Origin of the sequence: Pedobacter terrae, assembly GCF_900100705.1 — a bacterium.
Taxonomy (GTDB): domain Bacteria; phylum Bacteroidota; class Bacteroidia; order Sphingobacteriales; family Sphingobacteriaceae; genus Pedobacter; species Pedobacter terrae.
In genome coordinates this window covers 1-349,503 of the sequence record NZ_FNCH01000004.1, presented here as the reverse complement: position 1 = coordinate 349,503, position 349,503 = coordinate 1, and the positions used below count along the sequence as shown (strand labels likewise).

The 349,503-nt window shown below is 38.4% G+C and carries 287 protein-coding genes, 3 tRNA genes and 1 pseudogene; 125 read left to right on the top strand and 166 right to left on the bottom strand.

Annotation, left to right across the window (positions count from 1 at the left end):
- Nucleotides 1-391 precede the first annotated feature (391 nt).
- Together BLR60_RS07955 and BLR60_RS07950 are read left to right on the top strand one after the other, a co-directional pair.
- Nucleotides 392-910 (top strand): DUF4269 domain-containing protein, encoded by a 519-nt coding sequence (locus tag BLR60_RS07955; protein WP_090498526.1) that lies wholly within the window; start codon nucleotides 392-394, stop codon nucleotides 908-910.
- Between the two features lie 225 nt (nucleotides 911-1,135).
- Nucleotides 1,136-1,822 carry a 3-keto-disaccharide hydrolase gene (locus BLR60_RS07950; RefSeq protein ID WP_090498524.1) on the top strand — a complete coding sequence of 229 codons (687 nt, stop codon included), beginning with the start codon at nucleotides 1,136-1,138 and terminating at the stop codon, nucleotides 1,820-1,822.
- A gap of 140 nt (nucleotides 1,823-1,962) precedes the next feature.
- Here BLR60_RS07950 and BLR60_RS07945 read toward each other — a convergent pair whose 3' ends face one another.
- The 4 genes from BLR60_RS07945 to BLR60_RS07930 all read right to left on the bottom strand — a co-directional run bounded on the left by BLR60_RS07945 (nucleotide 1,963) and on the right by BLR60_RS07930 (nucleotide 7,999).
- Complete coding sequence (locus BLR60_RS07945) at nucleotides 1,963-2,283, bottom strand: ribosomal maturation YjgA family protein (RefSeq protein WP_090498522.1); 321 nt, start codon at nucleotides 2,281-2,283, stop codon at nucleotides 1,963-1,965.
- Nucleotides 2,284-2,385: 102 nt separating this feature from the next.
- A complete protein-coding gene (gene odhB, locus BLR60_RS07940) occupies nucleotides 2,386-3,612 on the bottom strand; it encodes a 2-oxoglutarate dehydrogenase complex dihydrolipoyllysine-residue succinyltransferase (RefSeq protein WP_090498520.1) in 1,227 nt (408 codons plus the stop codon).
- A 103-nt stretch (nucleotides 3,613-3,715) separates the two neighbouring features.
- Entirely contained in the window at nucleotides 3,716-6,514 is a 2,799-nt protein-coding gene (locus tag BLR60_RS07935) for a 2-oxoglutarate dehydrogenase E1 component (protein ID WP_090498518.1), read from the bottom strand.
- 210 nt (nucleotides 6,515-6,724) lie between these two features.
- The gene (locus tag BLR60_RS07930; protein WP_090498516.1) at nucleotides 6,725-7,999 is read right to left on the bottom strand and encodes a DASH family cryptochrome; all 1,275 of its coding nucleotides are present in this window, start codon (nucleotides 7,997-7,999) and stop codon (nucleotides 6,725-6,727) included.
- Between the two features lie 168 nt (nucleotides 8,000-8,167).
- Between BLR60_RS07930 and BLR60_RS07925 the strand changes: the two genes are divergently transcribed.
- Both BLR60_RS07925 and BLR60_RS07920 read left to right on the top strand, forming a co-directional pair.
- Entirely contained in the window at nucleotides 8,168-9,070 is a 903-nt protein-coding gene (locus BLR60_RS07925; protein ID WP_090498514.1) for a TIGR01777 family oxidoreductase, read from the top strand.
- A 141-nt stretch (nucleotides 9,071-9,211) separates the two neighbouring features.
- Entirely contained in the window at nucleotides 9,212-10,513 is a 1,302-nt protein-coding gene (locus BLR60_RS07920) for a cryptochrome/photolyase family protein (RefSeq protein ID WP_090498512.1), read from the top strand.
- On the opposite strand, the gene BLR60_RS07915 is transcribed toward BLR60_RS07920, so the two are convergent.
- The 8 genes from BLR60_RS07915 to BLR60_RS07880 all read right to left on the bottom strand — a co-directional run bounded on the left by BLR60_RS07915 (nucleotide 10,503) and on the right by BLR60_RS07880 (nucleotide 19,655).
- Nucleotides 10,503-11,420, bottom strand: a complete 918-nt coding sequence (locus BLR60_RS07915; protein ID WP_090498510.1) for an FKBP-type peptidyl-prolyl cis-trans isomerase — start codon at nucleotides 11,418-11,420, stop codon at nucleotides 10,503-10,505. The genes BLR60_RS07920 and BLR60_RS07915 overlap by 11 nt on opposite strands.
- Before the next feature lie 3 nt (nucleotides 11,421-11,423).
- A complete protein-coding gene (locus BLR60_RS07910) occupies nucleotides 11,424-11,885 on the bottom strand; it encodes an FKBP-type peptidyl-prolyl cis-trans isomerase (RefSeq protein WP_244155612.1) in 462 nt (153 codons plus the stop codon).
- A gap of 304 nt (nucleotides 11,886-12,189) precedes the next feature.
- Nucleotides 12,190-12,636, bottom strand: a complete 447-nt coding sequence (locus tag BLR60_RS07905) for an FKBP-type peptidyl-prolyl cis-trans isomerase (RefSeq protein WP_090498508.1) — start codon at nucleotides 12,634-12,636, stop codon at nucleotides 12,190-12,192.
- 346 nt (nucleotides 12,637-12,982) lie between these two features.
- Nucleotides 12,983-14,776: an acyl-CoA dehydrogenase family protein gene (locus tag BLR60_RS07900; protein ID WP_090498506.1), complete on the bottom strand. Its 1,794-nt coding sequence runs from the start codon at nucleotides 14,774-14,776 to the stop codon at nucleotides 12,983-12,985.
- A gap of 203 nt (nucleotides 14,777-14,979) precedes the next feature.
- Nucleotides 14,980-16,155 (bottom strand): acetyl-CoA C-acyltransferase, encoded by a 1,176-nt coding sequence (locus BLR60_RS07895; protein WP_090498504.1) that lies wholly within the window; start codon nucleotides 16,153-16,155, stop codon nucleotides 14,980-14,982.
- A 140-nt stretch (nucleotides 16,156-16,295) separates the two neighbouring features.
- Complete coding sequence (locus tag BLR60_RS07890; RefSeq protein ID WP_090498502.1) at nucleotides 16,296-16,667, bottom strand: four helix bundle protein; 372 nt, start codon at nucleotides 16,665-16,667, stop codon at nucleotides 16,296-16,298.
- A 71-nt stretch (nucleotides 16,668-16,738) separates the two neighbouring features.
- A complete protein-coding gene (locus BLR60_RS07885) occupies nucleotides 16,739-19,144 on the bottom strand; it encodes a 3-hydroxyacyl-CoA dehydrogenase/enoyl-CoA hydratase family protein (protein WP_208600595.1) in 2,406 nt (801 codons plus the stop codon).
- Between the two features lie 76 nt (nucleotides 19,145-19,220).
- A complete protein-coding gene (locus BLR60_RS07880; protein WP_090498498.1) occupies nucleotides 19,221-19,655 on the bottom strand; it encodes a MarR family winged helix-turn-helix transcriptional regulator in 435 nt (144 codons plus the stop codon).
- A 110-nt stretch (nucleotides 19,656-19,765) separates the two neighbouring features.
- On the opposite strand from BLR60_RS07880, the gene BLR60_RS07875 reads away from it, so the two are divergent.
- The gene (locus BLR60_RS07875) at nucleotides 19,766-20,743 is read left to right on the top strand and encodes a hypothetical protein (RefSeq protein ID WP_090498496.1); all 978 of its coding nucleotides are present in this window, start codon (nucleotides 19,766-19,768) and stop codon (nucleotides 20,741-20,743) included.
- 428 nt (nucleotides 20,744-21,171) lie between these two features.
- On the opposite strand, the gene BLR60_RS07870 is transcribed toward BLR60_RS07875, so the two are convergent.
- The 3 genes from BLR60_RS07870 to BLR60_RS07860 all read right to left on the bottom strand — a co-directional run bounded on the left by BLR60_RS07870 (nucleotide 21,172) and on the right by BLR60_RS07860 (nucleotide 26,302).
- A complete protein-coding gene (locus BLR60_RS07870; protein WP_090498493.1) occupies nucleotides 21,172-22,494 on the bottom strand; it encodes an OmpA family protein in 1,323 nt (440 codons plus the stop codon).
- A gap of 339 nt (nucleotides 22,495-22,833) precedes the next feature.
- The gene (ggt, locus tag BLR60_RS07865; protein WP_090498491.1) at nucleotides 22,834-24,555 is read right to left on the bottom strand and encodes a gamma-glutamyltransferase; all 1,722 of its coding nucleotides are present in this window, start codon (nucleotides 24,553-24,555) and stop codon (nucleotides 22,834-22,836) included.
- Nucleotides 24,527-26,302, bottom strand: a complete 1,776-nt coding sequence (locus tag BLR60_RS07860) for an AMP-dependent synthetase/ligase (protein WP_090498490.1) — start codon at nucleotides 26,300-26,302, stop codon at nucleotides 24,527-24,529. Before BLR60_RS07860 ends, ggt begins: the two co-directional genes overlap by 29 nt.
- Nucleotides 26,303-26,556: 254 nt before the next feature.
- On the opposite strand from BLR60_RS07860, the gene BLR60_RS07855 reads away from it, so the two are divergent.
- Nucleotides 26,557-27,030 carry a hypothetical protein gene (locus BLR60_RS07855; protein ID WP_090498488.1) on the top strand — a complete coding sequence of 158 codons (474 nt, stop codon included), beginning with the start codon at nucleotides 26,557-26,559 and terminating at the stop codon, nucleotides 27,028-27,030.
- Between the two features lie 200 nt (nucleotides 27,031-27,230).
- On the opposite strand, the gene BLR60_RS07850 is transcribed toward BLR60_RS07855, so the two are convergent.
- Nucleotides 27,231-29,009, bottom strand: a complete 1,779-nt coding sequence (locus BLR60_RS07850; protein WP_244155611.1) for a M61 family metallopeptidase — start codon at nucleotides 29,007-29,009, stop codon at nucleotides 27,231-27,233.
- Nucleotides 29,010-29,386: 377 nt separating this feature from the next.
- On the opposite strand from BLR60_RS07850, the gene BLR60_RS07845 reads away from it, so the two are divergent.
- The 7 genes from BLR60_RS07845 (at nucleotide 29,387) to htpG (ending at nucleotide 39,518) form a co-directional block, all read left to right on the top strand.
- The gene (locus BLR60_RS07845; protein ID WP_090498484.1) at nucleotides 29,387-30,484 is read left to right on the top strand and encodes an efflux RND transporter periplasmic adaptor subunit; all 1,098 of its coding nucleotides are present in this window, start codon (nucleotides 29,387-29,389) and stop codon (nucleotides 30,482-30,484) included.
- A gap of 2 nt (nucleotides 30,485-30,486) precedes the next feature.
- The gene (locus tag BLR60_RS07840; RefSeq protein ID WP_090498482.1) at nucleotides 30,487-33,597 is read left to right on the top strand and encodes an efflux RND transporter permease subunit; all 3,111 of its coding nucleotides are present in this window, start codon (nucleotides 30,487-30,489) and stop codon (nucleotides 33,595-33,597) included.
- 1 nt (nucleotide 33,598) lies between these two features.
- Nucleotides 33,599-34,909, top strand: a complete 1,311-nt coding sequence (locus BLR60_RS07835; RefSeq protein ID WP_090498480.1) for a TolC family protein — start codon at nucleotides 33,599-33,601, stop codon at nucleotides 34,907-34,909.
- 116 nt (nucleotides 34,910-35,025) lie between these two features.
- Nucleotides 35,026-35,889, top strand: a complete 864-nt coding sequence (locus BLR60_RS07830; protein ID WP_244155610.1) for an N-acetylglucosamine kinase — start codon at nucleotides 35,026-35,028, stop codon at nucleotides 35,887-35,889.
- 107 nt (nucleotides 35,890-35,996) lie between these two features.
- Nucleotides 35,997-36,389, top strand: coding sequence for a response regulator (locus tag BLR60_RS07825; protein ID WP_090498477.1), 393 nt, complete (start codon nucleotides 35,997-35,999; stop codon nucleotides 36,387-36,389).
- Between the two features lie 106 nt (nucleotides 36,390-36,495).
- Complete coding sequence (locus BLR60_RS07820; protein ID WP_090498475.1) at nucleotides 36,496-37,233, top strand: DUF4241 domain-containing protein; 738 nt, start codon at nucleotides 36,496-36,498, stop codon at nucleotides 37,231-37,233.
- 398 nt (nucleotides 37,234-37,631) lie between these two features.
- Nucleotides 37,632-39,518: a molecular chaperone HtpG gene (gene htpG, locus BLR60_RS07815; RefSeq protein WP_208600594.1), complete on the top strand. Its 1,887-nt coding sequence runs from the start codon at nucleotides 37,632-37,634 to the stop codon at nucleotides 39,516-39,518.
- Between the two features lie 141 nt (nucleotides 39,519-39,659).
- Here htpG and BLR60_RS07810 read toward each other — a convergent pair whose 3' ends face one another.
- Together BLR60_RS07810 and BLR60_RS07805 are read right to left on the bottom strand one after the other, a co-directional pair.
- Nucleotides 39,660-40,151, bottom strand: a complete 492-nt coding sequence (locus tag BLR60_RS07810; RefSeq protein ID WP_090498473.1) for a type I restriction enzyme HsdR N-terminal domain-containing protein — start codon at nucleotides 40,149-40,151, stop codon at nucleotides 39,660-39,662.
- 19 nt (nucleotides 40,152-40,170) lie between these two features.
- Nucleotides 40,171-40,545, bottom strand: coding sequence for a hypothetical protein (locus BLR60_RS07805; protein ID WP_090498471.1), 375 nt, complete (start codon nucleotides 40,543-40,545; stop codon nucleotides 40,171-40,173).
- 371 nt (nucleotides 40,546-40,916) lie between these two features.
- On the opposite strand from BLR60_RS07805, the gene BLR60_RS07800 reads away from it, so the two are divergent.
- Nucleotides 40,917-41,663 carry a LytR/AlgR family response regulator transcription factor gene (locus tag BLR60_RS07800; RefSeq protein WP_090498469.1) on the top strand — a complete coding sequence of 249 codons (747 nt, stop codon included), beginning with the start codon at nucleotides 40,917-40,919 and terminating at the stop codon, nucleotides 41,661-41,663.
- 239 nt (nucleotides 41,664-41,902) lie between these two features.
- On the opposite strand, the gene BLR60_RS24820 is transcribed toward BLR60_RS07800, so the two are convergent.
- Nucleotides 41,903-42,052 (bottom strand): hypothetical protein, encoded by a 150-nt coding sequence (locus tag BLR60_RS24820; protein ID WP_167354700.1) that lies wholly within the window; start codon nucleotides 42,050-42,052, stop codon nucleotides 41,903-41,905.
- 146 nt (nucleotides 42,053-42,198) lie between these two features.
- On the opposite strand from BLR60_RS24820, the gene BLR60_RS07795 reads away from it, so the two are divergent.
- A complete protein-coding gene (locus BLR60_RS07795; protein ID WP_090498467.1) occupies nucleotides 42,199-43,314 on the top strand; it encodes a sensor histidine kinase in 1,116 nt (371 codons plus the stop codon).
- Here the strand turns inward: BLR60_RS07795 and BLR60_RS07790 are convergent.
- The 4 genes from BLR60_RS07790 to BLR60_RS07775 form a co-directional block, all read right to left on the bottom strand.
- Nucleotides 43,311-46,109 (bottom strand): lantibiotic dehydratase, encoded by a 2,799-nt coding sequence (locus tag BLR60_RS07790; RefSeq protein WP_090498465.1) that lies wholly within the window; start codon nucleotides 46,107-46,109, stop codon nucleotides 43,311-43,313. The genes BLR60_RS07795 and BLR60_RS07790 overlap by 4 nt on opposite strands.
- Before the next feature lie 322 nt (nucleotides 46,110-46,431).
- Entirely contained in the window at nucleotides 46,432-48,432 is a 2,001-nt protein-coding gene (locus tag BLR60_RS07785) for an OmpA family protein (protein WP_090498563.1), read from the bottom strand.
- A 72-nt stretch (nucleotides 48,433-48,504) separates the two neighbouring features.
- Complete coding sequence (locus BLR60_RS07780; protein ID WP_090498464.1) at nucleotides 48,505-49,506, bottom strand: PorP/SprF family type IX secretion system membrane protein; 1,002 nt, start codon at nucleotides 49,504-49,506, stop codon at nucleotides 48,505-48,507.
- Between the two features lie 38 nt (nucleotides 49,507-49,544).
- Nucleotides 49,545-62,198 (bottom strand): Ig-like domain-containing protein, encoded by a 12,654-nt coding sequence (locus BLR60_RS07775; RefSeq protein WP_090498462.1) that lies wholly within the window; start codon nucleotides 62,196-62,198, stop codon nucleotides 49,545-49,547.
- Nucleotides 62,199-62,440: 242 nt separating this feature from the next.
- On the opposite strand from BLR60_RS07775, the gene BLR60_RS07770 reads away from it, so the two are divergent.
- Entirely contained in the window at nucleotides 62,441-65,032 is a 2,592-nt protein-coding gene (locus tag BLR60_RS07770; protein WP_090498460.1) for an NACHT domain-containing protein, read from the top strand.
- Between the two features lie 482 nt (nucleotides 65,033-65,514).
- On the opposite strand, the gene BLR60_RS07760 is transcribed toward BLR60_RS07770, so the two are convergent.
- From BLR60_RS07760 to BLR60_RS07635, 26 genes are all read right to left on the bottom strand, one after another.
- The gene (locus BLR60_RS07760) at nucleotides 65,515-66,354 is read right to left on the bottom strand and encodes an OmpA/MotB family protein (protein WP_090498456.1); all 840 of its coding nucleotides are present in this window, start codon (nucleotides 66,352-66,354) and stop codon (nucleotides 65,515-65,517) included.
- A gap of 77 nt (nucleotides 66,355-66,431) precedes the next feature.
- On the bottom strand, nucleotides 66,432-67,094 hold the full coding sequence (locus BLR60_RS07755) for a DUF2461 domain-containing protein (protein ID WP_090498454.1): 663 nt from the start codon (nucleotides 67,092-67,094) through the stop codon (nucleotides 66,432-66,434).
- Nucleotides 67,095-67,204: 110 nt separating this feature from the next.
- On the bottom strand, nucleotides 67,205-67,603 hold the full coding sequence (locus BLR60_RS24815) for a DUF983 domain-containing protein (protein WP_090498452.1): 399 nt from the start codon (nucleotides 67,601-67,603) through the stop codon (nucleotides 67,205-67,207).
- A 4-nt stretch (nucleotides 67,604-67,607) separates the two neighbouring features.
- Entirely contained in the window at nucleotides 67,608-67,880 is a 273-nt protein-coding gene (locus tag BLR60_RS07745; RefSeq protein WP_090498451.1) for a hypothetical protein, read from the bottom strand.
- Between the two features lie 154 nt (nucleotides 67,881-68,034).
- Nucleotides 68,035-69,366: a DUF4302 domain-containing protein gene (locus BLR60_RS07740; protein WP_090498449.1), complete on the bottom strand. Its 1,332-nt coding sequence runs from the start codon at nucleotides 69,364-69,366 to the stop codon at nucleotides 68,035-68,037.
- 85 nt (nucleotides 69,367-69,451) lie between these two features.
- Nucleotides 69,452-70,816, bottom strand: coding sequence for a substrate import-associated zinc metallohydrolase lipoprotein (locus BLR60_RS07735; protein WP_090498447.1), 1,365 nt, complete (start codon nucleotides 70,814-70,816; stop codon nucleotides 69,452-69,454).
- Nucleotides 70,817-70,826: 10 nt separating this feature from the next.
- Nucleotides 70,827-72,320: a RagB/SusD family nutrient uptake outer membrane protein gene (locus BLR60_RS07730; RefSeq protein ID WP_090498445.1), complete on the bottom strand. Its 1,494-nt coding sequence runs from the start codon at nucleotides 72,318-72,320 to the stop codon at nucleotides 70,827-70,829.
- A 10-nt stretch (nucleotides 72,321-72,330) separates the two neighbouring features.
- Nucleotides 72,331-75,939, bottom strand: a complete 3,609-nt coding sequence (locus BLR60_RS07725) for a SusC/RagA family TonB-linked outer membrane protein (RefSeq protein WP_090498443.1) — start codon at nucleotides 75,937-75,939, stop codon at nucleotides 72,331-72,333.
- A gap of 339 nt (nucleotides 75,940-76,278) precedes the next feature.
- Complete coding sequence (locus BLR60_RS07720; RefSeq protein ID WP_090498441.1) at nucleotides 76,279-77,439, bottom strand: FecR family protein; 1,161 nt, start codon at nucleotides 77,437-77,439, stop codon at nucleotides 76,279-76,281.
- Nucleotides 77,440-77,500: 61 nt separating this feature from the next.
- Complete coding sequence (locus BLR60_RS07715; protein ID WP_090498439.1) at nucleotides 77,501-78,100, bottom strand: RNA polymerase sigma-70 factor; 600 nt, start codon at nucleotides 78,098-78,100, stop codon at nucleotides 77,501-77,503.
- A 184-nt stretch (nucleotides 78,101-78,284) separates the two neighbouring features.
- Entirely contained in the window at nucleotides 78,285-78,827 is a 543-nt protein-coding gene (locus BLR60_RS07710) for a DUF420 domain-containing protein (protein WP_090498437.1), read from the bottom strand.
- 69 nt (nucleotides 78,828-78,896) lie between these two features.
- On the bottom strand, nucleotides 78,897-79,592 hold the full coding sequence (locus BLR60_RS07705) for an SCO family protein (RefSeq protein WP_090498435.1): 696 nt from the start codon (nucleotides 79,590-79,592) through the stop codon (nucleotides 78,897-78,899).
- Nucleotides 79,592-79,945: a cytochrome C oxidase subunit IV family protein gene (locus BLR60_RS07700; protein WP_090498434.1), complete on the bottom strand. Its 354-nt coding sequence runs from the start codon at nucleotides 79,943-79,945 to the stop codon at nucleotides 79,592-79,594. The genes BLR60_RS07705 and BLR60_RS07700 overlap by 1 nt, the downstream gene beginning before the upstream one ends.
- Nucleotides 79,946-79,970: 25 nt before the next feature.
- Complete coding sequence (locus BLR60_RS07695) at nucleotides 79,971-80,678, bottom strand: cytochrome c oxidase subunit 3 (protein WP_090498432.1); 708 nt, start codon at nucleotides 80,676-80,678, stop codon at nucleotides 79,971-79,973.
- A gap of 31 nt (nucleotides 80,679-80,709) precedes the next feature.
- Complete coding sequence (locus BLR60_RS07690; protein ID WP_090498431.1) at nucleotides 80,710-81,276, bottom strand: cytochrome c oxidase subunit 3; 567 nt, start codon at nucleotides 81,274-81,276, stop codon at nucleotides 80,710-80,712.
- 15 nt (nucleotides 81,277-81,291) lie between these two features.
- Nucleotides 81,292-82,200 carry a heme o synthase gene (gene cyoE / locus BLR60_RS07685; protein ID WP_090498428.1) on the bottom strand — a complete coding sequence of 303 codons (909 nt, stop codon included), beginning with the start codon at nucleotides 82,198-82,200 and terminating at the stop codon, nucleotides 81,292-81,294.
- A 12-nt stretch (nucleotides 82,201-82,212) separates the two neighbouring features.
- A complete protein-coding gene (locus BLR60_RS07680) occupies nucleotides 82,213-83,271 on the bottom strand; it encodes a COX15/CtaA family protein (RefSeq protein ID WP_090498426.1) in 1,059 nt (352 codons plus the stop codon).
- Nucleotides 83,272-83,354: 83 nt separating this feature from the next.
- Entirely contained in the window at nucleotides 83,355-85,235 is a 1,881-nt protein-coding gene (locus tag BLR60_RS07675; protein WP_208600593.1) for a cytochrome c oxidase subunit I, read from the bottom strand.
- Between the two features lie 23 nt (nucleotides 85,236-85,258).
- Complete coding sequence (locus BLR60_RS07670; protein WP_090498422.1) at nucleotides 85,259-86,491, bottom strand: cytochrome c oxidase subunit II; 1,233 nt, start codon at nucleotides 86,489-86,491, stop codon at nucleotides 85,259-85,261.
- A 69-nt stretch (nucleotides 86,492-86,560) separates the two neighbouring features.
- Complete coding sequence (locus BLR60_RS07665) at nucleotides 86,561-87,784, bottom strand: quinol:cytochrome C oxidoreductase (RefSeq protein ID WP_090498420.1); 1,224 nt, start codon at nucleotides 87,782-87,784, stop codon at nucleotides 86,561-86,563.
- Between the two features lie 14 nt (nucleotides 87,785-87,798).
- Nucleotides 87,799-88,404 (bottom strand): c-type cytochrome, encoded by a 606-nt coding sequence (locus BLR60_RS07660; protein WP_090498417.1) that lies wholly within the window; start codon nucleotides 88,402-88,404, stop codon nucleotides 87,799-87,801.
- Nucleotides 88,376-88,912 (bottom strand): DUF3341 domain-containing protein, encoded by a 537-nt coding sequence (locus tag BLR60_RS07655; RefSeq protein WP_090498415.1) that lies wholly within the window; start codon nucleotides 88,910-88,912, stop codon nucleotides 88,376-88,378. The genes BLR60_RS07660 and BLR60_RS07655 overlap by 29 nt, the downstream gene beginning before the upstream one ends.
- 2 nt (nucleotides 88,913-88,914) lie before the next feature.
- Nucleotides 88,915-90,387, bottom strand: coding sequence for an NrfD/PsrC family molybdoenzyme membrane anchor subunit (nrfD, locus tag BLR60_RS07650; RefSeq protein ID WP_090498413.1), 1,473 nt, complete (start codon nucleotides 90,385-90,387; stop codon nucleotides 88,915-88,917).
- A gap of 26 nt (nucleotides 90,388-90,413) precedes the next feature.
- Nucleotides 90,414-93,452: a TAT-variant-translocated molybdopterin oxidoreductase gene (locus tag BLR60_RS07645; protein WP_090498411.1), complete on the bottom strand. Its 3,039-nt coding sequence runs from the start codon at nucleotides 93,450-93,452 to the stop codon at nucleotides 90,414-90,416.
- Nucleotides 93,453-93,500: 48 nt separating this feature from the next.
- Complete coding sequence (locus BLR60_RS07640; protein ID WP_090498409.1) at nucleotides 93,501-94,802, bottom strand: c-type cytochrome; 1,302 nt, start codon at nucleotides 94,800-94,802, stop codon at nucleotides 93,501-93,503.
- Nucleotides 94,803-95,057: 255 nt separating this feature from the next.
- Nucleotides 95,058-96,038, bottom strand: a complete 981-nt coding sequence (locus BLR60_RS07635; RefSeq protein ID WP_090498406.1) for a deoxyhypusine synthase family protein — start codon at nucleotides 96,036-96,038, stop codon at nucleotides 95,058-95,060.
- Between the two features lie 1,157 nt (nucleotides 96,039-97,195).
- On the opposite strand from BLR60_RS07635, the gene BLR60_RS07630 reads away from it, so the two are divergent.
- A complete protein-coding gene (locus tag BLR60_RS07630; protein ID WP_090498404.1) occupies nucleotides 97,196-98,326 on the top strand; it encodes a BamA/TamA family outer membrane protein in 1,131 nt (376 codons plus the stop codon).
- A 299-nt stretch (nucleotides 98,327-98,625) separates the two neighbouring features.
- Here BLR60_RS07630 and BLR60_RS07625 read toward each other — a convergent pair whose 3' ends face one another.
- The 5 genes from BLR60_RS07625 to BLR60_RS07600 all read right to left on the bottom strand — a co-directional run bounded on the left by BLR60_RS07625 (nucleotide 98,626) and on the right by BLR60_RS07600 (nucleotide 105,138).
- A complete protein-coding gene (locus BLR60_RS07625; RefSeq protein WP_090498402.1) occupies nucleotides 98,626-100,875 on the bottom strand; it encodes an outer membrane beta-barrel family protein in 2,250 nt (749 codons plus the stop codon).
- The gene (locus BLR60_RS07620; RefSeq protein WP_090498400.1) at nucleotides 100,838-102,715 is read right to left on the bottom strand and encodes a M56 family metallopeptidase; all 1,878 of its coding nucleotides are present in this window, start codon (nucleotides 102,713-102,715) and stop codon (nucleotides 100,838-100,840) included. Before BLR60_RS07620 ends, BLR60_RS07625 begins: the two co-directional genes overlap by 38 nt.
- Complete coding sequence (locus tag BLR60_RS07615) at nucleotides 102,712-103,080, bottom strand: BlaI/MecI/CopY family transcriptional regulator (RefSeq protein WP_090498397.1); 369 nt, start codon at nucleotides 103,078-103,080, stop codon at nucleotides 102,712-102,714. The genes BLR60_RS07620 and BLR60_RS07615 overlap by 4 nt, the downstream gene beginning before the upstream one ends.
- A 602-nt stretch (nucleotides 103,081-103,682) precedes the next feature.
- The gene (locus BLR60_RS07605; RefSeq protein ID WP_090498393.1) at nucleotides 103,683-104,351 is read right to left on the bottom strand and encodes a DUF1345 domain-containing protein; all 669 of its coding nucleotides are present in this window, start codon (nucleotides 104,349-104,351) and stop codon (nucleotides 103,683-103,685) included.
- A gap of 4 nt (nucleotides 104,352-104,355) precedes the next feature.
- Nucleotides 104,356-105,138: an O-methyltransferase gene (locus BLR60_RS07600; protein ID WP_090498391.1), complete on the bottom strand. Its 783-nt coding sequence runs from the start codon at nucleotides 105,136-105,138 to the stop codon at nucleotides 104,356-104,358.
- Nucleotides 105,139-105,182: 44 nt separating this feature from the next.
- Between BLR60_RS07600 and BLR60_RS07595 the strand changes: the two genes are divergently transcribed.
- Nucleotides 105,183-106,052: a transglutaminase-like domain-containing protein gene (locus BLR60_RS07595; protein WP_090498389.1), complete on the top strand. Its 870-nt coding sequence runs from the start codon at nucleotides 105,183-105,185 to the stop codon at nucleotides 106,050-106,052.
- 51 nt (nucleotides 106,053-106,103) lie between these two features.
- Nucleotides 106,104-107,201, top strand: coding sequence for a glycoside hydrolase family 18 protein (locus BLR60_RS07590; protein ID WP_090498387.1), 1,098 nt, complete (start codon nucleotides 106,104-106,106; stop codon nucleotides 107,199-107,201).
- On the opposite strand, the gene BLR60_RS07585 is transcribed toward BLR60_RS07590, so the two are convergent.
- From BLR60_RS07585 to BLR60_RS07560, 6 genes are all read right to left on the bottom strand, one after another.
- Nucleotides 107,168-107,650, bottom strand: a complete 483-nt coding sequence (locus tag BLR60_RS07585; RefSeq protein ID WP_090498385.1) for a CAP domain-containing protein — start codon at nucleotides 107,648-107,650, stop codon at nucleotides 107,168-107,170. The two genes, BLR60_RS07590 and BLR60_RS07585, sit on opposite strands and share 34 nt — an antisense overlap.
- A gap of 66 nt (nucleotides 107,651-107,716) precedes the next feature.
- Entirely contained in the window at nucleotides 107,717-108,544 is an 828-nt protein-coding gene (locus BLR60_RS07580; RefSeq protein WP_208600592.1) for a glycoside hydrolase family 16 protein, read from the bottom strand.
- Nucleotides 108,545-108,868: 324 nt separating this feature from the next.
- Nucleotides 108,869-109,669: a DUF4595 domain-containing protein gene (locus BLR60_RS07575; RefSeq protein ID WP_090498383.1), complete on the bottom strand. Its 801-nt coding sequence runs from the start codon at nucleotides 109,667-109,669 to the stop codon at nucleotides 108,869-108,871.
- A gap of 41 nt (nucleotides 109,670-109,710) precedes the next feature.
- Entirely contained in the window at nucleotides 109,711-110,625 is a 915-nt protein-coding gene (locus BLR60_RS07570) for an alpha/beta hydrolase (RefSeq protein ID WP_090498381.1), read from the bottom strand.
- A gap of 10 nt (nucleotides 110,626-110,635) precedes the next feature.
- Nucleotides 110,636-111,710 (bottom strand): peptide chain release factor 2 gene (gene prfB, locus BLR60_RS07565; protein WP_143009041.1). Its coding sequence is split into 2 segments (ribosomal slippage): nucleotides 110,636-111,649 and nucleotides 111,651-111,710, totalling 1,074 coding nucleotides; the frame shifts between segments, so codons are not numbered across the junction.
- A gap of 160 nt (nucleotides 111,711-111,870) precedes the next feature.
- On the bottom strand, nucleotides 111,871-113,175 hold the full coding sequence (locus BLR60_RS07560; protein ID WP_090498378.1) for an amidohydrolase: 1,305 nt from the start codon (nucleotides 113,173-113,175) through the stop codon (nucleotides 111,871-111,873).
- A 229-nt stretch (nucleotides 113,176-113,404) separates the two neighbouring features.
- On the opposite strand from BLR60_RS07560, the gene pgi reads away from it, so the two are divergent.
- The 4 genes from pgi (at nucleotide 113,405) to BLR60_RS07540 (ending at nucleotide 117,423) form a co-directional block, all read left to right on the top strand.
- Nucleotides 113,405-115,051, top strand: coding sequence for a glucose-6-phosphate isomerase (gene pgi, locus BLR60_RS07555; protein WP_090498376.1), 1,647 nt, complete (start codon nucleotides 113,405-113,407; stop codon nucleotides 115,049-115,051).
- A gap of 457 nt (nucleotides 115,052-115,508) precedes the next feature.
- Nucleotides 115,509-115,871 (top strand): hypothetical protein, encoded by a 363-nt coding sequence (locus tag BLR60_RS07550; RefSeq protein WP_090498374.1) that lies wholly within the window; start codon nucleotides 115,509-115,511, stop codon nucleotides 115,869-115,871.
- 57 nt (nucleotides 115,872-115,928) lie between these two features.
- Nucleotides 115,929-116,471 (top strand): YceI family protein, encoded by a 543-nt coding sequence (locus BLR60_RS07545; RefSeq protein WP_090498372.1) that lies wholly within the window; start codon nucleotides 115,929-115,931, stop codon nucleotides 116,469-116,471.
- Between the two features lie 4 nt (nucleotides 116,472-116,475).
- Complete coding sequence (locus tag BLR60_RS07540; RefSeq protein ID WP_090498370.1) at nucleotides 116,476-117,423, top strand: DUF5777 family beta-barrel protein; 948 nt, start codon at nucleotides 116,476-116,478, stop codon at nucleotides 117,421-117,423.
- A 116-nt stretch (nucleotides 117,424-117,539) separates the two neighbouring features.
- Here BLR60_RS07540 and BLR60_RS07535 read toward each other — a convergent pair whose 3' ends face one another.
- The 3 genes from BLR60_RS07535 to BLR60_RS07525 are packed head-to-tail and all read right to left on the bottom strand — an operon-like array spanning nucleotide 117,540 to nucleotide 120,773.
- Nucleotides 117,540-118,682 (bottom strand): ABC transporter permease, encoded by a 1,143-nt coding sequence (locus tag BLR60_RS07535; RefSeq protein WP_090498368.1) that lies wholly within the window; start codon nucleotides 118,680-118,682, stop codon nucleotides 117,540-117,542.
- The gene (locus tag BLR60_RS07530) at nucleotides 118,682-119,818 is read right to left on the bottom strand and encodes a glycosyltransferase family 2 protein (protein WP_090498366.1); all 1,137 of its coding nucleotides are present in this window, start codon (nucleotides 119,816-119,818) and stop codon (nucleotides 118,682-118,684) included. Before BLR60_RS07530 ends, BLR60_RS07535 begins: the two co-directional genes overlap by 1 nt.
- Nucleotides 119,796-120,773, bottom strand: a complete 978-nt coding sequence (locus tag BLR60_RS07525; RefSeq protein ID WP_090498364.1) for a lysylphosphatidylglycerol synthase domain-containing protein — start codon at nucleotides 120,771-120,773, stop codon at nucleotides 119,796-119,798. Before BLR60_RS07525 ends, BLR60_RS07530 begins: the two co-directional genes overlap by 23 nt.
- A 40-nt stretch (nucleotides 120,774-120,813) precedes the next feature.
- On the opposite strand from BLR60_RS07525, the gene ruvC reads away from it, so the two are divergent.
- Complete coding sequence (gene ruvC, locus BLR60_RS07520) at nucleotides 120,814-121,410, top strand: crossover junction endodeoxyribonuclease RuvC (RefSeq protein ID WP_090498559.1); 597 nt, start codon at nucleotides 120,814-120,816, stop codon at nucleotides 121,408-121,410.
- 95 nt (nucleotides 121,411-121,505) lie between these two features.
- Here the strand turns inward: ruvC and BLR60_RS07515 are convergent, their stop codons facing one another.
- The 3 genes from BLR60_RS07515 to BLR60_RS07505 all read right to left on the bottom strand — a co-directional run bounded on the left by BLR60_RS07515 (nucleotide 121,506) and on the right by BLR60_RS07505 (nucleotide 124,672).
- Nucleotides 121,506-122,396: a DUF4349 domain-containing protein gene (locus tag BLR60_RS07515; protein WP_090498362.1), complete on the bottom strand. Its 891-nt coding sequence runs from the start codon at nucleotides 122,394-122,396 to the stop codon at nucleotides 121,506-121,508.
- Between the two features lie 1,235 nt (nucleotides 122,397-123,631).
- Nucleotides 123,632-123,850, bottom strand: a complete 219-nt coding sequence (locus BLR60_RS07510) for a hypothetical protein (protein ID WP_029278686.1) — start codon at nucleotides 123,848-123,850, stop codon at nucleotides 123,632-123,634.
- Nucleotides 123,851-123,907: 57 nt separating this feature from the next.
- On the bottom strand, nucleotides 123,908-124,672 hold the full coding sequence (locus tag BLR60_RS07505; RefSeq protein ID WP_090498361.1) for a 5'-nucleotidase, lipoprotein e(P4) family: 765 nt from the start codon (nucleotides 124,670-124,672) through the stop codon (nucleotides 123,908-123,910).
- A gap of 226 nt (nucleotides 124,673-124,898) precedes the next feature.
- On the opposite strand from BLR60_RS07505, the gene BLR60_RS07500 reads away from it, so the two are divergent.
- Nucleotides 124,899-125,633, top strand: a complete 735-nt coding sequence (locus tag BLR60_RS07500) for a hypothetical protein (RefSeq protein ID WP_090498360.1) — start codon at nucleotides 124,899-124,901, stop codon at nucleotides 125,631-125,633.
- A gap of 50 nt (nucleotides 125,634-125,683) precedes the next feature.
- On the opposite strand, the gene BLR60_RS07495 is transcribed toward BLR60_RS07500, so the two are convergent.
- From BLR60_RS07495 to BLR60_RS07455, 9 genes are all read right to left on the bottom strand, one after another.
- Nucleotides 125,684-126,811 carry an ATP-binding protein gene (locus tag BLR60_RS07495; RefSeq protein WP_090498358.1) on the bottom strand — a complete coding sequence of 376 codons (1,128 nt, stop codon included), beginning with the start codon at nucleotides 126,809-126,811 and terminating at the stop codon, nucleotides 125,684-125,686.
- Between the two features lie 206 nt (nucleotides 126,812-127,017).
- Entirely contained in the window at nucleotides 127,018-127,914 is an 897-nt protein-coding gene (atpG, locus tag BLR60_RS07490; protein WP_090498356.1) for an ATP synthase F1 subunit gamma, read from the bottom strand.
- A gap of 86 nt (nucleotides 127,915-128,000) precedes the next feature.
- The gene (gene atpA, locus BLR60_RS07485; RefSeq protein ID WP_090498354.1) at nucleotides 128,001-129,575 is read right to left on the bottom strand and encodes a F0F1 ATP synthase subunit alpha; all 1,575 of its coding nucleotides are present in this window, start codon (nucleotides 129,573-129,575) and stop codon (nucleotides 128,001-128,003) included.
- Nucleotides 129,576-129,718: 143 nt separating this feature from the next.
- A complete protein-coding gene (gene atpH, locus BLR60_RS07480; RefSeq protein ID WP_090498352.1) occupies nucleotides 129,719-130,258 on the bottom strand; it encodes an ATP synthase F1 subunit delta in 540 nt (179 codons plus the stop codon).
- Nucleotides 130,259-130,376: 118 nt separating this feature from the next.
- A complete protein-coding gene (locus BLR60_RS07475; RefSeq protein ID WP_056087866.1) occupies nucleotides 130,377-130,871 on the bottom strand; it encodes a F0F1 ATP synthase subunit B in 495 nt (164 codons plus the stop codon).
- A gap of 89 nt (nucleotides 130,872-130,960) precedes the next feature.
- On the bottom strand, nucleotides 130,961-131,176 hold the full coding sequence (atpE, locus tag BLR60_RS07470) for an ATP synthase F0 subunit C (protein ID WP_055912908.1): 216 nt from the start codon (nucleotides 131,174-131,176) through the stop codon (nucleotides 130,961-130,963).
- Between the two features lie 41 nt (nucleotides 131,177-131,217).
- The gene (gene atpB / locus BLR60_RS07465; protein WP_090498350.1) at nucleotides 131,218-132,351 is read right to left on the bottom strand and encodes a F0F1 ATP synthase subunit A; all 1,134 of its coding nucleotides are present in this window, start codon (nucleotides 132,349-132,351) and stop codon (nucleotides 131,218-131,220) included.
- Between the two features lie 14 nt (nucleotides 132,352-132,365).
- The gene (locus tag BLR60_RS07460; protein WP_244155609.1) at nucleotides 132,366-132,755 is read right to left on the bottom strand and encodes a hypothetical protein; all 390 of its coding nucleotides are present in this window, start codon (nucleotides 132,753-132,755) and stop codon (nucleotides 132,366-132,368) included.
- A 227-nt stretch (nucleotides 132,756-132,982) separates the two neighbouring features.
- A complete protein-coding gene (locus BLR60_RS07455; protein ID WP_090498348.1) occupies nucleotides 132,983-133,207 on the bottom strand; it encodes an AtpZ/AtpI family protein in 225 nt (74 codons plus the stop codon).
- A 111-nt stretch (nucleotides 133,208-133,318) separates the two neighbouring features.
- Here BLR60_RS07455 and porW point away from each other — a divergent pair, with 111 nt between their 5' ends.
- From porW to BLR60_RS07430, 5 genes are all read left to right on the top strand, one after another.
- On the top strand, nucleotides 133,319-136,081 hold the full coding sequence (gene porW, locus BLR60_RS07450; RefSeq protein ID WP_090498346.1) for a type IX secretion system periplasmic lipoprotein PorW/SprE: 2,763 nt from the start codon (nucleotides 133,319-133,321) through the stop codon (nucleotides 136,079-136,081).
- A 105-nt stretch (nucleotides 136,082-136,186) separates the two neighbouring features.
- Nucleotides 136,187-138,406, top strand: coding sequence for a transglycosylase domain-containing protein (locus BLR60_RS07445; RefSeq protein WP_090498344.1), 2,220 nt, complete (start codon nucleotides 136,187-136,189; stop codon nucleotides 138,404-138,406).
- Nucleotides 138,407-138,595: 189 nt separating this feature from the next.
- Nucleotides 138,596-140,398, top strand: a complete 1,803-nt coding sequence (gene uvrC, locus BLR60_RS07440) for an excinuclease ABC subunit UvrC (protein ID WP_090498341.1) — start codon at nucleotides 138,596-138,598, stop codon at nucleotides 140,396-140,398.
- Between the two features lie 130 nt (nucleotides 140,399-140,528).
- Nucleotides 140,529-140,927, top strand: a complete 399-nt coding sequence (locus tag BLR60_RS07435) for a nuclease A inhibitor family protein (RefSeq protein WP_090498339.1) — start codon at nucleotides 140,529-140,531, stop codon at nucleotides 140,925-140,927.
- Between the two features lie 34 nt (nucleotides 140,928-140,961).
- Nucleotides 140,962-142,335: a DNA/RNA non-specific endonuclease gene (locus BLR60_RS07430; protein WP_090498337.1), complete on the top strand. Its 1,374-nt coding sequence runs from the start codon at nucleotides 140,962-140,964 to the stop codon at nucleotides 142,333-142,335.
- A 282-nt stretch (nucleotides 142,336-142,617) separates the two neighbouring features.
- Here the strand turns inward: BLR60_RS07430 and porN are convergent, their stop codons facing one another.
- From porN to BLR60_RS07400, 6 genes are all read right to left on the bottom strand, one after another.
- On the bottom strand, nucleotides 142,618-143,529 hold the full coding sequence (porN, locus tag BLR60_RS07425; protein ID WP_090498335.1) for a type IX secretion system ring subunit PorN/GldN: 912 nt from the start codon (nucleotides 143,527-143,529) through the stop codon (nucleotides 142,618-142,620).
- Between the two features lie 6 nt (nucleotides 143,530-143,535).
- Entirely contained in the window at nucleotides 143,536-145,068 is a 1,533-nt protein-coding gene (gene porM / locus BLR60_RS07420) for a type IX secretion system motor protein PorM/GldM (protein ID WP_090498333.1), read from the bottom strand.
- A gap of 38 nt (nucleotides 145,069-145,106) precedes the next feature.
- A complete protein-coding gene (porL, locus tag BLR60_RS07415) occupies nucleotides 145,107-145,913 on the bottom strand; it encodes a type IX secretion system motor protein PorL/GldL (protein WP_090498331.1) in 807 nt (268 codons plus the stop codon).
- 37 nt (nucleotides 145,914-145,950) lie between these two features.
- Complete coding sequence (porK, locus tag BLR60_RS07410; RefSeq protein ID WP_090498556.1) at nucleotides 145,951-147,276, bottom strand: T9SS ring complex lipoprotein PorK/GldK; 1,326 nt, start codon at nucleotides 147,274-147,276, stop codon at nucleotides 145,951-145,953.
- A 225-nt stretch (nucleotides 147,277-147,501) separates the two neighbouring features.
- Nucleotides 147,502-148,272 (bottom strand): uroporphyrinogen-III synthase, encoded by a 771-nt coding sequence (locus tag BLR60_RS07405; RefSeq protein ID WP_090498329.1) that lies wholly within the window; start codon nucleotides 148,270-148,272, stop codon nucleotides 147,502-147,504.
- A 13-nt stretch (nucleotides 148,273-148,285) separates the two neighbouring features.
- On the bottom strand, nucleotides 148,286-149,263 hold the full coding sequence (locus BLR60_RS07400; protein WP_090498327.1) for a DUF4271 domain-containing protein: 978 nt from the start codon (nucleotides 149,261-149,263) through the stop codon (nucleotides 148,286-148,288).
- 114 nt (nucleotides 149,264-149,377) lie between these two features.
- Here BLR60_RS07400 and BLR60_RS07395 point away from each other — a divergent pair, with 114 nt between their 5' ends.
- From BLR60_RS07395 to BLR60_RS07365, 7 genes are all read left to right on the top strand, one after another.
- A complete protein-coding gene (locus tag BLR60_RS07395) occupies nucleotides 149,378-149,605 on the top strand; it encodes a hypothetical protein (protein ID WP_090498325.1) in 228 nt (75 codons plus the stop codon).
- 149 nt (nucleotides 149,606-149,754) lie between these two features.
- The gene (gene hemW, locus BLR60_RS07390; protein ID WP_090498323.1) at nucleotides 149,755-150,888 is read left to right on the top strand and encodes a radical SAM family heme chaperone HemW; all 1,134 of its coding nucleotides are present in this window, start codon (nucleotides 149,755-149,757) and stop codon (nucleotides 150,886-150,888) included.
- Nucleotides 150,889-150,986: 98 nt separating this feature from the next.
- On the top strand, nucleotides 150,987-151,769 hold the full coding sequence (locus BLR60_RS07385; RefSeq protein ID WP_090498321.1) for an SDR family oxidoreductase: 783 nt from the start codon (nucleotides 150,987-150,989) through the stop codon (nucleotides 151,767-151,769).
- 320 nt (nucleotides 151,770-152,089) lie between these two features.
- A complete protein-coding gene (locus BLR60_RS07380; protein ID WP_090498554.1) occupies nucleotides 152,090-152,641 on the top strand; it encodes a fasciclin domain-containing protein in 552 nt (183 codons plus the stop codon).
- Nucleotides 152,642-152,938: 297 nt separating this feature from the next.
- Nucleotides 152,939-153,724 carry a DUF3050 domain-containing protein gene (locus BLR60_RS07375; RefSeq protein ID WP_090498319.1) on the top strand — a complete coding sequence of 262 codons (786 nt, stop codon included), beginning with the start codon at nucleotides 152,939-152,941 and terminating at the stop codon, nucleotides 153,722-153,724.
- Between the two features lie 129 nt (nucleotides 153,725-153,853).
- Nucleotides 153,854-154,732 (top strand): cupin-like domain-containing protein, encoded by an 879-nt coding sequence (locus BLR60_RS07370; RefSeq protein ID WP_090498317.1) that lies wholly within the window; start codon nucleotides 153,854-153,856, stop codon nucleotides 154,730-154,732.
- Between the two features lie 104 nt (nucleotides 154,733-154,836).
- Nucleotides 154,837-155,451 carry a sugar O-acetyltransferase gene (locus tag BLR60_RS07365; RefSeq protein WP_208600591.1) on the top strand — a complete coding sequence of 205 codons (615 nt, stop codon included), beginning with the start codon at nucleotides 154,837-154,839 and terminating at the stop codon, nucleotides 155,449-155,451.
- Between the two features lie 146 nt (nucleotides 155,452-155,597).
- On the opposite strand, the gene BLR60_RS07360 is transcribed toward BLR60_RS07365, so the two are convergent.
- Both BLR60_RS07360 and BLR60_RS07355 read right to left on the bottom strand, forming a co-directional pair.
- The gene (locus tag BLR60_RS07360; RefSeq protein ID WP_090498315.1) at nucleotides 155,598-156,140 is read right to left on the bottom strand and encodes a hypothetical protein; all 543 of its coding nucleotides are present in this window, start codon (nucleotides 156,138-156,140) and stop codon (nucleotides 155,598-155,600) included.
- Between the two features lie 18 nt (nucleotides 156,141-156,158).
- Nucleotides 156,159-156,587: a YybH family protein gene (locus BLR60_RS07355; RefSeq protein WP_244155608.1), complete on the bottom strand. Its 429-nt coding sequence runs from the start codon at nucleotides 156,585-156,587 to the stop codon at nucleotides 156,159-156,161.
- Nucleotides 156,588-156,677: 90 nt separating this feature from the next.
- Here BLR60_RS07355 and BLR60_RS07350 point away from each other — a divergent pair, with 90 nt between their 5' ends.
- The 4 genes from BLR60_RS07350 to BLR60_RS07335 all read left to right on the top strand — a co-directional run bounded on the left by BLR60_RS07350 (nucleotide 156,678) and on the right by BLR60_RS07335 (nucleotide 162,047).
- Complete coding sequence (locus BLR60_RS07350; RefSeq protein WP_090498313.1) at nucleotides 156,678-157,559, top strand: carbohydrate kinase family protein; 882 nt, start codon at nucleotides 156,678-156,680, stop codon at nucleotides 157,557-157,559.
- A 426-nt stretch (nucleotides 157,560-157,985) separates the two neighbouring features.
- The gene (locus BLR60_RS07345; protein ID WP_090498312.1) at nucleotides 157,986-159,083 is read left to right on the top strand and encodes a vWA domain-containing protein; all 1,098 of its coding nucleotides are present in this window, start codon (nucleotides 157,986-157,988) and stop codon (nucleotides 159,081-159,083) included.
- Nucleotides 159,084-159,226: 143 nt separating this feature from the next.
- Complete coding sequence (locus BLR60_RS07340; protein WP_090498310.1) at nucleotides 159,227-160,714, top strand: MoxR family ATPase; 1,488 nt, start codon at nucleotides 159,227-159,229, stop codon at nucleotides 160,712-160,714.
- Nucleotides 160,715-160,802: 88 nt separating this feature from the next.
- Nucleotides 160,803-162,047, top strand: a complete 1,245-nt coding sequence (locus tag BLR60_RS07335) for a metallophosphoesterase (RefSeq protein WP_090498308.1) — start codon at nucleotides 160,803-160,805, stop codon at nucleotides 162,045-162,047.
- A 110-nt stretch (nucleotides 162,048-162,157) separates the two neighbouring features.
- Here the strand turns inward: BLR60_RS07335 and BLR60_RS07330 are convergent, their stop codons facing one another.
- From BLR60_RS07330 to BLR60_RS07320, 3 genes are all read right to left on the bottom strand, one after another.
- Nucleotides 162,158-162,847, bottom strand: coding sequence for a response regulator transcription factor (locus tag BLR60_RS07330; RefSeq protein WP_090498306.1), 690 nt, complete (start codon nucleotides 162,845-162,847; stop codon nucleotides 162,158-162,160).
- 94 nt (nucleotides 162,848-162,941) lie between these two features.
- Nucleotides 162,942-164,615 (bottom strand): sensor histidine kinase, encoded by a 1,674-nt coding sequence (locus tag BLR60_RS07325; protein ID WP_090498304.1) that lies wholly within the window; start codon nucleotides 164,613-164,615, stop codon nucleotides 162,942-162,944.
- Between the two features lie 2 nt (nucleotides 164,616-164,617).
- Nucleotides 164,618-166,501, bottom strand: coding sequence for a S9 family peptidase (locus BLR60_RS07320; RefSeq protein ID WP_090498302.1), 1,884 nt, complete (start codon nucleotides 166,499-166,501; stop codon nucleotides 164,618-164,620).
- A gap of 229 nt (nucleotides 166,502-166,730) precedes the next feature.
- Between BLR60_RS07320 and BLR60_RS07315 the strand changes: the two genes are divergently transcribed.
- Complete coding sequence (locus BLR60_RS07315; protein WP_090498300.1) at nucleotides 166,731-168,554, top strand: tetratricopeptide repeat protein; 1,824 nt, start codon at nucleotides 166,731-166,733, stop codon at nucleotides 168,552-168,554.
- Nucleotides 168,555-168,647: 93 nt separating this feature from the next.
- On the opposite strand, the gene BLR60_RS07310 is transcribed toward BLR60_RS07315, so the two are convergent.
- Entirely contained in the window at nucleotides 168,648-169,211 is a 564-nt protein-coding gene (locus BLR60_RS07310; protein ID WP_208600590.1) for a GNAT family N-acetyltransferase, read from the bottom strand.
- Nucleotides 169,212-169,475, bottom strand: a complete 264-nt coding sequence (locus BLR60_RS07305; RefSeq protein WP_090498298.1) for a hypothetical protein — start codon at nucleotides 169,473-169,475, stop codon at nucleotides 169,212-169,214.
- A gap of 107 nt (nucleotides 169,476-169,582) precedes the next feature.
- Between BLR60_RS07305 and BLR60_RS07300 the strand changes: the two genes are divergently transcribed.
- A complete protein-coding gene (locus BLR60_RS07300) occupies nucleotides 169,583-169,894 on the top strand; it encodes a DUF4286 family protein (RefSeq protein WP_090498296.1) in 312 nt (103 codons plus the stop codon).
- 42 nt (nucleotides 169,895-169,936) lie between these two features.
- Here the strand turns inward: BLR60_RS07300 and BLR60_RS07295 are convergent, their stop codons facing one another.
- From BLR60_RS07295 to dtd, 3 genes are all read right to left on the bottom strand, one after another.
- A complete protein-coding gene (locus BLR60_RS07295; protein ID WP_090498294.1) occupies nucleotides 169,937-170,266 on the bottom strand; it encodes a nucleotide pyrophosphohydrolase in 330 nt (109 codons plus the stop codon).
- A complete protein-coding gene (locus tag BLR60_RS07290; protein ID WP_090498292.1) occupies nucleotides 170,256-171,797 on the bottom strand; it encodes a glycosyltransferase family 39 protein in 1,542 nt (513 codons plus the stop codon). The genes BLR60_RS07295 and BLR60_RS07290 overlap by 11 nt, the downstream gene beginning before the upstream one ends.
- An 89-nt stretch (nucleotides 171,798-171,886) precedes the next feature.
- A complete protein-coding gene (gene dtd, locus BLR60_RS07285; RefSeq protein ID WP_090498290.1) occupies nucleotides 171,887-172,339 on the bottom strand; it encodes a D-aminoacyl-tRNA deacylase in 453 nt (150 codons plus the stop codon).
- Nucleotides 172,340-172,368: 29 nt separating this feature from the next.
- Between dtd and BLR60_RS07280 the strand changes: the two genes are divergently transcribed.
- A complete protein-coding gene (locus BLR60_RS07280) occupies nucleotides 172,369-173,394 on the top strand; it encodes a hypothetical protein (RefSeq protein ID WP_090498288.1) in 1,026 nt (341 codons plus the stop codon).
- Entirely contained in the window at nucleotides 173,360-175,813 is a 2,454-nt protein-coding gene (locus BLR60_RS07275; protein ID WP_090498286.1) for a hypothetical protein, read from the top strand. The genes BLR60_RS07280 and BLR60_RS07275 overlap by 35 nt, the downstream gene beginning before the upstream one ends.
- Before the next feature lie 284 nt (nucleotides 175,814-176,097).
- Here BLR60_RS07275 and BLR60_RS07270 read toward each other — a convergent pair whose 3' ends face one another.
- A complete protein-coding gene (locus tag BLR60_RS07270) occupies nucleotides 176,098-177,144 on the bottom strand; it encodes a 3-oxoacyl-ACP synthase III family protein (protein ID WP_090498284.1) in 1,047 nt (348 codons plus the stop codon).
- Between the two features lie 149 nt (nucleotides 177,145-177,293).
- On the opposite strand from BLR60_RS07270, the gene BLR60_RS07265 reads away from it, so the two are divergent.
- Nucleotides 177,294-177,575, top strand: coding sequence for an ATP-dependent Clp protease adaptor ClpS (locus tag BLR60_RS07265; protein ID WP_090498282.1), 282 nt, complete (start codon nucleotides 177,294-177,296; stop codon nucleotides 177,573-177,575).
- A gap of 130 nt (nucleotides 177,576-177,705) precedes the next feature.
- Here BLR60_RS07265 and BLR60_RS07260 read toward each other — a convergent pair whose 3' ends face one another.
- Both BLR60_RS07260 and rsmA read right to left on the bottom strand, forming a co-directional pair.
- Entirely contained in the window at nucleotides 177,706-178,305 is a 600-nt protein-coding gene (locus tag BLR60_RS07260) for a thioredoxin family protein (protein ID WP_090498281.1), read from the bottom strand.
- A gap of 354 nt (nucleotides 178,306-178,659) precedes the next feature.
- Nucleotides 178,660-179,445, bottom strand: a complete 786-nt coding sequence (gene rsmA / locus BLR60_RS07255) for a 16S rRNA (adenine(1518)-N(6)/adenine(1519)-N(6))-dimethyltransferase RsmA (protein WP_090498279.1) — start codon at nucleotides 179,443-179,445, stop codon at nucleotides 178,660-178,662.
- 155 nt (nucleotides 179,446-179,600) lie between these two features.
- On the opposite strand from rsmA, the gene pdxA reads away from it, so the two are divergent.
- The 18 genes and pseudogenes from pdxA (at nucleotide 179,601) to ade (ending at nucleotide 197,663) form a co-directional block, all read left to right on the top strand.
- Nucleotides 179,601-180,680, top strand: coding sequence for a 4-hydroxythreonine-4-phosphate dehydrogenase PdxA (pdxA, locus tag BLR60_RS07250; RefSeq protein WP_090498277.1), 1,080 nt, complete (start codon nucleotides 179,601-179,603; stop codon nucleotides 180,678-180,680).
- A gap of 241 nt (nucleotides 180,681-180,921) precedes the next feature.
- Nucleotides 180,922-182,094, top strand: coding sequence for an MFS transporter (locus tag BLR60_RS07245; RefSeq protein ID WP_090498275.1), 1,173 nt, complete (start codon nucleotides 180,922-180,924; stop codon nucleotides 182,092-182,094).
- A gap of 197 nt (nucleotides 182,095-182,291) precedes the next feature.
- On the top strand, nucleotides 182,292-183,131 hold the full coding sequence (locus tag BLR60_RS07240; RefSeq protein ID WP_090498547.1) for a sulfurtransferase: 840 nt from the start codon (nucleotides 182,292-182,294) through the stop codon (nucleotides 183,129-183,131).
- A 132-nt stretch (nucleotides 183,132-183,263) separates the two neighbouring features.
- Nucleotides 183,264-183,794 (top strand): YceD family protein, encoded by a 531-nt coding sequence (locus tag BLR60_RS07235; protein ID WP_090498273.1) that lies wholly within the window; start codon nucleotides 183,264-183,266, stop codon nucleotides 183,792-183,794.
- A 15-nt stretch (nucleotides 183,795-183,809) separates the two neighbouring features.
- A complete protein-coding gene (gene rpmF / locus BLR60_RS07230) occupies nucleotides 183,810-184,001 on the top strand; it encodes a 50S ribosomal protein L32 (protein ID WP_025143959.1) in 192 nt (63 codons plus the stop codon).
- A gap of 99 nt (nucleotides 184,002-184,100) precedes the next feature.
- Nucleotides 184,101-185,039, top strand: coding sequence for a phosphate acyltransferase PlsX (gene plsX / locus BLR60_RS07225; protein ID WP_090498271.1), 939 nt, complete (start codon nucleotides 184,101-184,103; stop codon nucleotides 185,037-185,039).
- A gap of 9 nt (nucleotides 185,040-185,048) precedes the next feature.
- Nucleotides 185,049-186,047, top strand: coding sequence for a beta-ketoacyl-ACP synthase III (locus BLR60_RS07220; protein ID WP_090498270.1), 999 nt, complete (start codon nucleotides 185,049-185,051; stop codon nucleotides 186,045-186,047).
- A 119-nt stretch (nucleotides 186,048-186,166) separates the two neighbouring features.
- A complete protein-coding gene (gene accB, locus BLR60_RS07215; RefSeq protein WP_090498268.1) occupies nucleotides 186,167-186,643 on the top strand; it encodes an acetyl-CoA carboxylase biotin carboxyl carrier protein in 477 nt (158 codons plus the stop codon).
- Nucleotides 186,644-186,759: 116 nt separating this feature from the next.
- Nucleotides 186,760-188,100 carry an acetyl-CoA carboxylase biotin carboxylase subunit gene (gene accC / locus BLR60_RS07210; protein WP_090498266.1) on the top strand — a complete coding sequence of 447 codons (1,341 nt, stop codon included), beginning with the start codon at nucleotides 186,760-186,762 and terminating at the stop codon, nucleotides 188,098-188,100.
- 95 nt (nucleotides 188,101-188,195) lie between these two features.
- A pseudogene (locus BLR60_RS25425) lies at nucleotides 188,196-188,390 on the top strand (DUF2683 family protein).
- Nucleotides 188,391-188,396: 6 nt separating this feature from the next.
- A complete protein-coding gene (locus BLR60_RS24810; RefSeq protein WP_167354697.1) occupies nucleotides 188,397-188,555 on the top strand; it encodes a hypothetical protein in 159 nt (52 codons plus the stop codon).
- 115 nt (nucleotides 188,556-188,670) lie between these two features.
- A complete protein-coding gene (gene tatC, locus BLR60_RS07205) occupies nucleotides 188,671-189,552 on the top strand; it encodes a twin-arginine translocase subunit TatC (RefSeq protein ID WP_090498264.1) in 882 nt (293 codons plus the stop codon).
- A 45-nt stretch (nucleotides 189,553-189,597) separates the two neighbouring features.
- Complete coding sequence (gene rpiB, locus BLR60_RS07200; RefSeq protein ID WP_090498262.1) at nucleotides 189,598-190,035, top strand: ribose 5-phosphate isomerase B; 438 nt, start codon at nucleotides 189,598-189,600, stop codon at nucleotides 190,033-190,035.
- A 25-nt stretch (nucleotides 190,036-190,060) separates the two neighbouring features.
- Nucleotides 190,061-191,695, top strand: coding sequence for a M28 family peptidase (locus tag BLR60_RS07195; RefSeq protein ID WP_090498545.1), 1,635 nt, complete (start codon nucleotides 190,061-190,063; stop codon nucleotides 191,693-191,695).
- A 106-nt stretch (nucleotides 191,696-191,801) separates the two neighbouring features.
- A complete protein-coding gene (gene vapB, locus BLR60_RS07190) occupies nucleotides 191,802-192,011 on the top strand; it encodes a type II toxin-antitoxin system VapB family antitoxin (protein WP_090498260.1) in 210 nt (69 codons plus the stop codon).
- A 521-nt stretch (nucleotides 192,012-192,532) separates the two neighbouring features.
- On the top strand, nucleotides 192,533-193,921 hold the full coding sequence (locus BLR60_RS07185) for a LutB/LldF family L-lactate oxidation iron-sulfur protein (protein ID WP_090498543.1): 1,389 nt from the start codon (nucleotides 192,533-192,535) through the stop codon (nucleotides 193,919-193,921).
- Nucleotides 193,922-193,951: 30 nt separating this feature from the next.
- Complete coding sequence (locus BLR60_RS07180) at nucleotides 193,952-195,928, top strand: alpha-ketoacid dehydrogenase subunit alpha/beta (protein ID WP_090498258.1); 1,977 nt, start codon at nucleotides 193,952-193,954, stop codon at nucleotides 195,926-195,928.
- A gap of 97 nt (nucleotides 195,929-196,025) precedes the next feature.
- Nucleotides 196,026-197,663, top strand: a complete 1,638-nt coding sequence (gene ade / locus BLR60_RS07175) for an adenine deaminase (RefSeq protein WP_090498256.1) — start codon at nucleotides 196,026-196,028, stop codon at nucleotides 197,661-197,663.
- On the opposite strand, the gene BLR60_RS07170 is transcribed toward ade, so the two are convergent.
- The 5 genes from BLR60_RS07170 to BLR60_RS07150 form a co-directional block, all read right to left on the bottom strand.
- Entirely contained in the window at nucleotides 197,664-198,011 is a 348-nt protein-coding gene (locus tag BLR60_RS07170; RefSeq protein ID WP_090498254.1) for a DUF5615 family PIN-like protein, read from the bottom strand. It abuts the gene before it with no gap.
- A complete protein-coding gene (locus BLR60_RS07165) occupies nucleotides 198,012-198,248 on the bottom strand; it encodes a DUF433 domain-containing protein (RefSeq protein ID WP_090498251.1) in 237 nt (78 codons plus the stop codon).
- Nucleotides 198,249-198,293: 45 nt separating this feature from the next.
- Complete coding sequence (locus BLR60_RS07160; protein WP_208600589.1) at nucleotides 198,294-198,902, bottom strand: SprT-like domain-containing protein; 609 nt, start codon at nucleotides 198,900-198,902, stop codon at nucleotides 198,294-198,296.
- Nucleotides 198,903-198,978: 76 nt separating this feature from the next.
- Nucleotides 198,979-199,356, bottom strand: coding sequence for a GxxExxY protein (locus tag BLR60_RS07155; protein WP_090498247.1), 378 nt, complete (start codon nucleotides 199,354-199,356; stop codon nucleotides 198,979-198,981).
- A 79-nt stretch (nucleotides 199,357-199,435) separates the two neighbouring features.
- On the bottom strand, nucleotides 199,436-201,706 hold the full coding sequence (locus BLR60_RS07150) for a helix-turn-helix domain-containing protein (RefSeq protein WP_090498245.1): 2,271 nt from the start codon (nucleotides 201,704-201,706) through the stop codon (nucleotides 199,436-199,438).
- A 472-nt stretch (nucleotides 201,707-202,178) separates the two neighbouring features.
- On the opposite strand from BLR60_RS07150, the gene BLR60_RS07145 reads away from it, so the two are divergent.
- Nucleotides 202,179-203,762 carry a peptide chain release factor 3 gene (locus BLR60_RS07145; protein WP_056094020.1) on the top strand — a complete coding sequence of 528 codons (1,584 nt, stop codon included), beginning with the start codon at nucleotides 202,179-202,181 and terminating at the stop codon, nucleotides 203,760-203,762.
- 123 nt (nucleotides 203,763-203,885) lie between these two features.
- Here BLR60_RS07145 and BLR60_RS07140 read toward each other — a convergent pair whose 3' ends face one another.
- Together BLR60_RS07140 and BLR60_RS07135 are read right to left on the bottom strand one after the other, a co-directional pair.
- Complete coding sequence (locus BLR60_RS07140) at nucleotides 203,886-204,008, bottom strand: GH32 C-terminal domain-containing protein (RefSeq protein WP_244155613.1); 123 nt, start codon at nucleotides 204,006-204,008, stop codon at nucleotides 203,886-203,888.
- 80 nt (nucleotides 204,009-204,088) lie between these two features.
- On the bottom strand, nucleotides 204,089-205,144 hold the full coding sequence (locus tag BLR60_RS07135; RefSeq protein ID WP_090498243.1) for a helix-turn-helix transcriptional regulator: 1,056 nt from the start codon (nucleotides 205,142-205,144) through the stop codon (nucleotides 204,089-204,091).
- Between the two features lie 962 nt (nucleotides 205,145-206,106).
- On the opposite strand from BLR60_RS07135, the gene BLR60_RS07130 reads away from it, so the two are divergent.
- Nucleotides 206,107-207,204 carry a slipin family protein gene (locus BLR60_RS07130; RefSeq protein WP_090498241.1) on the top strand — a complete coding sequence of 366 codons (1,098 nt, stop codon included), beginning with the start codon at nucleotides 206,107-206,109 and terminating at the stop codon, nucleotides 207,202-207,204.
- Between the two features lie 61 nt (nucleotides 207,205-207,265).
- On the top strand, nucleotides 207,266-208,690 hold the full coding sequence (locus BLR60_RS07125; protein WP_090498239.1) for an RtcB family protein: 1,425 nt from the start codon (nucleotides 207,266-207,268) through the stop codon (nucleotides 208,688-208,690).
- 568 nt (nucleotides 208,691-209,258) lie between these two features.
- Here the strand turns inward: BLR60_RS07125 and BLR60_RS07120 are convergent.
- The 14 genes from BLR60_RS07120 to BLR60_RS07055 form a co-directional block, all read right to left on the bottom strand.
- The gene (locus BLR60_RS07120) at nucleotides 209,259-210,110 is read right to left on the bottom strand and encodes a hypothetical protein (RefSeq protein ID WP_090498237.1); all 852 of its coding nucleotides are present in this window, start codon (nucleotides 210,108-210,110) and stop codon (nucleotides 209,259-209,261) included.
- A gap of 70 nt (nucleotides 210,111-210,180) precedes the next feature.
- Nucleotides 210,181-211,434 carry a pyridoxal phosphate-dependent aminotransferase gene (locus BLR60_RS07115; protein ID WP_090498235.1) on the bottom strand — a complete coding sequence of 418 codons (1,254 nt, stop codon included), beginning with the start codon at nucleotides 211,432-211,434 and terminating at the stop codon, nucleotides 210,181-210,183.
- Between the two features lies 1 nt (nucleotide 211,435).
- Nucleotides 211,436-212,767, bottom strand: coding sequence for an argininosuccinate lyase (argH, locus tag BLR60_RS07110; RefSeq protein WP_090498233.1), 1,332 nt, complete (start codon nucleotides 212,765-212,767; stop codon nucleotides 211,436-211,438).
- 128 nt (nucleotides 212,768-212,895) lie between these two features.
- On the bottom strand, nucleotides 212,896-213,963 hold the full coding sequence (locus BLR60_RS07105) for a M20 family metallo-hydrolase (protein ID WP_090498231.1): 1,068 nt from the start codon (nucleotides 213,961-213,963) through the stop codon (nucleotides 212,896-212,898).
- 66 nt (nucleotides 213,964-214,029) lie between these two features.
- Nucleotides 214,030-214,842 carry a pyrroline-5-carboxylate reductase gene (proC, locus tag BLR60_RS07100; RefSeq protein WP_090498229.1) on the bottom strand — a complete coding sequence of 271 codons (813 nt, stop codon included), beginning with the start codon at nucleotides 214,840-214,842 and terminating at the stop codon, nucleotides 214,030-214,032.
- A 243-nt stretch (nucleotides 214,843-215,085) separates the two neighbouring features.
- A complete protein-coding gene (gene argB, locus BLR60_RS07095; protein WP_090498226.1) occupies nucleotides 215,086-215,916 on the bottom strand; it encodes an acetylglutamate kinase in 831 nt (276 codons plus the stop codon).
- A gap of 81 nt (nucleotides 215,917-215,997) precedes the next feature.
- Nucleotides 215,998-216,969, bottom strand: coding sequence for a Rossmann-fold NAD(P)-binding domain-containing protein (locus tag BLR60_RS07090; RefSeq protein WP_090498223.1), 972 nt, complete (start codon nucleotides 216,967-216,969; stop codon nucleotides 215,998-216,000).
- Nucleotides 216,970-217,080: 111 nt separating this feature from the next.
- Nucleotides 217,081-218,211 (bottom strand): aspartate aminotransferase family protein, encoded by a 1,131-nt coding sequence (locus BLR60_RS07085; protein WP_090498221.1) that lies wholly within the window; start codon nucleotides 218,209-218,211, stop codon nucleotides 217,081-217,083.
- Nucleotides 218,212-218,261: 50 nt separating this feature from the next.
- Nucleotides 218,262-218,630 (bottom strand): four helix bundle protein, encoded by a 369-nt coding sequence (locus BLR60_RS07080; RefSeq protein ID WP_090498218.1) that lies wholly within the window; start codon nucleotides 218,628-218,630, stop codon nucleotides 218,262-218,264.
- 64 nt (nucleotides 218,631-218,694) lie between these two features.
- Nucleotides 218,695-219,678 (bottom strand): N-acetyl-gamma-glutamyl-phosphate reductase, encoded by a 984-nt coding sequence (gene argC, locus BLR60_RS07075; protein WP_090498539.1) that lies wholly within the window; start codon nucleotides 219,676-219,678, stop codon nucleotides 218,695-218,697.
- A gap of 5 nt (nucleotides 219,679-219,683) precedes the next feature.
- Nucleotides 219,684-220,160: a GNAT family N-acetyltransferase gene (locus BLR60_RS07070; protein ID WP_090498216.1), complete on the bottom strand. Its 477-nt coding sequence runs from the start codon at nucleotides 220,158-220,160 to the stop codon at nucleotides 219,684-219,686.
- A 48-nt stretch (nucleotides 220,161-220,208) separates the two neighbouring features.
- Nucleotides 220,209-220,487, bottom strand: coding sequence for a cupin domain-containing protein (locus BLR60_RS07065; RefSeq protein ID WP_090498214.1), 279 nt, complete (start codon nucleotides 220,485-220,487; stop codon nucleotides 220,209-220,211).
- A 99-nt stretch (nucleotides 220,488-220,586) separates the two neighbouring features.
- Nucleotides 220,587-221,783, bottom strand: a complete 1,197-nt coding sequence (argG, locus tag BLR60_RS07060) for an argininosuccinate synthase (protein ID WP_090498212.1) — start codon at nucleotides 221,781-221,783, stop codon at nucleotides 220,587-220,589.
- Nucleotide 221,784: 1 nt separating this feature from the next.
- The gene (locus BLR60_RS07055) at nucleotides 221,785-222,483 is read right to left on the bottom strand and encodes an N-acetyltransferase (RefSeq protein ID WP_090498210.1); all 699 of its coding nucleotides are present in this window, start codon (nucleotides 222,481-222,483) and stop codon (nucleotides 221,785-221,787) included.
- 569 nt (nucleotides 222,484-223,052) lie between these two features.
- Here BLR60_RS07055 and BLR60_RS07050 point away from each other — a divergent pair.
- A complete protein-coding gene (locus BLR60_RS07050) occupies nucleotides 223,053-223,754 on the top strand; it encodes a DUF4397 domain-containing protein (protein WP_167354699.1) in 702 nt (233 codons plus the stop codon).
- Between the two features lie 108 nt (nucleotides 223,755-223,862).
- On the opposite strand, the gene BLR60_RS07045 is transcribed toward BLR60_RS07050, so the two are convergent.
- Genes BLR60_RS07045 through BLR60_RS07030 form a run of 4 tightly spaced genes read right to left on the bottom strand, consistent with a single transcriptional unit; the run spans nucleotide 223,863 to nucleotide 230,283 of the window.
- On the bottom strand, nucleotides 223,863-224,846 hold the full coding sequence (locus BLR60_RS07045) for a DUF5007 domain-containing protein (RefSeq protein ID WP_167354698.1): 984 nt from the start codon (nucleotides 224,844-224,846) through the stop codon (nucleotides 223,863-223,865).
- A 13-nt stretch (nucleotides 224,847-224,859) separates the two neighbouring features.
- Complete coding sequence (locus tag BLR60_RS07040) at nucleotides 224,860-225,546, bottom strand: hypothetical protein (protein ID WP_090498204.1); 687 nt, start codon at nucleotides 225,544-225,546, stop codon at nucleotides 224,860-224,862.
- 27 nt (nucleotides 225,547-225,573) lie between these two features.
- The gene (locus BLR60_RS07035) at nucleotides 225,574-227,091 is read right to left on the bottom strand and encodes a RagB/SusD family nutrient uptake outer membrane protein (RefSeq protein ID WP_090498203.1); all 1,518 of its coding nucleotides are present in this window, start codon (nucleotides 227,089-227,091) and stop codon (nucleotides 225,574-225,576) included.
- A gap of 12 nt (nucleotides 227,092-227,103) precedes the next feature.
- Complete coding sequence (locus BLR60_RS07030; protein ID WP_090498201.1) at nucleotides 227,104-230,283, bottom strand: SusC/RagA family TonB-linked outer membrane protein; 3,180 nt, start codon at nucleotides 230,281-230,283, stop codon at nucleotides 227,104-227,106.
- 460 nt (nucleotides 230,284-230,743) lie between these two features.
- Between BLR60_RS07030 and BLR60_RS07025 the strand changes: the two genes are divergently transcribed.
- The 5 genes from BLR60_RS07025 (at nucleotide 230,744) to BLR60_RS07005 (ending at nucleotide 237,758) form a co-directional block, all read left to right on the top strand.
- Entirely contained in the window at nucleotides 230,744-233,194 is a 2,451-nt protein-coding gene (locus tag BLR60_RS07025; RefSeq protein ID WP_090498199.1) for a TonB-dependent receptor, read from the top strand.
- 59 nt (nucleotides 233,195-233,253) lie between these two features.
- On the top strand, nucleotides 233,254-233,964 hold the full coding sequence (locus tag BLR60_RS07020) for a DUF4198 domain-containing protein (RefSeq protein ID WP_090498197.1): 711 nt from the start codon (nucleotides 233,254-233,256) through the stop codon (nucleotides 233,962-233,964).
- A gap of 74 nt (nucleotides 233,965-234,038) precedes the next feature.
- A complete protein-coding gene (locus tag BLR60_RS07015) occupies nucleotides 234,039-235,256 on the top strand; it encodes a PepSY-associated TM helix domain-containing protein (RefSeq protein ID WP_090498195.1) in 1,218 nt (405 codons plus the stop codon).
- An 8-nt stretch (nucleotides 235,257-235,264) separates the two neighbouring features.
- Nucleotides 235,265-236,203, top strand: a complete 939-nt coding sequence (locus tag BLR60_RS07010) for a DUF6607 family protein (RefSeq protein WP_090498193.1) — start codon at nucleotides 235,265-235,267, stop codon at nucleotides 236,201-236,203.
- Between the two features lie 415 nt (nucleotides 236,204-236,618).
- Nucleotides 236,619-237,758 carry a M28 family metallopeptidase gene (locus BLR60_RS07005; RefSeq protein ID WP_090498192.1) on the top strand — a complete coding sequence of 380 codons (1,140 nt, stop codon included), beginning with the start codon at nucleotides 236,619-236,621 and terminating at the stop codon, nucleotides 237,756-237,758.
- A 72-nt stretch (nucleotides 237,759-237,830) separates the two neighbouring features.
- Here BLR60_RS07005 and BLR60_RS07000 read toward each other — a convergent pair whose 3' ends face one another.
- The 3 genes from BLR60_RS07000 to BLR60_RS06990 all read right to left on the bottom strand — a co-directional run bounded on the left by BLR60_RS07000 (nucleotide 237,831) and on the right by BLR60_RS06990 (nucleotide 240,388).
- Nucleotides 237,831-238,517: a class I SAM-dependent methyltransferase gene (locus BLR60_RS07000; RefSeq protein WP_090498190.1), complete on the bottom strand. Its 687-nt coding sequence runs from the start codon at nucleotides 238,515-238,517 to the stop codon at nucleotides 237,831-237,833.
- A 179-nt stretch (nucleotides 238,518-238,696) separates the two neighbouring features.
- A complete protein-coding gene (locus BLR60_RS06995) occupies nucleotides 238,697-240,097 on the bottom strand; it encodes an MBL fold metallo-hydrolase RNA specificity domain-containing protein (RefSeq protein ID WP_090498188.1) in 1,401 nt (466 codons plus the stop codon).
- A gap of 63 nt (nucleotides 240,098-240,160) precedes the next feature.
- Nucleotides 240,161-240,388: a YtxH domain-containing protein gene (locus BLR60_RS06990; RefSeq protein WP_090498186.1), complete on the bottom strand. Its 228-nt coding sequence runs from the start codon at nucleotides 240,386-240,388 to the stop codon at nucleotides 240,161-240,163.
- A gap of 79 nt (nucleotides 240,389-240,467) precedes the next feature.
- On the opposite strand from BLR60_RS06990, the gene BLR60_RS06985 reads away from it, so the two are divergent.
- Nucleotides 240,468-241,097, top strand: coding sequence for an HAD family hydrolase (locus tag BLR60_RS06985; RefSeq protein WP_090498184.1), 630 nt, complete (start codon nucleotides 240,468-240,470; stop codon nucleotides 241,095-241,097).
- Between the two features lie 220 nt (nucleotides 241,098-241,317).
- Here BLR60_RS06985 and BLR60_RS24635 read toward each other — a convergent pair whose 3' ends face one another.
- Nucleotides 241,318-242,988 carry a DUF6600 domain-containing protein gene (locus BLR60_RS24635; RefSeq protein ID WP_143009040.1) on the bottom strand — a complete coding sequence of 557 codons (1,671 nt, stop codon included), beginning with the start codon at nucleotides 242,986-242,988 and terminating at the stop codon, nucleotides 241,318-241,320.
- A 278-nt stretch (nucleotides 242,989-243,266) separates the two neighbouring features.
- Between BLR60_RS24635 and BLR60_RS06975 the strand changes: the two genes are divergently transcribed.
- Both BLR60_RS06975 and BLR60_RS06970 read left to right on the top strand, forming a co-directional pair.
- Complete coding sequence (locus tag BLR60_RS06975; RefSeq protein ID WP_090498182.1) at nucleotides 243,267-243,968, top strand: SAM-dependent methyltransferase; 702 nt, start codon at nucleotides 243,267-243,269, stop codon at nucleotides 243,966-243,968.
- 283 nt (nucleotides 243,969-244,251) lie between these two features.
- On the top strand, nucleotides 244,252-244,434 hold the full coding sequence (locus BLR60_RS06970) for a hypothetical protein (RefSeq protein WP_244155607.1): 183 nt from the start codon (nucleotides 244,252-244,254) through the stop codon (nucleotides 244,432-244,434).
- A 60-nt stretch (nucleotides 244,435-244,494) separates the two neighbouring features.
- Here BLR60_RS06970 and BLR60_RS25420 read toward each other — a convergent pair whose 3' ends face one another.
- Nucleotides 244,495-244,725, bottom strand: a complete 231-nt coding sequence (locus BLR60_RS25420) for a phage tail protein (protein WP_394333563.1) — start codon at nucleotides 244,723-244,725, stop codon at nucleotides 244,495-244,497.
- A gap of 298 nt (nucleotides 244,726-245,023) precedes the next feature.
- Here BLR60_RS25420 and BLR60_RS06960 point away from each other — a divergent pair, with 298 nt between their 5' ends.
- Nucleotides 245,024-245,785, top strand: coding sequence for a M57 family metalloprotease (locus BLR60_RS06960; RefSeq protein ID WP_090498175.1), 762 nt, complete (start codon nucleotides 245,024-245,026; stop codon nucleotides 245,783-245,785).
- A 78-nt stretch (nucleotides 245,786-245,863) separates the two neighbouring features.
- Here BLR60_RS06960 and BLR60_RS06955 read toward each other — a convergent pair whose 3' ends face one another.
- Entirely contained in the window at nucleotides 245,864-246,535 is a 672-nt protein-coding gene (locus BLR60_RS06955) for an NAD-dependent epimerase/dehydratase family protein (RefSeq protein ID WP_090498173.1), read from the bottom strand.
- Nucleotides 246,536-246,661: 126 nt separating this feature from the next.
- On the opposite strand from BLR60_RS06955, the gene treF reads away from it, so the two are divergent.
- Complete coding sequence (gene treF / locus BLR60_RS06950; protein ID WP_090498171.1) at nucleotides 246,662-248,236, top strand: alpha,alpha-trehalase TreF; 1,575 nt, start codon at nucleotides 246,662-246,664, stop codon at nucleotides 248,234-248,236.
- Between the two features lie 102 nt (nucleotides 248,237-248,338).
- On the opposite strand, the gene BLR60_RS06945 is transcribed toward treF, so the two are convergent.
- From BLR60_RS06945 to BLR60_RS06930, 3 genes are all read right to left on the bottom strand, one after another.
- Entirely contained in the window at nucleotides 248,339-249,847 is a 1,509-nt protein-coding gene (locus BLR60_RS06945) for a RagB/SusD family nutrient uptake outer membrane protein (protein WP_090498169.1), read from the bottom strand.
- An 18-nt stretch (nucleotides 249,848-249,865) separates the two neighbouring features.
- On the bottom strand, nucleotides 249,866-252,892 hold the full coding sequence (locus tag BLR60_RS06940; RefSeq protein ID WP_244155606.1) for a SusC/RagA family TonB-linked outer membrane protein: 3,027 nt from the start codon (nucleotides 252,890-252,892) through the stop codon (nucleotides 249,866-249,868).
- Nucleotides 252,893-253,680: 788 nt separating this feature from the next.
- On the bottom strand, nucleotides 253,681-255,816 hold the full coding sequence (locus BLR60_RS06930) for a S9 family peptidase (protein ID WP_244155605.1): 2,136 nt from the start codon (nucleotides 255,814-255,816) through the stop codon (nucleotides 253,681-253,683).
- 285 nt (nucleotides 255,817-256,101) lie between these two features.
- Here BLR60_RS06930 and BLR60_RS06925 point away from each other — a divergent pair, with 285 nt between their 5' ends.
- Both BLR60_RS06925 and BLR60_RS06920 read left to right on the top strand, forming a co-directional pair.
- Nucleotides 256,102-257,106, top strand: coding sequence for an aldo/keto reductase (locus BLR60_RS06925; RefSeq protein ID WP_090498163.1), 1,005 nt, complete (start codon nucleotides 256,102-256,104; stop codon nucleotides 257,104-257,106).
- An 8-nt stretch (nucleotides 257,107-257,114) separates the two neighbouring features.
- Entirely contained in the window at nucleotides 257,115-258,002 is an 888-nt protein-coding gene (locus tag BLR60_RS06920; protein WP_090498161.1) for a helix-turn-helix domain-containing protein, read from the top strand.
- 70 nt (nucleotides 258,003-258,072) lie between these two features.
- Here the strand turns inward: BLR60_RS06920 and BLR60_RS06915 are convergent, their stop codons facing one another.
- Nucleotides 258,073-259,044, bottom strand: a complete 972-nt coding sequence (locus tag BLR60_RS06915) for a helix-turn-helix transcriptional regulator (RefSeq protein WP_090498160.1) — start codon at nucleotides 259,042-259,044, stop codon at nucleotides 258,073-258,075.
- A 50-nt stretch (nucleotides 259,045-259,094) separates the two neighbouring features.
- On the opposite strand from BLR60_RS06915, the gene BLR60_RS06910 reads away from it, so the two are divergent.
- Nucleotides 259,095-260,261, top strand: a complete 1,167-nt coding sequence (locus BLR60_RS06910) for an FAD-dependent oxidoreductase (RefSeq protein ID WP_394333561.1) — start codon at nucleotides 259,095-259,097, stop codon at nucleotides 260,259-260,261.
- Between the two features lie 170 nt (nucleotides 260,262-260,431).
- Here BLR60_RS06910 and BLR60_RS06905 read toward each other — a convergent pair whose 3' ends face one another.
- The 4 genes from BLR60_RS06905 to BLR60_RS06890 all read right to left on the bottom strand — a co-directional run bounded on the left by BLR60_RS06905 (nucleotide 260,432) and on the right by BLR60_RS06890 (nucleotide 264,554).
- Complete coding sequence (locus tag BLR60_RS06905) at nucleotides 260,432-261,802, bottom strand: hypothetical protein (RefSeq protein ID WP_090498156.1); 1,371 nt, start codon at nucleotides 261,800-261,802, stop codon at nucleotides 260,432-260,434.
- A 273-nt stretch (nucleotides 261,803-262,075) separates the two neighbouring features.
- Nucleotides 262,076-262,160: transfer RNA gene (locus BLR60_RS06900), tRNA-Ser, on the bottom strand.
- 393 nt (nucleotides 262,161-262,553) lie between these two features.
- Nucleotides 262,554-263,984, bottom strand: coding sequence for a pyruvate kinase (pyk, locus tag BLR60_RS06895; RefSeq protein WP_090498154.1), 1,431 nt, complete (start codon nucleotides 263,982-263,984; stop codon nucleotides 262,554-262,556).
- A gap of 150 nt (nucleotides 263,985-264,134) precedes the next feature.
- A complete protein-coding gene (locus BLR60_RS06890) occupies nucleotides 264,135-264,554 on the bottom strand; it encodes an IPExxxVDY family protein (protein ID WP_090498152.1) in 420 nt (139 codons plus the stop codon).
- 158 nt (nucleotides 264,555-264,712) lie between these two features.
- Here BLR60_RS06890 and BLR60_RS06885 point away from each other — a divergent pair, with 158 nt between their 5' ends.
- The 3 genes from BLR60_RS06885 to rnc all read left to right on the top strand — a co-directional run bounded on the left by BLR60_RS06885 (nucleotide 264,713) and on the right by rnc (nucleotide 267,047).
- The gene (locus BLR60_RS06885; RefSeq protein ID WP_008508386.1) at nucleotides 264,713-264,949 is read left to right on the top strand and encodes an acyl carrier protein; all 237 of its coding nucleotides are present in this window, start codon (nucleotides 264,713-264,715) and stop codon (nucleotides 264,947-264,949) included.
- Between the two features lie 21 nt (nucleotides 264,950-264,970).
- The gene (gene fabF, locus BLR60_RS06880) at nucleotides 264,971-266,224 is read left to right on the top strand and encodes a beta-ketoacyl-ACP synthase II (protein WP_090498150.1); all 1,254 of its coding nucleotides are present in this window, start codon (nucleotides 264,971-264,973) and stop codon (nucleotides 266,222-266,224) included.
- Between the two features lie 94 nt (nucleotides 266,225-266,318).
- Nucleotides 266,319-267,047: a ribonuclease III gene (rnc, locus tag BLR60_RS06875; RefSeq protein WP_090498148.1), complete on the top strand. Its 729-nt coding sequence runs from the start codon at nucleotides 266,319-266,321 to the stop codon at nucleotides 267,045-267,047.
- 318 nt (nucleotides 267,048-267,365) lie between these two features.
- Here rnc and BLR60_RS06870 read toward each other — a convergent pair whose 3' ends face one another.
- From BLR60_RS06870 to BLR60_RS06860, 3 genes are read right to left on the bottom strand one after another with little or no spacing between them, the layout of a single operon-like run.
- Entirely contained in the window at nucleotides 267,366-268,076 is a 711-nt protein-coding gene (locus BLR60_RS06870; protein ID WP_090498146.1) for a hypothetical protein, read from the bottom strand.
- A 6-nt stretch (nucleotides 268,077-268,082) separates the two neighbouring features.
- Complete coding sequence (locus tag BLR60_RS06865) at nucleotides 268,083-268,799, bottom strand: hypothetical protein (protein ID WP_090498144.1); 717 nt, start codon at nucleotides 268,797-268,799, stop codon at nucleotides 268,083-268,085.
- A gap of 4 nt (nucleotides 268,800-268,803) precedes the next feature.
- Complete coding sequence (locus tag BLR60_RS06860) at nucleotides 268,804-269,517, bottom strand: hypothetical protein (protein ID WP_143009039.1); 714 nt, start codon at nucleotides 269,515-269,517, stop codon at nucleotides 268,804-268,806.
- 561 nt (nucleotides 269,518-270,078) lie between these two features.
- Here BLR60_RS06860 and BLR60_RS06855 point away from each other — a divergent pair.
- The 7 genes from BLR60_RS06855 (at nucleotide 270,079) to BLR60_RS06825 (ending at nucleotide 275,114) form a co-directional block, all read left to right on the top strand.
- Nucleotides 270,079-270,942 carry a YicC/YloC family endoribonuclease gene (locus BLR60_RS06855; protein ID WP_090498141.1) on the top strand — a complete coding sequence of 288 codons (864 nt, stop codon included), beginning with the start codon at nucleotides 270,079-270,081 and terminating at the stop codon, nucleotides 270,940-270,942.
- A 68-nt stretch (nucleotides 270,943-271,010) separates the two neighbouring features.
- Nucleotides 271,011-271,580 carry a guanylate kinase gene (gene gmk, locus BLR60_RS06850; RefSeq protein ID WP_090498139.1) on the top strand — a complete coding sequence of 190 codons (570 nt, stop codon included), beginning with the start codon at nucleotides 271,011-271,013 and terminating at the stop codon, nucleotides 271,578-271,580.
- Between the two features lie 35 nt (nucleotides 271,581-271,615).
- A complete protein-coding gene (gene vapB, locus BLR60_RS06845) occupies nucleotides 271,616-271,819 on the top strand; it encodes a type II toxin-antitoxin system VapB family antitoxin (RefSeq protein WP_090498138.1) in 204 nt (67 codons plus the stop codon).
- Nucleotides 271,819-272,202, top strand: a complete 384-nt coding sequence (locus tag BLR60_RS06840) for a type II toxin-antitoxin system VapC family toxin (protein ID WP_090498136.1) — start codon at nucleotides 271,819-271,821, stop codon at nucleotides 272,200-272,202. The genes vapB (BLR60_RS06845) and BLR60_RS06840 overlap by 1 nt, the downstream gene beginning before the upstream one ends.
- A gap of 142 nt (nucleotides 272,203-272,344) precedes the next feature.
- Nucleotides 272,345-272,920: a nicotinate (nicotinamide) nucleotide adenylyltransferase gene (gene nadD, locus BLR60_RS06835; RefSeq protein WP_090498135.1), complete on the top strand. Its 576-nt coding sequence runs from the start codon at nucleotides 272,345-272,347 to the stop codon at nucleotides 272,918-272,920.
- A 188-nt stretch (nucleotides 272,921-273,108) separates the two neighbouring features.
- On the top strand, nucleotides 273,109-274,728 hold the full coding sequence (locus BLR60_RS06830; protein WP_394333562.1) for a glycoside hydrolase family 3 protein: 1,620 nt from the start codon (nucleotides 273,109-273,111) through the stop codon (nucleotides 274,726-274,728).
- 176 nt (nucleotides 274,729-274,904) lie between these two features.
- A complete protein-coding gene (locus BLR60_RS06825; RefSeq protein WP_090498131.1) occupies nucleotides 274,905-275,114 on the top strand; it encodes a hypothetical protein in 210 nt (69 codons plus the stop codon).
- A gap of 92 nt (nucleotides 275,115-275,206) precedes the next feature.
- On the opposite strand, the gene BLR60_RS06820 is transcribed toward BLR60_RS06825, so the two are convergent.
- Nucleotides 275,207-275,740: a thioredoxin family protein gene (locus tag BLR60_RS06820; protein WP_090498129.1), complete on the bottom strand. Its 534-nt coding sequence runs from the start codon at nucleotides 275,738-275,740 to the stop codon at nucleotides 275,207-275,209.
- A 227-nt stretch (nucleotides 275,741-275,967) separates the two neighbouring features.
- Here BLR60_RS06820 and BLR60_RS06815 point away from each other — a divergent pair, with 227 nt between their 5' ends.
- From BLR60_RS06815 to BLR60_RS06760, 12 genes are all read left to right on the top strand, one after another.
- Nucleotides 275,968-276,624, top strand: coding sequence for a TatD family hydrolase (locus tag BLR60_RS06815; RefSeq protein ID WP_090498127.1), 657 nt, complete (start codon nucleotides 275,968-275,970; stop codon nucleotides 276,622-276,624).
- Between the two features lie 47 nt (nucleotides 276,625-276,671).
- On the top strand, nucleotides 276,672-277,463 hold the full coding sequence (locus BLR60_RS06810) for a tRNA threonylcarbamoyladenosine dehydratase (RefSeq protein ID WP_090498125.1): 792 nt from the start codon (nucleotides 276,672-276,674) through the stop codon (nucleotides 277,461-277,463).
- A 134-nt stretch (nucleotides 277,464-277,597) separates the two neighbouring features.
- Entirely contained in the window at nucleotides 277,598-278,113 is a 516-nt protein-coding gene (locus BLR60_RS06805; protein ID WP_090498123.1) for an endonuclease domain-containing protein, read from the top strand.
- Between the two features lie 74 nt (nucleotides 278,114-278,187).
- A complete protein-coding gene (locus BLR60_RS06800; RefSeq protein WP_090498122.1) occupies nucleotides 278,188-281,406 on the top strand; it encodes a UvrD-helicase domain-containing protein in 3,219 nt (1,072 codons plus the stop codon).
- A 1-nt stretch (nucleotide 281,407) separates the two neighbouring features.
- On the top strand, nucleotides 281,408-282,493 hold the full coding sequence (locus BLR60_RS06795) for a PDDEXK nuclease domain-containing protein (protein WP_090498120.1): 1,086 nt from the start codon (nucleotides 281,408-281,410) through the stop codon (nucleotides 282,491-282,493).
- A gap of 8 nt (nucleotides 282,494-282,501) precedes the next feature.
- Nucleotides 282,502-285,357 carry a PD-(D/E)XK nuclease family protein gene (locus tag BLR60_RS06790; protein WP_090498119.1) on the top strand — a complete coding sequence of 952 codons (2,856 nt, stop codon included), beginning with the start codon at nucleotides 282,502-282,504 and terminating at the stop codon, nucleotides 285,355-285,357.
- Between the two features lie 219 nt (nucleotides 285,358-285,576).
- A complete protein-coding gene (locus BLR60_RS06785) occupies nucleotides 285,577-286,134 on the top strand; it encodes a GNAT family N-acetyltransferase (protein WP_090498117.1) in 558 nt (185 codons plus the stop codon).
- Nucleotides 286,135-286,523: 389 nt separating this feature from the next.
- Entirely contained in the window at nucleotides 286,524-287,510 is a 987-nt protein-coding gene (locus BLR60_RS06780; protein ID WP_090498116.1) for a pyruvate dehydrogenase complex E1 component subunit beta, read from the top strand.
- A gap of 151 nt (nucleotides 287,511-287,661) precedes the next feature.
- On the top strand, nucleotides 287,662-288,138 hold the full coding sequence (locus BLR60_RS06775; protein ID WP_090498114.1) for a hypothetical protein: 477 nt from the start codon (nucleotides 287,662-287,664) through the stop codon (nucleotides 288,136-288,138).
- A gap of 24 nt (nucleotides 288,139-288,162) precedes the next feature.
- On the top strand, nucleotides 288,163-288,735 hold the full coding sequence (locus BLR60_RS06770; protein WP_090498112.1) for a pentapeptide repeat-containing protein: 573 nt from the start codon (nucleotides 288,163-288,165) through the stop codon (nucleotides 288,733-288,735).
- Between the two features lie 43 nt (nucleotides 288,736-288,778).
- Nucleotides 288,779-289,105, top strand: coding sequence for a hypothetical protein (locus BLR60_RS06765; RefSeq protein WP_090498111.1), 327 nt, complete (start codon nucleotides 288,779-288,781; stop codon nucleotides 289,103-289,105).
- Nucleotides 289,106-289,280: 175 nt separating this feature from the next.
- The gene (locus BLR60_RS06760; RefSeq protein WP_090498109.1) at nucleotides 289,281-291,584 is read left to right on the top strand and encodes a Tex family protein; all 2,304 of its coding nucleotides are present in this window, start codon (nucleotides 289,281-289,283) and stop codon (nucleotides 291,582-291,584) included.
- 200 nt (nucleotides 291,585-291,784) lie between these two features.
- On the opposite strand, the gene BLR60_RS06755 is transcribed toward BLR60_RS06760, so the two are convergent.
- Together BLR60_RS06755 and BLR60_RS06750 are read right to left on the bottom strand one after the other, a co-directional pair.
- Nucleotides 291,785-292,240: a hypothetical protein gene (locus tag BLR60_RS06755; protein WP_090498107.1), complete on the bottom strand. Its 456-nt coding sequence runs from the start codon at nucleotides 292,238-292,240 to the stop codon at nucleotides 291,785-291,787.
- A 222-nt stretch (nucleotides 292,241-292,462) separates the two neighbouring features.
- Nucleotides 292,463-293,302 (bottom strand): mechanosensitive ion channel family protein, encoded by an 840-nt coding sequence (locus tag BLR60_RS06750; protein WP_244155604.1) that lies wholly within the window; start codon nucleotides 293,300-293,302, stop codon nucleotides 292,463-292,465.
- 387 nt (nucleotides 293,303-293,689) lie between these two features.
- Between BLR60_RS06750 and pnuC the strand changes: the two genes are divergently transcribed.
- Both pnuC and BLR60_RS06740 read left to right on the top strand, forming a co-directional pair.
- Complete coding sequence (gene pnuC / locus BLR60_RS06745) at nucleotides 293,690-294,352, top strand: nicotinamide riboside transporter PnuC (protein ID WP_090498103.1); 663 nt, start codon at nucleotides 293,690-293,692, stop codon at nucleotides 294,350-294,352.
- 80 nt (nucleotides 294,353-294,432) lie between these two features.
- Entirely contained in the window at nucleotides 294,433-294,966 is a 534-nt protein-coding gene (locus BLR60_RS06740; protein WP_208600588.1) for an ORF6N domain-containing protein, read from the top strand.
- A gap of 20 nt (nucleotides 294,967-294,986) precedes the next feature.
- Here the strand turns inward: BLR60_RS06740 and BLR60_RS06735 are convergent, their stop codons facing one another.
- Entirely contained in the window at nucleotides 294,987-295,784 is a 798-nt protein-coding gene (locus tag BLR60_RS06735) for a hypothetical protein (protein WP_143009038.1), read from the bottom strand.
- Nucleotides 295,785-295,981: 197 nt separating this feature from the next.
- Here BLR60_RS06735 and rplM point away from each other — a divergent pair, with 197 nt between their 5' ends.
- The 8 genes from rplM (at nucleotide 295,982) to frr (ending at nucleotide 302,322) form a co-directional block, all read left to right on the top strand.
- Nucleotides 295,982-296,425 carry a 50S ribosomal protein L13 gene (gene rplM / locus BLR60_RS06730; RefSeq protein ID WP_047799009.1) on the top strand — a complete coding sequence of 148 codons (444 nt, stop codon included), beginning with the start codon at nucleotides 295,982-295,984 and terminating at the stop codon, nucleotides 296,423-296,425.
- A 3-nt stretch (nucleotides 296,426-296,428) separates the two neighbouring features.
- Nucleotides 296,429-296,815 carry a 30S ribosomal protein S9 gene (rpsI, locus tag BLR60_RS06725; RefSeq protein WP_010602006.1) on the top strand — a complete coding sequence of 129 codons (387 nt, stop codon included), beginning with the start codon at nucleotides 296,429-296,431 and terminating at the stop codon, nucleotides 296,813-296,815.
- 18 nt (nucleotides 296,816-296,833) lie between these two features.
- Nucleotides 296,834-297,667 (top strand): 30S ribosomal protein S2, encoded by an 834-nt coding sequence (gene rpsB / locus BLR60_RS06720; RefSeq protein ID WP_057931874.1) that lies wholly within the window; start codon nucleotides 296,834-296,836, stop codon nucleotides 297,665-297,667.
- Between the two features lie 128 nt (nucleotides 297,668-297,795).
- Nucleotides 297,796-298,641: a translation elongation factor Ts gene (gene tsf, locus BLR60_RS06715; RefSeq protein ID WP_090498099.1), complete on the top strand. Its 846-nt coding sequence runs from the start codon at nucleotides 297,796-297,798 to the stop codon at nucleotides 298,639-298,641.
- 186 nt (nucleotides 298,642-298,827) lie between these two features.
- On the top strand, nucleotides 298,828-299,919 hold the full coding sequence (gene nagA / locus BLR60_RS06710; RefSeq protein WP_090498097.1) for an N-acetylglucosamine-6-phosphate deacetylase: 1,092 nt from the start codon (nucleotides 298,828-298,830) through the stop codon (nucleotides 299,917-299,919).
- A gap of 10 nt (nucleotides 299,920-299,929) precedes the next feature.
- Nucleotides 299,930-300,892, top strand: coding sequence for an MBL fold metallo-hydrolase (locus BLR60_RS06705; RefSeq protein ID WP_090498096.1), 963 nt, complete (start codon nucleotides 299,930-299,932; stop codon nucleotides 300,890-300,892).
- Between the two features lie 123 nt (nucleotides 300,893-301,015).
- Nucleotides 301,016-301,720: a UMP kinase gene (pyrH, locus tag BLR60_RS06700; protein WP_090498094.1), complete on the top strand. Its 705-nt coding sequence runs from the start codon at nucleotides 301,016-301,018 to the stop codon at nucleotides 301,718-301,720.
- Nucleotides 301,721-301,758: 38 nt separating this feature from the next.
- Nucleotides 301,759-302,322, top strand: a complete 564-nt coding sequence (gene frr, locus BLR60_RS06695; RefSeq protein WP_090498092.1) for a ribosome recycling factor — start codon at nucleotides 301,759-301,761, stop codon at nucleotides 302,320-302,322.
- Nucleotides 302,323-302,381: 59 nt separating this feature from the next.
- On the opposite strand, the gene BLR60_RS06690 is transcribed toward frr, so the two are convergent.
- Together BLR60_RS06690 and BLR60_RS24805 are read right to left on the bottom strand one after the other, a co-directional pair.
- Entirely contained in the window at nucleotides 302,382-303,398 is a 1,017-nt protein-coding gene (locus BLR60_RS06690) for a LacI family DNA-binding transcriptional regulator (RefSeq protein WP_090498533.1), read from the bottom strand.
- Nucleotides 303,399-303,541: 143 nt separating this feature from the next.
- Nucleotides 303,542-303,686 (bottom strand) — tRNA-Asp (locus BLR60_RS24805).
- 343 nt (nucleotides 303,687-304,029) lie between these two features.
- Between BLR60_RS24805 and BLR60_RS06685 the strand changes: the two genes are divergently transcribed.
- On the top strand, nucleotides 304,030-304,506 hold the full coding sequence (locus BLR60_RS06685) for an Lrp/AsnC ligand binding domain-containing protein (RefSeq protein WP_025145395.1): 477 nt from the start codon (nucleotides 304,030-304,032) through the stop codon (nucleotides 304,504-304,506).
- A gap of 1,048 nt (nucleotides 304,507-305,554) precedes the next feature.
- On the opposite strand, the gene feoB is transcribed toward BLR60_RS06685, so the two are convergent.
- The 7 genes from feoB to gcvH form a co-directional block, all read right to left on the bottom strand.
- Nucleotides 305,555-307,663 (bottom strand): ferrous iron transport protein B, encoded by a 2,109-nt coding sequence (feoB, locus tag BLR60_RS06675; protein ID WP_090498088.1) that lies wholly within the window; start codon nucleotides 307,661-307,663, stop codon nucleotides 305,555-305,557.
- An 11-nt stretch (nucleotides 307,664-307,674) separates the two neighbouring features.
- Nucleotides 307,675-307,890 carry a FeoA family protein gene (locus BLR60_RS06670; RefSeq protein WP_055913318.1) on the bottom strand — a complete coding sequence of 72 codons (216 nt, stop codon included), beginning with the start codon at nucleotides 307,888-307,890 and terminating at the stop codon, nucleotides 307,675-307,677.
- A 98-nt stretch (nucleotides 307,891-307,988) separates the two neighbouring features.
- A complete protein-coding gene (locus BLR60_RS06665; protein WP_090498086.1) occupies nucleotides 307,989-310,754 on the bottom strand; it encodes an outer membrane beta-barrel family protein in 2,766 nt (921 codons plus the stop codon).
- A 230-nt stretch (nucleotides 310,755-310,984) separates the two neighbouring features.
- Entirely contained in the window at nucleotides 310,985-313,798 is a 2,814-nt protein-coding gene (locus BLR60_RS06660; protein WP_090498084.1) for an outer membrane beta-barrel family protein, read from the bottom strand.
- 149 nt (nucleotides 313,799-313,947) lie between these two features.
- Complete coding sequence (locus BLR60_RS25305; protein WP_262502263.1) at nucleotides 313,948-314,073, bottom strand: hypothetical protein; 126 nt, start codon at nucleotides 314,071-314,073, stop codon at nucleotides 313,948-313,950.
- Nucleotides 314,057-314,458 carry a VanZ family protein gene (locus tag BLR60_RS06655; protein WP_090498531.1) on the bottom strand — a complete coding sequence of 134 codons (402 nt, stop codon included), beginning with the start codon at nucleotides 314,456-314,458 and terminating at the stop codon, nucleotides 314,057-314,059. Before BLR60_RS06655 ends, BLR60_RS25305 begins: the two co-directional genes overlap by 17 nt.
- 10 nt (nucleotides 314,459-314,468) lie before the next feature.
- Nucleotides 314,469-314,849, bottom strand: coding sequence for a glycine cleavage system protein GcvH (gcvH, locus tag BLR60_RS06650; protein ID WP_090498082.1), 381 nt, complete (start codon nucleotides 314,847-314,849; stop codon nucleotides 314,469-314,471).
- Nucleotides 314,850-315,060: 211 nt separating this feature from the next.
- On the opposite strand from gcvH, the gene BLR60_RS06645 reads away from it, so the two are divergent.
- Nucleotides 315,061-315,462, top strand: a complete 402-nt coding sequence (locus tag BLR60_RS06645) for a hypothetical protein (RefSeq protein WP_090498080.1) — start codon at nucleotides 315,061-315,063, stop codon at nucleotides 315,460-315,462.
- 4 nt (nucleotides 315,463-315,466) lie between these two features.
- Here BLR60_RS06645 and sov read toward each other — a convergent pair whose 3' ends face one another.
- The 13 genes from sov to BLR60_RS06580 all read right to left on the bottom strand — a co-directional run bounded on the left by sov (nucleotide 315,467) and on the right by BLR60_RS06580 (nucleotide 335,772).
- Nucleotides 315,467-322,663, bottom strand: coding sequence for a T9SS outer membrane translocon Sov/SprA (gene sov / locus BLR60_RS06640; protein WP_090498079.1), 7,197 nt, complete (start codon nucleotides 322,661-322,663; stop codon nucleotides 315,467-315,469).
- Nucleotides 322,664-322,673: 10 nt separating this feature from the next.
- Nucleotides 322,674-323,258: a Holliday junction branch migration protein RuvA gene (ruvA, locus tag BLR60_RS06635; RefSeq protein WP_090498077.1), complete on the bottom strand. Its 585-nt coding sequence runs from the start codon at nucleotides 323,256-323,258 to the stop codon at nucleotides 322,674-322,676.
- A gap of 6 nt (nucleotides 323,259-323,264) precedes the next feature.
- On the bottom strand, nucleotides 323,265-325,586 hold the full coding sequence (locus BLR60_RS06630) for an NADP-dependent malic enzyme (RefSeq protein ID WP_090498075.1): 2,322 nt from the start codon (nucleotides 325,584-325,586) through the stop codon (nucleotides 323,265-323,267).
- Between the two features lie 190 nt (nucleotides 325,587-325,776).
- Complete coding sequence (locus BLR60_RS06625; RefSeq protein WP_090498073.1) at nucleotides 325,777-327,180, bottom strand: lytic transglycosylase domain-containing protein; 1,404 nt, start codon at nucleotides 327,178-327,180, stop codon at nucleotides 325,777-325,779.
- A gap of 206 nt (nucleotides 327,181-327,386) precedes the next feature.
- Entirely contained in the window at nucleotides 327,387-328,805 is a 1,419-nt protein-coding gene (gene gatA / locus BLR60_RS06620) for an Asp-tRNA(Asn)/Glu-tRNA(Gln) amidotransferase subunit GatA (RefSeq protein WP_090498071.1), read from the bottom strand.
- Between the two features lie 17 nt (nucleotides 328,806-328,822).
- Nucleotides 328,823-329,023 carry a Sec-independent protein translocase subunit TatA/TatB gene (locus BLR60_RS06615; protein ID WP_029986031.1) on the bottom strand — a complete coding sequence of 67 codons (201 nt, stop codon included), beginning with the start codon at nucleotides 329,021-329,023 and terminating at the stop codon, nucleotides 328,823-328,825.
- 11 nt (nucleotides 329,024-329,034) lie between these two features.
- Nucleotides 329,035-329,397: a Sec-independent protein translocase subunit TatA/TatB gene (locus BLR60_RS06610; protein WP_090498069.1), complete on the bottom strand. Its 363-nt coding sequence runs from the start codon at nucleotides 329,395-329,397 to the stop codon at nucleotides 329,035-329,037.
- Nucleotides 329,398-329,443: 46 nt separating this feature from the next.
- Entirely contained in the window at nucleotides 329,444-330,739 is a 1,296-nt protein-coding gene (locus tag BLR60_RS06605; protein ID WP_090498067.1) for a murein hydrolase activator EnvC family protein, read from the bottom strand.
- A 179-nt stretch (nucleotides 330,740-330,918) separates the two neighbouring features.
- On the bottom strand, nucleotides 330,919-331,710 hold the full coding sequence (locus tag BLR60_RS06600) for a lipoprotein insertase outer membrane protein LolB1 (protein WP_090498065.1): 792 nt from the start codon (nucleotides 331,708-331,710) through the stop codon (nucleotides 330,919-330,921).
- The gene (locus BLR60_RS06595) at nucleotides 331,688-333,388 is read right to left on the bottom strand and encodes a tetratricopeptide repeat protein (protein WP_090498063.1); all 1,701 of its coding nucleotides are present in this window, start codon (nucleotides 333,386-333,388) and stop codon (nucleotides 331,688-331,690) included. Before BLR60_RS06595 ends, BLR60_RS06600 begins: the two co-directional genes overlap by 23 nt.
- 42 nt (nucleotides 333,389-333,430) lie before the next feature.
- Nucleotides 333,431-333,862: a dUTP diphosphatase gene (gene dut, locus BLR60_RS06590; RefSeq protein WP_090498061.1), complete on the bottom strand. Its 432-nt coding sequence runs from the start codon at nucleotides 333,860-333,862 to the stop codon at nucleotides 333,431-333,433.
- Nucleotides 333,863-333,940: 78 nt separating this feature from the next.
- The gene (locus BLR60_RS06585; RefSeq protein WP_090498060.1) at nucleotides 333,941-335,422 is read right to left on the bottom strand and encodes a lipopolysaccharide biosynthesis protein; all 1,482 of its coding nucleotides are present in this window, start codon (nucleotides 335,420-335,422) and stop codon (nucleotides 333,941-333,943) included.
- 77 nt (nucleotides 335,423-335,499) lie between these two features.
- Nucleotides 335,500-335,772 carry an acylphosphatase gene (locus BLR60_RS06580; RefSeq protein WP_090498058.1) on the bottom strand — a complete coding sequence of 91 codons (273 nt, stop codon included), beginning with the start codon at nucleotides 335,770-335,772 and terminating at the stop codon, nucleotides 335,500-335,502.
- Between the two features lie 212 nt (nucleotides 335,773-335,984).
- Between BLR60_RS06580 and BLR60_RS06575 the strand changes: the two genes are divergently transcribed.
- Entirely contained in the window at nucleotides 335,985-336,350 is a 366-nt protein-coding gene (locus BLR60_RS06575) for a hypothetical protein (RefSeq protein ID WP_090498056.1), read from the top strand.
- 67 nt (nucleotides 336,351-336,417) lie between these two features.
- Here the strand turns inward: BLR60_RS06575 and BLR60_RS06570 are convergent, their stop codons facing one another.
- The 3 genes from BLR60_RS06570 to BLR60_RS06560 form a co-directional block, all read right to left on the bottom strand.
- Nucleotides 336,418-337,374 (bottom strand): NAD(P)H-dependent flavin oxidoreductase, encoded by a 957-nt coding sequence (locus tag BLR60_RS06570; protein ID WP_090498053.1) that lies wholly within the window; start codon nucleotides 337,372-337,374, stop codon nucleotides 336,418-336,420.
- A 320-nt stretch (nucleotides 337,375-337,694) separates the two neighbouring features.
- The gene (locus BLR60_RS06565) at nucleotides 337,695-338,861 is read right to left on the bottom strand and encodes an amidohydrolase family protein (protein WP_090498051.1); all 1,167 of its coding nucleotides are present in this window, start codon (nucleotides 338,859-338,861) and stop codon (nucleotides 337,695-337,697) included.
- 113 nt (nucleotides 338,862-338,974) lie between these two features.
- A tRNA-Thr gene (locus BLR60_RS06560) sits at nucleotides 338,975-339,047 on the bottom strand.
- A 394-nt stretch (nucleotides 339,048-339,441) separates the two neighbouring features.
- On the opposite strand from BLR60_RS06560, the gene BLR60_RS06555 reads away from it, so the two are divergent.
- From BLR60_RS06555 to BLR60_RS06540, 4 genes are all read left to right on the top strand, one after another.
- The gene (locus tag BLR60_RS06555; protein WP_090498049.1) at nucleotides 339,442-339,756 is read left to right on the top strand and encodes a hypothetical protein; all 315 of its coding nucleotides are present in this window, start codon (nucleotides 339,442-339,444) and stop codon (nucleotides 339,754-339,756) included.
- Between the two features lie 78 nt (nucleotides 339,757-339,834).
- Entirely contained in the window at nucleotides 339,835-340,146 is a 312-nt protein-coding gene (locus BLR60_RS06550; protein WP_090498528.1) for a hypothetical protein, read from the top strand.
- A 79-nt stretch (nucleotides 340,147-340,225) separates the two neighbouring features.
- Entirely contained in the window at nucleotides 340,226-340,537 is a 312-nt protein-coding gene (locus BLR60_RS06545; RefSeq protein WP_090498046.1) for a hypothetical protein, read from the top strand.
- Between the two features lie 69 nt (nucleotides 340,538-340,606).
- Nucleotides 340,607-341,938, top strand: coding sequence for a sigma-54-dependent transcriptional regulator (locus BLR60_RS06540; RefSeq protein WP_090498044.1), 1,332 nt, complete (start codon nucleotides 340,607-340,609; stop codon nucleotides 341,936-341,938).
- Here BLR60_RS06540 and BLR60_RS06535 read toward each other — a convergent pair whose 3' ends face one another.
- Complete coding sequence (locus BLR60_RS06535) at nucleotides 341,939-344,416, bottom strand: hybrid sensor histidine kinase/response regulator (RefSeq protein WP_090498042.1); 2,478 nt, start codon at nucleotides 344,414-344,416, stop codon at nucleotides 341,939-341,941. It abuts the gene before it with no gap.
- 138 nt (nucleotides 344,417-344,554) lie between these two features.
- Here BLR60_RS06535 and BLR60_RS06530 point away from each other — a divergent pair, with 138 nt between their 5' ends.
- From BLR60_RS06530 to rlmN, 5 genes are all read left to right on the top strand, one after another.
- Nucleotides 344,555-345,244, top strand: coding sequence for a helix-turn-helix transcriptional regulator (locus tag BLR60_RS06530; protein ID WP_090498040.1), 690 nt, complete (start codon nucleotides 344,555-344,557; stop codon nucleotides 345,242-345,244).
- 73 nt (nucleotides 345,245-345,317) lie between these two features.
- Complete coding sequence (locus BLR60_RS06525) at nucleotides 345,318-345,878, top strand: DinB family protein (RefSeq protein WP_090498038.1); 561 nt, start codon at nucleotides 345,318-345,320, stop codon at nucleotides 345,876-345,878.
- A 116-nt stretch (nucleotides 345,879-345,994) separates the two neighbouring features.
- Nucleotides 345,995-346,333, top strand: coding sequence for an NADPH-dependent FMN reductase (locus BLR60_RS06520; RefSeq protein ID WP_090498036.1), 339 nt, complete (start codon nucleotides 345,995-345,997; stop codon nucleotides 346,331-346,333).
- A 210-nt stretch (nucleotides 346,334-346,543) separates the two neighbouring features.
- On the top strand, nucleotides 346,544-347,518 hold the full coding sequence (gene rluF, locus BLR60_RS06515; protein ID WP_090498034.1) for a 23S rRNA pseudouridine(2604) synthase RluF: 975 nt from the start codon (nucleotides 346,544-346,546) through the stop codon (nucleotides 347,516-347,518).
- Between the two features lie 88 nt (nucleotides 347,519-347,606).
- A complete protein-coding gene (rlmN, locus tag BLR60_RS06510; RefSeq protein WP_090498032.1) occupies nucleotides 347,607-348,662 on the top strand; it encodes a dual-specificity RNA methyltransferase RlmN in 1,056 nt (351 codons plus the stop codon).
- The last annotated feature ends 841 nt before the right edge of the window (nucleotides 348,663-349,503 follow it).

Below are 349,503 nucleotides of genomic sequence, written 5' to 3'. Positions count from 1 at the left end.
ATGTATTTTTGCCCATGTTGTATTTAGGTGTGGTAACTCAAATATAACAGCACAAAGGGTAGCTTTTATCGCTACCCTTTTTTTATAAGCAAAAAATATTTTCTCCGGACAACAGTGAACTTGTTTCAGCATCTTAACTTAAACAACTGCCCATTTCTTAACGGAGATGGGCTTTTTTTTGAGGTAATTTCGCTATTGCGAGGAGGCTATCTATCCGTGGCGTTCCGAGGGATTCGACAGAATAAGGAATAGAAAAGAGCTTAAACTCGCTTATTGTTGAATTAAATCCAATACAGCAATTCTTAGACATTGCGCTAAATGCTACGGACAGCTTAAACAACCCGCGATAATAACGTATGTTTATTAACTTTGGTGAAACAACTCATTACCAATGATCAACTTCCTAAACATCTCCTACCTCCAATCTGGAAACGAGAAGCAAAAGAAAGCTTATCAGGTTTTAACAAATAATAAAGTTTTAGAAAAACTATCCCCATATCAGCCTATTTTAGTCGGCACGATACCCATCAATATAGACATTAAAAATAGTGACCTGGATATCATCTGCTACGTGGAGGATAAAATAGCGTTTGCCAAGGAACTTACCGATTACTTCAGGCACAAAGAAGGCTTTAAAATTACCGGGAACGCAAATTTTAAATCTATAAAAGCTAATTTCTTTATAGATGGTTTCGAATTTGAAATATTTGGACAATCCCTGCCAACGAAAGCGCAAAATGCTTACCGCCATATGTTAATCGAATATCAAATACTTTTAGAAAAAGGAGAAGTTTTCAGGCAGGAAATTATTTCCTTAAAAAAACAGGGCTATAAAACCGAACCAGCATTTGCAAAACTATTGGGGCTTGAAGGTAATCCGTACGAAGAATTACTAAAATTGGAGTCTTAGCGAGACGCTAAGACTAGCTTAGGGCACAATGTTATGAAGGAGGTATCGTCATTCCCAACTTGATTGGGAATCGTAATGCCTTAGTAGGACTTGTAGGTTACATTAAGATTCCCGCATGCGCGAGAATGACGGCCAATTATACAAATACTCTATTCTCATCTGAGATTCGTATTTCATCATATCATACATAAAATATTATATTTGGAATACAAAACCAGATATACCATGAAACTCTACTATGTAATTTTATTGCTCATTATATTAAGCAGCACCTCAGTATTTGCCCAAAAAAGCCTCTTTAATGGCAAAGATTTAAAGGGCTGGCATGTAGATGTGCCCGCAATGGATAGCAAACCAGACACCGTTAATCCGTTTGTTGTGCGCAATGGCATGCTGGTGAGTTTAGGTACACCAGGCGGGCATTTAATAACCGATAAAATTTATAAAAATTACCAGCTAACTGTACAATACCGCTTTGCCGGAAAGCCTGGCAACTGTGGCGTTTTGGTACATTCATCCACTCCGCGGGTGCTGTATGGTATGTTTCCAAAATCGCTGGAAGTCCAGATGCAACACAAAGATGCAGGCGATTTTTGGTGTATTGAGGAAGACATTACTGTACCTGATATGGTGAGCAGACGTGGACCAAAAGAAAACTGGGGCGTAAATGGTGATAAACTGCGCCGCATAAAAAATTTAACAGACGATAGTGAAAAACCAGTTGGCGAGTGGAACACCATGATAATACAATGCCTGAACAACGAAGTTAAAGTTTGGGTAAATGGCGCCTTAGTAAATTATGGCACAAACTGTACTGCAAGCAGCGGACAGATTGCTTTACAGGCAGAAGGTAGTGAAGTAGAGTTTAAACAGCTGGATCTGAAACCGATTAAAGCACTCTCTAAATCTTAAATAGAGTCGTCACTTCGACCGTAGTGCCTGCCCGTACAGGCGGGGAGAAATCTTTAGATTAAACCTTAGGAAAAAATCTCTATTCCGTTTTGCTCCAGTCGAGATGGCAAAGGATGACGTCACAATATCTGCGCCGCAACTTAATCCTTAAAACACAAAACAGAAAAATAAGTTCCCAAAACAATACTCCAAAACTTATTATCCTGCAAACCCAACCAATTTACATAATGAATGGCCTGTGAAAATTCGATAACAAAAGAGAAAATCAATACACCTAAAGCAAGTCTCTTATTATTGGTCATTAAGAATATTCTGAAGAATGCATAAATTAATACAACCACTAAAACATCACCACCAAAAGGCCGGATAAATGCATCGTGAAGATATTTAGCGATTAAAATTTCCATAAAGAATATCGCTAAAAAAATGAAGAGAAATTTTAAGTTAAGCGTTAATTTCATTTTTTGGCATAAAAAAAGAAGTCAGGTTTTTACAGCGCATTGGCCATTAAAAACTTGACTTCTTTATCAATATATTATGTCCCGATTAATTGGGATTTAGGCTTAAACGCCTAATAACAGTCTGGCTGGGTCTTCTAATAATTGTTTCACACGAACCAGGAAACCAACTGACTCACGTCCGTCGATAATTCTGTGATCGTAAGATAAAGCAACATACATCATCGGACGAATTACCACCTCACCTTTTTCAGCTACCGGACGTTCAACAATGTTGTGCATGCCTAAAATAGCCGATTGTGGTGCATTGATAATCGGGGTCGACATCATTGAACCAAATACCCCACCATTGGTGATCGTAAATGTTCCACCAGTCATTTCTTCAATGGTTAATTTGCTATCACGTGCTTTTAAAGCCAATTCTAATACCGATTTTTCAATCTGGGCTAAAGTCATGCTTTCTGCGTTACGGATAACGGGTACCACTAAACCTTTTGGTGCAGAAACAGCAATAGAAATATCAGCAAAATCATTGTATACCAATTCTTCACCTTCAATACGACCATTTACAGCAGGGAAATCTTTTAAAGCTTCGGTAACGGCTTTTGTGAAAAAGCTCATAAAACCTAAACCAACGCCAAATTTCTCTTTAAACTGATCTTTATATTTTCCGCGTAAGTCCATAATTGGCTTCATGTTAACCTCGTTGAAGGTAGTTAACATTGCAGTTTCATTTTTAACGGCAACCAAACGTTTTGCAACAGTTCTACGCAGTGGAGACATTTTCTCGCGGCGTTCGCCACGGCTACCTGCAGGAGCAGCAGCTGCAACCGGCGCACTTGCTTTTGGTGCTTCAGCTTTTTTACCCGCTTCAGCCTTCACAGCATCATCTTTGGTAATACGACCATCAACACCCGTACCTTTTACAGCTGATGAATCGATGCCTTTTTCGGCAAGGATTTTACCTGCAGCAGGTGAAGGCGTACCTGTAGCATAACTTTCGCCTGATTTCTCAGCAACTGGAGCCGCAGTTTTTTCTTCAGCAACAACTGCCTTTTCTTCAACTTTCGGAGCTTCAGCTTTGGCAGGGGCTGCACCACCATCTTCAATTTTACAAACTACTGCACCGATGGCTAAAGTATCACCTTCGGCTGCTATGGTTTTTAAAGTTCCAGCTTGTTCTGCGGTTAATTCGAATGTTGCTTTATCCGACTCCAATTCGGCTATAACTTCATCCATTTCAACAACATCACCATCGTTTTTTATCCAACGTGATAAAACAACTTCTGTTATCGACTCACCAACTGGTGGAACTTTTATCTCTAAACTCATATTTTTAAAATTGGTAATTTTTGTTGTTATATGTTTAAGATTCAAAAGTTACAGTATTCCCGGCTCTTAACCTAGACCTTTTACCCTCGAATCTTTAATTAAATTAATCCGCTTCAGCTAATTTCTTGTTGGCCTTTTTAGCTTTATCTTTAACTTCTTCTTCCTTTATAGAAACCTCTAGAGCATTAGCTAAAATATAGGCTTGTTGATTAGCATGTTGTTTAGCAAAACCGGTAGCAGTACTGCTACTTTCTTTTCTCGATATTACATCAATGCCTTTCAAGCCTGTTTTGTATAATTTGCGGAAAAGGTATGGCCATGCACCCATGTTTTCCGGTTCTTCCTGTACCCAGAAAATTTCATCTGCATTTTTATATTTTGCCTTAATGCCTTCCATCTGATCAACCGGTGTTGGGTATAATTGTTCAACACGAACGATAGCAACATGTTTTACCTGGTCTGCCTGCTGTTTTTCTAATAGTTCATAGTAAATTTTACCGCTACAGAAAACAATACGCGTTACCTCTGCCACTTTAACATTTACATCATCAATTACTTCTTTAAAACCACCTTCGGTAAACTCTTCTAATTTAGAAACACAAGCCGGGTGGCGTAATAAACTTTTAGGGGTAAACACCACCAAAGGTTTACGGAAATCGCGTTTAAACTGGCGACGTAAAACATGGAAGAAATTTGCAGGAGTAGTACAATTGGTTACCTGCATATTGTAATCTGCACAAAGCTCCATAAAACGCTCAATACGTGCTGATGAGTGCTCAGGTCCTTGTCCTTCGTAACCGTGAGGCAATAACATTACCAAACCATTTTCACGTTGCCATTTGGTTTCAGCACTTGCAATATATTGATCAACAACAATTTGGGCACCATTAAAGAAATCACCAAACTGTGCTTCCCAGATGGTTAATGCATTCGGATTGGCCATGGCATATCCATATTCGAAACCTAAAACACCGTACTCTGATAAGTGCGAATTGTAAATATCAAATGATGCCTGTTGATCTGAGATATTTGCCAACGGTACATATTCTTCCTCACTGTCTTCAAGCGTTAATACGGCATGACGGTGAGAGAATGTACCACGCTCTACATCCTGACCACTTAAACGAACACGTTTACCTTCTGATAACAAAGTACCATAAGCCAGCTGCTCGCCCATGGCCCAATCGAAAACAAGCGTTTCGTTAACCATTTTGGTACGCTCTGCAAATAATTTTTCAATTTTTTTGAAGAACTTTTTATTTGATGGTAAAGTGGTAATGCGTTTACCAATTTCCAATAAAGTACTTTTTTTAACTGCGGTAACCGGTGAAGCTTCGAAATCTTTAGGTGTCGCCATCCGCAGATCTGCCCATGCACCACCGAATTTAACTTCGCTGTCGCTGGCTACAAATTCTTTAGCTTCATTTAATCGCTCCTGCAAAATACCACGGAAATCTTTTTCCATCTCTTTGGCTAAACCAGCTTCCAACTTACCTTCTTTGGTTAACTGATCGATATATATTTCCCTTGGGTTAGGGTGTTTTTCGATCGTTTTGTATAATAATGGCTGAGTAAATTTAGGCTCATCAGACTCATTGTGACCGAAGCGACGGTAGCAAAGAATGTCAATAAAAACATCGTTTTTATATTTCTGACGGTATTCCATCGCCAGGTTAATCGCATAAACCAAAGCTTCAGGATCATCACCATTTACGTGGAAAACCGGAGACAAAGTTACTTTAGCAATATCGGTACAGTAAGTACTGGTACGGGCATCTTTATAGTTGGTGGTAAAACCAATCTGGTTATTAATTACCAGGTGAATGGTGCCCCCTGTTTTGTAACCTTCGAGGCCAGCCATCTGAATGACTTCATAAACAATACCTTGTCCGGCAACTGATGCGTCACCATGAATCAAAATCGGCGCTAAACGACTGTTGTCGCCACCATATTTGAAATCGATTTTAGAACGGCTCATGCCTTCTACCACACCATCAACTGTTTCCAAGTGTGATGGATTAGGACATAAACTTAAGTGAACACTTTTGCCCGATACGGTAGCAACATCTGTAGAATAGCCTAAATGGTATTTTACGTCACCACCATATGGGGTATCAGGGCTGTAACTTTTACCTTCAAATTCAGCAAAAATATCTTTGTATGTTTTCTGCATGATGTTGGCCAACACGTTCAAACGACCGCGGTGTGCCATACCGATAACAAATTCTTCGATTCCCAGTTCTGCTCCTTTTTCGATTACCGAATCCAAAGCAGGGATCAAAGCTTCTGCACCTTCTAACGAAAAACGTTTTTGACCTAAGAATTTTGTACCTAAGAAATTTTCGAAACTTACCGCTTCGTTTAATTTCCGAAGAATGCGTTTTTTCTCATCAATAGAGAAGTTAGGGGTATTACGTGCACTTTCCATTTTTTGCTGAATCCAGTTCAACACTTCTGGTGTACGTAAAAATTTAAACTCGGCTCCGATAGAGCCAGCATATGTTTGTTTTAAAAAGGCTACAATATCTTTCAATTTTGCTGCACCAATGCCAATCTCCATGCCAGAGTTGAAAACAGTTTCCAGATCAGCATCAGATAATCCAAAATTTGCAAGATCTAATGTTGGCAAATGTTTGCGTCGTTCGCGAACTGGATTGGTGTGTGTAAATAAGTGCCCACGGCTACGATAGCCATCAATCAGATTTAAAACATTAACCTCTTTTAAAAAGTGTTCTGGCGTTTCTGCTGCTACTGCAGGAGCCTCAGATCCCCTTCCAAAATCAAAACCTTCAAAAAATTTCTGCCAACCAAACTCAACAGATGCCGGATCTTGTTGATAGGATTGATATAAAGACTCTATATATTCGGCGTTTGCGCCATTAAGATAAGATAATTTATCCATTATTAACTGTTTACTGTAAGCATTACAAAATTAGAATTTTACCTTATATAAATGGCAAAAATCTCGATTAAAATAAATGAGCAGGTTTTAAATTTGCGAGTGCGTAAATGAGTTGGCCTTGTATACAAAAAACGGGTAAAACCTGTTAAAATTCAACTACCCAAATGCGCTCATTTGACACACGGTAATTTTATCATTCAATCCTCACAACTATGATGCCCAAGTTATAGCGTAATTGCCTTTCGGGTCGAGATTTTTGATATTTTTATCCAGATCGAAAACACTTTTGGATTTTTGATCATTCCCTACACCGGCTACATTTGCCCAATTGCCCCAATTGCTTGCAGGATTATAATCAATCAATTTTTCTTCAAAATAGGCGGCGCCCAAAACCCAGCTTACCTCTAAATTATTGATCAGGTAAAGCGCTGCCGTTTGTCGGGCAATATTAGAAATAAAACCGGTTTGATTTAATTCAGTCATCACCGCATCTACTACCGCAAAACCAGTTTGCGCATTGCGCCATTTATTAAAATTCTCCTGCTCGTTTGTTACATCGACCAAACCCTGGCTACCAAATCCATCTGGACTAAAAAACGTATTACCGTATTTTTTGAACATGAAACGGAAATAATCTCTCCAAAGCAGGCCTAATAAGATATGATTGAACATGGCTTTGGTATTGGGCACACTTTCCATCTTTTTAATTTCCCAGTACACTTTACGCGGAGATAAACTGCCCATAGCCAACCAGGCAGAAAGTTTCGAAACAAGAATTAAATTCTTGGTTGTTGCAGCTTGTTGCATGGCTAAAATCACCTTTTGAAGGTGAGCCAAACCTTCTGCTTCTCCACCGGTAAATTCGAAATCGGCACGCTGATCTTTTTGCTGAGGTAAAAGATTAAGGTCTTCCAATGAGGATAATGTACCCCAATCGATCACTTCGGCTACATTGATCCGATCTGGCGCTGCAAAACAGGGTTTGATAATCGAATCGCGCTCAATTTTCTTTTTAAACTGGTTAAAAGCATCCGGAATATCCTTAATAGGAAAAGGCAAATCTTCCTTATTATATAAAGTATGACCGATAAAATGTTTAAGGTTGATCCGTAATTTCCAAAGTGCGTTTTCTACCAGCGTTGAAATATGCGTTTCTTCGCGTGCTACCTCCCGGTGATGGTAAACTTCGGTAATCTCATATTCCTGCACAAGTTGAGGAATAATATCTTCAGGCTTGCCTTCAGCAATCAGCAAGTTACCGCCAATCTGTTTTAACGCATTGCGTAAGCCTAAAACACTTTCTAAAATAAACTGCGCTCTGATATTACCTGTTTTTAAGGTACCGTATTTGGTTTCGCCAAAAGAACGGCGATCAAGAATGTAAACAGGTAAAATCGAATCAGATTTAGCAATTGCTTCCACCAGCATTTCATTATCATGCAAGCGAAGATCATTTCTAAACCAGACTAAAATTTTTTTGGACATTTTTTATCGAAAAGGTTGTAAGAACGCTTTACAAATTTACCTTATTTTTCTACTTCATCAAACCGCTAAGTAATTCTTTACAAATAGGAAACAAAAGAATTAGAGCCAGATTAATGCATTTTAGAATCCTACTCACAAACCCTTTTGCATCTTTGGTGTTTAAAAAAGATGGCAAAAAAGATTCTGATTACCGGCGCTACAGGACTTGTGGGTACTGAACTAGAAAAACACTTGCTAAGCAAGGGTTATGAGGTGAATACACTTTCGCGGAAGAAAGATAATGATCCGAATAATTATGTGTGGGATGTTTATAAAGGAACTATTGATGCTGGCTGTTTGAACGGCGTTGATACCATTGTGCATTTAGCGGGAGAGCCGGTTGCTGATAAGAAATGGACCGATGAACGCAAAAAACAGATTATCGATAGCCGTGTAAAATCGACAGAATTACTTTTTGAAACGATAAAATCTAAGCCGGACCTTCAGCTAAAAGCGTTTATTTCTGCTTCGGCCGTTGGTTTTTATGGCGATTGTGGTGACGAGATTTTAACTGAAGAAAGTCTTAAAGGTTATGGCTTTTTAGCAGATTGCTGCAAACTTTGGGAAGACGCGGTAGATGAAGGCAAAAAATTGAGCCTCAGGATTGTAAAACTTCGCACCGGAATTGTGCTAAGCAATGATGGGGGCGCCTTACCCCAACTGGATAAACCGGTAAAATTATTTGTTGGGGCTGGTTTAGGTACCGGAAAACAATGGACACCCTGGCTACACATAAACGACATGGTGGAAATGTATATCGAAGCCATCGAAAACCTGAAAATGGAGGGCTGTTACAATGCCTGTGCACCTTTTCCGGTAACCAATGCTGCTTTAACCAAAGCCATTGCCAAACAACTCCGCCGACCATTCTGGCCAATTAAAGTACCTAAAAAAGCATTAGAATTATTATTGGGTGAACGTGTAGATGCTGTTCTGATGAGCAATAATACCTCCGCACAAAAGATTTTAGATGCAGGATTCAAATTTAAATTCACACATTTGGAGGATGCTTTGCAGGAGTTATATAAATAGGTTAATCGGTTAACTGTTTAAATTGGTTAATTGTTAACCGCAAATTGAAAACTAAATTAGTGGTCAATCGGTTAATTGACGCCAAATGCCTAGCGCTAAACGCTTAAAATCATCTAGACTCTATTAACAACCTGTATATAAATGACTTCAATATCAATTTTTTGGTTCCGTCGCGATTTACGTTTAGCAGATAATGCAGCTTTATATCATGCGCTAAAAGGCGATTATCCGGTTTTGCCACTTTTTATTTTTGACCAGAATATACTGGATAAACTACCAAAAGACGATGCACGTGTAACCTTCATTTATGAAACCATTGAAGAGTTAAAGAAAGAACTTCAGCAGCAAGGATCAGATTTACTGGTAAAATACGGAAAACCCGAGAAAATATGGCCGGAGATTTTAAAGGGATACCAGGTTAAGGAGGTATACACCAATCATGATTATGAGCCCTATGCCCGCGAACGTGATGATAATATGGCTGAGTTTTTAACAAGCGAAAAAATTGTGTTTAAAACCTATAAAGACCAGGTTATTTTTGAAAAGAACGAAATTTTAAAAGCAGACAAAACGCCTTATACCGTTTTTACCCCCTTTTATAAACAATGGCATGCCAAACTGAACGACTTTTATATAAAGGCTTATCCAACTAAAAAGTATTTTAAAAATCTGCTACAAACAAAACATCTGTCCAGCCCGGATTTGAAAGAAATGGGCTTTGAAAAGAGCAAGCTGGATTTCCCGAAAATAAATTACAAAAACAAGCTCGACGATTATGCAAAAGAACGCGATTTTCCTGCGCTTGATGGCACCACACATATTGGTTTGCATTTACGTTTTGGAACCTTAAGTATTCGGAAAGCCGTTAAAGATGCATTGGAAGCAAAATCGAATGTCTGGCTTTCGGAACTGGCCTGGCGGGAATTCTACATGACGATACTCTGGCATTTCTCCTATTCGGCTTTCGATTCGTTTAAAAAACAATATGATAAAATTAAGTGGCGTAACAATGAAGAGGAATTTAAGGCCTGGCGCGAGGGCAATACCGGCTATCCTATTGTTGATGCAGGCATGCGCCAGCTGAACCAAACCGGCTGGATGCACAACCGAGTAAGAATGATTGTGGGTAGTTTTTTAACCAAACATTTACTGATTGACTGGCGCTGGGGAGAAACTTATTTTGCCGAAAAATTATTGGATTATGAAATGGCAAGTAATGTGGGTGGCTGGCAGTGGGCCGCAGGATCTGGAAACGATGCCGCACCTTATTTCAGGGTTTTCAACCCCGAACTGCAGACCAAAAGATTTGATCCTAAATTTGAATATATTAAAAAATGGGTACCAGAATTTGGCACAAAAAAATATACCCAACCAATAGTTGAGCATACTTTTGCAAGGGAAAGGGTTTTAAAAGTTTTTAAAGAAGCTTTATCTAATTCGTAACCTTTACAATTTCTATATCGAAATCCAATACGGCGTTGGGTGGAATAGTATTAGATCCACCTCGTTTATAAGCCAGATCAGAAGGGATGAACATTCTGAACTTTGTACCAACAGGAAACTTAGGAATTAAGGTTTTCCATCCTTGAATTATAGCAGTATTACTAGACAAGGTAGTAGAGAAGGTTCCAGTAGTATTTGAATCAAATGAGGAACCATCCAAAAATCGCCCAGTATAGTTTATAACTACAGTACTTAATTCTGGATCTATAGCTGCACCTGTTCCCAGTGTATTAATAATATAATATATTCTACTATTGTCCTTGGTAGCTGTTAAATTCTTGCTAGATAAAAAATTTAATATTCTAGCATCATCCAATAACGACTGTTTATAGTATGGATAAGTTTTAATGATAAAATCAAGGTTTTCGTTTGAAGGGATCGAGCCTACACCATTTCTACCAAAGGCCAAATATGATGGCAACAAAATCCTGGCTGTACCTCCTGGTTTTAATTTAAGCACAGCAGTTCTTAATGCGGGTATATTATAAGTAGTTGATGATAAAGAGCCCTGATTAAAGCTATTCAAATACCCAACCAAAGTATTTAAGTTACCATTTAAGGGTGACTGGAGATAAGTTGTTCCACTCGCCAGAGATTTAACGGTTACATCGTACAATACTGAATCTGAATTTAAGAAAAGCGCACCATCAGTAGGATTTGTAACCTGATAATAAAATCCTGATTTAGCAGAATCAGGTACCATTTGTGTTAAATTATTCTTTGATATATATGCCTTTATAGCTGCATCATCTACAGTTTGTGCGGTATCATATTCCTTTGTGCACGAGCTGAAAACTACAGTTGCCAGTAAAATTGCGAATAGGCTAAGTTTAGTAAAGTTGTTCATTTATTATTGTACGTCTGTAAGTGTTATGGTAAAATCTAGTACTGAATTAGCAGGAACTGAAGGTGATGGCGATTGTGTTCCATATGCATAATAAGATGGGATAATTAACCTGATCTTACCACCTTTTTGTATTTTTTGAATCCCAAACTGCCACCCTAAAATAACATTTCCAAGTTTAAAAGTAGCTGGGGTTCCTTTGGAGCTGTCGAAAATAGTACCATTTAATAATCTCCCTTCATAATCTGCAGAGATCACAGTAGAGGTTAAATAACTTGCATTTCCTGATCCGGGAGAAATAATTTGATAAAAAATACCGCTGGCATCTTTTATGGCCGGGACATTATTGGTTTTCACAAATGCAGCTATAGCAGCAGTGTCAGCCTTAAATTGTGGAGTGGGATCGTAAGAATCATCAATAGGCACGTTTTTCTTACAGGCGGTAAAACATCCTGCAAGGCAGATCATGAATATAAAATATTTAAGCTTAACCATTATCCGCAAAAATAAGCTTTTAATGTGGTTGCAACAATTTTTAACCTATTTTAACAATTTTAAGGACCAAAAGGTCAAAGCAAGAACTACATCGCACTAGAACAATTCCTCATGCTGAATTCATTTTACAAGTAGAAACAGTCTTTTTAATTACCTGAACATATTGCTTGGTCAACATTTTGGAACAAAAGACCCTGAAATAAATTCAGGGTGACGATTTCTTTAAATCAAAATACTATTCATCTATTAAGAGATAATGTTAATTATCACATTCAGCTTATTGTACATTTGATAATTGAATATTAAAATCCAATACAGAATTTCCGGGAATGGGGCCAACTGCATTACTGCCATAGCCTAAACCTGGCGGAACAATTAATCTGATTTCGCCACCTTTCTGGATTTTAGGAATACCAATACGCCAGCCTTGAATCAGCTCTGCAAGATTAAAAGTTTGTTCTTTACCTCCGCCATTATCAAATACATTTCCGTTTAACAACTTACCCTCATATTTGATGGTGATCTTGGTATCACCTGGATAAGTAAAGGATCCCGAACCAGGTTTAATGATCTGATAATATAAACCAGAATCATCTCTAATGGCATTAATATTATTTTTTTTGATAAAATCCGTAATCTGCTTTTCGGGATCTTCGTCTTTCTTACAAGATGAAATAACAGCAACACTTAAAAAAAGGATAGTAAGTAATCTAAATTTAATCATACGCGAAAATAGGATTTTACTACCAAAAAGTTTCGATTATTAATTCAGGTTTAAATGGCCCCTGTAAAATATTTTCAATTCAGAGTCGTTACCCTGAACCGAGCCTTGGCGAGCTCACCCAAGGTAATTCATTTCAGGGTCTTTCATGCTAAAAATATGCTGAAATAAATTCAGCATGACGAATGGGTCAATATCAATCGCTTTAACAACACCATTTTTAACAAATAAATGTTGCATAAGGATCTATGGTTATCAGCCTTATAATACTATTAAGCAAAATTAAAAAGGGTTTAAGGTTTAGGTTATGCACCCAATCCTTAAACCCTTCACCTTTCAGCCTTCTACCTTAAAAAATATATTTATTCGCTTCAATCAATTGCTGTGCAACTCTTTGACGGGCATCTTTAACATTAAAAGGTTCAACTTTTGTAAAGCGGCGTAACCCTACCTGCATCATACGTAATTCATCGCCCTCTGCAAAAGCCCAAAGCGCTTCTTTACCTGCTTTGGCTATGCCATCTACTGCTTCTACCATGTAAATACGCAATAAATCCAGCTGTCCTGCACAAGCTTCTTCACCGCGGGTATGTACCAGTTTTTCTGTCCTCAGCAAAGCCGATTCAAGTACATAAACGTAACTGGCCATGTCGGCAATGTTCATTAAAATTTCCTGTTCTTTGCTCAAGGTCATCATTAATTTTTGAACCGCAGCGCCAGCTACCATTAACGTTGCCTTTTTCAGATTCGACAGCACTTTTTTCTCTGCAGCGAATAAGGTATCATCCTCTTCACCAAAATCAGGGATGCTCATCAGCTCGGCGGCAACTGCTGTAGCAGGCGTCATTAGATCAAGCTCACCTTTCATGGCGCGTTTCAGCATCATGTCAACCGTTAACAAGCGGTTAATTTCGTTTGTTCCTTCAAAAATCCGGTTAATACGCGCATCCCGGTAAGCCCGATCCATTGGTGCATCGGCACTAAAACCCATACCACCATAAATCTGCACACCTTCATCTACCGTATAATCCAAAGCTTCAGAACCCCATACTTTTAAAATGGCACATTCTACCGCAAATTGCTCTACAGACTTCAATCTTGCTTTGCCAGATTCCATCCCACCTGCAACCAATTGATCGTAAGTATCATCAATATTTTGTCCTGCACGATAGTTTGCGGCATCAACGGCATAAAGCTTAGATGCGATTTCTGCAATTTTAAAACGGATGGCACCGTATTTCGAAATCGGGCGACCAAACTGGATCCGCTCATTTGAATAGTTAATCGCGGTATTCAAAGTTGCTTTCGATGCTCCGATAGCAGCTGCAGATAATTTGATGCGGCCTATGTTTAAAATATTTACTGCGATTTTGAAACCGTTTTCACGCTCACTTAACATGTTCTCAACTGGTACAGGGCAATCGTTAAAGAAAACCTGACGGGTTGAAGAACCTTTAATCCCCATTTTATGCTCTTCCGGATTCATGGTGATGCCACCGAAATCTTTCTCCACAATAAATGCAGTTAAGTTTTTATCATCGTCTATTTTGGCAAACACAATGAAAATATCAGCAAAGCCACCATTGGTAATCCACATTTTCTGACCATTGATGATGTAGTGTTTACCATCATCACTCAATTTAGCCTTTGTTTTACCAGAGTTCGCATCCGAACCAGAGTTTGGTTCGGTTAGGCAATAAGCAGCCTTCCATTCACCTGAACCGAGTTTAGGAATATACTTTGCTTTTTGCTCTTCGTTACCATAGTATAAAATGGGTAATGTACCAATTCCGGTATGGGCAGAAAGCGCAACAGCGAAAGAGTGGCCTGCACCCACCACATCTGCAACCAACATGGAAGTATTAAAATTTTTGCCAAAACCGCCGTACTCTTCTGGTACGGAAACGCCAAGAATACCCAGTTCGCCAGCTTTGGTTAATAGGGTTGGCATCAACTCAGGATCTTCCTGCTTATCAATTTTATCTAAATTGGGATAAACCTCAGCCGCCAGAAAATCGCGACAGGTTTGTGCAATCATCTGCTGCTCTTCGTCAAATTCTTCAGGGATAAATACTTCCTGATAAGTGGTATCTTTAATTAAGAATTCGCCACCTTTAATTGTCTTTTTTTCAGTTGTTTCCATTGTTATGAGATTTGAGAGATGAGATCTGAGATTTGAGACCTGCCCAAATTCAAACTCAAATCATTAATGTTATCTTTTTTAAGATTCGTCATGCTGAACTTGTTTCAGCATCAATTTACGATAAAGACCCTGAAACAAGTTCAGGGTGACGATCACATTGAAATACTTTAAATATCCTAGCTTACTTTAATTGGCTTCTAAATCTAAAGAAGCTCAAAAATCCCAGCTGCACCTTGTCCGGTTCCTACGCACATGGTTACCATTCCGTATTTTTTGTTCTGCCTCTTCAGCTCGTTCATGATCTGCACAGTCAGTTTTGCCCCGGTACAGCCTAGTGGATGTCCTAATGCAATTGCGCCTCCGTTTACGTTAATCACATCTGGGTTTAAATCCAATGTTCTGATTACCGCCAATGATTGCGAAGCAAAGGCTTCATTCAGTTCTATCAAATCGATATCTTCCTTTTTCAATCCGGCTTGTTTCAATGCTTTTGGAATTGCCTCAATCGGACCAATACCCATAATACGTGGCGGAACACCTGCAATACCGTAACTTACTAATCTGGCAATCGGCTCAGCATTTAATTCCTTCATTTTCTTTTCAGACACTACTAAAACAAACGCAGCTCCATCTGATGTTTGCGATGAATTACCGGCAGTTACACTTCCTACCGCATCGAATACAGGTTTCAGTTTCGCCAACTTTTCTAGCGTTGTATCTGCACGTGGGCCCTCATCAGTATCCACCACATAAGAACGGGTTTTCTTTTTAAGGTTGTCATCCAAATAGTTTTCATTTACCGTTATCGGCAGGATGCCATCTTTTAAATGACCGTTTTTTATGGCGTGAATAGCTTTTTCATGAGATTTTAATGAAAAGGCATCCTGATCTTCACGGCTCACGTTATATTCTTTGGCCACGGCTTCGGCGGTTAAGCCCATGCCCCAATACCAGTCTGGATTATTTTTTGCCACCTCAGCATTTGGCACCAGTTTCCAGCCACCAAAAGGCATTCCACTCATAACCTCTACCCCACCTGCAATGATACAGTCGGCCATGCCTGCTTTAATTTTGGCAACTGCAGTAGCAATGGTATCTAAGCCTGATGCGCAGTACCGATTTACGGTAACACCTGGTACTTTATCAGTATCCAGCCCCATCAAAGAGATCATACGGCCAATATTCAGGCCCTGCTCTGCCTCTGGCGTAGCATTACCCACAATTACATCATCAATCTGTTCGTTATCTAAATTCGGAACTGATGCTACCAAAGCCCTGATTACTTCTGCGGCTAAATCATCAGCTCTTGTAAAACGGAATACGCCACGGGGTGCTTTACCCACTGCTGTACGATATCCGGCTATAATATATGCTTCCATTTTTTAAGATTTGAGATCTGAGAATTGGGATTTGAGACCTGCTCAAACCAATAACTCAAATCGATTATTATTTTTTGAGATACCAGATGTGAGACATTAGATTTGAGACGGATAACTTCTAAAATCTAGTGTCTCATATCTCATGTCTTTTTATTAATTTTCTTATCCAGCATCTGCTGAAAACCGTAAGTCATTTTTTGTAATTCATCTATTTGGGCAATTAAAGGATCTAAAATTTCAGATTCAAGGATTGCAAGTTTATTAGCAATTACCAATTGAGTTTGCAATTCGTAAGAAGACCCGTTGGCTATGCCTAAAAAATTATTAAATTCTTTGACTGAATTTCTTCCTGCACCTTCGGCAATATTAGATGGGATTGAGACAGCCGCCCTTCGAGATTGACTGATTAAACCAAAGCGCTCATCAGTTGGAAAAGTCGATGTAGCTTTGTAAACATCAACTGCCAGATCAATAGCCTTATTCCAAATTTTTAACTCTTTTAAATTATTCATGTTCTATTATCTTAATTGCCATGCTGTGACCGGTGCAACCTGTCTCAAATCTAACCTCTCCTATCTCACATCTAATTCCTCAACGGTTTACCTTTTGTAATGATACTCTGAATCCGCTCTAACGACTTCCGTTCTCCTGCAAGTGATAAAAACGCCTCTCTTTCCAGATCCAGTAAATATTGTTCGGTTACTTCGGTTGGCGCAGATAAATCGCCACCACACATCACGTAACCTAATTTTTCAGAGATTTTTTTATCATGTTCGGAAATGAAATGTCCGGCATACATGCTATTTGCACCGGCATATACAATTCCCAAACCTTGTTTTCCTAAAACTTTAATATCGTTCCGTGGTACGGGTTTCGTGTAACCAGCATCTGCAAGTTCTATCGCTTTCGCTTTTGCATCGGCCAGTAAACGGTTGCGGTTCATCGAGATCGAAAATTTATCTTTTTGCAGATAACCCAGTTCGTAGGCTTCGTAACCCGAAGTAGAAACTTTAGCCATACCAATGGTTAGAAAGCGATCTTTCAAGGCATTTTGCACAATCTGATCGTCTTTATATTCATCAGATGCACGTAGCGCAAACTCTTTGGTACCGCCACCGCCAGGAATTACCCCTACACCAAATTCAACCAGGCCCATGTAGGTTTCGGCAGAAAGCTGAACGTGATCAGCATGCAAACTGAACTCGCAACCACCGCCTAAGGTTAAATTATGCGGGGCCACCACAACCGGAATAGAAGAATAACGGATGCGCATGGAGGTATTCTGGAACATTTTGATCGCGATGTTCAACTCATCCCATTCCTGCTCTACCGCCATCATAAAAATCATCCCTACGTTAGCACCGGCAGAAAAATTTGCGCCATCATTGCCAATTACCAAACCGCGATAATCTTTTTCAGCCATATCGATAGCTTTATTGATTCCTGAAATTACATCACCGCCAATGGTATTCATTTTGGTATGGAATTCTACATTCAGAATGCCGTCACCCAGATCGATAATGGAAACCCCAGAATTTTTCCACAGCGTTTTATTTTCGCGAAGGTTATCCAGAATGATAAACTCATCTGTTCCAGGTAAGGCTTTATAACTTTTAGAAGGGATATCGTAATATTTTTTAACACCATTCTCAACTTTATAAAACGAAGTATTCCCGGCATCCAGCATTTCATGTACCCAAGCCGCGGCTTTATTGCCATATTGCTCCATTCCTTCTAAGGCATCCTTTACACCAACGGCATCCCACAATTCGAAAGGACCAAGTTCCCAGCCAAAACCTGCCCGCATGGCATCGTCTATACGATATAATTCATCAGAAATTTCAGGGATTCTGTCCGATACATATTCAAATAAACCAAATGAAGAATGGCGGAACAATTCGCCTGCCTTATCTTTTCCTTTGGCAAAAATCTTCATACGCTCACGAAGGTTTTCCACCGGCTTGGTCATTTCTAAAGTCGCCGATTTTACCTTTTGCTGAGGCTTATATTCTAATGTTTTTAAGTCAAGTGCAAGGATTTCGGTTTTACCCTCAGCAGTTTTTGTTTTTTTATAGAAACCCTGTTTAGTCTTGTCGCCAAGCCATTTGTTCTCTTCCATTTTTTGCACGTATGCCGGAAGTTTAAACAAATCATGTGCTTTATCTTCAGGGCAGTTATCATAAAGCCCTTTAGCCACTTTAATCATGGTATCTAAACCCACCACATCCGACGTGCGGAAAGTAGCCGATTTTGGTCTACCCAAAGCTGGTCCTGTAAATTTATCAACTTCTTCTACGGTTAAATCCAATTTTTCGACCAAATGTAAAAGTGCCATAATCGAATAAACACCTACCCTGTTGGCGATAAAAGCCGGAGTATCTTTACATAAAACGGTTGTTTTTCCTAAAAACTTATCACCATAATGCATCAGGAAATCAATGATTTCTGGCTTCGTATGTGGTGTAGGAATAACTTCTAATAATTTTAAATAACGCGGTGGATTGAAAAAATGTGTTCCGCAGAAATGCGATTTAAAATCTTCACTTCTTCCCTCGGCCATTAAATGAATAGGAATACCAGAAGTATTTGAAGTAATTAAGGTGCCTGGTTTACGGAATTGTTCGACCTGTTCGAAAACTTTTTTCTTGATATCAAGATTTTCGACAACCACTTCAATTACCCAATCGTAACCGGCAATTTTCGACATATCATCATCGAAGTTTCCGGTTTTAATTTTATTTAATGCTTTTTTCGTATAAACCGGCGACGGGTTTGTTTTCACAGCGGTTTGCAAAGCAGTATTCACAATCCGGTTTTTTACAGTGGGGTTGTCCAATGACAATCCTTTTGCCTGCTCCTCGGGGCTCAGTTCTTTTGGCGCAATATCCAATAACAATACCTCAACACCAATGTTGGCGAAGTGGCATGCAATACGCGACCCCATAATACCCGACCCTAAAACTGCAACTTTATTAATGCTTCGTTTCATTATCTATTTGCTTTTCATTAGTTTGATAGAAACGTTTTATGATTTGCCTACCAAACAGGTTTGATTACTCTATTTATTAATCTACAGTATAGGCTACTGTAATATCATTTAATTTGATTAACAAGTTAATAAAAGTTTCTTTTTCCTTTTTCGAGAAATGCTCATCGAGATATTCGTTGAATTTTCGAACAACACCCTTGGCCAACTGTTTTTTCTCTTTACCAAAATCAGTTAGAAAAACCTTTACCGAACGTTTATCACCTACAGATGTTTCGCGAAAAATAAGGTTAGCCTCTTCCATGTTATTTAACATACGCGATAAACTCGTTGCCTTAACCCCAAGCAAACCCGCTAGATTTGAAACTGCAGTCCCCTCAACATCATCTATATTGATAAGCATGTAACCAATGGCCTGGGTAATCCCGAAACTGGATGCCATCTGATTGTACTTATTAAACATATTTTGCCAGGCAAACTTTACATGGTAATCTATGGTTTGTTGTTGTTTCATTTTCACTAATTTATTATGCTTGCATAACAAAGCTAATGAATGTATTTTGTTAATGCAATAGAAAAATTTAAAATATTTGTTAAATTTTTCTTATCATAGTCATACACAAAATGAAAACACTTAATATGTATAAAGTAAAACAAATACTCTTGTTTAGTTTCTTTATTTTATGGGCTACCATTTGCCAAAGTCAGGTTTCTTATTTCGGAGAATCCCTTTTAAACAGTCAAAAACTAGAGATTTTTAAAAAAACAACTACCTTATTTACTTTTCAGTATGCGGATTATGATGAGCTGAAGAAATTTGATCAGGCCATTAAAAAAAACTGGACCATTACACCGTATAAAATTATTAAGCCTGAAGAGTTGGCCCGTTATGATACGCTTGCCAACTATTCTGTTTTTTATTTTGATGCTTATACTGAAAAGTCAGACAGTTCTAAAACTGTAAATATTATTTATGCACTGAAGTTACTTACCCCATCTAAAAAACCTAAGATAAAGCAAGAAAGCATATTGGCAACGATTGCTATTTTTGCTGATCCGAATACCAATCTGCTGGTTGAAATGCAGGATCAACTATACGGTACCAAAAGGAGCATAAAAAATAGTATTTTATCCCATTTATATAATAAATCTATTTTTTTTAACTGGTCGTCTGGCCTTTTGCCGGGTTATCTGAAACAGATTAATGATGGATTGCTCGCCAATCAAAACTGTAATATAGATTACCAATTTTACAATAAGATACGCTTACCAGAACTGGCAAAGGAAACACTTTACATACCCGAATATATTAAGCAAGTTTTTTCTTCAAGATTGGCACTTTTACCACCTTCGGGTATTATTGCCGAACCCTATAATTATAAACTTAAGTTTGTATCGTATGAAACGCTGGATAGTTTAATCCTGAATAAAGCCGCGCCGATTAAATACGTAGTTTATACGCAACGTGCTAACGATAAAATAATAAGCGTGTATGATAGCAAGGATGACAAAATTATCTATCAGCGTTTTTATCCGCAATCGCCTAATTTTGAAATGAATGATTTAAGTGAGATTAAGAAAGTGATTGTTTCACTGAAATAAGCTGGTTCAATTATTTATCAAGCTGTCATTCTGAACGAAGTGAAGAATCCTTAAAACAAGGCATGCCGTCTTGTAAATTTCATAGTCCAATAGTACCTAAAACAAGAAAGATCCTTTACTGCGTTTCAATCGACAGAACCCACAATGCGGTCGTCATTCTCGCGTATGCAGGAATCTTAAAACGTTTGCATTAAGATCCCCAATCAAGTTGGGAATGACGATTTCTCGAGGGATATTACCTAATTAAATGTATGGCATAAGAAAATCAGTTACCTCACTAATATTGGTTTTTATAAAACAAATTATTCCTTAGGATGACAATTCGCATTTATAGCCATTAACCAAATCAGCTAGAAACCATACATAAACCTCCTAAACAAAAAAGTCCCGATTTTCATCGGGACTTTTTAAATATGGTTAATAACAGACTAGTAAAGTGTAAACTCTACACGACGGTTTTGTTGACGACCGGCTGCTGTTTTATTAGAAGCAATTGGTTGACCCATACCGTAACCTATAGCTTCGATACGTGATGCATTGGCACCTTGAGAAACCAAATAAGCTTTAACAGATTCTGCTCTTTCTTTTGATAAACGTAAGTTTAACTCTTTTGAACCTGTATTATCTGTATGACCAGCTAATTTCAAGCTAAAGTTTTTCTGGATCAATAAAGCTGCAACTCTATTTAATGAAGCATAAGATTTAGAACGGATAGTAGCTTTACCTAAATCGAACTCTAAGTTTTTAATCGCTTCGTTAACTACTTTACGATCTTCTTCTGTTACGATTACTTTTTCTACCACTTTTTCCGGCGTTTTTAATGGGCAACCAGCACCATCAACAACAGTACCTGCTGGTGTATCAGGACATTTATCCAATTTATCAGCAACACCATCACCATCTGTATCTTTCAGCACATCGTTAAGTTCGGAACGTAATTTTGCATTATCAGCTTTTTGAGCATTTAATTCAGATCTCAAACCTTCTGCAGTTTGTTTTGCTTTTAGGGCTTCATCATAAGTTAAGGCTACCGGATTGTGGAAAGCCAATTGTTTTCCGCTACCTAAAGCAAACTCTAAACCAGCATAAGCATAGTTGTATTTATCATTTCCATTTTTGTAATAACCATCTAAGTTATCGCCATCAACATAATTGATTGTCCAACCTAAATCAAAGTTTACGGCGTCAGAAATTTTAAATTTAGCACCTAAACCTACAGGGATAATCAGCTCGTGAATATTATCGCCACCGCCAAATGCTGAAGTTCCTGCCGCAGTAGTAATGGTAGGTTTATAAGCCGCAATACCTGCACCGGCAGACGCATAAAGCTGCAAAGCATTTTCTTTTTTAAACATATCAATATTGAACATGTTTACCACAGCATTTAAAGTTCCTGAATAGGATAACTGTGTGTCGAAAGCGTTTACCGTAGAGTTATTAACCAAACCGCTTTCATATGGCTCACTATTATCGCCTTTTAATTTACCACGAACTCCATCTAAACGAAGAGAGAAATAAGGTGTAAATTGTTTTTTAATGTAAAGACCGTAACCAAAATTTGATTTGTTATTACTGAAATCATTTTTTCCACCCAATGGTGAAAGTGGAGTTAGTACACCAGCATTTACACCGATAGACCACGTTCTTAGTGTTGTAGTTGAGGCTGCTGGACTTTCTTGAGCTGAAGCAACTGACCCGATTAATAAACCAGCTATTGCTACTGGTAGGGCTTTAGATAATTGTAATTTCATAATTTTCTGTTTAACGTTGAATAGCGTTTCACAACCTTTACAATAGCCATACCAAAAATAAAAGCACGTAAAAATACTTATCCACTTCTTAACACTAATTACTTAAGATGCAAGCCTACAAAACTAAACAAATAGTTTTAGCGTACTAACTGCAATACGTCAATCTGCCGCTGATTGCTAATTTGCTATAATAAATCATATCCCTCGAGATGCAATTATGGAAACTGATATGAACTGTTTTATCAGCTTATTCGGATTCTAAGTACCATGCACTAAACTTTGAATCACCTAACCTGTAGCCAATTTGATACAATAAACCATCAAGTAGATGAATAATGATCACCAGCCGATGGCTTTATCATCTCCTCTCGGATCGGCACCTCCCTGATAACTGCCCCATTTTGTTCTTAAAATGGCATCAACTCTACCTATCGGACCTCTTTGTAGGATTTTATAACCTTTGGCCTTTAATTTTTCTGTTGATAAACTATCAATAGCATCTTTTTCTGCATATACCTCATCTGGCAACCATTGGTGATGAAACTTTTTAGCCGCAACGGCCGATTGCATAGACATATCAAAATCAATCACATTAACGATGGTTTGGAATACAGAAGTAATGATGGTTGATCCGCCTGGTGTACCTACCACCATAAATAATTTTCCATCTTTCTCTACAATACTTGGTGTCATGGAGCTTAACATTCTTTTATTCGGTGCTATGGCATTAGCTTCGCCACCAACCAAACCATACATATTTGGTACACCAGGTTTAACCGAAAAATCGTCCATTTCGTTGTTAAGTAAAAAACCTGCTCCTTTTACAGCCACTAACGATCCGTAAGAACCATTTAAAGTAGTGGTAATGGAAACAGCATTTCCATCTCGGTCTACAATAGAAAAATGTGTAGTCTCTTCATGTTCGGTCCCTTTTATATCGCCAGCTAAAACAGCACTGCTTGGGGTTGCAGCATCCCAGTTAAAGTTTGCCATCCGGTTTTTATTATAGGCTGCATTTAATAACTGTTGTTGTGGAACGTCATAAAAATCAGGATCGCCTAAGTGCGTTGCCCGATCGGCATACACTCTTCTTTCAGCTTCTACCATCACTTGCACGGTAGAATCAGCGTTATGCCCCCATTTTTTTATTGGATAAGGCTCTACAGACTGAAGCAATTGGATCAAAGCAATACCTCCGCTCGAAGTTGGCGGCATGGTAATAATTTTATAGCCCCTATAATTACCTGTTATGGGTTTACGCCAAATGGCATGATAATTTTTTAAATCATCTTTTGTTATCAATCCTTTTCCACGTTGCATTTCGGACACAAGCGAATCGGCCACGGCGCCTTCGTAAAAACCGGCCCTGCCTTTCGCCTGAATCAGTTTTAAGGTATTGGCCAATTCCTTTTGAACCAATACATCATTTTCCTGCCAGGTACTTTCTAAATTTACAAAAGCCGTCCCGTTTGGATTAAATTCCATAAATTTTCTATGCAAACCATTCAATTCTCCAGCTTGCCTTTTGGTAATTTTAAAACCGAGTTGTGCCAGGTCTATTGCGGGCTGCAATACCTGCGCCCATGAAAGTTTTCCGTATTTTTTATGCGCCTCCACCATACCATCTACTGATCCGGGTACACCGACAGCTAAATGTCCATAAAGGCTTTTATCCACAATTGGATCGCCTGCAGCATTAAGATACATATCTCTACCGGCGGCAGCTGCTGCTTTTTCTCTAAAATCTAATGCATTTATTTCGCCGTTCGAACTGCGGTAAACCATAAAACCGCCACCACCAATATTGCCTGCATTAGGATAAACCACAGCCAGCGCAAACTGAACGGCCACAGCAGCATCAACTGCATTTCCTCCCTTTTTTAAAATATCTACACCTACCTGCGACGCTTCCGGGTGGGCCGAAACTACCATGCCGTTTTTATACTCACCACTGTTGTTTTTGCCCAATTGTCCGGTTACACAACCAGCCAATGAAAGTACAACGCTTAAGTATACTAAGGTTTTTTTAAAGTTATTGAGGGGCTTTATAGTTTTCTGCATCCCGATAAATTTTTTCGATTATTTCATTGTTTTTTTCGGTAATCACTTTTCTTTTGAAACTTAATTTTGGAGTAAGTTCGCCGCCATCTATACTCCACTCTTTAGGCAAAAGTGCAAATCTTTTCACCTGCTCCCATTTTCCAAAACCCACATTTGCAGCCTCGATAACCTCATTATATTTAGTGAGCACCTGCTCATTTTTAATCAAATCATCGTTTGAATTAAAAGTAATGCCTTTTCTGCTTGCCCAGGTTTTTAAGGTTTCGAAATTTGGAACAATCAGCGCAGAAGGGAATTTTCTATTTTCGCCCAAAACCATAATCTGTTCAATAAAAATCGATTCTTTATATTTATTCTCTAGCATTTGCGGGGCAACATATTTACCACCTGCTGTTTTAAACATCTCTTTTTTACGATCAGTGATTTTTAAAAAGCGGCCATCAACCAATTCACCAATATCTCCTGTATGGAACCATCCTTCCTGATCTACTGCTTCCTGGGTTAAATCAGGCCGGTTGTAATAACCTTTCATTACCTGGTGTCCCCGGGTTAATACTTCACCATCTGGCGCTATTTTAACTTCCACACCTTTAATTACCTCACCAACGGTACCGAACATGGTTCCGCCAAAATGATTAACCGTAATTACAGGTGAGGTTTCTGTTAGTCCATAACCCTCGAAAACAGGCATGCCAGCTGCCCAGAAAATTCTTGCCAGTCGTGGATTTAATGCTGCTCCACCAGATACGATCACCACAATTTCACCGCCTAAAGCCTCCTGCCATTTTTTAAAAACCAGTTTACGGGCAATCCCCAGTTTGAAGTTGTACCATGCACCTGCATCAATGGTATATTTTTCTGCTAAAGCTACCGACCAGAAGAAAATTCCTTTTTTAATCCCCGTTAGTGCTTTCCCTTTTTCCATGATCTTATCGTACACTTTTTCAAGAAGCCTTGGAACGGTAGAAAATACATTAGGTTTTACGTGCTGAATATCGGCCACAATAGTTTCCATACTTTCGGCATAATAAATTCCGGTATGGTTAAACAGGTATAGATAAATGATCATCCGCTCGAAAATGTGCGATAGCGGCAGAAAACTTAAACCTTTTTTAACCCCTTCGGGTATCACTACAGCTGAATTTACAAAATTTGCAACTAAGTTATTATGCGTTAACATTACACCTTTGGGTGTTCCTGTTGTACCTGAGGTATAAATCAGGGTTAAAACATCTTCAGGCCCTACATTTGAACGATATTCGTCCAGATTAATATCGGTGCTTGCTTTGCCCAGTTCAATTAAAGTATTCCAGTTTTCGGTTGCTGTAATTTCATTAAAGCTATAAATCTTAATCTCCGGGTTGATGGCATCGGCACAAGGTTTAATTTTTTCATACAACTCTTCGTCAGCTACAAAAATGATGGCGATTTCTGCATCTTTTAAGATAAATTGTATATCATGTTCCGCTAAGGTTGGATATAAGGGAATCTGATAAGCCCCGATCTGATTGGCAGCAAAATCGGCAATATTCCATTCAGGTCGGTTATGCGACATTACAGCAACCCTGCCACCTTTGCCAACACCTTGTTTAATTAATCCACGGCTGAGGTTATCTACAGTGTCACAAAAATCTACTGTACTATAATTTATCCATTTTCCGTTGATTTTTCCGCTGATGAACTCTTGCTTAGGATTTTCGAGGCTGTACTTCAAAAGATCAAAAACCCGCTTAATTTCTGCCGCCATATGAATTTTATATTATTTGGTTAAGTTAAAAAATCAAACATAAAGATTGCCACCTATTATGCTTTTTAATAAAAAAAATACCTCATAGTAAGTGAAACGCGGTATTTGCTTTCCGTTAAAAATATTTTAATAAACTTAGCGATTACAAAATTACTATGCAAGCATTGTTTTTACTCAACTGAATTTTTACCTAAAAAATATAATCGGCATTAAAGTTGCTAAGGGATATACTTTAATTTTAATAAAGAAGTACTATGAAAAAATTATTTACAATTTTAGGATGCATTGCATTATTTGCACTAACAACAACTAACGTTAAAGCGCAGAATTACAAAAACGCAATTGGTGGTCGTTTTGGAAGTTACAACGGTGTTTCTTTTAAAACCGGCCTAAATAAAGGCGCTATGTTGGAGTTAATTGGTAATTTCAGGAGCTCTGGTGGTGTTAATTACGTTCAGTTAACTGGTTTATACGAAGTTTATAACCCAATTAAAGGCGCTGAGGGATTAAACTGGTACTATGGTGGTGGTGCAAGTGTAGGTTCAATGAAAGTTAAAGGTTTTGATGGCGATGTGTATTTAGGTTTAAACGGTGTTTTAGGTTTAGATTATAAATTTAAAGGCGCTCCAATTAACTTATCATTAGATTGGATTCCTACTTTAAGATTAACTCCTGACACTGATTTTTACAGTGGAGACGTTGGTTTAGGCGTTCGTTTTACTTTCTAAACATTAGAAAAAATCAAAAAAACCGCTAAGAAAACTTTTCATAGCGGTTTTTTTATGTAAAACTTTAACGCTGGAAGATTCGGTTTAGGTTTTAGATATACTTTTAAGCGAAGGGCGTTTGGCGCTGAGCACTGAAAGTCAAAGACTAAAGCAAAAGTATAAGGCAGCGGACTCAAGACTGAGGGCTTAAGACTCGCGACTTAAACGCCGGTCCATTTTTTCAGCACTGCTTTTTGCACCGGTGTGGCATTTTCATTAACGGTTGCTTTTAAGCGTACATTTGGATTCTCTTTCAGGGTTAAAGAAATTTCCTTTTCCAATCCATCACGTCTAACCTTAAGTTTCAGTACATCGCCAATATTCTTTTTACCTACCAACGGAATTGCATCCAACGAAATCATCGGGCTTTTTAACCTTACTGTTGATAGTGCATCACTTAAAGTGGTATCATCTAAAGTAAGCACTACATCGTTTACATTCAATCCGCTAATCCAGGCAGCAGAGTTTCTTACTGTAGAGGTAATCATTAAACCTTCATTAGTCAATTGTCCGGTAGCACCTGTTACTGGTTTACCAGGAGTTGCATTTTCTGTCGAAACATCTACACCGGCATAACCGAAGTATTTGGCATATTCTACATCATCTACCCCGTTTACATATTTTGTCCAGAAATTGGTAAAACTGATTCCGGATATCTTTTCCACCATGGCTTTAAATTCGGCATCGGTATAACCGCGTTTTAAAGTTTTGCATTGCAGGTACATGGCTTTCATTACATCATCTAAGCTTTTGGCACCTTTGGTAGCGTTGATGATTTCGAGATCCATTAAAATGCCAATTACTTCACCCTTATTATAATAAGAGATTGAATTGTTTTTCGAGTTCTCATTCGGGCGGTACCCAATAATCCATGCATCATAGCTAGAAGAAGCTGCCGATTGGTATTTGGCGCCCGGGGTATTTAAAACGGTACCTACGCCACTGATTAAATCTTTCAGAAATTCATTGACATCAGTAAACCCGGCACGGTGCAAATATTTGTTTTCGTAATAAGAGGTAAAACCTTCTGCAACCCAAAGATTGGTCGTGTAATTTTCATTATCGTAATCAAATGGGCCTAAAGCAACAGGGCGCAAACGTTTCACATTCCACAAGTGATGATACTCATGGGCAACCAAACTTAAAAAACCTTTATACCCTTCGGCTGTATTATAAGCATTTCTTGTAGCGCCTAAAGTAGTAGAATTTAAGTGCTCTAAACCGCCGCCGCCTTTTAAGAAATTATGAACAATAAAAACGTAATATTTATTAGGGTTTTCACCATAAACTGCAGTTTCCTTTTCTACAATTTTGGCCATATCTACCTTTAGCTTGTCTTTGTCATAATTACCGCCACCGTACATCGCCACTTCATGACGAACACCTGCCGCAGTAAATTCAAAAATATCCTGATTACCCACTTCAATAGGGCTGTCGTACAAAATATCAAAATCTGTAGCCTCATAAGTAAACTGCTCGCCGGCAACAGGGGTTAAACCAGTAGAAACTTTACTCCAGGTATTAAAAGGAATAATTTTTACCGTACTTGGCGATTTGATCATGCCATCAGGATGCATAAAAATTCCTGTAGGAGATAAGAAAGCATGAGATTCGTCGATAAATGGTGTACGTACCGAAATTTCAAATGCATAAACACGATAATTAATCTGGATTTTAGCGGCCTTGGCCGAGAAAATTCTCCAGGTATTTTTCCTTACTTTTTCAACCTTTACAGCTTTACCCGCTGCAGTAGCCTTAAATTCTTCTACACTTTTTTCAAATTCGCGGACCAGATAAGAACCTGGTGTCCAAACTGGCATCTTTACATCCACATAATCTTTTGTGAGTCCAGAAATATTCATCTGCACCTCTGCATAATGCGCTTGCGGTTCTTTAAAAGAAACCTCAAAGCCTATTTTTACCTGCGCTTTCGCTGCCATAATACACGTTAGTAGTAAAACTAAACTTAAAATTGATTTTTTATTAAACATATTCACGGTGTTTGCTGCAAATTTAGATTTATTGATCAGGTTTTAATATAAAATAGCTAAATGTGGTGTAAAATAGTTGTTTCTGTCCGATTTGCGTCTGGCGTTTTAGCATTAAGCATTAATTGGTTGATTTCCGAAGGGATAACAATTTACTACGAACTATTATCTTGCACCAAACTGTAGACTTCCGACTACAGACTTCGGACCTAGATGGTAACATCCTTAATACAACGAATTTGGGACTAAACTATTTGAATATTTTTATACTCTAATTCAAACGTTAATTTTATTTTAATGTTAGAATACGCATAAACACAAATCACAACATGAAGAAAAGGTATATTATCTATGCTGTTTTAGCTATTGGCCTGGCCTATCTGGTATATTACAGAATTAACGCAAATAAAAAAATCGAAGGAAAGGGTGGCGCATCTGCAGGGGCTGGGAAAGGTAAAGACGGTGGTAAACGTGGTTCTTCTGCTCCTTTGGTAGTTGATGGAATTGTAGTAAAGCCAGTATCGTTCGATAACGACCTGGAGATAACCGGCGCCATTGATGCAAATGAGTCGGTTGTACTTAAAAGTGAAGTATCAGGATTGGTTACCGGAATTTACTTCCAGGAAGGCACCACGGTATCAAAGGGAAGTGTATTGGTCAAAGTAAATGATAGAGATATACAGGCGCAATTACAGGATGCAATTACCAAACAAAAACTTTCGGGCACAAATGAGAACCGGGCAAAACAATTGCTGGCAAAAGGAGCAATCAGTCAGGAGGAATACGATACTTCCCTAGCAGATTTAAAATCATTACAGGCACAGGCGCAATTAGTTAGGGCGCAGTTAGCCAAAACCACTATCCGCGCACCTTTTACGGGCCGTGTGGGGTTACGTAGCATTTCTAACGGCACTTATTTAACGCCCTCCATGGTAATTGCCAACCTGGTGAGTACGAATCCGGTTAAAGTTACTTTCTCTGTTCCGGAGAAATATGCAGGACAGATTAAAGTGAATTCAGAAATCATATTTACTACCGATGGTTCTTCAAAACAGAATAAAGGGAAGGTTTATGCGATAGAGCCCGGGATTAATGCTGCTACCAGAACCTTACAGATTAGGGCTTTGGCACCAAATGCAGACAATGCTTTATTGCCTGGGTCTTTCGCCAAAATTAAACTGGCATTAAATACCCTTCAAAATGCCATCTTAATTCCCAATGAGGCCGTTATCCCTGTTTTAAAAGGTAAAATTGTTTATATTCAAAAAAACGGCAAAGCACAGGAAGTTAAAGTGGAAGCGGGTACGCGTACCGATGAAAACATTGTGATTACATCAGGATTAAAAGCTGGCGATACGGTATTAACTACCGGATCCATGGCTTTAAAGAAAGATGCACCAGTTAAAGTTCATTTGGTTAAAGAATAATTATGAGCATCTCAACCACGAGTATAAAGAGGCCTGTTCTGGCCATTGTGATGAACCTATTAATTGTTCTTTTTGGGATTATAGGTTATACTTTTTTGGGTGTCCGCGAGTACCCTTCCATTGATCCGACTGTAGTTTCGGTAAGAACCTCTTATCCTGGGGCCAATGCCGATATTATTGAATCACAAATCACCGAACCTTTAGAAAAATCGATCAATTCTATTGATGGGATCAGGAATATTTCTTCATCTAGTAACCAGGGAGCAAGTAATATTACCATTGAGTTTAACCTTGATAAGAATATAGAAGAGGCTGCAAATGATGTACGTGATAAAGTATCGCAAGCCGCCAGAACTTTACCAAAAGATATTGACGGTTTACCGGTAGTAAGTAAAGCTGACGCAAACTCCGATCCGATTTTATCGATGACGATACAGAGTGATAAACGGAATACCCTTGAATTAAGTGATTTTGCCGAAAACGTAATTGCCGACCGCATCCAAACCATTCCGGGGGTAAGTAGTGTGCAAATCCAGGGACAAAGGAAATATGCCATGCGCATCTGGATGGATCCTAACAAGTTAAGTGCTTACGGTTTAACCTCGCAGGACATTGTAACGGCCCTGGATAATGAAAACGTAGAGCTTCCATCAGGAAAAATTACCGGGGCAACCACCGAACTAACAGTTAAAACCTTAGGCAAACTCACCAATGAAAGTGAGTTTAATAATTTGATTTTAAAAGCGGATAGCAATCAGGTAGTTAAACTTAAAGATGTGGGTTTTGCGGTTTTAGGTCCGGAAAACGAAGAAACCATTTTGCGCGAATCGGGCAAACCGATGGTGGCTATTGCCATTATTCCCCAGCCAGGGGCCAATTACCTTGATATCAGTAAAGAATTTTACAAAAGGTTTGATAAGTTAAAAGCCGATATCCCGCAAGACATTAAACTGAAAGTGGCATTGGACAATACACTTTTCATTAAACGTTCGGTAACCGAAGTGGCCGAAACGATTGGCCTATCGCTGGTACTGGTAATTTTAATTATATACCTCTTTTTTAGGGATTGGGCCATTGCCTTTAGGCCATTGATTGATATCCCTGTATCTTTGATTTTTACTTTTTTTATCATGTACGCCTTTGGCTTTTCCATAAACGTATTGAGTTTATTGGCCATTGTACTGGCTACGGGTTTGGTAGTAGATGATGGTATTGTAGTGACCGAGAATATCTTTAAAAAGGTTGAAGAAGGTATGTCGCCATTTGAAGCCGCCATCAAAGGATCCAACGAAATCTTTTTCGCCGTCATTTCGATTTCCATTACCCTTGCGGCCGTATTCTTACCCGTAATTTTCTTACAGGGTTTTGTCGGGCGCTTGTTTAGAGAGTTCGGTGTCGTAATCGGAGCTGCAGTATTGGTATCAGCCTTTGTATCACTTACCTTAACACCGATGTTAAATGCCTATCTGATGAAAAAGGGTGGACATAAGCCATCCAGGTTTTACAACTGGACAGAACCCTATTTTGTGAAATTAAATGATGCCTACGGATCGAATCTGAATAAATTTTTAGCCAAAAGATGGCTTTCGGTACCGATTATACTGGTTTGTATGGGCCTTATTTTCCTTTTCTGGAAAATATTACCGAAAGAGACAGCCCCGTACGATGACCGAAGTGCCATCAACATTAACGTATCTACCCCAGAGGGTGCCTCATATGCCTATACGGATAAGTTTATCATGAAGCTAAATCAGTTGGTGATAGATTCTGTACCGGAAAAAAATGTGAACATTACCATCACTTCTCCAAGTTTTGGTGGGTCTGGTGCAGTAAACTCGGGGTTTGTACGCATGGGTTTGACCGATCCGGAAACACGTGAGCGTTCGCAAAAAGAAATTGCCGATATGCTTACCCGGATAACTAAAAAATATACAGAAGGTAAAACCATTGTGAATCAGCAACCCACCATTTCGGTTGGGCGCCGTGGTGGCTTACCTATCAGTTATATCATCCAGGCACAAAATTTTGAAAAGCTACGCGAGAAAATTCCATTGTTTATGGATGCAGTAGCTAAAGACCCGACTTTTACTGTTTCGGATGTGAACCTGAAATTCAACAAACCAGAAATTAACCTGACCATCGACCGGGATAAAGCTAAAAATCTGGGTGTTTCTATTTCAGCCATTGCCCAAACCCTGAATTTAGGATTGAGTGGACAAAGGTTCTCGTACTTTTTTATGAACGGAAAACAGTATCAGGTAATTGGTCAGTTTGATCGGGGCGATAGAAAGGATCCGTTGGATTTAAGCTCAGTTTACGTACGTAATGATAAAGGAGAATTGGTTCAGCTTGATAACCTGGTAACCGCCAAAGAAGAAAGCAGTCCGCCGCAACTGTACAGAAACAACCGTTTCATAGCTGCTACCGTTTCGGCAGGTTTAGCACCGGGTAAAAGTATTGGCGAAGGTATAGATGCCATGGATGCCATTTCGAAAAAAGTATTAGACGAAACTTTCTCTACCGATTTAAGTGGAGAATCGCGCGATTTTAAGGAAAGTTCATCCAACACCTTTTTTGCATTCGGTTTGGCCCTCCTATTGGTTTATTTAATCCTTTCCGCGCAGTTTGAAAGTTTTAAAGATCCGGTTATCATTATTTTAACCGTACCAATGGCAGTTGCCGGGGCATTTTTATCACTTTGGTTATGTGGGCAGAGCTGGAATATCTTTAGCCAGATCGGTACCATTATGTTGATTGGTCTGGTAACTAAAAACGGAATCTTAATTGTTGAGTTTGCCAACCAGCTTAAAGAAAAAGGGATTCCTATTCCCGAAGCCATCAGGGAAGCTTCCGTTTCGCGTTTACGCCCAATTTTAATGACCAGTTTGGCCATCGCCATTGGCGCTTTGCCTATCGCACTAGCGTTGGGTGCTGCGGCAAAAAGCAGGATGAGTATGGGAACCGTAATTGTAGGCGGAACCTTGTTCTCTTTGGTATTAACTTTATTTGTAATACCAGCCATTTACTCTTATTGGGCCAAACCTTATCGACCAAATCAAGAATTAAAAGAAGCACACCGTTTTGAACAGGAAGCTTTACATACAGAAGAATAAGATGAGCAAGAAATTAAAAATATTCATCCTGCTGGTAAGCTTATCGCTTTCGGGTTTTACACAAGAAAAATTAAGCCTTCAGGAAGCCATTTCCATTGCTTTACAGCATAATTACGACATCAAAATCAGTAAAAACCAGATCGATATCGCAAAGAACAATGCCAACATCGGCAATGCAGGTATGTTACCCAACTTAACGGGAAACTACACCAATGGCGGAAGTATCCAGAATACACGACAAAGCCCTGTAACAGGTCCGGATCGGGTAATTACCGGGGCGAAGAGTACCAACAACAGTTATGGCGCAGAGTTAAACTGGACTATTTTTGATGGTTTCAGCATGTTTGCCAATTACGATCGGTTAAAGGAACTGCAAAAACAGGGCGAATTAAATTCACGTTTAACTATTTTAACTACTGTGGCAGATGTAATTACAGCCTATTACGATATTGTAAGACAACAACAACTGGTTAGAGCAGCTGATAGCGCAATGGATGTTTCGGTATTACGTACCAATATTGCCAAAACAAAATTACAGCTTGGACGTGGTTCTAAACTGGATGTATTGACCGCACAGGTTGATTACAATACAGATACGTCAAATTACCTGCAAACCAAAAATGCTTTACAGACCGCCAAAGTTCGTTTAAACCAGTTAATGGTTAGAGATATTGGCACCTCTTTTTCTGTTACAGACAGCATTGATGTGGATAAAGGTATCTTATTTAGCAAAATGGCCGAAATGGCTGAAAAGCAAAATCCTGATGTGCAGAATGCATTTATCAATCAACGTATTGCTTCTTTAAATTTGAAATCCATCCGTGGGGCGCGTTATCCTGCCGTTAGCCTCAACTCTGGTTACAGCAGGGCAAACAGTACCAGCCCGACCGGTTTTAACCAAAAATTTGCAGCTAACGGATTTACCTATGGCGTAACGGCAAGTATCAATTTATTTAATGGTTTTTTACAGCGCCAGCAAGAACGTAATGCCAAAATAGAGATCGAGAATTCGATCCTTAATCTGAACAAAACCAAGCTGGATGTGAATGCGCAGTTACTCACCGCCTACGAAAATTATAGTACTTACCTGGATCTGGTTAAATTAGAACAGCGAAACGTAGATATTGCGAAAGAGAATTTAGATATCACTTTAGCAAAATACCGTTTGGGCAGCATAGCGCCGTTAGAATTAAGAGAAGCACAACGTAATGCTATCGATGCACAAAACCGTTTTATCGAAATGCAATATCAGGCTAAAATAGCCGAAAACACTTTAAAAACAATTAGCGGAAGCATTGATTTAGTTAACTAAACAATGTTAAAAGCCTTGATAAATTGATAAACGTTAATGCTGCTAACAAACATTAAAAAAAGTAACGAAATTATTTCAAATATAAAATGCTATAATTAATTTTTATATTTAGGGCCATGATACTTGTTGCAGATAGTGGCTCATCAAAAACCGATTGGATGGGTTATCATAATGGCGAAACCATTAAATTTAATACCCCCGGAATAAATCCTTATTTCTTAAGTGAACAAGAAATTACCAAGCTGATTTCTAAAAATGAATCCTTATTACAATATGCCGAAGAAGTTAAAGAAATCTACTTTTTTGGAGCAGGTTGTTCTTCACCAGATAAACATGAAGTAGTTTCAAACGGTTTATCAGCTGTTTTTGGCAATGCTTTTATTTCGGTAGATCACGATCTTTTGGGTTCAGTGTATGCTACCTGTGGAAACGCCGAAGGTTTAAACTGTATTTTAGGTACAGGATCTAATATCTGTTACTTTGATGGAAAAATAATCCATGATGGATACCACGGCCTGGGCTATGTTCTTGGTGATGAAGGATCAGGAACTTTCTTCGGAAAAAAAGTACTTTTAAGCTATCTGTACAATAAAATGCCGGCAACATTGGCGGCAGAATTTAAAAAATCTTTCCCTGCAGAAAAAGAACAGATTATCACCAACATTTATCAGAAACCTTTCCCAAATATCTATCTGGCAAGCTTTAGCCGCTTCATGGCCAGCCATAAAGACCACCCTTTTATTGAGGAAATATTAAGAACAGGCTTTCAGGAATTTGTAGATACAAATATTAAAGACTATCCCAAACACAAAAACGTTCCTTGCCATTTTGTAGGTTCCATTGCCTATTATTATCAGGATGCACTGATTTCGGTATTGCGTGAAAATGGTATTGAGCCTGGCAAAATTTTACAGAAGCCCATAGATGAATTGTTTAATTTCATTTTACATAAAGAAGGCATTATTCAGCAGGCCAGCTAAGTTAAAATATACATTCACATAATAATTTGTTAAAATATCCTTAAGATTGTAAACATATCCGCGCAAACTTTTGTTATACTTTTAACAGCATATAATTGCACATACATATGAAGAGAATATTGGTAGTAGACGATGATATTGAGGTTTTAGAAACCATACAATTGATCCTGGAAATTGGAGGGTTTAAAGTTTCGGCACTAAATGACGGTGAGGAAATTTTTAACAGAATCGAAAAATTCAGTCCTGATTTGATCTTACTTGACATTTCTCTTGGGCATATAGATGGACGTGTATTGTGCGAACAGCTAAAATCAATTGAAAGCACTTCTAAAATTCCTATTCTACTTATTTCTGGCTTGTATGATCAAAAAGATTTTACAACCTTAAATTATGGTCAGGATGATTTCTTATCAAAACCGTTCCAAATGGATGTGTTGCTTAAAAAGATTACTAAAATCCTATCGCTTGAAGAAGATAAACCAAGTTTTCTTTTAAATTAAATTTAATCTGATATTAAAATACTTAGCCAAGAAGACTCAAACCTTCTTGGCTTCTTTATTTTCGTGAAAACAACATTTATCCCTATAGCAAATAAATCTGATTAGAATGATACCAAGTAATGAATGGTTAAAAACCTGGAACGAGAAACGTGCATTATTAGCTTGCCCCAACAATTTGAACGATTATTTTGAAGAACCAGATGTAGCTGGCAAAAAGATAGATCGCCTCGAATTGGGAAGTGTTTCTATTCCTACAGGCGGAATTCTGGTTAGAGATCCGTTGGTATATATCCGAAAAGATGCCGAGCCTTATTTAATTAAAGTTCCTATCGGCGAATTCCCGGTAACGGCGGCTGTTGTGGTTCCCGATGGTGAAGATTGCGCGCGATATGCTGCCGTTAAAGTGCAGTTTACCGCTTATGATGCCATTCGTTTTGAAGAAGCGTTAATTGGTACGGAAGACCTGATTGATTTTAATGAAGGTGAATTTTTTGGGTTCAATGTGGATGCAGGCCTAGCTTGCGTACTGGATAAGGAAACGTTAAATCATTTTTGTGCTTTTCAAGAAGCATTTCATAAAGAGCATCCTGGCAAAAACCTATATGATGATTATTTCTCCGCGCTTTTTTCAGCTAATTATGCTGAAAATCCCGATTATCAACGTGAGGAAGGTGATTGGATTAACTGGACCATACCGGGAACCGATTATCACATTCCATTTTTTCAAAGTGGTTTTGGCGATGGCACCTACCCCGTTTATTATGGCTTCGACATAGAAGGTAATGTATGTTCGCTGATTATCCAGTTTATAGATATTGAATTGGCTTATGGTAAAGAAGAGTAGTAATAAATACTTGTTGTCTGTGAGGCACAGACCACGGCATTAAACTGACAAAGACTGTGCTTAACTTAAACATATTGGAAATAAAGACTATGGAATAGGCACCCTGAGTGGAAACCGATCCTATTGGCACAACACCAACTGATCTAAATCGGATGGCACGAATGCCCCCGATTTTTCAGCGGGGCAGAAGGTACAGCGGGGCTAACGTTAATTGAAATACAGGTTTTGCTTTCCAATCATAGTTTAAACTATATACAATAAAAACAACTAGTGTTTTGTGAAGACACAGACCAATCGAAATATACATCTTCCATCTTACCTATATCTGTCATTTTGGCAAACAAATTCTTTTGGAACAACCCTTGATATGCTAATGTAGATTAAACAATTATTTACATATGAGCATACAGGAAAAAGGAAATATTTCTATACACACCGAGAATATTTTCCCGATAATTAAGAAATTTTTATACTCTGATAACGAAATTTTTCTTCGTGAGTTGGTGTCTAACGCAGTAGATGCAGTCCAGAAAATTAAAAGGCTGGGTTCATTAGGTCAGTTTAATGGCGAAGTTGGCGCACCTTTGGTACAAGTTGCCGTTGATAAGGACGCAAAAACCATTACCATTAGTGATAACGGTTTGGGAATGACGGCCGAAGAGATTAAAAAATACATTAATCAGGTTGCATTTTCTGGCGCAAGTGAATTTGTAGAGAAGTTTAAAGATGCAAAAGATGCCAACGAAATCATCGGTAAATTCGGTTTAGGTTTCTACTCGGCCTTTATGGTTGCAGATTTAGTTGAAATTCAAACTTTATCTTACCAGGATGGCGCTGAGCCTGCACGTTGGGTTTGCGATGGAAGTACAGAATTTGAAATTACAGAAGGCACTAAAACTACCCGCGGTACTGATATTATCCTCCATGTAAACAAAGATTCGGAAGAGTTTTTAGAAGAAAGTAAACTGCAGGAAATCCTTAATAAATATGCTAAATTTTTACCAGTTCCAATTAAGTTTGGTACTAAAACAGAACCGGTTGAAGATGGCGTAGATGAAGAAGGTAAAGCTAAATATAATGATGTTGAAGTTGATAACATTATCAATACCACCAACCCAATCTGGACAAAAGCCCCTGCAGATTTGTCAGACGAGGATTACTTAAACTTTTACCGTGAGTTATATCCATTTAGCGAAGAACCATTATTCTGGATTCACTTGAATGTTGATTATCCTTTTAATTTAACAGGCGTACTGTATTTCCCTAAGTTGAAAAACGATTTCGAAATGCAACGCAACAAAATTAAATTATACTCCCGTCAGGTATTTATTACCGACGAGGTTAAAGACATTGTACCCGAATTTTTGATGTTATTGCATGGTGTAATCGATTCTCCTGATATTCCTTTAAATGTATCACGTAGTTTCTTGCAGGCCGACAGCAATGTTAAAAAAATCAATAACTACATTACTAAAAAAGTTGCTGATAAATTAAGCGAGTTATTTGCTAAAGACCGTAAAGCCTATGAGGATAAATGGAAAGACATTGGTCTTTTTGTTAAATACGGTATGATCAGCGAAGAGAAGTTTTACGATAAAGCCAAAGATTTTGCTTTGGTAGGCAACACTAAAAATGAGCTGTTTACACTTCCTGAATATAAAGAAAAGGTAACAGCCTTACAAACGGATAAAAATGGAAATGTAGTATACTTATATACTAACGATGCTGCAAAACAAGATGCTTTTATCCAATCTGCCAATAAAAAAGATTACGATGTTTTAGTGCTTGATTCTCCTATTGACAATCACTTTATTAATCAGTTGGAGCAAAAATTAGAGAAAACATCAATTAAGCGTGTTGACTCTAGCGTTGCAGATAAATTAATTGAGAAAGATGAGCAGAACGAGCATGTTTTAAACGAAGATCAGGTAAAGGAAGTAACTGCAATTTTTGAAAAAGCCATTACCAAACCAGGCATGCAGGTTGAAATTGTAGCTTTACACCCAGATGAGCTACCCGTTACGATTACCATGGATGAATTTATGCGCCGGATGAAAGATATGGCTGCAATGGGTGGTGGAATGAATTTTTATGGCCAGATGCCAGACAGTTATAAAGTTGCCATTAACGGAAACCATAAATTGGTAAGCAAAATTTTAAATACTGAAGGAGAAGAGCAGCAAAACCTCGCTAAACAAGCAGTAGATTTAGCACTTTTAGCACAGGGTATGTTAACCGGAGCAGAGTTAACGGCTTTTGTAAGCAGAAGCGTAGAATTAATTTAATCAAAAAATCCTATTATTTAAAGGGAGAAACCAGACCGGTTTCTCCCTTTTCTTTTACCGGATAGAAACAAAAAAAGTCTTGATCAGATCAAGACTTTCGGATGAGAATTTTTGGGAACTTTTAGATTGGAGTTAATATGTTTAGCTGGCTACATTAGTCTTTTGATCTACATTAAAGTAATCTTTATGATCTTCGATCATTTTTGCGATGATAGCTGCTTTGGTATCAGTTATTTTAAATTCGAACAATGGTTCTTGATTTTTCTTTGATCTCACCATTTTCTCTGTATAAAAACGGTATACTAAACCATTGGTTAATAAGCCATATTTAGCCTTTGTTTTACGGAAATATTTAGATAGGCGCGAATCGTGAATGTCCAAATTATCGTTGTGGTGTTTACATTCAACAAGAATTGTCGGTTCGCCATCTTTCATAATGGTGTAATCCACTTTTTTACTTTTTTTAACTCCGAAGTCTAGAACAGCTTCAGATTGAACCTCGGAAGGGTCAAATCCTAAGATTTGGATAAAAGGCATAACCAAAGCATTCCTTGTTAAATCCTCAGATTGAACTTGTGGAAGCATTTTCTTAATTCTTACGGCAAATTGCCCGATTTCGTCTTTCAATTCCATATTGCTATCTATTAGGTAGTTAATTTTTTAAATGATATTGGTTGAATACAGCATTCGCAGTAGCTATAATCTGATCTAAACTTTGTTTATCAAAAAAGTTTCTGTTCAACATATCAACCATATAAGTTAATTTGTTGATATCATTTGCCTGCATCGTAAACTGAAAATTTTTCATGCCATCTTTTATCGCTTGCTGCACATAATTACGTACCACTAAAAAAGATTTCCTGAATGCATATTCGCCATCTAATTGACCCCTAACAGGCTGCTGTACGTCAAGATTGCTATATTCATTCTGCATTCTCTGGTACATGTCTGAGTTGATTCCTTGATTTTGCAGAACCCCCTTGTAGTAGACTTTATTAAGTAAATATTCGTATTCGTTGTTTTTCATGTGGAGGATTAGTAGATGTAGGGAATATTCTTTGTTCTTCGGTATTTCTTGTTTTTATTTAATAATCTAACCCAGTATTGTATGGCCTGTTTTTAATATTATTATTATCTACAGGCTACACAAGATTGGGCAGGCAGATGTTTTTAATTAGTAATTTCTAACTACTAATTATTTGTTTTTGGCAAACAGTATAAAGATTATAAAAAGATAAAATGGGAATAATTTTTTTACATCAACCACCCAGAATATTACACGAAACCTAGGTTTTTTATAGACAAAACCCTGGAGATAAGTTTTTTTGAGGCGCAATTGTTAATTCAATTCATTTTTATTTAACTTGCATTCAAATCAAATAAACCACAAATTTACTCATGAATCTAAAATGCGTTGTTATCGACGACGAACAACATGCCATTGAAGTATTAACTGACCACATAGCAGAAATGCCAGGCTTGACAGTTTTTAAAACTTTTACCAGTCCAGTCCAGGCACTTACCGAAATAAGTATCGAAGACGAAATTGATTTATTATTTATGGATATTGATATGCCAGGGATAAATGGATTGGAACTGGCCAAAAATATCAGAGAAAAAGCAAAGTATTTGATTTTCACAACTGCGCATCCTGATTATGCCCTGCAAGCATTTGATGTACAATCAGATCAGTATTTATTAAAACCTATTTCCTTTGCAAAATTCGCTTTAGGTATTGATAGGATTTTAAAAAAGGAATCAAATAATAATAGCAAGGTTACTGCGAAAGAAGCTGATCAGGTTGCTGCACTTTATATTAAAGGCGACCATAAATATGCTTTTTCAAACATCGCTATTGATGAAATACTGTATATTAAAGCACTACAGAATTATATACAGATTATTACCAAGTCTGAAATCCACACCACCTATCTTACACTTAAGGAAATTGAAAAGGCTTTAGAAAGCCACCCATTTATCCGTGTTAATAAATCTAACATTGTAGCTAAATCGGCAATTAAAAAAGTAGATGGAAATATAATCCGCCTGGTAAATAACGAGATGATACAGATTGGCGAAGGTTATAAAGAAGCTTTCTTCGCCTACGTACAGAGCAGTTTATTAAAATCGAACCGAAATCATTAATTATAGCATCACTTGGATTTTTGTTATCTGAAGTAGTTATGCGCTCAAACTACAGTTCAAAGATAAAACTTGTCATTACAGTGTGACTTTGATCTCCTGTTGGGACAGTTGTGAAGTTGTTTTTGGCTTTAACATTTTTATAAATAAAAACAGTTTTTTTAGCAAGTTTGGAAGTATGTTGAGCTTTCATGGTATAATCCTTAATATGATAATAAAAATTAAAATAAGTTGTTTGAAAATTAAAGTTCCATAATAAAACTGGTCATCACCGTGTGGCTTTGATCTCCTGTTGGGACAGTTGAAAAGTTGTTTTTGGCTTTAATATTTTTATAAACAAAAACAGTTTTTTTAGTAAGTTTTGCAGTAGGATTTGTGTGTTGAGCTTTCATAATATATAGTATTTAATTTTTTGTGATTATCGTTGTGATTAATTTTCTGTAAAGATGCAGTCCGAAATCAGACCCAACCACTTTTTTACACAAACACCTGCTTTTGGGAGATAAAAACCCCATTTTAATAGATTAAGAGAAAAAAAATGAACCTTTTATATTTAAGAAAATTCTACGAAAAGTATAAGTTTCACTTATTGGTATGGAGCCTTTACATCATTTATGAGGTATTTATTCTTGGTTTAGCTACCCATAGCTTTAGAGAACCCGGAGCTTATCTACTGGTTTATCTTGTGAATATCCTTACCTTCTACACATATGGTTTTTTTCTTAAAAAGATAATCAAAACCGGATCTATCCCCATAAAAATCATAAAGATTACCGCCCTTATCATCATCATCATTTTTGCCTATATAGTTTCTACATTTCTCTTGATTATACTATTCGAGCAAATGGGATTAATTACAGCAAATCCATCCAGGTCTTTAAACAGGGAATTTATATTACCCTGTATTTATCGTTCAATATTGTATATTGGTTATTCTACCGGCTACATATACGTGGTTAAATCATTTCAGGACCAGAAAAAGGTAGAAGCATTAGAGCGGCAGAATCTGGTTACCCAAATCGAGAAACAGGCTTTAGAAAACGACTTGGTTCAATCGCAAAACAATTATCTGCGTAGCCAGATCAATCCACACTTTCTATTTAATACCTTAAATTTCATTTATAATGATGCGCGTAAAAAGGCGCCCATGGCGGCTGATGCCATTATGAACCTGGCAGAAATGATGCGCTATGCGTTAAAACGCCCTGCTGCATCAGAGATGGTTCCACTGAGTGAAGAAATCGAACAGATTGAACACCTGATCAATCTCCATAAACTACGAACGGCCAATACAATCAATCTGGAACTTCAAGTAAGTGGCGATATGTTTGGATTAAGATTTCCACCACTGATCTTACTTACGCTGGTTGAAAATATATTTAAACATGGAAATATTTCGCATTCTACACAGCCGGCGATTATTAAAATTGCTTACGAAAATGATAAGCTGAATATTAACACCATCAACATGATTAATGATAATAAAGGCAAACAGACAGAAAGCCATCATGTAGGGATTGACAATGTTGGCAAACGCCTGAGTAGTTTTTATGGCAATGATTATATATTCAAATATTATCAGGATCAACTTAACCGCTATATCACTGAAATAGGGGTAACGGTAGTTAATCCATTGGCCAGGCTAAACCGTTAATTTTTCGTCGCATTCTGACGCTGAATATCTTTTAGTAGAAAATAATACATCACCATTTCATGCGTTCGCTGATCTTTACTAAAAAGACGGTTTACATGCATATGTATTAAATCGGTTAATAGCTTTAGTATATTTTCTGCAGCACATTGTTGAAGAATGCTGAGAAAAGAACTTGAAAGCATGCTAAACCGCTGCTCCTGTTCTGCTGTTGACGCTGTCCATTCTGCTTTTCTAAAATCCTGATAATGAACATTCAGTTGTTTAAAATCGGTTGCATCTAACCTATGCTCTTCATTAAAGTTATCAGACATTAGTCTTACAATCTTACCGATGACCAATTTATCCAAAATGTTAGATTCAACAATCTCGGAAACTAAAAGACTACACTTTCTATATTTATTAAAATCATCGGTCTGTGTTTCTAAAAGCGATAACACAAATTCACTATCGATAGCAAAGTGCCGTTCAACATCTTCTATCATATTGCTGCCATAACGCTCCAACTCACGTTTATACGTTTTGATCAGCACATCAGATACCAAACCTGAGTTTAAAAAGAGTTCCAGATCATCCATCAAATTTGATATCATGAGTTGTCCATCCTCTGGATTGTTGAGTTGTACCCTAAACCTGATGTGGTTTCCATTTTCATTGTAGCGGATAAAAAACCATGATTTTATCTTTTTTCCATAACGACTCAGAAAGGGTGCAATTACTTCAGTTAAAATCTGATCACTACGTTGCTGGTGGCAATAAATTTCGAAATACAGCCATTCTTTACCTGGTAGAAAAACGCGTGTCACGTCAGTATTTGCAGATGTTTGAGCCAAACCACGATAAATTTGTTCGCTGTGGCCTATGCTTAAAACAAACTGCCCTAAGTAGGGTTTCGCAGCTTCATCAACCACGATACTATTGTAAGGCATTATCATTTCCTCAACATAAGTATTGCCCTGTTTTAGCACATATTGCTGAAAAGCATTTAGATCATTATCGTTCTGCAGGCCGAAGCATAAAGTCTGATCGGACATACCGGCTTTAAAATATGCGCTAATGCCTAAATTATTCAGGTATGATCTACATTCGGCAATAGACAGCATTTTCTGATCAGCCCCTAACAGTGCTTCTTTTTTAATTTTCCATTTGTTACTGCTTAAAACAATATTCTGATATTGTAACCTTGGATAATAATCCAGATCAGGAATAATAGCATCGAGCGGAAAGGAAAGACTGGTTTGCAAGCCCTGATGCTGCAGATCGCACAATAGCCTGAATATAGAAAGATCTGAACGAATGTAATTGTAGGCAGAGGCCATTCTTGGCACTAACCTTTTATTTAACTGCTTAGAACGAAGGATAATCTCTGAGCCCCGAACCGAAATTTGTATATCATTTAAAGCAAGTGGCGATGCTGAGGTATCGAAATTTAAAATTGACAATTGATGCCCATAGATTAATTTCCGCCGATTTACATTATCTACATTGGCTTCTACCATATAAGCTACATCAAAAAATAGAACATCGGGATTTGCCTGTTGTTCTACGGCTGCTATATTCTTTGCATAATGTGCTACATCTTCATCGGCCATGGTAAATCTTCCGCTTAATGCATTGGAAGTTACTCCACCAATCTGTTCTACAAAAATCAGATCATCATGAACTGACATTACCATACTAAATGAATTGGGTAAAGATGTCTGTTTCTGATTCGGCTCCAAGGCAAGTTTGTTCAGATAAATCGTCTTATCTTTTTCGAATTTCTGTTCAGTAAGATAGGTTTTTAACGCTTCTTTAATATTTTCATTTCCAGCTTTTTTAGACGGTTTATTAGTAAAGCGGGTAATAAAATCGCTGTTTTGGCCGGATTGCTCCAATTCATCATAACCTACGCCCATTTCAGGATCTAGTGCCAATAATAACGGTACTTCCTGATCTTCAAATTTCTTCTTAAACTTAACCTGAAACTGACCAAGGGCGTCGTGATCTTTTGCAGGGATTATATTATGGAGCATATTGATCAAACCTGGAATGGCCTGAAGCGAACGTTCATTAATACATCCGGATAAAACTGTACGTTGCGCAATAAGATATTTTGGCAATTCAGCGGAAGCGGTTAGGCCTAAACGTTCAAAATAATCTTCTCCAATGATATTGGGATCGTAGTTGGTAAAAATAAGCTGTAAGTCGTGCATGTCCTGCAGCAAACCAAATAGATTCTTAATTTCCGCATGGTCTAAGTTTAATTGTTTCACCAGATCGTTAAGCCGCACCGGCTTTAAGCAAGCAGCCAAGATCTGTTGTACAAAGTCGTTTTGATCTAACTCTGCCAGTTCGAAAACACCATCAGTGCAGGCGATATAACGGATACTATTGGGTGTTAAATAATAGCTGCTGTTACTAAATAAGAGGCAGTTTTTTTGTAACAGATCTGCCAATGGAAATTGAATATCATTTTTATAAGGCCAATCAATCAGTTCGCGTACTTTCTGAGACTCTTCAATTACTATCCTGCTTTCAAAAGGCTTAATGGCATCTTTTAACAAGCTAAAACCAGCAAAAGTGCCGTAAGGAGTTGACCGGAATTTTGCACGGTTAAAATATTTCCAAATGGTAAAATAAACCTTCGGTGGAAGATCCTTGAGTTCGCTTGCTTTTACGTCTTTTATGGTTTCGTAAAAACTTGCTGAAGATATTAAAATGGCCAACTTTAGCTCCTCCCAGCAATCTACCAGTTCGGATTGATATGAAAATTTAGGTGTTCTAAAAATTACGTTGGGTTGGATAGTTAGCTTCATTGCGTTAAAAGATAAGCCGAAAATTACAAAGATTAATTTAATTATTAGTTTGAAATTGAAGCCAATCTGTCCTGATTAATTTTAAAATACAAAAAATGAAGGAATAAATGGGTTCAGTTTTTCGGTCTGTGAAGACACAAGACCGAGGCGACATGATGGCAAGAACGGTTAATCGGAAATGGCAATCTCATCTGAATTAAGAATTATAATTCTTTACTGGTGCGTTAAAAATCATAGAACAAAGTTTGGCATTACCATACCAACTAACAAAAAAAGCCATCTCCTTTTCAGAAAGATGGCTCAACGGGGATGATTATATATCTTATTTTTTGGTTACTTTAAATTCTGTTCTTCTGTTTTTTGCCCTTCCTTCAGGATTATCTTTTTTCTTACGCTTGACCATAATTTCGTTTGGCGCAATCGGCATCGATTCTCCATATCCTTTTGAAGTCATTCTGGCCGCGGCGATTCCCTTACTTTCTAAATAATCGGTACAAGATTTTGCTCTTTTGTTTGACAGATCCAGATTGTATTCATCTGTTCCAATATTATCAGTATGAGCGCCTAACTCAATTTCCATCTCAGGATTATCTTCCATAATCGGAATCAGAAAGTCCAATACTTTTTTAGAAGGCTCGGTAAGTTCGGCACTGTTAAATTCATAATAAATATTTTCCAATGTCATTGGTATGCCTAATTTAAAAGGACTTAAGCAATAATCTTTATCAATCAAGGTATCTGCTTTCGCCAACTCCTCGTAAAGGTAGTTTTTAGTCATTGCGAAATAATCATCTTTTGCGAAAAGCAATTTAATCGGTCTTTTCGAATCTACTTTAAACCTGTAAGTACCATCGTTACCTGTAGTTATTTTCTTCGATCCTTCTGCATTGGTTAAAGTTACATTGGCACCTGCTAAAGGTAATTTTGTCTTACAATCGGTTAAATGACCATCTATAGAAAGGTATTCCTTTTTCACTTCAAATACTTCCAAACAGCAAGATGACTCACGATCAGAACTAATATATCCTTTTGTTCCTTTATCATCAGTTGCGGTAAAGTAAAGATCATCTTTTGATGAGTTGAATGGATAACCCATGTTTTTAGGGTTAGACCAATTTACCAGATCGCCCTCCGACTCAAAGAAATCAAGGCCACCCAAACCCACACGTCCATCGGTACTAAACAATAACTTTTTGGTTAAGGAATTATAGTATGGCGCACGCTCGTCATCCCCGGTATTAATGGTTGGGCCTAAATTTACTGCCTGACCTAATGAACCATCATCACGCAAGGTACAATACCAAAGATCGAATTTACCATAACCGCCGCTTCTATCTGATGAAAAAAGCAGGAACTTACCATCGCTGGTAACAAAAGGTTGTGAAGAATTAAAATCCTTACTGTTTACCTGTAAACCAACCGGTTGAGGATCTGCCCATTTATCGCCAGTTTTTTTTGAAGAATAAATAGCATATTTTTCTTTATCCTTCCAGGCGGTAAAGTACATCGTATTTCCATCAGGCGTAAAAGTAGCCGCAGCAATTTCTATATCTTTAGGAAAATTAATATCGACTTTCTTTACCGTAATATCCGTTGAGTTTAGGTCGCTTTTAGCTGTATAAATATTATTAATGAACGGGTTGGCTTTAGTTGATACCTGAACTTCTCCGGTAGCCGTTTTAACCATATCCCTTTTAATCCCCACAGCAACCGGACGGGATGAGGTAAAATACAACTCGTTATTGATTTTAGCAGGTGCGTAATTAGATCCTAACGCATTTATATTAGCTGGCACTTTTTTAATCTGTATCATACGTGGGAAACGCATTTCTTCAATTGCAAACTTACACGACCCGATTTCCTTTTGGGCTTCTTTAGCTAAAGCATCGCCTGGGTTTTTCTGAATGAACTGCTGAAATGCATCAATAGCCTGGTTAAATTTTTTATTTGCCCTTAAGCTTTCAGCGTAATAATATAATGCCTTTCTGAAACGGGTATTGGTAAAGGTTATGGCTATGGCATAATATTTTTCAGCCTCGTTAAATTCCCGGTATAGCCTGCTAGATTCTGCAAGGTTATAAATAGATCCTTCATAATCTTCTATCACTTTATCGTCACTTGCTGGTTTTCTTTCTTTACCATATGGTAAAATAGCCTGGGTACTGTCGCCGGTAATTTTTAATGCCTTTTTATAAAAAGTTGATGCTGCGTAATAATCCTTATTTTCAAAATAAGTATCTGCAACCTTTTTATAGTTCACCACATACTGTGCGTTTGCAAAACCGCCAAATGCCACTAACAAAAAGAGTAATATTTTTTTCATCTTTTTAAACTTGTTTTCAAATGGTGATGAAGCCATCATGATCTGGAAATCATAACGGTTTCATTTGATTAATTATAAACGTGGACAAAAGAAGTTTGGACCAATGATACCGTTACGGCCGATAAGTGATATGGAAAGCTCTAAACCACCGTTACTGTTTGAGGCACGATTGAACGAAGAGGTATTTACATCATAACTTAAGCCGAAAACCATATTCTTCAACTGTAAACCCACAAAGGCAATTGCAGCATCTTTATTACGGTAATTACCACCAAATAGAATGTTAGCAGATGGATTAACGTTAAGTTGCGCATAAGCACCTAGTGAAACTTCGTTTGTATTACCCTGATACATGAACAATGCATTGGGTACAATATCCAATAACTCTGAAGCCTTGATCCTTGCACCGCCATGTGCAGTAAAACGCACCGGAATCCGTGAATTTGTACCAGAGAAACGATCCATAGGCCGTGTTAAATGCGCTGCACTGGCACCTAAAAATACGTTTACACCTTTATCTGGATCGCCATCAAAGAACATAATACCTGCATTTACATCAGGAACCAAAGATGACTGAGATGAAAGTGTTTCGCCGCTCGTCATCCCGCCATCATAACCCGTAATCGGATTAAACTGGTCACCAAACCTGGCCTGAGAAAAATCGAAACTACGGTTAATGATACCAGCCTGTAAGCCAAAACTAACCATCTGCAGGCCTTCTGCACCAAACCTTAAACGGTACGAGCCTGATACGAGAGCAGACAAGTAGTTAAAATCCAACTCCCCTGCTCTTTGGTTTAAAATAGTTGCACCAAATGCGAAGTTCTTTTTGGGAGCCATATCGAACGATGCTCCACCTGTTAAAAAAGAACTGTTTAATGCACTCCATTGTTGTTTAAAATTTACAGTTGCGCGGTAATCGCCATCTATTACCCCGGTTAAGGCCGGGTTAAGGTATAACGGATTTGCATAATATTGCGAAAAATGCGGATCAGTTTGTGCAAAGGATTTAGCTGTAAACAGCAGCGATCCCAGCACTGCAACATATATTTTTAAAGCCGATAGTATTCTCATGGTCTTTTATTTTATCTGTTTATGATTAATCCTCTTTCTTATCTAATCAGCGTTACTGTACCTTTTCTCATCGATGTTGTTCCATTGCTGAAGGTAATATCAACCATGTACACATAAACTCCAATCGGTTGATTTACCCCTTTGAAAGTTCCATCCCATCCGTTTGCAACATTATCTGACTGGAATATCAACTGTCCCCATTGTGTGTAAATGCTCATTTTTGCACTTGATAGGGTATTACCGTAGATTAAGAATATGTCATTTTTACCGTCGTTATTTGGTGTAAATGCATTTGGTATGTAAACCTGATCTCCAAAAGGATTGGCTGCTTTGCCATTGGCTGAACCATTTTGGCTGGTTTGGCACGCAGTCTGACCTTTAGCTCTCACCAGAATGCTTACATTTTGATCTGGTTTCAGTCCTGCTACTAAGTAAGTTGTTCCGGTTGATCCGCTTGTTGGGTTGACCCAGGTTAAACCATTGTCTAATGAAACTTCATATGCCGTAGCACCTGCAACCGCAGCCCATGCAAACGTTACACTATTTGCTGTTGTGGCTTGTACAACTACCGTTGGTTTATCTAATACCGGCAGTACAGTTACCGTAACACCTGTTCTTGCTGCACTTGCGCAACCGCCTGCTGCAATCGCTTCTACATAGTAGACTGTTGTCGCATTTAAGTTCGGTGTGGTAAAGGTTATACCTTCTGCCAATACCGTTCCGCCTGAGCTTGCAGCATACCATCTGTATACTAATCCGGCAACAGGATTATTTACCGTTAATAGCGCTGAGCTACCTGCGCAAAGTGTTCCGTTTGCTGCTGTTACCGATGAAGGTGCAACTGGTACAGGTAATGCGATTACATTTACAGGTGTTCTGGATGATGATGTACAAGTTCCGTTTGCACCTTCAACATAATAAGTGACATTCGCATTAACCGCAGGTGTTGTAAAGTTAATACCTGTTCCGGCTAACGTTCCGCCTGCTGATGCTGTATACCAATTGTATGTTACACCTGTTTGAGGGTTCGTAACCGTTAACATAGCTGAATTTCCTGTACAAACGCTAACCGATGCAGCAGCTACTGTTGGTACGGATGGTTTTGTATTAACTGTAACCGTTACTTTTACACGGCCACCATTGTTGTTACACCCACCTGTTCCAATTGCTAAAACATAGTAGTCTGTTGTTGTAGATAAGGCTGTTACATTGAATGTTGTGCCAGTGAATAATAAGTTACCATTAACTGCTGCATTGTACCACTCGTAAGTAACACCTGCCTGCGCATTGGTTACTGTTAGCGTGGCTCCATCACCAGCACATATACCTCCATTTGGAGCTGATACTATAGGGTTGTTAGGTGATGCATTTACAGTAATGGCCACTGACCTTGCTGTTGCAGCGGTATTTTCACATTTGTTATCGCCTTTAACCGTTACATAATACGTTGCATTGGCAGTTAATACTGGTGTAACAAATACTGCCCCGGTAAATACTACTGTATTTAAAGTAGCATCACTGTACCAGGTAAATATTGGGTTGGTTACTGTTGTGCTTGTTGCGGCTAATGTTGCTGCTGTATTGGCACAAACTGAAGTTGAGCCATTTACAGTAATATCTGCTGCTATTGCATTAGGATTAACAGTAACAGTTACTGCTACCGCATTAGCTGCCGTGCTTTCACATTTATTAGTTCCTTTAACGGTTACATAATAAGTTGTGGTAGTACTTAATACCGGTGTGGTAAATATTGGTCCGGTAAAAGCTAAACTGGTTAATGAAGCATCATTGTACCAGGTAAATACCGGATTGGTTACGGTTGTTGAACTCGCATTGATTACCGCAGTGCCCGATCCACATACCAGTGTTGGCGTTGATAAAGTAACATCTGCAGCTGTTGCCCCCTGGTTCACATTAACCGTTACCACTTTAGCTGTAATACCTGAGTTTTCACATTTATTATCACCTTTAACGGTTACATAGTATTTAGTTGTTGCCGTTAATACCGGGGTAACGAATGATGTACCTACATAAGCTATAGAAGTTAATGCCGCATCGTTGTACCAGGTAAAGATTGGGTTGGTTACGGTTGTGGTACCTGCTACCAGCGTAGTGCCTGATCCTGAGCATATGGTTGCATCAGTAGCGGTAATATCAGCAGCGGTAGCTACCGGGCTCACCGTAATGGTTATTACCCTGGCAGTACCAGGTGCATTCTCACATTTATTATCGCCTTTAACGGTTACATAATAAGTAGTTGTGGCATTTAATGGCGGTGTAGTAAATGTTGCACCAATGAAACTTACATTGGTTAAAGCAGCATCACTATACCAGGTAAATACCGGATTAGTTACTGTTGGAGATGTTGCACTCAATGCCGCCGATGATCCTGCGCAAGCAACTGTGCTTCCATTGAGAATAATATCGGTAGTGGTGGCCAATGGATTTACCGTTACGGTTACCGTTTTGGCATCTGCAGCACTATTCTCACATTTATTGGCACCCCTAGCGCTTACATAATAAGTGGTAGTGGCAGTTAAACCAGATACTGTGAAAGTTGGTCCGGTAAATACTGCACTTGTTAATGAGGCATCACTATACCATGTAAATACAGGTTGAGTAACCGTAGTACTCGAAGCCATTAATATTACAGTAGAACCGGAGCAGATCTGGGCATTGCTTACTGCAATATCAGCAGATGTAGCAAACTCTTTAACGGTTACCGTCACAACCTCCGCGCCTGCTGCTAAATTCTCACATTTATTATCCCCTTTTACAGTTACATAATAAGTGGTGGTTGCATTAAGTGCCGGTGTAGTAAAGCTCGCACCTACATAAGCTACGGTAGTTAAGTTTGCATTGCTGTACCAGGTAAATACAGGATTAATTACCGTTGTTGTAGATGCAGATAATGCTGCTGCAGCCCCCTTACAAATGGATGTAATTCCGCTGATGGCAATGTCTGCATCAGTAGCTGCAGGATTAACGGTAATGGTGATCGATTTTGCATTAGCCGTAGTATTCTCACATTTATTATCGCCTTTTACCGTCACATAATAAGTGGTGGTTGCACTAAGTACCGGGGTAATAAAGTTAGCACCGGTAAATGCCATTATAGTTAAAGCAGCATCACTGTACCAGGCAAATACAGGATTAATTACCGTTGTGCTTGTTGCATTTAAAGTAACTGAAGCACCACCGCAAACGGTACTTGTTCCAGCCAGGTTAATGTCAGCTTGGGTAGCCGTAGGATTTACCGTTATGGTAACCTCTTTTGCATTACCTGCATTATTTGCGCATTTGTTTGTTCCGCTAACAGTAACATAGTATTGAGTGGTTGTGGTAATGGCTGGCGTATTAAATACTGCCCCAACATAGGCAACCTGTGTTAAAGCTGCATCGGTGTACCAGGTAAATACCGGACCGGTTACTGTTGTACTGGTTGCCGTAAGCGTTGCTGTACCAGAAGCACAAAGCGAGGCAGTTCCGGTTACGGTTAAATCAGTAGGTAATGCCGATGGATTAACAGTGATAGAAACTTTTGTACGCGTTGAGTTTGAACAACCTGTTACACTTAAGGCTTCCACATAATAATCATATGTTCCAGCTGCAAGTGATGCAGATGTAGTAAAGCTACTGTTATTGGTTACCAACATATTTCCGGCTACAGCCGCATCGTACCAGTTATAAGTTACTCCTGTAACAGCCTGTACGCTTAAAGTAGCAGTTGAGCCGATACAAATTGTAGTAGGATTAGTAGTTGATGGTATCGGTGCTACCGGTGGAGTTAAAATAGTTACCGTTACGTTGGTTTCCGGAGTCTCACAGCCATCAGCCGTTGCCGTTACCGAATAGGTATAAGTTCCTGCGGCCAAAGCAGGGTCTGTAGTGAAAGTTGGGCCATCTTTTCCTACCTGATAAGTTGTGCCCAGGTACCACTTGTAAATCACACCTGCCTGTGGATTCTGCACACTTAATGTTGCAGATGAGCCTTGACAAGCACTTGCAGTAGCTGCGGTAACAGTTGGTGTAGTAATTACCCGTTGAGCATAATCTAAATTAACAGATGTTAACGCTCCAAGCAGACCCGAACTTAACCTCAATTCTGCTCCATCAAATTTACTTGCTGGTACAAAAGTTAATATAGCTGATGTTCCGCCTGTTAATAATTTTAAGATAATTAATGGGTTAGATATAGAAACCGCATCGTTATTGCTGGTTGTACCTTGGAAAGTAGTTACGGTTAGGTTAGATAATACACCTGCCGAAAGCGGTATACCAGGAGTGGTAATTTTCACCCTCAACGTATCGCCAGCACTAGATAATCCTGTAAAACCAACCTGCTGATAAACAGATGCGCCAAGTAATCCCACTGGTATCACTAAACTAGATCCGGTATTGATGTCGTTATCGACTGCAAAAGCCGGGTTGAAAACTGCTGCAGATAAGGCTACGCCTGTTACACCACTTGCCACTGTTGTTGTAGCTGTCCCACAAGGCGTAGTTACCGGGTTACCATTTGAAATTACCGTAACCGTTACGATTGCCCTGCTGGTTGCAGTACAGCCGCCCGGAATAGTCGCTTCTACATAATAAGTAGTGGTTGCACTTAATTGTGGTGTTACATAAGTTTCGCCAGTAAATACCGGAACTACGCCGTTTGCAGTAGTATACCAGTTAATTGTTGCGCCTGTCGTACTGGAAGTTGCCTTTAACACAGCAACAGAACCTTCACTGATTGTGATCGATGATGGTGTAATTACCGGAACATCTATAGTTCCCAATACAATTTTAGCCTCGGTTCTTGTTGATGAGCTGCCACAACTGTTTATTGCTGCTACAAAGTAACTTCTATCAGCTGTAATTAATGGTGTGGTAAAGTTATCACCCGTAAATAAGGCAGTTGTTGAGGTTGCAGTATCGTACCAGTTATAGGTTGTACCTGCAATTGGGTTTTTAACCTGGAGCGTAACCGATGTATTCGGACAAGTATTAACAGCTGCCGAAAGTAGGTCTGGTGCTACCGGTGCCGGATTTGTAGTTACATTAACTACTGTTTTATAGCTTACACAACCAGTTGCAGAAACTGCAGCCACATAAAATTTGGTATCGCCAGTTAAAACCGGTGTTGTAAATATAATACCGTCTTTACCGTTTAAATAAGTACCTGTAGCATCGTACCATCTGTAAGTTAAACCTGCTGATGGGTTGCTTACTTCGAGCTGTGCGGTTTGACCAACACAAGCTGTAACATTAGCTGATGCTACAGTTGGTGCAATCAAAATCCGCTGCGCGTAATTTAAGTTGATTGACGTTAAGGCGCCCAATACACCTGAATTTAACCTCAATTCTACTCCATCGAAAACACTGGTTGGAACAAAAGTGATTAAGGCTTGGGTATTACCACTTAACAATTGAATATTGAGCAAGTTATCGTTTAACAATCTCGAATCGCCATTGCTGTTGGCTCCTACATAAGATGTAATTGAAGCGTTGCCCAACAGTGACAGTGATAATAATTTTCCCGGTGATGATACTAAAACACGTACGGTATCTCCAACTGTAGATAATGATCCAAAACCTACTCTTTGATAAACTGATGCACCAAGCGCTCCAACCGGCATAATCAATGAAGATGCGGTTTGGGTATCATTATCAATAGCTAATGTTGGGTTAAACACACCTGATAATAAAGCTACACCTGTAACGCCACCAACTTGTGTTGTTGCGGCCTCACAAGGCACAGGGTTTGGAGATCCGTTTCCATCAACCGTGATGGTAATCTGCACCCGGCTTGCTGAAGCACAACCATTAGTAGAAACAGCTTCTACATAGTAAGTTGTAGTAGCCAACAATGGTGGCGTAACATAAGTTGCACCTACATAAATTGGCGCAGTTGAGGTATTCGAAGTATACCAGTTGAAAGTGTGAGCAGGATCCGCAGAACCAGCTGTTAAAATTGCCGTTTGTCCTGGGTTCACTGTTGATGAACTAGCTGTTACAACAGGTAAAGCCGGGCGAGGATTTACAGCTACAGCTGCGGCTGCACGGGAAGCGCTTGTACAGTTTCCCTGGGCAGCCTCTACATAATAAGTAGTAGCCGCTGTTAAAGCCGGTGTTGAGAAGACTGTACCTGTAAAAACCAGGTTTCCACCTATAGCAGCGTCATACCATTTATAGGTTACCGCCGCATCTGGATTAGCAATAGACAAAGTTGCCGATGATCCTTCGCAAACATTCGCAATGGTTGCCAATACTGGTGTCGGTAAAGCTGGCGTAACGGTAACAGTTACCGGAATTCTGGTTGCATTCGGACAACCTGCTTTGCTTACCTGAATATAATAAGTTGTAGTAGCCGTTAAAGCCGGTGTGGTAAATGTTTCGCCTGTGGCCAGTTGTGTACCACCTGTTGCTGTATCGTACCAGGCCAATGTTGTACCGCCGTTTGCGGTTGCAGATAATGTTGCCGTGCTTCCCGCACAAACAGTTTGCGCACCGGCAGTTATGGTTGGATTAGGATAAATTACGGTTGCACCATACACATCCAAGCTGGTTAAAGCGGTAGCTAGTGCCCCGAAACTAACCTGTACCCTATCATATGCACCACCAGCCAATACAGTTGCCGCAAAACGGTTACCTGATAAAAGTCTGAGACTTAACAATCCACCATTTAATTGTACTGTTTTTACAACCGAGGCACCATTTAATATGGTAACGGTTACGTTATTTAATAAACCCACATCTGCCAAACCCGTAGGTAAAGCTAAATCTAAACGAATACTATCTGTAGCTACTCCAACCGCAGGAAAAATTAACTGCTGGTAACCTGATCCACCTACACCAACTGCAAGCGATATTCTGGTAAAGTTAGTAGGATCTGCGTCAGTAGAGTTTCCTGCACCAGTTATACCACATAACAAACAGATTCCGTTAATACCGGAGTTTTGCGCATTGGCCGCATTACATGCAGTACCGCCGCCATTATTTAGTACAGTAACCGTTACCGGTATGCGGCTTGCACTTTTACAACCAAATGCATTTGTTGTTTCTACATAATAAGTAGTAGTGGCAGAAAGTGCTGGTGTAGTGAATGAAGTACCTGTACCTACCTGTGTTCCTGCTGTTGCAGCGTCGTACCATTGAATAGTATTTCCGGCATCAGCCGTTGCCAATAAAGTAGTAGACTGTCCGGCATTAATAACCTGACTGTTGGTGGTTACGGTGGCCGCAGTTGCTGGCGGGTTAACCGAAACGTTAACGGCAGTTCTTGAGCTTACTGCAGTTCCGGATACGGCCTCCACATAAAATACTGTTGGAGTGTTTACTGCAGGAGTTACAAAAACACCTGTATTATTAGTAACCAATGGAGTATTTCCGGTAGAAGCATACCAGTTATAAATTACGCCAGCCTGCAAATTGCTAACGCTTAACGTAGCTGAACTTCCGGCACAAACTGTAGCTGTGGCCACCACAGGTGCATCAACCGTAACGGTTAAACTGTAAGCAGTTGTTGCTTTGTTTCCGTTAGCATCTGTTGCGGTTAAAGAGATGGTAAAAGCTCCACCTGAAGTTGGTGTTCCTGTAATTTCTCTTGTTGCAGTATTAAAACTTAATCCCGGAGGAAGGTTTGTAGCTAAATAAGTATATGGTGCTGTTCCACCTGCTACTGCTGGCAAAGTTTGCGTTGGGTAAGGCGTGCCTACAATACCGTTTGGTAAAGTTGCACCAGGTAATGATAATACACCTATAACTTTAAGCGAATAATTATTACTTGCTGTTCTACCTTCACCATCTGTTGCGGTTACACCGATCGAATAATTTCCGGCCTGTATAGGTGTTCCGAAAACTTCTCTTGTTGTTGGATTAAAGGTTAATCCGGCTGGCAAATTGCTTGCTATATAAGTATAAGGACCAACGCCACCAATTGCAGGTGGTAAGATCTGCGTAGCATAAACTGTTCCTTCTGTTCCATCAGGCAAAGTTGCGGCCGGCAATAATAGCGGATCAACTACAACAACAGTATAATTGTTTGTTGCTGTTTTCCCATCAGCATCGGTTACCGTTACCGGTACAGTAAAAGTCCCGGATTGTGTAGGCGTACCGGTAATTTCTCTCGTTGCCGGGTTAAAAGCCAATCCCGGAGGGAGACCGGATGCCGCATATGTATAAGGTGTTGAGCCCCCTGTTGCAGATGGAATAGTTTGAGTAGGATAAACGGTACCAGTAGTTCCATTAGCTAAAGTTGCCGCGGGTAAAACCAATGAATCTGTTACTTTAAGTGTATAACTAGCAGTGATTGTATTGCCATTGGCATCCGTTACCGTAACCGGAATGGTAAAGGTTCCGATCTGAGTAGGTGTGCCTGTAATTTCTCTTGTTGCAGGATCAAAGGTTAATCCTGGAGGAACACCTGTAGCTGAATAAGTATAAGGACCTGTTCCACCGGTTACAGCGGGAATTCCATTGGTTGTATATGCTATACCTGTTACGCCATTAGGTAATGCTCCCTCAGCCAATGCCAACGCTGGTGTTACCGTTAAAGTAAATGTTGCTGTTGTATTACAACCTTTTGTATCGGTTACTAAAACATCGAATGTTGGGTTACCCGTTGCCGTTGGTGTTCCGCTTACCAGGCCACTTGCTGATAAAGTTAAACCAGCTGGCAAAGAACTACCTGTAGCTAAGGCATAAGTATAACCTGGAGTTCCACCCGTAGCTACCGGAAGTTGCTTACTGTACGGTGAGGCAATTGTTGCGTTGGTTAAAGTAACACCTGCAAATACAATTGCGGGGTTAACGGTAACAACCACCGGAACCCTTGTGGCATTTGAACAAGTTCCTTTGCTAACCTGAACATAATAAGTTGTTGTAGCGGTTAATGCAGGCGTAGTGAAGTTTGCACCCGTACCTACTTGGTTTCCACCGGTTGGTGCATCAAACCAAGCCAAAGTAGTGCCGCCATTTGCCGTTGCACTTAGTGTTGCCGTGCTACCTGCACAAATAGATTGCGCACCGTTTATAAATGTTGGGTTAGGATAAACTACTGTTGCACCATAAATATCCAGGCTGGTTAAAGCAGATGCGAGTGCACCAAAGCTTATCTGAACCCTATCGTAAGCTCCACCCGCTAAAACAGTTGCCGCAAAACGGTTGCCCGATAAAAGTTGAAGACTTAATAATGCACCGTTTAATTGAACTGTTTTTACAACCGTGGTACCATTTAACACAGTTATGGTTACATTATTTAAAAGGCCAACATCAGTTAAACCAGTTGGTAGAGCTAAGTCTAAACGGATACTATCTGTGGCAACACCAGTAGATGGAAAAATTAATTGTTGGTAACCTGTTGCTGTAACGCCCACAGCAAGAGAAATCCGGGTGAAGTTATTTGCATCAGTATCAGTAGAGTTACCTGCACCATTTACGGCGCATAATAAACAGATACCATTAATACCGGTGTTCTGACTATTTGCGGCATTACAAGCTGTTGCGCCGTTGCCATTAATTACAGTTACAGTAACCGGAACGCGGCTTGCATTCTTACAGCCATTGCTGCTTGTGGTTTCTATATAATAAATTTTTGTTGCTGTTAAAGCTGGCGTAGTGAACGAAGTTCCTGTTCCAACCTGTGTACCTGCTGATGGCGCATCAAACCAGGCTATGGTATTTCCAGCATCAGCGGTTGCAGTTAAAGTAGTGGTTTGTCCGGAGTTGATTACCTGATTATTGGTCGTAACTGTTGCTAAAGTTGCAGGTGGGTTAACTGAAACTGTAACCGATGTTCTAGAACTGATCGCTGTTCCAGAAACAGCTTCTACATAAAATACAGTTGCTGAATTTATTACAGGTGTTACAAAAGTCCCGTTATTGCCAGTTACTAATGGAGTGCTTCCTGTTGATGCATACCAGTTATAAGTTACACCAGCCTGAAGGTTGCTTACTGTTAAAGTAGCAGTGCTTCCGGCACATACCGTTGCAGAAGCAACAACCGGAGCATTAACCGTTACAGTTATTGTGTAGGTGGTCGTGGCTTTATTATTGTTAGCATCTGTAGCGGTTAAAGAAACATTATAGGTACCACCTTGAGTTGGTGTTCCGGTAATCTCTCTTGTAGTTGGGTTGAACGATAATCCCGGAGGAAGGTTTGTTGCTGCATAAGTATACGGCGAAGTTCCACCTGTTACAGCTGGTAAAGTTTGCGGTAAATAAGAAGTACCAACAATTCCGTTAGGTAAAGTTTTTGTTGGTAAATTTAGGGTACCATTTATTTTAATAGGATAAGTGTTACTTGCTGTTTTACCTTGACTATCGGTAACTGTTAGGCTAATTACATCATTACCTGCTTGTGTTGGTGTACCCGTAATCTCCCTTGTCGTCGGATTAAAAGATAAACCCGCAGGAAGATTACTACCTACATAAGTATAAGGGCCAACCCCACCGGTAGCAGCTGGTAAAGTTTGCATAGTATAAACTGTTCCTTCTGTTCCATCTGGCAAAGTTGCAGCCGGTAACAACAACGGGTTGTTAATGTTAATGGTATAATTGGTAGTCACCGTTTTTCCATCAGCATCAGTTACCGTAACTGCTACAGTATAAGCCCCAATAGTTGTTGGCGTTCCGGTAATGGCCCTGGTTGATGGATTAAAAGCTAAACCAGGAGGAAGACCCGTTGCCGAATAAGTATAAGGCGTAGTTCCACCGATTGCACTTGGAATAATCTGTGTTGTATAAACTGTTCCGGTGGTACCATCAGCCAAAATTGCTGTAGTTAACAGTAAAGGATCAGTAATTTTTAAGGTATAATTAGAAATTAGGGTATTACCGTTTGCATCAACAACCGTAACTGGTATGGTGTACGTTCCAGGTTGGGTTGGTGTTCCGGTAATTTCTCTTGTTGTAGGGTTAAAGGTTAATCCCGGTGGAACGCCTGTTGCAGTATAAGTATATAGCCCTGTACCGCCGGTTGCAGCCGGAATGGTTTGTGTTGGATAGACTGTTCCTGTTAAACCATTTGGCAATGCACCTGGGGTAAAAACCAATGCAGCCGTAACTGTTAAATTGTAAGTTGCAGTTGCTTTACAACCTTTGGCATCAGTAGCAACTACAGAAAAAGTATAGGTATTCGCTACCGTTGGCGTTCCGGTAATTGCGCCGGCTGATGATAAATTTAAACCTGTTGGCAAGGTACTTTCTGCAGCTAAAGCATAAGTATAACCTGCTGTTCCACCTGTGGCTACATCCAGTTGTTTAGAATAGGCAAAACCTGGTGTGGCGTTTGTTAATGCGGTCCCATTAAAAATAATCTGTGGATTTACTGTAATTACTACAGGTATCCTTGCCGATTCGGCTGTACAGCCTAATCTTCTGGCAGCGACATAATAAGTTTTATTAGCCGTTAATGCCGGGGTGGTATAAGTACCATTAAAAGCAACTGTTTGTAATGCGGTTCCACCTTCTACCCCTTCATACCACCTCAATTCGTTGGTATTCGGAGTAGTAGCGTTTAAAGCTACCGTACTATTGTAACATGCAGCAATTGCAGTGCTTGCTGGCGTTGGCCGGCCGGCAGATCGGATTACACCATAAACATTGATGATTTGTGTAAGGTTTAAGGCAACTACAGAGCCAAGTGTAACCTTCACCCTATCGTATACTACATTGGCGCCTGGAGAAAAAGGTATTGATACTGGCTGCCCGCTATTGAGTAAACCCAGTAAGTCTAGATTTAATAAGCTTGCGGCTGAGCCCGTGTATACCTGGTTACCGCCATTATATGCCGTTATAGAAATATTTTGTAAAAGCCCTGCCGTTAGTAGTGCTGGCGAAGCGCTAAGTCGGAGGTTAATATCATCTCCAGGATTTGATGGCGTTGCAAAATAGAAATTCTGGCTAATGGATGATCCTACGCCAAGTACACCTAAACTCAGTTGAGAAAAGTTATTTGGATCTGAATCTATAGCCCTTTCACTATTAGTTACCCCAGAACTGCCCAGCTGTAAAGCATCAAGTGTAATACCTGTCCCTTCAAATCCTGTAGCAAAGGCCTGCGCACACGGATCGGTACCCGAAGTATAAAAAGCATAATAAACTTTTGTATTATTGGCAACCGAAACCAGAAGTGCATTGGTTACATCTTTAATAAAAACCCTGTCATAAGCCTGCGTGGGGGTTATTGCCAGGTAAAAGAAACCATTTGCATCTTTTACCAACCGCAGGTTATCTGAGGAAAATCCGTTAACACTGTTACCACCAATTGGGGGAACTGCTGAGGCACCGCTTCTGGCCCCTACCTGGAAAGAATGGTTTCCAAGAACTACCGTTCCACCTACATTAGCGAGCAAAGTACCTAAATTACCACCTAATAAGCTGTTTAGCACATCTCCATCAAAATCTATTCTGATATAGGATGTTATTCCCGCAGCGACAACAGCCGGGTATTTTAACTCCAGTTCTCCACTGTACGACCCTACTCCAACAGCAACGCCGCCATATGAATTAACTGTAGCGAAATTGTTATTATCCAGGGTTGCATTGCTTGCATTGTCTACCCTACTTTGGGCAGATACCGTATTTGCAAAAATTTTTGTTTGTGCATACGATTTAGCAGAGAAGAGCGTTAATAGAATGATGACCGCAATAAAAACATGGCGGATTATCCCTATGCGGGATGAGAAAGTATAAGTTTTCATCATATCAGGCGTTATTTAGGAGACTTACTATGTGCTAATGCTACTGTGGCAATTGATGTTTTTCAGTCGCATTATATTCTGGTGACAAATCTATATTTAGAATAGATTCCTGTCTTATCCATTACTATTCATTTTTATCCTACCCACTTCATTCATTTTATTCATACTAAGCTTTCTTAGTGAATAGATTTCTTCAATTGTTAAATTATGATGACATTAGCGTTAGTCATCCCATCTGTCAATTAATGAATGCTAACGATCTCCTTATCGAACTCCGGAAGTTTGTCCTCATAAAATCTGGTCTGAGAAATATCGACCCGGCTCATTGCAAGATTATTTCTGAATATGTATATCAGGAAACCAAAAACTATGTAAGTGAAACTACAATCAAACGATTTTTTGGCTTTGCAAACACTTTACATAAATTCTCTTTATTTACTTTAAACAGCCTGTCGCAATATATAGGTTATAACGATTGGGATTCATTTTGCAAAGACAAGGAAAGTCAGACAACTTCTGCCCATAGTATATGGCAGGATTTAAAGTTAAAGGCACATGCCATTACATCAGTATCGTTAATTGCAAAAAAAAATAATTCGGGTGTTCCATTTAATACTACCGCTAACAGAAGTTTTTTTTATCCAGACTTTGATTATTTCTTAAAAAACAATTACCAGTTTACCACGGTAAGTGCCCAGCCGGGCCAAGGTAAATCGATACTGCTTGCACATATGGTAGAGTATTTTTTCTTTTCAGAAAATGCCCTTTACAAAAACGATATCATTTTATTGATTAACTCTACCAGTATTAATACCATTATCCAAAGTGGTGATACTTTAAAAGAATGGTTTTTAAAAGAATTTAAATTCGGAAGCTTTAGCGAATTAATCAGTTTTTTTAAAAAAAATCCTGAAAAGAGAGAAGGCCGTTTTGTTATTATTGTAGATGGTATTGATGCACATTTAGCTAAGAGCAATTATTTTAAAATATTTATCGACCTTCTATACAGCATAGAAGAAAACAATTTTGTTAAACTCATATTTGGCTTGCGAACAGATACCTGGATTAATCTTCAGCCTGCCATTAATGGTTCTGCTTCTTTAACTAAATCCTGGTATACGGGCTTATTTTATGATGAGGAAACCTTAAGTAATGTACCATCGTTAAATGTCGATGAGATACTCTATACCTTAAGCCACATAGAAAACAAAATTATCAATCGGGCAGATGTAAGTTTGCAACTTTTAACCCAGTTTAAAACACCTTTCTGGTTACAGATCTATTTCAAGCTTAAAGATGAAAATCAACAACTTGAACTGAATAATCCATTACTATGTTATGAATTGATCAGTTATTTTTTGGAAAAGCGCGTATTTCTGGCAAAAAAAAGCACCGAAAAAATATTTCTACTCAAAAAAATAAGTGATTGCATATCAGAAGGGAATAAGAAGTTAAGGGTTGCTAAAGAAAAAATCCTCAGCTATATCAATTGTTATCCCGATGCCTATGAAGAACTTTTGAATGCCGGCATTATCATTGAAGAAAAAAGGTTAAGTACAACCATTCCTACAGAAATCGTCCGCTTTTTAAATGATGATATCTATACTTATTTTCTATTTATACAGATTACCGATAAATTTGATTACAAACCTGATAAGCTATTTTTCGAGCACATTTTAGATAGTTTCCCTGGCCAAAATTCCAAAAGAGATCATATCCTGAACTGGTCTATCAGATTTTCTATTAACCGAAATGAAATCGCTGCTTTGAAAAGCATCTTCAGGTTACCATTTTCCAACCGCGAAAAAAACAATGCTTTCGATTTTATCTGTTACGTATCGAAATATGAGCTAAGCAAACCTAATGGGAACTTCAATAAGCTGACAATCGGTATAGATTTTATCGATATTATGGCTTCAGGGCGAACCATGAGCAACCTGTACAAAGAAACCATCAGAACCATATCGGATAATGTACTGAACGAAGACATGCAGATTATGCTACATGTAATAGAATGCACTGTAAACCTTATTGATGTAGATAAAATGGCATTAACCAATACCATGCAGTTGCTCAAAAGAAATTATAAAAGATTAAATGAACTGTTTCCGATTAACCCTTATGATTTAATTCTATATTTCCATAACAACCTGAACAATAAACCTAATGAGAGCAAAAGCCTTGAAGATAAAATAATAAAACTGTGCAAAGAGATCGATCAGAGCAAACCAAGGAAAAATGAAGAAATCACTTCTGCCGAAATGCTCACTTACCGATTGGTGGTGATTGCCTTATTCTCTCAAAAAAATTATGCAGAATGCCACCGTTTTATTATGGCTATACTACGTAAATATCCGAATATTTTTTACGTCAGACATTCGGTGTTTTCTCCATTTCTATTGCTTCATTTAGGTCAAACCTACATTAAACTCAACTATTTTAAAAAAGCGCAGCGCATTATGCATTTTGTAGATAAGATCATCAGCAGCGATTATACCTATTATACCAATTTCATATTAGCTAGCTTTAATGTTTTTAAAGCCAACTTTTACAATGCCACGCATCATTACGAACAAGCACTTATAGAAACTAATACAGGTTTGGACATTACTAAAAGGAATAATTTTAAGATGTTCGAAATAGCCTTATTATTAAACAAGATTGATACCCTGAAACATACAGAAGAATCGGAAGAGGTATCAAATGTAATTAAAGAGCTGCTCAACTTTTTAACGGTCCACAAGCTTTCTATGCCCGACTATTCTAACCTCAGCAGCCATGAGTTTGAGCATACCTTTAAAATTTTAAAATCTTATCGCCGGCACCAAAACCTATAGTAAAGGTTTTATTTTTCAATTCGGTCCGTATGTTTTTATATGAAGCTATAGGTCAGCGCAAAACAACTAAACTTTTTCCATTTTTCGCTTTTACGCATGGCCGGACTAAAGCTGCCAGGAACACAGACCTATCGTTTCCCAATCCCAAAAATAAATTATTTCTTTTATGGAGCGCAAGGCCTGTGCGAAACACCTCGTTAAATCCCGTTTTCCGCTTTTACGCTTCGCTGCCTCGTACCTCGTTGCTGCAGGGTAACCGCTTCAACCGGGGCTAGATGGCTACAGATGTATTCCATTTGGAGGGTTGCCAGGTGCAGAAACCACAGTTCCTAAACCCGACAGCAGCGAACACGAAGTGCAACGGAGTAAAGCAAATGGCGGGACTGAAGCCGCCAAGAACCACAGTTCCTTCATTTCCTAATACTGAAATGATTCACATCTATATCCTATAAGATAGGCTTCTTGCCCATACGTAAGAATTACTATTTAATCAGGTTATAAAGCTCATCCAGTTTAGGCGAAAGTACAATCTCTATTCTTCTGTTTTTACTTCTTCCATCTGCATTTGCGTTAGAACCCAAGGGCTGAAATTCGCCTTTACCGGTTGCGGTCATTCTTACACTTTCTACCTTCTCATTCTCTGTTAAATAACGTACAACAGAGGTAGCTCTCAATACACTTAAATCCCAGTTATCTTTAATTTGTCCCAGGTTATTTATTTTTTGGTTATCAGTATGTCCCTCAACTGCGATGTTAATTTCTGGCTGCTGTTTTAAAACATTGGCCAATTGTGTTAAAGCCTGCTTACCTTTTTCATCAATAATGATACTGCCAGATGGGAATAATAGTTTATCGGTTAGCGAAACATATACCTTACCATTTTTTATCTCTACGGTTAAACCGCTTTTCGTAAAGCCCAATAGGGCCTGCTGAAGTTTTTCTTTGAGCGAGTTGGTCGCTTCATCGCGTTTGCGCAACACCTCTTCCACTTCTTTTAAGCGCTTTTCGCGGGCGGCTAAATCGCCTGATAATTTGGTAATTTCGCTTGAAGAATTATTTTTAAGCTTTTTGTAGTTGGCATCAACAGTATTGTAACTATTTTGCAGATCGCGAAGTTCTTCCGCCATTAAGGTGGTATCCTTTTTTAACTTTGACACCTCTTTTTCAAGATTTTCAATTTTAATTAAGCCTTCATTGAATGCCGTATAAAGTGAATCTTTGGTTCCCAATAAAGCTTTATATTTTTTAGGAGATAATACTACACAAGAAGTTAGCGAAGAAAAAAAGAGGAAAATGGCAAAGGCAAAAAAGGTATTTTTCATGTTTTAATTTAGGGTTAATTGGTTAATCGGTTAATTGTTTAATCGTGGCAGTTAACCAATTTATACGATTTCTACAATTAACCATCTATTGCATTTCGTAAAAATGCAACTAATGGTTGTACTGTTTTAAAAGAACTTATCAACTTATTAACGAGCTTTGGTTTTAAAAATTCTTCATCATCGATTTTTGTAGTGGCTTCGAAGCTTTTCAGCCTTAAAAATTCGATGTTTGGATCTGCAGGATCATAGCCTTTCGGCGCATTTTTAAGGGCATTATCAACACCTAACTTAAAGTTTTTCTTAAAATCCTTTCCGTTAATAATTTCTTTGAAATCGCCTATATTATAATCAATTTCCTGTCTGATTAATTTTAAATGCGCTGCTTCTGGCATCCAGTAGCCACCCGCAATAAAGCTTTTGCCTGGCTGGATATGAAGATAATAGCCAGGCTCATTGCCTCCCTTACTTTTTGCCGAAAACCAGATACCGAAGTTATTTTTATAAGGGTCTTTATTTTTACTGAAACGTACATCACGATAGATACGCAACAGGCTTTTTTTAGGATCAGCCTCTGCTGAAAGCAATGGATCTACCTTGGCCAGTTCGGGAATAAGCGTACTTACCAAAGTCAAAACATCCGCTTTGGCCGCTTCGTAAACCTCTTTATTGGCAGCAAACCATTCGCGGTTATTATTTTCGGCAACGTCTTTTATAAATTTTAGGGTTTCTTTTTTTAACATATCTTATGCTTCATTCGTTCACTGGTCATTTGTTTATTGGGCTCGTAACGGATGGCCGAAATCTGTTAATCGCCGCTAAACGCTTCTCGCTAATCCCTAAACCAAACGGCCTACTTATCGTAATACGGCTTATACTTAATATTTGGCGATAAAACATGAAGCAATATGATCCTCGAATAACGGTAGTTAAAGGGATAAAGGATAAAACAACCTGTAAAAATAACAATCAGATAAGGCCAGAACGTATCATCGGTAAGCGGACCGAAAACTAAATAGGTGAGAAAACTAGCGAAAAGCATTTCAATCACATTCATGGCATAACTTACATACATAGCTGCATAAAAGTAACCGGGTTCAATTTCTATCCGTTGTGCACAATGTCCACAGATTTCTTTAGTATGCTGAATGTTCCAGCCGTACATACTGCCTGTAAAAATATCTCCCCTACGGCAATGCGGGCATTTACAATTTACAATGGCATAGAGTTTTGAGGTAGTTTGATCAGACATGCTTTTAATTTAAATTAAAAGGTTCTTTTTTCATGTTGAGCTGAATATTCTTTTTGCGATATTTTTTATACCAAACTACGCCAACTATAATAGCCATTAAATACGGAACCGATAAAAGATATAATACGCCGGTGTTTAAACCTGCTGATACTGTATTGCCGTTTTTGACACCTTGCTCTGCATTTATGCTACACATTGCGCATTGCGCATTAACATTGAGGCTTATAGCAAAGGTAAATACCAATACAAACAGGATAAAAATTGCTTTCTTCTTCATGGTTCACAAATATAAGCATAAAGGCATGGAGAGGTTTAAAAATTATGTCATAAAAAAACCTCACTTTTTAGGGTGAGGTTTGGAGAGAACTTAAGGTCAATTAATTATTACAAATAGGCCTCCGATTTCCGGAGGCTTCAAGAGTTGTTAATAATTATTGTATTGCACCAGAGAATGTAAAATCTGGATGCTGCACACTAACAAATTGGCCTAAAATAGCCCCATTTGAAGGATTAATAAAATAGTCTAACTTAAAATCATCAGCATTTATACGATCCGCCAATAACGGATTCATTCCCGGAATCATTAAAGATCCATTTCCATTAGCTCCAATGTAAGTGAATTTAAATGTACCATCAGCTGCTTTAGCATAGGTATAAGAATATACTGCTAAGAATCCACTCGCATTCTGATAAACGTATGCATTAAGGGTTAGTGTTTTAGCTTTACCATTAAATACAAACTGCATCATATCCAATCTTAAATTATAACCTCCATTTAATATTGCAGAAGCGGCACTGGCTCTTCTAGTCACAAAATTTGCAGACCAGCCTGGATACTGCGTAGCGTAAGGCAAGGTTATAGATGAATATACAGAGCCCATTAAGATATTTAGCGGTAATATTGGTGTATTGGAAACCAAAATTTGAACCTTAGTTCCTGTACTAGAAACCAGATAAAGCTTGTTAGTAACATTATCCCAACTTAAACTTGTATAGATTACATCGCCTTGCTTAACAGGTTTATTTAAACGTGCACCTGCATCTGAAAATGAAAACACACCAGAGTTCGTAATAATTTCGCCTGCGTTTGTAGAAATCAGCGCAAACGATCTTGATCTCACATCCGTGCTCATTGATACCTGTATTTTTTTAGTATTATCTTTAGGATCTAAAATGTAAGTAAACGGATTATCAGCTAAGAAATTGGTAATGCCCTCAATATTGTCAGAAAATTTATCGCTGGTGTAAAATGCTTTCTGATCTGCTGTGGCTTTTACCAAAATAAGCGGTGCCTTACGTTTTTTACCAATCAATTTCAAGGTATCGCCAACCTGCTCTCTAATTTCAAATTCAAAATCGGATCCATACCCTACTGAGTAATCTCCATCAAAGGAACCTGGGTCAGGATCTTGTAATAAATGCAGCAGCGTGTAGGTATCAAAAATCAAAGAAGGAGCCAGTACTTGTTTTACTCTATAGGTGCTTTCTAATGATTCAAACGCAACATCACTATTGTAATCGGCCCGCATTACCACTCTATTGTTTTTATCGAATGACATATAAAAATTATATCCGCCACCAACAAGGGTTGTTCCCAAATATGCCACCCAACCATTTGGGCTACTGGTTAATTCATTCCGGTATTTTTCCAAGCTTTCTGCCACTCTTTCTTCAGGTCTCTTTCCATCAATCAATTCTTGATCTTTTTTACAAGCCTGAATAATAAGTAATGCAAAAAAACCTATTATAAATATTTTTTTCATGTGTAATCTTGATTTAATGTAAAACACTTTTTGAATTCATTATTTCAGGTAAGCGACATAATGAATCCATCAAACATGCAATTTGTTAGTTTCTTATAATTGTACCATAAAAACCAAGCTGGTTGTTGGCTGTATCAAAAAATCCGAGTGATACATCTTTTGAATTGGGAACAATGTTATCAATCCAGTTAAGCGCAAAAGTTTTAGTGGTCAAATAATCTAATAATGGTTTAAATCGGGCTTGGAATGCTGTTCCATTAGAGTATTGGGTTGCAGTACCTGGAGTTGCCAACGCATATTTTATCGTATTTCCTGAAACAGAAATTGTTCCTTTTAAATTATACCAAAACTCCACAGCAGTATTTGTTTTCACTTTAAGCACCATATCAGTTCTGTTTACTGCCCTATTTAAAAAACTGAGTTCAACGATATTCTGAATTGGGTATCCACCTGCAGTAGTTAATGTATTCGTTGAATTAAATGCCGTAACATAAGCAGCACCCTGGCTTGTTGCGGTTTTATCAATGAAAAATCCACCGTAAGAACCTGCGTTATAATTGCTGATAGGTGGAGTGATTACTACCGGCGCATAAGTTTCCATTGCTAACTTAACCTTTGCTTGTAAAGCTCTGAAATTGATACCAAAAGCAGACTTAAAATAATCAACTACCATCTGTTCTTTCTTGCGCAACTTGGCAATTGCTGTAGGATCAGTAGCAGTGCTTACGTAAGCATCAAAAACATCCTGACCTTCCACCAATAACGTGGAAGTCATTTCAGCAAAATCTTCATCTTTATTATTTCTGGCGTAACGCGTAATAAAACCTAGCGATTTAGCCAATGAAGATGGATTACCAGCTCCAACCCAGGCAGAACCAATATAATTTGAAGAAATTGCTTCGAAGGCCGGAGGAACTGGTATATTCTGGTTAAGAATATGGGTAAATTCATGATGCATAGTATGAAATGCAGCAGGCCTGTCTAAAGTTCCTAATACACTAGATCTACTATTTCTATTATATTGATTCACCTCATAGAGATTAATCTGTCTTCCAGCATCTGCGGTACCCAAAGTAATCTGCTCATCAGAATATTCGCCTGTGCCAAACAGTGCAATTTCTTTTGGTAAAATAGGCAGAAGAAAAGCTTTGTTTGTTATTTCGAGATAGGGTTTAATGAACACTGCACTTACGCCTTCCATTATCGGCTGTACATTTTCTTCAATTACTGGCGAAATCTCCTTATCAATACTGGCCTGATACCGATCAAAACGATATAAAACTTCTATATTATATGGATTTAAAAAATGTACATCCAGCCATTTATCCAATTCACCTTTCGCATAGGTATCTAAATTTGATTTAGTAATATCAACGTTAAGTGCTTTCTCCTTTTTACATGATACCAATACTGCTACAAGCAGCGTTAGGCTTAAAAAAGTCTTTTTCATATCTATAAATTTATCTAGGATTAAGAGTTAAACCTGCTTTGGTTGCAGGAATTGGTAATTGGAAAACCCTACGCGGATCATCCGGTTTAAGTTCAATGGTACTACTGGCACCATTCTCATCTAAAACATTATGTTTAACAGTTAAATCATGACGGATGATATCAAACCAGCGAAGCCCCTCTGAAATAAACTCAGCTCTTTTAAGATCTAAAATAGTCTTGATTAAACCAGCTTTAGGATCAGTGATACCATAATAAGCAGAAATTCTCGCTAGGGTAATACCATGTGTTGATGAGTTATAGTTCGTAATTCTGGTACTTAAGAAAGTATTGATGTCCTGTAATGCCAAATCATACTGGCTTTTTGAAGCATAAGCTTCCGCCCTGTTCATAATCAGCTCATCAGAAGTTAATAGCGGAACCATAATGTATGGCTGTCCAAAACCTGAACCAATTTTACTTTCGAAAAATAGTTCCAAGAACTTACAACTGTCGTAATAAGGTTCAACATAAGGTGTTGGTTTATATGAATAATTGCCGCCAGTAATATTAGGCCCCAACAAAATATTATTACTAATTACTTTCCCAAGACCATATCTAATATAAAAATTCCTTCCCCATACTGAATTAGCTTCACCCATTAGCAAATTGGAATTTTGCGACGATTGTGTAAATGCTGTTCTTAAAGCTGCCGCAATGTAAGGTAGGTAAGTACTGTTCCATGGCCTTAACATCCCTTTAGCTTGCGTGTTATCCAGCAATACTTTTCCACTGTGTTCAATTACTTTGTCGAAATCACCTTTAAACAGATAGAACCTTGCTGCAAATGCGTTGGCAGAATTGAGACTAAAGTGATATTTCTGCGCAGTTTTATAAACAGAATTATTAATCAACGGCAAGCCTTCGGTTAAATCGCGTTCTATTTTTGCATAAACTTCAGCAACTGTACCTCTTTGGTATTGTGGAGACACCTCAATTTCAGGGTCTGTTACAAAAGGTACTCCTGGCGAATCATTTGCCTGCCCTGGTTTATACACTTTTGCATACAAGCTTACCAACATAAAATGTGCATAAGCCCTAGCCATTAGTGCTTCGCCTTTGTATGGCAACAAATCGGTTTCACCAGGGTGTTTATCTATATATTGTAAAGCAGTGTTAGCTGACGCAATAGCCAGATAAGTTCTATTCCAATAATCATCAGTTGAACCACTTACATCCACTCCATTCTGGAAATCGCGCCAGAAATAGGCACTAGTCCAGGATAATTCTGTTGAAACAGGAGAGTAATCTGTCCTTGGTCCTTTATCTTCGGCATTATCAGAAGAATTTTCCGTAAAAGAAAGATATTCTGCCTTTGGATATGCCGAAACTAGCAATTGGGCAACCTTTTCTTTAGAATTTAACTGGGTTCTTAAATCCGGACTTGTTTCCAGAAATTTCTTGCAGCTGGATCCGGTAATAATCATTACAGCAGCCAGGGTATAATATTTTAATGTTTTCATCATTTGTTATTAACTAAAAACCAACCTTTAACGATAAAGTATATTGACGTGGAATTGGCAACGCAACCCCTCCGGAACCAAAGAACTCAGGATCCTGCCCGTTCAACTTTTTATCAGAATATATCAACCATACATTATTACCTACAAAACCGATTGAAGCATTTGTTGCTCCTATAGCCGATGACCAGATTTTTGGTAACTGATAGAATAACATTACTTGTTTCAATCTTGCAAAACCACCATCTGCAACACGAACCGTAGAGTAGTTATAGGCATTGTAAGGTTTTTCTGTACCAGCGAAATTTCCAATAACAAACCGGTCAGCAATTGATGGCACATCTGTTAATAGTTCATCGCCAGGTTGTGTCCAGCGGTTTAAGAATTCTTTAGAAGTTGCGGTTAGATCGGTATAACGATCACTGAAATTAGGATTTAATCTTACAACATTACCTGCACTAAAAGTAACCAAAGCTGATAAGCTAAAATTTCCATAACTGAATTTATTTGAAAAACCACCGGTAATTTTAGGATCAACCTGTCCTTCGTACTTTAAATATTGTAAATTGTTACTCTGAAAATAAACCTCTGTAGCTTTCCTATTACCATTTTCATCAATAAATGTCGGTACGCCTGTATTATGATCTAAACCATCAAACACAATGGAGAATAATCCACTTTGCGGATAGCCCAATCTATAGCCACCGCTAGGTGTAACTAATCTAAAAATATTAGGTTCATAATCTAACCTGGTCACTTCACCTTTGTGGTAGCCAAAGTTTAAATTAGTACTCCATTTAAATTTATCCTGATTAATTATCCTTGCGTTTAAGGTAAATTCGATACCCTTTGATTTCATATCAGCATAATTGGCATCTTTTAATCCCTGACCTCCAATACCTGCGGTTGGAAATTGACCGATTAAATCAAATCCATTACGTCTGTACAAATCTATTGATAGCGATAAGCGATCTTTAAAAAAGCCCATATCGAAACCCAAGTTGGTATCATACGTTTTTTCCCAAGTCAACTGAGAGTTTTCTAAAGCTTCAATATAAATTGATGATTCTTTATCAATATCGTCAGTTCTGCGCGTTGTTTGATTACGCAAAATTAAGCTTGAGTTTTTAGCATTGGCTGTGCTTGCAGTTAAGCCATAGGTTGCTCTGATGGTAGCTCTATTTAATATACTTTGGTTTTTAAAGAAGTTTTCTTCGTGAATATTCCATGCACCCGATACATTCCACGTAGGTAGCCATCGAGCAGTTGGAGATTCGCCTAATAAGTTAGAACCATCATACCTACCAGTAGCATTAAAACTATATCTCCCCTTATATGAATATGCTGCCTTTAAAGCGTACGAAAGGAAACGGTCATAATTTTTACCCATTCCATAAGGGTATGAATTCGCTTCAATAGCCTGCTTATAGTAATCGGAATTAATAAATGGAACCCCGCCATTATCGAACTGATAGCCGATACCATTACTAAAACGGTTTTGCCTATCGTTAGATCTCATTTCTACCACACCTAAAACATTGAATAAGTGATCTTCATTGAATACTTTGTCATATTCTAAATCGTGACGCATGAAATAATTTACTAAACCGTTAGAAGTAACATTATAGAAACCTCCTTCAGGCAATACGATGCTTGGTAAAGATCCTGGCTTCGAAGGGTCTCTATACAAGAACCTGTTATTATCTATCACATTACTATTACCATAAGCACGGTAGGCGTTCGCTGCGTTTGAGTATTCGGTAATACTATGCTCCTGATCAGATTTAACATAACGATATGCACCCGTAAATGAATATTTAAGGCCGTCGATAATTTTATACTTGATACCGCCCTGAATTTTCAGGTCGATTAATGTGGTTTTAATACTATTGTTTTCTAATTCTTGCAGGATATTAAATGGTGCGTAATTTTGAACAAAATACTCTCTGTTCCCATTCATATCATACGGAGTTAGCGTTCTACTGGTTCTTAAGGCATAATTAAAAGGATTAATATCGAAATCACGGTCAACCTGACCTAATACTTCATTATTTTCCTGATTGTTAGTACCTGGGCTTCGTTGATCACGGATCGATCCCTGAGATAGGATTTCGATCTGAAGACGGTCTGTTATATCAAAATTCCCTCTTAACATTCCAGTAAATCTTTTTACACCGTCTCCAACTGTCCAGCCATTATCATTTAAGAAACTGGTAGAGGCATAAAATTTAGATTTATTCGTTCCTGCCATGATGCTTACGGAATGATCCTGCATTAAAGAGTTACGGAACAATACATCAAACCAATCGGTATTGGCATTGGCATATCTATTTAAAAACTGCAACCTGCTTGGCGCATCATTTCTCAAAGCGAATTGGTCTGTAGCAGCATTGTAATCATACATCGAATCATACATTTTACGGTATACACCGCCGCTTGATGATTTAGATACATCAGAATGTCTCAACCAACCTTTATTTTCCATATCCAGATAAACCTGCATTTGATCTGCAGAGTTCATAATATCAAACTGGTTATAATTTGGTTTTAAATATGTTGTAAAGTTACCAGAATAAGACACAACTGGCTTACCCTCAGTATTTTTACCTTTTTTGGTAGTTACTACAACCACGCCATTCATTGCTCTTGCGCCATACATTGCTGTAGCCGCCGCATCTCTTAAAATCTCAAAGCTTTCTATATCATCTGAGTTTAATCCTGCTACAGATGACCCAATTAATGTAGAAGCATCACCACTAGATAATTGCTCGTTGGAAACATTTACCAGGTCTTCCAACATAATACCATCAACCACCCACAGTGGTTTATTATCTCCATTTAACGAAGATGCCCCCCGGATACGGATTTTTGGTGCAGCACCGAATGTACCTGATACGTTCTGTACCGAAACACCGGCTACCTGTCCCTCAAGCATACGGCTGATATCCTGAACACCATTTCTCTGTACATCAGCAGCCTTTAATTTTGTTGCTGATCCGGTAAAGAGTTTCTTATTCAGTTCCTGATAACCAGTCGAAACTACGCTTACTTCTTTAAGCTGTGCAGCGTCTTCCTCTAAAACAACATTGATCGTTGTTTTGGTTCCCACTTCAAGTTCGAGTGTTTTGTAGCCAACATAACTAAAAACCAAGGTAGCACCTTCTTTAACTGAGATCGTGAAATCTCCATTACCGCTGGTGGATACCGCATTAGCTACCCCTTTTTCCCTCACACTTACTCCTGGTAGGGCTGCACCGTTTTTATCCCTCACTTTTCCGGTTACCTTTACGGCAACAAAATAGCTCATCACCTTATCAAATACCGATTTTTCTTTTAATGTAATCAGGATCGTTTTATCCTCAATCGCATAGCTGAGATTTCCTCCCGAAACAATTTTGTTCATGACCTCTTCAATTGTTGAGTTGTTAAAATCAACATTCAAAGTGGTTGAAGTTTTAATTTTATTGGTAGATAAAAGCACATCATAGCCCGATTGTCTTCTTATCTCTTTAAAAACTTTTTCTAATGTTACATTTTTTTCTTTCCATGTAACCAATTGTCCGAATGAAGCTGCACTTACCTGCATTAACGAGGCCAGCAGAACAACCGTAATTAACTTCATCATGAGTAGCAATTTAGGTATGTAGCGTCGATGCGTACATAAAATTTCAATATAAATTTTGTACATTTAATAGTCTGTTTTTTGTGCGAAGCGCAATGAAGTTTGGACGCTAAAAAGCGTTTCGCGGGTTATCCAAGAAATAATTGATTTTTAATCGATTCCGGTTTACGGAATAGCTAAACAGATATAAAAGGGGTGTTAGAAGCACTCCTTTTTTATGCATTCAACTTTGGATCGTCAGGAGTATTGTCGAAGTTTATTCATGGTTGTTAGGTTATGGTTGATTAATTAGTTGTTTCTTTTTTATAGATAAAGGTTAGTTACTTCTTCATCTTTTTCCCGTTATTCTTTATAGACAATTACTTTATTGTCTTTAATATCAAAGCGCACTTCGCCAGTCTGCTCAAATTTTCTAAGCACTTTTGATATTTTTTCGAAACGGCTCACCGTTCCATAATACATTACATCTTTTGCTGCAGGATCGGCATATTCTATTTCTACATTATACCAGCGCGCTAGTTTACGTAAAATGCTTTCCTGCTTTTCGTTGTTAAACATGAAATAGCCCTTTTTCCAAGCGATTGCTTCATCAACATCTACTTCTTTTACATCCATACCCGAAAGGGTTACAAACGATTGTTCCCCTGGTTTAAGTACTTCGCTCTCATTGGTATTTTTATGAGTAACACGCACACTTCCTTCCAACAACGTAGTTTTAGTTACCTTTTCATCGTTATAGCTATTAATGTTAAAGTGCGTACCCAATACCTCAACCGCCTGTTTAGCGGTTTCTACAATAAAGGGATGTGTTGCATTTTTCGCTACTTCAAAATAAGCCTCTCCATCCAATTTAACCACACGCTGCCTGGCAGTACAAATATTTAATGCATATTGAATTGAAGACGCAGCATTTAACCAAACTGTAGAACCATCTGGCAACCTGATTTGCCACTCACCTCCATTTGGGGTAGAAATGGTATTTAATCTGTCATCGTTTACATTTTCAGATTCAGCAATTTTGTAAACCAACTGACCATCGTTAGTTTTAGTGATAGAGAAACCAGCTTCTTTGGCTACATCGCCTTTCATCGCATCTGAAAGTGAAATTTTTCTTCCATTAGCCAGGGTAAGAATTGCTTTATTTTTTCCCGGGGCAATGTCTGCAGTAAAAACATGTTCTTTCTTCTTATGTAGAGAAAGGTATGCCGTTAAAGAAAATGCAACAAATACAACAGCAGCGGCAGCCCATTTTAGGCTATTCATTAAAATACGCTTAGGCGAACGTCTTGGTTTATCTACCGCTAAAATTTTATGAAGAACCGGACTCCATTTTTCCTCGACAACATTAACGGCTTGTTCTTCTTCTGCGATAATCATTTTAATGATTTCATCAGAAAGCAATGACGTACTATTTTCTACCAAAACTAAAAGTTCTTCCCTTTCGGCCTGACTTAAAGTCTTAGCAGTAAACTGTTGTAATAGATAGTGTATGCGGTCTTCCATAAAGATTCTGATATTAAGAAGCAGCAAAAGAAAATTAGGACTATCGAAAAATTATTTTTTTTTATTTTATTTTCAAAAAGAAAAAAACAATTGGAAAAAAGAATACTATTCCATGCTGATCCAGATGTACACGGATCGATTTTAAGGCAATTACGAGCGCATTTTTAACTGTATTGGGAGAAACATTAAGTATTTCGGCAATTTCCGGAATGGTTTTACCATCACGCCTGCTTAATTGATATATATTTTTTCTTTGCTCAGGCAATTTATCTACTGCAACGGCAATAATTCTGGTTACTTCATTTAAATTAATAGTTTCCAGCGTATTATTATGACTATTTTGCTGTTTGGCAGTAAATACATCAACCACACGGTCTTCTTTTAATTTTTTACGCAGGTAACTTAAACATTCATTAGAAACATATTTATACAGATAGGCTTTCACATGCTCCACTTCTGCAAGTTTATCACGATTTAGCCAGACTCTTAAAAATGCATCCTGAATAATTTCCTCGGCAGCATCATCAGATTTTGTAAATTTGGAAGCAAAAATGTGTAGCACAGGAAGGTATTTGAAGAACAAAACAGAAAATGCCTGTTCGTCTCCCTCCACGATTTTCTCTATAAGTCTACGTTCATCTGCTATCCTTCCTGGCGCCATAAATTAGTCAATCTGCCCGCTCACTTACAATTTTATAAGTATTTCTCTGTGTGATATAATATACATAAAAGTGGCAAAAAAAATGGGTTAAAACAAATAGTTGTGGAAATCGGAATTTATGAAACTAAAAAAGCCCTACATTTTTAGTGTAAAGCTTTTAAATTATCTTCCGAACAGGGTTTTTTTAATACTGATAATATGGCGAAATCATCAGATAAACCACTACACCTGTTATAGCAACATAAAGCCATAATGGGAATGTGATACGTGCAATTTTTCTGTGACGATCGAAACGTTCAGCTAAAGCCCTCACGTAAGTAACCAAAACCAAAGGAATAATGGCAATGGACAATAAAATATGCGTTAACAAAATAAAAAAATAGACATATTTTATCGCTCCATCCCCTCCAAACTTAGTTGAAGGTGTGGTCATATGGTAGGCGATGTACATTACCAGAAACAATAAAGAGCAACCTATGGCTGTTTTCATTAAATTTTGGTGCAATTGTATTTTTCCATTCTTTATTGCCCAAACTGCAACAACCAATAATATAGCGGTAATGCCGTTGATGGTAGCATATATAGGCGGTAAAAATGGTAAGGTTGGTGCATCAATACCTAAATCTTTTAGCTTTACTACGAATAAAAAAGCTACAGCCACAGGAATGAAAATGGAGAGAATTATGATCCACTTGCTATATTTTTTCTCGATCGGACTATTTTCCATGAGTATTAAATCTTTTATAATTATGATGTTGTTTTAAACCCGACTAGAGACTTCGGACTGCAGACTAAGCTATCTACCGTCTTTAACGTTCCTTAAATATTCGGCAATAAGTACTTTTATTTCATCTTCTAACTTAGCGTTTGCTCCTGCATCGTCGGCATCATAAATACCGCGTATACGGTGTAAATTATCGATCAGCACTATTTTATTGCTAAATATGAAATTGCTTTTTCCGCTGGTATCATTCGCTACTACATCAAGCAATAAACCTCGCCTGATTAATGGATAAGTTTGTGCAGTATCACCCGCTAAAAAATCCCATTTACCTTCTTTTGCGTCGAAGTTGGCGGCAAAATCTTTAAGCTTATTTACATCAGCCGGATCTACAGACAGGCTTAAAAATTTAACCAAAGGCTTTTGCTCATAGCCGTCAGATAGCTGTTTGATGTATTTAATTGCCTGCTGGCTCCTGGCTCCTGTTTGGAATAAATTTAAGACTACAATTTTGTTTTCAAATGACTTCCAGCTAATGGTATCGCTATGCTGATTGATGAGTTTAAAATCAGGAACCAAATGATAAATAGTATCTGGAATTTTCTTTCCCTTTACACTATGAAACGTGGCGGCTACAATTTTCTCGCCGAAGATGGGTAAACTCTTATACCTGTTTTTGGCAAAGTGTGGCAATAAGTAAAAAAACAAAAATCCCGGTATAGCTAAAATGCTTACCAGGATTAATACCTTTTTTATCGGGTTTCTTTTCATTAATGGTTCATCATGTGGATGTTTAAGAACCCACCTTCAATCAGCATTAAAACAATAAAGTAGATAATGAAAATAAACGATACTGTAAGGGCTAACTGTAAGCCTAATTTTTCAAACTTTAAGTGCATGAAATAGGCCACAATATAAAATGCTTTTACCAAAGTTAACGCAATATAGATATAGTTACCTACATGCTGTGGAATATGTCCACCCGGGATAGCCCATAATGCTATGATAAATTCAATTGCGGTAATTAAAGTTAAAATACCTGCTACTTTCCAGATTTTTGCTTTATCCATTCCAGCATGTTCGCCATGCTCGTGTCCTTCTTCTAAATGCGAATGTTGTGACATGTTAAATATTTTTATAAATTGAAAATTAAACCAAATAGAAGAACGTAAATACAAACACCCATACTAAATCTACAAAGTGCCAGTATAAACCAACTTTCTCAACCATTAAATAATGGCCTCTTTTTTCGAAGGTTCCGTTAATTGTCATGATCAAGATAATCACGTTAATCATCACCCCACTAAATACGTGGAAACCATGGAAACCGGTAATAGTAAAGAATAAGTTTGCGAATTGTTGTGCAGCAACTAGAGAAACTGGTCCATCAAATAAATGTTTCAACTCTTCAGCCGATGGAATAGCTCCCCACCAGAAACCTTCATGGTGCAAGTGACTCCATTCTAAAGCCTGGCAGCCCAAAAACATAAAACCAAAGATAATGGTAGCTACAAGCCATCCTATTACTTCTTTTTTAGCACGACGGTGTCCGGCCTCAACTGCCATAACCATGGTTACAGAACTTAAGATCAGGATAAAAGTCATGATACCCACAAATACTAATGGTGCACCTGTATCTTTAATACCTGGGATAGATTGGAAAACCAAATCTGGATCTGGCCATGTCAATTTCGAAAAACGCTGAGCGCCGTAGTAGATCAATAATGATGAAAAAGTAAAAGCATCTGATAATAGGAAAAACCACATCATGATTTTACCATATTCTACCGACCACGGAGAACGACCACCATTCCATGGCCCGGTTTTAACTTGATCTAATTGTGATACTGCATTCATTTGGAAATAGTATAATAGTTTGTTAACAAATTTAACGGTTCAAAAGTAAAAAAACATACAGATATATCCATAATATATCTATAAAATGCCAAAAAATAGAAGCGATTTCCATTCTGTATTGCACTTTGGCAACAGGCAGGCTTTTATAGCTACCAGCTAAAGCACTAATAATTAGGCCAACTCCTGCAATAATGTGCAAAAGGTGCATGCCAGACACCACGTAGATAAATGATATTGCGGCATTGTTTCCTACCAAAGTAGCTCCGGTTCTCACCATACTTCCCCAGGCATTAAACTGCATTACACCGAATGCAACAGCCAATATCACGGTTATCCAGAGCATGTTGCGCTGTAAGCTGAAATTAAGTTTCTTTAAAGCCCTCGAAGCTAACACCAAAGTGATACTGCTGGCCAAAATAACCAAACTAGAGTAAATAAAAGCATCCGGTAACACTAACCCGTGTCCCTTTCCTTTTGAGGCTGCAAATACCAGATAATAACTGGTAAAACCTCCAAACATGATTGTTGATGATACGACAAATAACCAAACGATAAATTTTCGTGGTTTTGGGTCAAACGTATCCTGCATCTTTTCCATTGTTAGCACCATAAATTATTTTGCTATAAAATTTAATAATAACCCCAACTGTACAGCCGGGATGTAAAAAAACGAACAGAACATTACTTTTTTGGCATCTGCCAGTTCTCTGCTCATTAAAAGTTTAAAAGCCAGCCAGCTAAAAATAACTCCGGCGATTAAAGATAAACCTGCAATGTAATAACCGCCAAAACCATAAATGGTTGGCAATAAACTTACCGGAATTAAAATCAGCGTACTTAAAAAAGTTAAGAGTGCCGATGTTTTATCTCTTTTTTTGGTAGGCAATAATCTAAAACCAGCTTTCTTGTAATCATCATCCAAAACCCAGGCAATTGCCCAGAAGTGAGGGAACTGCCATACAAACTGGATTAAAAACAAAATTACAGCAATGTAATAATCAATTTCATGGAACATCTCGGCTTTTAAACTACCAAAAGCAGCCAAATAACCGATAAGTGGCGGTAAAGCCCCCGGAATTGCACCTACAAAAACTGCAATTGGCGATTTTCTCTTTAATGGTGTATAGGCAAAAGCGTATAGCAAAATTGAAAAAACCGATAGTAAACCTGTTTCCAGATTTAAATGCCCTAATAACCAGGTACCCGAAAATGCCATGAAAACACCCAAAATTAACCCCTGCCCGGTAGTCATTCTTCCACCTGGCATGGGGCGGTCTTTAGTCCTCGACATTAATTTATCCAGATCTTTTTCAATAATCTCGTTAAAGCAGTTTGCAGCCGCAGTAACTAAAAATCCACCGGCGATCAGGATTAACCAATTTCCCCAATCTATGCTAGGGATATGGCCTCTGCCTACCTGCATTTTCTGCCCGATCAAAAAAGAGATCGATGCCGAAAACACTACCGTAAACGATAACCTGAATTTGATAAGTTTAGAAAAATCTGAAAGATATTGCTTCAATTTTCTTAAATATTATTGTTTATATGTACTTGTTCTGTAAACCAACAAGTACAGGTAAAACTGTAAACTAAACAACAGCGTGGAAAATAAAATATGCAATGCCTGCGCTGCTGGTGGAAAAGCAATGTATGCTAAAGCTATACCACTTAATAACTGGATAAAAAGCGTAACTAAAATAAACTTGGCTGTTAGTAATGGCGCGGCCTTACCACTAAAACGGTCGATAACCATTTTATAAACTATACCATTCGTAATAATTACCAAAATTGCTAAATCACGGTGATAAGAAAAAATACTACCAACCTTCGAAATCCATGTTGCTTTTGCGCTATAAGCTAAAGATTTTGCAATTATATCAATGGCTTCCCTTACTTCGGTACCCAAAATAATCTGCGCTATACTTACCACTAGTGTAAAAAACAAAAATCCTTTTAGCCACAATATTTTATACATAATTACCGAAGGCGCTTTGTTAAGCTGTTTTGCGTAATTGTATGTATAGATAGATATAGCCAAAATAACCAGTGCCAGAAGCATATGTACGGTTACCACCCATTGTGCCAGATTGGTTGACACCACTATAGATCCCAGCCACGCTTGATAACCTACCACGAAAATATTGATTATGCTTAACACGATGATTCGTTTAGCAGTTTTCCGATAGTTAAAAGAATAAATGGCAGTAAGCAATAAAAAGATTCCAGCAGCTACTCCGGCTAATCGGTTCAGGTATTCGGTCCAGGTTTTGCCTGGATTAAACTCCTCTGGTATAGTAATGCTTTTATCGTGCCTGATACTATCTGCAAGGGCTACTTTACCCATACTTTCCAAGTATTTAGCAAATTTTTCATTCTTCTTTAACCTTCCGGCCACGTACTTCTCTTTATAGTTGGCCGGAAGTTGCGATACATCGGTTGGCGGAATATAACGGTCGAAACATTTTGGCCAATCCGGACAGCCCATGCCAGATCCTGTACTGCGAACAATACCCCCGGCAAGTATAACCAATAGTGTAACTATGATGGTTATAAGATTAATTCTAATGAAACGCTGTTCTGATCTGCTGACCATATATCTATCAAGATGAAAAGGGTATCCGGATAAGCAGAAACTTAATCAGATACCCCTTTTAAAATTTTATTTTAAGCTTTAAACTAGCCTTTGTTTTCTGTAACAGGATTAGCTAGTTCCCAATCTTGCTGAATTTTTTCTGCTTCCGCATTTCCTTCAAAATCGTGAGGTAAATTAGAGCTCATCGTTTGAGAGAAAGGAACAGTTTGAGGAATAAAGTCTGCATCATGTCCAGGCTTGCTGTAATCGTACGGCCATCTGTATACTGTTGGGATTTCTCCCGGCCAGTTACCATGCAGGTGTTCAACAGGTGCAGTCCATTCTAACGTATTAGATTCCCATGGATTTTGAGGAGCTACTTTTCCTTTAAAGATGGAGTAGAAGAAGTTGAACAAGAACGCTACCTGAGCAAGTGCGGCCATAATAGCTGCCCATGTTACAAATACGTTAACGGTTAACCATTTTTTCATAAACTCAAACTCAGTAAATGCATAGTAACGACGAGGTACACCATCCAAACCTAAGAAGTGAAGCGGGAAGAATACCAGGTAAGCTGCTATGAAAGTTAACCAGAAGTGTAAATATCCCAATTTAGCATTCATCATTTTACCGAACATCCTAGGGAACCAGTGATACACACCTGCAAGCATACCGAATATGGCTGCAGATCCCATTACAAGGTGGAAGTGGGCAACTACAAAATAGGTATCATGTAAGTTGATATCCAAAGAAGCATTTCCTAAGAAGATACCGGTTAAACCACCAGAGATAAAGAATGAAACTAAACCGATAGCGAATAACATTGCCGGAGTGAAACGGATATTACCTCTCCATAATGTAGCCAAATAGTTAAATGTTTTTACTGCAGATGGTACCGCAATAATCAAGGTAGTAATCATAAATACCCCCCCCAACAATGGGTTCATACCCGTTACAAACATGTGGTGACCCCAAACGATGAATGATAATACGGTAATACCAATTAGAGAGTAAACCATTGCATGGTAACCAAAGATCGGTTTACGTGCGTTTACAGAAATAACCTCAGATGAGATACCCAATGCTGGCATAATTACGATATAAACCTCAGGGTGACCTAAGAACCAAAATAAATGTTGCCATAAAATTGGTGAACCACCTTCATTTGGTAAAATATCAGTACCCATCACGATATCTGATAAGTAAAAACTTGTTCCAAAACTGCGGTCAAATACCATTAACACTACACCAGCTACAAGAACAGGGAAAGATAAGATACCTAAAATTGCGGTTAAGAAGAAAGCCCAAATGGTTAATGGCATTTTCCAAAGGTCCATACCTTTGGTACGCATATTTAAAATTGTACTTACATAGTTGATACCACCCATTAAAGATGAAGCTACGAAAAGTACCATACTAATTAACCACAAAGTCATACCTAAACCTGAACCTGGCATGGCCTTAGCTACCACAGATAGTGGTGGATAAACCGTCCAACCGCCTGATGCTGGTCCTGTTTGGATAAAGAATGATGACATCATGATCACACAAGCCATAAAGAAGAACCAGTATGAAAGCATGTTTAAGAAAGGCGAAGCCATATCTCTTGCTCCTATCTGAAGAGGTATCAGTAAGTTACTAAATGTACCACTTAAACCAGCGGTTAGTACAAAGAATACCATAATGGTACCGTGAATGGTAACCAAAGCCAGGTAAAAATCGGGTTTAATACGACCGCCTTCAGCCCATTTACCTAAGAAAGTTTCTAAGAAAGGGAAGTTCTGATCTGGCCAGGCCAATTGAATACGGAATAAAATTGATAAGCCCATTGCAATTACCGCCATAATAATACCGGTAATTAAAAATTGCTTGGCAATCATTTTATGATCCATACTAAAGATATACTTTGAAATCAAAGTCTCTTTATGATGCCCATGATCAGCGTGATCGTGATTGTGTTCGTCGTGTAATGCTATTGTTGACATAATTCGTTCGCTCCTGCTTAATATTATTTATTTAAAGCCACTTGGTTAGTTTTTACAGCTGCGGTATCTTTAGCTGTTGAATCTGCTACTGATTTTTCAGGTGCAGGTGCCACTGGCAAATTAAATTGTTTTCTTAAATCGTCATTTAAGTATGTTTTCTGTTCTGCAATCCAGCTTTTGTATTCAGCATCTGATACTACACGAACAACTTTTTGCATGTTGTAATGACCTGATCCACAAATTTTGGCACAATAAAAAAGATACTTAAAGTTAGGATCGTTAGTTTCTTGCTGCATTTCTGCAGTAGTTTTTGTAGGTGTAAACTCAAAAATCGTTCTCATACCTGGTACGGTATTTAACTGTACCCTGAAATGTGGCATATAAAAACTGTGAATTACATCTTTACTGGTTAAAATAAGTTTAACCGGTTTTCCTACAGGAAGCACCATCTCATCTGCCATTTCATCATCACGAGAGTTGACATCTTTAAAATCAATACCTAAGGTATTAGAAGCTGTAGTTAACTTGTAATTTTTGTTACCCACTATTCCATCAGCTCCAGGATAACGGATAGACCATTTAAACTGCTCAGAAGTAACTTCAATTTGTAATGGCTTATTATTTGGATCTTCAACTTTAAAGAAAATAGATCTCCAGGTTAAGAAACCCATTAAAACCAAAACAGTTAACACTAAAGCTGGAACAATTGTCCAGATTTTTTCGATGGTATTATTGTGTGGGTAGTAGTAAGCTTTTCTTTTAGCAGAATATTTATAGATATAAGAAAATCCGAACAAGAGAATATGTGTAGCTACAAATACAATTGTGGTAATGATCAATGTTAAATTAAACATTCTATCAATTTTCTTTCCGTGCTCAGATGCTGCATCAGGAAGTAACATTGATCCATGTACTGTATATTCCCAATATACCCCATATAAACCGATCACTAAAAACAGCGCAAATAAACTTGCGTGTACCCTGTTCCAATTGATGCCAACAGATTTACCTTGTGCTTCGCGGCTTAACTCATATACTTTTAATGCCTTACCAATAATGGCAATAAATAAGCATACTGCAAGGAAAACCAGAATATAAAATATTACCGATTTATAAACCTCGCCCATATCAACTTTCGGTGCCGCGGCAGCACCTGCCGCTGCATCTTGCGCAAATACGCTAGTGTTTGCAAAAGCAGTAATCAATACTGCTAAAGCTGCGGTCGTTTTATTCGTTATAAACTTTCTTAAACTCATTTTCTTAAAAGTAGTACGCTGTACTGCTAATTATAATAATAATTAAATATTTGCTCTATCTTATCACCACTAAAGCTGATGATGCAAACTTTCTTGTAATAATGGGTGATTCTTTGCAATTAAAGGTTTTTTGCTCAATGATGTTAAAACCGTAAAGGTAAACAATCCAACGAAACCTAATGCAATACCGATCTCTACAATTCCAAAACCATTATGACCGTCTTCTACTGCACCCGGCATAATCATTTGGTAATAATCTACCCAATGACCTAATAATACCACGATAGAAACGAATAATAATTTTGCATCGGTTCTTTTGTTATCTCTATCCATTAATAATAATACCGGCGCTAAGAAATTCATGGCAAGGTTTAAGAAAAACCAGAATTTATAGTATTCAAAGCGTTTGTAGAAATATACAGTCTCTTCAGGCATATTTGCATAGTAGATCAACAAGAATTGAGCAAACCATACATAAGTCCAGAAGATAGAAAAACCAAAAATAAACTGGCCTAAGTTATGCAAGTGGCTATTGTTAACCCATTGCATATAACCTGCTCTTCTTAATAAGATGAGGATAATCGCGATAGTAGCTAAACTACTTACCCACATTGCCGCGAAGTTATACCAGCCAAACATCGTAGAGAACCAGTGTGCTTCTAAAGACATGATGGTATCAAAAGCAAATACTGGTGTAGTAAAACCATAAATTACCAGGAAGATACAAGCGTTTTTAAAGCTTTTTCTATATGAATTTAAACCACCTGCTAAATCTTCGTTATAAGAAAACTTAACAAACATGATCGAAAATATACTGTAGATACCTAAGAACACCACCTGGCGACCTAAGAAAAAAGGTACATTTAAGAAAACTGATTTACCGGCAATTAAAGAATCATAATTAGGGCTGTTTGGATCTGTTAATCCATCAGCATGCCAGTGATGATATAAATTATGTGTGTATAAACCGGCTGAAATAACTAAAACAAGTATAACAGCAGCTATAGGCAAAGTTTTTGCCATAGCCTGAGGTACACGTAAAATTGATGCAGACCAACCTGCCTGAGCTACGTATTGAACAGCCAGGAAAAATGTACCAGACATACAAACGCATGCAAAGTAATATGCCATAAGCAACAGGTTAGCAAAAGTACGTTCATGCATTACTTTATCGCCGGCCAAGAAACCGAACAACACAGCCGCAATACCGATAACGATACCAACAATGCTTAATGTTTTTACTTTACCTGTAAACTCAAACTGTTCACTAAAATTAATATTGTGAGTTCCCATTTATATTTGCTTTACTATTGTCCTTTTTGTAATTGTTGAACATACATCACCACTTTCCAACGATCTGTTGGTGAGATTTGCGAAGCATGCGAGCCCATGTTATTTACACCGTATGTAATGGTGTGGTAGATTTTACCTGCGGTAAGATCAACCATGTTACCACCTCTGGATGATGAACCTGTTTGATAAGCAGGTACCCCACTAAATTTCTCAATTTTTACTAAGTGTCCCTGTCCATCGCCTTTTTCTCCGTGGCAAGGGCTACAGAATACGGTAAATAAGTGTTTACCCTGAGCCAAATTAACAGTATCAACTGGTAAAGGGTTTACCATACTTACTCCAGCTGCCTCGTATCCTTCTTTTGTGTTAGGATATTCGTCATATTCGGTAAAACCTACTGGTTTAGTATGTGCAGGAGGTAACTGTGCTGTTTTACCATCCTTAAAATTTTTATTTGGCTGATCCGGATTGTAAGCAATCGGATCATACATATTTCTGGCATATTCCAAGCCCGTACTGCGTTTATCTTTACAAGCAGAAAAGGTAGCTGCAAAAGCGATAGCTAAAAACGCTGTGTAAACAAATTTATTCTTATTCATAGCTAATGTACTTCCTTTCATTATACTTTATTTCTAAAGCACCTGCATCTTTTAATAATCCATCAATTACAGTATGTTCTACATTGTCTTTTGCATCAACTGCAATCACAAAACGATCATCAGTAGCACGTAAGTCCATCACTCTTGGTGCTCTTCCTGGAAATAAGTGAGTAGATGCATAATAAGTTAACACCATACCGAAAGCACAGAATAATACTGTAAGCTCGAACATTATCGGAATAAAATCCGGCAATGCAAATGATGGTTTACCACCTATGTTTACTCTCCAATCGATTACTGCGCAGAAATAAATCAAAGCGAATGCACAGCAAGTACCAGTAATACCAAAGCAAAATGCTGCGATATCGATTCTAGATCTTTTAATTCCTAATTTGGCTTCTATTCCGTGTATAGGCATGGGTGTATATACATCATAAATGCTGATGTTATTTTCCTGAAGCTTTTCGATGCCATGCATCATTTCGTCAGGATCGCCAAAGCTGCCTAAAATATATTTGATATCACTCATTGTTATATTTTTGCGTAATCTTCTTGTTTAACACTATCAAATTTCTCTAAAGACTCTATGTACTCAGTTACATATTCTTTATTCTCATGCCCTTCTTTAATTTGTTTCATTTTAGCTTGCTCACTTGCAGATTTCAATAATAATTTAACCTCTGCAATAGCGATTGATGGCAATACCCTTAAAAATAATAAGAATAAAGTAAAGAACAGACCGATTGAACCTACGAATACACTGATATCAACCCATGTTGGGTAGAACATGGCCCAGCTTGATGGAATATAATCGCGGTGTAATGAAGTAACGATAATTACGAAACGCTCAAACCACATACCCACGTTTACCACGATTGATAAAATCCAGGTAGCTTTGATGCTTAAACGGATCTTTTTGAACCATAATAGCTGTGGAGAAATTACGTTACAAGTCATCATCATCCAGTAAGACCACCAGTAAGGACCAGTAGACCTATTGATAAATGCATACTGCTCGTACTCTGAACCTGAATACCATGCAATAAAGAACTCAGTTAAATAAGCTACACCTACTATCGATCCGGTTAAGATGATGATTTTATTCATCGACTCGATGTGGAACATGGTGATGTAGTTTTCTAAGCCCAATACTTTACGTGCAACCAATAATAAGGTTAATACCATCGCAAATCCTGAGAAAATCGCACCTGCCACGAAATATGGCGGGAAGATGGTCGTGTGCCATCCCGGAATTACTGATGTTGCAAAGTCCATTGATACAATGGTGTGTACCGAAAGTACAAGTGGTGTAGAAATACCGGCCAAGATTAACGAAACGGCTTCGAAACGTTGCCAGGTTTTAACACTTCCACTCCATCCAAAAGAAAAGATAGAATAAATTTTTCTGCGTGTACCTACTGCACGGTCGCGGATGGTAGCAATATCTGGTAATAAACCTGTGTACCAGAATAATAATGATACAGAGAAATAAGTGGAGATTGCAAACATATCCCATACCAATGGTGAATTAAAGTTTACCCAAAGTGATCCAAACTGGTTTGGTAAAGGTAAAACCCAATAAGCTAACCAAGGACGGCCCATGTGAGATACAACATAAGTTGCGGCACAGATAACGGCGAAAATGGTCATCGCCTCTGCCGAACGGTTGATGGAGTTACGCCAGTTCTGACGGAAGAGTAATAGTACTGCTGAAATTAACGTTCCAGCGTGACCAATACCTACCCACCATACGAAACCGGTGATATCCCAAGCCCAACCAACTGTTTTATTTAAACCCCAAGCACCGATACCATTCCAGAAAGTGTAGCTTACTGCTACTACCCAAAGTAAAGCACCTAATGAGGCAACGATGAAACCAATCCACCAAGCCTTGTTCGGCTTGTTTTCTACCGGGCTTAAAATATCATCCGTAATTTTTGCATACGTGATGTTATCGCCGGTAATTAATGGTTCTCTAAGTATTGATTCGTTATGTCCTGACATAATTTGTATTTTCTTTATACTAAAGCTTACGCTTGCACTGTTGTATCTGTATTTCTAATTTTTGTCATGTAGCCGATACCCGGTTTCACATTGATCTCTTCTAATACGTAGTAGATACGCTCAGAACGTAATGCTTTTGAAACCTCTGAATTTGGATCGTTTGAATCACCAAATACAATCGCATTTGCTGAACAAGCTTCCTGACAAGCCATTTTGATATCGCCATCTTTTAATGGACGTTTCTCTAGTTTAGCTTGTAATTTTCCACCTTGAATACGTTGGATACACATTGAGCATTTTTCCATTACACCACGTGAACGTGTAGTAACATCAGGATTTAATACCAATTGAGTAAACTCATTATTTAAGTAGTTATCGAAACGTGAATCATTCCAGTAGTTAAACCAGTTGAAACGACGTACTTTGTATGGACAGTTATTTGCACAGTAACGTGTACCTACGCAACGGTTGTAAGCCATGTGGTTTAAACCATCACTTGAGTGTACAGTTGCCAATACCGGACAAACTGTTTCGCACGGTGCGTGATCACAGTGTTGGCATAACATTGGCTGGTGAACCACAGAAACGTGATCTAAGTCTTCTAACTTAGCAATTTCTTTCTCTTTGGTTACATCACCATTTTTAGTTTCATAGCTATAATAACGGTCGATACGGATCCAGTGCATTTCACGACGACGGCGAACCTCATCACGGCCCACAACAGGAATGTTATTTTCTACGTTACAAGCAACAACACAAGAACCACAACCTGTACAAGCATTCAAATCGATTGCCATTACCCAGTTGTTACCTGGTTTTTCATATTGATCCCACAGATCGTAATTTTTGTGCTCGCCTTTTTCGTTACCTGCACCAGCATTTTTTAAGTATGCTGCAAAAGTAGCTTCTTTAATTACTGCACGGCCCTCGAAAGAGTGGTGAGTTTGTGTTTGTGCAAGCTCATAGTAACCGCCTGTTGGGGTAATGGTTACGTTTGTAGCATATTGCATGGTTCCATTTGCAAAAGAAACGAATGGGAAAGCATTTTTACCTACATCATTACCCGCTTTACCAACTTTGGTACGGCCATAACCTAATGCAATAGATGCAGTTCCCTGTGCTTGTCCTGGTTGGATTAACACCGGAAGTTCTACAGCATATCCGTTGCTTCCTTTAACAGAAACCACATCAAACTCTTTAACTTTTAATTTCTCTGCAGTTTTAGGTGCCAGGGCAACAAAGTTATCCCAGGTTACTTTTGATACCGGATCTGGCAACTCCTGTAAAAATGCATTATTGGCATTTTTACCATCGCGCATCGGTACATTTTCGTAAACCTGTAGCTCAATCTGGTCGCCACCTTTAAAGGCTTTGCTGCTATTTGCAATTGAAGTAGCAACCTGGGCTAAAGATTGTGTGAATGAATAAGCACCAGCAGGTTTAGCGGCTGAAGTAACCACACCTTTTTCTAAAACCTCTTCCCATTTCAAACCAACAGCTGGTAACATTTTAGCTTCCCAGTTGCTACGCACAAACTGATAGTAGTCTTTAACAGGAGCATCAGCCCAGGTTAATAAACTCTCTTCAGCCTGACGGCTGTTGAAAACAGGGTTGATCGTTGGCTGAACGATAGAATAATATCCTTCGTAAGCATTTGCATCACCCCAAGATTCTAAATAGTTATGGTTAATGGCGATAGCATCGCAAGCGGTAGCCGTTTCATCTGCACGATCTGAGAATGAAATTTTAGCAGGAACCTTTGCCAAAGCATCAGTAAATGCTTTTGCATTTGCAGCGTCGTAAACAGGGTTACTGTTTAAGAATAAAACAGCACCAACTTCACCACGGTTCATTTCAGCAACTAAACCGTTAAATTCGGCATCATTACCAGCATATAAATAACAAGGGTTATCTAAATCGATAGTCGTACCATAACTACCAACGGCAGCATTAATGGCATTTACTAAAATTTGTGTAGAAACATCGTTAGAACCACAAACTACAAGGCCTTTACCTTTAGCCTGTACCAATTCTTTAGCTACCAATTTAATTACCTTATCAGCTGTAGCATTGTTACCCAATGTTCCACCTGGTAAAGCATTACCTGTAATTGCATTATATAAAGCAATTAAAGCAGGTCCTTCTTCCGATAACTTAACCGGAACACGGGTATCTGCATTTGTACCTGTTAAGCTCATTCCACTTTCAAACTGAATGTGGCGGCTCATTTTTTTATTTTCTAACGATTTGTAGTTACGGTTGGCAGTATATTGAGCAGTAAACTCCTCTCCGCTAATCCAGGTACCTAAGAAATCGGCACCGAAACTTACAATTAAATCAGCCTTATCAAAGTTGTATTTAGGTAAAACTGCTTTACCGAAACTGTTTTGGTTGGCCTGAATAATACCAGTATAAGAAACTGCATCATACTGAACCAATTTAGCTGCAGGGTATTTTGAAATAAATTGTGCAATAACTGCATTGGTTGATGGACTGCTTACCGTTGATGATACAATGCGGATTTTTTTGCCACCTGCTTGTGCTTTTGCCAACTCGCCTTTAACAAAGCTGTCGATTTTTGCCCAGGTAGTTTCTTCAACCTTTCCATCTTTTACTAAAGCTGGTGCTTTAAGCTTAGATACATCATATAAATCTAAAACCGAAGCTTGCGCTCTCGCATCTGTACCACGGAAAAACTGACCTGCATTTGGATTTGGTTCAATTTTAATTGGGCGCCCCTCTCTCGTTTTAACTAAAATACTCTGGCCATTAAAGCTCGAAGTATAATAGTTAGGAATACCTGGAGTAACCTCTTCAGGTTTTACCAGGTAAGGAATAGATTTATGAACAGGAGCAGTTTGACAGGCTGCTAAAGTTACAGCACCTAAACCAAAACCTAACGCCTTTAAAAAGTCGCGGCGTGGGGTAACGGTACTTAACCCTGCTTCATTTAAAACATCTTCTATTGGAAGTGGCTCGGCGAATTCGTTTTTGTTATTTTTAACAAAATCGGGTGTATTGTTATACTCCTCTAAGCCTTTCCAGTATTTTTTGTTGCTTTCCATTTAAGCTATATTACTGTTTATTCGAACGTTCTTACTAAACTCTATCTATTAATAGTGGCATTTACCACACTCTAAACCACCCAATAACGCTGGGGTAATTTTCTCGCCTTTTTTAATTTTTTCGTGCGCTTCGATCACCTTAGCGTAGAAAGCATTATTTTTCTGACCAGAAATGTCTGTTTCTTTATGGCAGTTAATACACCACTTCATGGTTAATGGAGAATATTGGTAAATTTCTTCCATGGTATTAACCGGACCGTGACAAGCGAAACATACCGGTTCTGTTGGCTGTAATCCTTTTGCTTTACGGATGGCATCTTCTGCAACAACTACGTGCTGAGAGTGATTGAAATAAGCAAAATCAGGAAGGTTGTGTACACGTACCCACTCCATTGGTTTAGCTTTACTTTCATCGTATTTCTGTGTTTCCGGATCGTAACCTAAAGCATTATAGATTTTTTTGATCTCAGGAGAAATCTCGCCTTCATATTTATCTCTTGCCTGTACTGCTTTATGGCAGTTCATACAAACATTTAATGATGGAATAGTTGCATTTTTAGATTTAAATGCCCCGTTGTGGCAATACTGACAATCGATCTGATTGATACCCGCATGCAACTCGTGTGAGAATTTAATGGGTTGTACTGGCTGGTAACCGGTATGAACACCCGTATTCCACATGCCCATCCAACCGAATGAACCTAAACAGATGATTAAACACAAGATAAAGAACATCACAAATTTCTTGTTTTTGAACATCTTGCGCACACCAATCTTTAATGGCACATCTTCTTCGATCTCGATACCTTGTTTCTGTAGAATCAAACGCTCCAATAATTTAGAAGCACGACCTAAGATCACTAAAATAACAATCGCCAATACAACGATAGCTACAATACCCGCGATCGATAAACCTGAAGTCCCTTGATCTTTAGCCGCTGCAGAAGAAACTACACTTGGATCACCTGCTGGCTTAGGCTCACCTTCTTTAATGTAAGCTAAGATGTCTTTTACTTTAGTTTCGTCTAACTCAGGAAAAGATGTCATTGGAACTTTTCCATTCTCATTAAAAAGTTTAACAGCCTCAGGGTTACCAGAAGCTACCAAGCCTTGCGAATTTGGAATCCATTTTAAAAGGAACTCTTCAGAGTGACGATCACTTACACCTGTTAAGGCCGGACCAACCAATTTAGCATCTAACGCGTGGCACGAAGAACATTTTGCTTTGAAAAGCGTCCTTCCCTCTTTAGCATCCTGCGCATTTGCGGTAGAAACCGCTATTACGGAAATTGCTGAAAATACGAATAACGACTTCCAAACGCTTTTTAAAATCATCGAGATATCTCTCATAATGAACACTTTATACTTATTTAATTTACTTTTTGTTGTGAAATTGATGCTGAACTAGAGGTAGCCCCACCAAAACTTGAACAAAAGTATAACTTATTAATAAATCCCATGACATAATAGTGACTTGAAATACAATTTATAATCATTCTAAACAAATGCTGTTTCAAGCCGTTCAGCCAATAAAAATGCCCATTTTTGATAGGTTATCTCCAATGGGCATACCAGAAACCAATTTGGTTTATTTATATTTTCTGATTATTGTTTTAATATCCAGGCAAACATGAGCGGTGCTACAATTGTCGCATCACTTTCCACAATAAATTTTGGCGTGTGAATATCCAGTTTACCCCATGTAATCTTTTCGTTTGGTACAGCTCCGGAATAAGAACCATAAGAAGTGGTCGAATCTGAGATCTGGCAGAAATAACTCCAGAAAGGAATATTTTCCATTTCCATATCCTGATAAAGCATCGGCACCACACAGATCGGGAAATCGCCGGCAATACCACCACCAATCTGGAAGAAACCGATTCCTTTGCCCCCACTGTTTGCAATATACCAATCGGCCAGCCAGCCCATGTATTCAATACCGCTTTTCATCGTAGTGGCTTTCAATTCACTTTTCATCACATATGAGGCAAAAATATTACCCATAGTAGAATCTTCCCATCCTGGTACTACAATAGGTAAATTCTTTTCTGCCGCAGCAAGCATCCACGAGTTTTTAGGATCGATTTCATAATATTGCTCTAAATCACCACTTAAAAGCATTTTATACATAAACTCATGTGGAAAATATCTTTCACCAGCAGTATCTGCATCTTTCCAGATTTTGTGGATATGTTTCTGTAGACGACGGAAAGCTTCTTCTTCCGGTATACAGGTATCGGTAACACGGTTATAGTGGTTCTCTAAAAGGTCCCATTCATCCTGCGGACTTAAATCGCGATAGTTTGGCACACGTTTATAATGAGAATGTGCTACCAGGTTCATAATATCTTCTTCAAGGTTTGCACCAGTACAAGAAATAATAGCCACTTTATCCTGGCGGATCATCTCTGCAAGTGAAATTCCCAATTCTGCAGTACTCATTGCACCAGCAAGTGTGATCATCATTTTACCACCTTCGTCTAAATGCGTTTCGTATCCTTTAGCCGCATCCATCATTGCAGCAGCATTAAAATGGAGATAATTACGCTCCATAAACTGAGATATCGGTCCTCTTGTATTGCTCATTTCGTTTTGTATTGTTTGTCGCAAAAGTAGGTATTTACGCCGAAAGGTGAAAACGTAAAAGCGTTTAGCGTTTGGAGCGTAGCGTTTGGCGCATAGCGTTGGTTAGTCCAGAGTCCTCAGTCTATAGTCTAAAGTCGGTTAAATCATAAAAAGTGAGCTTTACCAGCGATCGTCATCCTGAATTTATTTCAGGATCTATGATCAAAGTATAACAGAATAGCTTTTTTTGGAAAGCAATAGCAGTAACACCTATTAAAGGTCGCCCGGCTTTCCAGTACAAGTCCTCGGTTCGTACCTCACCTGTGGGCTTTCCCCTGCAATCCGGTTTAGGTGGCGGAAGACATTGCTTCAAATTCTAGCGATCGCCCTCCTCAACAAAATCGAAAGATCTTCATCCTAATAAGTCATTAATATCTATTTTTATTCGAAAAGCAATGGCGGTAGACAGGTACCCAATTCTCTCACGACTCGTCATCCTGAACTTGTTTCAGGATCTATAATCAAAGTATAACAGAATAGCTTTTTTTTGGAAAGCAATAGCAGTAACACCTATTAAAGGTAGTCCGGCTTTCCGGTACAAGTCCTCGGTTCGTACCTCACCTGCGGGCTTTCCCCTGCAATCCGGTTTAGGTCGCGGAAGACATCGCATCAAATTCTAGCGATCGCCCTCCTGAGCGAAATCGAAAGATCTTCATCCTAATAAGTCATTAATATCTATTTTTATTCGAAAAGCAATGGCGGTAGACAGGTACCCAATTCTCTCACGACTCATCATCCTGAACTTGTTTCAGGATCTATAATCAAAGTATAACAGAATAGCTTTTTTTTGGAAAGCAATAGCTGTGGACATTATTAAAGGTAGCCCGGCTTTCCGGTATAAGTCCTCGGTTCGTACCTCACCTGTGGGCTTTTCCCTTCAATCCCGTTTAGGTGGCGCAAGACATTACATCAAATTCTAGCGATCGCCCTCCTGAACTTGTTTCTGGATCTTTGAAATTATAATAATAGGGATAATTTAATTTCAAGTTTAAACCGGTTAACCAACTTCTTACTAAATTTCCTTTTCTTTGCGGTAATGAAATCATCATGAGCAAACCACTCCCAATACTAAGATATGCTTATGATAGCTTCATCGCCTATAAAATCAAAAAAACTTGATGAAAAAATATTATCTGATTATTTTACTCGCGCTCGTTTCAGGAAATTCATTCGCACAAATGAAGCTGATCAGGAAAATGCTCTCGAACGAAAAAGATACTACACGTAAAGCCAGCTTTTTGCCCTTGCCGGCTTTTGGATATAGTCAGGAAACAGGATTTGAATTCGGCGTTGGGGCTATTTATTCTTTTTATGTAGACCGTAAAGATACACTGAACCGCAGCTCTAATTTCGCATTGAATACCACTTACTCTACCAAAAAGACAGCTAATTTTATGCTGAAGGGCGATATGTGGACTAAAGGAAACAAATACCACTTTATTGGCGATATCCGTTTTAAAAACCAGCCCTTTAATTTTTATGGTATCGGCAACAATGCCAAAAAGATCGATGAAGATAAATTAGACCAAAGGGTTTTTAAAACACTTTTCGATGCCGAAATGAATACTTTACCCAAGGCTTATACGGGTGTTTCATTGGGTTTTGAAAATTATCGTTTTATAGACAAGCAACCGGGAGGCATTTATTCCACTAACCCACAAATTTTAGATAAAGATGGTGGTTCGGTAGCCTGGATCGGTGCATCACAAAGTTACGATACCCGAAACAGCAACAATTACCCTACTAAAGGTTTTTTCGGAAGGGCAACCTATCAGTATGCGCCGGATTTTTTTGGGGGAGAAAGCTTCAGCGGCTCACAGGTTAAGCTCGATCTCCGTGGTTTCTTTAGTCTGGTACCAAAAGTGGTTTTAGGCGTTCAGGGCATTTATTATACCATCCAAAGTAAAAGCACGCCATTTTACTTATTACAACAGTTAGGCAACGACCAAATGATGCGTGGTTACTACAGTGGCCGCTACCGTGATGAAAACCTGATGGCGGCACAAGCTGAAATCCGTTACCGATTTATGAACCGGTTTGGAATCGTTGCTTTTGCAGGCACGGGTAAAGTATTTGCCAATAGCCAGTTTAATACCGATGGATTAAAACCAAATTTCGGTGTCGGTGGCCGTTACTTTTTCGATCCGGCTAAAGGTCTGAGCGTTAGGTTAGATTATGGTATAGGAGAAAAATTGCCAAATGAAAAACGTCAGGCCGGGTTTTATATTAGTTTAGCAGAAGCGTTTTAGGGGATGGGTGATGTAAGAGGGAAAAGGGATGATGGGCTTGATGCGATCATACACTCTTTTTGTCAATCCTGAGGGGCTGCGAGGAATCGTCATTCCCAACTTGATGGGAACCACGGAGTGCTCATGAATACCTTTGAAATAAGGGAAACTTATGAATAATCGTAATGCAAGTGCTTTAAGATTCCCGTCTGCGCGAGAATGACGGCCGTAATAATAGATTCTATCATTCTTAACGGAATTGAAAAATTTTAATAATAGATACACAACGGATCAACACAAATCTCTTACATCTTCCATAATTAATTATTTCTCCTCCGCTCCTCTTCATTCCCCAGCTTCCTATCCTGTTGTTTAATTTTCTCATTACCGAAATTATAACGGAAGGTAAGCCGTATCTGGCGGCTATCGTAATAGTTGTTGTATTCCTGCCTGATGTTATTAATGAGACTGCTATATCGATATTGGTTTGTTTTTAAAACATCACTAGCCGTAATCGCCAATTGTATTTTTTTATTAAGGAATAAAGTTTTAATCCCCAGATCGAGGTTATATTGACTTTTATTTTGATTCAATCCATCAATTGTTGGGAATTGGTACCAGAAACTGGCTTCGCCCAAAATGGTTTTAGATTGATTAAACACAAATTGATTGAGTGTAGAAAAATAAGCACCAAATCCGTTCAGGCTACTTTGGGTTTGCGTAATGCCAGAACGGGATATTGTATAAAAAATATCCGCTTGATTGATACTCTCCCACCACTTCAAAGGATTTAGCGTAATGGCATTGCTGAACTGGTAATGATATCCAGTAATAAAGTTCAGGGGTTTGGCGGCCTGAATATTTGTGCCAGCATCAATAAAATTGACATCATTAAAGCCGTTTGTGGTATGGCTAAAAGATAGTGTTGTGGTGAAGACATTATTGTAAGTATGAGAAATTTCGATATTGTCGTTATACGATGGCTGTAAAAAAGGATTTCCTTCGGTATAAACATATTGGTTGCTGTACCAGCGGAAAGGATTTAGTTTACGATAAGCAGGCCGGTTGATCCGGCGGCCATAATTAGCAGAAAAAGTGCTTTTGTTATTTACACGGTAACCGATGTAAAGCGTAGGAAAAAGCCTGAAATACTCACTCCGATTTTGTTCATTAACCGAAACGCCATCAATCTGGGTGTATTCTCCACGCAGTCCAGCCTGAAAATCCCAGCGCTTTAGACTTTTATTATAGTTAATGTAGAGGGCTTGTGTGTTTTCCTTATAATTAAAGAGATTGGTTTGGCCGGGTTCCAACTCATAAACCGTATTGCGCACTCTATAAAAAGCAAGATCACTCTCATTGTGGATAAAACTCAGTTTTGCACCAAAAGATAGTTTAAAGGTTTTATAAGGCAAATCTATATCAGCTTTTACGGTATATAAATCTATATTTTGCTTACTGGCGGATAGATATTCGGCAAAAGAATCCGGGAACATTATTCCATTTTGAAAATAACTGGTATTGTTAAAAAACCTTTCTTTATCATCGTTGTAATTAAACCAATCGCCATTTATAATCAGCTGTTTTCCTGTAGAATCTAAGGTTTTTTTAAAATAAACGTTGGCTGAGTGATAATGGGATCTGATTTTGGCATTGGCATCAGAATTCAGCACTGAATCTAAACTACCGGTTTTATTATAAACAGTGGTTTTAATATTTTCTTCAGAATGGAAGTTGGTTAAGCCACCGTTGTACGAAAATCCCAGTACCGTTTTTCTGGAAGCCTGGTAATCCATTCCGATCTGTCCACTGGGCACCGTCCTAAAATTCCGGTCTTTATTTACAATGTTCCAGGTTTGTGTCGGATAAAAAACATCACTCTGCTCAAAAGGAACCAGAGATCCTTTTCTGATATTAAAGTTTGTGGAAAGCGTAATCTTATTTTTCCGGTAACTCAAACTCCCACCTGCAGATACCGTTGGATGAATGGCTTTTGTAAAAGCGGTATTTATCGACCCCTTAAATCCTTCGGCAGCAACTTTCTTTAGTACAATATTGATCAAGCCATTATTTCCCTGTGCATCGTATTTTGCCGGGGGATTGGTAATCACTTCAATTTTGGCAACATTACCTGATGAGACCGACTTCAAATAATCCGACAGTTCATCAGCTGACAAAGGCACCAATTTATCATTAATCATAATATTAACAGCGCCGTTACCCGACAATGAAACCCTATCATTCAAAACCCTAACTCCCGGCACTTTAGAAAGCAGTTCCAAAGCATCTGTTCCGATGGCAGAAACACTGTTCTCCACATTAAAAACCGTCCGGTCGATCTGTTTTTCTATTAAACTTTTTCTGGCATTGATCTGGACATCAGCAAGCTTGTTTCGATTTTCCTGGAGCTGAATATTAATTACAGTATCTTTTGTTAAGGCAAGTAACTGGTTTACAGCTTTAAAATTGATTGAAGAGCAAATGATTGAATATTTCCCAGCTTGTAAATTGTTGAAATGGTACAATCCCAAACTATCTGTTTGGGTATAATTTACCTGTTTTGGTTTCATCACCGATATCAATACGATAATCTCCTTTTTTTAGATCAAACGTCATGAGGTCAGACTTTACCATAACGTTTTGTTTAGAATTTTTAAGCGATGCATTTTTGGCGATCATTTTATTGTTAGCCTGATCCAACTCAACATACCTGGCCTCTAACCTGCAATTGCTAATATCGATAACCGCATTTTCCATGTAAGAAACTTTATGCTTCACATCACCAGTCATTTTTTTGAAGGAAATGATTTTAGGTTCTACCGGTCCGGAAACTTTTGCTGCTTCGTTTTTTACTACAGCTACTTTCTGTTTCCCATCGTTAAAATAAAACCGGTTATAAAGTGCTTCATTTTTGATTATATATTTCTTAGGTTCAGAATACAGCACAATCATTTTATCGGTAGTGTAAGTATTCTTCGACACCAATTTTTCGCCAATAAACTTAACCAATACACGATCGCCAATTTTTAAATAGTTGTTAAGTATGTTTTGCGCCTTAAGATTTAAGTTGATGGTAAAAAGGCCATCATTCAGAACAATCTTTTCAATCTTCCCATTAACATTTTTCTCTATCGATTTAATTTTAGACGAGGCAGAACGGGCTTTATTGGCTTCGTATAAAAAGGCATGGTTTTCTATTTTCTGCTCGTAAATTAAACTTCCGGTTAAAGTGGTAACCTTTGTTGCACTATAAATTAGCCCATTCGTCTCCGCGATAACTTTACCACTTCTATCCGTTTTTTTAATATTAAAGCCTTTCCCTGATATATAAACAACAAGCTCATCGCCAACTTTAATCTTTTCTTTAAAAGTGTTGGCTTCAATCGGATAAACCTTTCCATTCGACAATAAATCGAATGTATAAAGACCTATAGTTTCTTTTTTGATGTTAAGGACTTTCCCCTTCAAGGCTCCTTCGTAAAGATCTTTCGAAGGTTTGCCTTCATCTTTTATATTTTGTGCATATACTACCTGTACGGCAAATAACCAGATTAACCCCAGGGCAACAGGAATTGCGAATAAGTAAGTTAATTTTTTCATCTTTTTTGATTTAGCGGTGAATAACATTTTTATCCTGTCTTTAATAGGGCTTTTCACAAAGTTGTGCATCAGTGGCGTATGGCTTTTGGTTATGGCCAGTTTTAATAAAAGGTTGGCATATGCCTCATTCCCATAATCTGTCGAAGTCATTTCATCTGCCTCATATTCATGCACCTGCTCCAAAGCTTTATCATATAGGTAAACGATAGGATTAAACCATAAAATAGATTTAAAAACCATTAACATCATTTTATCTATCGAATGGTATTGCCTGGTATGTACCTGTTCGTGTTTAAGCAGAACCGATAAATCTGTTGCGCTTAAATCCACATTATTTATAAATACATAGTTAAAGAAGGAGCAATTGGTAAAACCTTCGGTTTTGATAATCAACTTTAGCCCATAGCCATTTTTTGTATATCTATTAGTATGCTTAAGCAAGCTAAACAAACGCCAAAGGCAAACCAATAGTAAAAATAAAGCTGTAGTACCATAAACGTAATATAGCACCATCATCCAATTGAGTTTATGCTTTACCATTGGCTGGTACTCCATAACGGGCTGAATAAGCTGAGGTGCTTGATCAGTGGGTTTTATTTCAGGGATATTAACGGGAGCTTCAGTTTCTACCATTGTTATTTCCCGTTTAACTTCGAACTGTAAAACTGGAATAATAAAACTCAACATCATTGTAGCCAGCAAATAGAACCGATTGATTTTAAAGAAAGTAAACTTTCTTAAAACCAACATATAAAACCCAAAGAACAATGCCGTACAGGCCGAAACCTTTAATAGATAGATTAAAATCATGATTTCGAATTTTGGTTAATGATTTTCTTAATTTCTTCTATATCTTTTTCACTTAGTTTTTCCTCTTTTACCATAAATGATAACAGGCTGGTTGGAGAATTATTAAAATAGCCGGCAAACAGTTTAGAGAATGTAGTTTTGGCATATTCATCCTTTGTAATGGCCGGAAAATACTCGTATGTTTTCCCGTAAGCCTTATAATTAACATAGCCTTTCTTCTCTAAAAGCCTCACAATTGATGAAATGGTATTGTAAGGCGGTTTAGGTTCGTCTTCAAGTTCATCAATAATATCTTTCACAAATGCCTTCTGCAGTTTCCATAAAACCTGCATAATGCGCTCTTCTGCTTTGGTTAATTCTTCCATACTCAAATCTATAACTTACTTTCCAGTTTTGCAACTAAAAAACAAGTTATATTACTGAAAAGTCAGTTTAAAAACGTAAAACATTGGTATTCAATCAAATAAATTGATTTTCATACTCGTTTTAAAACGCACATCCGGTAGCTGGATGCAGATTTCTTCAATCTGCAGAAGGGAAAGCGGAACTGAAGTCCGCCAAAAGAAAAGAACTGCTCATTTCCTAATCCTAAATATTAATACTTTTTATTTGAAAACGAACGGCCTGTGGTTCTTGGCTCTTGTAGCCCTGCCATTCGCTTTACTTCGTTACACTACGTGTTCGCTGCTGTCAGGTTTATGATCGAATGGCTTGCGCCTGGCATGGAGCCAAAATATTTAACTGTTCTTTCTAAACCCCTGCCCGTTGCAGGCGGGCGATCGAAGCGGGATGCCGATTCTTTATCGGCAGAAGCGGAAGCGGGACTGAAGCCCGCCAAAAGAAAAAAACTGTTCATTTCCAAAAAACTACCTATTACTAAAGGATCATCAGCGGAGGCCAGACCAAACTTACGAAGTTCTCCTTCGCTCAGGTCTTTTTAAACTTCGTAAGTTTTCCCAGAAAGAAATTATTTGCTTAGCCCTGCCAGTGCATTAATGGTTAACGCTACAATAACGGTATTGAAAATAAAGGCAATTAAACTGTGCAGGAGGGAAAGGCGTCTGATCTCTCTATTCGAAATTTCAACATCCGAAACCTGGAAAGTCATGCCCAACACAAAAGAAAAGTAGGCAAAATCGATGAAATCAGGTTCATCATGGCCCGGGAACTCCAATCCCGCCCCACCCTTTTCTGATTTTCCTGTCCGTTTATCCCCATAATACAAATGGGCATAACGCATAGTAAAGGTAGTATGTACTAAAAACCAGGATAAAAACATGCCAAGTATGGCGATAACCAAATTAAGCGGTTCAATATCTTTATTAATAAGTAGTAAAACTACTGCAAGTAAGCCGGCAAAAGTAGAAACCACTACAACGGCAAAAATTTCGCCACGGGTTTCATCCTGCATTTTAGCCTTTAAATGCGTTTCAGCAGCAGAGGTATGAAAAAACATGTACCAATGCAGTGTATTGAGTACCAGGCAAAAAACATCCCACCCAAACATAATATGCGTAAGGGCATCCATTTTATAAAGAAACGAAAGCAGGTAAGCTGCAATACCAGAGAAAAAACTGATCAGCAAAACGAAGAGTGCCGATCGTTTTTGAATACCTGCTAGTTTCGGTTCCTGCATGGCTTTAAAACTTAAGTTTAAAATGTTCTTTAGCCTGACCCTTTCTAAAATATACCAATCCAATCCAAAACAAATCGATGGTTACGGTAACATCAGGGTGGTTTTTAATTTCGGCCCAGGCTTCTTTCATCCCTTCACTCCAATAAATATCGTCAAAAATAAGTAACGAATTTTCAGTTACCTTTGGCAGGCACCATTTAAAATAATTCAAGGTAGCATCTTTACGGTGGTTGCCATCAATATAAACAAAATCGAGGCTGGGTTGCTGCGCAATAATATCGGGCAAAATTAAATCAAAATTACCCACATGAAGTTCGATATTTTCTAAATTCAGGTCCTGGAAGTTTTTTCTGGCTACCTCTGCAGTTTGGGGACAGCCCTCTATCGTAACCACCTGTGTTTGGGCATCTGTTTTTGCTAAGTAAGCGGTTGTAATACCCAAACAGGTACCCAATTCGATTGCGCTTTTTGCTTTGGTATTTTTAGCCAACCGATAAATAAGCTTGGCTAATTTTGGGCTCTTTAATGCATTTTTGGCAATCTGACTAACTTTCTTTGTTCGGTTTTTATTCAGGTGGGAGCCCGCACCGAGGTCGGTAACGGTGATTACAGAATCGTCATTAAAAAGTTTTTTTCGCTGCTCCTCTATATTTTTGTATTCAGATTTGTCGTTTAAATCGTAAATTACCTCATCGGCGAGCTTGTACACAAATGGCGAATGCGTTCCATGCCTGCTCTTAGCTGTTAAACGGTGTTTAAGGTAATCTGTAATAAATTGAAATAACATAATATTGCAAAAGTAATTAAACGCCGCAAACGTATGTATGTTTTATGGAAAATATCGCAGAGATAAGTGCTTTAGTTAAATTATTGGACGATCCGGACGAGGAAGTGTACCAACATGTGGAAAAAAAACTGCTTGAATATGGTGGTGAAGTGATCCATTACCTGGAAAATGCATGGGAACAATCTTTCGATGGACTGATGCAGGAACGTATTGAAAACATTGTCCATCAAATCCAATTCAAAACGGTTAAAGAAGACCTAAGCCTTTGGTATTTAAGTGGTGCTTTTGATTTAATGCAAGGCGCTCTGATTATAAATCGTTATCAATATCCTGATCTGGATGAGCAAAAGGTAATTAACCAAATTGAAGAAATAAAAAGAGATATCTGGCTGGGCCTGCAGTATGAAATGAGTTCTGTTGAGAAGGTAAAACTGATCAACCATGTTTTATACCAGCAATATGGCTTTGGCGGAAACACCAAAAATCACCACGACCCGCAAAACTCCTACTTAAATCAGGTTTTAGAAAGTAAAAAAGGCAACCAGATTTCTTTAGCCATTATTTATTCTACCTTGGCGCAAAAGTTAGATCTGCCTGTGTATGGGATTAATTTACCGCAGCATTTCATTTTAGGCTATATTGATGATAGTAAGCAGGAGGGTTCTGAGTACGGTGTACTATTTTACATCAATGCTTTTAACAGGGGTAACATTTTTGGCAAACACGACGTAGATCAATTTTTGCGTCAGCTTAACTTAGAAGCGCTACCAGAGTATTATAAACCCTGCAGCAATACGGATATTATTCGCCGGGTAATTAGAAACCTGATTTCAGCTTACGAAAATGCTGGCGCAACAGAAAAAGTAGCTGAATTAAACGAACTCCAAAACATTTTAGCAGAAAAGCAGTCTTAAACAGTCAAGCCCTTGTATCCAAAAATCAGTAATCTACCTAGAATTTGCCTGATGGCTTTAATGCTTTCGGCTGGCAGCCTAAAAGCGCAAAAAACAGCCAAACCAAATGTTATTGCCTACTACACGGGTCAAGGCGCATCGGTTATTGATAGTTTCCCAATCGAAAAGATTAGTCATTTAATTTACAGCTTCGGCCATTTAAAGGGCGATAGCTTAAACATCACCTCAGCCAAAGATTCGGCTTTGATTTCTAAAATGGTCGAGATGAAAAAACGCAACCCTGCTTTAAAGGTTATGATTGCTATGGGTGGCTGGGGTGCCTGCGCTTCTTGTTCGGAAGTATTTGGCAGAAATGAAGGGCGAAAAACATTTGCCAAAACAACCAAAGCGCTTTTAGATTTTTTTAAGGCTGATGGCATAGATATCGATTGGGAATACCCGGCCGTATTGGGTTATCCCGGGCATCGGTATACGCCAGATGACAAACACAATTTTACTTTATTGATTAAAGAACTGAGAAATAAACTCGGTAAAAAAGCTGAAATTAGTTTCGCAGCAGGCGGCACAAAAAACTGCATTGACTCTTGCTTCGAATGGGATAAGGTAATGCCGTTGGTAAACCGGGTAAACGTAATGAGTTACGATCTGGTAGGTGGGTATGCAACGCAAAGCGGCCACCATACTCCTTTATATTCTACCCCACAACAAACTTTGTCTGCAGATTATGCAGTAAAAAATTTAATCGCTTTAGGTGTACCCGCACAAAAAATTGCTTTGGGAGCTGCATTTTATGCCCGTATTTTTGAAAACACCAGCGATGCAAACCACGGTTTAAACCAGCCATCGAAATTTGTAAACAGCATTGGCTATAAAGATTTCAACAATGAGTTTTCAACCGAAAATGGCTATACCTATTATTGGGATGAGATAGCCAAAGCGCCTTATTATTATAATCCAAAAACGCGGTATTTCGTCACTTTTGATGACCCTAAATCAATTGCATTAAAATCCAAATATGTAATTGATCAAAAATTAAATGGTATTATGTTTTGGGAATTAGCTAATGACACCTATAGTAACGGACTGCTAGATGTAATTGATAAAACGATAAAAGGTTATAAAGAACTCCCAAAGGTTACTACCCAATAATTTTGTGTCATACCTGCGCCTATTTCTTTACTTTTAGCATCCATCATGGCTTTACAGTGGCTTACACTAATTTTCCACGCATTGATGACCTGATCTACCTCAAGATATCCCCTGGCTAAATTTTCTGCCCTAAAATCGCCTTTATAACCTGCTTCTATTGCACGTTCGGCCGGAGTAACACCATTCGGAGATAAATGATCAAAATAGTTTTGTTCTGCCATATCTTTTGCATGCATTGTTGCTGCATTTTGCAACTGGTTATTTGACGATAAGCTGGGTACCGGGGCCATATATTCAGTTCCGCAATTACATCCGCTCTGCCTTAGCAGGTTAATCCTGCTAATCAATAAAGAAACATTATTTTCTGGCGTTGTTATTTCATCCTTTTTGCACTGCGTCAGTAAAACAAAGAGCAACATACCGCCAGATAAGATTAAATATTTGTTCATAATTTATTTATGATGCAAATGGAGGCAGCTGCAATGCTACCTCCATATTAATTTTTGTTTAAGCAACTAGAAAGCCCTTTCTCTACCCAGGTAAATATTTTTACCAGTATAAAAAGTATTGCCAGACGGACCAGGAGCGCCACTATCACCTTCCATTTGCATGTTGATGATTAGCCACATTGGTTTATTTACAGAATTACTCATGGTATGCTTGGCCACCCAAACATTATCAATGTAATAATGGCAATCTACATCAGTTGCACTTACTTTGTTGTACCAGCATTTATAATTGTGGTAAGAACCTGCATTAGAAACTGCTGTAAGTTTATTTTCCCAACCACCATCATAAGTGTTTTGCCAATTGGTATTATTGCCTTTAAACTCCATAATATCGCTTTCTGGCGGCCACGAATTAACGCCCGTAATCCAGAAGGCAGGCCAGGTGCCTTTACTAGTTGGCACAGCAAAATCTCCTGAAATGGTATAACTCGGGAACTGATCGTTAATGAGCACCTGTTGCTTGGCATGGCATGCGCCAGAGTTATACCAAATGGCCACATTGGTGAATCCGTTAGCTGTACTGTTTCCTGGCGATGAAGCCAAACGGGTAGCTTTAATGGTTAATACGCCTCCACTTAAAGAGATTTGATTATGGTTAGAAGAGCTCCCTACCATACGTGCCGAGCCATTATGATCGGTACCCCATGGATAATTATAATTCCATTGTGCCTCGAAATTAGCATAGTTCGCAAAAGAATTGCCATCAATTAAGGTTTCCCAGGCTTTCACCTGACCGCTTTCAGATTTAACATCGGACTTATCTTTTTTGCAAGATAAAAATCCGGTAAACAGACATACTAAGAGTATGCACCATTTCATTGTTTTTTTACTCATTTTTGTTGATTTAGGTAAATATTTGGTTAATTATATAGTAATCGCTTGATCTTAACCCAAAAAAACTGATATAAAATTATGTTTACGTTAAAAACAGCAAACTCTTTAATATTTAATATTTTCAGAAAGTTAAACTATATACAGATCAAAAACTACTTTAATGTATCCAAATATATACAAACCACATATTAATTATGAGGGGCTAAATCGTAAAAATAGGGTGGTAAATTGGGAGTTGTAGTGAATGCTGACAATGAATAATAGCCATATAAAAGCAAAAGCCTGACCATAAATTATGATCAGGCTTTTATTAAAGTTTATATCCTATTTGCAGTTATAAACTAAACTTAATGTGGTTATAGAGGTATCAGTTGCACTTCCACCATTATCAATATGTTTTTTGATCACGATTGATGTTGCATTTCCTTTATTATCAAAGGCATAAGTGTATTCATTTGTCTCTACATTAGACAGCATACTAGATATTGTAACCGTTTTTTTGAGTATGTTTTTAGATGCTTTTCCAAAATAGTTCCCTGGTACATAATCTACAATGGCAGCAAGTGGATCAGCCATCTGATATGTATTTACCGCCATCTCGCCCGAGTATTCATAAGTAATTGTCTCAACACTCCCATCTTCGGCATAGGTTACTTTCTCTTGTGTTAAATTATCACCGGTATAGCTAAGTTCAGCAGTTGAATTCAGAGTATTCCCTAAATAGCTTTTAACAACCGTTAAGTAACCATTAGCATTATAGGTATAGTTCCTGGTTGCACTTACCCCCGGAAAAAAATCAGACATATAACTGGAAACAGCTCTGCCATTTGCTATGGTAAGCTCTGTTTTTTCGCCATTTTCTAGCGTACCAGTAATTTTCGTAGTAGAATAGGTATAAGTCATGGTTTCCCCATCACTCGTTGCACTGATTAATTTACCAGATACATCGTAGTTATAGCTGATTTCAACTTCACCCAGTGCATCAAAGTCGGTTTTTAAACTCATTAACTTGCAGCCATTTCCATTAGGATCGGGCCTGGCATTCCAATTAATTTCTTTTTTACAGCCCACAATTGCAATGAATGCAACCAGGGCCACCATTACGTATTTGATTGTTTTTTGCATTAAAATTTCCGGTTAAGAGGTTAAAATCTCCGACAAAGGTATTAAAATTTCTCTTTTTTCAACCAGTTAGCCAATAAGTTAAACCAGTCTGCATCAGAAGTTTTGTTAATCAGGCCGAAACCATGACCACCTTTTTCGTATAGGTAAATATCAGTATCAATCTTATTTTTCTTTAATGCCTCATTCATCAGCACACTGTTTTCGTAGGGAACAGTTTGATCATCTTTAGCATGTACAAAAAAAACTGGCGGTGTTTTTTTATTTACATTTTCATTGGCTGAAAAATAATGTTTTAAACGATCGGCAGGATTTTGTCCCAATAAATTTTTCATGGTACCAGTATGTACCGATTCTTCGAAACTGATTACGGGATAAATTAAAGCAGCAAAATTTGGCCTCAGACTTACCTTTTCAGGGTTAGAAATTTTAAGATCATTATAATGGGTTACTAAAGTTGAAGCAAAATGTCCACCGGCAGAAAAACCCATAATCCCAATCTTTTTGGCCTTAATTCCATATTTTTTGGCTTTCTTTCTCACCAGGTAGATGGCTTGTTGTGCATCCTGTAGTGGCCCATAGGTTTTATCAACCATAATTTCATCGCTCGGCAAACGGTATTTTAACACGAAAGCAGTTACACCAATGGCATTAAAGCGTTTAGCTACATCAGTACCTTCGTGGCTAAAGGCCAGCGCACCATAACCACCACCCGGACAAATAATTACCGCCGTTCCTGTTGAGATTTCCTTTGGTGCAACAAAAACCGTCATAGTTGGTACCGATACTTTGGTAATACTTAACGTACCATTGTTGCGCACTTCGGTATGTTCTACATAAGTAGCCGGCGTAGGTTTTGCACCTGGAATTTCACCAGGATACAATGGAATTACTTCTTGAGCATTCGAATAGTTAATTGCCATGAACAATAACATGATAAGGATGGATGATTTTGCCATTTGTTTTAGATTAAAACTCCATTAAATATGCCTTTAAAAAATCGTTGATATCGCCATTTAACACTGCATCAGGATTAGAAGTCTGGTAATTGGTACGGTGATCTTTCACGCGCCTGTCATCCAAAACATAACTTCTGATTTGCGAACCCCACTCTATCTTTTTCTTCGATCCTTCTACAGCGGCAATGGCTTCGTTGCGCTTCCGTTCTTCGATTTCGAATAACTGGGATTTGAGCAAACGGATAGCATTTTCTTTGTTCTGTAATTGCGAACGCGATTCCTGGTTTTTAATGATAATACCTGATGGTTTGTGGTATAAACGCACTGCAGTTTCAACCTTGTTTACGTTTTGTCCACCGGCACCGCCAGCCCTGAATGTTTCAAATTCAATATCGGCTGGGTTGATATCAATCTGAATGGTATCATCAACCAAAGGATAAACATATACCGAAGCAAAAGAGGTATGTCGGCGGGCATTGGAATCAAAAGGCGATATCCTTACCAAACGGTGAACACCATTTTCGCCTTTGAGGTAGCCATAAGAGAAATCGCCATCGAATTGGAGCGTTACCGATTTTATCCCTGCAACCTCCCCTTCCTGGCTGTCTTGTTCGGTAATTTTGTATCCATTCTTTTCACCCCACATCATATACATCCGCATGAGCATGTAAGCCCAATCGCAGCTTTCAGTTCCTCCAGCCCCGGCAGTAATTTGTAATACTGCAGAAAGTTGATCTTCTTTGCTGCGCAGCATATTTTTAAGTTCGAGTTCTTCTACAGCAGTTTTGGCAATCTCGAACTGATCGTGAAGCTCAGCTTCTGAAGCATCGCCGGATTGAAAAAATTCAAACATCACCACCGCATCCTCAACCGCGCTGTTGGTTTGGTCAAAGCCATCCGTCCATTTTTTCTTTGAACTGATTTCGGCAAGAATTTTTTCTGCTTTTTTTGGATCATCCCAAAAATCGGGCGCCATGGTTAATTTTTCTTCTTCGCGAATGGCGTAAAGTAGCTCATCAACGTCAAAGATACCTCCTTAGAGACGTTACTCTGTCTCTTAAATCCTGAATTTGTTCTTTCGTCATGGAAACAAATATAGCAAATCGCTTTGAGCATAGCGCATGGCAGAAAGCGATTTCAATTAAAACTGACCCTTTATTGCTTGTTAACCAATTTTATTTCCTTTATTCACTCATCATGCATCATGACTAATAAACCAATGGCAAATGAACTCATGAACCACCCTTATTTTTTCATCGCCATATAATCTAACGTAAGATTGGAAAGCAATTTAACCCCTAATACAAAACCACTTTCATCAAGGTAAAAATCAGGTGTATGGTGCGATGCGGCTTTTAACGGGTCTTTGCCTTTTGGCATGCCCCCTAAAAACACAAATAAGCCAGGTACTTTTTCCTGAAAGAAAGAGAAATCTTCTGCGCCGGTAACAGGCGGTTTTAATTTTACATGATTAGAACCAGCAGTTGCCTGCATACTTGGCAACATTTTTTCGGTTAGTGCAATATTATTAAAGGTAACGGGATAATGGTTACTGTAAGGGATTTGCACTTCGGCTGTTGCGCCACCCGCCTCGGCCGTTTTGGTGGCAATGGTTTTTATACGCTCGATAAACATGGCCTCATCTTCTTTGCTGAAATTGCGGACAGTACCGAGCATTTCTACTTTTTCGGGTATAATGTTCGATCGTACACCACCATTAATGGCACCGATAGTAACCACACCCGGATTTTCAGTCACATTTAAATTGCGGCTGACAATGGTTTGCAGGTTATTGATAATCTGAGCCGAAACCACCACGGGATCAATACTGCTCCAGGGATAAGCCCCGTGCGCCTGCCTGCCGGTAACCGTAATTTTCATATCGTTTACGGCAGCCATGGTGCCACCCGGACGATAGGTTACATCGCCAACCTCGGTTTGTGAATTGATATGCAGACCAAAAATTACATCGACCCTCGGGTTTTCGAGTACGCCCTCTTTTATCATTAATGCAGCCCCACCTTCATCACCCGCAGGCACACCTTCTTCAGCGGGTTGAAAAATGAATTTTACCGTTCCCTGGATATCTTTTTGCATAGCGGCTAACACTTCTGCTACACCCATTAAAATAGCCACATGGCTATCGTGCCCACAGGCATGCATTACGCCAACTTCCTGACCATTATATTGGGTTTTCACTTTCGAGGCAAAAGGAACATCAACGCGCTCGGTAACAGGCAAACCATCCATATCAGCCCGCAGTGCCACAACAGGTCCGGGCTTTCCTCCTTTTAATATACCAACTACACCTGTTTTGGCTACGCCTGTTTTTACTTGTATACCTAAGGATTCTAAATGTTTTGCAACAATACCAGCTGTTCTTAATTCAGTATTTCCCAGTTCAGGATGTTCGTGAAAATCACGTCTCCAGGTAATTACTTTTTGTTCTATAGCATCTGCTTTCTTCGAGACTAATGGTCTTAAATCAGATTTTTGAGCAAAAGCATTTAATGCCAGTAGAGAAAAACCGATCAGGTATATTTTTTTCATAAGTTGGTAGTTTAGTTTAGGTATTCTAAGCTAAACAATTTTATGGAGAGATGGAATTGAAACACCAAACAGGTACTTCAAAAATTCTAAATAGCCAAATCAAAAGATTGAATTGTCATACAGAGTCTGTCGCAATGTCTGCCATAAATTAAAATTTCTTATTGATTTAGCACATTAAAAAGACCATTTTAAATTTTTGCTTTATTACTTTTACAAAAAAACAAAGATTATGTTACCTAAAATAAATTTCACAGAAACTGAGGCATACAAGTACTTAGCCGATCATTTTATCGATATTAATCAAAAAAGCATTAAGGATCTTTTTGCTGAAGATGCAGATCGTTTTAATAAGTTTTCTGTTTTTTTTGAGGATATCCTACTGGATTATAGCAAGAACCGCATCAGCGATGAAACATTAGCACTATTAATTCAATTGGCGCGCGAGTGTAAATTAGACGAAGCCATAAAATCAATGTACAATGGCGACAAGATTAATGAAACTGAAGACCGTTCTGTACTTCACATTGCCTTACGCAATTTAAGCAATACCCCAATTTTAGTTGATGGCAAAGATGTGATGCCCGAAGTAAATGCAGTACTGGCTAAAATGGAGAAATTTAGCAACAGCATCATCAGCGGCGAGTGGAAAGGTTATACAGGCAAAGCCATCACCGATGTAGTGAATATTGGTATTGGCGGATCGGATTTGGGACCCGTTATGGTTACAGAAGCTTTAAAACACTATAAAAATCATTTAAATATTCACTTTGTTTCGAATATTGATGGTACACACATCGCCGAAACACTGGCAGGTTTAAATGCTGAAACAACATTATTCCTGGTCGCATCGAAAACTTTTACCACACAAGAAACCATGACGAATGCACACTCTGCCCGTAGCTGGTTTTTAGAAAAAGGTGGCAAAGAAAGTGATATTGCCAAACACTTTGCCGCATTATCTACCAATGCAAAAGATGTTTCTGCTTTTGGTATAGATACGGAAAACATGTTCGAATTTTGGGATTGGGTTGGCGGTCGTTATTCTTTATGGAGCGCTATCGGCTTGTCTATTTCGTTAAGTATAGGCTTCGACAATTTTAAACAACTACTGGCCGGTGCACACGCAACTGATAACCACTTCAAAACTGCAGAATTTGAAAGTAACCTGCCTGTAATTTTGGGTTTATTAGGCGTTTGGTATATCAATTTCTACAATGCAGAAACACAGGTTATTTTACCTTACGACCAATATATGCACCGTTTTGCTGCGTATTTCCAGCAAGGCGATATGGAAAGTAATGGCAAACATGTTGATAGAAATGGTAATGAGGTTGATTATGAAACCGGACCGATTATCTGGGGCGAACCAGGCACAAATGGCCAACATGCCTTTTATCAATTAATTCATCAGGGCACCCGGATTATTCCTGCTGATTTTATTGCGCCGGCACAAAGCTTAAATCCATTGGGCGATCATCACCCTATCTTATTATCGAATTTCTTTGCACAAACTGAAGCCTTGATGAACGGTAAAACCGAAGAAGAAGTAACAGCCGAATTAAAGAAAGAAGGTAAATCTGATTCAGAAATTGAAAAAATTGCTCCATTTAAAGTTTTTGAAGGCAATCGCCCAACAAACTCCATATTATTAAAAAAAGTAACTCCCTATACTTTAGGCAGCTTAGTAGCCATTTACGAACATAAAATATTTGTTCAGGGGATTATATGGAATATCTTTAGTTTCGATCAATGGGGAGTGGAACTTGGCAAACAACTGGCCAAAAAAATTCTTCCCGAACTGGAAGGCGGCGAAAAGGTTGCGAGCCACGATAGCTCTACCAACGGCTTAATTAACCAATATAAAGCCTGGAGATAAAATAGAAAAGCGGGTGTAATGCTCGCTTTTTCCGCTTTTAATCCTATAATGATCGTTGTTCACAGAAGTGAAAGTCCAAATTAGCTCCTTAATTTGCCTCAACTCAATCTACGTTAACCCCACAAATTACTTAGCTTCTTAAGCTTTAATTAAAGATATTAAAGTTAATCTGCCCTTAAAAACAGAAGATTTCATTTATCGTTTATCACTAAAGCCGTTCTGATGTAAAATCGGATCGGCTTTTTTTATTTTTTTTCAGGCAACCATTCCTCATCAAGCCACGTAACCGTTAAGATTTCACTAGAAATCGCATAACCATGATGAATACAAAAACGGTTATGTTTTTAAATAAACAGAACATAAATTAAAAACTGCTCACGCCACAAATTTCAATTGCACTGCAAGCGAACATGAGGATATAAGAAATGAATTCAGCATTAACTTTAATTAAACATCTATGAAAAAACAAAATGTAATCTTTTCATTAGCCGCAATTACGGCGCTACTTTTTGCCTGTTCTAAAAGACAAGCGGAAGAATTAAAACCAGCAGCCCCTACGGGGCCAACAGCGGTAACCACTGCGAATGTAACCTACTCAAATTTTGCAGGTGCACTTTTTCAAACCAAATGCAACAGCTGCCATGGTCCAAACGGCGCGCTCAAATCCGTATGGTTATTTAATGGCCTGGCCTCTATAAAAAATGATACGCGCGTAGCGAATGCTGTTCTGGTTACCAAAACAATGCCTAAAGGCGGATCCCTAACGACCAGTGAAAGAGAGTTATTACAAGCCTGGGTTGATAAAGGTATGCCAGAATAACAAATAAACATTAACGCTAAATCAAGATGTTTCCATTAAAAATTAAACAAAACACCGATGCAAAAACTATTTTTCACCTTAATAGCCTTGTTATTATGTACAGGTATAAAAGCGCAGATCTGGGTAAGTAAAAGCGTAACTTCTTCATTTTTCTCTTCAACACCTGTAGAAGATATCGATGCACAGAGTAAAACAGGTGCTTCGGCACTTAATACCAAAACCAATGATATCATTTTCAAAATCAACAATACTTCTTTTCAGTTTAAGAAAAAACTAATGCAGGAGCATTTTAACGAAAATTATATGGAAAGCGATAAGTTCCCAACTTCTGATTTTAAAGGGAAAATTATAGAACAGATCGATTTTTCAAAGCCTGGTACTTATCCGGTTACGGTTAAGGGTAACCTGCAGATCCATGGCATAACAAAAGAATATACAACAAAAGGATCGCTGGTAATTGCCGGCAATGAGGTGAAAGCTACGTCTACATTTAATGTAAAACTGGCCGATCATGATATCAAAATCCCGACGATCGTTTTTAAGCAAATTGCAGAAATCATACAGGTAAAAGTGACCGCTATTTATCAATCCAAAAAATAAAATTATGAAATTACATCTAAAATCTTTCCTATATCTATCTGTTACCCTCCTGCCTAGTTTGGCTTTTGCTCAAGACTCGCTGGAGAAAGCACTGCAGATGCCCACTGAAAAAAAGAATGTACAGGCTACATTTAAAGCCACTAAACTCATCAATATCCAAACCAACGAAACCATTTATAAAAATGAACTGGATTTTAGGGTAGATCATCGCTTTGGTGATATTGCAGGCAGTGCAGGTGGCACCAAAAACTTTTTTGGACTGGATCAGTCGACAGATATCCGCATTGGTTTTGAATACGGGATTAGCGATAGGCTTTCCGTAGGTTTAGCAAGGGCTAAAGGAGCAGGTGTAGTAACACAGCTTTACGAAGGAAACTTAAAATACCGTTTGCTGGAGCAAACCGCTGATGATAAAATACCTGTAGCGGTAACTTTATTCGGTAGTACTACCATTTCAGCTGCAAAAGCTTCAACAGACCCTACCGCTGCAAATGCATTTGGTAAATTCCAGGATCGCTTAACCTATGTGGCGCAGGCGGTGATTGCACGTAAGTTTAACTCAAACTTTTCAATGCTGATCATGCCGTCGTATATACACCGCAATTTTACTGTCTTTGGTGATCAGAACGATATGCTTGCCTTATCCGTTGGTGGACGCATCAAAATCACCAAACGCATGGCTTTTGTAGCAGATTATACCATTCCATTCAGGGATAAAAACAAAGAAGCCTATCTAGAAAGCACGTTGGGAACAAAATACTATAAAACGCTTGGTGCCGGACTTGAGTTTGAAACGGGTGGGCATATTTTTCACCTTAATTTCACCAATGCAACCGCCATTCAGGAATCGCAGTTTATTACCGACACCAATACTTCCTGGCTTAAAGGGCAATACCGTTGGGGCTTCAGTATAGCACGCAGGTTTTCTCTTGATAAGAAAAAAGCGAAATAGATCAGGATTTAACCAAAATTTATCCGCTTAATGTTTCAGGAAACAAGCTGACCGCAACGGCCTAAGCTTTTAATTTTAAGGAAAAGCAGTATCTTAACGGGTACTGCTTTTTATGATCAAACTGTTACGTTTTGCCCTTTAACATCAAAGGCATCGCGTAACCCTATTGCAAGTACATTAAAGGCATAAACCGTAAACATAATGGCTAAACCGGGTAAAACAGCGAGGTATGCTGCATCCATTATAATATAACCATAATGCTCTTTAATCATGCTTCCCCAACTTGGCATAGGTGGCTGTGCACCAAAGCCCAAAAAGCTTAACCCTGTTTCCAGCAATATGGCCGATGCAAAGTTAGATGAAGCCACAACCAATATTGGTCCGGCAATATTGGGCAATATATGCTTGATAATGGTTCTGGCTGTACCAAAACCCAGCGCCCTTGCCGCTTCTACAAATTCTACTTCTTTTAAAGCCATCACTTGTCCGCGTACCAGTCTGGCCACATCTACCCAGGTTGATAAACCTACAGCAATAAATATCTGCCAAAAGCCTTTCCCTAAGGCAAATGATATGGCAATAACGAGCAGTAGTGATGGTAGCGACCAAACCACATTCATAAACCAACTTATAGAAGCATCTATCCTGCCGCCAAAATAACCTGCAATGGCGCCCAAAGTCACTCCGATAAAAAGTGAGATAAGAACCGCCATTAAACCTACGGATAACGAAACACGGATACCTAAAATCAATCGGCTTAATAAATCCCGGCCATAAATATCAGTTCCTAAAATATAGGTGCGTGTATAGATATTATTTTCTGCGAAGAGCGCTTGTGGCGTTCCTATTTTTGATGGCAAAACGCAACTAGGGCATAAATCTTTTAATCCGTATACAGTTTCTTTGGCCTTTTCGTCATCTCCAATATATTCCTGAACAAAAACGGTATCACCTTTTATCTGGTAAGATGTGATTGGGATGCTTTTAAAAGTAGGCGTTTGTCCATTGAGCATCTGCTCGAAAAAGTTAACTTTTTCTACTTTGGGGTTCTGGCTGGTGATTAAAAAAGTAAAGGTACTGCCAGGTTTCTTTTTGTTTAACTGAAGCGTTTGGACATTTGCATTCGGAGAATCATCCGGCATAATCAAATAGCCCAAAATGCCCATCAGCATCAATAGTAAGATAAAAATCAACCCGCCAAAGGCCAACTTGTTCCGCTTAAATTTTAACCATACTTTTTTTGATGGGCTATTATCCATTATCTAACTATTCTGCCTTTCCAATTGTATTTACCACTGTTTCCGGCAATGCCGATATACACCATATAAATTACATGAAGCACATTTAAAACAGGTATCAAAATGAGTAAACTCCGCCTCTTGGCAAAGCCTGTTACATCCCATAAAAATAGTGTTTCTAAAACCATTTTAACCAATAATTGATAAAATGCGATGGCTAAAAACCCAGGAATAAAAATTCCGGCAATAAAATTTGCGAGAATAGAAAGGTTAAAGATCCAAATCAGCACCCCTAAAACAATTATGGCCTTATTTTTATAACGGGTACTCTTCGAAGCCCAGCGTTTACGCTGTTGAATAAATCCGCCCAGGGTTTCTTTTGCATGGGTGTACACAATAGCTTCCCTATTTTTGAGGAAACCGATCTGATCTGGATATTTAGCTGCAATTTTATGCAACAGTAGCTCATCATCGCCAGATGCCAGATCATCTATACCTTGAAAGCCGCCAACTTCATAAAAGGTTGTTTTCTCGTAAGCCAAATTTGCACCGTTACAAGTTGATGGTTGTTTGTTTCCAATGGTAGAAGCCCCTAAACCAATCAGATAAAGAAATTCTAACGATTGTAAGCGCTCAAAGAAACTCTTCTCCTGAAAATAAGCAACGGGCGAAGAAATCATTTTATAGTTTTTCTCTTCATACAGATTTACAATCGTAGCTAACCAATTAGGCCCCATCCTGCAATCAGCGTCGGTGGTAATAATTAAATCGCCGGAGCAGGTGCCGATAGCTGTTTGTATTGCTTTTTTCTTATATGAATTTAATGCCCGATCTTCATTTAACTTGATTAGTTTTACATTACGGTTGGCATAACTTAACACAATTTCTGCTGTCCTATCTGTCGAATGGTCGTCAATAATGATAATCTCCGTTAAAGCTTTAGGATATTGCTGGGCAATCAGGTCGTCAATTGTTTTATTGATATTCTCTTCCTCATCCCTTGCAGCAACAATAATAGAAACTTTGGTCTGAGGATCAGATTTTTGCGGCGTAAAATAGATGAGGTTATGCCACCCTCTGATAAAATTAAGCACCAAAAAACCATAAATTAAGGTTAGCGCAGCAGAAAATAAACTAGTTAGATTTAAGACTTCCAAAAAAATTGAGTTTAAAAACGAAATAAGTGCCTAAGATAGCAGGAATTATAATATTAATAAGCCAAATACTGGCAGTACATGCAATAACCGCCACATGCTGGTCCGTTACATGTTTAAATAGTTCAACCGCAGTAACACTCCTAATACCTACATCGAAAAGATCTAATGAAGGTAATGCCGACTGTACCAAAAATAGCAAACAGATCATCATTACAATATCTGCATAATGCAAGCCAGGCACCAGCCAAACAAAAAGAATAAAATATTGCGAACTGAATATCAGGTAACGGGCAAAACAGTAGGTAATAACTTTAAAGAGTTCTCTTTTTCGGTACCTGGCCAAAATGCTATAAAATTTCTTATATTTTCTAGTGAATTGGAAGGATAACAAAATCCCGTTCAACCAGCGGATATTAAAGTAAAAGACCAGAAAAAAAAGACAAAAAATTATTGCAAAAAAAACCAAAGCAATAAATACTACCCTATCAATCGGTACAAAGCGGTATAAGAAAAAACAGGCTGCGATGGCTCCAAAAACGTTGGTAAGCACCAATTGACCGATGCTGCCCACACTCATGGCTACTATACCAACAATTCTCCTCCGAGGGGAAAGGAAAAATACGCGACCGCCATATTCCCCCAGTCTATTGGGCGTAAAAATAGCAAGCGTTAAACCACAGAAAACAGATTCGATAGCCCTGTAAAAACTGATCGGTTCGATATGACTCATCAGGTATTTCCATTTGCCTGCCTCTAAAAACCAGTTGACAAACATCAGCAGCACTACTATTCCAATTACCGTAATAATTTCTACCTGAGGGATCCCCGTTATCAAGGTACTGAAATCGTGAAGGTTTTTATTGGCAACAAGTTTATGGTAAATAAACCAAAAGGCAAATATTACAATTGCAACTTTGATAAAAATCGATAATATTTTCTTTTGCCTACCTGTCAAGATGCTCCTTTTATTTGCAAATATGCTTAATATTGCTGTAATGTTGAACGAAAAAAAGGAACGGGTAATTATGGGCATCGATCCGGGCACTGCGGTGATGGGTTATGGCGTAATTTTAGAGAAGGGAAATAAAACAGAACTGATCAGTTTGGGCGTAGTTAAAATGACCCATTTAGATGATCCGTTTCTTAAACTTCAGCGGATATTCGAAAAAACGGTAGTGTTGATGGAGCAATACAAACCTGACGTTCTGGCCATAGAAGCGCCATTTTATGGTAAAAATATCCAGGTACTCTTAAAACTTGGCCGTGCACAAGGAATTGCCATTGCAGCCGCGCTTTCCAGAAATGTGCCTGTAACCGAATATTCTCCACGGAAGATCAAACAATCCATTACAGGTAGCGGAAATGCCACTAAAGAGCAGGTAGCCGCCATGCTGCAACGTTTGCTCAACTTTAAAGAAACACCTGAGTTTTTAGATGCTACCGATGGTTTGGCGGTTGCCGTTTGTCATTCCTTTCAGAAAATTACCTCGGGTGGTAAATCTAAAACCTATTCGGGCTGGGAATCTTTTGTGAGCGATAATAAAACAAAAGTTACCGGAATTAAAAAAGCAAATACTAAGCTAAAAGGTTAGCCATTGCGAACCGAAGCGCGGCCTATGGTAAAGCGTGAAGCAATCTTTCCAGAGAAAATAAAATGGTTCGTGCAGACACGAACCATCATTCAAAATTAAGCCTGATTGTTTTCAATTAGCTGCTTTGTTCTCAATTCACCCTGTATTTTATTTTTTCTAATGAAATACCTTGCAACGAAAAACACTCCAAAACCAACCAATATTAACATCCATAAATTGGAAATAGCAATAATAATCTCTTTAAAAATGGTCCAGCCGTTTACAATGCCCAACCAAAGCCTGTTTGCAAATGCCGGACGGTAATCATACAGATTATCATTCGCAACAATCATGGTTTTTACCGTATTATCCTGATAAAAATTAAGTTTGATGGTACTGAATTTCACCCGGCTATCAATCTGCATGTTCTCGATTTTCTTATCTACATAATCGTCTTTGATGTAAAGAGATGATTCCACGTTGGCACTTTTTTTCGAGGCTACTTTATTAATTTTTTCAATTGCATCAACTCTATTTTGGGCCTTCAGTTTATTGGCTAAATAAGCAATGCTCTGATCGTCCAGCTTCATTGACTGGTGATCTACAAAAACCGCCATTTTTGCAATGGTATTGGTAAATTCGTCCAGCTTCTCAGATGGCACCTTCGCTACCAGATAACCTTCAGTGCGATAGGCTGTAATTTCTTTTAACGAGTCGGTAGATTGTTTTACTTTATCCGTTTCCTGAATAGTGCTTTCAATAGAAAACTCAGCAACAGTTCCACCTTCCGCTTTGATCGTTCTGCTAAGCTGCTCTTTGGCATTTTGGACATTCTTAACCCTAAAACGCATATCGGCAGTTTTGATAATTTTCTCTACTGCGGTACTATCTGTTGGTACTTTAAATTCATTCGCTACAACAGTTTCGGCACTGGCGTACTTTTCATTCGATTTTTGGCAGCCAAAAATTGTTAAAACTATGGCTATAGCAATAATATTCCTTTTCATGATTGTGTGGGTCTAAATAAATAATCATTTTAAATATCTGCTTCAAATGGCCATTAGAAGTTTTACGTTTTTAGGTTGGTTTGCAACGCTCTTTCAATTAATACTGCAAAGTGCTTTAGGTAACCCAAAAAACAAAATGTTTATATAGAGATGTTATATAACCTGTATTTCCATAAAGTGAAAACAAAACCACCAATTACAATGCAATCCGAAAGCTACAGGATTAATTATTTAGATTAGAAAGGTCTGCCTAAGTAATTTAAACCTGACAGGAGCAGGCACGAACGCAATGAAATAAAGCGGATGGCAGGGCTTTCGGAACCGACGCCCGCAGGAACCTGCTTTTCAAAAAAGAAGATTGCATTTTCAACAACGTAACTGTCAATACCCGAAACTATCTTGTTTTTTTTGGAAAGCAAATACAGAAGCACTTGGGTTATAGCAGTCCCGCCATTTGCTTTAGCCCTGATGAAGAATCAGGGGCTGCCGCGGCTGTCGGGTTTAGGATAGAAAGGTCTGCCTAAGTAATTTAAACCTGACCGGGAGCGGGCACGAACGCAGTGAAGTAAAGCAGATGGCAGGGCTTTCGGAACCGACGCCCACAGGAACCTGCTTTTCAAAAAAGAAGATTGCATTTTCAACAACGTAACTGTCAATACCCGAAACTATCTTGTTTTTTGGAAGCAAATACAGAAGCCCTTGGTTTATAGCAGTCCCGCCATTTGCTTTAGCCCTGATGAAGAATCAGGGGCTGCCGCGGCTGTCGGGTTTAGGATAGAAAGGTCTGCCTAAGTAATTTAAACCTGACAGGAGCGGGCACGAACGCAGTGAAGTAAAGCGAATGGCAGGGCTTTCGGAACCGATGCTCATAGGAACCTGCTTTCAAAAAAGAAGATTGCATTTTCAACAAAACAACTGTTGGTACCCGAAACCTATTTCATTTTTTGAAAAGTAAATGCAGAAGCGCTTGGGTTATAGCAGTCCCGCCTTTTGCTTTAGCCCTGATGAAGAATCAGGGGCTGCCGCGGCTGTCGGGTTTAGCATAGAAAGGTCTGCCTAAGCAATTTAAACCTGACAGGAGCGGGCACGAACGCAGTGAAGTAAAGCGGATGGCAGGGCTTTCGGAACCGACGCCCACAGGAACCTGCTTTTCAAAAAAATTACTACTTTATTAAAAAACAAAAAAGCCGGTCATGAATAAACATAACCGGCTTTATATTTTAATAGTAGATCGCTTATGCGTCTAATATTTTGAATACACCTTTAATGGCAATAATTGCACCAATGAACAAAACAATCCATGATGCCAATGATACCTGCCAAGAATCGTAAGCAAAACGTGCGTAAGTACCCACCATGCAAACCAATACCCCAAAAATCATTAATTTATAAATTCCTGGCTGGTTAGCCGTTTTCATACTTTCAGTATTGTGCTTTAATTCGTTGTTCTCCATAATGTTTATTTTTATGATGCAGCAAAAGTAATACTTATTGCTGAATAATTATAAAACTTAGTAACTTTTTAATCGTTCTAACCTTTGTTTCGCTTTATCTTTATCGCTAAGTTTTTCTCCCTGATACAAAGGCTTTTCCCAATCTCCGTACATTGGGTTTGGTAAAACAATATACTTTGTTCCAAATAACTGCTGATTTGCGTTTACCTGCCCGAAAGTATTTTTATTTTCGCGATAAAAGATATTACTGAAATCACTTAAATTATCGCCACATAACAACAGAATATTGTGTGTTTCGCTAATTTTCTGGCGGCGTGGTTCTTTATTTGAAGTTCCTTTTGAAACCATTAAATGTGCATCATCTGCATAAGGGAAACCAAAATGTTGCAGGTTTTTTAACGTAGCCGCATAATCTTTTTCATCGCGGTTACTCACGTAAAAAGTTTCGATATTTTTTGCTGCTGCAAACTTTAAAAAAGCCAATGCACCTGGAACCGTGTCGGCCTGAGCCAGATTTGTCCATTCGGTCCAGTCTGCAGGTACATAACTCTGTCCCTTTTTTATTTCATGACCTTGAAAAGCGGAATTGTCTAAAACGGTTTCATCAATATCAACAATCACACAATTTGGCTTTTTACTCGTATCCGCCCACAACGCTTCTTTTAACGATAATCTGGCAAAGTTATAAGCCTGAAAACACAAAGCTCTGTATTCACCCGAAGTTTGTTGCCAAAGCACGGCATTGGTATAATCGCGGGCAGGATTTTGGGCTTTAACAAAAAATGGAGCAGTTAATAAGATAATAATGATATATTTTTTCATAACCTGAAATTAGGTTACAAAGATATGAAAAGGCAATAATTAAGCTACTGATAAAATAGCCATCAAAGTTCTGAATTCCAGGAGATCAAAACACAGATCAAATACATCAGAGTATATATCCCCCGACAAATTACAGCTAATTACACGAACATATTTCTTCTTAATTAAACCTTTAGTTGTAAAATTTACCTAGCTTTGGGCACACGCAAATAAAATCACAATAATTATGAAATCTAAAAGCTTATTAGGGCTAGCTATTGCCCTATTTTTCTTTGCAGCCTGTAAGAAGAACGATCCGATAACTGAACCACTGATAAAACCTCGCGTAGAAAAACCCGATCCATTAGAGTTGTTAAAAGATTCTGCTTCTTATACGATAGATGGGCAAAAAATCATTTTAACAGAAACTACTAGTAGGGGTGTATTAAATGGAAAAGCTAATAAAAAACTAGACTCTGTTGTTAAAAACGTGGAGTATATATCCGACGATCAGAACACTGTACTTTTTGGTCGCTTTTATAGTTTAAGAAACGATAATAGGAACAACATCACGATCACATTTTTAAAGAAATACAATAAAAGTTTAACAAAACCGAATCCATCAGCCATACTATTTGAGCCAGTGGATAAACTCGATCTATTCTCTATTGGTGAACGTAAGTTTGCAATGGATTTCACCAGGAACAATTCTCAAAACGGTATTGCCTTAGAGTTAGGTGGTAATGACTATCGATTACAAACGTACGGTTACAGTAGCCTTGTTTATCACCCACTTCTTAATCCAGAATTGCAAAGCCAGTCTAAATTTGAGATATTAAGCTTACAAAAGCTAAAATCAGGCAAATATCTAATTGAGGCAAAATTTAATGCATCTGTATATCATGGAGACGGAACCAACATTAAAAAGATTGAAAACGGTTACTTAAGGTTGAGAATAGATACAGATAACCCTTATTTTTGACATAAAAATGTGTCCATTCTCATGAGGAATGGACATATTTTCATAAAATATTAACCGTTCAAAAAAGTTCCCCTATCAGCTTTCGATATTAATAATGTTTCGGCATCAGGATAGGCATTTGTAAAAGTAAGTGGAATTTTATTTTTTCCTCTTTCACTCCATTTAAACTCAACGGCCAAAAAATTCCCTTTCGTTTTTTCAATATAATCTATTTCTTGTTGTTGCGTGGTACGCCAAAAAAAGCAATCGGCTTCCATTTGGTTCTGGTGCAAAAACTTCATCCTTTCAGCAATCATATAATTTTCAAACAGTGCACCAACATCATTCCTATTCGCTAAGGAATTAAAATTGCGGGTAATGGCATTCACAATACCAGTGTCGTAAAAATAGATTTTCTTATTTTTTTTAATCTCATTGCGCACATTACCGGCAAAAGCAGGTAAACTAAACACCACAAACGATTTTTCGAGCAGGCTGATATATTTATCTACTGTTTTCTGATCGGCCTTTACCAATTGTGCCAGTTCAGAAAAGTTTACCTCACTCCCAATCTGTAAGGCCAGTGCCTTTACAATTTTTTCGAAGAGTAGCGGCTTTTTAACATCTTCCAAAGTGAAGAGGTCTTTATATAGATAACTATCTGCAAGTAATTTTAAGTGCTCTTCTGCGTTCTGCGGATCATTAATAATCTCAGGATAGGAACCATAAATTAACCGCTGTTCAAATGATCTTTCTTCGGTAATAAAGTCAGTGTCATTTACCAGCTCTGCATACGAAAACGGCAACAGCATCATTTCATATTTTCTACCGGTTAAAGGCTCGTTTATTTTACCTGATAACTCAAATGCTGATGAACCCGTGGCAATGACCTGAACAGGTTTAAAGCGGTCTACAATAATTTTGATGAGCAAGCCTACATCATTGATCCGTTGGGCCTCATCTATAAAAAGTACTTCGTAGCCAGCCAGCATTTGTGCTATCTGCGCTGCATTGGGTTTGGCCAGCGTTTCGCGTACATCAGCATCATCGCCATTTAGATATAAGGTCTTTTTATCAACCTTAGCCAATAACTGTTCTACGAAAGTAGTTTTACCGGTTTGACGTGGACCAAAGATGATAAAGGCCTTCCCTTTAAAAAGCCTTGTAAAGGCATAATCCAACTGTTTACGAACAATCATAATAAAATATACTTACACAAAAGTATAATAATTTTAGATTGCAATCCATAAAAAACATAATAATTTTGGATTCCAATCCATAAAAAACATGATTATTTTGGATTACAGCTCAGACGAGAATAAAAAAAACCCATCTCAACTAAGAAATGGGCTATATATTTTATGCAATTAATACTGCAAACTCAAAACTGAGAACTGCAAACTAATTATCCGTTCAATGCTGCTGCACCGCTTACAATCTCAGTTAATTCTGTTGTAATGGCTGCCTGACGTGCTTGGTTATATGAAAGTTTTAACGCTTTTAGTAATTCACCTGCATTCTCAGTTGCTTTATCCATTGATGTCATACGTGCGCCGTGCTCAGAAGCATGAGAATCTAACACAGCTTTGTACAACTGGATTTTAATTGATTTAGGAATTAATTGTTCTACAATTTCTTCTTGAGAAGGCTCTAAAATATAATCAACGTTTGTTGTTTTTTTATCGGTTTTTAGATCTGCTGGTGTTTCTTCTGCTTTAGGCAAAGGCAACAACTGCTCAGTAGTAATAAACTGAACTGCTGCGTTTCTAAAACGGTTATACACCACTTCTACTTTATCAAACTCACCTTTAATAAAACCGGCCATAATCGCATCGGTAATTTTGGTTACATTTTCGAAAGTCAAGGCCGAAAATATTTCGTTATTGTTACCGATAACGTTGTATTTGCGTTTCTCGTAAAAATCCTGAGTTTTCTTACCGATAGATATAATGCTCACATTACCGTTTTTCAACTGTTCGCTATATTTCTCAGCAATTAAATTATTGGCCGCTTTAATTACATTCATGTTAAAAGCTCCGGCCAAACCGCGGTTTGATGAAACAGTAACAATTAAAACCTTATTGGGCTCACGCTCCTGGATAAAAGGTGATGAAGAGCCTTCCAAACTTGCTGATAGATTACCTAAAATCTCTTTCAGTTTAGTTGCATAAGGACGTAAAGCGATAATTGCATTGGTAGCACGTTTCAACTTTGCTGCCGAAACCATTTTCATAGCTTTGGTAATCTGCTGTGTTGACTGTACCGATGCAATCCGGTTTCTTACTTCTTTTAAATTAGCCATTCTCTATTTAGATGTGAGATGTGAGATGTAAGATGTGAGACATTAAGTCCCCATCTCAAATCTCAAATCTCATGTCTCAAATCTTATTAATATTTACTTGAAATCTCTTTTGCTACCGTATCTAAAACACCAGTAATGTTATCATCAAATTTACCAGCTTTTAAAGCCGCTAAAGTTTCAGGATGACGTAATTCCAATTGAGTTAAGAACTCAGTTTCAAATTCTTTTACTTTATTAATCGGAACATTACGCATTAAGTTTTTAGTACCAGCATAAACAATAGCAACTTGTTTCTCTACAGTAAACGGAGAGAACTGTGCTTGTTTCAACATTTCTACGTTACGCGCACCTTTATCCAATACCGATTTAGTTGCAGCATCCAAGTCAGAACCGAATTTAGAGAAAGCCTCTAACTCACGGTATTGAGCCTGATCTAATTTTAAAGTACCTGCTACTTTTTTCATCGATTTGATCTGCGCATTACCACCTACACGTGATACAGAGATACCTACGTTAATCGCCGGACGGATACCTGAGTTGAACAAGTTCGACTCCAAGAAGATCTGACCATCAGTAATCGAAATTACGTTGGTTGGGATATAGGCAGAAACGTCACCAGCTTGTGTTTCGATAATTGGAAGCGCTGTTAACGAACCACCACCTTTAACGATGTGTTTAATCGAATCAGGTAAATCGTTCATGTTTTTAGCGATATCATCGTTTGCGTTGATTTTCGCAGCTCTTTCTAACAAACGACTGTGTAAGTAGAAAACGTCACCTGGATAAGCTTCACGGCCCGGTGGACGACGAAGCAATAAAGATACCTCACGGTAAGCCACAGCTTGTTTAGATAAATCATCATAAACAATTAAAGCTGGTCTACCAGTATCGCGGAAAAACTCGCCAATTGCAGCACCAGCAAACGGAGCATAGAACTGCATTGGAGCAGGATCTGCAGCCGAAGCAGCAACAACAACTGTATATGGTAAAGCACCGTTTTCTTCAAGTGTACGTACAATATTGGCAACGGTAGAGTTTTTCTGACCGATAGCTACATAAATACAGAACACAGGCTGGCCTGCTTCATAAAATTCTTTTTGGTTGATAATGGTATCGATACAAACAGCAGTTTTACCAATCTGACGGTCGCCAATAACCAACTCACGTTGACCACGACCGATTGGAATCATTGCATCGATTGCTTTAATACCAGTTTGTAATGGCTCGTTTACCGGCTGACGGTAAATTACACCTGGTGCTTTACGCTCTAACGGCATTTCGTAGGTTTCACCTAAGATTGGACCTTTACCATCTAAAGGCTCACCTAAAGTGTTCACCACACGGCCAAGCATACCTTCACCAACTTTAATAGAGGCAATTTTTTTGGTACGTTTAATGGTATCACCTTCTTTGATCTCGTCTGAAGCACCTAAAAGTACCACACCCACGTTATCTTCTTCAAGGTTTAATACGATCCCCTGAAGTCCGTTTGCAAATTCAACCAACTCTCCTGATTGAACTTTAGTTAAACCGTAAACGCGGGCAATACCGTCGCCTACTTGCAACACGGTACCAACTTCTTCCAGTTCGGTTTCTGATTTGAAGCCCGCCAATTGCTGTCTGATAATTGCCGATACTTCGTCTGGTCTTACCTCTACCATAATTTTACTTTATATCTTTTTGTAAATGTTTAGTGCTTAGCGCATGGCGCCTGGCATTTATTCGCCATCCGCTTATCGCAATATTCTTTGTGTTCGGCGGTTTGCGTTTGGCGTTTTAACGCTATACGCTTATCGCCTAGCGCTTACTGCGCAAATTCTTTTTTAAGTTTACTTAAACCGCTGGCAATACTTGCATCAAATTGCTTATCACCAACTTTTAATATAAAACCACCAATTAATTTCTCGTTAATTTTTTCGTTAACAATAACCTGATTGGCGCCTAATTCTTTTTTTACAATTGCTATAATCTGCTCTTTGGCTGCAGGGCTTAATGTACTTGCTGTAGTTACATCGGCAGTAACAATACCTTTAATAAGGTTGTATTGTTGTATAAATTGTTTTGCAGTGGTAAATAATATAGCCGAACGCCCTTTATTTACAACGGTTTTGAAAAAAGTAATGGTTAATTTCCCTACTTTATCCGCAAAGATCCCGTTTAAAATACCAGTTTTTTTATCTAAAGGTACAATCGGGTTTTTTAATATTGCTTCTAGTTCAGGGGTTTCATCAACCACTTTTTCAAACAAAACCATATCATTATAAGCGCCTTCTAAAGCGTTGTTTTCAACGGCTAAGTCGATTAATGATTTGGCGTATCTGCCTGCAACTTTAATTTCTGACATATATTTAGGTGTGAGATGGAAGATTTGAGATGTGAGATGTGAGATTGAGTATCCAGAGTAATCTCCTCTCTCATATCTAGTGTCTCAAATCTAGTATCTCCTATCTATTTTCTCAAATCTAGTTTAGTTCAACGTCTTTTAACAAGTTAGCTACTAAAGCTTCCTGTTTGGTTTTATCATCTAACTGCGTACGTAAAACACGTTCAGCAATTTCTAATGACAAAGTAGAAACCTGGTCTTTAACTTCAGCTAAAGCGGCTTTCTTTTGGTTTTCAATCTCGATTTTAGCTTTCTCGATCAATTTAGCACCTTCAACCTGCGCTTGTTTTTTAGCTTCGTTCAAGATACCATCTTTCAGGGTTTTAGCTTCCTTCAAAATTTCGTCACGTTCAGCACGGGCCTGTTGCATTAAATCCTGGTTCTGACTGGTTAAGCGAGCCATTTCCTGTTTAGCTAATTCAGCTTTGTTTAAAGCTTCATCAATGCTCTGCTCGCGTTCGTGAATAGCACCTAAAATAGGTTTCCATGCAAACTTTCTAAGTAGGATCAATAAGCAGATGAATGCTAATGATGTCCAAAAAACCAATCCTATGCTTGGGGTTACTAAATCCATTTTATCTATTTTTTTAATCTTAATCTTGTTAATTAAGATAGAGTAAATAACCAATCGTTAAATACTCTATCTAATTTCTTCAGCTTGAATTATTTAAGGCTGTTACCTAATAATGCAACTACCACACCGAATAAAGCAACACCCTCGATAAGGGCAGCAGCGATAATCATTGCAGTCTGAATTTTTGATGCAGCTTCTGGTTGACGAGCAATACCTTCCATTGCTTTACCACCTACTTGACCGATACCGATACCTGCACCGATTACTGCTAAACCGGCACCAATTGCCGCGATTGAACCTACCATAACTAATTTAATTTATATTAATTGTAAAAAATAGTTTTCTATTAATGATGTTCTTCCACTGCCATACCAATAAACAAGGCAGTTAATAAGGTAAAAATAAAGGCCTGTAAAAATGCCACCAATAATTCCAGTACATCCATAAATATCACAAATGCCACTGAAACAGGTGCGATAGCCAATGTTTCGAAAATAAAGATTAAGGAAATTAAACTTAATACGATAATGTGTCCGGCAGTCATGTTCGCGAATAAACGCACCATTAAAGCAAATGGCTTCGAAATAATCCCAACCACCTCAACTACAACCATTAACGGCCATAACCAAAATGGAACATCTGGTAAAAAGATGTGCTTCCAATAATATTTGTTACCATTGATGTTAACAATAATTAAAGTACCTAAAGCCATTACAAAAGTTAAAGCAATATTACCTGTAACGTTCGCACTGCCAGGGAAGATTGGCACCAATCCTAGTAAATTATTAAAAAGAAGAAAGAAAAATGTGGTTAACAAATACGGCATAAACTTCGCATATTTATGACCAATATTCGGCTTAGCAATGTCATCTCTCACAAAAAGCACAATAGGCTCAATAAAAGACTGCAAACCTTTTGGTGCTTTACCAACGCGTTTTTTATATGCTGATGCTACTGAAATAAATACGATAAGGATTACCAAAATTGCCACGAACATTGCCGCTACGTTTTTAGTAATTGAGAAATCTAAAACAGCTTTACTTGCCTCTTCATCCACTTTTCCGTCAGCAGCAACCACTTTAATATGATCTTCTTCTAAACGATAGTTGTTGTATTTACCATTATAATCGTGCTCACCGTGATGAAAATTACCAGATGAGAAAACTTCTAAACCATTAGGCGTATACAAAATTACAGGAAGAGGCAATGAAGTATGTCCCCAAAGATGCCACATGTGCGAATCGGCAATGTGTTCCATAATTACTTTGGTAGGCTCGAATTTTTCTTTACCAAGACCAGCCTCAGCTCCAGGTTCTCCAGAAGCTACATGAGCAGAGTCGGCAACAGCACTATCAACAGGAACAACAGCGCTATCAACTTGAGCGAAAGTATCAATTTTGATAGACAAAAACGCGATTAAAAGCGTAAAAACAACAGTTAGCCTTTTAACTTTAGACACAAAAACTCGGTTACAATCCATTTATTGGCAGTTTTTTACTTTAAATTTTGGTGGCGCAAGTTACGTAACAAACAGTAAACTTCAAAGACCGTAAACAATAAATATAAAGAAAAAAAATTAAGCAGAAACACAAGCCCAATTCCCTTTGCTTTTATACTGTAAATCAACACAAAAGCCATACAAAAAATCATCTTCACCGCAATTGATCCCATAATAGCCATTATACCCACTTCCGGATCGCGTTTTACACCTATAGCAACCAGCATGTAAGCGATATAGGTGATACCCGCCAAAAAGCCAAACATCACCCAGAAACTGTTTACAAAAAGCTGCTTATCAGGAAATACTAAAGGTAAAGCGGCAATAACACCTATTAATAGGCCCACAAAAATGAAATAGATACTTGTAAATTTGGCTAGCGTCAAGGTATAATTTCTTAGCAGGTAAAACTTTCTGCAAAGATAAGGTTTTTAGTATCAAGTAAGTAGTATAGACGAGAAATATTGAGAAAGTGGTTTATTGTTTAATTGTTTAAACTGGTTAATCGGTTAACTGAAAGTCGTTCCATCGTTAGCTGGATTAACCGAAACTGCCAACCAAAAATTGCTAACTGCCAACTGATAACTGCCGACTGATAACTGCCAACTGATAACTAACTCCTGGTAACCTGTCTGATCGCCTGATAAAGTGCAATCCCCACCCCTGCCAAGGCAAAAGCTGCTGTAATTAAATTAGTTTTACTGTTTCGGTGTTCATCAATTTTGTAACCTATAAAAGTAACCAGACCTATGGTTGCGAACATCTGGAAACCAATAGCAGAGTATTTTGCAGCTGCATTTACCTTTTTCTTTGTATTTTCTTCTTTCGGATTTTCCATTTTTTAATGCAATAATTAAATTAACTTTGAATAATTAAAATTCGTTGCCAAATAAAATATTTTCTACATATATTGTTTATTGTTACATCCACCTAAAGAGATTTATCATACTTGAAAAATTACGCTAACAAAAACTTAAATCCCTTTTTCATCCTCATCAGTATTTTTATTTATGGCTGTGTTGCAAATAAAGATACCGCCGTAGATCGTAGGTTTCAAAACTTAACGGCAAAATACAACTATATCTATAACGCCAATGTTTTACTAAGCGAGTACAATGAGAATTTGTTACAAAGCTATAATGATAATTACGAAAAAACACTCCCGGTTTACCTTGATCCTGAACCACAGATCAATCTGGTACTTACACCAGGCGCGGCCAATAAACAGCTTGATGACGTGATTATCAAAGGTCAAACCATTATCAATGATAAAAGTTTCAGCAATTATATTGATGATGCCTACATGCTTTTGGGTAAGGCCAATTACCTGAAAGGCAATTATTTTATCGCATCAGAATACTTTGATTATACGGCAAAAACCTATAACAGCGATTTGAAGACCTTTATTATGGCCATGAACTGGAAAGCGCGTAGCCAAATGGAACTCAACAATATGGTACTGGCCGATAAAATTATTGATACGATGCTGCGCGCTTCCGATCAGTTAAAAAAGGACCTCGCCGAACCGCTGGCTACTGCTGCCCAGATGCGCATTTATCAAAAACGCAATAAAGAAGCCATTTTGTTTTTAGAATCGGCTATTGCATTACCTGCAGAAAAACAGTTGCGCATCCGCTGGCGCTTTATATTGGCACAATTACAGGAAAAGGAGAAAAACATTCAGGATGCTTATGCCAACTTCACCAAAGTTGAAAAAAGCAATGCACCTTTCGAGATGTATTTTCATGCCAATTTAAACCGGATTAAGCTGAGGGCATTACTAAACGGAGAAAAACTTAACAAGGAACAACAACTTTTAGCCTTGTTAAAAGATGATAAGAATACTGACTATACCGATCAGATTTATTATCAGGTTGGAGAGCTTTTCTCTGCCGAAGGAAACTTTGTAAAGGCAGAAGAGAACTACCATAAGTCGGTTTTAAAAAGTACCAGAAACCAAACGCAAAAGGCGCTCTCCTATTTAAGAATTGCCGATTTAAACTTTAAAGAGTTTAACAATTACATTAAAGCAAAACTGTACTATGATAGTACCGTGATGATTTTACCGAAAAACTTTCCTGATTACGACAACATTGTAAAAAAAGCAGATAACCTGCAATATTTAACGGACAGGTACACCATTATCTCCAAAGAAGATACTGCCCAGGCCTTTGCCAAACTTCCTGCTGCTGAGCGTGAAGCTAAAGTAAAAGCTTATTTAACACCAAAGGTTGAAGTAAGCAATACAGGAGGCGTGATTAACAACCAATTTTTAAATGATCCGGATTTTCCGAACAGAAGTTTGAATACACCAAATCATACTGCCGGAAATACCTTTTATTTCAATAATAATGCGGCCATTAGTAATGGCTTTGGCGACTTTAAAAAACGATGGGGAACGAGACAGCTGGAAGATAACTGGCGCCAAAGTGTACGCTCATCTGCACAGGAAACCAACCAGGTTTTAGCCGGAGGAAAAGTGGCTACAGAAATTACACCTGCAAATGGCCAAAGCAACCCAACGGCTGCAGATCAGACATCGCTGGAAAAACAGTTTTTGGATGCTTTACCTACCACTCCTGTGCTAGTGGCAGCATCTGATCAGAAAATTATTGATGCTTATTTTGAAATTGCCAGTTTTTACCAACAGGAATTGAATGATAAATCAGAAGCAAATAAAATATATCTGGAATTGATCAAAAGATATCCGGATAACAACCACCTGGTTGCCATTTATTACAGTTTATACCTCAATTATAAAGGTATTGATGATGCAAAATCTGAGCAGTATAAGCAACTGGTAATCAACAAATTCCCTGAATCTAATTTTGCCAAAAATATTTTAGACCCATCGTACTCAGCCAAGCAAACACAGATGGAAAATATGGCCATCAACAATTACAATGCAACTTTTGATGCTTATGCAAAAAAAGATTATGTCAACGTGGTGAAACTGGCTGACGATAATATCACAGCTTTCCCTGAAAATGATCTTGCGCCGCAATATGCTTACTTAAAAGCCATTGCTGTTGGCCGTACTGCAAAGGTTGATCCGCTACTTACCGAATTTAACCTGATTACCAATCGCTATCCCAACGATAAAATTATTACGCCTTTGGTACGCGATCACTTAAAATATATTGAGGCCAATCTTGAGGAATTTAAACAACGTTCGGTTGCACTGATCGATTTTGATGCTAACGCGCCCCGTTTTGTAAGTCAGGCCGCACCAGTTGATGTACCAACAAAACCACTGGTAGTTGAAAATCCTGTCGCAAAACAGGCTGAACCAATTCCGGTAGAAAAACCGGTTGAGGTTAAACCAGTTGATCCAACTAAACCTGTTAGTATTTTCAGCAATGCAAAATCAGAAGAATATTATTATGTAATCGACGTAGCCGATGCTACTTTAACCCTAAGTTCATCGCGTTTTGGGATCGGTCAGTTTAACCGCGGAAATTACCCCGACAACGATTTGGAACATAAATTGGTAGAACTGGATAATGACCAGTTAATTTACATTACGAGTTTTATCGACCTTGAAGATGCCAAGCTTTACGAATCGAGCATTACGGGCCAGTTAAAGAACATTATGAAAGTTCCGGCCAACCTATATAAAGGTTTTATCATCAGTAAAGAAAACTTTGAAAAACTGACAGACAGGACACGGATTAATGAATATCTGGAGTTTTTAAAAGACAATTACAAATAGCATAAAATGCATTAAGACCTAAGTCTGAAATTCATTCTATAAAAAATTAATAAATTTGCATCCAAAATCACCTATCCTGGTGGTTTTGGAAAATAACAATATAAAATGAACAAATCCCTTTCTCCACAGGATACAAAAAGATACAGTTTACTCATCTGGAAATTATTGATTGGTGGAATTGCCCTATTCGCTATTTTCATCTCCATGATTGGATTTGGCTTATTTGGCGCCTTACCCTCTTTCAGGGATATTGAGCATCCGAAAAGCAACCAGGCATCCGAAATTATTGCCGAAGACGGCCGCCCTTTAGGTACCTATTTTGTTCAGAACAGATCGAACGTTACTTATAAGGATATTTCTGAAAATGTAATTAATGGGTTAATTGCGACAGAAGATACCCGTTTTAAAGAACATTCAGGTATCGATTTTAAACGTACCTTCTCTATCATCGGTTATAACTTGATCGGCAAAAAGCAGGGTGCGAGTACCATTACCCAGCAATTGGCCAAAAACCTTTTTCCACGCGAATCGAACCTTAATTTCTTCTCGTTGGTATTAACCAAATTTAAGGAGTGGATTGTTGCTGTTAAGTTGGAACGCAACTACACCAAAGAAGAAATTATTACCATGTATTTAAATACGGTTGATTTTGGTAATCAGGCCTATGGCATCAAATCTGCAGCAAGGGTTTATTTTAACACCACGCCCGATAAGTTAACTTTAACACAGGCATCAACCTTGGTTGGAATGCAAAAAGGTATTACCATGTATTCGCCAACCCGCCATCCTGAACGTTCCAGAGACCGTAGAAACACCGTAATGGCATTGATGGTTAAAGCAGACCTCTTGACCCAGTCGGAATTTGATGAACAAAAAGATAAACCTTTAAATCTGCATTTCAATGCTGCAACTGTTAATGACGGTATTGCACCATACTTCCGTTCTGTACTGAAAAATGATATCAAAAATATCTTTCAGGAGCAATCCATTACAAAGCCTGATGGCACACCGTACGATTTGGACCGTGATGGTTTGAAGATTTATACTACCTTGAATTATGATATGCAGGTGTACGCCGAAGAAGCGCAAAAAGAATATATGAAAGTTTTACAGGCACAGTTTATTGCCAGCTGGAAGGGCAGAAACCCTTTTAAGGATAAAACTTTGCAGATTGAGCAGGGCATTAAAAGATCTGACCGTTATAAGGCGTTAAAACTGGAAGGTAAATCAGATGAAGAAATCAAAAATGACTTCAACACCAAAACAGAAATGACCATTTTTACCTGGAAAGGTAATATTGATACGGTGATGAAACCGATCGACTCTGTACGTTATTACAAAATGCTTTTACGCAACGCGATGATGACGATGGACCCGACCAATGGGCATGTTAAAGCGTGGGTTGGAGGAATTAATTACGAACACTTTAAATACGATCAGGTTAAAATGGGAACCCGCCAGGTAGGTTCAACAGCAAAACCATTTACCTATGCAGTAGCCATAGAAAATGGTTATTCGCCTTGTTATACCGTGCCAAACGTTCCGGTAACGATTGAAGGTTATGGTGAACCATGGACACCAAGAAATTCGGGCAAACCATTACCCGGTAGTATTACCTTGCAAAAAGCGTTAGCCTACTCTCAAAACTTTGTTACGGCTTATTTAATGAAACAGGTTGGTCCTGTGGCAGTATCTACGCTGGCCACCAAAATGGGGATCCCCAATGTTCCGGCATTTCCATCTATTTGCCTGGGTACGTTCGATTCTTCCGTTTATAATATGGTGGGTGCTTACGGTGCTTTTGCCAATAAAGGAACTTACACCAAACCCATTTATTTATTGAGGATTGAAGATAAAAATGGTGTGGTATTATTTTCTCAAAAGGAAATACCAAAACCAATTATGAGCGAGGAAGTAGCTTATGTAATGACACGGATGCTTAAAGGTGTGGTAACTAACGGAACCGGTTCGAGATTAAATTATAAATATAAAGTTAATGCACCAATCGGTGCGAAAACAGGTACTACCCAAAATAACTCTGATGGGTGGTTTATGGCCATTACGCCACAATTGGTAACGGGTATCTGGACCGGCTGTGAAGACAGGGCTTTCCACTTTATCAGCACCAATCAGGGTGAAGGTGCAAATACAGCTTTACCCATTTTTGCAGGATTTATAAAAAGAGTTTATGCCAATCCAGCGTTAAAAATCAGTCATGCTGATTTCGAAGCGCCAAAATCAGGTGTTTCCATTACTTTTGATTGTAATCAATATCAGCAACAAGAAGAAGCTACGAGTGAACTGGACGAGAGGTTGGGATTTTAACCATCAACTCCTGCGTGAAGGATAGCAGTGGAAATCCTTTTGCTGCTAAGTTGAGCATAGCGAAACGCAGCAAAAGATTGTAACGGATAGCCTGACCCTTTGCGTAGCTTAGGGGCACGCCCAAATCACACATGCACTAATCGGATTATTTAATCAAAATTTCCGCTCCCGAATCCTATTTTTGTAATCATGAGCAGTTTCGACCATAAAACAGCATTAACCGCAATTCCACATAAACCCGGCGTATACCAGTATTGGGACGCCGATGGAAAGCTCATGTACATTGGTAAAGCGAAAGACCTGCGCAACCGTGTAGGCTCATATTTTAACAGCGACAGAAACCAGTTTAATGGCAAAACCAGGGTATTGGTATCTAAGATCAGGAAAATCACTTTCACTATAGTTGATACGGAGATTGATGCATGGTTACTGGAGAACAGCCTGATCAAAAAGCATCAGCCTAAATTCAATATCAACTTAAAGGACGATAAAACCTACCCATGGATTATCGTAAAAAATGAAAATTTCCCGCGCATTTACTGGACACGCAAAGTAATAAAGGATGGCTCAACCTATTTTGGCCCTTATGGCTCGATAGGCATGATGCATACCATTCTGGATCTAATTAAAGAAACTTATCCTTTACGAACCTGTAGTTTACCCCTAACGGAGAAAAATATAGACGAAGGCAAATTTAAGGTCTGCCTCGAATATCAGATTGGCAACTGTAAAGGACCTTGCCAAAACTACCAGACTGAAGCGGATTATGATAAAAATATTGGCGAGATCAAGGAAATTCTGAACGGTAAAATCGGAAACGTCATCCGCGATGTTAAAGGGGTGATTAAGTCGGCATCAGAAAATCTGAACTTCGAACTCGCTCATCAATACGCAAGGAGATTAGAAGTACTGGAAAAATACCAGAGCAAATCGACAGTGGTAAACAGTGCCATTACCAATGTGGATGTAGTAAGCATTGCATCAGACGACCGTTATGCCTTTGTGAACTACCTGAAGGTAATGAACGGAACAATTATCCAAACGCAGACCATTGAGGTTAAAAAACAATTGGATGAAAGTGATGACGAGATTTTAACCCTGGCGATGCTAGAGTTCAGAACTAAATTTAACAGTACCTCTAAAGAAATTATTGTTCCTTTTGAACCCTCATTGGAAGATGAAAGTTTAAAGTTTACGGTTCCTAAACTGGGCGAAAAGAAGAAACTTTTAGAACTCTCGCAAAAGAATGTACTCTTCTTTAAAAAAGAGAAGCTTAACCAATATGAAAAGCTGAATCCTGATTTACGTACCGATCGGATTTTAACTACCATGCAAAAAGATCTGCGTTTAACGCAGCTTCCAAAGCACATAGAGTGTTTCGATAATTCTAACTTTCAGGGGAAATATCCGGTTTCAGCAATTGTGGTATTTAAAGATGCCAAACCTTCGAAAAAAGACTACCGCCATTTTAATGTTAAAACGGTTGAAGGTCCCAATGATTTTGCAACCATGGAAGAAGCTGTTTTCCGTCGTTACAGAAGAATGTTGGATGAAAACCAGCCTTTACCTCAGCTCATCATTATCGATGGTGGTAAAGGGCAGCTTTCATCAGCGATGAAGAGTTTAAAGTTACTGGGTATAGAGAACAAGGTAACCGTAATCGGTATTGCCAAGCGATTGGAAGAATTGTTCTATCCCGGCGATTCCTTTCCATTGTATTTAGACAAGAAATCAGAAACCTTAAAAGTGATCCAGCAATTACGTGATGAGGCCCACCGTTTCGGTATTACTTTTCACCGCAAAAAACGCGACCAGGGTACACTTAAAACCGAGCTTGAACAGATTGAAGGTATTGGAAAAACAACTGCAGATAAACTGTTAACACATTTTAAATCGGTTAAAAAGATTAAAGAAGCTACAGAAAAAGAACTGGCAGAAGTACTCAATAAAAAACAGATAGTTACCTTGCTTGCACATTTTAAAGAAGCGTAAATCTGTTATTAAAATATTACAGAGTATCTGTAAAAATGTTAACACTTTGTTAATCTTAACTGCATAATACTCAAATCCTTTTTCTCTAATTTGGGGATGTTAATACGCTCGTAAAAACATCCCTATCTACATGAATAACAATATCTTGGTCGCCATAACCAAACTTTTATTGGGCGTATGGTATTTTACCGAATCTGAAAGCCCTTTTAAAGCAGCAGATTGGGGCAAAATTACACCTTCAGCACTATTGCAGAAAATTGCCATCCAATATCATGCTGATCCTTCCAATTTAAAACAAATTGATCAGGCCGCCTTTTTTGATAGTTTAATATCAAAAGTTGATCAAGCCGATGCGCCAATGGTCGAAAATGCAGGTAAAATAGCCGCTTTCTATACCTTTTTAAAACAAAACCTATCCAATATTACAGTGGTCAGAGCAGAAGGTACCAGCCGGATTCCTGTGCTTATTGCTGGCTATTTGCCAGATGGAACCTGTATCGTGATAGAAACCTTCGCTATCGAAACCTAAAACCCCCTTACATCCATTAAATAATCCTAAAACAATGAAAGCGTTAAAAAAATTAAGCTTATTGGCCGTTTTATGCCTTGGCCTGGCTGCCTGTAAAAAAGACAACCCAGCTCATCCAGACAACAGCGCCTTTGAGCAAAAGTTAAATAGTAAAGCAGCTACCGCCAGTGCCCAGACAATAGTTGTGGGTTTCCCCGAAACATTCGAATCGGGAACCAAAGGAAGTTACACCGTTGGGTCGGTAACTTTAAGTAGCGGAAGCTGGAGCCTTGACGATGCCTTAATTGGAAATCTCGCTGGAGATGCAAAAAATGGTAGTCAATCAGTACGTATCCGTAACACAGGCACATTGAGCATGAATTTCAATGTAAACGGAGCCGAGGTGGTAACCGTTGTTCACGCCAAATTTGGTACCGATGCTAATAGTACGTGGCAACTGTGGTACGCTACCGACGGCGGTTCGAACTGGCAACAAACCGGTAGCACCATTACCACCAGCGCAACTACTTTAACGACTGCAACCTTTAACGTAGCCCTTTCTGGAAATGTTCGCTTCCAGATCCGTAAAATCAGTGGAGGTACTGCCCGTATCAATATCGACGATTTTAGCATTTTAACTGGAGACGGTGGAACAACTCCTCCACCAACCACCTCTCGGGATGACAGTAACCTTTTACTGGGTAATCCAAGTAATGCTGTTGCCAGCACATCTTCTCCTGAAAATTACCTGATGGACCACACTTATTATACAAGTTCTTACAGTAGAAGCAGGGCCACCCCAAACTGGGTGAGCTGGCATATTGGATCGTCTGATTTAGGTTCAAATTCACGTCAGAATGATTTCAGAGCCGATACGGCTTTACCCTTAGGTTGGTATCAGGTATCGAACAGCAGCTATTCAGGTTCTGGTTTCGATCGTGGTCATAACTGCCCATCAGCTGACCGGACTGCTTCTGTAACGTCAAACTCATCCACATTCTTAATGAGCAACATGATGCCTCAGGCACCTAACAATAACCAGGGTCCATGGGCCGACCTTGAAAATTACACACGTTCATTGGTTACAGCAGGTAACGAGGTTTATATCATTTGTGGTTCTTACGGTTCTGGTGGTACAGGGAGCAATGGTGGCACTACATATACCATTGATAACGGACGTGTTAACGTACCTTCAAATACATGGAAAGTTATTGTCGTATTGCCGAACGGAAATAACGATTTAAGCAGGATTGCATCTTCTACAAGAGTAATTGCAGTAAACATGCCAAATACAAATGGTTTAAACACCAACTGGAAAACATTCCGAACCTCAGTTCATTCAATCGAATCTGCCACAGGATATGATCTTTTATCGAATGTACCTACATCAATTCAAAATGTATTAGAGGCTACTACTGATAACCAGTAATCGGCTAATTAGTTAAATTTTTATGCAGATCTATATATATGTTTTATCAGGATCTGATAGATACCGGATGAAGTACATTATAAAGCAGAAACTTATATTCTTCTACCCGTTTTTATCAACTTAATAGAAGGTCATCATTTCGGATGAAGCGCAGTCGCGAATATTAGGGAGAGCGATCTATATCGAGATAGATTTCTCGACTCCGCTCGGATTGACGGCGAAGAGGAAGGAATTCATTGTAAACAGAAAGGCTCCGATTTCATCGGAGCCTTTTTTAAGAGCTTAGTATTCCCAAAGACCTTGCTCGTAATCAAGAACAGACTTTTTAATCCTTTCTGACTCGTATAACCGCTCTTTAGGGTTTGAAATAATATCTCTGATCTTGTTATCACCAGGATTTGATTCTTTAACAATATAACTGCTAAACAAGCGGCGAATAAAGAAATCATCGAAGCTTAATGATGAAGCATCATTATTGGTATTGATCAAACGTTTCCTGGTTAAAATTTCCCTCGCTTCAGGATAGTACACCCAAAATACAGGCTGCCATTGTTTAGAAACCTCATTGTACTTTAATGGCGCAATGCCTACAATACGTGGCTCGAAAATAGAACGTTTGGTATCGAAAATCCAATCTTCTTTTATTCTGAATTTTAAGAATAATTCCGGGTTAAAATCATTAACAACGGTAGTAACGGTTCCGGTTTTATTGTTTGAAACCTCTGCTGTTCCTAACGCTGATTTAGCTGCAGAATCTGCAGACATCGGATTTAGGAAAGCATCATCTTCGTTTAAGGCACTATCAATTGGAGCATATGCAGTTAGTTCATCTTTTTTAATTGCTGCAATTAATACATCAATCAATCTCGATTTAGGAGATTTTAAGGGCGAATTAACGGTATCCCGTAAATCGATTTCTCTCCATATCCGTTTTGCATAAAAAACATCCTCTTCCCTTACATCAGCCAAAGGGACCATTTCGGTACTGTCAATGTCCTTACGGGCATAGAAACCATCTTTAGGTGGTACTTTTAGTTTCTTTTTGGCTGTTTTAACAGGAGCTTTCACCGTATCTACTGCAGAAGCAGCGGCTACTGGTGCAGCTTTCTTCGGTGCTAACCTAGTTGGCTTTTTTTGTGCAAAAGCAAACGCCGTTAACAAAACTAAAATAGCAATACTTAAAATCCTTTTCATCTTCTTTTATTTTACACTGAACGCTAACGAAGGCAAAATTCTTTGACGACCATCTGGCCCTACAGAAACAATATCTTCAAAAAACACCCTCGTTCCAGGAGTAACAGAATTCATCGCACCTTTAACTGCACCAGCGAAACTTCCACCGCTACCCGCAATGGTAACAGCATCAGAACGTGGCTTAATAATGGTTAACTTATAACGTTGTATTTTAAACTTAACATCGAAAGGAAAATCATCCAGATCTGCTTCAATCTCGCTTTCGCTTTTTAACTGTACTGATGCAATATCGCCCCCTGCACGTCCGCCAACCTTTGCTACTGGCGCCGGAATGGCTTTCACCCTAAATTTTTGTGAGCCTAAGCTAACGGTTTTACCCGCGTTGTTTGCTGAGACATTGATAGATACTTCCTGACCGACCATGCTGCCCGGAACATTTACATTATAATTTCCATTACTACCAGACATTGAACCGCCTGAAATGGAAGCACGTACGCTTTCTAATGGAAATCCTGCTGCAGAAACAGTAAATGGATTGGCAATACCAGCATAAATTACATTCAGTTTCGTTGAAGAAACAGATGCTGATGGTTTTGCTACCTGATAGGTTTGCGGTTGAGTTTTGTATTCCTTTACCTGGCCATCAGTTTGACGAACACGTACGGTACCCACCCAGGTAAACTGACCCACACTACCCGTACCACCGGTATAAGTTCCTTTACCATCTTTAACTGATAATTTATTTCCGTTAACCGTAATGTCAGGAGTTGATCTCGAATCGCTGGCTGTTAAAAATACTTCAGCCGTGTAAGGCTGACCTTGAATTACATAAGAAGTAGGTGCTACTGCAACTGCCGCAAACTGATCCAGATTAACCTGTGCTTTATCCATATTTCCGAACAGTTTCTTCACTACTTCTGCCTCAGCATTTTTAGTATCTGTTTGTAGTTTGGTTAAAATAGTCATAGCGGCCGTTAGTGGTGTTCCCTCACCAAAGTAAGTTTCCTGCCAATTCCCTTTTCTTTTTCTTACCGGATCTTTAGCTTCAAGAGAGAAAGAAACATTCGCTCTATCATCTTTGTCTAACAAAGAGATTAATTTTTCGCGCGTGTCGTTAATTCTCTTCTTTAACTCATCTGCTTTCTTTTGGTTAATCATGATATTCTGTGCGATATCCTGATTAGATCTATTTACCAGATCATCCGTTTCAGGGTCGATCCCCTCACCTGCCTGAGTAAATTCTTTTTTAAGACTTTCAATGTAATTATTTAAATCATCTGCCGCCTTTTGCGCTTGTTTAGCCTTATCATAAATAGGCTGGGCACGTACTGGCTCTTCTTTCAACTTCGAATTTTCGAAGGCAGAAAACAACTGATTAATGCTTGTATTTACATTGTTTTTAGAAGTATCCAAACTATCGTTGATATTTTTAAATGCATCTAAAATGGTATCTGATACGTTTAAGGCGAGCATGGCCAACAATACCAAATACATGATATTGATCATCCGCTGCCTTGTTGTTTCTTTTCCGCCTGCCATATGAGTAGCTTTTCTTTAAAAATTAAAAACTAAACAAATTATACACGTGGGCCATTCATAGCCGACAACATATTGCCATAAATTGCATTCAGCGATGATAGGTTTTTAGCCAGTTTGTTCACCTCTTCTTTAAACTGTTTCGAATCTTCCATCGATTCGTTAAAGTTTTGCATGGTTAACGATAAGTTAGAATAGAATTTATTCATCGATTTTAGATGTGTACTAGAATCCTGTAATTCCAACTCATAAACCGCATTTAAAGCCGATAAGTTCTTAGCTAAATTATTAACCTGTTCATGGTATGCCTGAGAATCTACATTGCTTTCGCCCATTGCTTTTAAATTAGCAGTTGCTTTTTCAAAAGATGCACTCAGATTATCAAAACCAGCTGATGCGGTTTTAATCTTACCTGTTAATTCATTTGTTGCAGTAGATGTATCCGCAACATTCGAAATTGCAGCTACCTTATCACCGAACGTACGTAAACCGGTACCCAAACTTTCAATTAATTCCGGACCAATTTTAGCATCAGATAACATTTTATCTAAAGCGGCAGTATTAGATGAAGCCACTGCAGCAACAGGTCTGGCTGAAGCCGTTGGTAAATCTCCTTTAAAATCTGCCTTTAATTCAGGATAAACCCTTTCCCATGCTGGTTCTGGTTCTGGTGGAAAAAATCCTGTTAAAAAGAACAAAAATGCCTCTACGCCAAGACCAATACCGATCATATAGTTACCTAAAATCCCACCAATATGCAGAATTTTAAATAATGCTCCGATAATTACAATACTTGCTCCCCATGAAATTGCTACGTGTAACCAGCCTGGTTGTTTTTTTGCTGCCATAAAATTTGATGTTTTCTTTAGTTTTAGTTTGTTTGGTTTAACGTCTTAAATCGGTACCAGGATAAGATGAAACGCACCTGAAACCAATATATGACCTTTGAGTATCCTGATATTCGTATGTTGCTACAGCATTTTGTAGAAAATAGCCTGTATCTTTCCAAGAACCTCCCTTAACCACTTTACGTTTTTTGTATTTGCTGTCGCCTGCACCAGCATCATAAGTAAAGTTAGGGTTCAGATCATGCAATAGCGGGCTAGCACCTTTATTGTAAGCAGTGATGGTCCATTCTGACACGTTTCCAGCCATATTGTACAAGCCATAATCATTTGGAAAATAAGATTTGACACCTACTGTGTAAATACCGCCATCGCTTGAATAATCACCACGACCGGGTTTAAAGTTAGCTTGTAAACATCCTTTTGTATTTCTAATATAAGGGCCTCCCCAAGGATATTTCGTTTTGGTATTACCCCCTCTTGCCGCATATTCAAATTCTGTTTCAGCGGGTAACCTATAGTCTGATCTTGACCCCACAGGTTGTTTTCTTGATGTTGCAACACCATCATATAGTCTGGTTCTCCAGTGAGAAAAAGCCTTAGCCTGCTCCCAGCTTACCCCAACTACCGGATAATCGTCATATGAAGGATGGTTGTAATAACCACGCACCATTGGATCGTTCTGTGAGTAAGAATAATCTGTTTTCCAAACCATTGTATCAGGATAGATAGCAACGCTATAGCGATCAATATAATCCTGGCGTTTGCTATTAGGGTCTTTATGGCCAATGGCTGCCTTGTCCATATTTAATTCGGCGTATGAATATTCGAATTTACGAACATCTAATTCTTTCTTGCCTGGAAGTGCATCTAAACCTGAGTAATACATGCCATCTAACTGGCTCGCTTGAGCTGCTGATGCGCCCTTACCTTTATTACGCCAAATATTGACGCCATTTTTACCTACCTTTTTCCAGTCGATGTATTTATCCCCGCCAAGCGCAGCTGCGGCATTTCCTTTGGGGGTAACCATAAATTGCTGCGGGTTGCCCATCATTACAATCGCAATTGAATCGCGCACCCAATTGGTAAACTGGCGGTATTCGGCATTGGAAATTTCTGTTTGATCCATGAAGAATGCACTGATAGTAGTCATCCTACTTGGTCCATTCTGGGAAAATGTAATGTCTTCATCCGATCCTCCCAGTGGTGTATGACCTGGTGGAATATAAACCATTCCTAGTGGGATTCTATCGTTTTTAAATTTTCGGTTATAAGCGCCAACTAGCTCGCCTTGGCCACCATTGCCACAGCTTGCCAGCATTACAGTTATACCTACAATAGCTAGAAGGTAGATTTTCTTCATATTTTCAATTTTGTGCACAGCACGATTAGGGGCAATTTTATCAAAAATCACTGAAATTATCTACAAAAGCAAATATTTTACATTAAATCATTGCTTAAAGGCAATTAAAGTTAGATTAATAAGAACCCAATTGCCTTAAAAGTTTTCCAATAATATGCGTAACCCCCTCACTAACAGTAAAGTTACGCATTTATTGTATTGACTGAGAATAAATTATTTGGTGTGTTATTTATTAGATATTTTGATATAATTTTCTATTGCCATCGTCATTGATGGGACGCCTGGAGTTGGCGCAGCAATATCTACGATCAGGCCCATATCTGTACAGGCTTTGCTGGTATTAGTCCCGAAAGCAGCAATCCGGGTATTGTTCTGCTTAAAATCAGGGAAATTTTTAAATAACGATTGAATACTTGAAGGACTAAAAAATGCGATAACGTCGTAGAATACTTCAGCCAAATCAGATAGATCACTGACTACGGTTCTAAATAAAACCGCTGGTGTAAAGTCATATCCGCTTTTTTCCAAGAACTTCATGGTATCTTCGGTAGCCATATCAGAACAAGGATATAAAAATTTCTCGTTGGCGTGTTTCTTTAATACTTCAGCTAAATCAGCTGCGGTTTGTTTACCAAAAAAGATCTTACGCTTCCGATACTGGATATACTTTTGCAAATACAACGCAATGGTTTCAGATAGACAGAAATATTTTAATTCTGCCGGCACCTCATAACGCATTTCTTCGCAGATTCTAAAAAAATGATCTGCTGCATTTCGGCTGGTAAAAATCACAGCCGTAAAATCGGCCAGGTTAATCTTATCCTTTCTAAAGTCTCTTGCTGGTACACCTTCCACATGAATAAAAGACCTGAAATCAACCTTTAAGTTGTGTTTTTTGGCCAAATCGTAGTAAGGAGATTTTTCTGTTTCAGGTTTTGGTAAAGTAACCAAAATACTTTTTACTTTGCGGATTCTAGAGTCGTTCTTTTCTTGCATTTTCCTTTTCCTGCTACAGTCCTATCGTTTTAATTAGTATTAAGATGGGACATATTTCGAGGGCGCAAAAGTACAAAAATAAATGCATTTTAGAAAACTTATTATTAGAAAGTATCGTTACACCTGCCCGCAAAAGCTGAAAAGCAAAAATGACGCCTAATAACAAGAATGCCAACACGATATAAACCGAACCATACTTAAGTGGTGAGAGCGCAAAAGCAACCACTAACGGAATAAACAGTAATGATGCATTGAAGTAACTGAGGTACAAAATTGAAATATATTCGCCTATTGGTTTCTGCACATTGAATAGGTAACCTAAAAAGCGTAAAATGATTAATTTTAGCGCATAAAAAACAATGATGGTAATAGATATGCTAAAGAAAAACTTAAACCCATCTTTAGCTTGGTACATATCATTCCACTGCGCCACCAGAAAAAAGAACATCCCAAAAACGAAACCAAACTGCACAAAAAGCAATAAAAATGGCCACGAACTGAAAAGGTTATCTTCTTTGTTGATATTATTCAGAATCCTGTTACTGAAAAATGCCTGAACGATTGCCGATAGTTGCTTAGAAAAAGCATTTTTTAAAATGGCAAAAATAATGAGCATACCAAAAATAAAGCCCAGTAAACCTACATTTCCCTTAGGGATTTTGGTACCCAACTGGTAAGGATTTGCTTTTTTCTTTAAATGATGGTATTTCTTGTGCCATGCCCATAAATCGAGCTTTGGAGAAAGATATTCTTTTTCAATAGTATCTATAAGTGCACTTTTGTTAATTAAACGATTAGGCAGCACCCAGGTATGATGAATTAAAGAATCGGTAGCATAACGCTGTTTAGCCAGCGTAGCCGAATCAGGCCTATATCTTCGATATTGGTAATGATTCTGGGTCAGGCTATCTCTTTGAACAGGTATTTCTTGTGCTGCTACAAAATTAGCAGACCATAAAAACGCGAACAAAATGAAAATAAATTTCGGCATGCTGTAAATCAAAACTTAAGGATGCAAAAGTAACCGAATAATCAAGGTTTACCTAAAGAAAATATATGGATTTATGAATAACTTTGTTTAAACTCAAAAGTCTGTATACCACAAGTGTTTAATTCAATAAAGAAAACACCAATATTTGGAAGAACAACTGCTGCTCCAGAAAAGGAGGATAAGAAAAGATGGAATAAAACATTTAGAAAAATCTCTAAAACACAGATTTTCAATCAAAAGGAACTTCCTAATAAGATTTCAGCTGTTACTGATGTTTGGGATGGCAATAAAGAAGGGAAAAGATATTTTAAAGATTACGGCGCAAAGGATATGAGAAAATAATTTACGTTCTTAAAATAGCAAAGCTATTACTTTACAAAAGCAACTAAATGTAAAGTTATTACTTGACAATCGATTATGCTTTGTAAAGTGAAGGTATTACTTCTGGTTTATGACAATAAAGAAAAATTAACTTCACTATCTTTGCATCAATGTCCGGTATCTATATCCATATTCCTTTCTGTAAAAAGGCCTGCCACTATTGCGATTTCCACTTCAGCACTTCACTAAAATATGCTGATGAAATGGTGGAAGCCATCTGTAAGGAAATCAAAATGAAAAAAGACCGGATTAGCGGACAGGTAGGGAGTATTTATTTGGGTGGGGGTACACCTTCCATCCTATCAGAAGCAGCTTTGCAAAAGATTTTTGATACCATTACCCAAACTTTTTCGGTAAATGCCAATGCAGAAATTACCATTGAAACCAATCCTGATGATTTAACTGCACAGAAATTAAAAGAGCTGAAACAATTACCGGTTAACCGCTTTAGCGTGGGCATTCAATCTTTTTATGATGAAGACCTGACCTGGATGAACAGGGCGCACCAGGCCCGTGAAGCGGAAGATTGCATTAAGCGGACTCAGGATGCTGGTTTTGAAAACTTAACCCTTGATTTAATTTATGGTTATCCTTTACTTACGGATCAAAAATGGTTAAACAATATCCAAAAAGCAATCGAGCTTGAGGTTCCACATATTTCTGCCTATGCCTTAACGGTTGAGCCCAGAACGGCTTTGGCCCATGCCATAAAAAATAAAAAACAAACACCCGTAAACGATAACCAAAGTGCTGCGCAGTTTGTAATTTTAATGGAAAACCTGGTAAATGCCGGATTTGAACACTATGAAATTTCGAATTTTGCTAAACCAGGTCATTATGCCGTACATAACACCAATTATTGGAAAGGTGTAGATTATATTGGCATTGGTCCATCTGCCCATGGGTTTAATGGCCAAAACCGGTACATGAACCCCGCGAATAACGCTTTATATATGGAAACCTTAAGCCAGAATATACTCCCTGAAGTAGTTGAAGAGCTAAGTATAAACGATAGATTTAACGAATACATCATGACATCGCTCAGAACCATGTGGGGAACTGACTTACAAAAAATAAACATCGATTTCGGGAAAGACTTTTTAGAAGAAACAAAACATAACCTTAAAAATTTTGAGGATAAAGACTGGCTGATGATTGATAGTGATACTATTTGTTTAAGCCAGAATGGGAAATTATTTGCCGATCATATTGCTTCGGAATTATTTATCGTAGGAGATGAATGAGTGAATTGAGAAGAATTGAATTAGAGCATGACCGATTTAGCGATCAAAACGACAATCACTCGTTCAAAACTCAATCACGCCATAATTAATTAAAATATATGTCAAAAATTGTATGGATCACAGGCGCATCATCAGGTATTGGCGAAGCCCTGGTATATGAATATTTCAAAGCAGGTAACAAACTGATTATTTCCGGAAGAAACCGCGATGAATTGTTCCGCGTTAAAGGAAATTGCCAGAATTCCTTTAATGTCCACGTTTTACCGTTCGATTTAAGTGAAACGGCTTTACTAGAAAATAAAGCTGCCGATGCCATCCGTATTTTTGGTAAGATAGATTTATTGATCAATAGCGGAGGTGTAAGCCAGCGAAGCCTGGCCCTGGAAACCAACCTGAAAACTGAACAACAAATTATGGACACCAATTTTTGGGGTACCGTTATACTGAGCAAAGCAGTTTTACCCTCCATGATCGCCAATGGAAGTGGCCAGGTCGTTGTAATTAGCAGCCTGGTTGGCAAATTCGGCACGAAATTCCGCTCAACCTATGCAGCATCTAAACATGCATTACATGGTTATTTCGATTCTCTCCGGTCGGAAGTCTACGACAAAAATATTGATATTACGATAATCTGCCCGGGTTTTATTAAAACAAATGTAACCTACAATGCGCTAACGGGAGATGGGAACCCATTGAATATGATGGGCGATGCACATGAAAACGCCATGTCACCTGCCGGGTGTGCAAAACAGATTATTCAAGCAGTTAGCAGCAAAAAAGAAGAGGTTTATATTGGCGGAAAAGAAACCCAAGCAGTTTTATTGAAACGTTTTTTCCCAAAGTTTTTTTCTAAAAAAGTAAGGACAGCAAAGGTGAATTAGAGAATAGTTCAGCGTTAAACATGCCGTATCAAGAGTTTAATTTAAGATTCGACTTAGCAGCAAACCCATCTTATCTAAACCCGGTTGGAGCGGTATCCTTTTGGCGCCATTCTGAGCGTAGTCGAAGAACAGCCAAAAGATTTAGCGAAAAACGGGAGTATCCCATCCGAAGAACTACTACAGCGCCTTTACAAACTAAAAATAAAATAATTAAAACGCTAACAATCAGTATTTTAAAATTATTTTTTAATTTCTGAAAACCAAGTATCTGTTAACCGTCGTAAATGGAATCAAATAACAGAAACTTAAAATTAGAAATAATGAAAAATTTAATCTTATCAGCATTTGCTGTAATTACCATGGCATTCACAACACAGGTTTATGCTCAGAAAAACCCAATGGTTGGCGGTGCAGCCATGTATGCAACCAAAGATATTGTAGATAACGCTGTAAATTCAAAAGACCATACAACATTGGTAGCAGCAGTTAAAGCTGCAGGTTTGGTAGAAACTTTAAAAGGCGCTGGTCCGTTTACCGTTTTTGCACCAACAAATGCAGCTTTCGATAAACTTCCTGCCGGAACAGTAAATAACCTGGTTAAACCAGAAAACAAAGCAACACTTACTAAAATTCTAACTTACCATGTTGTTGCAGGAAAAATGGATAGCAAAGCAATCGCAAAAGCCATCAAAGCTGGCGGTGGCAAGGCAGAATTAACAACTGTAGAAGGTGGTAAACTTTGGGCTTGGATGGAAGGCAAAAAATTAGTGCTAAAAGATGAAAAAGGTGGAATGAGTACGGTAACAATTGCAGACGTTTACCAAAAAAATGGTGTGATCCACGTAGTAGATACCGTTTTAATGCCTAAATAATAATAAAATATATCCTTAATATTAGCAAAACGTTCTGGCGAAAGTCAGGACGTTTTTGCTTTTATATCAATACTGAAGATTAGGCCCAAGCCTCATTTTAAGTTAGAAAATTGTCGACTGAATTTTCGCCCTTAAATACCCGGGATAAAAGGTTGTATAACTTAATTTTACCGCGTAAATTTGCAGACTTTTTGATCGCTATTACTAATTTAAGTAATTACGCTAAAAAGAATAGAAGCGAACAATTAAATTGGCTGAGAAGATTTACACTCAGCACTCCAAATACCAAACTTTAGTATGCATCCCAATATTATAAAAATCCAAAAAGAAATTGAGCCGCTTAGGCAAGAGATTATTAACCATAAGATTTATTCGGTAATCAGTGAGCTGGAAGATCTCCGCATTTTTATGGAACACCATATTTTCGCAGTCTGGGATTTTATGTCGCTGCTTAAAGCCTTACAGATTAATTTAACCTGCACCAGTTTACCCTGGTTCCCGGTAGGCGATCCAATTACCCGGCAATTGATCAATGAAATTGTTGCCGGCGAAGAATCCGATGTGGATGCTAATGGAGAAATAAAAAGCCACTTTGAACTCTACTTAGACGCGATGGAACAATGTGGCGCCAATACAAAGCCGATCCATATCTTTTTAGCGGAACTAAAAAATGGAAAAAGCTTTAATAAAGCCTTCGAAATTTCCAGGGCACCAGCAACTGCCAGAGATTTTGTTCATGCTACTTTCGAAACCATTAACAGTGGAAAAACTCATTTACAGGCTGCAAGTTTTACCTTTGGTCGTGAAGATTTAATTCCGAACATGTTTTTCAGCATGGTAAATGATTTGAACAGTACCCAGCCGGATCAGGTTTCGATTTTTAAATATTACCTGGAGCGCCATATAGAGGTAGATGGCGATCACCATAGCCATTTAGCGCTTTCTATGACAGCGCAGCTTTGTGAAAAAGATGAAGCATTTTGGATGGAGGCCGAAGAAACTGCAAAATGGGCGTTACAAAAAAGGATAGATCTGTGGGATGCTGCCTATGCCGAAATTGTTAAAAATAAAGTTGCGGCTTAATTATTAAATTGTTAAGTATTTACTAATTTTAGATTACGTGATTTTAGTCACATTTACCTGCTAACATCAATTTTATAAAATAAAATTTACACATTTGTTGTTCGGCACAAATAACCGATTTTTAAGCGCATGAGTTTCATTTTAAAACCTGTTGATATCGTTGAGAGCATCACTCCCGAAGATTTTAAGAAAAATTATCTGAAAACTAAACGTCCGTTAGTCATCAGGGGCCTAACTAAAGACTGGCCTGCCAGAGAAAAATGGACGACTGAATATTTAAAAAAAATTGGTGGGGACCTGGAAGTTCCGCTTTACGATAACTCTAAGGCAGATCCTTCAAAGCCGATTAATGCTGCTACAGCGCACATGAAATTTGGCGATTACCTTGACCTGATTAAACGTGAGCCTACCGAACTGCGCATATTCTTTTTTAACCTGTTTAAAAAAGTACCCAGTTTAATCAATGATGTAAAAATCCCAAAAGATTTAATGGGCGGTTTTATCGAAAGTATGCCGGCAATGTTCTTTGGCGGCTCTAATTCGGTAACCTTTTTACATTACGATATCGATTTACCACATATTTTCCACACCCACTTCGGGGGCAGAAAACACATCATTTTATTTGATTACAAATGGAAAGACAGGTTGTATTGCCTTCCAAATGCAACTTATGCTTTGGAAGATTACGATGTCGCCAATCCGGATTTCAAAAAATTCCCTGCATTGAATGGTGTAGAAGGTTATGAAGTTTTCTTAGAGCATGGCGATACTTTGTTTATGCCAACCGGAATGTGGCACTGGATGAAATATCTGGATGGTTCATTCTCTTTAAGTTTGAGGGCATGGGACCAATCGATTAGTCGTAAAGTAGCGAGTGTTTGGAGTTTGTTTACCCATGGCGCCATTGATAGTTTGATTAAAATGACTTTCAAAGAAAAATACGCTCATTGGAGAGAGAAAAAAGCAGTTAAAATAGCCGAAAAAGCGTTAGCCAAAGGCAGACCATAAAAATTGAAAAAAATTAAAATACAACGGGGCATCGGTAAACGATAGCCCCGTTTTTGTTATCATTGCAAATTATATTTTAGTGCACGTTAAAAATCGGATCACAGATGGATACCAATATACTTACCGAAAAACAAAAAATGCTGGCAGGCAAAGCTTATCTGGCTGGTGATGCAGAACTGTCAAAAGAAAGATTAAAAGCCCGCGAAATGGTTTACGAGTTTAATCATTTGGCTCCGAAATTCATTAAACAGCGTAAGGATTTATTGAAACGACTTTTTGGCAAAACAGAAAAAATGTTTTATGTAGAACCACCCTTCAGATGCGATTATGGCTATAATATTGAAATCGGTGATAATTTTTATGCCAATTTTAACCTCGTTATTTTAGATTGCGCAAAAGTGAGCATTGGTAATCATGTTTTTATAGCACCAAATGTGGCCATTTATACTGCAGGGCATCCCATTCATGCTCATTTGCGTGATCAGGAATATGAATGGGCACAAGAAATTACCATTGGCAATAGTGTCTGGATCGGTGGAAATGTAGTGATTAACCCGGGCGTTAAAATAGGATCTAACGTGGTAATCGGATCAGGAAGTATTGTAACCAGAGATATTCCGGATAACGTTTTTGCCGCAGGGAACCCATGCAGGATAATCCGCCAGTTAACTGATGCAGATAAAGATTATTATTACAAAGATTTTAAGTTAGGAGAGTAAATCAATCATCGTCCCGATTTTCAATCGGGATGTATGAGAAAGGCGATTTTATCGCCTTTACATTACTCTTACAGCATTAAAAATGCTATTCCCGCAAATCTTCGTTACAAACGAGGACTATAAAGGTAATTTTAGCTGAGATTCATTTAATTCACTTTAAATGAGCTAATCATCGAATCCAGCAGTTTATGATAATTCTTGGCCTCTTTTGCTTCGCCCATGAATATAAAAGAATAAGTTTTATCCTTAAGTTTAAAAAGGGCGATGCTCCCAATATTTCTATTTGCTATAACCGAGGTTTCGAAACCGACCCTAAGCGCTTCTTTATTTCCAACTTTAATATTGCGGGCAGTATCAAGTAATCCAAACGCTATCTTTTTTTGCCGATAGATACTTCTGTATGAACGAATTGTTTTCTCCAGAAATGAACTTAGATTGAGGTTTTTATTTATTTCTGTCAAAACCAGATAACCATCCTTGCTTAGAGGCTCTTGATTGTCTATGGAAATGATGCGTGTTCCCTTTATTCCATCAATGGGACGATCTTTTATTACTTTCCAATATTTATTGGGCAACTGAATACTCAATCCATTTTTTTGGTAAAGCACGGGCTGGTCTTTACGGTTTGAAGAGTAATTGCAAGAAACAAATAGTAAAAACGAAAAAATAACGCTAAGTATATTTTTCATGTTTGAAGTAAATGTTACTTATGAGCTATGATCTACAACCACTTTCCATTCGCCCTTAATTTTTTTAATTAATAAGGTGAAATACCCTTTCAGTTCATCTTTCTCACGTTTTACATTCCAGCTGCCCAATACAAAAGCCACATCAGGTTTTAAAAAATCAACCTTTTTTATGCCGAATACCAAAAAGCCCATGGCAGATTTATCAGGATAACCTTTTTTATAATTATCCAATGTTTTTTGCCAGCCATAAGTTGGTCCGCTTTTACCCACAAAAAGTAAACTATCCGATTTTTCATAACCCTGCATAAAAGCTTCAACATCACCTTTATTCCAATCGGTACGCTGCCTTTCAAGTAAATTAAGTATGGCTTGTTTATCTTTTGCATTTTGAGCAAAAGCACTAAAGGAAGCTAAAAACAATGCGATTACCAGTATTCTTTTCATCATTATCTGAGTTAAGGTAAAAATTAAAGATATGAAACAAATTATTTTGTTCCATGCTTAAAAATTCTTTATTTACATCTCTATAAATCTGCTATGCAAAATAAAGTAATTACAATTGGCGAAATACTCTGGGATGTTTTTCCGGAAGGCAAAAAAGCTGGCGGCTCGAGCATGAATGTTGCCCTTAATTTACACAAACAAGGTATAGAAAGCCGCTTTATTAGTGCCATAGGCCATGATGAAAACGGCAAAGAGCTAGTTAATTTTCTAACCGGCAGTCATTTCGGAACTGATTTAATTCAAATTAATGCAGCATTACCAACCAGTACGGTTGTGGTACAGCTAGACGAAAATCATCAGGCTACTTATACCATTAAACAACCCGTAGCATGGGATGATATCAAAACTACAGCCGAGAACATAAAGGCCGTACAACAGGCAGATGCCTTGGTGTATTGTAGCTTAACCTGCAGGGAAGATAAATCTAAAAAAACCATCCTTGAACTCTTAGACCATGCAAAAACTAAAATATTCGATATTAACCTCCGGGCACCATTTTATTCAAAAGAACTAATTGAGCAGCTTTTGGCCAAAGCAGATATCCTGAAAATAAACGAGGATGAAATTGTTTGGGTAAAAGAATCATTCGGTTTAACGGGCAATACTGATGAACAATTGTTAAAACAGCTTTCAAGCCAGTTTAATATCGAAACGATCTGCCTTACACTTGGTGATAAAGGTGCCTGCGTATTAAAGGAAGGCAAATTATTTAAACATGCGGGTTATAAGGTTCAGGTAGCTGATACCGTTGGTGCAGGCGATGCCTTTTTAGCCACTTTTATTGCCTGCTACCTGCAAGGTTACCCTATGGAAACCACTTTAGACAATGCCTGTAAGGTGGGTGCTTTTGTAGCCTCTCAACCAGGGGCAAACCCTGAGTATAATAAAAAGATTTACCACATGTCTCTTGAATAGAACATTCTGCTTCCAGTTGACAGTTTCCAGTTGACAGTTTTCAGTTGACAGTTTCCAGTTAACAGTTTTCAATTCAAGTTAATCCTTTCTATTTATACCTATTGGTTTTGCGTTAGGGATTGTAAGGGTTCAGTGCCGGTTCTTCACCGGTACCGAAGCGAAGCGCAGCCCTGAAAAGCCCGACCCTTTCCCGATTTTTCATCGGGATTGGGGAACGCCCAAATCAGTTTGCAATTGGCAATTGGCAGTTTGCAGTTTGCAGTTAGCCGTTTGTAATTGGCAGTTTACATTAACAGTTAGAAATTTTAGCTTAGCTGTGCTTTGATCTTTCAGCTTTTACCTTTTAGCTTCATTCCAAATATGACACCGCGCTTAAATTAATACTAAGCGAAACTTTTATCTTCGATAAATCGTTAATATAAACACATGAGAGGTTTTCGTTTTTCTGATTATAAGCCGGGCGATACGCCAAAAGGTGGTTTTGATGAGTTGCTGAAATTATTTAGCGAACTGCTAAATTATACAGCTGGAGATGCAGCAGAGGCTTTAAGCTGGCTGAACGAGCTGGACAAACAATATAAATTAACCAATAACGATTATGGTATCGGTAATTTTATCGACGACCTGAAAGATAAGGGCTACCTGACAGAAGACAATCAGTCGGGAGAATTTAAAATTACCGCCAAAACAGAACAGACCATCCGCAAATCTGCTCTGGACGAAATTTTCGGGAAACTCAAAAAATCTGGTCGCGGTAACCACAACAGCAGCCAATCTGGGATTGGGGAAGAGAAAAATGCCGACAGACGGGAATATAATTTCGGTGATAGTTTGGATCAGATCGATATGACTGCTTCGATACAAAATGCACAGATTAACCACGGCATTGGCGATTTCACTTTAACCGACCGCGATCTGGAAGTAGAGGAAAAGGATTTTAAAACCCTAACCTCTACGGTATTAATGATCGATATTTCGCACTCCATGATTTTATATGGCGAAGACCGGATTACCCCTGCAAAAAAAGTGGCCATGGCCCTGGCAGAGCTGATTAAAACGAAATACCCGAAAGATACTTTAGATATTGTGGTTTTTGGAAATGATGCCTGGCCCATTAGCGTGAAAGATCTGCCTTACTTGCAGGTTGGCCCATACCATACCAATACTTATGCGGGGTTAGAATTGGCTGCAGATCTGCTTCGCCGAAGGAAAACGCATAATAAACAGATTTTTATGATTACCGACGGAAAACCAACCTGCCTAAAGGAAAATGGTAAATACTATAAAAACAGTATGGGTTTGGATAGGAAGGTCATTAACAAAACCTTAAACATGGCAGCCCAATGTAAGCGGCTGAAGATTCCGATTACTACATTTATGATTGCCAAAGATCCTTACCTGCAACAGTTTGTTAGGCAGTTTACCGAAATTAATGGCGGCAGGGCTTTTTATAGCTCCTTAAATGGTTTGGGCGAATACATTTTTGAAGATTATATTAAAAATAGACGTAAAACAGTTAAGTAAGGTTGAAGGTAAAGGCAAGAAGGACGAAAGTAAAACCCATCGCCTAAATATTCAACTTATTACCAATAAGAGTAAGCGAAGATTGGAAGGTTGTTATTTACAAACTTTTGATCTGATTAACTTTTCAATATTTAAACCACGAAATGAAAAACACAACATTAGGCCAGTTAAAAACCACAGCATATAAATCAAGATCGGTAAAAGAAGAACTCAGGGAAAACCTGATTAAAGTTTTACGTGATAAAAAAACAGAGTTTGAAGGCATTATTGGTTATGATGAAACGGTGATTCCTGAGCTGCAAACCGCCATTTTATCGCGTCATAACATTTTACTTTTAGGTTTACGCGGACAGGCAAAAACGCGTATCGCCCGTTTAATGGTCAACCTACTGGATGAATATGTACCATACGTAGCCGGAAGTGAGATTTTCGATGATCCGTTGAATCCAATTTCCTGGTATGCTAAAAATGAAATTGCCACCAAGGGTGATGAAACCGAAATTGCCTGGTTGCACAGAAGTGAGCGATATACCGAAAAGCTGGCGACACCAGATGTTACCGTTGCCGATTTAATTGGCGATGTTGACCCTATTAAAGCTGCTACACTGAAATTAACCTATAATGATGAACGTGTAATCCACTTTGGTTTAATTCCGCGTGCACACCGTAGTATATTTGTAATCAATGAGCTGCCCGATCTACAGGCACGTATCCAGGTGGCCCTATTTAACATGCTGCAGGAAAAAGATATCCAGATTCGCGGTTTCAAATTGCGTTTACCTTTAGATATCCAGTTTGTATTTACGGCAAATCCGGAAGATTACACCAACCGTGGAAGCATTGTTACACCACTAAAAGACAGGATTGAAAGTCAGATTTTGACCCATTACCCAAAAACAGTCGAAATTTCGCGCCAGATCACCTTCCAGGAGGCAAAATTAACGGCTGATCAACGCGCCAATATTGAGGCGGATGGATTGGTAAAAGATTTAATAGAGCAAATTGCTTTTGAAGCGCGTAAAAGTGAATATATAGATCAAAAATCGGGTGTATCGGCAAGGTTAACCATTTCTGCCTATGAGAATCTGATCAGCACCGCTGAAAGAAGAATGCTGATTGCAGGTGAGAAAAACACCTTTGTACGTTTATCTGATCTTGCTGGAATTATCCCGGCCATAACGGGCAAGATAGAATTGGTTTATGAAGGCGAATTGGAAGGACCTGCACATGTAGCCACTACATTAATTGGCAAGGCTGTTAAAACCATGTTCGCACGTTATTTCCCCGATCCGGAAAAAGCAAAGAAAACAAAAACGGCTAATCCTTATACCGAAATAACCGAGTGGTTTACCGATGGGAATAATGTTGATGTTACCGACGCTTTAACGAATGCACAATACAAAAAGGCACTGATGCTGGTACCAGGTTTATATGATCTGGTGACGAAGTTTCATCCTAAGTTAAGCGAGAACCAAAATTTACTGTTAATGGAATTTGTGTTACATGGTTTGGCCGAATACTCACAACTGAGCAAAAACTTTTTAAATGGCGGCTTCGGCTTTTCTGATATGTTTGGCAGTTTATTCAACGCCGAATTTGATGAAGAAGAGGATGAAGACGATTTCAGATAATATCGAATTTCTCTAATTTGATTAGCTTTGACAATTCTTCCTTAAAGAAGAATCTGTTAAAGCTTTTTATTTATAAACCTTAAACATAATGGGAAGATTACCCTTCATCATTGCAGCCTGCATCTTTATTATTGCATTTGATATTTATTGCTTTAAAGCCATCACTGCTGTCTTTAATAAATGGAAACCAAATACCAAAAAGATATTTTCCATTGCCTATTGGACTTATAGCTCCTTATTGATTATTGGTGTTTTTTGTGGCATTTACCTAAATCTTTTCCTAACCTTAAGGGCCATCATTTTAGTGGCTTTCTTTTTAACCGTAGCCTGTAAATTGGCTATGTTACCCTTTTTAGTATTGGATGACTTACGCAGGTTATTCCTCAAAATTTTTAGAAAAAAACACATCGTAAAAGACCAGCCAATTAGCGAGGCAGCACCGATATCAAGATCAGAATTTCTGGTGAAAGCTGGATTGGTGGCCGCAGCAGTTCCTTTAACCTCATTGAGTTGGGGTATTATTTCAGGCGCATACGATTACCAGGTAAGGCGCGTAAATTTAATCCTCCCTAACCTACCCAAAGCTTTTGACGGGATTACGATGGGGCAGATTTCTGACATCCACTCGGGTAGCTTTTACAACAAAACGGCTGTAAAAGGTGGTGTAGAAATGTTGTTGGGCGAGAAACCCGATTTTATCTTTTTTACCGGTGATTTGGTAAATAACCTCACGAACGAAGTAAGGGACTATCAGGATATATTTTCGAAAGTAAAAGCACCACTAGGTGTATATTCTTCATTAGGCAACCACGATTACGGTGATTATTATTTCGGCAAAGAATCATCTCCTGCCAAAGTAAAAAACCTGAAGGATATGGTTGATGTGCATAAAATAATGGGCTACGATCTTTTAATGAACGAAAACAGGAGATTAAAGGTAGATGGAGAAGAAATCGGGATTTTAGGCATTGAAAACTGGGGAATGGGGCGTTTTCCAAAATATGGGAAGATGGAACTCGCAGTTCAAAATACGGATGATTTACCAGTTAAACTTTTGTTGAGTCACGATCCTTCACACTGGCGTGGAGAGGTTTTAAAGAAATACCCCCAAATAGATGCCATGTTTAGCGGCCATACCCATGGCATGCAGCTTGGTGTGCGTTTAAAAGAAATGCAATGGAGCCCGGTGCAATACATTTACAAAGAATGGGCTGGCTTGTATCAGGAGCAAAAACAGCAGCTTTATGTTAATGTGGGCTACGGCTTTTTAGGTTATCCGGGCAGGGTTGGTATTTTACCAGAGATAACGATATTTACGCTTAAAAGGGCATAATAAATCATTCGTCATTTCGACTGGAGTGCAACGGAATGGAGAAATCTATAAAGAAAGCTTAGATAATCTATGATAGATTTCTCCACTACGGTCGAAATGACGACTGTTATTTATCCCGCATTAAATCGATAACCTACCCCTCTAACGGTTTGTAGCAACTGTGGGTTATCAGGATTCAATTCTATCTTCTTACGTAAGCGTACAATATGCATATCAAGTGTTCTGGTATTTACATCAGAGTTGTAGCCCCAAACCACGAGCATCAATTCATCACGATTAATTACCTTGCCAGGGTTACGCAGAAAATAAAGGAGGATACGGTTTTCCAATATCGTTAATTCGATTTTCTTTCCATCTCTGAATAAAGTATGAATGTTTGGATGGTGCTCCATATTGCCAAAACGGTGTATTTCGGCCGAATCTTTATTGACGATAAATTTCACCTTATTCTCCAACATGGCCACCAAAACATCCATATTAAATGGTTTGGTGATATAATCAGATGCACCAAAATTATAGGCATCAATTTTATCTACATCCTGTGCCTTAGCAGTCATCATAATCACCAGGTTTTCGAAACCCTGTTTACGTATATTTTCGCAAACCTCAGCACCTTGTTTGCCGGGCATCATCCAATCTAACAAAACAATATCAGGCTGATCAGCCAAAATCATTCTTTCTCCCGCTTCACCATCATTTGCTTCCATCACCGTGTAACCTTCAGCCTTTAATCGGTGTGCTACCAAAAAACGAAGATTCTCATCATCTTCTACTATTAATATTTTTACTTCTTTAGACATTTATGTGTGTTTTAATACGGTTGTAAGGTTGAAACGTTGTCATGTTTGAAGGTTAAGTCTAACTTTAACCTTCCAACCTTTAACTTTCCAATTTTTAACTATTATAAGGTAGCACGATTTTAAACTCCGTACCACTTCCTACTTTACTTTTTACGGAGATTTCTCCTTCCATAAAGTTAACCAGTTCTTTGCAGAATGCCAAACCCAGGCCAACACTGCCCATTTGGTTATATTCATTCTGGATCCTGAAAAACTTTTTAAATATATTGTTTAATTCAGATGACGCGATGCCTATCCCTTTATCGGCAAAGCGAAAAACCAGCACCCCTTTTATCAGCTTTGCACTAATGTGTAATTTTTTCTGTTCTGGTTTAGAATACTTGTAAGCGTTCTCTGCCAGATTATCGAACAGACTTCCTAACAACACCGGGTCAGTAATAAAGGTTTTAAAGCCTACCACTTCGTAGGTAATCTTAAAATCAGGATGTTTTAGCGTATGTGATTCGATTGTACTTTCAATAAAATCAACAATATTAACTTCTTCCTGGTTGAGTTTTATCGCCTTATTTTCGATTTGTGTAAAGGCCAGTAATTTGTTCATTAGACCGTTCAGCTTGTCGGCTTCTTCATCCAGTATCTTGCCATAAAGCTGTTGCTCTTTCTGACTCAAAGCGGCTGCACTTTTAATATTGTTCCCAGCAATTTTGATTACACTCACGGGCGTTTTAAACTCATGTGTAAGGTTATTTACGAAATCGTACTGTAACTTAAACATTTTACTATTAATGTTCAGGTTACGATAAATCAGAAATGCAACCAATAAAAGCACGCCATATACCAGCAAGAGCACTAAAGCGATCGGCATGAAGTAAATAAAAATTTCTTTCTTAATGTAGGATTTTGATGAAATTAGGTATAATTTAAAATCGGAAAATGCGCCTGGCAGTGCAATTTCGGTATTGATATTTTCGTCTGGGGTATCAATCGGATCGTAAGTTAGCGGTTCAATCCTGATCGTTTGGTACAATAAGGGCCTGGTATTAATGATCTTGATTTTATGTGCATCAAGATTAAAAACCATTACATCCTGTTGATATACGGGAGCCGGATTTAACTTCCGCCTGATCATATCTTTATATACCCTTAAATCTTCCCGGCGGGGAATATTCAGGTAAGTAATTTTATTTTCATTAGAATTAACGATAGAAAAATTGGTGAACAACTCTTCTTGTGTAGGTACTGATGCGGTATCGAGATCCTCAACAAAAGTGGCAAGTTTAATGGCAATTGCATTAAAATCACTCCCTAAGGTAAAAGATTTGGTATCATCTGCTGAATACAACTTTACAGAATCAGGCTTTATCCCTTTCCCGAACTGAAAAATAGATTTTGGACCAATACCCAGGTGGTTTGCATTGATTCCATCCTTAACAGGAACATTCTTTACTTCTGTATCGTAAAAAGTAACCTTTGAAATGAAGGGATACTTTAACATCACCGTATCTACAAACTTTGCAGCAGTAGAAGAATCTAAATAGCCATTGTAATATGAAATCTCAGGCATTTTATTCTGAAAAAAATCATTGTATGGCTTAATACTCTGTTCAAGTACATTTACCTTCTCAGAAACAAAGTCGTTCTCTATCGTTTTTTTGCTATAGTTAAATGCAAGGAAAAGCGATAGGATAAAAAGAATGGAAATGAGTACAATAAAAGTTATACCCAGGGAGAAATTTTTACGGTAACTGCTTTTTTTATCTAAGGCCATACCTATTTCTTACCTAGATTTTCTTTTAAAAATGCTTCTAAAGCTTTGTATAGTGCTGTTCTACTCTGTTGGCGAACGATTGGGTCAGGACCTTCCTCTTTTTCGATATAGGTAACCTGAACGTTCCTTTTTTTAAGTTCTTTGATGAACTGCACCCCTTCTGCTACGTTAACCGTCGGGTCTTTTGGATTTTGGGCAATAAAGACAGGAGATCTGAACCGTTCTGCATGAAACACGGGTGAAGCAAACCGCATATAATCGGTATCGGTTACAGGATTGCCAATAATTTCGTAATACATCTGCAATTTAGCCTTTAAAAATGGAGGAAAGGTTTTCAGATAACTGAACAGGTTAATTACCCCAGAATTTGATCCGCCGCACTTATAAAGATCAGGATTTTTATATAAACAATTTAAAGCAATGTAACCGCCAAACCCATTGCCATAAATGGCAATTTTTTTAGGGTTGGCAATTTTTTCCTCAATCAGCCATTTAACACCATCGTTAACATCATTCTGTATTTTATCGCTCCATTGTTTAAAACCTGCAGCATAAAACGATTTCCCATAACCGGTAGAACCACGGTAATTTACCTGCAAAACGGCATAACCCCGGTTGGCCAAAAACTGTACCTCTGCATTGTAACCCCAGCTGTTTCTAGATTTAGGGCCATTATGTGGCAGTACAACCACAGGCAGGTTAGCTGCCTTTTTATTTTTTGGCAAGGTTAAATAACCATTAATTATTAAACCATCCCGGCTTTTGAAGCTGATGGGTGCCATGGCATTCATCTCTTCCGGTTTAATGTAAGGACTCACGTCAGTAAGCTTTTTAAGCTTTTGATCTACAGCCGTATATAAATAATAAGAACCTGGATTTTTATCGGTAAATGTGCGTATCACAAATACTTTATCGGTTTTATCCCTATCCATAATAATCCACTCAGTACCGGGTAAAAGCTTATCAATGCCAGAGTAAGCCACTTTTGTACTGTCATCCAGATAAAACTTTTCCCTTTTCCATGTTTCGCAGGTTGCAAAAAGCATTTTTTTACGGAAACGGGAGTAGGTTGCATCCACTACATTTAAGGTATCATTTGCGAAAAGTACCTGTTTTTCTTTGCCACTTTTTAAATCAATTGCTACCAGTGCATTTTTATCCCGGTTAACACTAGAGATAGCATAAAGCACGTTGGGTTGATCTTCCGAAAATGCAATCGGCTGCAAAGTTGTTTCAAAATTATTGGTAATTACAGGTACAAAAGCCTCGTTTTCCTTTTCGCGGTACATTAGGGTTTCATTCACTCCGTCACTGGCAACGGCAATTTTAAGTACACCTTTACTGTCTGTCATCCATTTGGTAATATTGCCTGGGTTTTTTGCCGCAATCTCCATTTTTCCATCCCGCACGTTTAAGCGGTATACATCAAAAACAGTCGAATCGCGTTTATTGGAGGCTACAATAATGTATTTATCATTAATTAGCTGATCTTCTATTACCCTTAACCTGTTCTTCTCGTTGGCACTCAATTGCACCTGCTTGCTTCCATCTTTATTGATCACAAAAATATCAGACCTGCGTTCTTTAGATCCATCTTCGGTATAATAAATCAGCTCATTATTGCTGGTCCAGAAGTGGAAACTGATATTCTTTCCATTCAAATGGGTTAACTGAACACTATTTCCGGTGGCAAGATCTTCAGCAAAAAGATCAAGTTTTTTATCATGAAGTTTCAAATACGAAAGACTTTTCCCATCAGGCGAAATGCGATAGTAGGCTTTATCCTGCGTTTTAAAAAATTCGTCTACAGGAATAGTATCATGGTTTGTGCCTTTGCAAGCCCAGATCAATGCAACCATTAACAATAGGAAAATCCTTTTAAGCATAAATAAATCCTTTACGGGATGACAAAAATAAACATCACATTAATTTAACAGCGATTTACACCAACAAAGTTACTCATGCGATCTAATAATAAGTAGTGGTTCAATTTAGTATTTATAAAATACCTACAAAATAAAATACAGGTAACATTTAAAATACGTTTAATATCCATTGGCCGTTTAGCTAAAGATGTATTAAAATATTACATTTAAAACTTATAATTTAGGGTTTATGAACCGTTTTCTTTTCATCATATTCTTATTGCTATCATTTGGGGCAAGTGCGCAAATTTCCCGCCCCAATCAGCAAATTGCTCCTGATGAAAGTAGCCTGGCTATCCAATATTATCAGGATGGCGAATACGACAAAGCGGCTGTGCTACTGGAAAAACTCTATGCCACCCCAAATAACGAAGCCTATTTCGACATTTACTTTAATGCGTTGCTAAAATTGAAACGCTATGATGTGGCGGAGAAAGTGGTTAAAAAGGAAATCAAAAAAAATCCACAGAACGATATTTATCCAATCGCCTTGGGCAAGCTTTATCAGGAGAAAGGCGATGTACAGGCGGCCAATAAAATCTTTAATGAGGTCATAGCAAAACTACCAAAAGAGGAATTTAGGATCAGAAATCTGGCCAATAGCTTTTATCGGTTTGAAAATTACGACTATGCGGTACAAACTTTTAAACAAGGCAGAAAACTATTTGGAGACGATCAAATGTTTGTCTTCGAATTATTAAACATTTACCGTTTTAAAAAAGATAAGCCCATGCTGATGCAAGAGTATTTGGATGCCCTTGCAACAATGCCACAACTTTTACCGCAGGCCGAAATTGTACTCTCTTCTATTTTTGAAGATAAAAATGATTATCAAACGTTTCAGGCAGCCATTTTAAAAAAAGTACAAAAAGCGCCTGATGCCGAAGTTTACGTTCAGTTACTTACCTGGAATTACATTCAACAACAGGAATTTGACATGGCATTGCGCCAGCTTATTGCGTACGATAAACGAACCAAAGCAGATGGGGGCTCCTTATTTAATGCTATTTACACTTTTGTAGACAACGGCGCTTACGAAACAGCGATTAAAGCGTATGACTATATACTGACCAAAGGAAAAGACAACCAATATTATCTTCCCTCAAAAATAGAAATGCTGAATACCAGGTACAACCTACGTACCAGTGGAAAATATACCATTGCCGACATTGATCTCCTGGCGAAAGATTATCAGGCATTATTAAATGAAAACGGCAAGAACAGGAACACACTTTTTGCTATAAAAAAACTAGCGAACCTGCAGGCTTATTATCTAAATCAGCCAGCCAATGCTGAAAAAGAACTGGAAGAAGCGATAAAAATGCCTGGTATTAACGATCAAGACTTAGGCCAGCTAAAACTCGATTTAGGTGATATTTATATTTTAACTAACCAACCCTGGGAAGCTTTTTTAGTGTACGAGCAGGTGAGCAAACGGTTTGAAGGACAACCGATAGGAAATGAGGCCCGCTTCAGGAGCGCTAAACTTTCTTTTTATCAGGGCAATTTCGAATACAGCAATAGCCAATGTTTAGTGCTAAAAGCCGCTACCTCACAACTAATTGCCAATGATGCACTAAACCTAAGTTTATTGATTAGTGATAACATCCAGACACCAGCCGATAGCAATGCCTTAAAAATGTATGCTGATGCAGAAATGCTTTTATTTAGAAACCTGCCTGAAAAGGCTATAAAAAAAATGGATAGCATTGCGATTGCCTATCCTCAAAATAGCTTAACGGATGCGATAATGATGAGTAAAGCACGGATTTTTATTAAAGCAAACGATTTTCAAAAAGCTGTTGATATTCTTAAAAAAGTAACGGAAGAATTTAAAGATGGAATCTGGACGGATGATGCCCTATTTACGTTAAGCGATCTGTACGAGAAGAAACTGAACGATATTGTGCAAGCAAAAATATATTTTCAAAAACTGATTACGGATTATCCTGGAAGTATGTTCAGCGCTGAGGCAAGAAAAAGATTTAGGAATTTGCGGGGAGATGGGGTTTAGTTTATCAGTGGTTCATTAGTCATTGGTTGATTTGTTTGGTTAATTATAAATCGGTTAACCGACTCCAAACCCAGAACACCAAACTCCCAACTATTATTCCCAATTCCAAACCACTACATTCCATTCTACATCGCTACTATCCGTATAAGTGTAAATTACCTCGAAGCCAATACGCTTATGCGCATTCATTGATCTTAAATTAATACTGGCGATCTCCGTGATTGCGAAGTCATACCTACCTTTAAAATAATCTTTGTAGGCATGATAACATTTATCAAACAAGCCTTTTCCCCGATAATCATAGCCTACGCACACCTGCCCAACTACAACATAATGATAATCAGAAATGGGTTTCCCCTGATATATAATGTGGTCAAAACTTTCGTACATTTCAACCAATCTCGGAATATCGCTTTTAGATTGGTCGGTCATTGCTAATACATAGGCTGCAATAACATCGCCATCCTTTGCAACAATATTAGGTTCGTATCCATGCAGCTTTTCCAGATCATCTAGCGAGTGCGAAACAGTAACAAACCCTTGCGTTTTAATTTGTTCTGGCGTTAAATCCTGTTTTAGGTTTTGCCTTTGAAGTTCAAGAATTCCTTTAAGATCTTTGGTGGAAGAGGTAGTGATGATAATCATTAGTGCAGACATTTATGAATCTAATGCAATAATTGTTAAGGTTAACAATAAAATGAAGCAAATTACTGCTAAAATTAAAATCCTGGCACCATGCTGTCTATCCATTAAGGAATAGGAAAAAACTTTTTCCCCGGTACTTAATGTCCGCTTTTTTTTCATTAAATCCCAGCCGATAACCAAGCCTAAAATGCCGCCAAAAATGGCAGTGAGGTAACCAGTATAAATGTAGTTGCGTGTCGAATGATCTATTTTTTGAGAAGCGTTGGTTCGTATCATGCGTAAAAACAATAAGAATCGCCAAATTTAAATGATTAACACCACTTTAAAGAATAAAATCTATATTCATCAATTTTTAACATTTACATATTTATCTACCTTTGTATATGTTTTTATATAATGTTACGCTCATCCTCGAAGATGCAGCAGCTGAAGAATGGTTACAGTGGATGCAGAATGTTCATATTCCACAAGTTATGGCTACAGGTATGTTTATTTCAAACCGTTTATTGAAAGTTGTTGATTCACCTAATGAAGGGGTAACTTACTGTTCACAATACGTTGTAGAATCATTAGACCACTACAATCAATACCAGGAAACATTTGCACCAGCTTTACAGGCGGAGCTAAACGAAAAATACAAAAACCGTTTTGTTGCCTATAGAAGTTTGATGGAATTTATACCCCCAACCCCCTAAAGGGGGCTTGCCCCAAGCAAAATATAATTCCCCTTTAGGGGATTAGGGGTTAAGCTTCTCGTTATTCTTATGCCTATTGGCATCCCGGATACTTTTTTTCTCGAGGTTCTTTTCTAAAGCTTCGGTTAAATTTATACCAGTTTGATTAGCTAAACAGATTAAAACAAACATCACGTCAGCCATTTCATCGGCCAGATTAACGGCTTCATCACTCTTTTTAAAAGACTGTTCGCCATATTTGCGGGCCATAATACGGGCTACCTCCCCTACCTCTTCCATTAAAATGGCCGTATTGGTTAATTCATTAAAATAACGGATACCCGTAGTATTAATCCAGCGGTCTACTGTTTCCTGTGCTTCGTTAATGGTCATTTTTTTCTTCTTCTATTTCTGATTTTATAATATTACTCACTTCGGGCTTTGCATCTTCAAGCAAAAACACACTAGCTCCCCTTTCTCTTGCATAAGGTGTTTTTATTTCCCCGATTTTGGTAATCTTGCCAAAATAGGGCTGCTCTCTCTTACGCAGGGGGTCTTCATCTTTTGATTCGGTGATCATAATGAAGTTTTTGATTGGTTTATCCATTTTAAACCAATACAGATAATCGGCATTGTAGGATACCGCATTGATGTTTTTATATTTTGAATAATAATTGATTGCACCTGCTTGTCCATAATTATCAGCACGTATCAATAAGGTAGATTTATCTTTAACCTTACCGTAAGCAATATCAACAAGTGCGGCCAGTTCCTTCCAGCCCTGCATATCCGCATAATCTTGTGGCAGCTCATGGTTCTTGCCATCTTCCCAACGCAATGCCCCAACCCGCTCAAACCTTTTATGGTGGGCAATAATTTCATCAGGACTGTAAACCGGCATTAAGAGCGGTAACAAATAAATAAATGAGCCAATATTAAAAGCAAACAGACACCCCGTTAATATATATTTCTTTGCTAAAAACCGACTTAAATAAACCGCACCAAAAGCCAGTAAAACTGGGTATAAGCCGAGGGCATAATAATCTTTTGCTTTAAAATAACTAAATACGGCCAGGGTAATAAAATAAGTAAGGATGATCCAGCCATGTTTCCTGAAATCTTTATAAAAAATCAGACTACCAATCCCAGCCAGAAGCACAAATATCGAACTGATAAAAAAGAGAAACTGTGTGATCAAAAAATCTATACGTTTTACATGTACCAATTGTGTAGCCTGCAAAAGTTTCATGTGGGTGAGCACAGGGAAATGGTGATTAATCTGCCAGATTAAATTAGGCGAAATAATTACAAGTATCAGTAAAACTGATAGATAAAGATGTTTATCCGCAAATATTTTCCGGTTTGACGTAATAATAATAGCAGGCAACAAGCCAATAATCAAAAAAAGGATATTATACTTATTCAAAAAGCCTAAAGCCACAAAAATGGCAAAAGAATAAAGGTATTTAGCCTCATTTTTATTGAAATATTTTAGCAAATAATAGAAGACTGCCGTCCATGCCAAAACATCAAAAGAATTAGGTTGATAAAGGGTATTTAATCTAAGTAGAGAAGAACATAAAAAGGCTACCGCAACCAGGCATTTGGCCAGTAAGTTTCCTTTTAAAAAATCAACGATTTTCCAGCAGTAAAGTAGAGTTAAAACACCTATTAAGGCAGGAACAAACTTTACCATAAAAACACCATTGCCAAAAGCTTTAATCAGCCAGGAAAATAGCGAAGTTAACGGTGGAACGGAAGTAAAACCTGCCGCAAGATGATTGGCCTGATCTAAATGCAGGAATTCATCGCGGTGTAATTCATAAACGGAATTAACCAATACAAAAGATAACGTTAATTTTAACATCAGAAAAAATACCAGACAACCATATTCCGCTGGTCGGTTCGGATTTTTATCCTTCATATTAGATTAAGTTTGTTTATTGAAATAGAATGACTTACGGTTTTGACTGCTCATCAGCTAATTAGTTACGTTCAGTACGATTAAATTTGTTACTCCTTGTTTTTGGTATCTATTATAATTGTAACCGGTCCATCGTTTAATAAAGCAATTTTCATATCTGCACCAAAAATTCCCGTCTTTACCCTCTTCCCTAATAAAAACGAAAGTTCATCGATCATTTTCTCATACAGTGGAATTGCTACATCTGGTCGCGCTGCCCTTGTAAAACCCGGACGGTTTCCTTTCCTGGTAGATGCAAATAAAGTAAACTGACTAATCAGTAAAATATCACCTCCCACATCGGCAAGTGCTTTATTCATCATCCCGTTTTCATCACTAATAACACGCATGCCAATAATTTTCTGGGCCAACCACGCTAAATCTTCTAAAGTATCTGCATTTTCAATACCTAACAACACCAGAAATCCGTTTTCTATGGCTCCTGTTACCTCACCATCAACCGTGCAACTGGCCTGAGTAACTCTTTGTAAAACTGCCCGCATTTTATACTATTTTTGCTTAAATCAATTGTATGCGCAAGATAAGTATTTTAGTTATTTCTGTAATTCTCTTCTTCGGGTGTAAGCAAAAACCGGTTGTTCACCCTACTTTTTATTATTGGAGAACGGATTACCAGAACAAAAAAGCAGAAACCAATTATCTTGATCAATTTGGATCAAAATCTTTGTATGTGCGGATTATGGATGTAGATTTTAATCCAGATCTGCAATTGCCTGTACCCATATCGCCGATTAAATTTTCTGATCCCCTACCTAAGCAGGTTAATATTGTACCGGTAGTGTTTATCGTTAACCAGGTTTTTAATAAGGTTGATACCATACAGACCGCGGTGATGGCCAATCGCATTGCCAAATTTGTGGCCGAAAAGGTAAAACAGGTCGGAAAGACGACCTATACTGAACTACAAATTGATTGTGATTGGACCAAAGGTACCAGAAACAGGTATTTTAAATTTTTGGAGCAGTTGAGTAACCTTCCATTACTAAAGGGAAAAACCATTTCAGTAACCCTACGCCTGCATCAGATTAAGAATGTAGTGTCGAGTGGGATTCCACCGGTAGATAAAGGGATCCTGATGTGTTATAACATGGGCAATTTACGTAAGTATGGCGATCAAAACTCGATATTGGATCAGCATGAAATGGATCAATACCTCAAAGATTACCTCGAACAATACCCCTTACCACTTGATGTTGCGTTACCTCTTTTTGAATGGGCAGTGGTATTCAGAAACAAACAATACGCAGGTATTTCCAAACGGATTGGCAAAACCCAGCTAGGCGACAAAAAGCTTTTTAAACAGCGCGAAAATTCCATTCTCTACGATTTGCTCACTGATTATCCTGCTGCTGGTTTAAAAAAAGGAGATGTAATCAGATGGGAACAGGTTTCTGCTAAAGATTTACTGTTAACCTCTAAATTTTTATCCCGATATTTGGCCCCCAGAGAACGTAACCTCGTTTTCTACCATTTAGACATCGACCTTTTAAAACATTTTAAGAATGAAGACCTTCAAAAAGTTATCACTGATTTTTAGTATATTCCTGATTACTTTTTTCGGCGAAATTGCTGTAAATCTGGCCTGTGGCGGCGAGATAGACCCTTACGATTATTATATTTCTTATTTCCATAACAATATTGAAGGAGATGAATATTCGCCTTTTGCCTATAACCAAATGGTTTATCTTAACAGCGAAACGGATGTAGAAAGCGAGCCGGAGATCAATAGCCGTGAATGGGCTAAATTCCTCGACATTAAAAAAGAGGATGTATTAAAGGTGATGTATAAAACAGACAGTGCCACCGATGTGAAGTTGGTGAATTTTGATGGCAATATCTCACAATTACCTGATAGCCTGCAACAAAATAGTTTTATCCGGGCATTGGGCAAACAAAAAGCGCCTTTAAAATATTATCAGTTTGCCAAAAGCTGCGAGCCGTTGGCCAATGTGACATTTAACCTTTGGGATGCAACACCTCGCGATACCACAGCAATGGCTACCAAAGCCCAGGAAGGATTAAAATTAACAGCAGCTGAAAAAGATGATTTTCTGAAATTACGTTATGCTTACCAAACGGAACGGATGTTTCACTTTGCAGGAATGCATACAGAGAGTAAGTCAACTTATGAAACGTATATTAAAACCAGTAAAGTTAACAGCGCCGTTAAAGGTTGGGCATTAGCTTTATATGCCGGATCCATCCGCAGATTGGGCAACCCGGATGAAGCTGCTTTTTTATTCTCAAAAGTTTTTGCCAGCAATCCGGAGCGGAGGATACAAGCCTACAAAAACTATTTTTACACCAGTTCACCAGTTCAAGGCGCTTTAAAATATGCCAAAACCAATAACGAAAAAGCCAATATATGGGCCATAAATGGATTCGGCAATGCCGATTCGGGCATAGAAAGCATCAACAAGGTTTACAGCTACGAACCAAAAAGCCAGTTGAATGGCACCTTACTGGTACGCGAAGTAAATAAATTGGAGCAAGATCTTATTGAGGCGAATGACATTGCCAAAATTGGTTATAATTATTACTTTTCAGATAACGGCAATCCAAAATATAAAGACAGTTTAAAAAATGTTAATCTAAAACACCTAAACGAAATCAGGAGTTTTGCTGTAAAGCTGGCTACGGAAAAGAAGTATCCACAGCCTGAACTGGGTACTTTAACGGCAGCTTATTTATCCTGGATGGAGAACAAAGATATTGTGGCATCAAATTACCTGGCCAGTCTAAAACCTGATAAACTGCCTGAAAGATTGCGCGACCAATACCGAATTATCGATTTGCTGATCAAAGCAAAAAACATCAAAAAAGGTAATGCATTTAATGAAAACGACTTATTACCAACATTAAAATGGCTGGATGAAAAACGTTTTGCAGAAAACAAAAACCAACCAAACGGGCAATATGATTATGATGATCAGGCCGATAAACGTTTCAGCAGAACGACGAGGAATTTTTATCAGCAAATATTAGCCCCTGCTTATTTGAACCTGGGCGACACGGCTAAAGCAGCGCTTGCCATGGTTAAAGGCGATCTGAACCACCAAACGCTGAAAGAAAACTCTCTTTTCCAGAATATGAGTTACCAGAGCATTAATTTCTGGCAGAAAAATCTGAGTCCGAAAAGTATGCAGGGCCTAGCGCTTTACAAAACCAAGGCAGCTGCAAACGATGTTATCGGTTTACTCGCTTCGGCTTTAAACCAACTGAAAAATGACGATTTTTATGAGCTTTATGGTACCACTTACCTACGTACACATCAATACGATAAAGCTGTGCAAATGTTTGCAAAGGTTTCGGCAGGTTATAAATATTTTGCTCCCGAAAACTGGTACGGAGACGGGGAGAATACTAAACTTTATGCTAATCCATTTATCGAAACCATTAACGATTTTCCTAAAAAATATGTAACGGCTAAAGCATCCGTCACAAAAAAAACTTTCGCTGCAGAAATGCTTCGTTTGCAAAAACTACTTGTTAGTGATAAAAAGAATGCCGCGCTCTATTATTATAAAATGGCGAATGCGGTTTACCAAACAGGTTACTTTGGTAACAGCTGGTTTCTGATCAGTTACGATTGGTCATCTTATGATAACAGCAATCCCGCGAAATATGTATACGACGGGGATTACAAAAAAGCACAGACGGCAAAAGCATGGTATTTAAAGGCCAGGGCACTAAGTACCAATGCCGATTTTAAAGCAAAATGCACCTTTATGCTGGCAAAATGTTTGCAAAAACAAATCATCATGAATGCAAACCCGCTTTCATTTTATTATTATGATAAAAAGGATATAAAATGGAGAAACTTCATCAAGGCGAATTATAATAACCCTTATCTAAAAGAGTTAAGATTTAATTACAGTAAAACTCCTTTTTATGCTGTAGCCTCAAGTGAATGTAGTTATTTAGGAGATTTTATAACCGCTAAAGCGCAAAACTAATTTGTTTTAGCATTAAATTATGTTGACCATTAAGAAATTAAGGTAGTTAAGAAAATGCGGCCGTCCTATCGATCGAAGCAACGCGCAGTGCCTGGCCCGTACAGGCAGGGCGAGATCTATGAGACAGATTTAGCTGTGTTTAGCACTTCGTGATTCTCGAATTCTTTGTAATCGCTTAAAATTACGTAGTTATAATATTGACTTAACTATTTATCCTAACTTGCTTGGCATTTTCCCTAAACCCTAAACCCTAAACCCTAAACCCTAAACCCTAAACCCTAAACCTACCACCTAATCAACGCACTGGCCCAGGTAAAGCCAGATCCAAACGCAGCGAGGCATACCAAATCGCCATCTTTGATTTTACCGGCTTCCCAAGCTTCACATAAGGCAATAGGCACAGAAGCGGCTGTAGTATTCCCATATTTTTGAATATTATTAAACACCTGATCGTCGTTTAAGCCTAACAATTGCTGTACATACTGGCTGATACGCAGGTTTGCCTGGTGCGGCACCAATAGATCAATATCTTTTTCCGTTAGTTTATTTGCTGCTAAAGCCTCTTTAATTACTTCTGGAAATTTCACTACCGCTTTTTTGAAAACAGCAGGGCCATCCATATAGGGTAAAGCAGCACCACTCTCTAAAATTTCCTGGGTCATAAACAATCCACCCAGTTCCTGTTCCGGATAGGCTGGTTTATCATTTAACCATTTATTGGCATGAGAACCAGGATAATACATGGCCAGAATTTCGGCGTCTGCACCATCACTATGCAAATGTGTACTTAAAATCCCTGTTCCGGCTTCATCCGTAGGCTGTAATACAACAGCACCGGCACCATCCCCAAAAATTACAGAGACATTGCGGCTACGGGTTTCAAAATCCATGGCAAACGAATGTTTCTCGCTTCCTACCACCAGTACATTTTTATACATGCCGGTTTTTACAAACTGATCAGCCACCGAAAGTGCATAAACAAAGCCAGAACATTGGTTCCTGATATCTAAAGCGCCGATTTCGCCCATGCCCATTTCCCGCTGTAATAATACACCACATCCCGGGAAATAATAATCAGGACTAAGTGTGGCAAAAACAATAAAATCCACATCTTTAGCCGTAATCCCAGCTCTTTCGATTGCAATTTTAGCCGCTTCGATACCCATGGTAGTCGTAGTTTCCTCATTACGATCGGCAAAACGGCGTTCTTTTATACCGGTACGTTCCTGGATCCAAGCATCGTTAGTATCCATAAAACGGCTCAAATCATCATTTGTATAAACATTTTTAGGAACGTAATAGCCTATTCCTGCAATTTTCGACTGGTGCATACTCGTATATTATTTGGTTAAACAAAGTTAGTTAATTAAAAAAGATATGAGGTGCGATTTGAGAAGTGAGATATCATTGCAACATCCTAAAATCTAATATCTCAGATCTAATATCTCAAATCTTCTAAATTATTGTTTATTTTTGCACCATGTCTACAGAAACCAAAGAAGAGACCTTTACGCTCGAAGAAATTTTAACTTCCTTAAAAACCGTACATCGCCTTATTTTGTGGAATGATGAGATCAATACTTTCGACCATGTGATCTACTGCATGATGAAATACCTGGATTATAACGAATCGCAGGCCGAAAAAATTGCATGGAAAGTGCATAATGAAGGTAAATGCCCTGTTTTAGAAGGGTCGTTTACGGAAATGGAAGTATACCGGAAGATTTTGCAGCAAGAAGGTTTGACGGCTTCTGTTGATTAAGAGATTACTTTCGAGAATTATCTCGCAATATCGTCATTTCGAGCGGAGTGCAACGCAGTCGAGAAATCTATGTAGGCAGATCTCTCCATTTCACTGCGTTTCAGTCGAGATGACGACTATTCCACAAAAATCACCCCTCCAATCCTTTCAAAAGCGCAGTTAACTCAGCCTGTGTGGTTTGCGTTTTGTCTTTAGCATACCAACCATGAAGTTTTTCTGCCAAAATCGGCATTTCGGAAGTTTCCTTTCTCCATTCTTTTAAAAGTTCCTGTAAAACTTGCGGTCTTGGTCCCCAGGTTGCTAAAACCTGATCAGCAGATTGATTCAGCACAATCAAAACCGGAATAGCTCTTCCACCATTGGTTAAATGTGCGTCAATTAATGGCAGGTTTTTATCTCTGAGTACAAATTTTAGCTCAATTTTACCTAACGATGCAGTTGCGATTTTATTGAAAAGCGGAACAATCTGGGCAGCATCGCCACACCAGCCTTCGGTAATCACTAAAAACTTATAGTTTTCCTGAAGATGATCAATAGCTGCTGTCAGCTCATCATTTAAGCTAACCGTTTTATCTACGCGGTTCATCCGCTGCACATTCATTTTAGTATAGTGCAAATCGTAAGCTACATCACCAGTAGCCTTCCCTTCTAACAGGAGCTGATCAACCAATGCACGATAGGTTTGATAATCCATTCCTTGTTCGCTGAAAATTTCGCTATAATTAACCATGATGCTTAAAATTATGCAGCAAAGGAAAGGAGAAATCAGTTGAAAATAATCATGATTTTGCAAGAAAAAGCAGGCGGTTTATTGCACAGACTTTCGGGTTACGCAGCTTTAGCGAAATAACAGCTTGGCAATTTCACCAATCTCCCCTACAAAACCCGCAGTATTTTCTGTTAAGTAAACCCGATTGGAATGAAAAGCCCGTAAACGAGGTACGAGTGCGGACTTGGAATAAAAAGCGGGAATACAGTAACCGAAGACAACAGAAACCTGCTTTCCATATCTATAAAATTTGCGCTTCAAAAAATATCCTGAAATAAATCCGATAGCAATCGGATCAGAATGACGATTGTATTGCTAAGCCTTCATCAACTCGCTTACATGCTGTGTTAAAGCTACAAAATCAGCAACGGTTAACTGCTCGGCACGTTTCTCGAAGTAGATATGATCGTCCATTTTATCTTTAGGCATTACTGCAGAAACGGCATTACGTAAGGTTTTTCTCCGCTGGTTAAAACCAGCCTTAACCACCCGCCAGAATAATTTTTCATCGCAGTCTAAATTCTCCACCTCATTTCTGGTTAAACGGATTACAGCCGAGTGTACCTTCGGCGGTGGATTAAATGTACCTGGCTTAACCGTAAACAGATACTCAATTTTATAATAAGCCTGCAAAAACACACTTAAAATACCGTATTCCTTATTACCTGCAGGTGCTGCGCAACGCTGTGCCACCTCTTTTTGGAACATCCCCACCATTTCTACTACTTTATGGCGGTTATCTAAAATCTTAAATAAAATCTGTGATGAGATATTGTATGGAAAGTTACCGATAATCGCAAACTGTCCGGGGAAAATGGCCTCAAAATCAAGCTTTAAAAAATCGCCATTTATCAATCGATCGCCAAGCTGCGGGTATTTTTCATTCAAAAAATGGAAAGATTCAGTATCAATATCAATCAGATAAGTTGTTAAATCTTTACGTTGCAGCAAAAAATCAGATAAGATTCCCATTCCTGGTCCAACCTCTAAAACCTGATTATATTTATCGGTATTTACCAAAGCCTCAACTATGCGGCTAGCAATGCCTTTATCAGTTAAAAAATGTTGTCCTAAGTGTTTTTTTGCTTTTACTAAACTCATACCCCGTGCCCCTGAAGGGGATTTTAAAAATTAAAATTGTCAGCAAAGATATGCTTATTATTTCTTTGCAGATCAATCTGCGCTTATTACGGTTTCATTTTTTTTAAAGGGTTTAATCGAAAATCAGTAATTTGCGCTAAAATTTTCCAGTAATTATGAGCAATAAACTTAAAATTGGCATCAGTATAGGCGACGTAAACGGCATAGGTTTAGAGGTAATCATTAAAACATTATCCAATCCTGCCATTTTAAATTATTGTACTCCAATCGTTTATGGACATACCAAAGTTTCATCTTTTCATAGAAAAGCAAATAACCTTGGCGATTTTAGTTTTAATGTGGTCAACAATGCCAGCCAGGCCATGCCAAAAAAGGCCAACATGATCAATTGCTGGGAAGAAGATGTAAAAATTGAATTGGGTCAGGTTACGGCGACAGGCGGCAAATACGCGCTTTTATCATTAGAACGTGCAACAGCCGACCTGGTAAACGGCGATATAGATGCTTTGGTTACCGCTCCAATTAATAAACATAATATTCAATCCGAAACTTTTGCTTTTCCGGGCCATACCGAATATCTGCAGGAAAAGAGTGGCAGTAAAGATGTGCTGATGTTTCTGATCAGCGAAAATTTACGTGTTGGCGTGGTAACCGGTCACATTCCGGTGAAAGATGTTCCGGCTGCCATTACAAAAGATAAAATTGTAAATAAGTTAAAACTGATTAACGAAAGTTTAAAAAAAGACTTCTGGATCGAAAAACCAAAAATTGCTGTTTTGGGCTTAAACCCACACGCCAGCGATAACGGTTTATTAGGCGCCGAGGAAGCTGAAATAATTACGCCAGCTATCCAGGAAGCTTACGATAAAGGTATTGTTTGTTTTGGCCCATACCCTGCTGATGGCTTTTTCGGTAATGGCAGCTACAAACAGTTTGATGCCGTTTTGGCCATGTACCATGATCAGGGATTAATTCCTTTTAAAACATTGGCTTTCCATAATGGCGTAAACTACACCGCTGGTTTAAACTTTGTCCGTACCTCTCCCGATCATGGAACAGGTTACGATATTGCAGGTAAAAATTTAGCAGATTCGACTTCATTTACCGAAGCTTTGTTTTCTGCCATTCACATTGTTAAAAACCGTCGAGAGCAGGAAGAAATGCTGAGCAACCAATTACGCACAGGAGGAAAAGTAGTTGAAACGCAGTTTGATATTAAGGATGATGCTTCTTAAAAGGTAGAAAATTGAGGGTAGAAAGGGCGTAGGTTTTTAATTTTAAAGAGCTGAAAGACCAAAGATGCATTAAACTCAGATGCACTAAGGTGGCTTAGGTGGTTACATTTTTTTTTTTGCAAAGCAAGGCCTTGTGTTCCATCGGTTCCGAAAGTCCTGCTTTTCCTACAAGCCCAATGAAGAATTGGGGCTTTTCGTCCAATCAGGTTTATTTTAGTTAAAATTGTGCATCAAATTAAAAATGAGCGGTACTAAAAAAACCAATTCCATTCTCCCTATAATTGTTATTGCGCAGTTTCTCTGTACATCTTTGTGGTTTGCTGGCAATGCGGTATTACCTGATATTGTTAAAAACTTCCCAACTGAAACCAACCTTTTAGCCAGTCTAACCAGTATGGTGCAGTTTGGTTTTATTAGCGGAACTTTAGTATTTGCCTTTTTTGCCATTTCTGATATTTTTTCACCCTCAAAAGTTTTCTTTATCTGTGGAATTGCAGCTGCCTTGTTTAATCTTGGCATCTGTTTAGAACTACCCGATGTCCATTTATTACTGTTTTTTCGCTTTTTAACTGGTTTTATGCTGGCTGGGATTTACCCCGTTGGCATGAAAATAGCATCCGATTATTTTAAATACGGACTAGGAAAATCCTTAGGTTTTTTAGTTGGCGCTTTGGTTTTGGGTACTGCTTTCCCTCATTTATTGAAAACATTCACCGCAAATTTTACCTGGCAATATGTAATCTTTGTTACTTCGGGTTTATCTCTGACTGGAGCAATTGCTATTTTATGGTTTGTACCAAACGGCCCATTTAGAACTGTCGGACAAAAATTCAATTTCCGTTCTTGTTTTAACGGATTTAAAGATCCTGATTTTCGATCTGCTGCTTTCGGCTATTTCGGCCACATGTGGGAACTTTATACCTTTTGGGCTTTTTTACCCGGCATGCTGCTGCTTTACAACACTAAACATGTACATACAACTTTAAATATACCGCTGTTTTCGTTCTTAATTATCGCATCGGGAGGTTTATCTTGCATGATTGGCGGTTTGCTCTCACAAAAATTTGGTGCAAAACGAGTTGCCACCATTGCCCTTTCCATTTCGGGGTTATGCTGTCTGCTCTCGCCGCTTTTTCTATCCAGCGGCTCTGTTTATCCTTTTCTTATCTTTTTGTTTTGCTGGGGCTTGTCCGGAACCGCAGATTCGCCCTTGTTTTCTTCTTTAATTGCCAAACACGCACCCGAAAGCCTGAGAGGGACTTCTTTAACACTGGTAAATTGTATCGGCTTTGCCATTACGATTATTAGCATTCAGGTGATTAATCTTTTGGCTAAAGAGATGAATTCGCATTATCTTTATATGGTTTTAGCTGTTGGCCCAGTTTTGGGATTGTGGGCATTAAAAATAAAATAACATGCTTTTAAAATTTGGAATATCCTTAATTATAATTGGCATTTATAATGTTTATATACGGCATCTCATATTTAACTTCAGGGGAGTCTTAAGCTTCATTTTAAAAGATCTCGGAGAATGCTCAATTGTTTTGTGAATACCGTTTTGATTATTGGAACCATCCTTACTATAATTGCAAGAATAATAAAAAAAATAAAATGAAATCACTATCCCCAATTATAAAACCCGAAGAATTAACCTGGTTAAACCAGGATGATGAAATCGTCATGATCGAGGCCAGTGCAGGATCAAAAGCCAGATATGATGAACAACATTTGGCTGGCGCACTTTTTGCCGATGTAAATGAAGATTTAGCCAACATCGGCGATTTTGCTATTGGCGGACGACATCCGTTACCCACTCCCGAACAGTTTTCAACTGTGTTGCAAAAACTCGGGATTACGGAACACAGCCATGTTATTGTTTACGATGATAAAAATGGCGGTAACGCAGCAGCAAGGTTATGGTGGATGTTAAAGGCTATTGGTCACACGAAAGTGCAGGTAATTGATGGAGGCTTTCAGGCGGCTGTTAAAGCAGGTTTCCCGACGACAGATAAAATAGAAATTCCAAAATCTGTTTCGCCTTACGCAGTAAAAACATGGGATCTACCGCTGTCTGACATTAACGAAGTTGAAAAAGTAGCCAAAACAGATGATTACATCATAATTGATGTACGTGATGCCAATCGTTTTGCAGGCCTCACCGAGCCTATCGATTTAATTGCCGGACATATTCCGGGTGCAGCTAACATTCCTTTTACCGAAAATTTAGATGCATCAGGCGCTTTCCTTGCCCCCGAAATATTAAAAGAAAAATACGAAGAAGCCCTGGCGCATGTAAAGCCCGAAAATGTGATTGTACATTGTGGCTCAGGCATTACCGCTTGCCATACCCTTTTGGCTATGGATTATGCAGGTTTACCTATCCCAAAACTTTATGTAGGCTCTTGGAGTGAATGGAGCAGAAATAATAAGGAAATGATATTGGCTAGCTAATGGCCATAAGACCATCCGGCTTTTAAAATGGATATGGCCTAAAAATCAAGAGTTAACATTAACAATTTTTTAAAAAACATTTTAAATCTAATATTTTATCCCTACATTTGCAGGCTAAAATTTTACAGTACTTTGAACCCATTAAAACAATTTTCATTACCGTTTACCGGCTTAAAATTGGGAACTCATCAGTTTGATTATGAGCTTGATGATCACTTTTTTAATGCATTTGAGTATTCGTTAATTAAAAGTGGAAATTTAAAAGTAAACCTGGAACTTGATAAACAAGAGACCATGTTGCTGTTAAAATTTAAAGTTATTGGTACAGTTAATTTAGATTGCGATAAATGTTTATCTGAGTTTCCACTACCGATAAATCTTTATGAAAGGCAGATTGTAAAGTTTGCTGAAGATGAACTGGAGAGTGACGATGAAGAAATTATTTCGCTAAGCCGTAAAGAAACCGAGATTGATATATCCGGTCCTTTATACGAAATGATTAACGTTGCGGTACCTTATATCAAAAACTGCGAACAGGCAGGTAAAGATTGTGATCAGGAGATGATTGACCGTTTAAATCAATTATCAATCGAGAACCAGGCTGAAGAAAATGAACAAACAAGCGACCCACGTTGGGAAGCCCTTAATAAGTTAAAAAAATAATTAGATTATACACCAATGGCACATCCAAAACGGAAAATCTCGAAACAGAGAAAAAATAAAAGAAGAACACACTATAAAGCGGTTACTCCTTCTTTAGCAACATGCTCGGCAACAGGTGCTATCCACGTACCTCACCGTGCTTACAACGTTGATGGTAACTTATACTACAACGGCAAACTGGTTATCGAAAATACTCAGATAGGGTAATTTTCTTAAAAAATTGTTTGTGTTTTCAGCGGCTTTAGTCATACCTTAGTCAACTGAAAATTCAGGATTACACCTGACTAACACAAACAGATTTTTTCTATGAAAATAGGCCTCGACATAATGGGCGGAGACTATGCTCCCAAAGCAATTGTTTTGGGAGCAATAGCTGCTCATCAATCGCTTAACGCTGGAGAGCATTTAGTTCTTATTGGCGATACCGAACAGATTAAACCCATTCTCGCAGAAGAGGGTTTCAATCCAGATCATTTTGAATACGTTCATACTGATGAAGTTATTGGTATGGGCGAACATCCCACCAAAGCAATCGTTCAGAAACCAAACTCGAGCATAGCTGTTGGTTTTAACCTTTTAAAAGAGGGTAAAATCGATTCTTTCGCAAGTGCCGGTAATTCTGGAGCCATGTTGGTTGGCGCAGTTTTTAGCGTCAAAACCATTCCGGGCATTATCCGCCCTTGTTTATGTACAATTCTTCCAAAAATTAAAGGCGGCACAGGCCTATTGTTAGATGTAGGTGCAAATGCCGACTGTAAACCTGATATTTTATTACAATTTGGTGTTTTAGGCAGTTTATATGCAGAAAATCTTTTGCAGATCAATGAGCCAAAAGTTGCCCTGATGAATATTGGTGAAGAGGATGAGAAAGGGAATATGCTAAGCATGGCTACTTTTCCGTTAATGAAAGAAACCAACCTTTTCAACTTCGTTGGAAATGTGGAGGGAAGAGATTTATTTAACGATAAGGCCGATGTAATTGTGTGCGATGGTTTTACTGGAAATGTAATGCTAAAATTAGCAGAATCGTTTTATGTGCTTACCATCAAAAAGGGCCTAAAAGATGAGTTTTTCGATCGTTTTAATTATGAACAATACGGCGGAAGCCCGGTTCTAGGTGTGAATGCTCCAGTTGTTATCGGACATGGAATTTCTAGTCCGCTGGCTGTTAAAAATATGGTTCTACAATCCAGAGAGATGATTACTACCGGATTGGTAGAAAAAATTAGAATGGCATTTAAATAATTTATTAAAATGAGTAAAATTCACGCTGCTATTACTGCAGTAAATGGTTATGTCCCCGACTATGTGCTTACAAACGCAGAGTTAGAAACCATTGTTGACACTTCGGATGAATGGATTACCAGCAGAACGGGAATTAAAGAACGTAGAATTTTAAAAGGAGAAGGTTTAGGCACTTCAGATATGGCTGTTCATGCTGTAAACGGTTTGCTTAAAAAGAGAGGAATTGATGCAAAAGAAATTGAATTGATTATCTTTTGCACCACTACTCCGGATTTTACTTTCCCTGCAACAGCAAACGTTTTAGCGGATAAAGTTGGCGCTACCAATGCATGGGGTTATGATTTACAGGCCGCTTGTTCTGGCTTTTTATTTGGTCTTTCTACTGGTGCATCATTTATAGAATCAGGCAGACATAAAAAAATTTTAGTGGTTGGTGGCGATAAAATGTCATCAATCATCAATTATGAAGACCGCACCACCTGCATCATTTTTGGTGATGGTTGCGGTTGTGCTTTACTAGAACCAAATGAAGAAGGTTTAGGTATTCAGGATTCTATTTTGAGAACAGATGGATCTGGAAGAGATTTCCTAGGCATGAAAGCGGGTGGATCGGTAAAACCAGCTACCCACGAAACTATTGATGCCAGAGAGCATTTTGCGCATCAGGAAGGGCCAACAGTATTTAAATTTGCGGTAACCAATATGGCCGATGTTGCTGCCGAAATTATGGAGCGCAACAGCTTAACTGCTGATGATGTGGCCTGGTTAGTACCTCACCAAGCTAACAAACGCATTATTGATGCCACAGCGAACCGCATGGGGGTTACAACCGATAAGGTGATGATTAACATCGAACGTTATGGAAATACAACCAACGGAACAATTCCTTTATGTTTATGGGAATGGGAAAGCAGATTGAAAAAAGGCGATAACATCGTCTTAGCTGCATTCGGTGGTGGCTTTACCTGGGGTTCTGTATACCTTAAATGGGCTTACGACACAAAATAGTCGGAAGTCTTTAGTCCGGAGTCCGAAGTAAAGGTACTGCCCGGATAAAAAATAAAACAAAAAAAAGTATAACTTAGTTAATTCAATAAACACTATTTTTTACATAACTAGCCTAAAAAATGGATATCAAACAAATACAGGAACTGATTAAATTTGTTTCTCGTTCTGGAGTAAATGAAGTTGCTATTGAGCAGGAAAACTTCAAAATCACGATCAAAACAAACCAAGCACCAACAGTTGTGCATGCTACCGTACCACAGGCTCCGCTTGTACAGGCTGCTGCTCCTGTTGCTACAGCTCCTACTGCCCCAAGTGCTGCAACACCTGCTGTACCTGTTGCAGAAGACACTTCAAAGTACATTACCATTAAATCGCCAATGATCGGTACTTTTTACCGTTCAGCTAGCCCAGAAAAACCAATGTTTGTTAATGTTGGCGATGAAATTAGCGCAGGTAAGGTAGTTTGTATTATCGAGGCAATGAAACTTTTCAACGAAATTGAAAGTGAAGTTTCAGGCCGTATCGTTAAAATATTGGTTGATAATGCATCACCTGTAGAATACGATCAACCATTATTTTTAGTAGAACCTATTTAGTTATTGATTACACAGATTAATTAGATAACACCGATTACAATTGATTAGCATGATGGTTATTTTCCGAATAAATCGGTGTAATCATTAACATCGGTGTAATCAGAAAAGGTAAAATTATGTTTAAAAAAATTCTAATTGCCAACAGGGGTGAAATCGCTTTGCGTATTATCCGTACCTGTAAGGAAATGGGCATTAAAACGGTTGCTGTTTACTCTACCGCAGATCGCGAGAGTTTACACGTACGTTTTGCTGATGAGGCTGTTTGTATTGGCCCGCCGCCCAGTAAAGATTCTTATTTAAATATCCCAAATATTATCTCGGCTGCAGAATTAACTAACGCCGACGCTATACACCCTGGTTACGGTTTCTTGTCAGAAAATGCTAAGTTTTCTAACATCTGCCGCGAATATAACATCAAATTTATTGGTGCAACTCCAGAGCAGATTAATGGTATGGGCGATAAAGCCTCAGCAAAAGAAACCATGAAAAATGCCGGTGTTCCAACCATTCCAGGATCGGAAGGTTTGCTTACCAGTGTTAAAGAAGGTATTGCAATTGCCAACGAAATGGGCTATCCGGTAATCCTTAAAGCTACCGCTGGTGGTGGTGGCCGTGGTATGCGCGTAGTTTGGAAAGATGAAGACTTCGAAAATGCCTGGGATAGTGCACGCCAGGAATCTGGTGCAGCATTTGGTAATGATGGTTTATATTTAGAAAAATATATCGAAGATCCACGCCACATTGAAATCCAGGTGATTGGTGATCAGTTTGGCAAAGCCTGTCACTTATCAGAACGCGATTGTTCAATCCAGCGCCGTCACCAGAAATTGGTAGAAGAATCTCCTTCTCCTTTCATGACTGATGAGCTTCGCCAGAGAATGGGTGAAGCAGCAATTAAAGGAGCAACGGCTGTAAATTATGAAGGAGCTGGTACAATCGAATTTTTGGTTGATAAACACCGTAACTTCTACTTTATGGAGATGAATACCCGTATCCAGGTAGAGCACCCGGTTACCGAAGAGGTAATCAACTTCGATTTAATTAAAGAACAGATTAAAGTCGCTGCGGGAATTCCGATTTCAGGTAAAAACTATACCCCGGAGATGCACGCTATTGAGTGCCGTATCAATGCTGAAGATCCGGCAAACAATTTCCGTCCTTCACCAGGTAGAATTACTAACTTCCATTCTCCAGGTGGTCACGGTGTTCGTGTTGATACGCATGTTTATGCAGGTTATTCAATTCCTTCTAATTACGATTCAATGATTGCTAAATTAATCTGCGTGGCTCAAACCCGCGAAGAAGCCATTTGTACCATGGAGCGTGCATTAAGCGAATTCGTAATTGAAGGTATAAAAACGACTATCCCATTCCATTTACAATTGATGAAAGACCCTAATTTCAGAGCAGGAAATTTCACTACAAAATTTATGGAAACCTTCGAGTTTTCGGAATAATAGAAATTACCATAAAATTCAAATCCCATTTTGCTCAAACAAAATGGGATTTTTCTTTATTAAAAATTTTAAATTTATTTCAGTAAATTCGATTTATGGAAACATTAATTGTACATCCGGAAAACAAGGCGCAACTAAATGCGGTAAAGCAGGTACTAAAAGCCATGACGGTTTCTTTTGAAAAAAGGAAAAACCTTCAATACCGAATTCATTGCTAAATAAAGAAATCGGAACAAAGTTTTAAAGAGGGAAAATTCACTAAGATAGCGATAGAGGATTTATGGAAATAGCTTTTAATGAGATTGCAGCATCTGAACAATATTAAAAGTTTTGATATTATTGCCGGACCAAAATCTTTAATTGTTACAGGAGAAGATGGCGTATATCAATTTAATTATAACAATGCTGCAAATTTAAGCCAAATGAGTATGATTAAAAACCAATTGTGGGACTAAGCCCTACCAGGGCTCTTCATTTTTACAACGGATTTCTCATAATAATATAAACTATTTCTATATTTAACACGTAAATACCATTCTATTCAAATAGAATGGTATTTTTGTTTTCAACATGAGCGACACTAAAAAAACTTTACTTACAAAAGCTATCGGTCAAAAGAGCACCAATTTAGAGGCAGAAATGTCTTTTTTCGATCACCTGGATGTTCTCCGTAAACATTTAATCAGAGCCGTAATTGCCATTGCCGTTTTTACGGGTATCGCTTTTTACTTCAATGAAGAGATTCTGGATAAAATAATCTTCGGACCTAAAAAACCTGATTTTTGGACTTACCGGATGATGTGTAAACTGGTAGAACATTTTCCATCACTGGGTAAAGATATGTGTATCACCAAAATTAATGGTGAAATTATCAATACCGAGATGGCCGGTCAGTTTAATCTGCAGTTAAATGTTTGCGTAATGTGTGGTATTGTGGTTGGTTTCCCATATCTGTTGTGGGAAATCTGGCGTTTTATTAAACCGGCATTACATGAAAATGAACGTAAATCAGCCAGTGGTTTTGTATTCTTCGCCTCTGTACTTTTCATTATTGGTATCTTTTTCGGCTACTTTATAGTATGCCCGTTATCGGTTAACTTTTTAACTGGTTATACGGTAAGTGCCGAAATCAAAAATACTTTTACAGTCGATTCCTACCTTTCTTCTGTAGCAACCCTTACTTTAGGTACGGGGATTATCTTTGAACTTCCGGTGATTATTTTCATCCTGTCTAAACTTGGTTTGATGACACCAAAGTTGATGAGATCAAGCAGAAGGTATGCAGCGGTGATTATCTTAATCATTGCGGCCATTGTTACGCCAACACCTGATATTATGACTATGCTGATTGTAGCTACGCCGTTATTCCTGCTTTATGAGCTGAGTATTTTCGTTTCAGCTTACATTGAAAAAAAGAAGAAAAAAGCTGAAGCTGCATTCTATGCTAACTAACAAAAACATTACGAATAGAATTCACAATTCTCTATACATTTGACAATGTCTGGTACAAAAATTAAAATCGCCATTGGCGCGGATCATGCCGGATTCGAATACAAAGAATTATTAAAAGATTTTTTACAAGATTACGAAGTAAAAGATTTTGGCCCGCATACTGCAGATTCTGTTGACTATCCTGATTTTGCCCATCCTGTTGCCAGTGCTGTCGAAAATGGAGAATTTACCTATGGTATTTTACTTTGCGGCTCTGCCAACGGTGTGGCCATAACAGCCAACAAACATCAGGGCATTAGAGCAGGTTTATGCTGGGAAAACGAAGTGGCTTCACTGGTCCGCCTGCATAACAATGCTAATGTTCTTTGTATCCCGGCCCGTTTTGTTTCTATAGACGAAGCTAAACAAATTACCGAAACCTTTTTAACTACAGCATTTGAAGGCGGCCGACACCAAAACCGGGTTGACAAAATTTCGTGCTAACCAGACCTCACCTAAAATTATCATCATGAACAAAAAATTTTTAACCCTTGGTTTAGCCACACTTGTTACAGCAAGTTGTTTTGGCCAGATCAAACCCCTCCCTGCCAATAAAGACGCTATTAAATTTAGCAAGGCCATTAATCCTGATAATGCCTATAAACACCTTTCTGTTTTGGCATCTGACGAATATGAAGGCCGCGAAACAGGAACCAAAGGTGCCTGGATGGCAGCAGATTACATCCGCGATTATTTTAAATCGATTGGCTTAAAAGGTCCGGTTAATGGCAGTTATTTCCAGAAAATTAACCTGGTAAATGTTACTTTAAAAGAAAGTCATGTAACCGTTAACGGTCAGCCGAAAGAATATCAGAAAGATTATATTGTATCACCAAGCTTAATCAGCGATAACGGTTTTACTTTTTCTACTGATCAGATTGTATTTATTGGTTACGGGATCAAGAAAGACAGCTATAACGATTTTGCCGGAACAGATATTAAAGGTAAAGTAGTGATGATGTTTAACGGCGGAGATCCAACCATTAAGCCAGGTACCCGTGTTGACAGGGCTGCTTACCGGGCCATGTTAGAGAGCAGGGCAAAATATTTTGCGGAGAATAATGTTAAAGCCATTATCCTAATCGATCCAAGTGTGGATAGAATTACCGAAAACACGAAACAGGCTCAAAATAACGGCCGTGTGATGGTCAAAACAAATGCCGCTATTGAGGCGCAGAAACAAAATGAAACGCCGCGTATTTCCATCTCTGTAGCCCTTGCAAACGATTTGTTAAAATCTGCCAATACTACAGCAGCCGATTTACAAAAGAAAATTACTGAAAGCCTTACGCCTGCTTCGCAAGTGTTAAATGTTCCTTTCTCAGCAAGTGCTGCTAAAAACGAAGCAGCGGTTAGGTGCGAAAATGTTTTGGGTTTCTTAGAGGGGTCTGATCCTGTACTTAAAAAAGAAGTATTAATCTTAACCGGTCACTACGATCATATTGGTTTGGAAACTGATCCTAACGCAAAAGATAAAGTAAACAACGGTGCTGATGACGATGGATCCGGTACTACAGGTGTTTTATTAATGGCAAAAGCTTTTACCGATGCCAAAAAAGCAGGTAAAGGTCCTAAACGCAGCATCTTATTTATGACTGTTGTTGGAGAAGAAAAAGGCCTTTGGGGTTCTGAATGGTATTCTGAGCATCCTGTTTTCCCTGTTGCCAATACCATTGCCGATTTAAATACTGATATGATTGGCCGTACAGGTGAAGCATATTTAGGCAAACCCGATTCGGCAAACTACATTTATTCGGTAGGTTCCAGGATGTTAAGTAGCGATCTGGCTAATTTAAGCGAGCAGGTAAATGCTACTTATACTAAAATGAAACTGGATTATAAATATGATGATCCAAAAGATCCTGAGCAGATTTATTACCGCTCAGACCATTACAATTTCGCCAAATTAGGCATTCCAATTATTTTTTATTATGATGGGATGTTACAACAGGATTACCACAAACCAGGCGACGAAGTAAGTAAAATTAACTTCCCCCTACTTACTAAAAGAGCAAAACTCACCTATTTTACGGCATGGGAGCTTGCCAACAGGGCTAAACGTCCGGTAGTAGACATGGATGGAAAAGGAAATCCGAAGAAATAATTTCAAAATACTCAGCCTCAACGAAATGTTGGGGCTTTTTTATGAATGTGATAACCGTAATTTTATATTTCAGGATTAAAATGTTATTTTTGGTAAAAGCACATTTATGGATCAATTGCATATTTTAGAAAAAATCAAAATGATCCCTGTTGCCTATCAGCAAGAGGTAGAAGACTTCATTGATTTTATTTTGCAAAAAAAAGACCTTAAAAGAAGCGAGAAAAAAAGTAGTAGAAAACTTGGCTTACTTAAGGGAAAAATGAAAATGAGTGATGACTTTAATGCTCCATTAGAAGATTTCAAAGATTACATGTAGTAAAAAAATACTTGCTTGATACGCACGTTTTACTTTGGATGCAGGACGACAACATTGCATTATCTAACAGAGCAAGAAAAATTTTAGAAGACCCAACCCTTAACCTATATCTGAGCATTGCCAGTTTGTGGGAAATTACAATAAAACAATCAATAGGTAAACTTCATTAGAGTATTCATTAGATGAACTCATTGACTCATGCAATGAAACTAATATTTCGATTCTTCTAATAGAGATAGGAACATTAAAAACACTTAAATCTTTACCATTTCTACATCGCGATCCTTTCGATAGAATTATTATTGCAACAAGTATAGAATTAGGCTTGGATTTTATTTCAAGCGATGAAATAGGTAAAAAATATATACCAGAGGTAATCTGGTAAAATCATTTCATTATAATAATTTCTTTTGTTTCAACTTTCAAAAAATAAACTCAATGGGTTTCCTATCTTTGGTTTTTAGCGAAGAAGCACCAAACTAAAAGTGGTTATTCTTCGTTACCCCTATAATAAATTGCCATTGATGAAAACTGCCGAGGAATTTTTAGAGAAGTCTGATGAGAAAGCTTTCGATTTACCGCATCGTAAAACCATAAATTATAATATTGGTAAATACAATACAGCGGTTGAACGTGGCTTATCTAAATTCGAAAACCTCGAGGCTTCCAAGAAAAAAGCCCATGTGATTAAATGGCGGGTAATGGAAAACCTCGACAAGTTCTTACCAGAGTTCGAATCGAATTTTCAGCGCAGAGGTGGTAAAGTAATTTGGGCAAACGATGCTGCAGAAGCTCAGCAGGAAATCCTCAATATTATTAAAAGAAACAACGGAAAAAAGGTCATCAAATCTAAATCAATGACCACCGAAGAAATTCACCTGAACGACTTTTTGGAGCAAAACAATATCGAATCGTTAGAAAGCGATCTGGGCGAATACATTGTTCAGTTATTGGGCCAGGCGCCCTACCACATTGTTACCCCCGCCATGCACTTAAGTGCAACTGATATTGCACAGTTATTTCACGATAAATTTGGTACCCCGATTGATGCCACGCCGCCGCAACTGGTACAAAAAGCAAGGGAGCTACTCAGAGATAAATATTTAAATGCTGATATTGGCATTAGTGGCGGTAACTTCCTGATTGCTGATACCGGAAGCATCGCCATTACCGAAAACGAAGGAAATGCCAGGTTAAGCACTACTTTCCCTAAAATACATATTGCCATTGTTGGTATAGAAAAGATAATTCCTTCCATGGCCGATTTGGCTTTATTCTGGCCTTTACTGGCTTCACATGGTACCGGACAAAACCTAACGGTTTACAATAGTATCCTCAGTGGTCCGCGTCAGCCAAATGAAACAGATGGGCCTGAAGAAATGTATGTCATCCTGCTGGATAATGGCCGCACCAATTTGCTGGCTCAAAAAGATCAGCGACAAGGTTTATATTGCATTCGTTGTGGTGCCTGTTTAAATGCCTGCCCTGTATACAAAAATATTGGCGGACATACCTACAACACCACTTATAGCGGCCCGATTGGTTCTGTAATTACGCCGCACCTAAAAGGCATGGAAGAGTTTAAGCATTTAAGTTATGCTTCCAGTCTGTGCGGAAAATGTTCGGAGGTTTGCCCGGTAAAAATCGATATCCATAAAATGTTGTTGCTCAATCGCCGGGATGCGGCAGCTGCCCATGAGAACGGCAAGAAGGAAGAAATAGGCTGGAGTATGTTCAGCAAAATGATGCAAAAACGCAAGTGGATGGACTTCTTTGGGGGAAATTTTAAGAACTTTATGCTTAAAACCTTCTTCAAAAAAAGTTGGGGCAAATACCGCGAAATGCCAAACGTTGCCGATAGATCTTTTGCAAAACAGTGGGAAGAATTAAAGAAGAGTCGGGAGTCCTGATTCTAGGGTAATTAATCAAACCATCCAGATATGCATTTTAACCGAAGAGATAAAGAAGACGAATTCTTGCTGAATTTATATAAAAAACTGCTTTATCCCCGGATGGTAGAGGATAAAATGCTCAAATTATTACGCCAGGGCCGCATAGGTAAATGGTTTTCGGGTATTGGGCAGGAAGCCATTGCCGTAGGCAGTACAATGGCTATGCAGCCTGAAGAATATATTTTACCCATGCACCGCAATTTAGGTGTTTTTACTTCACGTAATATTCCGCTTAAGAAATTAATGGCCCAATGGCAGGGAAAGTTAACCGGCTTTACCAAAGGCCGCGACCGCTCCTTTCATTTTGGCACACAAGACTATAGAATTATAGGAATGATTTCCCATCTGGGCCCGCAAATGGCGCTTGCTGATGGCATTGCTTTAGCAGATTTGCTGGCTAACAGACAACACGCTACCCTCGTTTATACAGGAGAAGGTGCCACCAGCGAAGGCGATTTTCATGAAGCCATCAATGTAGCAGCTGTTTGGAGTCTGCCAGTGATATTTTTAATCGAGAATAATGGTTATGGGCTTTCAACCCCAAAAGCAGAGCAATACAGATGCAAAAACCTGGTTGATAAAGCTGTTGGTTATGGCATTGAAGGCCGACAAATTGATGGCAATAACATTCTTGAAGTGTACGATACCATTAACCAGCTGGCCATGGAAATTAGAAAAGATCCAAGACCTGTTTTGGTTGAATGTATGACTTTCAGGATGCGCGGTCACGAAGAGGCATCAGGCACCAAATATGTTCCGCAAGAACTTTTTGATGAATGGGAAAAGAAAGATCCCCTAAACAATTATGAAGCTTATTTAATTGAACAGGGTATTTTAACTACCGATACCATTACGGATATCAAAATCCAGTTTAAAAAAGATATTGAAGTAGCTGTTGAAGAAGCTTTTGAAGAGCCAGAGCCAATTGCAGATGCTATTCAGGAAGAAACTGATATGTATTTTCCTTACCAGCCCGAAGTCATTCAACCTGGTAAATCTTTTACTGAAAAACGATATCTCGATGCGATTAGCGATGCACTAGATCTCGCTATGGAAAAATACCCTAACCTGGTTTTAATGGGACAGGATATTGCTGATTATGGTGGGGCATTTAAAATTACAGATGGCCTTATGGTTAAATTCGGCAAAAATCGGGTGCGCAATACGCCCATTTGCGAATCGGCCATTGTAGGTGCTGGTTTAGGCCTATCCATAAATGGTTATAAGGCTGTGGTAGAAATGCAGTTTGCTGATTTTGTAAGCGTTGGCTTTAACCAGATTGTAAACAATTTAGCCAAAACGCATTATCGCTGGGGCGAAAAAGCCGATGTAGTGGTGCGTATGCCTACCGGCGCTGGAACAGGTGCAGGCCCCTTCCATTCACAAAGCAACGAGGCATGGTTTACCAAGACACCGGGCTTAAAAATCGTTTACCCCGCATTTCCTGAAGATGCAAAAGGCTTGCTTTTGGCCGCTATAGCCGATCCCAATCCGGTTATTTATTTTGAACACAAATATTTGTACCGAAGCTTAACTGCCCAAGTACCCGATGGTTATTATACTGCCGAAATAGGGAAAGCCGTTACCATAACAAAGGGTAATCAATTTACAATTATCACTTATGGTTTAGGCGTACATTGGGCTTTGGAACATTTAAACAATCATTTTGAACAGAAAGCAACTTTGGTTGATCTACGAACGCTCCAGCCATGGGATCAGGAAACGGTAAAAGAAGCTGTAAAGGCTACCGGAAGAGTGCTGCTTTTACATGAAGATACCTTGACTAATGGTTTCGGCGCCGAAATTTCCGCATGGATTGGAGAGCACCTTTTCCATTACCTGGATGCACCTGTAATGCGTTGTGCAAGTTTAGATACTGCTATTCCGATGAGCAAGGTGCTGGAAGATGATTTTTTGGCTAAAGCCAGATTAGCAGAAACAATTGATAAATTATTAAAATACTAAGAGCGGTTAATCTTATAAACTGTTTAAATCGGTTAATTACCAAGTCAAAGCTACAGTTAAACAGTTAACCGATTTATACAATTAAACATAAAAATGAATGGGTACTTTCAAAGTCAGCGGAAACATAGTCAATATCATAGAACAGCATATTTATTTTGGCGAAATAACTGTTGAAGCCGGAAAAATAAAATCGGTTACCAAGATTTCTGAGGAACGCCCAAACAGCGCCTTCATTACTCCAGGTTTTATTGATAGTCATGTGCACATTGAAAGCAGTATGCTAATTCCGAGCGAATTTGCCAGGCTAGCGGTGGTACACGGCACGGTGGCCACCATTAGCGATCCACACGAGATTGCCAACGTATGCGGCATGGAAGGCGTTGAATTCATGATCGAAAACGGCAATACCGTACCCTTCAAATTTAATTTCGGCGCACCAAGCTGCGTACCAGCTACCTCTTTCGAAACTGCGGGAGCAGTGTTAAACCACGATGATGTTAAGGCACTTTTGGAACGCCCTGAAATTAAATACCTCAGCGAAATGATGAATTTCCCCGGAGTGCTGTATCAAGATGAAGAAGTTTTAAAAAAGATTGCTGCTGCCCATCAACTCGGTAAACCTGTTGACGGACATGCGCCAGGCCTACGTGGCGATACAGTCCAAACATATATTGATGCCGGTATTTCTACTGACCACGAGTGTTTTACTGCCGGAGAGGCGCTGGATAAACTGCAGCGAGGCATGAAAATCCTGATCCGCGAAGGCAGTGCAGCTAAAAATTTCGACGCGCTGATTCCCTTACTTCACGATTGGCCCGAAATGATGATGTTTTGCAGTGATGACAAACATCCTGATAGTTTAGTTGAAAGCCACATCAACGCAATTTGTGCCAGGGCGGTAGCCGAAGGAATCGATATTTTTAAGGTACTTCGCGCAGCTTGTATCAACCCGATCTTACATTATAAGCTGAATGTTGGTACACTACAGGTAAATGATAATGCTGATTTTATCGTTATAGAAAACCTGATTAATTTTAAGGTAAAACAAACCTATATTGATGGTCTTTTACTAGCAGAAAACGGTAAAATGACTGGAAACTGGATCAACCATATTACTGATAAAGAATCGATTAACCATTTTAATTGCAGCCTGAAAAAGGAAGAAGATTTCATTTTGAGATACGCAGATCAGCAGGAAATCGCAGTAATTGAAGCACTGGATGGTCAGCTGATTACCAATAAATTATATGCAAAGCCCAAAGTTGAAAATGACAATATCATAAGTGATGTACAAAATGACGTACTTAAAATGGTGGTGGTTAACCGTTATCATGATGCGCCAATAGCTATTTCTTTCGTTAAAAACTTTAGTTTAAAAGAGGGCGCAATTGCCTCGAGTGTAGCGCATGATAGTCATAATATCATTGCCGTGGGGGTTGATGATAAAAGTATCTGCGATGCAGTAAACCTGGTAATCAAAGAAACTGGTGGCGTGGCAGCTTTAGGCCATGGAAAAGAAGAAGTGTTGCCGTTGCCGGTGGCGGGTTTAATGAGTAACCGCAATGGTTATGAGGTTGCTGCATGTTATACTGCTATAGATCAATTTGCAAAAGATCTGGGTTCAACGCTCCTCGCTCCTTTTATGTCACTTTCTTTTATGGCACTTCTAGTTATTCCGCATTTGAAACTGAGTGATAAAGGTTTATTTGATGGTGATGAGTTTAGGTTGATGTAATTACGTAATACCTTCTATCCTATCAGCAAAAACATTAATTAACTTGTAATTTTTGTTTAAAGAGATAACCTCTGGCCACAAAGTATTAATCGCATCGTGAAATTGAGACATTTTCATATTACCCAACCTAATATGAATCACTTTAGGTGGCGGAGTATGTAAAAGTATTCTGGAAGAAAAATCGCTGTCTTTCGTTATAATGGTCAAATTTTGAGCTTTAGCATATTGCCAGATCATCGTATCAGACCATTCATCGCCCAAATCAGCCTGATGGATGTATTGAGCATTGTTCCAAAGGGAGAAAAAACGGGGAAGGTTAACATCTATTAAAAACCTAAACTCCTCCATTTAAGCCACTGCCTGTTTAATAATAAAACTATGGTTCATTAATTCTGTTGCATAGCGCATACAGGCAGTAATATCTTCAAGTTCAAGTGAAGGATATTGATTTAAAATTTCTTCAGTTGTTTCACCAGCAGATAAAAATTCCATGATAGTTTGTACAGTAATTCTCTTTCCCCTTATAATCGGCTTTCCATTACAAATATCACTATCAATATAAATACGATCGAAAATCTGTTCCATAACGTAAAGTTAATCAATTAGTTTAGCTTTTGGTAATTTGGGCGGTTACTCCAACAAAAACACTTCAGCCAGCGGATTAAACAGGTAAATCCGTTTATCATCTAAACAAACACAACGGTAACGTTTTCTGATGCGTTCGCCTTTGGTGAAACGCCGACCATCTTTAATTTTAAAGTTGGTATTAATGGGTAATTGCTCTAAGTGTAAAGTCTCCGTTTTATTACTATCGTATTTTTTTAAGGCACGCGATAAATGTAAATCAGAGCAACTCGAAGCTGCAGGGTTCGACATATAGTTATCTATCGCCCTATGAATATCTTCGGGAAAAATATTCATGTCAAAAAAGGGCACCATCATCCGCTGAAAGTTTTTCTTCCATTCGGCTCCATGTGGTTTTACCTTATTCTTAAAATCATTCCAGGTTAACAAATGTGCAAATTCGTGTACTGTGGTTACCAGGAAAGCATAATGATTGAGGTTAAAGTTAACCGAAATGCGGTGCCCTTTATCGCGGAAAGGATGGCGGTAATCACCCAGTTTGGTAGAACGGGTTTTAGCAATCTTAAATTCGCATTGAAAATAATCAATCCACTTGGCAATTAGCGGTGCCGCTGGTTCCGGCATATACTGCGCTAAAACTTTAACTTTCTCCACAATTGCTAAGATAAATATTTTTATTTTTTTTAACCACAGAGCTCACGGAGTTTACACAGAGAAAACAGAGGTAATTTTAATAGCCATTTACAACACGTTTAATACCTTCTTTTAACAGCAAAACATTAAAATTTATCAACAATCCGAATCTATAGCCACCCAATTTCATATAAGTGAGGGTTTGTGCTAAATGAATGTCAGTTAATCGTTCAATACTTTTCAATTCTAAAACTAGTCTGTCTTCTACGAGGATATCGATTCGATAACCACAATCCAACCTCACATCTTCAAAATGCAAAGGCATTATTTTTTCTTTCTCAACTTGAAAGCCTGCCTTGTCAATCTTATAAAATAAACATTCCTTATAAGCACTCTCAAGCAATCCAGGTCCGAGAGCTGTATGAACGTCTATTGCCAATCCGATGATGGTTCTTGTTAATAAATCTTCTTCCATAAAACTTTGTGCTCTCTGTGCCTTAACTCTGTACTCTCTGTGGTAAAATGAATTATCGCCTTTGCGGTTAAACCCTGATCTATTCCTCTGAAGGGAACAACGATGCCAGCACCATTTTTATCTCACCGAAAGAATAATCTTTACCTAAAAACTCCCTGATGGTGGCCATTGATTTTGTTTTCTGGCTTTCAACAGCATCTGTTATGTTTTTAATTTTATTAGGTTTAACCAGCTTCGTTACATCAAGTTGTTGTGTTGAGACATAGTAAGCCAAATGCCCCTCAATGGTACCCTGCGATAAGCCCCGCTCCTTTGCAATTTCACTTAAAGTTTTGCCCTCGTTATACAGTTCAAAACTCAAGAGTTTGGTATCAGGCTTCGGCTCTTTCTTTTTCTTCTCTGTTGCCGTTTTTACTTTTAGCACCATGCCTTTAAGGGTAATTGCTTTTTTCAATTGCGCCTCTCTTTCCACCACATTTAAAAGTGCATCTGTATCGGCTTTACTAAATTCTTTGCCATCAATAATGGCTTCGAGCAATGCCTTACTTTTATGAATTTTCTTCAGCTGCTCATAAATCACAATTTCCAGTTCAAGCAGTTCAGTCAGGTAGGTTTTAATTTGCTTTTCTTCTTTAATGGCTTCAATTTGTGCCAAAAATTTATCCGAGACCTCTTTAATTAACGGACTGAAATATTTTACCGCAGCCTGTACCCGCTTCGATACATTGAACAAGGTATGCTCAGTTTGTTCGGCAAAAAGATTTTTAAGCTGGTTGATAAAAGTATCAGCCGTGGCAGTAATTTTTTGAAAATCTTTATACAGATCCATCGTCCATTCATCGTAGCGCTGCTTGGTCGATTTAGCCTCACTCTTATCAAAAGTTTGCATGTGCTCCCTAAAATAATAGCGTGCCATATTCAGATCAAAAGCCGATAACAGATAGCTTCTGATAAAATCATAACTCTCCGAACTGATTTGTTGGTCAAGCACATCGGTCGGCTGTTTGGTTTTAGAAAAGTAATGGATGTTCTGGTCTTGCTGCAAACCACTTTCACGCAGATGTGAAGTTAAAACCAGTCCTTTAAGCGACCGAAGGCGCGAAAGCGCCACATAAGCTTGTCCGGGAGCAAAAGCTTCACCAATGTCAATAATGGCCTTATCAAAAGTTAAGCCCTGACTTTTATGCACCGTAATGGCCCAGGCCAGCTTAATTGGATATTGTACAAAAGAACCTGCTACATTTTCATCAATTTCGTTCGTAGCCTCGTTTAGTTTATATTTTACGTTCTCCCAGGTGTAAGGCGAAATCTGGATCACCGTTTTATCTTCAGGTAATTCAATTTCTACTACACCTTTTTCTATATGGTGCACTACACCTATCTTACCATTATAGTAACGCTTCTCGGCAGTCATGTCATTTTTAATAAACATAATCTGCGCTCCAACTTTCAATTCCAGACTTTTATCATTGGGATAGGCGTGTTCATTAAATTCACCTGTTACCTTTGCTTCAAAAAAATACGATTTAGTTTGGAGTTGGGTTAATCTTTCACGGTTAATGCTATCAGCCTTATGATTATGCGTGGTTAAAGTGATGTAATTTTCATCAGCTGCAGGCTTAAAATCCTGTTTAAAATGTTGCTTGAGCAAAGCAGTATCTGCGGGCGTAATTTTGTTGTTCCGGAGATTGTTTAGCAAATCAATAAACACCGAATCGTCCTGACGATAAATTTTATCCAACTCGATATATACTGGCGGGTTATTTTGCAGCGCCAGTGCATCAAAGAAATAAATACTTTTATAAAACCCAGCCATTACCCGCCATTCGTCGTTTTTAACCACGGGCGGCAACTGGTGCAAATCGCCAATAAACAAGAGCTGTACACCTCCAAAAGGTACATTTTTACTTCTCCTGATGTAGCGTAGCGCGAAATCAATGGCATCCAGCATATCAGCCCGCAGCATACTCACCTCATCAATTACCAAAAGTTCAAGCTCTTGAATCAGACGTCTTTTATTACCCTGCATATTTAAATGCTTGACCAGCGTACGCGGTGTATTAAAGTTAAAGGTAATTTGTTGATTGATGATATTCCCTGCCGCATCAGGAAAAAAAGCGCCAAAAGGCAACTGAAAAAGGGAATGTATGGTAACCCCGGCAGCATTAATTGCCGCAATACCGGTTGGTGCACAAATGATCGCTTTTTTATGCGTAAGTTGAATCAGTTTTCGCAAGAAAGTAGTCTTACCCGTCCCCGCTTTTCCCGTTAAAAAAACGTGTTTAGAGGTATAATTCACAAATTTAGCCGCGATCTCAGCGGGCATAGAAGTTTCTTCTAATGTAGGCATCTGCAATAAAATTTTAGTTTGCTAAAACAGGGAGGATAAATAAAGCTAAACATTTTAGCACAAAACTAAAGAATGATTGGTGAGAAATTTTAATTTTTGATCGATAATTTTAGTTAAGAAGAGTAATTGAGCAGATTTTATTAGATTTATGATTCAAGATAATTATTATCAGCGCGAATTAATGTCCCAAATAGAATTACTGCAGAAGTAACCTAAACCTGACAGAAACGGCAGCCTCCGATTTTTTCTATCGGAGCTATAGTGTATGGCAGGACTGCAATAACGAAAGAGCTATTACAACTGCTTTTCAAATCTTAAAATTGCAATCAGTTTTCAATTAAACAATTAACCAGTTAAAACAGTTAACCAAATTACTTATCTTTGCGGCCTGATGAAACAACAATATTCAAATCTTATCGCTGTTAAATTCCTTTAACAAGGTTTCATCATCTTTTACACCCAAAATTTTATTATGCTTAACCCTGAAATAGAAAAACGTAAAACCTTTGCCATTATTAGTCACCCCGATGCAGGTAAAACCACACTGACAGAAAAGTTTCTGTTGTTTGGTGGTGCCATCAATACAGCTGGTGCCGTGAAAAGAAATAAGGCAAACCAGAGCAATACCTCCGATTTTATGGAGATTGAAAAGCAGCGTGGTATCTCTGTTGCCACCTCGGTAATGGGGTTTGAGTACAGCGGTAAACGTATTAATATCCTGGATACACCTGGTCACAAAGACTTTGCTGAAGATACCTACCGTACACTATCGGCTGTGGATAGTGTGATTTTGGTGGTTGACTGTGTAAAGGGTGTGGAGGAACAAACAGAAAAACTAATGTCAGTTTGCCGCATGCGGAACACGCCGGTAATTATCTTCATCAACAAAATGGACCGCGAAGGTAAAGAGGCTTACGATTTATTGGATGAAATAGAGGAAAAACTAAACATCAGTTTATGTCCACTTTCGTGGCCTATCGGGCAGGGACATACTTTTAAAGGTGTATATAGCATATATAACAAGCATTTAAATTTATTTAATTCTGATAAAACCAAAGTAACCGATTCGGTTGTGGCGGCAAGCGATTTAAATGATCCTTCTTTATTAAATTACCTAAAAGAAAACGAAATCAATACGTTGAAAGATGATGTTGAACTGGTTGATGGTATTTATGGCAAGATTGATAAAGATTTATATACCGATGGCCTGGTTGCACCTGTGTTTTTTGGCAGTGCAATTAACAATTTCGGGATTAAAGAGCTACTGGATACATTTATAGATATCGCGCCAAGTCCGCGTCACCGTGAAGCTGAAGAACGTGATGTATTGGTTGAAGAGAAAAATTTCAGTGGGTTTGTATTTAAAATTCACGCCAATTTAGACCCCAAACACCGGGACAGGATTGCCTTTTTGAGGATTTGCTCTGGTAAATTTGAACGTAATAAATTTTATTACCATACCCGTCAGGATAAAAAGCTGAAATTCTCTAACCCTATGGATTTTATGGCGAACGAGAAGAGCATTGTAGAAGAGGCTTGGCCCGGTGATGTGGTTGGTTTGTACGATAGCGGGAATTTTAAAATTGGCGATACTTTAACTGAAGGTGAAAAACTACAGTTTAAAGGGATCCCGAGTTTCTCTCCTTCTATATTTAAAGAGGTAGAAAATATGGACCCAATGCGCACCAAGCAGTTAGAAAAAGGTATCGAACAATTAACAGATGAGGGGGTTGCGCAGTTATTCGTCATGCAGCCTGGAAACCGAAAAGTGATCGGCGCGGTTGGCGAACTCCAGTTCGAGGTAATTAATTTCAGGCTGGAACATGAATATGGGGCAAAATGTCGTTTCCGTACGCTAAGCTATACCCGTTCGAGCTGGGTAACTTCTACCGATAGAAAGAAACTGGATGAGTTTGTGAAACGTAAGCAACAGCACATCGGCTTTGATAAAGAAGCTAATCCTGTTTACCTGGCCGATAGTGAGTATATGATTAATTTAACCAAACAGGATTACCCTGATATTGAATTCCATAAAACAAGTGAGTTTAAATCTTAAAGTCGGAAGTCTATAAAGCAAAAAACCTTTTCTAAGTTTTTAGAAAAGGTTTTTATATTTAATATATTATTGTCATTGACGATTTCAACTATCTTTTACTCAAATCCCAGATCTTCAAACTACTTAACGTGCTTTTTCCATCTTTCGAAAATGCTGTAATCCGATAGCCTTTTCATCAGGAAAAATCATGGTTGAAATGACCTTTTCACCGCCATTCCCAAAAACTTCAAGTGATGATTTGTCAATCAGAATCTGAATTTTGACTTTGCCATTAACTGGATTTATTTTAGCGGTTTGAATGATGTTCTTCTCGTTTACTAAAACGTTTAACTATTAATAATTTTCAATCGCTCAGCCTCCTGTTCACCTATTGCCTCATATTGCTTGTAGGTCTGTTCTAAACGGCGCTTAATTTTAGCAATCAGTAACCTTGGCGACCGCACTTTAACACATTCTCCAAAACCTAGTATTTCGCGCTCCAGTTCATAATTCAGCACTACATCAATCCTGATTGTAGTCGTACCGGCATTTTTATTCAACACAACCTGCGAAGTATGTAAAGGCTTGGTAATGACATAAGGGGCATGATCGTTCGTAAATTCCAAAATTACTTTTTGCGGTCTGTCTTTTTCGCTTTTGGTTACCCCAATCAAATCATCGTAATAACGATCGAAATCTACTCCTTCATAAGCGACAAAATTTTCATTTGGTAATTCCTGAAATTCGATAATACGATCTAAAGCCAGATTTAAGATTCCAGCTCGTTTTTTAGCCTTGCAGATCAAAAACCAGCGGTTTCTGTACTCTTTTAAAAGGTACGGATAATAAATACTTTGCTGGGCCTGCTGGGCCTTGAACGATTTATATTCAATCAACAACGATCGTTTATTTAGAACAGCCTGATAGAGCGATGGAATACATTCCAGTCCTTTTACCAGCTTATTACTTTCCAGCTGGATGTTGTTGCCGGTCTGTTTGGTCGATTTATAAAGGTTATTCTCCAAACGCGCAATCATATCGCTCATCTCGTCGAAATAATTAAAGGCATTAAACTGCTTTAGCACGCCAACAATTTCTTTCATTTTATCTACATCGGCATGGTTAATCGGTGCTTTTGTAATGCTAAAACCCGGATCTTCATAAGCATAAAAGCGCTTATCCTTTACCACAATTGGGGCATTATAACCCAGTTTATCACTCCGCATCAACTGAATATCAGCCTGTATGGTACGCTTACTTACCCCACTGGTAATACCTTCCAGCTCATAAAGGGTTTCAGCAACCTTTTCAATCAGATCATCGAGTGTCCATTTACGGAAGCGGTTTCTCAAACAATCGTCGATGGTTTTGTAACGAATAAGGGCTAATTTATTGATGGCCATTTTGAAGGTTTTAGCTTGGAGGTTAAAAATATGGTGTTTCAGTATCAGTTAAAGATAACTAAGTTTCCTATAACTGCGCAATACAATTGCGCAATTGATCACCAAAAATGTAAAATCGACCATAAAATAAATTTTATAATACTGATAATCAATTATTGTAATAGAATTCATTAGGATTTTATTCACTGCGCAATTCCTCCGCGTAGCGTTGATGACATCTTTGTAATGTCGCCAGTCGATAATTCAGTTCTTTGAAAAATATAAATAGATTTTTAGCAGATGTAATATTTTAATTAATCGTCCTGCTGAATTTATTTCAGCATCTAAGACCCTGAAATAAATTCAGGGTGACGATCGCTTAGGAATTATTGCTAAAATTCATATGAAGAAATCCCGAAAGGGATGGCAATACTAAACAATGAATATCCATGGTTGCGGGTTTCGGAATAGCCCCAAAGTATAAATTTTATATTCTGGTATAAGTTGTAATAGATTGTCTAAACACGTTGTGTGTCGTGGGTTCGAATCCCACTTCCGGAGCAATCCGGAATAACTCAGGGGTAGAGTAGCAACCAAATATGCAGGTTCGAATCCTGCTTCCAAGTTGTTGGAATAGCTAATTGGTAAGCGTTTAGGGCTCAAAATCCAAAACAAAAAAGAAGAGTAACTTTTCAAAATGCTCAAAAAACTACCTTGTAAAACCACATTTAGCTTAAAGGCTCATTTCTGATCCTGACAGGCAAATTTGCTTTTGCTTTGAAAATAAAAACGATGAACGAATCGATTTAAAAATCAAATATTAAATGTTAGTACTCATCCCCGGATTTCATCTAACTAAAAACTGATTTCATTTTTAAACAAATCTGGATTCAATTTATTTCCGCAAAAACCAGATGAATGTGCTTTTACAAGGCTTTGTAAGCGAAACAATTAAATAATTATAAATCTTAACATCAAAAAACATGAAAAGAGTAACCATTAACACCAATTATGTTGGATTGGTGTTTAAAAGAGGAAAATTAAAAAACGTATTAACCGCAGGGACTTACTGGTTAGGTTTTGGAGAAGACATCACTTTGTTCGATATGGGAAAAGAGTATTTTTTCACCCTTGCAGAATTAGAAGTACTGCTAACAGATACCGGTTTTACCAGTTTAGTGCACGTAGTAAATGTAGCCGATAATGAGTTGGCACTTGTTTACCGAAACGGAAATTTCAAGAATGTTTTAACCGCTGGCAAGCAAGCCATCTGGAAAGGTCTATCTACATATCACTTTGTCAAAGTCGATATCAGTAACATCAACATTGATGAAACGATCGATAAAAATTTGTTAGAAAAAGCACCCTTATTAAATTACATCAGGGCTTACAAAGTGGAGTCTTTCGAAAAAGCCTTGTTATTTATTGATGGTAAATTTGAAAGGGTAATGGAAGCAGGAAACTATATTTACTGGAAAAATGCGACTGCCATTCAAGTTTTAAAAACCGATATGAGGCAATTGAACATGGAGATTATTGGTCAAGAAATCTTAACCAAGGACAAAGCACAATTAAGGGTAAACTTCAGTATTCAATATAAAGTTGATGACATCATCAAAGCGTTATTGGAGAACAAAGATTTTGATAAGCAATTGTACATCACCATGCAATTGGCCTTAAGGGAATCGGTTGGCTTAATGACTTTTGATGAATTGATGGAAAGTAAGGAAAGAATTGCCGCACAAGTAAGGGATTTAACCTTGGCTAAGGTAGCCGAGTTGGGCGTAAAATTAATTAACTGCGGCGTTAAAGATATTATTTTGCCAGGCGATGTGAAAGAGATGATGAACCAGGTTTTAATTACCGAGAAAAGAGCGCAGGCCAATATCATTACAAGAAGAGAAGAAACGGCTTCGACCAGAAGTTTATTAAATACCGCTAAATTAATGGAAGATAACAATATGCTGTATAAGTTGAAAGAGATGGAATACGTAGAGAAAATCGCAGAAAAAATCAATAACATTAGTTTATCTGGCAGTGGCCAAATTGTGGATCAATTGAAGCAAATCTTCGTAAAATAATTAAATTTAGAAACCCCTCGGCTAGGTGAATGTTACCTGCCGGGGATTAATGAAGAATAAAATGAAAAACAACATAACAGGAAAAGACCTGATTGAAATAGGTTATTCCGAAGGAAAAATACTAGGCCTGGCCTTAGATACTTTGAAAGCAAATTTTTCAGCTATCGAAGAAAAAGAATTGCTGGCTTTGTTTAAAAAAGTAAAAGATTACCCCGAAAGTTTTTTGGATGATCCGGTTTTAAATATATTAGCAACAGCCATGATTGAAGAAGCCAATGTACCAAAAGACGAAACTATAGCGCTCGTAAATGAGGCAAAAACATATGCAATATTTGGTCCTGATTACATTGAAGAAGGTGCCAGAAACCAAATGGATATAGCCATGAAATTGCCGGTATCTGTAGCGGGTGCTTTAATGCCCGATGCACATCAAGGTTATGGCCTCCCTATCGGCGGTGTACTGGCTACCAGAAATGCCATTATCCCTTATGGTGTAGGTGTTGATATTGGTTGCCGAATGGCACTGAGCATTTTCGACATTCCCGAAAAACATTATTTTGGTAAAGATGCCATGTACAAACGCGAGTTGATTGCTTTTACGAAATTTGGTGCCGGGCAAAACTTTAAAGGAACTGAAAAAGCAGACCATGAGGTTTTAGAAGATGAAGCTTTTAACAGCACTCCTTTTTTGAAAAATCTGCACGGAAAAGCCTGGGCTCAATTAGGTACATCTGGCGGTGGTAACCATTTCGTAGAATGGGGCATTATCGATTTCGCCGAACGTGATGAGGTTTTAAATATTGATAAAGGTCGTTACGTGGCTTTATTAACCCACTCCGGTTCGCGCGGCTTAGGCGCTACTATAGCCGGTCATTATACCAAACTGGCAAAAGACATTTGTAAACTCCCTAAAGAGGCCGTTAACCTGGCTTATTTAGATTTGAATACTGCCGAAGGGCAAGAGTATTGGATTGCCATGAACTTAGCTGGCGATTATGCCTCTGCCTGTCATGAGGTAATTCATAAAAGATTAACTAAAGCCATTGGTGCAAAAGTTTTAGCTAAGATAGAAAATCACCATAACTTTGCCTGGAAAGAGTCGATCAATGGAGAGGAAGTAATTGTTCATCGTAAAGGTGCTACGCCTGCAGGCAAGGGTGTGATGGGGATTATTCCCGGCAGTATGACTGCGCCAGGGTTTTTGGTCAGAGGAAAGGGCGAAACCAGCGCCATCAATTCGGCATCACATGGTGCCGGTAGACAAATGAGCAGAACGAAAGCGATCCAATCGATTACCAAATCGGATATGAAAGCAATTTTGAAAGATCATCATGTAACCTTGATTGGTGCAGGGTTAGACGAAGCCCCAATGGCTTATAAAGACATCCATAAAGTAATGGCGGCACAAACCGAACTGGTTGATGTGGTGGCTAAATTCGAGCCTAAAATGGTAAGAATGGCTGATGATGGAAGCAGAGAGGATTAGTTTGGGAGCCTTTAGTCTTTAGTCTTTAGTCTTTAGTCTAAAACCTAATTTAACCTCGCTGGTTTTCAAGCCTGCCAGGTTTTTTTATGTTGCTTCGACTAAAAAATTTAGAAACATTGGTTCTTGCCTACTGTCCCAAAGAAAATAATTTCAATTCTATCTGGTTAACCTCATAAAATATTTCTGCAATTGGTTGCGAAAATTCGTCATTGCGAGAAGGCTTTTCCAGCCGACAAAGATGCTGTCTCAAAAGTAAAATCTAGTATTTAAGTCCAAAATTTTGTTTTGTTTTTCGTCATTCTCGCGCAGGCGGGAACCACGGAGTGCTCAGCGAAGCTAATCTTAAAGCGCTTCGCAATAGCATTAAGATTCCCAATTAAATTGGGAATGACAACGTATAAAAATATAATTTGCGCAGTGAGCCATCATAAATCTTTTTGATACAACATCAATCTTAAAAAAATTGCTACTTAGCGAACGCATTAAAGATTGCTTCGTTCCTCGCAATGACGAGAATTCTATGGATTTCTGTCAATTTTTTGACGAATCTCAGAGTGCAAATAGGTGGTTAAATTTCAGCGTTCTCAAGCGGATAATATTTAATCAAACTTTTTACTTTTTTATCTTTTTCTTTACCAGTGAGATTGGTCACATTAATTATATTGATATACTTTGTTGGGTCTTCGGTAGATTCGAAAATAATTACTTCGGCATAATTTGTTTCGCCATGCAGGGAAGGATGATCATTTAAAACAGTAAAATTTCTTTTAGCAAGTTCACCTAAAATCTCTTCTTTGTTTACAACTACAGGAATACGGTTATGGATTTTTCGCCTTTTCATCCAATTATCATTAATTTCTGAGTAGGGATGGATGACCTGACCATTTAAAACACCAAATAATGCACCTCCAAGAATAACGATAAATTCACCCGCCCAAATCATCCACAATAATACGCCGCTAATGGTACCAGTGCTTTCAATGCGGAATGTACCTATTTCATTCAGATTAATAATTTCCTGAATCAAAACATTAGGATGCGTAAATAGGAAAAAGAAATCTTGAGCCAAAAACTTTAAATCTTCGCCATTCAGGTTAAAAGTGAAACCCTTTTTACTGTAGGCCAGAGTATCGAAGAAAACCCATTGAATATAAAAGGCAAATAGCCCACAAAAGATGGCAATAATCGCAACAATCTTTTTATTCCTGACTTTTCCGATCTTAACACCGAGATCAATAAAAAACCCTAAACCCAGGCCTAAAAGCAGAGCGATAATAGCGATGAACCAAATATTAGGAATTAGCCTACCGAGGATAATGTAAAAAAGTGGAAGAATAAAAGATGCCAAAATACCAATGGCAAGTGTAGTAAGAATGGCTGACGGCGAGGCGTAACCTTGAGGCGTATATTTGGGTTCCATAAAGCGTGAAATGAGATTTTTTATTTGAACACTCCATCACGCAATTTGTTTGATGGAGTGTTCAAATTCTCTATTTCAATTTGCTTAAGGCTATTTTTATCCTAGGCAGCATGTCTTTAATGTCTTGTAGCGTACATGCGCCCACCGAAGCCCTGAACCATGGCATACTGTGTTCGTTTCCAAATGCCGAGAATGGTACAAGCGCTGCGCCTGCTTCTTTAATCAAATAGAAGTTAACGTCGGCACTATCTTTTAAAAGCTGACCATCTTCAGTAGTTTTACCAATATAATCTATTTTAATGGTCAGGTAAATGGCGCCCATCGGCTCTACTGCATCTACATTAAAGCCTTCAGCTTTTAGATCGTTAAAACCGTTGTAAAGTGCATTTAAGCTATCCTGGATCTGTGCTTTAAAGCTGGTTAAAAAGGTATCAACCTGTAGCTTATTGTTAAAATAGTTAGACATGGCAACCTGCTCAGCTTTTGGTGCCCAGGCACCCATATGGCCTACCAGTGCTTTCATACGGTTTACAATATCTTCCGGACCAAATCCCCAGCCTACACGTACACCTGTTGCAGCAAGGCATTTAGAACTACCATCAACAAAAATGGTAAAAGGTTTCATTTCCGGACGTAGTGAAACCGGATTTACATGTTCTTTATCAAAAGTTAAAAGCGAATAAATCTGATCGTACATCAGGTAAAGTGGCTTTTCGTCGGCTCCACGGCTTGCATTTTCCTCCAAAACTACATCACAAATCTCTGCCAAAGCATCAGCATCGAACATGGTACCTGTTGGATTTAAAGGTGAGCATAGGGCCAATAAAGTTGCGCCTTTTAAATGCGGTTTTAACTGTGCTGCAGTTGGCATAAAATGATGGGCTGCATCGGTTTCAACTGCAATAGCTTTTGCCGATGTTAAATGGCAATAGTGGTTATTATTCCATGATGGAGCAGGAAAAACTACAGTATCACCCGGATCAATTAGGGCCAGAAAAGTAGCGTAAATTAAAGGCCGCGAACCGCCTGAAACCAAAATACTGTTGGTATTGTATTCTAGCCCAAACCTATCTTTCAACAATTCTGAAACGGTTTCGCGTAAAGACAAAACACCATCAGCAGGGGGATAATTGGTTTGGTTGGCATTGTAGGCTTCTACAATCCCAGCTTTTAACTCAGCCGGTATTGGGTAAATATTCGAATCGAAATCGCCAATGGTCAGGTTAGCAATTGATGCGCCTTTGCGCTTCATTTCGTTAACTTCGTTACCAATTTTTATAATTTCTGAGCCAATTAATGAGTTGGCTATTACTGAAACTTTCATATTATGCTATTAAATCTGCTATTGCTTTATTCACTTTTTCGAAACCAAACTGTGCCAGTACAGCGTTCATTGCATCCGTAATCTGCTCGTTACACAGGTTGCCTATGCTCCCCTCGTGGGTATGATGTATTTGGTCCGATGGTGCAAATGTACCACTTTCGATCTGCTCGCCAACTATTTTGTACGCTTCTCTAAAAGGAATACCCTGTAAGGCAAGTTCATTAACCACTTCCACGCTAAACAGGTAATCGTACTTTTTATCCTTTAAAATATCATCCTTTATGGTGATGTTCTGAAACATAAAGGTGGCAATTTCCAGGCACTCATTAAGCGAAGTAATGGCTGGAAAAAGATTTTCCTTTAATAACTGTAAATCTCGGTGGTAGCCAGATGGCAGATTAGTAATCATCATGGCAATTTCATTTGGCAAAGCCTGAATTTTATTGCAACGGGAACGGATCAACTCGAAAACATCAGGATTCTTTTTGTGTGGCATAATGCTCGAACCTGTTGTCAGTTCGGGAGGAAAACTAATGAAACCAAAATTCTGGTTAATGAAAAGGCAAACATCCATAGCCATTTTAGCTAAAGTAGCTGCTACGGCGCTCATGGCCTGAGCTAAAATTCTTTCGGTTTTACCACGACCCATTTGTGCATACACCACATTGTAGTTTAAGGTTTCAAAACCCAGCAATTTGGTCGTTAAAGTTCTGTTCAATGGGAATGATGAGCCATAGCCTGCTGCAGAGCCTAATGGGTTTTTATTGGTGATTTTCCAGGCGGCCAGCATCAGTTCCATATCATCGGCAAGGCTTTCGGCATAAGCGCCAAACCACAAACCAAATGATGACGGCATGGCAATCTGTAAATGCGTATAACCTGGCAATAATTTATCTTTATGGGTATTGCTCAGCTCGATTAACTGATTAAACAGCATGGAAGTCTGGTTAACCATATCTTCGATACATGCCCTGAAAAACAGTTTTAAATCAACCAAAACCTGATCATTGCGCGAACGTCCACTGTGTATTTTTTTGCCTGCTTCGCCAATGCGCTGAGTTAGCAACCACTCTACCTGCGAGTGTACATCTTCAACCGTATCTTCGATGGTAAAGTGACCGGCCTCAATTTCAGCGTAAATATTTTTCAGTTCCTGCTGAATGGTTTTTAACTCTTCTGCGGTAAGCAAATTTATCGTTTCCAACATTTCAGTATGGGCCAGCGAGCCCAGTACATCAAATTTTGCCATTTGTAGATCAAGTTCGCGGTCTTTACCCACGGTAAAATGTTCTACAAACTGATTTACATCAACATTTTTTTGCCAAATTTTCATTTTAATCTATTTAACCGCAAAGAGCGCTAAGTTTTTCGCAAAGCACGCTAAGCTATACTATTTTTTACTTCAGTATTCGTTGAGCTTTCACAGAATCAAAAACCATAAACCTTAAAAACCCTCTACCCTCAACCTTGAATCACCGGTTTCAACATATTCACATATCCTTCTACCCCTTCTGCAACCTCACGAACATATAAAAATTCATCAGCCATGTGCGAGCGACCTGAGAAACCAGGACCACATTTTACCGATGGAATATCCAATAAAGCCTGATCGGATGTAGTTGGCGAGCCATAAGTGGTTCTGCCCAATGCAACACCAGCCTGAACAACCGGGTGATTTTTATCAATTGATGAAGGTTTTAAACGGATAGAACGCGGGGTAACATCGCAATCAACATTTGCCCGGATAATCTCTAGAACTTCTTCGTTGGTGTAAGCATCAGTTACACGTACATCAACCGTGAAAGTACAATTGGCTGGTACTACATTATGCTGCGAACCGGCGTTGATGATGGTTACTGTCATTTTCAGCGGACCGAAAACTTCCGATACTTTAGGAAACTGATAATTTCTAAACCATTCAATATCGTTTAACGCTTTATAAATGGCATTCTCCCCTTCTTCGCGGGCAGCATGTCCTGCTTTACCATGCGATACACAATCCAAAACCAGCAAACCCCGCTCAGCGATAGCTAAATTCATTTCGGTAGGTTCCCCTACAATGCCAAACTCAAGCTCACCTAAATCAGGCAACACCAGTTCTAAGCCATTATTACCCGAAATTTCTTCCTCGGCAGTGGCGGCCAAACAGATATTATATTTTAAATTTTCCTGCTCGTAGTAGTACAAAAATGTACCGATTAAAGAAACCAGACAACCGCCAGCATCATTACTCCCCAGGCCAAAAAGTTTATCTCCCTCTATTGCTGCATCGTATGGATCGCGGGTATAACCCGAATTCGGCTTAACCGTATCATGGTGAGAGTTTAACAATAAAGTTGGCTTACTGGCATCGAAATGCTTGTTATACGCCCAAACATTATTCATTTTACGCTGGGTCTTAATCCCTCTTTCTTCCAAAAACTGGGCTATTAAATTAGCGGTCCGGTCTTCTTCTTTACTGAAAGACTGTATGCGGATTAATTGACGCAATAAGTCTAAGCATTCTTTTTGTATATTTTCTAAAAACATAGTATCAAGTATTTAGTGTTAAGTATCAGGATAGCGTTGAAACCCTAAACCTTCTACCTTACACCTTTAACCTTCTTTCGTGTATAAATTCCCCGCTTTTAAAGCCGAAAGTTTAATGCCTTTTATCAATGATGAACTAAAACCATTATGTTCCATCTCATTTAAGCCGGCAATGGTACAACCTTTTGGCGAAGTTACCTTATCTATTTCTGATTCCGGGTGTGTTCCATGTAATAAAAGCAAATCGGCCGCGCCCTTGGCGGTTTGCACGGCCATTTTTAAAGCTTCATCTGCATGGAAACCAATTTCTACGCCACCTTGCGATGCAGCCCTGATGGCCCTTAAGAAGAAAGCAATACCACAAGCACAAAGTGCTGTTGCAGAAGTCATCAAATCTTCGTTAATCTTTATCACAGAACCAACAGTTTCGAACATTTTAGTTACATCAGCTATATTTTCTGCTGATGCATTATCGCTGGCCATGCAGGTCATAGATTGACCAATGGCAATTGCCGTATTCGGCATTACGCGCACCACTTCTACACCCTCTCCTAATTTCTCTCTTACAGCAGCACAACTCACACCCGAAATTACCGAAATAACCAAATGTTTAGCCTGAACGATTGAGGTTTGAATTTCATCTAAAACCGTGTTTAACTGTTGGGGCAGAACGGCAAGGATTACCACATCGGCATCAACCACAGCCTGCTTATTGTTACTGCTCACGCTAAAACCAGCTTCGGCAAAAGTTTTTAAATGGTCGGTATTTCTACGGGTAAGGGTAATGTCGGCAGCTTCGGCAAAGTTGGCTTTCACCAAACCTTTCGCTAAAGATAAACCGATGTTTCCGCTACCAATGATGGCTATTTTTTTATTCATCTGATTACAAAGATTTTGGTGATTTCACCGATTTTAATCAATTAATGTTTATTTGAAAAGCAGTTTCAGTAATACTATTAATGTCAGTCCTGCTATCCACTTCAATCTTTTTAAGCACTTTGTCAGCTAATTAAAGCTACAGCTAAAAAAGTATTTCCGTTTCTATCAGGTTTAGTTTGCAAAAGCAGTAATCCTTAGGCAATGCAAAAACCCTCCACCTCCAAACCTTGCTACCTTCAACCTTTACTTCAGCATTTTAGTACCAAAAGTACCAACAGCCAAGTCAGCCAGTTCATCAGCTTTTCCAATGTACACCGCCGAAACCCCTTTGTTAATGGCTTCAAAAGCATTGTGCAATTTTGGGATCATTCCACCTGCTACCGTTCCATCAGCCTTTAAACCCTCAAATTCACCAGATCTGATTTCTCTCACCACAGAACCATCATCATTTACATCTCTTAGCACTCCTTTTTTTTCAAAGCAATATACTAACCTTGTTTCATATAAAGCCGACATCGCCACCGCGACGGACGAAGCAATGGTATCGGCATTGGTGTTTAACAACTGTGTATCGCCATCGTGTGTAATGGCGCATAAAACCGGGACCAAACCAGCTTTCAGCAAGCTATCTAAAGTTGTTGAAGACACTGAGTTTTCATCCAAATCACCAACAAAACCGTAGTCAATTACGGCTCCAGCCATTGGCCCACTTTCAGTACCATAAGTTTTGGTACTCACCGGCCTTTTTTTTGCTCTGATCACATTACCATCAGCACCACTTAAACCAATGGCATTGCTGCCTTTGGCCTGTAACTGGGCTACCATGTTTTTATTGATTAATCCGGCATAAACCATGGTTACAATGCGTAAGGTTTCAATATCAGTAATTCTTCTCCCCTCAATCATTTTGGCTTCAATACCCAGCGATTCGCCTAGTTCGGTTGCAATTTTACCACCGCCGTGCACTAAAATTTTATCTCCCGGCAATGCCGTAAAATCCAGTAAAAACCGGTGCAGGTTTTCTGAATTATCGATTACGTTTCCACCTATTTTTATGATTGTAAGTTGTTTCATACATTGAGTTATGGGTTGTCAGTTATGGGTTGCCTTTAGGCGTTTAGACCTGTAACACAGAACCCGTAACCGATAACAGATTTATAATTCCTCCAACATCGCTTTAATCACCGCCTGTGCTGCCCACAAACGATTACCGGCCTCATGGATAACCAATGAGTTTGGCCCATCGAGAATTTCTGAAGATAATTCCAAATCCCTACGAACTGGCAAACAGTGCATTACCTTTGCATCATTTGTGAACCTCAGCTTTTCGTTGTTCATCATCCAGCCATCCGGATAGGTTAAAACTTTACCGTATTCCTTATAGCTGCTCCAGTTTTTTACATAAACGTAGTCAGCGCCAGCTAAAGCTTCTTCTATATTATATTGAATATCGGCACCTGGTGTAAAATCTTCTGAAAGTTCGTAACCTTCGGGTTGAGCAATAGTAAAATCAATCATTCCCTCCGCTTGTGCTTTGCACATCCATTCAGCAAAAGAATTCGGAACGGCTTGGGGTAATGCTTTAACATGAGGTGCCCAGGCTAAAACTACCTTGGGTTTGCGGCCGTCGGGTTTCTTGGTCCAGGTTTCGTGAATGGTAATAATATCGGCAAAACTTTGTAAAGGGTGACGTGTTGCACTCTCCAAACTCACCACCGGCACGGCACAGTATTTTACAAACTTGTTAAAAAAATCTTCACTGTAATCTTCTTCACGATTATTTAGTTTCGGAAAAGAACGTAAGCCTAAGATATCACAGTACTGCCCCATAACCGCAGCCGCTTCACGGATATGTTCAACCGTCGAACCATTCATCACCACACCATCCTGGGTTTCTAACGCCCATCCTTCTTTATCCAGGTTCATCACCATTACATTCATCCCTAGGTTTAAGGCTGCTTTCTGTGTGCTTAAACGGGTACGTAAGCTGGGATTCATAAAAACCAAACCTAAAGTTTTGTTTTTACCTAAATGCTGATGTGCATAAGGATTTGCCTTCAATGCTAATGCATCAGTTACAAATTGCTTGATGTTTGGAACATCGTGTACGGAAGTGAAAAGTTTCATTTTTAATCTAAATTAATTATCCCAATCCGTCACCCTGAACTTGTTTCAGGGTCTCTTATGCAAGAGATGCTGAAATAAATTCAGCATGACGAATGACCTGATACACAATAGCTATTTTACTAATTTTTTAAACGCACCTAAAAACTCATCAGCATGTGCTTTGGTTAAGTTTAGTGCTGGCAGTAAACGGATTACGTTGGGTTTTGCCTCGCCGGTAAAGATGAAGTGCTTAAACAGAAGTTCCTTTTTAACATGCGCCAGTTCTTCCGGCAATTCAATACCAATCATTAAACCACGGCCACGAACTTCTTTAACCTGCTCAAATTTCTTTAATTCAGTAATTAAGTAATTCCCAACTTCTTCGGCATTTTTGATCAGGTTATCTTTTTCCATCACTTCTAAAACAGCTAATGCTGCAGCACAAGCTAAATGGTTGCCACCAAAAGTTGTACCTAACTCGCCATGCCAGGGTTTAAATTTAGGTGCAATAGCAATTCCTGCTACCGGGAACCCGTTACCCATACCTTTTGCCATGGTATATACATCGGCTTCTACGCCTGCCCAATCATGCGAGTAAAATAAACCTGTTCTGCCATAGCCACATTGTACTGAATCGGCAATATAAACGGCATTGTACTCATCACATAGTGAACGGATTTTTTGCAGAAAATTTTTCGATGCTTCTTTAATCCCGCCAACACCTTGAATACCTTCGATAATTACCGCACAGATTTCATTGCCCTGCGCTTTAAAAGTTTCTTCTAAAGCCACCTCATTATTGTGCGGCAAAAAGATAACATTTTCGGTCTGATTAACCGGCGCTACGATTTTAGGGTTATCAGTTACTGCAACTGCTAAAGAGGTACGTCCGTGGAAAGCACCGGTAAAAGCAATTACCTTTTTTCTGCCGTTGTAAAACGAAGCAAGTTTAAGTGCATTTTCATTGGCTTCTGCTCCAGAATTACATAAAAACAATTGGAAATCTTTTTTGCCCGATACTTCGCCCAGTTTCTCGGCTAGTTGTACCTGCAAAGGAATTTTAACCGAGTTGGAGTAAAAACCAACTTTACTTAACTGATCGGTTAAACGGCTCACATAATGTGGATTGGTATGACCAATGGAAATTACAGCATGTCCGCCGTATAAATCTAAATATTGTTGCCCATTAGCATCCCAAACATTGCTGCCAGATGCTTTTGTAATTTCTATATCGTTAAGAGGATAAACGTCGAATAGTTGCATATTTTTTAAGGTTTGAAGGTCGAGGGCGAGAAGGTAGAAGGTTGTATTACCTAACCTTTTCCGCCGCCTCTCAAAAATTTAATAAATGCGATTAACATCGCCTTAATTTCATTTACACTTTTATTTACAGCTGCGTAAACTTCCAAACTGATGTAAGCTAAATCGCGGAGGAGAATAAAAGCATATTCTATTTCTTTAGTAGAGCCTAGTGCATTATCAAGATAATGGACAAAATCCTTATCTGTGTTTTTACCACTTCCTTCTACAATATTTAGAGGTATTGAATAGGTGGCCCGCCGAATTTGTTGGGTTAAAGCAAATTTTTCTTCAATAGGCATGATAGGTAGGATTTCCTTATAAACCTGCAAAGTAAATAAGTGAGCCTTTTTCCAAACATCTAATTTTTGATAATCTCTCATAACTTATAAATATTTTGTATGTCTGCACCCAGGCCTTCCAGCCTTCAACCCTCCAGCCTTCCGCCTAGAAATTAGCAGCTTTCAGCTTCAAGCCGGCATCTTCCTTCAGTCCAAACATCAAGTTCATATTCTGAACGGCCTGTCCGCTGGCTCCTTTTAACAGGTTATCGATAATACTGATGATAAACAATTTACCACCGTGTTTTTCAATGTGTACCAGTGCTTTATTGGTATTTACCACCTGTTTCAAATCGATATTTTTCCGGCTTACATGAGTAAAAGGATGTGCACCGTAATAATCTTCATAAATGGTATAGGCTTCTTCCAAAGTAAGTTCGCTTTCCAGGTACATAGCGGCCAAAATCCCTCTGGTAAATGCACCGCGTTGCGGGATAAAATTTAAAGCCTCAGTAAGTGAGGGTTGCAACTGTAATAAACTCTCGCTAATCTCATTCAGGTGTTGGTGTTCGAAAGCCTTATAAATAGAAAGATTGTTGTTTCTCCAGCTAAAATGAGATGTTGTAGCTAAGCTCTGGCCTGCACCTGTAGATCCGGTAGTGGCATTAATGTGAACCTCATTTTGGATCAATCCTTTAGCAGCCAAAGGCAGTAATCCCAATTGGATACAAGTGGCAAAACAGCCTGGGTTAGCAATATTACTTGCCGATTTAATTTTATCGTGGTTTAATTCAGGAAGGCCATAAACAAATGAACGCTTTTCGAATGTACATTTTTCATGCAACCTGAAATCCTGAGATAAATCGATGATTTTAATACTTTCGTTGATTGGATTGGCGGCTAAAAACTTTTTCGCATCGCCATGACCAACACAAAGAAAAAGCACATCAATGTCTTGCGGAATATCGTTTACAAAGCGCAAATCTGTATCACCGATTAAATCCGTATGCACATCTGAAATTAAATTTCCGGCGTTACTGGTACTGTTCACGAAAGCAATTTCAACATTTGGGTGGTTAACCAAAATACGCAGCATTTCACCACCAGTATAACCTGCACCACCAATTATTCCTGCTTTGATTTTATCCATCATTATTAGTTTAAGGAAATTTTATAAAGGAAAAATTCTTTGTCTTCTTCTTGTTTTATGAACCCAATCGATTCATATAAATTTTGAGCATTGAAATTAGCTACTGCTGTTTCCAGTTGCACAAATGTAGCTCCCTGGTTTTTGGCAAAGGCCATCGCTGTCTTAATTAACGCAGCACCAATACCCTCTTTTCGATGGTCCACATCTACAAACAGATCATTTAAAATCCAGTTTTTTGAAAGCCTGGCAGAAGAATATTTTGGGTAAAGTTGTGTAAACCCTACAGGTTTATCTCTAGCCATCGCTACAAAAATTATGGATTCATTATTTTCTAAACGGGCATCAATAAAAGCCTTCGCCATCCCCAAATCTGAAAACTGATTGTAGAAAATTCGATACTGATTGAACAAGCCAATCACCAAATGCGCTTCAGAAGCATCAATTTGTTTAATGTTAAAATTATTCACAATCTGTTCTGTCATTTTCTGTACTTGGATATGAAAAAGTATAAATTCTAAATCATCAACACCCTAATTCATGATTTTATGTTTTAGGCCTGCTTTAATCTGTAAACCACTATTTGCATGAACAGTTAAAGATTTATCTTCAATTAAAAATGTAGCATCTCCTTTCAAAACGTAGAAAAACTGTTCTGCAACATGATGAAAGTGTAATTTTTCAGCAGTGCGGGGTGGCATTAATTCTTGTTTAATTACAGCCGCTGGCTTGCTGATGAAATTCCATCCATCACAGTTTTCGCCCCACTTATAGTGACTTAAACAATTCTCTTTTGAAAGGATTTCGCTCATTGTTAGTATCAAGTAGTAAGTATCAGGAATCAAGTAAGATTTGAGACAGAAGACAAAAGATTTGAAAGGTTTTTACGCCCCTGCTTTAAGCTCTCAGCTTTAGTCTTTAGATTCCTCTCCGTTAACTTTATGCCAAATCATCACCTGGTTACCGAAGATTTTTGAAAAACCTTTTACATCTTCACCACTCCAGGCATTGTTCATTTCACCATAGCTACCAAATTTGTTGCTCATTAAATCATGGTTCGATTCAATACCAATAATCTGGAAACGGTATGGCAACAATTCAACAAACACTTTACCGCTCACAAATTTTTGGGTGTCAGCTAAAAAAGCCTCAATATTCCGCATAATCGGATCATGAAACTGGCCTTCGTGTAACCAGTTGCCATAGAAAGATGATAATTGTTCTTTCCAGCTTAACTGCCATTTGGTTAAAGTATGTTTTTCTAAAGTGTGGTGGGCTTTGATAATGATTACCGGACCTGCAGCTTCGAAACCCACACGGCCTTTAATACCGATAATGGTATCGCCCACATGGATATCGCGACCAATGCCGAAGGGTTGCGCAATGGCCTGTAATTTTTGGATGGCTTTTACCGGCGCCAACTTTTCACCATCAAGTGCTACGAGTTCACCTTTTTCGAAAGTAAGTTCAATTTTACACGATACGGTTTCTGAAACCTGGGTTGGCCATGCACTTTCTGGTAAGGTTTCGTTCGAGGTTAACGTTTCTTTACCGCCTACCGAAGTACCCCATAAACCCTTATTGATTGAATATCTTGCTTTTTCTGCACTATATTCAACACCATGGCCGGCTAAATATTCGATTTCCGCTTCACGTGATAATTTTAAATCCCTGATTGGTGTAATAATTTCAACACCTGGAATTAGAATATTAAAAATCATATCGAAACGAACCTGATCATTACCCGCACCTGTACTGCCATGCGCTACATAATCAGCACCGATTTTCTTTACATAATTGGCAATTGCAGTAGCCTGGCTTACACGTTCTGCACTAACAGAAAGTGGGTAAGTTGCATTTTTTAATACGTTGCCGAAAATCAGGTATTTAATACAATCATTATAGTACCCATCTGTTTCATCAACAACAGCATGCGATTTTACACCTAAAGCGTAAGCTCTTTTCTCAATTTCCTGTAATTCCTCTTCAGAAAAACCACCGGTATTTACAATCACCGAGTGAACTTCCAATCCACGATCTTTCGCCAGGTATATACAACAAAATGAGGTATCTAATCCGCCGCTAAATGCTAAAACAACTTTTTTCATGCTATTTAAATAAAAGGGTAAATAAAAATAAAAGGGTTTTTAAGCCTGTTTTTGGCTTTTGTTTAACAACCAAACGTTGCTTGATGCGCATAAAGCGCTCATATAATTTGGGTTTTTTCTGCAGTTCTTCAGCAAATTGCTTGGCTACTTCGTGTTTTTTCTCGGCCGGATCGTAAAGCATGGCGGTACACATGCAGTTTTTACGTTCCTTCATCTTTAAAATTTCGAAGTTTACGCAGCTCTGGCAGCCTTTCCAAAATTCCTCATCCTGGGTAAGTTCGCTGTAGGTTACAGGTTCGTAGCCCAGGTCTGAGTTTATCTTCATTACGGCCAAACCTGTTGTTAAACCAAATATTTTTGCTTTGGGGTACAACCGTCTCGATAAACCGAAAATCTCATTTTTAATAGCTTTGGCCAATCCGGCTTTACGGTATTTAGGACTTACGACCAAACCACTATTGGCTACAAATTGCCCGTGACTCCAGGTTTCGATATAGCAAAACCCTGCCCATGAACCATCTTTGTGGAAAGCAATAACCGATTTGCCCTCTTGCATCTTATTAGAGATGTATTCTGGCGAACGTTTTGCGATGCCCGTACCACGTGCTTTCGCAGATTCGGCCATCTCGGTTACAATTTCTTCTGCAAATACACGATGTTCAGGAAGTGCAACCTGCACTATAAATTCGTTAATATCCATTCGTTTTCTAACGAAAAATTATAAGTATTCTTGTTAATTGGGTTTTTAGAGAGGATCAATTCCTCGTTACGTTTAGTTGAGTACTAAATACGTGGAGTGAAATTTTGCCGGCTTGTGGGATAATTAAACACAGATTCAAAATGATTAATAAACAAACTTTTTCCAGACACGGTTTGTGCGGTGAAAACTGAAAGTTTATGTAAAATTGGTTTAATCATTTCTTGCGTTTTAAAACGGCTTTAACTCTATTGAGGTGCAAAGGTTTAAATAATAATTGAGTTACGCAATAATATTGTATTTTTTTTATGTTAAGCTTCTCATTTTATTGGATTATTCTGACTGAAGAAGCATTTATATCACTTAAAAAAATTCTGTTATTTACATTGACGTTATCGTTTGGATGGTCCATTCCATTTTTGTTAAAAACGACATCAATTTTTAACATCTGCTTAACATCATTTAACATCTTCAGATAGTGTTTAAATCCAATATTTGCATGCCTGTAGCGAATACCGCTTGGTTTTCGTTTTATGTGTACTCCCTTATCTTTTAAATCAAATTTTAACCGTATGAAGAATTTTACGTCATTTCATTTGAAACCAATCACTTTAATTGTGTTAGTTGCCTTTACAGCTCTAACGTCATGTAAAAAGACCGAAACTGTCGATCCTACCATATCGTATTTAAGGGTAATCAATGCATCACCCGCTCTGGCCACTTACAATGCTTACTTTAATGGTAACATGGTTAATACAGCGGCTTTACCATTTGGAGGCGCTATCAATTATCTTTCATATGCCGCGGGTACCTACAGTTTAAAATTTACAACAGCCAACAGTGCAGAGAGTTTGTTAACCAAAAACATTACTTTGAATGCGAGTACCTATTACTCAGCCTATTTAATTAATAAACCTGCTGCATTGGACGTTTATACGATTAGTGATGATCTTTCTATCCCATCAACTGATAAAGCCTACATCCGTTTCATCAACCTATCCCCTGATGCCCCTGCGCTAGACCTGGCAAAAATCGGCACAACTACTTCATTGGTCACCAATAAAGCCTTTAAAAGTGCAAGCGCATTCATTGCTGTAGATGCAGGAACTTACTCATTGGATGCGAAAGAAACTTCATCAGGCACAATTAAAGCTACATCTGCGAACACCAGCTTTGCAGCAGGTTACCATTATGATATTATTTGTGGCGGTCTGATAACACCTGCAGACGATACAGAACGCGCATTGAGTTTACAGGTTGTGATGATCAGATAAGAAGAGCATTATGATATTCAACTTTCATAAAAAAGGCAATTTTCGATATGAAAATTGCCTTTTTCGTTTGTATTAAAAAGAGTATTGCCCTGTTAAAGATGGCATGCTCTATTTTTTAGTTACATCAGGAAATTTAACCTCTACAATATAAGTTCCTTCCAATTTGAGTTGCCAAGACCACCTTGGATTTACAGAGAATCCTGGCGATGATGGAAAGCCATCTATTGATTTTATAAAGGTACTCGGTATTCTATAATACATTAAGAAACCCCAGTCGGTTGTCGGTGTAACATATTTTGTTAAAGGAAATGGCGCTAACTCAAAATCGCAGATCATAGCGGTATCAGTTTGAATAACCGGGTTGAATTTAGCATAGTTTTCAAAAATTGGCCTGTCTCCCCTTGCTATAATTTCCCCGGCTTTCGGATTAAATACTTTTCCATTTTTATCTACCATTTTCAAAATAGCTCTTGCCCCTGCAGATGAAATTTTTGTACAAGTAATAATAGGGTTTTTCATTGGCGTTGCTACACCTGTAACATCATTAAAGCCGTTAGATACATTATCAGTAATCTCGAACAGGTCATCTATCGTAGGCTCCACCACATTAATTGTCGCCAGTTTAGGAAATAGCTTGGTACCCGTACCATTGGTCATTTCTACATCATATATATATCTTCCCAAAGGTAGGAATCCAGATGCTCTGTTAAAGGTAAGTTGTCCACTCAATTCATTAAACTCCATTGGTTTCTTTTTAACCACTTCCCTTTTCTGATTTAAAAGCTCAAGGGTTACATCTTTTTCAGGATCAAAATTGGCACCGGTTTTAAAAACAGTAATTTCATATTCTTTAGAGAATTCTGCAGGTGCGGGAGAACCGTCTTCTTTCCTCAGATTGAGCAATTTATAAGTAAAAGGTGGTGTAGAACCATCCGCATTGATTCTATCTGATTGAAAAAGTGGCAAGCCTCTTTTTGCATAAATATTATTGTCTTTATATCGAATGGAATCACTTAGAAAGCCATTCTGTATTTTTTTACAGGCCACTACACTTAACAGGAGTAATAGGCCTAAAATGTATTTAATTTTCATAATTGCGATTAAATTAATTGCCCAAAGACTGTGCATTAAAAAATAACCTGTGGTATCCACTTAACACATGAACTATACCATTGGTCGTAACAATTCCTGATGTTTGACAATCCACAGCCTTATCTTTTTGTAAATCGGGAATGGCACTTTGATCAGCTTCCTGATCATCTCTGGTTCCAATCACCTTAGTATAAGTTACATAGTCTACGTAATTAACAAATTGAGTATAATCGTTAGAACGTCTCAATTTGATCAGATATTGAACATTTGGAATAGACCCCAGCATGCTATTATAAAGCTTACCGCTAACGGTCATCTGATCTCTGTTGATCTTGCCTGTAAATAAATAGGTCTTTAATGAATCATTTAATTCCTGTGCTGGGATGTCTTTGATTCCAAAATCAAAATTTTCCTTCCCAAGTTGGAGAGATTTCTGATATTTCTTGGCCTTTACATACTCCGCTATGCCATAATTTGTAGTTGCAAAAAAGGTTACATTTCCATTTACCGCATCCTTTAAACCCGCACGGTCTATCACTTTCACTAAAGAATCGAAGTTGCGGTTAGACTTTAAGTAATCGTAAGTACTTAAGTTTACATTCGGATCACTAGGTCCACCATCCCTTTTATAATCATTTTTTTTACAAGCCGTTAGCGCCAGTAATATTAATGAAAGATATACTAATATATTATTTTTCATATTTTTTAATCTCTTAATAAAAACAACTTATACTTTACCCAACCAATATGGTGTTTGTTTCAATAACGGATTGTTTCTAAACAACGCAGGGTCTACAGGCCAATAAAAACCTTCTCTTCTAAACCTGCTTTCTGTAAGCCAATCTACGATAAGACCGAATCTTCTGGTCCTAAGCAAATCATAGAATAAATGTCCTTCCAGGTACATTTCTTTCCCACGCTCATAAGCATATTCATCCATTACCTGATCTACGGAGCTTCCAGCTGGAATTAGTACAGGATTGGGGTCATTTCTTTTTCTGAAATCATTGATAATACCAATAGCTGTTGCTGCATCCTTTTTGTAAAGTGCAATCTCTGCCTGAAGTAGTTTCATATCTCCTAGTCTGAAAATGATAATGTTATTGCTTAGGTAAGGGTCTAATTTTTGCCCGGGATTTCTGTACGTTACATTACTGTACTTTACACTCATTGGTTTATCCGGGTTAGCAAGGTCAAAACCCTTTTTATAACGGATATCAGTGGTGGTTTCGAAATGATTATTTAGATACGAAGGCGTGGTATAAAAACGTGGATTGTTTCCATAACCTTTAATATAATTCTCATTTAAAAAATAAGAACCTATGGAACTATTAGAACCTTCCAATGTATTCTCGCTAATGTTGATTTCGAATATGCCTTCAGAAGAACGCCCAATAAAAGTATTTTTATAATTAGCAGTATCTGTTAAAGCATAGCCTCCCTTGCTAATTAATGTATTTATGGTCGTATCGGCATTGTTCACATCAGTTAAATTAGGTGCATCAACTGAAACATCAGACATGGTTGCTCTCCAAAGATACAAATGCGCTAAAAGGGCATATACAGAGCCTTTGTTCGCAGTAATCTTTGCATCTCCGGTATTGGCGTAATTCCAGCTTAGTAGATTAATAGCTTTGTGACAATCACTTTCAATCAATTTCATCACCTCTGATTTCGGACTTCTTGGTAATTGAGGCGCATTGATCGGATCTTCATAAGCTTCTGTAACCAATGGTACATCTCCCCATACCCTCACCATCATAAAGTAACTTAATGCACGAAGGAAATAGGCCTGGCCATTTGCAGAATTCCGGAATTGTGCAGGATCGTCTTCAGCAGATAATTGGGCATCACTCATGGCATTAACTTTTTTCAAAATCAGATTAGACATGGCAATACTTTTATAATATAAATTATAATTTGCCAGTGTATTAAGATTGTATTGAAAGGTAAAATCTCCACCCTGAATTCCTTCTAAACCATCTCCAGAATATTGGATCGTAAAATAGTTTTTAGCGATCGCATCACCATACATAAAATAGCGATTGTTTTTACTGGTAATCGCACTACGCATCATCGCATAATTACCGGCGACGGCACTTCTTACATCCCTGGATGATTGCCAGAATGTTTGCTCATAAGGTGCGTCTTTAGGTTCCTCATATAATAATTTTTTACAGGAACTTACGATAACCGCTGTAGCCACTGCGATAAGTACACCGATTTTTGTGATTATATTTTTCATTTATTGACGATATTAAAATTGAACTTGTACACCTAAAGTATATTTTCTTGGAATAGGATATCCGGTTCCGTTATACTCTCCATATCCGCTAACCGCTTCTGCATCTGGTAATTTTTTTGATTGCTGGAACATATATACGTTATCAGCAATAGCGTATAATTTCAGCTGAGTTAAGCCCAATTTTCTGACGATTTTAGGGCTGAAATCATAACCAAGATTGATACTTCTGATCCTTGCATAACCACCTTTTTCGAGGAAAAAAGATTGTGCAGCCGTATAATAATATCGATAGGATCCCAAATCGAGTTTTGCATATTCAGCCTGATCTCCAGGATTTCTCCAAATGTTCAGTCGACTTAGATCCGGTGCAGAAACACTGGCAAAATTATATACTGCATTGGCATCAGTTGCGTTCGTAAAACGATCTGAATCAAATAGATTGAGTACGTCACGTTTAAGTGTAAAGTTGACAAAAATACTTAAGCTAAAGTTTTTGTAAGAAAAGCTATTCGTCCAACCACCGGTAAAACGTGGATTGGGATCGCCAATTGGTGCTTTATCCGGATTGATGCCATCATTAAAAACATCTATAAAATAATCTCCGTCCAAATCTGCAAGATAGAAATCACCTGCATTATACGGTCCATTACTATTTCTATACCTCTCTCCGGTATAAGGATTCTGAGGAATATCTGCTGAAGTAGAAAATACGCCTTTTGTACGATATAAATAGAAAGCATTTAGCGGACTACCTACAGAAAGCACGTGGTTTTTATCAAATCGATCTCCACTTAAAATAATATCACGGCCACCGTTCGGTAAACTCATGATCTGATTTTTATTATAAGAGATATTAAAAGAGCTATTCCACTTAAATTCCTTACGTATAGGATTAGCGGTTAAAGTCAACTCCAAACCTGAGTTACGAACCGCAAATGCATTGGTGAAGGCATTGTCATAGCCTGATGTAACCGGCAAATCAATATTAAAAAGTTTTTGTTTTACTTCTTTGTTATACACATCGAATGAAATGGCATATCTACCGTTATCAATTTCCATATCGGTACCAATATTCCATTGTGTAGATTTTTCCCAGCTTAAATCCTTTTGGGCTACACCATTTCTAAAGTTTGGTGTAATTGCGGTTACACCATTATATGATGTTGCTCCAGAATTCCCACTAAAATAACCATTGTTAACCTGGTAAGTATTATATTGCACATAAGCATTTCTTTTATCTTCATTTCCGGTCACGCCATAACTTCCCCTTATTTTGATTAATGTAAAAGGGTTATTGGTTAAGTTTTTCATAAAGTTTTCTTCTGAAAGAAGCCAGCCTGCTGAAATGGAAGGAAATACTCCATATTTATTATTTTCACCAAAACCAGACGAACCATCTGTCCTGATTGTTCCTGATAAAAGGTACTTACCGTCATAATCGTAGTTAAAACGACCATAATAAGCTACCAACCCATGGGCGATGTAATTTGAATAGGCATAAATATTCTGTTGTTTAAACCCGGTAACCGTTTGGATATTATCTGATGCGCCACCATAACCGGATGCCTGGGTAGACTGAAACAAGCTATATTCTATATCCTGCCCTGCTACTGCACTAAAAGAATGTTTTTTAATAGCACCGTTATAAGCCAGATAGTTTGATGTTCTTAAACCTATAGCACTTGAAGAGAAACTGGAAGAGCTGTTACCAAAACCATTGTTTAATAAATTGCTCATACTTACATCCCTACGGGTATTGTCATTAGTATAAGAAGATTGGGAATTTAAGGTAAAATGTTTATTAAATTCATAGGCCAGGTTGAGGTTAGCGCCAAATTGGTTCGACACATTTCTATTTAAATTTTCACCATCCTTACTCACAAAATAATCCAGTTTTTCTGGAGATATATTAAATAACGAGGAAGGTAAATTTCCCGAGCCGACTTTAGTAGGCTTCGAAGGATCATTTGGATCTTCATTACCTCTACCTCTACTGGCACTTGAATAATAAAATATAGGGTTGATCATTAATTTTTTATTCATCGCTCTCGAAGTCAGGTTTAAACGGGTAGTGTAACGTTTAAAGCCCGTTCCTTTTACAATACCATCTTCATCATAATAGCCTCCACTAAAACGATAGGTTGTTCCATTATCAGTACCACCGCTTATGCTCAGGTTATTATCATTGATTTTACCGGTCTGATAAAATAAATCCTGCCAATCGGTATGACCGTTGAATGCCGGGTTTAAACTATCTGTAAGGATATAAGGCAATTGTACACGCTGATCGTAACTCAACTGTCTTTGAAGTACCTCCATTTTTTGCCTGCGCTCTGTAGTACCCATGGTAGCCTGCCTTAAGTTAGGGCGTTGCACCATTCCATAATAAGAGTTAAAGCTTACTCTCGTATCGCCACCTACACCTTTTTTGGTTGTAATTAAAATTACACCATTCGCTGCCCTTGAACCATAAATAGCTGCTGCCGAAGCATCTTTTAACACATCAATAGATTCGATATCATTCGGATTAAGGCCAGCCATGTAATTGGTTCCTGTACCTGTTCCTGGCGGCACAAGATCATCAGATGATTGAGGAACACCATCTACTACATAAAGTGGCGATCTGATGACATTAAACTGATCATAACCTGTGCTACCTGTTGAGTTACCCCTTACCGATACCGTTGGTGCCACACCCGGTTGGCCAGTAAAGTTTTGAACGTTTACTCCGGATAAACGGCCTTGCAACAGCTGATCAAAGCTTGCTGCAGGCAGGTTAGCCAGTTCCTTACCAGAAATACTCGAGATTGCAGCAGTAGTTTTCTTTCTGGTAATTTTTTGATAACCGATAGTAACTACTTCATTTAGGGTGTTATTATCCTCTTCCAAAGAAAAGCTGACTGTACTACTTGCCGAAACAGTTTTCTCTACCGAACGATAACCTACAATTCTGGCGGTGATAATTGCGCCTTCTTTTTGAACGGTTAAGGTAAACTTTCCGTCAGCATTGGTAGCGGTACCATTCTTGGTTCCCTTTTCAATAATTGAAACCCCGGGTAAAGGTTTGTTGGTCTGATCTACAACTGTTCCTTTAATCGTTTTCTGTGCAAAGGCCAGCCATGGAATGAGTAGATAAAATAATGTTGCTGTTAAAAATTTCACATAGCAATGTTTTGTAGAAGTTTTTTCCATTGATGGTTAGTTAGTTAGTTTGATAATATGCTAAAAGTATCAACATTTTTACCTGACCATTAACTACTTTTTAGCTAAATAAAACCATATTTTAACTTAAAAATTTAACATTAATTAACATTTGAATTTTCAAACGCTGACTTTCACAACAGCAAGAATGTGTTTACAACACGCAGAAGCACTTTTTAATGAAATAAGTCTTATTTATAGCCTTTTTCAGAATACACTAGACTAATTAATTAGCGATAAGATTTTAATATAAAATTTCGGAAAAAATCTCTCATTTAGCACCTGCTAAATCGATAAACTAATATTTTAGTACATTAACCTTTCTCCGACAAAAAAGTAGTGTAAATACATTCCAATTTCTCTAATTTAGAATAATTCAAAATAATTTGGATTATCAAAAATTCTAACGTTATTTTGCAACTGTTTAGAATTAATCCAAATAAATACTTCAATGTTCAAAATCAAACTTTTTAGTTTTACAATCCTATTCACCTTTACCAGCATACTATGCTTTGCCCAGCAATTTTCAACCATTAGTGGTACGGTAACCACTTCTGATGGAAAACCGGCTACTTATATTTCAGTAGGTTTGAAAGGGAAAGGCCTCGGAAACGTTACCAATGATAAAGGTATCTTCGAAATACAAAGGGTAAAACCAGGCGCTTATATCGTACGTGCTTCAGGCGTTGGCATTCAGAGTATAGAAAAATCAGTTACCATTATCGCAGGCGAAAACAAAACAGTTGATTTTGTGATCAGCCAAAATTCAAACCAGCTCAACGAGGTTAATATTAATAAAGGCAAAGCCAATAAATATGGTGCTCAAAAAAGCGATTATGTAGCTAAAATGCCGATTAGTAATTTGGAAAACCCTCAGGTTTATACCACCATTACCAAAGAAACATTTAACGACCAATTGATTTTCTCAGTTGATGATGCTACACGTAATGCAGTAGGTATTCAAAAAATGTGGGAGTCAACCGGACGTGGTGGAGATGGTGGTGCATATTATGCATCAAGGGGATTTATTGTGCAATCGAAATTGAGAAACGGAATTGCTGGTAATGTAACCAGTCGTAATGATGCAGCCAACATCGAAAGCGTTGAAGTAATTAAAGGCCCATCGGCCACCTTATTTGGCAGCACCTTAACTTCTTACGGAGGTTTAATTAACCGCATCACAAAAAAACCTTTCGAAGGTTTGGGCGGAGAAGTAACCTATTCTGCAGGTAGCTATGATTTAAACAGGGTAAGTACCGATTTTAATTTCCCGGTTGATAAAGCCAACCATATTTATGCCCGTATCAACGCATCTTATAATTATAAAGGTTCTTTTCAGCAAAATGTATTCGACAGGGGTTTCTTTGTTGCACCAAGTTTAGCCTATAAAGCAAATGATAAATTGGATTTTACTTTTGATGCTGAAATTGCAAATGGCAATAACACTTTAAAACCATTTGTTTTCTTCTATTTTCCGGTGAAAGATCTTGGTTTTGATCGGGCAGATCAGTCTGGCATACCTTACGATAAATCGTTCACGGGTGGTGTGATGAAGCAAAAATATAACAGTACCACTTTCTTTGGCCAGGCCAATTATAAATTTAACAATAACTGGTCATCACACACCAGCTTTTCATCCAGCTATAGTTTTTCTAATGGCCGCGGAACCTACCTGTTCTTAGTTCCAGATAATAGTCCGTTATTGGGTAGCTTATATAATCCAAGTGCTGGCCCTGGTTCAACATATATATCAAGGGCAGATCAATCAACAGATAACAGCAAGGTTTTTAACTATGAAGTGCAACAAAATTTTAATGGGACTTTTAACCTGGGTTCCATCAAGAACCGACTTGTTTTAGGTTTGGATTATTTACGTCAAAACTCCGATCAATTGTTTTATTCGATCGATAGTTTCGACGTGACAAATAAAAACGGAACAGGTGCCAATTATAACAACTTTACAGAAACCAATTTAGCTGCCTTTTATGCAGCAATCCCTAACGTACCTAAATATCCTTATAACTTTAAAACCAATACCTATAGTGCCTACGCTTCTGATGTGATTAACCTAACCGATAGGTTAATTGCCTTAGCCGCCATTAGAGTAGACCGTTTTGATAATAAAGGTAACTCTGACCGTGCAGGTTCAGCACCAAAAGGAGCTTATAAACAAACCGCTTTCTCACCTAAATTTGGCCTGGTATTTCAGCCCATTAAAGACCAATTATCTTTGTTTGCCAATTATCAAAATGGATTTAACAACCTTAGCGGTATAGATTTTAAAGGCGATGCATTTAAGCCGGAGCAAGCCAATCAAATAGAAGGCGGTGTTAAAAGTAACCTGTTTGGAGGTAAATTAACCGGATCAGTATCTTATTATTATATCAAAGTGAAAGATATTGTAAGGGGTTACAATGATGATCCGTCTAATCCAAATGCACAGATCCAGGATGGCAACAAAATCAGCAAAGGTATAGAAGCAGAAATTGTAGCCAACCCTTTAAATGGGTTAAACATTATTGCGGGTTTTGCTTATAACGATAACCGTTTGCAAAATGCTTCTCCGGATGTTGAAGGAAGACGTGATGCTTATTCTGCTTCACCATACTCGGCAAATCTATGGATCAGTTATAAATTCGCTACAGGTTCTCTAAGAGGCTTTGGTTTAGGTGCGGGCGGCAACTATGCCAGCGATAACAAAATTGTGAACAGTGTAAGCCAGGGCGTATTTATCTTACCTGCTTACGAAGTTTTCAACGCATCGGTATTTTATGATCACCCAAGGTTTAGGATAGGCGCGAAAGTAGACAACTTCACTAACCAAAAATACTGGACAGGTTACAGCACGATGAATCCTCAGGACTTAAGAACTTTTACAGGAAGTGTTACTTACAAATTTTAATAATATCAACTGGGAGCATCTGGATCAGATCAGCTGCTCCCGGTTTTAAAACCGAAAACATGAAAACTAGAATCTCATTATTAGCATTATTCCTTGCCTTTAGCATCTCGAATGTATTTGCACATGCTTTATGGATAGAAACGGCCTCAACAGGTAAAAAAGGACAGCCTCAGGAAGTAAAAGTATTCTTCGGAGAATATGAAAGCAACGAGCCTGATACCGCAGCAAAATGGTTCAGCAACCTGAAAGAATTCAAATTGGTTTTAACGGCGCCCAATGGTACCACAAAAGTCTTAACAACTTCGCCTGATGTACTTTTTTACAAAGCCAGTTTTACACCAGATCAAGACGGCACCTATAAAATTTCTATTGTACACGAGGTAGCTGCTGTTTACGAAAAGGCAAAAATTGAGTATTATGCTTTTACAGATGTTGCTGTTGGTAGCTCAAAAATCAACACCACTTTCCCGGCTGGAGCAGCTTTAACCATCAGGCCGGATAAACACGTTCTAAAAGTTGGTGAAACGGCCGTTCACGAGGTTATTTATAACAACACACCTTTCGCAAACCAAAAATTAACCGTTGTTGGTCCGGATAAAAAAGGTCAGCCTACCGAAACTGATGCGCAGGGTAAATTCATCTTCAAGCCAGCTACAAAAGGAAATTATTTTCTTGAAGCTTTTACCGAAGATAAAACATCCGGCAAGCTGAACGGAAAAGATTATGAAAAAACATGGCATCTGGTAACTTACACTACCGAAGTTAAATAACCGGATTAAATCAAAACTTTTCAACCAATTGGCATACAAAACAGTCAATTGGTTCTTTTATTAAATAAAGCTTAATGTCGCCAACCAAACCGATCCAGAAAAAAACAAAGAAATCGCGGATAAGAAGAATCAGCGATTGGCTGCATTTGTGGCTGGGCATTACCAGCGGTCTGGTGGTTTTTCATTTGGGCATTACAGGTTGTATTTTTGCCTTTCAAAAAGAGATTACCGAGTTCATCCATAAAAAAGAGTTTTTTGTTGAAGTACCGGCAAATAAAAGGACAATTCCCTTAAGCGTTTTAAAAGCAACCGCCGAAAAGGCTTTGGGCGGAAAGAAAAAGGTTACTTTTATATCAAGCTATATCCAAGCCGATCGCACATGGGAGTTTGGTACTTACAAGGCTGGTAATCCTAAAGCATTTTGGTATTTCGACGCTATAGATTATTACGATCTTGTGTTGGTTAACCCATACACCGGTAAGGTTACATTAGTCTCCGATTATAAATACGAATTTTTCAGCATCATTAAAATGCTGCACTGGAGCTTTCTCATCAACCAGCCCATAGGACAGCAGATTATCGGCTGGAGCACTATTATCTTTGTTTTCCTGTTAATCTCCGGTATGGTGATGTGGTGGCCTAAAAACCTTAAAAAATCAAACTTCGATAAAAGTTTCAAAATCAAATGGAAAGCCAAATTTAAACGCATTAACTATGACATGCACAATGTACTCGGCTTTTATGTGATGATCATTTGCTTAATGCTGGCGCTAACCGGTCTGGTCTGGACCTTTCAGTGGTTCCAGCAAACCGTGTATGTAGTGGCATCAGGTAGTACTTCGCCTCCAAAAGAAATAGTCGCAAAATCAGATTCGACTAAAACCGCTAAAGCCATCCCGCTTGATGTAGCTTTCGAAACCGCGCAAAAGATGTTTAAAAATGCAGAACGCATAGGGATGTCGCCAGCAGAAGGTGGTACAGCAACCATTTATGCTACTGGCTACAAAGGCAAAGAAACTTACTGGAATTTTGATGTTTTGCTTTTCGATCAATACACGGGCAAATTGCTGGCCCGTAAAAACCAAAGCGATAAAAACGGAGGTGAGGCACTTATCGGTATGAATTACGATATCCACGTTGGCGCCATTTTGGGCCTTCCCGGAAAAATAATGGCATTTTTTGCCAGTTTAATTGCAGCAAGCTTGCCTATAACCGGATTTATCATCTGGTGGGGTAAAAAGAAAAAGAAGAAAAATCCCGCAGTTGCGGAAAATCAATCACAACTTAATTAATTATAAAAATGAAGCTATTGAACCTAATCTTCGTATTAACCGGTTTAATTACCCTTAATACTCAAGCACAAACAAAAGTCGATTCTCCAGAAGAAAAATTGGAAAAGGACAGAAAAGCAATAAAATCTTTAGCTGGTTTTTATGAAGTTAATTTCAATTATGGCGAAGTAACCGCACCTGATCCAAATTACAAATTCAGTAAACCTTACGAAAGCCATGGCAATGAATGGGCAGAAATTATTGTAGACGAACCTAAAAGAATTGTAATACAACATATGCTGGTCATTAATGATACTACAGTAATTAAACATTGGCGGCAGGACTGGACATATGAAGATACCGACATCTTGCTTTATACGGAAGGTAATGCATGGAAAAAAGGCAATTTAACGCCAACCGATGTAAAAGGCAAATGGACACAAAAAGTATATCAGGTTGATGATAGTCCACGGTACCAGGGCTACGGCACGTGGAGCCATGTTGGTGATCATGATTCATGGTCGAGCGAAACCGATTCTCCATTACCGAGAAGAGAATTTACCGTACGTAAAGATTATAATGTGTTAAACCGCGGCAGCAGGATTACCCTTACCAAAAACGGCTGGATGTTTGAGCAGGACAACAAAAAGATTATACGCACAGCCAGTGGTGATAAACTGTTAGCTGTTGAAAAAGGTTACGAGGAATTTACCAAAATAGATCCTAAAATTTTCGCGAATGCACAAAAATGGTGGGCAAGCCAAAGTGCTTACTGGGCAGATGTGCGTAGTGTTTGGGCTGATATTATTGGTGCGCAAAATACCTTCAAACTACAAACCATGGCCAATGGTAAATTGCTCTATGAAACACTTTTTAGCCTGGGCGATCAATCTATCAAAGAAAAATGGACAGCAGCACAGAACAAAGAAAAAATTAAAGCTGCCTTGCAGCCTTATCTGGCAAAATAAAAGTATTGATTTAAAGTTAATGGTTGATGATTAATTGCGGATGCTGTTAATTCATCAACCCTTTTTTATTTAAGAGGCTGTCTCAAAAGTAAAATCTAGCATTTAAGCCCAAAATTTTACTTTGTTTTCGTCACTCTCGCGCAGGCGGGAACCACGGAGTGCTCAGCGAAGCTAATCTTAAAGCGCTTGCAATAGCATTAAGATTCCCAATTAAATTGGGATGACGACGTATCAAAATATAATTTGATTAGTGATCCAACATAAATCTTTTTAATACAACATCTTAACACCTTAATGTTGGTCGAGATTTGCAATCGCGAGTCAATAAATCGTGGATTTGTAAGCCGCCTAAAAATTCTCCACGTCAGGATTACAAATCCAGACCAACAATTACTTTATTTTACTAAATTCCGGCATGAAAAGATTCTGTTTCTTCATCTTCCTGTTTTGTGCCGTTAACAGTTTTGCACAGGATTCTACCTATACCAGGAATATAATCAATACCCTTACCTCAAAAGCATTTTGGGGGAGGGGATATACCAAAGATGGGATGAAAAAAGCGGCTGATTATATTGCCGATGCCTATCAAAAAATTGGTTTATCTCCAATGGGTAAAACATATAAACAGACCTTTAATTTTCCTGTAAATACATTCCCAGGAAAAATGATGGTAAGCATTAATGGCAAAAAACTTATTCCTGGTGAAGATTTCATTGTAAATAATGAAAGTCCGGGCATTAAACAAAAAGCCAATCTAACACCAATCGATAGCCTTAATTACCAGGCTACACCCTCACTGATTATTTCATTAAAGGATAAACTTACCTGGTCTGTAGCTACCGGAGTTGGAGATGTAACCACCATACAACTTAGTAAAAAGCGCCTTACTTCCGTCCCTAAAGAAATCAGCGTTGACATAGAAAACAAGTTTATCCCCAATTTCCAGGCAGCCAATATTTTCGGGTTAGTTAAAGGAACCAAATATCCCGATTCATTGTTAATCATTACCGCACATTACGACCACTTGGGTGGAATGGGGGCTAATACCTATTTCCCTGGAGCAAATGATAACGCGGCTGGCGTGGCTACCCTATTAAGTTTAGCCAAATATTATGCTGCCCATCCTCAACCCTACTCCATTGGTTTCATCTGTTTTGCAGCTGAAGAAGCCGGATTACTGGGATCAAGATATTTCGTAGAGAATCCGCTGGTTTCCTTAGGCAAAATAAAATTCCTGATCAATCTGGATTTAGTGGGTACAGGAGCAGCCGGAATGACCGTAGTTAATGCGGCTGTTTACCCCAAAGCTTTTGCCATGCTCAATGCCATTAACAATAAAAATCATTACATTTCCAAAATCAATTCGAGAGGCAAGGCAGCCAATAGCGATCATTATTTTTTTACAGAAAAAGGTGTCCCCGCATTTTTTATTTATACCCAGGGTGGTCCCTCTGCCTATCATGATATATTCGATAAACCCGATACCTTACCCCTTACCAAGTATAAAGATCTGTTTAAATTAATCGTCAGCTTCAATCAAGAACTGATGGAATAGCTACCCTTTTAGGACTAATCAATGTAATTTCTCGTTTAATATCTGCAGAAGCCTAAAGAATTAGTTTTTTGATTATGCCTTTAGAGTTAGTTTTACCAAATACTGGTCTTCACCGTCATCAAAAATCAATTCAGCATTCCATCCGGTTTCTGCCGCAATCTGTTTAATGGTTTCTTCATCTATATAAATCCAGTTGAACCAACTGCCTTTCTCCCCTTTATACTCATACTGGTAAGCTACCTCACCATAGTATTGATTTTGTGGTTTAGGCATATCTTCATATAAATAAGCAATATCAGAAGAATCGAAAATTACCTGCCCATTAGGATTGATGAGGTCTTTTAGTTTGATCAAAAAAGCCTTAAAACCAGGCAAAGTTCCTGTTAAACCAATACCATTCATCAGCATGATAATGGTATCAAATTTCTCCTCGTAAGTAAAAATATCTTGTACAAATGCCTTTTTTACGCCGCGGTCTTTCATAATATCTACCGCAGCTTCCGAAATATCAATAGCTGTAACATCAATATTAAAGGCTTGTAGAAGTAAAGCATGACTGCCCACACCGGCACCGATATCCAATACTTTGCCGTTACACATGTGCAAAGCCTCAAGCTCCAAAACGGGCATATCTTCATCATCACGGAAGAAAAATTCTAGCGGCATTTCTTCTGGTTCTCCATAAGAATTATGCAACCAAAGCGTATCTGCCTCGCCCGTTCTGTAAATATCTGTTAGCGCTTTACCAAAAACATCCATAGCACAAAGATAGAGAAAATGGAAGAGCTATGATGGAATAGGGAAAATGTTATGCTGGGTTAACAGGCATAAAGGTGGTCGGGATTTACAATTGACCTAAGCGCCCAGAATTTTAATCACAAAAGGTCCGGATTACAAATCCAGACCAACGATTTTCATAACAGTTTTGCGTAACAATTTTATTCCAATTCAAATACCTGATGGTATTCTGGTATGGCTACATGTTTAAAACCATGATCTTTTAACCTGGTAGCGAAATTTTGCTGTACTTCGTACTCGCCATGAACCAGAAACAACTGTTTTACCTTCGCCGGATCCTGGCCTGATAGAAAATGTAATAAATCTTCATAATCACCATGCGCACTCATCGATTTTATGGATTGTACTTCGGCTTTCACTTCATATTCCTGGCGGAAAATTTCAACTACTTTCTGTCCGGCAATTAATTTACCACCCAGCGAGTTTGGCTCACAATACCCCACCATTAAAATGGTATTTTTCTGGTTACTGATATTATTCCTGATATGATGTTTTACCCGGCCAGCCTCTGCCATGCCTGAAGCAGAAATAATTACGCAAGGTCTGGGATCAGCATTTAAAGCTTTCGATTCTTCAACGCTTTCGACAAAACGCAATCCTTTAAAACCAAAGATATCATGATCTACCTTTAAAATTTCTTTAACCCCGTTATTGTATATTTCAGGATGGTTTTTAAGAATTTGAGTGGCCTTTGATGATAAAGGACTGTCTACATAATAGGGAACATCAGGCAATTTACCCTTCAACTCTAAACCATTTAAAGCATAAAGGAGTTCCTGTGTACGGCCAACGGCAAAAGCTGGAATAATTACCTTACCTTTTTTGATGTTACAGGTATTATTGATGATCTCCAAAAGCATATTTTCGATTGGTTCGAGATCTTTATGTAGCGAATCGCCATAGGTTGATTCCATCAAGATATAATCGGCCTGATCAAATTGTTGCGGGTTTTTCAGCAGCAAGTCACCATAGCGGCCAACATCACCAGAAAAGGTAACGCGTGTAGATTTTCCATCTTCTGTAATGGTAAGGTGTACGGCAGCACTCCCTAAAATGTGGCCTGCATCGGTAAATTTCAATCGAATTCCCTCTTCAATCTCAAAATCTTCTTCATACTCCACAATCTTCATCTGGCCAACTGTTTTGGTCACGTCCTCCTCAGTATAAAGCGCTTCTTCCATTTCTTCGCCTTCGTGAAGATTACGGTTTGCGTATTCAGCATCCTGCATCTGGATCTTAGCAGAATCCATCATTAAAATGCGGGCAAGGTCCATTGTCGCCGAAGTACAGAAAATCTTCCCTTCAAATCCTTCTGCCACCAATTTGGGCAATAAACCACAGTGATCAATATGTGCGTGTGATAAAACGAGGTAGGTGATTTTTTTGGCATCAAAACCAAAATAGTCGTTTAATTTATCGGTAACATGACCCATTCCCTGGAATAAACCACAATCTAATAAAACCTGGGTGCCGTTTTTTAAAGTAATAAGGTGCTTACTCCCCGTAACCGTACGGGCAGCACCATGAAAAGCAATGTTCATCAAGATATTGGTTAGAATATATAAAGCATAAAAGTGCCGGAAATATCCGGCACTTTCAATTCATTACGCATTTATCTCTGCTACTTTATCTTTAACCTTATCTGCAACATTTGTGGCTTTATCTGCCAAACCTGCTAGTTTATCTTTTGAGGCATCTAAAAGATCAGCTAAAAAATCTGATACTTTACTTTTCAAATCGCTGGTCGAATCTGATGATAACGCCAATGCAATAGTTGCTCCTAATGCTGCTCCAGCTAATACGCCGACTATAATTTTTGTTTCTTTTTTCATGGTCTTATTGATTTACTTATTAAACATATTTAACCCACAGGTGTTTTTATTTTTTTCATCTTACAAAAACTAATCCATAATGAAGCGAATATTTTTTATAGACTTAGATAATACCATTTATTTTACCAGGCAGAACGAAGAGCAGTTAATGGGCGAATTATATCGTTTCTTAGAAAGCGTGGATTTGGGAATCAGCAAAGAAGATTTTCGACTGGCCAAACAGGAAATGCTGAGGACACCTTTTCTAAAAGTAGCAGAAAAATACCGTTTTAAGAAAGAAACAATGCCTGAAGTTATTTCCCACCTCCAAAATAGATTCGTAACCCAGCCTTTAAAACCGAGCGATGATTACCACTATATCAAAAGCCTAATCGGCAGAAAATTTATTGTAACAGCAGGTTTCCCAAAACAACAGCAATCAAAAGTAAAAATGCTGGGCATTGCCGACGATTTTGAAGAAGTGCATGTGGTAGATGTTTCGACCAGCAATAAGAAAAAAACCTTCGAAATGCTGATTGATCAGCATCAACTGAACAAAGATGATATTTTAATTATTGGCGATGATGCCGAATCGGAAATTAAATTTGGATTGGAACTGGGGATAACCACTTTTTTACTCGACCCTGAAAACCTGCATCCAAATGCCGAAAGCACTTTTAGGGGAAGTGATTTAAGCAGTCTTCACGCGGCAGCGGGTCAGTCTAATTAACATACCGGGTAGTGCAATTTGGCCGGATAATTAGCGGCAAGAACCTGTTGTTTCTAAACCCGGTAGCAGTAGCTATAGCGAATAACGGGACTGTTGTCCAAAAGCAGTACTATACGCTCATTTCTAATCTAAACAATTTGATGAAGTGCTATCAAATTGCCCATTGAGTTCATCAATTTTTTAAATAAAAAAGTCCCGATTTTCATCGGGACTTCCTGTTTTATCCTCTGCCACCTCTTGATGGCCTTCCACTTTCACCACCACCCCTTTGTTGTGGTGCTTCTGATCTTCTTTGTTCTTGTCGTTGTTGTTGCTGTTGAGCTCTTTGTTGCTGAGCTTGAGCGTCACGTTGTGCCCTTTCCTGTTGTTGCTGCTGGGCTTGTTGTGCACGTTGCTGTTGCATTTGCTCGTTACGTTGTTGTTGAGCCTGCGCATCACGCTGTGCCCTTTCCTGTTGCTGTTGCTGGGCTTGTTGTGCACGTTGCTGTTGCATTTGCTCATTACGTTGTTGTTGAGCCTGCGCATCACGTTGTGCCCTTTCTTGTTGCTGTTGCTGGGCTTGTTGTGCACGTTGCTGTTGCATCTGCTCGTTACGCTGTTGTTGCATCTGTACATTGCGTTGCGCCCTATCTTGTTGTTGCTGTTGAGCCTGTTGTGCACGTTGTTGTTGCATTTGCTCATTACGCTGCGCCCTTTGTTGTTCCATTTGAGCACGTTGATCATCCTGACCTCGTTGTGGCTGCATATCACGTTGATTACGTTGTTGATCTACGCCCATGCGGTCTTGATTACGCTGTTGTCTTATCTGATCTAAACGTTGTTGATCCTGACCACGATTTGCATTATCTTGTCTGTTCCCATTATCAATTCCATTGGTCCCGCCACGACTAATACGTCCGTTTGCATCCTTATTATAAGCCTCGCCCCTGTTATTTGGCTGATTGTTATTATCGCGGCCTACATTTCGATTATCTCTCGATCCGACACGGTTGTCGTTATTGCCTGGCGTATTACCTCTTTGATCGCGGTCGGTATAACCTTCGTTTCTTCCGCCTCTGCTGATACCAGCATTACCTTGCTCAAATCTTCTCGGCGCAGCATTACGGTTATCTACTGCCGCATTACGCTCAGGTCTTGGCCTGTAAATCGCTACCTCCCTACCACCAATCCGGCTTGCACCAGGTCTTGAGCTTTGGGCATAACGATATACAGTTACATCTCTGTTGGTTGCACGCCTGATATCTTCAACCCTTGGCCCCCCATAATAAGTTCTTCTGTTATACACATAAGTATTATTGATGATGGTGGTATTGCGGATATATACGTTATTACGGCCGTAATCATATCTTGGGAAAGTATTAATATAAATATTCCGCTGAGGAATAAAGTTCCAGCAAAATTCTGGTACCATGTAACGGCGGCCAAAGCTTAAATTAATACTGATACTTGGTGCCATTGGTGCCCATCCATAATAACCGTCTCCACTTCTCCAATCTACCCAGGCTGGTCCCCAATTGGTATCAGGTAACCAGATCCATTGCCTGTAACTGTTAATTACCCAACGGCCATAGTGGAAAGGTGCCCAGCCCCAATCGTAATTAGAAACCCAGGTATTACCGTATTCAGTCATCGCCCAACGTCCGTTGGTATAATACGGGCGGAATTCGCTTTGATCAACATTTGGTCGCCAAACATAACCATATTGCGGATCCTGTATCCAGGTTCCATAAGGCGAAAGTTCATCGTAAAAAGTCTGTAGAGAAATATTGCCGGTACTGTAACCATCAGACTGGTAATCGTTTTGGTAGTCTTGTGCCCTGACAAGGGTTGTGGTTCCGGCAAGGAGCGAAAATAGCCCCAGCACAAGTGCCGTAGATTTCAGTGTTTTCATTTGTGTGTTTATTTTAATAACCTAATGTGTGTGTATCAATTAGAGAACCAAAAACAACAATGGTTTAATATGCAAGCATAGTTTTTGGATTTTCCCCTGAATATTGCCATACAAGGCATATTTAACTAATATTTAACGTTTTAAGCCGAGTTTAATTGTGCAGAAAATAAGTCAGTTAAAAATAAAATTTGCTACACCTCTGTTTAGGAAAAAGATTATATTGCCATTGCGATCGGCTTTAGAACTTAAATTCTATTTATTGTGTGTATTTTTGTAATATGCAAAAAGGCACTTTATACCTTATTCCCGTACCGTTGGCAGAAGAGGTAGCACATAAAACATTTACTCCTTATCTGGTTGATACCATTAACCAGATTGACACCTACATTGTCGAAAACAGTAAAACAGCACGCCGCTTTTTAAAGGAGGCAGGTTTAAAAACACCACAGAAAGATCTGATTGTGCACGATTATGGTAAACATAACCGAACCGATTTAGGGCAGTTTTTTGTTGAGCTTGCTGCCGGAAAAGATGTTGGTTTAATGAGTGAAGCTGGTTGCCCTGGCATTGCAGATCCTGGAGCAGATATTGTTGCAGAAGCGCATAAACGCGGTATTAAGGTAGTGCCATTGGTAGGACCAAGCTCTATTTTACTAGCCCTGATGGCCTCAGGTTTTAACGGACAAAGTTTCGCTTTCTGGGGTTATTTACCGATTGATAAAGAGCAGCGGACCAAACGGATTAAAGACCTGGATTTATCGGCAAGCCGTTACAAACAAACACAGATTTTTATCGAAACACCTTTCCGCAATAACCAGCTTTTTGAAGAAGTACTGAAAAGCTGTAAACCCAACACACAGGTTTGTGTAGCCAGTAACCTTACTGCAACAGATGAATTTATTAAAACGCAAAGTGTTTACAACTGGCGTAAAGAGGAAATAGATTTACATAAAAAGCCAACTATATTTTTGTTGTACTAAGTTGTTCATTCGTTCAGTAACCATTGGTTCATTGGTGATTGACATTGGTCAAATATGCCTTTCAAATCGTCGTCATCTCGAATGAAGCGCAGCGAAATGCCCACCTGTGCGGACAGGCCTGCCCTTACAGGCGGGGAGAGATCTATTCTTCTTAGATTTCCCGGCTGTAATGCATGCTGTTCGAAATGACGACTAATCGAACAATAACAAAAAAATCAAAACATATCCGCACGAGATCGGTTGTTAATGTAGCGTTCTGTAATATTATTCACTAAATTTTATAATGATGAAAAATACGAGCACACCAAAAAACAATCCAACAGTTCAAGGTAATTCGATAGCCGACCGGGCTAATCATGATGTTAAAACGGATAAAAAAATCCAGGGCATTACAAACGGCGGAGGGCAACGGTCTGATCAGACCTCGAATAAGGACAATCAAAGAAAATACGACAACAAGAAATAATAAAAAAGGTGATGATCCGGCAAGATCATCACCTTTTTTTTGATGCTTAAACCATCACCTTTAATCCCTGGGGTGAGATGGATAATAGCCATCTGTAGAAATGATGTATATAGCCCCTTCTACTGACGGGAGTTTAGGCAGCCCGAAATTTGACATGCCGTCGCCACCATACCTTGTCTTAAGGATAGAAAACAACTTTATATTTTTACTGACCGATATCAACGAGCCGTCACATATCGCAAATCCTTCTGGTGCATAGTCACCAGCAAAAAGGGTTATAGCCCCGAGCATTGAATTCATAGCATGCTTATTTAGTTGCCCAATACTACTAAAAAAAACAAAATGATTTTCATATCAACTGTCTAAAACTGTTTTATAACTGCAAAAGGCATATAGTCGATTCAACAACACTTCAATCTATCAAAACAGCCATTTGTGTAAATTTTTAAGTACAATAATAGATTCATACCATAACAATTAATACAGATTAAGTTTTCGTGTAAAATTCGCCGTTGACCTAAAATTGATGTAACAGCTTCTGTTACATTTGTTTCATCAGCTATTTAAGGATCAACTAACCGCTTTTCCAATGAAAAAAAATCTAAAAAAAATCGCAATCGTAGCGATGGTTGCAGTAGTAATTGCTGCATGTAAAAAAAAACAAGAGACATTAACAGCAGAACCACAAGAAACTGTAAAAAATGCCGATAAGGTTTTACAGCACATTAAAAACCTGGGCTTCCCTGAGTCGAGCATTGTAGACAATGGAAATGAATATATCGTTGAAGAAGATATTGTATTTCCTAAAAACATGGAGATCATGGCCAGCAGCGCAGGGCCAAAAACAGAGCAATATTATACCGGAAGTATTGTTAATAGCACTAAAAAGCTAAACATCAGGGTTTTTGTAGATGCATCCATGACTTCAATGAGCAGCGAGATTAATAATGCACTTGCACAATGGAATGGTGTATCGGGCTCTACACTTCGCTTTAACGTTGTAACCGCAGCACCTTATGATATCCTGATCAAAGATGAAAATTTAGGCAATGGTGTTTGTGGCCAGGGCCAGTTCCCATCAGGTGGCAGCGCAGGCGCCTTAATTAAAATTAACAAAAGTTATATCGCGGGCAACTCTTTTGCACAACGTGCAAGAACCATATGCCATGAATTTGGCCATTGTATTTCTTTCAGACATACCAATTGGGCGGCCCAAGGCGAATCTACAGCTACAAATGTTCCTGGAGTTACCGGAACAGATGCCTCATCGCTGATGAACGGTGGCCAATGTGGCTCAGGTGCAACAGTGTTATCTCAAAAAGATAAAGACGCGACTGCAGTATTATATTAAAACCCAAAACAATCAATTAACCTAAACTAAATCCTTAAACAGTTGAAATAAGCTCGGGCACTTCAGCAGTACCCGGGCTTATTCTTTAGCTAAAGCAATAATGTCTTTCCCATTCAAAGTTCGTCTTTCTTCCTGATGGCTCAAAGTATTGATCATGGCCTGGCCAAGTTCAGCCATTGTGCAGAAACCATTCGGATAAATGGTCCTACCGATCGGAAATAACCAGTTGATGTATTGATAAAATGGATGTGCATATTTTTGCCCTGGTAAAGGCTTGATAAAGCCCGGTCGGAAATTAAAGACCTGCTGGAAAGGTAATTTTGTCAAATCGTTTTCTGTTTTGCCCTTTACCTGCGCCCATTTTAAACGGCCATTCGCATGGGTTCCTGCACCAGAAACATAACAAAATGTCATATCACTATTGAGCTTACTGAAGGTCTGTGCAACGTGCATAGTCAGTGTATAAGTCATTTTATAATAGGTTTCCTCATCAGCACCTACTGAAGTAATACCTAAACAAAAGAAGCAGGCATTATAGCCCGATAACTGATTTTCTATTGCGGAGAAATCAAAAAAATCGGAGTGAATAATTTCCTTTAATTTTGGATGTGTATAAGCACAGGGCTTACGGTTGATTACCAAAATATGATCAATTTCAGTACTGTTTAAACATTGCATCAATACGCCTTCGCCAACCATTCCGGTTGCACCGGTAATGATGATATGATGCTGATTTCTGGTTTTTCCCATCGGAAGTTATTTAATAATCAAAACGAAAATAAGTGAATCTTTGTTTGCCCAATAAAGTAGCTAGATTTCTTTTTGCTTTTTTAACATAGAAAGACGATAATTAATTACATTTAATAAAGCAGTAATATGAGAAGTCAACATTTGCTAATCATTAAAATGATGCTGTTAACCTGCCTATTATTTATTTCCAGCCGGTTATTTGCACAAAACGAATTAAGTCCGAGGCAAACCTATCCTGATTTATTTGAGAAAGTTCAAATGGCAAGAATTTATCCAGACAGTAAATCTTTTGCAGACGCCATTCCGAAAAAGAGTCCATCAGAAATCATGAAGGCATATAATGACTTAAAAAGCAAGCCAAATTATGATTTGAAAGCTTTTGTAAATGAATACTTTACTATGCCGGAAAGTCATCATGCGGCCTATCAATCTGATATCGGCGCAGGTATAAAAAAACACCTGGATACCTTGTGGACGGTTTTAAAAAGAAATCCTGATACGGCTTCAATCTATCAAACATCACTCCTACCACTACCGAAACCCTACATTGTTCCTGGTGGGCGGTTCAGGGAAATTTATTATTGGGATTCCTATTTTACCATGCTTGGATTGCAAAAGGCCGGCAAAACAGAAACCATAAAAGATATGGTTGATAATTTCGCTTTCCTTATCAATAAGTATGGTTTTATCCCAAATGGAAACCGCACATACTACCTAACACGTTCGCAGCCACCGTTTTTTGCAGCCATGGTGCAGTTGCTTGCCCAGCACCATAAGGATGTTAAACTTGCAGATTATAAGGATGTTCTTGAAAAAGAATATCAGTTCTGGATGAAAGGGGTCAGCCAATTAGGTAATGGCAAAGCCATAAACCATGTGGTAAAGCTTCCTGACGGCACCATCTTAAACAGATACTATGATGCCGGCGATCAGCCCCGCGAAGAATCGTACAGAGAAGATTTTGAAGCGGCTAAATTAACCAAACAGGCTCCGTCCACATTTCTCAGAAATGTACGCGCTGCGGCAGAATCGGGTTGGGATTTTAGCAGCAGATGGTTTGCCGATGGTAAAAGTTATAATCAGATTATGACTATAGATCTGCTTCCGGTTGATTTAAACACTTTATTGTACAATCTTGAAATGACTATTGCCACAGCAAACAACGAAGCTGGCAACAAAACAAAAGCTATTTTATTTACCCAAAAAGCAAGGTTACGTAAAACAGCCATCCTGAAATATTTCTGGAACAAAAAACAGGGCTTTTTTACAGATTATAATTGGAAAAACCGATCATCTTCTAATCAGCTCACGCTTGCAGCAGCATTTCCGCTGTATTTTAAACTGGCAACACCGGTACAGGCCAAAGCTGTGGAAGAAAAACTGGCAAGAAACTTTCTTAAAACTGGCGGTTTAATTACGACATTAACCACTACAAAAGAGCAATGGGATGCACCAAATGCATGGGCACCATTGCAATACATTAGCATTGTGGGATTGCGCAATTATGGATACAATAAACTGGCCGATACGATTAGTACCAGGTGGATAAACCTTAATATTTCGGTATTTAAAGAAACCGGGAAAATGATGGAAAAATATAATGTGGTACAACCGAACAGTAAAGGTGGCGGCGGAGAATATCCACTACAGGACGGATTTGGCTGGACAAACGGCGTACTATTAAAGTTGATGGAAAAATAAAGTTACAGGTTTCTTTGTAATCCTTCACAAAAAAGTAGAGGCTGAACCAAAAACAGATATGAAATATGCTAATGGTTACAGCCTCTATTATTGAATATCAAATTAATACCCAGGATTTTGTATCAGATTGGGGTTACCCAATTGGTTATCTGGAATAGGAAAAAGCAGGTATTTAGCTTCGCTTGCTGGTTTTTCCTGCCATGCAGCTAGAAATTTTCCGAAACGGATTAAATCTTGCCTTCTAAAACTTTCCCAATATAGTTCACGGCCACGTTCATCCAGCAGGATATCCAATGTTAGGCTTGGTAAAATTGAAGCACCCCTTACCGCTCTGATCGAATTTACAATGGTTAAAGCAGCTGCCGATTGCGAGGTTCTTAATTGGGCCTCGGCTTTCATCAACAGTACATCTGCATAACGGAAATAAACCCAGTCGTTATCCGGTTTTTTAGATCCAGCGTTGGCATAATCAATCGGATATTTAATCACACGGATACCTGCCACTTCCAAATGGTTAGGATCTCTTTCGATAATGCTTACCTCTGGAGTAAAAGCCAATGGGTTACCTTTACGGTCTTTTAAGGCTACACCGTTCTGGTTTACCTGTTGCCCAACCAAAAAGCCAACCCTTACGCCGGCAACATTGGTTTGTCCGGCATAAGATCCTCCTCTTCTTAAATCAGTAGCCTCAAATTTTGCATAAAAGTTTGATAAAGTTGAAAAACCGTTATAACCGCTTGGATCTTGGTTATAGTGTGTGGTACATTTCCATTGACCATCTAAATCGCTCCCACTTACGCCGCCTAAATTTTGTGCAGTAAAAATATTTTCGGTAGAAAGCTTATCATTTGTTGGCGCAAAATTGTCGAAATAATTTGGCGTAAGCACATAACCGCCGGCGGCAATTTCATCAGCTAACGAAATTACCTTCGCCATATCAGCAGCATCAAAAGTTGGCGTGCTCCGGTTTAAGAAAGCACCTTTGTTAAGATAAATTTTCATTAAAAGTGTTCTCGCCGCATCTTTATTCGCAACATTTGCAGGTCCAACCGGTAAATCGGGGATAATCGCATTTAATTCGCTGATCAAATAAGCAATTTCATCAGCAGCATTCCGAACACGCGATGGTTTGGTAACACCTTCTCCCGGATCCCGGTACGGAACCTGCCCCCAGCCATCTAAAACTGAAAACTGGGCAAATGCACGTAAGAAACGTGCCTGTGCAGCCTGAACAGCATTTGGACTGGCATTTAAAACACTGGTCGCTACATAAGAAATGCTGTTTAAATCCCTGAATACATCCGAAATCCGGGTATGATCAGGTGACCATTTATGCAGATGCAATGCTCTCCAGGCACCGTTATCGTCCCAATCACCTGCACGTGTAGGCACTATAATTTCATCTGACGTTACTTCCTGCAGTGCAGCCCAATTCCAAGGTGCCTGGTAAGGACCGATCATTGCGGTATAAGTAGCCCCCAATACTCCTGCAACATTATTTGATGATACCCCGCCACTACCAACCTGGCCATTCAGGTTTTCATCCAGCTTGGTACAACCAGAAAAACTTAAGGCCGCTACAGCGATAGTGAAAATATATTTATTTTTCATGTGATTATAGTTAAAAGATTAAAGAGAAAAATTAACACCAAAATTGAAGGTTCTTGCCGTTGGGTAAGCCGTATAATCTATACCTGCAGATGGAACCCCGCTTACACTTTTATTTACATTTACCTCTGGATCAAACCCTGTATATTTTGTAATTACGAAAAGGTTTTGTCCATTAACATAAACATTAAGCGACTTGATCGATTTACCAATATTGCCAATATTATAGTTGAGCGTAGCGTTGGCTAATTTTACGTAGTCTCCTTTTTCGATATACCTTGATGAGGCAGCGATTGGATTGGCGAGCGATTCCTGTATTGGCGAGTTGATCAAAGCGGCAGAAATATTGCGCTGGGCACCCAGGTTAGATATGGCCAGTACTGAGTTTGCAGTGTTGTTATAAATATCCTGACCAAACGCACCATTAAAATTGGCTGTTAAAGAGAACTTCTTATACCTTAAATTTGTACTTAAACCTAAAATTACTTTCGGATTGGGATTACCTACATAATAAGCGGTAAAACCATCGTCGGTATATTTAGAAAATCCACTGGCATCTAAACCATTATATTGACGGGTAACCATGGCAAAAAGTGGAAGTCCATTTTGGATCACCTCGGTGGTTACGCCGCTTAATCCCTGCCCGTTTAACGAGCCTGTTTTAATAATGCCATTAATATTCTGTACCTTATTATTGATAAAAGTTGCATTACCGCCTAAAGACCACGAAAAATTATCCTGATCGATAATTATACCATTTAAGGTCAGTTCAAGCCCTTTATTGATGATCTGGCCCGGTAAATTTACCCAGGTAGGCACATTGCCTCCAACTGCAGGAGAGAATGCAATCTGTGGAAACAACAGGTCTTTTGTTGTTTTATTGAAATAATCAATCGATCCGGTCAATCTGTTTTTAAACAAGCCGAAATCGATACCCACATTGGCCTGTTTGTCTGACTGCCATTTTAAATCGGCATTTTCATTGTTGATCGGTGTTAAAATAGGTGAACCGTTCGCATTTCCAAAATCGTAACGAAGCTGTGCAGAACCTGAAGGAAAATCCTGGTTACCGGTTTTACCATAACCAACACGTAATTTAAGTAGATCCAGCCATTGGATATCAGACATGAAATTTTCTTTTCTAACATCCCAGGCGGCGGCAAAAGATGGAAAATAACCATAACGGTTTGATTTACCGAATTTGGTAGAACCATCGGCCCTAAATGTAGCGGTTAAGATATACCGATTATCGTAATTAAAAATTGCCCTTGCAAAATACGATTGCAATTGTGTTGTAGGATTGTTGAAGGTAGAAAATGTACGGTTGGCCGGGGCCGTAGTTTGAAAAGCATCAGTATAATCGGCAGCTATATCGCCAAAACCAGTTGCCGTATTGGTTACGCCTTTATTGACGAAGTTGGAATATTCGTAACCTAAAATGGCATTTAAGTTTAGTTTGCTTACAATTTCCTTATTAAAATTTAAGGTATTGGTAAACTGCTGCGTAATCAGCTCGTTATTAGCGTAGCTGGCATAACCGCCCAGAAAAGTTCCTGATGGCTGAATACCCTGCAGATTTAAGCTACTCCTGGTAGAGGCCCTTCTGATACCCGTGCTATAGTTTACACTGGCCAGCATGCGGTACTCCAACCATGGGGTAATTTTGTAATATGGCGAAATACTCCCCAAAATGGTTGATACTTTCGATTTATCGCTATTTGCAGCTAAAGCAGCCAAAGGATTGATCGTAGTTGAGCCATAATCTATAAATAAACTTCCATCGGGATTATAAAAAGATTGGGTAGGGTTCCAGGATAGTGCCTGCGAAATCAAACTTCCTGTAAAACCCGCATCGGTGGTAATCGGCGCTACGCTTTCAAGGTATTGATTACTGATCATGTTCACATCCAAACCCAGCTTTTTGCTTTCGAGGAATTTGAAATTACCGTTAAAGCCTGCACTGTATTTTTTAAAATCGGTTGTTTTGATAATCCCCTGCTGGTCTTGATAACCCAGCGAGGCGCGGAAAGTATTGCCGTTGGTGCCACCACTAATGCCAACCGAATAATTTTGATTATAGGCAGTTCTGGTAATGGCCTCCAATGCATCAACACTGGTGCCAAAATCACCTGTGCTAAGGTTGTATTTCGATAATGCCGCACGGTACTCATCGCCCGTTAACACATCTACTTTTCTGGCGATATTGCTAATTCCTGCCGAGGCGCTTACATCAATTTTGGTTTCTCCTGATTTTCCTCTTTTGGTGGTAATCAAAACCACACCGTAAGCGGCACGCGAGCCATAAATTGCCGTGGCAGATGCATCTTTTAATATCTCCATTGATTCGATATCTGCTGGATTGATAAAGTTTAAAGGATTACCATCTGGCGCTGTTCCGATACCTGCACTGGTTGAAGGCCTTGCCGATCGTCCATCAAGTGCCACTCCATCCACTACATAAAGAGGCTGGCCGGTTCCGGTAATGGCTGAGTTACCCCTGATGCGCACAGTAGATGCACCACCTGGCTGACCACTGTTATTAATCATTTGTACACCTGCAACCTTACCCTGTATGAGCTGATCGGGGGCGTTTAACGGGCCCTTGTTAAAATCTTTAGCTGATACTGTTGTTGCAGCACCGGTCAAATCATTTTTTCTTACCGATGCATAGCCAACAACCACAACCGCCTCTAAATTATTCAGCGAACTTAAAGTAATGTTTAGCAGCGTCTGATTATTGATGTTGACCGTTTGCGATTCATAGCCCACAAAACTCACTGTTAGCCGAGATGTTCCCGTGGGAGCGGTAATTTGGTATTTACCCTCAACATCGCTTTGGGTTTTGGTATTAGTACCCGTTACCTGTATAGTTGCGCCTGCCAAGGGTGTTTTATCGCTATCATATATTATACCTTTTACAGTAATTTGAGCAAATACTGCTGTGCTAAATAAGAGCATCAGGAGATTTAAGCCTATAAATTTCTTTAATGAATACAATTTCTGTTTCAGAGACAAAACAGTGTAATTGCCTGGTAAAGTAATGTTCATAATGGATTTAATAATTGGTTAGAAAATAGGGCATTTAACGATTTAGGAAATTCGGATTTAAGGTGGGTTGTATTTCATAGCTTCTATTTTAGTTTTGGATTAGTTGATTATCTTTAAGCTCTGCGGCTAAGAAAACTCAAAATCATTGGGATCGTTCCCGACGTTTATGATGTCAAAATTATGGAGCATTTTTAATTCATATTTATCCTGCGATAAACATATTTTTAGCACATCCAGATCGCATAGATCGTTTCTTTTAATTTGAAAGTTGTTGGTTAAAGGCTGCAAATAGCCAATAATGAGAGAAAACAGTTGAGATAAAATGATAAACATTTGTACTTGTCTCATAATTTTCGGTACAATAAATCGAGTCCCGAGAATAGAGAACCCTGAGCTATTGTAATTTAGTTTAGTATCTAGTTAATGTAATGGTTAAGTGTCTTCGCTAAGCCATTAAGACTACAAATCTTATCCATTTTATAATATGAATATAGCTTATAAATTATATAAAACCATAAAAAGGATCATTATTTATTTCAAAAACGTACTGTAAGTGAGTTGCATGCGATGATGAGCCAATGATAAAGTAGGCTTGCCCAGCTTGTAAATGAACAACACAACGTACATTTAACGCAAAAAAAGCTATACACCAGCATTATTAATTGACGAATTTAAATTTGATCGCCATTGCTACGAATACACGGAATTGCAACAACGTTGATGTAAATAATGAACCCCAAAAGTTTAATAACTTTTGGGGTTCATTTTAAAAATATAGTTGCTAAAAATTATCTTGCCGAAGGGCCCTTCATCTGGTAATCTTTAGGTGGTTCTGCTCCTAAAAGGTGTTGAACAAAGTAATCCCAGCGGCGGCGCATCATGTAAGGCGAGTAGGTACCGTAACCATGTGCACTGTTTGGAAAAATAACCAGGTCGAAAGATTTATTTGCTTTTTCTAAAGCCTCTACAACTAAAAGTGTATTGTAAGGTGGTACATTATCATCCATCATACCGTGTACCAACATCAATTTTCCTTTTAGGTTTTTAGCATAATTCTGATTAGCCTGCGCTTCATAATCCGAATTTTCTACCAAACCATTGTAACGCTCGCCCCAATCGTCCTCGTAATTTCTATTATCATGATTACCGGATTCGGAAATACCTACTTTAAAGAAATCCGGGTAACGGAACATCGCCGCAGCAGTAGCAAAACCTCCGCCTGAATGCCCCCAGATACCTACTTTTGTCGTATCAATGGGATACTTTAACGAAAGCTGTCTGATGGCTGCAATCTGATCTGGCAAGGTATTCTCGGACATATTACCATAACTCATATCATGGAAACTTTTAGAACGGCCTGGATTACTGGTTCCTTCTATTACTACCACAATAAAGCCCAGCTCGGCCAAAGCCTGATGATCGCCACGCGAAGCAACGAAAGCCCAGCTGCCCATGCTACCGCCTTGTGGACCAGGATAAATATAATCGATAACCGGATATTTTTGACTGGCATCCATTTTTGTTGGTGTAAAAACCAGACCATAAATATCAGTTTTACCATCTTTGGCTTTCACCGAAACCGGATTTGGTGCTTTCCACCCCGTAGCAGTTAACCTGGAAACATCTGTTTTTTCTAACGTATTGATCAGTTTACCACTGATGTTTCTTAAAACAGTAACTGTAGGAACATCAGGCTGCGAGTAACTATCTACAAAATATTCAAAAGATGGCGAAAATACAACCTGATGATTACCGGCTTCCGGCGTTAAAAGGGTTAAATTCTTCCCATCGAAACCAATTTTATATAGATAACTGAAATAAGGATTACCTTTTTCTCGGCCATTGGCCAAGAAATAAAGCATACGTGCTTTTTCATCAACCTTAATTAGACGGGTAACTACAAAATCGCCTTTAGTAATTTGATTTTTCAATTTTCCGTTAGCCGAATCATATAAATACAGATGTCCCCAGTTATCCCTTTCCGAATACCAGATAATTTCCTTTGAAGCAGGGAGATAACGCCAGTTGATGGCACGCTGACCAGATTCGAACTGTGTTTTTACCGTTTCTTCGAAAACTTCGCGAACGGCACCTGTTGTGGTATTGGCTATGCGGAATTTTTCATTTTTGTGATCGCGGGAAGTTGACACAAATGCCACTTCTGTACCATCAGCTTTCCAATCAATATCATCAAAAGTGCCACTACTCGAAATATCATCACTTAAGGTTGCACGATGTGGATCTGCAGGAATGTTCAACGCAACCATTTTCGCGTTTTCAACATCAATCACCACCCTTCTAATTGTTGCAATCTGTTTATCGCCAGGCAAAGGATATTTCCAGGCTTTTAATGTTGGTGCCCCAACATTCGTGGTTACCAGATACATATCTTTCGAATTCCGCTGATCTTGCTGAAAAGTGGCTATCTTTTTCGAATCAGGCGACCAACTCAGAATTGGCGCATCACTATGTTTCCAACCGGCATTATCGGTTGCATACCCATAATCCTTAATGCCATCAGTAGTTAACTGGGTTAATTTTCCGGTGGCTACATCTTTAACAAAAAGATTATAATCTTTAATTAATATTGTCTTTTTCCCATCAGGCGATAACACTTCATCCGAGCTAAGTCCGCGATGTGAAGCGGTTAAACTGCCTTTGTAATCGGCAGTTAAAGTTTTCGTTTTCTTTACCGGATCTACCAAAAAAGTCTGTTCAGTGCCATTTACTTTAGTGCTGTACCAAAATTTATCTCCATCGAGCCAGTTTGGTTGTGCACTGGCATGATCGATGTACTTTGCAGTATTGTAACTCATCAAACTTTCTGCCCTTTCGTAATCTTTAACGGTTAAAGTTTTCTGTTGAGCATTCGCTGTAATGGCCAAAGTACAGGCTGTTACAGTAAACCAATATTTATTCATCATGTTAGCTAATCTTGCGATAAAAATAAGACTGTTTTGGCAAATGATTGGTATTAATCGTGATACAAAATGCTAGGTTTTAACCTCCAGCCTTATAATGAGAAGCGAAAAGATATTTAAATTGAACAATCTTTTTGAACTATATTATCAAAGCATAATATGTCTACAGCATTGGCGCTAGTCTTAAAACTTACAAACTTTACAACGATAAAAATCATTCCTTGATTTGCTTACAAACTTCAGGGATTTGCATACATCAGTGCAATTTGGCTTGCTGATCTTTGGATTATGGAAATAAAACAAATGGCATTGGGCAATCAGGGTTTGGTTGTACCAATGATCGGATTAGGCTGTATGGGTATGACGGGCTTTGAAGAAGGACATATGTATGGTCCCGCGGATGAGCAGGAAGCTATCGCGACAATTCATCGTTCGCTTGAGCTGGGCGGTAATTTCTTGGACACTGCCGATTTGTACGGACCGTTTAAAAACGAACAACTCATTGCGAAGGCCATCAGTGGTAAACGTGATCAGTATATTCTGGCCACCAAGTTTGGCTGGGAAATAGACGACAATAATAAAGTAACCTGGGCCATTAATGGTAAAAAGGATTATGTAAAGAAATCTTTAGAGCGTTCGTTAAAGAACCTCAATACCGATTATATCGATCTGTATTACCTGCACCGCCTGGATAAAAATACGCCCATTGAGGAAACAGTTGAGGCCATGGCAGAGCTGGTTAAGGAAGGTAAAATAGGCTATATCGGTCTGTCAGAAGTATCGTCTGAAACGGTTAGTCGGGCACATGCCGTGCATCCGGTTACCGCTGTACAAAGCGAATATTCTTTATTTGAACGGACAGTAGAAGAGCGTGGGGTATTATCCACATTAAACGAGTTGGGCATTGGCTTTGTGGCATACTCGCCATTGGGCCGTGGGTTTTTATCGGGGCAGATTAAAAGTATCGACGACCTGCCGGAGAACGACTTCCGCAGAGCGATTCCACGTTTCCAGGGCGAAATGTTTAATAAGAATATTGAATTGGTTAAAGCGATCGAAACCATGGCCGAAGCAAAAAACGTAACTTCTTCGCAGCTGGCTTTAGCCTGGATCATGAGCAAAGGAATTTTGCCGATTCCGGGCACAAAACGCAGAAAATACCTGGAACAAAACATAGCATCAACCAACATGGAGTTGACGAGGGAGGATCTTTCACAACTGGAAAGCATCGTACCATTAGGTACAGATACCGGCGCTCCGTATGATGAGTTTAGTATGGGTTTAATTGATTAAATTTGTTTATGAACGCCATTAACTCGATATCAGAATTTCACCGTTTACTGTCGCTGCCAGAACCCCGCCACCCGTTGGTGAGCGTGATCAACCTGGCAAAAAGTATTTTCCTGGAAGATGAAATCTGGAAAGGCTTCGTTAACCGATTTTATTGCGTAGCGCTTAAACGCGAAGCCAAAGGTAAAATCAGGTACGGGCAGCAACATTATGATTACGACAAAGGCGTATTGAGTTTTACCGCACCCAACCAGGTGCAACAACTAGACCTGCAAAATATGGAATGCGGGTCTGGTTATCTCCTGATCTTTCACCCAGACTTCCTTTTACAACATCCTCTGGCAAATAGCATCCATCAATACGGTTTTTTCGATTACGCGGTTAATGAAGCATTACACCTATCGGCAGAGGAAGAGGATGATCTGATCTCGATCCTCCATAAAATTGATAAAGAGTGCCAGCATATCGATAAACATACCCAGGAAATCATTCTCACACAGATTGAGAGCCTTCTAAAATATTCCAACCGTTTTTACGAGCGGCAGTTTTTGACCCGCAAGAATAATAATTTAGCCCTCTTAACCAGGTTTGAGCAATTGATAGATGATTACTTTAACAGCGACGTAAACGGTTTACTTACGGTACAATATATTGCCGGGCAGATGAACCTGTCGCCAAACTACCTGAGTGACCTACTTCGGATTCATACCGGGCAAAACACAAAGCAGCACATTCATGAAAAGCTGATTGCAAAAGCAAAAGAAAAACTTTCCACCACTAATCTTTCCGTCAGCGAGATCGCCTATGCCCTTGGCTTTGAACATGCGCAATCATTCAGTACACTTTTCAAAAAGAAAACAAGTTTATCGCCGCTGGAATTTCGTCAGGCTTTTAACTGATGAAGGGGGAGAAACAGAATTTCGTTCTTTTGTGACTGTTTAGGTTTAGCAGCAAACTGATGATGAAGTTTTAAAATGCATTAGTTGATCCCTTTAATGCATAATGTTTAGGGTTCATGCCAATATGCGCTTTGAATATTCTTGAAAAATGGCTAAGGTTTGTAAAACCCATACGGTAACCAACAGCTGATACAGATAGCTTTTCAGCGCTCAACAAAAGGGCCGCTTCCTGCATTCTGAACTGCTGATAATAACTAAAAATGCTGTCGCCAAAAATTTGCCTGAATAAACGTTTCAATTTAGTTGGGCTCATATGAGCAACAAATGCGAGTTCTTTAATCACTGGCGGTGTTTCCAAATGTTCAAGTATCTGCTGTTTTACGCGGTAAATGGCTTGTATATCATGATTGTTTAAAGCCTGTAATTGCTTTTCATCGCGGTTTTCCAGTTTCATCAATAGTCTGCAAATAAGTTCTTCGGCTTTTACCCTTAAAAAGAAAAGTTTAAAAGCCTCATTAGTTGGTTCAGATGTAATTTCATCTACAATTTTTTGTAAAGAAGGATACATGATCTGTTCGAACAAAAGGGGACGTTTATTTTGCAAAAGGCCTTTCAAAACTGATGATTCTTGTGAGCCAGTAAACAAACCATTTAGATAATTTGCATCAACTTCTATAGTAATGGTAGCCGTATTGGTATGGATCGCGATAACATCATCTGTATTAATACGACTGGTTCCTATTAACACCGAGGGTATTGTATGCTTAAGCATTGACGAAGTTTCTGCTCTGGAGAATATGTTTTGAAACTTGAAAAATATCATCCTTTTCGTAGTATTGAGATCAGGATTTTGAACAATTACATCTTCATTAAGCTCATAGTTACTAATAAGCATACGGATGTGTTCATTAAAAACAAATCCAATACAATATCCGCTACCGTACTGTGATGGTATTTCTAATCTTCTATTTATTAGTTGTGTTCCCAATAGGCGAGCTAATCTTACCAGCACATTGGGAACGGTTTGATCTGCTGTTTCCATAAAGTCTTTTACGACTGTTTTTATGTCTAAGGTAGATATTTTATGCTAAAGTGACTGTTAATTTTGTATCATCAATTAAGACAATGATACTAAAAGGAAAAAAAGCAGCTATTATCGGTGCAGGACCAGTTGGCCTGACCATGGCGATATTATTACAACAAAAAGGAATTGATGTAACTGTTTACGAAAGAGACAAAGATCCACAAGCCAGGATTTGGGGCGGTACGCTCGATTTGCACAAAGATTCAGGACAGGAAGTGATGAAAAAAGCTGGTTTACTGGCAAATTATTACGCCATAGCAAAGCCCATGGGGATGATGATGACTGATGAAAAAGGAAAAATATTATTCACCAAACAGATCACATCTGAAAATCAACACGATAATCCTGAAATAAACAGAAATGACCTCAGAAAAGTATTGCTAAACACTTTGAAACAGGGTACCGTAATCTGGGACAGCAAATGTAAAGAACCCGAAGTTTGTGATGGAAAGTGGCATTTGCGATTTGAAAATGAAACGTTGGCAACTGCCGACTTTATTATCGTGGCCAATGGTGGAATGTCTAAAATAAGAACCTATGTTACGGATACAGTTGCTGAAAATACCGGAACATTTATCATACAAGGAGATGTACCTCAACCTGAAATAAATTGTCCCGAATTTTTCCAACTATGCAATGGCAACAGATTAATGGCTGCCTACCAAGGCAATTTATTGGTTGCAAACCCAAATAATAATGGTGTATTAACCTATGGTGTGATTTTTAAAACGCCAGAAAATTGGGGTGATGATCATAATGGGTTAGACCTTCAGAATCAGAAGAGTATCCGAACGTTTCTTTTAGACAGATTTATAGATTGGAACGAACATTACAAACCATTATTCCGTTCAACCTCCTCTTTTTGGGGACTGCCGACGAGAAAATTATCACTGCAGAAACCCTGGAAAAAAGACCGCCCCCTACCGATTACGCTTATCGGAGATGCAGCGCATTTAATGCCGCCATTTGCAGGTCAGGGTGTAAATACCGGGCTAATGGATGCACTAATTTTAGCTGGTAATTTAACTGATGGAAAATTTGAAACCTTAGAAGATGCTATAAATGACTATGAAGAACAAATGTTCATTTATGCCAACGAAGCACAACTTGCATCAGTGAGGAACGAAATGGAAATGCATCAGCCAAATTTCACTTTCGAAAAGTTTATCTACTAAGCTTCGGTACCCCACCTTCACCAAAGGCACTGTCGAATACGATTATGAGTGGATATCCAATGTAACACAGTTCTGAAGCAGGTCTGCTTAGCATAGCAAACAAGCGTTTAAAACATTGCCTAACTTATTCTAAATGTAATTTCTGCTGAAGTCGCCTGCTAATAGTTTGTTCACTTTGATATTGCTTCAAGTGTAACATAGGTTGCCCATGTGCTGCATGCAAGGGCGAACAATAGGCAATACAAAAGAATATCTATTTCTTTTCTAAGTTTGATCCAAAAAACAATGATAAACATCAATGGGAAAACCGCTATAAAAATAAAGAAAATTGTTGCCAGGGTCTCGAAAATATCCTGATCATCATTCATGAGCAACAGCCTGATCCCGAAGTAAAGCAACCAGACGAACAATGGAGAGAGAAAGCATATCAACAATTTCCATAATAACTTAAGCTTAAGGTGTTCAGGCACTGTATTGCGATAATTTTTATATAACCAAAAAACTATGCCACCCATGCAGATGATCAGGATTGCCAGCTGAATATAGGTGTTAAAAATGGTATCGGAACGAGTATTGATTTTTGAAGAAGACTTGAGCTTATCCTGGTTATAGTGTTTGATACTGGTTGTTTCTCCGTTAACAAACGTCTGTATAACCTTATCATTACTAATAGTATCCCTGATAATCCAGGTTGAGTCTTCAAATCCCATTTTATAAAGACCCTCAATGATGGGTTTACCATTTTTCATTCTTACAAACCTTCCGTCAAGTCGCCCGCCATTAAATCTTAAAGAATCAATTCCTTCCTCCGTATTTACCGTTACAACTGTTATTTTTCCCGGCGAAACCAAGCTGGCGCTATCTGCGATATCATATAAAACCTCCTTGTCAAGATCTTTGAGGGATAGGTTTTTGTTATAATCGTCATTCCTCACAGGCTTGCTGATGTATAAAGAATTTATTTTAACAACAAGCAAAGAATCCTTTTTGTAAAATTCAAATTCACTATGCGAACCCAGGTCGTGTATTATTGGATTTTTTAAAAGGACGTACTGTGGTTGATCGAAAGATTGGATATACTTTTGTTGGGTGGTAGCACAAAAAGAAAAAACAGCAACAACGCCAACAAAGTAGGCGCCCAATCGGGACATTAACGCTGTACCCATGGATTTACCTATGGATTGTTGCAAATTATTTTTTTGGTACATCCAGGCAAATAAGATCATGGGTAGTGCCATCAGATCGGAAAGATCAACCGTTCTTCCAATACTGAAATATGGTTTTATGAATTGAATGATCACTGAGGCATATTCGCTTTTCCAAAAAGTAAATAGGATCGCTGTAGATATAAAAACCCATATTTTTTGTTTAGGGAATATAGCCGACCAAAATATAGGAAAGATAAAAAGTCCACAAAAATCAGAAAGTTTTCCGGTAAACCAGTTATGGAACGCTGGCTTCAGAAAGAAGTCGTTGATAATTAACAGGACAAGAAAAAAAATGAAAAGTGGCGAAAGAAGATTTTTAAGGCGGTTATTCATATTTTAGCATTTACATCTGCTATTGATACCGATTATGGAATTTAGTAACCCTTAAAAGTGCACCAGTTACAATCAAGTTGTTAAACCAGATGGTAATGATCAAGCATATAAGCGTATTCTTGAGATGGGTGATAAAATGTTTTAATCCGAGATACCCCTATTTCAAAAATTAAACTTACTCGGTTCAGGCCGATGTCAGATTCGACATCATTAGGGATTTGCACTATTGGCTGATACAAAAAAGCGGGAGAATTTTTCAATTCCCCCGCTCAGCGGAGAGAGCGGGATTCGAACCCGCGGTACCTTGCAGTACACACGCTTTCCAAGCGTGCTCGATCGACCACTCTGACACCTCTCCGTATTGGATTGCAAAAGTAATTTTTTTATTCATATCTCCATAAAAATTGATGACAAGAAATTCAGTCTGATGAATTTATTCTTTTGTTAAGTTATATTCCGCTTAATCAATGTTTTTTTGTAAAGCTGAAGTCGTATAAAACAGGTTGCAAAGATTCTCTATTGCGGTCGAAAGGACGGTTCCCAAAGACCACAGCTCGACTTCTTTGACGGACTTTCGCCGGACGTAAGTCGGGGTTTCGTCGGACTTATGACAATTTCACACGACCAAAGTCGGAATTAAATCCGTCTTATATCCTTAGATAAAGATAAGCGATTAGCCTGATGTCTAAAAGATCGGGCATAAAAAAGGCGCCTCATTTAAAATGAAGCGCCTTGTAATAAATATATATAATTAATCTATAACTGTAATTTTTAACATATTGGTTTTACCTTTTGCTTCCATCGGAATAGCAGCCGTATTAATGATGATATCACCTTGTTTAACCAATTTTTTGCTTTTTAAGAATTCGTTCACTTCAATAATGGTATTATCAGTACTTTCCCACTTATCGTAGTAGAAACCTCTTACACCCCAAAGTAAACTTACCGCGTTTAATAATGCCCTGTTACTGGTAAAAATAAAGGTTAAGGCCTCTGGGCGGTGGCTTGAAATTTCGAAAGCAGTATAACCGCTTAAAGTCATCGATACAATACCTACCGCGTTGGTCTGTTTCGCTAAGAAACAAGCCGAATCACAAATCGCATCACTTAAGAAAGAAGGCGATTTTGGTTTTAAAAACTTATCAGGATGGAAAGGATAATTGTTCTCTTCAATGTTCTGAATAATTTTTTGCATGGTTTCGATCACGATCAGCGGGAATTCTCCAACTGAAGTTTCGCCACTTAGCATTACCGCATCAGCGCCATCCAAAACAGAGTTGGCTACGTCATTCACCTCTGCACGTGTTGGACGTGGGGTTGTGATCATACTTTCTAACATTTGGGTAGCTACAATTACTGGCTTAGAAGCCGCTCTACATTTAGCAACAATCATTTTCTGTAACAATGGAACTTCTTCCATCGGACATTCAACACCTAAATCGCCACGGGCAACCATAATACCATCAGTTACAGCAATAATTTCGTCTATATTGGCAATAGCCTCTGGTTTTTCTATTTTAGCAATTACACGGGCAGTTTTACCACGCTCAGCAATAATCTTTTTAAGTTCGATAATGTCTTCCGCCTTACGCACGAAAGATAAACCGATCCATTCTACGTCATTTTCTAAAACGAATTCTAAGTTTTCACGGTCTTCCGGAGTTAAAGAAGGAATGGAAACTTTAGTATTTGGCAAGTTAACACCTTTTCTGGACGTTAAAATTCCACCGTGAACAATCTCACAAACTACCTCATCTTTTAAATTGGTAGAAATCACTTTCATCTGAAGCTTTCCATCATCCAGAAGGATAATTTCGCCGGCCTGAACATCCTGCGGAAAGTTTTGGTAAGTAATGTAGATACGCTCTTCGTTACCAATACATTCATTCGTAGTAATTACGGTAGTATTTCCGTTAATCAGGTTAATACCACCTTCTTTTACTAAACCAATGCGAATTTTAGGCCCCTGTAAATCGGCAAGAATACCTACATTATATTCGTATTTTTTGTTTAATTCGCGGATGGTATCCAAAACCGCTTGATGATCTGCTTGTGATCCGTGTGAAAAATTTAGACGGCAAACATCTAAACCTGCGTTAAACATACTATATAATACATCTGGTTTTGCTGATGCAGGCCCAAGCGTGGCAACAATTTTAGTTCTCGAATGAAAAGGTTTCATTTATTAATTGATTTTAGGAATGCAGCTTAAAGAAAGCATTAATTATTATCTAAAATAATCAAACTGCATTAAATTTTATATATTTTGTTTTTTTGTTCTTTGTTTGTAACTGCCAAATATAGTGTATTTAATACACCATGTATATAATTTTTATATTACCAAATTTTCACGGCTCTTTAATTTAGTAGGATCAATTTTTGCAGCCACCTGTATATCAGGCAGTTTGTTCAATCCATTGATTAAATAATCCAAATCCTCCTTATCAATAAATTCTTTAATGATGATAAAAAAATCTACTTTGTTCATCTCCGGAATGAGAAAACCATCACTGCTTTTGTTGCATATTAAGTAGTATTCTACCTCACCCTGCTCTACAAAAAAATAATATTTAGAGAAAGACCAGGCTGGTTCATCAATATTAAAAAATATTTCGTGGTCTTCTATTTTTTCAAATTCAGTATTTAGCCGGGTATTAATTTTGTGGCAAAGCACATAGTCTTTTAAGGGTGCTGTGATCGCAATCAGTATAAAATCAAGGTCTAAGGTAAGTTTTAGGTAAGTCTTATTCAAAGCGAAATAAATTATTTACAGAACGAAATTAAAAAACTAATTCTATATTCGCTGTGTTATTGAGGTACCAAAATTACATATCGAAATAAAAACATTTGAAAATTGTAAGAATTTATTTTTCTTTGCACAGAATTATTTAACCATTAAATTATAAAATTATGTCTGATATTGCTTCAAGAGTTAAGGCTATTATCGTAGAAAAACTAGGTGTTGACGAAAGCGAAGTTACGCCAGAGGCTTCATTCACCAACGATTTAGGTGCAGATTCTTTAGATACCGTAGAATTGATTATGGAATTTGAAAAAGAATTCAATGTAGCTATTCCTGATGATCAGGCTGAAACCATCGGTACAGTTGGCCAGGCAATTGCTTATTTGGAAAAAAACGTTAAATAGAATTACGCTTTTTCAGTATAAATGGAATTAAAAAGAGTAGTAGTAACAGGGTTGGGTGCGCTCACTCCTATAGGCAATAATGTTCCCGATTTTTGGGAAGGGTTGACTAACGGGGTGAGTGGCGCTGCTCCTATTAAAGGTTTTGATACTGAAAAGTTCAAAACCAAATTCGCATGCGAGGTTAAAAATTTTAATCCTGAAGACTTTTTGGAGAAAAAAGAAGCCCGCAAGCTAGATCCGTTTGTACAATATGCTCTTGTAGCAACAGATGAGGCTGTTAAAGATGGTGGTTTTGATTTTGAAAAATTAGATACCAACCGGATCGGTGTAATCTGGGGTGCGGGCATAGGTGGATTGAAAACTTTCCTGGATGAAATTTCGAATTTCGCTAAGGGAGATGGTACGCCAAGATACAATCCATTCTTTATCCCTAAAATGATTGTAGATATCGCTCCAGGGCATATCTCAATCAAATACGGCCTGCGTGGGCCAAATTTTGCAACTGTTTCGGCGTGTGCTTCTTCAACAAATGCAATGATTGATGCATTTAACTATATCCGTTTGGGTATGGCTGATGTCATTATCAGCGGCGGTTCTGAAGCCATCATCAATGAAGCAGGTATGGGTGGTTTTAATGCCATGCATGCATTATCTACACGTAATGAAGATCCGGCAACAGCATCACGTCCTTTTGATAAAGACCGCGATGGCTTCGTAGCTGGTGAAGGTGCAGGAACCATTATTTTAGAAGAACTTGAACACGCTAAAGCAAGAGGTGCAAAAATTTATGCAGAACTTGTTGGCGGCGGAATGAGTGCTGATGCCAATCACATTACGGCACCGCATCCTGAAGGTTTAGGCGCTAGAATGGTAATGACCAATGCACTGAAAGATGCTGGTTTAACAACTGCTGATATAGATTATATCAATGTACACGGTACTTCTACACCACTAGGTGATATTAGTGAAACCAAAGCCATTGGTACATTATTTGGTGAAGATGCTTATCGTTTAAACATTAGCTCAACCAAATCGATGACTGGCCACCTTTTAGGTGCAGCTGGTGCTATTGAGGCTATTGCAGCAATTCTTGCTGTCAAAAATGATATTGTTCCTCCAACAATCAATCATTTTACAGACGATCCTGCATTTGATCCTAAATTGAATTTTACTTTTAATAAAGCACAAAAACGTACTGTTAGAGCTGCTTTAAGTAATACATTCGGTTTTGGTGGACACAATGCTTCTGTTATTTTCAAGAAATACGAAGATTAATTAGAACAGCATAGGTATATAATTTTGTATGCTAATTAAAAATAGATAACTTAGTTAAATATGCTAGTTAGCCGCTAATTGTGTTATTTATTTAATGCCGATATTAAAATTATATAAACTCTATCTCTCCCCTGAAAAGGAGTTTGTTAAAAAGCTGAAAAACATTTTAGGCTTTGTTCCAGGCAATGTTACGCTCTATAAAATGGCGTTCAGACATCGTTCTGCAGCAAAAATTCTAAAAAACGGAAGCAGAAGCAGCAACGAGCGATTAGAATTCTTAGGTGATGCTGTTCTGGGTTCGGTAATAGCAGAGTTGCTTTTTAAACACTATCCCTACAAAGAAGAGGGTTTTTTAACCGAAATGCGTTCGAAGATTGTAAACCGGGCTAATTTAAATCAGCTTGCGAAAAAAATTGGTTTTGATAAACTGATCCAGTTTGATCAACGATCAGTGAGTATACAAACCAAACACAATTCGATGTTGGGCGATGCTTTTGAAGCCATTATAGGTGCCATTTATATGGATAAAGGGTACAATTTTACCAAAGAGTTTTTATTGCGCAGAATTGTTAAACCGCATATCGATATTCATACCCTTGAACTTACTGAAACCAATTTTAAAAGTAAATTAATTGAGTGGTGCCAGCGCCATGGTAAGGATGTATTATTCGAACTTGCTGAAAACGGTGAAGGCGAAAGCAGTAAATTATTCACCATTAGTGCGATGGTAGAAGGCGAAAAAGTTGGTACCGGAAGAGATTACAACAAAAAAAACGCAGAAAAATTAGCAGCTGAAAAAGCTTGCGAAACGCTTAGTATCTAGAAGTTCATTAGTTTTACTGGCCATTAGTTCATAGTAACTGCAAACCGCTCACTGTTAACTGTATGATGGTTAACAGGTTAATTATTGAAACTGGTTAACTGAAATCCAAACTTCAGACTCGATCATGAGCAACTGTCAACTGTCAACTGTAAACTGTCTCTTATTTAATCAATAATTGTCGAATTGGTTAACTGAAATTCAAACATCAGACTCGATCATGAGCAACTGTAAACCGTCAACTGCAAACTGATCATCTGATTTCAACTCTAAACTGGTCGGTTGACTAAGGACTAAAGACTCCCGACTCAAGACTAAAACCTACTTTCCCTTTCCCAGTGTATCTGTAAATTTCTTGGAGGATTCTTTAATGTATTTAATATAATCGTAACTGTTCCAATACTGCGCTTTATCAAATTCAGGCCGACAGTTTAGCATGTACTTTTCTAAGGTATCGCCTCTTAATTCGGTATTGTTTTTAATGATGCTCTGGTTAAAGTATATATCAATCTGCGATTGCTTAATTTCATTATCGGCATACCTTCCAAATCTCCGTGCATTTTTAGGATCGCTACCAAACAGATTATATAGCGCGTTTAAAGGACTAAATATGGCAGACAAAACTGTTGTTTTACCGCCGTTGTATACACCCTTATTCTTAAAATCGCGTTTAATTTCATCTAAATCTTCTTTTTTGGTATTTCCTCTGATAGTTACATCGTCAAGTGTGGTGCTTCCTCTAACCAGGTAAACTACCAGATCTTTTTCGCTGCTTACCACCACACGCTGATCAATCAGGTCGCGTTTAATTACCAGCAGCGTATCGCCGATTCTCGCTTTTAACTGAAACAGACCAATATCATTGCTTCCCACACCTATTCCTGTCCGCAGATTGGTAATTTCTGATAATGCAATTCTGATATTTGAACCTTTTTCAATCACCACGCCTTTCACAATAAAATCCTGCGCGCTTGCGAAGAAACTGACTGAGGTAAAAACGAAGAGTATAACAGAAAATTTAAAATTTTTCATGGTGTGTTAATTTGTGTGTTTCAAAGTATCGGTATATTTCTTAGCCGATTCTTTGATATATTTAACCGCATCATAATTGCTCCAATTAAGCGTCATCCTGCGTGTTGGGTAATAATCAAGCAAAAACTTGTCCAGATCTTTTTCAGTTAAGGAAGTATGATTCGACACCAAACTTTTATTAAAAAATCTATCTACTTCGATCAAACTTAGCTCCTTTTTATAATAACGGTTAAAATTACGTGCTCTGGTTGGTGTTTTTCCGAAAAGCTCATAAAAAAATGTTATCGGATTTCCTCCAAATGGGTTAAGCAGAATTAATGGCGGTTTACCGGCATAAAATGAGCCATTGCTCTTCAGGTCTCTTTTTATGCTCTCCATTTCCTGTTTTTGGGTCTGCCCTTTAACTATAACCTCGTCTAGCATGGTACTTCCCCTGACCAGATAAACAACCAGGTCATCATTTGTTTTAACCACTACCTTTTGCTCATTCAGATTTCTTTTTTGAATGAACAGTGTATCTCCAATCTGGACATTTAACTGAAATATGCCAATATCGTTACTGGTTGCGCCTGTCTTACTACGGATGTTAGTAATACTGGCCAGAGCAATCCGCACATTTGAACCTTTTTCAATTATCACGCCGTTCAGCACAAAATCTTGGGCAGTGGCGCCAAAGCCATACATTAAGATGACGAGTAAAAGAATAGCTTTTAAAAGTTTCATTTTATTATAATGACGTATTTAAAGTATCTAAATACTGTTTTGCCGATTTTTTAATATAATCAGCGGCATCATAGATATTCCAGTTTTTAATCTGTTTATGCTTCGGTCTATAATCCAACATAAACTTATTCATTTGCTTCTCTGTTAAACTGGTATTATTTTTAACCAGACTAACATTGAAAAACCGGTCTATTTCCAACTCTTTTGTCTCATTATTATAATAACGGTCAAAACGTTTTGCATTTTTTCGTTCTGCGCTAAACAGTTCCATTATTCCGGCCAATGGATAACGCACATAATAAAGCGGGTTTCTCTTTTTACCATAAAAATAAGTTTTCTTACGGTGTTCTAACCTAACAGCCGATAGGTTTTGTTGTTTGTTTTCTGCCTTAATTGTTACATCATCCAGCATCATATCGGCCCTAACCAGGTTAATAACCAAATCCTGATTGCCAGGCACCACCACATAAATATTATCGAAATGCCTTTTGGTAATCAATAGGGTATCGCCTGGTTTGGCTTTCACCTGAAAGAAACCCATATCGTTACTTCCTACAGCTTGTTTATTATTAATATTGGTTACCACAGCCAATGCAATACGGATCTGGGTTCCTTTTTCTAAAATAACTCCTTTTGCTGATGTAATTTGAGCGAGCGTTTTTTTAGGTAAAATGAACCATAGCAATGAAAGTGATAACGTGATCAAAAATGCTTTCATATCTATAAGATATTTTTGTAAAATTAACATTTGTTAACCTTGCAAACTGTTAAAGAAACGTTAATCCCTATAAGAAACCTATTGGGCAGATTTTATCTACTGTATTCGGCAATAGTATTCTTTCTGCTCATGCTCATCGTTTGCTACATTTATGGGCCTGGGTTCTGCACCTGTAGGTAACAGGCTCTTGCCAAAAACTACTCCACATTGTACATAAACCCAATCCGATAGTTACCTGATGCAGCAGGCATCCAGATTTTTCATCGGTGTAAAGTGCAATATCATTAAGTTAGCTATTAGGCATAAGAAAATAATTAACCACGATAGAAAGGATGCACACAGATATGAAAATCCGTGTTTATCTGTACTCATCCGTGACTAAAAACCCTTAACTTAATAAAATTGTGATAAAGCATAAAGCGGGCTGCAATTACCAAAGAAATACTGAACGCTGGTTTTCTATTTATGAAGCGATTTGTCCGACAAGCTATAACTCGTCTCCTTAACCATTATTATTTCTCCTTTCGGCTTAAAACCCTATCTTTGCGCATGATAAAATCCATGACAGGATACGGCTTAGCAACAGCCGATTATGCAAACGCAAAGTATAGTGTCGAAATCAAATCGCTCAATAGTAAATTCCTGGAGCTTAATTTAAAATATCCTAAAGCTTTTTCCGATAAAGAATTGATTCTGCGTAACATCTGTAGCAAAGATATCGAACGCGGAAAGGTAAGTTTAAGCATCAATATAGAACGCAGTAATGGCGAAGTTACAGGCGCAACCATTAACACTGCACTGCTAACTCACTATTATAAACAACTTATTGCTGTTAATGAAGAATTAGGTGCAGATAGTAGTAACTTACTCCAAACAGCTTTAACCTTTCCTGATGTAATTAGTTATAAGGAGGAAAGTGTTAGCGAAGATGAATGGAACCATCTTTATCAGATTTTTACTGAAGCTCTGGCCAACTTTAACCAGTTTAGGGAAGATGAAGGCGCTGTTTTAAAGGCGGATTTAGAACTGCGCATTAAAAATATCCTGTCGTACTTTAAATCGGTAGAAGAATTGGAACCAAAAAGGATTTCGACCATCCGCGATAAATTTAACCAGTTTTTAGAAGACGCGGTGGGGAAGGTAAATATCGACCAAAACCGTTTTGAGCAGGAATTGATTTATTACATCGATAAAATTGACATCACCGAAGAAAAAACACGTTTAAAAAGCCACTGCGATTATTTCTTGCAAACTTTGGCAAGCAAAGAGGCAAATGGTAAAAAAATGGGGTTCATTTCTCAGGAAATTGGACGTGAGATTAATACTATGGGAGCAAAAGCAAATGATGCCCAAATGCAACAGTTTGTTGTAGGTATGAAAGAAGAATTAGAGAAGATAAAAGAACAGTTATTAAACGTATTATAAGGAGAAAGACTAAAGACTAAAGCATAAAGCAGCTTTGGTCTTTCAGCTTTTTGCTTTCAGCTTACAAAATGAAACAGGGCAAATTAATCATATTTTCAGCACCATCAGGAGCAGGTAAAACCACCATAGTACATCATTTATTAAAGAAATTTCCTGAACTGAGCTTTTCTATTTCTGCCACAACACGCGAGTCGAGAGGTAATGAACAACATGAAAACGATTACTATTTCATCAGTAAAGAAGAGTTTCTACACAAAGTTGCCCATCAGGAATTTGTAGAGTTTGAAGAGGTTTACAATGGAACTTTTTATGGCACTTTGCGCTCAGAAATAGAACGTATCTGGAACGACGGTAAACATGTTATTTTCGATATTGATGTAGAAGGCGGCATCCGTTTAAAAAGAAAATACGAAGAAGATGCATTAGCTATTTTTGTTCAACCACCTTCGCTAGATGTTTTGAAAGAACGTTTAAGCGGCCGTGGAACAGATAGTCAGGAAAAATTACAGGAACGTTTTATTAAAGCGGAGAAAGAATTGCTTTATGCAGATAAATTTGATGTGATCTTAAAAAATTATGATCTGGCTACCGCCTGTACAGAAGCAGAGCAATTGGTTGGGGATTTTTTGAAGAAATAGTTTCTTAAGCGCGCAGAAATCTTTATATTTGATTGATGACTGATATTCAATTATATAGCCAAATATCTTCATTGCCTTCAGACCTGAAGAAGCAAGTGTCTGACTTTGTATCATCCCTAAAGAAAAAATCGAAAGCCGCTAAAAAACTGAAAGAAAGACAATTTGGCTATGCCAAAGATTTCTTTAAAATGTCTGCCGATTTTGATGAACCATTAGAAGAATTTAAAGATTATATGTAATGCAGTTTCTGTTAGATACGCATACATTTATTTGGTTTATAAATGGAGATTCATCTTTGCCATATAAGATAATTGATGAAATCAAAAATCTAAAAAATCAATGTTTTATTAGCATTGCCAGCATATGGGAAATTGCGATAAAATGCAAACTACATAAGCTTTCTTTAAATGCAGATTTCAATAGAATTTTAGACTTTTTGGATCAGAATCAAATAGAAATATTACCAATTTCATTCGATCATATTGTTAAACTGAACGAATTAGATTTTCATCATCGTGATCCATTTGATCGGATTTTAATTGCTCAAGGCATCTCAGAAAATTTAATTATTTTAACAAAAGATCAAAACTTTAGCTTTTATAAGATTAAAACACTTTGGTAAATTAATAATATGAATAAATCCTTCATTGAAAACCATAGCGGTGAGAAAAGAGCATAAGGGTGAAGCGATCTTTTTAAATAGATTGCTTAGGATTCCTTAATCCTTTCTTCAATGACAATTACAGATACTGAAAACCGCAAATATGAAAACTGGTCTTTTCTTCGGTTCATATAACCCCATCCATACAGGGCATTTAATTATTGCCAATTATATGGCCAACCATACCGAACTGGATGAAGTATGGCTAGTGGTTTCTCCACACAATCCTTTAAAAGATAAAAGCGGTTTAACTAATATGTACGATCGTTTGGAAATGGCGAAACTGGCTACCGAAAATGCAGAACATATCCGCGTGAGTGATATTGAATTTGCATTGCCGCAGCCTTCCTATACCATTGATACGCTAACCTATCTGCATGAAAAATATCCTGAAAAGGAATTTGTACTGATCATGGGCGCTGATAACCTGGTTTCTTTTAAAAAATGGAAGAACTACGAGGTGCTGCTAAAAAACTATCAGATTTATGTGTATCCCCGTCCTGGAGCAAATGTGAGCGAATGGAAAAATCATCCCGCAGTTACTTTTACCAATACCCCTTTAATGGAAATATCCTCCACTTTTATACGTAAGGCTATTAAAGAGAAAAAAAATGTTCAGTTTTTTCTGCCTGATAAAGTAATTGACTTTATTGAAGGCAAAGGGATGTATCGAGCTTAATTTGCAATTTTTTTAAAACTTAGCGTATTAAATCGATTACTTGGACGGGTTTTTGTTTAATACGGCTTTGGTTTATTAATTTAGCAGACCTGATACAATAAAAACAAGTGAAAAAAAATCTTTTTATACTCATTTCCCTATGTGGAACTGCATTTTCTGGCAGCGCACAACAAAAATCCTATTTAGAAATGTTAGCCAATCAACCCAAATGGGTCGATTCGGTTTTTAATAAATTAAACCGTAGAGAGCGTATTGCGCAGATGTTCTTTGTTAGGGCACATACCAATCTTGGTAAAAAATATACCGATTCGGTTGGCGAGGTGATTAAAAAAGAACAATTGGGCGGAGTGATTTTTTTTCAGGGTGGCCCTGGCCGACAGGTTTTAGCCACCAATGCCTATCAGAAACTGAGCCGGGTACCACTTATTGTGGCTAACGATGGAGAATGGGGTTTGGGCATGCGTTTAGACAGTACCATTTCTTATCCCTACCAAATGACCCTGGGCGCCATCCAAAACAAGGAGTTATTGTATAAAATGGGTTTGGAAGTGGCTAAAGATTACAAACGGATGGGGATGCAGATGAACCTGGCTCCTGATGCGGATATTAACAATAATCCGAAAAACCCGGTAATCAACTATCGTTCGTTTGGCGAAAATAAATATAATGTGGCCAATAAAGTTGCATCCTATATGAAAGGCATGCAAGATGGTGGTTTATTAACTACTCTGAAACACTTTCCTGGTCATGGCGATACCGATGTAGATTCCCATTACGATTTGCCACAGCTTACTTTCTCTGCTACACGTTTGGACACTTTAGAAATGTATCCATTCAAAGAATTGATTAAGCAAGACGCATCTGGGGTGATGATTGCGCACATGAATATTCCTTCGTTAGATAATACCCCAAATTTACCTTCAACACTTTCCAAGCCAATTGTAACCGGTATTTTAAAGCAGAAATTAGGCTTTAAAGGGCTGATTATTTCGGATGCAATGGATATGAAAGGTGTGGTAAAATACTTTAAAAATGGCGAAGCTGATTTGATGGGGATTATTGCAGGTAACGATATTATCGAACTTTCAGAAAACAGCGATAGAGCCATTAAACTGGTGCGTAAAGCGGTAAGAAATAATCGGGTAAGCATGGCTGAGATTGACCAAAGCGTGCGTAAAATATTAACCGCAAAGTATTGGGCCGGCCTGGCCAGGCGCGATACCATTGTTACCAAAGGTATTATTGCCGGCGTTAACCGCAACGCCAGCAATGCGTTAGTGCAGGAGTTAGCCAATGCATCGGTAACTTTGCTCAAGGGTAAAGATCATATTAAACGTCTTATACCGATCAGAAGAACAGCAATAATCAGTATTGGCGTATCTTCGGTAACCACTTTCCAAAAAGAAATCTCGAAAGGTTATTACAACTCTGTTTATTATGTATTGGATAAAGATGCAAGTGCCACACAAATTTCAAATATAGCACGTGAAATCAGCGCATTTGACCAGGTAATTGTAGGCATCCATGATAGCAGATCAAGACCGGCCAATAACATGCCGCTGAATGCAGGTGTGAAGAATTTTATTAAAGAGTTATCCACTAAGAATGCTGTTTTTGCCTTATTTGCAAATCCATATAATTTGTCTACCTTATCGGGATTAGAAAATAGCAAAGGTTTATTGGTAGCGTATCAAAAAGAAGATTTTATGCAAATTTCCGCTGCTGCTGTAATTAATAACCGGTTGGTACCAACCGGTAAGTTACCAGTAAGTGTAGCTCCGTTTTATAAATTTGGTGATGGACTGTAGCTCTACGCTAGCGGGAAGATATTTTTTCATTCTGAGCATAGTGAAGAATCTTTAGAAGAATAGACATGTTTCCAAGAAGGCAAATTTGTAAGGAATATACTTTTCTTTGGTTTTTCAGCTTTCTCAAAAACAATTTCGCCTTCAAAACGATTATCTAATCATAAAACCTTAATGTTATGATAGATCCAGAAGACGACAATTATTCAAACGATCCGAACGATGCTTTACGCAGAGAGGACGATGTAGAAAATATCAACGAAATTAGTGGTGACGATACCAGTATTGAACATGATAAAGATCTGCTTGAACAAGCCGATGAAGCTTCAAGAGCCTCTTATGAGTTAAACCTCGATGACGAGGTAGACGAAGATGAGCTAGAAGATTAAAAAAAAGCCGTTCGGATGTGAAAATCCGAACGGCTTTTTTTTGTTTAGGTCGCCTCGTTTTATCTTACGCCTTAAACCTTCCACCCTCTATCTTATTTAGTTTTCGGCTGATAAGTTTCAGGATTTACCGCGGTGGTATTCCAACCTTTTAAAAATGAGGTGATTTTCTTTACGTCATGTCCCACTTTCCTTTTACCGTTAGCGCCAACTTCTTCTGTTTCTAAATAAGACGAATTTTCGATGTGCAATACTTTGCCTTTTCCGTCCAAAACTAAAAACACAGGAAAGCCGAAGCGTTGAGGATAGCCTAAACTGGCCAAAACGCTTTCGTTTTTATTTTCAGGACTATAATTAACCAAAACGGTTTCAAAATTATCGTTGATGTATTTCTTTAAAGTGGCCGTGCTATCAACCAAATTGTGGAAAGCAATACACCAGGTACACCAGTTACCCCCAACCTGCAATAAAACATGCTTATTTTCTTTAGCTGCCTTTGCTACAGCAACAGCAATTTCTGCCTTGGCATCAGCTTGTGGGTTATAAATATGAACACCTTCTTTTTTTGCCTGGCTAAATGCCGCAGTTGAAATTAATATGGCTGTGAACAGAATGGTTAATCTTTTCATGATTTTGTAATAATGACAAAGCAAATGTAATAAAGTCTAGTAATATTGTAGATAATTAGCAAATTCTTTACAGAGCAGAAACATTCATTGGTCATTGGTTATTGGTCATTGGTCATTGGTCATTGGTCATTGGTGAAACTTGCTTTTTTATAAAAGGTTTAAACCCAATTCTATTTTCCATTGCCCTTTCACATCGCCATTTTACATTTAACTATCTTTGTATAGAAATGGATTTCCTAGATATACATACCCATAAAGTTTCCACCCAACCTGGCGTAACCAGTATTCAAAGTTTGTCATTAACCAGTGATATCTTTTTGGCCATGCCTAAAACCAAGCCGATTTCTGTTGGGCTGCATCCCTGGTTTGCCAAAATTGATCATCTCGACCAGCAGATGAAGTATCTTAGTGTCGTGGCCAATCAAACAAATGTAAAACTGATTGGCGAATGCGGCTTAGATCGTCTGAGGGGCGACAATCTGGAGAATCAGATTATCATTTTAGAAAAACAGATCGAATTGGCAGAAAGGATTAATAAACCTTTGATTTTACATTGCGTTAAATGTTTTGCTGAATTAATAGCGATTAAAGATCGGTTAAAAGTTAAAGTGCCCATGATCATTCACGGCTTTAATAAAAATGAAGAATTAGGCAAGCAACTGTTGGATAAAGGTTTTTTACTTTCTTTTGGTTTGACTACCTTGAAGGAAAATGCTGGCGCAACAAAACTGATTCAAAGTACCCATAATTTTTTCCTGGAAACGGATGATGCTGATATTTCAATTGAGGAAATTTACCAGGCGGCGGCCATTTTAAAAAAATGTACTGTAGATGAACTTAAAGCACGTATTTTTACCGACTGGAATAAACTAAATTTAATATAGCGCTGTCATTCTGAGCCTGTCGGAAGAATACAGCTAAATACAAAAATATGTCTGATGTTAGCTGGCTTTCGCGCTCTGCCCTGCTTGTAGGTAATGATGGAATAGAAAAACTTCAATCGAAACATGTTCTCGTGATCGGTTTGGGCGGCGTAGGTTCTTTTGCCGCTGAATTTATCTGCCGTTCAGGAATTGGAGAAATGACCATTGTTGATGGTGATGTGGTTGACCCGACCAACCGGAACAGGCAGCTACCTGCTTTGGCCACTAATCATGGTGTTAGCAAGGCTGCAATAATGCAAGAACGTTTATTGTCTATAAATCCCGAATTAAAACTGCACGTAGTAAATACCTTTCTTACGCCAGAGAAATGCAGGGAAATTTTAGAGGCCGATTTCGATTATATTATGGATTGCATTGATAGTGTAATGCCTAAAATTACTTTGTTAGGAACGGCATTAGAAAAAAATATTCCTATTGTAAGTTCAATGGGAGCTGGTGGTAAAATGGATCCTACTCGCTTAAGAATTACCCTACTGCCTGATACCTATCAATGTGTTTTTGCCAGTTATGTGCGTAAGCGGCTGAATAAACTTGCCAATGCGGCAAAAATAAAAGCAGTTTTTTCCACCGAAGAAATGGATAAAAATTCCATGATCATGACTGATGGGAGCAACTTCAAACGCTCTGCGTATGGTACGGTTTCTTATCTGCCGGCAGCATTTGGTGGTGCATGTGCATCCGTTGTAATCCGCGATTTACTTGGCCTCCCTATTGAGATGGCCGAACGTCCTGCAAGGATCAGCCATAAAACATTAGCTAAAAAGAAGAAAAAACCGTAAACAAGTGCATTGTTGATATCATGATTTCGGAAAAATTTTAAATTGTTGTAAGTTAGGGTAGAACAATAATTAGATATAACAATAACCGCCCACGGGCACCCCTTCAAAGGAGAGGAATAACCCAAAGCAAAAACATGTATAATATAAATAACACTCCTGCCGACTTAGGCGCCCAGCATTCCCCTCTACCAAAGGGGTGTCCGCAGGACGGGGTGTTGAAAGAGACGTTACAAAAAGATATTATAATCAATGGAACAACGCTAAAGCCAGTACCAATAATCAGGTTGCCTTATCAACCTCGACTAAAAGAAAGGGCAAAAGCCCTACGTCAGGCAGGGAATTTACCTGAAGTATTATTTTGGATGCAGGTAACCAAAAAGCAATTTCATAAAATAGATTTTGACAGGCAGCGTATAATTGGAAATTATATCGTTGATTTTTACATCAAGCAACTTGGTTTAGTAATTGAAATTGATGGCAGCAGTCATGATGATAAACAGGCTTATGATAAACGAAGAGAAGAGTATTTAATCTCATTGGGATTAAAAATATATAGGATTACAGTTGATGACGTCATGAAACAAATGGATTTTGTAATGATGGGTTTGGAAGAGTACATTATTAAAGAATATGGAACTCAACTATCCTAAACTATTAAATAAAAGAGATTAAACCACCCCGCCCTTCGGGCACCCCTCCAAAGGAGGGGAATAAATAAAACGATATGGCCCAGCCCCTCAAAATTCTTCAAGCCTCTGCAGGTTCCGGTAAAACATTCAGTTTAACTGCACATTACCTTACACTACTGTTTAGTGGCGATAATAAATACCGCGAAATTTTGGCCGTAACCTTTACCAATAAGGCTACCGAAGAAATGAAAACCAGGATTTTGGAGGTGTTGTTAGGATTGGCAAAGGGAAATCCATCAAAAAAGATTGATGATTATCGGAAACTTATTTTACAAGCCTATCCGATATTAAACTCACAAGAATTACAGATCAAGTCAGATAAAATATATCGCAAAATTCTGCACGATTACAGCCGTTTTTCTGTAAGCACTATTGACGGTTTTGTACAAAAAGTAATCAGAGGTTTTGCTTTTGAGCTGGGCCTAAACGCTGATTATAATTTAGAAATGAATTATGACAAGGTAAAAGATGATCTTGTAAATAAACTGGATGAAGCTTTAGACCATAACAAACAGCTTTTGCAATGGATTATCGACCTCGCCATCGAACGCATCAGCGATAACAAAAGCTGGAACTATAAATTCGAACTTTACAATCTGATTGGCGAAATTTTCTCTGAACGTTTCCAGATTTTTGAAGATGCGGTAAACACCCTTGGTTTAGAAAACATTGATGAATTATTTAAAAAATACATCAGCATTACCAAGGCAGAGATCAAGAACTTTGAAGAAGAACTGGTTACGTTCGCAACAGAAGCAAACGAAGCGTTGAATGTAATCGGTGTGGAAACTGAACACCTGAAGGGAAAATCGAGAAGTCCGCTGGCTAAAATTATTCTCGTTGCCAGAGGCGATTTTTCAAAGATTGAACCACTTTTTAATTTGATTGATTCGCCTGATGAATGGTTTCAGAAAAATACAAATTTCCCTGAAGCTTATGATACGGTAAATCCGATACTAAAAAAGTTAAAAACACATTATTTAACCCATTTACCAAACTACAGTTTGGCTATTGCCTTTAATAAAAACCTTTATTATTTAAGGTTAATGCAGGAAATTGCCATGCTTTTAAAAGAATATAGAGCCGAAAACGATAACCTGCTGATCAGTGATGCACAAAAGCTGATTTCAGGAATTACCGAAGATGCCGGAGACAATCCGTCTTTTATCTGGGAAAAGGTGGGCAACCGTTACCGTAATTTTTTGTTTGATGAATTTCAGGATACTTCTACCAGTCAGTGGGGGAGCTTTAAATCCCTGCTGACCAATGCAATGGCCACCCCCAGCCAGGATCTGATCGATCATCTGATTGTTGGCGACACCAAACAATCTATTTACCGCTGGCGTAACGGCGATTGGAACATCTTGCACAAACATGCCAAATTAGATGTTGGTGCAGAAAATGTATTGGAAGAAAGTTTAGCCGAGAATTATCGGAGTGCCGAAAATATCATCACGTTTAATAACTTCCTTTATAAGGCTATTCCCCTCACCTTGCAGAATGAGCTGAATGAAAACCTGGCCACCAAACCCGAAAGCATTTCCCAATGGTGGCAAGAACAAAATTACCAGCAGATTATAACCGATATTTACAGTGGCTCTACCCAGAACTTTGCAACTAACACCCTAAAAGGGGGAACAATTAAGATTAAAAAGTTTGGTAAAGACCATGCGCCAAATGAAGCCCGTTTTACCGAAACCGTTTTTAGGGATATTGCATTAGACGATATTGTTGAAGAAATAAATGATCTCAAAAACGAACAGCAATATGCACTAAAAGATATTGCCATTTTGGTTCGATCGAACAGCGAAGCACTGCTCACCGTTAAAAAATTAATGGAGCATAACTTACCTGTTTTGTCTGGCGATGCGCTATTGATTTCCAACAACTCGGCCATTCAGCTCATCATCAATACATTAAAAGTACTGATTGGTTTAGAAACGCAAACAGCTCTTTACAAAGCCAATTGTATCGCACTTTACCATTCGCTACATGAAAAACAGATTGATGCCAATGATTACTTTAACCTTAACAATAAACCTTTAAGCACGCTTACCACAGTTCTACCTGTTGCTTTGTGCGAAAACTGGCAAAGTTGGCTGCAGCTTCCCCTGCCCGAGCTGGTAGAGATATTAATTGAAAGTTATGGCTTAAAAAATCTTACCACCAACTTGCCTTACCTACTTGCTTTTAGAGATTTGACAGCCTCTGCTGCAAAACTAGGTGAAAAAGGCATTATTTCATTTTTAACCTGGTGGGAAGAGGACGGCATTAAAAAATCACTGCCTTCACCAGAAGGTGCTGACGCCATACAAATTATTACCATTCATAAATCGAAAGGTTTAGCCTTCAGGGCTGTTTTTGTGCCATTTTGCAATTGGGAAATCAAAGGTAAACCCAATGGCACTTTTTGGGTATCTTCAGAAGAAACAGTTTATAAAGAACTGAAAGGAATTCCCTTAAAATATAATGAAGCATTAGCCGACTCAGCAATTGCAAGGGCCTATTATGAAGAGCTGCTTTATAACAATATGGATGCATTGAATATGCTTTATGTAGCCACTACACGATCTAAGGATTACCTCTACATAGCTACAATGGCTAAAAAGGAATTGAAATTATCCAATATGGGCGATGTAATCAATTTCACTTTTGATGAGCAGTTTGATGAAAACGGTGTATACGAAATTGTAGAGCCTGTAATTATTGAAAGTAAAGAGGGAAAATCGAATTTCATTAATTTAAATAGCTATCCAACCACAACGCGCTTATCAGAACTTTATATCCCTTCTGAAGACAAACACTTAAAACATCTGGTGAACATTGAAAAATCAGGCAGAAAAGGTTCTTTGCTGCACGATATCCTGGCCAGCGCCAGTACAAAGAAAGAAGTTGATGACTATACTGCTAACCTGGCTTTGCAGGGAATTATCAAGGAGGAAGAAAAGCATAAATTAAACTCATCCGCACTTGAAGTATTGGAACACCCTGAGCTCAAAGAGATCTTAGGTAATGCAAGCGAAAGCATTGCAGAAAAGAATATTATCGATGCCAATGGAAAACTGCACCGTCCTGATCGTGTTTTGGTTAACAACGATGAGGTGATTATCCTTGACTATAAATTTACCATTGAAGAAAGCGACAAACACATCGAGCAAGTAAATAATTATAGGGTTTTGCTTACTGAAATGGGTTACCAGAATATCAAAACCTATCTTTTCTATGCAGTTAAAGGCAAATTGAAATTAGTATAATATGGAAAAAGCAAACGATTTATATGGTAACATACTAAATATCCTCAAAAAATATAGGGCCGATGCTTACAAAGCAGTTAATACAGCTATGGTAATTTCTTATTGGCAAATCGGCAAAGAAATAGTTGAAAACGAACAGGGAGGAAATGTAAAGGCAACTTATGGAAAAGAAGTTATTAAAACACTTTCAAAAAAACTATCTTCAGAATTTGGAAAAGGTTTCTCTGTCGCAACTCTAGAGAGTTTTAGGAAATTTTATCTTATCTATCCAGATGTCAAAGACATCAATAACCCAATTTCCTACGCAGTGCGTAGGAAATTGGAAACAACTGATAATCAAGAAAATGAAATACCTTACGCACTGCGTAGCAATTTGAGTTGGACACATCACCGACTGATCATGAGGGTTGATGATGTTCAGGCAAGGAAATATTATTTAAGGGAGGCAGAAAACCAGCAATGGAGTTCAAGAGAACTAGAAAGAAATATTAATTCATCTTATTTTCAAAGGCTACTATCTAACCAAAAAGAAGTACCTCCTCATGATGATCAAACACAATTTTCTGAAAACTTCATTAAAGATCCATATGTTTTGGAATTTCTAAAAATCGAACAATCTTCAACATTAAATGAGAAAGAAATAGAAACCAGGATCATTAACCATCTCCAGCAATTTCTATTGGAGTTGGGTAAAGGATTTTCTTTTGTAGGCAGACAGTTTAGGATAAGTACCGAAACCAGCCATTTTTATATCGATCTAGTTTTCTACAACTATATCCTTAAATGTTTTGTACTATTTGATTTAAAAACCAATAAACTTACCCATCAAGATGTTGGCCAAATGGACATGTATATCAAAATGTTTGATGATTTAAAAAAACAGGAAAACGATAATCCAACCATTGGTATTATTCTTTGTACTGATAAAGAAGAAACAGTTGTTAAATATTCTATGTTGAAGGATAGCAAACAATTATTCGCTTCAAAATATCAAATGTATTTACCTACCGAGAAACAGTTAGCAGATTGGATAGAAAACGATAAAGCAATTATCGAATTGCAACTAAAAAACCAAGGGAACGATTAAATATCTATATGAAACCATTTTTACAGGAAGTTGCCGAAGATTTAGTTGCCCGGTTTGGAAACCAGCTGGAGAACTGCGCCATCGTTTTCAACAATAAACGGCCATCGGCTTATTTGCAGAAGCACTTTGCCGATATTATTGGTAAACCATTTTTCAGTCCATCATTTTTTACCATCCAGGAGTTCTTTGCTAGTTCTACAAGCTATAAAATAGCCGATTTTTACCTGCAGTTTTTTACTTTACACCGCATTTATAATCAACTGCTTGCAGAAGAAAAATTGGAAACTATTTCCAGTCATAAGTTTTTTCCTTTAGCAAAAATCATCTTAAGTGATTTTAATCAGATTGATGCCGATTTGGTTGATGCAGAAAAATTATACAGAGATCTGGAAGATATATCGGTGATCAATAAAGACTTTGATTATTTAAGCCCGGAGCAATATGAGTTTCTTTCTCAATTCTGGACTTCATACTCTGAAGGAAAACATAAAAAGCAGCAGGAACTGTTTATCAAGATGTGGCGCAGGATGCCAAAACTTTACCATAAATACCATGCAAAACTCAAAGAACAGGGTTATTTAACCAATGGTTCTGTTTATCGGTATCTGGCTGATGATATTACTAACCACCAGGAATTCATCTCGAATTTTGATAAGGGCAAGATTATTTTTGTTGGGTTTAATGCTTTGAGCAGTGCCGAGGCTAAAATATTTACCCAATTACAGGAAGCCGGTAAAGCATTGTTTTATTTCGATGCCGATACGTACTATTTAGATGACATTTCGCAGGAAGCAGGCTTGTTTTTGCGTAAAAACATTAACCAACTTGGCTTGAAGAATGAATTTGCCAATCAGGAAAGTTTAATGAAATCTGCCCAACACCAGGTAAATGTTTTTAAGGTCCAGGGACAATCGGCACAGGCTAAAATCCTGAACAATATCTTAGCAGAAGATTATACCGCAGCCGAAACTGTTGGTAAAACAGTAGTGGTTTTGGCAGATGAAAGCCTGTTAATCCCTACGTTGCAAACGATTCCCACTAACCTGCATGGAAAAGAGATTGACCTTAACGTAACAATGGGCTTTGCTTTATCAACCTCCAGTATATTTGGTTTGGTTGATTTGTGGCTGGCGAGTCAGCTGGAGATTTTACAGCGGGATAAGGTAAGTTACAAAAACGTAGAAGCTTTTTTAACCCACCCTTTAACGGGTCTTACCCAAAAAATGCGTGATAAAATCTTAACCGCATTATTGGAAGAAAACCAGGTAGAGATTGATCATAAACGTCTATTACGTCAAAGCGGACTTTTTGAAGCATTTTATAAAAAAATAGACGATCCACAGCATGTGGTTACCCATCTTTTGGATGTACTGGATTATGTGTTAACCCGGTTATCAAACGCAAAAACACTCAAAAAAATCGATGCAGAACTATTTGTAAAAACCATTCAGGAATTAAACAGGCTACACGATACCTTTAGCAACCACATCGGCAAAGAAGAAATTCCCTTTGTAATTTATCTGGTTCAAAAATCATTACAGGCTATTGCAGTACCACTTTCAGGCGATCCTTTGAATGGCATACAAGTAATGGGATTACTTGAAACCCGGAATCTAAATTTCGATAAAGTGGTAATTTTGGGTTTCAATGAAGGTATTATCCCTAAATCATCCATTGGCAATAGCTTCATTCCAGATTCTATACGCCGCGTTTATGGGCTACCGGTTTTAGAAAATCTCGATGCCATTTCTGCCTATATGGTTTACCGTCTATTACAGCGGGCAAAGAATATCAATTTTGTCTATAACAGTTTAACTGACGAATCCACTTCGGGCGAAGCCAGCAGAATCTTAAAGCAACTGGAGTACGAAAGTGGTTTCGAATTCAGCTATAATGAGCTTAATCTGGAAGTAAAAACCGAGCCTTTTAAGGAAGTAAAGATCGAGAAAACCAATAATGCCTTTATCCAGGAAACACTTCAAAAATATCTTGATAAAAAAAAGGTACTTTCACCTTCTGCACTTACCCAATACATTTCCAATCCGATAGATTTCTTTTTCAATTACATTGCAGGCATTAAAGAACCTAAAGAGATCAGCGCAGTGGTAGAAGCCAACGAAATCGGTTCCATTCTGCACAAAGTGATGGAATATTTTTACGAAGATTTAAGGTCTGCTGAAATTACTGCTGCGCTGATCAAAGAAAAACGCAAACAGATTCCCTCGCTGATACAAAAGGCCTTTAATGCTGTCATGTTCAAAAACCCTGACATGATTATGGAATACAAAGGTATGCAAAAGGTTATTTTGTCTATTGTAGAGGCTTATGTAAATATCATCTTAAACCAGGACGAAGCACAAACACCTTTTACGATTATCAGCCTCGAGCAAAAGGTAGAGGCCGAGATCAGTTTCCCGCTAAGGGGAAAAGAAGCTAGTGTTAAAATTTTTGGCTTTATCGACCGTGTTGATGTTAAAGATGGCGTAACTAAAATTATTGATTATAAAACCGGTAGCGACAAGCTAACTTTTAAAGATATTCCCGAGTTATTCAATTCTGATGGTAAACATATTAATAAAGCGCTGATCCAAACCTTATTATATACTTATGCTTACGAACAGTTTTCAGGCAAAAGTTTTGTAGAGCCGAATCTGTATGTAGTAAAAACCATGAGTGCAGATGGCGTTTGGTTTAAATCGGGTAGACAAAATCTATCAGGAGCCTATTTGGAAGAAATCAAACCAGAATTCCTTGCAGAATTAAGAAAAAAACTGACTGAACTTTTCGAAGCCCCCTATTTTATGGCCAGCAAGATTGAGGATAACTACAAATATTCTATTTATAAAACATTATTTGGGAAATAGTTACAACCCCAAAGAAATAAGTAAAACGCAAAGAACGCCAAGCCCTTGCTGAAATAACCACCCAACACATCGAGGAAAGGCAAAGCGCACACAATGCCTGATTGAAAAATATCAACTTTGTTCCTCTGTGTAAATCTTTCTGTTATCTATGGTAAAACAAAGCTTTGCATGCTTTGCGAAAACTTTGCGTGCTTTGCGTTTAATCTCTTAAATTTAAAAATGCTAACCCTAAATTTCACCAATTTTCCCGTACTCGAAACTGAGCGCCTGATCCTCCGCGAACATGATCTTGCCGATGCGGAAGTACTCTTTGCCATGCGTACCAATGAAACGGTGATGAAATATATCGACAGGGAAAGGCCACAAGATATTTTTGAAGTCAAAGATTTTATTTCCCGTTTTAGAAATGGTTATGAAAATGGCGACAACCTTGCCTGGGTAATTGCCTTAAAAGATAAACCCAACCAAATGATCGGCTCTATCGGATATTGGCGTACCGACTTTGCCAACCATCGGGCGGAAATTGGTTATATGTTACATCCCGATTATTGGCGACAGGGAATTATTTCAGAAGCCTTGAAACGAACCATCGATTTCGGTTTCAATGAAGTTAACCTGCATACTATCAGCGCAAACATTAATGTAGAAAACGATGCTTCGAGACAGATGCTGATTAAACACGGCTTTATAAAGGAAGCTTATTTTAAACAAGACTATTATTTTAGAGGCCAGTTTCTTGATAGTGAAATTTATGGTTTATTGAACCCAAACCACTAAATCTAAAGAAATATAGTTGTCACCTCGACTGAAACGAAACCGAATGCCCGCCTGTGCGGATGGGCCTGCCCCTACAAGCCGGGAGAGATCTAAATAAATTTAGCTTCGCTGAGCACTGCGTGGTTCCGACTTCATGTACTCCGCTCAAAATGACGACAATTCAGGAGGTAGTTATATTTCGGAAAAAGTACGGGTATTGATACAAAAAGCTTAACAAAAACATAATTGCCCAATAATATTTCTCCTTTAAAGGAATTGACAAAAAGTCTACCTGAAATACCGCTAAATAATCAGTCAAAACACTTATAATTATTACAAAACATAGGCATTTTAGCCTTTGGTTTCAAAGCGATTAATAATTATATTTGCCACCGTTATTAAAATTTACAATGAGAGAAATCCAATTTAGAGAAGCACTACGCGAAGCCATGAGCGAAGAAATGCGTAAAGATGACCGCGTTTTTTTATTAGGTGAAGAAGTAGCAGAATATAACGGTGCATACAAAGTAAGTCAGGGTATGCTTGATGAATTTGGTGCAAAACGAATTATCGATACCCCGATTGCCGAATTAGGTTTCGCAGGTATTGCAACTGGTGCAGCTACAGCCGGCCTTATTCCAATTGTAGAGTTCATGACATTTAACTTCTCTTTAGTTGCGATCGATCAGATTATCAACGGAGCAGCTAAAATCTTATCAATGAGCGGTGGCCAGTTTTCATGCCCTATGGTTTTCCGTGGCCCAACAGGTAACGCAGGCCAGTTAGGTGCACAACACTCTCAAAACTTCGAAAATTGGTTCGCAAATACACCAGGTTTAAAAGTGGTGGTTCCCGCTACGCCTTACGATGCAAAAGGTTTATTAAAACAGTCAATCCTTGATCCGGATCCGGTTATTTTCATGGAATCGGAAGTAATGTACGGCGATAAAGGCGACGTTCCTGCAGAAGAATACTATATCGAACTTGGTAAAGCTAAAGTAACCAAAGAAGGCACTGATGTAACCATTGTAACTTTTGGTAAAATGTTAACCCGCGTGGTAAACCCTGCGGTAGAAGAATTAGCAAAAGAAGGAATTAACGTTGAAGTGATCGATTTACGTACCGTACGTCCAATTGATTATGCAACCATTATCGAATCGGTTAAAAAAACAAACCGTTTGGTTGTGGTAGAAGAGGCCTGGCCATTGGCTTCGCTTTCTGGCGAGATTGCCTTCATGGTACAAAAACATGCATTCGATTATTTAGATGCGCCTGTTTTACGTATTACCTGTGCAGATGTTCCACTTCCATACTCACCAACTTTAATCGCAGCAAGCTTACCTAATGCAGAGCGTGTAGTTAAAGCGGTAAAAGAAGTAATGTACGTTAAGAAATAATTGTCAGTCTGAGCGTAGTCGAAGACTAAAACATGTAAATCCTCCAAAGCAATTTGGGGGATTTTTTTTGCTGGTTTTTTACACCTTTCAGATATTGAAAATTATATTTAAAATTGCATTTAATGATAATTTGGAATAATGTGATAGCCAAATGCGTGAAAAAATTAATGATTTTCTAACAATTGCAGTCATCATCACAATTGCGGTGCTTTTCCTTTTATTTTTCTTGCCATTTATTATGATTTCTAAAATCAACTACTATTTTGAAAAAAAGAAAACTGATAAATTATATACTGATTACCTTCTAAAAATTGATGGACATAAATTCTTTTGTTACAATAACAAAAAACATGCACAGGAATTTATCGAAAACCAGATTATACCAACCTTGCCAAAGGATGTAAAAATAATTTTTCTTGATGGAAGGACTCCAAGATCAGAATACACGAAAAGCTTTGCATCTAAAATTTTGTATCGGATACAAAATCAGGTAGGCTTTCCCTATCTATTAAGAGTTCAAGAAGGCATTGTCCTCGAAAAATCGATCAACAATGAACTTTACAACAGTTTAAATCAAGGTCACGATACTGAACCATTGTATGAGGCAATAAATAAATTTTATCAATAATTTCGCATAAACTTCAACCACACCATGTCCGAATACATATCTGACCGAACCTTTGAAAAAGCCGATTTCACCCTACGCCCATTGCTAAAAGCAGAATACGAAAACTGCAAATTCATCAGCTGCGATTTTTCCAATTCAGATTTAAGTGGTGTTAAATTTCTGGATTGTCAGTTCACTTTTTGCAACCTAAGTATGGCCAGCATTACCAAAACCATATTTAACGAAGTAAATTTCAACGATTGCAAAATGTTGGGATTGAGGTTCGAAAACTGTAATGATTTCGGTTTGGCATTTAGTTTTAACAACTGTAAACTGGATCATTCATCCTTTTATAAATTAAAACTGAAGAAAACGGCATTTAAATCCTCACAATTGCACGAAGTGGATTTTTCAGAAAGCGATCTGACCCATTCAACCTTCGATAACTGCGATTTATTAAAGGCCAGTTTCGACAGAACCATCCTCGAAAAAGCAGATTTTAGAACGGCTTACAATTATTCCATAGATCCGGATAACAACAGGATCAAAAAAGCAAGCTTTTCAAAATCCGGACTTGCAGGGCTATTGCACAAATACGATATCCAGATCAGCGAATAGTTTTTGAGAAATTTTGTAACTCCAGTTTACAAAACCATCAGATATGGAACAGCTAAAACCCGAAAACATCGATCAATATATTGCCAATTTCCCTGCTGAAATGCAAAACTGCTGCAACAAATCCGCTAAGCTATCCGTAAAGCCTATCCGCATCAAGAGAAGTAATCAGTTATGGTATGCCAGCCTTAAACAGCATAAGGTTTTAGTGTATTTATCGGTATATCAAACATATCGGTTTTTATCCCTGGTACTGGAATCGAGGCTTTTAAGGGTGATTTTGCCTATTATAAATGGAGTAAGTGCTTTTAAGCTTCTTTTAAATGAGCCTTTAGACTTAATTACCAGAATTACAAAAATTAAAGTAGAATAGCGTTTGGAGAAAACTTTACGCACAAAAGTAAGATACCTTTATCAATCATCTTTAAAATCCTGATACGCGAAGCGATTAATTACTCACAAATTTCGGTGGAAAACTTCATGTTAAAAATCATTAAATACCGCAAATCCTGATTAGCTTTGCTTCTTTTAATTTCACCCTTTAGGATATGTTAACCCACCATAAAATAATTGCAGCCGAATTAAAAGTTGCAGAAAAACAAGTAACCGCAACCATAAATCTTTTAGATGAAGGTGCAACCGTTCCATTTATTTCCCGTTACCGTAAAGAGGCAACCGGCAGTTTAGATGAGGTTGAGGTAGCTGCCATCCGCGATCGGGTTTTGCAGTTGCGCGATCTGGATAAACGTCGCGATGCGATTTTAAAATCGATGACCGAACTAGGCAAGTTAACACCCGAGCTGGAAAAACAGATTAACGAGGCCGAAACCATTTCTCTTCTTGAAGACATTTATCTGCCTTATAAACCGAAACGCAAAACACGTGCGTCGGTCGCAAAAGAAAAAGGATTAGAACCATTGGCCCTGCAGATATTCGAGCAAAATACTTTTGATTTAGATGCATCAGCTCACAAATTTATCGATGCCGAAAAAGGCGTAAACTCGCTTGATGAAGCTTTAGCCGGCGCAAGAGATATTATGGCTGAAATGATTTCTGAAAATGTAGAGGCGCGAACGAAAATGCGCACTTATTTTCAGGAAAAAGCGGTTTTTAAATCTGAAGTGATTAAAGGAAAAGAAGAAGAAGGCATTAAATATAAAGACTACTTCGAATGGAGCGAACCGGTTAAAACAGCTGCATCGCACCGTGTTTTGGCCATGCGCCGTGGCGAAAAGGAATTGGTTTTAAGATTAGATGCACTTCCACCAGCAGAAGAAGCCATTGCCATCTTAGAAAACCAGTTTATTTTAGGTAATAATGCCGCTTCAAAACAAGTGCAGCAGGCTTTAGAAGATGGCTATAAACGTTTGTTAGAGCCAGCCATGGAAACTGAACTTCGGGTTTTCACCAAACAAAAAGCAGATGAGGAGGCCATCCGGGTTTTTGCCGAAAATGCGCGTCAATTGTTATTGGCAGCACCAATGGGACAAAAAAACGTAATGGCAATAGATCCGGGGTTCCGTACAGGTTGTAAAGTTGTTTGTTTAGACAAACAAGGTCAACTGTTAGAGAATACAGCAATTTACCCACATACCGGGCAGGGAAATGTGAAAAATGCCGAATTTACGGTTCAACAACTTTGCGAAAAACACCATATTGAAGCTATAGCCATTGGTAACGGTACTGCAGGACGTGAAACTGAAGCTTTTATTCGAGCATTGAATTTACCACACATCACTATAGTAATGGTTAACGAAAGTGGTGCTTCAATTTATTCCGCATCAGAAGTGGCCAGGGAGGAATTTCCCACACAGGACATTACTGTGCGTGGAGCAGTTTCAATTGGTCGCCGCTTAATGGATCCATTAGCTGAACTGGTTAAAATTGATCCAAAATCTATCGGTGTTGGCCAATATCAGCATGATGTTGATCAAAATAAATTACAGGCAAGTTTAGATGATACCGTAATCAGTGCTGTAAATGCTGTAGGAGTAGAATTAAATACCGCCTCAAAACAGATCTTAGCCTACGTTTCTGGTTTAGGACCAACTTTAGCAAAAAACATTGTTGATTATAGAAACACACATGGTGCTTTTAAGAACCGCGAAAGCTTAAAGAAAGTACCTCGGTTGGGTGATAAAGCTTACGAGCAGGCAGCAGGTTTCTTACGTATCCGCAATGCAGAAAATGTTTTGGATACCAGCGGTGTGCACCCTGAACGTTATGCTGTGGTAGATAAGATGGCTAAAGACCTGGGTACTACCGTTTCTGCCCTAATGAAAGACACACAATTGCAAAAGCAGATTAAACTACAACAATATGTAACAGATGAAATCGGCTTACCAACATTAACTGATATTTTGAAAGAACTCGCTAAGCCAGGCCGCGATCCCCGCGAGCAGTTTGAGGCTTTTAGTTTTACTGATGGTGTAAATGAGGTTTCTGATTTGAGAGTGGGAATGAAACTTCCGGGGATTGTAACCAACATTACGAATTTTGGAGCCTTTGTTGACATCGGCGTACACCAGGATGGCCTGGTACACACCAGTCAGCTAGCTAACCGTTTTGTCGCTAACCCAAATGATGTAGTAAAAGTGCATCAAAAAGTTGAAGTTACGGTGATGGAAGTTGACGTAGCCCGCAAACGGATTTCATTATCAATGAAGACGGAAGTTAATCCGAAGTCGGAAGCCCGAAATCGGGAATCAAAAGATCAGAAACCTAAGCAGAATTTCAAATCAAATAATAATAATAATAATAATAAACAAAACCTCAAGCCACGTAATGAACCAAAAGATGCAGACGGCGATTTACAAGAGAAACTGGCGAAGTTGAAAGGGATGTTCAAATAAACATCAATATAGCGTACATTAAGTTTTACCATCTGGCTGGTGTTATCATCAATCAGATAAAACATAGCTTTACCAGCACTAGCTGGTAAAGTTAGAATGAGGCATCAACTTAATCGAATGACAGCTTAAGAGGATTAATATAATAATGAGCGGCACAAGATTTACTTGTGCCGCTTCAGTTAGAGAATTACTAAGAACAATTAATAATCAAATTGGTGGGTATAATCTTTGTTAACATCAACTGTAACACCATCATCATTGGTAACTACTTTGCCATCTATCTCTGCTTTATAGCTGATCTGATAACTGGCATTAAAGTTAATGCACTGCGCACTGGCACTAATTACATCAACTGGTAATACAGTCTCAATTACATAGGTTTTGGTACTTCCTGTGAAATCATCTTTACCTAAAGAAATAGCAGCTTCGTTGTTTCTGGTCACGCCATTTACCTTCCAGATAGTTTTAGTGCCTTTAGTATCACCACCTACAATTACGAAAGAAACGTAGTCATCAGTTGAATTTACACCGTTTGCAGTGATGGTAAATTTTGCTGTTTTACCACTTTTTGAAGGTGTAGTTTCTGAATCTTTTTTACAAGAAAATAATAACGACAGAACAAGCGCAAGAGATAATAATTTTGAAATGTTTTTCATAGATTTTAGTCATTTTTCTTATCACATGTACCAAAAAAATGCCAGAACCTGCGGTGATAGTTAAAATACTAGATTTCAGGTAAGCAGAACTACCTATTTTTAAGTAGTTTTTAAAATCCTATTGTTGAATTAATAACTGATACGATAAACATTGTCCTAATTATTGCCTAAATTCTGCTACACAAACTCGAAGAATGGTTTAGTTGTTTTAGATAGTGAAAATCACAAACCCGCAGGCTTGTCCCAATGTTCTAATCTTTTTTTCGGTAAACTTTCAGGGTAGTTAGTCTGAATAAAAGCAATCATGGCCTCTCTTACATAACACCTCAAATCAAATGCCCTTGATGAATTGGAGGCACTCATCAAAAAACGAACTTCGATGGTCCCGTCTTTAGTACTGTCAGTAACCTGTACAACATTTACCCTTTTATCCCACAAGGGGTTTTCATTCAACAATCTTGTTAATTCCTGCCGCATCGGTTCAACCGGGATGGTATAATCAAGATATAAAAAAACCGTTCCTAGTAAATCAGCCGAAACACGGGTCCAGTTTTGGAAGGGTTTTTCGATAAAATAAGTAATCGGCAGGATCAACCGCCTTTGGTCCCAGATATTAACCACCACATAAGTTAGCGTAATTTCCTCTACCTTACCCCATTCGCCTTCTACAATCAACACATCATCAATTCTTATTGGCTGCGTAAAGGCAATCTGAAAACCTGCCAATAAATTACCAAGCGATTTCTGCGCCGCAAAACCGATGATAATCCCTCCTATACCCACACCAGTGAGCAGCCCTGCACCGATTTTACGCATGCTTTCAAAACTCAACAAAATAATAGCAATCGTTACTAAAATGATAAGCGAAACAATGAACTTTCGAACAAACTGCAGCTGTGTCCTTATTTTTCGCTCTTTTAAATTATTTTCTTTGTTTAGATCATATTTCAGATAAAAATAATCCTCAAAAACATTAATTGTCCGCACTAAAATAAGCGCAAAGATAATCGTTAGGGCAATTTCGATTGCTTTATTTATTGGAAGACGATATGTTGGTGCCATCTCCATCAGCGTTAAAGAGAAATTAAGAAATAATAAGGGTATTAAAAAAGCAACAGGTCTATTTAAGTGCTTTGATGTCGATTTTATAATGATAAAATCCCACCACCGGGAAAGCAGCATAAAAGTTTTGTGAATGATAAACCTGACTAAAATACCAAGAGATATTGCTACTAAACCAATAATTAGATTCTTAAAAAACAAAGGTATAGGATAACCGAAAATATGGTCGAGATACTGCATAAACGAAATTTGCTGGTTAGTAATTGTGGCGGTTAGCCATTTCACATTTTAATAACAGCTATATTTTTGGATTGTTTGCCAATAGAAAACCAATAGCCGGAAATAAATTATTTACATTAGCATTTTATACATTTCTAACAGATAGACATGGATTTTTTTGACGCCCGCAGTATATTTTTCACTGCTATTGGCTATAAATTGAGCTATTTAGAATTCTTCGCTGTTATTACAGGGATCTTTGCTGTTATACTGTCAGCAAAAGCCAGTATTTGGAGCTGGCCAATGGGCATCGTGAATGTATTTTTATCAGCCTTTCTATATTATCAAAGTCAGCTTTACCCCGATATGTTTTTAATGGTTTTCTTTTTTGTAACCAACATCATGGGCTGGTGGCGATGGACAAATCCAAAGCCCGAAGAAGAAGATAAAAATAAGGAGCTTAAAATCAGTTTTATGCCGCTAAGGCATTTTCTGTTCTTATTGGCTATTGGCATTGTTGGCACATTACTAATAGGCATATTGGCCAGTCAGCTCCACAACTGGTTGCCCCTATTATTTAGTTTGCCCAGCGCTTACCCTTTTATTGATTCATTTATTTTTGTGATGAGCGTAATCACCACTTTTCTGATGATCCAGAAAAGAGTAGAATGTTGGATTATCTGGCTGATCATTGATGTAGTAGCTACTTATCTCTATTTTCTAAAAGGAATTAAATTTATGGGAGTTGAATATTTCATTTTTACCATTATTGCAGGCTTTGCACTATGGAATTGGATTAAAGAATACAAGAGTTACAGTAAAGCTACATGAAGAGGATAATATTCTTATAGATTCTAGTTTGATTTTAAATAAAACAATTTTTACTATCTTTAATCTAAATCCTAAATGATATGACAGCCAAACAGATGCTTCCTATCATCCCTGACAATATCGTAGTTAATAAAATTTACGAGTTAAGAGGCTTAAAAGTAATGCTGGATAGTGATCTGGCGGAGTTATATGGCGTAGAAACTAAACGTCTCAATGAACAGGTTGGTAGAAATCCTGATAGATTCCCTGAGGATTTCATGTTTCAACTTACTGATCAAGAGTGGCTAAACTTGAAGTCGCAAATTGCGACTTCAAGTTGGGGTGGAAGAAGGAAACTTCCCTTTGTCTTCACCGAACATGGGATCCTCATGCTCTCAAGTGTATTAAACAGCAAACAGGCCATTCAGGTGAATATCCAGATTGTCAGGATTTTCTCGCGCATACGTCAGTTCATTATCGACAGCGGTGAGCTTAAACTTGAAATCGAAGAAATTAAACAAAAAGTGAGCAATCAGGATAAAAACATCGAACTGGTTTTTACCTATCTGGATAAACTCATCGACAAGAAAACTGAGCCGAGAAAAAGGATTGGTTATATGCCTGATGATTTATAGATTATTTAACCACAACGATTTTAATCACATGTATATGCAAAATTATAATCAGTACTGCGGGTAATATATGTATTAATAGCAACAACTTTAAGTGATTCAAGCTTATCCAGTTCTTTTATATAGGTCAATGAATAACTATTTTTGTCCAAATAGTTATATTTTAATGCTTCAGCCGTTACATTTACCCCCTTGAGTCTATTTCTACTTGTTATACCAAAAAAAGATGCGGCAGGAAGCAACGATGGTTTCGGGAAGATATATGAAATAGGATTAGTATCGTAAATGACGTCAACGGCAGCCTCGTTCAAATCGTATATAAACTCGTAAGTAAGCGATTGCTCTCCTGGTGCATACGGCTCATTCCTTACCTTTACTAAATTGCCATTAGCATAAGTAAAACTATATTTTTCGAATTGTGAAACGGTCGCAGTACCAATTTGCCCCTCGTCGTTATAAGTAAATTCAAAACTTTGAGCATGTCCAAATTTGGCTTTCACTATCCTATTCTTCGCATCTAAAATATAGATATAATCACCATAGCGTTTGGTTATAATTTTAACGGTATCTTTTGTATATTTCACTATAAAATCAGATACACCACCAGTATCAGATGAAGATGTAAGGCTTTTAAGGTTGCCCAAACCATCGTAATCCAAATTAGCATTATTATAAAATGGACCACTAACGGTATTGTTGAATTGACCAGTAATAGCAGTTCTTATAGCAGTTACCCTACAATTCTGTGATGAATTATCACTCTTCTTACAGGATTGAAAAAACAAACAAAAAGCTATTGAGGCGAGAATAAAGTACTTCATTCGAACTGATTAATTAATTTGTTTAAGCGTTCTAAATATATGATTTTTTATGATTTAGAATTGAGGTTTGAAAATATTATGCCTTATTCTCATAATTTATTTAACACAACTATTTGATAATAAAAGTATTCTATCTATCTTTGCAGTCCCAAATTTAATGGGAATAATAAATTGTTTAATAAATTAAATACAAGCAAGTGAATACGTTAAGTTACAAAACTGTCTCGGCCAATGCGAAAACTGTTAACAAACAGTGGATTGTTGTTGATGCGCAAGGCGAGATTTTGGGGCGCTTGTCATCGAAGATCGCTATGATCATCCGTGGTAAAAACAAGCCTGAGTACACCCCACACGTAGACTGCGGTGATAATGTAATTGTTATCAATGCAGACAAGGTTAAATTGACAGGAAACAAATTCAGCGAAAAGCAATATGTTTCTTATACTGGTTATCCAGGTGGTCAACGTTTTATTTCTCCTAAGGAGTTAATGGCGAAACACCCTCAACGTGTAATCGAGAAAGCGGTACGTGGTATGTTACCGAAAACTAAATTGGGTAAAAAATTATACACCAATCTTTTTGTGTATGCAGGTGAAAATCACCCTCATGCAGCTCAATCTCCAAAAACCATTAAACTTTAAGAAATGTCAGTTACTAACACTTCAGGAAGAAGAAAAACAGCTGTGGCACGTATCTACTTAAAAGATGGTGCTGGCGCAATTACCGTTAACGGTAAAGATCACAAAGAATATTTCCCAACTTTACCATTGCAATATATCGTAAACCAAAGTTTAGAAGTTTCTGAGCTTACGGGCCGTTATGATATCACTGTAAATGTACAAGGTGGTGGAGTAAAAGGACAAGCAGAAGCTGTTCGTTTAGCTATTGCTAAAGCGATTGTTGAACTAGATGCGGAGAAAAAACCTGCATTACGTGCTAAAGGCCTAATGACGCGTGATATGCGTATGGTTGAGCGTAAAAAACCAGGACGTGCTAAAGCTCGTAAGAAATTCCAATTCAGTAAACGTTAATCACAGGAGGCAAAGACAATGGCAAGAACAACTTATCAAGACTTATTGGATGCAGGTGTACACTTTGGTCACCTTACCCGTAAATGGAATCCAAAAATGGCTCCTTACATTTTCATGGAGCGTAATGGAATTCACATTATAGATTTAAATAAAACTTTAACCAAAACTGAAGAAGCTGCCGCTGCGATTAAACAAATCGTAAAATCAGGTCGTAAAGTATTATTTGTTTCAACAAAAAAACAAGCAAAAGGAATCGTAGCTGAACAAGCTAAAAAAGTAAACATGCCTTTCGTAACTGAACGTTGGTTAGGTGGTATGTTAACTAACTTTGCTACTGTTCGCAAGTCAATTAAAAAGATGTCTAACATCGATAAAATGACTAAAGACGGTACTTATTCGATCTTATCTAAAAAAGAGCGTTTAATGATTCAACGTGAGCGTATTAAATTAGAATCACTTTTAGGTGGTATTGCTGATTTAAACCGTTTACCTGCAGCTTTATTCTTAATCGACGTTAAGAAAGAGCACATCGCGGTAACTGAAGCGTTAAAATTAAACATCCCTACTTTTGCGATGGTTGATACTAACTCTGATCCTTCTAACATCGATTTCCCAATCCCTGCGAATGATGATGCTACAAAATCTATCTCTTTAATTACTGATGTAATTATCAAAGCGATTGAAGAAGGTTTAGATGAACGTAAACGCGAAAAAGATGATGAGGCTGAAAAAGAAGCGGTAGCTGCTAAAGCTGCGGCTGATGCTCCGGAAGCAAAAGAGCCAAGACGTAAAAAAGCTGCTGAGGCAGAAGTTGAAGCGTCAGCATCAGAAGAAACTAAAACAGAAGAATAGTAATATTTTTTAATTGCAGGTTACTGGTTTCAGGTTTTAAGTTGGCTTAACATGAGTTTAACTTGGCGCTTGTAACTTGTAACCTGTAATTGTTATAACAAGATTGTAAAATTTAAAAAGGAAATAAAATGTCTACAGTACAAATTACTGCCGCAGATGTAAATAAACTACGCCAACAAACTGGTGCTGGTATGATGGATTGCAAAAAAGCTTTATTAGAAGCTAATGGCGATTTCGAAGCTGCCGTTGATTTATTACGTAAAAAAGGTCAAAAAGTATCTGCTGCCCGTTCTGGTAATGCTACTTCTGAAGGCTTGGTATCAATCGCTGTTTCAGCAGACGGTACTAATGGTAAATTAGTGGCTTTGGCTTGTGAAACCGAACCAGTTTCTAAAGTTGAAGATTTCCGTAATTTAGCTCAAGCTGTTTTAGCTGCAGCAGTTGCCAACAACCCTGCTACTACTGAAGAATTATCAGCGATCACTTTGGAAGATGGACGTACAGTTGCTGAAACCATTACTGAATTAACCGGTAAAATCGGAGAGAAAATCGTTATTCAGGAATATGCAAATATTTCTGGTGAAAAAATCGTTTCTTATATCCACTCTAACGGTAAAATGGGTGTTTTAGTAGTATTTGCAGGTGCTAATGGCGCAGATATTACTGAAGCGGGTAAAGATGTTGCGATGCAAATTGCTGCAATGAACCCAGTTGCTGTTGATAAAGATGGTGTTGATCCGGCTACTATCGAACGCGAAATCGAGATTGCTAAAGACGTTATCCGTCAAGAAGGCAAACCAGAAGAAATGGTGGAGAAAATTGCTGCTGGTAAATTGAACAAATTCTACAAAGACAGTACTTTATTAAACCAGGAGTTTGTTAAAGACGGTTCTATGGATGTTCGTAAATTTTTAGATAATACGGCTAAAGGTTTAACAGTAACAGCTTTCAAACGTGTACAACTAGGTGCATAAGCATTTATAAAACATATTTAAAAGCCCCAAGAAATTGGGGCTTTTTTTATGCCTTAAAATTTTAGATCATACACATCATTCCAATAATAATTGTCATTTTGAAACTATCAGCATTAATTAAAAACCTATTATATAGCTACAATATTTAACTTTGAACCTAAGCTTAATCTATTCAAACATATTGATATGCCTAAAGTAATCCAAAATGCCTCTTATTTTCAGGACGATATTTTAATAAAGAACCGAGACATCGCAATCGACGGCGCTATCATTTCAGACATTAGCGAAAGCAGCAGCAAAGAAAATGGATCTTCGCTGGTTATACCTGGTTTCATAGACTTACAGATTTATGGTGCAGGCGATAGGTTATTTTCTGCCGATCCAACTGTAGAATCATTAAGCATCATGGAAGATGACCTGCTAAAAAAAGGAACTACAGGTTTTTTAGCCTGTATGGCCACAAATTCACCGGAAGTTTTTGATGAGTGTATCAAAGCAGCCAAAGCACATCGATCAACTGCAAAGAACTGCCTGGGATTACACCTTGAAGGTCCTTTTTTGAATCCAAAACGGTTAGGTGCCCACGTGCCTGCGTTTGTACGAAAGGCTTCAATTGATGAGATTAAGAAACTAATTGATTTTGGGGATGGTGTGATTAAAATGATGACCATTGCCCCAGAGTTGCAGGATGAGGAAGTAGTTCAATACCTGCTGGATAATGGTGTGGTGGTTTCGCTTGGGCATAGCAATGCGACATTTGAAGAAGCTACAGCCGCTTATAATAGAGGTATCCAAACCACTACCCATCTTTTTAATGCCATGAGTCCCATCCACCATCGTGAGCCTGGGATACCAACTGCCGTTTTTAGTCATAATAAGGCTATGGCCAGTATTATTGCCGATGGGCAGCACGTAGATTTTGAAGTGATTAAATTTGCACAGAAAATATTAAAAGAACGTTTATTTCTCATCACTGATGCCGTTACGGCCTGTTCAACGGGTCCATACCAACATATAAAAAAAGGAAATAAATTTGTCATGCCCGATGGTACCCTGTCAGGTTCGTCGCTTACGATGTTAGCTGCCGTTAAAAACTGCGCATTACATTGCGGTATCAGTTTAAATGAAGCGATAAAAATGGGAACATCATATCCAGCCACATTAATTGGCATTGAAAACCTAACCGCTAAGATAGAAACTGGACAACAAGCAAACTTATTGATCATTGACGATCATTTAAACTTAAAAGAGGTCATATTTAAAGGCGAAACGATATAATTCATTTATCATGTTCAAAAAAACATTTTCCATTCTATTGTTTTTATCCCTTTGTGCCATTTATTCCCGGGGGCAACAGATAAATACCGCTTTTACCATCATACCACTTGGCGTGAAGGGTGGCGATGATGAGAGTAATTTGTCATCTTATATGATTGCTCCTAAAGGCAGTAATAAATATGTCTGTCTTGATGCAGGCACCATAAATGCTGGTATTCAAAAAGCAATCGATCATCAATCACTTAAAGGCATAAGTGAAGAAATCCAACGTAAACAGATTAAAGGTTATTTGATTTCACATGCGCATTTAGACCATGTAGCCGGTTTAATAATCAACTCCCCCGCTGATACCGCAAAAAAGATCTATGGCATACCTTCCGTACTTAACATTTTAAGGGATAAATATTTTACCTGGGATGCCTGGGCTAATTTTGCCAATGAAGGCGAACAACCACAGTTAAAAAAGTATACTTATTTCCCCCTGATCGAAGGCAATACTTATCCGCTAGCCGACACAGAAATGAAGGTGAAAGCCTTTGAATTGAGCCATGGTCATCCTTACAAAAGCACGGCTTTTATCATCAGCCATGGGAATAGTGATGTACTTTACCTGGGAGACACCGGAGCCGATGAAATTGAAAAATCAGATAAACTCTTTAAGCTATGGCAAGCAATAGTACCGCTCATTAATTCGGGCCAATTGAAAGCCATATTCCTGGAGGTATCTTTCCCAAACGAACAGCCAGACAAACAATTATTCGGGCACCTTACACCGAGACTTTTCTTTAGTGAACTGTCTAAACTGGAAGCTTTAACCAATGAAAAAGCATTTAAGAAAGTTTCGTTTATTGTAACGCATACCAAACCACCTCAGCAAACAGCAGAAAAAGTAAAGCAACAATTGATTGCTGAGAATGTAAAAGGCTTAAAATTAATTTTTCCGCAACAAGGAAGGCGCTTAATAGTCAATTAATAGCTGAGCAGTATTTTTACATATTGCTCCTTTTTTTTAAAATCAGTATTTCTATTTAAATATTTACATCAATTATCAAAAACCATAGCTAGGTATTAAAAAATTGTTAATATTTTTGGGGCCATGAAATATAAACGCATCCTACTTAAGCTTAGCGGAGAATCGCTAATGGGCGAAAAACAGTATGGTATTGATAATGAACGCGTTAAGCAATACGCTGAAGATATTAAAGCCGTACACGATAAAGGACTAGAAATCGCAATCGTAATTGGAGGAGGAAATATTTTTAGAGGCCTGAGCGCCGAAAAAAGTGGGATGGACAGGGCGCAGGCTGATTACATGGGCATGTTAGCTACGGTAATCAATTCTATGGCCCTGCAAGATGCTTTAGAAAAAGTTGGCATTAAAACCCGCTTACTTACCGCTATTAAAATGGAGCAGATTTGTGAGCCATTTATCCGCAGAAGGGCCGTTCGCCATTTAGAAAAAGGCCGTGTGGTTATTTTTGGCGCAGGAACCGGGAACCCATACTTTACAACCGATTCTGCTGCAGCTTTACGCGCTATAGAGATCAAAGCGGATGTTGTTTTAAAAGGAACACGTGTTGACGGAATTTATACGGCAGATCCTGAAAAAGATCCATTGGCTACTAAATACGAAGAGATTTCTTTTAGGGAAGTATATGATAAAGGCCTTAATGTAATGGACATGACAGCTTTTACCCTTTGCGAAGAAAACCAAGTACCGATTATTGTGTTTGATATGAACAAACATGGCAATTTCATGAAAATCGCCAATGGCGAACCTATTGGAACCCTGGTTAAATAAGGAATAAAAATTATTAATTTTGTAGAATACACACAATTATGAACGAACTCATACAATTACAATTAATAGATGCTCAATCTGCAATGGACAGAGCCATCGATCATTGTGAATCTGAATTAACAAAAATCAGGGCTGGTAAAGCGTCAGCTGGAATGTTGGATGGTATTTTCGTAGATTATTATGGCGCAGCTACAGCATTGTCACAAGTAGCCAGTATTAATACGCCAGACGCCAGAACAATCGTCATCCAACCTTGGGAAAAATCACTTTTAACGCCAATTGAAAAAGCTATTCAGGTAGCCAATATTGGTATCAACCCACAAAACGATGGTATTGTTATTCGCCTGGTTGTGCCACCTTTAACAGAAGAACGCAGAAAAGATTTGGTGAGAAAAGTGAAGGAAGAAGCCGAAAGAGGCCGTATTACCGTTCGTAATATCCGTAAAGATGCCAACACCAAAATTCAAAAATTAAAGGGTGAAGGTGTTTCTGATGACGAAATTAAAACAGGTGAAGGCGAAGTACAAAAGCTAACCGACGCTTATATCATCAAGGTTGATAAACACGCCGAAGCTAAAGAAAAAGATGTAATGACAGTTTAACCTGCTTAAAATATAAAGAGATCGGGAATGGGTATCAATTCATTCCCTTTTTTTGTGCCTTATTTCTTCGCGCTTGATCCCCTAACATTTAAAACGGTAGGCAGCGATACCTGCGTATTTTCGATAGACTTTCCAGCTTTTTTTAGCTTTTTCAACAAAATCTTCATCACGTTTTCTGCAATGGATTCAAGAGGCTGTGCTACGGCTGTAACCGGGGGCTCACAAAATTCAAGAATTTCGAAATCATCAAAGGAAACAACAGCTATATCCTGGTGAATCTTAATCCCTAATTTTCTCAAAGTTCTTAAGCCATCCAAACAAATATAATTAGCGGCAAACACTACAGCATCAAGCTGCTTCTCTGCTTTAAAAAACTTGATCATTTCCTCAATTGATTCTGCAGAATTTACATATTTTATCTTCTCTACAATTGCCGGCAAGTTATATTTTCTGACAGCGCTTTCGTAACCAGCCAAACGGTCTACCATCTGTTGCTGTAAGGTATCAATGGTGACAAAACCGATATTTTTATAGTTATTTTTTATCAGGTGCTCGGTGGCTTCATAACAGCTATTCTCATTGTCGATAATCACATAATCTGTTTTAACATCCGGCACATACCGATCAAACAGTACTACAGGAGCATCTGTCTGAATCAATTTTTTAACTTCTTCCTCCAAACCCTCAGGCAAGGCCATAATGTAACCATCAACATGCCTGTCTTTAAAAATCTGCAGCAGCTCTATTGCTTTTTCGGTATCGTTTCTGGTACTGCTAAAAAGGATTTTATAACCAAGGCTAGAGGCAATTTCATCAATCCGGCGTGCTATGCCAGCAAAAAAAGGTTCTGAAATATCATCAACCAGGAAACCTATAATTTTTGTTTTACCTGTTCTTAAACTAGTAGCAAGGGCATTGGGCTGATAATTTAATTCAGCCACAAGGTCTAAAACCTTTTTGGTAAGCGATTCACTAATATTTTTTTCTCTTGCTTTTCCATTAATCACAAACGACACCGTGGTAATAGAGATATTTAATTGTCTGGCGATATCTTTAATTGAAATGCGTTTCTTCATCACAGGCATAACGAAATAAATTTGATGGGTAATATAACAATATATCAGACAAATATAGGATGGATATGAAAAAATGGTCTAAAATAAAAAGAGCAACCTATCCAGGATTGCTCGATTAACTAACTTATTATTCATAAAAAATGCTGTTGGGGAAGGAGTCGAACCTTCAAGGGGTAGTTAGCTACAGTTCAAAAAATTAATTTGTGGTCAACCCAATAAACTGCGTTTGTCCCATTATTCCCCACCACCGAGACAAGGAGGCGTGTCTGCCAATTTCACCACCCAACATTTCAAAAGTTATCAGTAAGCAGTTTTCAATTCTCAGTTATTGCTAACTGTATACCGGCTACTGCAAACTGAAACAGCTGTAGGGGAAGGAATCGAACCTTCAAGGAGTGGTTAGCCATTACTGGTATTCCCATTATTCTCCGCCACCGAGACAAGGAGGTGTGTCTGCCTGTTTCACCACCCTACATTGTGTTATGCAATTTTGAAAGAACGTTTCCTTTTTGTTAATTGCTTGATACAAATGTAAAGGAACAACCAATACCTTGCAAATATTTTAAACATTTAATTTTATTTTTATAATATTGATAAATTTTATTAAATTCGCTTATCATAATTCAAAAATATGCTTAAAAAAGACAATTCCAATTTAGAAATTGACAACCTTGATATCGATATATTGAAACAATTGATGCAGGATGCTACCAAACCCTATACAGAAATCGCTAAAGATCTGATTGTTTCTGGTGGCACGATACACGTTAGGATGAAGAAACTGCAGGAAATGGGTATTATAAAAGGTTCGCACCTGATTATTGATCCGCAAAAGGCTGGATATGATATCTGCGCCTTTTTAGGCATTTACCTAGAAAAAGGAATCCAGTATAAAGATGCGGTTGCACAACTGAGCAAAATTAAGGAGGTGGTAGAATTACATTATACTACAGGTGCCTATAGTATGTTCGCTAAAATTATCTGCAGGGATACCAACCATTTGCGCCATGTTTTAAATGAAGAGATACAAGCAGTGAACGGTATTCAACGGACAGAGACTTTAATATCACTGGAAGAAAGCATTAAGAGACAGATTGAACTAGGGTAATCGGAAAGACTAAAGGTGAAACCCATAATCTCTGTAATCATACATGCGTTTGGATGACGGGATATATATTATATGGTAAAAACCTTTAGCGATTGCTTATTTGAAAATGAACGTTCAGTAGGGTTTCGGGAGCAGCAGCCCCGTTATCCGCTATAGCCCCGAATTGCAATCGGGGGCTGCCGCTTCTACCGGGTTTAGGAACAAAGATTTGTGCAATAAGCACCCAGCCAAAAATAGCACCACCCAATGGGCCGCATAGACCCGATCCGATAGCAATCGGATGGAGTGAACATCCTGATTTTTCATCGGGATAAAACGGAAAGCGGGAAGAAACATAGATAGCTATACAGGCCATGCTCTCCCAATCTTAATCATCATGCTTATTGGAAGCCCTCCGACTACGCTAACCATTCTCGCACATGCGGGAACCACGAAGTGCTCAGCGAAGCTAATCTTAAAACGCTTGCATTAAGATTATTCATAAGGGTTTGTTTTTATCAGTCAACCATATTGATTTTTATTCAATAAATTATCCCTCAAGGAGGAATAACTAAGAGCATGAAGAAGAGCGTTATTATACCTAGAGCAGTAGCTTATGTAGTTAAGCACCCAGCCAAAAATAGAACCACCCCATGGGCCACATAGACCCGATTAGAGTGAACATCCCGATTTTTCATCGGGATAAAACGGAAAGCGGGAAGAAACATAGATAGCTATACAGGCCATGCTCTCCCAATCTTAATCATCATGCTTATTGGAGGCCCTCAGACTACGCTACCATTCTCGCACATTCGGGAACCACGAAATGCTCAGCGAAGCTAGTCTTAAAACGCTGGCATTAAGATTATTCCTAAGGGTTTGTTTTTATCAGTCTACCATATTGATTTTTATTCAATAAATTACCCCTCAAGGTGACAAACGCTTTAAATAATTCGTTTTTGAGCATCTGTATTACATTCAGGTAGGAAACAAAATTTTTTATTGCATTAAGATTCCCAATCAAGTTGGGAATGACGTTAATTTAGAAAATAATCTCCGAAAACACTGCTTATTTCAAAAGCTGATAAGCCACCAGCGCAGCAACATAGGCCATAGCCGTCATATAAGCCAACTGAATTACCGGCCATTTCCAACCTTTCGTTTCGCGGTAAACGATAGCAACGGTGCTCATACACTGCATAGCAAAGGCATAAAAAAGCATCAGTGAAATACCTGTAGCAAAAGTATAAACGGGCAGACCAGTACGGTTATTAACCGAAGCCGACATACGCTCTCTTATCGTTGAAGTATCTTCATCACCACCATCAACACTATAAATGGTAGCCATTGTACCCACAAAAGCTTCACGGGCCGCAAAAGAAGTAATTAAACCAATACCAATTTTCCAATCGTAACCCAAAGGACGGATAGCAGGCTCTATCCAATGCCCAAGAATGCCCACATAGGAGTTTTCCAGCTTCTCGGTAGCCATTAAAGTTTTAATGTGATCGGTATTTTTTGTGGTATCAGCCAGGGCAGATTCATATTTTTGATCAATACTTTCAAATCGGTTTCCCGGTCCGAAAGAAGCCATTACCCAAAGGATGATGGAAATGGCAATAATTACTTTCCCAGCTTCGAAAACAAAGGTTTTCGATTTTTCGTACATGGTGTAGAACACATTTTTCCACCTTGGCATGCGGTAAACGGGCAACTCCATGATAAAATAAGACCTTTCCTTCGTTTTAATGATAAATTTCATTACCCACGCTACCAGCACCGCAGCAACAATGCCTACCAGGTACATTACCATTAGCGCCAAACCTTGCAGGTTAAAAATGCCAAGAACGGTTTTAGAAGGTATAATTAAGGAAATAATTAAAATATATACCGGGAGTCTTGCCGAACAGCTTACCAATGGCGTAACCATGATGGTAATCATTCTATCTTTCCAGTTTTCAATATTTCTGGCAGCCATAATAGACGGAACAGCACAGGCTAAACCACCGATCATGGGCACTACCGATTTACCGTTAAGTCCAACTTTACTCATCACTTTATCCATCATAAAGGTAACACGGGCCATGTAACCCGTATCTTCTAAAATGGATATGAATGCGAAAAGAATGGCAATCTGCGGAATAAAAACAAAAATACCACCTAAACCAGCAATTACGCCATCCAATAACAAATCGGTAAGCATGCCTGCAGGCAAATATTCATGTCCAGTGCTGGTCATCAAACCAAAACCAGTCTCAATCCATTCCATTGGATAGGATGACCAGGCAAATATCGCATTGAAAATGACAAAGAGAATAAGCAAGAAAATAGCAAATCCCCAAACCTTGTGTGTTAAAACAGCATCCAGTTTATCACTGAAAGAAAATTTCTTTTCCGTGCCATTGTCAATAACCACATCAGATAAAATAGTGCTTAGACGTTTATATCTGGCAATGGTTTCTGCAGCCTGAATTTTAGCAGATTCGAAATGGTGTGATTGTTCAATATGTTCAATTTCTTCCTGTTCCTTTTCGGTAAAAAAAGTTAAATGTTCGTGCTGATGCAGCACTTGTAGCGCGTAATAATCGTTATCGGAATTAAGCCTGGCTTTTATGGCATTAATCGCTTCCGGAGCCAGAAAATTCACATCTACGTCCTGGTACTGCGTGGCAATTTTATTGGTATTGGCAATGGCTTGTTTCAGCTTATCAATCCCAATGTTATTTCTTGCTGAGATGGAAACCACCTGGATCCCCAATTTTTCAGACAGTTTATCCAGATTAATCTCAATCCCCTGCTTAGCAGAAAGATCGATCATATTAAGTGCTAAAATGATCGGGATGCCCAGATCTGCCACTTGCGAATACAAAAGCATATTGCGCTTTAAATTCGAAGCATCGGCGATGAGTACAATGACATCAGGATGGCTGTTGTTTTTTTTATCGGCAAGCACCTGAAAAACGATGCTTTCATCAGCACTTTTCGGATATAAGCTATATGTTCCTGGTAAATCGATAATCTCGGCTTCTTTACCGTCTGCGAGTTTTGTAAAACCCGTTTTCTTATCAACAGTAATGCCTGGAAAGTTTCCGATTTTTTGATTTAACCCTGTTAAACGGTTAAATAAAGTAGATTTACCTGTATTGGGATTACCAACTAATGCAACTTTAATATCCAAACCCAGCTTTTTTATTGAATAATAATAACATCGGCTTCGCTTTTACGCAAGCAAAGCTGATATCCAGCTACACGGATCGCCATAGGATCGCCCAAAGGAGCAAAACGTTCTACTTCTACCACCTCGCCCGGCAAGCAGCCCATTTCCATTAACTTCACAGACATATCTAAATCTGTAAAGGCTACAATTGTTCCCTTTTCTCCTACTTTTAGGTGCGACAGCTTCATGTGCTAAATTTGGCGCAAGTTAACCTTTCTTTAGATTTATTCCAAATAAGATAACCCCGTGTAGGATATAAATTATCCAGCTTTTACCGAGAAATGATCTAATTCCGTTGTCTTCCTCCACCAAATGCGTCGCCACCATTATTATTACGGCGTCTGCCCTGATTATTACCTTCTCTGATCATGTTTTTACCGCCCATGCGGTTTAAGGAATAAGTAAATGAAAACATGAAATAACGCCGCAATACGTTATAGCTTTCATCACGTATCGTGTTATTATTGGCCGTACGGCTTACACCCTGGTTTTCGTTCAGCAAATCATTTACGGCAGCTTTAAAAGTGCCACGATTTTTAAAAAATTGTTTGCTGATGTATGAATTTACCAAAGTAAAGTGCGTATCGAAATCCGCTCCCCTACCTGTATTCTGGTTGTAATCTGCATCTACCGACCATCGGATATCGCCAGGAAACATATAACTTACACTTATATTTGGACTAAAAGTGTAATAGCGCGTGTTAGAACTGGGCTGAACAGAATAGGTAGCCCTATTTATTGAGCCATTAACACCTGCCGTTAAATCAAGCTTATCCAAATTGGAAACCAAACGGTAACCATTGTTAATCGACCAGCTATTGGTGATGTTTTTTAGGTTATTGGTAAAGTTTACATCCCGATCATAATTACCACTGATGTTAATGTGGAAATTAAGTTTATTTTCGGTCATGATGGGCAAACTTAATGAAGAGGATAATGATCCGGCATAAACACCATTTACGTTTACAGGCAACACAGCAAATTTACCTTGATTAACCCCATTTTCGATTAAGCTGCTGCTATTGGCAATTTTGTTGGAAGTTTGGGTGAGATTTACATTTACAAATAACGACCTGTTTTTGCCGGGCGTAAACGTATTGTAGGCAATGCGCAGGTTGTTGTTAAACTCGGGTTTTAAATCAGGATTTCCCAATGGGATACTTTGCGTGTTGGTATTGTTCGGAATAGGCTGTAACTGCTGTATGGATGGCTGGTTGGTGCTACCACGGTAATTGAAGACCAAACGTTTGCTATTACTAAAATTATACCTGAACATGGCGGAAGGTGTATAGTTAAATACATTCTGTTTTAATATAAATCCGCGGGTAATGTTATTGTTTTTACGATCGGTATTCTGAACAGCCATCCCCACATTCCAATTATATTTTTTGGCCATTTTGTTGAAACTGAAACCGGCTGAATTAGTTAAAATGGTATTTTCGTAAACGTTACTTAATGAATCATTTAGTAAATCATAATTTAGCGTGGCGGGGTTAAAATCGTAGGTAAAACGATCGGAGGTATTGTGGTTATAGCCGTTCTGATAGTTAAATTCGAGGCTAAGCGTTTTAGTTAACGGCTCTGTATAAACCAAACGGGTATTCTGGTTGATAGATTCGCTTTCCTGATCATTTAGCTGGTTGATCATCTTTTTTGTTTTAACACTATCTTTTTCACGTGTTTCGGGATTGTAATTATAATTATCAGCATCGTTATCGTTAATGTTGGTGTTCAAATTCAGCGATAATGTTCTTCCGCGACGCATAAATTTTTTACGTAATAAAATATTGTTGCTGATAGCTGGCGATGTATTATGGTTGGTTAACCGTTGAGAACCACTTGTAGTATAGGTGCCAAAATCGCGGGTATAAATACTATTGTTCTCACTTTCGTTATTGGTATAACTCAAATTCGGCTGGATCCGCAACGAAGTGAGCGAATCTAGTTTAGTATCGACCATAAAGTTTAAACGGTGGTTTAAACGATCAGCAGTATTATTTTGGCTATTATTGAAAACTGTGGTTACATTGCCTAAAAGGTTTTGGGTAACGCTGTTTCTTAAAATGAGGTTATCAGATTTATTAACGAAATAACTGAAATTAATTTCAGTTTGATCGGCATATACATCTGAGAAATTAAATCCACCGGCTTTGGTATCCGTAATACCGCTACGGCCGCCGCTTCCGCCTCCGCCGCCCAGGCCACCACCAAAATTCTGCCTGTTCACATTATTAAACTGGGCGACAACACTCAACCGCTTATCTTGATTAAAATGGTTGATATTCGCATTTACGTCGTATCGATTGTTAGAGCCATAACCACCCGTGCTGTTTCCGAAATAACCGTTTTTCTTCTCCTTTTTGGTGGTAATATTAATAATTTTGGTTCTAGAGCCGTCATCAATCCCGGTAAACTGTGCCTGATCGGAAAGCTCATCAATAATCTGAATTTTATCAATCATATCAGCCGGGAGGTTTTTAGTAGCCAATAAGGGGTCATTCCCAAAAAATTCTTTGCCATCAACCTTAACTTTAGTAATGGTTTCACCTTGGGCTTTTACCGTTCCCGCTTTGTCTACCTCTACACCAGGTAATTTCTTTAATAAGTCTTCTACTACAGCATTCTCTACCACTTTAAATGAACTTGCGTTAAACTCAAGGGTATCCTTTTTTACCACAATCGGCGGTATTTCTGCTTTAATATCTACGGTTTGGAGGTCAATTGCGCCTCCTTCTAAAACAATATCGCCTAGCGTTACGTCAGTTTTTTCGTCCGTAATAGTAAAATCTTTTGTAGCATTTTTTAAGCCTAAAAATGCAGCATATAACCTGTAGCTGCCAGATTTTAGGTTTTTGAAAACAAATTTTCCATCTTCTGAGGTACTTACCGCACCAACCATGCTCGAATCGGACAGTTTTTTTATAGCAAGAGAAGCATAATCGATCGGTTTTTTATCTTTTGACTGGATTACCCTTCCACTTACCGAGCCGGTTTTCTGGGCGTAAACATAAAATGATAAGAAAATAAGAAAAAGCGTAAAAATTTGTTTCATTCGGTTAGTTTTGGCTTATAGCATAGAGACAACAGACTTTCAGAAAGGTTTATTTGCCCTTAGTAACATTTGAAATACATAAATGTCAATTGTACATTTAATTCGGAGAATTGGGTATCGGTCGGTGAGAAACCACCGAGGAAAAAAGTTATAAAACAGAAAGCCCCGGATAAAGCCGGGGCTTTTATTATAATATTGATGGTCGGCGAGCCACCGACCATTGGAAAACATTACATCCTCGGACGGCCACCACCACCGCGTTGGCCTGGCATCTGCATATCGCCACTCATGGTTTTTCCACCGATACGGGATAACGAATAAGTAAAGGAGAACATATAATAGCGTTTTAACACGTTATAGTTTAAATCTGTAATCGTATTATTTGCTGCGGTCCTGCTTATGCCCTGGTTTTGGTTAAAAGCATCGTTAACTGCAATTTTAAATGTGCCCCTGTTTTTAAAGAACTGGCGGCTGATATAAGAATTTACCAAAGTATATTCGGTATTAAATCCTTCACCCCTGCCTGTATTTTTGATATAATCTAAATCTACCGCTAAACGGATATTTCCGGGAAACAAGTAACTGATATCAAAACTGGGATTTAGCGTATAATAGTTGGTGGTTGAGTTTGGCTGGGCAGAGTAAGTTGCCCTGTTATAGGTACCGGAAATACCCCCGGTGAGGTCAAACTTATCAAAGTTGGTTACAAAATTATATTTGTTGGTAACCGACCAGGAATTTGTGATATTTTTCACGAGATCAGTAGTGTTATTATCACCCGAGGTAAAATTCACATTCCTATTGTAGTTTCCATTTAACGATGCATTCAGGGTCAATTTACGTTCAGGTAAAATTGGAACCCCCATATTGATACTTGCATTACCCGAATAAACTCCGTCAACATTAACATAGGTCGTTCTGATTTTACCGAAATCCTTATCACTTTGATCAGTTACCAATTGGCTACTGTTACCAATGGCATTAAAAGTTTGACTCAAACTTAAAAAAGCGAAGAACATTCTGCTTTTAGCGAAATCGAAATTATTATAGTTGATGCTTAAATTGTTGTTAAACTGGGGCTTTAATTCAGGATTACCAACAAAAACACTTTGTGTATTGGTATTATCAAGTATTGGCTGTATCTGATTAATAGTTGGCTGTTGGGTTGTTCCTCTGTAACGGATATTTAATCTTCTGGAATTGCTGAAATTATATCTGAAATTTGCCGAAGGCGTTAAGTTGATGAAATTCTGTGTTCTCACCAAACCAGTTGTAAGGTTGGTATTCTCGCGATTGGTTTGTTGTGCGGCTAAACCAATGTTCCAGTTATATTTCTTTTCGTTGGTTGTAAAGCTTAGCCCTGCAGCGTTTGTTAAAGTTTGGTTCTCATAAACATTGCTATAATCCAGATTAACCAGGTCATATTGCCCGCTTGCTGAGTTGAAATCCAATACCTGGCGGCCCTGGTTATCATGGCTATATCCATTCTGATAGTTAAATTCTAGACTCGTTGTTTTAGATAATGGCTCTGTATATACCAATCTGGAGGTATTATTAATAGAATTTGTATTTACCTTATTCAACTGATCGGTCAAACTAGCCGTTGGCGTGCTGTTAATGGTATTCGTTTCAGATATGTAATTATAATTATCGGCATCGTTATTATTGATACTCGTGTTAACATTAAGCGACAATGTTCTACCGCGTCTTTTGAACTTTTTACGGATCAACAGGTTATTCGTGATGTTCGGCGTGGTACTGTTGCTGATATAGCGCTGATCTCCGACAGTTGTGGACTGGATCAAATTTCGGGTATAATCGCTCAGGTTTGTTGCATCACTTTCGGTATAGGATACGTTTGGCTGGATTTTAATTGTTGTCGATGAATCCAGCTTGGTATCGATCATAAAGTTAAACCTATGGTTGATCCTGTCCGTATTATTATCCGCATTGTTCGCGACAGTAGTAATCCTGTTTCCCAATAAATTTTGAGTGAAACTTGTCTGCTGGTTTGTAACAGCCGATTTATTAAAAAAGTAACTTCCCTGAATTTGGGTACCATCTTTATAGGTATCTGCAAAGTTTAAGCCTGCAGCATTTGTAGTTGTAATTCCGCCACTGCCAGCACCACTACCGCCACCTCCAAAATTACCCCGACCACCTCCACCAAAACCGTTCCCTGCACCATTACCCTGTCCGAAGTTCTGCTTATTTACGTTATTGAACTGACCAATAAAACTAAATTGCTGGTCATTATCGAACTTGTTTACATTTAAACTTGCATCATAACGATCCTGTGTACCGTATCCAGCTGTACTATTCCCAAAATAGCCCTTTTTCATTCCGGCTTTAGTTGTAATGTTTAAGATTTTATTTCTTGTACCGTCATCAACACCAGAAAATTGAGATTGCTCAGACATCTCATCAATTACCTGAATCTTATCAACCATATCGGCGGGTAAGTTTTTTGTCGCCAGTAAAGGGTCTGTTCCAAAAAACTCTTTACCATCTACTTTAACCTTGGTAACGGTTTCGCCCTGGGCTTTGATACTTCCGTCTTTTGCTACTTCAACTCCAGGAAGTTTTTTCAACATGTCTTCGACAACAGCATTTTCCCTAACCTTGATCGATTTTCCATCAAATTCGATAGTATCTGTTTTTACAACCACCGGAATGCTTGCCGTAACGTTAACATCTTTTAAATCAACCCCATCATCAACCATGGCAATTTCGCCGGCATTAACAGCTGCTTTAGCCACTTCAATATCTTTGGTTACCGTTTTTAAACCTAAAAAGGCCGAATAAATCCTATACTTACCCGGCGCTATGGCTTTAAAGCTAAAGCTTCCATCAGGATTGGTTTGACCGGACGCCACAACACTCGAATCTTTTAAACTTTTAATTGCAATTGTCGCAAAATCAACCGGCTTTTTATCTTTCGCGTTAATTACTTTACCGCTTATCGAGCCCGTATTTTGAGCCTGGGCGATATATCCACAAAATAGGAGCACAATAAGTATCGCGCGCTGAACATTTCTTTTCATTAAAAAATTAGGTATTAATACAAAACTAAGCTATCAGACTACGCAAACACCGAAAGGTTTGTTAAGGTGTGTTAAAAGCTTGGTAACATTTTAAATACAGCCTGAAAGGGGAGATCATCAGATCGAAAGGAAGGCCGACCAGAAAGGAATTATTTTTGTGGTGAAGGATAACTTTTGTAGTACACTTTTGGGCAGTTACAGTCTTTTTTAAAAATACTGCATCCGCTTAGTGCTACTGCTGCAATTACACAGATGATGCTAATTTTCGTTTTCATTGAAATTTAATTTATGAAGCAATACATAACTAAAAACAGCCATTGATGCGCCTAACATATCGCAGGCAAAATCCCACCATTCTGCAGACCGGTAGGTGAAAACTTTCCATTGCAGTAACTCTATTCCACCACCGATGATGGCATTGATGAATAAAATCTTAAAAATGGTTAATTTTTGAATAGCGTAGTGATGCTGATATTTAATCTTGCCAGAAAAGAGTAGAACTGATAAGACAAAGAAAAAGCCCATATGGGTCATTTTATCAAAGCCCTCGAAAAAAAAGCCACTTTTCCCAACAGAATCGGAAATGTGCATATTACAAAACACCAAAACAACAACCGTCCAAAGAATGGCCCATTTTTGCTGTTTTAGTGTTTTGTACAAAATATCAGGATTAAGCACCTACCAGTTCCTGGTAAGCTTCTGCTGTTAATAAACCATCAACTTCAGCCGCATCAGCTAAAGATACTTTAACCATCCAGCCTTGTCCGTAAGGATCAGAGTTAACCAATTCCGGGTTATCATTTAATTCAGCATTAACTTCCAATACGGTTCCGGTAACTGGCATATATAAATCAGATACAGTTTTAACCGCTTCTACAGTACCGAAAACTTCTTCTTTAGCCACTTCGCTACCTACAGTGTTAATATCAACATACACGATATCACCTAGTTCGCGTTGTGCAAAATCGGTTACGCCGATAAAAGCTTCGTTACCTTCAACTCTAACCCACTCGTGGTCTTTAGTGTACTTTAATTCTGATGGAAAATTCATTATTTTATATGTTTTGAAAATAAGTTATTGATCAAATTCCGTTTGACAAATGTTTATTACGGTTTGTGCCTCAAAAATACAATTTAGTTTATCCATTCGCAATGGCTGAAAAATTAACTTATCAGAAAAATCGAATGTTGTCAATCGGTCTAACGGGGGATAATTAAATTTAAAGATTTTATCTATATTGAATTACGAATTAACCCTCAATATGAAATCTTCAAGTATTTATACGTTAAAAGTATGTCCAGCGACCCTGGTTGTTTCTGTTCCGGTAACAATGGTAACCGGATTCGGCTATATCGGATTGATCATGCTAATTAAGCCACAAAATTATAATTTCAGTTTTAACCTACCCTTTACCCACGTATTTATCTTTATAGCAATAATTGCTGTGGTGATTACGATAAAGCACTACTTCGAAGAAAAACAGAACGATAAGAGACTTATCAATAACAGGCCAATAACATATTCAACTGTGCTCTTTCTGCTGTCTCTGCTCATCAGCGGAATGATGCATTTCAACAGTTTTGATTATCTATTGTTCAGCTATGCCCCTATGTTTTTTACTGCATATCTATTTAGCAGAATATTCTCCGCACAAAAACTTTAATTGCTTAATTCAACGTAAACCTTAAACTGAAGCCAAAATTACTGAAAGAAGTATTAAAGGTTTGCGAGGTATAAGGTTTTGTAATGTTTGAATCGTAAAATAATTTAATGTTGAATTTCTGATTTAACACATAATCTACACTTGGCCTTAAGGTAATATTCTTGGCTCCTGAAGATACTTCTGCTTCGGTAATATCAGCACGATAGATAACCGTTTTATTATCACGGATGGCCACATCCAATTTAAAATCCATGTTGTTATCCATTTTCAGGCTTTTAAACCATCCAAACGGGAAACGGAATTTATTGGTGCGGTAGCCCAGGCCCAACACCATATTGTTTTCTGATAATTGCGCCAACTGACTGTTTGATAAGCTAAGACCCAACAAACGCGACCGGTTTAATTCGAAAGAAGCGGTGAGGTTATTTTTAAACCTGGTATCGACACCAACCAACGGAGAAAAATATTCAGAAATGGTGACCTGGGCAAACTGATATTCTGGTAAAAAATTGTTATTTACATCTCTACTGCTAACGGCACCATTGGTTTCCTGATAACGCAATAAAGAGTTAAAGCCATTGATATTATAAGCCGAGCGATAGCCATGACGGATATCAACAGATGAAAATTTATCGGCAATAAAAGGAATACGTGTTAAGCCGCTATAAGTTAAACTCCAGTTTGGAAGTGGTATTTTAGGAAAGGCATTCATTTTGGTTTTGCCAGCATCTTTACCTGAATACGCAGCCATAAAAGCAGAGATAATTACATCCTGGCTCTCTTTGCTATACCCATCAGCATAGCCTCCACTAATGCCGCCCGAATTTGGATTTTCTGCACCCAGTCTTCTGGAAATAATCATCCTGTTGGCCATGAACTGATTAAATAAGCCTGAGATAATTGTAGAATTACTTTCTTTAAATGCTGTGCCCAGCGCGATGTATGATACGCTGTAATCGCCCGTGGTAATTGCACTCAGATTCTCAAACGACGATACACTGGCTACGTACCTAAAATTGGTACTGAAATTTCTCGTTTGTGCTTTATTCGCTTTTAGCGTAATCCGCAGATCTTTAAAAGGCTCTAACAAACCCGTAAACTGAAAATCTTCACGCAATGTATTTACATATAACTGGTTCTGTAAGGTATCGTTTGTTAACCAGCCATTGCCAAGTGCCATCTCGCGGATATCGCGCTGACTACCAAAAACAAAACCTAAACCCGGTGCACCAGTGGCCCTATCAAGGCCAAAAAACTGTGTTGTTGGCATATAACCCGGTAGAAAAATACCTTTTGTTTGTACAAAGCTGGCATTAACATTTTTTAAACTGGTTAAGATATTAATAAAAAAGTTCTTCGCTTTGCTCCCATCATCATTGCCGGCACTCCTGATGAAGCCAAATTTGTTGTACAGCGTGGTGAGGTTTAGTGTTGGGTTCACCTGAACGGTCCGGCTATTCTGTACGGTGTTACCCAAATTTATATTCGGATCGAGCAAGGTAGAAAGCGGCTCAGTCTGCCAGTTAAAATTGGTACCATAGCGGGTTTTAACGGTCACCCAGTTTAGCCCTGGTATCTTATCAATCGGTAAATTATAGGTAACGTTTAAATTATGGTTATAATCGGTTGTACGCCCTAAGCGTTTTAGGTTTTGCCAAACGGTGTCGCGTTTTATACCGTCAATTCGGCCATCAGGTTCATCAATAATAGAATAATTTGTGGCATTAAAATCCAACTGTAACGAACGGGTAAGGTTCCAGGCAATACCATAAACACGGCTCATGGTAAAGTTTTTGTTAAAGGTGGTACCGTAACCATTCTGGTAAATCCCGATGGTATTATTCGGATCGTTGTTACGTAAGGTATTTTCCGAATACAAACGGTCTACATCTATCCTGAAATTAATGGCACTTGGAAAAATACTAAAGTTAAAGTCCTTTAACAAAGTCAGCATGTTCGATTTTATAATCTTTTGAAAAGGTGCTATTGTTTTGGCTTCTCTGGCATAATTGTATTGTAGCGAAGCTCTATAGGTATTCTGAATACTGTTTTGATTAATAAAATCGCGATGATTATATTGGGTATAAGCATAACTTGCTGCAAAATTTTCGATATCCCAAAGTCGGGCAGGTTTACTGGTATTGATCCGATCTTTCCTAACGTTGGTAAAATTGATGCCCCTTCTAATCGTATAATCCTGTGCAAAATTTAAAATCGAATCTTTTTGTTCTTTAGTAGATTGTGATAAAGCATTTTTGAGTTCGATATCTGGTGTCCTTGGATTGTATTGTGGTGTAGAAACCTGTTTAGAGTAACTCACAAACATCGGGATTTTTACCCCCGATTTTTGTGGCAGAAACTTACCCAACTCCATCGCTGAAGAAACATCAAGCAATACATTATCTGCACGGTTCCGCTCACTTACTTTCGAATCGATAGATCCAAAACCAATTGTAGATTTACTTCCTGAAATATTTACATCAGCAAAATCGGCCAATTTTAAGTTTAATCTTCCAGTTGCCGCCCAACCACCTCTTTCATCAAATTCAGTTAATCTTAGCTCGTTAAACCAAACCAGTGCATTTTTATCAAGGCCATCATCATTTTGTTCATTATTGGCGGCACGAAGCGGATTTTTAACACCCACCATATATACCCTAACCTTGCTCATATCAGGTTGCCCTTTAACTACAATTATTCTATTTCCGTCGGTATAGGTAAATGGCACATTTGTAGGCCATGGCTGTCCGTTAGCTTGCTTGGCTACGTTACGGGCCAGCTTTGCATTCTGGAAAAGCGTTAAGTTAATATCCATTCTATTGGCTTCTGGCCAAATGGCATCGGCATCTCTTGTACCTGGATTGGTCACCTTTAACGGAATTACATATTCATAATAATTATCCTGGTTATCGGTTCCGATCCGTAAGAATGCTGCAACATCGTTATCGTTTAAAATCTGATTATTAACCGCTTCAGCATGAATAAACATTTCCAGATGTTTGTAAGATCTGAAATCGCTGTAGGCTGTTTTAAATGCCGCTCTGCCGTAGCCATCTCTTAATGATTTTACGGTAACCGATAACGATTGCTCATTTAAACGTGTATCGCCACGATAGTTACTATAGTCGCGCTCGCGAAGAATACCTGGCGGCGTTACATATGGAATTGGCGAACGTTTTCCATTTTCTTCGATGTTTACCGTTGAAACTTCAATAGTAGAATTATCTGGCGTAAGTGCTGGTAAAGATGGATCTACAATTACCTGCGAAGCCTGGTTAGCAGCATTGAACTCCCTCCATTCCCCACGGATCAATTGCAACTTCGCAAAACGCATTACGGCAGTATCAGCAAAATTGGTCATAAACATCCTAAAGAAACGGATAGATTTAAAATCCTGGATACCACCTACCCGATCTTGATATTGACTGATCGGGATTCTGAATTGATACCATGAAACGGCCTGCGTATTTCCATTGGCCAGTTTTACCTGCGAGGTTACTTTATCGGTAATAAAATTCTGTCCAACATTTAAATCCCCCGGGCGCATTGAAACTTTATATTGAAAATACTCATCACTTTGCGTCATGTTATTATCGCGGTTGATGTCTTCCCCATCTGGTAGTGAAGTAGAAGCAGAATTTTCAAGTCCCAATTCTTCTTGCGACTGCTGCGAAGTTTTAGAGTTTCCTTCCGTTCCGTTATACTTTTCGTAACGTTTAAGAATACCTGCATTAATCTGATCTAGCGTCGGTCCTCTGAAATAAGTATAGTTATCTGATGATGGATCGGCATCAAGAGCCGTTGAAGCTGTTGCATTCAGTTGCGATTTAATCTGAGTAATTGCCGCCGCAAATTTGATCTTTTCATCAGCATCAGATAACCCGTCCAAACCTACATCCTGTGCCCTACGCGAATTGGGATTATTATCGAAAGCCTGCACAACCGGTTGTAATTTCGGCACCCGCCCCCACGCCGTTTCATCATATTTGCCCGGATCGTTTGTATCTGGCAAACCATTTTCTAATGATTTTCTACCGTCTTTAAGGATATCTTCCGAAATATTCCCCAGGTTAAAATAGACATCACCACCAGCCGAATTTGGCTTATAAATAAATGGATCCATTACCCAAAATTCAATAAAGCCAACATTTAAGGCTTCAAAATCATTGGTTTCTATTTTACGCTGAAAACCACCCCAATTGTTTCTGGGCTGCAATAAACTTCCATCTGGCCTAAAATCAGTTGTACGGAAATTGTAAGGCCCCCTAACGGTTGGATAATAAGCTACATCCAAAGTGGTAATGTTTAAAGCCTGTCCGGTTGCCGTTTCCTTGAATGGAAAAACCTCCTGCTCAATTACCTCTCTTACATAATGATTGGAAAGTTCTGTACGGTTTCCTCTGATATTGGCGGGTGTAGTAGAAGCTGCCGAATTATAAAAAGTTGGATCGATGTTGTAAAAAGCAATTCTTGCGCGGTTATAACCGTATGATAAGTCGTTAGATTTATTAAATTCCGGGAAAAGCTGTGGTGTACCAGATAGCTGCCAGGCAATCGCACTCTTTAAATCAATTACCGATCTGGAGGCCTCAAAATCATCTAAATAACTTACTCCGTTTTTACTGCCTGCAAAATTCAACGCTCTTGGGTGACCAGGAATAAGTTGCGCGAATTCACCATAAAATGTTACACTTGATGGTGCTTTGGTTGAAATGAAAGGAAGTTTATCAACCAGTTTGGTTAAAAACCGTGAGGGTGAACTATAGTTAATATCTGCTCCCCAGATGGTATTGGAAATGGGTTCTTCACCGATGTTTACCTTTTGGGTTAAAGGTTTTTCGGTCAGGTTCATGATTGTACCCCCAAGATTTAGTTTATTGTTTACACGATAATCTAAACGGGTTCCGAAAAGTGACCGCTGTTGCAGACCAAAGGTTTCGCTATTTTCTGTGGTAATTCTAATCGGTTGACCAGATACCAAAAGTGCCTGGTTGATAATGCTCACCCGCCCGCCCTGGTAATCGACGGTGAAATCAACACCTTCGGTCAAGGGCATCGTTCCTGCAAAAACCTTTACCGATCCTTCCGGAACATTAATGGCATTTAAACTGAACTCAGAAGAAATATCAGACTGGTAATTTACCTTAATCGTATACCTGTTTTGGTTTTGAAACAGTTGCCTCGCAATGGTTTGTGTTGAATCGTAAAGCGCGGTAAACGTATATTTATTGATTAATGCCTGTTCGCTTGGCAAAAACTTTGCAGCCAAATCTTTACCAAAGGGTTCGATCACAGGAAAAATAATCCTCCCATTTGCCGGATCGATGGTGATGTAACCCGAATTGGTATTGGTAACCAATGAGGTCTGCCCATTGCTGCCTGTACCGAACATACTGGCCTGGTTGGCATTGCTTGCCGTAGAATAAGATCCAAAAGCATTGTTGGCAGCCACGAAATCGAAAACCCCATCGGGTCTCCGCTCATTTTGCTGATTGAGGCGATCGAATTCGGTTAAGGCAATCCACTGCTTGTTAGCGGTGTTCTGACCTTCGGTCATTACCGGATTATCCACACCCGTTTCATTATCAATGCGGTAAATATCCAGTTTAAAATTCTGACTGCTGATCTGGTACCCGCCGATAGAATAAATATTTTTCATCATCAGATCCCATGTGGGCAACTGGATCTTAGTCGTTTCGTTCTTTAATAATTTGGCATAAAGCATTTTAGGATTAGCCGCATCAAAAGAAATATCGGTAGAAAACTCACCAACCTGATACTCCACTCCATTATAGGTATAGCGGTAGGCAACGGCTAACACCTCATCGGCATTTAACGGGTTGTTTAATGATAAATAACCCAGTTGTGGCTGAAAGGTAAATTCGCGTTCTGTTAACTTTCTGGCATAAACCAATTTGGCAAAATTGTCTGTATTGCTGGTATTGGCGGGTGTTGTTTGGAAGAAAGAAAGAACTGCATTAGAATTGGTTTGTCTGATGGCACCGCCCTGATAAGCATTTAACTGCGAGATCAGGTTGTTTGATTGTTGCGGGAAACCAGTAGCGGTGGTTCCAGCCGGCAGACCAGAAGTCCCCCCGGTAATTAAATTATTATTGAAGGGAACATTTTCGCCCAAATCCATCAAACCCAGTACATCTCTGGAGTCGGTTGTATTTCCAGCTTTATTGGTAATCCAAACTTCAATTTTGGTAATCTGGATGGGAGAAGTAATAATGGGCGCGTTAGCCAGGTTTCTATTATAATTATTTCTGAAATATTGCGACAGGAAATAGTGTTTATTGGCTTCGTAGTTATCAATACTTAACGTAGTGGTATTTTGCTGTGCGCCATTTGTAATTTTGATCTCTCTGGATTGCGATTTTTGTTGTGTATAAACACTTGTTACGTTTAAACGTCCGAATTTGAGCTGCGTTTTTATACCAAAAAGCGCCTGTGTTCCGGTAATTAATGAAGTATTTAAGGGTAAACTTACGTTACCCGCTTCTATTTTTTGAATAATATCATCTACGCCTCCAGTATAATCCAATTTAATCTGATTTTCAAAATCAAACTGTGCTTCGGTATTGTAATTACTTTTAATTTTTAGCTTGGTACCAATATTTCCAACCAGATCCATCTGGATCCTTTGGTTAAAATCGAAATTGGTTTGTACCCTTTGCCTTTCGTTAAAAAGCGGATTTTCATTTTTATTTATCCTGCCTAAAAAAGTAAGCTCGGCTTCTCCACGGGGCTGGATATCAATCGTTGTACCACCAAAAAGTTTTTCAAAAGCTTTACTATTTACCTGGATTTTTGGAATAATGCCCGTACTTCTGTAATCGCTCACTTCTGCATTGGAAATGCTACGCCAGTTACCCCTTTTTATTTCGCTGTTTACCAGGCGCTGATACTCATCAATAGTTAAATATTGGGTATTTAAAACAAAATTTTCGCCTATCAGTTCCTTAACTATATAACGTTTATTTTTCGCGTCGTATTCTACAACACGTTTTAAATTACTTGGAGATGGATAAAATGGATTAACTGCAGGACTAAGTCCTAATTGTTCTTTTTCGCGTAAGCTGAAATTATTTTTCGGCTTAATGGTATCCGTTTTGCTTGGAACAACTTGAGAATAAGTAGTTTGAGAAGCAATTAAAAAGAGAAGGATGAGAAACAGAAATGTAGATATTCTCTTCAAAGGCGTTAATCTATAAAGTTTTCAAAGCTTGTTTAATTAGTTGCTCTACCGAAAGGCTTCCTTCTGTTACTTTTAATATCTGATCGATAGTTTTTTCGGCGGTTTGTTTGGCGAATCCGAGCATTACCAGTGCTGATAACGCTTCATCTTTAACAGTATTGTGCTGAGGCATAGAAATTAATGAATCTACCCCTTCTTTTTTTAATTTATCTTGTAGCTCTAAAACCAGGCGTTGTGCGGTTTTTGCGCCTAAGCCTTTAATTCGCTGTATAAGTGGCAAATCTGCCTTAACAATTGCAGTTTGAATCTCAACGGGAGTAATGGAAGATAATATCATTCGCCCCGTGTTCGGGCCAATACCCGATACCGAAATTAAATGTAAAAATAAACGGCGTTCGCCCTCATCAGCGAAGCCGTATAAAGTGTGTGCATCTTCTTTTACATGCAGCCAGGTATATAATTTACATCTTTCTGCATCGCCCAAAGCGCTGTAGGTGTTTAATGATATGTTTATATGATAGCCTATACCTCCGGCTTCAACCACAACATAAGCCGGGTTTTTAAAAGTCAATCTACCATCAATATAGGCGTACATGTAATATTACTTTTTAGTTGTTTTCCCAAATATACCTTTTCGTTTCGATGTTGCAATTTCTTCTTTTGCCTGCACATCTACAACAGCTATGGTAACCATATTAACGATTTCGCGTACAGAACTGCCTAATTGAACAATATGAACAGGTTTATTCAGTCCCAACAGGATCGGACCTACGGCTTCGGCACCGCCGAGCTCTTGTAACAATTTGTATGCAATGTTCCCTGACTCCAGATTTGGGAACACTAAAGTGTTGGCCGGGGCGTCTGCCAACGTACTAAATGGAAAATTATCCTGCAACAGTTCGTTGTTAATGGCAAAGTTTCCCTGCATTTCGCCATCCACTACAATTTCCGGATGATTTTGATGAAGAAGCCTCACGGTTTCCCTTACTTTGTTTGGTGTTATCCCATCATTAGAACCAAAGTTTGAATATGATAATAAAGCAATGCGCGGTTTAATGTTAAACTGTTTAACAGATTTATCGATCAACAAGGTGATATCTACCAGTTCTTCTGCAGTTGGTTCTACGTTTACAGTAGTATCGCCAAAGAAAACAGGACCTTTTTTGGTCATCATCATATACATACCTGCAACGCGTTTAACACCTGGCTCTACACCGATTACCTGAAGCGCAGGTTTAATGGTAGCGCCATAATTTTTGGTCAAACCCGAAATCATGGCATCAGCCTCACCAAATTCAACCATCGAAGCACCGTAATAGTTACGGTCTCTCAATAGTTTTGTCGCATCGCGCATGGAAGAAACCCCCTTGCGCTGGCGTTTTTTGAAAAGTGCGTCTGCATATTGTTGTGTTTTTTCAGGATTCTGCATCTGATCGATGATCTCTACCCCTCCAAGCTCCAACGCATGCTCATCAATAATGGCTTGTATTTTCTCTCGATTGCCCAACAGGATAGGAATGGCAATATTCTCATCTTTTACAATCTGGGCAGCTTTTAAAATTTTATAATTATCAGCCTCTGCAAACACCACCCGTTTAGGATCCATTTTCGCTTTGGTGGTTACCGCTCTCATGATGGCATCATCCAAACCTAAACGTTTCCTTAATTCTTCGTTATAGGCATCCCAATCGGTAATGATTTTTCGGGCCACACCACTTTCTATTGCGGCTTTTGCTACAGCAGTTGATACTTCGGTAATTAACCTAAAATCAACAGGTTTTGGAATGATATAATCCCGCCCGAATTTTAAGTTACGCGCATTATAAGCCAGGTTAACTGCTTCCGGAACAGATTTTTTAGCCAGTTCGGCAATGGCCTTAACTGCAGCTATTTTCATGGCTTCATTAATACTGGTTGCCCGAACATCAAGCGCTCCGCGAAAAATATAAGGAAAACCCAGTACGTTGTTCACCTGGTTCGGATAATCAGACCGGCCGGTAGCCATGATCAGATCTTTACGGGTTTTTATTGCGAGTTCATAGGCAATTTCCGGATTTGGATTCGCCATTGCGAAAACAATCGGATTTTTGGCCATCCCCACTAACATGTCCGGAGAAATGACATTTGCTGCCGAAAGTCCGATAAATACATCAGCCCCTTTCATGGCTTCTCCAATATTAGAAATACCTGTTCTGGTGGTGGCAAAACTCATGCGGATATCGTCCAGATCGGTACGGTGTATATCAATTAAACCATTGATATCAAACATGACCAAATTCTCTTTTTTAACACCCAAACTCAGGTACATTTTAGAGCAGGAAACTGCTGCAGCACCCGCGCCGCTTACCACAACCTGAATTTTATCTATTTTCTTTTTCTGGATTTCACAGGCATTTAATAATGCTGCCCCAGAAATAATGGCTGTTCCATGCTGATCATCGTGCATTACCGGGATGTTCATCTCCTGTTTTAAACGGCGCTCGATCTCGAAACATTCAGGAGCCTTAATATCCTCAAGATTAATCCCTCCGAAAGTAGGCTCTAAAGCTTTAACGATTTTCACAAAATCATCTACATTTTCAGTATCCAGCTCCAAATCGAAAACATCAATGTCGGAGAATATTTTAAATAAAAGGCCTTTACCTTCCATTACCGGTTTACCTGCTTCGGGGCCAATATTGCCCAGGCCTAAAACGGCTGTTCCGTTACTGATTACGGCAACTAAATTACCTTTAGCGGTATATTTATAAACATCCTCTTTATTGTTTGCTATTTTCAAACAAGGCTCAGCAACTCCTGGAGAGTATGCCAGGGTTAAATCCCTTTGTGATGTTGTAGGTTTAGTAGGTACTACTTGTATCTTTCCCGGACGGCCTTGCGAGTGGTAATCCAACGCATCTTGCTTTCTATTCGTATTACTCATTAAGTAACTTATTAGTGACGGCGCAAAGGTACAATTCTTTTTATGAGGCTTAAAATAAAAAGCTGTTCATAAATTAAACCAGATGCGAAACTAATCTACCGGTAAAACGAAATAGATTAAACCAAATATTAAGATGCAATTTTCAGAAATACCTGATCGATAAGTAAATACCTTGGACCGGTTTGAAGTTTTATCCCTTGCTAATTTTCAATATCATACCAACCTGCAAACCTGCTTTTGATAAACGGTTGTCCCTTCTGATACTTTGGACAGTTGCCCCATCAAATTTTTCTGCAATTTCTGATAAGGTATCGCCTGTTTTCACTTTGTAACTTAAAAACGATGATGGTGCTTTTAACGGTGTACGGTTTTTGGCATAAATCTTTAATCTTTGTCCAGGCACAAGAGTTTTGCTTTTTAAACCGTTCCAAACCCGTAAATCCTGTACTTCTACACCGTATTTGTCGGCAACCATTGTTAAACTTTGTCCTGAGGTAACTTTATGATAAACCACGGCCGATGTAGCTATCACTTTGTTCTTTTGCTTGCTTAAATCCCTTACATCGTCCGTACTGGCAGCCACCACTTTCATGTCAACATCGATATCGTGGTTATTCAGCACGTCGTAAATACCTGCATAATCAATATCCCTTAATTTAGGCATTACAATACGCTTGGGATCCTCATCCGTGCCGTTAACAATCTTTTTCTTGTACGATGGGTTTAAGGCCAATATGGCTTGTTCTTCAATATTAAGCGCTTTGGCCAGGGTAGCTAAGGATACAAAACGGGTAGTTTGCACCGTGTCGGTTTTCAAAAACATGCTCGAAGCCTGTGCCGTAATCTGGTGTTTGTGGGAATAATTCATTACATAAACCGCAGCGATAAAGGCAGGCACATAATTTCTGGTCTCCTTAGGTAAAAACTGCCTGATTACCCAAAAATCCCTCGATCCCGCTTTATCAATAGCCCGGTTCACATTACCCTTTCCACAGTTGTAAGCGGCAATGGCTAACAGCCAGTCGCCAAGTTCTTCAAAAGCATCTCTAAAATAAGCTGCAGCAGCATAACTGGCCTGAATTGGATCTTTGCGTTCATCTACAAAGTTATCCATCTTTAAACCATAGGCCTTGCCCGTACCGAACATAAACTGCCAGATGCCTGTTGCCCCTACTCTTGAAATCGCATGCGGATTCATCTGCGATTCTACAATAGTAAGGTATTTTATTTCCTGCGGAATGTTATAGTCTTTTAAAGCCTTATCAAAAATCGGGAAGTAATAGCTTGATAAACCGATCATTTTACCAAACATATCCTTACGCTTGGCATAAATATCGATATACTGCTGAACGTATTCGTTGTAGGGAAGCGGTACCGTTTTCGCAATAGAATCTAACCTGAGTTTGTAGATAAAGTTTTGCCCCATGGTTAATGGGTTTTCAGAAACAACCGGTACAGCTACAGTATCGGTATTGATAAAGATGTTGTTATGAATCTTCGGAAGACTATCCAGTTTGAGTGTTTGTTGCGCAGACGAGGAAGAAACGTATCCTAAACAAGCACAAATTGAAGCAAAAAGTAATTTTTTAATCATGGGCTATTGGTTCAAACTTTCATTAACCGTGTTTGTGTCCTCACAAACCTTTATACAGATTCCTTTTTCTTTCCATATCAAGGAAAGTTAAGAACCTGCGAACCTTCCAGACGACGCCTGGAAAAACAGTTAATAAAATGCCATTGCCATACTTACTATAATGCCTTTTGCATTAAATTGCTTCGTAACCCGCAATGACGATAAAACTATGATAAAAATGCCTGAGAAAAAGCCAAAAGCTTATCTTCCTCAAAATGTTTGGCTGTAAATTGTATACTTAACGGCAAACCCGCAGCATTATTGCCTATTGGCAAAGCAATTGCCGGATTTCCGCTTAAAGATGGTAATACGGTAAAAATATCAGCCATGTACATCACCAGTGCATCTTGTAGATGATCACCTATTTTAAAAGCTGCTGTTGGTGCCACAGGAGAAAGAATTAAATCAAACTCCTGAAACAAAGCATCCATTTTTTCTCTGATCAACCGACGCACCTGCTGTGCCTTTTGATAATAAGCATCGTAATATCCTGCACTTAAAACAAAAGTACCTAAAAGGATGCGTCGTTTTACTTCTTCGCCAAAACCTTCGGCGCGGGATAATTTATAAAGTTCATTCAGGGATTTTGCTTCCACGTTACGGTGTCCGTAATGCACACCATCATAACGCGAAAGATTTGAAGAAGCTTCGGCTGTTGTTAAAATATAATAGGCGGGAACCAGATAATCCAGCAGATCAAAAGAAACATACTCTACAGTATGCCCATCAGCTTTCAGCTGCTCAATTGATTTTAATATAGCAGATTTAATTTCGGGATCAAGCGCCTCGCTTTCTATCGTTTCCTTTAATACCGCTATCTTATGTTTTTTCTGTTCATTCAACAGAACAGGATAATCAGGTACTGTAAGAGCAGAAACTGTTGAATCGTAATCATCTGCACCAGCTAAAACCTGTAAAAGCAAAGCTGCATCTTCTACTGAAGAGGTAATAGGGCCAACCTGGTCGAAAGAGGAAGCATAAGCGATAACACCATACCTCGAAATACGCCCGTATGTAGGCTTAAGTCCAATCTGACCGCAAAATGCAGCAGGTTGTCTTACCGATCCACCGGTATCGGTACCTAAGGCAGATAAACACATATCGGCCTGCACTGCTACAGCCGAGCCTCCTGAAGAACCGCCCGGAACAAGCTCAGGATTTGCTGCATTTCTAGCAGGCCCAAAATATGAGGTTTCATTAGAACCGCCCATAGCAAATTCATCACAGTTTAAACGGCCGATAATAACGGCATCTTCCTGTAATAAACGTTGCACAACTGTTGAAGAATATGGAGATACGAATCCATCAAGCATTTTTGATGATGCCGTAACAATATGGCCTTCATAACAGATATTATCTTTAATACCGATTACCATCCCTGCAAGTTTACCTGCAGTACCATTTTCTATTTTTTGCTGTACCGCTTTCGCCTGAACTTCGGCCGATAAAAAAAACACCTCATTGAATGCATTGAGGTGTTCATTATTTTCAATTTGCTTAAAATAATAAGCCAATAAATCGGGTAAAGTTAATTGCTTTTGCGAAATGAGTGTTTGAATCTCTTTCAGAGAGCTGTATTTCTTCAAAACTAAAATTATTGCAATTAAACGGTTTTATCACGGTTAGATGGATCTACCTGATCGCCATCAACCCCATCTTTACCATCTTTAAATTCTTTAACACCTTTACCTAAACCCCTCATCAGTTCAGGAATTTTTTTACCACCAAATAATAACAATACCACTACCGCAATAATGATAATTTCTGGTGTTCCAAGCATTGCTGCTATTGTTGTATTTAACATGATTTTTTTGTTTAAGCTTTTTCTTTGTCAGTTACAATTTTTTCATCCGTAGGCTTTGCCAGATCGATATGTGGCACACCTGGCTCAACCTTTTCATCAACAGGTAATTCTTCTGTTGGGTGATGACGTTCACTATGGGTATTTACAGCTGTTTCTTCCGCTTCTTCTTTATCTAAGTCCATAGCATTAATATTTCTGTGAATTTCACGCTTTACACCATCAGAGGCATCTTTAAACTCCCTGATCCCTTTCCCCAGTCCTCTTGCCAGTTCAGGTAATTTTTTACCACCGAACAATAACAGAACTACCACTAAAATGAGTACGATCTCCGATCCACCCATGTTTAAAAACTCTAATAACGTGCCTTGATACATCACTAATATAATTTATACAAATATAGACATTTTAAAAACTATTCTTTTACCTACTAATCCAGGCTTCAGGATTTAAAGCGGCCTGCCCTCTTCTAATCTGAAACTTTAAAACCGCATCATCACCAGTATTGGCAACAACTCCGATGGTTTGTTTGGTATCAACAGAATTACCAACACTTACACTAACCGATTTTAAATTCTGGTATACCGTAAAGTATTCACCATGGTTGATCAGTACTACCGTTCTACCCATCACTACCTGTACTGCTGCAACTTTACCTGCAAATACTGCTCTGACCGCTGCACCATCTGTTGTTGTAATATCTACACCATCGTTGGTATAACTTGCCTGGTCTAACTTATGCAGGCCAAACCTTTCGGTTATTGTTCCTGTTGACACCGGCCAAGGTAACCTTCCTCTGTTATTTTCAAAGCCTGCCGACAGTCTTGCCGTCTCTGGAGTTGCCGTTAGCAATTCTCCGGTCGATTTGGCTTTGGCCGTTGGTGTAGCAGGAGTTGCCGGTGCAGGTTTATTTTCGGCCTTAGCTTTAGCGGCAGCAATTCTTGCTTCTTCTGCTGCTTTCCTTCTTGCCTCTTCTTCCGCCTTTCTTCTTGCCTCTTCAATGGCACGTTGAATGGCTGCCCTAATGGCCCTGTCTATCTGCGCCTGTTGTTTTTTGCGGCTGTTAATATCCTGCCTAAACTGTTTTTCGTCTTTGCTCAGCTTATTTAACTCAACAGATTGTTTACTCTTATCTTTACTTAAACGCTCACGCTCTCTTTCCTGTTCTTTCAGGAGGTCGCTTTTTTCTCTAAGTGTTTTATCCAACACTTTAATCTTTCCGTTCAGGTCTTGCTGCGTATTTTCTATATAGCCAGCCTGTTTTTTACGGTACTGACTAAACTGCTGTAAATATTTAATCCGTTTGTAAGCTTGATTAAAATCCTTTGCTGCAAAAATGAACATCATTTTGTCGTACGAGTTTCTATTCCGTTGTGCAAAGCGGATCATTCCTGCATATTCTTTTTTAAGATCACCTAACTGACCTTGTAATGTATGTACGGTATTTGTGTTCTGAGAGATTTGGTTATCCAGATTTTTTATTTCAGAGTTAATGGTGCCAATTTTATCCTGGCGCAACCTAATCTGGGCATTTATGGTATTAATCTGCTGTATGGTAAGCTTTTTACCATTAGCAGTTTTATTCAAATTCTTTTGAAGCTGTTCGATTTCACGTTGTATAGCTTCTTTTTTCCTTCTGAGCTGGCTTTCAGTTTGTGCAACCGCAGAAAGCGTTAACAAACTTAAAAAAAAGATAAATAGGAGTTTTTGTAGCTTCATTAAGCCAAAAGTATAAAATTTTTACAGTAAAAAGCATTAAAATTGAGATAGTAAAGTCATTATTACTTATTACAGAATGCTCTTCACTTAATCTTCATATAATGCAGAGATTGCCAAATAGCCTGGTGCAAAGCAGCAGATCTGTTTGGCAATAGAATGAAATAGTAACTGTAATGAAGTTATTTTACAACTGTAAACCTCTTCGGTACATTAAACGGAAAATCTACCGGAACATTGCCATCAATTTTCACAAATTGAAGATCGATATTTATGGTTTTCGCTTTAGATAGCGTTTTGATTTTTAAGGCACTAGGAAATAAAGATTCGTTTAGTTTTTGATAGTCAGTATAGGTAACTTTTAAAGCCTGACCGTTTTTAGCATCATTTAAATTCGTTTCAGATACTTTAAAAAGTGTATTAAAAAGCAGTCTGTAGTCTAAAGCTGATTTGCTTCCGGAAACTACCCAAACACCATTTTCCTGTTTAACATCTGATTCTGCAGTTAAAAACTCTCCCATGGCATTGCCCGTTAAAATAGCCTGTAGGGTACTAAAATTAACCTGTTTGTTGGTAAAATTATAAATATAACTGAACGGTTTTTTAAGGTATTCGCTTTTCATCCGGTTCATGATCTTGATGCTATCTGGCGTAATTAAAGCCCTGGCCACCTCTGCCATTCCACCTAATGCGGTAATACTTACCCAAATGGTCTCCTTGTCTTTCATTTTGAAATTCATGGTTACATCATTTGCATCGCCGGCAATATCCAAAGTTGCTTTTGCTTTAAGCGAAAGCGTATTAAATTTAAGTTGTTTGCTATTTAATAAGGTTAAGGCTTCTGCTTTAGAGTTATCTGTTTTGGTTTCCGTTTTGGTTGGCGGAGCCACTACAATTTCTTTTTTAGGCTTACATGCCGAAACAAAAATTACTGCGCCCAACAGGAATACACTATTTAAAATATTTCTTTTCATTGATCTTTTTAATTAATACTTCTGATCCGTTTCCGGTCTCTTTTGCCTTTTGCCATTGCATTAATGCAGCATCTTTTTCACCTTTCAAAAAAAGAATATCTCCATATCGCTCCAAGTAAACACCATTCTTATTGCTATTGTTTTGTAAAGCTTTTTCAATCCATGTTTTCGCCAGATCGTATTTCTGCTGTTTAAACAGAATAAAGGCATAAGTATCCGCAACTGAGGGATTATTTGGCATGGCAAGGGCTGCAGTTTCCGCATATTTAGCTGCCTTTGTTAAGTCGTCATTTCTTAATGCCAAATAGTAGGCATAGTTATTCATGATGAGGTAATTATCAGGCTCCAGCACGATGGCTTTTTCGAAAGCTGTTTTTGCCTGGCCAAAATTATTTTGGCTGATGTAGACATCGCCCTGAAGTGCATAAACCTGTGCTTGCAGGCTTTTATTATCCACATCTAACTGTAAAGATGTTTTTAAGTTGTTTTGGGCAGACTCATATTTACCGGTTTTAAACAAGGCATAAGCCATATAATAATATAAACTGGCCTGATTGGGATAAATAGTTAAAGCCTCATCGCCAACTTTTATGGCTTCATCATAGTGCCCAAGCAATGTTTGAATGTTAATCACCTGTTCCCAAACGATGTAAACCTGTTCATTAAGTTTCAATGCCGCCTGATATTGGATCAATGCTTCTTTTAAGTTATTCTGCTGATAAAGCACATCGCCATAAAGCGCTAATGCTTTTGCTTCAGTTGGGTTTTTCTCTGCAACTAACTTACTTAGTCCGGTTACATTTTTAGCAACAACAGGCTGGTTCATTTTCGGAAAAAGTGCGGCAATAATCTTCACCTTTTCTACAAGTGGCATTTCATTGCTTTGAAAAGCCAGTTTTAAGGACGAAAATGCGGCCTCATCATTTTTCTGACTGCGGTAAATATCGGCCAAAGCTAAGTTCACCTCAAAATTATCTGGCTCCAGCTGCTGTGCTTTGGTCAACACTTTTAATGCTTCCTGATCATTTCCCTTCTGCAAAAGCAAACCTGCAGCATATAAATAGTTCTTTACATCGGCCTGGTTGCCTTCCAATAATTTTACAATATCACTTTCAGTAGTAGCACTGCCGTTAGCTTGCAGTCTCTTTCTGGCGTTTACCAGATCCCTTGAATCGCCAAATTTACCTTGAATTTCAACGTAGGTTTTCTTAGCCGCATCTGGCTGGTTAGCCAAAAACTGCGCGTTGGCCTTATCAAAATAATAGGCATCGTTTTCAGGATCAAGACGAATCAACTGATTAAATACCCCGATCAACTCAGGCATTTTATTGCTGCGTTTATATACCTCGCCGAGTAAACGCCAGTACCATAAATTGCCAGCATTTATTTTAATGGCCTGCTTAATGTGTTGTTCAGCTTCCAAAAGTTTATCTAAACGTAGGTCTGCATTGGCCAGTTCGAAGTAAGCAGCATGGTTATTAGGATCTAACCCAATAATTTTATTGAAATTGGTAGCGGCTACTACATAATTTTCAGACATTTTCTCGCGCAGACCAGCAAAAAATAATTGCTTTACCATATTGCTATCGCGATTGGTACCTGGCGTAACTGTTCCCTGCCCCAAAGCCTGAAAGCTAAAGAAAACAGTTCCGATAAGAAAATGCATTTTATACATCATAACATCCAAAAATTAACTCCGAACTCGAAACTGAACTCGAAACTATTTCCCCGTATGTCCGTAACCACCTTCGCCGCGCGCTGTTTCACCCAGTTCTGTAACTGGCTGCCAGTTCACCGTTTCATGCTTGGCCACTACCATTTGGGCAATTCTGTCGCCATTAACAATTTTAAAATCTGTATCTGATAAATTTACCAATAAAACTTTTATTTCGCCACGGTAATCGGCATCTATGGTACCTGGTGAATTTACAATGCTGATGCCGTGTTTATAGGCCAGGCCACTTCTTGGTCTGATCTGTGCTTCGTAGCCAATAGGCAGTTCAATAAACAGGCCTGTAGGTACCAAAAGGCGCTGTAAAGGTTTAAGTACTATTTCTGCTGTGATCGCTGCCCTTAAATCCATTCCTGCAGCATGAGCAGTTTCGTATTGAGGAAGCGGATGTGCTGATGTATTGATGATTTTTATTTCCATTTTACGAGATGTGGGATTGGAGATATGAGATTTTAGATTCAGGAGGTGAGATCAGAAAAAATTGCCAATCTTAATCATTTACCTTTTAAGTATTTTCATTAAATCTCCCTTTTCGAAATAAGCAATACCTACAACAAAGGCAATTAACATGGCATTACCAATGTAAATGTTTTTATTAAATACAAAAAATGAAGAGAATACAATAATAGTTGAAATTATTAAATACGAAAAAATCTTTTTAAGGTTATAAGGTATAGGATAATATTTTTGTCCGAGAACATAAGATAAAACCATCATTACAAAATAAGCCAACATACTTACCCATGCAGACCCCATATAGCTAAATCGCGGAATTAAAATCACATTGAGCACAATTGTAATTACCGCTCCGGCTACAGAAATATAGAGTCCGAATCGAGTTTGATCAGATAAGCGATACCAGATAGATAGATTCATGTAAATACCCAGGCACACATAACCCAATAACAAATAAGGAACTGCCGGTAAACCTACCCAATATTCTTGTTTACGGATAAAAAATTTCAGTAGCTCAATATTGGCAATAATGGCAATAAAAAGAACTGATAGGGCGATTACGAAATATTTCAAAATTGTAGCATAAGTATCTCTCGCATTTTTCTCTTTTGCATGGCTGAAGAAAAACGGTTCGGCGCCGAGCCTGAAAGCTGTTATAAAAATACTTAAGAAAATCGCTATTTTACACACAGCACCATAAATTCCAACCTCTCCATCGGCAATTTCAGGTGGCAATAGTTTTTGAAGTACTATTTTATCCAGGTTCTCGTTCACAATAAATGACAGGTTCGCTACTAAAATTGGCCAGCTGTAAGAAAACATGTTGCTAAAAAGTTTACTATCGAAACGCAGTTGCAATTTCATAAATTCGGGCAGCAAATAAATGAGTGTAACAATAGACGCAATAAGGTTAGCTACAAAAACATAACCGATCCATTGATGCTTGTACCATGAAGCAAACCATTCCGCACCAATCCAATTGTGTTTTATGTTGGCAGGAATTAGGTATATGAATACAAGGTTAAAACCAACAAAACAACCGATATTTAAAAACTTGGCAATACTATATTTAAAGGGCTGACCATCAGCTCTCAATTTCGCAAAAGGAATTACACAAATAGCATCTATAAAAAGTATCCACAGAAAGAAACTGACATACTGTTTATAATCTGCAATATCCGAGACCCTGGTTGCCAAATAACCTGCAATAGAAGAGGAGAAAATTAAACCTGTAATTAAGAAAAGTAATGAAATAAAAGCAATGCAAAGAAATGAATTGTTATATACCTGTTGCTTTTTATCTTCAAACTTATTCAAATACCTAAAGTAGGTACTTTCCATACCAAAGGCCAAAACCGCATTAATTAATGATGCATTGGCATACATATTTGTGAAAATGCCATAAACACCTTTTTGGTAAACACCGGTGTAAATGGGCGTAAGGATAAAATTGAACAACCTGGAGAAAACGGTACTAATACCATAAACCATGGTCTGCCCAAGAAACTTTTTATATACAGACATCAATATTGAGATTTGAGTATTGCGTATTGAGATCAGCTCCTTGACAGAGCCATAAAGCAATCCAACAATTCAGCAATTTATTTTCTTAAGACTTCAAAATTACGATAGTTTTTTACTTCACCATCGCTTACCGATACATTTTCGACACGAGAACGGTCAGGCCCTTCATGGCACCAGTTTACAAATTCTTCCAAAAAGATCTCTTCGCCTTCTGCTTCGATATAAACCGATCCATCTTTTTCGTTCTTTACAAAACCGTTTACCATCATCTGGTTGGCAATAATTTTAGTAGTTTCTCTAAAACCAACGCCCTGCACTTTACCGGTTACTGTTATATTGAGGTGTTTCATTTATTATTGTAAAGTTGAAATGTATAAATGCAAAGGTAAACGAATTATCACAATTCTTTAGTACCTGGTAATGTGGGTACCAAACTGACTATAGATAGGGCAAGTTGAATTCCACTATAAACAGAATTATAATTAGACTGGTTATCATTAACACTAATTTTTCGGGAATAGATTAACATTTAGGTAATTTGAATTATAAAACGGAGACGATAATGAGTGTACATATAGGATTGATGATCTGGAAGGAAATGAAGACCAAAGAGATTCCCATTTCCATATTTGCAGAAAAAATGGCCATCAGCAAAACCAAAGCGCAGGAAATCATTAACAGTGCTACCTTAGATGTTTCTTTACTGGCCACTGTGAGTGAGGTACTGGGCTATAATTTTTTTAGTTATTACGAAAAGGGCAAGCTGTTTTCCGAACTCAATAAAAAAGAAACACAGGCATCAGCTGAAGAAATTAAAAGACTAAAAAGCCTGCTCAGTGAGAAAAACAAAACGATCGAACTGAAAGATAAAATGATCCAAAACCTCTCACATACCGTTTCTTTGCTCGAAAAAGTCCAATATCGGTAATTTGGAAGGTAATAACGTTTCACTCCGATTTCTTAAAATAAATCTCTCTTGCCAATACATATTCAATCTAACTACCCAATTCGTTTTGTATCTGCGCAAGCTGGGTTAATTTGCTTTTAAACTCCTTCCATATTTCTTCCAGAATAGCCCCCGCAGGTTTGATTTCTCTAAGCATTGCCGAAACCTGACCGATTTCGAGTTCACCGTTTGCTGTGTCGCCTTCAAACATCCCCAGTTTTGCTCTGGCATGGCCCAAAAGTTCTGAAAGCTCATTACGACTTGCTCCTTCAGCTTCAGCATTGGCAACAGCATCGGCAAATTCGTTTTTCAATAACCTTACCGGAACCAGTTTTTTCATCGCCAGTTTAGTGTCGCCTTCAGTAGCAGCAATAATTTTATGTTTAAATGCTTCGTGAGCAGATGATTCTTCGGCTAACGCAAAAGCCGAACCGATTTGGACCGCATCGGCACCTAAGGCAAATGCAGCCAGCATGGCTTTTCCGCTCCCAATACCCCCAGCCGCGATTACCGGAATTTTAACCTTCTCTTTAATCATCGGGATTAAACACATGGTAGTGGTTTCTTCTCTCCCATTATGCCCTCCCGCCTCAAAACCTTCGGCAACAATCGCATCAACACCGGCTTCCTGCGCTTTTATGGCAAATTTTGTATTCGCAATAACATGAACGACTGTAACACCCCTTTCTTTTAAAAAACTGGTCCAGGTTGCTGGATTACCGGCAGAAGAAAATACAATTTTCACCTGCTCTTCAATTACAACATCTATAATTTGCTGAATATCAGGATAAAGCAATGGAATATTAACACCAAAGGGCTGATGAGTAGCTAATTTGCATTTTTGAATATGCGATCTTAACACTTCAGGGTACATCGAACCTGCTCCAATAATGCCCAGGCCTCCCGCATTCGAAACCGCTGAAGCTAGTTTCCAGCCGCTACACCAAACCATTCCAGCCTGGATAATAGGGTATTTAATATTAAATAGTTTACAGATGGGGTTCATAAGGAAATTTACTTTATAAATGATAGGCGAATAATGAGTATCAAGTTATTCTGAAAGATCTAAATTAAGAAAATAGTGGCCTTTGCCTAAACTTCTCTTTTCAAGAATCCCCATCCGTTGGCTAATTTAAAATTAACCTTAAAAAACTAAATTTTTAAGGTTAAAAGCTAAAATCGAATTAAAAAGATTGAAACCGATACGTTGTACATTAAAAAATGCTTATTAATGTACAAAGATTCATATAACCTAAAAACTTAGGGCGAATAAGTTTATCCTTTAAAAAAACGATTTCTAAAGTTATTAGAAAAATGGATAATCATTTAAATCAACCGCTTAACCTGGTCGCTTTCAATTATAAAATCAGCCGTTAGCTGGATTAAATTCAATCCTGGCTTTTTGCCAACCTCTATTGTTCCCATTTGCTGATCAAGCTCCAAAAACTTTGCTCCGTTTATAGTTCCCCAGCTTAATAGCTTTTCAAAAGGAACTTGCTTGTATTTCTGCAATGTCTGCATCTCTGACAAGATATTAAGTTGATGGTTGCTGGCCAAACTATCTGTTCCTAAGGTGATGTTTACAGTTTCGTCCATTAACAGATCAACATCAGGTAATGCGTTTTCGATATACAAATTGGCCTGCGGACAAAGGCACCAATACAGATTGGGATTACTTTGTTTAGCAAATTCAACATCTGCTTTATTCGTAACCGTATTATGTACGAGTAAAGTTTTTTGTTTTTTAATATAAGGCAGCCAGGTTTTTAATGATGTTTTGTTCGTTGGATCAAAAAAATCGATATCCATGCCTAAAAACTCATAAAGCTTTAGAAAACCGCCAGTTTTGCTTTCAAAAAAAACATTTTCATCAACAGTTTCCTGGTTGTGCACACTGATAAATGCATTTGATTTTTCGGCCTCTTGCCTAATTAATTCAAAGAGTTCAGGTGAAACGGTATAAGGCGCGTGTGGAACTATCGTTGCATGCAGGGGTTCAAAATCATTTTTGATTTCTTTCAAATGATCCATTATAACAGCTGCACGTTCAGGGTTAAAACCTAAAGCCTCTATAAAGGTGTGATAATAGATCTTACTTTTTTCTTTTATTTTTTTAGACGAGATCTGGTTGGAAATATCGCCAACAGCCACAATTCCATTATCGAACATTTGCTGATCAGCTTGTTGCATCGCCAAATCTATCCGGCTGGCATCGCCATTTCTGCTTTTAATAATATGCTGTACAAATTCTACCAAACCCGTTTGCTCAGGAATTTGACCCAACATGTGCGATAATTCTAAATGACAATGGGTATTAACAAAGCCAGGAACGATTACTCCGTTATACTTAATGATCTCCAAATCAAGATTTAAATAATCTTTTTCGGCGAAGACTTCTTTTATTTCGCCATCTGGCGTTACTGCCACTACTCCATTTTTAATTGGCAGGGATGAAACAGGAAAGATCCAATCAGCTGAAAAGTATTTTAACATATCGCAAATTAATGGAATAATCGGATCAAATAAAATATTTTCTAAGCCTGCTCTATCTGGTCATGAAGTGATTTTGAAATTACCAATCCTAAGAAATTAGATTGCTAAAAAAGAGCCTCCTATCGGAATCGAACCAATGACCTACTGATTACAAGTCAGTTGCTCTACCAGCTGAGCTAAGGAGGCTTTAATCGGGCTGCAATGATAGAAAAAAATCTTCATTTTAAAAAATCGAAACTTTTTTCGTGCTGTCAACCGATGTGCTATCAGATGTTAGTATCTGACAGCTAAATGAACGCTGTAGTAGAATTGTAAATGGCAATGCCACTCCAAAGATTAAAATCTGGCAGATGGTTACATCTGAAGGCAAAAAAAGCAATCCTAAACCATAGCGTTCAATAGGAAAGACTGCAAAACGTGTTGTTATTCACCACAAAATGTGGATAAACTCCACAATATTAAAACTTTGGCACAAGAACAAGACATTGATAATCAATAATTTAATAAAAATATTCTGTTTGGCATTATTATGAAACATTAGCAAGTATTGTTACACAAATTAAATTTTAAAATATATACTATGAAAAAGTTCGTTTTAGCAGCTACAGTATTAGCATTAGCAGGATTCTCAACAGTAAAAGCAAGTGAAGTAAAAGATTTTAAAACTACTGCAATTGTAGCAGTTCAAGATAGCGCAGTAAAAACTCCCGTTAAATTGGAAGAATTACCTGAGCCAGTAACAACCGCATTAAAATCTGATGCGTACAAAGGATGGACCGCTACTGAAGCCTGGTCGGTGAAAGAAGGTACTAAAGAGTACTATTTAATCAACGTGAAAAAAGAAGCAGAAACTGGTTCTGTTAAAATCGATAAAGATGGTAAACCAGTTCAATAAATAAAATTAATTAGCGCTCTGTAATTAACGAGTATTTAACGTAACATGAGTTACAAAACATATTTAAAACATCATATTATGAAAAAGATCATTTTAGCCGCCACTTTAGCATTCGCAGGATTCACAGCAGTACAAGCAAGTGAAGTAAATACAATCAAAAACGCTGCAATTGTTGCAGTTCAGGATAGTGCAGTAAAAACGCCAATTAAATTGGAAGAGCTTCCTGAGCCAATTACAACGGCTTTAAAATCTGATACTTATAAAGATTGGACTGCTACTGAAGCTTTCACAGTAAAAGAAGGTACTAAAGAGTATTATTTAGTAAATGTTAAAAAAGAAGCAGAGACTGGTTCACTTAAATTTGACAAAGACGGTAAGCCAATTCAATAAATAAAATTAGTTAACGCTTAGTAATTAACAAGTATTTAACGTAACACGAGTTACAGAACATATTTAAAAACATCATATTATGAAAAAGATCATTTTAGCCGCCACTTTAGCATTTGCAGGATTCACAGCAGTACAAGCGAATGAAGTAAATACGATCAAAAACGCTGCAATTGTTGCAGTTCAGGATAGTGCAGTGAAAACGCCAGTTAAACTGGAAGAATTACCTGCTCCAGTAACCACAGCACTAGCATCTGATGCTTATAAAGGATGGACTGCTACTGAAGCCTGGTCGGTGAAAGAGGGGACAAAAGAATACTACCTGATCAATGTTAAAAAAGAAGCAGAAACTGGTTCTGTTAAAATTGATAAAGACGGTAAACCCGTACAATAAAACCCAAATAATTACATCTACCTATAATAAGAAAGCCGGATTATGTCCGGCTTTTCTTATTTTTGTTACATGGCGAGAATCCTGATTTTAGAAGACGATACCACATTTGCCCAATTACTTGATGGTTTTTTAACAAAAAACGGTCACGAGATTACGCTTGTAACCCAAGTTAAGCAATCATTTAAGCAAGTTGAAACCAATACATTTGATTTACTTTTAATAGATTACCGCCTGCCAGATGGAACGGGATTTGAAGTGCTTACCCATCTCCGCGATCTAGGTCTTTCTATTCCGGTAATTATTATGACCAGCTTTAACGATGTCCGTACTGCGGTAAAATCTATTCAACTAGGTGCGTTTGATTACATTACCAAACCGGTTAATCCGGATGAACTTTTAATGGTGATCAAAAATTCCTTAACCAAAAAGGATTTAAAAAGTGTTGAACCAAAAGAAGTAAACAGCGATTTTATAAAAGGAAAAAGTGCCATTGCAGATAAATTGTATGAACATATTAATTTGGTAGCACCTACCGATATGTCGGTAATTATACAGGGCGAAAGTGGTACAGGAAAAGAATTTGCAGCCAGAACCCTGCACCAGCAGAGCAAACGTGCCAATCAACCTTTCGTTGCCATAGATTGCGGTGCATTATCGAAAGATTTAGCTGCAAGCGAATTATTCGGACATGTTAAAGGCGCATTTACAGGGGCATTAAATGATAAGAAGGGTCAATTTGAGGCCGCCAACGGGGGAACTTTGTTTTTAGATGAAGTGGGCAACCTGAGTTACGAAGTACAAATTAAACTGCTCAGGGCTTTGCAGGAAAGGGTCATCCAGCCTTTGGGCAGTACCAAACAGGTCCCTGTTAATGTCCGCATCATCACGGCAACCAATGATGATCTGGCCAATAGTATGCAACAGGGAGAATTTAGAGAAGATTTATATCACCGTTTAAATGAGTTTAAAATCCAGCTTCCGCCGTTACGGGATAGGGGCGGAGATTTAGAATTGTTTATCAACCATTTTATAACTTTATCAAATCGCGATTTAGGCCGGAATGTTAAAAGTATTTCTGCTGAAGCGAAAGCATTATTGCTGAGTTATGATTGGCCGGGTAATCTCCGCGAGCTTAGCAATGTAATTAAAAGAATGGTTTTATTGAGCCAGGGCGATGTTGCCCAGATTACTGCACTACCTGATGAAATGATGATTTCTGTTCATCAGCAATCGGCCCCTGGCAATTCTTCAGACCTAAAGGCTGTTAACGAACAGAATGAAAAAGCGTTGATTACAGAAACGCTGATCAAAGTAAGATATAACAAATCAAAAGCTGCAAAGATCTTAAACATTGACCGTAAAACGTTGTATGCCAAAATGGAACGCTATGGCATAGAATAGTTATTCGGCATTGGCATAGTCGATTTTTTCTATAAAAGCTATTAAATTGTCCAATTCGTGGATCTGTAATAACACTTCAGATTTAATATTTTCTGTTAAACCTTTTTCTACTATTTCCATTTCCAAGGTTCTAAAGGCATTAGCTAATGTCTTAGCGCCCATTTGCGCTACACGCCCGGCAAGGCGGTGAACCAATAACCTGCTCTTATCCTGATCGTTTTCAACGAGGTGTTTTTTAAGTTCTGCCGAATCATCGATCGAGTCTTGTTTAAAACGATTAAGGATTTTTTCCAACAGCTCCTGATCACCAAAAGTCATTTTTTCGATAGAAGAAAAATCAAATTCAGGCTGCTTTGTCAATATTTCAGTTTTATCGAAAATGGACAGAATATCAACTGCCCTAAACGGTTTCATAATCAGACCATCGAAACCCTCGCTCAAAACCATTTCACGCTCTTCGGGTAAAACCTGCGCGGTAATGGCATAAAATTTAATATTTTGCGGCAGTTTCCTTTTCAATAAGTGGCAAAGTTCAAAGCCTGTCATTTCTGGCATTCGCATATCAATCAGAACATACTTTAAATCAGCATCAGCTTCGGTTTGAAGAATATCTGCTACCTGTGTAAAACTCCTGTAAGGGATTTTATTTTTCTGAAAAATCATGCCACATAAATCCAGAATAAGTTTATCGTCATCAATTACCCATACGGTACCTGGGTTTACAATGACATAATGCGTTAAGTCTAAAGCATCATTTATACGTTCGTTGGTATTTTCATATTTCATGTAAATATTAAATGTGGTACCAACGCCAGGTTTACTTTTTACATAAATCCTTCCACCCTGGGTTTCAATCAAAGATTTAACTATAGGTAGCCCCAATCCTGTACCAGTCGGGTTAATAATATATTTCTCCGGAGATTCTATCTGCTCAAATTCATTGAATATTTTCGGAATATCTTTTTCATCAAAACCAATTCCAGTATCTTTTATCGTAAAGTGGAAGTGCAGATCCTCTCCTTGCCTTTTGTAAGTTGCCGTAAGCTTAATTTCGCCTTTCAAAGTAAATTTCACCGCATTCCCCAATAAGTTAAATAAAATCTGCTTTAGCCTAAAAACATCACCTTTTACAAATTCCAAATCAGCAAGATCAAATGCTGTATTCAACTGAAGTAATTTCTGTTCTGCCAATGGCCGCATCACCGAAACAACTTCTTCCAAAGCTTTTCTGATATTAAATACCTGGTTATTAAAGCTAAATTCTCCCGAAGTAATCCGGTTATAATCTAATACCTCGTTAACAATCTGAAGTAAATGAATAGAAGACTGGTAAATGGCATCCACATCTTTTTTGTTAGGCACATCCTGCTGCGTAATCAGTTCGGCATAGCCTAAAATAGATTGTAGTGGGGTTCTGATTTCATGGCTCATGTTCGATAGGAACCGCTGCTTGGCTTTACCATGGTATTCGGCCTCATCTTTAGCCAGTTCTAATTCTTTTCTATACCTGTTGCTTTTTGTGATATCTGTCAAAATCAAATACAGCAAAATAACCGTTAACAGAAAAAAGATAATAATAATGGTTGTGATCTGGGTAATTCCATCATTAACTACTTCTTTGGCCTGGATCCCGTTCAAATCTACCTGTGCTACCGCCTGCCCTTCAACCTCTCTTAAGATCTGCAGCATTTTAGCGGTTAGGGCATTACTTGCACTTGATAAATCGGCCTCCCGTTTTAAAAATTTCTGGCTTTTCTGACGTTGTTCAAGCTCAATATTTTTCAGTGAACCCGTCATACTTTTCATGATACTATCTTCAGCCTTTGCATTTAAAGTATCACGTTTAACCTTAAACTCCTCGTTAATGATTTTATAAACATCCGATTTTTTCTTACCAAAAAGTTTACTCAAAAAGCCCCTCGATTTTTGTTCTTCTTCAGGTGCAACGGTGGTAGTTGATGTGGTTGTTTCGGTGGTTAATACCGCACTATCCGTTTGTCTGCTGCGTGTAGCCACCAGCTCATTCAATTTCCGAACCTCATCAGAGAAAGATTTGGTATTTACCAATGTTTCCCTCACCTTCAGGTAGTTCACAAACTGTTTATCGCGATCTGAAAGTAAACTTTTAATCGATTTTATCCTTGCCAACTGTGCAGAATCTCCACGGTATAATTTACGCAGCGTATCTAAACTCGATCTTAACCTACGCGATTCCTTTAGAAAACTGTAGGTTCCCTGTTTATTAAAAGCTTCATCACGTTGCAATTGATCCAATCTGGCTATCTTATGGGAAAGGTCATTAACGATCCTTAACCGATCGTTCGGTGCAGAAATTTCTTCAACGGTATCCAGCATCCTGGTAAAGGCAAACTTACTGATACCCCATGCCAGGAGCAGCGCAAAACAGGCGAACAAAAAACCTATGATCACTTTACTTTTAATTGCCCGGAAGAATCTTTTTTGAATAACAGCCGCCATTGATTTAGATTGTGTAGGTTATCCATTATCATAACGGTTTAACCTTAAGAATTGATATGCATTTATCTTTTACAAATAACGTACCACAAGAAAAATTGATTAAAAAACTTTAATTTTAATCGCCTCAAAAAACAAATCATGAATCGTATCGACCGCCTTTTCGGAATTTTAACCTTGCTCCAATCTAAAAAATACATTACTGCCGAAAAAATTGCAGAACGGTTTGATATGAGCGTGCGTACCGTTTATCGAGATATTAAAGCATTAGGCGAACAAGGAATACCGGTAAGTTTTGAACAGCATAAAGGTTATTATCTGGTACAGGGTTATTTTCTGCCACCTGTTTCTTTTAATATGGATGAGGCCAATGCCCTGCTACTGGTTGAAAGTTTAGTGAATGGATTTGCCGATAATTCTATCCGTACGCATTATTCTACCGCTTTAACAAAAGTAAAGGCAGTATTAAAAACCGGCCAGAAAGAAAAGCTCGAAACTTTAAATCAACATATTAAATTACAGATTCCGCAGAGGTTAAATTTTAATTTCGAATACCTGTCGATTATTCAGCACGCCATTGCCGAAAAACACCTCATTGAACTGAACTATAAAAATAATAAGGAAGAGGTGAGCCTACGGGAAGTTGAGCCGATTGGTTTGATTTTCTATGCTTTTAGCTGGCATTTAATTGCGTGGTGCCACCATCGGAATGAATATCGTGATTTCAATCTTACGAGAATAATCTGCCTTAAAAACTTAAGTGTACCTTTCAAAAAAACACAGCACATGCCGCTAAGTGACTATATGCAACTACTTCCTGTAAATTATTAAAAACATTTTTTCTAGGCTGCCATAGGGTTGTCAGTGGCCAGCGTTTTCTTTGTGTAAACAAACATTAAAAATCATGAGCATCGCTGATTTATTACTTATGGAATTACACATGGCAGAAAAAACGAAACCGAAAAATATGGATATTATTAATTTATTATTGAAAGAATTAGAAGCTGAATTTAATATTACAAAAAAGTTCCTGGCGATTGTACCAGTAGAAAAATTTGACTGGGCTCCACACGAAAAAAGCATGAAGTTGAAATCATTAGCGGTTCATATTGCTGATCTGCCGAGCTGGGTTTCTCTAGCCTTAACTTCTGATGGACTGGATTTCGAAACAGCACCTTATGTAGAAAAACCTATAGAAAATGTTGGTGACCTGGTTAAAATTCTGGAAGAAAATTATAACAAAGGAAAAACTGAATTGGAAAAAGCAACAGAAGAGGATTTAAATGGACGTTGGGTATTGAGTATGGGCAAACAAGTTTTGGCCGATTATTCTAAATATGAAACCATCCGCCATTCCCTTAGCCAAACTACTCATCACAGGGCACAGCTGGGCGTTTATTTAAGATTACTTGATATTCCTATCCCAGGCAGTTACGGACCAAGTGCAGATGACCAAAATTTTTAGCGCGCAATACGTTCAAATGAGGCCATCGAAACCGCGCGTTTTGATGGCCTTTTTGAAATGACTGCCGGATTACGAGGCCTTCTTGATATTTTATTTTTGCTTTACTAGATTTAGCCATGAAAAAAATATTGGCCATTTCAGGAAGCACTAAAGCCATTTCAACTAACGCACTTTACATTACTGCTATCGCGCGGCTTTTAGGTGAAGAGGATATGGTAACAAACTTTCCATCCATTGCAGACATCCCACATTTCAATCCTGATTTAGATTCGGTAGATCCACCGCAGATTGTTCGTGATCTTCGTAAAAGCATCCAATTAGCAGATGGCATCATCATTTCTACACCGGAATATGCAATGGGGCTACCTGGTTCGTTAAAAAACCTACTCGATTGGACAGTGAGTTCTGCATCATTCTCAGGAAAGCCTGTTTTAGCGCTTGTTGCGTCAACCTAGGGCGAAAAAGCCTATCAATCTATTATCGATACTTTAACCGTAATTGAAGCGAGGATATCGCCTATGCTCATCTCCTTTGCGAAAGCTAAAATTACAAGCGAAGCGGTGATTATAGAAAATGAAACTTCAGACTCGCTTAGAAGCCTCGTCCATTCTTTTGTTGCCAGTATGGAGCATGAATAACACAATTTATTTCCGTAAAATTGCAGTATGAACAATAATGCTGCAACCCGTTTAAATAAATTTATCAGTGAAAGTGGATTATGTTCACGCCGTGAAGCAGATCGATATATTGAAAAGGGAACGGTCTTTATTAACGGAAAAAGAGCCAAAATAGGCGATCAGGTTTTTGCAGGAGATAAAGTGATGGTTAACGGCCATAATATCGAACCTAAAGAAGAAAGTAATTTTATCCTACTTGCTTTTAATAAGCCTGTTGGGATTACCAGCACAACCGAAGGGAGCGTACGGGATAACATTGTTGATTATGTTAACCACAGTGAAAGAATCTTTCCTATTGGTAGATTGGACAAAGATTCTTCAGGTCTGATCTTCTTAACCAACAATGGCGATATCGTTAACAAAATTTTAAGGGCAGGAAATAAGCACGAAAAAGAATATGTAGTTACGGTTAATAAACCCATTACCGAAGATTTTATCTTTGAAATGAGTAACGGTGTTCCCATTTTGGGCGTAAATACCCGTAAATGCAAAGTACGCCAGATTAGCACCTTCGTTTTTAATATTATCCTGATTCAAGGTCTTAACAGGCAAATTAGAAGAATGTGCGAGCATTTCGGCTATGAAGTAACCAAACTTGAGCGTACACGCATCATGAATATCAGCCTTAAAGGCATCCCAACAGGAGAATTTAGGGAACTTACCGAAGAAGAGATGAAAGCCATTACCAAAAGTATCGAAAATTCATCTTCAGAAGCTAAAACGAAAACAAAAAGCGCTGCCAGGAAAAAAACAGAAAGTTGGGAGGAAATTCCCGAACTGAGCGCAGAACAGCCTAAAAAAGCGTTCAAACCTAAACCCGCTACGCAAAAATCTAACATCAAAAAAGCAACTGGTCATTCAGGTACAAAACCTACCGGCAAAAGTAATAGCGGAAACAGAAATTCGAAACCAGCAAAAGGTAAACGTTCAGGTAAGCCAAACACAAGAGGCAGAGGAAGATAAGCTAATTAATTGTAAAATTATGCACTGATTAATAGCCTTTTAGCTTTAGTCTTTCAGCTTAACTGGTTTTTAAGTACCTTTGCAACAAATGGTAACAGCAAAAAAAACCGATATTCGTGCCTTAGATCTACCTCAATTGCAGCAGCACCTTGTAGCCATGCAAGAGCCTGCTTTTAGGGCCAAGCAAATTTACCAGTGGCTTTGGGAGAAATCTGCAACGAGTTTTGAAGAGATGAGTAACCTTTCTAAAGATCTCCGTAAGGTATTGGACGAAACTTTTGCTATTAATGCCGTTCAGGTCAACAACTCTCAGTTCAGTAACGACCATACCATTAAAAATACTTTCAGGTTAGCCGATGGCAATATTGTAGAGGGCGTTTTAATTCCTTTAGAAGATCGTATGACTGCTTGTGTGAGTTCGCAGGTAGGATGCAGTTTAACCTGTAAGTTTTGTGCCACCGGTTATATGGACCGTAAGCGTAATCTAAATGCTGACGAGATTTATGACCAGGTAGTATTGATTGATAAACAGGCCAAACAGAATTATAACAATCCCCTTACCAATATTGTATACATGGGGATGGGGGAACCGCTTTTAAATTATGCCAATGTATTAAAGTCTATCGAACGCATCACTGCTCCTGATGGCTTAAACATGAGCTATAAGCGCATTACGGTGTCTACCGCTGGTATTGCGAAAATGATCAAAAAATTAGGTGATGATGGGGCAAAATTTAATCTCGCATTATCGCTACATGCCGCTGATGATAAAAAGCGTAATGAGATCATGCCCATTAACGAGGCCAACTCATTAAAAGCACTGGCCGAGGCCTTAAAATACTATTTTGCCAAAACCAAAAATCCGGTAACCTACGAGTACATCGTTTTTAACCATTTTAACGATGAAATTTCTGATGCCATGGATTTGGCTAAATTTTGTAAACATATTCCCTGTAAAGTAAATCTGATTGAATATAACCCTATTTCTTTTGCCGATTTTACCAATGCAGAAGGAGATAAGATTGATGCTTTTTCTAATTATTTAAAAAGCCAGGGCATTAATACCAACATCCGTCGTAGCCGTGGTAAAGATATCGATGCCGCTTGCGGGCAATTGGCTGTTAAGGAAGAAGCGAACGCTTAAGCAACATCATAACAACATTCTTTATTATAATCTATTTCATTTTTGGAGCGCAGTTTCCTGTGCCCCTAGGTTAGGTCCAGGGCTGTTAATGGCCTCTGCGGAGATCAGCGTAATCTGCGAGAGCAAACCCTAAACTTTTCTTAACTCCTCAATGGTAGAAAATGCTCCTAGTTTTGGAGCGCAATTTCCTACCCATAGGTTGGGTTCCGTCCTGCTGTACGCTTGCAATCCGTTTGGGAAAGTTCATCTGTTAGACAAACATACCTAACCCAAAAGGGATACCACTCCCATCAGGGCTATTTAACCGGCGACAGAAGAAGAATAAACCAGCTAAGAATAGAAATGGATAATGGAATGGTCTCTGCGGAGATCAGCGCGATCTGCGGGAGCAAATCCTTAACTTTTCTTAACTCCTTAATGGTAGAAAGGCTTCTGGTTCTGGAGCGCAGTTTCCTGTACCCTTAGGTTGGGTTCCGTCCTGCGGTACGCTTTATCCTTTTGGGAAACTTTATCTGTTACACAAATAACCTCATCCCAAAAGAGATACCGCTCCCATCAGGGCTATTTAACCGGGGATAGAAGAAGAATAAACAAAGTAAGATGGGGAATGGATGATGGAATGGTCTCTGTGGAACTCAGCGTAATCTGCGGGAGCAAACCCTTAACTTTTCCTAACTCCTCAATGGTAGAAAAACCGCTCCATGCCCTTTGCTCTCTGCTTAAAGCTTTAAAACAAGAAAACCCTCCAACATTTCTGCTGAAGGGTTTCTTTTAAGATCTGGCACCGACCTACTCTCCCACGTGTTACCGCAGTACCATCGGCTCTGGTGGGCTTAACTTC

Excerpts from the sequence above, each read along its gene's own strand:
- BLR60_RS07020 (WP_090498197.1), top strand. The coding sequence starts at position 233,254 with ATGAAAACTAGAATCTCATTATTAGCATTATTCCTTGCCTTTAGCATC.
- BLR60_RS06960 (WP_090498175.1), top strand. The coding sequence starts at position 245,024 with ATGAAAAAAAATCTAAAAAAAATCGCAATCGTAGCGATGGTTGCAGTA.
- odhB (WP_090498520.1), bottom strand. The coding sequence starts at position 3,612 with ATGAGTTTAGAGATAAAAGTTCCACCAGTTGGTGAGTCGATAACAGAA.
- BLR60_RS07340 (WP_090498310.1), top strand. The coding sequence starts at position 159,227 with ATGAAAAACACAACATTAGGCCAGTTAAAAACCACAGCATATAAATCA.
- BLR60_RS06785 (WP_090498117.1), top strand. The coding sequence starts at position 285,577 with ATGCTAACCCTAAATTTCACCAATTTTCCCGTACTCGAAACTGAGCGC.
- BLR60_RS07055 (WP_090498210.1), bottom strand. The coding sequence starts at position 222,483 with ATGGATATTAACGAATTTATAGTGCAGGTTGCACTTCCTGAACATCGT.
- BLR60_RS07320 (WP_090498302.1), bottom strand. The coding sequence starts at position 166,501 with ATGCTTAAAAGGATTTTCCTATTGTTAATGGTTGCATTGATCTGGGCT.
- argG (WP_090498212.1), bottom strand. The coding sequence starts at position 221,783 with ATGAAAAAAGTTGTTTTAGCATTTAGCGGCGGATTAGATACCTCATTT.
- BLR60_RS07315 (WP_090498300.1), top strand. The coding sequence starts at position 166,731 with ATGAACCGTTTTCTTTTCATCATATTCTTATTGCTATCATTTGGGGCA.
- BLR60_RS07515 (WP_090498362.1), bottom strand. The coding sequence starts at position 122,396 with ATGAAAAGGAATATTATTGCTATAGCCATAGTTTTAACAATTTTTGGC.
- htpG (WP_208600594.1), top strand. The coding sequence starts at position 37,632 with ATGAGCATACAGGAAAAAGGAAATATTTCTATACACACCGAGAATATT.
- BLR60_RS07640 (WP_090498409.1), bottom strand. The coding sequence starts at position 94,802 with ATGAGAGATATCTCGATGATTTTAAAAAGCGTTTGGAAGTCGTTATTC.
- BLR60_RS07580 (WP_208600592.1), bottom strand. The coding sequence starts at position 108,544 with ATGAGTAAAAAAACAATGAAATGGTGCATACTCTTAGTATGTCTGTTT.
- BLR60_RS06585 (WP_090498060.1), bottom strand. The coding sequence starts at position 335,422 with ATGTCTGTATATAAAAAGTTTCTTGGGCAGACCATGGTTTATGGTATT.
- BLR60_RS06990 (WP_090498186.1), bottom strand. The coding sequence starts at position 240,388 with ATGAAAAAAGAAACAAAAATTATAGTCGGCGTATTAGCTGGAGCAGCA.
- BLR60_RS07500 (WP_090498360.1), top strand. The coding sequence starts at position 124,899 with ATGAAATCTAAAAGCTTATTAGGGCTAGCTATTGCCCTATTTTTCTTT.
- BLR60_RS07430 (WP_090498337.1), top strand. The coding sequence starts at position 140,962 with ATGAAAGCGTTAAAAAAATTAAGCTTATTGGCCGTTTTATGCCTTGGC.
- BLR60_RS06815 (WP_090498127.1), top strand. The coding sequence starts at position 275,968 with ATGGATTTCCTAGATATACATACCCATAAAGTTTCCACCCAACCTGGC.
- pyrH (WP_090498094.1), top strand. The coding sequence starts at position 301,016 with ATGAAATATAAACGCATCCTACTTAAGCTTAGCGGAGAATCGCTAATG.
- BLR60_RS07455 (WP_090498348.1), bottom strand. The coding sequence starts at position 133,207 with ATGGAAAATCCGAAAGAAGAAAATACAAAGAAAAAGGTAAATGCAGCT.
- BLR60_RS06665 (WP_090498086.1), bottom strand. The coding sequence starts at position 310,754 with ATGAAACAAATTTTTACGCTTTTTCTTATTTTCTTATCATTTTATGTT.
- BLR60_RS07355 (WP_244155608.1), bottom strand. The coding sequence starts at position 156,587 with ATGATGAAAAGAATACTGGTAATCGCATTGTTTTTAGCTTCCTTTAGT.
- BLR60_RS07295 (WP_090498294.1), bottom strand. The coding sequence starts at position 170,266 with ATGACCATTAACGAAGCACAGGAAACAGTAGACCGCTGGATTAATACT.
- BLR60_RS07615 (WP_090498397.1), bottom strand. The coding sequence starts at position 103,080 with ATGGAAGAATTAACCAAAGCAGAAGAGCGCATTATGCAGGTTTTATGG.
- BLR60_RS06630 (WP_090498075.1), bottom strand. The coding sequence starts at position 325,586 with ATGAGTAATACGAATAGAAAGCAAGATGCGTTGGATTACCACTCGCAA.
- BLR60_RS06860 (WP_143009039.1), bottom strand. The coding sequence starts at position 269,517 with ATGAAAGCATTTTTGATCACGTTATCACTTTCATTGCTATGGTTCATT.
- BLR60_RS07860 (WP_090498490.1), bottom strand. The coding sequence starts at position 26,302 with ATGGCGGCAGAAATTAAGCGGGTTTTTGATCTTTTGAAGTACAGCCTC.
- BLR60_RS06800 (WP_090498122.1), top strand. The coding sequence starts at position 278,188 with ATGGCCCAGCCCCTCAAAATTCTTCAAGCCTCTGCAGGTTCCGGTAAA.
- BLR60_RS06605 (WP_090498067.1), bottom strand. The coding sequence starts at position 330,739 with ATGAAGCTACAAAAACTCCTATTTATCTTTTTTTTAAGTTTGTTAACG.
- BLR60_RS07930 (WP_090498516.1), bottom strand. The coding sequence starts at position 7,999 with ATGTCCAAAAAAATTTTAGTCTGGTTTAGAAATGATCTTCGCTTGCAT.
- BLR60_RS07090 (WP_090498223.1), bottom strand. The coding sequence starts at position 216,969 with ATGAAACTTTTCACTTCCGTACACGATGTTCCAAACATCAAGCAATTT.
- BLR60_RS07845 (WP_090498484.1), top strand. The coding sequence starts at position 29,387 with ATGAAGAAAAGGTATATTATCTATGCTGTTTTAGCTATTGGCCTGGCC.
- BLR60_RS07755 (WP_090498454.1), bottom strand. The coding sequence starts at position 67,094 with ATGTTAAAAAAAGAAACCCTAAAATTTATAAAAGACGTTGCCGAAAAT.
- BLR60_RS07620 (WP_090498400.1), bottom strand. The coding sequence starts at position 102,715 with ATGATTTTAATCTATCTATTAAAGGTTTCGGCCTGTACGGCATTGTTC.
- BLR60_RS07220 (WP_090498270.1), top strand. The coding sequence starts at position 185,049 with ATGAGTAAAATTCACGCTGCTATTACTGCAGTAAATGGTTATGTCCCC.
- BLR60_RS06920 (WP_090498161.1), top strand. The coding sequence starts at position 257,115 with ATGAACGCCATTAACTCGATATCAGAATTTCACCGTTTACTGTCGCTG.
- BLR60_RS07780 (WP_090498464.1), bottom strand. The coding sequence starts at position 49,506 with ATGAGAATACTATCGGCTTTAAAAATATATGTTGCAGTGCTGGGATCG.
- BLR60_RS06670 (WP_055913318.1), bottom strand. The coding sequence starts at position 307,890 with ATGAAGCTGTCGCACCTAAAAGTAGGAGAAAAGGGAACAATTGTAGCC.
- BLR60_RS25420 (WP_394333563.1), bottom strand. The coding sequence starts at position 244,725 with ATGCTCGGGGCTATAACCCTTTTTGCTGGTGACTATGCACCAGAAGGA.
- BLR60_RS06795 (WP_090498120.1), top strand. The coding sequence starts at position 281,408 with ATGGAAAAAGCAAACGATTTATATGGTAACATACTAAATATCCTCAAA.
- BLR60_RS07585 (WP_090498385.1), bottom strand. The coding sequence starts at position 107,650 with ATGAACAAATATTTAATCTTATCTGGCGGTATGTTGCTCTTTGTTTTA.
- BLR60_RS06780 (WP_090498116.1), top strand. The coding sequence starts at position 286,524 with ATGAGAGAAATCCAATTTAGAGAAGCACTACGCGAAGCCATGAGCGAA.
- BLR60_RS06820 (WP_090498129.1), bottom strand. The coding sequence starts at position 275,740 with ATGAAAAGATTAACCATTCTGTTCACAGCCATATTAATTTCAACTGCG.
- BLR60_RS06755 (WP_090498107.1), bottom strand. The coding sequence starts at position 292,240 with ATGAAAAACATTTCAAAATTATTATCTCTTGCGCTTGTTCTGTCGTTA.
- atpH (WP_090498352.1), bottom strand. The coding sequence starts at position 130,258 with ATGTCAGAAATTAAAGTTGCAGGCAGATACGCCAAATCATTAATCGAC.
- pgi (WP_090498376.1), top strand. The coding sequence starts at position 113,405 with ATGTTACCTAAAATAAATTTCACAGAAACTGAGGCATACAAGTACTTA.
- BLR60_RS06775 (WP_090498114.1), top strand. The coding sequence starts at position 287,662 with ATGCGTGAAAAAATTAATGATTTTCTAACAATTGCAGTCATCATCACA.
- BLR60_RS07605 (WP_090498393.1), bottom strand. The coding sequence starts at position 104,351 with ATGCAGGAACCGAAACTAGCAGGTATTCAAAAACGATCGGCACTCTTC.
- BLR60_RS06770 (WP_090498112.1), top strand. The coding sequence starts at position 288,163 with ATGTCCGAATACATATCTGACCGAACCTTTGAAAAAGCCGATTTCACC.
- BLR60_RS07905 (WP_090498508.1), bottom strand. The coding sequence starts at position 12,636 with ATGATTAAATTTAGATTACTTACTATCCTTTTTTTAAGTGTTGCTGTT.
- porM (WP_090498333.1), bottom strand. The coding sequence starts at position 145,068 with ATGGCAGGCGGAAAAGAAACAACAAGGCAGCGGATGATCAATATCATG.
- accB (WP_090498268.1), top strand. The coding sequence starts at position 186,167 with ATGGATATCAAACAAATACAGGAACTGATTAAATTTGTTTCTCGTTCT.
- BLR60_RS07145 (WP_056094020.1), top strand. The coding sequence starts at position 202,179 with ATGCTTAACCCTGAAATAGAAAAACGTAAAACCTTTGCCATTATTAGT.
- BLR60_RS07870 (WP_090498493.1), bottom strand. The coding sequence starts at position 22,494 with ATGAAATTACAATTATCTAAAGCCCTACCAGTAGCAATAGCTGGTTTA.
- BLR60_RS07180 (WP_090498258.1), top strand. The coding sequence starts at position 193,952 with ATGCATTTTAACCGAAGAGATAAAGAAGACGAATTCTTGCTGAATTTA.
- plsX (WP_090498271.1), top strand. The coding sequence starts at position 184,101 with ATGAAAATAGGCCTCGACATAATGGGCGGAGACTATGCTCCCAAAGCA.
- BLR60_RS06530 (WP_090498040.1), top strand. The coding sequence starts at position 344,555 with ATGAATCGTATCGACCGCCTTTTCGGAATTTTAACCTTGCTCCAATCT.
- BLR60_RS07675 (WP_208600593.1), bottom strand. The coding sequence starts at position 85,235 with ATGTCAACAATAGCATTACACGACGAACACAATCACGATCACGCTGAT.
- BLR60_RS07725 (WP_090498443.1), bottom strand. The coding sequence starts at position 75,939 with ATGATGAAGTTAATTACGGTTGTTCTGCTGGCCTCGTTAATGCAGGTA.
- BLR60_RS07655 (WP_090498415.1), bottom strand. The coding sequence starts at position 88,912 with ATGAGTGATATCAAATATATTTTAGGCAGCTTTGGCGATCCTGACGAA.
- BLR60_RS07015 (WP_090498195.1), top strand. The coding sequence starts at position 234,039 with ATGTCGCCAACCAAACCGATCCAGAAAAAAACAAAGAAATCGCGGATA.
- BLR60_RS07730 (WP_090498445.1), bottom strand. The coding sequence starts at position 72,320 with ATGATGAAAACATTAAAATATTATACCCTGGCTGCTGTAATGATTATT.
- BLR60_RS07950 (WP_090498524.1), top strand. The coding sequence starts at position 1,136 with ATGAAACTCTACTATGTAATTTTATTGCTCATTATATTAAGCAGCACC.
- BLR60_RS06760 (WP_090498109.1), top strand. The coding sequence starts at position 289,281 with ATGTTAACCCACCATAAAATAATTGCAGCCGAATTAAAAGTTGCAGAA.
- BLR60_RS06985 (WP_090498184.1), top strand. The coding sequence starts at position 240,468 with ATGAAGCGAATATTTTTTATAGACTTAGATAATACCATTTATTTTACC.
- BLR60_RS07350 (WP_090498313.1), top strand. The coding sequence starts at position 156,678 with ATGCAAAATAAAGTAATTACAATTGGCGAAATACTCTGGGATGTTTTT.
- BLR60_RS06735 (WP_143009038.1), bottom strand. The coding sequence starts at position 295,784 with ATGAAGTACTTTATTCTCGCCTCAATAGCTTTTTGTTTGTTTTTTCAA.
- BLR60_RS07665 (WP_090498420.1), bottom strand. The coding sequence starts at position 87,784 with ATGGGAACTCACAATATTAATTTTAGTGAACAGTTTGAGTTTACAGGT.
- BLR60_RS06660 (WP_090498084.1), bottom strand. The coding sequence starts at position 313,798 with ATGAAAAGAAATGTTCAGCGCGCGATACTTATTGTGCTCCTATTTTGT.
- frr (WP_090498092.1), top strand. The coding sequence starts at position 301,759 with ATGAACGAACTCATACAATTACAATTAATAGATGCTCAATCTGCAATG.
- BLR60_RS07155 (WP_090498247.1), bottom strand. The coding sequence starts at position 199,356 with ATGGAAGAAGATTTATTAACAAGAACCATCATCGGATTGGCAATAGAC.
- BLR60_RS07080 (WP_090498218.1), bottom strand. The coding sequence starts at position 218,630 with ATGAGAGATTATCAAAAATTAGATGTTTGGAAAAAGGCTCACTTATTT.
- BLR60_RS07800 (WP_090498469.1), top strand. The coding sequence starts at position 40,917 with ATGAATCTAAAATGCGTTGTTATCGACGACGAACAACATGCCATTGAA.
- BLR60_RS06790 (WP_090498119.1), top strand. The coding sequence starts at position 282,502 with ATGAAACCATTTTTACAGGAAGTTGCCGAAGATTTAGTTGCCCGGTTT.
- BLR60_RS07885 (WP_208600595.1), bottom strand. The coding sequence starts at position 19,144 with ATGAAACGAAGCATTAATAAAGTTGCAGTTTTAGGGTCGGGTATTATG.
- BLR60_RS06525 (WP_090498038.1), top strand. The coding sequence starts at position 345,318 with ATGAGCATCGCTGATTTATTACTTATGGAATTACACATGGCAGAAAAA.
- BLR60_RS07680 (WP_090498426.1), bottom strand. The coding sequence starts at position 83,271 with ATGGTCAGCAGATCAGAACAGCGTTTCATTAGAATTAATCTTATAACC.
- BLR60_RS07735 (WP_090498447.1), bottom strand. The coding sequence starts at position 70,816 with ATGAAAAAGACTTTTTTAAGCCTAACGCTGCTTGTAGCAGTATTGGTA.
- BLR60_RS06955 (WP_090498173.1), bottom strand. The coding sequence starts at position 246,535 with ATGGGAAAAACCAGAAATCAGCATCATATCATCATTACCGGTGCAACC.
- tatC (WP_090498264.1), top strand. The coding sequence starts at position 188,671 with ATGAGCGACACTAAAAAAACTTTACTTACAAAAGCTATCGGTCAAAAG.
- BLR60_RS07510 (WP_029278686.1), bottom strand. The coding sequence starts at position 123,850 with ATGGAGAACAACGAATTAAAGCACAATACTGAAAGTATGAAAACGGCT.
- BLR60_RS07000 (WP_090498190.1), bottom strand. The coding sequence starts at position 238,517 with ATGGATGTTTTTGGTAAAGCGCTAACAGATATTTACAGAACGGGCGAG.
- BLR60_RS07170 (WP_090498254.1), bottom strand. The coding sequence starts at position 198,011 with ATGGAGGAGTTTAGGTTTTTAATAGATGTTAACCTTCCCCGTTTTTTC.
- BLR60_RS06970 (WP_244155607.1), top strand. The coding sequence starts at position 244,252 with ATGATGAAAAATACGAGCACACCAAAAAACAATCCAACAGTTCAAGGT.
- BLR60_RS06595 (WP_090498063.1), bottom strand. The coding sequence starts at position 333,388 with ATGATGTATAAAATGCATTTTCTTATCGGAACTGTTTTCTTTAGCTTT.
- gcvH (WP_090498082.1), bottom strand. The coding sequence starts at position 314,849 with ATGAATTTTCCATCAGAATTAAAGTACACTAAAGACCACGAGTGGGTT.
- BLR60_RS06615 (WP_029986031.1), bottom strand. The coding sequence starts at position 329,023 with ATGTTAAATACAACAATAGCAGCAATGCTTGGAACACCAGAAATTATC.
- BLR60_RS07030 (WP_090498201.1), bottom strand. The coding sequence starts at position 230,283 with ATGGAAAAAACTTCTACAAAACATTGCTATGTGAAATTTTTAACAGCA.
- BLR60_RS06555 (WP_090498049.1), top strand. The coding sequence starts at position 339,442 with ATGAAAAAGTTCGTTTTAGCAGCTACAGTATTAGCATTAGCAGGATTC.
- BLR60_RS06750 (WP_244155604.1), bottom strand. The coding sequence starts at position 293,302 with ATGGCACCAACATATCGTCTTCCAATAAATAAAGCAATCGAAATTGCC.
- BLR60_RS06810 (WP_090498125.1), top strand. The coding sequence starts at position 276,672 with ATGTCTGATGTTAGCTGGCTTTCGCGCTCTGCCCTGCTTGTAGGTAAT.
- BLR60_RS07875 (WP_090498496.1), top strand. The coding sequence starts at position 19,766 with ATGAAAACACTTAATATGTATAAAGTAAAACAAATACTCTTGTTTAGT.
- BLR60_RS07165 (WP_090498251.1), bottom strand. The coding sequence starts at position 198,248 with ATGGAACAGATTTTCGATCGTATTTATATTGATAGTGATATTTGTAAT.
- BLR60_RS07625 (WP_090498402.1), bottom strand. The coding sequence starts at position 100,875 with ATGAAACCAAAACAGGTAAATTATACCCAAACAGATAGTTTGGGATTG.
- BLR60_RS07540 (WP_090498370.1), top strand. The coding sequence starts at position 116,476 with ATGAAATTACATCTAAAATCTTTCCTATATCTATCTGTTACCCTCCTG.
- BLR60_RS07570 (WP_090498381.1), bottom strand. The coding sequence starts at position 110,625 with ATGGCAAAATCATCCATCCTTATCATGTTATTGTTCATGGCAATTAAC.
- BLR60_RS07040 (WP_090498204.1), bottom strand. The coding sequence starts at position 225,546 with ATGAAAAATAATATATTAGTATATCTTTCATTAATATTACTGGCGCTA.
- BLR60_RS07760 (WP_090498456.1), bottom strand. The coding sequence starts at position 66,354 with ATGAAAAATACCTTTTTTGCCTTTGCCATTTTCCTCTTTTTTTCTTCG.
- BLR60_RS07775 (WP_090498462.1), bottom strand. The coding sequence starts at position 62,198 with ATGATGAAAACTTATACTTTCTCATCCCGCATAGGGATAATCCGCCAT.
- BLR60_RS07105 (WP_090498231.1), bottom strand. The coding sequence starts at position 213,963 with ATGTTTTTAGAAAATATACAAAAAGAATGCTTAGACTTATTGCGTCAA.
- BLR60_RS07445 (WP_090498344.1), top strand. The coding sequence starts at position 136,187 with ATGAACAAATCCCTTTCTCCACAGGATACAAAAAGATACAGTTTACTC.
- nrfD (WP_090498413.1), bottom strand. The coding sequence starts at position 90,387 with ATGTCAGGACATAACGAATCAATACTTAGAGAACCATTAATTACCGGC.
- argC (WP_090498539.1), bottom strand. The coding sequence starts at position 219,678 with ATGGATAAAATCAAAGCAGGAATAATTGGTGGTGCAGGTTATACTGGT.
- BLR60_RS07635 (WP_090498406.1), bottom strand. The coding sequence starts at position 96,038 with ATGAGCAATACAAGAGGACCGATATCTCAGTTTATGGAGCGTAATTAT.
- BLR60_RS07745 (WP_090498451.1), bottom strand. The coding sequence starts at position 67,880 with ATGAAGAAGAAAGCAATTTTTATCCTGTTTGTATTGGTATTTACCTTT.
- BLR60_RS07505 (WP_090498361.1), bottom strand. The coding sequence starts at position 124,672 with ATGAAAAAATATATCATTATTATCTTATTAACTGCTCCATTTTTTGTT.
- BLR60_RS07820 (WP_090498475.1), top strand. The coding sequence starts at position 36,496 with ATGATACCAAGTAATGAATGGTTAAAAACCTGGAACGAGAAACGTGCA.
- uvrC (WP_090498341.1), top strand. The coding sequence starts at position 138,596 with ATGAGCAGTTTCGACCATAAAACAGCATTAACCGCAATTCCACATAAA.
- BLR60_RS06690 (WP_090498533.1), bottom strand. The coding sequence starts at position 303,398 with ATGAAGAAACGCATTTCAATTAAAGATATCGCCAGACAATTAAATATC.
- BLR60_RS07915 (WP_090498510.1), bottom strand. The coding sequence starts at position 11,420 with ATGAACAACTTTACTAAACTTAGCCTATTCGCAATTTTACTGGCAACT.
- rlmN (WP_090498032.1), top strand. The coding sequence starts at position 347,607 with ATGGTAACAGCAAAAAAAACCGATATTCGTGCCTTAGATCTACCTCAA.
- BLR60_RS07370 (WP_090498317.1), top strand. The coding sequence starts at position 153,854 with ATGAGTTTCATTTTAAAACCTGTTGATATCGTTGAGAGCATCACTCCC.
- BLR60_RS07935 (WP_090498518.1), bottom strand. The coding sequence starts at position 6,514 with ATGGATAAATTATCTTATCTTAATGGCGCAAACGCCGAATATATAGAG.
- BLR60_RS07645 (WP_090498411.1), bottom strand. The coding sequence starts at position 93,452 with ATGGAAAGCAACAAAAAATACTGGAAAGGCTTAGAGGAGTATAACAAT.
- BLR60_RS07600 (WP_090498391.1), bottom strand. The coding sequence starts at position 105,138 with ATGTTATTTCAATTTATTACAGATTACCTTAAACACCGTTTAACAGCT.
- BLR60_RS06545 (WP_090498046.1), top strand. The coding sequence starts at position 340,226 with ATGAAAAAGATCATTTTAGCCGCCACTTTAGCATTTGCAGGATTCACA.
- BLR60_RS07575 (WP_090498383.1), bottom strand. The coding sequence starts at position 109,669 with ATGCAAAAAACAATCAAATACGTAATGGTGGCCCTGGTTGCATTCATT.
- BLR60_RS07805 (WP_090498471.1), bottom strand. The coding sequence starts at position 40,545 with ATGAAAAACAACGAATACGAATATTTACTTAATAAAGTCTACTACAAG.
- BLR60_RS07400 (WP_090498327.1), bottom strand. The coding sequence starts at position 149,263 with ATGCCGAAATTTATTTTCATTTTGTTCGCGTTTTTATGGTCTGCTAAT.
- BLR60_RS07810 (WP_090498473.1), bottom strand. The coding sequence starts at position 40,151 with ATGGAATTGAAAGACGAAATCGGGCAATTTGCCGTAAGAATTAAGAAA.
- BLR60_RS06535 (WP_090498042.1), bottom strand. The coding sequence starts at position 344,416 with ATGGCGGCTGTTATTCAAAAAAGATTCTTCCGGGCAATTAAAAGTAAA.
- BLR60_RS07835 (WP_090498480.1), top strand. The coding sequence starts at position 33,599 with ATGAGCAAGAAATTAAAAATATTCATCCTGCTGGTAAGCTTATCGCTT.
- BLR60_RS07270 (WP_090498284.1), bottom strand. The coding sequence starts at position 177,144 with ATGCACCAGTCGAAAATTGCAGGAATAGGCTATTACGTTCCTAAAAAT.
- BLR60_RS07115 (WP_090498235.1), bottom strand. The coding sequence starts at position 211,434 with ATGAAAGTTTCAGTAATAGCCAACTCATTAATTGGCTCAGAAATTATA.
- BLR60_RS07770 (WP_090498460.1), top strand. The coding sequence starts at position 62,441 with ATGAATGCTAACGATCTCCTTATCGAACTCCGGAAGTTTGTCCTCATA.
- BLR60_RS06600 (WP_090498065.1), bottom strand. The coding sequence starts at position 331,710 with ATGAAAAGAAATATTTTAAATAGTGTATTCCTGTTGGGCGCAGTAATT.
- BLR60_RS07380 (WP_090498554.1), top strand. The coding sequence starts at position 152,090 with ATGAAAAATTTAATCTTATCAGCATTTGCTGTAATTACCATGGCATTC.
- BLR60_RS07120 (WP_090498237.1), bottom strand. The coding sequence starts at position 210,110 with ATGGAACCCAAATATACGCCTCAAGGTTACGCCTCGCCGTCAGCCATT.
- BLR60_RS07045 (WP_167354698.1), bottom strand. The coding sequence starts at position 224,846 with ATGAAAATTAAATACATTTTAGGCCTATTACTCCTGTTAAGTGTAGTG.
- vapB (WP_090498138.1), top strand. The coding sequence starts at position 271,616 with ATGACTGATATTCAATTATATAGCCAAATATCTTCATTGCCTTCAGAC.
- BLR60_RS07025 (WP_090498199.1), top strand. The coding sequence starts at position 230,744 with ATGTTCAAAATCAAACTTTTTAGTTTTACAATCCTATTCACCTTTACC.
- BLR60_RS07895 (WP_090498504.1), bottom strand. The coding sequence starts at position 16,155 with ATGGAAGCATATATTATAGCCGGATATCGTACAGCAGTGGGTAAAGCA.
- BLR60_RS06570 (WP_090498053.1), bottom strand. The coding sequence starts at position 337,374 with ATGAACCCCATCTGTAAACTATTTAATATTAAATACCCTATTATCCAG.
- BLR60_RS07335 (WP_090498308.1), top strand. The coding sequence starts at position 160,803 with ATGGGAAGATTACCCTTCATCATTGCAGCCTGCATCTTTATTATTGCA.
- BLR60_RS07260 (WP_090498281.1), bottom strand. The coding sequence starts at position 178,305 with ATGGTTAATTATAGCGAAATTTTCAGCGAACAAGGAATGGATTATCAA.
- atpA (WP_090498354.1), bottom strand. The coding sequence starts at position 129,575 with ATGGTAGAGGTAAGACCAGACGAAGTATCGGCAATTATCAGACAGCAA.
- BLR60_RS07305 (WP_090498298.1), bottom strand. The coding sequence starts at position 169,475 with ATGATACGAACCAACGCTTCTCAAAAAATAGATCATTCGACACGCAAC.
- BLR60_RS24635 (WP_143009040.1), bottom strand. The coding sequence starts at position 242,988 with ATGAAAACACTGAAATCTACGGCACTTGTGCTGGGGCTATTTTCGCTC.
- BLR60_RS07910 (WP_244155612.1), bottom strand. The coding sequence starts at position 11,885 with ATGATCTGCCTTGCAGGATGTTTTACCGCCTGTAAGAAAAACGTGCCT.
- BLR60_RS06975 (WP_090498182.1), top strand. The coding sequence starts at position 243,267 with ATGCAAAAAGGCACTTTATACCTTATTCCCGTACCGTTGGCAGAAGAG.
- treF (WP_090498171.1), top strand. The coding sequence starts at position 246,662 with ATGAGAAGTCAACATTTGCTAATCATTAAAATGATGCTGTTAACCTGC.
- pdxA (WP_090498277.1), top strand. The coding sequence starts at position 179,601 with ATGAGCAATAAACTTAAAATTGGCATCAGTATAGGCGACGTAAACGGC.
- BLR60_RS07435 (WP_090498339.1), top strand. The coding sequence starts at position 140,529 with ATGAATAACAATATCTTGGTCGCCATAACCAAACTTTTATTGGGCGTA.
- BLR60_RS06520 (WP_090498036.1), top strand. The coding sequence starts at position 345,995 with ATGAAAAAAATATTGGCCATTTCAGGAAGCACTAAAGCCATTTCAACT.
- porK (WP_090498556.1), bottom strand. The coding sequence starts at position 147,276 with ATGAAGAAAATCTACCTTCTAGCTATTGTAGGTATAACTGTAATGCTG.
- BLR60_RS07005 (WP_090498192.1), top strand. The coding sequence starts at position 236,619 with ATGAAAAGATTCTGTTTCTTCATCTTCCTGTTTTGTGCCGTTAACAGT.
- BLR60_RS06625 (WP_090498073.1), bottom strand. The coding sequence starts at position 327,180 with ATGATTAAAAAATTACTTTTTGCTTCAATTTGTGCTTGTTTAGGATAC.
- BLR60_RS07880 (WP_090498498.1), bottom strand. The coding sequence starts at position 19,655 with ATGAAACAACAACAAACCATAGATTACCATGTAAAGTTTGCCTGGCAA.
- atpE (WP_055912908.1), bottom strand. The coding sequence starts at position 131,176 with ATGGTAGGTTCAATCGCGGCAATTGGTGCCGGTTTAGCAGTAATCGGT.
- rpsB (WP_057931874.1), top strand. The coding sequence starts at position 296,834 with ATGGCAAGAACAACTTATCAAGACTTATTGGATGCAGGTGTACACTTT.
- BLR60_RS06705 (WP_090498096.1), top strand. The coding sequence starts at position 299,930 with ATGTTCAAAAAAACATTTTCCATTCTATTGTTTTTATCCCTTTGTGCC.
- BLR60_RS07700 (WP_090498434.1), bottom strand. The coding sequence starts at position 79,945 with ATGTCACAACATTCGCATTTAGAAGAAGGACACGAGCATGGCGAACAT.
- proC (WP_090498229.1), bottom strand. The coding sequence starts at position 214,842 with ATGAATAAAAAAATAGCCATCATTGGTAGCGGAAACATCGGTTTATCT.
- ade (WP_090498256.1), top strand. The coding sequence starts at position 196,026 with ATGGGTACTTTCAAAGTCAGCGGAAACATAGTCAATATCATAGAACAG.
- BLR60_RS06825 (WP_090498131.1), top strand. The coding sequence starts at position 274,905 with ATGATAGATCCAGAAGACGACAATTATTCAAACGATCCGAACGATGCT.
- BLR60_RS07300 (WP_090498296.1), top strand. The coding sequence starts at position 169,583 with ATGTTTTTATATAATGTTACGCTCATCCTCGAAGATGCAGCAGCTGAA.
- BLR60_RS06685 (WP_025145395.1), top strand. The coding sequence starts at position 304,030 with ATGCTTAAAAAAGACAATTCCAATTTAGAAATTGACAACCTTGATATC.
- BLR60_RS06995 (WP_090498188.1), bottom strand. The coding sequence starts at position 240,097 with ATGAACATTGCTTTTCATGGTGCTGCCCGTACGGTTACGGGGAGTAAG.
- BLR60_RS07545 (WP_090498372.1), top strand. The coding sequence starts at position 115,929 with ATGCAAAAACTATTTTTCACCTTAATAGCCTTGTTATTATGTACAGGT.
- fabF (WP_090498150.1), top strand. The coding sequence starts at position 264,971 with ATGGAATTAAAAAGAGTAGTAGTAACAGGGTTGGGTGCGCTCACTCCT.
- nagA (WP_090498097.1), top strand. The coding sequence starts at position 298,828 with ATGCCTAAAGTAATCCAAAATGCCTCTTATTTTCAGGACGATATTTTA.
- atpB (WP_090498350.1), bottom strand. The coding sequence starts at position 132,351 with ATGGATTGTAACCGAGTTTTTGTGTCTAAAGTTAAAAGGCTAACTGTT.
- vapB (WP_090498260.1), top strand. The coding sequence starts at position 191,802 with ATGGATCAATTGCATATTTTAGAAAAAATCAAAATGATCCCTGTTGCC.
- BLR60_RS07945 (WP_090498522.1), bottom strand. The coding sequence starts at position 2,283 with ATGAAATTAACGCTTAACTTAAAATTTCTCTTCATTTTTTTAGCGATA.
- BLR60_RS07125 (WP_090498239.1), top strand. The coding sequence starts at position 207,266 with ATGAAAAACAACATAACAGGAAAAGACCTGATTGAAATAGGTTATTCC.
- BLR60_RS06765 (WP_090498111.1), top strand. The coding sequence starts at position 288,779 with ATGGAACAGCTAAAACCCGAAAACATCGATCAATATATTGCCAATTTC.
- BLR60_RS07790 (WP_090498465.1), bottom strand. The coding sequence starts at position 46,109 with ATGAAGCTAACTATCCAACCCAACGTAATTTTTAGAACACCTAAATTT.
- BLR60_RS07035 (WP_090498203.1), bottom strand. The coding sequence starts at position 227,091 with ATGAAAAATATAATCACAAAAATCGGTGTACTTATCGCAGTGGCTACA.
- BLR60_RS24820 (WP_167354700.1), bottom strand. The coding sequence starts at position 42,052 with ATGAAAGCTCAACACACAAATCCTACTGCAAAACTTACTAAAAAAACT.
- dut (WP_090498061.1), bottom strand. The coding sequence starts at position 333,862 with ATGGAAATAAAAATCATCAATACATCAGCACATCCGCTTCCTCAATAC.
- BLR60_RS07195 (WP_090498545.1), top strand. The coding sequence starts at position 190,061 with ATGAACAAAAAATTTTTAACCCTTGGTTTAGCCACACTTGTTACAGCA.
- BLR60_RS07085 (WP_090498221.1), bottom strand. The coding sequence starts at position 218,211 with ATGCAACTATTCGACGTTTATCCTCTTAACGATATAGAAATTACAAAA.
- BLR60_RS06870 (WP_090498146.1), bottom strand. The coding sequence starts at position 268,076 with ATGAAAAATTTTAAATTTTCTGTTATACTCTTCGTTTTTACCTCAGTC.
- BLR60_RS07590 (WP_090498387.1), top strand. The coding sequence starts at position 106,104 with ATGGCTTTAATGCTTTCGGCTGGCAGCCTAAAAGCGCAAAAAACAGCC.
- BLR60_RS07375 (WP_090498319.1), top strand. The coding sequence starts at position 152,939 with ATGCATCCCAATATTATAAAAATCCAAAAAGAAATTGAGCCGCTTAGG.
- BLR60_RS07495 (WP_090498358.1), bottom strand. The coding sequence starts at position 126,811 with ATGATTGTTCGTAAACAGTTGGATTATGCCTTTACAAGGCTTTTTAAA.
- ruvC (WP_090498559.1), top strand. The coding sequence starts at position 120,814 with ATGTTGAACGAAAAAAAGGAACGGGTAATTATGGGCATCGATCCGGGC.
- BLR60_RS07405 (WP_090498329.1), bottom strand. The coding sequence starts at position 148,272 with ATGCAAGAAAAGAACGACTCTAGAATCCGCAAAGTAAAAAGTATTTTG.
- BLR60_RS07925 (WP_090498514.1), top strand. The coding sequence starts at position 8,168 with ATGGCAAAAAAGATTCTGATTACCGGCGCTACAGGACTTGTGGGTACT.
- BLR60_RS06855 (WP_090498141.1), top strand. The coding sequence starts at position 270,079 with ATGACAGGATACGGCTTAGCAACAGCCGATTATGCAAACGCAAAGTAT.
- BLR60_RS07290 (WP_090498292.1), bottom strand. The coding sequence starts at position 171,797 with ATGAAGGATAAAAATCCGAACCGACCAGCGGAATATGGTTGTCTGGTA.
- BLR60_RS06945 (WP_090498169.1), bottom strand. The coding sequence starts at position 249,847 with ATGAAAAATAAATATATTTTCACTATCGCTGTAGCGGCCTTAAGTTTT.
- BLR60_RS25305 (WP_262502263.1), bottom strand. The coding sequence starts at position 314,073 with ATGAAAACGAAAATTAGCATCATCTGTGTAATTGCAGCAGTAGCACTA.
- BLR60_RS07280 (WP_090498288.1), top strand. The coding sequence starts at position 172,369 with ATGCGCAAGATAAGTATTTTAGTTATTTCTGTAATTCTCTTCTTCGGG.
- nadD (WP_090498135.1), top strand. The coding sequence starts at position 272,345 with ATGAAAACTGGTCTTTTCTTCGGTTCATATAACCCCATCCATACAGGG.
- BLR60_RS06915 (WP_090498160.1), bottom strand. The coding sequence starts at position 259,044 with ATGGAAACAGCAGATCAAACCGTTCCCAATGTGCTGGTAAGATTAGCT.
- BLR60_RS07550 (WP_090498374.1), top strand. The coding sequence starts at position 115,509 with ATGAAAAAACAAAATGTAATCTTTTCATTAGCCGCAATTACGGCGCTA.
- BLR60_RS07850 (WP_244155611.1), bottom strand. The coding sequence starts at position 29,009 with ATGGCAGCGAAAGCGCAGGTAAAAATAGGCTTTGAGGTTTCTTTTAAA.
- BLR60_RS07695 (WP_090498432.1), bottom strand. The coding sequence starts at position 80,678 with ATGAATGCAGTATCACAATTAGATCAAGTTAAAACCGGGCCATGGAAT.
- BLR60_RS06565 (WP_090498051.1), bottom strand. The coding sequence starts at position 338,861 with ATGTTAAAATACTTTTCAGCTGATTGGATCTTTCCTGTTTCATCCCTG.
- BLR60_RS07535 (WP_090498368.1), bottom strand. The coding sequence starts at position 118,682 with ATGGATAATAGCCCATCAAAAAAAGTATGGTTAAAATTTAAGCGGAAC.
- atpG (WP_090498356.1), bottom strand. The coding sequence starts at position 127,914 with ATGGCTAATTTAAAAGAAGTAAGAAACCGGATTGCATCGGTACAGTCA.
- BLR60_RS06840 (WP_090498136.1), top strand. The coding sequence starts at position 271,819 with ATGCAGTTTCTGTTAGATACGCATACATTTATTTGGTTTATAAATGGA.
- BLR60_RS07475 (WP_056087866.1), bottom strand. The coding sequence starts at position 130,871 with ATGGATTTAGTAACCCCAAGCATAGGATTGGTTTTTTGGACATCATTA.
- BLR60_RS07690 (WP_090498431.1), bottom strand. The coding sequence starts at position 81,276 with ATGGAAAAGATGCAGGATACGTTTGACCCAAAACCACGAAAATTTATC.
- tsf (WP_090498099.1), top strand. The coding sequence starts at position 297,796 with ATGTCTACAGTACAAATTACTGCCGCAGATGTAAATAAACTACGCCAA.
- BLR60_RS07310 (WP_208600590.1), bottom strand. The coding sequence starts at position 169,211 with ATGTCTGCACTAATGATTATCATCACTACCTCTTCCACCAAAGATCTT.
- BLR60_RS07825 (WP_090498477.1), top strand. The coding sequence starts at position 35,997 with ATGAAGAGAATATTGGTAGTAGACGATGATATTGAGGTTTTAGAAACC.
- BLR60_RS06830 (WP_394333562.1), top strand. The coding sequence starts at position 273,109 with ATGTTAGCCAATCAACCCAAATGGGTCGATTCGGTTTTTAATAAATTA.
- BLR60_RS06540 (WP_090498044.1), top strand. The coding sequence starts at position 340,607 with ATGGCGAGAATCCTGATTTTAGAAGACGATACCACATTTGCCCAATTA.
- BLR60_RS06930 (WP_244155605.1), bottom strand. The coding sequence starts at position 255,816 with ATGATGAATAAATATTGGTTTACTGTAACAGCCTGTACTTTGGCCATT.
- BLR60_RS07325 (WP_090498304.1), bottom strand. The coding sequence starts at position 164,615 with ATGGCCTTAGATAAAAAAAGCAGTTACCGTAAAAATTTCTCCCTGGGT.
- BLR60_RS06580 (WP_090498058.1), bottom strand. The coding sequence starts at position 335,772 with ATGAAACACCTCAATATAACAGTAACCGGTAAAGTGCAGGGCGTTGGT.
- ggt (WP_090498491.1), bottom strand. The coding sequence starts at position 24,555 with ATGCAGAAAACTATAAAGCCCCTCAATAACTTTAAAAAAACCTTAGTA.
- BLR60_RS06905 (WP_090498156.1), bottom strand. The coding sequence starts at position 261,802 with ATGAATAACCGCCTTAAAAATCTTCTTTCGCCACTTTTCATTTTTTTT.
- BLR60_RS07855 (WP_090498488.1), top strand. The coding sequence starts at position 26,557 with ATGAAAAAATTATTTACAATTTTAGGATGCATTGCATTATTTGCACTA.
- BLR60_RS07900 (WP_090498506.1), bottom strand. The coding sequence starts at position 14,776 with ATGGAAACAACTGAAAAAAAGACAATTAAAGGTGGCGAATTCTTAATT.
- BLR60_RS06645 (WP_090498080.1), top strand. The coding sequence starts at position 315,061 with ATGAAATCTTCAAGTATTTATACGTTAAAAGTATGTCCAGCGACCCTG.
- BLR60_RS06740 (WP_208600588.1), top strand. The coding sequence starts at position 294,433 with ATGACAGCCAAACAGATGCTTCCTATCATCCCTGACAATATCGTAGTT.
- BLR60_RS06925 (WP_090498163.1), top strand. The coding sequence starts at position 256,102 with ATGGAAATAAAACAAATGGCATTGGGCAATCAGGGTTTGGTTGTACCA.
- BLR60_RS07670 (WP_090498422.1), bottom strand. The coding sequence starts at position 86,491 with ATGAGTTTAAGAAAGTTTATAACGAATAAAACGACCGCAGCTTTAGCA.
- BLR60_RS07050 (WP_167354699.1), top strand. The coding sequence starts at position 223,053 with ATGAAGAATTTTACGTCATTTCATTTGAAACCAATCACTTTAATTGTG.
- rpsI (WP_010602006.1), top strand. The coding sequence starts at position 296,429 with ATGTCAGTTACTAACACTTCAGGAAGAAGAAAAACAGCTGTGGCACGT.
- rluF (WP_090498034.1), top strand. The coding sequence starts at position 346,544 with ATGAACAATAATGCTGCAACCCGTTTAAATAAATTTATCAGTGAAAGT.
- argH (WP_090498233.1), bottom strand. The coding sequence starts at position 212,767 with ATGAAAATTTGGCAAAAAAATGTTGATGTAAATCAGTTTGTAGAACAT.
- BLR60_RS07130 (WP_090498241.1), top strand. The coding sequence starts at position 206,107 with ATGAAAAGAGTAACCATTAACACCAATTATGTTGGATTGGTGTTTAAA.
- BLR60_RS07785 (WP_090498563.1), bottom strand. The coding sequence starts at position 48,432 with ATGAAAAAAATATTACTCTTTTTGTTAGTGGCATTTGGCGGTTTTGCA.
- BLR60_RS06575 (WP_090498056.1), top strand. The coding sequence starts at position 335,985 with ATGAGTGTACATATAGGATTGATGATCTGGAAGGAAATGAAGACCAAA.
- porL (WP_090498331.1), bottom strand. The coding sequence starts at position 145,913 with ATGGCAGCAAAAAAACAACCAGGCTGGTTACACGTAGCAATTTCATGG.
- rpmF (WP_025143959.1), top strand. The coding sequence starts at position 183,810 with ATGGCACATCCAAAACGGAAAATCTCGAAACAGAGAAAAAATAAAAGA.
- BLR60_RS07360 (WP_090498315.1), bottom strand. The coding sequence starts at position 156,140 with ATGAAAAATATACTTAGCGTTATTTTTTCGTTTTTACTATTTGTTTCT.
- BLR60_RS07795 (WP_090498467.1), top strand. The coding sequence starts at position 42,199 with ATGAACCTTTTATATTTAAGAAAATTCTACGAAAAGTATAAGTTTCAC.
- BLR60_RS07705 (WP_090498435.1), bottom strand. The coding sequence starts at position 79,592 with ATGAAAAGAAACCCGATAAAAAAGGTATTAATCCTGGTAAGCATTTTA.
- BLR60_RS06805 (WP_090498123.1), top strand. The coding sequence starts at position 277,598 with ATGTATAATATAAATAACACTCCTGCCGACTTAGGCGCCCAGCATTCC.
- BLR60_RS07660 (WP_090498417.1), bottom strand. The coding sequence starts at position 88,404 with ATGAAAGGAAGTACATTAGCTATGAATAAGAATAAATTTGTTTACACA.
- accC (WP_090498266.1), top strand. The coding sequence starts at position 186,760 with ATGTTTAAAAAAATTCTAATTGCCAACAGGGGTGAAATCGCTTTGCGT.
- pyk (WP_090498154.1), bottom strand. The coding sequence starts at position 263,984 with ATGAAACCTTTTCATTCGAGAACTAAAATTGTTGCCACGCTTGGGCCT.
- BLR60_RS24810 (WP_167354697.1), top strand. The coding sequence starts at position 188,397 with ATGAGATTGCAGCATCTGAACAATATTAAAAGTTTTGATATTATTGCC.
- BLR60_RS07840 (WP_090498482.1), top strand. The coding sequence starts at position 30,487 with ATGAGCATCTCAACCACGAGTATAAAGAGGCCTGTTCTGGCCATTGTG.
- BLR60_RS07920 (WP_090498512.1), top strand. The coding sequence starts at position 9,212 with ATGACTTCAATATCAATTTTTTGGTTCCGTCGCGATTTACGTTTAGCA.
- BLR60_RS07245 (WP_090498275.1), top strand. The coding sequence starts at position 180,922 with ATGAGCGGTACTAAAAAAACCAATTCCATTCTCCCTATAATTGTTATT.
- BLR60_RS06865 (WP_090498144.1), bottom strand. The coding sequence starts at position 268,799 with ATGAAACTTTTAAAAGCTATTCTTTTACTCGTCATCTTAATGTATGGC.
- pnuC (WP_090498103.1), top strand. The coding sequence starts at position 293,690 with ATGGATTTTTTTGACGCCCGCAGTATATTTTTCACTGCTATTGGCTAT.
- rpiB (WP_090498262.1), top strand. The coding sequence starts at position 189,598 with ATGTCTGGTACAAAAATTAAAATCGCCATTGGCGCGGATCATGCCGGA.
- BLR60_RS24815 (WP_090498452.1), bottom strand. The coding sequence starts at position 67,603 with ATGTCTGATCAAACTACCTCAAAACTCTATGCCATTGTAAATTGTAAA.
- BLR60_RS07630 (WP_090498404.1), top strand. The coding sequence starts at position 97,196 with ATGAAAAAATATTATCTGATTATTTTACTCGCGCTCGTTTCAGGAAAT.
- BLR60_RS07240 (WP_090498547.1), top strand. The coding sequence starts at position 182,292 with ATGAAATCACTATCCCCAATTATAAAACCCGAAGAATTAACCTGGTTA.
- BLR60_RS07740 (WP_090498449.1), bottom strand. The coding sequence starts at position 69,366 with ATGAAAAAAATATTTATAATAGGTTTTTTTGCATTACTTATTATTCAG.
- BLR60_RS07830 (WP_244155610.1), top strand. The coding sequence starts at position 35,026 with ATGATACTTGTTGCAGATAGTGGCTCATCAAAAACCGATTGGATGGGT.
- BLR60_RS07010 (WP_090498193.1), top strand. The coding sequence starts at position 235,265 with ATGAAGCTATTGAACCTAATCTTCGTATTAACCGGTTTAATTACCCTT.
- BLR60_RS06885 (WP_008508386.1), top strand. The coding sequence starts at position 264,713 with ATGTCTGATATTGCTTCAAGAGTTAAGGCTATTATCGTAGAAAAACTA.
- BLR60_RS06610 (WP_090498069.1), bottom strand. The coding sequence starts at position 329,397 with ATGTATCAAGGCACGTTATTAGAGTTTTTAAACATGGGTGGATCGGAG.
- BLR60_RS07890 (WP_090498502.1), bottom strand. The coding sequence starts at position 16,667 with ATGAATAATTTAAAAGAGTTAAAAATTTGGAATAAGGCTATTGATCTG.
- BLR60_RS07150 (WP_090498245.1), bottom strand. The coding sequence starts at position 201,706 with ATGCCTACATTAGAAGAAACTTCTATGCCCGCTGAGATCGCGGCTAAA.
- ruvA (WP_090498077.1), bottom strand. The coding sequence starts at position 323,258 with ATGTACGCCTATATTGATGGTAGATTGACTTTTAAAAACCCGGCTTAT.
- BLR60_RS07710 (WP_090498437.1), bottom strand. The coding sequence starts at position 78,827 with ATGGAAAATAGTCCGATCGAGAAAAAATATAGCAAGTGGATCATAATT.
- BLR60_RS07560 (WP_090498378.1), bottom strand. The coding sequence starts at position 113,175 with ATGAAAAAAATATACCTGATCGGTTTTTCTCTACTGGCATTAAATGCT.
- BLR60_RS07135 (WP_090498243.1), bottom strand. The coding sequence starts at position 205,144 with ATGGCCATCAATAAATTAGCCCTTATTCGTTACAAAACCATCGACGAT.
- BLR60_RS07720 (WP_090498441.1), bottom strand. The coding sequence starts at position 77,439 with ATGGAAGACCGCATACACTATCTATTACAACAGTTTACTGCTAAGACT.
- BLR60_RS07385 (WP_090498321.1), top strand. The coding sequence starts at position 150,987 with ATGTCAAAAATTGTATGGATCACAGGCGCATCATCAGGTATTGGCGAA.
- rsmA (WP_090498279.1), bottom strand. The coding sequence starts at position 179,445 with ATGAGTTTAGTAAAAGCAAAAAAACACTTAGGACAACATTTTTTAACT.
- BLR60_RS07715 (WP_090498439.1), bottom strand. The coding sequence starts at position 78,100 with ATGGCGCCAGGAAGGATAGCAGATGAACGTAGACTTATAGAGAAAATC.
- hemW (WP_090498323.1), top strand. The coding sequence starts at position 149,755 with ATGTCCGGTATCTATATCCATATTCCTTTCTGTAAAAAGGCCTGCCAC.
- BLR60_RS06550 (WP_090498528.1), top strand. The coding sequence starts at position 339,835 with ATGAAAAAGATCATTTTAGCCGCCACTTTAGCATTCGCAGGATTCACA.
- BLR60_RS07955 (WP_090498526.1), top strand. The coding sequence starts at position 392 with ATGATCAACTTCCTAAACATCTCCTACCTCCAATCTGGAAACGAGAAG.
- BLR60_RS07065 (WP_090498214.1), bottom strand. The coding sequence starts at position 220,487 with ATGAGCGAAATCCTTTCAAAAGAGAATTGTTTAAGTCACTATAAGTGG.
- dtd (WP_090498290.1), bottom strand. The coding sequence starts at position 172,339 with ATGCGGGCAGTTTTACAAAGAGTTACTCAGGCCAGTTGCACGGTTGAT.
- BLR60_RS06940 (WP_244155606.1), bottom strand. The coding sequence starts at position 252,892 with ATGAACATTACTTTACCAGGCAATTACACTGTTTTGTCTCTGAAACAG.
- BLR60_RS07345 (WP_090498312.1), top strand. The coding sequence starts at position 157,986 with ATGAGAGGTTTTCGTTTTTCTGATTATAAGCCGGGCGATACGCCAAAA.
- argB (WP_090498226.1), bottom strand. The coding sequence starts at position 215,916 with ATGAAACAACTTACAATCATAAAAATAGGTGGAAACGTAATCGATAAT.
- porN (WP_090498335.1), bottom strand. The coding sequence starts at position 143,529 with ATGAAAAGGATTTTAAGTATTGCTATTTTAGTTTTGTTAACGGCGTTT.
- BLR60_RS07265 (WP_090498282.1), top strand. The coding sequence starts at position 177,294 with ATGTCTACAGAAACCAAAGAAGAGACCTTTACGCTCGAAGAAATTTTA.
- rnc (WP_090498148.1), top strand. The coding sequence starts at position 266,319 with ATGCCGATATTAAAATTATATAAACTCTATCTCTCCCCTGAAAAGGAG.
- BLR60_RS07365 (WP_208600591.1), top strand. The coding sequence starts at position 154,837 with ATGGATACCAATATACTTACCGAAAAACAAAAAATGCTGGCAGGCAAA.
- gmk (WP_090498139.1), top strand. The coding sequence starts at position 271,011 with ATGAAACAGGGCAAATTAATCATATTTTCAGCACCATCAGGAGCAGGT.
- BLR60_RS07275 (WP_090498286.1), top strand. The coding sequence starts at position 173,360 with ATGAAGACCTTCAAAAAGTTATCACTGATTTTTAGTATATTCCTGATT.
- BLR60_RS07330 (WP_090498306.1), bottom strand. The coding sequence starts at position 162,847 with ATGTCTAAAGAAGTAAAAATATTAATAGTAGAAGATGATGAGAATCTT.
- BLR60_RS07070 (WP_090498216.1), bottom strand. The coding sequence starts at position 220,160 with ATGACAGAACAGATTGTGAATAATTTTAACATTAAACAAATTGATGCT.
- BLR60_RS07595 (WP_090498389.1), top strand. The coding sequence starts at position 105,183 with ATGGAAAATATCGCAGAGATAAGTGCTTTAGTTAAATTATTGGACGAT.